The sequence below is a fragment of the Maridesulfovibrio sp. genome (genome assembly GCF_963666665.1).
Classification (GTDB): Bacteria; Desulfobacterota; Desulfovibrionia; order Desulfovibrionales; family Desulfovibrionaceae; genus Maridesulfovibrio.
This window is the reverse complement of sequence record NZ_OY762999.1, coordinates 2552893-3014265: the sequence shown is the minus strand read 5'-3', so window position 1 is coordinate 3014265 and position 461373 is coordinate 2552893. Positions and strand designations below refer to the sequence as shown.

400 protein-coding genes, 2 tRNA genes and 4 pseudogenes (2 of these 406 cut by a window edge) are annotated in these 461373 nt (G+C 49.3%); 170 read left to right on the top strand and 236 right to left on the bottom strand.

What is annotated here, in order from left to right; all coding sequences use genetic code 11:
- Positions 1-1172: the 3' portion of a S16 family serine protease gene (locus ACKU40_RS13815; protein WP_320173379.1), read on the top strand. Its footprint begins 877 nt before the window's first position; 1172 of the gene's 2049 nt are visible here — the last part of the coding sequence; the start codon falls outside the window, past its left edge; the stop codon is at positions 1170-1172.
- Here the strand turns inward: ACKU40_RS13815 and ACKU40_RS13810 are convergent.
- Both ACKU40_RS13810 and ACKU40_RS13805 read right to left on the bottom strand, forming a co-directional pair.
- Positions 1169-2512, bottom strand: a complete 1344-nt coding sequence (locus ACKU40_RS13810) for a sigma-54 dependent transcriptional regulator (protein WP_320173378.1) — start codon at positions 2510-2512, stop codon at positions 1169-1171. The genes ACKU40_RS13815 and ACKU40_RS13810 overlap by 4 nt on opposite strands.
- A complete protein-coding gene (locus ACKU40_RS13805; RefSeq protein WP_320173377.1) occupies positions 2509-4062 on the bottom strand; it encodes a HAMP domain-containing sensor histidine kinase in 1554 nt (517 codons plus the stop codon). The genes ACKU40_RS13810 and ACKU40_RS13805 overlap by 4 nt, the downstream gene beginning before the upstream one ends.
- 57 nt (positions 4063-4119) lie before the next feature.
- On the opposite strand from ACKU40_RS13805, the gene ACKU40_RS13800 reads away from it, so the two are divergent.
- Positions 4120-4509 (top strand): PaaI family thioesterase, encoded by a 390-nt coding sequence (locus ACKU40_RS13800; protein ID WP_320173376.1) that lies wholly within the window; start codon positions 4120-4122, stop codon positions 4507-4509.
- An 82-nt stretch (positions 4510-4591) separates the two neighbouring features.
- Here the strand turns inward: ACKU40_RS13800 and ACKU40_RS13795 are convergent, their stop codons facing one another.
- The 3 genes from ACKU40_RS13795 to ACKU40_RS13785 form a co-directional block, all read right to left on the bottom strand.
- Positions 4592-5638, bottom strand: coding sequence for a tRNA-dihydrouridine synthase family protein (locus ACKU40_RS13795; protein ID WP_320173375.1), 1047 nt, complete (start codon positions 5636-5638; stop codon positions 4592-4594).
- Between the two features lie 204 nt (positions 5639-5842).
- Positions 5843-7204 (bottom strand): hypothetical protein, encoded by a 1362-nt coding sequence (locus tag ACKU40_RS13790; protein ID WP_320173374.1) that lies wholly within the window; start codon positions 7202-7204, stop codon positions 5843-5845.
- A gap of 90 nt (positions 7205-7294) precedes the next feature.
- Positions 7295-9097 (bottom strand): hypothetical protein, encoded by a 1803-nt coding sequence (locus tag ACKU40_RS13785; protein ID WP_320173373.1) that lies wholly within the window; start codon positions 9095-9097, stop codon positions 7295-7297.
- Positions 9098-9461: 364 nt separating this feature from the next.
- Between ACKU40_RS13785 and ACKU40_RS13780 the strand changes: the two genes are divergently transcribed.
- Genes ACKU40_RS13780 through ACKU40_RS13715 form a run of 14 tightly spaced genes read left to right on the top strand, consistent with a single transcriptional unit; the run spans position 9462 to position 22450 of the window.
- Positions 9462-9863 carry a hypothetical protein gene (locus ACKU40_RS13780; protein WP_320173372.1) on the top strand — a complete coding sequence of 134 codons (402 nt, stop codon included), beginning with the start codon at positions 9462-9464 and terminating at the stop codon, positions 9861-9863.
- Between the two features lie 14 nt (positions 9864-9877).
- Positions 9878-10366, top strand: a complete 489-nt coding sequence (locus tag ACKU40_RS13775) for a type II secretion system protein (RefSeq protein WP_320173371.1) — start codon at positions 9878-9880, stop codon at positions 10364-10366.
- Complete coding sequence (locus ACKU40_RS13770; RefSeq protein WP_320173370.1) at positions 10356-10772, top strand: prepilin-type N-terminal cleavage/methylation domain-containing protein; 417 nt, start codon at positions 10356-10358, stop codon at positions 10770-10772. Before ACKU40_RS13775 ends, ACKU40_RS13770 begins: the two co-directional genes overlap by 11 nt.
- The gene (locus ACKU40_RS13765) at positions 10769-11251 is read left to right on the top strand and encodes a PDZ domain-containing protein (protein WP_320173369.1); all 483 of its coding nucleotides are present in this window, start codon (positions 10769-10771) and stop codon (positions 11249-11251) included. Before ACKU40_RS13770 ends, ACKU40_RS13765 begins: the two co-directional genes overlap by 4 nt.
- Positions 11251-11676, top strand: coding sequence for a type II secretion system major pseudopilin GspG (gene gspG / locus ACKU40_RS13760; RefSeq protein WP_320173368.1), 426 nt, complete (start codon positions 11251-11253; stop codon positions 11674-11676). Before ACKU40_RS13765 ends, gspG begins: the two co-directional genes overlap by 1 nt.
- On the top strand, positions 11648-12256 hold the full coding sequence (locus ACKU40_RS13755) for a prepilin-type N-terminal cleavage/methylation domain-containing protein (protein WP_320173367.1): 609 nt from the start codon (positions 11648-11650) through the stop codon (positions 12254-12256). The genes gspG and ACKU40_RS13755 overlap by 29 nt, the downstream gene beginning before the upstream one ends.
- Before the next feature lie 4 nt (positions 12257-12260).
- A complete protein-coding gene (locus ACKU40_RS13750) occupies positions 12261-13280 on the top strand; it encodes a type II secretion system protein GspK (protein ID WP_320173366.1) in 1020 nt (339 codons plus the stop codon).
- 13 nt (positions 13281-13293) lie between these two features.
- The gene (locus tag ACKU40_RS13745) at positions 13294-14640 is read left to right on the top strand and encodes a PilN domain-containing protein (RefSeq protein WP_320173365.1); all 1347 of its coding nucleotides are present in this window, start codon (positions 13294-13296) and stop codon (positions 14638-14640) included.
- Positions 14637-16184, top strand: a complete 1548-nt coding sequence (gspM, locus tag ACKU40_RS13740; protein ID WP_320173364.1) for a type II secretion system protein GspM — start codon at positions 14637-14639, stop codon at positions 16182-16184. Before ACKU40_RS13745 ends, gspM begins: the two co-directional genes overlap by 4 nt.
- A gap of 9 nt (positions 16185-16193) precedes the next feature.
- Positions 16194-17066, top strand: coding sequence for a PDZ domain-containing protein (locus tag ACKU40_RS13735; protein WP_320173363.1), 873 nt, complete (start codon positions 16194-16196; stop codon positions 17064-17066).
- A gap of 54 nt (positions 17067-17120) precedes the next feature.
- Positions 17121-18719, top strand: coding sequence for a secretin N-terminal domain-containing protein (locus ACKU40_RS13730; RefSeq protein WP_320173362.1), 1599 nt, complete (start codon positions 17121-17123; stop codon positions 18717-18719).
- 13 nt (positions 18720-18732) lie between these two features.
- Positions 18733-20325, top strand: a complete 1593-nt coding sequence (locus ACKU40_RS13725) for a GspE/PulE family protein (protein ID WP_320173361.1) — start codon at positions 18733-18735, stop codon at positions 20323-20325.
- Between the two features lie 15 nt (positions 20326-20340).
- Positions 20341-21567, top strand: coding sequence for a type II secretion system F family protein (locus ACKU40_RS13720; protein WP_320173360.1), 1227 nt, complete (start codon positions 20341-20343; stop codon positions 21565-21567).
- Positions 21568-21625: 58 nt separating this feature from the next.
- Positions 21626-22450, top strand: a complete 825-nt coding sequence (locus tag ACKU40_RS13715) for a DsbA family protein (RefSeq protein ID WP_320173359.1) — start codon at positions 21626-21628, stop codon at positions 22448-22450.
- A 40-nt stretch (positions 22451-22490) separates the two neighbouring features.
- On the opposite strand, the pseudogene ACKU40_RS13710 reads toward ACKU40_RS13715, so the two are convergent.
- Both ACKU40_RS13710 and ACKU40_RS13705 read right to left on the bottom strand, forming a co-directional pair.
- Positions 22491-24635: pseudogene (locus tag ACKU40_RS13710) on the bottom strand (EAL domain-containing protein).
- Between the two features lie 270 nt (positions 24636-24905).
- Positions 24906-25712: a protein phosphatase 2C domain-containing protein gene (locus tag ACKU40_RS13705; RefSeq protein ID WP_320173358.1), complete on the bottom strand. Its 807-nt coding sequence runs from the start codon at positions 25710-25712 to the stop codon at positions 24906-24908.
- Between the two features lie 104 nt (positions 25713-25816).
- Here ACKU40_RS13705 and ACKU40_RS13700 point away from each other — a divergent pair, with 104 nt between their 5' ends.
- Positions 25817-27106: a glycosyltransferase gene (locus tag ACKU40_RS13700; RefSeq protein ID WP_320173357.1), complete on the top strand. Its 1290-nt coding sequence runs from the start codon at positions 25817-25819 to the stop codon at positions 27104-27106.
- A 29-nt stretch (positions 27107-27135) separates the two neighbouring features.
- Here the strand turns inward: ACKU40_RS13700 and ACKU40_RS13695 are convergent, their stop codons facing one another.
- Positions 27136-28539, bottom strand: coding sequence for a sigma-54 dependent transcriptional regulator (locus ACKU40_RS13695; protein WP_320173356.1), 1404 nt, complete (start codon positions 28537-28539; stop codon positions 27136-27138).
- Positions 28539-30974, bottom strand: coding sequence for a DUF3365 domain-containing protein (locus tag ACKU40_RS13690; protein ID WP_320173355.1), 2436 nt, complete (start codon positions 30972-30974; stop codon positions 28539-28541). The genes ACKU40_RS13695 and ACKU40_RS13690 overlap by 1 nt, the downstream gene beginning before the upstream one ends.
- Positions 30975-31114: 140 nt before the next feature.
- Between ACKU40_RS13690 and ACKU40_RS13685 the strand changes: the two genes are divergently transcribed.
- On the top strand, positions 31115-31459 hold the full coding sequence (locus ACKU40_RS13685; RefSeq protein WP_320173354.1) for a hypothetical protein: 345 nt from the start codon (positions 31115-31117) through the stop codon (positions 31457-31459).
- A gap of 15 nt (positions 31460-31474) precedes the next feature.
- Here ACKU40_RS13685 and ACKU40_RS13680 read toward each other — a convergent pair whose 3' ends face one another.
- A complete protein-coding gene (locus ACKU40_RS13680) occupies positions 31475-31729 on the bottom strand; it encodes a hypothetical protein (RefSeq protein WP_320173353.1) in 255 nt (84 codons plus the stop codon).
- A gap of 74 nt (positions 31730-31803) precedes the next feature.
- Positions 31804-33555 carry a putative sulfate exporter family transporter gene (locus tag ACKU40_RS13675; RefSeq protein ID WP_320173352.1) on the bottom strand — a complete coding sequence of 584 codons (1752 nt, stop codon included), beginning with the start codon at positions 33553-33555 and terminating at the stop codon, positions 31804-31806.
- Between the two features lie 612 nt (positions 33556-34167).
- On the opposite strand from ACKU40_RS13675, the gene ACKU40_RS13670 reads away from it, so the two are divergent.
- Both ACKU40_RS13670 and ACKU40_RS13665 read left to right on the top strand, forming a co-directional pair.
- Positions 34168-34815, top strand: a complete 648-nt coding sequence (locus ACKU40_RS13670; protein ID WP_320173351.1) for a response regulator transcription factor — start codon at positions 34168-34170, stop codon at positions 34813-34815.
- Positions 34816-35066: 251 nt separating this feature from the next.
- Entirely contained in the window at positions 35067-35534 is a 468-nt protein-coding gene (locus tag ACKU40_RS13665) for a hypothetical protein (RefSeq protein WP_320173350.1), read from the top strand.
- 120 nt (positions 35535-35654) lie between these two features.
- Here the strand turns inward: ACKU40_RS13665 and ACKU40_RS13660 are convergent, their stop codons facing one another.
- Positions 35655-36161: a hypothetical protein gene (locus ACKU40_RS13660; protein ID WP_320173349.1), complete on the bottom strand. Its 507-nt coding sequence runs from the start codon at positions 36159-36161 to the stop codon at positions 35655-35657.
- 408 nt (positions 36162-36569) lie between these two features.
- On the opposite strand from ACKU40_RS13660, the gene ACKU40_RS13655 reads away from it, so the two are divergent.
- From ACKU40_RS13655 to ACKU40_RS13575, 17 genes are all read left to right on the top strand, one after another.
- Complete coding sequence (locus ACKU40_RS13655) at positions 36570-37583, top strand: transporter (protein ID WP_320173348.1); 1014 nt, start codon at positions 36570-36572, stop codon at positions 37581-37583.
- 62 nt (positions 37584-37645) lie between these two features.
- A complete protein-coding gene (locus ACKU40_RS13650; protein WP_320173347.1) occupies positions 37646-37819 on the top strand; it encodes a hypothetical protein in 174 nt (57 codons plus the stop codon).
- Positions 37819-38460, top strand: a complete 642-nt coding sequence (locus ACKU40_RS13645) for a cysteine peptidase family C39 domain-containing protein (RefSeq protein ID WP_320173346.1) — start codon at positions 37819-37821, stop codon at positions 38458-38460. The genes ACKU40_RS13650 and ACKU40_RS13645 overlap by 1 nt, the downstream gene beginning before the upstream one ends.
- A gap of 194 nt (positions 38461-38654) precedes the next feature.
- Positions 38655-40202: a type VI secretion system protein TssA gene (tssA, locus tag ACKU40_RS13640; RefSeq protein WP_320173345.1), complete on the top strand. Its 1548-nt coding sequence runs from the start codon at positions 38655-38657 to the stop codon at positions 40200-40202.
- 45 nt (positions 40203-40247) lie between these two features.
- Positions 40248-40730, top strand: coding sequence for a type VI secretion system contractile sheath small subunit (tssB, locus tag ACKU40_RS13635; RefSeq protein WP_320173344.1), 483 nt, complete (start codon positions 40248-40250; stop codon positions 40728-40730).
- Positions 40731-40742: 12 nt separating this feature from the next.
- On the top strand, positions 40743-42224 hold the full coding sequence (tssC, locus tag ACKU40_RS13630; protein WP_320173343.1) for a type VI secretion system contractile sheath large subunit: 1482 nt from the start codon (positions 40743-40745) through the stop codon (positions 42222-42224).
- Positions 42225-42313: 89 nt separating this feature from the next.
- Positions 42314-42796, top strand: a complete 483-nt coding sequence (locus tag ACKU40_RS13625) for an Hcp family type VI secretion system effector (protein WP_320173342.1) — start codon at positions 42314-42316, stop codon at positions 42794-42796.
- 51 nt (positions 42797-42847) lie between these two features.
- Entirely contained in the window at positions 42848-43267 is a 420-nt protein-coding gene (tssE, locus tag ACKU40_RS13620) for a type VI secretion system baseplate subunit TssE (protein WP_320173341.1), read from the top strand.
- Positions 43268-43380: 113 nt separating this feature from the next.
- Positions 43381-45111: a type VI secretion system baseplate subunit TssF gene (gene tssF, locus ACKU40_RS13615; RefSeq protein ID WP_320173340.1), complete on the top strand. Its 1731-nt coding sequence runs from the start codon at positions 43381-43383 to the stop codon at positions 45109-45111.
- The gene (gene tssG, locus ACKU40_RS13610; RefSeq protein WP_320173339.1) at positions 45075-46115 is read left to right on the top strand and encodes a type VI secretion system baseplate subunit TssG; all 1041 of its coding nucleotides are present in this window, start codon (positions 45075-45077) and stop codon (positions 46113-46115) included. Before tssF ends, tssG begins: the two co-directional genes overlap by 37 nt.
- Positions 46112-48757, top strand: a complete 2646-nt coding sequence (gene tssH / locus ACKU40_RS13605; protein ID WP_320173338.1) for a type VI secretion system ATPase TssH — start codon at positions 46112-46114, stop codon at positions 48755-48757. Before tssG ends, tssH begins: the two co-directional genes overlap by 4 nt.
- Positions 48758-48778: 21 nt before the next feature.
- Entirely contained in the window at positions 48779-51088 is a 2310-nt protein-coding gene (locus ACKU40_RS13600; protein ID WP_320173337.1) for a type VI secretion system tip protein TssI/VgrG, read from the top strand.
- 12 nt (positions 51089-51100) lie between these two features.
- Positions 51101-54934 (top strand): DUF2169 domain-containing protein, encoded by a 3834-nt coding sequence (locus ACKU40_RS13595; protein WP_320173336.1) that lies wholly within the window; start codon positions 51101-51103, stop codon positions 54932-54934.
- Complete coding sequence (locus ACKU40_RS13590) at positions 54931-55995, top strand: pentapeptide repeat-containing protein (RefSeq protein WP_320173335.1); 1065 nt, start codon at positions 54931-54933, stop codon at positions 55993-55995. The genes ACKU40_RS13595 and ACKU40_RS13590 overlap by 4 nt, the downstream gene beginning before the upstream one ends.
- Before the next feature lie 10 nt (positions 55996-56005).
- On the top strand, positions 56006-56629 hold the full coding sequence (locus ACKU40_RS13585) for a DUF3540 domain-containing protein (RefSeq protein ID WP_320173334.1): 624 nt from the start codon (positions 56006-56008) through the stop codon (positions 56627-56629).
- Between the two features lie 62 nt (positions 56630-56691).
- The gene (locus tag ACKU40_RS13580) at positions 56692-57096 is read left to right on the top strand and encodes a DUF4150 domain-containing protein (RefSeq protein ID WP_320173333.1); all 405 of its coding nucleotides are present in this window, start codon (positions 56692-56694) and stop codon (positions 57094-57096) included.
- Between the two features lie 104 nt (positions 57097-57200).
- The gene (locus ACKU40_RS13575) at positions 57201-57974 is read left to right on the top strand and encodes a hypothetical protein (RefSeq protein ID WP_320173332.1); all 774 of its coding nucleotides are present in this window, start codon (positions 57201-57203) and stop codon (positions 57972-57974) included.
- Positions 57975-57977: 3 nt separating this feature from the next.
- Here the strand turns inward: ACKU40_RS13575 and ACKU40_RS13570 are convergent, their stop codons facing one another.
- The gene (locus ACKU40_RS13570; RefSeq protein ID WP_320173331.1) at positions 57978-59432 is read right to left on the bottom strand and encodes a type VI secretion system contractile sheath domain-containing protein; all 1455 of its coding nucleotides are present in this window, start codon (positions 59430-59432) and stop codon (positions 57978-57980) included.
- Between the two features lie 197 nt (positions 59433-59629).
- Between ACKU40_RS13570 and tssJ the strand changes: the two genes are divergently transcribed.
- The 5 genes from tssJ to ACKU40_RS13545 all read left to right on the top strand — a co-directional run bounded on the left by tssJ (position 59630) and on the right by ACKU40_RS13545 (position 66651).
- The gene (gene tssJ, locus ACKU40_RS13565) at positions 59630-60202 is read left to right on the top strand and encodes a type VI secretion system lipoprotein TssJ (RefSeq protein WP_320173330.1); all 573 of its coding nucleotides are present in this window, start codon (positions 59630-59632) and stop codon (positions 60200-60202) included.
- A gap of 3 nt (positions 60203-60205) precedes the next feature.
- A complete protein-coding gene (tssK, locus tag ACKU40_RS13560) occupies positions 60206-61585 on the top strand; it encodes a type VI secretion system baseplate subunit TssK (protein WP_320173329.1) in 1380 nt (459 codons plus the stop codon).
- 68 nt (positions 61586-61653) lie between these two features.
- Entirely contained in the window at positions 61654-62379 is a 726-nt protein-coding gene (locus ACKU40_RS13555) for a DotU family type IV/VI secretion system protein (protein WP_320173328.1), read from the top strand.
- Between the two features lie 26 nt (positions 62380-62405).
- The gene (locus tag ACKU40_RS13550; protein WP_320173327.1) at positions 62406-65906 is read left to right on the top strand and encodes a type VI secretion protein IcmF/TssM N-terminal domain-containing protein; all 3501 of its coding nucleotides are present in this window, start codon (positions 62406-62408) and stop codon (positions 65904-65906) included.
- Between the two features lie 10 nt (positions 65907-65916).
- Entirely contained in the window at positions 65917-66651 is a 735-nt protein-coding gene (locus ACKU40_RS13545) for a hypothetical protein (protein ID WP_320173326.1), read from the top strand.
- A gap of 142 nt (positions 66652-66793) precedes the next feature.
- Here the strand turns inward: ACKU40_RS13545 and ACKU40_RS13540 are convergent, their stop codons facing one another.
- From ACKU40_RS13540 to nifH, 11 genes are all read right to left on the bottom strand, one after another.
- Positions 66794-68065: a radical SAM protein gene (locus tag ACKU40_RS13540; RefSeq protein ID WP_320173325.1), complete on the bottom strand. Its 1272-nt coding sequence runs from the start codon at positions 68063-68065 to the stop codon at positions 66794-66796.
- Positions 68066-68105: 40 nt separating this feature from the next.
- Positions 68106-69464 carry a nitrogenase iron-molybdenum cofactor biosynthesis protein NifN gene (gene nifN / locus ACKU40_RS13535; RefSeq protein ID WP_320173324.1) on the bottom strand — a complete coding sequence of 453 codons (1359 nt, stop codon included), beginning with the start codon at positions 69462-69464 and terminating at the stop codon, positions 68106-68108.
- 2 nt (positions 69465-69466) lie between these two features.
- Positions 69467-70831, bottom strand: coding sequence for a nitrogenase iron-molybdenum cofactor biosynthesis protein NifE (gene nifE, locus ACKU40_RS13530; protein ID WP_320173323.1), 1365 nt, complete (start codon positions 70829-70831; stop codon positions 69467-69469).
- A 14-nt stretch (positions 70832-70845) separates the two neighbouring features.
- Positions 70846-71301: a GNAT family N-acetyltransferase gene (locus ACKU40_RS13525; protein ID WP_320173322.1), complete on the bottom strand. Its 456-nt coding sequence runs from the start codon at positions 71299-71301 to the stop codon at positions 70846-70848.
- Between the two features lie 65 nt (positions 71302-71366).
- Positions 71367-71669 carry a (2Fe-2S) ferredoxin domain-containing protein gene (locus ACKU40_RS13520; protein ID WP_320173321.1) on the bottom strand — a complete coding sequence of 101 codons (303 nt, stop codon included), beginning with the start codon at positions 71667-71669 and terminating at the stop codon, positions 71367-71369.
- A 16-nt stretch (positions 71670-71685) separates the two neighbouring features.
- Positions 71686-72816, bottom strand: a complete 1131-nt coding sequence (locus ACKU40_RS13515) for a NifB/NifX family molybdenum-iron cluster-binding protein (protein ID WP_320173320.1) — start codon at positions 72814-72816, stop codon at positions 71686-71688.
- 81 nt (positions 72817-72897) lie between these two features.
- On the bottom strand, positions 72898-74271 hold the full coding sequence (gene nifK / locus ACKU40_RS13510; protein WP_320173319.1) for a nitrogenase molybdenum-iron protein subunit beta: 1374 nt from the start codon (positions 74269-74271) through the stop codon (positions 72898-72900).
- A 12-nt stretch (positions 74272-74283) separates the two neighbouring features.
- Entirely contained in the window at positions 74284-75918 is a 1635-nt protein-coding gene (gene nifD, locus ACKU40_RS13505) for a nitrogenase molybdenum-iron protein alpha chain (RefSeq protein WP_320173318.1), read from the bottom strand.
- Positions 75919-75939: 21 nt separating this feature from the next.
- A complete protein-coding gene (locus ACKU40_RS13500) occupies positions 75940-76314 on the bottom strand; it encodes a P-II family nitrogen regulator (RefSeq protein WP_320173317.1) in 375 nt (124 codons plus the stop codon).
- 1 nt (position 76315) lies between these two features.
- Complete coding sequence (locus ACKU40_RS13495; RefSeq protein WP_320173316.1) at positions 76316-76663, bottom strand: P-II family nitrogen regulator; 348 nt, start codon at positions 76661-76663, stop codon at positions 76316-76318.
- Between the two features lie 48 nt (positions 76664-76711).
- Positions 76712-77539, bottom strand: coding sequence for a nitrogenase iron protein (gene nifH / locus ACKU40_RS13490; RefSeq protein ID WP_320173315.1), 828 nt, complete (start codon positions 77537-77539; stop codon positions 76712-76714).
- 325 nt (positions 77540-77864) lie between these two features.
- Here nifH and ACKU40_RS13485 point away from each other — a divergent pair, with 325 nt between their 5' ends.
- Together ACKU40_RS13485 and ACKU40_RS13480 are read left to right on the top strand one after the other, a co-directional pair.
- A complete protein-coding gene (locus ACKU40_RS13485) occupies positions 77865-78971 on the top strand; it encodes a pyruvate carboxyltransferase (RefSeq protein ID WP_320173314.1) in 1107 nt (368 codons plus the stop codon).
- Positions 78968-79834 (top strand): hypothetical protein, encoded by an 867-nt coding sequence (locus ACKU40_RS13480; protein ID WP_320173313.1) that lies wholly within the window; start codon positions 78968-78970, stop codon positions 79832-79834. The genes ACKU40_RS13485 and ACKU40_RS13480 overlap by 4 nt, the downstream gene beginning before the upstream one ends.
- 85 nt (positions 79835-79919) lie before the next feature.
- Here ACKU40_RS13480 and ACKU40_RS13475 read toward each other — a convergent pair whose 3' ends face one another.
- From ACKU40_RS13475 to ACKU40_RS13455, 5 genes are read right to left on the bottom strand one after another with little or no spacing between them, the layout of a single operon-like run.
- Positions 79920-80132 carry a hypothetical protein gene (locus ACKU40_RS13475; protein WP_320173312.1) on the bottom strand — a complete coding sequence of 71 codons (213 nt, stop codon included), beginning with the start codon at positions 80130-80132 and terminating at the stop codon, positions 79920-79922.
- Positions 80129-81271 (bottom strand): 4Fe-4S binding protein, encoded by a 1143-nt coding sequence (locus tag ACKU40_RS13470; protein WP_320173311.1) that lies wholly within the window; start codon positions 81269-81271, stop codon positions 80129-80131. Before ACKU40_RS13470 ends, ACKU40_RS13475 begins: the two co-directional genes overlap by 4 nt.
- Entirely contained in the window at positions 81252-81578 is a 327-nt protein-coding gene (locus tag ACKU40_RS13465; protein WP_320173310.1) for a hypothetical protein, read from the bottom strand. Before ACKU40_RS13465 ends, ACKU40_RS13470 begins: the two co-directional genes overlap by 20 nt.
- Positions 81579-81630: 52 nt before the next feature.
- On the bottom strand, positions 81631-83298 hold the full coding sequence (locus ACKU40_RS13460) for a 4Fe-4S dicluster domain-containing protein (protein WP_320173309.1): 1668 nt from the start codon (positions 83296-83298) through the stop codon (positions 81631-81633).
- Between the two features lie 24 nt (positions 83299-83322).
- On the bottom strand, positions 83323-84225 hold the full coding sequence (locus ACKU40_RS13455) for a tetratricopeptide repeat protein (protein ID WP_320173308.1): 903 nt from the start codon (positions 84223-84225) through the stop codon (positions 83323-83325).
- A gap of 192 nt (positions 84226-84417) precedes the next feature.
- Here ACKU40_RS13455 and ACKU40_RS13450 point away from each other — a divergent pair, with 192 nt between their 5' ends.
- Positions 84418-86085, top strand: a complete 1668-nt coding sequence (locus ACKU40_RS13450; protein WP_320173307.1) for a sigma 54-interacting transcriptional regulator — start codon at positions 84418-84420, stop codon at positions 86083-86085.
- Between the two features lie 44 nt (positions 86086-86129).
- Complete coding sequence (locus tag ACKU40_RS13445; RefSeq protein ID WP_320173306.1) at positions 86130-86615, top strand: Fur family transcriptional regulator; 486 nt, start codon at positions 86130-86132, stop codon at positions 86613-86615.
- A gap of 113 nt (positions 86616-86728) precedes the next feature.
- Here the strand turns inward: ACKU40_RS13445 and ACKU40_RS13440 are convergent, their stop codons facing one another.
- From ACKU40_RS13440 to ACKU40_RS13425, 4 genes are all read right to left on the bottom strand, one after another.
- Positions 86729-87343, bottom strand: coding sequence for a CatB-related O-acetyltransferase (locus tag ACKU40_RS13440; RefSeq protein WP_320173305.1), 615 nt, complete (start codon positions 87341-87343; stop codon positions 86729-86731).
- A 328-nt stretch (positions 87344-87671) separates the two neighbouring features.
- On the bottom strand, positions 87672-88523 hold the full coding sequence (locus ACKU40_RS13435) for a MerR family DNA-binding transcriptional regulator (RefSeq protein WP_320173304.1): 852 nt from the start codon (positions 88521-88523) through the stop codon (positions 87672-87674).
- Positions 88524-88666: 143 nt separating this feature from the next.
- Positions 88667-88930: a hypothetical protein gene (locus ACKU40_RS13430; RefSeq protein WP_320173303.1), complete on the bottom strand. Its 264-nt coding sequence runs from the start codon at positions 88928-88930 to the stop codon at positions 88667-88669.
- Entirely contained in the window at positions 88930-90015 is a 1086-nt protein-coding gene (locus ACKU40_RS13425; protein ID WP_320173302.1) for a hypothetical protein, read from the bottom strand. The genes ACKU40_RS13430 and ACKU40_RS13425 overlap by 1 nt, the downstream gene beginning before the upstream one ends.
- A 754-nt stretch (positions 90016-90769) precedes the next feature.
- Between ACKU40_RS13425 and ACKU40_RS13420 the strand changes: the two are divergent.
- From ACKU40_RS13420 to ACKU40_RS13325, 20 genes and pseudogenes are all read left to right on the top strand, one after another.
- Positions 90770-91051: pseudogene (locus ACKU40_RS13420) on the top strand (BMC domain-containing protein); the annotation flags it as partial.
- A 48-nt stretch (positions 91052-91099) separates the two neighbouring features.
- Positions 91100-91384 (top strand): BMC domain-containing protein, encoded by a 285-nt coding sequence (locus tag ACKU40_RS13415; RefSeq protein WP_407944338.1) that lies wholly within the window; start codon positions 91100-91102, stop codon positions 91382-91384.
- A gap of 62 nt (positions 91385-91446) precedes the next feature.
- Entirely contained in the window at positions 91447-92934 is a 1488-nt protein-coding gene (locus tag ACKU40_RS13410; RefSeq protein WP_320173300.1) for an aldehyde dehydrogenase family protein, read from the top strand.
- A gap of 30 nt (positions 92935-92964) precedes the next feature.
- Entirely contained in the window at positions 92965-95511 is a 2547-nt protein-coding gene (gene cutC / locus ACKU40_RS13405; RefSeq protein ID WP_320173299.1) for a choline trimethylamine-lyase, read from the top strand.
- Between the two features lie 67 nt (positions 95512-95578).
- Positions 95579-96508, top strand: coding sequence for a choline TMA-lyase-activating enzyme (gene cutD, locus ACKU40_RS13400; RefSeq protein ID WP_320173298.1), 930 nt, complete (start codon positions 95579-95581; stop codon positions 96506-96508).
- A gap of 30 nt (positions 96509-96538) precedes the next feature.
- Entirely contained in the window at positions 96539-97204 is a 666-nt protein-coding gene (locus ACKU40_RS13395; protein WP_320173297.1) for a BMC domain-containing protein, read from the top strand.
- Positions 97205-97208: 4 nt separating this feature from the next.
- Positions 97209-98654 carry an acetaldehyde dehydrogenase (acetylating) gene (locus tag ACKU40_RS13390; RefSeq protein WP_320173296.1) on the top strand — a complete coding sequence of 482 codons (1446 nt, stop codon included), beginning with the start codon at positions 97209-97211 and terminating at the stop codon, positions 98652-98654.
- A 104-nt stretch (positions 98655-98758) separates the two neighbouring features.
- A complete protein-coding gene (gene eutM / locus ACKU40_RS13385; RefSeq protein ID WP_015850358.1) occupies positions 98759-99043 on the top strand; it encodes an ethanolamine utilization microcompartment protein EutM in 285 nt (94 codons plus the stop codon).
- A 159-nt stretch (positions 99044-99202) separates the two neighbouring features.
- A complete protein-coding gene (locus ACKU40_RS13380; RefSeq protein ID WP_320173295.1) occupies positions 99203-99868 on the top strand; it encodes a phosphate propanoyltransferase in 666 nt (221 codons plus the stop codon).
- A 147-nt stretch (positions 99869-100015) separates the two neighbouring features.
- A complete protein-coding gene (gene eutJ, locus ACKU40_RS13375; RefSeq protein WP_320173294.1) occupies positions 100016-100831 on the top strand; it encodes an ethanolamine utilization protein EutJ in 816 nt (271 codons plus the stop codon).
- Between the two features lie 112 nt (positions 100832-100943).
- The gene (locus ACKU40_RS13370; protein ID WP_320173293.1) at positions 100944-101543 is read left to right on the top strand and encodes a hypothetical protein; all 600 of its coding nucleotides are present in this window, start codon (positions 100944-100946) and stop codon (positions 101541-101543) included.
- Positions 101544-101553: 10 nt separating this feature from the next.
- Positions 101554-101823 carry a EutN/CcmL family microcompartment protein gene (locus ACKU40_RS13365; protein WP_320173292.1) on the top strand — a complete coding sequence of 90 codons (270 nt, stop codon included), beginning with the start codon at positions 101554-101556 and terminating at the stop codon, positions 101821-101823.
- Between the two features lie 5 nt (positions 101824-101828).
- Positions 101829-102377, top strand: a complete 549-nt coding sequence (locus tag ACKU40_RS13360; protein ID WP_320173291.1) for a BMC domain-containing protein — start codon at positions 101829-101831, stop codon at positions 102375-102377.
- 2 nt (positions 102378-102379) lie between these two features.
- Complete coding sequence (locus ACKU40_RS13355) at positions 102380-102724, top strand: hypothetical protein (protein ID WP_320173290.1); 345 nt, start codon at positions 102380-102382, stop codon at positions 102722-102724.
- 28 nt (positions 102725-102752) lie between these two features.
- Positions 102753-103040 (top strand): BMC domain-containing protein, encoded by a 288-nt coding sequence (locus tag ACKU40_RS13350; protein WP_320173289.1) that lies wholly within the window; start codon positions 102753-102755, stop codon positions 103038-103040.
- A 108-nt stretch (positions 103041-103148) separates the two neighbouring features.
- The gene (locus ACKU40_RS13345) at positions 103149-104258 is read left to right on the top strand and encodes a 1-propanol dehydrogenase PduQ (protein WP_320173288.1); all 1110 of its coding nucleotides are present in this window, start codon (positions 103149-103151) and stop codon (positions 104256-104258) included.
- A 78-nt stretch (positions 104259-104336) separates the two neighbouring features.
- Positions 104337-105662: a 4Fe-4S dicluster domain-containing protein gene (locus tag ACKU40_RS13340; RefSeq protein ID WP_320173287.1), complete on the top strand. Its 1326-nt coding sequence runs from the start codon at positions 104337-104339 to the stop codon at positions 105660-105662.
- A 57-nt stretch (positions 105663-105719) separates the two neighbouring features.
- Positions 105720-106271 (top strand): BMC domain-containing protein, encoded by a 552-nt coding sequence (locus ACKU40_RS13335; RefSeq protein ID WP_015850368.1) that lies wholly within the window; start codon positions 105720-105722, stop codon positions 106269-106271.
- Between the two features lie 89 nt (positions 106272-106360).
- Positions 106361-106714, top strand: coding sequence for a BMC domain-containing protein (locus ACKU40_RS13330; protein WP_320173286.1), 354 nt, complete (start codon positions 106361-106363; stop codon positions 106712-106714).
- 114 nt (positions 106715-106828) lie between these two features.
- On the top strand, positions 106829-107257 hold the full coding sequence (locus tag ACKU40_RS13325) for a EutP/PduV family microcompartment system protein (RefSeq protein WP_320173285.1): 429 nt from the start codon (positions 106829-106831) through the stop codon (positions 107255-107257).
- Here ACKU40_RS13325 and larB read toward each other — a convergent pair.
- The 4 genes from larB to ACKU40_RS13305 form a co-directional block, all read right to left on the bottom strand.
- The gene (gene larB, locus ACKU40_RS13320) at positions 107244-107996 is read right to left on the bottom strand and encodes a nickel pincer cofactor biosynthesis protein LarB (RefSeq protein WP_320173284.1); all 753 of its coding nucleotides are present in this window, start codon (positions 107994-107996) and stop codon (positions 107244-107246) included. The genes ACKU40_RS13325 and larB overlap by 14 nt on opposite strands.
- Positions 107997-108088: 92 nt before the next feature.
- Positions 108089-108886, bottom strand: coding sequence for an ATP-dependent sacrificial sulfur transferase LarE (gene larE, locus ACKU40_RS13315; protein WP_320173283.1), 798 nt, complete (start codon positions 108884-108886; stop codon positions 108089-108091).
- A complete protein-coding gene (larC, locus tag ACKU40_RS13310) occupies positions 108886-110109 on the bottom strand; it encodes a nickel pincer cofactor biosynthesis protein LarC (RefSeq protein WP_320173282.1) in 1224 nt (407 codons plus the stop codon). Before larC ends, larE begins: the two co-directional genes overlap by 1 nt.
- Positions 110110-110178: 69 nt before the next feature.
- The gene (locus ACKU40_RS13305) at positions 110179-111378 is read right to left on the bottom strand and encodes an aldo/keto reductase (RefSeq protein ID WP_320173281.1); all 1200 of its coding nucleotides are present in this window, start codon (positions 111376-111378) and stop codon (positions 110179-110181) included.
- Positions 111379-111569: 191 nt separating this feature from the next.
- On the opposite strand from ACKU40_RS13305, the gene ACKU40_RS13300 reads away from it, so the two are divergent.
- Positions 111570-112784 (top strand): patatin-like phospholipase family protein, encoded by a 1215-nt coding sequence (locus tag ACKU40_RS13300; RefSeq protein ID WP_320173280.1) that lies wholly within the window; start codon positions 111570-111572, stop codon positions 112782-112784.
- A 98-nt stretch (positions 112785-112882) separates the two neighbouring features.
- The gene (locus ACKU40_RS13295; protein WP_320173279.1) at positions 112883-113791 is read left to right on the top strand and encodes a hypothetical protein; all 909 of its coding nucleotides are present in this window, start codon (positions 112883-112885) and stop codon (positions 113789-113791) included.
- 97 nt (positions 113792-113888) lie between these two features.
- On the opposite strand, the gene ACKU40_RS13290 is transcribed toward ACKU40_RS13295, so the two are convergent.
- The 4 genes from ACKU40_RS13290 to ACKU40_RS13275 all read right to left on the bottom strand — a co-directional run bounded on the left by ACKU40_RS13290 (position 113889) and on the right by ACKU40_RS13275 (position 116473).
- On the bottom strand, positions 113889-114521 hold the full coding sequence (locus ACKU40_RS13290) for a CatB-related O-acetyltransferase (RefSeq protein WP_407944337.1): 633 nt from the start codon (positions 114519-114521) through the stop codon (positions 113889-113891).
- Positions 114522-114563: 42 nt separating this feature from the next.
- Positions 114564-115277 carry a DUF554 domain-containing protein gene (locus ACKU40_RS13285; protein WP_320173277.1) on the bottom strand — a complete coding sequence of 238 codons (714 nt, stop codon included), beginning with the start codon at positions 115275-115277 and terminating at the stop codon, positions 114564-114566.
- A 92-nt stretch (positions 115278-115369) separates the two neighbouring features.
- Entirely contained in the window at positions 115370-115681 is a 312-nt protein-coding gene (locus ACKU40_RS13280) for a DUF190 domain-containing protein (RefSeq protein ID WP_320173276.1), read from the bottom strand.
- Positions 115682-115774: 93 nt separating this feature from the next.
- Positions 115775-116473, bottom strand: coding sequence for a Crp/Fnr family transcriptional regulator (locus ACKU40_RS13275; RefSeq protein ID WP_320173275.1), 699 nt, complete (start codon positions 116471-116473; stop codon positions 115775-115777).
- A 99-nt stretch (positions 116474-116572) separates the two neighbouring features.
- Between ACKU40_RS13275 and ACKU40_RS13270 the strand changes: the two genes are divergently transcribed.
- The 5 genes from ACKU40_RS13270 (at position 116573) to ACKU40_RS13250 (ending at position 120898) form a co-directional block, all read left to right on the top strand.
- Positions 116573-116716, top strand: a complete 144-nt coding sequence (locus ACKU40_RS13270) for a hypothetical protein (RefSeq protein WP_320173274.1) — start codon at positions 116573-116575, stop codon at positions 116714-116716.
- Positions 116717-116718: 2 nt separating this feature from the next.
- Positions 116719-117381, top strand: coding sequence for an HAD family hydrolase (locus tag ACKU40_RS13265; protein WP_320173273.1), 663 nt, complete (start codon positions 116719-116721; stop codon positions 117379-117381).
- A 160-nt stretch (positions 117382-117541) separates the two neighbouring features.
- A complete protein-coding gene (locus ACKU40_RS13260) occupies positions 117542-118768 on the top strand; it encodes an HDOD domain-containing protein (RefSeq protein ID WP_320173272.1) in 1227 nt (408 codons plus the stop codon).
- Between the two features lies 1 nt (position 118769).
- Positions 118770-120407 carry a GAF domain-containing protein gene (locus ACKU40_RS13255; protein WP_320173271.1) on the top strand — a complete coding sequence of 546 codons (1638 nt, stop codon included), beginning with the start codon at positions 118770-118772 and terminating at the stop codon, positions 120405-120407.
- Between the two features lie 92 nt (positions 120408-120499).
- On the top strand, positions 120500-120898 hold the full coding sequence (locus tag ACKU40_RS13250; protein ID WP_320173270.1) for a response regulator: 399 nt from the start codon (positions 120500-120502) through the stop codon (positions 120896-120898).
- A gap of 74 nt (positions 120899-120972) precedes the next feature.
- Here the strand turns inward: ACKU40_RS13250 and ACKU40_RS13245 are convergent, their stop codons facing one another.
- The 10 genes and pseudogenes from ACKU40_RS13245 to ACKU40_RS13200 all read right to left on the bottom strand — a co-directional run bounded on the left by ACKU40_RS13245 (position 120973) and on the right by ACKU40_RS13200 (position 131538).
- Entirely contained in the window at positions 120973-121644 is a 672-nt protein-coding gene (locus ACKU40_RS13245; protein WP_320173269.1) for a D-lyxose/D-mannose family sugar isomerase, read from the bottom strand.
- A 23-nt stretch (positions 121645-121667) separates the two neighbouring features.
- Entirely contained in the window at positions 121668-122552 is an 885-nt protein-coding gene (locus ACKU40_RS13240; RefSeq protein ID WP_320173268.1) for a carbohydrate kinase, read from the bottom strand.
- A gap of 99 nt (positions 122553-122651) precedes the next feature.
- Positions 122652-123296, bottom strand: a pseudogene (locus ACKU40_RS13235) (carbohydrate ABC transporter permease); the annotation flags it as partial.
- 102 nt (positions 123297-123398) lie between these two features.
- Entirely contained in the window at positions 123399-124517 is a 1119-nt protein-coding gene (locus tag ACKU40_RS13230; protein ID WP_320173266.1) for a sugar ABC transporter permease, read from the bottom strand.
- Between the two features lie 68 nt (positions 124518-124585).
- Positions 124586-125848 carry an extracellular solute-binding protein gene (locus tag ACKU40_RS13225; RefSeq protein WP_320173265.1) on the bottom strand — a complete coding sequence of 421 codons (1263 nt, stop codon included), beginning with the start codon at positions 125846-125848 and terminating at the stop codon, positions 124586-124588.
- Positions 125849-125995: 147 nt separating this feature from the next.
- Positions 125996-127093, bottom strand: coding sequence for a sn-glycerol-3-phosphate ABC transporter ATP-binding protein UgpC (locus ACKU40_RS13220; RefSeq protein ID WP_320173264.1), 1098 nt, complete (start codon positions 127091-127093; stop codon positions 125996-125998).
- Positions 127094-127124: 31 nt separating this feature from the next.
- Positions 127125-128135: an aldose epimerase family protein gene (locus tag ACKU40_RS13215; RefSeq protein ID WP_320173263.1), complete on the bottom strand. Its 1011-nt coding sequence runs from the start codon at positions 128133-128135 to the stop codon at positions 127125-127127.
- Positions 128135-129157, bottom strand: coding sequence for a LacI family DNA-binding transcriptional regulator (locus ACKU40_RS13210; RefSeq protein WP_320173262.1), 1023 nt, complete (start codon positions 129155-129157; stop codon positions 128135-128137). Before ACKU40_RS13210 ends, ACKU40_RS13215 begins: the two co-directional genes overlap by 1 nt.
- A gap of 1 nt (position 129158) precedes the next feature.
- Entirely contained in the window at positions 129159-130487 is a 1329-nt protein-coding gene (locus ACKU40_RS13205; RefSeq protein ID WP_320173261.1) for a galactokinase family protein, read from the bottom strand.
- A 1-nt stretch (position 130488) separates the two neighbouring features.
- A complete protein-coding gene (locus tag ACKU40_RS13200; protein ID WP_320173260.1) occupies positions 130489-131538 on the bottom strand; it encodes a UDP-glucose--hexose-1-phosphate uridylyltransferase in 1050 nt (349 codons plus the stop codon).
- 617 nt (positions 131539-132155) lie between these two features.
- On the opposite strand from ACKU40_RS13200, the pseudogene ACKU40_RS13195 reads away from it, so the two are divergent.
- The 9 genes and pseudogenes from ACKU40_RS13195 to ade form a co-directional block, all read left to right on the top strand.
- Positions 132156-132407: pseudogene (locus ACKU40_RS13195) on the top strand (hypothetical protein); the annotation flags it as partial.
- Between the two features lie 72 nt (positions 132408-132479).
- Positions 132480-132743, top strand: coding sequence for a sigma factor-like helix-turn-helix DNA-binding protein (locus tag ACKU40_RS13190; RefSeq protein WP_320173259.1), 264 nt, complete (start codon positions 132480-132482; stop codon positions 132741-132743).
- Positions 132744-132838: 95 nt separating this feature from the next.
- A complete protein-coding gene (locus ACKU40_RS13185; RefSeq protein WP_320173258.1) occupies positions 132839-133153 on the top strand; it encodes a zf-HC2 domain-containing protein in 315 nt (104 codons plus the stop codon).
- Between the two features lie 193 nt (positions 133154-133346).
- Positions 133347-134009, top strand: coding sequence for a flagellar hook capping FlgD N-terminal domain-containing protein (locus tag ACKU40_RS13180; protein ID WP_320173257.1), 663 nt, complete (start codon positions 133347-133349; stop codon positions 134007-134009).
- 24 nt (positions 134010-134033) lie between these two features.
- The gene (locus ACKU40_RS13175) at positions 134034-135623 is read left to right on the top strand and encodes a flagellar hook-basal body complex protein (protein ID WP_320173256.1); all 1590 of its coding nucleotides are present in this window, start codon (positions 134034-134036) and stop codon (positions 135621-135623) included.
- 221 nt (positions 135624-135844) lie between these two features.
- Positions 135845-137929 carry a flagellar hook-associated protein FlgK gene (gene flgK / locus ACKU40_RS13170; RefSeq protein WP_320173255.1) on the top strand — a complete coding sequence of 695 codons (2085 nt, stop codon included), beginning with the start codon at positions 135845-135847 and terminating at the stop codon, positions 137927-137929.
- Positions 137930-137938: 9 nt separating this feature from the next.
- The gene (gene flgL, locus ACKU40_RS13165) at positions 137939-139429 is read left to right on the top strand and encodes a flagellar hook-associated protein FlgL (RefSeq protein WP_320173254.1); all 1491 of its coding nucleotides are present in this window, start codon (positions 137939-137941) and stop codon (positions 139427-139429) included.
- Positions 139430-139440: 11 nt separating this feature from the next.
- Positions 139441-141177, top strand: a complete 1737-nt coding sequence (gene fliD / locus ACKU40_RS13160) for a flagellar filament capping protein FliD (RefSeq protein WP_320173253.1) — start codon at positions 139441-139443, stop codon at positions 141175-141177.
- Between the two features lie 96 nt (positions 141178-141273).
- Positions 141274-142974, top strand: a complete 1701-nt coding sequence (gene ade / locus ACKU40_RS13155; protein ID WP_320173252.1) for an adenine deaminase — start codon at positions 141274-141276, stop codon at positions 142972-142974.
- Here ade and ACKU40_RS13150 read toward each other — a convergent pair.
- Positions 142971-144914, bottom strand: a complete 1944-nt coding sequence (locus tag ACKU40_RS13150) for an aldehyde ferredoxin oxidoreductase family protein (RefSeq protein ID WP_320173251.1) — start codon at positions 144912-144914, stop codon at positions 142971-142973. The genes ade and ACKU40_RS13150 overlap by 4 nt on opposite strands.
- A gap of 209 nt (positions 144915-145123) precedes the next feature.
- Here ACKU40_RS13150 and nifA point away from each other — a divergent pair, with 209 nt between their 5' ends.
- Positions 145124-146716 (top strand): nif-specific transcriptional activator NifA, encoded by a 1593-nt coding sequence (nifA, locus tag ACKU40_RS13145; protein ID WP_320173250.1) that lies wholly within the window; start codon positions 145124-145126, stop codon positions 146714-146716.
- A 124-nt stretch (positions 146717-146840) separates the two neighbouring features.
- On the opposite strand, the gene ACKU40_RS13140 is transcribed toward nifA, so the two are convergent.
- From ACKU40_RS13140 to ACKU40_RS13020, 25 genes are all read right to left on the bottom strand, one after another.
- The gene (locus ACKU40_RS13140) at positions 146841-147704 is read right to left on the bottom strand and encodes a hypothetical protein (protein ID WP_320173249.1); all 864 of its coding nucleotides are present in this window, start codon (positions 147702-147704) and stop codon (positions 146841-146843) included.
- 102 nt (positions 147705-147806) lie between these two features.
- Positions 147807-148967, bottom strand: coding sequence for an AMP-binding enzyme (locus ACKU40_RS13135; protein WP_320173248.1), 1161 nt, complete (start codon positions 148965-148967; stop codon positions 147807-147809).
- Positions 148968-148969: 2 nt separating this feature from the next.
- On the bottom strand, positions 148970-149854 hold the full coding sequence (locus ACKU40_RS13130; RefSeq protein WP_320173247.1) for a beta-ketoacyl synthase chain length factor: 885 nt from the start codon (positions 149852-149854) through the stop codon (positions 148970-148972).
- Positions 149851-151041 (bottom strand): beta-ketoacyl-[acyl-carrier-protein] synthase family protein, encoded by a 1191-nt coding sequence (locus ACKU40_RS13125; protein ID WP_320173246.1) that lies wholly within the window; start codon positions 151039-151041, stop codon positions 149851-149853. Before ACKU40_RS13125 ends, ACKU40_RS13130 begins: the two co-directional genes overlap by 4 nt.
- A gap of 3 nt (positions 151042-151044) precedes the next feature.
- Positions 151045-151290, bottom strand: a complete 246-nt coding sequence (locus ACKU40_RS13120) for a phosphopantetheine-binding protein (protein ID WP_320173245.1) — start codon at positions 151288-151290, stop codon at positions 151045-151047.
- A 23-nt stretch (positions 151291-151313) separates the two neighbouring features.
- A complete protein-coding gene (locus tag ACKU40_RS13115; RefSeq protein WP_320173244.1) occupies positions 151314-152252 on the bottom strand; it encodes an acyltransferase in 939 nt (312 codons plus the stop codon).
- Positions 152253-152267: 15 nt separating this feature from the next.
- Positions 152268-153422, bottom strand: a complete 1155-nt coding sequence (locus tag ACKU40_RS13110) for a DUF2062 domain-containing protein (RefSeq protein ID WP_320173243.1) — start codon at positions 153420-153422, stop codon at positions 152268-152270.
- Positions 153412-154806: a lipid biosynthesis B12-binding/radical SAM protein gene (locus ACKU40_RS13105; RefSeq protein WP_320173242.1), complete on the bottom strand. Its 1395-nt coding sequence runs from the start codon at positions 154804-154806 to the stop codon at positions 153412-153414. The genes ACKU40_RS13110 and ACKU40_RS13105 overlap by 11 nt, the downstream gene beginning before the upstream one ends.
- Positions 154807-154813: 7 nt before the next feature.
- Entirely contained in the window at positions 154814-155293 is a 480-nt protein-coding gene (locus ACKU40_RS13100) for an acyl-CoA thioesterase (RefSeq protein ID WP_320173241.1), read from the bottom strand.
- Positions 155293-155679 carry a 3-hydroxyacyl-ACP dehydratase gene (locus ACKU40_RS13095; RefSeq protein ID WP_320173240.1) on the bottom strand — a complete coding sequence of 129 codons (387 nt, stop codon included), beginning with the start codon at positions 155677-155679 and terminating at the stop codon, positions 155293-155295. The genes ACKU40_RS13100 and ACKU40_RS13095 overlap by 1 nt, the downstream gene beginning before the upstream one ends.
- Before the next feature lie 5 nt (positions 155680-155684).
- Positions 155685-156206: a hypothetical protein gene (locus tag ACKU40_RS13090; RefSeq protein ID WP_320173239.1), complete on the bottom strand. Its 522-nt coding sequence runs from the start codon at positions 156204-156206 to the stop codon at positions 155685-155687.
- Positions 156199-158589, bottom strand: coding sequence for an MMPL family transporter (locus ACKU40_RS13085; RefSeq protein ID WP_320173238.1), 2391 nt, complete (start codon positions 158587-158589; stop codon positions 156199-156201). Before ACKU40_RS13085 ends, ACKU40_RS13090 begins: the two co-directional genes overlap by 8 nt.
- Before the next feature lie 2 nt (positions 158590-158591).
- Positions 158592-159224: an outer membrane lipoprotein carrier protein LolA gene (locus ACKU40_RS13080; protein WP_320173237.1), complete on the bottom strand. Its 633-nt coding sequence runs from the start codon at positions 159222-159224 to the stop codon at positions 158592-158594.
- Complete coding sequence (locus ACKU40_RS13075; protein WP_320173236.1) at positions 159212-159706, bottom strand: 3-hydroxylacyl-ACP dehydratase; 495 nt, start codon at positions 159704-159706, stop codon at positions 159212-159214. The genes ACKU40_RS13080 and ACKU40_RS13075 overlap by 13 nt, the downstream gene beginning before the upstream one ends.
- A 16-nt stretch (positions 159707-159722) precedes the next feature.
- Complete coding sequence (locus ACKU40_RS13070; RefSeq protein ID WP_320173235.1) at positions 159723-160754, bottom strand: radical SAM/SPASM domain-containing protein; 1032 nt, start codon at positions 160752-160754, stop codon at positions 159723-159725.
- Between the two features lie 16 nt (positions 160755-160770).
- Complete coding sequence (locus ACKU40_RS13065) at positions 160771-161169, bottom strand: hypothetical protein (protein WP_320173234.1); 399 nt, start codon at positions 161167-161169, stop codon at positions 160771-160773.
- Between the two features lie 45 nt (positions 161170-161214).
- Positions 161215-161967 carry a lysophospholipid acyltransferase family protein gene (locus tag ACKU40_RS13060; RefSeq protein WP_320173233.1) on the bottom strand — a complete coding sequence of 251 codons (753 nt, stop codon included), beginning with the start codon at positions 161965-161967 and terminating at the stop codon, positions 161215-161217.
- Positions 161968-162002: 35 nt separating this feature from the next.
- The gene (locus ACKU40_RS13055) at positions 162003-162257 is read right to left on the bottom strand and encodes an acyl carrier protein (RefSeq protein WP_320173232.1); all 255 of its coding nucleotides are present in this window, start codon (positions 162255-162257) and stop codon (positions 162003-162005) included.
- Entirely contained in the window at positions 162257-163483 is a 1227-nt protein-coding gene (locus tag ACKU40_RS13050) for a beta-ketoacyl-[acyl-carrier-protein] synthase family protein (RefSeq protein ID WP_320173231.1), read from the bottom strand. Before ACKU40_RS13050 ends, ACKU40_RS13055 begins: the two co-directional genes overlap by 1 nt.
- Positions 163465-164961 carry an NAD(P)/FAD-dependent oxidoreductase gene (locus ACKU40_RS13045; protein ID WP_320173230.1) on the bottom strand — a complete coding sequence of 499 codons (1497 nt, stop codon included), beginning with the start codon at positions 164959-164961 and terminating at the stop codon, positions 163465-163467. Before ACKU40_RS13045 ends, ACKU40_RS13050 begins: the two co-directional genes overlap by 19 nt.
- Positions 164961-166175, bottom strand: a complete 1215-nt coding sequence (locus ACKU40_RS13040) for a beta-ketoacyl-[acyl-carrier-protein] synthase family protein (RefSeq protein ID WP_320173229.1) — start codon at positions 166173-166175, stop codon at positions 164961-164963. The genes ACKU40_RS13045 and ACKU40_RS13040 overlap by 1 nt, the downstream gene beginning before the upstream one ends.
- Positions 166176-166314: 139 nt before the next feature.
- Positions 166315-167037, bottom strand: a complete 723-nt coding sequence (fabG, locus tag ACKU40_RS13035; RefSeq protein WP_320173228.1) for a 3-oxoacyl-ACP reductase FabG — start codon at positions 167035-167037, stop codon at positions 166315-166317.
- 73 nt (positions 167038-167110) lie between these two features.
- A complete protein-coding gene (locus ACKU40_RS13030) occupies positions 167111-167284 on the bottom strand; it encodes a hypothetical protein (protein WP_320173227.1) in 174 nt (57 codons plus the stop codon).
- 67 nt (positions 167285-167351) lie between these two features.
- On the bottom strand, positions 167352-168839 hold the full coding sequence (locus ACKU40_RS13025) for a diguanylate cyclase (RefSeq protein ID WP_320173226.1): 1488 nt from the start codon (positions 168837-168839) through the stop codon (positions 167352-167354).
- A 45-nt stretch (positions 168840-168884) separates the two neighbouring features.
- The gene (locus ACKU40_RS13020; protein ID WP_320173225.1) at positions 168885-170831 is read right to left on the bottom strand and encodes an ATP-binding protein; all 1947 of its coding nucleotides are present in this window, start codon (positions 170829-170831) and stop codon (positions 168885-168887) included.
- Positions 170832-171048: 217 nt separating this feature from the next.
- On the opposite strand from ACKU40_RS13020, the gene ACKU40_RS13015 reads away from it, so the two are divergent.
- From ACKU40_RS13015 to ACKU40_RS13005, 3 genes are all read left to right on the top strand, one after another.
- Positions 171049-172206, top strand: a complete 1158-nt coding sequence (locus tag ACKU40_RS13015; protein WP_320173224.1) for an efflux RND transporter periplasmic adaptor subunit — start codon at positions 171049-171051, stop codon at positions 172204-172206.
- On the top strand, positions 172206-175445 hold the full coding sequence (locus tag ACKU40_RS13010) for an efflux RND transporter permease subunit (RefSeq protein WP_320173223.1): 3240 nt from the start codon (positions 172206-172208) through the stop codon (positions 175443-175445). The genes ACKU40_RS13015 and ACKU40_RS13010 overlap by 1 nt, the downstream gene beginning before the upstream one ends.
- A gap of 107 nt (positions 175446-175552) precedes the next feature.
- Positions 175553-175915, top strand: coding sequence for a cupin domain-containing protein (locus tag ACKU40_RS13005; RefSeq protein ID WP_320173222.1), 363 nt, complete (start codon positions 175553-175555; stop codon positions 175913-175915).
- A 45-nt stretch (positions 175916-175960) separates the two neighbouring features.
- On the opposite strand, the gene ACKU40_RS13000 is transcribed toward ACKU40_RS13005, so the two are convergent.
- Positions 175961-177361, bottom strand: coding sequence for an ATP-binding protein (locus tag ACKU40_RS13000; RefSeq protein WP_320173221.1), 1401 nt, complete (start codon positions 177359-177361; stop codon positions 175961-175963).
- 155 nt (positions 177362-177516) lie between these two features.
- Entirely contained in the window at positions 177517-178509 is a 993-nt protein-coding gene (locus ACKU40_RS12995; RefSeq protein ID WP_320173220.1) for an aldo/keto reductase, read from the bottom strand.
- Positions 178510-178617: 108 nt separating this feature from the next.
- Between ACKU40_RS12995 and ACKU40_RS12990 the strand changes: the two genes are divergently transcribed.
- On the top strand, positions 178618-179502 hold the full coding sequence (locus ACKU40_RS12990; protein ID WP_320173219.1) for a LysR family transcriptional regulator: 885 nt from the start codon (positions 178618-178620) through the stop codon (positions 179500-179502).
- A 104-nt stretch (positions 179503-179606) separates the two neighbouring features.
- On the top strand, positions 179607-179837 hold the full coding sequence (locus ACKU40_RS12985; protein ID WP_320173218.1) for a hypothetical protein: 231 nt from the start codon (positions 179607-179609) through the stop codon (positions 179835-179837).
- A gap of 46 nt (positions 179838-179883) precedes the next feature.
- Here ACKU40_RS12985 and ACKU40_RS12980 read toward each other — a convergent pair whose 3' ends face one another.
- From ACKU40_RS12980 to ACKU40_RS12915, 14 genes are all read right to left on the bottom strand, one after another.
- Positions 179884-181827, bottom strand: coding sequence for a sugar nucleotide-binding protein (locus tag ACKU40_RS12980; RefSeq protein ID WP_320173217.1), 1944 nt, complete (start codon positions 181825-181827; stop codon positions 179884-179886).
- A gap of 13 nt (positions 181828-181840) precedes the next feature.
- Entirely contained in the window at positions 181841-182908 is a 1068-nt protein-coding gene (locus tag ACKU40_RS12975) for a radical SAM protein (RefSeq protein ID WP_320173216.1), read from the bottom strand.
- Positions 182909-182920: 12 nt separating this feature from the next.
- On the bottom strand, positions 182921-183580 hold the full coding sequence (locus ACKU40_RS12970) for a class I SAM-dependent methyltransferase (protein ID WP_320173215.1): 660 nt from the start codon (positions 183578-183580) through the stop codon (positions 182921-182923).
- Positions 183581-183591: 11 nt separating this feature from the next.
- Positions 183592-184155 (bottom strand): hypothetical protein, encoded by a 564-nt coding sequence (locus ACKU40_RS12965; protein WP_320173214.1) that lies wholly within the window; start codon positions 184153-184155, stop codon positions 183592-183594.
- 50 nt (positions 184156-184205) lie between these two features.
- Positions 184206-184817, bottom strand: coding sequence for a class I SAM-dependent methyltransferase (locus ACKU40_RS12960; protein WP_320173213.1), 612 nt, complete (start codon positions 184815-184817; stop codon positions 184206-184208).
- 95 nt (positions 184818-184912) lie between these two features.
- Complete coding sequence (locus ACKU40_RS12955) at positions 184913-185833, bottom strand: transketolase C-terminal domain-containing protein (RefSeq protein WP_320173212.1); 921 nt, start codon at positions 185831-185833, stop codon at positions 184913-184915.
- A complete protein-coding gene (locus ACKU40_RS12950; protein ID WP_320173211.1) occupies positions 185826-186632 on the bottom strand; it encodes a transketolase in 807 nt (268 codons plus the stop codon). Before ACKU40_RS12950 ends, ACKU40_RS12955 begins: the two co-directional genes overlap by 8 nt.
- A gap of 16 nt (positions 186633-186648) precedes the next feature.
- Complete coding sequence (locus ACKU40_RS12945; protein ID WP_320173210.1) at positions 186649-187680, bottom strand: phosphotransferase; 1032 nt, start codon at positions 187678-187680, stop codon at positions 186649-186651.
- On the bottom strand, positions 187667-188293 hold the full coding sequence (locus ACKU40_RS12940) for a hypothetical protein (protein ID WP_320173209.1): 627 nt from the start codon (positions 188291-188293) through the stop codon (positions 187667-187669). Before ACKU40_RS12940 ends, ACKU40_RS12945 begins: the two co-directional genes overlap by 14 nt.
- A 15-nt stretch (positions 188294-188308) precedes the next feature.
- The gene (locus ACKU40_RS12935) at positions 188309-189379 is read right to left on the bottom strand and encodes a radical SAM protein (protein ID WP_320173208.1); all 1071 of its coding nucleotides are present in this window, start codon (positions 189377-189379) and stop codon (positions 188309-188311) included.
- 8 nt (positions 189380-189387) lie between these two features.
- The gene (locus ACKU40_RS12930) at positions 189388-189954 is read right to left on the bottom strand and encodes an SIS domain-containing protein (RefSeq protein WP_320173207.1); all 567 of its coding nucleotides are present in this window, start codon (positions 189952-189954) and stop codon (positions 189388-189390) included.
- Positions 189955-189970: 16 nt separating this feature from the next.
- The gene (locus tag ACKU40_RS12925) at positions 189971-190921 is read right to left on the bottom strand and encodes a hypothetical protein (protein ID WP_320173206.1); all 951 of its coding nucleotides are present in this window, start codon (positions 190919-190921) and stop codon (positions 189971-189973) included.
- A 1-nt stretch (position 190922) separates the two neighbouring features.
- The gene (locus tag ACKU40_RS12920; protein WP_320173205.1) at positions 190923-192452 is read right to left on the bottom strand and encodes a PfkB family carbohydrate kinase; all 1530 of its coding nucleotides are present in this window, start codon (positions 192450-192452) and stop codon (positions 190923-190925) included.
- Positions 192453-193331, bottom strand: coding sequence for an N-acetylneuraminate synthase family protein (locus tag ACKU40_RS12915; protein ID WP_320173204.1), 879 nt, complete (start codon positions 193329-193331; stop codon positions 192453-192455).
- Between the two features lie 198 nt (positions 193332-193529).
- Here ACKU40_RS12915 and ACKU40_RS12910 point away from each other — a divergent pair, with 198 nt between their 5' ends.
- Positions 193530-194840: a methyltransferase domain-containing protein gene (locus tag ACKU40_RS12910; RefSeq protein ID WP_320173203.1), complete on the top strand. Its 1311-nt coding sequence runs from the start codon at positions 193530-193532 to the stop codon at positions 194838-194840.
- 153 nt (positions 194841-194993) lie between these two features.
- Here the strand turns inward: ACKU40_RS12910 and ACKU40_RS12905 are convergent, their stop codons facing one another.
- The 16 genes from ACKU40_RS12905 to ACKU40_RS12830 all read right to left on the bottom strand — a co-directional run bounded on the left by ACKU40_RS12905 (position 194994) and on the right by ACKU40_RS12830 (position 215505).
- A complete protein-coding gene (locus ACKU40_RS12905) occupies positions 194994-197807 on the bottom strand; it encodes a glycosyltransferase (protein WP_320173202.1) in 2814 nt (937 codons plus the stop codon).
- Between the two features lie 22 nt (positions 197808-197829).
- Positions 197830-200079, bottom strand: a complete 2250-nt coding sequence (locus tag ACKU40_RS12900; protein WP_320173201.1) for a glycosyltransferase — start codon at positions 200077-200079, stop codon at positions 197830-197832.
- A gap of 259 nt (positions 200080-200338) precedes the next feature.
- The gene (wecB, locus tag ACKU40_RS12895) at positions 200339-201424 is read right to left on the bottom strand and encodes a non-hydrolyzing UDP-N-acetylglucosamine 2-epimerase (RefSeq protein ID WP_320173200.1); all 1086 of its coding nucleotides are present in this window, start codon (positions 201422-201424) and stop codon (positions 200339-200341) included.
- A gap of 94 nt (positions 201425-201518) precedes the next feature.
- A complete protein-coding gene (locus tag ACKU40_RS12890; RefSeq protein WP_320173199.1) occupies positions 201519-202535 on the bottom strand; it encodes a sialidase family protein in 1017 nt (338 codons plus the stop codon).
- A 1-nt stretch (position 202536) separates the two neighbouring features.
- Complete coding sequence (locus tag ACKU40_RS12885) at positions 202537-204477, bottom strand: glycoside hydrolase (protein WP_320173198.1); 1941 nt, start codon at positions 204475-204477, stop codon at positions 202537-202539.
- Between the two features lie 5 nt (positions 204478-204482).
- Positions 204483-205712 (bottom strand): ATP-grasp domain-containing protein, encoded by a 1230-nt coding sequence (locus tag ACKU40_RS12880; protein WP_320173197.1) that lies wholly within the window; start codon positions 205710-205712, stop codon positions 204483-204485.
- Between the two features lie 3 nt (positions 205713-205715).
- Positions 205716-206921, bottom strand: a complete 1206-nt coding sequence (locus ACKU40_RS12875) for a methyltransferase domain-containing protein (RefSeq protein WP_320173196.1) — start codon at positions 206919-206921, stop codon at positions 205716-205718.
- A complete protein-coding gene (locus tag ACKU40_RS12870) occupies positions 206921-208465 on the bottom strand; it encodes a TIGR04372 family glycosyltransferase (protein WP_320173195.1) in 1545 nt (514 codons plus the stop codon). The genes ACKU40_RS12875 and ACKU40_RS12870 overlap by 1 nt, the downstream gene beginning before the upstream one ends.
- A gap of 7 nt (positions 208466-208472) precedes the next feature.
- Entirely contained in the window at positions 208473-209402 is a 930-nt protein-coding gene (locus tag ACKU40_RS12865; RefSeq protein WP_320173194.1) for a transketolase family protein, read from the bottom strand.
- Positions 209402-210232, bottom strand: a complete 831-nt coding sequence (locus tag ACKU40_RS12860) for a transketolase (RefSeq protein ID WP_320173193.1) — start codon at positions 210230-210232, stop codon at positions 209402-209404. Before ACKU40_RS12860 ends, ACKU40_RS12865 begins: the two co-directional genes overlap by 1 nt.
- Before the next feature lie 9 nt (positions 210233-210241).
- Entirely contained in the window at positions 210242-210991 is a 750-nt protein-coding gene (locus ACKU40_RS12855; protein WP_320173192.1) for a 3-oxoacyl-ACP reductase family protein, read from the bottom strand.
- Between the two features lie 6 nt (positions 210992-210997).
- On the bottom strand, positions 210998-211912 hold the full coding sequence (locus tag ACKU40_RS12850; RefSeq protein ID WP_320173191.1) for a class I SAM-dependent methyltransferase: 915 nt from the start codon (positions 211910-211912) through the stop codon (positions 210998-211000).
- A gap of 19 nt (positions 211913-211931) precedes the next feature.
- Complete coding sequence (locus tag ACKU40_RS12845) at positions 211932-212933, bottom strand: acylneuraminate cytidylyltransferase (RefSeq protein ID WP_320173190.1); 1002 nt, start codon at positions 212931-212933, stop codon at positions 211932-211934.
- Entirely contained in the window at positions 212923-213609 is a 687-nt protein-coding gene (gene pseF, locus ACKU40_RS12840) for a pseudaminic acid cytidylyltransferase (RefSeq protein WP_320173189.1), read from the bottom strand. Before pseF ends, ACKU40_RS12845 begins: the two co-directional genes overlap by 11 nt.
- Positions 213610-213623: 14 nt before the next feature.
- On the bottom strand, positions 213624-214310 hold the full coding sequence (locus ACKU40_RS12835; protein WP_320173188.1) for a phosphocholine cytidylyltransferase family protein: 687 nt from the start codon (positions 214308-214310) through the stop codon (positions 213624-213626).
- A gap of 19 nt (positions 214311-214329) precedes the next feature.
- The gene (locus ACKU40_RS12830) at positions 214330-215505 is read right to left on the bottom strand and encodes a CDP-glycerol glycerophosphotransferase family protein (RefSeq protein ID WP_320173187.1); all 1176 of its coding nucleotides are present in this window, start codon (positions 215503-215505) and stop codon (positions 214330-214332) included.
- A gap of 267 nt (positions 215506-215772) precedes the next feature.
- Here ACKU40_RS12830 and ACKU40_RS12825 point away from each other — a divergent pair, with 267 nt between their 5' ends.
- Complete coding sequence (locus ACKU40_RS12825) at positions 215773-216201, top strand: PACE efflux transporter (protein WP_320173186.1); 429 nt, start codon at positions 215773-215775, stop codon at positions 216199-216201.
- A 59-nt stretch (positions 216202-216260) separates the two neighbouring features.
- Here ACKU40_RS12825 and ACKU40_RS12820 read toward each other — a convergent pair whose 3' ends face one another.
- Positions 216261-217388 carry a hypothetical protein gene (locus ACKU40_RS12820; protein ID WP_320173185.1) on the bottom strand — a complete coding sequence of 376 codons (1128 nt, stop codon included), beginning with the start codon at positions 217386-217388 and terminating at the stop codon, positions 216261-216263.
- A 155-nt stretch (positions 217389-217543) separates the two neighbouring features.
- Here ACKU40_RS12820 and ACKU40_RS12815 point away from each other — a divergent pair, with 155 nt between their 5' ends.
- Positions 217544-218467: a DMT family transporter gene (locus tag ACKU40_RS12815; RefSeq protein ID WP_320173184.1), complete on the top strand. Its 924-nt coding sequence runs from the start codon at positions 217544-217546 to the stop codon at positions 218465-218467.
- An 813-nt stretch (positions 218468-219280) separates the two neighbouring features.
- On the opposite strand, the gene ychF is transcribed toward ACKU40_RS12815, so the two are convergent.
- Positions 219281-220381 (bottom strand): redox-regulated ATPase YchF, encoded by a 1101-nt coding sequence (gene ychF / locus ACKU40_RS12810; RefSeq protein ID WP_320173183.1) that lies wholly within the window; start codon positions 220379-220381, stop codon positions 219281-219283.
- A gap of 325 nt (positions 220382-220706) precedes the next feature.
- Here ychF and ACKU40_RS12805 point away from each other — a divergent pair, with 325 nt between their 5' ends.
- Positions 220707-222122, top strand: a complete 1416-nt coding sequence (locus tag ACKU40_RS12805) for a mannose-1-phosphate guanylyltransferase/mannose-6-phosphate isomerase (RefSeq protein WP_320173182.1) — start codon at positions 220707-220709, stop codon at positions 222120-222122.
- 18 nt (positions 222123-222140) lie between these two features.
- On the opposite strand, the gene ACKU40_RS12800 is transcribed toward ACKU40_RS12805, so the two are convergent.
- The gene (locus ACKU40_RS12800; protein WP_320173181.1) at positions 222141-225269 is read right to left on the bottom strand and encodes a CHAT domain-containing protein; all 3129 of its coding nucleotides are present in this window, start codon (positions 225267-225269) and stop codon (positions 222141-222143) included.
- Positions 225266-225928, bottom strand: a complete 663-nt coding sequence (locus tag ACKU40_RS12795) for a hypothetical protein (RefSeq protein ID WP_320173180.1) — start codon at positions 225926-225928, stop codon at positions 225266-225268. The genes ACKU40_RS12800 and ACKU40_RS12795 overlap by 4 nt, the downstream gene beginning before the upstream one ends.
- A gap of 165 nt (positions 225929-226093) precedes the next feature.
- Between ACKU40_RS12795 and ACKU40_RS12790 the strand changes: the two genes are divergently transcribed.
- Positions 226094-227275, top strand: a complete 1182-nt coding sequence (locus tag ACKU40_RS12790; RefSeq protein WP_320173179.1) for an NAD(P)/FAD-dependent oxidoreductase — start codon at positions 226094-226096, stop codon at positions 227273-227275.
- Here the strand turns inward: ACKU40_RS12790 and ACKU40_RS12785 are convergent.
- The 8 genes from ACKU40_RS12785 to ACKU40_RS12750 all read right to left on the bottom strand — a co-directional run bounded on the left by ACKU40_RS12785 (position 227272) and on the right by ACKU40_RS12750 (position 234520).
- Positions 227272-227640, bottom strand: a complete 369-nt coding sequence (locus ACKU40_RS12785; RefSeq protein ID WP_320173178.1) for a response regulator — start codon at positions 227638-227640, stop codon at positions 227272-227274. The two genes, ACKU40_RS12790 and ACKU40_RS12785, sit on opposite strands and share 4 nt — an antisense overlap.
- 119 nt (positions 227641-227759) lie before the next feature.
- Entirely contained in the window at positions 227760-228590 is an 831-nt protein-coding gene (locus ACKU40_RS12780; protein WP_320173177.1) for an FAD/NAD(P)-binding protein, read from the bottom strand.
- On the bottom strand, positions 228583-229641 hold the full coding sequence (locus tag ACKU40_RS12775; RefSeq protein WP_320173176.1) for a 4Fe-4S dicluster domain-containing protein: 1059 nt from the start codon (positions 229639-229641) through the stop codon (positions 228583-228585). The genes ACKU40_RS12780 and ACKU40_RS12775 overlap by 8 nt, the downstream gene beginning before the upstream one ends.
- Before the next feature lie 2 nt (positions 229642-229643).
- Positions 229644-230603 (bottom strand): 4Fe-4S dicluster domain-containing protein, encoded by a 960-nt coding sequence (locus ACKU40_RS12770; protein ID WP_320173175.1) that lies wholly within the window; start codon positions 230601-230603, stop codon positions 229644-229646.
- A 30-nt stretch (positions 230604-230633) separates the two neighbouring features.
- Positions 230634-231098, bottom strand: coding sequence for a hydrogenase iron-sulfur subunit (locus ACKU40_RS12765; RefSeq protein ID WP_320173174.1), 465 nt, complete (start codon positions 231096-231098; stop codon positions 230634-230636).
- The gene (locus ACKU40_RS12760; protein ID WP_320173173.1) at positions 231086-233044 is read right to left on the bottom strand and encodes a CoB--CoM heterodisulfide reductase iron-sulfur subunit A family protein; all 1959 of its coding nucleotides are present in this window, start codon (positions 233042-233044) and stop codon (positions 231086-231088) included. Before ACKU40_RS12760 ends, ACKU40_RS12765 begins: the two co-directional genes overlap by 13 nt.
- Positions 233045-233072: 28 nt before the next feature.
- Complete coding sequence (locus tag ACKU40_RS12755) at positions 233073-233963, bottom strand: CoB--CoM heterodisulfide reductase iron-sulfur subunit B family protein (RefSeq protein ID WP_320173172.1); 891 nt, start codon at positions 233961-233963, stop codon at positions 233073-233075.
- Positions 233960-234520 (bottom strand): 4Fe-4S dicluster domain-containing protein, encoded by a 561-nt coding sequence (locus ACKU40_RS12750; protein WP_320173171.1) that lies wholly within the window; start codon positions 234518-234520, stop codon positions 233960-233962. The genes ACKU40_RS12755 and ACKU40_RS12750 overlap by 4 nt, the downstream gene beginning before the upstream one ends.
- A 584-nt stretch (positions 234521-235104) precedes the next feature.
- Here ACKU40_RS12750 and ACKU40_RS12745 point away from each other — a divergent pair.
- Positions 235105-235584: a cytochrome c family protein gene (locus ACKU40_RS12745; protein WP_320173170.1), complete on the top strand. Its 480-nt coding sequence runs from the start codon at positions 235105-235107 to the stop codon at positions 235582-235584.
- A gap of 10 nt (positions 235585-235594) precedes the next feature.
- Positions 235595-237598, top strand: a complete 2004-nt coding sequence (locus ACKU40_RS12740) for a methyl-accepting chemotaxis protein (protein ID WP_320173169.1) — start codon at positions 235595-235597, stop codon at positions 237596-237598.
- A gap of 228 nt (positions 237599-237826) precedes the next feature.
- Here the strand turns inward: ACKU40_RS12740 and ACKU40_RS12735 are convergent, their stop codons facing one another.
- The 3 genes from ACKU40_RS12735 to ACKU40_RS12725 form a co-directional block, all read right to left on the bottom strand.
- Positions 237827-238246, bottom strand: a complete 420-nt coding sequence (locus ACKU40_RS12735) for a hypothetical protein (protein ID WP_320173168.1) — start codon at positions 238244-238246, stop codon at positions 237827-237829.
- A gap of 69 nt (positions 238247-238315) precedes the next feature.
- The gene (locus ACKU40_RS12730) at positions 238316-239386 is read right to left on the bottom strand and encodes an OmpA family protein (RefSeq protein ID WP_320173167.1); all 1071 of its coding nucleotides are present in this window, start codon (positions 239384-239386) and stop codon (positions 238316-238318) included.
- Positions 239387-239500: 114 nt separating this feature from the next.
- Positions 239501-240820 (bottom strand): L-serine ammonia-lyase, iron-sulfur-dependent, subunit alpha, encoded by a 1320-nt coding sequence (locus ACKU40_RS12725; RefSeq protein WP_320173166.1) that lies wholly within the window; start codon positions 240818-240820, stop codon positions 239501-239503.
- Between the two features lie 444 nt (positions 240821-241264).
- Between ACKU40_RS12725 and rfaD the strand changes: the two genes are divergently transcribed.
- The 6 genes from rfaD to ACKU40_RS12695 all read left to right on the top strand — a co-directional run bounded on the left by rfaD (position 241265) and on the right by ACKU40_RS12695 (position 249217).
- Positions 241265-242242 carry an ADP-glyceromanno-heptose 6-epimerase gene (gene rfaD, locus ACKU40_RS12720; RefSeq protein ID WP_320173165.1) on the top strand — a complete coding sequence of 326 codons (978 nt, stop codon included), beginning with the start codon at positions 241265-241267 and terminating at the stop codon, positions 242240-242242.
- Between the two features lie 50 nt (positions 242243-242292).
- A complete protein-coding gene (locus ACKU40_RS12715; RefSeq protein WP_320173164.1) occupies positions 242293-244605 on the top strand; it encodes an LPS assembly protein LptD in 2313 nt (770 codons plus the stop codon).
- A 133-nt stretch (positions 244606-244738) separates the two neighbouring features.
- Positions 244739-246637, top strand: coding sequence for a DNA mismatch repair endonuclease MutL (mutL, locus tag ACKU40_RS12710; RefSeq protein ID WP_320173163.1), 1899 nt, complete (start codon positions 244739-244741; stop codon positions 246635-246637).
- A gap of 29 nt (positions 246638-246666) precedes the next feature.
- On the top strand, positions 246667-247791 hold the full coding sequence (gene alr / locus ACKU40_RS12705) for an alanine racemase (RefSeq protein WP_320173162.1): 1125 nt from the start codon (positions 246667-246669) through the stop codon (positions 247789-247791).
- A 17-nt stretch (positions 247792-247808) separates the two neighbouring features.
- Entirely contained in the window at positions 247809-247997 is a 189-nt protein-coding gene (locus tag ACKU40_RS12700; protein WP_320173161.1) for a hypothetical protein, read from the top strand.
- A 71-nt stretch (positions 247998-248068) separates the two neighbouring features.
- Positions 248069-249217 carry an ABC transporter substrate-binding protein gene (locus ACKU40_RS12695; protein WP_320173160.1) on the top strand — a complete coding sequence of 383 codons (1149 nt, stop codon included), beginning with the start codon at positions 248069-248071 and terminating at the stop codon, positions 249215-249217.
- A gap of 127 nt (positions 249218-249344) precedes the next feature.
- On the opposite strand, the gene ACKU40_RS12690 is transcribed toward ACKU40_RS12695, so the two are convergent.
- From ACKU40_RS12690 to ACKU40_RS12665, 6 genes are all read right to left on the bottom strand, one after another.
- Positions 249345-250613, bottom strand: coding sequence for an iron-sulfur cluster carrier protein MrpORP (locus ACKU40_RS12690; protein ID WP_320173159.1), 1269 nt, complete (start codon positions 250611-250613; stop codon positions 249345-249347).
- 191 nt (positions 250614-250804) lie between these two features.
- A complete protein-coding gene (locus tag ACKU40_RS12685) occupies positions 250805-251164 on the bottom strand; it encodes a NifB/NifX family molybdenum-iron cluster-binding protein (RefSeq protein ID WP_320173158.1) in 360 nt (119 codons plus the stop codon).
- A gap of 1 nt (position 251165) precedes the next feature.
- Positions 251166-251636 carry a NifB/NifX family molybdenum-iron cluster-binding protein gene (locus ACKU40_RS12680; RefSeq protein ID WP_320173157.1) on the bottom strand — a complete coding sequence of 157 codons (471 nt, stop codon included), beginning with the start codon at positions 251634-251636 and terminating at the stop codon, positions 251166-251168.
- Between the two features lie 132 nt (positions 251637-251768).
- Positions 251769-253103, bottom strand: a complete 1335-nt coding sequence (locus ACKU40_RS12675; RefSeq protein ID WP_320173156.1) for a sigma 54-interacting transcriptional regulator — start codon at positions 253101-253103, stop codon at positions 251769-251771.
- A gap of 106 nt (positions 253104-253209) precedes the next feature.
- Positions 253210-253866 (bottom strand): hydrogenase nickel incorporation protein HypB, encoded by a 657-nt coding sequence (hypB, locus tag ACKU40_RS12670; RefSeq protein ID WP_320173155.1) that lies wholly within the window; start codon positions 253864-253866, stop codon positions 253210-253212.
- A 15-nt stretch (positions 253867-253881) separates the two neighbouring features.
- Complete coding sequence (locus ACKU40_RS12665; protein ID WP_320173154.1) at positions 253882-254232, bottom strand: hydrogenase maturation nickel metallochaperone HypA; 351 nt, start codon at positions 254230-254232, stop codon at positions 253882-253884.
- Positions 254233-254589: 357 nt separating this feature from the next.
- Between ACKU40_RS12665 and ACKU40_RS12660 the strand changes: the two genes are divergently transcribed.
- A complete protein-coding gene (locus ACKU40_RS12660) occupies positions 254590-255249 on the top strand; it encodes a CBS domain-containing protein (RefSeq protein ID WP_320173153.1) in 660 nt (219 codons plus the stop codon).
- Between the two features lie 161 nt (positions 255250-255410).
- Complete coding sequence (locus ACKU40_RS12655) at positions 255411-256169, top strand: ABC transporter substrate-binding protein (protein WP_320173152.1); 759 nt, start codon at positions 255411-255413, stop codon at positions 256167-256169.
- A 9-nt stretch (positions 256170-256178) separates the two neighbouring features.
- On the opposite strand, the gene ACKU40_RS12650 is transcribed toward ACKU40_RS12655, so the two are convergent.
- Together ACKU40_RS12650 and ACKU40_RS12645 are read right to left on the bottom strand one after the other, a co-directional pair.
- On the bottom strand, positions 256179-257066 hold the full coding sequence (locus ACKU40_RS12650; protein WP_320173151.1) for a hypothetical protein: 888 nt from the start codon (positions 257064-257066) through the stop codon (positions 256179-256181).
- A gap of 190 nt (positions 257067-257256) precedes the next feature.
- On the bottom strand, positions 257257-257565 hold the full coding sequence (locus ACKU40_RS12645) for an IscA/HesB family protein (protein ID WP_320173150.1): 309 nt from the start codon (positions 257563-257565) through the stop codon (positions 257257-257259).
- 193 nt (positions 257566-257758) lie between these two features.
- Here ACKU40_RS12645 and ACKU40_RS12640 point away from each other — a divergent pair, with 193 nt between their 5' ends.
- Positions 257759-258313 carry a TetR/AcrR family transcriptional regulator gene (locus ACKU40_RS12640; RefSeq protein ID WP_320173149.1) on the top strand — a complete coding sequence of 185 codons (555 nt, stop codon included), beginning with the start codon at positions 257759-257761 and terminating at the stop codon, positions 258311-258313.
- Between the two features lie 134 nt (positions 258314-258447).
- Here the strand turns inward: ACKU40_RS12640 and ACKU40_RS12635 are convergent, their stop codons facing one another.
- The gene (locus tag ACKU40_RS12635) at positions 258448-259824 is read right to left on the bottom strand and encodes a sodium:alanine symporter family protein (RefSeq protein WP_320173148.1); all 1377 of its coding nucleotides are present in this window, start codon (positions 259822-259824) and stop codon (positions 258448-258450) included.
- Between the two features lie 600 nt (positions 259825-260424).
- On the opposite strand from ACKU40_RS12635, the gene ACKU40_RS12630 reads away from it, so the two are divergent.
- The gene (locus ACKU40_RS12630) at positions 260425-261036 is read left to right on the top strand and encodes a tetratricopeptide repeat protein (RefSeq protein WP_320173147.1); all 612 of its coding nucleotides are present in this window, start codon (positions 260425-260427) and stop codon (positions 261034-261036) included.
- A gap of 85 nt (positions 261037-261121) precedes the next feature.
- On the opposite strand, the gene ACKU40_RS12625 is transcribed toward ACKU40_RS12630, so the two are convergent.
- The gene (locus ACKU40_RS12625) at positions 261122-261961 is read right to left on the bottom strand and encodes an arginase family protein (RefSeq protein ID WP_320173146.1); all 840 of its coding nucleotides are present in this window, start codon (positions 261959-261961) and stop codon (positions 261122-261124) included.
- Between the two features lies 1 nt (position 261962).
- Positions 261963-264449: a copper-translocating P-type ATPase gene (locus ACKU40_RS12620; RefSeq protein WP_320173145.1), complete on the bottom strand. Its 2487-nt coding sequence runs from the start codon at positions 264447-264449 to the stop codon at positions 261963-261965.
- A gap of 139 nt (positions 264450-264588) precedes the next feature.
- Here ACKU40_RS12620 and pyrR point away from each other — a divergent pair, with 139 nt between their 5' ends.
- From pyrR to ACKU40_RS12605, 3 genes are read left to right on the top strand one after another with little or no spacing between them, the layout of a single operon-like run.
- Entirely contained in the window at positions 264589-265125 is a 537-nt protein-coding gene (gene pyrR / locus ACKU40_RS12615; RefSeq protein ID WP_320173144.1) for a bifunctional pyr operon transcriptional regulator/uracil phosphoribosyltransferase PyrR, read from the top strand.
- A 53-nt stretch (positions 265126-265178) separates the two neighbouring features.
- Complete coding sequence (gene thrB / locus ACKU40_RS12610; protein WP_320173143.1) at positions 265179-265733, top strand: homoserine kinase; 555 nt, start codon at positions 265179-265181, stop codon at positions 265731-265733.
- The gene (locus ACKU40_RS12605) at positions 265733-266329 is read left to right on the top strand and encodes a hypothetical protein (protein ID WP_320173142.1); all 597 of its coding nucleotides are present in this window, start codon (positions 265733-265735) and stop codon (positions 266327-266329) included. Before thrB ends, ACKU40_RS12605 begins: the two co-directional genes overlap by 1 nt.
- On the opposite strand, the gene ACKU40_RS12600 is transcribed toward ACKU40_RS12605, so the two are convergent.
- Entirely contained in the window at positions 266326-267120 is a 795-nt protein-coding gene (locus ACKU40_RS12600) for a WcbI family polysaccharide biosynthesis putative acetyltransferase (protein WP_320173141.1), read from the bottom strand. The two genes, ACKU40_RS12605 and ACKU40_RS12600, sit on opposite strands and share 4 nt — an antisense overlap.
- Positions 267121-267236: 116 nt before the next feature.
- On the opposite strand from ACKU40_RS12600, the gene cobT reads away from it, so the two are divergent.
- Both cobT and selD read left to right on the top strand, forming a co-directional pair.
- Entirely contained in the window at positions 267237-268316 is a 1080-nt protein-coding gene (cobT, locus tag ACKU40_RS12595; protein ID WP_320173140.1) for a nicotinate-nucleotide--dimethylbenzimidazole phosphoribosyltransferase, read from the top strand.
- A 3-nt stretch (positions 268317-268319) separates the two neighbouring features.
- On the top strand, positions 268320-269360 hold the full coding sequence (selD, locus tag ACKU40_RS12590) for a selenide, water dikinase SelD (protein ID WP_320173139.1): 1041 nt from the start codon (positions 268320-268322) through the stop codon (positions 269358-269360).
- 154 nt (positions 269361-269514) lie between these two features.
- Here the strand turns inward: selD and ACKU40_RS12585 are convergent, their stop codons facing one another.
- From ACKU40_RS12585 to ACKU40_RS12470, 24 genes are all read right to left on the bottom strand, one after another.
- Positions 269515-269736, bottom strand: coding sequence for a hypothetical protein (locus ACKU40_RS12585; RefSeq protein WP_320173138.1), 222 nt, complete (start codon positions 269734-269736; stop codon positions 269515-269517).
- Positions 269737-269919: 183 nt separating this feature from the next.
- Positions 269920-270846, bottom strand: a complete 927-nt coding sequence (hemC, locus tag ACKU40_RS12580; protein WP_320173137.1) for a hydroxymethylbilane synthase — start codon at positions 270844-270846, stop codon at positions 269920-269922.
- Positions 270847-270880: 34 nt separating this feature from the next.
- Positions 270881-271135, bottom strand: a complete 255-nt coding sequence (locus ACKU40_RS12575; RefSeq protein ID WP_320173136.1) for a zinc ribbon domain-containing protein — start codon at positions 271133-271135, stop codon at positions 270881-270883.
- A 133-nt stretch (positions 271136-271268) separates the two neighbouring features.
- Positions 271269-272258 (bottom strand): methyltransferase domain-containing protein, encoded by a 990-nt coding sequence (locus tag ACKU40_RS12570; RefSeq protein ID WP_320173135.1) that lies wholly within the window; start codon positions 272256-272258, stop codon positions 271269-271271.
- Positions 272259-272382: 124 nt separating this feature from the next.
- Entirely contained in the window at positions 272383-274953 is a 2571-nt protein-coding gene (gene lon, locus ACKU40_RS12565) for an endopeptidase La (protein ID WP_320173134.1), read from the bottom strand.
- A 134-nt stretch (positions 274954-275087) separates the two neighbouring features.
- A complete protein-coding gene (locus tag ACKU40_RS12560) occupies positions 275088-275360 on the bottom strand; it encodes an acylphosphatase (RefSeq protein ID WP_320173133.1) in 273 nt (90 codons plus the stop codon).
- Positions 275361-275387: 27 nt separating this feature from the next.
- A complete protein-coding gene (radC, locus tag ACKU40_RS12555; protein WP_320173132.1) occupies positions 275388-276065 on the bottom strand; it encodes a DNA repair protein RadC in 678 nt (225 codons plus the stop codon).
- Between the two features lie 226 nt (positions 276066-276291).
- Entirely contained in the window at positions 276292-277272 is a 981-nt protein-coding gene (holA, locus tag ACKU40_RS12550) for a DNA polymerase III subunit delta (RefSeq protein ID WP_320173131.1), read from the bottom strand.
- Positions 277273-277292: 20 nt separating this feature from the next.
- Entirely contained in the window at positions 277293-277790 is a 498-nt protein-coding gene (gene lptE / locus ACKU40_RS12545; RefSeq protein ID WP_320176385.1) for an LPS assembly lipoprotein LptE, read from the bottom strand.
- Between the two features lie 110 nt (positions 277791-277900).
- On the bottom strand, positions 277901-280396 hold the full coding sequence (leuS, locus tag ACKU40_RS12540) for a leucine--tRNA ligase (protein WP_320173130.1): 2496 nt from the start codon (positions 280394-280396) through the stop codon (positions 277901-277903).
- 250 nt (positions 280397-280646) lie between these two features.
- Entirely contained in the window at positions 280647-281114 is a 468-nt protein-coding gene (gene nusB / locus ACKU40_RS12535) for a transcription antitermination factor NusB (protein WP_320173129.1), read from the bottom strand.
- A 180-nt stretch (positions 281115-281294) separates the two neighbouring features.
- Complete coding sequence (ribE, locus tag ACKU40_RS12530) at positions 281295-281765, bottom strand: 6,7-dimethyl-8-ribityllumazine synthase (protein WP_320173128.1); 471 nt, start codon at positions 281763-281765, stop codon at positions 281295-281297.
- 14 nt (positions 281766-281779) lie between these two features.
- Entirely contained in the window at positions 281780-282997 is a 1218-nt protein-coding gene (locus ACKU40_RS12525) for a bifunctional 3,4-dihydroxy-2-butanone-4-phosphate synthase/GTP cyclohydrolase II (protein WP_320173127.1), read from the bottom strand.
- Between the two features lie 142 nt (positions 282998-283139).
- Positions 283140-283796 carry a riboflavin synthase gene (locus ACKU40_RS12520; protein WP_320173126.1) on the bottom strand — a complete coding sequence of 219 codons (657 nt, stop codon included), beginning with the start codon at positions 283794-283796 and terminating at the stop codon, positions 283140-283142.
- A gap of 3 nt (positions 283797-283799) precedes the next feature.
- A complete protein-coding gene (ribD, locus tag ACKU40_RS12515; protein ID WP_320176384.1) occupies positions 283800-284933 on the bottom strand; it encodes a bifunctional diaminohydroxyphosphoribosylaminopyrimidine deaminase/5-amino-6-(5-phosphoribosylamino)uracil reductase RibD in 1134 nt (377 codons plus the stop codon).
- On the bottom strand, positions 284917-285372 hold the full coding sequence (locus tag ACKU40_RS12510; RefSeq protein ID WP_320173125.1) for a cytidine/deoxycytidylate deaminase family protein: 456 nt from the start codon (positions 285370-285372) through the stop codon (positions 284917-284919). Before ACKU40_RS12510 ends, ribD begins: the two co-directional genes overlap by 17 nt.
- Positions 285373-285589: 217 nt before the next feature.
- A complete protein-coding gene (gene glyA / locus ACKU40_RS12505; RefSeq protein WP_320173124.1) occupies positions 285590-286828 on the bottom strand; it encodes a serine hydroxymethyltransferase in 1239 nt (412 codons plus the stop codon).
- A gap of 67 nt (positions 286829-286895) precedes the next feature.
- Positions 286896-288134, bottom strand: a complete 1239-nt coding sequence (gene fabF, locus ACKU40_RS12500) for a beta-ketoacyl-ACP synthase II (RefSeq protein ID WP_320173123.1) — start codon at positions 288132-288134, stop codon at positions 286896-286898.
- A 120-nt stretch (positions 288135-288254) separates the two neighbouring features.
- Positions 288255-288485: an acyl carrier protein gene (acpP, locus tag ACKU40_RS12495; protein WP_015850544.1), complete on the bottom strand. Its 231-nt coding sequence runs from the start codon at positions 288483-288485 to the stop codon at positions 288255-288257.
- 34 nt (positions 288486-288519) lie between these two features.
- Entirely contained in the window at positions 288520-289263 is a 744-nt protein-coding gene (fabG, locus tag ACKU40_RS12490) for a 3-oxoacyl-[acyl-carrier-protein] reductase (RefSeq protein ID WP_320173122.1), read from the bottom strand.
- 187 nt (positions 289264-289450) lie between these two features.
- Positions 289451-290437, bottom strand: coding sequence for a beta-ketoacyl-ACP synthase III (locus tag ACKU40_RS12485; protein ID WP_320173121.1), 987 nt, complete (start codon positions 290435-290437; stop codon positions 289451-289453).
- Between the two features lie 124 nt (positions 290438-290561).
- Entirely contained in the window at positions 290562-291587 is a 1026-nt protein-coding gene (gene plsX / locus ACKU40_RS12480) for a phosphate acyltransferase PlsX (RefSeq protein ID WP_320173120.1), read from the bottom strand.
- Entirely contained in the window at positions 291580-291759 is a 180-nt protein-coding gene (gene rpmF / locus ACKU40_RS12475) for a 50S ribosomal protein L32 (protein WP_015850548.1), read from the bottom strand. The genes plsX and rpmF overlap by 8 nt, the downstream gene beginning before the upstream one ends.
- A gap of 51 nt (positions 291760-291810) precedes the next feature.
- A complete protein-coding gene (locus ACKU40_RS12470; RefSeq protein WP_320173119.1) occupies positions 291811-292329 on the bottom strand; it encodes a DUF177 domain-containing protein in 519 nt (172 codons plus the stop codon).
- Between the two features lie 182 nt (positions 292330-292511).
- On the opposite strand from ACKU40_RS12470, the gene rpmB reads away from it, so the two are divergent.
- Positions 292512-292724 carry a 50S ribosomal protein L28 gene (gene rpmB, locus ACKU40_RS12465; RefSeq protein ID WP_320173118.1) on the top strand — a complete coding sequence of 71 codons (213 nt, stop codon included), beginning with the start codon at positions 292512-292514 and terminating at the stop codon, positions 292722-292724.
- A 116-nt stretch (positions 292725-292840) separates the two neighbouring features.
- On the opposite strand, the gene ACKU40_RS12460 is transcribed toward rpmB, so the two are convergent.
- The 5 genes from ACKU40_RS12460 to ACKU40_RS12440 all read right to left on the bottom strand — a co-directional run bounded on the left by ACKU40_RS12460 (position 292841) and on the right by ACKU40_RS12440 (position 298686).
- Positions 292841-293308, bottom strand: a complete 468-nt coding sequence (locus ACKU40_RS12460) for a hypothetical protein (RefSeq protein WP_320173117.1) — start codon at positions 293306-293308, stop codon at positions 292841-292843.
- Between the two features lie 7 nt (positions 293309-293315).
- Positions 293316-293678, bottom strand: a complete 363-nt coding sequence (locus tag ACKU40_RS12455) for an STAS/SEC14 domain-containing protein (RefSeq protein ID WP_320173116.1) — start codon at positions 293676-293678, stop codon at positions 293316-293318.
- 120 nt (positions 293679-293798) lie between these two features.
- Positions 293799-295727 carry a TRAP transporter permease gene (locus ACKU40_RS12450; RefSeq protein WP_320173115.1) on the bottom strand — a complete coding sequence of 643 codons (1929 nt, stop codon included), beginning with the start codon at positions 295725-295727 and terminating at the stop codon, positions 293799-293801.
- A gap of 59 nt (positions 295728-295786) precedes the next feature.
- Complete coding sequence (locus ACKU40_RS12445; protein ID WP_320173114.1) at positions 295787-296776, bottom strand: TAXI family TRAP transporter solute-binding subunit; 990 nt, start codon at positions 296774-296776, stop codon at positions 295787-295789.
- A gap of 242 nt (positions 296777-297018) precedes the next feature.
- Positions 297019-298686 carry a gamma-glutamyltransferase family protein gene (locus ACKU40_RS12440; protein WP_320173113.1) on the bottom strand — a complete coding sequence of 556 codons (1668 nt, stop codon included), beginning with the start codon at positions 298684-298686 and terminating at the stop codon, positions 297019-297021.
- A 178-nt stretch (positions 298687-298864) separates the two neighbouring features.
- Here ACKU40_RS12440 and ACKU40_RS12435 point away from each other — a divergent pair, with 178 nt between their 5' ends.
- Positions 298865-299623: a transporter substrate-binding domain-containing protein gene (locus ACKU40_RS12435; RefSeq protein ID WP_320173112.1), complete on the top strand. Its 759-nt coding sequence runs from the start codon at positions 298865-298867 to the stop codon at positions 299621-299623.
- A gap of 85 nt (positions 299624-299708) precedes the next feature.
- Here ACKU40_RS12435 and gltX read toward each other — a convergent pair whose 3' ends face one another.
- The 30 genes from gltX to mraZ all read right to left on the bottom strand — a co-directional run bounded on the left by gltX (position 299709) and on the right by mraZ (position 333329).
- Positions 299709-301103, bottom strand: a complete 1395-nt coding sequence (gltX, locus tag ACKU40_RS12430; protein WP_320173111.1) for a glutamate--tRNA ligase — start codon at positions 301101-301103, stop codon at positions 299709-299711.
- Between the two features lie 119 nt (positions 301104-301222).
- Complete coding sequence (locus ACKU40_RS12425) at positions 301223-301447, bottom strand: NifU family protein (RefSeq protein ID WP_015850557.1); 225 nt, start codon at positions 301445-301447, stop codon at positions 301223-301225.
- Between the two features lie 145 nt (positions 301448-301592).
- On the bottom strand, positions 301593-302648 hold the full coding sequence (locus ACKU40_RS12420; protein ID WP_320173110.1) for an HDOD domain-containing protein: 1056 nt from the start codon (positions 302646-302648) through the stop codon (positions 301593-301595).
- 145 nt (positions 302649-302793) lie between these two features.
- Positions 302794-303648 (bottom strand): glycine betaine ABC transporter substrate-binding protein, encoded by an 855-nt coding sequence (locus ACKU40_RS12415; RefSeq protein WP_320173109.1) that lies wholly within the window; start codon positions 303646-303648, stop codon positions 302794-302796.
- 30 nt (positions 303649-303678) lie between these two features.
- Positions 303679-304515: a proline/glycine betaine ABC transporter permease gene (locus ACKU40_RS12410; protein ID WP_320173108.1), complete on the bottom strand. Its 837-nt coding sequence runs from the start codon at positions 304513-304515 to the stop codon at positions 303679-303681.
- A 1-nt stretch (position 304516) separates the two neighbouring features.
- Positions 304517-305707, bottom strand: coding sequence for a glycine betaine/L-proline ABC transporter ATP-binding protein (locus tag ACKU40_RS12405; protein ID WP_320173107.1), 1191 nt, complete (start codon positions 305705-305707; stop codon positions 304517-304519).
- Between the two features lie 604 nt (positions 305708-306311).
- Complete coding sequence (locus ACKU40_RS12400) at positions 306312-307721, bottom strand: sigma-54 dependent transcriptional regulator (protein WP_320173106.1); 1410 nt, start codon at positions 307719-307721, stop codon at positions 306312-306314.
- Complete coding sequence (locus ACKU40_RS12395) at positions 307721-309454, bottom strand: ATP-binding protein (protein WP_320173105.1); 1734 nt, start codon at positions 309452-309454, stop codon at positions 307721-307723. The genes ACKU40_RS12400 and ACKU40_RS12395 overlap by 1 nt, the downstream gene beginning before the upstream one ends.
- Before the next feature lie 15 nt (positions 309455-309469).
- Positions 309470-310321, bottom strand: coding sequence for a DUF4405 domain-containing protein (locus ACKU40_RS12390; protein WP_320173104.1), 852 nt, complete (start codon positions 310319-310321; stop codon positions 309470-309472).
- A 147-nt stretch (positions 310322-310468) separates the two neighbouring features.
- Positions 310469-310966: a periplasmic heavy metal sensor gene (locus tag ACKU40_RS12385; protein WP_320173103.1), complete on the bottom strand. Its 498-nt coding sequence runs from the start codon at positions 310964-310966 to the stop codon at positions 310469-310471.
- Between the two features lie 333 nt (positions 310967-311299).
- Positions 311300-311776, bottom strand: a complete 477-nt coding sequence (locus ACKU40_RS12380) for a Spy/CpxP family protein refolding chaperone (protein ID WP_320173102.1) — start codon at positions 311774-311776, stop codon at positions 311300-311302.
- 207 nt (positions 311777-311983) lie between these two features.
- Positions 311984-312646, bottom strand: coding sequence for an ABC transporter ATP-binding protein (locus ACKU40_RS12375; protein WP_320173101.1), 663 nt, complete (start codon positions 312644-312646; stop codon positions 311984-311986).
- A gap of 9 nt (positions 312647-312655) precedes the next feature.
- Positions 312656-313816 carry an FtsX-like permease family protein gene (locus ACKU40_RS12370; protein WP_320173100.1) on the bottom strand — a complete coding sequence of 387 codons (1161 nt, stop codon included), beginning with the start codon at positions 313814-313816 and terminating at the stop codon, positions 312656-312658.
- A 9-nt stretch (positions 313817-313825) separates the two neighbouring features.
- Positions 313826-314239: a DUF2318 domain-containing protein gene (locus tag ACKU40_RS12365; RefSeq protein WP_320173099.1), complete on the bottom strand. Its 414-nt coding sequence runs from the start codon at positions 314237-314239 to the stop codon at positions 313826-313828.
- Between the two features lie 151 nt (positions 314240-314390).
- A complete protein-coding gene (locus ACKU40_RS12360) occupies positions 314391-316079 on the bottom strand; it encodes a radical SAM protein (RefSeq protein WP_320173098.1) in 1689 nt (562 codons plus the stop codon).
- Positions 316080-316160: 81 nt separating this feature from the next.
- On the bottom strand, positions 316161-317438 hold the full coding sequence (gene ftsZ, locus ACKU40_RS12355) for a cell division protein FtsZ (protein ID WP_320176383.1): 1278 nt from the start codon (positions 317436-317438) through the stop codon (positions 316161-316163).
- 120 nt (positions 317439-317558) lie between these two features.
- Positions 317559-318788, bottom strand: coding sequence for a cell division protein FtsA (gene ftsA, locus ACKU40_RS12350; RefSeq protein ID WP_320173097.1), 1230 nt, complete (start codon positions 318786-318788; stop codon positions 317559-317561).
- A gap of 54 nt (positions 318789-318842) precedes the next feature.
- Entirely contained in the window at positions 318843-319697 is an 855-nt protein-coding gene (locus ACKU40_RS12345) for an FtsQ-type POTRA domain-containing protein (protein WP_320173096.1), read from the bottom strand.
- Positions 319694-320581, bottom strand: a complete 888-nt coding sequence (gene murB, locus ACKU40_RS12340; RefSeq protein ID WP_320173095.1) for a UDP-N-acetylmuramate dehydrogenase — start codon at positions 320579-320581, stop codon at positions 319694-319696. Before murB ends, ACKU40_RS12345 begins: the two co-directional genes overlap by 4 nt.
- Positions 320582-320594: 13 nt before the next feature.
- Entirely contained in the window at positions 320595-322007 is a 1413-nt protein-coding gene (murC, locus tag ACKU40_RS12335) for a UDP-N-acetylmuramate--L-alanine ligase (protein ID WP_320176382.1), read from the bottom strand.
- Between the two features lie 53 nt (positions 322008-322060).
- Positions 322061-323143, bottom strand: a complete 1083-nt coding sequence (murG, locus tag ACKU40_RS12330; RefSeq protein WP_320173094.1) for an undecaprenyldiphospho-muramoylpentapeptide beta-N-acetylglucosaminyltransferase — start codon at positions 323141-323143, stop codon at positions 322061-322063.
- Entirely contained in the window at positions 323143-324258 is a 1116-nt protein-coding gene (ftsW, locus tag ACKU40_RS12325) for a putative lipid II flippase FtsW (RefSeq protein ID WP_320173093.1), read from the bottom strand. Before ftsW ends, murG begins: the two co-directional genes overlap by 1 nt.
- Positions 324255-325559: a UDP-N-acetylmuramoyl-L-alanine--D-glutamate ligase gene (murD, locus tag ACKU40_RS12320; RefSeq protein ID WP_320173092.1), complete on the bottom strand. Its 1305-nt coding sequence runs from the start codon at positions 325557-325559 to the stop codon at positions 324255-324257. Before murD ends, ftsW begins: the two co-directional genes overlap by 4 nt.
- 8 nt (positions 325560-325567) lie before the next feature.
- Positions 325568-326647 carry a phospho-N-acetylmuramoyl-pentapeptide-transferase gene (mraY, locus tag ACKU40_RS12315; RefSeq protein WP_320173091.1) on the bottom strand — a complete coding sequence of 360 codons (1080 nt, stop codon included), beginning with the start codon at positions 326645-326647 and terminating at the stop codon, positions 325568-325570.
- Complete coding sequence (gene murF / locus ACKU40_RS12310; RefSeq protein ID WP_320173090.1) at positions 326644-328035, bottom strand: UDP-N-acetylmuramoyl-tripeptide--D-alanyl-D-alanine ligase; 1392 nt, start codon at positions 328033-328035, stop codon at positions 326644-326646. Before murF ends, mraY begins: the two co-directional genes overlap by 4 nt.
- Positions 328032-329492 carry a UDP-N-acetylmuramoyl-L-alanyl-D-glutamate--2,6-diaminopimelate ligase gene (locus ACKU40_RS12305; RefSeq protein ID WP_320173089.1) on the bottom strand — a complete coding sequence of 487 codons (1461 nt, stop codon included), beginning with the start codon at positions 329490-329492 and terminating at the stop codon, positions 328032-328034. Before ACKU40_RS12305 ends, murF begins: the two co-directional genes overlap by 4 nt.
- A gap of 15 nt (positions 329493-329507) precedes the next feature.
- On the bottom strand, positions 329508-331454 hold the full coding sequence (locus ACKU40_RS12300) for a penicillin-binding transpeptidase domain-containing protein (RefSeq protein ID WP_320173088.1): 1947 nt from the start codon (positions 331452-331454) through the stop codon (positions 329508-329510).
- A 24-nt stretch (positions 331455-331478) separates the two neighbouring features.
- Positions 331479-331766 (bottom strand): hypothetical protein, encoded by a 288-nt coding sequence (locus tag ACKU40_RS12295; RefSeq protein ID WP_320173087.1) that lies wholly within the window; start codon positions 331764-331766, stop codon positions 331479-331481.
- 5 nt (positions 331767-331771) lie between these two features.
- A complete protein-coding gene (gene rsmH / locus ACKU40_RS12290; protein WP_320173086.1) occupies positions 331772-332746 on the bottom strand; it encodes a 16S rRNA (cytosine(1402)-N(4))-methyltransferase RsmH in 975 nt (324 codons plus the stop codon).
- 133 nt (positions 332747-332879) lie between these two features.
- A complete protein-coding gene (gene mraZ, locus ACKU40_RS12285) occupies positions 332880-333329 on the bottom strand; it encodes a division/cell wall cluster transcriptional repressor MraZ (protein WP_320173085.1) in 450 nt (149 codons plus the stop codon).
- Between the two features lie 434 nt (positions 333330-333763).
- Between mraZ and ACKU40_RS12280 the strand changes: the two genes are divergently transcribed.
- Complete coding sequence (locus tag ACKU40_RS12280; protein ID WP_320173084.1) at positions 333764-334774, top strand: HD domain-containing phosphohydrolase; 1011 nt, start codon at positions 333764-333766, stop codon at positions 334772-334774.
- Positions 334775-334859: 85 nt separating this feature from the next.
- Here ACKU40_RS12280 and ACKU40_RS12275 read toward each other — a convergent pair whose 3' ends face one another.
- From ACKU40_RS12275 to rlmD, 4 genes are all read right to left on the bottom strand, one after another.
- The gene (locus ACKU40_RS12275) at positions 334860-335345 is read right to left on the bottom strand and encodes a CBS domain-containing protein (RefSeq protein ID WP_320173083.1); all 486 of its coding nucleotides are present in this window, start codon (positions 335343-335345) and stop codon (positions 334860-334862) included.
- Positions 335346-335469: 124 nt separating this feature from the next.
- Positions 335470-336714, bottom strand: coding sequence for an HD domain-containing protein (locus ACKU40_RS12270; protein ID WP_320173082.1), 1245 nt, complete (start codon positions 336712-336714; stop codon positions 335470-335472).
- Positions 336715-336770: 56 nt separating this feature from the next.
- Complete coding sequence (locus tag ACKU40_RS12265; RefSeq protein WP_320173081.1) at positions 336771-340691, bottom strand: class I adenylate cyclase; 3921 nt, start codon at positions 340689-340691, stop codon at positions 336771-336773.
- A gap of 17 nt (positions 340692-340708) precedes the next feature.
- On the bottom strand, positions 340709-342106 hold the full coding sequence (gene rlmD / locus ACKU40_RS12260) for a 23S rRNA (uracil(1939)-C(5))-methyltransferase RlmD (RefSeq protein ID WP_320173080.1): 1398 nt from the start codon (positions 342104-342106) through the stop codon (positions 340709-340711).
- Between the two features lie 39 nt (positions 342107-342145).
- Here rlmD and ACKU40_RS12255 point away from each other — a divergent pair, with 39 nt between their 5' ends.
- Complete coding sequence (locus ACKU40_RS12255) at positions 342146-342454, top strand: hypothetical protein (protein WP_320173079.1); 309 nt, start codon at positions 342146-342148, stop codon at positions 342452-342454.
- Between the two features lie 111 nt (positions 342455-342565).
- Positions 342566-343288 (top strand): septal ring lytic transglycosylase RlpA family protein, encoded by a 723-nt coding sequence (locus tag ACKU40_RS12250; RefSeq protein WP_320173078.1) that lies wholly within the window; start codon positions 342566-342568, stop codon positions 343286-343288.
- A gap of 82 nt (positions 343289-343370) precedes the next feature.
- Here the strand turns inward: ACKU40_RS12250 and ACKU40_RS12245 are convergent, their stop codons facing one another.
- From ACKU40_RS12245 to ACKU40_RS12225, 5 genes are all read right to left on the bottom strand, one after another.
- A complete protein-coding gene (locus tag ACKU40_RS12245; protein ID WP_320173077.1) occupies positions 343371-343874 on the bottom strand; it encodes an FxsA family protein in 504 nt (167 codons plus the stop codon).
- Between the two features lie 26 nt (positions 343875-343900).
- Entirely contained in the window at positions 343901-344623 is a 723-nt protein-coding gene (locus ACKU40_RS12240) for a sulfite exporter TauE/SafE family protein (protein ID WP_320173076.1), read from the bottom strand.
- A gap of 111 nt (positions 344624-344734) precedes the next feature.
- A complete protein-coding gene (locus ACKU40_RS12235) occupies positions 344735-346264 on the bottom strand; it encodes a 30S ribosomal protein S1 (protein WP_320173075.1) in 1530 nt (509 codons plus the stop codon).
- Positions 346265-346384: 120 nt separating this feature from the next.
- Positions 346385-347137 carry an acyl-CoA dehydratase activase gene (locus tag ACKU40_RS12230; protein WP_320173074.1) on the bottom strand — a complete coding sequence of 251 codons (753 nt, stop codon included), beginning with the start codon at positions 347135-347137 and terminating at the stop codon, positions 346385-346387.
- 52 nt (positions 347138-347189) lie between these two features.
- On the bottom strand, positions 347190-348467 hold the full coding sequence (locus tag ACKU40_RS12225) for a double-cubane-cluster-containing anaerobic reductase (protein ID WP_320173073.1): 1278 nt from the start codon (positions 348465-348467) through the stop codon (positions 347190-347192).
- A 205-nt stretch (positions 348468-348672) separates the two neighbouring features.
- Between ACKU40_RS12225 and ACKU40_RS12220 the strand changes: the two genes are divergently transcribed.
- Together ACKU40_RS12220 and ACKU40_RS12215 are read left to right on the top strand one after the other, a co-directional pair.
- On the top strand, positions 348673-350247 hold the full coding sequence (locus ACKU40_RS12220) for a SidJ-related pseudokinase (RefSeq protein ID WP_320173072.1): 1575 nt from the start codon (positions 348673-348675) through the stop codon (positions 350245-350247).
- 103 nt (positions 350248-350350) lie between these two features.
- Positions 350351-351283, top strand: coding sequence for an alpha/beta hydrolase (locus tag ACKU40_RS12215; protein ID WP_320173071.1), 933 nt, complete (start codon positions 350351-350353; stop codon positions 351281-351283).
- A gap of 41 nt (positions 351284-351324) precedes the next feature.
- On the opposite strand, the gene pbpC is transcribed toward ACKU40_RS12215, so the two are convergent.
- Both pbpC and ACKU40_RS12205 read right to left on the bottom strand, forming a co-directional pair.
- A complete protein-coding gene (pbpC, locus tag ACKU40_RS12210; protein ID WP_320173070.1) occupies positions 351325-353631 on the bottom strand; it encodes a penicillin-binding protein 1C in 2307 nt (768 codons plus the stop codon).
- A gap of 112 nt (positions 353632-353743) precedes the next feature.
- Positions 353744-359143, bottom strand: coding sequence for an MG2 domain-containing protein (locus ACKU40_RS12205; protein WP_320173069.1), 5400 nt, complete (start codon positions 359141-359143; stop codon positions 353744-353746).
- A 230-nt stretch (positions 359144-359373) separates the two neighbouring features.
- Here ACKU40_RS12205 and ACKU40_RS12200 point away from each other — a divergent pair, with 230 nt between their 5' ends.
- Positions 359374-359781, top strand: coding sequence for a hypothetical protein (locus ACKU40_RS12200; RefSeq protein WP_320173068.1), 408 nt, complete (start codon positions 359374-359376; stop codon positions 359779-359781).
- Positions 359782-359783: 2 nt separating this feature from the next.
- Here ACKU40_RS12200 and ACKU40_RS12195 read toward each other — a convergent pair whose 3' ends face one another.
- The 5 genes from ACKU40_RS12195 to ACKU40_RS12175 form a co-directional block, all read right to left on the bottom strand.
- Positions 359784-362111: a cache domain-containing protein gene (locus ACKU40_RS12195; protein ID WP_320176381.1), complete on the bottom strand. Its 2328-nt coding sequence runs from the start codon at positions 362109-362111 to the stop codon at positions 359784-359786.
- A gap of 289 nt (positions 362112-362400) precedes the next feature.
- Positions 362401-362477, bottom strand: a tRNA-Arg gene (locus tag ACKU40_RS12190).
- A 190-nt stretch (positions 362478-362667) separates the two neighbouring features.
- A tRNA-Arg gene (locus tag ACKU40_RS12185) sits at positions 362668-362744 on the bottom strand.
- 120 nt (positions 362745-362864) lie between these two features.
- A complete protein-coding gene (locus ACKU40_RS12180) occupies positions 362865-365042 on the bottom strand; it encodes an MFS transporter (protein WP_320173067.1) in 2178 nt (725 codons plus the stop codon).
- Positions 365006-365578: a TetR/AcrR family transcriptional regulator gene (locus tag ACKU40_RS12175; protein WP_320173066.1), complete on the bottom strand. Its 573-nt coding sequence runs from the start codon at positions 365576-365578 to the stop codon at positions 365006-365008. Before ACKU40_RS12175 ends, ACKU40_RS12180 begins: the two co-directional genes overlap by 37 nt.
- A gap of 1082 nt (positions 365579-366660) precedes the next feature.
- Here ACKU40_RS12175 and ACKU40_RS12170 point away from each other — a divergent pair.
- The 9 genes from ACKU40_RS12170 to nifJ all read left to right on the top strand — a co-directional run bounded on the left by ACKU40_RS12170 (position 366661) and on the right by nifJ (position 380770).
- Positions 366661-367308, top strand: coding sequence for a succinate dehydrogenase/fumarate reductase cytochrome b subunit (locus ACKU40_RS12170; protein ID WP_320173065.1), 648 nt, complete (start codon positions 366661-366663; stop codon positions 367306-367308).
- Between the two features lie 13 nt (positions 367309-367321).
- Entirely contained in the window at positions 367322-369175 is a 1854-nt protein-coding gene (locus ACKU40_RS12165) for a fumarate reductase flavoprotein subunit (RefSeq protein WP_320173064.1), read from the top strand.
- Between the two features lie 20 nt (positions 369176-369195).
- The gene (locus ACKU40_RS12160; protein WP_320173063.1) at positions 369196-369933 is read left to right on the top strand and encodes a fumarate reductase iron-sulfur subunit; all 738 of its coding nucleotides are present in this window, start codon (positions 369196-369198) and stop codon (positions 369931-369933) included.
- 3 nt (positions 369934-369936) lie between these two features.
- The gene (locus ACKU40_RS12155; protein WP_320173062.1) at positions 369937-370776 is read left to right on the top strand and encodes a fumarate hydratase; all 840 of its coding nucleotides are present in this window, start codon (positions 369937-369939) and stop codon (positions 370774-370776) included.
- Positions 370776-371333, top strand: a complete 558-nt coding sequence (locus tag ACKU40_RS12150) for a Fe-S-containing hydro-lyase (RefSeq protein WP_320173061.1) — start codon at positions 370776-370778, stop codon at positions 371331-371333. The genes ACKU40_RS12155 and ACKU40_RS12150 overlap by 1 nt, the downstream gene beginning before the upstream one ends.
- Before the next feature lie 39 nt (positions 371334-371372).
- The gene (locus ACKU40_RS12145; RefSeq protein WP_320173060.1) at positions 371373-372692 is read left to right on the top strand and encodes a malic enzyme-like NAD(P)-binding protein; all 1320 of its coding nucleotides are present in this window, start codon (positions 371373-371375) and stop codon (positions 372690-372692) included.
- A 217-nt stretch (positions 372693-372909) separates the two neighbouring features.
- Positions 372910-374442 carry a DASS family sodium-coupled anion symporter gene (locus ACKU40_RS12140; protein WP_320173059.1) on the top strand — a complete coding sequence of 511 codons (1533 nt, stop codon included), beginning with the start codon at positions 372910-372912 and terminating at the stop codon, positions 374440-374442.
- 441 nt (positions 374443-374883) lie between these two features.
- Positions 374884-377013 carry a phosphate acetyltransferase gene (pta, locus tag ACKU40_RS12135; RefSeq protein ID WP_320173058.1) on the top strand — a complete coding sequence of 710 codons (2130 nt, stop codon included), beginning with the start codon at positions 374884-374886 and terminating at the stop codon, positions 377011-377013.
- Between the two features lie 232 nt (positions 377014-377245).
- Positions 377246-380770, top strand: coding sequence for a pyruvate:ferredoxin (flavodoxin) oxidoreductase (nifJ, locus tag ACKU40_RS12130; protein ID WP_320173057.1), 3525 nt, complete (start codon positions 377246-377248; stop codon positions 380768-380770).
- Between the two features lie 89 nt (positions 380771-380859).
- On the opposite strand, the gene ACKU40_RS12125 is transcribed toward nifJ, so the two are convergent.
- The 3 genes from ACKU40_RS12125 to ACKU40_RS12115 all read right to left on the bottom strand — a co-directional run bounded on the left by ACKU40_RS12125 (position 380860) and on the right by ACKU40_RS12115 (position 383063).
- Positions 380860-381492, bottom strand: a complete 633-nt coding sequence (locus ACKU40_RS12125) for a hypothetical protein (RefSeq protein ID WP_320173056.1) — start codon at positions 381490-381492, stop codon at positions 380860-380862.
- A gap of 176 nt (positions 381493-381668) precedes the next feature.
- Complete coding sequence (rimK, locus tag ACKU40_RS12120; protein WP_320173055.1) at positions 381669-382574, bottom strand: 30S ribosomal protein S6--L-glutamate ligase; 906 nt, start codon at positions 382572-382574, stop codon at positions 381669-381671.
- Between the two features lie 18 nt (positions 382575-382592).
- Positions 382593-383063, bottom strand: a complete 471-nt coding sequence (locus ACKU40_RS12115) for an ATP-dependent zinc protease (RefSeq protein ID WP_320173054.1) — start codon at positions 383061-383063, stop codon at positions 382593-382595.
- Between the two features lie 258 nt (positions 383064-383321).
- Here ACKU40_RS12115 and ACKU40_RS12110 point away from each other — a divergent pair, with 258 nt between their 5' ends.
- The 9 genes from ACKU40_RS12110 to dxs all read left to right on the top strand — a co-directional run bounded on the left by ACKU40_RS12110 (position 383322) and on the right by dxs (position 393575).
- The gene (locus tag ACKU40_RS12110) at positions 383322-384026 is read left to right on the top strand and encodes a phosphoadenosine phosphosulfate reductase family protein (protein ID WP_320173053.1); all 705 of its coding nucleotides are present in this window, start codon (positions 383322-383324) and stop codon (positions 384024-384026) included.
- 125 nt (positions 384027-384151) lie between these two features.
- Positions 384152-384862 carry a uracil-DNA glycosylase gene (locus tag ACKU40_RS12105; protein WP_320173052.1) on the top strand — a complete coding sequence of 237 codons (711 nt, stop codon included), beginning with the start codon at positions 384152-384154 and terminating at the stop codon, positions 384860-384862.
- A gap of 232 nt (positions 384863-385094) precedes the next feature.
- Positions 385095-386171 (top strand): flavodoxin-dependent (E)-4-hydroxy-3-methylbut-2-enyl-diphosphate synthase, encoded by a 1077-nt coding sequence (gene ispG / locus ACKU40_RS12100; RefSeq protein ID WP_320173051.1) that lies wholly within the window; start codon positions 385095-385097, stop codon positions 386169-386171.
- The gene (locus ACKU40_RS12095) at positions 386172-387917 is read left to right on the top strand and encodes a proline--tRNA ligase (protein WP_320173050.1); all 1746 of its coding nucleotides are present in this window, start codon (positions 386172-386174) and stop codon (positions 387915-387917) included.
- Positions 387918-387965: 48 nt separating this feature from the next.
- Positions 387966-389345, top strand: a complete 1380-nt coding sequence (xseA, locus tag ACKU40_RS12090; RefSeq protein WP_320173049.1) for an exodeoxyribonuclease VII large subunit — start codon at positions 387966-387968, stop codon at positions 389343-389345.
- 19 nt (positions 389346-389364) lie between these two features.
- The gene (locus ACKU40_RS12085) at positions 389365-390264 is read left to right on the top strand and encodes a M23 family metallopeptidase (protein WP_320173048.1); all 900 of its coding nucleotides are present in this window, start codon (positions 389365-389367) and stop codon (positions 390262-390264) included.
- 106 nt (positions 390265-390370) lie between these two features.
- A complete protein-coding gene (locus ACKU40_RS12080) occupies positions 390371-390613 on the top strand; it encodes an exodeoxyribonuclease VII small subunit (RefSeq protein ID WP_320173047.1) in 243 nt (80 codons plus the stop codon).
- Positions 390603-391493, top strand: coding sequence for a farnesyl diphosphate synthase (locus tag ACKU40_RS12075; protein WP_320173046.1), 891 nt, complete (start codon positions 390603-390605; stop codon positions 391491-391493). The genes ACKU40_RS12080 and ACKU40_RS12075 overlap by 11 nt, the downstream gene beginning before the upstream one ends.
- Before the next feature lie 162 nt (positions 391494-391655).
- Positions 391656-393575: a 1-deoxy-D-xylulose-5-phosphate synthase gene (gene dxs, locus ACKU40_RS12070; protein WP_320173045.1), complete on the top strand. Its 1920-nt coding sequence runs from the start codon at positions 391656-391658 to the stop codon at positions 393573-393575.
- Between the two features lie 84 nt (positions 393576-393659).
- On the opposite strand, the gene ACKU40_RS12065 is transcribed toward dxs, so the two are convergent.
- From ACKU40_RS12065 to ACKU40_RS12050, 4 genes are all read right to left on the bottom strand, one after another.
- Positions 393660-394298 carry a hypothetical protein gene (locus ACKU40_RS12065; RefSeq protein WP_320173044.1) on the bottom strand — a complete coding sequence of 213 codons (639 nt, stop codon included), beginning with the start codon at positions 394296-394298 and terminating at the stop codon, positions 393660-393662.
- Positions 394299-394378: 80 nt separating this feature from the next.
- Complete coding sequence (locus ACKU40_RS12060) at positions 394379-394939, bottom strand: hypothetical protein (protein ID WP_320173043.1); 561 nt, start codon at positions 394937-394939, stop codon at positions 394379-394381.
- A gap of 121 nt (positions 394940-395060) precedes the next feature.
- On the bottom strand, positions 395061-396743 hold the full coding sequence (locus tag ACKU40_RS12055; protein WP_320173042.1) for a long-chain fatty acid--CoA ligase: 1683 nt from the start codon (positions 396741-396743) through the stop codon (positions 395061-395063).
- Between the two features lie 188 nt (positions 396744-396931).
- Entirely contained in the window at positions 396932-397570 is a 639-nt protein-coding gene (locus ACKU40_RS12050) for a hypothetical protein (protein WP_320173041.1), read from the bottom strand.
- Between the two features lie 232 nt (positions 397571-397802).
- Here ACKU40_RS12050 and ACKU40_RS12045 point away from each other — a divergent pair, with 232 nt between their 5' ends.
- A complete protein-coding gene (locus ACKU40_RS12045) occupies positions 397803-398762 on the top strand; it encodes a chemotaxis protein (protein WP_320173040.1) in 960 nt (319 codons plus the stop codon).
- On the opposite strand, the gene ACKU40_RS12040 is transcribed toward ACKU40_RS12045, so the two are convergent.
- From ACKU40_RS12040 to ACKU40_RS12030, 3 genes are all read right to left on the bottom strand, one after another.
- Positions 398759-399586 (bottom strand): transporter substrate-binding domain-containing protein, encoded by an 828-nt coding sequence (locus ACKU40_RS12040; protein WP_320173039.1) that lies wholly within the window; start codon positions 399584-399586, stop codon positions 398759-398761. The two genes, ACKU40_RS12045 and ACKU40_RS12040, sit on opposite strands and share 4 nt — an antisense overlap.
- An 82-nt stretch (positions 399587-399668) precedes the next feature.
- On the bottom strand, positions 399669-399947 hold the full coding sequence (locus ACKU40_RS12035; RefSeq protein ID WP_320173038.1) for a hypothetical protein: 279 nt from the start codon (positions 399945-399947) through the stop codon (positions 399669-399671).
- A gap of 15 nt (positions 399948-399962) precedes the next feature.
- Entirely contained in the window at positions 399963-400952 is a 990-nt protein-coding gene (locus tag ACKU40_RS12030; protein ID WP_320173037.1) for an NAD(P)H-dependent glycerol-3-phosphate dehydrogenase, read from the bottom strand.
- Positions 400953-401141: 189 nt separating this feature from the next.
- Between ACKU40_RS12030 and ACKU40_RS12025 the strand changes: the two genes are divergently transcribed.
- Positions 401142-401510, top strand: coding sequence for a hypothetical protein (locus tag ACKU40_RS12025; RefSeq protein ID WP_320173036.1), 369 nt, complete (start codon positions 401142-401144; stop codon positions 401508-401510).
- Between the two features lie 104 nt (positions 401511-401614).
- Here ACKU40_RS12025 and ACKU40_RS12020 read toward each other — a convergent pair whose 3' ends face one another.
- Together ACKU40_RS12020 and ACKU40_RS12015 are read right to left on the bottom strand one after the other, a co-directional pair.
- A complete protein-coding gene (locus tag ACKU40_RS12020; protein WP_320173035.1) occupies positions 401615-402967 on the bottom strand; it encodes a multiheme c-type cytochrome in 1353 nt (450 codons plus the stop codon).
- 18 nt (positions 402968-402985) lie between these two features.
- Positions 402986-403555, bottom strand: coding sequence for a NapC/NirT family cytochrome c (locus ACKU40_RS12015; RefSeq protein WP_320173034.1), 570 nt, complete (start codon positions 403553-403555; stop codon positions 402986-402988).
- Positions 403556-403826: 271 nt separating this feature from the next.
- Here ACKU40_RS12015 and ACKU40_RS12010 point away from each other — a divergent pair, with 271 nt between their 5' ends.
- The 8 genes from ACKU40_RS12010 to ACKU40_RS11975 all read left to right on the top strand — a co-directional run bounded on the left by ACKU40_RS12010 (position 403827) and on the right by ACKU40_RS11975 (position 411448).
- A complete protein-coding gene (locus tag ACKU40_RS12010; RefSeq protein ID WP_320173033.1) occupies positions 403827-404312 on the top strand; it encodes an Lrp/AsnC family transcriptional regulator in 486 nt (161 codons plus the stop codon).
- A gap of 106 nt (positions 404313-404418) precedes the next feature.
- The gene (gene hemL, locus ACKU40_RS12005; protein ID WP_320173032.1) at positions 404419-405687 is read left to right on the top strand and encodes a glutamate-1-semialdehyde 2,1-aminomutase; all 1269 of its coding nucleotides are present in this window, start codon (positions 404419-404421) and stop codon (positions 405685-405687) included.
- Between the two features lie 203 nt (positions 405688-405890).
- A complete protein-coding gene (locus ACKU40_RS12000; RefSeq protein ID WP_320173031.1) occupies positions 405891-406916 on the top strand; it encodes a cobalamin biosynthesis protein in 1026 nt (341 codons plus the stop codon).
- Complete coding sequence (gene cobJ, locus ACKU40_RS11995) at positions 406913-407671, top strand: precorrin-3B C(17)-methyltransferase (protein ID WP_320173030.1); 759 nt, start codon at positions 406913-406915, stop codon at positions 407669-407671. Before ACKU40_RS12000 ends, cobJ begins: the two co-directional genes overlap by 4 nt.
- Before the next feature lie 138 nt (positions 407672-407809).
- On the top strand, positions 407810-408211 hold the full coding sequence (locus ACKU40_RS11990; protein ID WP_320173029.1) for a cytochrome c3 family protein: 402 nt from the start codon (positions 407810-407812) through the stop codon (positions 408209-408211).
- A gap of 69 nt (positions 408212-408280) precedes the next feature.
- Positions 408281-410272 (top strand): hypothetical protein, encoded by a 1992-nt coding sequence (locus ACKU40_RS11985; RefSeq protein ID WP_320173028.1) that lies wholly within the window; start codon positions 408281-408283, stop codon positions 410270-410272.
- 246 nt (positions 410273-410518) lie between these two features.
- Positions 410519-410716, top strand: a complete 198-nt coding sequence (locus ACKU40_RS11980) for a hypothetical protein (protein ID WP_320173027.1) — start codon at positions 410519-410521, stop codon at positions 410714-410716.
- Positions 410717-411448 carry a ubiquinone/menaquinone biosynthesis methyltransferase gene (locus ACKU40_RS11975; protein WP_320173026.1) on the top strand — a complete coding sequence of 244 codons (732 nt, stop codon included), beginning with the start codon at positions 410717-410719 and terminating at the stop codon, positions 411446-411448.
- 2 nt (positions 411449-411450) lie between these two features.
- On the opposite strand, the gene ACKU40_RS11970 is transcribed toward ACKU40_RS11975, so the two are convergent.
- Positions 411451-411660 (bottom strand): DUF2065 domain-containing protein, encoded by a 210-nt coding sequence (locus ACKU40_RS11970; protein ID WP_015850645.1) that lies wholly within the window; start codon positions 411658-411660, stop codon positions 411451-411453.
- 142 nt (positions 411661-411802) lie between these two features.
- On the opposite strand from ACKU40_RS11970, the gene ACKU40_RS11965 reads away from it, so the two are divergent.
- The 7 genes from ACKU40_RS11965 (at position 411803) to ACKU40_RS11935 (ending at position 424310) form a co-directional block, all read left to right on the top strand.
- The gene (locus ACKU40_RS11965; RefSeq protein ID WP_320173025.1) at positions 411803-413113 is read left to right on the top strand and encodes a nucleotide sugar dehydrogenase; all 1311 of its coding nucleotides are present in this window, start codon (positions 411803-411805) and stop codon (positions 413111-413113) included.
- A gap of 14 nt (positions 413114-413127) precedes the next feature.
- A complete protein-coding gene (mqnB, locus tag ACKU40_RS11960) occupies positions 413128-413826 on the top strand; it encodes a futalosine hydrolase (protein WP_320176380.1) in 699 nt (232 codons plus the stop codon).
- Between the two features lie 50 nt (positions 413827-413876).
- Positions 413877-414845 carry a polyprenyl synthetase family protein gene (locus ACKU40_RS11955; protein WP_320173024.1) on the top strand — a complete coding sequence of 323 codons (969 nt, stop codon included), beginning with the start codon at positions 413877-413879 and terminating at the stop codon, positions 414843-414845.
- 28 nt (positions 414846-414873) lie between these two features.
- Complete coding sequence (locus ACKU40_RS11950; RefSeq protein WP_320173023.1) at positions 414874-417360, top strand: HDOD domain-containing protein; 2487 nt, start codon at positions 414874-414876, stop codon at positions 417358-417360.
- A gap of 32 nt (positions 417361-417392) precedes the next feature.
- Entirely contained in the window at positions 417393-420371 is a 2979-nt protein-coding gene (locus tag ACKU40_RS11945; RefSeq protein ID WP_320173022.1) for a phosphoribosylformylglycinamidine synthase subunit PurS, read from the top strand.
- 106 nt (positions 420372-420477) lie between these two features.
- A protein-coding gene (locus ACKU40_RS11940) for an IS3 family transposase (RefSeq protein ID WP_320173021.1) occupies positions 420478-421712 on the top strand; the annotation gives its coding sequence in 2 pieces (ribosomal slippage) (positions 420478-420832 and positions 420832-421712; 1236 coding nt in all).
- A 165-nt stretch (positions 421713-421877) separates the two neighbouring features.
- Positions 421878-424310 carry a glycosyltransferase gene (locus ACKU40_RS11935; RefSeq protein ID WP_320173020.1) on the top strand — a complete coding sequence of 811 codons (2433 nt, stop codon included), beginning with the start codon at positions 421878-421880 and terminating at the stop codon, positions 424308-424310.
- A gap of 54 nt (positions 424311-424364) precedes the next feature.
- Here the strand turns inward: ACKU40_RS11935 and groL are convergent, their stop codons facing one another.
- A complete protein-coding gene (groL, locus tag ACKU40_RS11930; RefSeq protein WP_320173019.1) occupies positions 424365-425951 on the bottom strand; it encodes a chaperonin GroEL in 1587 nt (528 codons plus the stop codon).
- Between the two features lie 47 nt (positions 425952-425998).
- Entirely contained in the window at positions 425999-426271 is a 273-nt protein-coding gene (locus tag ACKU40_RS11925; protein WP_320007531.1) for a co-chaperone GroES, read from the bottom strand.
- A 479-nt stretch (positions 426272-426750) separates the two neighbouring features.
- Here ACKU40_RS11925 and ACKU40_RS11920 point away from each other — a divergent pair, with 479 nt between their 5' ends.
- Both ACKU40_RS11920 and ACKU40_RS11915 read left to right on the top strand, forming a co-directional pair.
- Positions 426751-427023 carry an HU family DNA-binding protein gene (locus ACKU40_RS11920; protein WP_015850656.1) on the top strand — a complete coding sequence of 91 codons (273 nt, stop codon included), beginning with the start codon at positions 426751-426753 and terminating at the stop codon, positions 427021-427023.
- A 190-nt stretch (positions 427024-427213) separates the two neighbouring features.
- Positions 427214-428584, top strand: coding sequence for an MATE family efflux transporter (locus ACKU40_RS11915; RefSeq protein ID WP_320173018.1), 1371 nt, complete (start codon positions 427214-427216; stop codon positions 428582-428584).
- A 58-nt stretch (positions 428585-428642) separates the two neighbouring features.
- On the opposite strand, the gene cbiM is transcribed toward ACKU40_RS11915, so the two are convergent.
- Together cbiM and ACKU40_RS11905 are read right to left on the bottom strand one after the other, a co-directional pair.
- Positions 428643-429251 (bottom strand): cobalt transporter CbiM, encoded by a 609-nt coding sequence (gene cbiM / locus ACKU40_RS11910; protein ID WP_320173017.1) that lies wholly within the window; start codon positions 429249-429251, stop codon positions 428643-428645.
- A 147-nt stretch (positions 429252-429398) separates the two neighbouring features.
- Positions 429399-431027, bottom strand: a complete 1629-nt coding sequence (locus ACKU40_RS11905) for an ATP-binding protein (protein ID WP_320173016.1) — start codon at positions 431025-431027, stop codon at positions 429399-429401.
- A gap of 228 nt (positions 431028-431255) precedes the next feature.
- Between ACKU40_RS11905 and ACKU40_RS11900 the strand changes: the two genes are divergently transcribed.
- The 5 genes from ACKU40_RS11900 (at position 431256) to ACKU40_RS11880 (ending at position 437830) form a co-directional block, all read left to right on the top strand.
- Positions 431256-431429, top strand: coding sequence for a hypothetical protein (locus ACKU40_RS11900; RefSeq protein WP_320173015.1), 174 nt, complete (start codon positions 431256-431258; stop codon positions 431427-431429).
- Between the two features lie 1022 nt (positions 431430-432451).
- Positions 432452-434278 carry a biotin/lipoyl-containing protein gene (locus tag ACKU40_RS11895; protein ID WP_320173014.1) on the top strand — a complete coding sequence of 609 codons (1827 nt, stop codon included), beginning with the start codon at positions 432452-432454 and terminating at the stop codon, positions 434276-434278.
- Positions 434279-434311: 33 nt separating this feature from the next.
- Positions 434312-434590, top strand: coding sequence for an OadG family protein (locus tag ACKU40_RS11890; RefSeq protein ID WP_320173013.1), 279 nt, complete (start codon positions 434312-434314; stop codon positions 434588-434590).
- Positions 434591-434599: 9 nt separating this feature from the next.
- The gene (locus tag ACKU40_RS11885; protein WP_320173012.1) at positions 434600-435727 is read left to right on the top strand and encodes a sodium ion-translocating decarboxylase subunit beta; all 1128 of its coding nucleotides are present in this window, start codon (positions 434600-434602) and stop codon (positions 435725-435727) included.
- Between the two features lie 360 nt (positions 435728-436087).
- Positions 436088-437830 (top strand): phosphoenolpyruvate carboxykinase (ATP), encoded by a 1743-nt coding sequence (locus tag ACKU40_RS11880; protein ID WP_320173011.1) that lies wholly within the window; start codon positions 436088-436090, stop codon positions 437828-437830.
- Positions 437831-437905: 75 nt separating this feature from the next.
- Here the strand turns inward: ACKU40_RS11880 and ACKU40_RS11875 are convergent, their stop codons facing one another.
- On the bottom strand, positions 437906-439255 hold the full coding sequence (locus ACKU40_RS11875; RefSeq protein WP_320173010.1) for an L-serine ammonia-lyase: 1350 nt from the start codon (positions 439253-439255) through the stop codon (positions 437906-437908).
- A 97-nt stretch (positions 439256-439352) separates the two neighbouring features.
- Here ACKU40_RS11875 and ACKU40_RS11870 point away from each other — a divergent pair, with 97 nt between their 5' ends.
- Positions 439353-439757 carry a DUF523 domain-containing protein gene (locus ACKU40_RS11870; protein WP_320173009.1) on the top strand — a complete coding sequence of 135 codons (405 nt, stop codon included), beginning with the start codon at positions 439353-439355 and terminating at the stop codon, positions 439755-439757.
- A gap of 74 nt (positions 439758-439831) precedes the next feature.
- Here the strand turns inward: ACKU40_RS11870 and ACKU40_RS11865 are convergent, their stop codons facing one another.
- Positions 439832-440101 (bottom strand): hypothetical protein, encoded by a 270-nt coding sequence (locus ACKU40_RS11865; RefSeq protein WP_320173008.1) that lies wholly within the window; start codon positions 440099-440101, stop codon positions 439832-439834.
- A gap of 10 nt (positions 440102-440111) precedes the next feature.
- Positions 440112-440768, bottom strand: coding sequence for a YkgJ family cysteine cluster protein (locus ACKU40_RS11860; RefSeq protein WP_320173007.1), 657 nt, complete (start codon positions 440766-440768; stop codon positions 440112-440114).
- Positions 440769-441150: 382 nt separating this feature from the next.
- Between ACKU40_RS11860 and dsrA the strand changes: the two genes are divergently transcribed.
- From dsrA to ACKU40_RS11840, 4 genes are all read left to right on the top strand, one after another.
- Positions 441151-442464, top strand: a complete 1314-nt coding sequence (dsrA, locus tag ACKU40_RS11855) for a dissimilatory-type sulfite reductase subunit alpha (RefSeq protein ID WP_320173006.1) — start codon at positions 441151-441153, stop codon at positions 442462-442464.
- Between the two features lie 15 nt (positions 442465-442479).
- Positions 442480-443625: a dissimilatory-type sulfite reductase subunit beta gene (gene dsrB, locus ACKU40_RS11850; RefSeq protein ID WP_320173005.1), complete on the top strand. Its 1146-nt coding sequence runs from the start codon at positions 442480-442482 to the stop codon at positions 443623-443625.
- A 65-nt stretch (positions 443626-443690) separates the two neighbouring features.
- Positions 443691-443939, top strand: a complete 249-nt coding sequence (locus ACKU40_RS11845) for a dissimilatory sulfite reductase D family protein (protein ID WP_407944288.1) — start codon at positions 443691-443693, stop codon at positions 443937-443939.
- A gap of 181 nt (positions 443940-444120) precedes the next feature.
- The gene (locus ACKU40_RS11840) at positions 444121-445518 is read left to right on the top strand and encodes a cobyrinate a,c-diamide synthase (RefSeq protein ID WP_320173004.1); all 1398 of its coding nucleotides are present in this window, start codon (positions 444121-444123) and stop codon (positions 445516-445518) included.
- Here the strand turns inward: ACKU40_RS11840 and ACKU40_RS11835 are convergent.
- Complete coding sequence (locus ACKU40_RS11835; protein ID WP_320173003.1) at positions 445508-446254, bottom strand: hypothetical protein; 747 nt, start codon at positions 446252-446254, stop codon at positions 445508-445510. The genes ACKU40_RS11840 and ACKU40_RS11835 overlap by 11 nt on opposite strands.
- A gap of 109 nt (positions 446255-446363) precedes the next feature.
- On the opposite strand from ACKU40_RS11835, the gene lgt reads away from it, so the two are divergent.
- The 5 genes from lgt to ACKU40_RS11810 all read left to right on the top strand — a co-directional run bounded on the left by lgt (position 446364) and on the right by ACKU40_RS11810 (position 453970).
- Positions 446364-447176 (top strand): prolipoprotein diacylglyceryl transferase, encoded by an 813-nt coding sequence (gene lgt, locus ACKU40_RS11830; RefSeq protein ID WP_320173002.1) that lies wholly within the window; start codon positions 446364-446366, stop codon positions 447174-447176.
- A gap of 247 nt (positions 447177-447423) precedes the next feature.
- On the top strand, positions 447424-447741 hold the full coding sequence (locus ACKU40_RS11825) for a hypothetical protein (RefSeq protein ID WP_320173001.1): 318 nt from the start codon (positions 447424-447426) through the stop codon (positions 447739-447741).
- A 99-nt stretch (positions 447742-447840) separates the two neighbouring features.
- Positions 447841-450870: a hypothetical protein gene (locus ACKU40_RS11820; RefSeq protein ID WP_320173000.1), complete on the top strand. Its 3030-nt coding sequence runs from the start codon at positions 447841-447843 to the stop codon at positions 450868-450870.
- A 241-nt stretch (positions 450871-451111) separates the two neighbouring features.
- Positions 451112-453211, top strand: a complete 2100-nt coding sequence (locus ACKU40_RS11815) for a FecR domain-containing protein (protein ID WP_320172999.1) — start codon at positions 451112-451114, stop codon at positions 453209-453211.
- Between the two features lie 177 nt (positions 453212-453388).
- A complete protein-coding gene (locus ACKU40_RS11810) occupies positions 453389-453970 on the top strand; it encodes a hypothetical protein (RefSeq protein ID WP_320172998.1) in 582 nt (193 codons plus the stop codon).
- A 41-nt stretch (positions 453971-454011) separates the two neighbouring features.
- Here ACKU40_RS11810 and traT read toward each other — a convergent pair whose 3' ends face one another.
- The 4 genes from traT to ACKU40_RS11790 all read right to left on the bottom strand — a co-directional run.
- Positions 454012-454752: a complement resistance protein TraT gene (traT, locus tag ACKU40_RS11805; RefSeq protein ID WP_320172997.1), complete on the bottom strand. Its 741-nt coding sequence runs from the start codon at positions 454750-454752 to the stop codon at positions 454012-454014.
- 11 nt (positions 454753-454763) lie between these two features.
- Positions 454764-456998 (bottom strand): trypsin-like peptidase domain-containing protein, encoded by a 2235-nt coding sequence (locus tag ACKU40_RS11800; RefSeq protein WP_320172996.1) that lies wholly within the window; start codon positions 456996-456998, stop codon positions 454764-454766.
- Positions 456999-457097: 99 nt separating this feature from the next.
- Positions 457098-461273: an acyl-CoA dehydratase activase gene (locus tag ACKU40_RS11795; RefSeq protein ID WP_320172995.1), complete on the bottom strand. Its 4176-nt coding sequence runs from the start codon at positions 461271-461273 to the stop codon at positions 457098-457100.
- A gap of 49 nt (positions 461274-461322) precedes the next feature.
- Positions 461323-461373: the end of a glutaminyl-peptide cyclotransferase gene (locus ACKU40_RS11790; RefSeq protein WP_320172994.1), read on the bottom strand. It continues 753 nt past the right edge of the window; only the last 51 of its 804 coding nucleotides appear in the window; the start codon falls outside the window, past its right edge; it ends in the stop codon at positions 461323-461325.

Genomic DNA, 461373 nt, shown 5'->3' with positions numbered 1-461373 from the left:
TACGGGATGAATCCGAGTTGCGCGGCCATCGGCGTACTTATGTGGGCGCTATGGCCGGAAGAATATTACAGAATATTCAGAAAGCAGGAGTGCGTAATCCGGTAATCATGCTGGATGAAATGGATAAGATTATTCAGAATTTTCAAGGTGACGCAGCTTCCGTTCTTCTGGAAATCCTTGATCCGCAGCAGAACTCAGCTTTTGTGGATAATTATCTGGGGTTGCCGTTTGATCTTTCCGGGGCGTTGTTTATTGCTACAGCCAATATTGTGGAGCGTATACCGGAACCCTTGCGGGACCGCATGGAGATGATCGAATTTTCAAGTTATACGCCCGGAGAAAAGCTGAAGATTGCGCAGAACTACATGCTGCCTAATCAATTGCTGAAACATGGGTTTTCAGTGAATGAACTGGACATTGATCCTGATGCAGTGAATACAATCATTGCAGACTATACCCGTGAGGCCGGATTGCGCGGTCTTGATAAGCAGATTGCCGCGCTTTGCCGGAAACTGGCCCGGCGTAGGTTGTCAGGGCAGGAAGAAGCTAATCCGATCAAGCTTGTTGCGGCTGATATCTCCGGAATTATGGGGCCGCCACCCCATTTCAGTGCTACAGTAGCCGGAACTTTAAAGACAGGGGTAGCCACCGGGCTGGTCTGGTCGGAAAACGGGGGCGAAATTATTTTTGTCGAGGCGGTCAGGATGCATGGAAATAAAAATCTTCTGTTGACCGGATCGCTTGGAGAGGTGCTCAGGGAATCCGCCCAGACTGCATTGAGTTTTTTACGGGCTAATGCCGGCAGGTTCGGTCTTTCAGAAGATTTCTTCGAGACCTCGGATATTCATATCCATATACCCGCCGGCGCAGTGACCAAGGAAGGCCCCTCTGCCGGAGTTACCATCACGGTGGCCCTGCTTTCGCAATTGACCGGAAGAAAGGTGCGCGAGGATATGGCCTTCAGCGGTGAAATAACATTGCACGGCGACGTGCTCCCGGTGGGCGGGGTGCGTGAAAAGGTCATGGCCGCAGTCAGGGCCGGAATCAGCACCATTGTTCTGCCTGAGATGTGCGCGCAGGCAGTTGGGCAGCTTGAAGATGAAGTCCTGAAGGGAGTGGAAATCAAGTTGGTTTCCCGGCTTGAGGATGCTCTGGAGGTTGCGTTAAACTAATTCTCTTTTTCCAGTCCGAGACGTTTCATCTTGCGCCACAGTGAAACACGGTCAATGCCGAGTATCTTGGCTGCTTGGGTCTTATTCCCGTTGGTTGCCAGCATGACTTTCCCAATGTGGTCGCGTTCTACTTCCTCTAAGGTCCGCAGCGGTTTACTGCGGTCAATATTGCGTATCTCTTCGGGGAGAAGGTCCGGGGAAAAAACAGTACCCCGCGCTAGAGCCAGCGCCCGCTGGGAGATGTTTTCAAGTTCTCGGACATTGCCGGGGAAGGAATAGTTCATCAGGATGTCCAGCGTTTCCTGTGAAATTGTGTCGATGGATTGGGTTTCTGTGCGGTGTTTTTCCAGAAAGTGGCCGATCAGGACCGGAATGTCTTCGCGGTGTTCACGAAGCGGCGGTGCCGAGAGAGTTACCACGTTCAAACGGTAGAAAAGGTCCTGCCTGAAGGTACCTTTTTCGACTTCTTCTTTCAGGTCGCAGTTGGTTGCGGAAACGACCCGGATATCCACCGGAATTTCCTGAGTTCCGCCGACCCTCAGAAAATTTCGCTCCTGCAGCACCCGCAGAAGCTTGACCTGCATGTTCAGGGGCAGTTCGCTCATTTCATCGAAAAATACAGTGCCGCCGGTGGCAACTTCCAAGATCCCTTTTTGTCCGCGCTGTGCTCCGGTGAAGGCTTCTCGCTCGTGCCCGAAAAGTTCCTTGTCCATGAGCTCGGCTGTGAATGTTCCGCAGTTGATAGCCATGAACCGTTCCTGTGAACGAGGACTGAGCATATGAATACCTCGGGCGATGAGTTCCTTACCTGTTCCGGTTTCACCTTGGATAAGGACGTTGCAGTCCATATGCGCTAATTGTTCGATTGTCTTTTTCAGCTTGATGATCTCTTCACTTTGTCCCACTAAAGGAAAGTCCTGCTTGCCTTCCTCCAGCACTTGCCGCAAGCGCAGGACTTCAACTGAGAGGGCCTGCCGTTCAAGGGCATTAAAGACCTGTGCGCGAAGTTCATCCAGATTGAGAGGCTTGGCTATGTAGGAATGCGCGCCTTTCTGCATGGCTATAACAGCTGTATCGACTGTGGCATGTCCGGTGATGACAATTACCTGAGTGGAAGGCTGGATTTCCTTAATGTGTTCCAGTAGTTCGATGCCGTTCATGCCCGGAAGCATCAGGTCGGTCAGTACCAGTTCGAATTCCTGCTTACCGATTTTTTGCAGTGCTTCAGTGCCTGAGCTTACGGCAACGACCATATGTCCTGCCTCAGTCATGACGTGGGTCAGGTTGTCTCGCGCAATGGCTTCGTCTTCAACAATGAGGATATTGGCGTGGCTGATCATATTGTGTGTTCCTTATCGAGCGGCAGGGTGATGTAAAAACTGGTGCCTTCTCCCGGACTGCTTTCCGTCCTGATGCTGCCCTGATGCTTTTCTATGATTCCGTAGACGATGTACAGTCCCAGTCCGGTACCTTGTCCGACTTCCTTGGTGGAAAAGAAGGGATCAAAGATGCGTTCCATAATTTCCGGGGACATGCCTGGTCCGGTGTCATTGACCCTGATGACTGTGTTTTCCTGATCCAGAAAAGCAGTGACCGTTATTGAACCGGGTTTATCTTCGATGGCCTGCACGGCGTTTATGAGCAGGTTGATGAAAGCTTCCTGCAGCTTGCGGCGGTCAGCGTGAACAATGATATGCTTAGGAATTTCCATGGAAAGACTGATGTTTGACGGCACCTGACTGGATACGAGATCCATGGAGGATTTCATGACTCTTCCTAGTTCGATCGGTCCCGGTGAATATTCGCTCTCGCGGGAAAATTCAAGCAATCCTTTAACAATATCCCGTGAGCGCAGGGTTTCCTGCATAATGTTGTGCATCATCCGGTCAGAAAGCTCGTCCTGACCTTTTTGCCGTTCCTCAAGAATCTGGCAGGAGGTGGAAATGTTGTTCAGGGGATTGTTCAGCTGGTGTGCAATTCCTGAAGAGAGCGTGCCGATGGATGACAGTTTCTGGGCCTGCACCAGCTGGCGGCGGCGTTTGACCAGCTGTTCGACCATGGAATTCAAGGCGGCAAATACCTGCTGGATTTCATCATGTGAGTTTTTAATCGGCAGGGGTTTAAATTTACCTTCCGAGATTCGGCGGGTTGCTTCCTGCACTTCGCGGAGCGGTTTGAGGATATTTAAGCTGAAAAAAAGAACAAGGGCCATGATGACCACAGCGATGCCGATCATGGATAGGGCCAGATTGGAGCGCAGTTCTCCATTGATGCTGAGTATATATTTACGTTCGAAATTGGATATTGCTTTGGAGAGTCCCACCATGGCTTGCCCGGTTTCACGGAGATGATTGTTCAGTTCTTTGTTTGCGGTTGATGTTTCTTTCGGGGCGGATTTAAGCTGCAGCAACAACTCCCGGTAGCGGTTCAGGTTTGACTCCAGTTTTTTGCCGGTTTGTTTTTTTTCATTTTTTTTGAATTCATCTACAAGTTCCTGCAGCAGGGTATCGGCACGTTTAAGGTAATCCAGCCCAAGGGTGAACAAGGCCGGGTCATGATAGAGCAGGTAGTTTTTTTCAATACGGCGGACTTCGAGAATAAGATTGCTCAAATCGTCACTGCGTTCAATCAGCAGGACTTCGTCTTCTAGCTGCAGGGTGTTCACGAAGGACAGCAAACCCAGACAGCCGAAGCAGATAGAAAAAATGATGATTCCGATGATGATTTTCTGACGAATATTCAATTTAAGCACAGTCATACCTCTCGTTAAATTCTGCAGAGGCTGTAAACCTACGTTTACTGGACTCAAATGGCAATTGTGAGTTGTGGTTTCATTCTGGACGGAGAGCATAGACTCTCTTGCTTCTATAGTTTCCTGTGATGTAATCATCGAAATCCCCGGTCTTATCATATATAATGTCCGGAAAATGCTTAGATGGAGAAACTTATGGTTATCAATACACATGAGCAGATAGACAGATCCCTGTGCGGCGAACCTGTTTCAGTCTTTGATGGCGGAAGTGAAGTTCGTCTGGAATGTATTGCTAATATGGCTGCCGATGCCAGCGGGCTGGTTCATGGCGGTTTTATTTTCGGCATGGCTGATTATGCGGCAATGCTGACGGTCAATCATCCTAATGTTGTTCTGGCCGGCGCTGAGAGTCGCTTCCTGAAGCCTTCAAAAGTGGGTGATGTCCTTATTGCCAAAGCCAGCGAGCAGGAAAACAATGGACGCAAACATATAGTTAAGGTTGATGTCTCCTGCAACGAAGAAATTGTTTTCAGTGGCGTGTTCACTTGCTTTGTCACTAAGGAACATGTGCTGGCCGGAGCATAGTTTTTTGGGCTCAAGAGAATAAAAACCGCAATGTGTTTACACATTGCGGTTTTTTTATTTCTTTTAACTAAGGATTATTGGCCTAGAGGTTGTATAAATTCATGTTGGGAGTCTGGCTTAACTGCATATCCGGTTTGATGTATTCTTCGGCAAGCAGTCGGACATCATCCATGGTCTTTGCCCGTGAAAAGGTGGCCAGCAGGCTGTGTCCAAAGCGGAAATTGGCTGCAAAATAAGCCATGAGCAGACGGAACCGTTTAATTGCGCGGATAGGATCGAAATCCTGTTCCAAGGCGGTCGCAAGCCGTATGATGTAATCCTTAAAAATATCCTTGTCGGGAGTAAAACCCGTTGTCCATTGGGCAAAGAGCCATGGCTGGGCCATAGCCATACGTCCTATGGACACGCCATCGCATCCTGTTCTTTCCAGCATATCTTGACAGTGCTGAGGGGTTGTCACATTGCCGTTGCCAAAGACTGGAATGGAGACCGCTTCTTTAATGAAACGGATGTGGTCAATGAAAGGAGGTCGGGTGCGTTTGTCCGGTGCAACACGCGGGTGAAAGACGAGACAGTCGGCGCCTGCCGCTTCAAAATTTTTAGCCAGGGCCACAGCCGGTTCAATTTCCTTGGACCAGCCGGTGCGGAATTTGACAAAGACTGGAATGGACACTGCCTTGCGTACTGCTTCCACAATAGCAACGGCCTTTTCGGGCGTCTTGAGCAGGGCGGCACCAGCCTTACGCTTGATCATTCCCCGTGCCGAGCATCCCATGTTGATATCCACACCAAAGAAACCTTCGTGTTCCACGCGTTTTGCTGCAATCACCAGTTCTTCCGGAGTGGCCCCCACCAATTGACAGACAAGGCTGGGAAGTTCCCATTCGTGCCATTTGAAAACCGACGAAACTCTGGGGTTTTCTGTAGGAACAGCCTTGGCGCTGCACATTTCCGTAAAGGCCAAGCCGCAGGAGCCGTAATGGGCCAGAACCTGACGGAAGGCACTATGTGTCAGTCCGGCCATAGGGGCCAGCCACAATCGATTTGGAATGGTTTTTCCGCCGATGATAATGGGGCTGTTCAGTTTAGCTGCCAGTTCTGGGAGATGGTTGGGAGTGGATTCGGTCATGAAATCTGTAAGACAGGTTATAGGTGTCAAAGGATGCAGCCTTCCGTATCCTGTTGTTGCATAACGGGCAAGTCTTGAGAGTGCTAAAAAAGTTTTTTTCGCGTCATTACTGATTCATATTCGCTCTACGCAACTCCGCGTTTCCCTAGACCTTTTCAGGTGGCCCCGGAAAACGCGGATATTTTTCAGCAAATGGTTTTTACGTTAATTCTGTCCGGCCCATACGCATGCGTTTTGTTCTTTGTCCTTGCTCCAAGGATACAGGCATGTTCCTTGATCACCGGGGACGGTAGTTGTATCCGAAAAATCGCAGCTCCAGCTTGAATTCTGACTGCAATACCATTTAACTCCTTGGAAATAGCTACTGACAGGGTTTTTGGGGGTGGTACGTCCCAGCTTACTATTGGCCGGATCGGTGAAAATAGTTGTTCCGTATACATAGGCCGCATTAATATCTTCCGACATCCTGTTATTCATAAGGTAGGATATAGCCACTTCTCCCGTTCTATCCTCGCCTGCACTGCAATGGAAATAGATTACATAAGGAGTTTTATTGTTATTGTTCATGGTTGTACTGATGTAATCAACCAATCCCGGAAGTTTGCTGGCGTTGCCTCCGCCATTGCCCTCAGTAAGCATCTGCCACCAGAGAAATTTTCCGGTGGAATTGGTGCCGGAAAGGGGAACGGTTCCCGTGGCAGGTTGAAAGGAGTCTGGTTTAAGATTTGAAGATGTCCCATTGAAATGTGTATATTCCGCTTTAAGCATGGGGCCTTCCCCAGTGTCGTTAATCAGGCTGATATCAACAAAAATATAAGAGTCGGGCAGAGGCTTGCCCAATTGGGCCATGGATCTTGATTTTAAGGCGGCCAACAAACCCTTTTGGTCAAATACCCATTTGTTATCCTTCATTACTGTAGGGTGAGGTCCTCTGAATAAAAAGTTACCGTTTTTGTAGTCCAAAAGGTATGCATGTCCGTAGCTGGCTATTGCCGGGTTGCCCTCAACACAGCCTGAGTTGATCATTACAAATCCTGAATTATTATCTACTTGTCCCGGAGTGGACATGTGCGCGCACCCGGTGCAATTTTCTGAAGTGGAACTTACAGAACAGTCTTGAGCATAATCCCAGCCATTTTCTCCGCCGACAACTTTAATCATGCACGTATACGGTGATCCGGGAAAAGACTGGTTAAGTGTGTTTACCTTCCAGATTGTCCCATTCAGCATATGAACGAACTTAGGGCCTGTTGTTACAGGATAAGTGGGGCCGAAGCTTCCATCTTCTTTCAACATACTGAACGATGTAGTCATATTGTCGTAAAATGTTTTATTTGCGACCGTTGATACTGTTTTGCAGTTCTGAGCAGGTGAGACAAAGAAGCTTACACAATTTGTTGAATTTCCGACGCATTTTCCTTCAATTAGGCTGGTGGTTTCAAAGGCAGGCGAGATTGCTTCAGCTGCTTGGGAAAGAGATTGGCCTGCTCCCATGAGAATAAGGGCAATCAAAAAACAGATGTTCAGCAATGAAGGTAAAATCCTTTTTGCTTTTCCAGCGTGCATAGAAACTCCTTATCCTTAAAATGGTTACTAAAATAGATGAACGTGGTTGATGAGTCCCTCCAGATGTTCCCATCAATCACGCCGTTTTAGCTATTGAGTTTTGCTTGGTGTTTTTTGTTGCGTATTCGGCGGTGTCTTCCCTGTCTGCTGGCAGTATTGGGAATTGTTCTTCATGCAGACATCATAGGGTACGCCTTGCCCTTTGGGTACCGGCTTGCAGTAGTTAAGCTGGGCAGTGGTGGCTGCTCCTGTCTTGGCATTCAGCTTTTTCACCTCTTCCTTCTGGCAACTGTAATCAAAGTTAGCCTGCATACAGGCGAGCAGGGTAGGGTAGGATCCGGTGTTTGAATCCGGCAGGCATTTATTGTTGGAGAATGCCCACGTTTGATTTCTGTAAGGCTGCTGTTCAGGGGGGCCGGGGCAAAGAGTCACTTTTACAGTCGCTCCTGCCTTTTGGCAGATAGCGGTGGATGCGTCATCGTTGAACTGCCATGCATAGGCATCCGAACCGATTGCCTTCAGGTACTTAACGTAGTTGGTGTAGGGCTTGCCCTTACCCTTCGAGAGGGAAACCATGTCATAAACTCCGGGTGTTCCAAGAGGTCCGACCGCGCATTGCGGGCCGCCGCATCCGGGAGTGAGGCAGGTTTCCGGGTCCTTGTCTGCTCCCTGTGCTTTCATGACGTTACAGGCATACCAGTCTGATATATTGGGCGGGTCTGTGGTTATCCCCGCACTGGCCGCCTGAGTATCAGTATTTTTGTATGGGTCCTGGCCTCCCGGAGGTTCGAGCCATTGTTCCGGAGCCATGCATCCGGCACGTCCTCTGCTTTTATCATTTGATACCACAAGGCTGATTCCAGCGTTGAGTTGTGTGTTGGTGTACAGCGTTGAGTTGGCCGCGATAGTAGTCTGGTCTTCCTTGGGGCAGTCATACAGGTCTGCTACGGCGGACATTTCCGTGAAGTTGCAGTCGTTTCCATTATCGGTGAGTTCCATGGACATAGGTACGTTGAAGCCGGAAACCATGCTCAGGTCAAAGTAGTCTGTTGCGCCCATGCATGTGCCGTCGGAGGGGTTAACTGTACATTTGTTTCTGTCCGCTCCGGTGTATGTGCAACCTGCTGAATATTCGAATACGGTTCCCACGCCGGAGCTAGCCATTCCCGGTATCCCGCCGATAACACAACTTCCGGGCCAGTCTCCTTCGGATGGGGGCTGTTCGCAGCCGAGCAGTACTCCGAAGTTTGCCGAGGCGATTCCGCCGTCAGGCACGGAGATATCCATGCTTTCACCGAAGGTGATTTTTTTACGGAATAACAGGGCTGAAGTCTTGTTTTGGGGGTTGGCATACATCTCATCCATCTGGGCCAGTTCTGCTGTCTTGTTCCAGAGCTTGGCGTTGTAGAAGTGCTGTTTGTCCGCTGCTGTGGGGGGAGTAAGCACGATATATGCGTCATCCATGCAGTTGTTGTAAATGGAGATCCTTTTTTGCCATGTGGTTGTTGCGGTGTTGTCGCCGCATTGTCCGCCCGATGGAGTCGGGTTGGGCGGGGTGTATTTGGTCATCTGGCAGCCGGGACTGAGGTTCGTTCCGGGACTGGGGAAGAGCATGGCCGCCTCGCAGCCGGGATTTAGGGATGTCTTGTTGCATCCATGTGCAAACTCCCAGCCGGAGGGGGTGATTTTGATATATGTACTCAGTTTCTGGTCAAAGTGGTCGTTTTCCACATCCACCTTCCAAAGCAAGTTTTGTTTCATGTATTTTGTGACAGAGCCCGCAGTGGCGTTTTTATTGTCCACAGAAAATACTTCCTGAGTAGAGTTACCGTTTACAACGGAATAGGTGACCGTGCTGATCCAGTTTTGTTTGCCGCATGGACCTATGGCCATGGTAATTCCGGTGCAGCTGCTGTCACCAGAATCTTGGCAGAGATATTGGCTGCTGTCGGCCCAGGATGTGCTGAGAATGCAACAAAGGATAAAAATACAAGTGTTTAAGATTATGTTACTTGTTTTGAACCCACTTTTTTTCATGCTTCCCCCTCATGCGGATAGTGATATGGCTAAAAAAACACAACACTACTATAAAACTATATAGGTTTAATTGTGTCAAGGAGTGGGTGTGCTTTTCAGCATTTCTAATATATGACTTGTTGTGGAGTAGAGGTGTTATTGTGTGAAGTAGTTCATTAATTTTAGATGTCCGTAGACAAAAAATGTTTAATATTTTATTGTTGTATAAGGAGTCTCAAAATTGGAGGTAGCAGTGGGCTGTATTCGTAGATTAAGATCCTACTTTGTTGTGTCGCTTAATAGAATCGGATTCTTTACTGTTCTTTTGGTGTGTTTAGCTGTGGGGCCATGCTTTGCTCAGTCCTCCGAACCCGCTTCCGGCAGTGGTGAGAATGTCAGTGTTCTGCTTGCTCCATTGCAGGCTTTGCATGATGACCTTTCCCGAATAGAGGCCAAGCTTGATGCCTTTGCCAATGCCAAGTGGGAGTACAAAATTCTGGTCCCCAATGTCCTCGAAAAATCAGGATTCGATCCGTACAAGCCCAACCTCGCTCCATTGGGTCAGCAGGGCTGGGAACTTGTTACTTATTCTCCTGATGTCGGATATATCCTGAAACGCAGACTTGCTCCTGATTCCAAATAAACCGGGGAGCTCGTATGGATTTTCAGCCTCGTAAAAATCTGAATCATGCACCTGTCCGAAACGGGTTTACACTGCTGGAGCTAATTGTGGTCATGGTCATCATGTCCATAGTAATGGCTGTTCTTCTGCCGCGCCTAAGTGGTCAGCTTACGGGCAATTCTCTGCGTGCCGCTGTTGCCGATCTCGGGGCTATAGCCACCTCTGCCCGCTTCAGGGCTGCTGATACCGGTAAACAGCATATCTTGGTTATCAATAAAGAAACAAAGAACCTTAAGCTGTTGAGCGCTGACAAGGGTGAGATACTGAGCCTGACCTCACTGCCTGCAAGGGTGGCTGTGAAGGATATGGAACTTCTGGGGAAATCTGTTTCAGGGCATGAAATGCGTATCATTTTTTTTCCACGGGGAACTGCGACGCCGGCCCGTTTCAAGCTGGTTTCCGAGAAGCAGGAAAGCCTGCAATTGATTGTCGCCGGAGCTGATGGGGGCGTGTATGTGCGCTAAATCCTGTAACTCCGGTTTCTCCCTGCTGGAAGTCATGGTTGCCATGGCTATCCTGTCCATCGGGCTGGTTGCAGTGGCCGGAGTTTATTCACAGGCAACCGCTTCCCTGTCGCAGGTGGAAGGGTACGAGCGGGCCGGTCTGGAAGCTGAAATGCGGCTGGCCTCTTTTCTTAATCAGGGAAATATCAAGTCGGGAACAACATCCGGTAAATGCGAAACCCTGCCCCACGGAAGATGGAAGATCGTCAGCAAAAAAGAGGATGGTTATTCCGGTGTGAGCCGGGTTAGGATCACAGTACTTTTCTTCACCGAAGGCAGGGAACATGAATATGTTCTGGAAACTGCACAAGTCGAGCAAACCCTGCCTGCGCAGAGTAAAACCCAGACCAAGGACAAGAAAAAATGAAATCAGCACTACGTTTGCAAATGAATTTTTCCCGAATCCTGCTCTTATTTTTATTGGGCATGTTTCTGGCTGGGTGTCAGCTCAAGGCGGACCCTATCGATATCGGTTACCAGCCCATGCCCCGTCCGTTGATGGGCCTCAAGCTCAAGGTTGTGCAGAAGGAAATGCACGTTGTTGAGGAGGAAGGGAAGGAAGAGACCAGCAAGGATCAGGATCGTGCCCTTCTGGTAATGGATTGCAAACCCGATAGTCCTGCACAAAAGGGTGGTGTCCAGCCCGGAGATATTCTTTTGGAAATAGACGGTGTTCCGGTGCAGGGTATGCGGGATTCAACATTCATCATGCAGCGCAAGCGTCCGGGCGGTAATGTCGCCCTGACCCTGTTCAGAAACGGCAAGATCGTTAAACTTGGAATTCATCTGCCTGTTGACGTCCCGGTCTCCAAGGCGGTCAAAACTACAAGTGGGGGGGCTTCTTGATGCATAAAGGAAGACGCGGTTTCACACTTATTGAAATGCTGGTGGTTATCGTGATTATCGGCGTGCTGGCGGCTATCGTGGCCCCAAGGTTTTTCGGCAAGACCGATGAAGCCAAGGTTGCGGCGGCCAAGGCGCAGATCGAAGATTTTTCAATGGCCCTGCAAAGCTATCAGCTGGATACAGGGAATTTCCCAACGACCCAGCAGGGACTTAATGCCTTGGTGGTAAAACCCACAACTCCGCCAGTCCCTGAGAACTGGCATGGACCGTACATGAGTAAAAATACCATTCCAAAGGACCCGTGGAATAATCCGTATGTGTACACCGCTCCCGGCAAGCACAGCCCGGATTTTGACCTGCTCAGTTACGGCAAGGACGGCAAGCCCGGAGGAACAGGTGATAACGCGGACATCACCAACTACTGAACCAGCTACAGATCAAAGCGGGTTTACCCTTCTTGAACTGTTGGTGGCGATTACTATCGGTTCGGTTGTCTTTACTGCTGTTTATTCGATCTTCGTCACCGCTACGAGGGTGGAAAGGGGCGCTCAGGCCGTACTTTCACCCATGCGTTCAGCCGCTTATGTGTTCAGCATGCTCGGCAGGGATGTCCGCAATCTGGACCCGCTCTGTTCGGCTTCTGATATCAGCTGTCAGGATAGTAAATGCCAGTTCCCTGTTCTGGATGAAAAAGGAAACCGGATTTGGGTCCGTTATGTTCTCAAAGAAAGCACTCTCTGGCGGGAAGAGCGCAAGGATAAGAAGGGCAAGCCGGAGAAAGGAAAGCCGATTTCAAAGATGGAGCTTTGTTCCGGGGTGGTTGAAACCCGATTCAAGCTTACCGCAAGGGGGCATGGCGGAAGTGCCGCAGGAGCGGGGATAACGGCTGTAACCGGACCGGGAATGATCGGAATGGTTTTGGATTTTAAGGAAGGGCCATCACGAAGGAGTGTTTTTCGTTCACAGGTTTTGTTGGAAGTAACACCGCAGCAGAAGGCAGGCTGAAAGAATGCTTAAGAATGTGACCGGACATACGAATGTTTCCGCAGAGCAGGGATTTGCTCTGGTGGTTACGCTGTGGGTCATGGCCATTCTGGGTATTATGGCTGCTTCGTTTTCTTATGAGGCTGTCTGCGAGACAAAAGTGGAAAGCTGGAGCAGTCAGGATCGTAGGGCTTACAATCTGGCGCGCGGCGGTGTTCACAGGGCGGCGGGGATTATCAGGGAACATGCCCGCGATCCCGTGCACAGCATCACGGATAAGTGGTTTTCCGGGGAGACTCTATACAAGGATATCAAGTTCGGGCCGGGATATTATTCCATTATTCGTCCTGAGCCGGGAGCTGCGAAAAAGAAAAAGTCAGGCAAGGATTCCAAGGCCGCTAAGGATGCTGAAGTTTTGAGCTACGGCTTTATTGATGAGGAGTCGCGTCTGAACATCAATGTCGCCACCATGTCACAGTTGCAGGGGTTTCCTAATATTTCCAACGTGCTGGCCTCGAACATTATCCTGTACCGGACCAAGAAACATGGCAAGGATGGCAAAGGTATCCCTCCGTCCGTGGCAATGGCTAAAGGTTTGGTCGACGGGCCGATCCGCAGTCTGGATGAATTGCTGCAGGTAAAGGGAATGACGCGGGATATTTTGTACGGCTCCTCCGGTGCAGAAGGTATTGCCGGCTATCTGACCTGTTTTTCATCGGGTAAGGTGAATATCAACACCGCCGGGAAGGAAGTGCTTCATGCAGTTGGGTTCACCACAGGGCAGGTCCAGAATCTGCTGGCCTACCGCCTTACGGGCTGGAAAGGTTTTGCCTCGGTGGCTGCGGCGCTGAGTACCTTGGCTGCGGCTTCTCAGAGTACTCATATTGAACCGTTTTTGGCTGTGCAGTCCAAGAATTTCAGCATGACCTGTCTGGCCGGATTTGTTCCGGGCAGGCAGGTCGAGCGCATTACGGCCAGAGTCAGTGTGGATAAGGATCAATTACGTTTCACCCGCTGGGAATCCGAATCCCTGCCGCGAATATGAACGGGGTTGTTCTATGAATTTAAAGAAGTTGTGCAAAATGATTCCGCTCCCCTGCCCCTTGGGGAAGAACGCCCGGATAGCCCTGCTGTTTGACGTACAGGGCAGTTGCGCATCTTCGCTTGAATATTCTTCCAAAGATAAGCAGTGGCAACCTCTAGCCCAACCGCCTGAAGCGGATAAGCCCAGCCCATGCGTTATGGTTTTGCCGTTGTCCGTGGCGGCCTTGTGTCGCAATCCTAATCCGGCCAAGGAACAGAAGGATGCGGTGGCAGATCTTGAGTCGGAAGCCGGTCAGCGTTTATTCCGTTCCCTTGAGACCGGAGGACGGGAAATCCGTTGTTACAGCGGCAACAAAGGCTTGAACGCAACTCTCGGCTGGATTTCTAACGAGTATCTGCATGGATGTCTGGATACAGCAAAGGAGATGGGATTTCAGGTTACGTCCATTGTGCTGCCTGAGTTCGACCTGAAGGTTTCCGGTCCGACCCTGCTTATGTCCCGTGAAAACGGGGAAACCCGTCTGTGTTGCATTCATAAGAAAGTCCCCGTGATCTGGGAGGTTGTTCCTGACGTAGGCCCGTCCTTGGAAAGTGCTCTTGGGGTGGTTCTCGCTCAGCTTGAAGCGGAGGAAAAGCCGAAGCCGGAAAGGGTGGTGCTTTGGATTCCTCCCGGCGGATCAGGGGAACCTGACGGTTTTGCAGAGCTGATTGAAAAGGTACTGCCCGGTATCCCGCTGGAACAAGTTCGGTCCTATGAAGACTTTTTGCCATTGCTGCGTATGAACCGCACCAAAAGCTCATTCCATGAAAGTCTTGAAGAGTGGAAGCGCATTCCCCTTACGCCGAAAGATTATGTGCGTTCGGGGCTTGCGATTGCGGGTGCTGTTGCGGGCTGCCTGCTGCTCTTCTTCGCCGTGATTCATATGAATACTCAGGATGCCAAGGTCCTTAAGCAGGAAGCGCATAAGATTTTGTTTTTGGCCAAGCGGACTGATCTGGTGACAATGGAGATTCGGGAATATGTACGCCGTAACAATGATATTTTAAGATATACGGTGAAGAAGCCCTTTGTTTCCCATGTGTTCCGCGATCTGGGTGATTCTGTTCCGGCTCAGGTGAAGCTGGACACCATGCGTCTTGATCAATCCGGCAAGATCACCCTGCAGGGGGAGGCAAAAAGTGAAATCAGCCTCATGGCACTGCTGGAAAATTTGAGCAGTACAGAGATTTTTTCTAATGCGGTGCTCTCTTCCATGAGTAAGCTGGATCAAGGGCAGGGATTCCGTTTTGTGGTGGAACTTGAATTTCCCGCTTGGCAAAATTTTTTCAAGTCCAAGAAGAAGCAGGAGGAAACGCAATGAACATCCTGCTTGCCTTCTGGAACAAACTTGATCCGCGTGACCGCCGTGCTTTGGGCATATGCCTGATTTTTCTGCTTTCCGTAGTGCTTTATATGGGAATTTTGTCTCCGCTAGGCAATATGTATGAAGCCACGGTTCAGGAACAGGTTGAGTTAAAACAGGAAATTCAGCTCAACACTCCCAAAGCCATGGTTCTGCCTGACCGGGAAGCCAAGTTGCGTCAGGTTAAAGATGAATATGAATCCCTTAAACGGCAGTTGGACCTTGTTGACCGCAGGGATTGGAGCTCTTCGGATATTTATAATGAAATCCGGGACTATGCGTCTATCACCGGGGTTGTCATCAAGGAAATGCGTCCGCTTTCGCAAAAGCATAATGCTTTTTTGAGCAGCCAGCCCATGGATGTGACTTTCAGCGGTTCTTTCACAGCCATTGAGAAATTCATTTATTATCTGGAGACCTCTCCGCAGGTCTTTGTTGTTTCGGAAATTTCACTGACCGGTAAGAGCGGTGCCATGCAGGGCGGTCTGGTCGTCAGCAAGTTTTCCATCCCGGCCAAGGCAGATTCCAAGATGCCGGATCATGCGGTCAGTCTCGTGCTCTCCATGCCGCCTTGGATCGGGTATGCTCCTTTTGAAATCGCCCGTCACAACGGATGGCTTCATTCGAACGGTACGCGCGTCGAGTGCTATTTCTCCGAGCATGAAAAAACAAATTTTGAAAAATTATATGCCGGAGAAATCGACGGTACTGCTACCCATGCACTGGAGCTTGTACAACTCCTGACCAGAGGGGTGGACCTGCGCATAGTGGCTCCCTTGGCGCAGTTTAAAACCGGGGATGTCCTTATGGTTGCCGGAAATTCGGCTATCAAAACTGTGCAAGACCTGCGCGGTAAAACCGTTTTTGTTCAAACAGGCGGAACTGCTCATTACTTTCTGTATGAAGTTCTCAAAAAGAACGGCATGTCGCTTTCGGATATTACGGTGAGTGATATGTCCCGTGAAATTGTGGCGCAAAGTTTGAGAGCTGGCCTTATCGAAGCCGGGGTCACCTTTGAACCATTTGTCAGCCGATTACAGAAAATGCGCATTGCCAGACCTGTGGCGGGACCGTCCGAGGTGGATAACTGGAGTCTGCAGTTTCTGGTTCTGCGCGAAGATGCTTTGTCAGGTAACGGTAAGGCGGTTGAAACCCTCATTAACGGTTTTTCCCGTGCAGTGCGCTGGTGGCAGGAAAACCCGGACGAGGCCGTACAGTTCCTGAGCGCCAATAATCCGCAAGGAGTTTCGCAGAATACCATCGATGAAGTTATGAAGAGTGTCCGCTTTCTTACTCCTGAAAAGGCGCGGGCTTATTTCTGTACCGAGCCGGAAGTGGACAACTCCATGGATGAATATTTCAGGAAATATGAGGACTTTTTTAAGCAGGAGCTCGGCTATGAAGTGATCGTTCCCAAGGCAGATGTCCTTGATTGGAGTTATGCCCGCAAGGTGTACAATTGTACTGCGCGTGCAAACGCTACGCACGGGGCAGGGGGCTGATCCATGGGCATGGAAAAATATTTACATAAAGCTGCTGCGGATGTTTTTTTCAGGCTGGCGCTTATTGTCGCATGCCTGACCTTGCTCGGTTCCCTGATTATTCTTTCCCTGCCTGAACCGCAGCCCGGAGCAGTAAATTATGTGGATGCCACACGTGATATTCCGCCTCCTGATCCGCTGACCTATCCCTACTATTCATTTTTTACCACCAAGCGCCGCCATATCTTTCAGTATGGACAGCTTAATCTGGTGCAGCGTTCCTACAAGCGCACGGCCCCTGCCCTGCCACCAGGACCGGATGTCTCCGGCTTGTCACTTATGGCGACTATGCCGGGAGAAAAGAAATCATATGCGATTATCAGCGGTATTAACGGCGGTGCTAGCACTCTGGTTACATTGGGTCAGACTGTCAGGGAGAGCATTCTTGTGGAAATTGCTTCCAACCATGTGACCCTGGCCCGAAATGATCAGAATGTGACCTTGCCTATGAATACCGTCTGGGATGAACAGGCTGAAAGTCTGCTGAGCGAGTCCGGAATTTCGAAAAGATCCGGGGTTTCATATACGCTGGCAGTTCCTGCGGACGTGGAAGGCAAAGACGGCACAGCTAATGTCAAAGGACTGGGAGTGAACCTTGTTCCGCTCACTGAAATGGAGCGCAAGGATATGGGACTTAATTCAGGACGTGGATTGAAAGTGACCCGCGTGTTACGCAAGGATACAGGTTTGCTGCCGGAGGATTTGCTTCTGGCTGTTTCCGGAAGTCCCGTAGGTTCAATTGCGCAGGTCAGTGATAGATTGAAAAGCAAGATTGGCAAGGATGTGTTTCTGACAATTATTCGTAAAGGAAAACCTATGAATGTGAACATCACGCTTCCCTGATTTGCTGGGAAACTTAACTGGTCCGCATTCAAGAAAGATAAGACGAGAGAATTCATGATGAGACTTGCCCGCAAAATAGGATGGTTTGTCGTTCTGGTAATGATTTTTTCCGTTGTTGGGACGGGGGTTGGGGTTGCCCAAGCTGCGCCAAAAGGGGAAAATCTGATTGAGATAAATTTCCGGCAGACGGATATCATGGCTGTGCTGGAATTCTATTCGCATCTCATGGGCAAGACATTTATTCCCAACCCTGAGCTTAAAGGTCCGGTTACGGTTATCTCACCGAAACCCGTGACCAGATTTGAAGCCCTGCGCTTGCTGTATTCCGTGCTGGATATGAAAGGCTATACCTTAGTACAGCAGAGCGGTTATTATAAGATTGTTTCCAAAAGTATGGCTGTGCATGAAGGGCTGAATGTTGATTCCATAACTGTCGGCGGAGACCAGATGGTCACCGAAGTCATCATGCTCAAGTACCTGAAAGCTGCAGACGTAATAGCTGATTTTCGGCAGATTCTGTCACCTGAAGGATCAATTTTTTCAGGTAAATCCAATAATTATATCGTCTTCACAGATACTGCCGCCAATGTGAACAAGATTAAGGAATTGATCAGTCACATTGATATGCCCGGTTCCCTGCCGTTATCAAAGACTTATTCCCTGCAGTATATTGAGGCCAAGACAGTGGCTCCGATGCTGACCAAGCTTTATAGCGAAAAGGTAGGCAAGGTTAACCAGAGTACTGTTCAGATTCTTTCCATGGATGAGACAAATTCCCTCATCGTGCTGGCCCCGGAAAGCGTGCATGACGATATCACTACAATTATATCCAAGCTTGATGTCCGCACCATGCAGGTCTCCATAAAGGCTTACCTTGTTGAGGTTACCTTGACGGATGAAACCAAGCTCGGTTTTGAGTGGATGTTCTCCACCAATGCGGACGGTACCGACCTCAAGGGAGCATTGGATTTCGGGCATATATTCGATCCTACCGGAATAGCCAATACAGCGCAGGAGGCTTTGAAGTTTTCCATCATCAATTCGGATAACTTCAAGATGATGATGAACTTTTTTGCCTCTGACGATAGTGCCCGCGTGGTTTCCGCGCCGCATATAGTGGCTTTGGATAACCAGAAGGCGAGTATTGCCGTGGGTACGGAAATACCTATTCTTAAGCTGACCCAGACTTCGGTGACCTCCCAGCAGAATGTAATCAAGACCTATGATCACCGTAAATTCGGCATGCAGCTTGATATCACGCCCACCATCGCGGAAAACCGGGACGTAACTCTCAAGATAGACCAGACCCTGTCCAGCCTGCTTGCTGACGACACTGATCCTGACAAGTGGCAGTCCACGGACCGTGCGGCTTCCACCACCGTGCTGGTCAAGGATGCCCAGACTCTTGTTATCGGTGGCCTCATGACAGTTAACAGCGCCCTTGACAAGAAAGGGGCGCCTTATCTGCGGAATATGCCCGTGCTTGGTCCTTTGTTCGGTTCTCAGGATGATTCCATGACCAAGTCGGAACTGTTGTTGTTCCTGACTCCATATGTAATTGCCACACCTGATGAGGCTGATGCGATGAGTGGCCTGCGTAAGGCTCAGAGTCCCCTAGCGGTGGACGAATTCGGTTTGATTTTCGACCTTTAGCACCGGAAAGATTATGCAGGAAAATGAAATCAAACTCCTACCGGCAACCTTTTACGACCTTTCCTCTCCCGACAGGGCCAGAGGATGGTGGCAGCGGGTCAGGCAGGCCGGGGAATCAGAACAGGATGCGCTGCGCAGTACTGCGGAGTTGCTTGGTCTGGAGTGGATGGAGCTTGATAAAACCTATCTTGCCGAGCCGGGAGTGGTGCAGCTTGTACCGGAGAATTTTGCAAAGAACCATCTGCTGCTGCCTTTGGCAAAGGAGCAGGACGGAGTGATGAAAGTGGCTGTTGCCACGCCTTTTCTGGGTACTTCAGTTTCTGAAATGGAGCAGGCTCTGGACATGACCGTGCATATGGTTCTGGCTCCGGCGGACAATCTTGTGGATGCTCTGGAACGTGCCTATTCCGGTGAAGGAATGGAGGGTGTTTTTACCAGTCTGGATGAAGACCTTGATTCATTGGATGATGTTGAGGACCTGCGTGATATGGCGCAGGCCGCACCTGTAATCCGGCTGGTTAATAATACTTTTCGTGATGCCATTGCTCAGGGGGCCTCTGATATTCATATCTCGCCCTATGAAGACGGTCTGGAAATCCGTTTCCGGGTGGATGGTATCCTGCATGTGGTTAATACCGTGCCCAGAAAATATCAGGCCGCGATCATTTCCAGAATCAAGATTATGTCCAATCTGGATATTGCCGAGCGCAGGATTCCTCAGGATGGGCGTATCCGCTTGAAGATGGAGCAGTCCGATTATGATATCCGCGTGGCATCCACTCCAACCGTGTTCGGTGAAGGCGTGGTCATGCGTATTCTGGATAAGTCTTCCATCAAGGTCGATATTTCAGACGTAGGTTTTGAGCCGGATATGCTCGAAACATGGAAAGCCCTCGTTCACCGTCCCCATGGAGCGATTTTAGTTACCGGACCGACCGGGTCGGGTAAGACTACCACGCTTTACGCCTCGCTGAATTACATCAAGTCACCGGAACTTAAAATTATTACCACTGAAGATCCGGTTGAATACCAGTTGCGCGGCATAGACCAGATTCAGGTTAATCCCAAGGTCGGGCTGACCTTTGCCGCGGCCCTCAGAAGTATTCTGCGTCAGGACCCTGATGTAATTATGGTCGGGGAAATACGTGATTTCGAGACTGCGGAAATAGCCATTCAGTCTTCCCTTACCGGACACCTTGTTCTTTCGACCCTGCATACCAATGATGCGCCCACAGCTATCACCCGTCTGGTGGAGATGGGGATTGCCCCTTACCTTGCTGCGCCCACCCTTGCCGGGGCAATGGCTCAGCGGCTTTTGCGCAGGCTGTGCAGCAATTGCAAGAAACAGGGGCCGGACGGTAAGTGGCAGGCTGTTGGCTGCGAGGTTTGCGAAGGTTCCGGTTACAAGGGCAGGCTCGGAATATTCGAGCTACTGATTAATACCCCGGCAATCCAGACACTCATCCAGAACGGGGCCAGTGCCGCGGATATCGGAGCGCAGGCACAGAAGGAAGGTATGCGCACTCTGCTTCAGGATGGACTTGTCAAAGCGGCCAAGGGACTGACCACGGAAGCGGAAGTGTATCGAATGGCTCAGGATAACTAGGTAATTGGAGCTCTTATGGTAAAGTTTACGTACACGGCAATCAAAGACGGGCAGCAGCTTACAGGAGATATGGAAGCTGTTGATGCCGCCGCTGTGCAACGTGAACTTTCCGGGCAGGGAGTCAGGGTTCTGCGTGTGGAACGCAAGGACGGCGGGTCAGGGGAAAATCCGAAAGTTAAGGGGAAGAGCCAGTCTCTTTTCGGCAAACGCATCAGCTATAAGCAGATAACATCTTTTACCCGCCAGTTCGCAACCTTGCTGGGCTCAAGTCTTCCTTTGGTACGGGCTCTTTCATTTCTGCGTGACCAGAATGAAGGCACCTTGCTGGGAGAGGTTATCGGGACCATTAATTCACGGGTTCGTGAGGGCATGCCCTTGTCGAGGGCCTTGGCTGAATATCCCAAATATTTTGATATACTGTATGTCTCCTTGGTGGCAGCAGGAGAGACCGGAGGAATGCTTGATCAGGCCATGGACCGGCTGGCTTTCATGCGTGAGGCTCAGGAGGACCTGCGTTCCAAGGTTTCAGGGGCCATGATCTACCCCGCGATTATGTTTATTGCCATGGTCGGGGCGATTATCACCATGATGCTGCTTGTTGTTCCGAGGTTCGCTCAGATGTTCTCAAGCATGGGCCAGAAACTGCCCGTTGCCACCCGTTTGCTCATCGCTATCTCGGATACTCTGCAGCAGACTTGGTGGTTGCTGCCCCTGTTTCTGCTTATCGCTATCCCGACATGGAAGAAGATCGGTTCCACCCCCGGCGGACGCATGCAGATTGATAGTACCAAATTAAAGATTCCGGCTTTGGGGCCTATCGTCATTCAGGTCAGCATGGCTCGCTGGTGCCGTACTCTGGGAACTTTGATAGGTTCGGGGGTTCCGCTTTTGACTGCACTGCAATCCAGCGCCGGAGTTACCGGAAACGTGGCTGTCTCAAAAGTTGTGGAGAAGGCCACTGCCGAGGTTCGTGAGGGCAGCAAGTTGGCGACTCCGCTCAAGGAAAGCGGTATTATCCCGCCATATGTTACTGAAATGATTTCCATGGGTGAAGAGTCCGGTTCTTTGGACTCCATGCTTGGAAAAATAGCTGAACATTATGAACGTGAAGTGGATCAGTTGGTTAAAAATCTCACTTCGCTTCTTGAACCGGTGATGATTCTGGTCATGGGCGCGGTGGTCGGATTTATTGTTATGGCAATCCTGCTGCCGGTTTTCCAGATGCAGCTGATGGCAGGGTAAATATTTTTAGGTAGGTTTTTATATTGTGGGCATTTCTCAAAATGGATGGAGGTATTCCGTGTTGAAGCGAATTCTGTTGATTCTGTCGGTTGCTGTTCTGATTTCCGGTTGCGCTAATAAGCAGATGATTAAGGAGCAGATTGCCGAGGCAATCCGTGAAAACCCTGAGATTGTTCTGGATGCCATGCTTGAAAGAAAAATGGATATGCTGGTGATTCTCGAGCAGGGCATAAGTGAGCGCGAGAAGTTAAAGCGCGAAGCAAGGCTGGAAGCGGAAATACAGAATCCGTTAAATCCTCAAATTCAGGCTGAGAGGATTCTGCTTGGCAATGCTGATTCTCCTGTAACTATCGTTGAATATTCGGATTTTCTTTGCCCTTATTGCAGTAAGGGAGCAAGCGTGGTCAGTAAGCTGGCTCAAGATCAGCCTGAAAAATACAGGGTTGTTTTCAAGCATCTGCCCATGCATTCGAAGTCGCGGGAGCTGGCTCTTTATTTTGAAGCCATAGCCCTCTTTGATAAGGCAAAGGCTTATCAGTTTCATAATCTCGTCTTTGAGCGCCAGAAGGAACTTTATGATGATAATTCCGGTGCTGTGCTGAGCAACATTCTTGGCGAAGTAGGCGTTGATCCTGAACAGATCAGGAAAATTGCCAATTCTGCTCAGGTTCAGGAATATCTGCTGGCTGACGGAAAAGAAGCCGGAGAATTCAAGATAGATGCAACCCCTACATTCCTCATTAATGGTGTTGTTGTACGGGGTTACCTTCCCGTGGATATGTTTGAAAAGAAGGTAAACCTGATTCTTGAAAAATCGAATCAGAATGCAGCAGATGCAACGCAAGAAGGAGACATCTGTGAAGACTGCCTGAACCAGATGTGATTGGTTCAGGGCAGGTCAAAACAGATGAGGCCAGTTGTATTTAAAAGTCTGTTTTTAAGGTGGCTTCTACAAGTGATGCGAACTCTTCTATAGGTACAGGGGGGCTGTAATAGTATCCCTGCATAACCTCGCAGCCGAGCTCTCGCATGTAGTTGTATTGTTCCTGAGTTTCAATCCCTTCGGCAACAGTTGAAAGATCGAAGCTCTTGGCCAGAGACATTATAGCTTTCACCAGTTTCTGGTCTGACTTGTTTTGTGGCAGCCCCGCAACAAAGGACTGATCTATTTTTAAAGTATGCATGGGCATGTTCTTCAGATGCGACAGTGATGAGTAACCTGTTCCGAAGTCATCGATAGATAATGTAATACCAAGTCTGTCCAGCTTCTCAAGTGTCTTCTTGGTTTGTTCAATATCGTCCATGACAGTTGATTCGGTTATTTCCAGTTCAAGGCAACTGGGAGATATTGCCGTCATGGCAATAATATCCATTATGTTTTTCATCAGTTGTTTTTGCTTGAACTGCCGTAAGGATAAATTCACCGAAACCTTTAAATTGGTGCCAAATCTCTGGTTCAGTTCTACCGTATCTAAACAGGCGGCTTCAAGTACCTGCTCGCCTATAGGTACTATCAAGCCGGTTTCTTCAGCCAGCGGAATGAATTCAGCCGGAGAAATAATGGTTCCGTCCGGTTGTATCCATCGAACAAGGGCTTCCATTCCGACAATTGTATTGTCATGCAAATTCACCTTTGGTTGATAGTAGACGGTAAAGCCGTTGCTGCTGGCTGTCTGCCTCAGCTGATTCTCCATGGAAATTCTGCGCAGTGCTGACTTTGTAAGGCCCGGAGTGAAAAGGTGGTATCTGTTTCGGCCCTCTTGTTTGGCTTTATTCATAGCTGTGTCGGCATTTCTTACCAAAGAATAAGGGGTCTCACCGTCATCGGGATATAAGGCAATGCCAATGGAAGGTGTAATGGTGAATTGATGCGAATTAACATTAAAAGATTGTGCAAATAAACTAATTAATTTGTCTGCCATGACTGCTGCACCATGCTTGTCCTGTAGATCCGTGAGCATGATGACAAATTCGTCTCCTCCGATGCGGGAAACGGTATCCTTTTCATTGATAAATTCTCTTATTCTGGTCGCAGCTTGTTGTAAAATAGTGTCTCCGATGACATACCCAAGAGAATCATTAATGTTTTTAAAATTATCTAAGTCTATAAATAGTAATGCTATACAATTATTGGCCTCCTTTGAAGAGGCTATTGCCTTACGTATACGATCTATGAGTAGTGTCCGGTTGGGGAGTCCGGTAAGAGCGTCATGGTATGCCTGATGTTGTATTTTTCTTTGGCTGGCTTTTGCTTCAGATATATCCCTAAATACAGCAATATAATTAACAACTTCACCATTTACGTCAGTGATCGCTTTTATTGAAATCCATTCAGGAAAAACTTCTCCGTTTTTTCTGCGGTTCCAAATTTCACCTTCCCACATCCCCTTTGCTTTAATCTATTTCCATACTCCTTTATAAAAAGAAGGTTTATGCCGGTTCGATTTAAGTATGCTGGGATTCTGCCCTATAGCTTCCTTTTCAGAATATCCTGTGATGTGGGTGAAAGCGTCGTTTATGTATCGAATATTATTGTTACTGTCAGTTATAGTCACTCCCTCTGAGGAATGTTTGAATACTTCTGTCGCGAGGTTGAGTTGTTCTGTCTGCTGGTCGACTGTTTTTTTTAGTTGGTCTTTAGCTTTTCGAAGTTCTTTTTCGTTGTTTTTCTGGGAAGTAATATCTCTTCCAATGCTGTTAAACCATTTAATTTTATTTTCTGAGTCTTTAATGGCAGTTATTGTCCATAATACATAATGAAAATTGCCGTTTTGATGTATCTGTCTATTAATATATGAAAAGCTTGAACTCGAATCTTTCAGCCAATTATTGAAGGCTTGCGCTGTTGCCGCCTTGTCTTCATGGTGCACAAAATCAAATGCAGAAAGCCCAACACATTTCTCAGGGCTAAGCCCGTAATATTTTTGCGCAGAAGGACTAACGTATAAGAAACGACCATTAGTACCCACTTGCGTAAAGAGGTCATCAGTGTGCTCAATGAAGTCTTTAAATGTGAATCCTTCTTCAGAAAAAAGCGGACGGATATTTTTCGAATTATTTGATTTCATGATTAAAAATTACATGTGCTAATGGTGTGTTTTGTCCCGTTTTCTCAACCGAATGAACTAAACATCTTAGAAATTATGTGGTTTGATTCATGCTTGTGTCAAGGGAGGATTGGGAACATCAAGCCAAACGAGCCACATATGCGAAGGATTGAATTATTTTCAGAAAAATGCCGGGCTGAGACAGGAGTTAACGACGAGAATAATATATTGTCTCATTGCAAAAAATATATTTTTGCGGCTTTCAGGAAAGAAAATTTTATTCATAGGTAATCACAGGGTAATGGCGATAGCTGCGATATCATCATGGGTTTTGAAGCGGGGGTAGGTGCAGCATCTGCGATCGGTAGCCTCGATGCTGCGGATATGGTCCCGAAGCCCCTTGAGTCCTGACTGACGGAATAGATAAACCTGTTCGCTGTATGCGCGCTCTTTCCACGGTTTTTCATTGGGTATAAGCAGGCCGTCTGTAAACAGAAGAATGCTGCTTACATTGATCAGCTCATGGTTTCCGGTTTTGAGAAAATTTATTGCTTCAGGTTCGCCATTGAAAACACCGTAATCAAGATTCATGCGGCAGCGGACTTTCGCGATCTGGTCATGCAGGGCCACTCCGATGGGGTCCTCTGTAGACGGGCCTACTTCCTTCCACATGCTCAATGTTTCCATATCCTGATCAGCGCACTGGCAAAGGAATTCAAAATCACCGTTTTCGTAAATGCATACTATCCGGCAATCACCTATCTGAGCCCATTCCAGCATATCACCTTTAACGCGGACAACTGCCGCGCTGGTACTCCAGAGGTTTCTCTTGCTGGATAGATTGACCTCACGCTGAACCATTTCCTGTCTGATTACCCGGTTGGCCCTTTCAGCCAGCTCCTGCATGGTTCCGTGATTCTTGCGGAATTCTTCTCCGGCAAGGTTGGAAGCCAGAAAACCGCCCGTGTGGCCGTTTTCGTATGTTTCGGAACTCAGACTGGTGGCACCGTCGAACACACCGAAAAGATTGTCCTCCATGACGAGGCAATCTTCGTTAATGACTCCGGTGCCGTGCTCTATGAGTGACTCAACCTGCATCTTTGTCCCATAGCAGGAATTTAAAAATCATATCAAATAGCTAAGTTCTATTGCTTGAGCTTGCATCTATCGAAGTGTTCGATATAAATATGGGGTAATCGTCAATGATGAGAAGGGATATTGACCGGATCGTGAAACATGCCTATGCCTTGGATATGAGAATCCTTCATCTTTTAAGCCAGATTCCCGACGCCACAGGCAGCGGCAAATATGTGCAGGAAATGATCCTGCAGAGCCTGAATCGCGGGTATAAACCATTTCTTGTGGCAGGTGTACCCAAGGGGTTCAAACTCGAAGATACGCCGCTTGCCGGAGTAATCGAGCCGGATCATTGCCTGTTTGTGCGTTTTGAAGACCGGGATCTTGATTTTAAGGTGGTCGGTATGAGCGATGTCATGCCTTACCCCAGTACTGTCTGCTCCGAACTGGGAGCGAAGGAAGTCGCTGCATATCAAAAGGAGTTCGGAAAGGTTGTAGCCAAGGCGGTTAAATCATTTTCACCGGACCTGATTCATTCGAATCATTTGTGGATGGCAACAGCTGCAGCCAGACGGGTCGCGCCGGACATTCCTCTGGTCACAACCTGCCACGGCACATGTTTGCGTCAGCATCACTTATGCCCTGAGCTGGGCCGCTCCTTATTGGCTGATCTGGCTGGCATCGACCGAATCATTGCCTTGTTTGAACAGCAGAAACAGGAAATTCTGAAGCTTTTAAACATGCCTGAGGAGCGGGTGGCAACCATCAGCGGCGGATTCAATCAGCAGTGCTTTTATACGTGTTCTGATGAATCTGGTCAGGATACAGTGCAAATTCTTTACGCAGGTAAGCTCAACCGGGCAAAGGGCGTTCCTTGGTTGCTTCGTTGTCTGGCTGACCTCGATGACCTGCTGTTCCATCTGCATCTGGTGGGCGGGGGCAGCGGCCCTGAAAAGCAGCAATGTTTGGACCTTGCCGCTCAACTGGGTGACAGGGTTACAGTGCATGGCGTTCTTTCACATCAGGAGCTTGGAAGCCTGATGCGCTGCGCCCATATTTTTGTCCTGCCCTCATTTTTCGAAGGACTTCCGCTGGTCCTGCTTGAGGCATTAGCCTGCGGCTGTCGTATAGTGACCACGGATTTACCCGGAGTTAAGGAATTGTTCTCCGGGCAATCACGGCAGATGGTCCGTATGGTTAATCTTCCTCCATTACAGACAATTGATTCCCCCCGTCCTGAAGATGAACCCTTGCTGGATAAGTTGCTTCAGGAAGCTCTAGCAGCCAGCATCTGCGAAGTGCAGGAAAACGTAGAACCTGATTTCACCGCAATTACCAAGCTTACAGCCCCTTACACATGGGCTAATATTTTTCAGAGGATTGCGGCAGTTTATGATCAGGCTCTTGCACGATAATTATTCCACAGAATCCGGGGATCTGCTGCTTAATCCCTTTTAAAAAGGGAAGATTTAAGATGGAATCTGGCCATCATCTTCTGCACGGCCACTCGGGACAGATCGGAGTTACGGGCTGCTTCTGAAACATTGCCGCCGGTACGGGATAAAAGATCGCTTATGTAGCTTCTGCTGAAACTGTCCACCAGCTGCTGTTTGGCTTCTTTGTATGGCAGGGAAGACATGGAGTCGCTTCCGGCATCCGCTGACATCTTACCCTCGGCCAAGTCGACAGCCAGCATGGTTATGGATTCCCCGGTGCTGAATACTGCAAGCTTGCGCATGGTGTTTTGCAGCTCGCGGACGTTGCCGTTCCAGCTCTGTGCACTTAGGTGTCCAACAACAGCCGGATCAAGGTTTTTTTCGGGCAGCCCCAGTTCAATGCAGGCTTTTTGCGCAAAATAGCGGGCCAGTAAAGGGATATCTCCAGTTCGCTGTTTCAGAGGCGGCAGGTTCAATGGGAGTACATTCAAGCGATGATAGAGGTCTTCGCGGAAAGTTTTTTCAGCTACGCGCCGGGGTAGGTCCTGATTGGTGGATGCAAGAACCCTTACGTCGATGTTCTTTGAGCAGTCTGAACCGACAGGGCGGATTTCTCCTTCCTGCAATACGCGCAACAACTTGGCTTGGGTTTCCAGCGGGATATCGCCGATTTCATCGAGCAGGATTGTTCCGCCGTCAGCACGCAGGAAAAGTCCTTCGCGGTCATGGTCAGCTCCGCTGAAGGCTCCTTTAACATGACCGAAAAGTTCACTTTCGAGGAGATTTTCGGGGATGGCTGTGCAGTTGACCGTTACATAAGGCTTATCCGCACGGGAACTCAGGTCGCGGACCATTCCGGCTACCAGTTCCTTGCCCGTGCCGGAGTCGCCCATGATCAGGACATTGTAGTCAGTGCGGGCTACAGCTCCGATGGATTGTTTCAACTGCTGCATGAGCGGGCTCTGGCCCAGCAAACGGTCTTTGTGCTGTTCAATCTGCGCTCGCAGCAGTCTGTTTTCCTCAAGTAAACGGCTTCGTTCCAGCCCTTTGCTGATGACCCGGAACAGGTTTTCCTGCTCAATGGGCTTGGTCACGAAATCGTAGGCTCCGGCCTTGAGCGCATCTACTGCCGTCTCCACTGTTCCATGTGCGGTAAGCATAACCGCGGAAAGTATGTCATTTTGCGCAAGTGCGGTTTTTAAAAGTTCAAGACCGCTCATTCCGGGCATTTGCAGGTCGCTGACCATCAGGCTGATCTGCTGTGAATTGAGCACAGCAAGTGCCTGCTCGCCGTTGAAGGCAGCGAGGACTTCATTTTCGGGGAAGGCTACTTCAATCAACCTTTTAATTCCCCGGGCAAAGTCTTCCTGATCGTCAACTATCAGTATCTTCTGTTGGTGTATTTCAACCATTATTCATCCTTAGCAGTGAGGGGGAATTTGAGGGTGAACACGGCGCCGGACAATTCTCCTTTGTCCTCATCACCGTTTTCCACTTCAATGGAACCGCCTATATCGCTCATAAATCCAAATACCACAGCCAGTCCAAGCCCGGAACCTTTGTTTACTTCCTTTGTGGTGTAGAACGGGTCGAAAACATATTGCAAGTCTTCCTGTGCGATTCCGGGGCCGTTGTCCATGATTTTGAATACGACCTGTTCAGGTCCTTCCATAGCTAGGGAGACCTTTAACCTGCCCTCATTTTCCGGCACTGCGTCGAGGCCGTTTAAAAGCAGGTTGGCAACAATATGTTCAAGGGCTTGCGGCTCAACATTGAGCTTAGGAATTGATTCATCAAGGTCAAGCTCTATTCTAGCGCCCTGCTTATCTGCCTGAATGCGGAAAACATCGGCTACTTCACGGATGATCGCGGAAAATTCGGTTCCGGTTGCCGAGGAGACCTTTGGACGGGCGAAGTTTAAGAGGTCTTTCAGTACGGTCTGGGCCTGTCGGGTGTGTTTGAGGATGACTTCAATGTCTTCCGCACTCTGGCCGCTGGCCCCTTTTTTCAAGAGTTCAGCATAGCAGAGAATTACTCCCAACGGATTGTTGATTTCATGGGCCAGCCCTGCGGAAAGTTTACCTACTGTGGCCATTTTCTCCGCCTGAGTCATCTGGGCCAGCATTTTTTTCTGGCTGGTTGTTTCATGGACGTAGACAACCACCCTGCGTTCATGGGGATTTTCCGTATGGTGAATGGGGTAGATATTGATTGCAAAAGAACGGCCTTCAGGAAGTGAAACTTCCCGTGAAAGGGCTTCGTTCATAAGCAATGATTTGGAAATACCGCAATTCGCTGAATCTCCCCAGCCGTGGCAGAGCAGGCTTACAACCCCTCCGTCCGTGATGCAGCCTTCAGACAGTTCTTCCCCAAGCTTGCGTGCGGATTCGTTGGCAACGATGGGAGCTCCGGTTCCGTCTGCAAGCAGAAGCGGATCGCTGATACCCTCGAATATCGATTGCAGGTTGGTATTGTGGCGCACAATGCTGTTCAGGGCGGAAATACTGTCCGCCGCAATCCCGAGCTGGCGGCCGATGGCCCGTAGTACTCCACGGTCTTTTTCACGGAAGGACGAACCTTCCTTGCGGAACAGGCAAAGCAGACCCTCAGCACTACCCGAAGAAGATTCCACGGGAAGATAGGCCCGGTCACCAAGGATGAGCGAAACCGAGTTGGTCAGCAGTTCCACCCAGTTGTTCGGTAGTTCCGGGCGTTCAGTATTTTCCGGTATGGAATAGAAATTCTTGCTGGAGAATGTGCAGACATATGCAGTCCGTTCAAGATTGAATCTCTTGTGGATCAGGGGCAATGCTGCTTTCCATAATTCTCCGCGTGACTGGCTGCTGCTTGATCCGGCCAGAAGCTGCACAAAGAGTTCTACATCTGACTGGCGGGCAGAGGCTTCCTGTTCGAGTTCAACGGTCCGTTCCTCGACCATATGTTCGAGGTTGGAGGCATAGTCCTGAAGTCTCTGGCGGGCATCGAACATGTAATCGCTGAGTTTTTCAATACCTCCGATCATCTCGCCTATTTCATCTTCCTGTTCCACTTCACGGAATAGGGCAACTCCCTTTTCATCGCTGAAATTGCGGCGGAAGTTGGTGGTCAGGATGCGGATGTTATTGGCTACGATGCGCTTGAAAAGCATGTTGGTGGCTCCGAGGTAGAGGAGTACCGCCAGCAGGAAAACTCCAATGTAGCTCATTATGGTCTCTTGGATGTGAGCCACGGATGCACTGACCGGCAGGCCTACGAAATCAATGCCGCCGACACTGTCCTGTGTGTGGTTGAACCCGCGGTTTCCGTAAAGTTCAATCAGCTCCACCGGGGCATCTTCGATTTTACCGTGACAGCGCAGGCAGCTCTTTTTGAAGACAGCCGGGCGGGCCATGACAAAATTCTTTTCGCCTTTGATATTTTTATAGCCTTCCCAGAGTTTTTGCTGCGGGTTCTTGCGGAAATATTCAATCAGTTCCAGCTCGATTCCTTTTGCTTCATAGGCGGGATTGCGGGATTTTTCAGCTACCCGGCGATAGGTGAAGGTTGACGGCTCGTTCTCATCACGGGCCATGATGTTACGGGTTACAAATGAAGAAGACATGGCCTGAATGATGAATTTCTCCTGCAGTTCTTTGTACATCTGCGGACGGAGCACGCCGCGCACGTAATTCTGCACTGAATCCACCTGTCCGAAAACCATACTCGCTTTTTCGCGTACAACGTTTTCGAGTACTTGGCTCATGTGAGTGGAAAAGCCCGCAAAAAGAGCGCCACAGATGACCAGCGAGGTCAGGATGAGGCTCAGCAGAAATTTGCTTTGAATGGAGTATGGTCTGGGAAGTTTCATATTTTGCCGCCTGTTCAGGACAGTACAACCGGGGTATCCGTTGTCAAGTCCGCAATCCTTGACCGTAATCGACTGCGATGGTTATTATCTTATTAAATGGGGTGTTTTTTGGGGCGGACTGATTAAGGGCAGGGGGAGCCATGAACAGTTTAATCCTTTTTTTTACAGCGGTTCTGGCTGGGGTCATCAGTGCGGATATGTTTGTCCGGGGCTGGAACGGATTTCTTGAATGTGCTGCTTCTCTGGTTCTCTTTTTTCAAAGGAAAATTTCTGCAAAGACTTTTCTGGCCCGCTTGGGCGGATCATTACCTGTGACCATTCTTTGTTTTTTACTTCTGATACTTTGTTTTAAAGTCTACTTTTCCATTCTGGGATTAGGATCCGGCGAGCTTGAACAGCTAGGTTATTTTTTCGGAGCTGTTCCCCGTACCGGGTATTACCTGATCAGTGCGGGGAAGATGATCGATACCATGTTCAAACCCTGATCATAGAACCGGATCCTATTCCGGGCCGGGTCCGTGGGGCAGGTATTCCATAGAGCTGCGCGCATTGTGGTCTGCATGCCCAACTATTTCCACGTCGGTGTAGTAGAATTCACCTGTTTCAATATCTGATTCAACAACGAAATCCGCCAATGTGCGGAAGGCCGGGGTTGTGTCTATGAGCATGGGACCTGCCACAAAGACCATGGCCCAGATAACGGAACATGTGGCGAAGAAAGAAATAATTCTGAGGCTGAGAGTTTTATTTTTCATGATAAGTTCCTCGTTTTAGGGGGCGGAGGGAAGCGACTTGCGCCTCCCTCCTTTGGTGGGGAGATTTCAATTGTCTAGATTTTGGAAGTAATGTCCGGGAAGACCACGTAGAACATGAGGTAAGCCATGAGCAGGGTCAGGCACAGGTTGAGGGACTGGCCGCATACGTAAAGGATGAGCGGCTTTCCGCCTTTGAAGTAGTGCTTGAGTTCACGGAAGTTGGTTGCCAGTCCGATTGCTGCAAAGGAGAGGCAGAAGAACCAGCCGCGGAAGATGCGGGAGAAGCCGCGCAGTACACCCTGGTCGATCATGGTGAATCCGGCGTCGGAACCGAGAGAGGTGTAGACGATGGAGAAGATCACGGATGCGGTCAGGAATCCGAGCACGAATTTGGGGAAACGGTGCCAGATTTCCATGGCGTGTACTTTCTGTCCTTCAACAGCTTCAACCTTGGTTGCCCAGTAGATTGCAATACCGAATGCGGTCACACCGATAAGTACGTTCTGGATCATTTTGATGGTCGCTGCCACGTAAAGAGCCTTTTCGGAAAGGAAGGCTCCGGCTGCTGCAACAGCACCGGTGGCGTCGATGGTACCGCCCATCCATGCTCCGCCGAGAATAAAGGGCATTCCGGTACCCTTAATGATGGCGGGCATGACGATCATCATGATGGAAGTAAAGACAAGGGAAAGGCCGATTGCGAGGGTAAGTTCCTCTTTCTTGGCCTTACATGCCGCCGCCGCTGCAATAGCTGCGGAAGTACCGCAAACGGACATGTCAGCGGAGATAACCATATTCAGGGTCTTGGAAGGCATCTTGATAACTTTCTGACCGAAGATGAAGGTAGTGATCAGAACAACAGGGGTTACTACCCATGCTACGAAGATACCGGGAATGCCGATGGCGACGACCTTGTTGAACAGAACTTCCGCACCGAGCAGAACCAGTCCGGTCTTAATGAAAAATTCAACCTGCAAGGCTTTTTTAGCCCAAGTCGGTGTCCCGATGGTGTTGGAGATGACCAGACCGATGGCAATAGCCCATGCAGCGTAACCGATACCGTATTGCTTCATGGTTGCCTGACTGGCCATAAGGTAGGAAGCTATGGCAACAGCGAATACCAGAGCGAAGCCTTTGAGGAAGGGCTTGGCGTCACCGTCGATGAAACGCATACCTATTGCGAAGAACAGTCCGAAACCGACCATGAGTGCCAAGAGAGACGGAATCAGGTTGTAAGGTTTGTTCTTGATTTTCTTTTTGGCGGAACTTTCTTTAGCGCGCAGTTTCAGCCAGGATTCAATGGATGAGGAAGCTGCGGTGTTCAGACTTGCATCCTTAAAACCGGCCTGTTCTGCTTTCAGCTGGGCATCAAGCGCGGCTGTCTTTGCAGCAGCAGCTGCGCCCTTGGCCTTTTCATACTTGGGCATGGCTGCAGCGTTTTTGGCATCAGCCTGTTCCTGAGTCTGGATAAAAGCGTCCAGAGGGTTGGTTGTCCATTTCTGGGGTTTAGCCATGAAGCCATCAATGGCCTTACCTATAGAGGCGTCTTTGGCCTTGATTTTTTCTTTTGCGGTCTGGGCTTCGTACCATGCCACGGTCTTGAAGGGAGCACGGGCGGCTTCCTCGGTCATGATCGCGTTCTGCTTGGCGAACTTTGCTTCCATATCCGCAGGCTTGTTGTTGAAGAAGATTATCGCGCCGACGGTCAGGATCAGGAATCCCAGCCAGATGGCCCAGTAATCTTCTTTTTTCCAGAGGTCTGACCAAGAGCTCGAAGCCTTGTCGACCACCACGTCGCTATTCTGATTAACTGCACTTTCTGCCATTTCTAACGTTCCTCCAAAAGTATTTTGCAAAACAGGCCTAGACCTGCGTGTGTCCGTAGGCATGCTATAGGCAAAAGACGGGCCAGAATTTATGTCTTCTTAAATTACTGAAAATAAACGACTATTGTTTGTGGGGGTGATTACTTGGGCTTGCAGTTGCCCTTCGTGTACTGCAAAGTGACGTTTGCAGTTGAGGATTGCGCGACAGGCAGTGAATAAATATTTGGATAAGGAAAGATCCTCACTATATGGTCAGGCCAGACTTTATTGTTGACATATATGTCTGAGGGAGCGTATTAGCCGGCCTATAAGACGGGGGCTTGTTTTTTGTTGCAGCCGAACGATAGATAATATTGGAAACTTTTTTGTTTTACTCGTCCTCACGGAGATAGGGAAAGACTCTCATTTTATCCTCAATAATTTTAATATTTGATGGTTCTCACAGTAAGTTAAGTCAAGAATCTGGTCCTGGCCGTTAGCAATACTTTATAAATAATACGTGTGAAATTTCTATGGATAGCATCAGTATTTATTGTAGATACTGATGGTAATTCCTTGCGTCTTGTGGACTTAATATAAGCTTAATATATTAAATAAGGGATTTATATAGCTATGGAGAAAGATAGAAGATTTATTGTTGTTGATGACCATCAATTGGTCCGTAGTAGCTTGAAAGCAATAATAGAAAAAGTAGATGGATGGACGGTAATCGCAGAAGCCGAAAATGCTTCGTCTGCTATAAAGCTGTGTCATGAAGTCACTCCCGATGTAATGCTTGTAGACATATATTTACCAGAGCCTGACGGACTGAAAGTTATCGAATGTGTAAAGGGGCTTAATCCTGATATTCGGGTAATGGCGGTCACAGCTCTTGTGGACGATGAAAATGTACTCGCAGCCTTGAAAGCAGGAGCAGACGGATATTTAGATAAAAGCGAGACTCAGGATAATATTGCAAAGGCTATTCTTCGCGTAACTGAAGGTGATCCATATTTCAGTCCTAATGTTTTGCGCATTATGAAGGAAGGTTTTCTGAAAGGAAGACCAAACGAATCTGGAGATCATTTTGCAGAACTCACTAAGAGGGAAAAGGAATTGGTAGGGTGTATTCTTGAAGGGATAGTTAAGGAAAAAGAGCTTGCAGCACATCTATTTATTGAGATCAAAACTGTGCAGAAACATAAAACCAACATTTATCGCAAGCTCGGAATTTCAAGTCTGCATGAACTCTTACAGATAGGCGAGGAGGCAACTTTCTAAGTTGTCGTTAACCCTGCAATTGATATGTGCTATTTAACTATTAAGTTGTGTACGTGTTGCTCTAATATAAAACGGTGGGTGTAACTCTACCTGTTTATAATGAGGGCTCTTATCTTTGCTCTAAAATGGCTTTTGCGTAGTGTTTTCAGGATGATTGTTGGCTTATGTGGGGTGTGAAGCGTTAGCCAAATCGTTTCAATCGGCTTGAGAACTGCTATTGGAAATTATATAAACCTATAAAGGAGATAAAGATGAGAAAAGTATTTATGATAGCGGCACTTTTCAGTCTGCTGCTCATGGCCGGATCCGCTTTTGCTGGGAACGCCATCCTTGATTCTCTGGAAGCACAGGGCGCTCAAACTGTTGCCATGGCTGACCAGGAACTTGATCAGGTTCGTGGTACTGCTGCCATGCCTATGACTTTGAATGGTGTCCGTGAGCACCATGTGACTTACAAGGGCTGGGGAAGCTATGGAGATTACCGCTCCTATAATTATATGGGTTCCAGCTTCACCCCAGGATCAAAGGTATTCAAAGGGAAAAAAGTTGTCGGTGATTATTGGCAGGCAAATGATTCTTGTAGCCCGAATTCATGGCAGTCATATAGGTCTTACACTAAAGAATATCTTTATAGAGTAGTAACTGCTTCTGGTGGTATAACTTCTACTGGCTTTCATTCTAGTAGCTGGAACAGACCTGCCAGTGTTTATATGTGGTAGAGATTTATCCTGTTAGCAGTTCTAAGTAATTTCATTGGCACCCCCGTCCTTTTAGGGCGGGGGATATATTTGTGCGTGTTGACGTAAACATTCATTTGATCATATCAGCATTTTTGTAGATTAGTTCAGTCGATCTACCTTAACATCCAGAATATCCATTAACTCTTGTATGCGTTTACTGTTGGGATCATCAGCGAACATTTGATGAAGATCTCTTTCAAATTTTTCTTGATATTCTTTTGGCATTTTTCCCAACTTTTCCCCGGTAATATCATGTTTCTTTAAACATGCATCATAGATACGAGTGAGTTCTTTATCGTATTCTGGCCAAGCTTGCGTTTGTTCTGCTGTGGCAGTTTGTTTATAGACTGGGCCGTATCTGCCGACTTCTGTGACCAGTATGCGGCAATCAGGGACATACTTGATAACTGAATCTGGAAAATAAACCCCAGCTTCAGGGTCGTAACCTGCATCCTTCTGCGCTTTTCTAGCCTCCTCCGAAATCGTAACGGTATCGCCTTGGGATTTATTCGGAACAGTCTTCTCATTTGCTTGTGTGGAAGAATTATTACGTGTCTTTTGAATTTGATTTGCTTGATATGCACTGGTTGCTGCTGAAATGTTCATACATGTTCTCCTTAAATAAAAATTGAACGCCCCTTATTTTGGGATCATTTCTCTTGTAAGGAAAAAGTTTCCCTGTTCGTTAAATCAAGCAATGCATATGCCAAGGATGTGATTTTTTGACTAACTCGTACGAAAGAGTAGGGGAGGCGCGTGCATGGCTGACCCCTCTTAATCTTTTGAATACTCTTTTTCCCACTTTAATCTGATTATTGACTCTTGTGTATTCATGTCCTTTGCTAAATACGAGTACCTACCAAAATAGAATGCGCCCTACTTTTTGCCTGCGCATGTGTATTTTATGAAAGCCTTGATGTAATCAGTGCATCTGTCCGATCTCAGATAGTGAGTTAATAGTTATAATTATTATTGTAGTCAGAAATTCTAGATTCTTCAATTTGGTGAGTAGGTATGAAAAGAATATTGATCGCTTTTATTTTTGTGTTCTGTTTAGCAGTAGAACCTGTTTTGGCAGATTCTGTAATCATGAAAAACGGAGATAAAATTACAGGTGACTTGATTACGTTTCATGGTGGAATATGTATTTTTAACACTATCTACGGCTCAACAGCTAGGATAGAATCAAAAGACATTGCTGTAGTTACCACCGATAACGAATTTAATATTGAATTTAAAAGTGGTGAAAAGATTATCGGGACACTACAGCATGATGGAGATGGAGGGAATATCGCCCTGACTAAAGGCTTCGGCCACATTCGTCTTCAACCTGATTCCATTGTATCCATGAGCCGCAATTTCCCTAATGCTAAGAATGATAGCGGAGATGATTCAAAAGAGAAAAATGATTCTTTTGGAGAAGAACAGGAGAAAGAACCTCCATTGGATTTTCTGACTGGGACAACAGTATTGTTGCAACCGGGACAAATGGAGCTGGAGACCGGGATAAGCTATAAGTACTCACGAACAAGTTATTCCATGATGCAGGTGGGGTACTTTCAAAGAGCTGCACATACGGCCAGAATGCTTCAGCTGGATGCAACGTTCAGGGTTGGAGTCATGGAGGATATGGAAGCATGGCTGAATGTTCCCTTTACATATACAAGTGTAGATGATGTTTCTACCAATGAATTTACCCGCAGTGACAGCAAGGCAGGGCTGGGAGACATCTCGTTTGGAGGGCAGTATCTGCTTGTTCGTGAATCTGAGAATACCCCTTCAATTGCAGCGACATTAAGTGTCGGTATTCCTACCGGGGAAAAACGGTACTACGAGCCAAGCTCTACATGGAAAGACCCCCTGAACAATAGCAGTGGGCATTGGCGTATTACTCCCGGGGTATCGGTTGTACAGACCTTGGATCCGGCAATTGTTTATGGTGGGGTTAATTTAAATTACGCGCTTCCGGACACCATAGACGGTTATAAATTGAACCCGGTTGGGGGATTTCCAGTTATGCCGGGTTAGGTTTTGCACTTAATGAACAGCTCTCACTGGGATCACGCCTGACCTATTCCTATTACGCACCAATGAAAGCGGATAATGTTGAGATCAAAGGTTCGGAGACTGAGCCGCTTGATCTCTCATTTTCAGCCTCTTACCGTATTGCCAGTAATCTGACTCTGACACCTGAATTGACTTACGGTTTGAATGATGATGCAGGTGCTCCCCTTCTCTCATTGAGAGCTGCATGGAAATTCTAATGAGGTGTTTCTGTATTCTTATTCCACTTCTGATGTTTGTTGCATTTCCTGTTGTTTCGATAGCCGGATCTCCATACATTTCACTGCAGTCAATGAAGAAATTGAGTATGAAAGGCATTGAAAAACAAACACTTGATTATTCCTGCGGTGCTGCTTCTCTGGCTTTGCTGTTACAGAATTATTTCAGTGATGTAATAGATGAGAAAACTATCCTTGCCGATATAACTCATCGCCTTTCTTTGGATGAATTAAAGGTGCGCATTGAGGAAGGGTTTTCAATGCTGGACTTGAAGGAAGCAGCTCAAAGACTGGGATACATGGCAGACGGGGTTATGTTAAAACCTGAGCATGTTAAATTGCTTAAAGGTCCAATCATAATCCTTTTGCACAGGGAAAAGACAAATCATTTTGTTGTTCTTAAGGGCTCGGAGCAAGGGCGGGCTTTCATTGCAGATCCTGTGAGGGGACATGTCAGGGTACCGCTCCGGTCTCTTTGGGCAGAGTGGAAAGGTGAGACCCTTGTCGTAGGTCGAGCTGGATTTGGATTACCAACGAAGCATGGGCTTACTTGTCCCAAAGGAGGCCGTGTGGCACCAGAAATGGAAACAGCTCGGTTTATGCAGTCCTTGCGGGTTTATTGATTCATAATACATAAAGCTTTTCTCTTCTTTATTGCCTCGCAGTATGCAAAATAATGCGGGGCTTTTTTGCGTCCTTCTTTGTTTCCCGAAGCGATCAAGTATGTTACTGTTTATCTGGCCTCTAGTCTGTTTGTGCCTGTTGCAGTCAGGATATCTATCTGATTTTCCAGCACGTATTCGTGAGCGGAGGAAGTATGGAACTACTCGATCTGGGCAGGAAACCTGTAAGTGAAGCAAAACCGGCCGGAGCGGATGCCCGCTACGAACCGGAGTATGACCTTTTGCAGCAGGAAATCGACAAGCTTGCCAGCGCCACAGCCGGAGGTGCGGTGGATTGGAAGCGGGTGGTCAAGCTCGGTTCTGTTATTTTGAGCAGCAAGTCCAAGGACTTGAAAGTAGCCTCATATCTGGGGGTAGGACTTTTGCATCTTAGAGGAGTGGAGGGGCTATCCGCCGGGACTCAACTTCTGCTCGATCTGGTTTCCAACTTCTGGGACACCCTTTACCCGGCCAAGAAACGCATGCGCGGAAGGTTTGGAGCCATCAGCTGGTGGAACGAGAATGCGGAGAAATTTCTGAAGAATTATGATGGAGGCGAGCTGCCTAAAGAAGTTGTCGATCTGCTGGATAAGCGGATTAACGATTTTGATGCAGCCTTGGCGGAAAAATCTGAGGAAGCACCAATTCTTCGTGAGCTCTCCAGCTATGTGCAGCATCTTCCCGTGACTGCGCCTGCTGAACCGGAGCATTCAGCTCCTGCTGCTGGGGGTGAGGCACCTGTCGTTTCCGCATCATCCCCTACGGTCAGTTCGGCTGATCCGGTTGCGGTTAATGTGGGCAATATCAATTCTCCTGAAGAATGCTCTGCCGGACTTAAAAACGGGCTTTCAGCTCTCGTTCCTGTTTCTGAATATTTACTTGCAAATGATCTGGCTGCAGCCGAAGGGTACAGGTTGCGGCGCATGATCGCGTGGACGTCCATTTCCGCTCTTCCTCCGGCGGAAAATGGACGGACCATGATTCCTGCACCGGACGGTCCGGTCAAAGATTCCATAGCCAGCCAGCTTAAGTCAGCTGATTTTGCCGGGGCTTTGCGTGAGGCTGAATCCCGCATCAGTGAATATCTTTTCTGGCTGGACCTTAGCCGTATGTCAGCTGAAGCCCTTAAAGGGCTGGGCGAAAATTACGCTGCAGCGCTGGCGGCCCTTGAACTGGAGACGCAATTTTACGCACAGCGCTTGCCCGCTATGGCTTCTTTGAGTTTTGCCGACGGCACTCCTTTTGCCGATCCCAAGACCCGTTCATGGTTGCAGTCCCTTGGTAAAACAGGGGCTGTCGACTCCGGTGCTGAAAGTGATGAAGTGTCTGAAATAATGGTTAAAGCCAATCATCTTGCTGCGGATAAAAAATTATTCGAGGCAGTTTCCCTTATTTGTGATAGGATCAATACATCTCCCTCCCTGCGCGCGGCTTTCAGGCTGCGTTCCGGATTGACCGGGCTTCTTACTGCAGAAGGACAGGCCGGGGTGGCCCATGCACACGCAGTCCAGTTGCTGGAACAAATTGAAAGTTCCGGACTTGCAGAATGGGAGCCGAAACTGGCTTTAAGCGGATTGCGTGCAGCCTACGAAGCCGTAGTCGCCGAGGGCGGGCCGGAGTCAGCAGCAAAAAGTATTGAGATTCTACAACGGATCAGCAGGCTGAGCCCTGTTGAGGCGTTGAAGATAAACGGAGTTAACTAAACGGTTTGGACTGTTCCCAGAAACTTTTCAGCGGAGGTCTTGAATATGGCTAAAGAAGGTTCCGTAGCTCCAAAAGAGCGGGTCAATATTGTCTACAAGCCTGATACCGGAGACGCCAAGGAAGAGGTCGAGCTTCCTCTCAAATTGCTGGTGGTCGGTGATTTCACCCAGAAAGATGATGACCGCATGGTCGAGGACCGTGATCCGGTAAACATCGACAAGGATAATTTCAACGAAGTGCTCAAGGCGCAGGATCTTGAACTGAACATGGGCGTTGAGGACAAGCTTGGCAGCGATCCCGACGCGCAGATGGCGGTCAAGCTCAAGTTTGAAAGCCTCAAGGATTTCGATCCGGACCGGATCATTAAGCAGGTTCCTGAATTGCAAAAGCTCATGGAACTCCGAGAAGCCCTGAAGGCCCTGAAGAGTCCGCTCTCCAATGTGCCGGAATTCAGGAAGAAGGTGCAGGAACTTGTCAAAGATGACGGTGCACGCGAAAAGCTGCTCAAAGAACTTGGAATCGAGTAAGGGAGATTATCCATGGCAGAAGAAAAACTTGAACAACAGCAGGCTGAGCAGTCAACAGCCGAAGTTTCGCTTCTTGATGACATCGTGGAGGCAACCAAGCTCAAGCCCGAAGACGAAGCTTATTCCGTAACCAAGGCTGGCTTGCAGGCTTTCCTTGAAGAAATGGTCAAACCTGAGCGCGCGGGAGCCAAGGTTTCCGGCAATCTTGTTGACGATATGCTGGCCCATATTGACGAAAAACTATCCGCTCAGATGGACAGCATTATTCACAACAAGGAATTCCAGAAAATGGAATCCTCATGGCGGTCACTCAAGTTTCTGGTGGACCGCACCGATTTTCGGGAAAATGTACGTATCCAGATGATGAACGTCTCCAAAGAAGATTTGCTGGATGATTTTGACGATGCCCCGGAAATCACCAAATCCGGTCTCTATAAACAGGCCTACACCGCAGAATATGGTCAGTTCGGTGGACAGCCCTTTGGAGCCATCGTCGGTAATTACGATTTCGGTCCCGGACCGCAGGATATGAAGCTGTTGCAATACACCGCATCGGTTTCATCCATGGCGCATGCACCATTTATTGCCGCAGCAGGACCGGATTTCTTCGGCATTGAAAAGTGGAGCGAACTGCCTAATCTTAAGGATCTTAAATCCATTTTTGAGATGCCGCAGTATGCTAAGTGGAACTCCTTCCGCGAATCGGACGATGCACGCAATGTTGGGCTGACCCTGCCCAAATTCCTGCTCCGTCTTCCCTATGGTCCGGAAACGCTTCCGGCCAAGAGTTTCAATTATCAAGAATCCGTTACAGACGGTGATGATGATTTCTGCTGGGGCAACACTGCATTCGCATTCGCTTCCAAGCTGACAGATTCGTTTGCCAAGTACCGCTGGTGCGCAAATATCATCGGTCCTCAGGGCGGCGGGGCAGTGGAAGATCTGCCTCTCTACCAGTATGAGGCCATGGGCGCGGTTCAAACCAAGATTCCAACACAGGTGCTCCTCTCGGAGCGCAGGGAATTTGAACTTGCCGAGGAAGGTTTTATCGGCCTGACCATGCGTAAGGGTAGTGATAATGCGGCTTTCTTCTCAGCCAACTCCTGCCAGAAGCCGAAATTCTTCGGTACCAGCAAGGAAGGTAAGGAAGCCGAGCTCAACTACAAGCTCTCCACCCAACTGCCATACATGATGATCATGGACCGTCTGGCTCATTATATCAAAGTTATCCAGCGCGAAAATATCGGCACATGGAAGGAACGTGGCGATCTTGAGCGCGAACTTAATACGTGGATTTCCCAGTATGTCACCGAGATGGACAATCCGGCACCAAGTGTGCGCAGCCGCCGTCCCTTGCGTATGGCCAAGATCGAGGTCAGCGATGTGGAAGGCGATCCCGGCTGGTATCAGGTTTCCCTGAAGGCCCGTCCGCACTTCAAGTACATGGGTGCATCCTTCACCCTTTCATTGGTGGGCAAGCTGGAGAAGGAATAGTTAGTCGAAAGAGTCCGGCAGCTGTTCATTTTTGCATGGCAGCCGCTGCATTGGTCAACCTTTAATCATGTATTTTGAGGAGAAGGGTTATGGCACTTACTTCGTATATGAAAGTAACAGGAAAGACTCAGGGACAGATCAAGGGTGATTGCACCCAGACCGGCGATAAAAAAGATACCATGCTTATCTATGCGTTGGATCACAACGTGGAAATCCCCAAGGATACCCACACCGGACTGCCCACCGGCCAGCGTATCCACAAACCGTTCACTGTGACCAAGCACGTGGACAACGCCTCTCCCAAACTCGCTCAGGCCTGCTGTAAGGGTGAGCAGCTCACCGTTGAAATTGATCATTACCACATCGATCCAACCGGAATTGAAAAGAAATATTACACCATCAAGATGGAAGAGGCGATTATCGTCAACCTGCACAGCTACAAGCCTATGACTTTCCTGCCCGACAATAAGGGTTACCATGACATGGAAGATGTCAGCTTTACCTATTCCAAGATCACTTGGACCTATGCTGACGGCAATATCGAATACACTGACGATTGGAAATCCAGCTAAAACTGATATTCAGGGCAGGGGTTTCCCCTGTCCTGAATAACGGAGACAATCTTGACCACTCAGCGACTTCTTGAACGTATCCGTTTTATGGAAGAGGACCCGGATTGGCGCGATTCTGCCGATCCGAGTCAGGTGGTCAAGTCTGTGCTCGATTATCTGCGCATGATCCTCAATACCCGTCAGGGTAATGCCCAGATCGCGCCGGATTTCGGGGTACCGGACTTTACGTCCATGATCGGGGCCACCGGGCTGGATGCCGTTCGTTCCATTGAGGAATCCATGACCGAGGTCATCCTCAAGTATGAACCCCGGCTGGCAAACGTTCACATAGAATTCGTCCCCATGGAGGATAACCCGCTGGCCCTGCATTTTAAGTTACAAGCTAAACTGGCCTTAGAAGGCCAAGACATGCCCGTAGTGTTCGAGACGGTACTCGATCCGGACGGCCAGATTTCAGTGAAAGATAATTAACGCGTACCTGATCAAACAAAACGGCGAAGCCCTAATAAAAGTTTTTGAAGAGTCCAGAGAAACTTTTTTCAAAAAGTTTCTTTGGCCCTCGGAGAGCCGCCGGAGGCATCTTAATGATCGAAAAGTATTATCAGAGGGAATTGAGTCATTTGCGCGAACTTGCGGTGGAATTCTCCAAGACCCATCCCGCGCTAGCTCCCATGCTGACCGGACCGGGTGCTGATCCTGACGTGGAACGGCTTCTGGAGGGTTCGGCTTTTTTGTCCGGCATGATCAACCAGAAGCTGGACGATGAATTTCCTGAGATAGTGCACGGTCTGGTGCAGCTGATTTTCCCGCATTATTTACGGCCCATCCCTTCGACAACTATTGTTAAATTTACTCCTAAGCCGAGCCTGATGGAAAGCATTCGGGTTCCTGCCGGAGCGCAGATCGGATCAATTCCGGTCAGCGGAATGTCATGTATCTTTTCAACTACTTATGATGTGGACTTGCATCCGCTTTCCATCACTGATGTGGAGCTGGTCAAAAGCGCAGGAACCTCCGGTTCCTTGATCATCAGTTTGGAATTGAACGGTCTTCCGCTGGAAGAGTGGGATAATTCCAGCCTGCACTTCCACCTGACCGGAGACGCGGCCTCAGCCTCAATGCGCTATAAGTATTTGTTTAATTATATCCGTGGTATTCAGGTCAGCGGCGAGGACGGAAGCTTGTGCGTACTTGGGAAGAGCAATTTCAAGGCAGTCGGCTTTGAAGATGACGAAGCTCTGCTGCCTTATCCTTCGCAATCCTTTCCGGGCTACAGGATTCTGCAGGAATATTTCATCCTGCCGGAAAAATTCCTTTTTTTCGAGATAACCGGACTGGAGAACTGGCGTAACCGGGGAAGCAGCGGAAAATTCAAGATAGTTCTGGAGCTGGAAAAGGTTCCGCAGACTTTTGACCGTTTTACTAAAGATGATCTTTGCCTGTTTGCCACCCCGGCAATTAACTTGTTCAAACGTGATGCCGAACCAGTGATTCTGGACCATAAACGCCCGGAATATCAGGTCCGTCCATCAGGTGATTCCGGTGGAGATTATCAGGTCTACTCAGTGGATAACGTGGTCGGGTATATTCAGGGCACTGTAGAGGAAAAGCCGTACAAACCATTCCATATGTTTAACCCGCAGGCCGGGGAAATGCCTGTCTATACGGTGCACCACCGCCGTTCTCCGGTACGGGATAAAACGGATATTTTTGTTTCCGTGGCTTATCCGGCGCAGGGCGAGGAGCCTATGACCGAAACATTATCCATGGCCTTGACCTGCACCAACGGAACTCTGCCAGAAAAGCTGCGTTACGGGGATATCAACAAGCCTACCGGAACTTCGCCGGAGCTGGCTTCATTTGAAAATATCCGCCAGCCCACCTCCCCGGTACAGCCTCCGCTGGGACGGAACCTGCTCTGGCGGCTGCTGTCGCATCTCTATCTCAATTATCTTTCTGTTGCGGATATGGAAAGCCTGCGGGCTATGGTCAAACTTTATATCTTTACTGATACCCGGGATCGCAGTTCAGTAGTGGCCAATACCAAACGTGTTGAAGCTATTTCCGGCATGGAGGTCAGTGAGGGAGACCGTCTGGTGCGCGGACTGGTCATGCGCGGACGGGAGATCAGGATGTCGCTCAGCTGCGACGGATTTGCCAACAGCGGCGATCTCTATCTGTTCAGCTCGGTGATGAACCGCTTTTTTTCCGGCTATGCCTCGGTCAATTGTTTTACCCGGCTGACTGTTGAGGACACCTTAAACAAGGAGATCTACAAGTGGACTGCGATGATCGGAAACCGTCCTCTTCTGTAACCGGAAAACTGTTCAATACACCGACAGGTTATTCTTTTTTTCAGGCCATCCGTCTGCTGCGGCTGCATTCGCACTATTGCACGGGCAAGGACCTTGAAGAATTCTATCGTGATCACCTGCGGGTGCGTCCGCAGCTGTCCCTAGGCTTTCCGGCAACCGATCTGACCGACATTGAGCAGAAAGAGGGTGAAGACGGCGATCTGTATCATCTCGAATCCACTTTTCTGGGACTCTACGGGGCCTCATCACCGCTCCCGGTTTTTTATACAGAGGAATTGCTGGCTGAGGCTTCGGAAGACAAGTCTGTCACCCGCGATTTTCTGAATATTATTAACAACAACGCCTACATACAATTTTTTCGGGCTTGGAGCCGTTCAAGGCTGATGATTAAGGCCGTGGATGAGCAGGATCATTCATGGCTGGAGCGTTTGGACAGCCTGCTCGGGTTCGGTCACTACAAGGCTTTTTCCCATGTCCCTCCCGAGTGTCGTCGTTATCGCCATATCGGACTTTTAACCCAATATCCGCATAGTGCTCTGGGCCTTGAAACCCTGCTCAAGGATTCTTTGCAGCATGCAAAAATCCATATTGAGCAATGCGTGTTGCGCAAGGTGAAAATTCCCGAAGACCAGCGCTTTTGCCTTGGAGAAAGCTCGAACACGCTAGGCGAGCGGTCATGGGTCGGAGAGGAGCTGGAAGACCGCAACAGCAAATTCGCGGTACATTTGCAGGGGCTTGATTCAGCTCGTTTTCACAGGCTGCTGCCCGGTGCCGAGGGCGGGGATAAGTTGGATAATCTGGTGCGCGGTTATCTGGTGGAGCCGTTCAAATATGATCTGGTCCTTGAAATGAAACCCGGGGAAGCCAACACTGCAGTCCTCGGCGGAGATCAGTGGTCAGGTCTGGGATGCGACACATGGATTTTTGCCGGGGAGCATCTGGAACATGCAAAAGCGTCTTTTTCCAATAAAGGCGGACACATTCATGAGAGGTATGAAGCATGATCAATGTAGACATAAGAAATCTTCTTTCAAAGCTGGACACCTTCTGCACCAATGCATTGCACAACGCAGCAGGCTTAAGTGTTTCGCTCAGCAATTATGAAGTTTCAGTGGAGCATTTTTTCATAAAATGTGTTGAGGAAGTGAACAGCGATCTGCCGCTTATTTTTCGTCAATACGGCGTGGAAACCCCGCGTATTACCGCTGCCCTTACGGATGTGCTGCAGGATTTCAAGACCGGAAATTCCGGCAAGCCCGTATTTTCGCCCATGCTGCTGGAGCTTTTTGAAGATGCATGGCTCATATCTTCGGTGGAACTGGGGGAAACCCGCATTCGTTCCGGTGCGGTGCTCTTGGCTTTTCTGGGTAAACCGAATTTTTATGCTTCCGGCAATTACGCTGATCTGTTTTCAGCCATTAACCGAGAGACCCTGCTTAAGGAATTCTGGACGGTAACCAAGGGATCGGTGGAATATAAAATGCCTGCAGCCGCGCCAGGAGGATCATCCGCACCAGCCAAGGGCGAGGGTGGATTCATAGAGCGGTTCTGCATTGATTTCACAGCCAAGGCCCGTGAAGGCGGCATTGATCCGGTTTTCGGGAGGGACCCGGAAATGCGCCAGATGGTGGATATCCTTGCCCGCCGCCGCAAAAATAACCCTATCCTTGTTGGTGAACCGGGGGTGGGCAAGACTGCAGTTATCGAAGGTCTGGCTCTGCGTATCACTGAAGGTGATGTGCCGGAAATTTTAAGCGACGTAACCTTGCTCGGTCTGGACATGGGCCTTCTGGAAGCCGGAGCCGGAATGAAGGGTGAGTTCGAGAACCGTCTCAAGGGCGTAATTGATGAAATCAAATCCAGTGAGACCCCGATCATTCTGTTCATTGATGAAGCGCACACTCTTGTGGGTGCCGGAGGTTCCGCCGGGGGCGCGGACGCCGCCAATCTGCTCAAGCCGGCACTTGCCCGCGGGGAGTTGAAAACCTGCGCCGCCACCACTTGGACTGAGTACAAGAAATATTTTGAAAAGGACCCGGCCCTTGCCCGCCGCTTCCAACTGGTCAAGCTGGGTGAACCGTCAGTTGATACTTCGACCATAATCCTGCGCGGTTTACGCGAAAGTTATGAAAAGGCCCACAACGTGATCATCCGTGATGATGCCAACGTGGCAGCCGCAGTTTATTCGGACCGGTACATTGCCGGACGTTTTCTGCCGGATAAGGCCATTGATCTGCTGGATACAACCTGTGCGCGGGTGAAGGTTAATCTCTCGGCCAAACCCGGAAGGCTGGAGGATTGCCAGCGCGTGGTGCAGGCTCTTGAACGCGAAAAGAAGGCCGTGGATCGGGACCGCAGTAACGCGGTTGAGGTGGACGAAGAGCATTACAAGGAGTTGCTGGCCAAGATTGAAGCAAAGAATGTTGAGGCCGCAGAAATCAGCGAAAAATGGCTCAAGGAAAAGGATGCCGCCCATGCTGTTCTGGATGTGCGGGCGCAGATTCAGGACGCTCGCAGCGCTGATCCTGTAGACGAAGACGCTCTTGCCAAGCTTAAAGAAGATTTGGACAAGGCCGATGCCGCATTAGTTGAACTTCAGGGTGATGATCCCATGGTCCAGATTGAGGTAACCCCCGATCTGGTGGGCCGAGTTGTTTCCGACTGGACCGGAATTCCGGTAGGCAAGATGGCCCGTGACGAAGCCGCGACCGTTGCGGACCTTGATGATAAACTTCAAATTCGCATTAAGGGACAGGATCAGGGGCTTGCCTCCATTGCCGAGGTCATCCGTGCTTCCAAGGCCGGAATCAAGAACCCGGATCAACCCATCGGAGTTTTCCTGCTGGTAGGTCCCTCCGGTGTGGGTAAGACCGAGACCGGACTTTCCTTGGCGGATTTACTTTTCGGCGATGAACGTTCCGTGGTTACCGTTAATATGAGTGAATTTCAGGAGAAGCATACCGTATCAAGGCTGATCGGTTCGCCTCCGGGTTATGTCGGTTATGGTGAAGGCGGCATGCTTACCGAGGCTGTACGCCGTCAGCCATATTCTGTTGTCCTGCTGGATGAGGTGGAAAAGGCCCATCTGGATGTGATGAACACCTTCTATCAGGTTTTTGACAAGGGTGTGCTCACCGATGGCGAAGGGAAGGATATCAATTTCAGGAATACCATCCTTATCCTGACCTCCAACCTCGGCACGGATGTCATTCAGGAAATGACCGCCAGCCTTGATCCGGGGGACGAAATGCCCATGGACGCTGTGCTTTCCGCTGTACGACCTCTCCTTTCCCAGCATTTTAAACCCGCGTTGCTGGCTCGTATGAACGTGGTGCCTTACTTCAGCCTCAACCCTGAAGCCATGAAGATGATCACCAAGCTCAAGCTGGGCAAGCTGGAAAAAATGCTTCTTGCCAACAACAAGATGAAGCTGAGTTATGATGATTCAGTGGTGGATCAGATTGCGGCCCGTTGTACCGAGGTGGAAACCGGAGCGAGGAATATCGAATATATCCTGAACGGCAATGTTCTGCCGAAGATGTCCAAGGAAATTCTGATGCATATGACAGAGGGCGGCATGCCTGCGGCAGTGCATCTGGGCGTGGATGAAGACGGTTCCTTTAACATGGAATTTTCCGCTGAATAATGAGCATGAGAGGGTAGTTTTATGGCAGATTCTTCCAAGCCCAAATTTGTGTTTGAGTCCAAGGGTGCGGATAAGAACACCTTCAGCGTGGTCCGGTTCAAGGGAACAGAAGGCCTATCGACCATTTATCGTTTCAGCATCATGTTGATTTCGGAAAAGAATGATCTCGATATCGGTTCCATTCTCCAGAACCCTGCGGAATTTAACATTAAGCGTGATGACGGAGATATTCCGTTTAAAGGCATGCTCAGTTCCTTTGAACAGCTTCATCAGGCCGGGAAGTACTGCTTTTACCGTGCAGAACTTGTTCCCAAGCTCTGGTGGGCTACCCTGACCCATTGCAATCAGATTTTCCTGAATGAAAATGCTCAGGGATTCTTGGGTGACGTACTCAAGAAGGCCGGACTTAAGGAAGGACTGAACTTTGATTTCAAACTTCAAGGTTCTTATCCCTCATGGGAGTATATCTGCCAGTATGATGAATCCCATTTTAATTTTGTCTCCCGCTGGATGGAACGGGACGGCATGTACTATTACTTTGAGCAGACTGATCAGGGCGAGAAGATGGTCATTACCGATACCCATATCGCCCATTCACCCATGAAGGAAGGCACGAGCCTTACCTATTCTCCGCCCAGCAATCTTGATCACACCCATCGTGATGAGATCGTTAAGAATTTCATGCTCAAACAGCAGCCTTTGCCTAAGAAAGTGCTGCTCAAGGATTACAACTACCGTAAGCCCAGCCTTGAAATGAAGGCTGAGGCCCTCGTCTCCCAGCAGGGGATGGGCGAAATCTACATTTACGGTGAACATTTTAAAACCCCGGGTGAAGGAAATACGCTGGCCCAGATCAGGGCGCAGGAGTTCCTTTGCCGTGAAAAAGTATTCCACGGTGTGTCCACAGTTCCTTATATCCGTACCGGATACATTTTCGAGTTGAAGGATCATTACCGTCAGGATTTCAACCAGCGTTATCTGACTACGGAAGTTGTGCACGAGGGCAGCCAGGAAGCTTATCTTGTTTCCGGTCTGGGGTTGAATCTCGCTGAAGACGCGGATCGTCTTTACTATCGCAATTCATTCACCTGTATACCAGCGAACACACAGTTCCGTGCCGAGCGCAAGGCGGTGAAGCCGAAGTTTGCAGGAACCATCAATGCAAAAGTCGATGCCTCGGGCAGCGGGCAGTATGCCGAGCTGGACGGAGAGGGCCGTTACAAGGTTATCATGCCTTTTGACGAATCCGGGCGCAGCGGCGGCAAGGCCACAACATGGTTGCGTATGGCCCAGCCTTACGGCGGTTCCAACCACGGTATGCATTTCCCGTTGCATAAAGGCACTGAAGTGCTGATCACATGCGTAGAGGGAGATCCGGACCGGCCCATTATTCAGTCTGCGGCTCCCAATCCGGAAAACCCCAGTCTGGTCAAGGATGCCAATCAGACCAAGTGCATTATCGTTACCGGAGGCCAGAACCTGTTCCATATTCAGGATAAGCAGGGCAGTGAGGGTATGCACCTCAAAACTCCTAAAGATAACACTTATGTGCGGCTTGGCTCAGCTGCTGCGGAACCTGCAGGCAGCTCCAGTTCCATGACTGAAGAAAAGGTAAAGCAGATAGCTGACGAAGAGATTGAAGCTAAAAAGAAAGAGGAAAGTCTGGCTCTTTCCACCGAGGGTAATATTAAAATCAACGGTAAGAACATTGCCAGCTATATTCTCGGCAATGAAAGCAAAGTTGTGCTCGGATTTTCGCAGCTTGTAAATATCGGTAACGATACCAAATTCTTCGGTGCTCTTAAGGAAGATATCGTTGTCGGCATGGAGACCGGGATAAAGCTCGCCTTACTCAATGAGATTACTGCAACCAAAAATGGGCTGGTACTTGGTACTGCCCTCAAGGCTGAAACAGAGCGTGAAGAATTAATCGCAGACCATCACCGGATGAACATAGACATGACCAAGCTGAACGCTACTTGTGCTGAAATTAATGGTGATTTGAGCACTATCCGTGAGGCGCATACGAACTTGGCCATGGATTTTGATGACTTGAAAGGAGCAACCGCACAGCTGGCGGGGGAAGCCAGCAAGCTTGCCGGACAGGTTGAAGAGGTTTGGGGCGAGATGGATACCGTTGCCGGTAACCTGACTCATCTCTGCGGAGAAGTAACTGCCTTGGCCGGTGAAGATAATAAAATTGTCGGAGTGATGGCTAAGAGTATCGGTGATTCTACGAAGCTGATCGGGACATCCTCCAATGTAACAGCGGAGACAAGCCAGATTTCAGGCGAGATGAATAATATTGCAGGACTGATCAACAATATCTAGCCCCGGAGCCACATGAAGATCTTTAAGGAAAAACAGCATTCCTTTTTTCCGCGTCCGCTGGGGATCGGCGATAAGTTCTATCTCAGTGTCGGGATCATGGTTTTTTTTGATCTTAATGACCCCGATGGCTTGCTTGATGAACAGGAACTCTGGAAGATCGTGCCGACGCAGCTTGGTCCAAAGCCGCTTATCGATCAGGGTGTGCCAAAACCGCGTGGCGAGTTTCTGGTCAGCGGTTCATGTTTTGCCCCGCGCGGGCAGTCCCGTCCGGCTTCGCAAGTGCAGGTTTGCGTTGCTGAAAAAGAAAAAACGCTGAATATCTTCGGGGACCGTTATTGGAAAAACGGTTTGATCACCGAACCGGAACCGTTCGTGGAAATGCCCGTGGTCTGGGCCAATGCGTTCGGGGGATCGGATTACGCTAAGAATCCTCTTGGTAAGGGCATGGACAGAGTACCCATGCCTGACGGTTTCGATGCAGTGCCTTTGCCTAATGTAGAGTTGCCGCAGCAGCAGATCGGATCCCCGTCTCAGAAGGTAGACCCGGCCGGTTTTGGCCCGCTTGATCTCATGTGGCCGCAACGGGCGCAGAAGAATGGCACTTATGATGAAAAATGGAAGAATGAGCGCTGGCCTTTTTTTCCTGATGACATGAATTACGAGTTTTTTAATACAGCCTGTGAAGATCAATATATGGAAGGCTATTTCAAGGGTGGAGAAACGGTGCAGATTAAAAACATGCATCCTGATTTTCCACTTATTGAAAGTGCATTGCCCAGCTTACGCATGCGTAGCTTTGTAACAATAAACAAGAATTTTAAGCCGCATAAATTTCCGGTGGGTCCACTGCCATCCCACCAGATACAAGCAGATGAGGAGTTCCGCGAGGTATCCTCCCGGCTGGAAACAGTCTGGTTCTTCCCCTCCATTATGCGCGGACTCCTCATCTATCGTGGTACCACTGAGGTAGTAGATGACGAAGGCGCGGATGTGCTGCGGGTTCTGATTCGCCATGAAGCGCAAGACGAGGAACCGAAATCCATCGAGCATTACCGGGATTTGCAAATCAAGTTGCTCAATCGCGGGGTGGACATTGATATGTCCAAGGCTGAAGAAGCCATGCAGAAGGCTAAGAAATCCCTGCTCAAGATCAAGAATATTCCTAAATTCGCGGATGAAATCCGCCAGAAAGCACTCGGCAACCGTCCTTCCATGCCCATGCAGGACCCGGAGGAGGTTGTGGCCGGGGCACAGAAGATGATTGCCGGACATTATAAGACGCTGGACACTTTGGAAGCTATGGCCCGTAAGGCCCATGCTGAGAATGGGCATCTGGTGGAAATAAATCTCGGGGTTTTCGATAAGTTTCGGGATAAATTGGCAGGGCTTGAGAAGAAGTTGACAACGACCGGAGCGAAGTTCTCAGCCACAAAGAAAAAACTTGAAGCATCCCGAAAAGATGCGGTTAAGGATGCTTCGACCAAGCTTAAAGGGATTAAGCCGGAACATCTTGAGAAAAACGGTTTTGATCCTGATGAGCCTATCCCGGAAGATTTTCCTTTCCATAAAAAAGTAAATCCATGGCATGACCGTGGTTTTCCTCTGGTGGCACGCTGGCGCAGGGCATTGGAAAACGACCGCGAGACTATGAAAAAGCTTACCGACCTAGGTCTTGAGCGCAAGACGATCAAGCGCATGTGGCTTGGTGTTAACAGTGAAGTCCTAACTGAATCCCCGGCAGATTGGGGGCTGGACGGCGAAGATGAATTTACGATCCCGGCGGGACTGGTGCTGCCTCGTTTTGACGGTCCGGTGCTTAATCATATCAAAAGCAATCCGGGGAGGTTTGCAGAGGCTGAGGAAGCTTTAGTTCCCGGTTCGAATGAAGAACCGCTATTCCTGCCCAGCTCAACACTTATCGATCTGCCGACTATGCCTGCGGCCGCTGCAGCCCCGGTTGTTTGTGTGGCTGACGAATTGCAGGCCCTGTTTATGGAGCAGGAGGTCGGTGACTTCTGTTCCATCCTGACTCTTGGATCACCCAAGGCGAAACCGGGTAAGGATGCGGCCAAGGAATTGAAAAATGCTCTCGCAGTTTTAATTGTCCGGCCGGAAAAATGGAATGAGGACCGTGAGCTTAGGAATGAATGGAGCGACTGGCAGTCCGCACTTAAAACCGCTCAGCCACTGGAGCTTGAACACGGGAGCACTGTCTTTGAGTCCAGCACAAAGGGCAGCGATATCCGGCAATGGGTGCTGGATCATTTGCCGGAAGAGCACGGTGCAGAGCATTCGATTCCCTTATCCATGCCGGAAAAAGGAAGTCCTCCTGACGAGAATTTTCTGAAAGGTTTCATGCCTCCTTTTCCGGATGTGAAAGGGCTGGCCAAGGGCATCCATGCCGAGGTTCAGAAAAGCATGGAGGCGAAGTTTACACGGGTTAAGGCAGAACAGGAAACCATGCTCGCCAAGATGCGTGAAGCTGCCGTCAAATATTCCAAATACGGGGCTGACCCTTCAAAAGTGGTGCTTGAACCGACAAGACCTAAGTCGACAGCTACGCAAGTAGGCAAGGATGCAGCAGCCAAGGTTAGGGCCAAAGCAGCTGAATTAAAACGGCGTAACTTGCTGACCCCTGAAGATGCTCAGAAAATGGAAACTGAGGCTGCAAGGATGGAAAAGACTGGCGCAAAGCTTGATGCCGAGAATGCAAAGCTGCTCAAGAAATTTGAGGCCAAGAAGATCGAAATGGCTGAGGGTTTGAAAAAACTGAAATCCAAAACCTTACCCGATGATGCGGCCGCAAAGCTTGCCGAGCACGGCTTGAGCGCAGATTCCCTGCGTGCGCTGACTCGCGAGGAAGTCCAGCGTTACCACGCGCAGGGTAAATCCTTGGTAGGCGCAGTGCTTTCCGGGGTGGATCTTTCCGGTCTTGATCTTTCTGGAGCTGACCTGAGTAAATGTCAGCTTAAGGAGACGAACTTTAAGGGCACCATTCTTGATGATGCAAAGTTGTTTCAGGCTTTAGGTGCCAAGGCTGATTTCAGCAAGGCTTCCCTTAAAAGGGCCGACCTCGGACGCGGATTGTTTAATAAAGCTATTTTTAAGGAAAGTGATCTCAGCCAAGCCATTGCCGCGCAATCAATTTTCAAGGGTGCAGATTTTAGCAAAGCAGTGCTTCGCGATGCCAATTTTGACATGGCTATCCTTGAAAAAACAGACTTCAGCGAAGCGGAGTTAAAGGGCGCACGAATCAACATGTGCATGATCAGCGGTAAGGCAGATCAAGCCGATTTCAGCCAGTCGACAATTAAGAAATCAATTTTTAAATCATCGTCACTCAACGGAGCTGATTTCAGCGAAGCCTCGGTTAACGAATCCCTGTTCAACAATGTGGATGCCCACAAGACTGATTTTACTGATGCCAATCTGGATAAACTGCGTACCGGACGTAATTCCAATTTCAAGGATTCGGATTTCCGCAATGCAACCCTGCGTGGTGCTGCCCTGCGTGAATCTGACTTTACCGGATCGGATTTCCGGGGCGCGGATTTTGAAAATGGTCTGATTGATAATTCGCAACTGGTCCGGGCTAACTTGAACGGGATTTCAGCCAAGGGTACGCGTTTCACCAAGAGTAACCTTGAAGCCGCTTCCATGCGTGCTGCAAACGTCCATATGGGGGGCATGCGCAAGGCGCGGCTGGTGGATACCGACCTGCGCGGCTCCAATCTTTTTGCCGTGGATTTCTATAAATCCGTGCTCGGCAATACCCGTTTCGAGGCTGCCAACCTCAAGCGCAGCCAACTGCATGGCAAACTTGAACTGCTGGATGACGACTCATGAGCACACTGAATCGCGAACAGATACTTGCGGCCATTGCCGATAACCAGACCCTGCGGGATGTGGACCTTTCCGGGGCCGATCTTTCCGGTGTCGACCTGACAGGAGGGCGTTTTCATAATGTTAAATTGCACGGGGCTGACCTTTCCGGGGCAAATATCCTCAAGACAGGATTCAAGAATTGTGAATTCAACGAAGCCCGTTTTGATGGAACTGACCTGACCAAGATTAATCTGCAAGGGATGAGTTTTACCGGAGCATCTTTCAAAAATGCTAAAATCCATATGGCGACGCTCCAGAAAACCGATTTCAGCGGGGCTGATCTGACCGGGGCGGAGCTTACATGGTCCATGGCTCAGCATTCGAGTTTCAAGGGTGCGAACATGCGTTCCATGAAGATCGTCAAGACCGTGCTTTCGCATTCAAATCTCGACGGGGCCGACTTTTTCGGGGCCAATTTTGATCGGGTTGTCTGCAACGGTTCTTCATTCAAGGGCACAAAGTTCAAGGGCGGAATATATTTCAAGATGATGATGCGTGAGGCCGACTTGGAGAATCAGGATATTTCCGGTCAGCTATTTTCGCAAGTGTTGCTGGATAGTGCCAATCTGCGGGGGGCGAACCTTTCCGGTGCTGATATGACCATGTCCAATTTCATGGGCGCGGACTTAACCGGAGCAAATCTTTCCGGCGCGGTCCTGCGCAGTTGCATGCTTAGTGGGGCGGTTCTGCGCGAAGCTGATTTCACGCGGGCAGATTTAACAAAAGCTTATCTCGGCGGGGCAGACGCGACCATTGCTGATTTTTCCGGTGCGACCATGGTTCACGCAACTTTTAACAAGGCCATTTGTCAGGCTACCAAATTCGTCGGGGCCAGTTTACAGCATTCTGATTTCTCGCATGCCGACCTGACTCATGCTGATTTCAGCAGGGCCTCCATGTATCGGGCCAAGTTGCATCGTATAATTGAGAAGGACACCCGCTGGGGTGGTGCGTCTTTGATTATGCTGCAAGGTACGGACAAAGATATGGAGGAAGCCGAAAACTGGGTTCATGGTGGATAAAGGAGGATATATGAATAATCTGGCTGAAAAACATGAAGCGGTCACACCCCAGCTTGAGTATGGGCGGGTGATTCTGTCTGATGGCGGTGTTGTGGTTGAGACTTCTCTTGGAGAACTTGAAGCGCAGAAGGCGGTCAGTTGTCTGGTCTGCCCGGAGGCGGGCGACAGTGTGCTTGTGTCTGTAGATACACAGGGCGGGGTTTGGATTCTGTCTGTTTTGAGCAGGGCTGCGGAGACTGCTACTTCATTAGAAGTTGATGGCGATGTTACTTTGCGAAGCAAAAATGGAAGCCTGACCATTGCCGCTGACGATGAATTGAACTGCATCAGTGATAAGGCTGCCTTGCATTCCAATGAAGTTGAAATTTCAGCGGGCAAGGTTTCTCTCACTTCACGTTTGTTCAGCAGTAATGTGGAGCGGGTCAAGAAAGTTGCCGGGGATGTTGATGAGGTCAGCCGGGAATTTACCCGTAGGGTGGTTAACTATTTCCGTTTCACCAAGGAGCATGAAGATTGTCAGGCTGAATCCCGCAGGCAGTTAGTGGATGAAACCCTGACCATACAAAGCAAGAATACCATGATTGTTTCAGAGGAACACGTAAAGATAGACGGTGAATTGATTCATATGGGTTAGTAAAAAAAATGAACTTTAGTTCATTTAAGTTGTAGATGTTAATTCCAACAGAGGAGTTAAATATGTTTGCGCTTACTATGGGAGCGGGGATGGATATGGGGTTCCCGGATGTCTGCCTGACTCCGGTAGGTCCGGTTCCTGTGCCGGTTCCCTATCCGAATATTGCCGAGTCAGCTACGTCGGCTCCGGCAGCATACAATGTGCTTTGCGATTGCATGCCGACACTTAATCAGGTTTCGCTTGGGCTGGTCAGTGAAGGAGATGAGCCCGGTGTTGAAATGGGCGTTGTCTCGCATCTGGAGTCCGGTCAGACGGAGTACATTGTCGGATGCATCACTATTCTGGCCGACGGCATACCCGTACAGCGGCTGACCAGCGTAACAGGCCAGAACTGCCTTGCAGTATTGCCCAATGCACCCGGAATTTGCGCTGTCCCTAGTCAGGTAACGGTTTTGACTCTGGGATAATTCTTATTACGAAGCGGCGAAGCCTTATCAAAAGTTTTTGAAGAGTCCAGAGAAACTTTTTCAAAAAGTTTCTTTGGCCCTCGGAGAGCCGCCGGAGGCAATAAATGTCAAAAAGCATATTCATTTCTATCCTTGAAAAAGACGAGGCGAAGGGTAAGGGTCTTTTCCAGACCGTTACCCGTTACGGCCTTGGCGTGAACGGTCATTTCTGGTCCGACAATCTGGAAAAGATGGAATGGGCCGGACCAATCGGTGAAATGGACAAGCCGGAAGTTGGAGTCTGGCTGATCAAGGGCGGCAAGACCAGCTATGAGAATCCTGACATCCGTTTCGGTCTGGGACTATTAGCAGCGGCAGTGCAGGCTAGGCGTGGTCACGGATTCCCGATCCTGTGCATTTGCGATGATGGCGAGCTTGATCCCGCAACTTTGCCGACCATGCTGCGCGGCGCGGAAGTAGTGGATGAAGGCAAGCTGGGTGCGAAACTGGCAGCCAAGGCCAATATGCCGATCAAGAATGTAGATACGGAATACCGTTTTGATCTTTATCCTTTGCCGAGTCTGGGACTGTGGATCGAAGTCGGTCCGGCTCCGGGACATAAATGGAGCGGGGCTTTGCTCGGTGTAAGCGATGGCGACATAGGTGCACACGGCGTAGGGCCTGCCGGACAATTGCCGGAAAAATGCGTGCTCAATTACCCCATGAAGGGCTTGAAAATGGAAATGGGCGGCAAGGATTTCACTGGCTGGGCCGTGAAAAATGAGCTGGGCGAAGATGAATCATATTTCGTAAAAGTAGCCGGTACACCGGACGCACTCATCTTCGGCGAATTTCCTGACGGCGATGATGCCGAGTTCTATTCACTGCAACTGAAGTGATTTTTACCAATTAAATCCAAAACTAATAGGTGCATTGCCGGGCAGGATCTCCGCGCCCGGAGTAATGGAAATCTCAAGGGGAATTGTCTCACCGGACTGTTCTCCTTTTTTGATGCCCAGATCCTGCGGCTGCTGGTATCCCTGCTGCTGTAGGAACAGAGCAATTGCTTCGGTTAATTGCGGTTCAATGTTGCTGAATTCTTTGCGTTTGATTGTTGATAATAAAATCAGAAAATGAATCAGTCCTGAAAGATAGAAACGCAGATTTGCCGGACCACCGTCTATGGTTGTCGCGCCGAGCAAAAATGCCTGATCTCCGTTAAAGGCGAGAGCGTTTATTCCCGCCTGCCGAAAATCCTTGATCCGTTCTGTTCCTATGGGGGGATTGACTGGTGCAGGCCTTGGTCCTTCTGCAATTGGTAAGCCGTCCAGCCGAGTGCTGGAATGGTCAGCGAAAAGAGTGGCCCTGCCGTGTTCGGAAAGGCTGTGGGTGCAGAGGGCAGCTGCACCCCATATGGAATTTGCCCAGAGCGGTCCCCGTTCGGAAAGGGAGGTCTGTTCAAAACCTGATTCAGGACTGTGCATAGTCCGGCCCATAATGGACCCGGCGCAACCGATTATCCAACCTGCTGCGGGTTGCTGACGCAGGGTTTTCCAGCGTCCGTATTCCGCACCTTCCAGCAGGGTCGGGATGAAAGGCAGTTTGTCTGTCACGGCCCAGTTCTCCAGTTCAAGGAACTTAGGACCGAAAGTCACCATTGCCGGGGCGAGCATTGATTCCGCAAAATCCATGACCCGTTCCAAAAGTTCCATAGAACGGGGTGAATTGTTCAGACTGTGATCGACCAGAATCAGTTCCGGCGGGGAATCAGTTAGTTCTTGCTCCAGTTTATCCATAATTGGAAGCAGGTTGTTTTCGGAAATAGGGACGAGCATGAATTCAACACTGACCTTGCTGCCGGACGGAACCTGTCGGGACAACAATTCCAGACCACGCCATGCGGCTTCCATTTTTCTGAAAAGCGGATCAGCGAAAATTGCCTGCAGGAGTTCGCTTTTGGGGCGTTCGTTCTGGCTGGACGCGGCGGTGGATTGCTCGGTCTGCCCGCTATTGACCATGGAAAAAATTTCATCAAGAACGGCGGAGCTTTTGGGAGTCGGCGTTGTTCGCTTTGGAGAGGGGGAGTCTTCCGCCATTTGACTGATGATATTTTTGAATTCCGGGATGCGGCTGATATTCTTAGGCCTGAAATCCGCCATTCTGCTGATGGAAATATTGATGGATGCAGCGGGGAAATGGTTGCGGTCCAGCGGGATGTCGAGGCCGGGGTTAAGCACAGCCAGAGCTTGATCTATGGAAGAAGGATCAGCATTTATGCGCGGGGGATTGTCAGTTTCCAGTGTCGGGGAAAAGGGGGCCAGCATCAATAATTTGAAAGGCGGGAGCTCGATATGCATGAAGACCTCACTGCGGTTGTATTGCAAACAGGAATCGAAGCCATGTTAACGCAGATTACGCTCCGGGGGCAATAAGGTGTTTTGTATTTATGCTTAAATTGCATCTGTCGTCGACATAAAGTTATTTTCCGTGTAAATTGCTGTTAAGTACTGAATTCTCTTTTGGTGGCTCTAACTATGCAATCGGAGGGCGGATTGTGCGCGGCAGATTATTGATACTCCTGTTACTCCTGCTTGTGGCGGTTTGCGGCTGCGGCGGAAATAAAAAGCCGGTTAACCCCACAACTGTGACCACTCCGGCTTCAAGCCCGGATCAGATGAAGTGGACTTATCAGATCAATGCCATTTCCTTTAAGCTGGGTGTGGATAAGAATCTCAATGCATATGACGATGTTCCGCATACCTTGCTGCTCTGTTTTTATCAGCTTTCAAATCTAAGCAAATTCAATGAATTGGCTGGCACTTCCACCGGTGTGGAAAAGATGCTCAATTGCACCAGCTTTGACCAGAGCGTTACGCAGGTCCAGCGTGAGTTTGTGCAGCCGGGACGCAATTCGACCATCACCATGGACCGCGCCGAGGGCACCAAATTTGTGGGAGTTGTTGCCGGATATTATGATTTACAGGGCAAGGCTTCTCGTACTTGGCAGATTCCCATGGATGTGAGCGAGACGGGCATGCTTTGGTGGGGAGATACTTGGTACGCCCCTGCCAAGCTGGACGCTATGATCATTCTCGGCCCCCATGAAATTCAAAAGGTGGGGGAGTAGGATATGCATGCAGATAAGCCTTTATTCTGGCATCAGGGATTGTTCCTGCAACCCCAGCATTTCCAGCTTTCGGACCTGCATCAGCTGCATCGTTTTCGGGCCATGCGCCAGTACGGACTGCCATATTTCTGGGGTGTATCCGGGTTGAAAGTCCGTGAGGGTGCCCTTGAGCGCAAAAATTTTGAAGTTACTGAAATTGAAGTTTTCTTTGATGACGGTAATCTGGTGACTTTTCCGGGCAACGCCCATATTGAACCCCGTTCCTTTGAGGGGGCATGGGAAGAGGGTGGAAAGCCTTTCACTGTCTATCTGGGGCTGCGCAAGTGGAACCCGGAAGGCGGCAATGTTGCGCAGGTTGAAGATACCGCCGCTTCGGTAAATACCATGTTTGCGGTTTCTCCTGACCCTGTCGAACAGCCGGATCTGCTGGGCAGCGGTCCTGCGGCCCAGATCAAGCCCATGCGATATGTTCTGCGCTTGTTCTGGGAAAATGAACTGGATGACCTGGGGGCCTACAACATTATCCCATTGGCTCGTTTGGAGCGCGATGTTCAGGAAGTATGCCTTGATGAGAGCTTTGTTCCCCCATGCATTACCCTGAGTGCTTCAAGATGGCTGCGGCATGTGTTCAGCGACATCAGTGATCAGGTTGCCTCACGTTGCCGCAGGCTGGAGCAGTATAAGAATCCTGCCGGCCTGGGTTCCGGTGACCTTGATTTTACTTCCACGGTTTTTCTGCTGGTTTTGCGTACTTTGAACCGTTACGCCCCGCAGTTGGATCATTTTGCAGCGGCTCCGCATATCCATCCGTGGCACGCTTATGGTTTGTTACGGCAGATTATCGGGGAACTGTCTTCATTCTCACGGGAGATGTCCGCCCTTGGGGAAGGTCCGGACGGACAGAAGGTTCTGCCCGATTACGATCATGAAAATATTGGTCCCTGCTTTGAAAAAGCCCGCGAGATCATCACGAATATTCTGGACAGCCTGACAGCCGGACCGGAATTCATGAGCCAGTTTGTGTTCAGCGATCCCTACTTTACCGTGGAACTGCCGGAGCGGGCTTTTGCTGCCGGAAATAGTTTCTGGCTGCTGATAAAGACCGAGAATCCGGAACAGGCTTTGCCGGAACTCATGAATATAGCCAAACTTTCTGCAACCCACGGCATGAGCAATTTGCTGGCCCGTGCGGTGCAGGGTATCGGTATTATTCATATGGAAAATCTGCCTCCCGGCCTGCCGAGATCCAAGGATGCCCTGTGTTTCCGCATTGATACCGAATCCCCGCATTGGGATGATGTGGTCCGTTCAGGAAGTCTTTCCCTCTATTGGGACAGCGCACCCAGTGATCTTTCCGTCTACATAGCTGCTATGAGGGGATAGGTAATGAATCTGACTGGTTGTTTTTATTTTAATGTTGAAAATAAAAAATTATTTTGAGGGATTATTTCATGCACCTTTCTGATTGCTTCCTCGAACTCTTCACCTACATCAGGCTTTTGACCGAATCCCCGGAAATGGCCGGGGCCGATTATGAGCAGGTGCGTGAAGATGTGAGGACCCTGATCTCCCGCATGGATGACCGCAGTGACCGGATCGATATTTCTGCAAATTTTTACAATGATGCCCGATTTGCCGTATTTGCCTGGGCTGATGAAGCTGTGCTGGTTTCAAAATGGGCCGGGGTGCGTGATTGGCTTAAACATCCATTGCAGCGTGAGTTCTACGGAACAGCCAATGCGGGCGAGGAATTCTTTGAGCGATTGGATAAGCTTTTCAACCGTAACAACGGTCCGGTGGATCAAAGTCTTTTTGCAGATATGGAAAAGGAAGGTGAACCGGTAAATGACAATGGATTATCCGAAGTTCTGGAAGTTTTAGCCCTCTGCCTTTCACTGGGCTTTACCGGAAAGTATTTCAGTGAATCCGGGGAAGAACGTTTGGAAGAGCTGCGCCGGGAGTGCGTGGCCCGCATACCCGGAAGCGAAAAGGGCAGCGGTCCGGTTTTTCCGCAATCCTACGGAACAGGTGTGGCTGCGCCTCGAAAATGTTGTTACGGACGTATTTTTGATCCGGTTTCCTTAATCTTTTTCATTCTACCGCTTTTTGTGGTCGGCGGAATGTACTTTGCTTACAAGGTTCTGCTTGAGCACAGCCTGAAGCTCTGGTTTGGTTGAAATCAAAGGGGTGAAAAGGCCAAAGCATGAAGAAATTTTTACTCAATCTGCTCAAGATCATATTTATCGTGCTGCTTTTTGTGCTGGCGGCAGTAGCCTCCTATGCCCTTGTTACTTACATGGGCTGGCCGTGGTGGGCCGGGGCATGTCTTTTCGGCGGAGTGATCGGGCTGGTTGCTGCTTTCTTTTTCATCCGTAAATGGATGCTGCGCAGGCGGGAGAAGAAATTCGTTAAGCGCATTGTTGATCAGGATGATTCAGCCATTGCAGCAGCCCCGCTGCATGAGCGTTCCCGTTTGCAGGAACTGCAGACCCGTTGGATCGAGGCTGTTCAATTGCTTCAGAATTCGGAACTGCGCAGGCATGGCAATCCCTTGTACGCCCTGCCTTGGTTTATGGTTTTCGGTGAATCAGATTCCGGCAAGAGCACTGCGGTCGCCAGCAGCAGGCTGACCTCTATTCTTTCAGACGTTGGTCCCACTCCCGGAGTTTCCGCCACCCGCAATTGTGACTGGTGGTTCTTTGAGGAGGCAGTCATCCTAGATACTGCCGGGCGATACGCCATTCCCATTGATGAATCGCGTGATAAGGAAGAATGGGAAAAATTCCTGACCCTGCTGGTCAAATACCGCAAACGTGAACCTCTCAACGGATTGATCATCACCCTGCCTGCCGACCGTCTGCAGTCCGGGGATGAAGACAGCCTGCACGAATACGGACGCAGTTTGCGGCGGCGAATCAATGAACTCATGCGCGTGTTGGGAGTACGTTTTCCGGTCTACGTGCTGCTGACCAAGATGGACCTTGTTTTCGGGCTCAAAGGACTGACTGAGGTTTTACCTGATGAGGCTCGCTCGCAAGCAATGGGCATGGTAAATGAGGCCATGACTTCCGATCCAGAAGACTTTGTGGATACTGCCGTTTCCGGGGTTATCGAGCGTCTTCGTGATTTGCGTATGACCCTGCTGGACCGGGAGAACAGCTTTGATCCCGCTTTCCTGCTTTTTGCCGAGGAACTGGACAGTTTGCGCCCGCGTATCCGGGCTTTTGCGGACGGTGTATTCGAGGATAATCCCTATCAGGAACAACCGTTGTTCCGGGGAATTTATTTTTCCAGCGGCGAGCAGATCGGCGAGCAGAGTTCCGCTTTTCTGGACAGTCTTCCATCTTTGCAGAATGTGGAAACAAAGCTTCCGGGCACCCGTCAGGGTTTGTTCCTGCACGACTTTTTTTCCAAGGTCTTGACCCGTGACCGCAATTTGTTCACCCCCATAATTGAATTCCTCAAATGGAAACTGCTCACTCGCAATATGGGAATGCTGGTCTGGTTGCTTTTGCTGTTTTTTGTCTGCGGTCTGTTCAGTATGTCCTTTTTGGGCAACCGTCGCGCTCTTGATGATCTTTTCACCGCTTTTCCGAAACCACCGGAGTTTTCTGAAAAGATTGATGAATGTGTTGTAGAGATGGAAGGTCTTCGCGAGAAAATAGTGCATTTGCACGATTTGAATTCCAATTGGTGGGTTCCGCGCATGGGGCTTGAAGTCAGCCTTGAGGCGGAGCAGAAGGTCCGGCAGCTTTATGTTGAAAAGTTTGAATCAGCATTGCTGAAACCTGTGGATGCTGAGTTGTCCCGGACAATCGAAAGCTTGCACTCAGGTTCTTCGGAGCAGGAAATCAGTGATTTTGTCAAGCTGCTCGGTTGGCGCATCGACCTGATTGATAACCGGATTGAAGGTGGAAAATCAAAGCCTTTGGCCCCGTATGAACTTCCTTCCGGTCAGGCCATGTCCATGGCTGTTCCGGGTTTCGAGTCGGACCTGATGAAGTACTATGGGCAAACTTACAGCTCTTATCTTGATTGGATTGAGAATGATGAAGGATTGAAAGAACAAAAGCTGCTTTTGCAGGCCCGGCTGGGCAAAGTTTTCAGTCTTAAGGGATCGGATTTTAAATGGTTGGTGGATTGGGTTGATTCCAATCCTGAAGTGCAGCCGGTAACCCTGCGCGATTTTTGGGGCGGGCCGCGTCTGCATTTTGAAAACGAAATTCAGGTTTCCCCTGCTTACACGACCACCGGACATAAGATGCTGACTGATTTCCTTGGGGAATTGCGCAAGGCGATGCCGGATAATACGGATTTCGCACAGCGTGAAAAGGATTTCTGGAGTTGGTATGCAGAGCAATTCTATCGTTCATGGTATTCCTTCTCCGAGCATTTTACCGAAGGTGAACGTCAGTTGCTGACCAAAGATGACTACAGCAGCATGGCCCATACCATGGCTGATCCCGATAACCCTTACTTTATGTTGCTCAGCAGGATGAAGGAAGAGTTTGCAGTGATCAAGGGATTGGGGACTGCTCCGGATTGGATTGCTGATCTTTTTGGTTTCAACATTGTGCTGACCCAATATAAGGCGATTAAGGCCAAGGGAGTGGAGGAATCTTCACAGAAGGCAGAGGATTCCCTGCGCAAGATCATGGCCGATCTGGGTGGCACGATGGCGAAAAATATTGAGGCCCGTATTGAGGGAGCCAAGCAGCTCCAAGAGTACATGCAGGTGTTGCATGATCTGGCCGGGTTTACCACCAGCCAGGAAACGGCTTTCAAGAGTGCTGCTGCCCTTTATCCTGCCACCGGACAAAGCTCTGACAGCGGGGCGGACAGCAAGTCTGCCGGTGCGGTGAAAAAGAATCCTGTAGATGGAGCCACCAGAGCCATGGCTGCTCTGCGTACCCGCATGCGTAGTGGGGGGCAGGGTACCCATATGTTCTGGAATCTTGTGGCCGGACCGCTGGAATTCATGGTTTACGTGATCACCATGGAAGCTTCCTGCGAATTGCAACAGCTTTGGGAAGGCAAGGTACTGGCTGAAACAGCCCATGTTCCTTCGGACAAGTTGCGGACCACCCTGTTCGGCAAGAGCGGAATTGTGGACAAGTTCACTTCCGGGAGTGCTGCGCCTTTCCTGAGCAAGGGTGTCAAGGGCTGGCAGAGTCGACAATGGCTGGGCATTCCTTTTCCGTTCCGCGAAGAATTTTTTGTTTTTCTCAATGACGGAGAGCAGGGAGCACAGGAAATTCAACCTGAATACAAGGTCGGCTTGTCGACCATTCCTACTTCCGTGAATTCCAATGCCACGCAGGAACCGTATGTTACAACTCTTTCTCTTGAGTGCGGCAGCGGCAGACAGGAGTTGGTAAACTACAACTATTCCGAAAAGACGACCTTCACTTGGAAGCCTGACCAGTGCGGAACAACCACCCTGACCATCCGTTTCCCAGGCATTGATCTGGTCAAGACTTATGAGGGCAAGCTTGGCTTTGCTAAGTTCCTGTCCGAGTTCCGCAACGGCGAGGTCAATTTCAGTCCCAAGGACTTTCCGGATCAGGCCAAGGGATTGCAAGGTCTGGGTGTAAGCAGTGTAAAGGTCGGCTACAATTTCAGCGGTGCTGTTCCGGTGATCGAGGTCTTGCAGATCAAGCCCTTGAACCTGCCCAATTTCATAACCGATTGCTGGGAAAATTAAGGAGGCGGATGTGCTGACTGTTTTCTACAGAAGATTTTACATCCTGCTCTTCCTGATCTGGCTGGGAGCTGTATCCGGTTTGTTCGTACTTTCCGTTTGGGGAGATTTTGATACTTTTATTCGTGATTTCAACAAGCCTGCGCAGATGCTTTTCAACGGTACTTCTGCTGTAAACGGTTCAGAGACTTTGATGCAGGTTGCCACGGAAGAAGCAACTTCCGTGCGCAGGGAAGTGGTCCACGAAGTCCGCAAAGTTGAGCGGGATGTGGAGCAGTTTATTGAAGGCAATCAGACCGCAAATCAGGCTGATTCCAATCCGGTTAAACGGGAAATTCAGGAAGATCTTGCTGCTAACCGTACGCAGGGTGTTACTGTTTCCAAGGGAACAGCAGGGCCTGTAGGTATGCTTGATAATCTTGAATTCACCCATACGGAGACTGAGTTTTTGGCTCGTTTGCAGACTTCGCTTGAGGTAGGCAGGGTCACATATTTCTGGCTGGACAAGCCTTCCAAGCTGGTGGTGGACCTGCGTGGCAAGTGGCGCTATTCCGTCCCGCGGGTGACTGATTTCGTTTCCGGCTTTGTGGGGCAGGTGGTGCTGGGCAGGCACCCCGACCGCTTGCGGCTGGTCTTTAATTTCCGCAATCCGGAAGCTGAAAAAGGTCCGTCTCCGCAATTAATCCGAACACCGCAGGGACTCGATATTGTTGTTACCCAAAAGATTCAGCAACAAGCAAAAGAATAAAACAGTGAAGCCCCGGCCAGAGCAACTTGGCAGGGGCTTCGCAGTGTGATTTATAGAAACGGAGCATTCCTATAAAAATCTAATTTTGTCCATAAGCAGCGATCTGCAAGGAGCAAAATTAGCACGGAGCAATGTTTAAATCTTAGCCGCATTTGGTGCCGGTTCCGGTACAACAGGCGTCTGCGATGCTGCCGCGCCGTCCTTTGTGGATATCCATGTTTCCGCCACTGTAGACCGTAGCCAGCGCGTCCTCAATGAACCCGCCGATTACGTACGGTTCTACGCCCTCTTCAGCCAGCATTACCTGCGGGGTTTCACCTATGGCTGCTGCCAGCACAGCGCGGCAGTCGCTGAGAGTTGCTGCAAGGTCTGTCCAGCGCTGGGGGCCGCATCCGGCTTTGGGCGCGGGCCGTTTTTCAACCAGCTTGAAACCGTCACTTCCATCTTCGGCCCAGATATGGAATTCCCGTGCTTCGCCGAGGTGCTGGTTGACCAGCATTCCTTCGCGGGAGGCAACGGCCACGTAGGGGCGTGGACCTTTCATATCAATGGGTTTCAGCTCGGAACATGATTTCAGGGTTCCGCAGAGGGCAACTGATTTATCGTCACCCAAAAGTCCTACAGCATCGGCACGGCAGCGGCGGCAGTGGGTCATCTGTTCTATTACTTTGCCGGCCTCTTTGCGCAGGGGACCGATGGTTTCATGTCCCGGTTCAGTTATGTCCGCAAAAGGTGTATCTGCTGTCGGCTTAAGCGGGATCATGTTCTGGATATCCGCGTCAAGCTCGGCACAGACTTTAGAAACTTCAGTAATATGATGGTCATTAATGCCGGGGATAACGATGGAGTTAATCTTTACGGTAATGCCCCGTTCTTTCAGTCCTTTGATTGCCGCAAGCTGACGATCCAGCAGCTCTTTCGCACCTTTTTCTCCATGATAGACCACTTTGCCGTCCTTGACCCATGAATAAATCTTGGCTCCGATTTTTGGATCAATCGCGCTGATAGTGATGGTTACGTGGGATACGCCCAGCTCTTTCAGGTCATCCAGATACGGCAGGATCCCCATGCCGTTGGAGGACAGACAGAAAATCAGGTGCGGATGTTTTTTATTGAGCAAACGCATGGTTTCCAGAGTCTCTTCCGGGTTGGCAAAAGGGTCGCCCGGTCCGGCAATACCGGCAACGGTGATGCGCGGTTCTTTTTCTAAAACCGCATCCATGTATTCCGCAGCCTGAAAAGGCTTGAGAACACTGCTGGTCACGCCGGGACGCGATTCGTTAACGCAATCATATTTACGGTTGCAGTAGTTGCACTGGATGTTGCACTTGGGGGCTACCGGGAGATGTACACGTCCACAGGAGCCTGCGGTTTCTTTGTTAAAGCACGGGTGTTTAGTTGTATCTTTCTGCATGGTAATTCTCCCAGTATAATATATTTATAGTAATAAATTCTTACATGTAGCCGTAACCAACGGAGCTATCAGCCTGCTTCTTCTCCAGCATGGAGTTGACAATGCGGTCGAAGAGGTGCTGTGTCCCGCGGTAGCCGAGGGTCGGGATGCGCTGTCCGCCGAAGCGGTCATGGACCGGAAAACCGACCCTGATCAGGGGGATGTTCCATGCCTTGGCGTAGCGGTAACCCTTGGAGTGTCCGATAAGCATATCGGGCTTCAGTTCTTCGGCCCTTTCGGAAATATCGTGGAAATCAACGCCTTCGTGGATTTCAGGGATGGTCCTGCCCACGCCTTCAGTTACAGCGGTGACAGCTTCGGCCATGCCTTTTTTCTTGGCGCCGGACCCGGCAAGGATTACGTCCACACCGATTTCAGCCAGAAATGCACACAGCCCGGTTACGAGGTCTTCCTCGCCGTAAACAACGGCACGTTTGCCGAACACGTACTTGTGTCCATCCACGTAGGCATCAATAAGTCTGCCCCGTTCGCGTTCGTAACGGGCGGGCATTTCTTTGCCGGAAACAGCTTCGAGGGTTTCGAAGAAAATATCCGATTCGCGCAGTCCCATGGGCAGACCGATGCGGTGGTTTGCCACTCCGAAACGTTCCGCAAGGCTGGTTCCGCCACTCTTGACGGGTACACAGCGACCGAGTTCGATGGTTGCTGCCGCACCGGACATTTTTTTGATGTCTTCCACCGGAGTCCCGCCAACCGGGATTTTCATGTAATCCTCCAGTGCAGGGCCATCGAGTGTTTCGGAAATGTCAGGCAGAATGGTTGCCTTCAGGCCGAAATCCTCGCAAATATCAAAGAGGTGGCGAATGTCTTCGCAGGAAACCATGTTGGGCAGGATGTTGATGTGTCCGTCGTTTTCTGCCTTCTCGGTGCAGAGCTGTTCGACCATGGAGCGCACTGCGCCGTGCCAGCCGTCCACGTGGGTCCCGTTGTAGCTGGGTGTTGATACCTGTACGATCTCAGGCAGGTTCAAGTCGCCGAATTCCTCAAAAAATTCTTTGAGATACATGGGAACATCATCGCCTATGGTTTCAGTCAGGCAGGTGGTCGCCACGCCGACGATTTTCGGCTCGTATTTTTTCATCACATTGAGGATGCCCTTTTTCAGGTTAGGGCCGCCGCCGTAAATTGCGTGCTTTTCGCCCAGAGCTGAGGATGCGATATCCACGGGCTCACGGAAATGGCTGATGATATAGCGGCGCATGTAGGTCGCGCAGCCCTGTGAACCGTGCAGGAAAGGAATGGAGCCTTCCACTCCTCTGAAAGCGAGTGATGCGCCAAGGGGTGTGCAGAGTTTGCAGGCATTAGTTGTGGATGTGTAGTTTTTACTCTTGGTAGTCATGGCTATTCTCCTGCCTTCTTGGCTCTACGGGGTACAAAGTTCCAGACCGGGCTCATGGCTGATGAATGAATTTCACGGGCGAAGTTGAGCATGCCTTCGAATCCTTCGAGGGCTTCCTTGCGTTCGTGGTTGTGATCGCAAAATCCGACTCCCATCTTGAAGGCGATGGGACGTTCCTTAACTCCGCCTACGAAGATATCGACGTCCTTTTCTTTAATGAATGCGGACAGCTCCAGCGGGTTGGCGTCATCGACAAGGATGGTGCCGGGATCGGATATGCGTTCCAGCTCAGCATAATCTTCCTTGGTTCCGGTCTGGGAACCGACCATAACTACTTTCATGCCCAGATGGCGGAATGCCTTGAGCAGGGAGAAAGCCTTGAAGGAACCGCCCACGTACATGGCGACTTTTTTGCCTTCGAGGTCTTTGCGCATGCGGGCCAGTTCGGGCATGAGCTTTGAAAGTTCATCGCGCACCAGATCTTCCGTGCGTTTGACAATGTCCGGGTCGACATCCTTGAAGAAATCAGCAACCTGATAGAGGGAATCGGCCATGTCTTCGATGCCGAGGTAGGAGACGCGCATAAAGGGCGTGCCGTATTCCTCTTTCATCATTTTTGCCAAATCCAATGTCGCACCCGAACACTGTACAAGGTTAAGGGCCGCACCGTGGCTGCGCCCGATATCCTTCACACGTCCGTCACCGGTGATGTTGGCGACGACCTCCACCCCCATTTTTTTGAAATATTCGCGGATGATCCAGATTTCCCCGGCAAGGTTGAAGTCACCGAGAATGTTCACGGAAAGCGGGGAGATATCCGATGTCTCCTCGGTTCCCACCAGTTTGAACATGGCTTTGCAGGCTGCTAGATAGCCTTCGCGCTTGCTGCCCTTGAAACCTTCCGACTGTACCGGAAGAACAGGGATGCCTTTTTTCTCGCTCATCTTTTTGCAGACCGCTTCAAGGTCATCTCCGATGATGCCCACAATGCAGGTGGAGTATACAAAGGCTGCCTTGGGGCTGTGGCGGTCGATGAGTTCGTCAAGGGCGGCTTCCAATTTTTTTTCGCCGCCGAAGATGACGTCAGTTTCCTGCAGGTCAGTGGAAAAGGAGAGGCGGTGCAGTTCCGGTCCGCTGGAAAGTGCGCCGCGGATGTCCCAGGTATAAACCGCACAGCCGATAGGCCCGTGCACCAGGTGCAGGGCATCGGCTATGGGATAGAGAACGACCCTTGAACCGCAGAAAACACAGGCTCTCTGGCTCACTGCTCCGGCAAGGGATTCCCGGTTGCAGGCCATGTCCAGTGCTCCCTCGCCCGTGCGGTGGATCTGGTATTTACGTTCATCTAATATTGTATATTCATTCATGATGTGCTCCGTTGCTATGCGTTCGTCTTGCGAAGGCAGATCAGGCTTGTGTTGCTCCAGCCTGTTTTTTCGTAAAATTTAAGGGCCGGGGTATTGTCGCAGTCTGCAAGCAATTGCAGTCTTGTTGCTCTGTTTTCTTCTGCGAATTTGAGAATGGCTTCCATGAGCATGGTGCCGATTCCCTCCCCCTGCCGATCGCTGCGGACAACCACGTCTTCAACAAGGATGGACGGGCCGCCTTCAGCGGTAGAGATTACAATCTGACCGGTGCACATGCCGACCACTTCACCTTGTTCTTCTGCAACCAGAATGCGTGCCCGGGGATTGCCTAGCAGAATTTTTAATCCTTTCGTCTGTCTGTTCCCATCCGCTGAAAAGTCCTTCTCGACGGAGAAAAGCGACTTCAGCAGATCGGTCATCGGGACCAGATCAGCGGAGTTGGCGTTGCGGATATGAACTGTGGCCGGCATATGCTCCCTCTATGGTTTTCCAAAATCCAGAAGCGTGAATCTTGAAATGTTAATGCTAAAGTTGATTAATCCAGCAGGTACTCTGCGCAGGGTTCACCGTCTTCAAGGCCATCAAGGATTTCATCGATGGCTTCTTCGGAATCAACGCCCTTGAACCACCAGTTCTCTGGTTGAACCACGAGGATGGGGCCGTTATCGCACTGCTTCAGACAGCTGGTGGCTACCACCAGTGCGTCTATGCCGCGGTCGATGATTTCTTCTTCTATGTATTGCAGGAATCCGTCGGTCTGCTTGTGACAGATGCCTTTGGGTGCGCCCGCAGCGCGGAAACTCTGACAACAGATGATCATTCTTTCAGGGGTAGCCATATTCTTCTCCTTGTGTTTATTTTTTGCATTTGCCTTTTTTGCCGCCGCCATAGAGCACATCCACTGTGCCTTCCACGTTCTCTTCCGAGATAACGGTTCTGATTCCGTTGGCGGCTAGAATTTTTTTCGGGGTTTCCCCTGCTGCGGCGCAAAGCAGCACGAAACAGTCACTCAGGATCTCGGCCAGCTTTTCCCAGCGGGCTTCTCCGCCGCCCGGTTCCGGGGCCTCTCTTGTTTCCAGCAGACAGGCCAAACCGTCTTCGCGCGGACCGTAGATCAGAATTTTATGGGCGTGGCCCAGATGCAGGTCGATATCCATTCCGCTGGAACTTGCCACCGCCACATTGGGGCGGTTCTTGTTCGGTTTAGGCAGGGAACTTGATGTCGGTGTTTCCAGTTCGATGGATGCACCGCATTTGAGCCACGGTTCCATAAGTGTGATGTGTTTTGCAGCCAGTTCCCGGGCAGTCGCAACCGCTTCGTTTCCAACTGCTGAAAATTCGCTTTCCCTTTCAGGAATGAAGAATGGCAGTCCCATGACTTCCACACCCAGTGACTTTACAGCGATAGCTATGTTTTCAATCTGGGAGACATTCTCAGGGTAAATAGTTGTATTGACTTTGACGGTCAGCCCTGCATCTGTGAAAGCTTTGATAGCTGCAGCCTGTTCTTTCATGAGCATTATGCAGGCTTCGGGCAGGGGGATGTTTTTGGTGGACGGGCGAATCCATGCATAGATTTTTTCGGCGGTAGCTGAGTCCGCCGCATCCACCAAAACAGTGATGTGGGAAATATTGAGTTCGGCCAGTCTTTCCGCGTATTTTTCACCGCCGATGCCCAATGTGGTCAGGCAGAGGTGCATGCGCGGGTATTTAGCCCTGACCATTTTCAGGGTTTTGTAGGTGGTTTCAAAATCAGCCAGAGGGTCGCCGGGACCGGTGATGCCTACTACCTTGATCTTTTTGCCGGAGCGAATCTGCTCATCAAGCATGGCAACAGCCTCTTCCGGGAGCATGGCTGCGGGAAGCTTGGCTTCTGTGGAAAATTTAGTGCGGGCAAAAGTCTTAGGAGCAACCGGAAGGTGAATGCGGCCGACTGATGCACGGGCCGAGGGGCCGAAACAAGGATGTGAGGTGGAAGTAGTCATGGGGTGCTCCGTAAGAAAAATATTTAGTCCTGCTTTGCAGGGCCTTCGAAGAGTCTCCGAAGGCCCCGCTTGGCACAGGTGTTAAAGGACAAGTTCAAAGGTTTCTTCGGGGGTATCGCGGTCAATGCGATCCATAAGCAGGCCGAGAATTTTTTCCAGAAGTCTCAGGCCGCCTTTGTAACCCACGGTGGGGAAGTACTGGTGACCCTGACGGTCCGTGATGGGGAATCCCCAGCGCAGGAACGGGATGTCTTCGTCGCGGGCAATGTATTTGCCGTAGGAGTTACCCATGAGCAGATCCACAGGTTCGTTCTTGATCCACTGATGCATGAGGAACATGTCGCCTTTTGCTTTGACCTTGCATTCGTAAGGCATGTCTGCAGTAAGTTCCTTGATCCGCTTTTCGAACTTCTTGCCGGGAGTACCGGTAACTACGTAGACCGGGCACATATCGATGGAGCGGAGGAATTCCACCATGGAAATGAGCTGGTCTGGATCACCGTAGATGGCGACCTTCTTGCCGTAGAGGTACTGGTGCATGTCCGAAATCATGTCCACCAACTGGCCGCGCTCGTAGGAGACGGAGTCGGGGATGGATACCCCGGCCACAGTGCGCAGCACGTCGATGAAGCGGTCTGTGGCTTTCAGGCCGAAGGGCATATCCAGCACGGTACAGGGGACCTTGTGCTTGGAATCCAGCCAGCGGGCTCCTTCTGCGGAACACCACTCGCCGAGTGCGATGGTTCCGGTAGCCTGTCCGGCTTCCTTAAGTTCTTTGATGGTCACGCCGCCGTCGGGGAACATTTTGTATTCGCCGCTAAGGGGACCGTTGAGTACGCCGGAAGTATCCGGGAACATGGTGATGTCTACCCCGATCATGGTGCAGAGACGCTTGATCTCTTCCATGTCGCAGGGTTCCACCCAGCCGGGAATTATGTTGACCTTACCGTTCTTTTTGGAGGTCGGTTCGGCCAGCTGGGCCATGGCTTTGACCATGTTGGAGAAGCCGGTGACATGTGAGCCCACGTAACTGGGGGTCGGTGCACCGAAAACAGTTTTGCCTTCAGGAATTTTGCCTTCTTTGGTGGCCTTGGTGATGATCTGGGTCAGGTCGTCACCAATGGTTTCGGAAAGGCAGGTGGTGTGCACCGCAATTACTTCCGGTTCGTAGACCGTGAAGATGTTATTGATGGCCTGAAGGAGGTTGGCCTGTCCGCCGAAGACTGAAGCACCTTCAGTAAAGGAGCTGGTAGCGGCGGAAACGGGTTCTTTATAGTGTCTGGTCAGCATGGACCTGTGATAGGCGCAGCAGCCCTGCGATCCGTGGGAGTGGGGCAGGCAGCCTTTCACACCCAGTGCGGCGTACATGGCGCCGATGGGCTGACAAGTCTTGGCCGGGTTGATGACCAGTGTCTTGCGATCACTTATTTCTGTGGGGGTGTGTCTGAGTAACATATCTAAATCTCCTTATTCCCACACGAAAGTAGCGGTGAGCTCGGGGTTTTCCTGCCAGGGGGCCTTCATGTAGCTCCAGACCTTGCTGCCTACGAGGCGGTCGATTTCCTTGTAGAAGTTGATGGCACCCTTGAATCCTGCGTAAGGTCCGCCGGAATCGTAGCTATGCAGCTGTTTCAAAGGTATGCCCAGTTTCTGGATGGAGAACTTTTCCTTGATGCCTGCGCAGAAAAGGTCAGGCTTGAGGAGTTCCACCAGCTTTTCAGCTTCGTACTGGTTCAGGTCGTCGATTACGATGGTGCCTTTATCCATGTCCGGGTTGAGGCCTTCGTAATGCTTGAATTCGTATCCTGCGTCCTCAAGGGCTTTGATTTCCGCTTCGGTCTTGCGCGGGCGGTAGAGTTTCGGATCCGCTTCAACTTCGATTTCTTCAATGTTTCTGGAGTCCGCATCAACCTTGATCTCAGGGATGACACTGCGGCCTTCGTAGTCATCGCGGTGACCGAATTCGTAGCCTGCGGAAAGGGTCTTCATGCCCATTTCGTTGAACAGTTCCTGATAGTGGTGTGCACGGGAGCCGCCCACGAAGAGCATGGCTGTCTTGCCTTCAGTGCGCGAACGCACGTCCTTGGCAGTTGCTTCCACTTCGGGCATTTCTTCGGCGATCACGGCTTCGATCTTGTCGATGAGTTTTTTGTCTCCGAAGTATTCACCGATCTTGCGCAGGGACTTTGCGGTTGCTTCCGCACCGATGAAGTTCACCTTGATCCACGGGATGCCGTATTTTGTTTCCAGCATGTCGGCCACGTAATTGATGGAACGGTGGCACATGACACAGCTGAGGTCCGCGTGCTGGGCCGAAGCAAACTGGTCATAGGTTGAGTTGCCGGAGAAGGTCGCAATGTTGGTGATGCCGCATTTCTTGAGGATGCGGTCAATCTCGAAACCGTCACCGCCGATGTTGTATTCGCCAAGCAGGTTGATCTTGTATTCCTCAGTGCGAGGCTCCTTGTTTTCACCTACAAGGTGGGTGAAAACCTGGTTGTTGGCGATATGGTGACCGGCGGACTGGGATACGCCCTTGTAACCTTCACAGGAGAAGCCGAAGACATTGCAGTCGCCGAGCTTGGCTTTCATCTTTTTGGCTACGGCATGAACATCGTCACCGATCAGACCAACCGGACAGGTGGAGAAGATACAGATACCCTTGGGGTGGAAGAGGTCGTAAGCTTCCTGAATGGCTGCTTCGAGTTTCTTTTCACCACCGAAGATGATGTCCTGATCCTGCATGTCCGTGGAAAAGCAGTAGGTCATGTAGTTTTCACCGTCCGGACCGGGAGAGGTCTGGTTACGACGGGTCAGCCATGAATAGAATCCGCAGCCGATGGGGCCGTGGGTGATGTTCACGATGTCGCGGGTCGGGCCCATGATAACGCCCTTGCAGCCTGCGTAGGTGCAGCCGCGCATGGTGATAATACCGGGAATGGTCCTTACGTTGGCGACGATTTCGGGCGGTGCCTCGCTTTCAGTCGCTTCGTTGATCATAATCTGTTTGGCGCGCTTGCGGGCTACCTTGGGCGGATACTTCTTCAGAAGTTCTTCCTTGATGTCCGCCGGGTCCCACTGCACCACTTTGGTCTTACTCATGATTCATATCTCCTTGAGTGGTTAGGCGATGGACTTCGCGCCTGTTTCTCCGGTTCTGACCCTGACTGCGTCGCCTACGGGACAGATGAATATCTTGCCGTCACCGGGTTTTCCGGTTTTGTTCACTTCTATGATGGTTTCAATTATCGATTCCACTGATTCTTCGGGAACAACTGCGGTAAGAACTCGTTTGGGATAAAGTTTGCCTTTTTCTCCGAGAACTGCGGCAGCTTCTTCGTAACCGGATTCAACTCCTTCAAGGACAGCCGGGTTGACGAAGCCTTTGCCGCGTCCCTGGGCCTCGTGGGCGAAGAAGGCGTCCAGGCCTGCTTCGGTGAGGGCTTTTTTAGTGCGGTTCATCATGTCCATCCGCACGACTGCGATGATTTCCTTCATGCTATGCCTCCTCAACGGGAGCCGCTTCGTTTACGCCGGAGCTGATGGTGTAGACATTCTCGACGTCGGTTACAAAGATCTTACCGTCACCGAAAGCGCCTTTTGTTCCTGAGCGGGCCGCATCCATGATGGTGTTGATTACGAAGTCCTTGTCGGCGGCTTTGACTACGCTCATGAGCATGGTCTTGGGGATTTCGTCGTAGGTTACTTCGCCGATCTTGATGCCGCGCTGTTTACCTCGTCCTGCTACGGAATATTTGGTTACAGCGGGGTAGCCGTTGTCCATGAGTGCGGCCAGTACGTCATCCGCTTTTTCCGGTCTTACAATTGCTCTCACCATGATCATCATTAGTTCTCTCCTTGCTCTGCTATTTTTATTTGATGTGCTATGCTGCCACTATGCTTCCATCAGGCCGTAATCGAGGAGCAGCTGTTCCAGTTCTTCGATTTCAAGGGGGGTGGGTATGACGAACATTTCGTTTTTGTCGATTGCTTCGGCGAGACCCATGTAAGCAGAGGCTTGCGGTACGCTGTCGTCCCATTCGATAACGGTTTTACGGTTGATTTCTGCACGCTGTACGTCGTTGTCGCGGGGTACGAAGTAGATCATCTGGGTGCCGAGCTTTTTGGCCAGCTCTTCGATCATTTCTTTTTCGTTATCAACGTTACGGGAGTTGCAGATCAGACCGCCGAGGCGTACACCGCCGGATTCAGCGTATTTCATGATACCCTTGCAGATGTTGTTGGCTGCATACATGGCCATCATTTCACCGGAGCAGACGATGTAGATTTCTTCTGCTTTACCGTCGCGGATAGGCATTGCGAATCCACCGCATACAACGTCACCGAGTACATCGTAGAAGGCGTAATCAAGGCCTTCGGATTCTTCGTATGCACCGAGGTTTTCGAGCATGTTGATGGAAGTGATGATACCGCGTCCTGCACAACCGACACCGGGTTCAGGACCACCAGATTCAACACACCATGATTCACCGAAACCGGGTTTACGGATATCCTCAAGCTCAACGTCTTCACCTTCTTCACGAAGGGTATCGAGTACTGATTTCTGAGCCAGTCCGCCGAGCAGCAGACGGGTGGAGTCCGCTTTGGGGTCACATCCAACAACCATGACCTTGCGGCCCATAGTTGCCAGTCCGGCTACGGTGTTCTGGGTGGTGGTTGATTTTCCGATGCCGCCTTTTCCGTAGATTGCTACTTTTCTCATTTTCTCCTCCATGTGGTTTGGATTGATTTTCGTTGTTGCTGACTCTCGTAAGGCAAGTGGTGTGCCAAAGCTGTTTTGTATCTTTAAGGTGCTGTAATGACGCGGTAAATTTTAAAAAGAAAAGAAAAGTAAAGACATACGAAAAATGTAGATTGCAACGAATAATCTGCACAAAATTGTAGGAAACTACATTTTTGCAGGTTGTATGTAGAGAGTGAAGTGGACGGTGATGTTATATAAATTAAGGTAGATAGGAAGATATAATACTTTGGCATCAATAATGCTTCATGGATTCTGTAAATTTTAATCCAACTGGAGCATTATTATGTTGATCGATACCACCCTGCGTGAAGGCGCACAGTTGTTCGGGGCCTATTTCAATCTTGAAACCCGCAAGCGCATCGCATCTTCCCTCATTTCCATGGGAGTTGATGAGATAGAGCTGGGTTGGGTTGGACAAGATGATCTTGCACTTTTCGCAGAATACGCCCGGACCATAGGAGGGGATACAGCTCTCAGTGTCTGGTCTCCCTGCCGGGAGAAGGATATTGAGGTTGCTGAGAAATTGGGATTAAAGCGCATCAATATTGGAGTTCCGGTTTCGGATCTGCATATTGAAAAACGCTTGGATTCTGATCGTCAGGCTATTCTGCGCAAGCTTGCTGCGGCTATACGGACTGCCAAGGATTGCGGATTTGAATATGTTTCCGTGGGTCTTGAGGATATTTCCCGTGCGGATGGTGATTTTGCCCTTTCAATGGCGCTGCATGCCGAGGTTTGCGGGGCATCAAGGGTTCGTCTGGCGGATTCCCTCGGGCAACTGACCCCTCTTGCCATGGAAAAGCTGGTCAGAGAGTTCAGGGAGAGGCTGCATATTGATATTGCCGTGCATTGCCATGATGACTTCGGCATGGCTACTGCGAACTCATTTACCGCCCTTGAAGCCGGAGCTGATTACGCGGACTGTTCCGTTATAGGTATCGGAGAACGCTCCGGTATCGCAGCAACCGAGGAATTGGTGGCGCGGCTGGCGCTGCGTGAAGGCAATACCCGCTATTCCACCTCGGTGCTCAAAGAAGCCTGCATGATCGTCGGGGCTGCGGCCAAGGTTGCCATTCCGCGTACCAAGGCAGTTGTCGGCACTGATATATTTGCCTGTGAATCCGGCCTGCACACCCACGCACTCAGCAAATCTCAGGAGCTGTTTGAACCGTACGATCCTAAATCTGTAGGAACGGCCCGTAAGTTGGCTGTGGGCGGCAAGAGCGGTCGGGCCGCTGTGCGTAATGCCCTTGATGAATACGGCATTGCTTGCGGAACGGACTCCCTTTCCACCCTCACCGAGGCCGTACGGCAGCTTTCACTGCGGCTTGAAAGGCCTCTGACCCGCAGTGAATTTATCAAGCTCAATGATGAGGAGGTCTACTCATGAACACCCTGAGACGTATCTATTCAACCGAAGCCGGTGAACTGGAGGCTCAGCACTCCACTGATGACCTCCGCCGTAAGAGCTTGCAGCCTATTTTAATGTATTCAAACGGCAATGTTAAATCTCTGCCCTTGGAGGTGCGTACCCCCGTATTTACCCCAGTGGGAATTATTGAAGCGGAGATGGTCACCTTCTACAAGTCCGGAAAGTTGAAGCGGGTTTTTCCGCTCAATGGCAAACTGTCCGGCTATTGGACGCAGGAAGATGAAGGATCGCTTGCCGCCCCTCTGACCATTGATACTCCTGTCGGTCCGCTTTGTGTAAAGGTGATCAGCCTTTGTTTTTATGAGAACGGAACCTTGCGCTCCATAACCTTTTGGCCGGGTGAAGAGCCGACTGTACAAACTCCGGCAGGTCCGATCAGGATCCGTATCGGCATAAGCTTCAGCCCTGAAGGGCGGATCCGTTCCCTTGAACCTGCGGAACCGACCCCGTTGAAAACAAGCGTAGGCATGATTACTGCCTATGATTCTGACGCTGTGGGCATTAACGGCGATTCAAATTCTCTGGTCTTTGATGATCAGGGGCGGATTGCAGCTGCCAGCTCAACGTTAAGTATGCTTACCGCCCATCATTATTCCGGTGCTGAATTTGTTTTTGTGCCTGAACTGCGGGACTCTTTATGTTCGGAAAGCGAACAGGAGATAGTCCCCATGCGGATACTTTTTGATGAGCAGGGAATTGAAATCAGCCTCATGCCGGATTCAGAAACGTCTTACGTGGACTTCTCGGAATATGAAATATCTTCAAAGCCTTTCCTGCCGCAGCTGGACAATCTTTCCAGAGGATTGATCTGTTCGGTTTGATGATGACCTTGCAGGAATGCATTGTTGTTGGATTTTTAAAAAGGGTCCGTAAATGATTGATTTGCGGACCCCTTAGATTGCATTGCTAGCCGTTCAGGTCAGTATCCTGCAATATCTTGTTCAGATTGAAGCTTTGTTTTTTTGTTTCTTCCTTTGTCGGGGTTTCAATGCCGCTGGTGTAACGCACGGAACTTATATCCCGCTTTGCACTGCTTTTGATATTGCTTGCTGTTTCAAAACCGCACAGGCCGACAAAAGCAATGAATATAATTATGGTGAAGACAGTCTTGAATTTCATAAGTGCTGCTCCTTTTTCTTTTTGGGCATAATCCAGTTACGCATGAAAGCGATGTAATCAAAGACCGGACCAGCCGGACAGAGCAGGGTGCACCATGGCCTTTTTACAATCAGTGAAGCTACAACAATCAGTACGAAAAGCGCAAAGACTGCATCGGAGCCGATGAACGAAAAAGCCATGCCGAAAGGGGCATACTGCGCATCGGAAGGGTTGCGGAAATAAAGGGCCGCGCTCAAAGCAACGAGAGCGAAAATGCGCGCAGTCCATTTCATCCATTCTGTTTTCTTGGACGGCGCACATTTGGTTATCCGCCCCAGACCTTCCTGAATCCCGCCGAATGGGCAGACCATGGAGCAATAGAGGTTTTTCCGGGTTGCCAGAAATACCAGCATTGCCAGCCCAAGGCAGATCAGTGCTGTGTATGAAGCCATGCCTTTGGTCCATAATCCGGAAAGAAACAGGGCAATTGATCCAAGGGACGGCTGGGCTCCGTACATAAAACCGAGCAGAACGGTGGAGAGAGCCAGCAGTCCCAGCCGGGCGTAATTCTTATTCCAGCGAAAGAAACGGCTGGCGATGAAGATTGCCATGATGAACAGGGCAACAGTCAGTCCGGCTTTGATCATTTCTTCCGAAGATAGGGACATTGTTGCTTGCACGGTTTCCCTGCCTTGAATTTTGGCAATGGCTTCTTGAACACCCATGATCATGGCTGTGGAAGAAAGGGTTGCCCCGGAAACGGCGTCAATCTCAGGCAGCTGGGTGTCTTCGGCTCCGAGAAATCCGTCCAGAATACCTTCGTTTAAAACCCGGTCGATATAGGTGATGGTGTCCGTGGATTTTACCAGCGCGACCCGCTCGACTGTTTTATCTTTATTGACAACTACCGCCACCTGCAACGGTCCGCCGTAGCTGGGATATTCAGCCAAGGCGATGTAGATCTTTTCCGCAGGATTGCCTTTACGTTGTCCTTCATAAACCGAAGGGCTGATCTGCTTAATCCGTTCAATTTCAGGGGATATATTTTTTATCCGGCTGAGGTTTGCGCCTTCCGAACGCATTCCTCCCGCGAACCATGCTGCAGCAAGGATGCAGAGAGTCGCTACGGCCAGAATTTTTTCAGTTGTTTTCTTGGACACGGTTTTCTCCGGGCTTCCTCATGATGAAGAGTCTGACGGCGATTGCGAGACAAATAACAACGGGTAGGCCGAGAACGCCGATAAAATACCATCCGGCAATGGTTTCATATTCGCCCATGAGGGTGGTTCCGCCCGCTACTACGGAACATAAAGAAGCGAATCCGGCGTAAAACAGCGCTACCTGCCACCAGACCACCTTGCGTCCGTAATGTTTGAGCCATTCCATAAGTCCAAGAACCACGAGTACCTGCAAAGCACCCATGATCATCCAGAAGATATAATCAAGCATAGTAGTTCCGGGAAACATTATACTTCTCCTTTTTTAGCTAATAGGGATTCCAAAGGGCTTAGTCCCTTTTCTACTCCATGCCGTGGTATTCCCAGTCTTTTTCAACATTGAGGAAGTTTTCAGCACGCAGCCACCACGGCGGATTGTGATAGTTTGCTTCCTTCCCGCCATCCCATTCGGAACGGTAATCTTCGGCTTCGTTGAACTTGAAGAAGTTCTTTTGCATGGCCAGCAGTCCGGTGGCGAACAGGCCTGTCGGGTCGCGTGGTTCAATCTCCCGCGAAATAGTGTGAATCCAAGTGTTTTTGCGTGAATAAGGGCAGACACCGATACAAACACGGCAACCAAGACCGTCCTGAGTCGGACCTCCGGCCCATTGCGAGTAACATTTTTCTTCGTCCAGCTTCCAACGTTTGAATCCGCGAACAACTGTCTGCGGGCGGTCATCTTTCGGAATGGCTCCGGACGGGCAGCTGTCGGCGCAGATCTTACACTTCAGGCAGAAGTCGGCCATTTTTACGTCGATGGGCTTGTCGTATTCAAATTCGATATTGGTAATTACCGCAGCCGGCCGGAAGTTGGCGCCCAGTTCAGGAACCATGGTTACTCCTGCCCGGCTGTACTGGCCCAGCCCCGCAAGCTGTACGTAAGGACTCATCATGATTTCATAGTTGTGGCCCGGAAATTGTGCGCGGGCTGGGTAGCCCAGTTCCTTGATGAACTGTTCCATGAGGCTGGCTGCGCAGCGGGAACGGAAATAGGCATCAAAGGAAGTGGAGTAACCGATGGCGGAATAGGTCCCATCCCAGTTCATGGGCACGCCGAAAACGATAATGGATTTCCAGTGTTCGGGAACCCTGTCGCCCCATTTCTGTCCCTTGTCGGGCATGCCGCGCATGACGTTTTTGAACATGAAGCGGGGGTCGAATTTGGCAATACCTACGAGGGACATGCCGAACTGGTGGGCCATACGCTTGATCAGCTTGGATGCATGGGTCGGAGACTTGAATTCCATGGGCTCTTTGCGCCAGATTCCGCGGAAATCCCAGTCTTCGGGTGTTACAGGTTTTTTAGTCCGTTCATATTCATCATGCGGGTCGGCAGGGATACGGTTGGTGTGGTCGGCGTATTCCATACCTCCTTTGCGCAGGGCCATGTTGTATGCTCCGGCGAGGGCGTACTTCTTGTGCTTGCCGTTCTTCCATGCCTCACTGCGTTTGATATTGCGTTGCAGGGAACTGAGCATAATTTCCAACTCGCCGGGACGGGCGCGGTAATGGTCCCCGACAGGTCCGGGCAGCTTGTCCACTCCCATTTCCGGGTTCCATTCGCCGGACTTGATGATTTTAACCAGTGCGGCAAGGCGCAGGAAAAGGTAATCGGTCCAGTCGGGTCGTTCGACTTCCCCGACAGGAGTCATCATGGCCGGAACATCACAGCGGAACGGCTCGCGGTTAAAGAACTGGTCTCCACCCTGATAGGTCTGGCCGTATCCGGTATAAGCATGATCGGATCGGCCGATGGCAAAACCGGCTCCACCTGCTCCGGCAACAGTGGCGGCAGCGGCTGCCACCCCGCCGAACTTCAGGAAATTACGGCGACTGAAACCTTTTTTTGCAGGCTTTTGCTCTTGGGCCATGTTTTCCGGTTCAGGCTGTCCCTCAGCAGCACCGTCCGGGGAAGACATACGGTTCTTGGGATCGTTTATAATATCCAATGCATTCTGTTGTTCAGACATGAAATGGTTCCTCCGGTGATATGTTTACAGCTCTTCTTCGGAGTCTTTGCAGATTCCGTTGAAAGCGGGTTCAAGTTCGGGAATGACATCAATGATTACCGCTGCGTAGCGGGATACATAATGCGGGTACTCCTTGCGGAGTTCTTTAGTCCTCATGATCAGGAAATCTCGGGCATCGAAATCCATATCCGCCAGCTCCAGATGACTGAGGGCTGCGGCTTCGATTTCACCAATTTCAATAAGGGCATCGCCTTTAATCTGCCATGCAAGGTATTCCGCGCCTTGACCGGAAAGAATAAGCGCATCGCACTGCTCGACACATTCTTCGTTCTGTCCTGTTTCAAGCAGGCAGATTGCCACGCCGCGTTGTGATTCGCGGTGGTCTGGGGTTATCTCAGTTGCTCTGCGGAAATAAGGCAGGGCTTCCCTGAAACGCTTTTGAGCCACAAGGGTTTCAGCAGCCCAGAAATTAGGCCCCATGGCCTGTGGCGCGGCTGCTGCACTTGATTCGAAATAGGGCAGGGCCTGATCCGGCTTATCGCTCATGGCAAGGCACAAACCGGCATGAAATCTAGCTCCGAGATGGCTGGGTTCCATTTTAAGAATCTCATGAAACATTTCCCCGGCCTGATCGTATCTCTGGGCATACATGGCAAGGTTGGCCAGATTGAATTTGGGATTGATCGCTTGTGGGTCCCGCTCGATTGCCGATAAAAAAGATTTTTCCGCTTCAAGCGGTTCATCCAGTTGCAGGTGGGCCAGCCCAAGTTCATTGTAGGCCTTGGCCTGCAGCTGCATGGGAACATGCCCGGAGGCAAGTTCCCTGATAAGGTACTCGGTCAGGGAACGGTATTCGCTGTCGTCCTTGAATTGGCAAATGCGTTTCCTGAGTCGTTCTTCATTGATTTGCTGCATTGACATGCTCATGGCTTTACTCCTTGCTGCCCATAAACCAAGAAATGTGCCAATGCTTTAAGTCTATTAAAATCAATGTCTTATCTTTGTGTCGTTCGCTCTAGGGATGCCTCTTGTGTTTAATAAAACGATAGTTATTAAATATGATCACTAGTTGTTATATAAAGTCATATGTGGCAGATTCAAGTTAACAAGGAGTTGAGCATGACGCATTCCAAAGAGAGTAACTTGAAATTTTTAAGCGAAGCCATGGCCCGACTGACTGGAAGTCTGGACATGCAGAAATCGCTTATTGATACCTTTGAATTCCTAGCCGGGAATTTTCCCATTGATGCTATTTCTCTGCACCAGTATGCCCCGGATTTAAAAGCGTTAAAACTTCTGTTTCTGGTGCAGGCCGGGCGGTTTGATTTTGTGGAAATAGTTGCCCCTCTTTCCGAGGAAGAGGCCAATTCTCTTTTTCTGCACAATCAGGGGATCAGCGGAGTCATCAAGGTGCCACGGAATATGGATTCTCCGGTTTCAGCCCTGCATAGCAAAAGTTTGTCCGCGTTGGTCCCGTATAAGGAACGGGCCTATATGATCTGCGTTTTGCGCTCGGAAAAGGAAGTTCTGGGGCATCTTTGCCTTATGGGTACACATCCGGATTGCTTTACTGAAGAGCATGAGCGTAAGTTTGCCCTGTTGGTAACCCCCTTTGCCCTGACCATGTCCAACCTGCTGCAATATCAGCGGACCATGGAGTTTCAGGAGCGGTTGCGCGTCGAGCGTGACGGGCTGGAAAAGGATTTAGAGAATCTTCGTGAGCGGCGGATTATAGGAGAGCAAGGCGGATTGAAATCGACTATGGAAGTGGTTCGCCAGCTTGAAAACAGGGAGGTTCCGGCCCTGATTATGGGGGAGACCGGGGTCGGTAAAGAACTTATCGCCGATGCCATTCAATCTATTTCCCCGCGCAAGAATAAGCCGTTTGTAAAGGTAAACTGCGGGGCCATCCCGGATTCTTTGGTGGACAGTGAGTTGTTCGGCTACGAAAAGGGGGCCTTCACCGGAGCAACTACCTCCCGTCCGGGGCGTTTTGAACAGGCCAACGGCGGGACCCTGTTCCTTGATGAAATCGGTGAACTTCCTTTGCAGGCGCAGGTCCGATTACTGCGTGTTCTGCAGAATAATGTGGTTGAGCGGATCGGCAGTACAAAGTCAATTGAGGTGGATGTGCGGGTTATCGCCGCCACCAACCGTAACCTTGAGCTTATGCTGCAGGAAGGCACCTTTCGTGAGGACCTGTATTACCGCCTTTATGTCTTTCCAATCCATGTTCCGCCATTGCGGGAGCGCACTCAGGATATTCCGGAATTGATCTATTTATTCATGAAGCGCGGCTGTGATGAACTGGGAATAAGCAGTCTTCCGCAACTGCCTGAGCCGACGGTTGACCGCCTGCTGCAATACTCATGGCCCGGTAATGTCCGTGAACTTGAAAACTTGGTCAAGCGCGGCCTGACCCTTTATCCATACGGTCCTTTACTGCTTGATAAACTACTCCCACAGGATGATGGCTGGTACATTTCGCCTGAAGAGAGCCAGAGCTATTTTGAGAAGACCATTGATGAACGGGTTGAGATTCTGCTTGAAAAGCATCTTTCCAAGCTGCATCTCAGCTCCGGAATTATCCAGTCTTCGCAAGCCGGGGAGTATGAGCATGAAATAAAACCCCTCGAAGAGACAATCAAAGAGGCCATTCTTGCAGCCCTTGCAAAGGCGGGAGGAAGAATTAACGGGGCCGGAGGGGCGGCGGAACTGCTTGATCTTAACCCAAACACCCTCAGAAGTAAGATGCGCAAAATGGGATTGAGGGTTTCCGGGAGATAACCAGAAAATGTGTATTCACTTTTTTGAAAGAGCTTGACAATAGTATGAAAATGAATTCCATTTTCGATATGACAAATGAAGCAGCAAAAATATTTGTCGATTACCTTGCGCAAAACGGGTTGAGCATGACTCCCCAGCGTAAAGTGATTGTAGAGACTTTTTTGGAAACCGAAGGCCATTTTTCAGCTGAGGATTTGTTATTCTTAGTGCAAAAAAGGGCTCCCGAGGTAGGACAGGCAACCGTATACAGGGCTCTGAAACTGCTTGTTGATTCCGGGCTTGCTGAAAGTCTTGATTTCGGGTGCGGGGTTGCTCTGTATGAACATTCCTATGGACACGAACATCATGACCACCTTGTCTGCACAAGATGCCAGAAAAAGGTGGAAGTGATTGATAATGGAATTGAGCAAAGGCAGGAGGTCCTTGCCAGAGAGAATGGATATGTTTTGACTCACCACCGCTTGTTTCTTTTCGGGCTCTGCCCGGAATGCCAGAAACGTCGAGATCAGGAGCAGGACTTGGAATCCTGAAATTGGTCTTCAAGGTATTTATTTCACAAGCCGGGTACAAAGTCTGATCCTTCTACCCGATAGCAATTAATCAGAATCCCCCGGAACAGATGATCTGGGGGATTCTCTGTTTTTTATATGTGTTCAGTATATAGTCGGCGTATATCTCCGTCAGTGAGTAGCGTTACATTGCGCTTGATTTTCTCATCAGTCCAATCCCACCAAGCCAGCTTTAAAAGCATCCGTATCTCATCTTCTGAAAAACGTTTGCGCAGAGCTTTCGCGGGGTTTCCTCCCACTATTTCGTATGGATTGACATCCTTCGTTACTACGGCGCGAGCAGCAATAATGGCGCCGTGCCCGATGGATATGCCCGGCATTATCATGGCTTCGTTTCCAATCCAGACGTCGTTGCCGACCTCGGTGTCCCCCTTACGGAGGAACCCATCTTTTGCATGGTTGAATTCGCTCATATAATGGAATGGGTATGTGCTAGCCCAATCATGTCGGTGGCCTTGGTTACCGGCCATTATGAAAGTTGCTCCTGAACCTATGGAACAGAATTTACCGATGATGAGCTTGTCTACATCATTTAGATCCGGATGAAGGTAACGTACGTTCTCCTCAAAGTGGTGTCCGTGATAATATCCGGAATAGTAGCTGTGGCGTCCAGCAATAATGTTTTTGTTAGTCAGGTGTTGTCTGATTTCATATCCCTCAAATGGGGACTCAAAAGGATTTGTATTCATTGAGGCCTCCAAATAATGAACAGTCTGTTATTTGGTTATGTGATGCATTGTCTTAGTTAAAAGGACGCAATACTCTCAGGGAAGCAGCATACAGAAATCGGTCAGACTGCAGTCTTGATACGACGAGGGACAATTATTGCCGCATGTGTCGGGATAATTATACGGTGAGGTCGTAAGAGCATAGTTAATTCTTTTGTTCTGCTGGTCTAAATAAGATAATTTGAAATCTATTGGTTGTTTCTTTGTTTGGCAAGTTTTGCCTGTGCAGCAAAAAAGCCCGCTTCGAGCAGGAAGCGGGCTGAAATTAAAAGCGCGTTGTGTTGCGGGACTAATTATCCTGATCGCCGTGCCGCGAGCATTTGATCAGGACTTCGGTTACGAATTTATTGCTGTTACGGGTGGTCCAGTAGTCGGTTACATACCGTTCAAAGGACTCTTTACCAAGGAGGTAACCGTTGTTGGCTGCCCAACGTTCCATCTTCATGTAAGTCTTGCGGATGTCTTCGTGGGCGCCGATGTGGTAGCAGGAGAGCATCATGTCCCCGCCAAATTCGTAAATGTTCTCTTCGCTGCAAGGAATGACCGTTTTTTGCAGCATCTTAATGTTCTGATCCACTTCTTCAATGCGGTCCTGACGTGACGAGAAGTTGATTATGACCGGACCGGTTATCTCGTTATTCACATCTTCCACATGCTGAGTGAATTCAAGGTTGATAATTGACCATTGCAGGTCGTTTTCAAATTTCTGGTCTTGAAAGAGCAGGGAACTGCTCTCAATATACTTAATGGAAACTTCGTTGATGTTGTTGTCTATAACCATTTCCGCTTCACGGACCAGTTCGTACCAGTCTTTGACTGACACATGCTTGCGGCGGATTTTTTCCTGCTCGTCCTCAAGTTCCCTGATTTTGGTGCGGAACGAATGCTGGATGGATTTAAAAACGTGTTGTGCGCTCCCCTCTATGAATTCTTTCATCTCTTCGAGGGTGAACCCCATCTGTTTGTAATACTTGATAACCGGGACTGATAACAGGGATTCCCGGGTGTAATACCTGTAGTTGTTGTAATCGTGTCGCTGAGAGGGGATAAGGTTGATCTGATCGTAATAACGAAGAGCTTTTTTGGAGATGTTACAGATCTTGCTCATGTCCCCTATGAAATAGCGTTCCTTGTATTTCACTGGTATCTCCTCCAGTTCCTATGGTCCGGTATTTCGAATTTTTTTTCAACCCCTTAACCTTTACGTGCGTAATTGTATGCTCCTCACCATATGAAAGCGGGGAGCGTCTCTTGCGAGACAGCTCCCCTTGCTTCAGTGAGGTATTACTTAATGTATTGATTGATTGTTGCGGCTCCTTCCTCGTGTGCGCGGTAGTAAACGCGCAGCTCCTGATTGGAGTCGAGGTCGAAGCGGGACTCTTCGAGGAGTCCGTTTGCTTCAGCAGTCATCAGGGCGTTGATGATTGCATCTTTTTTGAAGGCTTTGAAGCTGCTGTATTCGCCTGCGAGGGCTTCCATAACGCAGTCTGCGCAAGCTTCTTCAACTTTGGTGAAGTGTTTCAGGATAGCGTAGTTAAGGGGATACATTATGCTTTCTCCTCGTTGCTCTTGAACAGATCCATAGGGTTCATGGAGATAATGAAGATACCGATAACCATGATTACTGCTGCAGCCCAAGCTACAGGAGGCATATCCCAGCCTTCCATGCCCATAGCAACGCCGAGAACGATCCAGCAGCAGAAGGGGCCCCAGAAGGAGAAGGTTCCGTTGCAGGACATACCGAGAGCAGCACCGCACATTGCGTTACCTTTGTACCAGTACATGAAGGTAAGGTATGCGGAGAGACCGGCCAGTACGAACCAGATCATGGCTTCGCTGTCGGTGAAAGACTGTGCAACCATGCCGAATGCATCAACGTGTGCGATGAAGCCGAACAGGGGTACGAGAATGAAGAGGTTGGAGAAACCGGCGGTAACCTGACGGATAGTGATCCCGATTTCGGGGTCGATCATGGAAGTACCGTAACCGCATACACAACCTTCGATACCCCAGCATACAGCAGCGAGGAAGCCGAAGAAGAGGCCGAGCATCATGTTGGGGCCGCCTGCGCCGTCGAGGCTGGTGGAGCCGATCATGAAGCTGGCGCCGAAGCAGATGGCGATACCGAACAGCATACGTGCGTTCAGTTCCTGCTTAAAGAGGAAGCGGCCGAGAATTGCGCCTACTGCGGGGCAGAGAGCTGCAATGGGAACTACGAGAGAACCTGCAAGCTGCAGGCCTACTACGTAAGCGGTACTTGCGAGAGGACCACCGATGATTGCTGCAGCTACCATTACCATGCCGGGTTTGGTTTTGATGCAGCGAACAAAGTCAGCGAAGCGACCGCGGATACCGGCAAAGCTCATAGCCCAGAGAGCACTGCATGTGTCGGTGGTTGCTGCGCCGATTGCGCTTAAAAGATACATTACTGCAAATGCGGACAGGCCGGAATTCTCTCCGTACCAGTCTACCCAGATACCTTTGGACATACCCAGAGTCATGAATGCAGTGTAAAAACCGTACAGCAGTCCGGAAAGAAGGGCGATAACAATGCCTTTTCTTTTAAAGCTGGTAGCCAGCTTGTGCTTTGCAGCGACGGCTGCAGGGTTGATTGCAACAGATGCTTCCCCCATGGTCGTCTCCTTAATCATTAAAAGTTAATCTGAAATTCACACCCTCGATCCCTGCATTTTCGTCACTGGTCTATGAATTCGCTTCCACATAGCAGGGAAAAAACATCCTTCCCCTAACGGGAAGGTCCTAGTTCTTAAATTTATATCCTTTCCCTTAAGGGGAAGGTCAACGAGGTTTTTTTGATTAGCCTTAAAATGAGCCTGATAGTGCAGATAGAGCGATAGGTAAAGCGCAATGAAAACTTATAAATTCAAGTGCTTAGTTGCTTGCAAGAAAAAAATGAAAATAAAATTCCCATATTACCTACTAAGGTAATCAGTTATCGATGGTCTGCAAGTTTTTATTGTTACATTCATGTTACAAATTGTATCTGCCGTTCAATCAAACAATCGATTCTTTTGCTGGGTAAGTAGACACTTTTTGTCCGATTTTTCACATGAGACTGAATATAGGTTCAACCCAATTGTTTTTAGGTGAGAAGCAAAATCAGGCCAGGGTATTGCGAAAATAAAGTCGTTGATTTTCAGAATCATGTAATTTTTGTCGTGACGAAAATGTCACCTCTAAAAATCACATAAAATCAGTCAATTATAAGAAAAGTTGCTAAATTTGTGAAATCTCTGTTGACCTTCCCCCTTAGGTCAGGGGCTAGTCTGTGTGCAGGATGTGGAAAAGGTGGATTCTTAAGATAAGCATCCGTCAAAAGTCATAAGTCATGGTTATGAACTTTAAAACCAGCTCAATGGAGATCACATGAGATACCAAGGCGAAGAGGCCCTCGGCCTTATTGAAACTCTCGGAATGGTTCCGTCCATCGGTGGCGCGGACCAGATGCTCAAAACAGCAGATGTAAAACTCGTTGGTTATGAAAACGTCGGGTCTACCCTTGTAGCCGTAATGGTCAGGGGTGATGTTGCTGCAGTAAAGGCTTCCGTGGAAGCGGGTGCCGCAACTGCTGCGGAAATCGGCAAGCTCACTGCACAGAACGTTATGCCCCGCCCCATTCGCGGTGTCGGCGACATCGTGTCTGTCCATGGTGTGGAGACCACGGACACCGATTACTCCGGCCCCCGTCCGCGGGCAATGGGCCTGATTGAAACATTCGGCATTGTTTACGTCCTTGAAGCGGCAGACGCTATGATGAAAGCAGCAGATGTTGAACTCATCGGTTATGAAAACGTTGCTTCCGGATACATTTCCGTTCTGGTTCAGGGTGATGTCGCAGCATGTCAGGCAGCTGTTGAAGCTGGCGTGAAAGCTGTGGAAAATATGGGAACTGAAGTTTACGCTTCACTTGTTATTCCTACACCCCACCGCGATCTGGAACAGATCACCAAGATCTACGCAATCGACAACCTGCTTTCCTAAGCGAAGCATTGGTTAATGCAGGGAATTAAGAAACGTTTCAGTCACAGGTAAAGGGGTAAGCGATGATTGTTGATAACGATTTGCTCTCCATCCAGCAGGCCAGAATCCTGGCAGAAAATGCCCATGAGGCACAGAAAAAGCTGGCAACCTTTCCGCAGGAAAAGCTTGATGAAATAGTCGAGCATATTGCGGATGCGGTTGAGGAGCATGCCGAAGAGCTGGCGATTATGTCTCACGAAGAGACTGACGGCGGCAAATGGCAGGATAAGCTGGTCAAGAACCGCTTCGTCTGTAATCAGGTCCGTAAGGAATTGCGCGGAATGCGCTGTGTGGGCGTCATCAAAGAGGACTCCCATAAAAAGATTACCGACATCGGCGTTCCCGTCGGCGTTATCGCAGCTCTCTGTCCAGTGACTGGTCCGGTTTCAACCACGGTTTATAATACCCTGATTGCAATCAAATCTGGAAACGGTGTTATTTTTTCCCCCCATCCCGGTGCTGTAAAGAGTATCGGCCGGGTTCTGGATATCATGATCAAGGCCGGAGAATCCTGCGGTCTTCCTGAAGGCTGTATTTCCTATCTGGAGACAGTCACCAAGAGCGGAACCTGTGAACTTATGAATCACAGGAATATCTCGCTGGTTATGGTCACCGGAGTTCCCGGGATGATCCATTATGCCCAGAAAACGGGCAAACCGGTCATTTACGGGGGAACCGGCAACGGTCCGGCATTTATCGAACGTACTGCCGACATTGGGCAGGCTGTTAAAGATATCATTGCCAGCAAGACTTTTGATAACGGGATTGCTCCCTCAGCGGAGCAATCCATCGTTGTCGATTCATGTGTTGCCGGGGATGTTCGCCAGTCCCTTAATTCCTGCGGGGCATACTTCATGTCCGAGAGTGAGGCCGAAGCTCTGGCCGAACTGTTCATCGCGCCCGACGGACAGCGCAGGAAAGGTATGGCCGGACAGTCCGCAAAGGTGCTGGCCCGAAGAGCAGGGTTCAGCATTCCCGAAAATACCACCGTTCTGGTGGCGGAACGTAAATATGTTTCGGACACCGATCCCTACTACAGAGAATTTCTTTCCCCTGTACTGGCTCTCTATGTGGAGGACGATTGGATGCACGCTTGTGAAAAGTGCATCGAGTTGCTGCTCCACGAAAGAAACGCCCACACTCTGGTTATTCACTCCGCAGATGAGGAAGTGATTCTCCAGTTCGCGTTGAAGAAACCCGTTGGCCGACTTCTGGTCAACACTCCGGCAGCTTTCGGCGGTATGGGTGCTACTACCAATCTGTTTCCCTCAATGACTCTGGGCAGTTCTTCTGCCGGATTCGGAATCACTTCCGACAACGTTTCTCCCATGAACCTTATCTACATCAGGAAGGTTGGTTGCGGAGTGAGACGTGCTGAAGAGGTGCTGGGACAGTCCGGTCAGGCAGGCGGTCAATATAAAGTGAAAGATAACGATTCCAATATGGTGCAGGTAATTCAACAGATCCTGCAAAAGGCCATTGAAGCCATAGATGATCCTGCGGGTCGCTAAGAATCAAATCCATTAAACGGAGGAAATACAGTGGATCTTCAAAGTTTTTCCAACAAGCTTGCTGAAGCTACAAAAAACCTTACCGATGCCGAACGGGCCTCGCTGAAGAAAATTTTCGAAGGCGTTTCTGCTGAGGTATTCAAAGAAAAAGCAGAGCAGCCTGCAGCCGCAGTCTCCTGCTATGAGACCAAGGGTATCCCCAATGGTCCTACCGATCGTCACGTTAAACTGAAAGAGAACTTCCTCAAGCAGGTTCCTTCTGTCAGCGTCGAGTCCGCTCGCGTGATGACTGAGATTGCTAAGGCAAACCCCGGTCTTCCTCCGGCAATCCTGCGCGGTAAAAGCTTCCGTGCCAGCTGCGAAACCGCTCCGCTGGTAATTCAGGATCACGAACTCATCGTAGGTAACCCCACCGGTGCACCTCGTCGCGGTTCCTTCTCTCCTGAAATCGCATGGCGCTGGATGAAATCCGAGCTGGAAACCATCGGTTCCCGCCCTCAGGACCCCTTCTACATTTCTGAAGAAGACAAGAAATACATGAAGGAAGAGCTTTTCCCCTTCTGGGCTGACAAGTCTCTCGACGAATACTGCGAAGCTCAGTATCGCGAAGCAGGTCTCTGGGAACTCTCCGGTGAATCCTATGTTTCCGATTGCTCTTACCACGCTGTAAACGGTGGTGGTGACTCCAACCCCGGTTACGATGTCATCCTTATGAAAAAAGGTATGCTCGACATCAAAGCCGAAGCTGAAGCACACCTCGAGCATCTCGATTACGAGAACCCCGAAGACATCGATAAAATTTACTTCTACAAGTCCGTAATCGACACTGCAGAAGGTGTAATGATCTACGCCAAGCGCCTGTCCGAATACGCAGCAGAAAAAGCCGCTCATGAAACTGATCCTAAGCGTAAAGCTGAACTGCTCAAGATTTCTGAAGTTAACGCTCGCGTACCTGCACACAAGCCCGAAACCTTCTGGGAAGCTATTCAGGCAGTATGGACTGTTGAGTCCCTGCTGGTTGTTGAAGAAAACCAGACCGGTATGTCCATCGGCCGTGTTGACCAGTACATGTACCCCTTCTTCAAGGCTGACCTCGAAGCAGGACGCATGACCGAATATGAAGCTTTCGACCTCGCCGGTTGTATGCTCATCAAAATGTCCGAAATGATGTGGATCACCAGTGAAGATGCTTCCAAGTTCTTCGCCGGTTACCAGCCTTTCGTAAACATGTGCGTCGGTGGTGTTACCCGCGAAGGTTACGATGCAACCAACGACCTGACCTACCTGCTCATGGACGCAGTACGTCACGTCCGCATCTACCAGCCTTCTTTGGCTACCCGTGTTCACAACAAGTCTCCCCACGAGTACCTGAAGAAAATCGTTGAAGTTATCCGTTCCGGTATGGGCTTCCCCGCAGTTCACTTTGACGATGCTCATATCAAGATGATGCTCGCTAAAGGCGTATCCATGGAAGATGCCCGCGACTACTGCCTGATGGGTTGTGTTGAACCCCAGAAGGCCGGTCGTCTCTACCAGTGGACTTCTACCGCTTACACCCAGTGGCCTATCTGCATCGAACTGGTTCTGAACCACGGTGTTCCCCTCTGGTACGGCAAGCAGGTCTGCCCGGATATGGGTCCCCTTGAGTCCTACGACACCTACGAGAAATTCGAAGCTGCCGTTAAGGAAATGATCAAGTACATTACCAAATGGACCAGCGTTGCAACCGTTATTTCCCAGCGCGTTCATAGGGATCATGCTCCTAAACCCCTCATGTCCCTTATGTACGAAGGCACCATGGAGTCCGGCAAGGACGTAGCCTCCGGCGGCGCCATGTACAACTTCGGTCCCGGCGTTGTCTGGTCCGGTCTCGCCACTTACGCCGACTCCATGGCCGCCATTAAAAAGCTGGTTTACGACGACAAGAAGTACACCCTCGCTCAGATGAACGAAGCTCTCGTTGCTGAATTCAAGGGTTACGAGCAGATCAAAGCTGACTGCCTTGCCGCTCCTAAATACGGTAACGACGATGACTACGTAGATATGATCTGCGCAGACCTCGTTCACTTCACTGAAACTGAGCACCGCAAGTACAAGACCCTGTACTCCGTACTCAGCCACGGTACCCTGTCCATCTCCAACAACACCCCGTTCGGTCAGCTCCTCGGCGCTTCCGCTAACGGTCGTGACGCATGGATGCCTCTTTCAGACGGTATCAGCCCGACTCAGGGTGCGGACTACAAAGGACCCACTGCGGTTATCAAGTCCGTTTCCAAGATGGCTAACGATCTGATGAACATCGGTATGGTTCACAACTTCAAGATCATGTCCGGACTGCTCGACACCCCCGAAGGTGAAAACTCCATCATTACCCTGCTGCGTACTGCAAGTGCACTGGGTAACGGAGAAATGCAGTTCAACTACCTTGATAACGCAACTCTTCTCGATGCTCAGAAGCACCCCGAGAAGTATCGTGACCTCGTTGTACGCGTAGCAGGTTACTCTGCATTCTTCGTAGAGCTCTGCAAAGACGTACAGGATGAGATCATCAGCCGTACCATGATGAATGAGATCTAAGATCCATTACTGATTGAATTAAAGTCCCTCGGGATTTGAAGTAACAACGCAGCAAGAGAAAAGTACCGTGATTGAAAGAAAAGCACAGATATTCAACGTACAGAAATACAATATGCACGACGGTCCGGGAGTGAGAACTCTCGTATTCTTCCAGGGTTGCCCCCTGCGCTGTGAATGGTGCTCGAATCCCGAGGGACAGTATAAAAAATACCAGGTCCTTTTCAAAAAGGATCAGTGTATAAATTGCGGAGCCTGTGTCTCCGCCTGTCCCGCGGACGTGCACAAGATTGCCGCCGCAGGAAAACATTTCATCAACCGCGATGCCGAGTGTATCGGCTGCCGCAAATGCGAGCACGCCTGTCTGCAAAATGCACTGGCAATCGTCGGCGAAACAAAGACCATCTCCGAACTGCTCGAGATCATCGAAGAAGACCGTCCGTTTTATGAAACTTCCGGCGGCGGCGTCACTCTCGGCGGCGGTGAAGTCCTGTCTCAGCCTGAAGCTGCGGCAAGCCTTCTTCAGGCCTGTAAGCAGCGCGGCATCAACACCGCGATTGAAACCTGCGGTTATGCCCGCCCTGAAGTCATCGAGAAGGTCGCACCTTTCGTGGACCTCTTTCTCTTTGACGTCAAACACATGAATTCCGAACGCCATCGCGAAATCACCGGTGTGCGTAATGAGATGATCCTCCAGAATCTGACCTGGCTTCTTGAGAACAGGTTCAATGTAAAGATCAGGATGCCCATGCTCAAGGGCGTTAATGACGGGGAAGAAGAAATCCTTCAGTTGGTTGAGCTGCTTAAGCCTTATCAGGATTTTAAAAATTTCAAAGGGGTGGACCTGCTTCCCTATCACAAGATGGGTGTGAACAAATACACTCAGCTCGGCTGGGAATACCCGGTGGAAGGTGACCCCAAACTGAGCAATGCCGATCTTGAACGCATTGAGCAGGCTATCAGTAAATACAATTTTCCGGTCTCAGTGGTCAGACACTAGTCCAAATCAATGACAAGGGAGAACAGATTTATGGATGCACTTGGATTCATTGAAACAAAAGGGCTGCTGGCTGCCATCGAAGGTGCTGATGCCATGCTCAAAGCCGCTGCAGTGACCCTGCTGGAAAAGAATATTTCCGGCGGCGGGCTGGTGACCATAAGCGTCACCGGAGAAGTCTCTGCTGTACAGGCTTCTGTTGAAGCAGGCACTGCCGCTATCAGCCGCATCGAAGGAGCGGAGCTGGTATCACATCACGTGATTGCCCGTCCCTATGATGAGATCAGCAAGATTATCGCAACCAGCGCTCCGGTTGCGGCAGCAAAAGAAATTTCACGGGAAGTAGCACAATCTCCCGCTTCCGCGGAAGAGCAGGCCCAGCCTGCTCCAGCGGAAGAAAAAGTCGAAGCAGAGGAAGCTCCGAAAGCAGAGCCTGAGGTTCTGAAAGAGGAAATTGAAGCTCCGGCAGTGCAGGTGTCCGCACCGAAGACTGAGGAAGCTGCTCCGAAAGCCTCCAAGGCACAGGAAGAAGCCCCGCAGTTCAAGCCCGCGGAACTCAGGAAAATGAAAATCAGTAAGGTTCGGCAGATTGCCAGAAGCTTGGAAGGTATTTCCCTGACCAATGAAGAGGTCAAGAAAGCCACCAAGAAAACCCTTATTGACGCGATTATAAATGTTACCAGGCAGATAGAGGAGTAATCCAATGGTAGACAAGGATTTATTGTCCATTCAAGAAGCCCGTTCACTGGTTCGTGCCGCTAAGAAAGCTCAGGCAGAGCTGGCGGAAATGGGTCAGGAAAAGGTTGACGCGATTGTAAAGGCTATTTCCGAAGCAGCTTACGCTCAGGCGGACCCCCTTGCAGCGCTTGCTGTTGAAGAGACCGGTTTCGGTAAGGTTCAAGACAAGAAAACCAAGAACATTCTTGCAAGTAAAAACCTTTTCGAAGCAATCAAGGATATGAAAACTATCGGTGTGCTTTGCGACGACAAGGAAAAGAAGGTTGTCGAGATCGCCGTACCCATGGGTGTTATCGCAGGGATCATCCCCTCCACCAACCCCACGTCTACGACTATCTACAAGTCCATGATCGCCCTGAAGTCCGGGAACGCTATTGTTTTCACCCCGCACCCCAGCGCGAAGAAATGCATCGGTAAAACCGTTGAAATGATCCGTTCCGTACTCCACGACTGCGGCGTATGCGAAGATCTGGTCAGCGTAATGAGCATTCCTACCATTCAGGGTAGCGGCGAGCTCATGAAAGTTGCCGATCTCATTCTCGCAACCGGTGGTCCGGGCATGGTCAAGGCAGCATACAGCTCCGGTACCCCCGCTCTCGGCGTAGGTGCTGGTAACGTACCTTCCTACATTGAAAGAACCGCTGACATCAAAGATGCGGTCACCAAGATTTTTGCAAGTAAGACCTTTGATAACGGTACTGTCTGCGCATCCGAGCAGTCCATCATCACTGAGTCCTGCATTGCTGAGCAGGTTAAAGCTGAAGTTGTCGCTCAGGGCGGTTACTTCCTGTACGGCGAAGACCTGACCAAGGTCAAAGCAGTTATGGAACGCGGCAACGGTTCCATGAACCCCGCAATCGTAGGCCGTGATGCCTGCTATATTGCTAAGCTGGCCGGAATCTCCGTGCCTGCCGGAACCCGTCTGCTCGTTTCTGACGAAAAAGGCGTTGGCGCAAAGTATCCCTTCTCCAAGGAAAAGCTTACCGCGCTGCTCGGTTTCTACGTTGTTGAAGATTGGAAAGGTGCTTGCGAGATGTGTCACGCGCTGCTGGAAAACGGTGGTATCGGTCACTCCCTGTCCATCCACTCCAAGAACGAAGAAGTTATCCGTGAATTCGGTATGAAGAAGCCTGTTTCCAGAATGCTGGTTAACACCCCGTCCACTCACGGTGCTGTAGGCCTCTCTACCTCTCTCTTCCCCTCCTTTACCCTTGGTTGCGGTACTGTAGGCGGAAGCTCCACCTCCGATAACGTAACTCCGCTCAACCTCATGAACGTGAGAAGGCTTGCTTACGATCTCGGTAACACCTGCTGCGAATCCGCTCCTGCTGCTCAGGCTGCCGGTACCGATTCCATTGATGTTCAGGCAATTACTGCCATGATCGTCGAGCAGCTGAAACAGATGGTATAGCCGGAAGTAAAAACTTCCCGCTCTAAATAAAAAGCGATTCCCGCATAAGGGAATAGAGGGTGGCTCCTTAAGGAGCCGATAAATCAATTTAAAGGAGAACAAAAATGTCCTCATTGAACGCACTGGGTATGATTGAAACCAAAGGTCTCGTTGGCGCAGTAGAAGCAGCTGACGCAATGGTAAAAGCAGCAAACGTAACTCTGGTCGGTAAGACTCAGGTTGGCGGCGGTCTCGTAACCGTTATGGTTCGCGGTGATGTTGGTGCTGTTAAAGCAGCAACCGACGCTGGCGCAGCTGCTGCACAGAACGTTGGTGAACTCATCAGCGTACACGTTATCCCCCGCCCCCACGGCGAAGTTGAAATCATCCTTCCTAAAGCTGAAGGTTAATTAAGCTTGAATGCCGCAGATTTATCTGTGGTATCAGGGCCGGGGAGGGAGGTTCTGCCCGCATAGAATCACCTTCCCCGGCCGTAATAAAAAAGGGCCGTACCGCGCTAAGCGCGATACCTGATCAGAACGCTAAATATTTTTCACATAGAAATGAGCATGAACGAACAAGCCATTAATAATATCATGGAAGGGGTCATCAAAGGCGTAATTGAGCAGTTGAAGACCGAAGCTCCGCATGTTTCCGTATCTACCGGAGTATGCGAACCCATTCCCGTAGAACTTTCCGCCCGCCACGTTCACCTCAGCGAGCAGGACGCCCTTGAGCTTTTCGGTAAACCTCTGACTCCGGTTCGTGAACTTTCCCAGCCCGGTCAGTACCTCTGTGAAGAGCGTGTCCGTCTCATCGGTCCCAAAGGTGTCATGGACAACGTTGCTGTTCTCGGACCTGCACGTTCCGCTTCACAGGTAGAAATTTCCAACACCGAAGCACGTACCCTCGGTATCAAAGCTCCGGTTCGCCAGTCCGGTGATGTTTCCGGAACCCCCGGTATCATCCTCGCTTCCCAGACCGGAATCGTCGGTCTCGAAGAAGGTGTTATCGTTGCAGCACGTCATATTCACATGTCTCCCGAAGACGGTGACAAGTTCGGCGTGAAAGACAATGACCGCGTAAGCGTACGTCTTGAAAGTGATCGTCCGGTTATTCTCGAAGACGTGGTTTGTCGCGTTAATCCTTCTTTCAAGCTGGCTATGCACATCGACCCCGATGAAGGCAACAGCGCAGGTTGGAACAAGTCTGTAACCGGTAAGATTGTAAGATAGGGATTCGAGGCGCTTTGCGCTTTGATGAAAAGATTTCGCCTCCGGCGGCTTAAGCCCTTTTTGAAAAAAGGGCTTAAGAATCCCAAAAATTTTTATCAAGGCTTCGCCACTGTTTAGCCGAGAGTGTGCGGGGAGAGAAAGACGAACATGGATTTTTCAGCAATTGACCAGCAGATCAGCGACCTTGAAAGCTGCATTGAGAACACCGTTCCTGTCAGTCCTGACGAAGAACTTCTGGTGGGTGTGGACCTAGGTACTGCGTATATCGTGGTAGTGGTCCTGAACAGCAAGAAGGAACCTGTGGCCTGTGCCATGGAATTCGCCCGGGTCATCAAGGACGGTCTGGTTGTTGATTACATGGGCGCTACCCGTATCACCCGCAAGCTGGTTGGCGAACTTGAAGAAAGATTGGGCCGCAAGCTGGAGCGCGCTGCCATTGCGGTTCCTCCGGGGACCGGCAAAAAGGATTGCTCCACCCATCAGTACGTTGTGGAAGGTGCAGGACTCGAAGTCACTTCCATTCTGGACGAGCCCACCGCAGCCAACGCAGTGCTCGGACTTGAGAATGGCGTCATCGTTGACATCGGCGGCGGTACCACCGGTCTCTCTGTGCTGGAAAATGGTGAAGTGGTTTACGTAGCTGACGAACCTACCGGCGGAACCCACGTGACTCTGGTTCTGTCCGGCAGCTACAAAGTCAGCTTTGAAGAAGCTGAAGACCTGAAAAAGGTCAAGGAACGTCAGGATGAGATCCTGCCTGTCGTTCGTCCGGTAATCCAGAAAATGGGTACCATCGTTAAAGCGCACATTAAGGATCGCGATATTTCAGCCATCTACCTTGTAGGCGGTACTTGCTGCCTCAAGGATATGGAAAAAGTGGTGGAAAAAGAAGTGGGTATCCCGGTCTACAAACCGGCCAACCCGTTTCTCGTAACCCCGCTGGGCATCGCCCTGAATTGTTAAGTTAAGCAGAGCTTCTCTTACGAAGAGGCAAAGCCCTAGTAAAAGTTTTTGGGATTCTTAAACCCTTTTGCAAAATGGTTTAAGCCCTCGGAGAGCCGCCGGAGGCATCGATATGTCAATAGACATCAATGAATTGGTTCAATCCATCGCAGCAGAAGTGCTGAAGCAGCTTAAGCCTGAATCCAATAAGGCATGTGCTCTGGTTCTGGCTGAGCGAGACTGCATTGTGGCTGAGAAAGTACGCAACAGCTTCGGTGATGAATACGAATACTATTTCTTCGGCGAAGAAGCTCCCTGCGCGGAATTCAGCCGTTACATCGTGCCTTCACTCTGCGTTTGCGAAATGTCTGATCTGGCAGTGGGCAAGGCTCACGGCAAGATTATGACTGAAGTGCTTCGCCAGATGCTGCTCGGTCATACCGTGGAAGTTCTTTCCTTCGGTTACGAAGAGTACAGCCAGACCGCTCCCGGTCCTCTGTATGCTCTTTACCAGCAGCATGAGAAGACCCTTCAGGGCTTCGGCATGAAAAGATTTCAACCCAAGGCGCCCGAGTCCCTGAAAGTCAGGGAATCACTGATCACCGAAAAGGTGGTCAGTGGTGCGGCGGCGCAGGGTGCTAAAGAGTTAGTGGTACTGCCCGCGGCAATGGTCACCCCCCTTGCCGAAGAAGCAGCCAAGGAATTGAACATCAACATCAGCAAGACCCTCTAAGGATTGTTTTATGATTATCTGTAAAGTTGTAGGCAATGTTTGGGCCACCCGCAAAAAGGATGAATTGAGCGGAGAGAAGCTGATGGTTGTTCAGCGGCTCGATATCGAGGAAAAGGGCAGTGCAGAAGTTTTCGTCGCAGTTGACTGCGTGGGCGCGGGTATCGGTGAGCAGGTTCTGGTGACTACCGGAAGTTCTGCGCGCATGGCTCTGCGTAACCATGATGCCCCGGTTGATGCATCCATCGTGGCTATCATCGATGAAGTGCAGGCTCAGGTCTAATTATTATGGATACGCTGGGCATAGTTGAATGCTGGAACATCGCATCCGGAGTACGGATTGCGGATGCCATGATGAAAGCCGCGGATGTCGAACTTGTCCGCGCTTCTACTATTTGTTCCGGCAGATACCTGATCTTTGTTACCGGTGAACGTGCTGCAGTGTCGGCCAGTGTTGATGCTGCGAATACTGACGATGGTAAGATCAAGGCCAGCTTTGTTATTTCCAGCCTTTCACCGGAAGTGGCAGCAGTGCTGAAAAGCCCCGTCGCCATTGCACAGGTTCAGTCTATCGGAGTTATCGAATGCCGCAATGTTTCCACTGGCGTGGTGGCAGCGGATGCGGCGGTCAAGCGTTCCGGAGTTGAGCTGGCCCGTTTTGTCGCAGGGCAGGGCATCAACGGTAAATCATATTTCGTTATGAGCGGCGATGTGGCTGCGGTTCAGGAAGCCGCAGATGCTGCATCCGCTGCTTTGGGCAACAATCTTGTTGAGGCGGTCGTCATCCCCGGACCCGACGCCTCGGTCGTAAAGGCCTTAGTAAGGGGAACGAGGTAAAGATGAAAAAGAAACTTATCGAAGCGGGCAATCTTAAGTCATTTATCTGCCCGGACAGTGACACCTTCTACGTAGACAACACCATAATCTTGACTCCCGGTGCTAAAGATGAGCTCCGCAAGAAAAAGATCAAAATTGTCCGTGTGGAAGACGCCGCAGCTGCTGTTGCCGAATCCGGTAACGCCGGATGCGGTAACCCTGACTGCACCAAGGAAGTTTGTAACGGTTGTGAAGAACTGGTTATGGGCATCGCGGTGCTGTTAAAGGAAGAATACGGAATCACCGACCTTGCACAGCTCAAGGAAATGAGCTTCAAGCTTGCTGATGCCGTTAAAGGAAATATTTAAAAGTTTAGTATCTTAGGAGGAGAAAATTATGTCATCTCTCAACGCTCTCGGAATGGTAGAAACCAGAGGTCTCGTTGGTGCTGTTGAAGCAGCCGATGCTATGGTTAAAGCAGCAAATGTAACTCTCGTTGGCCGTGAACAGGTCGGCGGCGGTCTCGTAACCGTATTGGTTCGCGGCGACGTTGGTGCTGTTAAAGCTGCAGTTGATGCTGGTGCAGCAGCTGCTGAACGCGTAGGTGAACTGCGCAGTGTACACGTGATACCCCGTCCTCACAGCGAAGTGGAAGTTATTCTTCCCAAATGCGCTGTAAAGTAAGGACATTAAGGGGCGCAGGCACCCCTCACCCCTCACACCTGCGCCCCTATACAAATTTCAAGCTGAATAGATTTTAACCCTGACATTTTTGATTTATTGGAGAAAAGGGTGACACAGTTCTACGGCAAAACAAAGATCTGCTATGGCGAGGACGCTCTGGACAATCTGGAGACTATCCCGGCAACGCAGGCTTTTATTGTTACCGATTCATTCATGGTAAAGACCGGTTTTGTTGACCGCGTCCGTACCCATCTTGATCGTAAAGGGATTCCCTTCATCATCTTTGATGAGGTTGAACCCGATCCTTCCCTTGAGACAGTTACCAAGGGAGCACAGATTTTCCTTAAAAACCAAGCCGACCTGATCATCGCCCTCGGCGGTGGTTCACCCATTGATGCGGCCAAGGCCATTTCCTTTTTTGCTGGCAAGGCTCTTGAAGGAAAGGTCAAACCGACACTGGTAGCCATTCCCACCACCAGTGGTACCGGGGCTGAAGTTACCAGCTATGCTGTGGTCACCGACAAGGTTAACGAGGTCAAGATTCCTCTTAACGATGAAATGCTTATCCCGGATATGGCTATCCTCGATGCCCGTTTCACCCGCTCCCTGCCGCCGCATGTAACTGCTGCAACAGGTATGGACGTGCTGACCCACGCCATTGAGGCATACACTTCCCGTGAGGCCAACGCTTTTACTTCCATCTACGCAAGATACGCTATCCGTTACGTATTCAAGTATCTCAAGCGGGCCTACATCAACGGTGATGACATGGAAGCACGCGAGCATATGCTGCTCGGTTCCTGCATGGCAGGTATGGCTTTCAACAACAGCGGACTGGGCATTACCCATTCCATCGCTCATTCTCTTGGCGGTATTTTTCATGTGCCGCACGGACTGGCAAACGCAGTAGTCCTGCCCCACGCAATCAAGTTCAACAGTTTTGATGTGGGTATCCGCTACCACGAAATTGCCACCATGCTGAAACTGCCCGCAGAAACCGTTGAAGAGGGTACCAGATCCCTTATCAATGCGGTTATGGAACTTAACGAGTCCATGGGCATTCCCAACAATGTCGGTGCATTGAAGATTGATGAAAGTGTTTTTAAAACCAGCCTGAACACCATTGCCCGCAACGTGCTTGATGATATCTGCACTGCTAGCAACCCCAGAAACCCTTCACGTGACGATGTAAAAGAGCTTTTGCTCAAGGCTTGGTAAGATAGCTATTTTGAACAAATCCGGCAGGTCAGCCTCAATGTGCTGATCTGCCGGAGGTAAATCGGAAGGAATTATCAAATGGCTGTAAATATAGTTGATATTATTCGTGAAACAGGTGTTGTCGGTGCCGGTGGTGCTGGACTCCCTACTCACGTTAAGGCTGAGGCCAAAGTGGATACCGTTCTGGTGAACGGTGCTTCCTGTGAACCGCTGCTCATGAGCGATCCCTACCTCATGGAAGCGGAAGTCGATACCATGATCCGCGGACTTGAAGCGATCATGGATTGTACCGGTGCCAAGAAAGGTATCATCTGTCTCAAGGGTAAACACGCCAAAGCCGTTAAGGCTGTTCAGGAAGCAGTTGCCCGTGACGGTTCCGGTCGCCTTGAATGCTTCGTACTTAAAGATTTCTATCCTGCCGGTGATGAGCAGGTGCTGGTATACGAAGTACTGGGCCGCACTGTTCCTGAACGCGGTATTCCCCTTCAGGTCGGTGCGGTAGTAAGTAACACCGAGTCCCTGTTCAACGTGGCTCTGGCCATGGACGGTAAGCCGGTAACCCACCGCTACCTGACCGTTGCCGGGGAAATCAAGAACCCCATGGTCGTTAAAGTCCCCGTGGGAACTCTTGTTTCCGACGTGCTTGAATTTGCAGGCGGACCGACCATTTCCGACTACAAAGTTGTAGACGGCGGTCCCATGATGGGCCGGGTTCTTCCCGACACCAACCAGCCGGTAACCAAGACCACCAGCGGACTTCTGGTCCTGCCTCCGAACCACAACGTGGTTGCAGGCAAGGTAATGGACCCCGAAAAGATCCGCCGCATCACTAACACTGTATGCTGTCAGTGTTCCCGCTGTACCGACCTTTGCCCGCGTAACCTGCTCGGCCATTCCCTGCATCCTCACAAACTGATGCGTGTAATCGCCAACAACGAGCTGGATACCGAAGGAGCTAAAGAAGCACTGCTTTGCTCCGAATGCGGCATCTGTGAAAAATTTGCCTGCCCCATGATGATTTCTCCTCGTGAGGTGAATGCTCAGATCAAGAAGATCCTGATGAAGGAACGTGTGACCTGGGAATCCAAGGGCAATGAACTGAAAGCCAACCCGTTCCGCGAAAGCAGAGCTGTCCCCACCAAGCGCCTTATTCAGCGTCTGAACCTCACCAAGTACGACGGCCATCCCGAATACGCAGGTGAGTACACTCCCTCCGTGGTCAACATCCGCCTCGGTCAGCACATCGGTGCTCCTGCGCAGTGCGTTGTTTCCGTCGGAGATAAGGTAAGCTGTGGCGACCTGATCGGTGAAATTCCTGAAGGCGCAATGGGTGCAAGGGTTCACGCCAGCATCGACGGAACTGTCGAAAGCGTTGAGAACGGTGTAGTGGTTATTAAGAAATAATTAGCAGGTTATCCTGTTAAAGCGCTTTGCGCATCCCCTTCCAAAAGGAGATATAAAATGGATTTACGTACTATCGGTTGTGTAGAACTGAACAGCGTTGCCCTCGGCATACACACCGCAGATGAAATGCTTAAAGCTGCATCTGTCGAGCTGGTTATGGCCCGCCCCACTTGTCCGGGCAGATATATTGTTGTTATTTGTGGTGACACCGGCGCTGTTAAGAGCTCCGTTGAAGTCGGTTGTGAAATCGGCGGTGACATGATTGTTGACCACTTCACCATCCCCAGCATCCATGCGGATGTTATCCCCGCATTGAGCGGTACTTCCATCGTACCTCGTATCAATGCTTTGGGTGTAATTGAAACCTACACCATCGCATCCTGCATCCTTGCTGCCGATGCCGCAGCAAAGGCTGCTAACGTAAGCCTGATCGAAGTCCGCATGGCCGCGGGTCTCGGTGGTAAAGCCTATGTAACCATGACCGGTGACGTCGGCTCTGTTAAAGCTTCTGTTGAAGCAGGAATCGAAGGCGTCGGCGACGGCGGCCCGGTTCATAGCCACGTAGTAATTCCTTCCCCCAGCGAAGAGATTAAAGCACAGTTGATCTAGTGTTGTATTAACACTGGAACACATGTCATCTTACCGGCACGTGCCTTTCCACTTCAGCACGTGCCGGTTTTTTTAAAAGGAGTTTGATTATGATGGACAATGAAAACAAACAGCGCATTATTCAGGAATACGTTCCCGGTAAGCAGGTTACCCTTGCCCATCTTATTGCCAGCCCGCACCGTGATATTTATCTCAAGCTGGGTTTGGATGATAACTCTGCCGGAGCTATCGGCATCATGACCATCACCCCCAGCGAGGGTGTGATCATCGCATCTGATGTTGCTACCAAGGCTGCTTCCGTTGAGATCGGATTTCTGGATCGTTTCGGCGGTTCTCTGCTGCTTCTGGGAGATGTTGCCAGCGTTGAAGCTTCACTTCGTGCTGTACTCGATTACTTCGAGGGCACCCTGCATTATTCTTCTGTTGAGTTGACTAGATCCTAAAATTAAGAAGAGGCTTTGGATATGAGATGGCAAAGCCTAATAAAACGTTTTGGGATTCTTAAACCCTTTTGGAAAAGGGTTTGAGGCCCCCGGCAGGGTCGCCGAAGGCATTCTATGAAAAAAACCATGTTCGTGGGCGAGACCCGCTCCGGCAAAAGTTCGCTTATCAAAGCCCTTTCAGGTGAATCCTATTCCCCGCGCCGGGCCATGGCCGTTGAACATTTCGGTCCGTTCATCAACACCCCCGGCGAATTCCTCGAAAACAGCTGGTTCTACCACGCTCTGATCACTTCTTCCGCCGACTGCAAAGTCTTGGCAATTATTCAGGACGCCACCCGCCGGACCAGTCTTTTCCCGCCTCTTTTTACTTCCATGTTCAACCGCAAGGTCATCGGCCTTGTGTCCAAAGTCGATGCACCAAATGCTGATCCCGATTTGGCTGAACGCTTCTTGAAGCAGGCCGGAGCAAAGCAAATCATCCGCACCAGTTCTGTGAGTGGTGAGGGGATTGAGCAAATTCTATCTATTATTAGCGATCAATAGCCTTATTAATCTTGCAGGCTGCACAGGCCGCACCGAATCCGTTATCAATGTTAACTACTGTCACTCCGCTGGCGCAGGAAGTGAGCATGCCCAGCAGGGCGGACAGGCCTGAGAAGTTGGCCCCGTAGCCAACTGAGGTTGGTACTGCAATGATAGGCTGTTCGACAAGGCCGCCGATTACGCTGGAAAGAGCTCCTTCCATTCCAGCAATTACTATCAGTACCGAGAATTTGCGGATTTCATCAATGCGGTCAAGCATGCGGTGAATTCCGGCTACCCCGATATCGGAGATTATGGCAGCGCGGCTGCCGAGCATGTCGCAGGTTACCAGTGCCTCTTCAGCTACATCAAGATCGGATGTTCCGGCGGTGATAATGCCGACCGTGCCGCTGTTGTATTCGATTTTCTTGCTCTTGCAGGTCAGGGTGTTGGCTGTTTCATTGTATTCCACATGCGGGAAGCGGGCAGTTACATGTCCGGCAGTTTCTAAAGAAACACGCGTAGCCAACACGTTGTTGCGTCCGCACATATGTTCGAAAATATCGCCGACTTGTTGCGGGGTTTTGCCTGCGCCGTAGATTACTTCCGGGAAGCCGTTGCGTAAGCTGCGGTGATGGTCGATCTTGGTGTGCCCGATGTCCTGATAAGGCAGGTCGCGCAGCTTTTCCATGCCCTGAACAACATCCATGCTGCCGTCTTTTACAGCATTCAATATATTTTTAAGATTATCGTTGGTCATAGTTATGATGCGCTTCGCGCTTTTGTTGAAAGATTTCGCCTCCGGCGGCCAAAGGGAATAATCCCCTTTGGAATCCTTAGTAAGGGCTGATTCTATTTTTTATTAAGGCTGCCCATTTTATAGCCGCCCAGATCGAGCGCTACATGACGATAGCCGAACTCTTTGAGCTTATTGTTGATTCCATGAATTTCATTGGCGTCCATAAAATCCTGTAATCTATCCGCCGGAACTTCAATGCGGGCAACTTCACCGTGATGACGTACCCGCACGGCAGGGAAACCTATTTTTATAAGAAATACTTCGGCCTGTTCCACCTGTTGCAATGCTTGGTCTGTAACTTCCGCATCGACAGGCATACGTGAGAGCAGGCAGGCGAAAGATGGTTTGTCCCATGTAGGCAGGTTGAATCTGCGGGAAAGCTCGCGGATATCCTGCTTGGTCAGATCCGCTTCCACAAAAGGGCTGCGGATTTCAAGTTCACGCAGGGCCTTGATGCCGGGACGGTAGTCGCTGAGATCATCAATATTTGTTCCTTCAAGGATGTGTTTAACTCCATTCTTCTGCGCCACATCCAACAGCTTGCTGAACAGAATCTTTTTGCAGGTGTAGCAGTGCTCCGGAGGATTCATGCGCAGTTCAGCAGGGAAATCCATGTTTACGACAACATGCTTTACACCTATCTGTTTCGCGAATTCCCTTGCCTCACCTTGCTCCCATTGCGGAACGTAGGGAGTGGCGATGGAAGCGGCTATGGCTTTATCTCCGAGGACTTCTTTTGCTGCATGGAGCAGCAAAGTGCTGTCCACACCACCGGAGAAGGCAATTATAGCTCCGCCTGTCTCAGCGAGAATTTCAAGCAGATTCTTATATTTCAAGGCAGGTTCGTCCATCAAATCTCTCTTACTTTGCCAATCTGTAAGTATACCTCACTTAGAGGAATGCCGTGCAGCCTAGCCAAAGCGCGGCAGTCTTCAAGCTCGGGCTTGGAGCGAATTACCTCTCCATCTAAGATGGCATTCTTCATAGTAACTGTTCCGAGCGGGGTTTCTAGCTTGTCGAAGTAAATGTCGAGCACTGTTTTTTCAATGGCAATGCTTTTTATGCCCAGTGTGCTGGTGTGCTTGAAGATAAGGCGTTTGAACTTGTCCTCGTCTTCTGCGGCACAAAGCAGTGAAAGGGTGGTTGCCGGACGGTTCTTTTTCATGACGATGGAGGTGAAATGTACATCCATGGCTCCGTCTTCCATAAGTTGATCAAGCGCTGCACCAAGCATTTCTCCGGTCATGTCGTCAATGTTGCATTGCAGCAGCCGCACCGGAACTGTAGGCATGGTTGCAGCGGGCTCGGTTCTGGCTAGCTGCACGCGGAGCACGTTAGGAATTTCGTTGTCCCGGTGACCGATGCCGTATGCGGTTTTCTGCACGGCCATGCGCGGAGAATCAGAAAAGTTATCTACAAGTTCAGCGAGAATCGCCGCTCCGGTGGGAGTGGTGGTTTCTTGTTGAACCGCACCTTGAGTTGTGGGCGATCCGGCAAGGATTTCAGACGTGGCCGGGGCGGGCACGGGCATCTTGCCGTGTGCGCAGTTGACGAAACCTCCGCCCAGCTCGACGGAAGAACACCAGACTTGGTCGATTTCCAGTTCATGGAAACAGATCGCCGCACCTACAATATCTACGATGGAATCAGTGGCACCCACCTCGTGGAAATGGACTTCGTAGATAGTGCTGCCGTGAATCTTGGCCTCGGCTTCTGCGACCCGTTTGAAAATTGCCAGACTGGTCGCTTTGACCTTGTCGTTGAGGTCGCTGGAATTGATAAGTTCTTCGATGTCTTTCAGGTTTCGGTGTTCGTGGCGATGGTGGTGATCGTGGCCATGATGGTGTCCATGATCATGATGATGTTCATGCTGCTGAACCAGCTCAACATCTACGCGGGTACCGAAAATGCCCTTGCGCGAATCCTGTGAAGTTTTGAGGCTGAATTCATCTTCAAGACCTAGCTTGGCAAGTTCGGTTTTAAGGAAATCAGGAGAAACGCCGAGATCGATCATGGCGGCGAGGTTCATGTCTCCGCTGATGCCTGAAAAACAATCGTAATAGAGTATGTTCATTATTATTCCGGTCCGGCTGGGGCGTTGTATTATGCGGATTCCGGGCACCCGGAATCCGCATAAAAATATTTAGTTTTCCTGCTTGTTTGCAACCATGTCTACTTTGTCCTGCATGTCGTCCTGCTCAAAGTAATCCACGACGCGTTTAAGCTGTTCGGGAATAGCTATATGCTGGGGACAGTGCTCTTCGCATTGTCCGCATTCCACACACTGGGATGCGTAGGCTGATTCACCTGCCATTTCCTTACTGAAGAATACTGCGTACTGGAACTTCAAGTGATCCGCCTTATCTTTGAACATATGGGCACTGTTGAAGAGTTCAAAGCAGCCAGGAATCCTGACTCCGGCTGGACAGGGCATACAGTATGCACAGCCGGTGCAGGGGACCTGCATGAGTTCCTTGTACCTTGCAGCGACCTTGTCCACAATAGCTAGTTCCCCATCGGTCAGGGAATTCGCTCCGGCTTCGGAGGCAATGGCGAGGTTCTGTTTAATATGTTCCTCTTCGTTCATGCCGGAAAGGACCACGGTCACTTCGGGATGGTTCCAGACCCAGCGCAGGGCCCATTCAACCGGGGCTCGTTTGATTTCGGCCTGATCAAAGATATCCTGCACTCCGTCCGGGGGAGTGGGAGCGCTGAGGTTTCCACCGCGCAGGGGTTCCATGATCATAACAGCGATGTCCTTGGATGCTGCGTATTTAAGTCCTGCAGTCCCGGCCTGATTCTCAGTATCCAGAAAGTTGTACTGGATCTGACAGAAGGTCCACGGGTAATCGTCCACAATGCGCTTGAAGTCTTCGGGAACGCCGTGGAAGGAAAAACCTGCATAGCGGATTTTTCCGGATTCAAGAGCCTTGTCCAGAAAGTCTTTTATGCCCAGCTCCACGGAGCGGTCCCATGAATTGCCTTCAACAGCATGAATCAGGTAGTAGTCGATACAGTCAACATCAAGACGCCTCAGCTGCTCATTAAGAATCTCGTCCATATGTTCACGGGATTCAACAATGTATTGGGGCAGCTTATCGGCGATGGCAACTTTTTCGCGATAGCCTTCTTTGAGTGCCTTGCCTACAATACCTTCACTCTGGCCGCCGTGGTAGGGCCATGCGGTATCCACATAGTTAACGCCGTTATCGATGCAATTACGAATCTGTGCGATCGCCCGCTCTTCATCAATGGTCTTGTCATCGATCATGGGCAAGCGCATGGCACCAAAGCCCAAGATTGATAATTCTTCTCCTGTTTTAGGTACCTTACGGTAAAGCATGTGATCTCTCCCTTTATTTGTTTGCAGGTTTTTCAAATCATAATTATGTTCTGTCTGCCGACTGCATGGCTGAACAGAGTAAGTATACACATTTCTTTCGTGTTTTAATCAGACATTTGTCTGAAGATGATGTTGTTCCGTTTAAGCCGTATGTCTGAGTAGTTGAATAAATAAATATGGAATTTTTAAATATGAAGAGTAACTTTTTTTGCAGGCTGGTAGTTCTTTCCCTCTTGTTGGCTTTGCTGGCCGGTTGCGGGTTGAAACGCAATCCAATCCCGGCGGAAATGCAGGCTCAGGCCTGTTTACCCGGTTATGATCAGGTTCGTTTTTTCGGGGATACGACTCCGAAACATATGAATAAGGTCATGGAAAAGTGGGCCGAACTGAGCCGTATGAACAAGCTCCCGGACGAGATCAGTTTTTTGTCACTTTCCGGTGGCGGTGCTGACGGTGCTTTCGGGGCCGGATTTCTTTGCGGTTGGACCGAGCGCGGTGACCGTCCTACTTTCGGGCTGGTCACCGGGGTAAGTACCGGCGCGTTGATAGCTCCATTTGCTTTCATGGGTTCGGACTACGATCCTTTTATTGAGATGTTCTATACCACTTTTGAAACCAGTGATCTTGTGCAGCAACGTTCCTATGTCTCCGCCATTTCCGGTGACTCTGTGTATAGCACTGAGCCTTTGAAGCTGGCTCTTAAGGAATTCGTCAATCATGATTTTATAGCCAAGATTGCAGTGGAACATCGCAAGGGACGCAGGCTCTTGGTCGGTACCACGAACCTTGATGCAATGCGGCCTGTCTATTGGGATATCGGAGCCTTGGCCCAGTACGGAACACCGGAAGCGGATCAGCTTATCCGTGATGTAATCCTTGCTTCGGCATCCGTCCCGGTGGCCTTCCCTCCGGTTTATTTCAAGGTAAAAGCCGGGGATGAAATTTATGATGAAATGCACGTTGATGGCGGAGTCAGTAATCAGGTCTTTTGCTATCCGCCCAGTATTCACCTTGCCGATGAGCTGGAAAAGATCGGCGAGAAAAGGAAAATTACCCTGTACATTATCCGCAATGATGCTTTGATTACCGAAGGAGTACAGGTAGAGCCGTATATAGGCGGCATAGCTGCCCGCTCCCTTGCCGGACTTATCCGCAACCAGGGTATCGGTGACCTTTATCGCATGTATTACACTGCCGAGCGTGACGGAGTGGATTTCAAGCTGACTTTTATTCCCCCTGATTACAATGAGGAATCGGACGAGCTGTTCAGCCCGGTCTATATGAGCAAGCTTTTCATGCTCGGCCACAGCATGGCCAAGGGACCGAACCCGTGGCATACTGCTCCGCCTTCAACAACAGCCCGTACGGGACCGGATGCAGTTCCGGCTGAGGTTATTATTAAATAATGTGGATTAATCGTTAAGATTTAATTATATAAATAAAAATTTGATCGTAAATTTAGGAACAATTCTCGGCTTAATGTCATGTTTGCGGAGTAGGGCCAGTGAGTAAGGTTGATGTAATTATAAGTGTATGCGGCAAGCCTTTGCAGACTTGTCTGGCTCTGCTTTCACTTGAGCGGGCCAGTGGACAGCATATCGATAAGATTTATTTTATTGAGGAAAATACCAAGACCAAGGGTATTGATGCCGGATGCCATCAGTATGTGCTGGATGCACTTTCCCATAAGATTGAATATTACATGCCCAAGTATTGGAACTATTGCTTTCCCATTGAATGGGATCGCATAGATGACGAAGAGTACCGCCTTTCTGTTCGTTACCAGTACGGCTGGGAAAAGAGCGATAAGGATTACGTGCTCATCATTCATAATGATGCCATATTCAGGAAAGATATAATCGGGGCCATGGTTGAAGGTATCGGGGATCATGTTGCTGCCGGACACATCGGGCAGTGCTGGTATTGTCCCGCTGCATTTTCCGGCAAATGTTCACCGGATACCTATATGGATTACCGTCCTGATTTTCGTGAACTGGTCGAACTTTACCGCAGTGCCCAGCCGCCGGAAGGAAAGCAGGTCCGTGCTTATCACCTGCCGCGCATGCATGATATTTTCTTTAGACAGCCTTGGCCGTTGCCGGAATGCCGGGTCAATGAATGGTGCTGCCTCGTAAACATGAAGATCGCCCGCAAGATGACTATGCCTATCGGTAAAGCAACTCCCTTCGGAGCTTTTATCAATGTCGGCAAGCAGATTCTGGATGTGGGTTGCCAGTGGTTTCGGGAAATGCACCTACGCAATGAGACCTGCCTCAACTTCGACATCTATAAGTATATGTACCACGATGTGCCGCCCACAGGGCAGCCGACTCTTATCGACAAGGATAAGTACAAGACCAAGGAAGAAATCGCCCTTGATGTTCTCAGGGCGGAGTTTGATTATCCGGGATAGCCCGGTCTCTGCAAAAAGTTGAATCCCCGCAACGCTCCTGAGCATTGCGGGTATTTTTATGCGTAAGGTGAGTGCAGCTTTAATTTGAATCGGAAAACTAGGTTGCTTTTTGCAATTGTTCCATATCAGAGCCGATAATGGCAGGCAGATTTCGGGTCACCTTTTCAGGTTCCCATTCCCACCATTGTGCATCCAGCAACGCTGCGATTGTCTCTTTATCAAATCTCATCCTAACTACTCTTGCCGGATTTCCGGCAACAATGCTGTATGGAGGGACGTCTTTTGTTACTACGGATTTTGCTCCGATGATGCTGCCGTGTCCGATGGTAACTCCCGGCATGATCGTGGCGTCATATCCGATCCAGACATCACTGCCGATTACAATGTCGCCTTTGTAGGAAGTATGCTCTGCTGGAGGAGTTGCATCCTTCCAGCCAGAACCGAAAATGAAAAACGGGTAGGTGGAAAAGCCTCCCGTGGCATGGTTTGCTCCGTTCATGATGAATGAAACATTTCGGGCAATGGCGCAGTAGCGGCCTATGATCAGCTTATCTCCTATAAAATCGAAATGATATAATATGTTTTTAAAGAAATTTTCCGGTCCCGATGGATCATCATAATATGTGTAGTCACCGATTATTACATTGTTATTTTCATTGAAGTTTTTGATGAAAGTTACTTGCGGAAAACCTGCTACCGGATGTTTGGTATTGGGATCAGGGTATTTCATGTCTGATGACATAAGGTTGCCTCACTGTAGTCGTGGAAATTCTTATCCAAGGTAAGTTGCCCATAAGTATGAAAGGGGCATGACCAGAATAAGTGCCGGAATCATATTCGCTACCGGAAATTGTTTGATTCCGCAGATGCGAAATCCCGTAGCGAGCATGATCAGTCCCCCGCAGGAGGAGAAGTCTGCCAGCATGTCCGGGGTGGTCAGGGGCAGAATCAGGGAAGCTCCCAGAAATAGCAAGCCCTGAACCATAAATTGGGGAAAGACCAGAATGCCCACGGTAAAGCCCATGGTGGAGGCGAAGATGGGAGCAGTGAAAAAATCGAGGATTGATTTAACTATCAGCAGGGTAGCATCTCCGGTCATTCCCTCGGTCATGGAACCGTAAATTCCGGTTCCGCTCATGCAAAAAAGAACCAGCAGAGCCACAAATTTATCCAGAAATTCTTCCTGATTCATATCCCCGCTGGGGCGGGTTAACTTTTCGATTACAACACGGGCTTTTGCTGCGAAGTTCTGGATGATATTTTCCAGACGGATTATTTCACCAAGCAATGATCCAACGACCAAGGCCAGCATAACCGGGGCTAAAAGTTTAACTTTGACTATCATGGCTACGCCGAGGCCCATGGATGCACAGCCGAATACCATGGGCATGCGGGTGCGGATATTGGCGTTCAGTTTCGGGCCGATCATGGCACCGGCTACACTGCCCGCAAGCAGTGCAGCACCGTTAATATATGGTCCTATCATGTGAGAGTCCTTTGTTGATCAGCAAGTCTGCCTTATATGGGGCAGTTTTAGCTGTCGTGGTGTGAATCGTTCGGGGGGGAAGAAATCCGGGTTTAAGAGGTAAATCCGAATTCAACTTTTGATTTGGTGTAGAAGATCCGAAGCTGTTTGGCTTGCAGGCTTGAAAGTAGGGAGTCGCACTCGTCATGAGTCAGGGCCATGGTTACGAGTTGCGGTTTGTCCTCAAAATCAAAATAGTTGCCTGAGTGAAAACGTCCGTCATGGCCGAAGCCCTCTTGTCCGCTGAATAGCGTCGCACCGCGCACTCCGATTTTTCGGGCTTCTTCCACAATCCAGTCTGCCAGAGGCATACCGTCCTGTTCGCGGTTTTTCTGGGTAAAGAAAGTTATTAAATAACCGTGCATTTTGTTTTCCTGTGTTCAAGTTATGTTGTTTGATCAGGAAATATTACGGAAGCTCGGTGCGAACAATGACGCAGGTCACTGAGGGAGGCGTTTTTAAATAATGAAAAAGGGGCTGGAAACTGTTTCGTCCAGTTGTTCTTTGTCCAGAACTGTGATGCTGCCGCGTCCTTTGGAAACAATTCCGTTATCCTGCAGTCTGGATATAACCCGGGCCGCGCTTTCCCGCGAAGTCCCTACCATTCCTGCAAGATCTTCGTTGGTGAGGGGGAGTTCAGATCCTATGCGGGTGGAGAGCATGCTGAGTACATTGAGAATGCGGGTTTCGACGCTTTCGTCGATCAGATCAATGATGCGGGTGTATGCTCCGTCCAGCAGTTCTCCCATGGTACCCAAAATTCCCATGGCTACGGGGGGATTGTTTTCAACCCAATATTTGAATTCGTGGCAGGGTATCGTGATAATTGATGAATCCTCTACAACGCGGGCGCTGAAAATTCTTGGAGCGGGTTTGAAGCAGGTGATCCCGTTCAAGGTCATTCCCCGGGTGGCGACAAGGTAGGTGAAGGATTTACCGGACGGCGATTCTTTGGAAAGGATTACTTTCCCGCTTTCCACCAGACAGAAATTATTTGATTCGTCTCCGGCTTTGAATATGAATTCTCCTTTCTTGAATTTACGCTGGCTGACCTTGCGCGATAATTCTTTTAAAGCAGGCAGTTCCGCTTTGTTAAGGTTGGGGTCAGCCTGCAGGGCATCAATGATTTGCGCTGTGTTGTATTCGGTTGCGGGCATATTCAAGTTAATTAATTTGTCTGGTTGGTTCGGTTTAATTGTTCATAAGCCAACTTCAAACGGGCAGAAACGTCAATCTATTTCGAGCGGATTGCATCCATGGAAAATGTTGACTGTGAGCTTGCAGTGGCGTTAGTCCTTGGCCGTTATGTTTGCTTTGATTATGTGGCATGTTTTTTCATGCTTGAGAGCAATGTTTTGCCGGAAATATGTCGTAAACCTTTAATTATTATTGAGTTGTAAAGATGGAAAGTTCACTTGATTTTTCAGCTGTTATTTTTGATTTGGATGGAACCCTGCTTGATACATTAAGTGATATCGCCGCAGCAGGAAACTCCGCTTTGGAGTCTATGGGGTATCCGACCCATCCGGTAGATGCATATCGCAAGTTTGTTGGTGATGGTGCAAAAAAACTGGCATGGCGGGTGCTGCCTGAAGACAAGCAGAATCAGGAAGATTACGATCAGTTTGTACCGGTTCTGCTCAAGGAATTTGAAGATAAATTGAATACGCAGGTACGTCCTTATGCCGGAATTCCTGAGGTGCTTGCTGATTTTATTGCCGCCGGGAAAACGATCGCTATCCTTTCCAATAAGCCCCATGAGCACGCTGTTGAATCAGCAGCAAAGTTTCTTCCGCAAATAGAATTTTTTGCTGTTTACGGCGGACGCAAGGATGTTCCCCTTAAACCTGAACCTGACGCAGCTCTTGAACTTGCGGAGAAGATGGGTGTTTCACCGCAACAGACCTTGTTCATCGGTGATACAGATGTGGATGTAAAAACCGGAGTGAATGCAGGCATGATCTCTATCGGAGCCGGTTGGGGTTTTCGCGGTGAAAGTGAGCTTGTAAAGGCCGGGGCTAATATTGTGCTGGATACTCCTGCTGACTTAGTGTCCCTGCTTTAAATTTATTAATAAATTATTCTTAAAGAAGGCGCGGCTTATGCTGCGCCTCCTTTTTTGTTTCCATGCAAAGCAAAATTGTATTTTAATTGTCCTCCATCTGTTATTCTTCATTCAAAGCCAGAATGTTTTTCAGGAATTTTGCAATCACGAAGGGTAGGCTATGAAAGTTTTTGTAGGTGACTTGAAAGTAGGAATGCGTCTGCTGGAGGACGTTAAAGGGGCTAATGGCCGTTTTCTGTTGGCGGCTGATACGATACTTGAAGAGCAGCATCTGCGGATTTTCAATATATGGGGTGTTAGCGAAGTAGAGGTCCTTGGCGGAAACAGAGCCGGAGAAGATGATACAGAACCTGATCCCCACCTGCAGGCGCAGGCAGAGGAATATGTGGAGGGAGTTTTCGCATATGCTAATATGTCTGTGGCTCCCATGAAGGTTTTGAAAGAAGCCTGCATTAAGCACTTTGTTGGAGAGTTGGAAAAGGGTAATGCCTTACCTGAAATTTTGATGCCCATAGGCGGTGATCTCGATATACCTGATGCTCCCCTTTTTGAAAGTGCCGGTGTATTTTTAAAGAGCGGTATCCGGTTGGCAGCCTTCCCGGACATTTACTACAAGATTATGGAGACCCTCAACGACCCCGGAGCCGGATCGGAAAATCTTGCGGATATCATTTCCAAGGATTCGGGCTTGAGCGCAAAATTGATCAGTCTGGTCAACAGCCCGTTGTACGGTTTTGATCTTCCGGTTGAATCCTTGAGTAGGGCCGTTTCATTGGTCGGAACAGATGGAGTCTGTCAGCTTGCCTTAAGTGTTTCGGTTATGGAGGCTTTTAAGGGAGAACATAATGTCGGTTTCTCCATGGAAGATTTTTGGAAGCACTCATTAGCTTGCGCTGTGTTTTGCCGCATTTTGGCCCAGCAGGTTCCCGGGATTTCACAGGATAAATGTTTTGTCGTCGGGATGCTCCATGATATCGGGCAGCTGATTATGCTGCAGCAGTATTCGGAAAAGATAGATTTGGCCTTCCAGCTGCGTATGTCCCGCAAGATCAGTTATTGCAAAGCAGAATCCATTGTTTTTGGGTTTGATCATTGTGAGCTGGCCGGAAAACTTTTTGAACTCTGGAATATACCGCCGTCAATTACTGCCGGGGTAGTCGGGCATCACGGGGGCCGATCCGGTAAGCTCTGCATAGAGTCTGCAATATGTTCAGTCGCGGATGCCATGGCTGTCGCAATGCAATACGGAACAGACAGTTTCGGCCTGATAAACACCCCTTACCCCGGATCGTGGGATGCTCTTGGCCTTCCTGACGGCGCTGTTGTAACTACCCTCTCGAAGGCTAGACGGCAGATTGCGGACATTCTTGCCATATTCGGAGGTTAGGGTGGACGAAAAAAAATTGATACGATTTCAACAGCAGCAGATTAAAGCCCTTCAGGACGAGAAAGCTGCAGCTATGGAAGCTTTGGATCTGGCTCGGGAATTGGGGACCATAACATCACTTTCCCCACAGCAGTCCTCGCTGGAAAAATTGCTGCAGGATATCTGTGACCGCGCTCATAGGATGATTCCGTTCCAGTCTTGTGCGGTTTATCTTGTGGATAATGAAACGCAGGATTTTGTGCGGGTCCGGTCATGCCTTGACAGTGCAGCAGCCTTGGAAGGAGAAATAGATTTACTTATTGCGGATCAGTCCTTTGCTTATGCCTTGCAGTCTGATGGACCGGTGTTTTTTCTCGATTCCAGCGGTGACAATCACATCTTGCTTCATGCTCTTCTTACGCCGTTCAGGGTGCGGGGAATGTTTGCAGGGTTAATGCAGCAGAGCAAGGAAGAGATTTTGGATACAACTCTGAAGCTGTTTTCAGTGTTTATGCTTTCCGCGGTAAATGCCCTTGAGAATTACGAAACCCACGAGATTATGCGAAACCATAGTTTGGAACTTAAACGTATGGTTCAGCAGCGTACTCAGGATCTGGTCGATGCTTATGATCGTTTAGATATTACATTGAAGTCCATGCAGGCCGGTGTGATGGTGGTGGAAGCGGAAAATTACAGAATTGTTGATGTAAATCCCAAGGCCCTTGAGATGATGGGCAGGGAGTGGGACGAGGTTGTCGGGGCAGAATGTTTTGATGTGATCTGTACCGCATGCAAAGGGAGTTGTCCTATTGTGGATCGCGGTTTGGAAGAAAGCAATGAAGAGCATACTATCGAACGAAAAGACGGCACACACATTCCGATCCAGAAAACCGTAAGCCGGGTCATGATTGATGGTAAGTTGCATATGGTTGAAAATTTTATTGATATTAGTGAACAGAAAAAACTTGCTGATTTGAAGGAGCATGTTGACCGCATTGTACGCCATGATCTTAAAGTTCCATTGAACGGGATTATCGGACTTCCTGATTTACTATTGAAGGATGATGAAGCTAACCTTACCGAAAGTCAGCGGGAAATATTGGAGTACATACAGATATCCGGCTATAAACTATTAAATATGATCAATCTTTCTCTTGATCTCTACAAGATGGAAACAGGTTCCTATGAATACAGGCCTGCTGTAGCAGACATATATTCGATAGCCCGGTCTGTGGTTAAGGATCTGTTTGAGCTGGTCAGGTATAAGAAGTTGACTATAAGGGAACAGTTCGAAGGTAGGGGCGTTGATGGAGATTTTTCATTTAATATTCGCTGTGATGAATTTCTTACCTATTCGCTTTTGTCCAATATTTTGAAAAATGCCGTGGAAGCTTCTCCGTCAGATGAGGATATCACTTTTGATGTCCGGGTGATTGGCGGAAATGTGGTCATACGGATTCATAATATGGGCGCAGTACCTGAAAGTATTCGGGATACTTTTTTTGATAAATACGTTACCGCCGACAAGTCCGATGGAACAGGGCTGGGCACTTATTCTGCAAAGTTGATCGCTGAAACCATGGGCGGAAGTATTTCCTATGAAAGTTCAACTGAGAAAGGGACCTCAATTATGATCGATTTTCCGGGGATGGATGGTTGATACATATTTATTTTCAGTATTTTGAAAAAGAGATGTTGTTGTGATATTTGTATTAGTGTGTTCCCCTTAATCCAAGTTCGTGAGGTGGTGTGATGAAGTTTTTGGTTGTTGAAGATGACTTTGTTTCAAGGAGTTTTTTACAGCTATTTCTTAATAAGATTGGAGAAGTCGATGTCGCTGTGAACGGGGCCGAGGCCTTGGATGTGTACAAGGCGGCTTTAGAGAAGAATGAACCGTTCCAGTATGTTTTCATGGATATAATGATGCCGGAAAAAAACGGACTGGATGCTGCAAGGGAGATAAGGGAAATAGAACGTGATTTCAAGGTTCTCCCGTCCGAAGAGGCCGTAATAGTAATGGTGACTGCCCTTTCGGACGTCAAAACTGTATTCGAAGCATTCAGCAAGAGTGAGGCTACGGATTATATTGTTAAGCCGCTGACAGCCGAGGTTCTGACAGCTAAGTTGAAAGAATTGGGGATTCTTGATTAATTTTCAAAAGGACATAAAAAATACCGGTTTGGAGTGCTCCAAACCGGTATTTTTTTATATATGGTTTTCAGTTCTTATACATAGTTCGCATAATCGGTAACCAGCAGGTGAATCGGTTCTTCATCCTCATCCACTTTAGGAAAACGGGGCAGAGGCTCGTGGAAGCGGTTGTCGATGTTGTCATCATTAACTGCGCTAACCTCGCCGACCATGACATCTCCGGTTCCTTCCTCGCAGTAAAAGCAATGATACATGCCCGGTTCAAGGCAGATGGATTCACCCGGTTCAAGTACAATCACACCACCCGGTTCAACTGTGCGCACAAAGCCGTCCACGCTCACTTCCAGAGGCTGGTCGGACATGGATTCATCTTCATTGGAGCCGTAGAGCTTGATGACCAGATTGCCGCCTGCACGGTTGATTATGTCTTCCCGTTTGGACCAGTGGAAATGCATGGGACAGAGCTGGCCTTCGCGCAGAATCATGATTTTTTCCGCATAAGGTTTGGGGTCTCCGGTCTGGAGGTTGCCGTTGCGGATGGTGAACAGGATCAGGCCCAGCTTGTCGAATTCGCCTTTGCCGTAATCGGTCAGGTCCCAGCCGAGCATATTGCGTACAACTTCGCTGTCGCCTTTCCCCTTCCAGTCTTCCGGTCCCCAGAATGCCCATTTGGGAAGGTTGAAGTGGTGTCCGGCGTAAAAATCTTTGGCCTTGGTGATCAATGCGTTTATTTCACTTCTTTTCATGAGTTTATCCTGTATTAAGAAATTTATTTTATTAACTTATATTCTGCGGGGATCACAGGCATGGCTCCTTTGCAGGAACAGACATGGGCAGCCAGCCTGTTGGCATGATCACTGATTTCTTTCAGAGAATGCCCCAGCAGCAATCCGAGAGTCACCGCAGCGGTGAATGAATCGCCTGCGCCTATGGTATCTGAAATTTTTGTCAATTCAATGCCGGGATGATCAATTTCACCTTTTTCGCTGATGATCAGACTGCCCTTATTGCCGCGGGTCAGCACCGAGCATTTCAGAGCGAAGTTATCATGCAGTGTTTTGAGCATATCGCGCTCGCTGCCTTCAAGACCGAACATGGGAGCGATGACTTTAATTTCATCATCGTTCAGTTTCAGCACATCGGCCCGTTCAAGTGATTCGGCGATGATTTCCTTGCTGTAAAAATTCTGGCGCAGGTTCATGTCATAGATTTTTAATGCCTGTGGGGCGGCATCCAGAAAAGTCTGAATAGCTTTTCGTGATTCCGCACTGCGCTGGGCAAGGGTGCCGAAGCAGATAGCATCCGCCTGAGCTGCAAAGCCCATGGCGGTGTCATTAAGTTTCAGATGATCCCATGCAATGTCGTCCGGGAAATAGTAGGTTGCAACCCCCTGGTCATCCAGGCGGGCTTCCACGTATCCGGTCTCATGGTCCGGATCAATGCTTACCCCCGAAAGGCAGAGTTCGCGGTTCATGAGTTCATATGTGGCACGCCGTCCTCGATCATCATCTCCGAGAGTGGAGATGGCTGCACCGTCTGCGCCCAGCCGCCCCGCATGGTATGCAAAATTGACCGGAGCTCCGCCGATTTCTTCTGAATCTGCCAGTACGTCAAATAGTATTTCGCCAAGTCCGACGATGAATAGTTGTTTCACTTTTTATTCCTTAACTGATCCGGCAAGTAGTCCGCGGATAAAGTAGCGTCCGAGAAAAATGTAAATCATGAGAACCGGAAATGCTGCCATGATTGACCCGGCCATGGGCAGGTTCCAGCTTACGGCCTGTCCGCCTGCGAGTTGGGCAAGTCCTACTGTTATGGGGTTATCCTCGTGACGGGTGAGACAGATACCCCAGAGGAATTCGTTCCAGATCTGGGTAACCTGCCAGAGGCTGGTAACCACGAAACCGGGGATGGACAGCGGGAAGACTATTTTGGTGTAGATGGAAAAGAATCCGGCTCCGTCCAGTCTTGCCGATTCCACCAGCGCGGTGGGAATCTGGGCGTAGAAGTTACGGAAAATCAGCGAGGTGATCGGCAAACCGTAGACCACGTGGGCGAGGATCAGTCCCGGTAGTCCTCCGTAAAGGTTCATGGCCCGCAGGGTCTGGAAGAGCGGGATCAGGATAACCTGATAGGGGATGAACATACCGAAGAGGAACAGGGTGAAGATCAGCTCGCTGCCTTTGAATTTCCATTTGGAAAAAACATAACCGTTCAGCGAACCGAGCACAGTGGAAAGCGCAGTGGCGCAGACGGTCAGGATCAGGGAGCTTGCAATGTTGGACTTGAGCAGTCCGAAGGCTTCCGGGAAACTTTGCCAATTGAATTTTTCCGGCAGCTCCCATGCGGTTGGCAGGCTGATGTTTGCCGGGTCTTTAAGCGCGGTAACAATTGCCATGTATGCCGGCATAAGGAAAAAAATGGCCAGCACGAAAAGTGAGCCGTAGAGCAGGATGGAGCCGGGGGTGATTCCTGATTTTCGGGTAGTAGTACTCATGGTTTATCCCCTTCTCCTTTGCTTGTACTGGCTGATTACATACGGAACGATGAATGTTCCTGCCACGAGGAAAAGAACGATGGCGATGGCTGCGCCCCGGGCAAAGTCGTTGGCCCTGAAGGTGGTCATGTACATATTCAGGGCCGGGTGTCCGGTCTGGGCATTGTCCGGTCCGGTCATGGCGAAAATGATGTCGAACATCTTCAGCGAGATGTGCGAGAGGATGATTACCGCACTGATGGTGATCGGCTTAAGCATGGGGATGGCAACGTGACGGTAATAGTCGGTGCTGCTGGCTCCATCAAGCATTGCTGCGTCACGCAGGTCCTGTGAAATTCCGTTGAATCCGGCAAGGTATAGGGCCATGGTATAGCCTGCGTACTGCCAGACTGTGGCAATGATGATGCCCAGTGTTGCGAGGTTGAAGCCATGCATTTCTTCCATGAACAGGGCTTGGGGAAACAGGGAACCGCCCAGCCATGCGAAGGCTCCGATTATCACGCTGGGACCGAGCCAGCGTTTGACTGCTTTTTGCGGATTGCCTTTGAGCAGGAACAGCCCGATCAGAATCAGGATGAATGCTGCGACGTAGAGCAGGATTTGAATTATGTTCTGCCAGTTGAATTCAAGAATGGCTTTTGTGGATGAGGTCCACTGGAAATCAAGGGCATCGAACCCAAAATAGGTGGGCAGCACGTTGACCCCGCCCTGCGGTGCCAGAAGCCAGCGCCAGATGGTACCGGATACAATGAAAGAGAGGGACATGGGATAGAGGAAAATTGTTCTCAGGATATCCTCGCCCTTGGGTTTCTGGTCCAGCAGGATAGCGATGAACATTCCAAGGCCGATGGCTCCGGCAAGCAGCATAACAGAGTAGTACACTGCGTTAACAAGGTCCTGCCTGAACCCCCCGGAAAGAAAGCCGTTGAACAGGTCTACGTAGTTATCCAGACCGATGAAATTTTTTTGCGGATCAAGAGCCAGTGCTCCTGTCCCACCCCAGTCGGTCATGGAAATCCAGATGGTGTTGCCGATAAAACCGTATACAAAAACGGCGACAAGGATAATTGATGGCAGAAGGGTTAAAAACGCCTTCAATCTGTCCAGTGATGCTTCCCTCATATGCCGAAACCCCTTTTGGGACCGCGCCGGGAAATCCCGGCGCGGTATTAATTACTTATCCAGATAGACTATTGACCAAGCTTGGCTTTGTCGGCCAGCTGCTGGCAGGCCATGGCGGTTGCCTTGGCATTTTTGGTCTTCAGGAACATTTCCATAACCTGTGCGAAGCTGCCTACGAAGGTTTCGTTTGCTGCTGCGCCGTGGATCAGGGAAGCGGCAACTGCGTCTTTAGCAAAGTCTTTTGCTGCGGACTGCAGGTACACGTTGTACTTGCTCAGGTCGGTGTCGGTGCGGGCGGAGATGGAACCCTTGAGGGGGTTGAAGGTGTCACTGCCTTTCTTGGAACCGAGCAGTTTCAGCCATGCGATTGCGTTGTCACGGTTGGGTGCGCCCTTGGGCAGGCCGAAGGAGTCGGCGAGGAAGATGAATACTCCTTCGGTGTCAGGGGATGCAATCCAGCCGAAGTCTTTACCGGGAACCATTTTTTTGGTGGTGGACATATAACCTGCGGCCCAGTCACCCATGATGTTGAATGCTGCACGGCCATCAATAACCATATCGGTTGCCTGCTGCCAGGAAAGGGATGCAGCGTCTTTGTTGGTGTAGGGCAGGATTTTACCGAAGAGTTCCCAAGCCTTGATCATTTCAGGGCTGTCGAACTTCATCTTACCGGACCATAGGTCATTCCATTTTTCAGCACCGATGGATGCGATAACAACGGATTCCCAGAGGTGGGTTGCGGTCCAGTTCTGGCCCATGGCAAGGGGAACTATACCTTCTTTCTGGAGTTTGGGAGCGATTTTCAGGAAATCATTCCAGTTCTTGGGTACTTCCACACCCCATTTTTTCAGGTTGGCAGGAATGTACCACATCACGTTGGAGCGATGAACGTTCACCGGAACGGACCAGATGCCTTTGTCGGTACCGATCAGCTTGATCAGACCCTTGGGGAATGCATCCATCCAGCCTTCTTCTTTGAACAGGAAGGTCAGGTCTTCCATACGGTCGGATTTAACCCATGTACCGATGAGTTCCTGACCTGCGTGAACCTGAAAGCTGTCCGGCGGCTCACCACCGAGCATACGGGTTTTCAGTACGGCTCTTGCGTTAACACCGGAACCGCCGGTAACAGTAGCGTCGATGACGTTTACATTGGGGTACTGGCCTTTGTAGAGACCGATCAGAGCCTGCAGGGCCGGGCCTTCATCACCTGCCCACCAAGAGAAAATTTCAAGGTCGCCTTTGAGTTCTTTGGCCTGAGAGACCTGCGGAACTGCCAGCAGCACGACCGCTGCGAACACCAAGCAAAGTTTAATCAGGGACTGTTTCATGTTTCCTCCTAAATGTTAAAACAATCTACGTTATCCTTAAGCCTTTATAGTTTGTCGCTTTCGGGGATTCTCTCGGTAAGTATTTCTTACTAAAACTTACTGTTGGCGCTGAATCTCCATTAAAGCGCATTCAACATGGATGAGTCGCTAGTATAACGCCTCTTTGGTTTTCGGGTCAAAAAGGACCATGCGGTCGAATTCAAATCCGATAGGTACAATTTCACCGGGATGGGCAATGACTCTTCCTTCCACCTCGGCTATGAGTTCATTTTCTCCGTCAATGACGATTTCAAGCAATGAATGGGCTCCGAGGATTTCGGAGACAACCACCTCGCCGCTGCACCACCAGTCTTTCTGTAGCCGTTCGATGTTGTCGCCCATTTTGATTGAGTCCGGGCGCAGTCCGGCCAGAACCGGATCACCGTCCTTGAGGTTCGGCCCCTGATGATCCTGCACCGGAAATTTAGTGCTTCCTTTGACCACGTACCTTTTGCCGTCAATGACCTTGATGACCCCTTCAAGGATATTCATGGGCGGGTTGCCGATAAACTGGGCTACAAATACGTTGTTGGGCCTTTCAAAAACTTCCACCGGGGTACCCACCTGTTGGATATAGCCGTCCTTGAGAATGACAATGCGGTCGGCAAGAGTCATGGCCTCAATCTGGTCGTGGGTGACGTAGATGGTGGTTGTCTTGAGCCGCATGTGCATCTTGCGCAGCTCCATGCGCATCTGGGTGCGTAACTGGGCATCAAGGTTGGAGAGCGGTTCGTCAAAGAGAAATACATCGGGGTTGCGGACCATGGCCCGTCCCATGGCAACACGCTGGCGCTGCCCGCCGGAAAGCTCCGATGGCTTGCGGTGCAGATAAGGCTCCAGTTCGAGAATCTTGGCAACGTCATTCACGCGCTGTACAATCTCTTCCTTGGATTTTTTGTGCATCTTCAGCGAAAAACCCATGTTTTCGGCAACGGTCATGTGCGGATACAGGGCGTAGTTTTGGAAAACCATGGCCACGTTGCGGTCCTTGGGGGAAACATTGGTCACCACCCGTTCTCCGATGTGGATGTCTCCGCCGCTGATCTCCTCAAGACCGGCCACCATGCGCAGGAGGGTGGACTTGCCGCATCCCGAAGGGCCGACGAGAACGATGAATTCGTTGTCTTTTACGGAAAGGTCCACACCGTGAATGACCTCGACTGATCCATAACGTTTGATGACGTTTTTAAGCTCTACGTTTGCCATGCTTCATCTCGCCTTGTTCGTTTTAAATTCCTTAGGAAATCCTACGGAACCTGTACTCGGTTGAATGATTATATTTTTCTCCGGGATTCAAAATCACGGAGGGAAATTCAGGTCGATTGACCGCATCGGGGTAGCCCATGGGCTCAATGCAGAATCCTGAGCGCGGACCGTATTGGAAGTCGTTCTTGCCTTTGGTTCCGGGAGGGATGCCGTCTGCTGTGTAAAAGAGAAAGCCGTGTTGATTGCTGAATATTTCCATTTCAATTCCGGATGCACTGCTGCGGACTGTTGCCGCTGAAGATTGGCTGTTGTCCTTAATGAAATATGAATCACACTCAGTTTCAGACAACGGTTTTGAGTTGCTGAAATCAGCAGCTGTGCCGGGAGTTTTGATGATTTTTCCGTCAGGAGTCAGGGATTCATCAAGTGATGCGCATTGCGTGGATGAAAATTTGAATTCGTGATTATTGACCGGTTTACCGTCACCGTTAAGATTGAAGTATGGATGGGCGGTCATGTTCAGCGGTGTGGGGGAGTCGCATTCCGCACGGTGGACGATGGAAAGGGTGGTGCCGCTTAAAGTAAAAGTGGTTTCAATTCGCAGATTACCGGGATATCCGCCCATGCCGTCCTTGCAGTGCAATTCAAGCGTCAGTGAAGAGGACTCCGTTTCATCGTTCTGTTCCAGAACTTTCCAGTTCCGGCGGTTGAAGCCGTATTTGCCGCCGTGAAGGTGGTTGCTGCTCTCGTTGCGGTCCAGCTGGTATTTCTGCCCGTTCAGCTCAAATGAAGCATTTGAAATCCTTCCGGCTACCCGGCCTACAGTTGCACCCATGTAATTCCCGTCGTCCATGTATTCCTGCAAGGAATCAAATCCCAAAACCACATCAATTGCTGTGTTTTTTGTTGGAATTTCCAATCCGACCAGCGTTGCTCCGTAGGTGGAAATATGCGCTTTGCATCCGGCGCTGTTTTCCAGAGTGAAGAGCAGGACATCCTCTCGATATGGAGTTCGGCCCCATGGTTTATAGCTTATGGGCATTAAAGACCTTCCTTGTAGCTTGAGCCGCGAATGAGAAGTTCGGTTTCAAGGGTTATGGTTTCGGGGCGGAAATATTCTTTGTTTTCGATCTGTTTGAGCAGCAGTTTTGCAGCGGTTTTGCCCATTTCAAAAGCGGGCTGGGACACGGAGGTCAGGGCCGGCTCAATGAGCGCAGATTCCGGTGAGCCGGAGAATCCGGCCAAGGCAATGTCTTCGGGAATGCGCCAACCTTCTTCACGGAAACGACAGAATGCACCTATGGCTACCGGATCATTGATGCATAAAATAGCGTCCGGGGGATTCTTCATTTGCAGGTATTCTTTGGCTCCTGCACGTCCGTTGCTTCCCCGGCAGCCCCCGATATTGATGTTCAGTTCAGGGTAAAAGGGAACTCCGTGATTCTTGAGAGCTTGCAGGTAACCGTTGAAGCGCAGCCTGTTCATGGAAATACCCTCACGTCCGGCAAGGAATCCGATGCGCTTGTAACCACGGTCGATGAGATGGGATGTCATTTTGTATGAAGCCCGGAAGTCGTCAATGACTACCTTTCCGGTATCCAGTTCATCCACCACCCGGTCATACTGTACTAAGGGGATTTTCTGGCGCATCAGGGCGCGCATGTGGTCGCAATTGGTGGTTTCAAGGGAAATAGCCATGAGCACTCCGGCCACACGGTTGGCAGCAAGGGCCTTAGTGGTCATGATCTCGCGCTGCAAAGTCTCGTTGGACTGGCAGACCATGATGATATACCCGGCATTGTAGGCTACTTCCTCAATGCCGCTGATAACTGTGGCGAAAAAATTGTGCCTGATTTCGGGGACTATAACCCCGATGACCTTGCTGCTCTGCTTCTTCAAACTCTGGGCGATAGGGTTGGGCTGGTAGCCGTACTTTTCCGCAGCAGCCATGACCACTTCCTTGGTCTTGTCGCTGATGTCTGGGTGGTCGTGCAGGGCGCGGGAAACCGTGGATGCGGAGATGCCGAGCTTGCGGGCGAGGTCTTTGAGGGTCATGTGTCCCATATTATGGTTCTGTCCTGTTTTGGGGAATAGTCAGAAATTCGTGGCCCGGCTGGCGGATGGACAGTTCGATAACTGAATTATCGCCGAAAACCTTTTCCATGGAACGACGGTATTTATTGAAATCAGATTCATGAACATAAACTTGGATGGTTCCTGCAAATCCGCCGCCATGCACCCGTCCAACACCGTGTGAACCGAGAATCTGTTCTGTCAATGTAAGGGCCAGTGGAATGGGTTGTCTTTTGGGGGTAGCAGGACTGTAGCAGTTTTGCAGCAGTTCTCTGGAGGAATGGCCGGACTCGGCAACAAGGCGCAGGAATTCAGCCATGTTCCCCTCATGCAGGGCTTTGGCTTGATTTACGGCCCGTTCGTCTTCGCCGATGAAGTGAAACAGCCGAAGCACGGCACGGTCTCCGGCGTATTCACGGATATGGTCGATATTATCCAGAATTCTGTTCAGGGTCAGTCCTTTGGCCTGCTCCTGTCCGCAACAACTGGCGGCTTCAAACATCTCTGCCGGGATGGCCGCGTAATCCGGTGTCAGGTCGGCGTGACTGCCTCCGGTGTCAATCACACAAAGTCGGTATCCGGTTCCGTAAAATCCATCAGCACAGCTGGCGGTTTTTAATTCCGGTTCCACCCGGGTCACCCCCGGGTTTGCCGGGTCAGTAAAATCAATGGACAGAATTCCTTCATAAGATGATGCCATCTGGTCCATGAAACCGCAGGGTTTGTTGAAATGAATATTCTCGGCTTGCTTGGCGACACTGGCGATTTCCAGTGGTCCGATTTTGCTGTCATTGAAAAGATAGCTGAAAATGCGGCCTATCAGCACTTCAAAGGCAGCTGAGGAACTAAGTCCCGCTCCGGCAGGGATTGTGCTGTGTATGCAGGCATTAAACCCGCCGATATTCAGCCCAAGCTTGCGGAATCCGTCAGCAACGCCACGCACAATGGCGGCACTTGTTTCATATTCATTTTTACGCGGCTTGGTGTCGGAAAGATCAACTTCAATGGGGTTGTATCCCTCGGATAAAATTGTGACCGCATTGTCTTCTGCCTTGGAAAAAGCAGCCAGACAGTCAAGGTTCACGGCTGCTGCCAGCACATGTCCGTGGTTATGGTCGGTGTGGTTACCTCCCATCTCCGTGCGTCCCGGTGAACTGGCAAAGCAGAGTTTACCGGGGGCAAAATTTTCAAGCATGCAGTGTAGAAGATTACGCATGCGCTCCCGCGATTCCTGAACTCCGGCACAGGAATGGATCAGGCTGAACTCTTCGTCAAACCCGCCCTGTTCCAGATGTGCACGGTAAGCCTCAATGGAATGCATGTTAATCCTCCCGGTCCAGATAATGGGTTTCCGGCAGGTCACGCAGACGCTGGGCACTTTGCTCGGCTGTGATGTCCCGTTGGGGCATGCCCAGCATTTCAAAGCCGACCATGAATTTTTTTACTGTGGCTGAGCGCAGCAGTGGAGGGTAGTAGTGGATGTGCCAGTGCCAGTGTTCACCATGTTCATTCAAGGTGGGGCGCTGGTGGATGCCCATGGAATACGGGAAAGATGTTTCGAAAAGATTATCGTAGCGGATGCCCATGCGTACCAGCGCATCTGCAAGGTCATCGCGCTGGGATGGGCTCATTTCAGTAATTGCACCCATATGCGACTTGGGCAGCAGCATGGCTTCAAAGGGCCAGACCGCCCAGAAGGGGACAAGGGCGACAAAGGAATCATTTTCGAAAATGATTCGTTCCTTGTTTTCAAGCTCCCGCTCCGCGTAGCGGCAGAGCAGGCATTGCCCTTTGTCGTCCAAATATTCCTGCTGACGCTTATCTTCGGCTTCAGGGATAACAGGAACGGAGCGGGTGGCCCAGATTTGTCCATGCGGATGCGGGTTGGAGCAACCCATGATGTCGCCACGGTTCTCGAAAATCTGCACATAGCCGATCTCTTCACGTTCCCTCAGTTCTGTGTACTGGTCGCACCAAGCATCGACCACCTTGCGCACATTCTTTGGCTGCATGCGTGAAATAGTCAGGTCATGTCTGGGAGAGAAGCATACTACCCTGCAGATGCCGCTTTCCGGTTCAACCTTAAAAAGATTGTCGTCATCACAAAAAATGTTCACGGACTCGTGAAGCAGGGCTGGGAAGTCGTTATCGAAAATGAAAACATCGTTGTAATCCGGGTTGTTCACGCCTTGATTGCGGGTGTTCCCGGGGCAAAGGTAGCATTTTTCATCGTAGGCAGGCAGAGTGTTGCGGGATGCTTTTTCCTGCTTGCCCTGCCACGGGCGTTTAGTGCGGTGTGGGGAAACAAGCACCCATTCCCCGGTCAGGGGGTTGAATCTTTTATGGGGGTAATCCTGAAAATTTTTACTCATTTTTGTTCTTTGCTCCGGATTCTGCAAACGATTGTGCAAACGTAACCGCAAACGTTTTCGAAAATATTGCCTCATGCAACTTATCTTGTCAATAAGCTGGAACTTAAAAGTCGCTTCCTCGACATATGTGGGTTAAACCTATTTGGGTTATAAGATTTGTACTGAAAGTTAGCTCTGAGGTATTTGAAATCCTAATATGCGGAAAATATTGCCTATTGAGATGATTTCTAAAGTTATATAAAGTTTATTACATAACCCGGCAGGTTTCTTTACTGCCAATTTCTAACATCAGCGTGGACTTATTTAATTTCATACAAGTTCAAATACGTTTTTCGTATTTACGGCATGAGCTTACTTTGAAAAATCAGCCTCGCGCCGGATTTAATTAGTTAGGGAGATGAGTCTTTATCCCTCGGTAAAATGAAAAAAAGTTTTTCTTTTAATGTCTTGGTTTAACAGAGTTAAGTTTAGAAGAACTAATTTTAGTCAAGTTTTTATTAAGAGAGTGGGGATGTTTCGGTTTTTCCCTGCGTATACAGTTGTAAGAGTGCCCATGGAGGCAATCAGCCTGTTATGATGAAGGGAAAATATTAAGAAGCATTAAACAAAGACATCGGGTGATTGTTTTGAGCTTAGAACAAAAGGCAATAGTAAATATTATCAGAAAGTGCACTGAAGGAGATGGTTGTTCCTGGAATGCTTTTGTAGAGAGATATTCCGGGATAATCTATTTCACCATTAATAATACATTAAAAAGTAAGCTTAAGTTTTACTCTCAGCATCACGTTGATGACATTTGCCAGAACGTTTTCCTGCGCCTTGTACAGAATGATAGAAGTCTGTTAAAGCGATATGATCCGCAAAAAGCCAAAATTACAACTTGGTTAATGGTTATTTCCAGAAGTGTTACTATGGATTTTTTGCGCAAGGGAGTGTATTGTTTGGCTCCTTTAGATGATTTCATCAACGATCTTGAAGCTCCTGTAGATCCGGTTCAGGAAGGACTGGATATCCCGGAGCAGCTGCTTTCGCCTCGCCAGAAGCTTATAGTTAAGCTTTATTTTGAGGATGGGCTTGATATTTCAGAAATTTCCGATTTTATCGGAATCAAGGAGCAGTCGGTCAGGAGTGCCAAACATAAGGCTCTGATTAAGCTGCGTTCCTACCACGGAGTCAGTGAGGAATCTTATGCGCTGACCCGTTAGTGTCGGAAATTAAATCTATTTTATGGATTTAACGGACACAGCAACCCTGCCGCTGCATGGATGGACCGGCAGACAAAAAAATCACGAGGTGTTCCATGGACGGAACCGGACGTAAAAGTTGCAGCCGCACGGAGAAGGACCTTCCTTTCGGCCCTACTCCAGCCTGCCCGGAAATCGATGAGATATGCATGTATCTCGACGGTACTGCTACCGATGAACAGGTCAGCAGTCTTGAGGCCCACTTTGCCGAATGCCAGTCTTGTAGAAAGGCTGTCGTAGAGATGAAGCGCAACCTCAACGGAGCGGTCGTCGCCCCTTTTGGCGGACACTGCATTGAAAAAGCCAAGGAGCTTGTTCAAGAAAAAGATTCTGATAACGATAATGACCGGGAGTTCAAGGTCATGGCGTGATAGAAATACCTCCCCGACCCACTTCCTCTCACGTCTGCACAGCTGGAAACAGTTACCCCTTCATCAACTGTTTCTTTCCTGCCTTGATCATGCCGAATCCCGGTTCTTAGGCTGATTGCCTCCTTGAGGCGCATCAACTTGTCCTGCGTATTTCTCGCCGGACCAAAGCTGTTGTGCAGAACAGGAGGAAATCATGATCGACGCTACCACGTATTTAAATAGTGTAAACAAGAACGCCACCCCTAAGACTCCAAGCAAGGATCTTAACAAGGACGCTTTCCTGAAGCTTTTTGTCACCCAGCTCAAGAATCAGGATCCCGTCAACCCCATGGACAACAAGGAACAGCTGGCCCAACTGGCCCAGTTTTCCACCGTTGAAAGACTCACCAATATTTCCAAGGCCATGGAAGGCCTGACTGAAACCGTTAACGCAATGATGGGGCTTAACGCCACCGGCTATATCGGCAAAAGCGTTATGGCCAAAGGTTTTGGTGTGTCCAAAACAGGTTCTGAAATTTCTTCAGTCAATATCTCTTTCCCAGCAGCTTGCAAGTCTGTCTATGTGGACATTTATGACAAAGACGGTGGATTGATCCGTTCTGTCGATTTGGGCGGCATGACTGCCGGGGATGTTGATTTTAAATGGGACGGTAAAGATAAAGACGGCAACGTCGCAGAAGACGGGCAGTACAATATCGCCGTCCGTGCTGAAACTCCCAAAGGCAAGAAAGTTCTCGCAACTACTGAAGTCTCCGGAAAGATCAAGGCCGTGAATATGGCCGGAGGTCAACACGTTCTGGAGCTGGAAGATGGCCGCAAGGTGCTTTTGTCCAACGTGACAAGAGTTGTTGCTTAATTTTTTTACCATAAGGAGATTCTCATGGGCTTAAAAGGATCAATGTACAACGGCATCAGCGGCATCCGTGCTCACAGTCAGGCTATGAGCATTATCGGTAACAACCTTGCCAACGGCAATACCATCGGATTCAAGGGCGCGCGCACTTCATTTGAAGATACATTTTACAGCGCAATCAATACCGGAGGCGGTATCGGACAGGTCGGTCATGGCGTAGGCATAGCTTCTATCTACGGTGACTTCCAGCAGGGCCCTTTTGAGCCTTCATCCGAAGCCACAAACGTAGCTATCGGCGGTAAGGGTTTTTTCTCCGTCCGTCACCCGGACACAGATGGAACATATTATACCCGGGCCGGAAATTTCATTTTCAATAAGCAAGGGGTGCTCACAGATCCTCACGGTTATGTTGTGCAGGGCTGGAAAGTAAATCCCAATTCCGAAAGCGGGAAGCCGGACATAATCGGTACCCCTACAGATATCGTATTGGATAGATTTCAGTCTCCCCCGGTGCGTACTTCTGAAATTGCCATGAACGTCAACCTCAGTTCCAAGGCTGAGGATAAATGTGATGTAACCGGGCAGCCGTTCTTTTCTCTTCACCAGACTTGGGATGGCACCAAAAATCCGCCCATTCCGGCAGACCGCTATGCTTTTCAGAATACTATCAAGACCTTTGATGAAAGCGGCACCTCTCACGACCTGACCATCTATTTTGATCCGGTGAAAAATGATCAGGTTACAACTGATGCTGCCGGTAACAGGGTTTACGAATTTATAGTTACGGTTCCTCCGGGGGAAGACGGCAGGACAATAAACGGAACAAGCATGAAGACTTCTTCCGCTGCCGGGCTGCTTATGACCGGAACTATGACTTTCAATCCCCGCGGTGAAATGATCGGCATGAGTTCTTTTTCTCTTGATGGTTCTGCTACAGGTAGCATGAAAGACCTCAGTAATTGGATCCCTTCTCCTATGGACGATTCCGGCAAGCCTATTTTTACTGCAAACTTTCTTGGGAAAGCCAACGCAAACCTTGCCACTGACCCAGATGCAAACCCTATCACCCTCGATTTTGGTTTGAGCAACGGCAGTAATCCGCCAACATGGACAACACCGGGAACAACTGATGCTTCAGTGGTAGGCTCCAACCTTTCAAGTATTCCCAACTTCACTACTCCCAAGCGTAGTGCCTCTTATTCAACTTCTTATGATACTGGAAACGCCCGTAACTCCCAGTCCCAGAACGGTTACGGAGCAGGGTTCCTGCAGGCTGTGGAGGTCGACCGCGACGGCGTTGTCACAGGTCGTTATTCCAACGGGCAGGTGCTCGATCTCTATGTGCTCACCCTCGCCAACTTCAACAATCAGTACGGTTTGCGCCGGGAAGGAGGAAATCTTTTCTCCAGTACCCGGGATTCCGGTCCGGCCCTGACCGGAAGGGCCGGAACAGGACCGCTTGGTTCTATCGCCTCAAACAAATTGGAGCAGTCCAATGTTGATGTGGGGGATGAGATGGTCAAACTGATCACCACCCAGCGAGGCTTTCAGGCCAACAGTAAAGCCATCACCACAGCTGATCAGCTTTTAGGCGAACTTATCCAGTTGAAGAGATAGTTGAATGCCCCGGAGGCTGGGAAGGGATACTTTTTCCAAAAGTTTCCCTTCGCCAGACCCTATTCCTTTAAAACTTTTTAATAAAACTTCGCCACTTTGTATGGACAACTGTTCGTTAATAAAGACGCGGAGCATAATGAAAGGTTTTGGGATTCTTAAACCCTTTTGCAAAAGGGTTTAAGTCCCCGAAGGGCCGCCGGAGGCACACATGGGAGCACACCATGCTTGGCAATATTTTTTCCATAGGCCGCGGAGCCATGCAGAATGCCCAAATAGGCTTGTCTGTTCACGGCAACAACGTAGCTAATTTGAAGACCCCCGGATACCGTCGCAGGACCGTTGTTCAGGACGAGAGTATGTCGATCAGGGAAGGTCGCTGGTCCTACGGTACCGGGGCTACCGTTGATAGTATCACGCGCAATCTGTCTCAGTTCCTTGAGCGGGGCGTTCTGAGCAAAAGCCCGGAATTTTCTCGTTGGAATGCAGAGGCGGGCAACCTTTCCATGGTTGAGAAATTATTTGTGGAGAGCAAAGACGCAGGAATCGGCAAATCCATGTCCGATATGTGGGCTGCGTGGCTATCCCTTGCTGATGATCCGCAATTGGGAGCTAACAGGGTCTCCCTTGTTGGCGCGGCTCAGAGGTTTTCTGCTCAGCTGAATTCAGTAGTTGGAGACCTGCGCCGTCAGCAGGATTTGATCACTACCCACCTGAAACAGGAAGTGGGCAAGGCCAATGACGCCATCAAGGAACTGGCCGAGCTGAATAAGCAGATCATTGCCAATCCTAACGATAATACCTTGCTGGACCGTCGGGATATTGTACTGCGTGGGTTGTCGTCACTTGTTGATATCAGTGTACAGGAAGAGCCCTCCGGGCAGGTTATAGTTTCACTGGGCGAAGGGCAGAAGCTGGTTGAGGGCGACAAGGCTTTTGAATTGAAATTTGAACAGGGCGGAGTGTGCAATTCATTGGTTCCCGGCTCCCCGTTCAAGGATGAAGTTCATTTCAGCGGTCAGTCCGGTGAAGAACTTACCATTCAGGTGGTCAGTGACGGTAATGCTTCCGGCGCGGCCCCGGCAGCGCAGTTCAAGGTATCGCGTGACGGCGGCAAGACCTGGATCAGCAACCCGGACGGTAGCGAGAAATTGTTCACTGCCGGAGGTCAGAATGATGCTGTAACTGTAGGCGGGGTCAAATTCTGGTTTGGTAAAGAGGGCAGCAGTGCCAGTGCAGCTACCACCCTGCTTAAGGATGGAGACCGTTTTACCCTTACTCCTAAGACAGAAGTCCGCTGGTACAAGAACACTTCCACATCTGAATCCGTCAGTCCGCTTACCGGAAATGATGGTGAACGTCGCTTAACAGGCGGCTCCATTGCCGGACTTCTGCGGGCCAGAGATGAAAAGATCGGTTCTTATATTGATAAGCTGGATGCTTTTGCAAAATCCATTGCTTGGGAAGTGAACCGCGCCCATTCACAGGGTGCCGGACTGGTCAATAATGCCAATACCATCGGGACGTACGAAGTGCGCGACAGTACCGTGCCTCTTGCAAATAGCAATTTGCCATACGCGGATAAGCTTACTGCGGGTAGTTTCAGTATGGCTTTCTATAGTGCCGGTACCGGGGATAAAGTTTCGGTTTCAGCAGTTGATTTCTCTTCCATACCTCCGGGTAAAAAGAATTTCGATCCTTCAGTTCATTCCCTTGAGAACGTGCGTGACGCCATAAATGTCAGTTTTCCCGGAAAGGCGCAGGCCGTGATCACTGACGGCAAACTTTCCATCAAGGGGTTAGGCGATAATCGTTTTCAGTTTTCCAACGATACCAGCGGCGTACTTGCCGGACTGGGTCTTAATACTTTCTTTGAAGGTCATGACGCCGCTTCCATCAAAGTCCATGAATCCATTGAGGCTGACCCTTCAAGAATCGCTGCTGCCCATGTGAATGGAGCTGGGGAAGTCAACAAGGGGGATAACTCCACAGCGCGGGCGGTTGCAGCCCTTGCCGGAAAAAAGAACGTCAACTTCAATTCCGGAGGCACTTCCACCGAGTCCAGTTTTAACGATTACTATTCCTCTCTTGTCGCTACTGTCGGCTCTGATGCGGCTGATGCCAAGGCTAATCTGTCTATCTCCCAGACTGTCCTTAAGGAACTGGTGGATAAGCAGGAATCAGTGGGCGGAGTCAGTATTGATGAAGAGATGGATATTATCGCCAGCTATCAGCGTTCTTATCGTACAGCGGCCCAGTTGATCAAAACTGCCAACGAGATGTTCGATACATTGCTTTCGCTTAAGTAGGGGGCTGAAATGAGAATTTCCACCAATCAGATTTTTAATATGTCGCTTTACAATCTGAACTCATCCATGAGCCGCATGGCTGAGGCCAATATGCGTAACTCTGCGCAGAAGCGGGTGCTGGTTCCTTCTGATGATCCGGCAGCCATGGGCGGGATTATCAATTGCCGTTCCTTCGGTTTGGAGACCGATCAATACATAAAGAATATCAAGACTGCCTCCAGTTGGCTGAGTCTGGCCGACGGCGTACTGCAGCAGACCAGTACTGATATAGGACGCATCAAGGAGTTGGCTGAACAGGCTGCAACCGGAACCCTGACCGCTGAACAGCGTCGTTCCATTGGTCAGAACCTGCGCGGGATTCTGGGCAACCTGCTCAATAAGTCCAATACAGAATTCGGAGGCAAGTCAATTTTCGCCGGACATAAGCTGGATACCAACGCTTATGAGGAGACATTGCATGCAACAACAACCGATCCCAACCTTCCTGCAGATTCTGTTGTAGCAGTGAAGGGGGGCTCGGATAGTTCGGTGGATATCCGTTTCACTTCCGGCGGGACCGTGGGTACCGATACAATCACATATAAATATAGTTCCGATGGCGGCAAGACATGGAAAAACGGAACTTTGAACCCCGGAGACACTGAGCTTGATCTCGGTCCGGCCACTGTGGAGTTGAAGAACGGGACCGCAGTTACAGAACATACGGACGAGGGCGGAACAAGGCTTATCGTTCGCCCGGCCCTTGAGTATAAAGGTGATGATAACGATGACCTCAATGTCGCTACGTATGGAGAAACTCAGGTTAATACCAAGGCTGACGGTAAATTTCATTCAGATGTGCTGGTTCAAATTGATAAGAACGGTGATGTAAACACCCCGCCGATCACCTATTCCTACAGCCTTGATAATGGAGCTACATGGGTTCATTCCAATGTATCCGCTGACACTCGTCTTGAAGTTCCCGGCGGAAGCTTGACCCTGTCTTCCGGTGCTGGCTCGACCTTCAGCAAAGGGGATCAGTTTGTCATCCGTCCAAATACAGCTGACCTTCGCCTCGATATCTCCCAGAGCCGTTCCATTCGGGTCAATAATGTGGGCAAGGAAATCTTCGGCGGAATTTATACCAGACCCGGGGCATCCAACCCGACACCTTCCCCTGACGAGAATAACAGCAACCTCTTTGAAACTCTGGGTAAGCTGATCGGTTACGTGGAGACCAACGACAAAGAAGGCATCGGCGAATGTGTGGCTGGGCTGAAGAAGGTTCATGAGCATGTGGAAATGAAAGCCGCTGAAATCGGGGCGCGCATGAACAGGGCGGCCAGCGCGGAAAAACTGGCCGATATCCGTAAGGATAACAATACGGCCCTGCTGAGTAGGCTGGAGGATGCCGATCTTGGTGAACTGCTTAATGAGTTGAAGCAGAGCGAGCTTATTTATGAAGCTGTGGCCCGCAGTTCGCGGATGATCAATCAAATGTCTATCCTCAATTATATGTAAGGAGAAGAGCCATGGCAGATATAGGAAGAGTAGGAGCACAGGTCTCCTCCGCCGGGAAGACCTCCAGTTACTGGTCCGGTAAGACAAAATTTGAAAAGCTGGGTAATGGTACTGATTTTGGCAAGATTGTTGAGACCTCCATTAAACAGCAAGGTTTTCACCAGCGGAGACTGGAGAAATGGCGAGCCCAGTGGGTAAAGAAGCAGGAAAGTCTTAAAGAGCTAAACTCACAAATGGTTACCTTGAGCACTGCGTTGAAGGAGATGGATTCCATCGGCAAGTTCATGGGCCGGACTACGACTGTTACTGCTCCTGATTATATAAGTGTTACTGCCGACAGTACTGCTCCGGTTTCTCCTTATGCAGTTGAAATTAACCAGTTGGCCTGCAATGATATTTGGACATCCTCAGTTGGATTTCCTTCTGAGAAAACGGTCATTTCTCCTACAGCGAGCAAAGTCAGCATAAGTTGTGGAGGCAAAACCGTAAATATTGATGTTCCGGCGGGAACAACTGTTCGCGGTCTGGTCAGTATGCTTAATGCAACTGAAGAACTTAAGGGCAGGGTGAATGTGGAGGCTGTAAAGACAGGTAATGATTATCGTCTTAAATTCAGCAGCTTAAAAATGGGGGATGCTAATAGAATTACTTTTAACAATAGCACAACCCTTCTACCGCTCCACCCTGTAGGGATGCAGCATCTTCAGCAGGGGCAGAATTCAAAAATTAAAATTGATGGATTTCCGTCAGGAACAGACAAATGGATTGAGCGTGATAGCAATACAATTACTGATGCCGCCCAGGGGTTAACTCTTACTCTCAAAAGTATCACTTCTCCTAAGGTCGTTATTGTCAACGTAAATACTGACACTGAGAAGGTAATCGAGAATATTCGTAATTTTGTGGAACAGGTGAATATAGTCCGTAAAGCTCTGCGCGATATTTCTAAGGTTGATTCCGAGACCAATGAAGCTTCGGTCTTGACTGGTAACTATGGTGTCCAGCTTGCAGCGCAAAGATTTAAGGATCTTACCGCGACTAAGGGGAGTGGATTTAATAATTATGATTCGTCAACGGGGACAGGAGATAAATTCAATACGCTGCGAACTCTTGGAATTGAAACGGAAACAGATCAGGGCTCGCCTGACTTCGGTTTATTGAAAATTGATGAGGAAAAGTTTCAAAAAGCTATGAAAGATGATCCTGAAGGGGTAGCAAAATTATTCTCAGCTGACTATGAAACAGGATCCAGTTCGCCCAATTTTTCGGTAAAATCATTAATTAAAGGGGTGACTAAACCCGGAACACACGAAATTTCTTATACTATTTCAGGTGGTAAGATTACCTCCGCGACGATCAATGGTAAGCCTGCAAGAATATCCGGTTGGGAAATAACGGCTAATGACATGTCCGGTATGGGAATGGCTATTCGGGTGGATAACCAGAACGATGGAACATATACTGGTACTGCTGGAATCAAAACCGGGAAAGTTATTGAGATGGTTGAGACGCTCAAAGATATGACCAACTCTAAGACCGGCATTCTGAATATTATTAATAATAATTATGACGACATTATCAAAAATATCGATAAAAAATTGGATTATGAGAAGAGCCGTCTGGAAAATCTGGAGAAAACCCTGAAGGCAAAATATGCCCGCCTGGATACCGTGCTTGGGCAATACAGCGGTAAAATGCAGATGTTACAAGGGCAGATTGCCAAGCTTGGTAGCGGGAGCGCAAAGTAACATGATTTATACATAGCAAAGCTGTCCTACTCGGCTGAAAGCTGTTAAAATCAATGTGAACGTAATATTCTGATTGATTTTAACACTGGAGGATTTATGCAGCTGTCCCGAATGATTGATTTGGCCCGGGGTTCGGGACGCGTTGATCTGGTTATTCGTAACTGTCGGGTGGTTAATGTGCTCAGCGGGGAAATCCATCAGGCGGATGTCGGCATTGCTGAAGGATTGTTCTTGGGGTTCGGACCTTATGAAGGCAACCGCGAATATGATGCTAAAGGGCGGTTCCTGCTTCCGGGACTGGTGGAAGGCCATATTCACATTGAATCCACTTTGCTGACTCCGCCCGTTTTTGCTCGCGCCGTTGCTGAGCATGGAACAGCTGCTGTTGTTTGCGATCCTCATGAAATAGCTAATGTCTTGGGTCGGACGGGGGTGGAGTATATGCTTAAGACTTCCCGTGACCTGCCGATGTCCATCTTTTTTATGTTTCCATCCTGTGTTCCGGCCACTGCATTGGAGGATTCCGGTGCACGGCTCAATTCTGTTGATGTGGAGCATTTTCTGCGCCTCTATCCGGACAGGATTCTGGGGCTGGCAGAGATGATGAACTTCCCCGGAGTTCTTGCCGGAGATGAAGTTGTTCTTTCCAAGCTGAAAGCTGCCGCGGGCAAGGTTATTGACGGCCATGCTCCGCTTCTTTCTGGCATGGACCTGAACAGCTATGTTCTTGCCGGACCGCGCAGTGATCATGAATGTTCCCATGTTTCTGAAGCACTGGAGAAACTGCGCGCGGGCATGCATTTGATGATGCGTGAAGGCTCGCTTGAACGGAATATGGAAGAGCTGCTGGGCGTGGTTAATGACTTCAATTCGCAGAATATTTCCATAGTTACTGACGATCGCAACGTGCTGGACCTGCGGGAGAACGGGCATCTTGATTATGGCCTGCGTCGGGCTGTCGCTCTGGGAATGGACCCGCTCAGGGCGGTGCAGATGGTCTCCATAAATCCGGCCCGCTATTTCGGTTTGCACGGTTACGGGGCAATCGGACCGGGCTTCAAGGCCAACTGCTTTTTGGTGGATGACCTTAAGGATTTTCCTATTCATGAAGTATTCTTGAACGGATTGCCTCTGGATGAACATGATTTTGAATCCGGTAATGGATTGCCTGTGCGCAGTTCCATGAATGTTGGTGCTGACATTAATGAATTCATGTTTGCACCGGAAGAGGGCAGTGGAAAAATTAGGGTTATCGGAACATCCCACGGTCAGTTGCTGACTGAAAATCTGATTTTGGAACCGCTGCTTGAAGACGGCATACCCATTGCCGATCCCGCACGTGATATCTGCAAGCTTACGGTCATCGAAAGACATCGGGCCACAGGTAATCGCGCTACCGGTTTTGTGCGCGGGTTGGGGCTTGCCGGAGGGGCCATTGCCGGGACAGTGGCCCATGATTCCCATAACCTGATAGTTGCCGGGATGGATGACGCGGACATGGTGCTGGCTGCACAGGAAGTGGTGCGCATGGGCGGCGGTTTTGCTGTTGTCCGTGACGGCAGTATCTTGGCTACCTTGCCCTTACCCATTGCAGGATTGATGAGCGACAAGGGACTTATCGAGGTGGCTGAAGGGGTGCGCGAGCTGAATCGGGCCACACAAAAGCTTGGCTGTTCCTACAATCCTTTTATGCTAATATCCTTTTTGGCCCTCCCGGTAATCCCCAGTCTGAAACTTACCGACCGGGGATTAGTGGATGTGGATGCATTTGATTTCACAGGGTTATGGACAGATTAGCAGCGCTTTCCCCCGCAGGGATAATCGTCCAGCTTCCACATGGGCGGACCATCCCATTCCTTGCGGGCCGGCGTCTCTACCAGACCTTGGGAGACAAATTCCAGTCCCAGTTCCTTAAGCCGTTCCGGAGTGGGACGGCCTTGCTGATCATAACCGCGCAGTTCGTAGTAGCGGCTTAAGTGCTGTTCGTGCCTTAGCAGGTCTTCCTTTCCTTTTTCCGTATCGCGGATTTCCGGTTTCTGGGGCATGCGGTCATCCTTGCGGGTGGTTCCCTGCCGGATGTTGAAGGCATGTTCCAGCGCATAGACCCGGTCTGCCGCCTGCTCCAGCTTTTCGGCAGTATAATCGACTCCGGTTGCTGCACTGAGCAGTTCTGCCAAGCCTTCGAATATGGGCTTTTTCCAGACTAGAGGCATGGCGCTGATCCAATTGTTCACCGCCCCCTTACAACGACCGATGCAGTCAGTCAGGGTGGTCATGCGTTCGCCGACAATTACTGCCGGAGCCGGATCGTCATCCACATTTTCCATCAGCAATCCATGTTCCTTCAAGATTGGAAACATGTCCGGGTCGGGCTGGCTGAAGGCCCATGAACGACCGCGCAGGTGATCGGCTCCACGGGTGGAGGTGGCGTGGGCCAGTGAGAATACGCCGCTGGGATAGGGGCCGCGCGAAAGTCCTTTGACATGGTAGCAATAATCCATAGCCTTGCCGCCAAGCCGTTTTGCAAGGGTGTACATGCCTTCGGCCACAAGGTTGCCCAGACCTTGGCGCATGGCTGTCCGGTGCAGAAGTTCAATCTGGTCGGTGTGGTTTTCCCAGCTCAGGTTAAGTCCGTCGCTCAGTTCCTCACTGATCATTCCCCGGCTATACAGGTCCTTGAGCATAGCCACGGTGTTGCCGAGGGCCAGAACATCCATGCCGTAAGCGTCACAGATATTCTCCATTTCCATGATCGCTACCGGATCGGTGATTCCGCAATTGGTGCCGAGGCAGAAGATGCATTCGTATTCCATGGCCTTACCGGTTTCCCCGGCCCGGGATCCGGATGGGATGCGGTAATAATCCTTGCAACGGACATGGCAGCCGTGACAGCCGTGTCTGCCAATAGAAAATTCTTTCCATGCTTCCGGGCGTAGCTTGTCCGGCACATCTTCGCCCTGCCAGTACTTTTCATAATTGCGAAATCCCGGCTCCCACATCAACATTCCGATGTGCGTCCCGTACTGACCGACAACATCGCGCTGGAAATCTGATTCATTGAAGAATTTGCGGTCTTCGTCTGCAAGTTGTTTAAATTTGTCAGCATTTGCCAGAGAGACCCTCCCGCTGCCTTTGACCACAACGGCCTTGAGCTTTTTGGAGCCGAGCACCGCTCCGGAGCCTCGTGCAGCGGAGGCGTATTTATCCACCATGGTGGTAGCCACCCGGACCAGATTTTCCCCGGCCTGACCTATGCAGGCTACGCTGGCGGATTTGCCGTGCTTTTCCTGAAGCTTATCTGTGGTTTCCCATACCGATAGTCCCCAGAGCTGTTCTGCATCATGCAGTTCCGCCCGACCGTCTTCCACGAGCAGGTAGCAGGGAGTTTCTGCCCGTCCGCTGATGACAATCTGGTCCAATCCGGCCCGCTTCATCGTAAATGCCAGAGAACCACCTGCATTGCCGTCACCGAGTATGCCGGAATACGGGGAAAGTGTGCTGACTTCAACTCTACTGGTCAGTCCCAAGGGTGTCCCGGATAGGGGGCCTGCTCCGAAGCAATATATATTTTCAGGGGAAAGGGGGTCTATATGCGGCCCGATTTCATTAAACAAGGTCAGTGAATTTAATCCTCGGCCGCCGACAAATCTTCGCGCAATGTCAGGGTCAAGGGGGATTCTGTTTATTGTTCCACTATCCAGATCAACCCGTAAAATCCATCCTGCCCAGCCTTGCATAAGCCCTCCTCTTTTACAGGAAATGGTTTCCTATATTGAATATATAACATGGCTGAAGAATGGGTGGCAACTTTTCCATTAATGTTCATTGTCTGATGGTAATTTACATAAATGTAAATAAGTTCAAAAATGTACTTTTCTTAACATACTGAAATATATAAAATTAGTCTTGTGTGCTGTGCTGGCACTTACTTTGCTTAGGTGCAAATATGTATCCTTCACTGCATGGACTGAAGCTTTCCGCGCTGTTGGCCATTTGTCAGGCCATCGAGCAGGCGCTTGATCTGGAGTCCGCCCTTGACGGTGTGCTCAGTATTCTTTCGGAGAACCTGAGCATGAAGCGGGCGACAGTGACCCTCTATGACCCGGAAACCAAGCAGCTTTCAATTAATGCTTCCTACGGTTTATCCATAGAAGAGAAGCAGCGCGGGGTTTACCGTCTTGATGAGGGGGTCACCGGGCGTATTTTCCAGACCGGGCAGCCGTACTATGTGCCGGATATCAGCAAGGAACCTCTTTTTCTTGATAAAACCGGGGCCAGAAAGATTGAAAGGGCCAAAATCGGATTTATCGGGGTGCCGATCATCCTGCACAGCGAACCAATCGGTGTGCTTAATGTGGACCGTATATTCGGCGATCATGTGGCTGCTGAAGAAGACATTGATTTCCTGAAAATTGTGGCAACCCTCATCGGCCAGTTTATCAGTCTCAATGAAAAAATTCTTGAGCGTGAAGCAGCCCTCAAGCGTGAAAACACTTCGCTGAAGTATCAGATTTCAAAAAAGTCCAAAGGGCTTTACATTGTCGGTCAGAGTTCAGCCATGGTTGAGGTCCAGCGGCAGTTGGAAAAAGTGGCCCCGACCAAGGCTACAGTCTTGCTGCTGGGTGAATCAGGTGTGGGTAAAACTCTCATGGCCAAGATTATCCATGAGCTTTCCGACCGTAGCAGCCACCCCTTTATCAAGGTTAACTGCGCTTCAATCCCGGAAAACCTGCTTGAATCCGAGCTGTTCGGTCATGAAAAAGGATCTTTTACCGGAGCGGTCTCCACCCGCCCGGGGCGTTTTGAAGAAGCAGACGGCGGGACAATTTTCCTTGATGAGATTGGGGAATTTCCCATGAGCCTGCAGGCCAAGCTTTTGCGGGTATTGCAGGAAAAAGAGCTGGAGCGGATCGGTTCAAACAAGACCCGTAATATTGATGTGCGAATTCTGGCAGCCACAAACCGTGACCTCGGGGTGCTGGTGGAGCGTAATGAATTCCGTCTTGATCTCTATTACCGTTTGAATATCTTCCCCATCACCGTACCTCCCTTGCGGGATCGCAAAGAGGATATTACCGGCCTGCTTAACTACTTTATCCAGAAAATGGCCGATGATTACGGGCGTAAGATGTTCTTCACTCCTGCGGCCCTTGATTCTCTTATGCTATACGATTGGCCGGGCAATGTGCGTGAGATGCAGAACCTGCTGGAGCGGCTGGTTATCATGTCCGACTCCGAATATATTACCCTTGAATTTTTGAAATCATACCTTGCACCGGGACAGCGCGGGCCATCCAGTAGTTCTGCCGGGGCGAGCGCTCCTGTGCCTAATGATGAATTACCTCATTGTACTTCGCTCAAGGAAGTGGAACGCAATGAAGTTGTCGCTGCCTTGGAGCGTAGCGGTTGGATTCAGTACAAGGCGGCGCAAACATTGGGGCTTTCTGCTCGTCAGATGGGCTACCGGGTCAAACGCTACGGACTTGAGTCCATGATTGCAGAAGGGCGGGCCCGCTTGCGGCGTATGAAAAAGGTTTAAATATTTCCTGACTGGCTAGTGCCTTGGTTACTGGGATCAAGGCCACGCATAAAGGCTTTTCACATAGGGTGAAAAGCCTTTTTTTGCGTCTTGCATTCGGTGCATTCTATGTCGTCTGATACTATTAATGGTGGCAGGCTTTGAATGCCTTACCCTTGTAGCTGTATTCCCATGAATCGCGGATGAGGATCTGTCTGGCTTCAGGGAATTCTTCCTGAATGATTACATCATGGCGTCCTTCGGGATGGGTCCACATGGCGCTTCCGCCTCCCCATTTGCCGGGAATTTCCATGATGATTGTGTCTTCCTCTGCAGTGGGACGCCAGTGTCTTAAGGTTTGGCCGTCAAATATGGCCCGACCGTCCGGGAGGATAACTACTGAAGCGCCTGAAGGTGCTTTCCACAGTCCCCATGCCCAGCAACCTCCGATATTTTTGAAACTGCCGCTGGTTCCGGCATTTTTCGGGGAGTCGTAAGGTGTGTCTTCCTTGGTACTGTCTTCGGAAAAATTCCATGTATTCAAAGAGTGCCTGACAAGCTGTTCGGCTTCGCGGTCCGTATCGGGATAGCGGCCCTGAAAGATGTAATTTACACCGTTATGACGGCTGGCAGCCAGCAGTGATTCATAAGCGGTGTCATCGGCTTTCCCTTCATATTCACGGAAAATGGCCGGTGCGCCGGAGACATGTCCATTCTTGGTTGAAACCAGTCTATCCAGAGGAAAGCCCTGCTGCTTCAAGGCCTTGATCCAATTATCCAGCAGCTTGTCGATGGGGATTTTCCCGCCGGGGGTTACGTAAAGCTCTATGCTGGAATCAAGTGATGGCGAGATGCACTGCTTGACCCGGTTGTCTCCGCGGGCAACCTGATTGTCACTCCAGCCGGGAGGGCAGTTGACGCCTTTGGCTACGTCTTCGGCATGGGCAAAAGATGCAGTGAAGAGAGTAAGCAGGAAAAAAAGAAGTATGGTTTTATTGATCGTATTCATCTTTGCGCTCCAGATTATGTTTGTTAAAAACTTAATCCTTTTTCCAAGAGATTACTAGAAGGAGCAGTGACAAATGTGGGTAATTGCTTAGTTGTGTGTTGATTACCAGTCGCTGAGTTTCCCCATTTCTGAAAGCGGGAGAGTTGGGCCGAAATCGTATTTTCCGGGCTTTTCATGACGGGTGAGTTCGCTTGTCGCAAGTGTCCGTAATTCTTTTTCAAGCGTTGCGTGTTCAATCTCATCTGCGGGGACGATAAAGGCTTTTAATCTTTCCCCTTCTTCCGGTCGCATCAACCTTACTGCGCATTCGCGGACGTGCGGATTGCTCTTGAAAAGAGTTTCCACCCGTGTAGGGTAAACATTGATCCCCCCGACTTGTACGGCTTTGTCGGACCTTTTCAGGGGCTTAAATTTAGTGCCTTGCCATTCAAGATTGTCTTGCAGGGTATGTTGCTGCTTATTTCCGTCAGCCGATGTTCTTTCAATGGTGGAGTTTCCGTTCTGTTTCCAGTGCAACAGCAAAGTGTACATGTCGGCCGGATCGTGTCGGAATCCTACCCCTCCGGTCTCGGATGATCCGTAGACCTCAGTCATGCGGGCCAGTCCTTGTGCTTGCAGGCTGTTTATGGTCTCTGCGGGGCATGGTCCGGTAGAGGTTACCCCGTACACATTTTCGGGGAATCGGCAGTTCAGCTTTTCAAGTTTTTTCCAGAGCAGAGGGAAAGCAATGATCAGGTCGCCGGGGAGCATGGTTTTAATCTGCTCGGCACCGGGCAGCGCGGCCCTGTATTCAAATGGAATATCCAGAGCTTTGGGCAGCAGGATGGAGAAAAGAAATCCGTAAATATGGTGACGGGGAACAAAGCTGACCACCCGTTTGCGGTCTGCAAATATTTCAGCAAGTGAATGAATTTCCTGCTCAAGGTCAGAGAAGCTGGAACTGGCAGGCACAGGGGTTCCGGTGCTCCCGGAGGTGAAAAAGGTCAGTTGTTGCGGTCTGCCGTCAGTCTGTTCGAAGATTGATTCAGCTAGTTGAGCGATGTTTTGTTTTGCCAGCTGTTTTGGATCGACGGTGAATTGGGCTCCGATTCGTTCAAGAATTTTTTCCGGTTCCTGAAGATTCTTTGAATCGGGAATGAAATTCCCGGCAAGGGAGTGTTCCTGACAATGGATCAGTTTCTGGCTGTAATCCATTTCCGCCAGCAGGGTTGAAGAAACTATCTCCCTGATGTCATGAGCAGTAAGCTGCAGCTTGGTAGACATGATCAACCCATCGCTTTTATAGAAATAAGACCGAAATTCTTTCCGGCTTGTTCAATACAGCGGCTGTCACTTGAATGTTTTGCTGCGGCAACAAGAGCCGGCCCGGCAGCACAGACCATGTCTGTTTGCTGCGCGGCAGATGCGGTGATGCCCAGTTCTGTCAGTCTGCTCAGTGAGCGTGCAGCGCAAAAGTTATGTTCGGGCAATTTTGCCTGCTGCAATTCTTGAGCGGACAGGGTTTCAAATTCCAATGCACCGTATTGAGCATTTTCAATTTCGGCAGCTGGACCGAGCAGGAAGAAACAGGCTCCTTCGCCGAGCGGAATCAGATCTCCTGTAACTCCTTTTCTTTCCAGTAAACGGCGGGTGTTGGTTTTCAGCAGGGCTGTTTTTTCATCCACCACACCAAGAAGTATCTTTTTCGCCCTTCCTTCATTCAGCCAGCATCCGGCAGTCTGCAATGCAGCCAGCAATGGGCCGTGTAACTGGCAGATGGTGGTGTAGGGCTTGGGATTGTTCAGGAAAAGAGACATTGTCGCCGCAGGGATATTGTGTACTGAATGGGAGAAAGCCAGCGGTGAAGCACAGCCCGCACCGTGGTCGATGATGGAATCAAGAAATTCAAAAATAGTCTGTGAAGGACCGTATCCGGTGCTGATGACTATCCCCATATCTTCGGGCAGAGGTAGCGGGGTTTTCAGGTCTTCCTGCACTGTTCCGGCTGCATCGTGCAAGGCGCGGCATCCGGCAAGCATTGTCATGCGGGTAAAGTGGTCCACCCTGCGCAAACGGCGCGGTGCAAAATATGAATTGAGATCGGAAGTATCTACTGTGTCAGCACCTTCAGGTAATGCTGTCCCGATTCCATGTAAGGCAAGGCGGATCATGCTGCCCCCTTTTTGAAAACAAGGGCGGAGTTGTTGCCGCCGAAGGCCAGTGAATCACTGAGAGCGTATTCGGCTGTGATTTCCATGCGCTTGGTAACCGGGATTACCTGCGACTGCGCAGCGGCTTCACGGAATCCACTGGTGGGCATAAGCAATCCATTCTGCAGGGACATGACAGACATCACCGCTTCTATGGCTCCTGCTGCACCCAAAGTGTGCCCGGTAAATCCTTTGGTTCCGGTAAATGGGATACCGGGGAAAATTTCTTTGATGACCTGAACTTCAACGCGGTCATTGTTCTCGGTTCCGGTACCGTGCACATTGATGAAGCCTATATCATTGGCAGTTATTCCGCTGCGTTCAAGGGCATCGTTAACAGCCTGTTTCAATCCGGTCCCTTCCGGGTGCGGCGCGGTCAGGTGGTGGGCGTCACAGCAGGTTCCGTAGCCCATTACTTCGGCTATGGAATCGAGGCCCAGCTCTTGTTTTGCCTCTTCGCTTGCAAGAATGAGAACTGCCGCTCCTTCACCGAGGTTCAAGCCCTGTCTGTCCTTGTCAAAAGGACGGCATTTTTCCGTACTGGTGATCATCAGCCGGGAGAATCCGGTATAGGAAATTCCGCTTAGCGCGTCTGCACCCCCGGCAATAACCAGATCACACAATCCCTGTCTGATCCATGATGCAGCAATACCGATGGCATCGGTGCCGGAAGAGCAGGCATTGGTCACTGTTTGGACCGGACCGTTCAAAGCGTAGTTTTCCGCCAGAGCCGCAGCAGGGTTGCAATGGATATAGTTTTTAATGGCTTCAATATCCGGTTCGCCGCCTTCTCGCCATTGCTGGTAGAATGACTTGAAGTTGAGCGAAGCTCCGGTGGATGAACCGATGCATGATCCTACTTTCAGACCGGACAGTTTTTCTTTGTTCAGAGCGGCTTGGTCCAGAGCTTCATCCACAGCAGAGAAGAGCAGGCGCATGGTTTCGGTCAACGCAGGAGTAACGTTTTGTTTTTTCAGCCATTCCTGCGGTACCGCAAACACAGGGGAATGCATGGGCTGGTCATAGGAAAAACCGGGCTCAAAAGTCGGCTGGACATCTCCGTTCAGCATGGTTTCAAAGCATGTACGAGTGTCCTTTCCGGCGGCACAGATGCAGCCGCAGGCACAGATGCTGACGGGACGGTCCATGGACTAAGCCTGTCTTTCCTTGATGAAAGCAACAAGACTGTTCACGGACTGGAAGGCAGTCTTGCCTTCTTCCATGTTCTTGATTTCCACATTGAAATTTTTCTGAACCAGAACCACGATTTCAACAGCGTCCAGTGAATCAAGTCCCAGCCCCTCGCCGAACAGGGGAGCGTCATCTTCAATCTCGTCTACGGTTACGTCGACAAGGTTCAGTTCTTCAATAAGCAGTTCTTTCAGTTTAGTATGCAATTTTGCCTCGTTATCAAGTGTTGTCAGTTCCACAGGTTATAAAAATTGTAGAACTGGTATGGATTTTCCTGACAATATCTTTCCAGTTCAATGGAAAATTGCTGTGCATAGGGAATAAATGCCTCAGCTCCGCGCACCGTCCCTTTGCCTGTTTCAGCGGGTACGTGAATAACTTTTGCTACCCGGAAGATTCCTTCCCCGGCTTTGCTGCGGCTGGAAAAAACTATAGCTATAGGCGTATCCGTTGTCGCTGCAATTTTGAACGGGGTTATCGGCAGTTCAATTTTCCCGCTCAGAAAATCAACCTGTACATTATGTCTGCTTTCGCCCATGGTCCGGTCTCCGTTGATACAGAGTACGGAATTATCACGCAGTGCAGAAAGCATTTCCAGAGTGCCGCCCATAGGGGCAGCCGGGTTGATGACCGTGATTTCTTGGACTTTTTTTTCCATTCCGTGGCCGTTCCCGCCGGAAACCTTCCATTTGAAGGAGTGCTTGTCCACATTCCCATGTTCCATGAGCATGACCACAGCCTTTGGCGCGTCCAGAAAGCCAAGGTATGAAAAGCCCATCTGCCAGCAGCCCACATGCCCGGTGAGCAGGATCAGCCGTTTCTGCTCGGCGTAAAGTTCCTGCAGCTGTTTTTTATCCTTGTCGGAACCGTGGCCTTGAAAATCACCCAGAATGCGCAGCACTGCCCGGTCTACAAGCATTTTTCCGAAATTCCAGTAGAGCAGGTAAGTATGGCGTATTTTGCTCAACCTGTTTTGCGGGTTGAACCTGCGGCGGATATATTCAGCAGGTCTTTTGCGTACTCCGGGCAGCAGGGTGTAAAAACCGACCACGAAAAACAGCAGGCAGTATGCTCCCGGCCTGCCCAGAATCCGGATCAGTCCGTAAAAAATATGATGGAAAAATGCGGGGGCCAGACTTCTGCTGGACCACTTTTTGTCGCGATTCATAAGGACCGCCCCGAACTACTGCGGTTTCATATCTAAAAACCGTTTAATGGTAAACGCCATAATATAGATCGTAATCCCTATAATTGCTGCAAATGACGGCCCTAATACCAGTGAACCCAAGACCCATTCGTAGAAGCGGTCCAGCGCTTCATAGCCCAGTGTCTGCAAGGATATTTCGGTCAGGAACTGGTTGTAGCGCATATAGTGCCCGACCTCGATACACAGAGCCGGGACCAGCGGCGGAATGCAGAGCTGGCTTACAGCAAGCCCGGTGATTTTGCTCAGCCTGAAAAAACCGCAAAGAAGAAGGATGGCAATGGAATGCATGGCTATGAGCGGCAAGGTTCCAAGCAGCATGCCCATGGCCCCGGCAATTGCCAGATTAAGCGGTGTTTCATCCTTGGAGAGCAGGATGCGCAGCGAACGCAGGGGGTGTATAGGTGTTATTTTCCCGTCTACATCCTTGTCGTACTGCCGGTGAGGCACGGGCATAAAGGAACGCATGGTCAGCTTTGTATTCAAAAGTGAAATGCGAACATTATCCTTGATTGCGTCAAAATGCGAAACCCGTTCGTCAGCTGAAGGGTAGTGCACTTCAATGGGCAGATCCTTCAGCTCGTATCCGGCCCATGCGGATTTAACCAGAATCTCCACTTCAAAGGCATAGCGGGGTTCGGACGTTTTTATTACGGAGAAAATTTCCAGCGGGTAGGCTCGGAATCCGCTCTGGACGTCGCTGAGTTTTGTTCCGGTCTGAACCCGTAGCCAGAAATTGGAAAAGCTGCGTCCGAACTTGGAGGCTCCGGGTACGTTTTGACCTTCGAAATTCCTGCTGCCTACGAAAATTGCTTCCGGGCTTTGCGTAATTGCTTCCAGAAAGATCGGGAGATCTTCAGGGAAATGCTGTCCATCGGCATCAATGGTTATGATGTGGGTCTTGCCCATCTCACGTGCCTTATTCGCGGCGGTAAGAATGGCCTGACCTTTGCCGAGGTTTTCATTGTGGCTGATCACGGTAAGGTCAAGGTCTCGGATTTTATCGGAACCGCCATCTGTGCTGCCGTCATCAACAATGAGCACTTCGCCGTAGTTCATGGCTCGTCTGGCCACATCGCGCAAGGTTGCACCGTGGTTGTATACGGGAATAACGATTAGCGGCTTAACCTGCATAAGCGGAATCTGCGGCTGACTTAGTAGATGTTTTATTTCCGGGCTGGTCATCAAATCTTATCAACTGGTCCCAGAGAATCCCCCGGAATCCAAATTTTTTCATAATGTTAATGCGTTGCTGGCCTTCGTCAGGCGGGAATAGTCGATCCCTGCGTTTCTTGAATCCTTCGGTCAGGGCCGCATTCATCTCATCTTTATCGAGCCGGGGGGAGAAGTAATAAAAAGGTTCAAGCAGCGATTGGTTGGGGCGGATTAAACCTTCTTTAACGGCTCTTGTAAAGAGCGGTGTTCCTTCATGCAGCCTTATGCCTGAAAAGGGGAAAACCACGCAGTTACGCAAAGAGTTAAGGTTCTCAATCCCTTCACGAACCGTATCCATGGTTTCGTCTGGTCCGCCGAATATTACAAAATGTGCACATGGAATACGTTGCTGCACACATTTATCATTAAATTCCATGACCTCGTCGAAAGTGAAACTTTTCCGCAACCCTTTAAGGGTTGTGTCGCTGGCAGCATCTGTGCCTACTTCCATGGCTTGCAGGCCGGAACGTTTGAGCAGGGCCAGTTCATCGTGTTCAATGGGACCGGGCTGGAAAAATCCGCACCAGCTGATTTTTATTTTCCGGCGTATAATCTCTTCGGCCACTTGCAGGTAATACCCTCCGCGGTCATTGAGTACGGAGTCAGTGAAGAAAATATTATCCGCACCGCAACTGCAGAGCATTTCAAGCTCGTCTGCAATATCGTTTACCGGACGGACCCGCATTCGATGTCCTTCTAGGTGAGGATAGGTGCAGTAGGCGCAGCAGTGTTCGCAGCCTCGTTTGGTCTGCACATTCATAACTCCGCTTTCCTTGAGGTAATAGCGCAGCAGCTGCGGTTCCCAGCGCGGAACCGGGATTTCGTGGCCGGGAATCCCTTTTTCCTTGCCGTAAATCTGTTTTGTTTCTTTGCCCTGCTCCAGCCGTGCAATCAGTTCGACCATTTTGCGCTCACCCTCGCCGACAACACCGTAGTCCGCTCCTGTGAAATTGAGGATTTCCTCCGGCAGCAGAGAGAATCCTGCGCCTCCGGCAATGACCGGAATTCCGGCCTCTTTCAACACATCCACAATGAGCTTTGCTTTGTGGATGAATTTGTTGGTGTGAGAGGTGAAGGAATCCACGTTATCCACATTGCGGATTGATATCCCGGCGTAATCCGGTCCTGCCTCAGCAAGCGCACCTCGCAGGTGATCAAGGGAGTTGCCCGTCGCAAGCATGTCATATTGAATGACCTTATGTCCGGCAGCATGCAAGGCTCCGGCAATAACCGACATGCCGATAGGATAAATCGGGTACGGCTCTACGTTGGTATTGCTTGAAACGAGAAAAACAATGGACATGGTGCGTCTAGAAATTCCTGTCTATGGGAGTGAGGATTCCGTTCTTCCATTTTTCGCAGAGTTCGGCAAAGAAGTCCGGTTGGAACATCATCAGTTCATTGTCTTGGACGAAGAGCTGGACAGTACAACCGGTAGTGGCTTTCTCCCCTGCAGCATCGCGGATGATGAATTCGTAATTCATGCGTGCAGCTTCGGTCCAATGCAGCAGGGTTTCAATGCTGAATGTTTCCCCGAAACGGAGCGGTTTGATGTAATCCACCTGCATTTTTTTGATCGGCGCGGCCACTTTGTAGCGGTAAAAATCCATATACCCAACACCGTACAAATCACCGAGTGCAGTGCGTCCGTCTTCAAAATAACTGGGGTAGCGCCCGTGCCAGACAATATTCATGGGGTCCACTTCTTCAAAACGGACTTTGCGTTCAACTATATGGCGCAACGGTTCTGGTGCGCCTTCGATTTTCGGAAAATATGATTTGCGACGCATTATATTGCCTCCGGTCCGAATATGAGCTGGTAGGTTGCTGCGGTTTCCCCTTCCACCGTAAGTGAACATATGGCGATATGGTTCAGTCCCTTGGCCTTGAGAGAAAAGTTGAGAATCAGCTTTTCCATTGGTTTGACAGGGCGCAGGAACTTGCAGCGGGTCACCGATTGCAGGGCTAACTTTTCCGCAGGGTATTCAAGTTCAAGGGCTTCCACTGAAGAGTTCTGTCCTAGCAGGGTCTGGATTACTCCGGGCAGGATGGGGTTGCCGGGGAAATGACCATCAAATCCCGGAAATGATTCCTTGAAAATATAAGAACGTTTGTAGCCGGATTCCGTTTTTTCAAGATCGCTGCAGCTGTTTGAAATATGTTCGTTCAGTTCCATGATGTTTAAAAATCCTTTGTCGATCCGGAATTAAGGAAAAGCTCAAGGGTGTATCTGCCCTGCGGATCGTTGAATATGGTATGGGCTGCAAATTCACGTTTGCCGATTATTTTTTTGCCTTTAGTAATGATATTTATCCCTTGGACAGCTGACTGCTCCGGGGCGAGAAACATTTCATAAATGCATTGCATTGATTCATCATAAAAATGCGGAATCATGCGCAGGAAAGGGGAGCTGAAGATTTTCTTTGATTCAAAACCTCCGGCATCGTCAGCTGTGATTTCTGCCACCAGCAGTTTCATGCCCATGTCGTTTAACATGACCACCCGTGCGTTTCGCTGTTCAGGCTTGAGTTGCAGCATGCCGCGCAAGGGCAACCGTTTATCCGCAATGGTAAGCACTCCTGAATGCTGCAGCATATAGGATGGTGAAACTGCGGTTGGCTTAGTAGTAACTGCGCTACGCGAGGAACAGCCGCCTAGCATTATGAAGAGCAGTAAAGGTAGCAGTAATTTGAATTTACGCATGCTTCTCCTCGTTCAGGCGCAACAGTTGCGGAAGTATAAAAATCGCGCAGCAGAGTGCCGCCGTGATCCCGATGGAAACCGTGGCCCCTAATGAATTGAGCGAGGGATGTTTGGCAAACACAAGAACCCCGAAGCCCGCCAAGGTGGTCAGTCCCGAGATTTTTACAGCTTTAATAGTCCACGCTGAGGGTGTTTTAATTTCCTGAAAAACCATGAAGATTCCGTAATCGGCTCCAAGTCCGATGACAAGCGGTAAGGCTACGATGTGGAAAATATTAAGTGGGATCTGCAAAACACCAAGCAGTCCAAAGGTTACAGTTACCCCGAAAATTGCCGGGAAAAGGGCCAGAATCGCCCGGCGGAGATTTCGGAATAATCCGAAAATGAGCAGTGCCACCATAATGCCAGAACAGCTGATGAATTTGATAATGTCCTGCTTCATTTCCTGTTCAAGGTTTGCTTTAAAGCGGGACTGCGAAACAAGGCGTACGCCTAGTTCCTTTTCTTTTTGTGTTGAATAGTATTTATTAACTTGCCCGTTGTCCGGGAGCAGAGTCATGACCAGTTTTTCATGTCCGTCATTGCTTGGGGGGACAAGTAAATCATAGATGAAACTAAGCGGTCCGGTACTGTAAATTTCTGCATCAAGGGCAGGAGCTGGCGCCGTGAGTCGTTCCATTGCCGGGGCAAATGCGCCGGATGCAAATCCCAGTTTCATACTGCTTTCCAAAACGTTTTGTTCTGTATTCTCTTTTCTTCCGTCCCAAAATGAAGTCCAGCGGTTTTCATTTTCGGTAATAGTTTCAGGGGAAGGGAGGGTATCGGCAATGCTGACCGCTTTAATGCTGCCCAGGTTTTTCTTGATGTCGGACCATGCTTTTTCATTTGTCTGCAACGCAGTTTCCATATCTTTTCCTGCGGCAAAAAGCATGGATTGGGCGTGCATCTGGCTCCAATTGTCCTGAAAATGTTTTTCCGTGCGGGAAAGTTCTTTTGGAATATAGCCCAGATTTTTCAGCTCCGTGTCAAAGTTGTTGCTCAATGCACCTGCAATTGAAATCGCAAATATGAGTCCTGTGCTCCAAAGTATGAGTTTTGTCTTTCCTTTAATTTGGAAAAGGGGCTTGTTCTTTCCTGCTTCAGGAAATGAATTGCAGAACCGGGGGACAAAGAGCAGGGCGTAAGCGCAGGCCGCAATTATTCCGGCAACAGAGAATATGGAAAGCTGCTTGATGCCCGGAATACCTGAGATATAAAGGGCAGCAAAGGAAGCGCACGAAGTCGCAGCACCGAAAAGAACCGGCTTGCTGATTTTGCGCATGGCTGCGGTTTTATCATCGGGATGCTCAGCCAAAGAGAAATAGGTGTGGACAGCAAAGTCTATGGAAATCCCCATGAGTACAGCACCGAATCCGATGACTATTGCGGACATATCATTACAGATAAATGCGCAGCAGCCCAGTCCGGCCATGATGGCAACTCCCGGAGCAATGAATACGCTAAGGGCTCCTTTGCTGCGGAATCCGAAGAAAAACAGCAGGATCAACGCGCCAAGGGAGATAATTGAAACAGTCAGGATATCTTTTTTGATGACCGAGGCATTGGCAGTTGTGTAGCAATGTCCGCTCAGCATTTCGATATAAATGTCAGTTTCTTTGAGATTGTTTTCCGCCAATGCTGCTTTTTTAATCTCCTTAAAACGGTCCAACAGCAGGATACCGTTTTTAGAATCAGTCATGGAAACATTGGTTTTCGCAATTAGCAGCAGTGCACTTTCTCCGGCGACAAAATATCTATTTTCGATCCTCTTGGTGCGAGGAAGGTTCTGCATGGATGCAATTTTGGGTAGATAGATGCTGCGTAAATTGAGCGGGTCAGCGGCGATAATACCTCGCATACCGATACCTGCCGGTGACAGAAGCAGTTTTTTTGCGTCGCTTAAGCTCTTGTTTATTGCAGCTTTGTCAGTGAGTTTCTGCAATGTATCCAGATCATTTTGTGTGGTCAGATTTGGTGCTTGCTTGAGCAGGTAGCCCATTATCTGCTGTGGGGTTGTTTCCAGTGAATTGCAATCCTCAAGCAGCGGAGAATTCATTCTGCCTGCCATGCTTTGGGCAACAGCACCGATCTTCTCTTCACTTAAAGATTTGCTGGAGATGGAAATGAGTATTTTTCCGGCTAAGGGAGCTTTTTGAAGCAACGCAAAATCGCGCTTGATATTTCCATTTTCTCCACTTGGGAGCATAGCTGAAATGTCTTCCGAAAAAGAAACCGATAGCAGCGGGATGGCGCAGAACAGGACGAAAAGAATAAGAAATAGTATGCTTTTTATTTGATATCTTCTGTTTTCTGCTGTGGAAGTATTCAACTTGCTGAAGAACATTTTTACTCTTTCAGGAAGATATCCTGATCCAGTTTTTGATTTAATAGCACGTTGCTAAAAATAATCTTTGTGTAATCCCCGCCCGGTTCATGCAGTTCAATGGACTTAAGGTGAGTCTCGTCGGGGGCAAAAAAAATGCGTATCAGATTTAAAAAATGTTTTGTTTTGCTTGATTTCGGGGTCAGTTCCATCACTGCCGGAGAATAATTTGTAACTTTGATGGAATAAAGGGATTGCAGCCACGGAATATCCATGGTTGTCCATGCCAGAATCTGTTCCGAAATGATCGCCATTTCCGGAGATGTCTCGGTATCGAATTGAGATGATTCTTTGCTTGCCCCGTCCCATTTCAATCCTTTTTGTCCCTTGAGCAGGAAGCCGGATACAAATGGTTCTGTGTACTCCCAGCGCAGGTTATCCGGACGGGCAAAACAGAACTTACCCTTGGCTTCCATGACATCTGCGAAAAGCGTGATATAGCTTTGCTGGGTAAAATCGCTGCTAATGGATTTAATGGATTGCGAACGTGCTTGCAGGTCATTTAGAAAATCAGACTGCCTGTCTGCGAAAGCATTGTGCGCTGAAATGATCAGCAGCAGAAAAGCGAGCAGAAGTGCTTTTTTTACAATTGCCATGAGGTCGCACTCGCACCGGATTTTTCCTGAGCAAATAGCTCTGCCATGGCTTCATCCTGCGGCACAAAGAGTTTTATTCTTCCTTCGGCCAAAGTCTTGCCTTCGCGGCTGATCGTCCCTTCTACCACTGCGAAGCCGTCAAAATCACCTACAGTCTGAACGCTGATTAACAGTTCATCACTTGTAAATTTTGCAGTGCCTTGGGGGTTAACCTGAAACTTCTGCACCCCGACAAGATATCCTTCTGGTACTGGATGCCCAAGGGATTTAAACCTGTAACCGCACACAGCGGCATATGTCTGGGCTACCAGTTCTATATAAAACGGTGCCAGCAAATTGCCGTCCTTTCCTTTGGAAATGGACTGTGTGGAAAGGTCGGCCAGTGCGGTTCCAGCTCCTTCTTCGACAGTAAGTACACTGTCCAAGAGCAGCATCTTTCCGCGATGGGGCAGCAGTTTTTCAGCCTGCATGGGAAGATTCATTAAAAAAACTCCGGAATTAATTGCGCCAGCAGAGCGGATCAGATGAGAGATAGTCACCGTTCAGATGATGGGCCATGCCACGGCAGCCGTAACACTCTGCACTTAAATCACATGTCTTGCATGGTCCGGTGATAGTCTGGCGGATATTGCGCAGATTATAGAATACGTCGCTCTGCGAAATGATATTTTCAAGTGAGTCAAACCGCAGGTTGCCTGCGGAAATATCCACACCCGGGCAGGGAATAACTTCCCCGGTGGTGGTAATGGTGCAGGAATAAAAATGCCGTTTGCAGGAAAATGCTGCTACCGGTGGTTTCGGTTCCCATTCTATGCCGAATTCTTCGCGGTCAATGCGTGAAAGTTCATTGAATAATTCACCGATTTGCTCCGGATTCAGAGCCAGTTCTATGTGATCCTTGGCTCTTCCCTGATCGGTAATGGTCTCAAAATAGGGAATGATTTTTTGGGTGCGCAGCCAGCGCCACATTTCCGGTATTTCAGTATAGTTCTGGCGGCAGATGATAGTCTGGGCGCCGATGGGGATATCCCCGTTACTGTATCCGGCTTCAAGGAGGTTGTTGAGTCCTCGGCGGATGGCTTTGTGAGCATCTTTCTTGCCGGCCAGCTGGTCCTGAATTTCCGGATCAAGGCTGTTGAATTTAATTACCGGCTGTACTCCCATGGAGTACAGTTCGGATGCGATTTCAGGGGTTATCCGGGTTCCGTTGCTGAAAAGCTCAATTTCCAGACCGAGTCCGTGGATATACTGGATCACATCCATAATGCGGGGGTAGAGCATGGGCTCTCCCCCGCCAAGGATAATTATCTTGCGCGCGCCGAGGTTCCGGCACTGGTCTACTGCGTCGGTGATCTCTTCGAAGTCCAGCTCATTATTTAGCTTTTCTCCGGAAGAGGCATAACAGTAGATGCAGCGCAGGTCACAGACTCTGCTTAGTTCAAGCTCAGCAGTGAGCAGTTGTTTATTTTGAAGGGTCTGTTCAATTTCAGCCTTGGTAAAAGGGCTGCCCCAGCAACGGTTTGAATTCATGTTTCCGGTATTCCGTTTAGTTCAGGCGACTAAGTTCGAGGTTAATGGAGCTGGCAAGATTTTTAATCCATGCATTGTAATTGCTATGGATCATGTTGCCTTTGTGCTTCAGGTTAGTGCTGTCTTTATAATTAATGCTGTAATTTTCCGGGGTGTAGGTAATGTCCACAATAGCTTGGTGGGAGCGAACATTCAGGGTTCCCACAAGATGTCCGGGAGCCACATCGCTCATCTGCCAGCCACGGTCATACCCACCTCTGATAATGGCATTTTTAACTTCATCCATGGTGTGGTTCTTTTCGCTGGTGTAGGCGATCGGAGCCAATTCAATGTTCTGGATAGGAGCGGTTCTGCAACCGCCGAGAAAAAGTGCGCAGGCAACAAGTACAAAAGCAACAATACGGAGATTTTTCATTTGTAACATCCTCATCTTGAAAGTTAAATTTGAGAAAATCGTTTTTTACGCTTCCTGATTCATTTCCTGAATGCAAGCAACCATAGTTGTTTTGACCGCTCGGCGCAATTCAATATGCGGATTTTGTGTGTTTAGAAAATGCTCCGGATAGATGGGGGAAAGTATTCTGCCACGTACCTTTGAGGGGCGGATTAGCATGTGCCCGCGGGGAAGCATATTATAAGTTCCGGTAATGCACAGGGGGACAATGGGCAGCCCGGTCTGCACTGCAAGGTGAAAGGGTCCGGAATGGAAACGGTTCAGATTGCCGTCCTTGCTGCGGGTTCCTTCCGGGAAAAACATGAGCGAGCTGTTTTGCTCTATAGCTTTTCCCGCCTGTTCAATAATCTCGTCAAGATTATCCGTTTCCACGTTTATGTAGCCGGCAAGTTTCATGTAAAATCCGTAAAATGGTATTTTAAACGGCCAGTTGCGCACAGCCATGCATATGTTGCGTTGTGGCTGGAAGGAAACCAGATAGGGATCAAAGAAAGATTCATGGTTGGCAATGATGATACATGGCTCGGGGAGTTTGTGTTGCTCCGGCCACTGGATATCAACGAACAGGGACATCAGCATTGAGCTGGTCCGCCCGTAGTACCAGATCATTTTGCGCAGGGTTTCCGGTTTTTCCCATTTCAGAATACGGGTAAAGAACAGGTAGCAGAGTGGGGAGATAATGACCCCGGTCAGGGTCCAGAGGATGATGCTCAGGTATATACCGGCGTTAATCCATATAAGTTTGAAAATTTGGGGCATCGGACAGAAAAGGGAATAGGAAAAAGCCGCTTGTATTAAGCGGCTTCGTCTTTTTTGCTCAGGATGAACTTGTGCAGGTCACCGAGAGTACGGATAGCCTTGAAGGCTTCGTCTTTTTTGATCTTGATCCCGAATTCCTGCTCCAGAACGATGACCATATCCACAGCATCAAGGCTGTCGAGGTCAAGGTCATCCTTGAAGACTGCTTCAGGGACCATTTCATCAAGCTCCAGCTCGAATTCTTCAGCAAGTGCGGAGTTGATTCTTTTTACGATTTCTTCATCTGTCATTAAGATCTCCTCAAAACCAGCGATGTATTTATACCGCCAAGGGCGAAATTATTTTTCAGCGCATATGTAATTGGTCTTTCCTGCAAATGCAAGGCGTTGTTTATTGCAGCACATTCCTCAGCAGGAGTCGTGAGATTTGCTGTAGGAATTATTGTGCTTTCCTGCATCATGCGCACTGTTGCGATGGTTTCAATGGCTCCGCTGGCAGCCATGGTATGACCAAGATGTCCTTTTAAACTGCTGACCGGCGGAGTGTTGCCGAACAGTTTCGCCACTGCTTGTGCCTCTGAAGCATCCCCCTGCAAGGTCCCGGTGGCATGGGCGTTCACATAGTCAATTTCAGATTCGGTAATTCCGGCATCTTTCAAAGCTTCTTTCATGCAGAGGTTGATAGCGTCCGCACTGGGGGAAGCCATGTTGCTGCTGTCACAAAGTGATGAAAAACCAGTGATTTCTGCCAGAATCTCAGCCCCGCGTGCTTTGGCATGTTCATAGCTTTCCAGCAGGAGCATTCCCGCTCCTTCGGAACAGACTATGCCGTTGCGGTCGGCGTCAAAGGGACGTGACGCGCTCGCGGGATCGTCTGCACCGGAAGTGGAAGCTGCTTCTATAATATCGAAGGTGCCTACGGTCAGGGGATGCAGTTCATCTGTGCCTCCGCAGAGCATAGCATCCTGCTTGCCGGTGGCAATGGCTTCCGCAGCCAATCCGATGTTCTGGCATCCTGTGGAACAGGCTGCTGAAGCCGCAATAACCCGTCCGCTGATTTCGAGAAACTGGGCAATGTTGGCAGCGGCACTATGGTTCATAATTTTGAAAAATTCAGTACTGCGGATTGCCTCAAGGGAATTTTCCGGCAGATAGAGCTTGAAAAATTGTTCAAGGGCCTGCGAACTCCCTGTGGTGGAGCCTACCGAAAGTCCGGTCCGGCCTCCGGTCAATGTGTCAGTGCCCAGTCCCGCCTGTTCAATGGCTTCAAGTGCAGCCAGCGCGGCGAAAATGGAAAGATTGGACATGGTCCGGCGGGCTTTGCGGGGAATAGCCTTGGTGTCAACTTCCGGGACCCGTCCGGCAATGCGCGGACGCAATCCTTTTACGTGTTCGAGTTCTTCCATATGGCTGATTCCGGAGCGACCTTCCACAAGTCCGTTCCAAAGAGCTTCCACTCCGCTGCCCAGTGGGGAAATTGCGCCCATTCCGGTTATAACTACGCGTTGTATATGCATTTCAGTTCCTCGTGAATCTTTTCGTGTCCATATATGAAACCGCAGGTCAAATAGGCGGAAACCACCGCACCCATGACTCCGGGGGCGATGATGGATTGTCCGGCCAGCAGCAGCCCCTTGATCTTGGTGGCCGGCAGGGGATTGTACTGCGAAACGGTATGAGCTGCACCGTACATGCTTCCGTATGGAGAGTGGCAGTAATCGCGTAAGCTCAGCGGTGTTGCTGCATCAATGAATTCGACCTGTCCGTTTAATTCCGGGCAGCGTGTAAATACCTGCTGCGCAAATTCCGCCATAAGTTCGGCTTTGAAATCAAGGTAGCCCTGCGGTCTGTTGCGTAGACTTGATTTCTGCCATTTGCCGAACTTATCAAAACTGCAGGGCATGATGGCTGTTACACTCTGCTTGCCGTCCCGCCCGAGGGTTTGTCCGGCGGAAAGGAAAATAGCGTTTTCTGACATACCGGTCCTGCCGGAAAGGACTTCGCTGTAATCAGATTCCGGCCACAGGTAGATGTTCCGGCCTTGCAATGCTTCCACCGGAGTTTCGGCTATCCCGAAAAGAATCAGCGCGGACACGGTCTCCAGCAATTCGCTGATCCTGCGTCTGAATACCGGGCGGAATACACCGTCTTCAACGCAGTTTAGCATGGACGCTGGATGAGCGGACCAGATGCAGATTTCGCCACGCAATTCGTTCCCGTCATCCAGCAGCAATCCTGTGAAATTTTTGTCTGCGTCGTGGTTGATGCGTACAGCCTTCTCTCCGCAGAAAATATCTACACCATGCTTTTTGAGTTGTTTCTGGTACGCGTCCACAAGAGCTTTTCCGCCGCCCTCTATGGTGTGTGATGACCGGAAATATGATCCGGCTACAAGGGCATGGGTGGAGAGCATGGCCTGCTCCGGCGGAGTGCCGTATAGCAGGGAGTGGCAGCAGAGCAGGTCCTTGAGATCTTGATTGTCAGTGATGGAATCGAGGTACTCAAGCAAAGATTCTGTTTCGTCATGTGCCAGAGAGTCCAGACTGAAATCCAGATCGAAATTCAGGAAGGCGGATGAGTCGAAAATAGTCCTGATCCGTTCCAGATATGTATCAATGGCAGTTTTTTCAGAAGGGAATGCCTGTTCCAGAGTCCGGCGGACCCGTTCATATCCATAAGGCAGACAGATCTGGGTATTCTTTTTTTCAAAGCGGAAGCAGTCGCAACCTTCTTCATTGAAGGGGATTTTGACCAGCTCATCGTTGATGCCCAGATGTCTGAAATATGTGTCGAGCGGGTCTCCGTCACCCATTCCGCCTATCAGGTGGATACCGGTTTCGAAATGCACGCCCTGCCTGCTGAATCCGCGTACTGTCGGTCCGGGCAGGGGAAAGGATTCCACCAGTGCGACTTTGTATCCCTGTCTAGCCAGCAGGAGGGCCGAAGTCATGCCCGAAATACCTGCCCCGACAACTATGTGGTTGTAAGCAGTCATTAGAATTCAAGCACAAGGCAGGAGTTGGTGCCGCCGAATCCTGCGGAATTAAGCAGGGCTTTTTGCGGGGGACGGTTCTCGGTTTCGGTAAGGATGTTCAGACAGGAAGTCTCGTCGTCGCCTTCGGTGAAATTGATGTTCGGCGCAGTGAATCCGTAGCGGTTCATGAGCGTTGTATAGACTATCTGACTGGCTCCGGACATCCAGAGCTCGTGTCCGGTCATGGATTTGGTTGAGGATATGCGTGGTGAAATATCCCCGAAAAGTGTGCGGATGTTGGCGGCTTCAGCTCCGTCTCCAGCCGGGGTGGCAGTGGCATGGGCGCAGATGTAGTCAATGTCGGCAGGAGTGAGTCCGGCCTGTTTGAGAGCCTTGGCTCCGGCTCTTGCAAGGCCGTTCCTGCCGGGAACTGAGATATGTTCTCCGTCTGATGAAAAACCGTATCCGCTGATTACGCCGAGAATTTCGGCTCCGCGTTTTTTTGCCAGATCGTAGCGTTCAAGCATGATGGCTGCTGCGCCGCCGCTGGGAACTAGGCCGTCCCGGTTTTTATCAAAGGGACGGCTGGCCTGTGCCGGGTTATCAGTGCGATTGGAGAATGCTCCAAGTCCGTCGAAACTGCACATGGACTGCCAGTTCAGTTCCTGTGCCCCTCCGCAGATGATCCGTTCCTGCTGTCCGGTTGCAATGAGGTTTAAGGCCTGACCAACGGCATGCCCGCCGCTGGAACAAGCAGAACTGATAGTCCATGCCGCTCCGCGGGTTTTGAAAAGGGTATTAAGGTTCATGGTCACACAGGAGGTCATGGAACGGAATACCGCGCCGCTTCCGATGAGTGAGGTTTCACCCCGCTCCTTAAGCAGCTCTACCTGATCAAGGGCGGCAATACAGCTGGAGTCACATCCGAAAATGAGTCCGCTTTCATCATTGTGCAGATCCTCTTCTGTGAGGCCGGATAGGGCGAGGGCCTGCTTGGCGGCAGCGTAGGCCTGCACCGCGAAGTCGGGCATGGTTTTGCGCTGTTTGCGGCCCAGCCATGTATTGGGTGTAAAATCTTTGATAACACCTGTCAGCGGGCTTTCAAAGCCGAGCTTGATCCGCTCCTCATCCACCTCAATGCCGGAACGCCCTTTTTTGAGGGCATCGGCGATGGTTTCAAGGTCTACACCCAGAACGGATATGGCTCCTATTCCTGTGATTGCCACTTTGTACAAAAGAAAAGCTCCCGGATACTTGGTCTGGCGTTCTTAAATTAAGTCCATAACGGACAAAGCCATATTTATTTTAAGATAAAAATAAATATATTATTATTTATTCATCTAATCCATATTGATGAATTTGATGATTGTAATACTAGGTATGAATGCCGCCGTTAACCGCAATGGTCTGCCCGGTAATGTAGGAGGCCTTATCCGAACAGAGAAAGGATACAACTCCGGCAACTTCCTGCGGTGTTCCCAGTCTTTTCAGCGGGATCTGTTCTTTAATCTGGTCTACGGGCAGCTCGGCAACCATGTCGGTCTCGATAAATCCGGGAGTAACCGCATTGACCAGAATATTGCGTTTGGCAACTTCTACCGCCAGAGAACGGGTTGCCCCGATGAGCCCGGCCTTGGCTGCGGAGTAGTTGGTCTGTCCGGCAACTCCGGTTTCGCCGGAAGTGGAAGCGATATTGATGATTCGTCCGGTCCGTTTACGCAGCATGCGCGAAACAACCGGCTTGGTTACATTGAAAAATCCGCTCAGGTGTACTTGCAGAACTTTGTTCCAGTCGTCGGAAGACATCATCATCATGATTGAATCGCGCGCGAATCCGGCATTATTGACCACGATGTAAGGAACCTCTTCCTGCAAGAGCGGGGAAAGAGCGCTTTCAACAGCATCTTCATCGGTGACATCAAACTTAAGCATGGTGCATTTCCGGCCGGCCTCGCGGATGGCGCCAGCGGTTTTTTCCGCACCTTCATCATCACTGCGGTAGTTGAGCCAGATATCGTAGCCGTCTTCAGCCAGTTGCAGGGCGATAGCTGCGCCGATGCCTTTGCTGGCACCTGTAATTAAAGCAATTTGCGACATGTTTTGTCCGGGGAAAATTCGTTTAATGCAAAAAGGGGCTCAAGGCCCCTGTCTGCGGAATTGTCGGTTAAAATTAAATTGCGTCTTCTTCAGAAGTTCTGCCATCTTTGTAGCCCTTCTTGAACTCACCGGGCATTTCCTTAACTTCTTTGATGGTTTGACCTGTGGCTTTGCCGATTTTCGCACAGCCAAGGGAAGAAATCATAAGTGCTGCAATGATCAGTGCAGCGGCAATTCTGGTGATCATATCTCCTCCAGCTTTTATTTTTTGTTGTGAATAACTACTCCAGTCTTTTCTAAAAAGTCAATTCCGCTCAACGTATCAGGCAGCCTGTCAGGGTTTCCAGTCTGTTACGTCCCTTTTGTTTGGCTTCATAGAGCGCTGAATCGGCGCATTCGATCAAACGGGTCGGGGTGGTCAGGCGGCCGTCGTTGCTGGCTAGCCCTATACTGATAGTCATACTGTGTTTTTTGCCGTCATATTCAAAGGGCGTGGATTCAACTGCACGTAGGAGTCTATCACCGATTGCGGATGCTGTTTTCTGGTCCGTCCCCGGTAGAAGCAGGGCGAATTCATCTCCTCCCAGACGGGCCAGCAGGTCTTTGCGTCTCAACAGGGATTCGCAGATGTTCGCCAGATGCCGCAGCCCTTGGTCTCCGGCCTGATGTCCGTACTGATCGTTAAGCTCTTTAAAGTGGTCAACATCAAAAAAGAGCACCGAGGAGGTAATACCCTCACTGCTGGAGTGGTCAATAGATTCCTGAAGGCGATGTTCAAATAGACGGCGGTTGGCTACTCCGGTGAGCGGATCAGTAATCGCTTCTTCGCGTAAGCGTTCTTCTTCGCGTTTTCGCTTGCGTATATCGATCAGTATCCCGGCCAGCTGTTCCGGATTGCCGTTTTTGCCGCTACGGATGTTACCTATCAGTTCGACCCAGCGCAGGTCACCGCAATCAGTGAACAGGCGCATATCAAAGCGGAATATCTTTTTGCGGTCTCCTTTGAGATATCTCCTCGCTGCTGAAATAAGCGGGCGGCGGTCGTCCGGATGAATCAAGTGCAGGGCTTTATGCAGTGAAAATCGGATGTTGTCGGTAGGCACAGGGACCGAATGCAGAAGTTCCGGTGAGCACCAGACCTGTCCGGTCTTGAAATCAAATTCCCAGACACTGCTGTCAGTTAATTGCTTGAGAATACTGAATTGCCTGCGCTTGGCGCTGAGGCGGTCACGGAGTACCGCATTTGAAATAAGATATCCGGCGGTCTTGAGCAGGGCGATTTCTACATCCGACCAGTCGTAGTTTCGTTCACAATCGTCAAAGCCTAAAGTGCCCCACCAGCGATCTTCAACCATGACCGGGATGGTCAGCATTGATTTGATCTTCTGGACTTCAAGAGTGTCTTTGAGCCAGCCCGGTTCAAGTTGGTCGACGACCATTTTCTGCCATTCCCCGCGCAATCTGCTCTGGATGGTTTCCCGGTATTCAGGGCGGTTGATCTTGTTGGTGAACATACTGAACATGGGCATGCCCAGTTGTTTGAAGCGGGGGGCGGCAGCCCATTCAAAAGTGTAGTTCTGGGTAATATGAGTGTCGGTGACTTCAATGGTCCGGAAAATCCAGACCCGGCTCACACCTGTTACCCGTCCAAGCGCAGCCAGAAGATCGTTGACTCCCTCCGGCCAGCCTTTACCGGATGTGAGTTCTTCCGCACTCCGGGCAATGGCAGAGAGCACTGCAGCATTGGACCCCTCTTCATAAGAGTTGCCAAGGTTTTTGAAATTCCCCGTAGTTATACCCATAAGATGTCGTATTTCATGTATAAGTTGGGTTCGTCAACCTGTGGATCAGGATGTTTTATTCTGTTGAAGTGCTTTCATGATCACTTCATAGAGCTCTTCTTTGTCCACCGGTTTGGCAATATAGTCGTTCATACCCTGTTTGATGAATTGTTCCCGGTCACCATGCATGGCGTAAGCGGTAATGGCAATAATCGGGATGCGCTTGTTGTGCGCTCCGGCTTCACCTCTTCTGATGGCTTTTGTAGCCTCAATACCGTTCATGACCGGCATTTGCACATCCATAAGGACAAGATTGAAATCTTCATAGAATAATTTGTCCAGTAATTGCTGACCGTCGGTTACCGTGTCTACAGTGAATCCCTGCTGTTCAAGATATTGCTTGGTGTAGAGCCGGTTTATTTTTTCATCTTCAGCTATGAGGATACGGTAGTTGCCGAATGAGGTCGTTGTTTCCGGTTCAGTTTCATAATGTTCGCGATCAAAAGTTTTTCGGTCAGGTATAGTAAACGGAATGGACAGGTAAAATGTGGTTCCTTCGCCGACAGTGCTTTCCACGGCGATAGTGCCGCCCATAAGCTCGGTCAGCCGTTTGCATATGGATAACCCCAGTCCTGCGCCTTGGTATTGGCGCGTATATCCTTCGCTGGCTTGGGTAAAAGATTGAAAAAGCTGGTTCATTTTGTCTTCGGCAATTCCTACCCCGGTGTCTTCAACCGTAAACAGAATCTGACGGTCATCGCGGGTGTTGCGGGGTAAAGGATGTGCTGCGATTGCGACATGGCCTTCATGGGTGAATTTTAAGGCATTGCCGACAATGTTGGTCAGGACCTGTTGTAAACGGGCCGGATCTCCAACGACGTATTCGGGGAGTTCCGCCGGCAGGCTGAGCTCCAGTTTGACACCCGAATGCCGTGATGTGATTTCGAAAAGTTCAAAGACGTGTTTCAATTCATCAGCAGGGTTGAATTCATTATTATGGAGGTCCAGTTTGCCTGCTTCAACCCGGGCCAGATCGAGAATATCCGACAGCACATTGTTCAGCCGTTTGGATGCCTGCATTGCCGCATTGATATATTCTTCCTGCTTGGGCGTCCGGGTCTCCGATTCCATAAGTTGCAGCATGCCCATTATCCCGTTCAGCGGGGTGCGTATTTCATGGCTCATATTGGCCAGAAATTCGGATTTGGTCCTGCTGGCTGCTTCAGCTTTTGCTTTTTCCTGCTCTACCCGTTCAAGGGCATTTTTCAGTTCAGTAACATCGCGGACAATTCCTTCAACCCTTATAGGGTTTCCCTCTTCATCGTAAAAGGGAACATTGCTTTGCTGCAGCCATTTTGTTTTACCGTAACGGTCTATGATCTGGTATTCCACAAGGGGGGCCATTTTTCCATGAGCCATGTCCATCCATTGCTGATGCATGAACTCCTGCCATTCCGGGTGGACCATATCAAAGAAAAACTGTGAGTCGGCGTAAAAAGTACCCGGGGGATATCCGGTGACATCCAGACAGGCCGGGCTGACATATTTGAAAGATTTATCGGGTACTGAAAAATAATAGATGAGATCCTTGGTGTTCTCCGCCATGATTTTAAAGCGGGCTTCAGTTTTAGCCAGTTCTTCTTCAACTCTTTTGCGTTCGGAGATGTCTTCGAGGGTGGCGATAACCTCGGTGGGATTTTTCCCTTTTTCAATCGGGTTGAATACGGCGCGGATATAGGTGGTTTTATTCCCGGTAACGGAGGTATAGAGATCTTCGTATTCAGACGTGTCTCCTTCAACAGCCTGCTTCACAGCGGCACTCATCTTAAGAGTGGTTCTCTCTATCGTGTTGAACCCGATAAGCTTTTCCCTGCTTGATCCCATCAAGTCTATGAATTTTTGATTGCAGTCTATAATGGTTCCGGTTTCATCAAAGCGGATCATTGCCAGCGGAGAAAATTCAAAAATCAACCTGTAGTGATCTATATCCTTTTGTCTTTCCTTGGTTCTCATCTATTCTCCGGAAATATATTATTAAACTTTTCGATATGAAAACTAAGAAACAATACAAGAAAATTAATCTATTGTGAATGAGTTGGGTGTTTTTTATAAAAGCTTACAGGCTCAGGTTTTAAAATTAATGATTGTAATTGAAACAGTTGCTTAAGGGCTGTATAAATCATGTAATAATATCTTTCACATATTCGTTTTAGCCTTTCTGGAGTAATGTATGACAAAAAAATGTATTCTGGTAGCCATGCTCGGTGCTGCGATAATGTTTCTAGTTCTTTGGATGACTGGTTCTTTTGAGTCCGGAATAATTGAACAGGGACGTGTTGTATCTCTCCGCAGGTTAGAAGTTCCGGCCGGTATTGCTGTTGCAGAATTAGCAGATGCTCCTGTCGTGTATGAAGCAGTCGGAACCGTCCGGCCTGAAACTGAAGCTTCCATTGAAGCACAGGTAACCGGCAAAGTGCTTAATGTCATGGTTCGTTCCGGTCAGAAGGTCCGCAAAGGCGATAAGCTCATTGTGATGGATGCCCGCGAGTTCAAGACTCGGCTTGAGAGTGCACAGCAAGGACTTATATCCGCAGAAGCCGCCGAACGTCAGGCCCGCGAAGCCATTAATGCGGCTAAGGCTGAATCAGGCACAGCCACTGCTACATGGAAGCGGATGAAGAAACTTTTTGCGGGTAAGGTTGCAACTCAGGATGAGCTTGACCGCGTGGAAGCAGCTTACCTTAAGGCCAGAGCTGCGCTGGCGCAGGCCGAGGACGGTCTGGACGTTGCCTCTGCAGGAGTGCTGCAGGCCCGTAAGGGAGTTGAAGCAGCCCGTATCAATCTTGATTATACAACTATTACCGCACCTGCAGATGGTGAAGTAGCCAAACGGATGGTTGAACCCGGAGATCTTGCTTTTCCCGGCAAGCCGCTCATGCTGATCCAGACCGGAGGAACATTACGTCTGGAAGCCCTTGTGCGTGAAGGTGTCATCGGACAGGTGCGCATCGGCCAGAAACTGGAAGTGGATATTCAGGCCCTGGGCGAGAAAGGAAAGGCGATAGTTGAGGAAGTTGTACCTTCCGCTGATCCTTTGACCCGTACCTTTTTGGTAAAAGTAGGATTGGAGCCGTTACCCGGACTTTATCCCGGAATGTTCGGACGTTTGCTTATACCTGTAGGGAAAAAACAGACTGTTTTCATCCCGGCAAGAGCAGTGTCCCGTGTAGGGCAGCTTGAGACTGTGCTGGTTAAAATCGGTGAAGCATGGGAGCCGGTCTACGTTCGCAGCGGTGCGAGATACGGAGATAGGCTGGAGATACTTTCGGGTCTGAGCGGTAATGAAACAGTGGGCTTTGAGCTTTCCGCCACCGGAGGGCAGCAATAATGTCTGCTCCATTGAATCCTGAACAGGCTCAAGGGCTGATTGCTTCGGCAGTCCGCTTCTTCCTTCATTCCAAACTGACAGTGGTGCTGGTCATCGGAGCTCTCTTGCTCGGTATTGCTGCTGTTCAGCTTACCCCGCGTGAGGAAGAACCGCAGATAGTGGTGCCCATGGCCGATATCATGGTGCAGGTTCCCGGCGCGGGGGTGGAAGAGGTTGAAAAGCTGATCACCACACCATTGGAACGTATCCTCTGGCAGATTGACGGTGTGGAATATGTTTATTCAGTTTCCCATCGGGATTCGTCCATGGTTACAGTTCGCTTCTACGTGGGCGAGGACCGTGAGGAGTCCTTGATAAAACTTCATAACGCCATTGCCAAGAATGCGGATATGGCTCCGGGAATTGCTGCCGGATGGGTTATCAAGCCTGTTGAAATTGATGACGTTCCCATCGTTGCCCTGACCCTTTATCCGGCTGAGGGCCGCGAAGATATTTCCGATTTTGAATTACGCAGGGTGGCTGAGGAGCTTGCTTCCAGGCTGGCAGAGGTGGAGAACCTTTCCCGCGTTTCCCTTGTTTCCGGGCGTTCCCGTGAGGTGCGGGTGGAATTGCTGCCCGAACGCATGGCCGGATTCAATGTTTCTCCGCTGGAAATAGCCGGAGCACTTCAAGGGGCGGATCAGTCCGCTGTTGCCGGGTCTGTGCTTTCCGGTAACCGCGAGATCGTTGTTTCCGCCAACTCCTTTTTGGAAGACGCTGCTGATGTGCGTAATCTTGTGGTCGGGGTGTTTAACTCCCGCCCGGTATATCTGCGCGATGTGGCAGAGGTCTTTGACGGTCCGCAAGAGGCAGACTCCTATTCGCGGATCGGTTTTTCCCGCATGTATTTGACCCGGACCGGACAGGACCCGGAGCATGGTTCCCGTCCGGCGGTTACCATCGCCTTTTCCAAGAAAAAAGGGACCAACGCGGTCAAGGTTGCCGAGGCTGTGCTGGAACGTATGGAACAGCTTAAGCAAGCCATCCTTCCTGCCGGGATCGAAGTGCAGGTGACCCGCGATTACGGCAAGACTGCCGATGCCAAAGTAGATGAATTACTCGGCTCACTGGGATTTGCGGTGGTTACCGTGGTTATCCTGCTGGCTTTTACCCTTGGCTGGCGCGAGGCTGCGGTTGTGGCCCTTGCTGTACCGATCAGTTTTTCGCTGGCCCTATTTGTCAACTATATGCTCGGTTACACCATCAACCGGGTAACTCTTTTCGCGCTTATTCTTTCCCTTGGGCTGGTGGTGGATGATCCGATCACCAATGTAGATAATATTCAGCGGCATATCCTCATGAAAAAGAAGAAGCCTTCCGAGGCGACTCTTGCTGCTGTCTCTGAGGTTTTGCCGCCGGTGATTATGTCCACGCTGGCGATTATTGTTTCATTTGTTCCGCTTTTTTTCATTACCGGGATGATGGGACCCTATATGGCTCCCATGGCTGCCAATGTCCCACTGACCGTGACTTTTTCCACAGTCTGCGCCCTGACTATTGTGCCTTGGATGGCTTTTCGCCTGCTTAAGGATTTGCAACCAAAGGCTGTTGCAAAATCTTCCGGGCCGGGACGCATCGAGTTTGGGTATACGCGGATAATCACGCCTTTTTTGGAGTCCCGCGTCCGTCGTTGGATGCTGGTGGGGGGTCTCGCAGTCGGTCTGGTCTTTTCCATGGCTTTGGCAGGAATGAGGTTGGTACCGCTTAAGATGTTGCCTTTTGACAACAAGAATGAATTTCAGATTGTTATCGACATGGATGAGGGTACGCCTCTTGAACAGACAGATCGGGTGGTCCGCGAGATGGAGCAGGTTCTTAAATCCGTGCCTGAAGTGACCAATTTCGTGACCTATGCCGGAGAGCCTTCACCTATGGATTTTAACGGTCTGGTCCGTCATTATTATTGGCGCGAGGGCGGACATATGGCTGATATACGGGTTAATCTTGCTGACAAGACTCAGCGAGAAGAGCAAAGCCATGCCATTGTGCTCCGTTTACGCAATGAATTGGAGCAGGTTGCTGCACATAACAATGCCAATATCAAGATTGTGGAATCTCCGCCCGGACCTCCGGTAATCTCCACTATCACTACAGAGGTATATGGGGCCGAGGACCGTCCTTATTCAGCCCTTATCGAAGGTGCACAGCAGATTGCAGATACCATGAAGCAGGAGTCCGGAGTGGTGGACATCGACACTTCCACCGAAGCGGATCAGGGCATGGTTGATTTTGTGCTCGATAAGGAAAAAGCTGCCCTGCATGGCGTTAGCGCCCGTGATGTAGTCAGCACCTTGCAGATGGCCTTGTCCGGCATGGTTCCGGCTAACATTCATGAACAGGGTGAACGAAATCCGCTTCCGGTGCGGCTTATCCTGCCGCTGCTGCGGCGGGCGGATGTTTCTTCCCTTGAACAGCTCAAGGTGCGCACTTTCGACGGTAAGAGTGTGCCGCTGGCAGAGCTTGGAAGGCTGGTAAGAATCAGCCGTGAGCAGCCTGTTTATCATAAGAACCTTAAGCGCGTGGTCTACGTATTTGCGGAAATGGCCGGACGCGCACCGGGGGAAGCCATTCTTGATATGCAGGGCAAGCTTGCCAAAGACCCGCTGCCTCCGTTCATCTGGTCTGATTGGGCCGGAGAGGGAGAGTGGCAGATTACCTTGGATGTTTTCCGCGACCTCGGTCTTGCGTTCGGTGCGGCCCTGCTGGGCATCTACATCCTGCTCATTGTGGAAACCGGGTCATTCGGGATGCCGCTCCTGATTATGTCTGCCATTCCGCTGACTTTGCTGGGTATCATGCCCGGATTCTGGCTGCTTAACCTGATCAGTGCCGGAACCGTTCAAGGATTAGTGGGTGAGGCTTTTGCCGATCCGGTATTCTTCACAGCCACAGGAATGATCGGCATGATCGCGCTGGGCGGAATCGTTATCCGTAATTCTCTGGTGCTTATCGATTTTATCCGCCAGTCCGTTGCGCAGGGTATGGAATTGAAGGAAGCAATCATCAAGTCTGGTTCGGTTCGTCTCAGGCCTATTGCCCTGACTGCGGCTACCACCGCCCTTGGAGCATGGCCCATCACCCTTGACCCGATCTTTTCCGGTCTGGCTTGGGCGTTGATTTTTGGGCTGTTTGCTTCAACCCTGTTTACGCTGTTGGTCATTCCGGTGGGATATTATGTTTTTGAGAAAGAAAATAAGTAAGATTGACTTACATCATATAAATCCTACTTTCTTTGTGTGAAATGTAAGCCGTAGCGGTTGAGAAATTCAACCTGAATCCCAAACCCGACCTTTACATGGAGGTTGATATGGCTGACTTGGAACTCAAGAATCTTAAGGATGTAACCATAAAGAATATTGACCATAACAAGGTGCTGAACCTGACCGATCTGGTTGTTTATCAGGATGGGCAGGTGGTCAGCAGAACCCTTTCACAGGTTAAGCAGATTTCCCTGACTTTGTTTGCTTTTGATGCCGGTGAAGGACTCAGCACTCACAGTGCACCGGGAGATGCCATGGTGCAGATACTGGATGGAGTGGCCCAAGTGACCATCGGCGATGAAGTGTTTAATGTAGCGGCTGGCGAATCTATCATAATGCCTGCAAATGTTCCCCACGGTCTTGAGGCCCGGGAGCGGTTCAAGATGCTGCTGACCTTGATTAAGCAGTAAGATATATGAATGAAGTAGAAAGCCCGGTTTTTCGGGCTTTCTTTTTTATTGTGTTTTACAGCAATCGCAACTGCCTTCCGGCAGGGTGATAATAAATTTTGTCCCTTTGCCTAGGGTGCTTTTTACTTCCATCCGTCCTTTATGCTGCTCTGTGATGATAAAATAAGATATCGATAATCCCAGTCCTGTCCCTTTGCCGACATCTTTGGATGTGTAGAAGGGTTCGAACACTTTTTTCAGTTTGTCTTGCGGAATACCGGGACCGTTGTCTTCCACCTCAATGAAGACCAAATGCTTGCCGTTTTTTACCCGCAGTTGCAGTTGCGGGAAATCCCCTTGCGGGTATTTCTTTTCTGCCATGGCTTCACATGCATTCTTCATCAGATTCATAAGTACCTGCTGTATCTCACTTTGGATGCAGCATATAGATAATGGTTGTTGTGGATAATCCTTGGAGATTTCTATTTGATTGAATTTGGTGTTGCTGCTGAAGCTGAAATCAGATCTGATCAGATCAATGCTTTCATCTATCAATGCCGAGATTTGGCAGGTGTGCATTCTTTTAGAACCACCACGGCTGAAATTAAGCATGCTTGAAACAATTTGAGATGCACGATTCCCGGCATCAGAAATTGAACTAATCATACGCAGGATATCCCTTTTGCGCATGTATTCCCGCATGGAATCCAAGTCCGCATTGCATTCCTTGGCAATATGCAGATTTCGCGGGGTGTCATTGAATATACGGTTGGTGATGTTTTGGCATGCACCAAGTATAGCCGAGAGCGGATTGTTTATTTCGTGGGCAATTCCTGCAGCCATACCTCCAAGTGAACTCATTTTCTCGTTCTGGACCATCAGTTCCAGTGTCTGAATTCTATGGGTAATGTCTCGCGCTACAGCTAAACATAATTTTTTCCCATCCTCCTCAAACATGCAGCCGACCACTTCTACCGGAAAAATAGAGCCGTCTTTGCGTTTGTGTCTGGTTTCCAGTTTCAGATGTTGATCCAGATTAATTTGGATCACCTGTTTTACCCATTGTTTAAGATCGAGATCAGGGTCTATCTGATCAAGGTACATTCCTATTAGTTCTTCGCGGCAGTAGCCAAGAGAGTTCATAGCCTGCTTATTTATATCTATGATCTTACCTTCAGAATTGAGAAGGAAGAATGGGTCGGCAATATTGTCGAGTAGCCTTCTATAGTTCTGTTGGCTCTTCTGCATGGATCGATCATATTTTTCAATCAGAAAATATATTATTGCAGTGCTGATCAGGACATAAAACCAGCCTTTGAAAGTTTGTATCTGGTTAATCAATTCCGTATCTCGCACAAAAAAGGTCAGAAGTTTATCCGAGAATAAAATCCAGAAAAAACCAAATAGGGCATACATAGCAGCGATAAGCAGGGCAATGTGTGGACGTTTAACTCTATATTTACTCATCAGATCCTGTCCGGTATGTTTAAAAATAAGACCAAGCACTAATGTTGCTGGTCTACTATACCATGCCGTGACTGGTGAGTACAGAATTGAACAGGTCTATGACTTCAGACTTTACCCCCCTTCCTGCGATAATCACTGGAAGGGGGATTGTCGATTTATACATTCACTCCTTTCATGCCTTCATCTGTATAGCGGTTTCCTTGGACCTTGCTGGTATTGAGGATTGTTTCAATGGCCGCAAGGTCGTCATTACTCAGGTTAACCTGTGTCGCCCCGATGTTGGAATCAAGGTTTTTAATTTTTGTAGTTCCGGGAATGGGGATGATATTCTCTGCCTGCGCGCAGACCCAGGCCAGTGAGAGCTGGGCCAGTGTGCAGCCTTTTTCTTCTGCAATCAGGGCAAGGGCATCGGCGATGGTTTTGTTGCTGTCATATGCTTCACCTTGAAATCGGGGCAGCATGTTTCTGAAGTCCGTTTTGTCTTCTGAGGGCTTCCAGTTGCTGAGCAGGCCCCGGCAGATGGGGCTGTAGGGAACAAAGCTGATTCCAAGTTCGCGGGTCAGGGCCAGTATTTCAGTTTCCGGGTCGCGGGTAAGCATGGAGTATTCCGATTGCAGGGCCGAAAGCGGGTGGACTGCATGGGCACGGCGCAGGGTTTCTGCTGAAGCTTCAGATATACCGATGGCTTTGATCTTACCTTCTTCCACGAGTCTGGACATTTCTCCGATTGTATCTTCAATGGAAGTTTCCTTGTCCACGCGGTGGATGTAGTAGAGGTCAATATAATCAGTTCCCAGACGGCGCAGGCTTTCGTGACATGATTTACGGATATATTCGGGCTTGCCGCTGATTGTTCTGGCGTATTCGCCGTTCTCACGCACAATACCGAATTTAGTGGCAATCACCGCTTCGTCTCGGCGTCCTTGCAGGGCTTTTGCGAGCAGTTTTTCATTATGTCCTCCGCCATACATGTCTGCGGTATCAAAGAAATTAACTCCCTGATCAAGGGCGTGTTGGATTAATTCGCAGCCCTGTTTTTCAGACGCAGGCTGGCCGTAAAATTCGCTCAGCCCCATGCATCCGAGGCCGATGGGTGAAATTTTGATGTCGCTGTTGCCGAGTGTTTTCATGTTCATTTCTACAGACATAATTATCTCCGGTTATTTGGTGTTGGTGGATGAGTGATAATTATGCCCAGGTAATAAATATGTCGAATATATCTTTTGAGTCAGAGTAATATCTGTTAGATATTACTGATGGAAACACGACAGCTTAAATATTTTCTGGCGGTGGCAGAAGAACTGCATTTCGGGAGGGCTGCCAAGCGGCTGTTTATTTCACAGCCTCCATTGAGTCAGCAGATCAAGAAGTTTGAGGATGAACTCGGGGTCAAACTCTTCCAGCGTAACAAACGTTCAGTTGCTTTAACTGCTGCTGGAGTTTCATTGCTTCGGGATGTCCCCGGAATCTTGCGGGCCATTGATCGGGCTAATGCTAATCTGCTTGATGCCGCAACCGGGCAGGGCGGTCAATTTACTCTGGGGTATATCGGGCCTGCCCTTGAGACTCCTCTGGCTGATATCATTCGTGAATATAAAGGACAGTATCCCGCCGTACGGCTGGATTTGCGGGAGATGTTCACCAACGATCAGCTCAAGGCCGTGCGCAGCGGTGATATTGATGCCGGGATTGTCCGCTTGTTTCGGCATGATGTTTCAGATCTGGATTGCGAGTTGTTTCACCGTGAATCATATGCCTTGGTTGTGCCGGAGGATCATTACCTTGCTGAAAGTGCAGTGGTGGATGTCTCGGAGTTGGCCGGCGAACAGTTCATTTTCTTTCCGCGTGAAAGCCATCCCCGCTTATATGACGAATGGATGAGAGTCTTTTCGGAAGCCGGATTTGTCCCTGATGTAGTTCAAGAGGCAACCCGCAAGAGTGCGACAGTTGCTCTTGTTGCAGCAAATATGGGAATCGGCATTGTGCCGGAAAGTATGGCTCGTATAAAGCCGCAGGGGGTTGTGTTTAAAAGGTTGAGCGGAGATTTTCCGGTAATTGAGATGTACTTGATTCATAGAAGTACAAACGGTTTTCCGGCAGTAGATAATTTTATAGCCGCTGTCCGGCAGAATTTGGCTTAACAAAAGCAGGATAAAAATTGAGAGTGATATTTGCCTTCAGGCTTTGCACTGTAATTATGAGAGGTATAAATTGTACTCTCACAGTGAAAACATAGGAGGTCGTTATGGCTCTTGGAAGAATAGTGATTTTTGCAGCCGGTGCCACTGCCGGAATTTTGGCCGGATATGCTTTAAAGTCTGAAAAAGTCCGTCCGGCGGCAGTCTGTACTGTCAAAGCGGGATTGAAGGCTAAGGATTGGACCGTCAAGCAGTATGAAGGCATCAAGGATGATGTGAAATCGCTGGTTGAACAGGCCCGTGAAAAAGGAAGTGCCGCAAGTAACTTACGGCCTTAGGTACTTATTAATATTAAGACCTGCTTTTTGTTAAAAGCAGGTCTTTTTATTTGTCTGGGAGAACAAAATTAACGTGAAAGTATTTTTTATTGATCCGTTCGGCAATACGTATGCCCAACTCTTTGTTGAATCCCATGATTACAGCCGTTTTTGACGGGATATCTGACGGTCCTATGATGGGTAAGCCCATGTGTGTCTGACTCTGTTTGGATGGGTCTTCATCTACGAAAAAGGCTGCATTTTTAAGCGCCGCTGCCAGCCATGTCCCGGCAATTGCTGTGCCGAAAATTCCCACTTGCTGTTTCGCGCAGGACCGCTTTGCTTTGCTGACCAGTTGCTCCAGCCAGCTTAGTGATTCGGTCATGCTATGTAGGTTTTTCTTAACTTGTGCATGAGTGTGCAGCCGGGGACCTTTGCGGGCGATAATGCCTATTTCTTTTGCCAGCCATGGATCGGTTTGTCCGGTAATTCCCAGTCCTGCCTGTGTTGCCAGAAATTGCAGCGTGTCCGGGGTAAAATGGGAGCAATGATCACAGACCATGAGATCAAAAGGATTGTCCGCAAAAGATGAAGTGTGGATTATGATATGACCACCCTCACGGAGCAATCCGGTAAGTTCTTTGAGCGTGCCCAGCGGATCGGTCAGGTGCTCAATGACGTAGGTCATAGTGATCAGATCAAATTTGCGGTCGATATTTACTAAGGGTCCTGAATAGAATCCCTGAACTCCGGGAATATGAAGTATCTCTTCGCGCTGCGCCGATTGTTCGTGTCCGTACAATTCCCATTCGGGGCGGCGCAGGTGAAATTGCTGCAAGAGACTTCCGTTGCCGCAGCCTACATCCAGCAGAGCTCCTTCTTCAGGGAGAGAAAGAGCGGCAATGATGTGGTTCAGCAGAATTCCGCTGCGTGGGGTCCCTTCGCCTTTTTCATCAAAGATGAGTGGCTCGTTGCCCGCGCTTAAGGGGTACATTTCATACCCGGAATATATTTCACTGATGTCCTTGAACCACTGTGCAGAAAGTTTTTTCTGGGGGTGTCCGCACGTTTTGCAGAGCATGAATTCTCCTGAACGCGGCCAAGGCTTACAGTCAGAGGTTATGCCGGGAAAATTCTTAAATTGATCAAAGTGGTGCAGGTCGCTGCCACCGCAGAGCAGGCAGCGGGGTTGTATCAACTTTTCAATAACCTGCTTTGGAGCGGGAAACTTGAATTTGATCATTTCTTCAGTCGTGTTTGAATCAAGCCCGCAATGTGGCGGGCAGGAGTCAAGGAATCCTTTGCAGTTGGCAGGCCTGATGAGTTCGGAATTGAAGCCTGATTGTTCACAGAGCATTCGTCCGAAGTCAAGATAGCTGATTTCTTGCGGGCCGGAGCAATGAAAAATACCGTTGCCGTCCTTTTTCATGATTTCACAGCAGGCAAAGGCCGCATCTTCAAAAAGTACTGGGGCAATGCTCAGGTCCTTGAATGGAGTGATTTCGTGTCCGTTAGCGAGCTTTTCCAGCCAATCGGAAATGAGCGGTGTATTGTGGTCCAGAAGCTTCGTCAGACGCACTATGGCTGTCCGGGTCGGGTATTGACGTAGGAAGTCTTCAACTTCTTTTTTCTGATGGCCATATTTCGTATTGGGGCAGGTGGGAGTGTCAGGTTTTGGAAATGGTGTCTGCCCGTCAAAGACAGCTGTGCTGGAAGGAAATAGAATTTTAGTTCCGCGATTAAGCAGAAAGCGGCAAAGCTTAATTGTGCGATCCACGTTTACCAAGCGTGATTCTGGATTCTCTGCACATTCTTTGTAACCGGAGATTCCGGCAGCCAGTACCGCCCAATCCGTTTCAGGAAGACTAGTGAACTTTAGTTCATCTTTTAAATCTAACGGAATTAATTGCAGGTCCTTACGCGAGGTTTGCGATACTTCGTGGCCGCATTTTACAAACTGCTTCGTGATTGCATTGCCCAGCGCGCCGTCTCCGATAACCAGAATTTTCATGGACTGTACCCGATTAGACAAAGGGTAGATGATCGGGATTGGCATTCAGGTAATCGTGGATCAACATGTTTTTACCGTTGGAAACGCAGTGGTGGTTGCAATCTTTTGCCGGGTTGATCTTGAAGAACTTATCGCGATTATTGAACCAAAAATATTTAAAGCGCACATCTTTGATAGAACCGAGTGATCCACAATCAAGATTGTAGGCTTTGTCCTGACAGGAATAGACCTGCTGGTCCGCGCCGATTACCGGAAGAACCTGCTGGTATGGGCACCATTGGTAGGATTTATCGAATTTTTCATCCAGCTCATGATAGGCGTCAAAGACCTCGAAACCATCTGTTTGCAGTTCGGCCTTAGCCCGCTGGGTCTGTTCCTTGATCCGTCCGAAAACCGGAGCGTGATAACGGTTGTTCTCGTGCCCGTCATTACTGACAACGCAGCCGGAAAATTTGATGCTGTCTACTCCCGCATCTTTAAGTTTTTGGCCCATTTCAATAACGTGCTCTGCATTGTCGCGGTTAATAACGTAGCTTACACCCAGAAAACATTTTCCGTTCAATTTCTTGAAATTTTCAATGTTGGTCATGATTTTGGAAAATTCATCATTCCCAACCGAACGAAAGCGGGCATAACTGGGACCGTCCCAGCCATCCATGGAAATCCTGATCCATGTGCCCAGGGATGAAAAAACTTCAGCCACTTCACCGTGCAACAGGCTTCCATTGGTCAGGGAGGCTATGCTGACCCCGCCCTCGGCCAGAGAGCGTGCGGTTGTTGCCAGTTGCGGATAGCAGAGCGGTTCACCACCGCCGCTGAAAGTTACAGCCTTAACACCCATTTCAATGCAATCTGCAACAATCTCTTTCATCTTTGTCGCCGGGATGCGGTCAGCAATGGACATGTCCTGCCCCAATTGCAGGGAGGGGTTGCGGTAAGCACAGTAGGAACAGCTATGGTTGCATGCATTGGTTGGCTTGATGCGGATGTGTAGGGGGGCTTCAGTCCGTTTCGATTCCGGGGGTAATGAATCAAGCTTGTGCTGGTAATGGAAAATTTTCAGGTTGGTGTAGAGCTGCATTTTGTGCCTCGTTTATTCAAAGTAGATGAATTCGTAGTCGCCGGTGTAGTTGAATTCTGTGAAGAGCCATTCCCATTCTTCTTTACTGAAAAAAGATTCACAGGTCAGGGCCCAGCATTGGAGGTTAAACAATTCCTGCTCATTGCGGAAGCTTTCCACGCAAAGATATTTATTTCGCCCGACCCGTACCATTTCGCCCAGTGCTTTCTTGAGATTGAAGACGGGCAGGTTGTGCAGGGAATTGATGGAAATGACTAGATCGAATTCGTTATAATCGTATGGGAAAGGTTCTTCGGCTCGTTGTATGAACAGGTTTTTTCTGATTTCTTCTTTTGCGCCTTCGAGACCGTGGCGGGAAATATCAAATCCATGAACTTCCATGCCCAGCCTATGTAGTTCAAAGAGCAGGAAGGCCTTACCGCAGCCCACATCCAGAATACGTGCTCCCTTTTCAAGGCCGTAGGTCTCGATCAGTTTTTCAGCCACCGGGGTCCAGTAGTCTTCCAGATAACGGTATCCGCCATAACCAAAGCGGCGGTCACCGTCCCAGTAATCGAATTCATATTCCTTGGCCTTAAGCATGCAATCTACTTTGTTATCGTTCATGCGCTGCAGGTATTCGCGTTTGGTTGATGTATGCAGCGGTGTAACAAGATTGAGCAGTTTTCCCATGAAATATCCTCTTAACAGGCCAGAATGATGGTCGCGTTTGCCGGTGAGATCAGTGGATGTTGTTGCCCTTTGCCGAAAGTAAAAACGTGGTTGAAATGCTTTTCGGCAACGCTTTTTAGAAAGATGAACTCTTGATCACTTTTGTCTCCGGCTATCAGAACTCCACCGTTCCGGAGCATCTTTACGCTGTCAGCTACAAAAGTTTTCCACTCCATTTCAGACATTTCTCCGTTTGCATCAAAGCGGACTATAACATCGAACTCATCATCAGCAGAGCGCAGAATTTCATCATGCTTTTCAAATATGATTTTCTCATCCGGCCACGCAGCGCGTATCTCATCCAGCGGATCGGAGGAGTCAATTACAGCCACTACCGGACCAGTTTCACAGGCTACGGTCCATCCGCCAAGTCCTTCCAGATGATCATAGACCAGCACTTTTTCTTTTTTGCCGATCATTTTCCCAGCGAACTTGAACCACGAGCATTGCTCCATCAATCCGTAAGGATCATGGGTAAAAGCTTGAGCGAGCTTCGGTGTCAGTGGACCATGATCATCCCCAAATTCATCAATCATATTAGTCCAGCTTGTTTCTGAATTTTCTTTAGAATTTATCATGACTATTTCTAAGTAATTTTATTGCAGCCCACAGCAAAAAGATAATGGGCCATGGGATGATATCCTGTGTGAACCACTTCATCGTTCATGGAAAAAATGAACACGTTCTTAAAGTAGTTTTCCGAAGTTGATTTTAACCGCTTAGCATCGAACATATTAACATGACCGCGCATACTTTCCGGCGATGCATAAGGGGTGCTGGTAATGTTCGGGGTGCCGATAACGCAGACTCCATTTGCAGTAATGTTGTCGTATATTGTTTTGAAAAAAGCATCTTCATCTGCGCCTTTAGAAATATGCTCGACAACATCAAGGCTGACCACTGCTTCAAATTTGCCTTCATCCATATTCAGGAAATTTTCATTTTTAAAGCGTACCGTATCTGTTGCAAAATTGTTCTGGGCCGTTTCAATAGCCGGGGTGTCGAGGTCCATACCGAGATACGGTTTTGTTCCACCGTGCAGCATGGAAGCTCCAATCCCCTCGCTGCAGCCCAGCTCAAGAATGCTTCCGCAGTCGGTGGTCATCTGGGCAGCAAAGGAGTAGCGGGCCAGTACGAATGCCAGTCGCTTAGGGTCCTTTTTAAGGTTGTATGCCATATGCGGTGATAGTCTGATCATTTAATTTTGCCTCCGGCGGCTTAAACCATTTTGTAAAAGGGGTTAAGAATCCCAAAACCTTTTATTATGGCTTCGCCGCTATGTCCGCCTGGTTTCTAAGTTAGCAGTTTGCGAGCTTCGTAAACTATATTCTCGGCAGTCAGCCCGTTGTGCGCGAAGTGTTGAAGTTGTGAGCCGTAGTTTTCGCTGAATGAGTCCGGAAATCCGATCCGTTTCATGCGTAGCGGATTGGGCAGACAGGCTTCCGCGAGGATTTCAGCTATTGCGCTGCCGAGGCCGCCGAGAGTGGTGTTTTCTTCCACTGTGATTACCGCCCGTGTTTCCCGCGCCCGTGAAATGATTGCCTCGCTGTCCAGCGGTTTGATGGTCGGCAGGTGCAGGATTGAGGCTTCGATCCCAGCCTGCTCCAGCAGTTCGCCGGCCTGTTTCATAATGCCCAGCATGACCCCGCAACCGATGAGCAGTACGTCCTTTCCTTCACGGTAGGGATAGGCTTTGCCGATCTTAAATGATTCTTCTTTGGTGACGATGGGATCGTAACCCTTGGCTAAGCGGATAAAGATGGGGCCTTGATGATTCAATGTCTGCGGCATGAGACGGTCCATTTCTTCAGCATCCGCCGGGGAAAGCACTGTCAGGTTGGGCATAACCCGCAGGATGGAAATATCCTCAGTTGCCCAGTGGGTGGGACCGAGCGGGGCATAGACCAGTCCGCCGCCGTTGCCGATGAAGCGCACATTTAAATTGTGCAGGCAGGCATCGAGCAGCAATTGCTCGTAGCAGCGCCGGGTCAGGAAACTCTGGATGGTATTCACGTAGACAACCTTGCCCTCGTGGGCCAGACCGCAAGCCATTCCCACTGCGTGCGCTTCAGCAATACCTTCCATGAAAAACCGTTCCGGCATCTCATTTTGGAAATGGGAAAGAGTACCCGCGCCGAGGTCGGAACCTACGAAAACTATCCGTTCATCTTTTTTGGCCAGTTGGTATACCTGTTCCAGACAAGCTTTACGCATGGTAATCCTCGATGCTTTTGATCATCCGGGCATGGTCTTCGTCGGACATTTTGGTTTTGTGATGCCAGTTGGGATTGCCCTCGGCAAAGGGGATACCCTTGCCTTTGACCGTGTGGCAGATGATGGCCGAAGGTTTGTCTGTGTCAAAGGGCAGGTCCGCGAAAGTCTGTTTCAGTGCTTCCACGTCATGCCCGTCAACTTCGCGCACCGCAAAGCCGAAAGCTTTCCATTTGTCGGCAAAAGGCTCCAGTCCGGAAATATCTTCAGTGGGACCGTAGGATTGCAGCTTGTTGTAATCCACAATGGCGTTAAGGTTGCTGAGCTTCTGGCGGGCCGCGCTCATGGCTGCTTCCCAGACAGACCCTTCACCGCATTCCCCGTCGCCGAGCACTGTGAATACGCGGCTTTTTGATTTGTCGATTTTAAGTGCGGCAGCAACTCCCACTGCAAGTGACAATCCGTGCCCAAGGCTTCCGGTGGCGAATTCAACCCCCGGTGTCTTGGTTGTGGGATGGCCTCCCACCAATCCGTCAAAGGAGCAGAAGCTGAACAGTTCTTCTTCACTGATAAAACCTTTTTCCGCCAGCAGCACATAGAGGGCAAGGCAGCCGTGCCCTTTGCTGAGGATGAAACGGTCCCGCTGCGTTGATTGCGGGTTGGCTGGGTCATATTCTAAAACCGAATCATAAAGCACGCGCAACATTTCCACCAAGGACATGGATGGGCCGATATGACCGCGTCCGGCATGGTGGAGCACATCCACAATTTTTTTTCTGAGCTGTTTAGAACGCTGGTCCAAAATTATCTCCGGTGTATTAATTCCGTAAATTCAGTACGGTTAGTATCTGTCGATTTTTATTAAGGAAATTTTCGGCCTTTTCAAGTTGTTGTGCGCGTAGTGTTTTGTGTTTGCCAACATCACCGCTGGCGAATTCCCGCCGTTCAAGGTGCTGGCTTATGAACTCATTAAGCAGGATCATAGACCACTTCAGGTGAAAGAGGGGTAGGTAGCTTTTGAAGCGCAGAACAAAACTCTCATCGCGTTCAAAAATATTTTTCATGCCCGCAAAGAAAGTTACCATCTGTTGCGCACTTAAATCCATAGCCGGATGAAGCAGGAAATCCGAGGTGGCTTTGACCGGATCATCCCAGCCGAAATATTCAAAATCTACAAAGGCGAGTCCGTTATCAGTCCGCAGCGCATTGTGAAAACCGAAGTCGGACGGGCTGAGACTCCTATTGCTCCGGGGGAGCGGAGCGGTCCATAACTCATCGGGGAAATCTTGTTTTGCATTGCCGATGCATTCTTCAAGTGCTGGCAGGAATTTGTTTTCAAGAAACGAATGCATGCTTTGGTAGACTTCGTCTTCTGCAGGAAGGGCTTGCAATTTTTCAAGCCGAGATTTGATGTTGCCTGCTACTTCTGCAGGTGAAAAACAAGCTTCGGCAGCATTGGGTAAGTCTATCGCTGCAGGAAGTATGGAAATATCTTTGAGTTCGGCGAGAAATGAGAGGACCTCCTCAATGTCTTGAAGCGTCGTCTCTTTGATAGGATTTCCGATGATGAAAGAATAAATTGCCCCTTGGGCGGATTCATCAAATTTCAGCGGACGGGGAATGTTAGTTATTCCTGATCCGGCCATGAATTTCAGGGCGGTCCATTCCTGTTCAAGTCTGCTGCGACCATCTGCCGTATGCTGGAGGTAGAATTTAGCCAGCAGACTCCTGCCGGACTTACAATCAACGCGGAAAACCCGGCTGTTACGTCCGGCGCGGATGTGTTCCGCTTTAAGCGGAGTCTCATCAGTAAGATATTGGACAAGTTTCTTGGGATCAGAATTTTCCATTCTCTAACCCCATGAATACGAAATCGCTGATTTGAGCAAAATCCGGCAGTACGGTCACGCCGGGAATATTGAGTTTTAGTTCTGAAGAGAAAAGTATCTTGGCAGTCTGCTGTGGGAAATCAGGTTCGAGATAAAGTTCCTTGAGATCGTCAATGAAGAGGAAGCATTGTAATTCATGAATGGTCGCGATTTTTTCCGTTCGCGTAGGCAGGAAGAAAACGTCATCCGCAGTCAGCCCTAAACCGGACTCGGAGAAAAAATTATGCTGACTCAGGAATTCCATTGCAGCCGCGCGCAGATCAACTCTGCTTTCTCCGTAATTTGGGTAACGGGTTTTGTGGCTGATAATCTGGAATTTGATCTTGCGTTCCTTTAGTCCTTCCAGAAAATTCCAGACTCCGGGCATCAGCTCCGCCCGAGCCATGTGAGTCCCGTAAATGGCGATCTGTAATTTCTGCCATTCAATATCACCATGTGATGAACGGACTGCATCCCGAATAAGTCTTTTTATTGCGGGAGTATTTGTTGGAATCAAAGCACGTTTCACGGCAATTCCATGCAAGGAATTGTCATAGCAAATAATGGTATTATCAAGGTCGATTCCAACGATCACAGACTTATCCCCTAATTAAATAAAATTAACATGAGCACCGGGATTTTTAAGTTCCCAGAGATAAGCGTTAATCTTGTCCATACGGCAATTAACGCGGCAGGATGACGGATCAAGCTCAGAGTTACACCACTTGAGTGATAGCATGCGTTTTTCTCCGGCCCAAAGCTCTTCGAAATTTTGCTCGGTAAGATTTCCATAATGAAAACGTTCATCGCCGATGTAAATTCCACAGCCCCAGATATTCATATCCACGTCCATGTATGACCAGAAGGGCAGGGCGTGACAACGTTCATATCCACGTTCCTGTTCCTGCAAACGGTCCATGGTTTTTTCACGGAAAATTACATTGAAAGAATCGGTGGAAATCTTGCGTAACTCTCGGCCTAATTCTTTGAACTCCTCGTAGGTGAGGCCGTCAAACTCTTTAGTAATTCCTTGCGGATGCTGGGAATAAGGTTTGACCACCATGTAATCCAGTCTCATTTCACGGCAGCGCAGGGCCAGTTCTTTCATCTCACCCGCATTTTCCGGCAGGAGCAGACTTTGTAATCCGAGGGTACAGTTTGAACCGAACTCTTTGCGCATTGCAACGGCATCTTCCAGATTCTGCATGACCTTTCCAAAATCGCCTTCTGGCCCGCGATGAACAGAGTCGTATGAGCCGGGACTCATTCCATTGCAGCTGACTTTGATCCATGAAATACGGTCCAGCATGGGGTGCAACTTTTCGGGAGTCATGAGTGCGCCGTTGGTTGTGATGCCCACATCAATTCCGGCATCAAGGGTGGCGGTACATATTTCAGTGAAATTGCGATTCATGAACGGTTCGCCCTCGCCGGAAAACATGATGCTTTTGACTCCGGTTGCAGCGATGCCTGGGATGCGTTGGCGGTATATTTCAAGGTCCAGATACTTGGGCACGTAATTCATGAAATCGTATCCGCAAAAGCGGCAGCGGTGGTTACAGGCTCCGCTGGGACTGACCTCCATGAAGATCGGGCCGATGTTCTCGTCTGCCAGCCATTTGGCAACACGGCTTGGGTGCAGGTGTAGCTTATGGGAATCTATGCGTAAATTGTCACTCATGAAAAACCTTACGGGGTGGGAATGGAAACTGAATCCATCCAATAATGGAGAATGCAGGAATGCCCTGTTTCTGCCATGCCGTAGGTGTCGGCAGGCAGCCAAAAATTTATGTCGCCCATGGAGCGCAGACTGTTATTCGCAGACATGGCACTGAGGGTAACTACCGATGCTCCGGTTTCTGCAGCAAAGTTACAGGCATTGAGCACGTTCGGTGAGTTGCCGGAACTGCTGATCGCTACCAGCATATCATCCGGAGTCAGCCTGCGTTTAAGCGGTTCCACAAAGACCTGATCATATGAAATGTCGTTGGCAAGGGCGGTAATAAGTGCCAGATCGGTAAAAACCTGCGTATGCACATGGGCATTTTTTGCAAGGTCTGCGGAAAAATGGCTGGCCATGGATGCGCTGGCCCCGTTGCCGATGAGATATATGATTTTACCCTGCTGGCGCAGTCTTTCGGTCATCTCCCTCCAGACAGAGAAAGCTTCATCGCAACCGTCTTTACAGCAATCGATTCCGCTTACTTCTATGGAGCTCAGACAGTTCTGTAGTTTTTCCGTGTGTTTATTCCACAAAGTTTTGTTCCGGTGCTTAAAGTTTTGTGGCAGCAGTATAAAGCTGGGGGATGGTCTGTTCATGAAATCCCCGGACATAATAACTCTTACCCCCGTCAGCTACAGTACGAACAAGCATGGTTTTCCAAGGTCTGAAATAGTACTGGGCATCGCTTTTTGGAGCTTCGCTGCCAACCTGTTCGGGCAGATCATGCAAATCACATACTAATGTTGTGAAGTTACGGATAGGGCTTGGCGCGGCATTGCGAACCATTGCCAGAGCCTTGAGGTAAATTTCCGGCGCCATGACGGCACTGCCGAAATTCATAACTACACCGTTTTCAAGTTGTTCAAGCTGCGCGGCAAAAATCAGGAAATCGCGGTAGCTGGCCTCTCCGATGGCGGCCCCGTCGCAATTTGGATGCTCGTGGATGATGTCGTAGCCGATTCCGGCATGCACAGTTACAGGGATGCCCAGTTCGTAAGCTTTGGCGAAAAGGCTGATATCTGCGTGAGGGAGTTTGTTTTCACAGATGTATTTACCCACTGCTTCACCGAAGCCAAGTCCCTGCGTATTGCCTTTGGAAATAATTTCGTTGAGTTGTCCGGTCTCCTGCCAGAGGCCGAATTGACCGTTGGAAATATAGGTTGCAACACATTCCGTGGTCTGCCCAAGGAGGGCGAATTCAAAATCGTGGATGGCGCAGGCTCCGTTGACCGCAATGCAGCTGATCAGCCCTTTTTCCATGAGTTCGAAAAGATAACGCTGAACACCGGAGCGGATCACGTGTGCCCCGATCATAAGCACGCGTGTACTGTTTTTATCCCGCGCTATGGTTAACTCTTTGGCTATAGCTTCAAGGGATGGGTGAACTTCGGTGCATGGCTGAGCCGTTTTAATAATCCCTGTATCAATCAGGCTTTTGCGTTCTTCAAGAGGAAGAACAGTCAACCTGCTGCGGTCGAATTGGCGGTATCTGCTACTCATTTTATTTCATTGTTGCGGTTATGTATTTACGCATGGATTGCTTGTCGATGGCCCGGTCATTCCCCATGATCTGTACTGCCAGTGATCCGGCAATATTTCCGAGGAAACCGACCAGTTCTTCATGTAACCCCATACAGGCGGACATGGCTGCAATGGAAAACAAAGCGTCACCGGCTCCGACACGGTCGACAACATTGGACTGGAAGGAGGGGATGCGTACAAATTCACTGGCTGGGTTGTAAAGCGAACAGCCTCTGCTGCCTTGGGTTACCAGACACATTTTGGTCTTTAGGCGGTCTCCGGTTTCAATGAGCAATGGGCGCAGTTCGTTGATCTGGTCGCGAGTCTCTAAGCGCAGTTCATGCTCTGCCAGTGAGAAAAAGTCCATCTGCGAATATTTGCCTATGGTATTGAAGCCACGGTTACCGGCATTGGCCTGCGTATTTACCGCAAGGTAGGGAGATTTTTTTACCAGCATGTCCACCACTGCGGGACTGATCAGGCCGTGCCCGAAGTCCGCAGCCAGTACGAGATCGTATTCGGAAATTATTTTGTCCAGCTCAGAGCAAATTTCCTGTTCCACATGTTCGGGTAACGGGCTGTCGTCCATGACGTATATTTCCATGACTTTGTTCAGGGAATAGCTGTCTATGAACCTGCGCTTGAGGGTGGTTGGACCTTTGAGTCGGGTGAAAAAATTGGTGCTGATTTTGGAGTCCAGCTTTTCGCGGATGAAATTTTCGTAGCGTTCTTTTTCACCGAGCATAGTCAAAAGGGTTACTTCCCCGGCAAAGTTGGCAACATGGTTGGCTACAGCCAGCGCGCCCCCGGCATAGAGTTCATGGGATTGGTATTTCAGGGCAAGGATGGGGTCCTTTGATGATTTACCCAGTGTGGAAGTGATTTGGTATTCATCAAGGATAGTATCACCGATGATGAGTACCTTGAGGTTCTGCATGCGTTCCAGATGGCCCAGCACATCGTCCAGCTCGTAGCGTTTGCGGAACATTTTGAGGTATTCGTCCAGCTCTTCACTGTTGCGGTTAAGGTAGCGGTTGATCAGGTTGGAGGAGCTGTAGACTATATCTGAGGTGAAGACCAATTCTGCGCCGATCTCGCGAACCACATCAGCTTCCTTACCGATTTTGCCCAGCGGATCATTGTCTATGTCTTTGAACTCATCTCCCTTGGCGTAGACGTGCGGGCGGATGGCGCGCAAGGTCTCTTCGGCTGTGGGCCATTCATTTATGGCTACGTAATCGGTCTCTCCAAGTGAGGCCAATGCTTCGGCGCGCAGGATTTCGGTGAAGGCAGGACGGTCCGGGCCTTTGTCTACATAATGATCCGGGGTCAGGGTGACAATTAATACATCCCCGTGTTCTTTGGCCTGATTGAAATAGCGGATGTGTCCGATGTGCAGCAAATCGAAGACTCCGTGGCAGAGCACTATCCGCTTGCCGCTTTCGCGCAGTTCCTTCGCGATTTCTGCAAGTTCTGAAACATTTTTTATTTTACTGTCCGCACTGGCCATTTAATCTGCTTTCCATGTTTTTCTTATTGATTTCAGGGGGCGAAGTCCGTCCACAGGATCGGCGCGCCACTCTCGGTCAGGCAACTCAGCTTCAACTGGTTTCTTAATCCCATCACCGTCAGCAGCAAAGCCTTCTTGAATGCTTCTGATCATTTTTTTCACCTGCTCTGGTAACCAGCAGTGTCCGAATTTGTATTCTTCGCCGGTTTCATCAAGATCAAGATGCAGCTCAATCACCTGTGCGTCATACTTATGGATTGCTCGCTGGATGACGGCTTCGCTCACTGTATGGTCAGACCAGCCGATTTTGCAATTGAATTTATCTTTCATGGTCTGCATGGCCGCAAGATTGGCCTGTTCCACCGGGGCGGGATAGCCGGATACACAGTGCAGCAGGGTCAGGTCAACGCATCCTGCCTCGCGTAAGGTTTGTACAGCTGCCTCGATCTCATTCATCTCAGCCATTCCGGTGGAAAGAACGATCGGTTTGCCGCTGGCCGCACATTTTACAAGCAGGTCGGTCCAGAGCAGTTCGTAAGAAGCTATTTTAAAGAAGTCCACATGCGGCGTCAGAATATCGACAGCATCAAGATAGAATGGAGTGCAGGAAAAGGCTATTTGTTGTTCTTGGCAACGCTTTGCAAGTAATGGGATAAAACGTTCAGGCAATTCCCAGCGAACTCGTTCCCGATGCTTGGCACTCTGGGCAAGAATTTCTGGAGCGAACAGTTCATTGATCTTGAATAATTGGAATTTTACAGCTCCACAGCCGATTCGCGTAGCTGTATCAATGAAATCGTAGCATCGCTTAAGATCGCAGCAGTGGTTGCTGGAGATTTCGGCTATGAAGATGGGATAAGAGTATTTTCTACTTGTCATAGAAAGTAGATAAAAACTTTATGTGAATGTTTCAAGCAAGTTTAATGAGATCGATTATTCTAATAAAGGTAAGTCATGTGTGAAAAGTCTTCATCAATGTGCTTATGTTTGATGTGGTGTTATTGTAAATTGTTTTTATGCGGTCTTATGTTTTTTTGAGGTCTTCCCCTATTCTGTACCGGTCAAATATAGAGAAATTTGGCCAAAAAAACTCCTTACCGCACAATTGTGCCAGAGCGTACCCCCGCTGGAGAGATGATCAAGACGATCACACGATTCGCTCCATCATGGAAAACAAATGCCTGGACTATGCATGAAATGATAACTCGGGAGTCACTTCAGGATGCAATTGCTAACGACCAGAATGTTATCTTCTTTACACACTGGGGCACTAGAGGGAAGGGAGAAGATGTTTCTAAGCCACTTTTAAGGCGTGAAAGTCTTACTGCTTTAGCTTTACTTTCCGAGATGCAGAAAAGTGGTGACGTTGAAGTTGTTTCACTTCTGGATTTGTTAAAAGAAGAAGAAGGTAAGTCCTTAGAGCAAGAAATTAATCGTTGTGGTGAGTATCATACGTACAACACTCATCCTGAATTGGATAATTATTATAAAGTTCATTTTGCGAAAGATAGAGTGGGCTTTTTTTCTGCGATCGTAGATAACTTGGGTTTGAAAGGTGACTTCTTTCTTGATGCAGGTGGAGGGACTGGGAATCTTTGTTTTCCTGCCAGCCAAAAATTCTCAAATGTTGTTTGTATGGATAAAAATCCAGAAGCGTTAAATGCCGCTCTGAGTATTTCAACTTCTTTGCAGCTTAACAACATTCATTTCAAAGTAGGAAATTTGGAGGATAAAAATTTCGGGTCAAACGTGTTTGACGTAATTTGTGCTCGAGGAGTAATCCACCTCGCCGACCATGATAAAGTTCTTTCTCAATTTCATGATGTTGCACGTAAAAATGCTACGGTAATGATCACTGTTAACGGAGATGGGTTTTATCAGCACGCAATTTGTGAGAAAAAAATGAATGTTGAAAAGTATTCTCGTTTACTGTGGAATACATTTCATAGGCGTGTTGGTGGAGATAGTGTGTTAGTTGAGGTGCTTAATAATCAGTCTATTTCAGACTCCATATTGGAGTGTGCTGAGGACTCTATCCTTGATCATGTGATGGATGTGGTGCCTACTCGGATGGAAAAGGTTATCCGTAACTATTGCCCGGAACTAAAGTCTCTTGTTGGCGAATATGCACTTAATTACCTATTCTTTTTAGCAAAGCAAAATGGGATGGAGCTTTCTTCTGCACAAGAAAGCCGTGCTGGAACGGTCATTGTTCCAGAAAAGAATTCTTGGGCATGTCATTACCCTGAGGAGTTTTTGGAGTTAGCTCAACGTGCTGGCTACAGTAATAGTTTTTGGCAGCATCAAAGCTTTTTTTCACCGGATCAAAGTGAAGATGATTATCATCAAGGTCTTTTAAAAATCTGGTTTGCACTGCTAATAAAATAACGATTGTTTTTGAATATCAAGATTGCAGGCTGTTGTCTTTTCCACTGGCTCCTTTCTTTTCGTTTGAATAGAGGGAAGGAGCCTGATGGCTTTTTTCTTAGTAAAAGGCTAATGCTATAGTCTGTACGCAAATTTGTGTTGAGGATGTTTCTATTAGTTTTCTAGTGCTTGTATTTCCCTCAAAACTTCGCGCCATCTTTCAGCATGCCTTTTCCGTGAAAAGTTTTCCCGGTAACGGATTTCGGCTTTTGCAGCCATTTCTTCACGTTCTTTGTTATTTTTACCTAACCGGATTATGTGCTCGGACAAATCCTCTTGTTTGTCCAACGAAAACATCAGCCCGGTTTCTCCGTGAACAATCATTTCAGGTATGCCGTAGACGTCAGAAGCTACGCAGGTTCTGCCTAAGGACATCGCTTCCATGATTGAAAGCGGCAGAGCTTCTTCCCGCGAGGGTAAGACCAGCAGGTCACAGGCATAGATGTAATCAAGGGCGTTTTCTTTGGCCCCTACAAAGTGCACTCGATGTGAATATGGCTGGTTCTTGCTCATCTCCACGATGTCCACTCCTCCGCGGTCAGGCAGTACCGGGCCGACGAAAATTACTCGTGCATTGGGAAGTTCTTCGAGAATCTCATTCATTTGATTTAGGAGAATGTCCTGCCCCTTACGGTGCTGTACGCTGGCAAGGCAGAGAATCAAAAATTCCTGTTCAGGAACGCCAATTTCCCGGCGTACTTCCTGAACAGAACGGGAACGGACTTCGGCAGCCTCATCTTCCCTGATGCAGTTGACGATGCTGAACCATTTTTTATCACGTTGTTCGGGTAAGGCTTTCCATTCATCTGTTACGGTTTTAGACACACTGACATTGTATGTGTATTGCTCCAATGCTTTCAGCATTACCGGCAAGGAACCTTCATCTGTAATCTCGCCGGAGTAGTGGTAGGGAGAGTTGTGGTGCATATATAACCGCGGGCAGTCAACGTTCAGGCCTAATCCGGTCAGGAATTCGTGAGGCTCGGTTCTTACGCCTTCAATGACTATTAAGTCCGGTTTCCCTTCTGGGAGGCGACAGGGAAGCCATTCTCCGTTAAATTCGTCTTGATCGGTTATGCCTAGATGGCTTTGCGGTTCCGTTCTGACCGTTGCAATAAAATCCGGCCATGAAGCATCTTCTCTTTCTCGCGGGATATGATACTGGCGGGAAAACTCTGCAATTCCAGCAGGTAGGGCGATTGTTAGCGGAGTTATCATCGTAACATTGCACAGATCGTCGTTAGCAAGAAGACTGCCCAGTGTCATGAATTTTGCTTGAGAAACCCCGTTAACTCCTCCTCCAATGTAGCCGAAGGCATTTGTTATATACCAGATGTGTTTTACATTACCTGCAGTTTTTGCTGAGTCCGGCAGCTTAACAGAAGGTAGTTTTATACCGAGGTCTGCAGCTTGTTTTCTGGTACGTTCTGCTGTTCGGTAGAGTTTTCCTGCTATTTGGAATTCGAATTTCTTCATCCATGCTAAGTGATAGTCCGGGGCCAGCAGGGTCGCACCTTCAAGAAAGCCGAGAGCTTTTTCTTTGTTTTCCGGAATATCTGCCTGACCGCACAGACTATGAGACATACGCTCTAGAATATGGCGTTCCAGATTCCAGAGTGATAGGTATAGCGATCCAACACTGTAGCAGGTTGAGAAGTCATCGTTTTTGATGAGTGTGTCCATGAAGAGAAGGACCGCATGTTTCTCCAGCGGATAAAGAGATAGTAGGATTGCAGCAACATCGAGAGCTTGCGCTGTTTGTCCTGCGGCATTGAGCTTTGTCGCTCTTGTAGAAATTTGTTTATAGAGTGATGCAAATTTGTCCTGCGTTACGTTTGCTGCATCGGGCTTCAGGAAGTGAGTTTTTTGTCTGGGGTCAATCTGGGCCATCAAGCCCAGAATGTGCTTTTTCAGGTTTTCGAGCTGTTTTTCTATTTCCCGGTCTGCGTTCTGTTCAGCCCTGTTGGGTGTGGATATAGAGAAGTCTGCGCGGACCAGTTGAGGTGGAATCCAGTTGGACCAGTGCATTTCATTTTCAAAATTTTTGAGCCGTGAAGCATCGTAGATATCCGGATGCAGTCGGACAATTTGTTCCTTGATCTCAGCGTCTTTTTGTCTTGAATTAGTGATCATGGAATCCGCCTTGCGGCGGTAGAAAAAAAGCGGTTCATCTATCTGTATACCGATGTGACCGTTTTTAGTGGCTCGAATCCATAATTCCCAATCCTCATATCCACGGGTCATGCTCTCGTCATACCCGCCTAGTTCTTTCCACATGGATTTGCGGAAAAGAGTAGTGCAGGTCTGCTGGTTGGTGGCAAAGAAATTGGCCGGGACAAGATCATTTTTGGGCCAAATTAAATTTGAATGCCCAAAGAAAAGGGCCTTGCTGCTGACGTAATCGAGTTCGGGATGTGATTCGAGCACCTCCACCGTTTTGCTGAGAAAGGTGGGGGCAATGAGGTCGTCCGCATCAATAGGCAGTATATATTTGCCCTTGGCAATAGTGCAGCCTCTGTTTCTTGAACGAACCAGACCTCTGTTTTCCTGATTTATATGCCGGATGCGTTGGGTCGGAAATTCATTTTCAAGCTGGGTGGCTACTTCGTCTGTATTGTCTGTGCTGCCATCGTTGATGATAATAATTTCAAAAGAGTTAAAATCTTGCTTCAGCAGGCTGTGAACGCATTCACGCAGATATTCTGCATGGTTGAAGCAGGGGACAACAAAAGAAACCAAAGGGTTTCCTTGCTCAGGGACCATGATTTCCCCTTCCGCTAGTTGGGACTGCATCACCCACGAGGCCAGTATTTCGGATTCTCCCTCGTTTTTTAGAAAATTGACAACAGCTTTAAAAAGGTTTTTAGGGCGTTTGCCCGTTCCTGCATATTTTGAAACTGCATCTTCGAGAGTCGTCTTGTTTGGCATTGTAAGTACGGGGTTTTAGGGCTTATTGATGGTTTTTGTTGAATATGTCTCGTTCTAATGCCCTACGAGCTACTTCGACAACTGTTTTCATTTTTTTGGTCCAATTCAGTTCTTTCAATGCGTATTCTCTTATATGCAGACGGAGCAGTGGGTTTTTTCTGCATTTCTGAGCAAAATCAAGAAGTGAGATCATGTCTACAGGCGACTCGTCGTGATTAATGATGTGGCAAAATTCCATGCTACGATTAAAATCGACGTCTTCGTCTGCAAACATGATTGGAAGCCCTCGTAATGCATATTCGCGATGCTTAAGAGCTGCTATTTGCTTAAGGTTGTTGCGGAAAAAAGCTAATGAACCCACTGCAAAACAGGATATATCAGCATATGGATCTATTTCTGATTTATTTTTCCTTCCATGGAAGATGAATGTGTCTCCAACATTTAGCTTGGCGACAAGGGTTTTGTATTCATGTAAGGTCGGACCGTCTCCAATGACGTGGAACCGGAATTTTTCCGCAATTTCAGGTGAATTACCACACCCCTTAATGAGTCTGTCCAACCCATGCCAGTGGTTGTAATGGGCAACGCATAGAGCATGTATTTTCCCGGATTTTTCTGGTTGTTTGGACAAAGGAAGATCTTTTTCATCGATCCCATTTCCCATAACTCTATAGCTTTTGGACTTTGAAGCTCTTCTACGTTCGTAGTTAACTATTTCGCTTGTGACGCCAACGCCTCCTAATCCGCGTTGTATACATGTAGAACCGAATGCCAGCTCATTTATAAAAGAGTTGGGGTTTGTCTTAATTAATTCGTCAAGTTCTATTGTTTGGTGCTCAAATAAAATGTTCTTGAAGTTACGGGTTATAAATTCAACTCCGGCATCTGCTGGAGGATAACGCATGTAAATAACGTCAGGCGAGAGACGTTTTAATATCTGTGCGGCAATAACACCTCGTTGAGCATATCCATTCTCGAAATTGCGTAAATCAATGAAGTCAAAATCATAAGCAGATGTGTCTACAGAATCATCGCCAGTACCTAAAACAATGCAATGACTATTGGGATGATTTGCTTTCAGTCCACGTATTTGTCCATCTACTTTTTTGAAGATTTGGGGATATGTGGCATTAACAAAAGCAACAAATATTATTCTGAAATCCTGTATCGGCTGCGGATACAGATCTGCGTTTTGGGATTGAAAGATATGGTAAAGTTTGCGTCCATTGAAATCTGCAATTTCATGATATGAGTCAAGGCAGGAGTGTTTTATTATAAATTCAGCAAATTTTTCCGGGGCATAGTCAACGTATGCATGTTTCATTTGGGGTTCATTCTCAGAATGAGTCAGTAAGAACATCTCTTTCATTTCCAGTGAGCGTAATAAATTTACAAGCTTTGAATGAAGTTCTTCTGTTTTTAAAAAATGGTGAAAAATCGCTAGAGCAAGGACAGTGTCGAATTTTTTTCCTTCTCCGATGTAGTTAAATATGTCATCGGAAACAATTTCAAACTCGGCATCATTTGCTTTTTTTAATTTGTGAAGAAAGAACAGCTGTTCGCCAAGATTTTCGACACCTACGCACTTTTTACCAAGTCTTTCCAGAATAGTAGGAAAATACCCCCAATGTGTTCCGATATCCAATACCGTTTTGCCTGATGGGAGCATATGGTCGATGATGATAGACGAGCGTCCTGTGTGGCGGATTGGCCAGTGAGTGAATTCAGGGTGATCTATTGGAGCATAAATTTTACCACCCCTCCCGGGGACATTGGTGTATCCTTTTACTTGCTCACAAAATTCAACCCATTTTGTATGTCTAACAATAATTTTAATGGGAATTGCTTCAAGCTTTAACAGCTTTGAAAAAGTAAGACGATGTCGTCCATTGCAAAGTAGTAATTGTCCATCCCTGTCTACTGCAACAGATATAAAGTCGTTTATGTCTGTTTGACAAAAACCGAACTCTTTGATGTTGGTGTATATTTTGTCGAGTCCTTTGCACCTGTTTAGAAATTCATCAGCAGTAGAGCATCCCCATCTTATCTCGCCCTGTGATATCAATTTTGCATTGTGTTTATAATATTCAATATTATCCCATTCATCGCCGGCTAAACGGCGTTTAAATGAAGAATAAAACATAGTAGCATCTTCAAACGGGCTTTTTTCTTTATCCCAATCTCCATCGATGATTGAGTTTGTATGCTCGTAAATCTTGAAAACAACATGTGTGCACATTTTGATTTGTTCAGGAGAGACCCAGTAAATCATAAGATATACCCTGTATTGAAGACTAAAAGATTACTTTAAATATATGCTAACAGTTAATGTTTGAGTTTTAAGTTGCTGAATATGCGTACTTAATTTCGAATAAATAATCGTCTGAGACATCATTTCTGTATTTTGAAGCTTTTAATGTATAAAAGAAAATGCCACAAAAAAAAGCATTATGTCAAAGGCTTGCCTTAGGGGAAGACAGCTGCACACACTATGCCAATACCTGATTATGAGGGTGTGAGTCTACTGATGTCTATACAGGAATGCCTTCTTTGACAGCTTTCACAATCTTTTTTGCTGCGTCTCCATTTCCATATAAAGAATTAGGCTTATGGCAGTCTCTAAGAGCCTTTTCTCCATATAATACGATGTCATCGCGGTTAGGGGGAGATAAAAGGTTCCATCCACACTCTATCAACTCACGCCACCCCGTATCGGGCATAATAACGACCGCACGACGGTTCGCATAATATGCCTCTTTTTGCAGGCCTCCGCTGTCAGTTATTACAAATGAAGAAGCGCAAACTAAAGACATTAATTCAACATAACCGAGAGGGGGAAGTATCTTTAAGCCGTCGACCAGATCTGTTAGTCCGAATTCTTGTATTCTCTTTGTGGTCCTTGGATGGATTGGAAATACAATTTCAAGATCAGTCTTGCGTCGAAGTTCATTTAAACCTTCGAGTATCCCTTTTAGATAGGCTGCGTTGTCGGTATTAAAATCACGATGAATAGTTGCAACAATAAATTTTTGAGGTTGTATTCCGTGCTCTGAACATTGTTTTTCCGGAGAGAATTTTGGATACATATGCATAAATAAATCATACATAATGTCGCCTGTGACGCTGGCGTTTGTTTCAATATTTTCTTTTTTCAGGTTGGATAACGATAAGTCTGAACAACAACATAATATTGTGGATAGTTTGTCAGTAAGTACACGATTAATTTCTTCCGGCATAGATTTAGGCTGTTGTCTAATTCCTGCTTCAACATGAATAACAGGTATATCTATCTTAGCGGCAGCAAGAGCTCCTGCGAGAGTTGTATTTGTGTCACCATATACAATTAGTCCCGCAGGATTTTCTTTTATAAGCACCTGTTCTACTCCTGTAAGAGCTGCTGCTGTCATCTCTGCATGTGATCCTGAGCCTACTCCAAGATTGTAAGCCGGATTGGGGATATTTAGTTCATTGAAAAAGATGTCGGACATTTTAAAGTCATAATGCTGCCCGGAATGGATAACAATATGTTCCCATTCGTGATTTTTTGTGACTTCAGCACTTATGAGAGCTTCCTTGATAAACTGTGGTCTTGCACCGACTAAGGAACATATTTTCATGTTGTGTCCTTTCAATGTGGTTGGGTTTATAAAAGAAATTTATTAGCCGCATCTGCAACTATTAATCGAAGGTCAAAGAGGTAGTGTCAAAAGATTATACCCCAAGCACCATCCGTTCCACAACCGGCCCTTCATGCTTGCGTGAAATATAGTAGACGGCAATAACCTGCCCTTTTTCGTTAATGGCCAGATCACCGTAACCGCCGTGAAATCTGCCGCCTTTGTACCATGCGAGGGTCTGGGGATGGCTCCATGTTTCGCCACCGTCTTCGGAGATTGTCAGGGCAACACGGCACTTTTTGTTTTTGCGGATCATGCCCCGGTAGATCGCCAATACCCGTCCGTCCGGCAGAAGCTTGACGGAAGGCGCTTCTCCGTAGATTCCGATAGGCTCTGGAGTGGACCATGTCCTGCCGTCATCATCAGAAGTAGCTTTGAATAACCCTTCCATGCAAGGAGCTTGACGCATGAGGGCCAGTATCCGTCCTGAAGGCAGACGGGTAATAGATGTTTCATTGAGCCTGTATTCCGGAAAATATTCGTAGATGTAAGACTGCTCCGATATTTCCCCTGTCTTGGGATTTAAGCGGAAGGTGCCGCAGCCCGGACCGTTGTAAAATGTTCCGATGAATGTGTTTTCATCATCTAGAGCAGGAATGAAGTGTCCGAAAGAGGCCCACTCCCCGCCGGGAATGTCCAGCGGCTGACGGTCAGGAAATGTCCTGCCGCCGCCCGTGCTCAGGGAAAAATAGTTACGACGCAGTTCTGAGGTATGGGTGCGCGAAATGAGTAGCACATTGTTGTTGCCCAGATGAGTGACCAAGGCGTCATGTTCGTTTGTATGGTTGTCCGCGTGGCTGATTATCTGTTGCGGGCGTTCGAAGGTTTGACCGTCGTCAGTAGAGCGGGTGGTATAGATGTCACCGGCCATACCGTGATCCATTCTCTGGCGCAGGTCTTCGCTGATGTTCACAGCCCTGCGGAAGCCCACCAGCAGCTCTCCGTTAACATCGGTAATGGTCGGGAAGGATTGATAACCGTCCCATTCCTCCGGGGTTATTCGCGTGGTGTCGATAATTGAGACTGAAAGTTTGGGACGTGTTTTTTTCATTCTATTCTCCGGGCCGGGGTTCTATGCTGAATCCGGTGCTGAAATTAAATTTGGGGTCCGGTCCGCATCCCCGCGTACTGGTCTCGTCCATCTCCTGCATGGAGAAGAATATCCGTACAAAAGGCGATGGCGCGGCCTGCCTGCATTTGATCATGCCGATAAAACCATGTTCAGGATATAGGGGGCTGATTTCCAAGGCCCGTTCAGCTCCGCCCAGCACTACTTTTGAATCGGTCATGCCCAGCCCCTGCGAAGCTGATACGGCAAATGAAATATTATCGCTGTGGTCAAAGGTCAGCCCGTTGAGGGAAAAGTGTTCTTCCTGTCCGCCGTTACTGCTGCAATAGAAAAGTCCGGTCGGGTCCATGTCAGCAGTGAGCAGGGTGACATGCCCTATGCGGGCGAATCCAGGAGGTCTGCAAGTCAGCGCAAAGCGGTACAGTATATCTATCTGTTCTTTTTTTTTATGGATGCGGACCGCTTTGTCGAGCATGCCTTGATATAAGTCTATGGAGCATGAAGCGGTGATGAATTCGTCGCTTTCGGAAATAAGCGGCGTAATTCTGGCCAGATCGGTGTCTTTTGGAATTCCCGGACCTTCCATGATGATATGGCCGGAAAAGAAATCCGCGCCAAGATCTATTTCTTCAAAGTAGCCATGTCCGAGTGTTCCGAATGCGGGGATGTTGTCATGGGAGCGGAATGACGCTTCCTGTATAGCCAGACCCTTGGCAGTATTCAGGGTTACATTTGCGCATTCAGATTCCAGTGTAAGCATGCGTCCATGATTGCGGGCCGGAGTTCCGGAGACTTGAAAATACGGTTCGCGGACTGCCGTCTTGGTTGCAAAGGCCAACTGTTCAAGTTTTGTAAGCGAGTCATTATAGCGTTTTCCGGTGATGTGGGTGCGCAGATCGCTGGACCAGCAGAAGCAGAGGTCTCTCCATTTCTCTTCATTATCAGCGCAGAAGGGAAATTCCTGCTCAAGCTTATGACAGACAGCACGGCAAAGGGAATTGAGCTGGAAATCGTCGCGTCCGCTTAGAGCCCAGCGGGTGATGTTGTATTTGCTTTGTTTCTTGACTGGAATAGGCTGACTGGCACAACTCAGCTCAAGCTCATTCCCTCCGTATTTGTGGCCCAATCCCTTAAGCACAGCAGAGGGTAGCTGAAATTCATGACCGCGTTTCAGCAGGATTTTAAATACCTGTTCAATAAGTTTCCATTCGCTTTCCGCTTCCTGCACGGCTTCATTCTTGTAACGGCGGGGGCGGAAATCAAAAATTTCAGCATCATTGCCGTAGATGGGTAACCAGCCTTCTCCGGTTCCCAGCCCCTCTACGTAGTCGAGGTATTCATCCAGTTCCAATTCCCGGTGGGCGAATCTCTGTAATTTCTGGAAGACCATGGAACGGCTCCATATTACCGGAATGGATTCACCGTTGGTTCCCTTGGCCCGCTGAGGGAAATGCTGGATATGCTCATCCCAGTCAGCGTAACGGGCAGGGTTGTCGTAATCCATGAAAACTGCTTTATAGCCTGACTCCAGATAATGTGCAGCCATTCCTGCCGACCACGCCTGTTCATTGATCAGCGCGATCTGGGGGATCGTTGCCAGAATTTTTTCCCCGGTTTGTCTGCCTAAGACGAGGTTGGCCCGGTTTAATGACGGAGGAACAAGGGGGCCGATGATCTGTCCGTAGCCGCTGCCGATGAATTCGGCTTTGCCGGAACGAAGCAGGACTTTGAAATCTTTAATCCATTGTGGATCGAGGTCGCGAATGATCTCGAGAGTGATTCCAGAAGCCTCAATACCCAGCGGATAGCCTTTTTGGACCAGTTTCAAGAGCGGCCAATAGCAGCGTTTGATAACCTCCGGGCGGCTCTCTTCAGGAATGGAAGAGAACATGAGGTTGAGGTGGAATATGGCAAAAAATTTCATATCAATTAAACAGTAAGGATTCTAATGGAAGCAACAGCCGCTTCCACTTGTTTGATGGCTTGTTCACGGGTTTCAGCCCTTGCCATGACAACTCCGGCTCGGGCCGGATGGCTGGTGGCCGGGGAAATGGTTTCGCCGACAGCTGTGCGTATTTCCACCATGCTGATTCCGTCCATGGCCCGCGCTTTATCAACACCCTCTATGGCTGTCACCTTACCCGGTTTGGGGAAAATGTAACGCTGGGCTACGCCTTTTTGGAAGGATGGGGTCATAGCCTCGGGGGCAGGTGTTTCGCCAAGAGCCAGCCTGATGGCAGTACCAGTGAAATCAACTCCGGTATTCCATGGAATTTCATGGGAGCAGAAGTAGCCCCCGGAAAGACGGGCGGCCATTTCAATGACATAGGGCTTCCCGTCATGCACCACCATGTCACCTTTGAACATGGAATTTTCAATGCCGAGGGCCATAGCCGCCTTGCCGGAAAGATCTTTTACCGCTTGTTGCGTATTCTGGTCCAGAAAAGAGGGCAGGTCTCCACCGTTTTCAATTATGTTTGGTGCGAAGCGGTCCAGAAATTCATAGTTGCGGTCCGAGAAGCCGGGGCAGAAAGTCTGTCCGTTGACCACAAATCCCTCGGTGCTGATCTGCGGGCCGTCGAGATGTTTTTCCACCATGACCCGACCTGTCGGGGATTCTTTTTTTGAGCATTCAAATGCCCATGCGGGGTCGGGCATATCTGTTGAACCGTAAACAAGACGAAGCACCCCGCGTGCGCCCCGGCTGTCCACGGGTTTGATGACCAGTGTTTCCCGACGTTCATCAAGAATTCTGGTCAGTTCCCCGGCGCTGAAAATCTCCTGATACCACGGGATGGGGATGCCTTGTTCTTTGAAACGGTCCTTCATGGCTTTTTTGTCAGTTGCCAGACGGGCTGTTTTCGCGTTGACCGCAGTCAGTCCGAAATGATCCGCCACTGCCGCAACGGTTCCCGGTGCATCCACCGCCGCACAGATGACCCCATGCGGTTTGCCGCCTTTTTGGGACCAATTGGTCAGGGCGGCAACCGTTATTTTCGGGGTGTAGACACAACCGATGACTGATTCATGGGCGTGAGCGAATCCGGGAGCCTGCGGGTTGGCGTCTACTGCCACCACATGCAGTCCCATTTCATTTGCCCTTTGCAACACTGGAATGGATTCCAGTCCGGCACCGATCACGAGGAGTGTCTTTTGCATAAATTAAGCCGGTTTACGGCAGACCATAAAGGTGTTCTGGCCTTTGGGATCATCAGGGAAGACAATGCGTCCCTGTTTGATGCCCGTGGTCTGCATGATTTCAAAATGTTCAGAGCAAAGCCCGCTGATTTCCTGCAGGGAAAATTCGTGCAGGTGCTGGGAATTTACCGGGATATGTCCAAGGCTGTTCTGGGGGGTGCTCAGGATAAGTAAGCCTCCCGGTTTGAGAACCCTTTCCATTTCTTTGAAGAAAGGTGCGGGATTGACGTGTTCCACTGTTTCGAAGCTGGTCACCGCGTCAAAAGATCCGTCTTCAAAGCTAAGGGAGGTCACATCTCCGGTTTGGAAGGTGATGTTGTCGAAGTACTTGCCGGATGAGGCTAGACGTACGGTTTCAATGTCGAGGTCGGCGGCAACTACTTTTTCAGCCTTGCCTGCCAGCATCCTTGCCCCGTATCCGGGACCGCAGGCACAATCAAGAACCTGCGCTTCGGGACTGATGTAGTCCAGGGCCAGTTCATAATGGAAGCTGAGTTGGTCTCCGGCACTGATAGATTTGTGTTGTCCGACATTCATGTTTCCGGCAGTATATACCTGTTCTGCGGTTTCACGGCATTTCTTGAGCCATTGCTCGCTCACGGCAGGTCCGGTTACGCGGGCGCATTTGAATTCTTCAGCTTCGTTGAACATGAAGAATTTTGGATGGATACAATACGGTGCACCGTTGGGCCGCTCTTCAAGAATGGAGAGCGCTTTTTTGAGTGCACTCAGCCTGTAGATATCGGAGGTGAGCTGGATGGGGAAATCGTCTTCGGTCTTAACGCAATCCAAACCTTCTTTTTCAGCTTGTGAAAGCATGGTGCGGGCGTGATCGGCCAGCCAGCCGAAGTGCAGTCCATCCACCCGGATGAACAAACTTTGTTCGTCAACATTTTCCAGAGCCGCAATCATGCGTTCCAGAGGACTGTCGTCGTATCCGTAAAAAACAGAAATTTGATGCTCCGGGAACATTGCCGGGATTTCGTCAAGTTTGCCGCCACGGTCAAACTCCGGTGCAATGATTCGAATATCCGCTGCGGGAAATTCTTTGAGTGCGCTTTCAACAGTCAGGGCCACTACCGGGCGTCCGTCTACATCGTTCATGCACCAGTCAGGTGCTCCGCTCCAAGCCCTTGATGCGGCTTGTATCAGAATAATCGGAGTATCCATCAGCTGTCCTTCGAGTTAAAGAGTTCGTCCGCGTGTTTTTTAAGGAAATATGCACTGATCGGAGTTTCAAACCGAGTATTGTAGTTTGAGACTTTCAGGTAAGATCGATAGTCCTGCTGCAACTTTGCCTCAGCAATAGTTGTCTTCCATTCACCGCTTACCCGTAGATGCATTTCCTTAATAGCTTCCAGCAGTTCGTCTTCTGTATTGTCAATAACCGTAAAATCTGAATCTGCAAAGTTTTCAATGGGCCATTTGCTGATTCCGGCGTCGATTGTTTCGGAAATACTCAAAATTCGTCCTGATGATTCTGAACGAATGAGTTTGAACAGGGCAAGGTCTTCAGGGGAGCAGTAATCGATGACTTCCAGACGGGCGACATTGACCTGCAGGCATGGAATTCTGAAGGTGTTGCAAATGTGCATCGGCCCGCTGGGGACTCCCGTAAAAAAAACACATGTGGCAGGTAGATAAACGTCCATGAAATCATTTTGTTTTCCGCTGCATGCGTAATCCGTAAAATTTGGATGATCGATTTCAAGCGGTTCCTGCACAATGGAACCGATTCTGATCACGTTGTAGCCGAGTCGCAGCAGTTCTTCGGCTCCGGCTTTGAAGGTGGAAATATCCATGTTGCGGGGTTCCTGCATGTCCCCGTCACTTCCGGGCATAGTCTGTTGCAGGAAAGCGGAGTCGCGGCCGAGTAAACAGACGTGCGGACGATCAGGATCAAGTCCAAGGGCGGCAATTTCCCGTCGGCCTTGTTCCTGTTCCGCTGAAGTGAAATTTACGTGGGTCTCAGTCTGTTGGATCAGGCATTCGTAATCCCGGCCAAGAGCGATAGTCCGGGTGTTCAGTTTCAGCCCGTGCTTATCCGTGAGGTTGAAGTAATTTACCGCTTCCAGCAGATAACGGTGGTTATTGCTGATATGCATCTTACGGGAGAAAAGCTTCCCCAGTGTCTGGTTAGCAACTTGCCCATCTTTGAAGTAGAAAAGGTCAAGGTAACCGTCATGGCGGCCCAGTTCTTTTTCAGAAAGGTATAGTTCGCAATCAAGGGCCAGATGGCCCAGCCGGGAAGAGTAGATTTCGCTTACCCGCACAGGCTTAAAAATGGAGACAGCTTTAATCAGCAGGGCAAGTGCACCAAGCCCTGCCCATTTTCCGATTTCTTTGATCAGTCCGTTTTTTAGACTTGGATCGGCTGCGGATAGTTCATTTCTGACACAGGTCTGAATGCGTAGATTGTAGAAATTTGCGTAAAACGAAACTGCACGGACCACGTTGTCATGGTCGTAGGTCATACCGCAGACAATGACGGTTTTATGAGGTCTGAAGGTGAGGATTGCTTTCAATAACGGCGGGAGAAGTGGGTGGAATGTTCCGGAGAAAAAAAGGGTCTTTTCGCCGTCAAACGCACCCCGGTCACGCTCGGGAAGTAGCAGCAGCACTTCCGTTCTGTTGAGGTCCACGCTGTTAAGGAAGTTCCTGATGTGGCACAGCTGGGCAGTGCCGATTATGAGCAGACGTTTCCGGTCAGCCATTGTGCTCCTATTTCCGTTTCAGGATCCGGCGTACCGCATTTGCGATATCCTCGGGCATGAGCCCGTATTCACGGGCAAGGTCTTCCGGTTCCCCGGAGCTGCCGAAAACATCATCAATTGCCACCCGTTCCACCGGAACCGGATGGTTTTCACAGACTATTTCCATAACAGCTCCGCCGAGGCCGCCGTATTTGTTGTGATCCTCGCAGGACACAATGGCTCCGGTTTCCTGTGCGGCCTTAATGACCGCTTCTTCGTCCATGGGTTTGAGCCAGCTCATGTTCAGTACGCGACAGAAAATACCTTCTTTTGCCAACTCTTGTGCTGCCTTCACGGCCCGGTGAACCATAACGCCCACAGCCATGATGGTGCAGTCTTCGCCTTCAACAAGAACTTGAGCTTTGCCCGGTTCAAAATCTGTGTTCGCATCAAACACATCGGGCAGGGGGCTGCGTCCGGTGCGCAGGTAGAGCGGACCGTGGGTGTCCAGCAGATAGGGCAGTACAGCTCGAAGTTCAACAGGATCAGCAGGTGAGACCACGGTCATGTTGGGGATGGCCCGGTAGATGGAAATATCTTCAAGTGCCTGATGGGTAGCCCCGTCCGGTCCTACATCAAGGCCGAGATGGCTGGCGGCGATTTTCACGTTGAAATCAGGGTAGGCTATTGAGTTGCGGGCCTGTTCCAGTGCACGCATGGAAGCAAAGACCGCATAGCAGGTCACGATAGGAATGATTCCTGACTCCGCCAGTCCCGCAGCCATGGAAAACATGTTCTGCTCCGCAATACCGCATTGTATGAAACGGTCCGGGTAGGCCTTGCGGAAATGGTAGGTTCCGGTTCCCCCGGCAACGTCGGCATCAAGGACCACGAAATCGTTACGGATGGCGGCAAGCTCCACAAGGGCCTTGCCGAATTCGTCTCGCATATTCTGCATTATTCCAGCTCCTCGCATCCGCATTCGCGCAGGGCACATTTTCTTTCTTCTCCGGTGGGGCAGAGGCTGCCGTGCCATTTGGGAACGTTCTCCATGTATGAAATCCCTTTGCCCTTGACCGTATGGGCGATAATCATGGTCGGTTTGCCCACTGTTGTCCGCGCACGGTAGAAAGCGTTTTCAATTTCGCGGAAATCGTGGCCGTCAACTTCAATTACCTGCCAGCCGAAAGCCTTGAATTTGTCGTTCAGCGGTTCAAGGGCGGTAATGTTTTCGTTAAGGTCATCGCTCTGAAATTTATTGTAGTCCACTACGGCAACGATGTTGTCCAGTTTATGGTGGGCAGCGAACATACAGCCTTCCCAGATCTGGCCTTCGTTCAGTTCCCCGTCTCCGAGCAGTACATAGGTTCGGTTGTCTCTTTTGGCCCGTTTTGCTCCCAGAGCGCAGCCCAGAGCGAAAGAAAACCCCTGTCCCAGAGAACCGGAATTGAATTCCACTCCCGGTGTTTTGATTCGGTCCGGGTGGCCTTGCAGCATGCCGTCGGCGTGACGCAGTTTCTTGAATTCTTCCTTGGAGAAAAAACCCTTTTCTGCCAGTGCTGCGTAGAGGGTAAGGCAGGAATGGCCTTTGGAGAGAATGAAGCGGTCCCGGTAGAGATCAGTCATATTTTCAGGGCTGAAATTCATTTCATTGGCAAAAATCCAGCTGACAACTTCCACGCAGGAAAGCGAACCGCCCGGATGGCCTGATCCGGCATAGCAGTTCATGGTGATTATGGATTTGCGCAGCTCGGCGGCGAAATTTTCTAGTTCCTGATACTGGGACATTTCTTCTCCTTAAAAATAAAGTCCGCCGTTGACGTTGATGGTCTGGGCGGTGATGTAGGAACTTTCATTGGAAGCAAGGTAAGCAACGCTGTCCGCAACTTCTGAGGCTGCAGCAAAACGTTTAAGCAGGACATTCTCTGCGGCTTTCTGTACTGCCGGATTCTGCAGGCCTGCATCAGCCATATCCGAGATCACCAGACCTGCGGCAACGGTATTACAGCGGATATTCCACTGGGCACCAAAGCGAGCGGCTACCTGAGTCATGGAAATAAGTCCGGCCTTGCTTGCTGCGTAATGGGCTGTGCGCGGTCCGCCGTACTGACCGCTGACCGAACCGATGTTGATCACGCTGGATCCTTTGCTTTTCTTGAGCAGGCCAAGGCAGCGCTGGGTGCACAGGAATGGGCCTTTCAAGTTTACTGAAAGGATGCGGTCCCATTCTTCAGGAGTGATCTTGTCGAAATCCTGCGGATCATTGATCCCTGCATTGTTGACCAGAATATCAAGTCTGCCTTCATTGGCGGTGATGTCGGCAACAACGGCGTCTACGGAATCAGCATTGCTGACTTCAAGCTGCATGATGCGCGCGGTTCCGCCTTCTTCGGAAATTTCCGTTGCGGTCTGCTGGGCGCTTTCGCGGTCATTGACCCAAGTCAGGATCACCTGCGCGCCTTCGGCAGCAAGCTTGTGGCTGATGGCCTTGCCTATTCCGCGTCCTCCGCCTGTTACCAGCGCGATTTTATCTTTCAGTCTTTGCATGTATTTTTAATCCTTTTTGCCTGCCATGAGTACCGCGTGGCGACCGAATCCGGCCTCGGCAAAACAGTTATAGAGCTTGTCGAGAACATCGCGGTTGCCGCTACGGGTCAGGTTCAGCTCCAGCTCTTTGCGCATGGCGTGGCATTCGCGGCCCAGTTCCGGCTCGTTCAAATAGTTTTTGCCCATGAGCAGGAACAGCTCCATGGGAAATGAAATTTCGTAGTGCAGCGGTTCAAAGCCGATTCGGCGCACCAATTTCTCAAGAGAACTGCGGTTAAAGAAATTTATATGATGCGGGGGAGCGAGCCACCATGGTTTTTCGTCAAAGTTCTCGCTCATGATCTTTTGCAGTCTGTTGTAATCATTGGGAACGCCGATAACAATCAACCCGCCGGGGTTAAGCACTTCGCGGCAGAGAGAAAGCATACCAATAGGGTCGGGCAGGTGTTCGAGGACTTCCCAGAGGTGCACAACGTCAAACTTTCCGATGGAGTCAGCACACTTTTGATCAAAAACACCGTGTATCACATCAAGTCCGATGGAATTGCAATAATCAACGGCCTTGTCTGATGGTTCTACGCCTTTGACCTGCCAGCCCATATCTACTGCCTGCTTGAGGAAAAAGCCGTTACCGGAACCGATATCCAGAATGGAGCCTTTACGTTTAAGCTGCTTTTCAATCGATTCCAGACGGGCTTTGTTGGTTGCTTCGTGCCAATCAGCATCTTCCAGCTGGTGCTGGAGCATGAGCGGTTTGTCTTTGATGTGGTACTCGTGCTTGTAGATGCGTTCCAACTCTTCTTCATCGGGAATGGGAATGATGTGCTTGAAACCGCAGCTTTCGCAATGAATTACATCGAAACCGTCAACGGAATGCAGCACAATGCCGCTATGGTCGATCCAGCATTTTCGGTCACTCAAAATTGTGCTCCAAGCGTATTTAAATGGCGTTCATAATCCGGGATGCGATATTCACAGCCCCTTGTCCGATCCCTAGTCCGGCAGCTTTTGCAGCCATGGACTCAAGTGAATTCTGATCGGAAATGAAATTTTGCAGTTCAAGTGCCAGTTTCCGGTCAGATATGCGGTCATATTTTCCCAGTGAAACCGCTGCTCCTGAGGCATGCAATGCCGATGCCGAGCGGGCATGGTCTTCGCTCAGGCAGAGTAGCAGCTGCGGGACTCCGCAGGCCGCCAGCTCATAAGCGGTCATGCCGAAAGATGCGATTGCCGCATCGGCCTGCAGCATGGGCAAGGACATGTCCTTTATATCATGCAACAATTTTACTCTCTTTCCGTGCTCTACCGTTATCTGGTCGATTTTGTCCAGATTATTGAACATAGGGCCGATTACAATTTCGGCCCGCCATTCTCCATTCACTGATTTCAGGGCCTGCAATATTTTCAAGGTCAGGGCGTGGGGATCGCTGCCGCCCATGGTTATTAAAATTTTGGGAGAAGAATGAATCGGCTGTGACTTTTCGGGAACCCGGAACTCCTTGCGCAGCGGGATGAATTCCCAGCCGCGATGGATGGTTCCGCAGAATCCGTCCCATCCAAGTTCATTAAATTGGGGAACAGGCGGGTAGAAGGCCAGATCGGTGTGCAAACGGTTGGGAGTTGGATCATCTATGGATACCAGCAATTTTTCGGCTGTCTTTGAGCGCTGGAAGAAAGAATAAGCAAGGGGAATACGCAGGTCGAGGACTACCGCCCCTTCATTGCTGAATTCCCAGAGGTCAAAGTCGCTGACAGGAATGGTTTCGAATCCAGCAGCATTGATCCTGTCTTCCGCTTCGGAAGCACCCCGGAATCCGAAAATAGAATCGCGTCCAAACTTGTCGCGCAGGGCTGAAGCAATTGCCAAACATCGCCCTGCGTGGCCGAATCCGGTTTGCGGTCCGGCTTCACAGAGAAAAAGAATTGGGCCGCTATTTTTCATTATGCATGAAGGCTTGGTAGAGCCGTTCGGCAATGTGCCAGTCTTCTTCGGTGTCGATATCCACCACCATATAACGGGGCAGGAAGTAGGGCATGCTGAGACCTGCTTTACGTTCTGCTGGAAGATCCGTCAGTTCGATCCAGTAAAACTGGGCCGCGTCATGGAAGAAAACAGGCAGATCCTGCGAGCGGCAGGGTGCATATTCGGGAAAGGCGTATTCTACACCTCCCTGATCATTTTTCTTGAAAGAGCGCAGGATGGGATAAGGAAATTCCGAAACTCCGAGTACACAATTGGCCCGGTGTTCGCGCAGCATCTTGTAGCCGCCGCGAATGTTCTTAGCGGTAACAAAAGGATTGGCGAAGAACTGGCAGTAGCGTTGCGGTTCACCCCAGTTCTTTTTGACCCAGTCTACAGCATGATCAATAACCGGTTGGGTGGGTGTGAAATCGTCGGCCAGTTCTGCAGGACGCATGAAGGGTACTTCGGCCCCGTATTCGCGGGCTACTTCAGCGAATTCCTCGCTGTCCGTACTGACTAGAATATGATCAAAGAAGCCGCTCTTGCGGGCGGCTTCAATGGTATAGGCAATAAGTGGTTTTCCCAGAAAAGGGCGGATGGATTTTTTGGGAATGCGTTTGCTTCCGCCTCTGGCCGGGATAATTGCTACCTGCATATGTCTTCCAATTTTTACTGGTCGGCTCTGAGGAAAGTCTTTTCCGCAAACTTCCAGTCTTCCTCAAAGTCCACTTCAACGCATGCGTGATCGGACACATCCACGGGCTTGAGGTTGACTCCGTCCTTGATGATAAATTCCAGACCCTTTTCAAAGTAATCCTGATCCTCACAGCGTCGCAGGGCTTCTTTATAAAGGGCTAGATCCTTTTGCTTAACAATGTTGATACCTACAGCTTCACCTTCTGCATTGACCACCTGCTTGGAGATTTCGGTAATGTATCCCTTGTCGTTGAGTAAATACTTGATTTCTTCTTCGCCGCAGGATTTGCGGTCAACAGCGATGCGGCTTTCATTTTTTGCTTCATCGAGGAATTTTTTCAAGACCGGCTTGTCGAAAACAACGTCGCCGTTGGTCCAGAGGATGTCGTCATCAAGGTTTTCCACAGCCTTGAGCAGGCTTTTGGAGGTGTTGGTGATGTAATAGTCGGGATTATACTTGTAAAAGACTTCCGGAAACTGTTCCATGATCAGGGTCATTTTGAATCCAACAACTACGATAATTTCTTCTACCCCCAGTTCACGCATGAGCCGGATCTGGCGGCCGAGAATTGTCTCCCCGTAAGGAAGCACAGAAAGTGATTTTGGGAAAGGTCTGCTCAGCCTGCTACCGATTCCTGCTGCAAGAATAACTGCTTTCATGATCTGCCCCCTTTGCGGGTTAAAGATAGTTGGCGATTATGTGTTCACCCAGCCTCTGCGCGGCCTTTCCATCGCAGTGGGTAAAGGAAAGTTCTCTCAGTTTTTTTCGCTTTTCTGCATAGTCATCTGTATTATTTATCACGATCTCTTCAAAAGCGGTATAGAGATCATCTTTGTTTTTGACTTTTCTGCCCGGGGTCATCTCGTCATAATCGTAAAGGAGTTCCCGGTTCTTGGTTACATAATCTTCAAAATCGTATGGGTAGAAGATCATGGGGCGGTCCAGAAGCAGGAAGTCGAAATAAATTGAAGAGTAGTCGGTCAGCAGTGCATCACAAAGGGAGAGCAGCGGATAAGCATCGCTCTTGGGATTCATGAGCACAATATTCGGCGGCATCTGAACCTGTCCGATGCTCAGGTACGGATGAAATTTGCAGACAAAAAGGATGTTGTTCTGCTGGCAGAACTGCGAAAGCTTACCGAGGTCGATAGCCCCATCTTCAAACGGCCCGCCGCCGAGATCTCGGAAGGTGGGCATGAAGAAAACCACCTTGCCGCCTTGTTTGCGGAATTTAACCATCTCAGCATATAGATCGCGGTCGGCATTGATCATATCATATTTGCCGGGACGGCGCAGGAGCACATCGTTGCGTGGGTATCCGAATTCCAGAAAATCTCCGGCCTTGAAAGCGCGTCCGAAAGCAGTCTCGGTGAAGTAAGGTGAAGTGGAGAGCACTGCATCGTAGCCGGAATAGGCAAAGGAAAGATGCTCGGCTTTTTCCGGGTTCATGTTCACCGATGAGTGGATCTCCGGGAAGCCGATAGCCTTAAGCGGGATGCCGTGCCAGAGTTGGATGGATGTAGCTTCGCAGAGTATGGCCCAGAGCTGTTCCTGTGTTTTCCAGCTGAAATCGTCACTGACTACCAACGAAGCCTTTGTCATCAGGGCAAGGGTCTCAGTGTCATTTATCCACAACGCAGGCAGCCCCTGCTGTTTCAGCAGGTCCGCTTCTTTTTTATCAAAGGACAGGAAAAAACATTGCAGTTCGGGCCTGTGCTGCACGCAATGGATAAAGAAATATTTGACGTTATCAATGAAGTATCCGCCTGCGCGCCCGAAGAACAGGGCCAGATTTTTCTGTTTGGGGACCGATGCTGATAATTCCCGCAGTTTTTGCAGTTCGTCTTGTTGCATGATTTCGCGCTGTCCGTTTTGATCCGGTTTAAGTTCAAGAGGAAAAAATGTGTGTTTTCTGACACCTGTGAACAGTTTATTCAATTTAGGTGCCAAAAACAATGCAAAGCTTGAACATATCTGGAAATCAGTCTGCACAACACATTACTTTTACTTATGGTTCAGGCAAGTAACTATTGTTATAATTTAGTATCATTCTGAATTTTAAGGTAATGTTTTTAGATAATCCTCTTGAATCAGCTGCAGCTCAGCTGTACCCTCAGCTCCATGAGAACTACTTCTGACAGAATCAGGCACACCCTGTTATTCGAAATTATCGGACTTTGCACCTGTACCCCGTTGGCTTCGTGGATACTTGATAAGGACCTGAGTCGGATCGGTATCATGAGTCTTGCCATTTCCATGACCGCCATGGTTTGTAACTATCTCTATAACCTGATTTTTGACAAAGTGCTGGTGGCCTTGAAACGTCCGGTCAATGTACGCCCCACATGGATGCGTGTATTGCATGCCGTCCTTTTTGAGCTTTCATTGCTGACCATCACCTTGCCTTTTGTTGCATGGTGGCTGGACCTGAGCATCTGGAATGCCCTGATCGCTGATATCGGGTTTGCGCTTTTCTTCCTCGTTTACGCCTTTGTGTATAACTGGGTGTACGATATTGTCTTTCCCATGCCGGTGGCGGATAGCGTGTAATATTTTAATAGCGTTCATAATAGAAAAAGGGTGGACCGAAAATCAGGTCCCCCCTTTTTTTATTTGTTTCGGCGAAACATATTTTTGAATTTTCCAAATTTCTTGCCAGCCTTTTCTTTCACCGTTTCCGGTTCAGGCTCAGGTTCTTTCTGCTTGTTGCTCTTGAATGTAGCAAAGCGGGCCACTTTGCCCACCTGTTGCGCCGAATATTTGGCCGCCTTGCTGGTGGCCTGAAATGCTTTGTCTGTAGAATCCACAACCTTTTTTGCGGCGCTGGCAGCCTTTTCTCCAGCTGCTCCGGTAATGGTTTTAAGATAGGCGGTGGTGATGGTTTTGGTGGAGCCCATGGCGATGGAAAGAAGCATGCCCGCTGCTTCGCGCAGGACGGCTCTGCGGTAGCCCGGAGAATTTTTCTCTGCATGGAAGTTGAAATGACCACGGGTGATGATGCCCACGCGCAGGGCAAGAAAAGCGTTAGTTGAGCCGTCCAGAATAGAGGCGGTGACGATTGAGGTCAGCCCGCTGGCACCGGGAATCATGCCCAGTGCCGAACCTGCCAGTACCGGGGACATGATCGCTTCGATCTGGGCTTGAATATCAAGTTCTTCCACTGCGCTGGCAAAAAATGCCGTGCCCGCAACATTGGCGTAAACCGCAATCATATCCCGCATTGAGGGGCGTTGGTTGTAAATCTTGGATACATCCCAGACCAGCTTGGTCAGAGTGCCGAGTACAATGAGTGAATCGAGCTGACCGTTCTGGGAAATGGCCGTGGAAAGGAAAATCCTTGAGGCCACGGTTTTCATCTTCTGGGTAGATATACGGTCCAGATGCTCAAGGGTAATGTCGAGCTCTTCGGTAGTGGAAAGGGGTAGTGCCGCTTCGCGGATATATTTATTGGACTTTAATCTCTTACGCAGCTTGCGGATGAATTCACGCTGTTCTGATGGAGTAGGATTGTCGGGCATGACCAGCGGTCCGGGGCGGAACATGTAGATGACCAGCGGACTAAGGCAGATGGCTAGAAACAGACCGCTCAATCCGAATAGCACGTAATCACGTGATGCCGGAAAGTAGACTGCGCAGAGTTGGGCCAGCCCCGCAATCTGGTTGAGCATGAACAGGATGAATCCGCCAAGCAGGAAAAGCAGCAGGGCGGTAATGAGTCGCGGCAACACCTTGGGCATATATTTGATCCTCGCTGTATTTGTATTGTTTTCAATAATTGTATCTATCCGCCAGCCATTGATTACGTCAAATTTCTCTTTGCATCTTTTCTATGTTGAAATATTGTGCCTCACCGTATTCCTCGTGGTTATTGTATATATTGAAGGATAGAAAAATGATTAAACTTAAATCATCCACAAGCCTTGGTATCGCTCAGGTTCTTTCCGGGGCGGCGCTTATTTCCCTTGTGGGTATTTTCATAAAGATAATGGTCGTTGATTACGGCCAGCCCATTTTTGTGGTCACTTTCTGGCGTAATCTGTTTGTGTGCTTTATGCTCATGGCCGGGTTGCGTATTTTCAAGCCGCACAAGCTCAAATTCGAGCGCGAAAATCTGGGATTGCTGGCCGTATATGGTGCGGTTTTGACCGGGATGAACGGTATCTGGGGAGGATCGGTATATTTCAATGGAGCCGGAGTCTCTACTGTGCTGGTTTATCTCTCTGTTCCGTTTACCGTGCTGGCGCAATGGGCTTTAGGGGGCGAAAGACCGAACCTGCGTATTTTGCCTTCAATTTTATTCTGCCTGATAGGTTGTGCTCTGGTCTGTGGAATTCATGGAGTGTCCGATTTTTCATTGACTCCCATCGGCATGTTTCTGGGTTTGCTTTCCGCAGTCTTTTTTTCCGCCTATGCGTTGCTGGGTCGGGAATGCACAAAGCGGGGCCTTAGTTCATTCAGCATTATGATGCATGTTTTCGGCATTGCCGCCGTTTATATGCTGATTCTGAATGTCTTCGCTCAAGGATTAATTCCCGGTACTGCCCCGAATCCTGCATCTATCCTAATGCCCGGGGTAGACTGGAAGGGCTGGGCCTGCATCCTGACCTTGGCTATCGGTCCGTCAATGACCGGTTGGACCTTGATCACTGCCAGCCTGAATCATCTTTCGCCGTCAGTGGTTAACATCCTGCTGACCGTAGAACCCATGATGACCGCGCTGGTAGCCATCCCGGTGCTCGGCGAATACATGACGCTGGAGCAATGGGGAGGATGTTTCCTGATTGTGATTGGGGTTATTGTTTTGAAGAAAAGATAATCTGTCCAGCGCAGGTGAAAGGAAAGCTACGTTGCTTTGTTTAGGAGGTAATAGTCAGGTGGAGAGGTCGTTTAGATGGATCATAAATCACAGAATGTTGCTGACTTCATTCTTTTCATCAATATGCCATTTTCTTCTGTATCTGATTAGTCCGTACCCGGGAGATAATCGATTTACGATAATGTTTCCACAGCAAGAAGTCGCGGGAGTCTTTTTCGTCGCAATTATATGTTTTTGGGGGCTGATTTATGATCGATTTAGGAGTCAGGGGAAAGATGATGAAGATTGGTACTGGGGATATAACGAATATATAGTCTTATTGGGCATACATTTATTCTTTCTACTGCCTTTTGTGGGTAGTGTTTATTTAGGTGTTCTGGATGAGCATACCTTATGTCTTATTTTTAAATATTCAGCTGTTGTTGCATTTTTTGTGTTGCCTGTATGTATATATTGTCTCCGTTCTTATCTTTATACTTTTGCACTAAATGTCTTGCCTTTAAAGATTGGTTTTAAATGGGGTATACGAAATTTATCTTTTTCTTTTATTGCTATTCCATGGTTCCCTTTTTGTGTTTATTATACTTTTATAAACAATAAACATGAAGGTAATGAGTCAGTTCATGTAGGAATTATGTTTTTAATTGTTATGACCCATCTCTTTATAGGATACATATCGATATTCTTGTTGCGGTACAGTGCAAGAAATAAACATCAGTGAAGGCGATGACTATGAAATAGAAAGCCGCAATATCTATAAAGATATTGCGGCTTTGATTTTTTTATGTGTGGCTTCGGTTTTCAGGAGGCAAATTAAACATTAAACAGGAAGTGAATAACATCGCCGTCTTTAACGATGTACTCCTTACCTTCTGAGCGGAGCACTCCGGCTGCGCGGCAGGCTGCTTCGGAGCCGTTCTTTACGTAATCATCGTAACCGATAACTTCTGCGCGGATGAAGCCGCGTTCAAAGTCGGTGTGGATGGCTGCGGCTGCGCGGGGGGCCTTGTCGCCGTCATGGATGGTCCATGCGCGAACTTCCTTAACTCCGGCAGTGAAGTAGCTGATCATGCCCAGAGTGTGGAAACCGGTGCGGATGATCTTGGCCAGACCGGACTCGGTTACACCGTAGGATTCGAGGAATTCGTTGTATTCCTCTTCATCGAGACCAACCAGTTCTTCTTCCATCTTGGCGGAAATTTTTACGAATTCAGCGCCGCGCTCTTCAGCAAGAGCTTTGACCTTTTTGACGTAGTCGTTGTCCTCGGTGAGACCTTCTTCGTCAACGTTGGCGCAGTAGATCACGTTTTTGGCGGTGATCAGGCGCAGGTCGCGGAGCATTTCGGTCATGATGTCTGTTTCGAGGTCTCCGTATGTGTTTACGGGGTTGCCTTCGTTGAGATGTTCAAGCAGCTTTTCCGCTTCAGCAATTTTGGGGCCGAGGGTCTTGTCGCCCTTGATCTTTTTTTTCATGCCCTCGATGCGGGTATCCAGAGCCTGCACGTCAGCAAGGATCAGCTCGGTCTCGATGATTTCGATGTCGCGCATGGGATCAACAGAGTTGGCAACATGGATGACGTCGTCGTTGTCAAAGCAGCGTACAACGTGGAGGATCGCCTGAGTTTCGCGGATGTTGCCGAGGAATTTGTTGCCGAGGCCTTCACCCTTGCTTGCGCCTTCAACCAGACCAGCGATGTCGATGAAGTCAACAGTGGACTGCTGTATGCGCTGGGGTTTAACCAGCTCGGCCAGCTTGTCGATGCGTCCGTCCGGGACGGGTACAACAGCCTTGTTGGGTTCGATGGTACAGAAAGCGTAGTTCGCGCTTTCCGCGTTCTGGGCCTTGGTCAGGGCGTTGAAAAGTGTGGATTTACCGACGTTGGGCAGTCCCACGATACCGATACTGAGAGCCATAATAAATTCTCCTAAAAAAATATAAATTCCTCTCCACGCCGCAAACATCCCGTACATGCAACGCTGGTTGCATGAAAAAATTAATTTATCCGGGATATTGTGCCGTGAAAGGTGAAAAATCGTTTTCTTTATCTATAAAGATAATATCACGTGTTGCGGCCCCTCAATACCCGTCTTTGCGGGGATGGGCAAGTGTTGAGTTTGCCTTGTAACTCTGCCCATGATGCCATGCGTTTGCACACTTTTGTTGAAGCGTGTATTTCTATAGTCATTGTGAAAGTAAATATTTTTCTATTCTAGTGTATTAGCGTAAGCAGGATAAAGTATGATTGTACCAGTTATTCTTTCCGGAGGCAGCGGAACCAGACTATGGCCTCTTTCGCGCAGGAACCATCCCAAGCAGTTGCTGAACTTGGTCGGGAAACATTCCCTGCTGCGCAATACTGTTGAACGGGGCTGCAATTTGAATGGAGCGCAGGCTCCGGTAGTTGTCTGCAATGAGAGTTACCGATTTATGGTTGCCGAGGAGTTGCGGACAGTCGGAATTGAGCCGGAAGCTATTTTTCTGGAGCCGCAAGGCCGTAATTCGGCTCCGGCTATTGCTGTTGCGGCTTTTCATATTCGTAATAAATATCCTGATGCCCTCATGCTGGTTATGCCTTCAGATCACGTCATCCGTGATCTTGAAAAATTCAATTCAGCAATTCTTTCAGGCGTAGAGCCTGCCCAATCTGGCGAGATTGTACTTTTCGGTATTGTCCCGGACAGGCCGGAAACAGGCTACGGTTATATCCGCACTGACGGTGAATTTGAAACCATGATTCCGCAAGCGGTGCAGGGCTTTGTTGAAAAACCGGACCTTGAGACAGCGAAATCGTATCTTAACTCCGGTGAATATCTTTGGAATGCCGGGATATTTGTGTTCAGACCTGATGTTTTTCTTGAAAAACTGGAACAGCTTGAGCCTGAAATGTACTCCGCCTGCCAAAATGCCATTGCAAAAGCGCACACTGATCTGGATTTTGTGCGTCTTGATGAGGAAAGCTTTAAGTCCAGCCCTGCCAAATCAATAGATTATGCGGTGATTGAAAAGGTGGATAATCTAAGCGTTGTTCCATTTGACGGCGGCTGGTCCGACATCGGTTCGTGGGATTCCTTAATGAATGAAAGGGAAACCGATTCCGCCGGAAACGTGGTTTCAGGAGATGTGCTGGCGAAGAATGTAGGCAATAGTTTTCTTCATTCGTCCGGCAGACTGCTCGGTGTTGTCGGTGTGGCTGACGTGATTGTTGTCGAAACTGCGGACGCAGTCCTTGTGGCCGGACGGGAACACGGACAGGATGTTTCCGGGCTGGTTGAGGAGCTAAAAAAGCAGGGCCGCACGGAAGCGGAGAATCATTGCAAGGTTTACCGCCCATGGGGATCATACGAAACCGTGGACAGCGGGGACAGGTTTCAGGTCAAAAGAATTGTTGTTAAACCTGGAGGGGTGCTCTCCCTGCAAATGCACCATCACCGCGCCGAGCATTGGGTCGTGGTTAAGGGTACTGCGAAAGTAACAGTCGGTGAGAATGAAATTTTATTACAAGAAGACCAATCCACCTATATCCCACTCGGAACCATGCATCGCTTGGAAAATCCCGGCAAAATTGATCTTGAGCTTATAGAAGTCCAGACCGGTAGTTATCTGGGTGAGGATGATATTCAGAGGTTTGAGGATGTTTATGGGCGGTCTGTGTAGAGGATTTGTTGGTTGAATTCATATGAAAAGTAAATAGGCGAAGAGCTGGTGCTCTTCGCCTGTTTTGATTTGGAATTGGGCAGTATTTGTTGTTTTACCTTTCTTTTTTTGCTCTTTCTTCTTCGCACGCTTTAAGCGTATGTGAATTGTTTTGTCGTGTGAAATTTTAAGAGTGGCATTTTGGGTCTCATATCCTTTGTGAGACACGTTCACGGTATATTTTCCGGTAGGAAGCCGTAGATACGGGGTGTTGCGTTTGGGAGTGCCGTAAATTTTAATTTTTGCATCATGGGGGGTAGTGTTTATTCTAACCCGATACTCAGGATTGATAGCACGTCGGGGAGATCCTATAAGTTTGAATGATGCCCAGTGATAAGGACGTCCATATTCAATGAGTGTGTCAACCTGAGCTTTTTGTAACGCTTGGTCTTTGGGGTATTTTTTCAGATATTTGTAAAACTTTCTCATTTGGTAGCTGGTGGATTTATCATCAACCTTCCAAGATGAAGCCAGCAGGGATTTAGTCCCGGCAAAGAATACTGCTCGTTGTAAACCTATAAGCTCGTCGCCTCGATTGTATTTGCTAATACCTGTTTCACATGCTGAAAGTGTGACTAGAGATGCGTGCCAATCGCATCCGAAGAGTTCAGTAGCCCTAAGTGTGCCGTCGTTTTTTTGGTCAGGACTAAGGTATAACTCGGAATTCATCGGGTCCTTGCCATTGAATGAACCATGAGTTGCAATGTGAATGACATTGTACTCATCAGATTTTTCTTTAATTATGGTTTCTGTCCCGTTGTTGCCAATGCATATTGTTGAATTAGTTAGTATCTTACCGATGCTTAAGGCCTCTTTCTCTGCAAAAGGTAAGTTCTTTGTGGGGTTGCCTATAATAAGTGCCTTTCCGTTATTGTTACCGATTTTGTTTTCGACAATGGACAATACCGTAGTGCTGGGAGAATATGATATTGAGTGCTTGAGGACTAAATAGCCTTGGCGAGATTTAAGTGCGTGGAACGGTAAATAATGCAGGACCTTATGCGGCACAATTATCAATCTTTTACATTTACTTATTTCTCTGCCTATAGGCTCTATCAGTATATTGTATAGGTTCCTAGCGTGTTTATTTCCGTATTGTTTTTTAAGGATGGCAGTTTTGAATTTGGCTATTTCGCGGCATAGTTCCTTGTAATCAATTTCCTTTACTGTACAGGTAAGTCCAGAGTTTTTTATTGTTAAAATAGTTAGTTTGTTGCCATTCAGGTAGTATTCAAGGATAGCTGTCCCCGGTTCAATTAAATCTTTGGCTTGTTCTATATTTATGGAATTTACATTGGACAGAGAGTATATCTCTTTTGCCGTTTCTTTGTTTACATTTGACGATAGTTTTTTGATCCCACGAAAATTAGTTGTAATGAGTTCCAGTTGGTCATTGCTTTGCAACCCAGACTCCAGGATACTATCCAGTGCTAGGTTGTTCTTTGCGTATCCATTGGAGAGAGCATTTTGGGCTCGATCTTTTAACTTGATGTCGTTCCCAGCAATTATATCCAAAAAAGCTCTTGATTTGGAGCGCTCAATATATTCGAAAGCGCGATCAAGTTGTTTCAGCTCTACCAGTACTTGTACTGTTTTGCCGTATAGTCTTTCTTTCAGGCCGAAAAAGTTAACTTTCTCTGTTTCAGACTGAATTGTGATTCTTTGCTTTTCTACAATTTTGATGGCTTCATCGTATTGTCTGTAGGCTTGTTTGTTAAGTCCACTGTGTGCATATGCGTCACCTACGGCCGATAGGTAATTGATCATTTCATATTTGTTTAGAAAACGGTTGAGCTTGAGGGCGTAGGGAGACATCGCCTTCTTGAGCTGTTCAGGGTTATCTTCATCAAGTTTATCGAGAGGGGAAAGTACTTGCGAATTCAAAACCGCATCTCCTGCTCCCCAGTCCAGCTCGTCTCCGGATAGGGAGATATCCAGAGCCGTTTCAGTCAGTGAGGTCGATGTATGCCCCTGTGAGGATATAGCGATATCGCCAGCTGCTCCAGCAATGACAAGTCCTACTTTGGCGATTATTACTCCGGCCTTGGCCAATCCGGACAGGAATGACTTGGTGGTTTGGCGAGTCTTATTGGTTTCCTGTAGTTTGTTGCTATAATAGTCGCGCAAGAGTCTTTCGGCTTCCTTGTAGTCAAACAGTATTTGTTCATCTAATTGGTCGATGAGGGTCATTAACTGTTTATGGTGAATCAGAGCCTGTCGGGGCTTTTGATCTTCAAGAAGGGCTAGAACCAGCCAATAATTCATCTGACAATAGCGTATAAGCTCTTCTTTGCTGGGCTGGCTGTTTGTGCGAAGTGCAGTGCTATTTGTCTGTATAATTGCATTAATTAACAGTTCGTTGTCCTCTTGGGAGGATAGTAGTATTGGTGAAGCGGCTTGAGCTTTTAGGTACTCTCGCTCAAGTATCGAATACTCAGGAGAGAAATCGATCAGATTAACGTAGGATTTGAAAAGGGCAAAATTTAATTTGTTTGAATTTTCATAATGAGGTTTGGCAAGAATAGGCCTGCCCAGTTTCTGCTGGATGAAATCTGTTCGACTTTTTATTCTTTTACCTAATTTATTGAAATCAGTTTCACGGATGGAATTTATAAACTTATCTGGAAAAACGAAATCCATTTTCGATTTGTTCAGGAATGATCCTCCTGGGTAGAAAGTATAGAAAAGAAAACGATAATTATTAAAGTAAGATGAGACAGGGAGTTCCAGTAGTCCTTTGGCTTCAATTTTTTTATATAATTTGTTTGTGAGGCTGTTCAGTTCAGAAGCTTTTGTGAAGTCTACCAGACCATAAGTATATACTTCCGTCAGATCATCCATAATATAGAGCCTAGTTTCTAATTCGGCGTATTCATCTTTACTTTCTTTTGCCCTAGTCTCCATTAGCAACAATTCATGTTCCAGTAGATCCGTCAGGTTGTTATATTTTTTCTTTTTTTTGAAGTAGCTGACAAAGGCATGAAAATCAGCTGGACTGAGTGAAGTTTCTTTTTTCCATGCACATTGATCATTTGCGGCATTGGCTTGAGAGGCGAAAAGGATGATTATGATTGAGAGAATGAGTCGATCAAGTTTGAAAATTTTCATTTTGTTCTGCCTTCTAAAGCTGTTGCGAAAATTTTTTCAGAAAGATGAAGTGCGGTTACGGAGAGTAATGTGCGCTGAATACAGAAATTTTCGTTGTGTTCACCTATGAAGTGAACCGGAGTATGAATCGGGTCAGACTGGCGTTTTGATTCTTCGTGGCTAAGGATGCTACGTCGCAGCAACTTAAAATCATTACCGTCAAGAATGAGGATTTCGACTTTCAGAATAGCAGAGTCGGATACTGAGGCAGTAATAATTCTGCCTAAAATTATTAGGTCAAAGTTGTTCTTCGAAATACCGTGCAAATTTTCAAAAAAGTTCAGGTTTATGTGGTTAACTTCTGCCCAAATTTTTAGGTTGTTGTGGAATATCTCCATATACTCTTCTGGGATGAAGTAGCCATTGTCATAATCTGGTTCATCCTCAGCACAGTAAAACTCTGCAGTCATAACCTTTTTGTTCACTGGCAATTTGAATCGTGAGGAATCCGGCAAAGGTAGGAAGTTTACAATAGCTATTTTTATATCAGGGTATAGCTTTTCATCTGGAATCGTATTTTGGTGAGAGATTCTTAGTGAGTTGAATACGTTTTTTTGACATCCAGTAACGCTAAATAGGAGAGAGAATAAGAGAAGAATCAATAATGGTTTGTTAGTCATGTTTGTTAGTCTAAGTAGTGTAGCTTGTTAGTGTTTTTAATAATATCGTAGAGATTTTAGTTATCATAATTTTGCACGGAATAAAATACTAATTATTTATTAATTCTTATGGACAGAGAATAATTCCCCTTTACCCAACCCCCAAACCAGCCTACAACCTCCCTCATGAGCAATACCTCTTCAAAATATGATGTAATTATCCTCGGCGCGGGCGCGTCCGGGCTTTATTGTGCCATGCATGCTGCTGCGCGCGGACGTAAGGTGCTGGTGCTGGACCATTCCGGTAAGGCGGGGCGTAAGATCCGTGTTGCAGGGGGCGGTAAGTGCAACTTTACCAATATGGATGTTGCGGCTGGTAACTATATTTCCGCGAACCCCCATTTCGTTAAGTCTGCGCTTGCGCGGCACAATCAGTGGGATTTTATCTCCTTTGTTGCCGAGGCCGGTATTGAATACGAGGAGCGCGAAGACGGGCAGCTTTTTACCCTTGAGGGTGCCGGGCTCATTGCCGGACTTCTGGTGTCTAAGTGCCACCGTGCGGGTGTTGAGATTCTTTTGGATCGTCAGATTGAAGAGGTCAGCGGTGAAGGACCGTTCAAGGTGCGTAGCGGTACGCAGGTCTTTGAGGCTGAGTCACTGGTTGTGGCGCTGGGTTCCCCGGCTTGGCCTCAAGTTGGTGCTTCTGCGTTCGGTTACAAGCTTGCCGAACAGTACGGGCTCAAGACGATCCCGGCGCGTCCCTCTTTGGTTCCGTTTACCATCAGCGGACGGGACGGGAAGTTTTGCAAGGAATTGAGCGGCAATGCCTTGCCTGTGGAAATGACCTGCGAGAAACGCACTTTTGCGGGCGATATGCTTTTCACCCACAAGGGGATTTCCGGTCCGGCAGTGCTTCAGATTTCCAACTACTGGCGGCGTGGCTCGGCACTGACCATTAATCTGCTACCTGCTCATAATATTTCAGAAATTCTTGAATCGCATAAGGGCGAGAATATGGCCCTGCGTAATTTTCTGGCCCGCTATTTCACCCGCAAGATGGTCGGTTTGTTGCTGGATGGACAGGACGAGGAGACTCCGGTTAGCCAGTTGACCAAGAAGCGCCAGCTTGCCCTTGCTGAGCGTATTCATTCTTGGCTGGTCAAGCCGCAGGGAACTGAAGGTTTCGCCAAGGCTGAGGTTGCTTCTGGCGGCGTGGATACTGCTGAAATTTCTTCCAAGACTATGGAAAGCAAGAAAGTCCCCGGACTTTATTTTATTGGTGAAGTGCTTGATGTTACCGGTTGGCTGGGCGGTTATAACCTGCAATGGGCATGGTCTTCGGGCTATGCGGCTGGGCAGTTTGTTTAACTCGTAGCTTTCTTGATTACCTCTAGCAGGTTATTGAAATCAAATGGCTTGCAGATGTAATGCTTGATTCCGGCCCGTTTGAATTCTTCATAGGCATCGGAATAACAATGCCCGGTCATGGCTATGATGGGCGTTTTTGACTTTTCACCGAATACAAATTCATCACGGATTCTGTCGATGGCTTCATAGCCGTCCATTTCGGGCATCTGGATGTCCATCAGGATGCAGTCGAAATCAGATTCGTCCAGCCGGTCAAGGGCCTCTTGTCCGTTGGAGGCTACTGTTACCTCGTAGCCATGTTTTTCAAGCAACCGTGAAGCGGAGAGCGCATTTATCTTTTCGTCATCAACAAGCAGTATTTTCATGATTACATATTAATAAGAAAGAACCTTTGCTGTAAAGACAAAGTCAAAATAAAACCCCGTTTTCCACTGGAAAACGGGGTTTCTTTGTAAGCAATTAACAGTCCATGCGGACCGGATAATTACATTTCGTTGGGCAGCTTCTTAAGCTGTTCGTATGTGTAGACGGGACCGTCCTGACATACGTAGCTGGTGCCGATGTTACAACGGCCGCAGATACCAACACCGCATTTCATGCGTTTTTCAAGGGTGGTCACAATCTGATTGTCCTTGAAACCGAGCTTGGCGAGTGCCTGCACGGTGAATTTGATCATGATCGGAGGACCGCAGGTAATAGCTACTGCGTTCTTCGGCTTGGGTGCGATTTCCAGCAGCACGTTGGGGATCAGGCCCACGTTGTGCTCCCAGCCTTCGTATTCCGCATCAATGGTCAGATGGGTGTCGAGGTCGTCGCGTTCCAGCCATTCGGGCAGCTCATACTGGTAAGCCATGTCTACGGGAGTTCTTGCTCCGTAGAGCAGGGTGATCTTGCCGTAGTCCTTGCGGTTATCCAGCATGTAGTAGAGCAGGGTGCGCAGGGGGGCCATACCGATACCGCCACCAACGAAGACGATATCTTTACCTTTCATGTCTTCGTAAGGGAAGTAGTTGCCCAGAGGTGCGCGCACGCCGATCTGGTCGCCTGCGCTCAGGGAGTGCAGCTTATCGGTTACTTCCCCGGTACGCATGACGCTGAACTGCAGGTAGTCCATGCGGGTGGGGGAAGAGTTGATTACGAAAGTGGATTCACCGATACCGAAGGCGGACAGCTGTCCTACCTGACCGGGCTCAAATGTGAATTTTTCTTTGTAGCCGGGATCGTTGAAGGTCACCCGGAAAGTCATGATATTGGGAGTTTCCTGAATGACCTCCTGAATGGTGGCCATCGCAGGAAGATAAGGATTATTAGCCATTTGCTTTCTCCTTTGCTTCGTATGCAATAGCGTTCAGGACGATTTCACGGATGTCCACACCAACGGGGCAGCTCTTGATGCAGCGACCGCAACCGCAGCAGGAGATAACTCCGTCATGCAGGTCAGGGTAGTAGCTGAATTTGTGGCCGACCCTGTTTTTAAGGCGGTGGGCCTTGGTGGGGCGGGGGTTGTGTCCGCTGGCCTCAAGGGTGAACTGGTTGGACATGCAGTTGTCCCAGCTTCTGATGCGCTCACCTTTGACTCCGTCGGATTCGTCGGTGATGTTGAAGCAGTAGCAGGTGGGACAGAGATAGGTGCATGCACCGCAGCTCAGGCACTTGGCGGACTGTGCTTCCCAGAAGTCTATATCGTCGAAAGCTTCGAGAAGCTTCGCGGGAGCTTTGGAAAGGTCCTGTGCTTCGCCCATGGACTGGTCGGCATCTGCGCGGAACTTGTCGGCATCAGCCTGTTTGGAACCGCCGTCTTCCAGCATGGAGCTGGAAAGCAGAGCTTCGCCGCGGTCGCTGACTGCTTCGAGGAAGTAGCCGCCGTCCACGGGAACCATAAGTACGTCGGATCCGGTGGGATCGGACGGGCCGGAACCAACCCAGTGACAGAAACAGGTAGTCTCACCTTTTTCACACGCGAGAGTGATGAAGTAGGTGTTTTCCCTGCGGGCTTTGTAATATACGTCCACGTGCTTGCCGTTCAGGTAAACACGGTCGAACATGGTGAATCCGCGTGCGTCACAGGGACGGCTGCCGAAAACAACCCATGATGAATCAGGAATGGTTTCCTTTACATCAAGGGCCACTTTCTCGGGATTCTCAAGATCTTTGATGTGGCTGAATTTTACAAGGGTTTCACTCTGGGGAAAGCAGGCCTTTTTCGGAGGGGCGGTTGCTTCGCGCTCGATGTTGAAACCTTTCTTGGAGTCGTAGGGCTTGAAGACGATAGCATCACCCTCGTTACGGGGAGCAAGTACTTCGTGCTTCTGGCCCAGTTCTTCCAGCCATGCCGATACCTTGTCGGATTTGATGAATTTTGCCATGGCTACCACTCCTTCTCCTTGATGGTCGGTTCTTCAATTTTGAAGGTCTGCAGCGGCGGAGTTGCCTGAGGATCAAGACCGGCTTCGTAGTTGAAGACTTCCTTGATTTCCTTGTTGAACTTCTTCTTGAAGAGCAGGATGGGAATGTCTACCGGGCAGGCGCGCTGGCACTCACCGCACTCGGTGCAGCGACCGGTAAGGTGGTAAGCGTGGATAACCTGAAACATCCACTTGTCGCGGACGTGGGCTTCCTGGCTCAGCCAGTGCGGATCACGGGACTGCGCTACACAATGGTCGCGGCATACACACATGGGGCATGCGTTACGGCATGCGTAGCAGCGGATGCAGCGGTCCATCTCACCAAGCCAGAATGCGAATTTTTCTTCGGTGGACTTGGCTTCGAATTCTTCGAGATCCTTGTAGCCGTCTTCAAAAGAAGCGGTAGCTTTGATCTCTTCACCGACAAACTGGTCGGAGAGAACTGCGTTAGGGTAGCGGCAGGTCTGGCATTTGTCAGAGAGCATGTCTGCCATGGGCAGCTTGTGCTCTTTACCGTCTACGGTGAGTTTCACTTCAGATTCGCTCACTTCGCAGGCTTCAACCTGTCCTACATCACCGACAGCGCGGCGGATTTTGGTCTGGTCCACAACGCCGGTACAGCCGAAACCGAAGATGGTCACGTCTTCACGCTTGATGAGGTTTTCCTGCAGCAGTTCAACAACGGAACGGCTGTCGCAGCCTTTGACCACGATACCGACCTTTTTACCCTTCAGGGAGGGCAGGTAGGTGGCAAGGTTGTGAACGCTGAGCGCGTCTACTTTCAATTTATCTACATCTGCTTCACTGCGCATGAAGTGCGGAGTGGCATGCAGAGGATCGAAGCTGTCTGTCCACCCGATGACCACATCAAGCTCAGACAGTCCGTCCTTAATTTGCTTTTTAAGATCTTCCAGATTTTTCACTCTGTTTCTCCTTGCGTGGAACAACCCTGATTAGAGGGAAGCTTCCATCAATTTGAGTGTCTCCTCGGCTTCGGGACCCTCGATCTTTTGGGCCGGGCCGAGTTTGTGAATCTGTTCGGTGAATTTGGTCACAACTTCCTGCCAGCGCTGGCCTTCTGATGCGGAAACCCAGGTGTAGTCGAAACGCTCGGGATCGATTCCCAGCATGGGGATGAACCTTTTGAGCATTTCCAGCCTGCGGCGGGCATAGAAGTTACCTTCAGCATAGTGGCAGTCGTTGGGGTGACAACCGGACACGAGCACTCCGTCCGCGCCGGACATGAGTGTCTTCACAATAAACAGAGGATCAATCCTGCCTGAACAGGGAACCTTGATGATTCTCAGGTCAGTCGGCTGGGTGAATCTACCTACACCGGCGGTGTCAGCTCCACCGTAGGAGCACCAGTTGCAGAGAAAACCGACGATTCTGAGTTCTTTACCTTCTAGAACCGGCATACTGCGTTAACCTCCGCAAGAATCTGATTGTCAGTGAAGTGCTGGAGCTGGATTGCACCCTGAGGACAGGTGGATGTGCAGATACCGCAGCCCTGACAAATTGTTTCAATCACCTCAGCTTTGGGCTGTCCGCGGAAGTCTACTTCTTTAATAGCTCCGAAGGGGCAGGTGCTGATGCATTTGCCGCAACCGATGCAGCGTTTGATATCAACTACAGAAACCGCGGGGTCACTTTCCAGCTGGTCCTTGGCGAACATGGCCAGAACTTTTGCCGCTGCCGCACTACCCTGTGCAACAGAGGAAGGAATGTCTTTGGGACCCTGACATGAACCGGCGAGGAAAACACCGGCGGTGTTGGTTTCAACAGGCTTGAGTTTGGGGTGGCCTTCCATGAAGAAACCGTATGCATCGTAGGAGATGCGCAGTTTCTTGGCGAGGTCGGAAGCGCCGTGTGCTGATTCAGCACCGACTGCGAGGACAACGAGGTCCGCGTCAATTTCGACCTGATCGCCCATGAGGGTGTCGGCACCGCGTACAACGAGCTTGTCACCTTTGGGGTAGATCATGGACACGCGGCCGCGGATGTATCTTGCTTCGTATTCTTCCTGTGCCCTGCGGGTGAACTCGTCGAACATCTTACCCGGAGAACGGATGTCCATGTAGAATACGTAGGACTGTGAATCCGGGCAGTGGTCCTTGGTCAGGATAGCCTGCTTTGCGGTGTACATGCAGCAGAAGCCGGAGCAGTAGGGACGCCCGATGGATTTATCACGGGAGCCTACGCACTGGATGAAGACCACGTTTTTGGGTTCCTTGCCATCGGAAGGACGCTTGATGTGTCCCTCGGTGGGGCCGGAAGCGGAGAGCATGCGTTCGTACTGCAGGGAGGTGATTACGTCGGGGTACTGACCTCCGCCGTATTCGCCGTATACAGTCCAGTCTACGAGGTCGAAACCGGTAGCCGCAATAACTGCGCCTACTTCTTCAACTACAAACTCATCGACCTGATCGTAAACGATGGCTTCAGAGGGGCAGACCTTGGCGCAGACGCCGCATTTATCGCGTTTGATTTTGATGCAGAAGTTGGGATCAATAACCGCTTTTTTGGGGATAGCCTGAGGAAAGGGGATGTTGATCGCAGTGGTTTTACCCAGTTCTTCGTCAAAGGGGTTGTCAGCCTTCTTGCTGGGGCATTTTTCCATGCATATACCGCAACCGGTACATTTTTCCCAGTCAACATAGGTGGCTTTTCTTTTTACTTTAACGGAGAAGTTACCCACATAACCGTTTACTTCTTCAATCTCGGAACAAGCGTAGAGGGTAATGTTGGGATGCTGGGCAACGTCAACCATGCGGGGGCCGAGGATACAACTGGAGCAGTCCACTGTGGGGAAAGTCTTATCCAGTTTTGCCATCTTACCGCCGATGGAGGATGTTTTTTCAACAAGGATAACTTCGAGGCCGCCGTCAGCGCAGTCAAGAGCTGCCTGAATACCGGCAACACCGCCGCCCACAATCATAACCTTTTTGTTCATGTCAAAGAACTTGGCATGGAGAGGCTTGTTGTTGAGCAGTTTGGCCGCTGCCATGCGAACAAGGTCGGTTGCCTTGTTGGTGTTGGCTTCGCGGTCACGGCCGATCCAGGAAACGTGTTCCCTGATGTTGGCCATCTCGAAGAGGTAACGGTTAAGGCCGGCTCTTTCGAGGGTTTTGCGGAAGGTGGGCTCGTGCATTCTGGGTGTGCAGGATGCTACAACCACGCCGTCGAGTTTGTGTTCCTTGATTGCTTCTATGATCTCGTCCTGTCCGGGTTCGGAGCAGGCGTACATTGTATCGGTTGCGAAAACAACACCGGGGAATTCCCGTGCGGCTGCAGCAACGGCAGCGGTATCCACGGTACCTTCGATGTTAGTCCCGCAATGGCAGACAAAAACTCCAATTTTCATTTAAGTCTTCTCCTTAGCAGGGTTTCCGCTATTTCTTTTCTTCTTTGCCGATGGCATTGATAGCTTTACGGGGGCTCACGCAGAGCTTGTCCATTCCCAGTTCTTTTTCACTCATGCCGAGGGCGAGGCCCATGAGCTGGGTGTAGTAGAAGATGGGCAGGTTGTGCTTGGCACCTGTTGCAGAGTTGACCTGAGACTGGCGCAGGTCAAGGTTCATCTGGCACAGGGGGCAGGCGGTGACCAGTGCGTCAACACCGAGATCGTCTGCCGCGTCAAGCAGCTTGCCGGACAGGTTCATGACCACATCCTTGCGGGGGATACCGAAGGAAGCTCCGCAGCATTCTACCTTTAAAGGAAAAGGCAGTACGGTGGCGCCCATGGCTTTCATGATGTTGTCCATGGCCATTGGGTGCTCGGGGTCATCGAAGTTCATCACTTCCGGGGGACGGTTCATGATGCAGCCGTAGTAGGCGGCAACTTTGAGTCCCTTGAGCGGTTTGATGGTGCTCTTTTTCAGCGCGTCAAGACCGAGGTCTTCAACGAGAATCTGGAGCACAGATTTGGTGGAGACACCGCCGTTGTAGGGATTGTCCAGCAGTTTGTTGACCTTCTCGCGCATCTCGTCTTTTTTCATACGATGTTCTGCGGTTTTGAGGTTGGTCAGACAACTGGGGCAAGGGGTAATTGCAGTATCCAGATTCATTTTCTCAACCAGCTGTAAGTTGCGGGCGGAGAGTGCGCTGGAAAGTGTGTGGTCCACGGTGTGAGCCGGGGTGGAACCGCAGCAGCTCCAGTCGGGAATGTCGGTGAGCCGGATTCCCAGCTTTTCACAGACAGCCCGGGTGGACATGTCGTATTCCATGGATGTTCCAGCGCCGGAACATCCGGGATAGTAGGCATATGTTAAGGAATCACTCATTTGTGGGACTCCTCTTGGAATCTTTTGAAGATTTTCTTGATTTCATCCTTGCCCTGAATCTCGTGGGGTTTGAAATGCATCTTGCCCTTGGGCAGTACTTTCGGTCCCAGATCAAGGTCAGTCCAGAAACGTCCTGTCTTGGCAACATAAGCTGCAAGCAGGCCTACTTCGAATACTCTTCCGTTGTTTTCAACGGAATCGAGGAAGCTGTCCCAGAATTTCTTGACCGTGGGAACAGGAGCATATCCTTCCCTGCGGGCCATGTGGCGCAGCACATCCATGATGTGAGCCACGTCGATGTTGTTGGGGCACCTTGTGGTGCAGGATTCGCAGGTTGCGCAAAGCCAGAGAGACTTGCACTTGAGCACGGTTTCCTTTTGCCCTGCCTGAACCATACGCATGATTCTGCTTACTGGGATGTCGTACGCGAAAGTGTACGGACATCCGGCGGTACAGTTACCGCACTGGTAGCAAAGGGAGACATTCTGTCCGCTTTCCTTTTCTACCTGTTTAACAAAATCGGCATCGTAAGTCTTAGTAATATTAACTATTCCCATAAATGAGTAGCCGCCTTTCCGCTTAAAAAGTCCGGTGGAGCAGACCTTTAGTTTCCGTAGATTGGCTTAAAGATTATTGACAGAGTATGGATTCTTAAGAGGTGGTATTCTGCCAGAAGAACTATGAATTCTGCAAGCGATAATAACGTGTTTCACGATTGTTTCTTTTGCAGACGGTTATTTGAGGGTGATTGGAAGGTTAATAAATGAACAATATTCACCTGTCCTTAATCAATTGCCTAAAAAGATGATGGATAGACTTCATAGGCAGCACAAACGGCTTGTAGTAAAAAATAGACTAAATAAAGAATTGGGTTCTTGTGCTGAATGTTTTTTTTGATGAAGTGGTTGAATGAGAGTGTTTATAATGTGGATAGTTAGCTAATATATTGTTTCATTTTTACTACAATCAGTGACTTTAATGTTAAATTCTACTTCACTTCCATATAAAAACAAGATAGTTGAATCAGTATACATATATATAGTTGGCCATAATTTTTTTGTAATTAGGTCTCAGTATTTGCGGAAGTGGTGTCTGAGGTTGGGTTTTGAAGTATGCGGACTATCAAGACAACGGGGTTATTATGGTATTAAGAGGTTTTGCCGTAAGGATTGGGGTGATTCTGGCGGTAATTACAGTTTTTAGCTGTTCGCTGGTCGAATATGGGATTACGGATTCAGCGACATATGTGGGGTCTGAGGCATGTGCAGAATGCCATGAGGTGGAGTACAACAACTATAAGAAATTTTCTAAAAAGGCCCACTCCAGTAAAAGCGTGAAGATCATGGCTTCAGATCTTAGTCCTGACGAGCTTAAGGAGTGCTTTGGATGTCATGCTACCGGGTATGGGAAACCCGGCGGATTCGTTTCTTTTGAACAAACTCCCAAGCTTGCAGATGCAGGGTGTGAGGTTTGTCACGGTCCGGGGTCTCTTCATGCTGAAGACGGCGATCCGGAGCTGATCAAGAGAAAGATGGCTATCGAGGAGTGTGAAGTCTGCCATAATGCAGAACGGGTCAACAACTTCAATTACAAGCCGCTGATTTTCGGCGGAGCTCACTAGGGAGGTCTCTATGAACTTTATTAAGACTTCCCTTGGTAACAAGGTCATGGTGCTGACCTCGTTGCTGACTGCTACGGCTTTTATTATTCTGTTTCTTGCAAACTCTTTCTGGCAGCGCACTACCATGATGGAAGAGATTGAAAAGAACGCATACAAAACTGCGGATATGCTGCAACTGGCCATCCGTGAACCCATGGCCAAGGGTGATAACCGGGGTACAACTGAAAAGTTTGCTACGGTTTCCAAAAAATATCCTGATGTGGCCATTTATCTGACCAACTTCAAAGGTAATATCACATATTCTACTAACACCGGTAATATTCGTTCCGATATCAAGAATGTAGTCCGCGATAAGGATATTAACAGCCTTGTCGTGCAAAGTCTTAAGAAAAAACTCAAGAGCGGCCTTCTTTCTGAAATGGGCGGCAAAGAAGTTTTTGTTGAGGTTGAAACCATCGAGAATGAGAAGGCTTGCTATCACTGCCACGGCAGGAAGCAGCCTGTGCTCGGAACATTGGTGATGGTTCAGGATGTGTCACCTCAGTTTGCAACATTCCATGAGTCCCAGTTTAAAGGAGCTGCACTTTCATTCGGAGGCTTTGTCTCCCTGCTGGCAGCCCTTCTGTTCTTCATGCGCAGGTCAATTGTTAAGCGTATCCAGATCATATCCGGTGCTACAAGTGATTTTGCTAAGGGTAACCTTGATGCACAGTTTGCTGTGGACAGCAGTGATGAACTCGGAACTCTCGGAGATCATCTCGGTGAAATGGCCCGTCAGATTAAAGACCAGTTGGTATATAACCGCGGTGTGCTTAACGGTATAACCGTACCCATGATCGTAACTGACGGTGACAGCAAAATTGATTTTGTTAATGGTCCTATGCGCGACATCCTCAATAAGCCTGAAAATGCTCTTTTAGGAAGGGATGTCGGCGATTTTTTCCGGGTAGATGGAAAGTCTCTTACTCAAGAGGCTATCTCTGTCAGTGAGTGTCCTGAAGGATTGCTTAGGTTCAAGCGTGAAGATGGCGTTGAATTTCCGTTACGCTATCAGGTCTGTCCGCTTCTCAATGCTGAGGAAGAGACCGTTGGTGCTATTGCGGTAATGGTCGACCTTACCGAAGAGGAAGCCAGTCGCAAGCATATTGAGCAGCAGCAGGAATCTTTGCTTGAAGTGGCGAATGAGGTTACTGAAGTCTCCAAGGCTTTACTTTCCTACACCACGGAGCTTTCACAGCAGATGAATGAGCTGACTGCTGGTGTTGACACCACAGCCATGCAGACCGGACAGGTTGCAACCGCAATGGAAGAAATGAACGCCACTGTGCTTGAAGTCGCCCAGAATACCGGTGAAACAGCTGAAGCTTCCGACAGGGCCAACTCAGTTGCCCGCGACGGAGGAAAGGTTGTCAGCAACACAGTCTCCGAGGTTCATATTGTGACTGAAACAACGGACAAGCTCTCCGATATGCTCGCCGACCTTTCAGAGCGGGCAATCAACATCGGTGAAGTCATGTCTGTTATTAATGATATTGCCGACCAGACCAACCTGCTGGCCCTGAACGCAGCTATTGAAGCGGCTCGGGCCGGTGAAGCAGGGCGCGGCTTCGCTGTTGTAGCTGACGAAGTTCGTAAGCTCGCAGAGAAGACCATGGGCGCAACCAATGAGGTTGAGAGCGCAATCACACTCATTCAGCAGTCCACAGACAAGGTTGTCTCCGAGATGAGCGGGGTTCGCGGCAGGGTTGAGAATACCGTGCAGATGGCAGAAGGGGCCGGAGACGTACTCAGCCAGATCGTCAACGAAAGTGAAAGCATCGCTGATATGGTACGGGCTATCGCCACCGCAGCTGAGCAACAGACCGCTACCAGCGACGAGATCAACAACAGCGTCACCGAGATTAACAATCTCTCTCTGGCTCTGTCTGATGGTATCCAGAATGCTAACACCAACATTCAGGAAGTAGCTGAAATGGCCCAGAAATTGAGCCATCTGGTGGAAAGATTCAAGTAGTTTGAATAGCTAAAGCAATTCAAAAAGCCCCTCCCGCTGATGCTGGAGGGGCTTTTCTTATGACGGGCTGTACATGAAAAATGAAAACCCCTGAGAGAATAAATCTCAGGGGATATGCTGGACCATTTAAGTCGTAATTCATTGACAGTCTTGTGCTGTACTAAAAAAGAAAAGCATCCGTATCGTTATTATAAGGACTATTTTCTGTGTAAAATTGATGCTTAAAGCTTAACGCCAGCCCTTACCTGCGTTACTGAAAATTTCTGTAATTCTAATGTTTTTCACGGGTTTAAATTTGTTGGCCCGTGCTTCCTGCGGAGTCTTGCCCGTGCTTTCATAGATAGTCTCTATGTACTTAAGCAGGCCGACCATGCCCTTACTTTTTTTACTGGTCTTCTTCACTTTGCAGGTGATGGTGTCGGGAGAAATAGCATGGTATCTTGCGAGGTAGGTTCCGTCTTTTTGGAGTAATATTTCCATGCGGGTGAAGCCTTTGATGTGGCTTTTGTTCAGTTTGACTACCCAGCCGATGGCAAAATTTGTAAATGTATCCAGTTCTTCCTGGGTTCCGGGCTGGGAGGCATATGCTGCAGAGCAAAGCAGCAGGCTTACAATAAGAGATGTTAAAACTTTGCTGGCAAGTCTCATCTGGTACTCCAAAGTGCGAAAAGGGTGGAAAGAAAAATCTTCCCACCCCTTTTAATGCATATGTGGCTTTTAGTCTTCTACGTCGATTTCAACGCGGCGGTTAAGCTTGCGTCCTTCTTTGGTCTTGTTGTCGTACTTGGGATTCATTTCGCCGTATCCCTTGACTTCAAGGCGTTCAGGAGCAATGCCGTTGGCTGCCAGCCAGTCTGCAACAGACTTTGCTCTGCGCTCGGACAGGCCTTGGTTGTATGCTTCGGAGCCTGAGGAGTCAGTGTGGCCGCCGACCATGACTTTGAGATTCGGGAATTCTTCAAGCATGGTTGCTGCTTCAGTCAGAGCCGGAACCATTTCATCTGTGATCTGGTATTTGTCGAAACCGAAGTTGAAGTTACGGAAAACGATTTTTTCCTGAACCGGAACAACCGGAACGATAACTTCTTCAACTACTTCAACGATAAGCTCTTCTTCCTGAGTGTAGAATACATCCTGTGCGAACTTGTCGAGCATTGCTTTGTCTGCGAGATCGGTTACATCAACATAAACGCCGCAAGGAGTAAGGCTTGCGAGACGTTTCAGGTTTGCTTTACCGCGTTCGGTGTCAGCTACGCTGATGATGTGCAGGCAGAAACGGTCGCCGTATTTCTTTGCCATGTCGGAAACGATAACCGCAGGATTGCGTCCTGTGTTGGTCAGACCGTCGGAAACAAAAATTACTGCGAATTTTCCGCCCCAGTTTTTGAGTACACCATCAAGATCGGAAAAACCTGTGCCGATCGGGGTGGACTGGAAGAAAGGCAGCTCGCTGGGAACAGATGCAATTCCTTTAGCCATACCAGATCTTGTGAATATGGATTTGGGGGAATATGTCGCAAAGTCGGGCATTGCGTAAAGAGCGGAGTCGTATCCCAGTTCGGGAACAACGTTGTTGAGTCTCTTAAGGGCGTTAAGACCGGCAATGATTTTAGGATTCCCGGTGGAACCATATGTCTGTGACATGGATGGTGAAGTGTCCACAAAATAAGCGAATGCATCTACTTTGGGTTTAAGAACAATTCTGGACTCAGCAGAGGCCATGGAGCCGAAGGCCAGAAGAGCGGCTAAGGCAACAGTCAGAATTAATGAAACTTTTCTTTTGAACATTATGAAAGTCCTCCGGTATGTTGGTTAACGGGTCTAAATTAGTTTTTTTACTCTACCAAAATTAAGGTATTGGCAGGGCTTAATCAATAGTTTTGTGTTATTTTTATGGTTCTTTTAATTATCCATGCCTGTGAAGTGTTTTTCAAGCATGATTTTCAGAATGGTCCGGTCTGTGTCAATCATGCCCTGTGTGCTCAGAGTCCCGATGTTCTGCATGGTCTGTTCGGGAGAGCTGCCGATGATGCCGTCGCTGGAATGAACATTTACTCCATGGATGGCAAATAGAGCGGCTTGGACTGCTGTTCCGGCTGCGGTGGCCAGTTTTAGTGCACATCCGCATTTGGCACCGTCGCAGATAATACCGGCCAGGTCTTCAGTCAGGTTGGTGATGGCTCCGGCCATTTGGGTCGGAGTCCCGCCCATGAGATAGGTAATCCCGGCAGTTGCCCCGGCGCCTGCGGCCACAGAGCATCCGCAAACGGCTGACAACCTTCCTGTCTGGGCTTTTACGTATGCGGTTACAAGGTGGCTTAGGGCAATGGCTTCAAGCATTGTTTTCTCGGAGCAGTCCACAAACTCACTCACGGCATAGATGGGCAGGATTGCTGTCAGGCCGTGGTTGCCCGAACCTCCTGAGCTCATAGCCGGAAGCTTGATACCGCCCATGCGGGCATCAGATGCGGCTGAAGTTATGGTCCGGGCGGCCAGAATCATATCCCTGTTGAGGATTTTCAGGCGGGCCATTTTTTCAAAAGTAGCCCCGACGCCCAATCCTGAACCGTGTTTGAGTCCGTAATCGGCAAGGCGCATGTTGTATGTGATTCCTTCTTTGAGAAAAGTGAAATCCTGTTCGTCGAGATCATTGATCATATCTACCAGATCATCGAGGGAAAGTGTCTTGATGAAGTCCTCGAGTTTGGAAACATCGGCTTTTTGCGCTTGTTGTGTTTTGACCAGAGTAGAGTCTTTTACCGGCTCTCCGTTAAGGGTCAGAGAAGTGATATTGTCATGTACGCCTTCAATGGTCGTTTCAACATGATCAGGGCCGAAGGTAAGCAGGGCGCGGACATAAATACCGTGTCTGTTTTCTAACAGATTCACTGTTACAGGGTGTTTCTCCTTGTATTTACAGGCTTCTTTTGCGCTCTCTTCGTCAAGGGGCTCAAGAACTTCAAGTCCTAGTGCGGGGTCTCCATAAAGTGCTCCCAAGGCTGCTGCGGTATCAAGTCCGTTCAGTCCTCCTGTGCCGGGGATGATTACAGCCAGTCCGTTTTTATAGATATTCGGGTCAACCCAGACTTCGATTTTGTCCGGCCTTTTATCGGGTATCACGGAAGCTGCAGCGGCGGTGGCAAGTGCAATTGCTACGGGCTCGGTGCAGCCCAGTGCCGGAGAAACTTCAAAGTGCAGAATTTCTTTTACAGAGTATTTCATGGCAATCCCTTGGTTTTTACTGTTGAGGTGTCGGTCTGCTTGGATAATTAAGCTTCATGTGTAAATAAAGTCTAGAGAAAATCATAATTGTTGTTTGTGTTTAAATAAGGATAACATTAAATTACACTTAAGCAAGATTAAAAACAAGAAGTATAAAGTTGAATTGTGATCATGCTGAAGTGGTGAACGTTTAAATTCTATTTAACTTGTTGTTTACAACATAACTTTATTTGTATCTGTGTTGTGTTTTATTGAAAAGCTAAGCTTTTTGTGCATTAGCTGATGTTGAGAGAAAGGTGTTGCGTTTGTTTTTATGCAAATAAGCTCTTTTAACTTAAATGTAGTTGAAAAGTGTCAGAAAAATAAGTAACATCCGGCAACTTGTATTGTGTGATAGTACTAATATATGTTTTTATATGCCTAAATTAGCTGGAGAAATTATATATGTATATTGTTACTGGCGGAGCCGGTTTTATCGGCAGTGCCATGGTCTGGAAATTAAACCAGATGGGAATCGACGATATCCTGATTGTCGATAACCTTGCCAAGACTGATAAATGGAAGAATTTGGTTAACCTCCGTTATGAGGATTACATCCATAGAGATCAGTTTTTCAAGTTCATTCTTGAAGGTGACGATCCCTTTAAAACTGATGCTGTAATCCACATGGGGGCCTGCTCTTCCACCACCGAACAGGATGCGGATTTTCTCATGGAGAACAACTACCGCTACACCCAGATGCTTTGCCGTTTCTGCCTCCAGCATGATGTGCGTTTTATCAATGCTTCCAGTGCTGCCACCTACGGTGACGGACAGTTCGGCTTTGATGACGACCACGAAGGCATTGACCGTCTCAAACCTATGAATATGTATGGTTACTCCAAGCAGCTTTTTGACCTTTGGGCTAAGCGCGGCGGAGTGCTGGATAAGCTGGTCAGCCTTAAATTTTTCAATGTATTCGGACCTAACGAATATCATAAAGATGATATGAAGAGTGTTATCTGCAAGGCTTTTCACCAGATCGGTGAAACCGGAGAGATGAAGCTTTTCAAATCCTACAAGCCGGAATATCCCCATGGCGGCCAGAAACGCGACTTTGTTTATATCAAGGACTGCGTGGACGTTATGTGGTGGTTCCTGCAGAATCCGCAGGCAAACGGTATTTTCAATATCGGAACCGGACAGGCTCGCGAATGGAACGAACTTGCACGTTCTGTTTTCTCCGCGATGGATGTTGAACCGAACATCAGCTACATCGAAATGCCGGAAACTATTCGCGACAAGTACCAGTATTTCACTCAGGCCAATATGAGCAAGCTGGTGGAAGCCGGCTATGATAAGCCGTTCACTTCTCTGGAAGAGGCGGCCAAAGATTATGTGCAGAATTATCTGGCTCAGGAAGATCCTTATCTCAAGAGTTAATTGTTGATCCGGTTAGCCGGGACAGTTTGAATATTAAAGGGCAGGTTGTTTTGAAATCCAGGTTCGTCATCTTTGTAGTTTTACTTCTCCTTTGTCTGCCGTGTGCTTCTTTGGCACAGCAACAGATGACCGTGCCCATGACCGATAGTAATGGCGTGGAGCAGAAGGGTGAGCAGTGGAAGTTTTCCGCAGATAAACTTGTTGTGGAAAGCGACAGCGAATACCTTCAGGCCTACGGGGATGTTACCCTGCGCAGCGGTGATAACTACATCAAGGCCGATTTTGCCCGTTTTTATCAGGCAACCAAATGGATTTATCTGCGCGGTAATGTGAAGGCGCAGATTAAAGGCGACTTTTACGATGCGGCTGAAGCCGAGTTCGACCTGAATAATATGGTCGGCTGGCTTAAAAAGGGCCGCGTTTTTGTTGCCAAGCCCCATGTCTATTTTGAAAGTGAATTTATTGAAAAGCATAACGGAGCCACATACAGTTTCAAGGATGTAAAAGTGACTGCCTGTGAGGGTGAGAATCCCCTCTGGTCCTTTGAATCCGGTGAGGGTGATATAACCATCAACGGCTATGCCCGTCTCTGGCATTCCAAGTTCAAAGTTAAGGGTGTCCCGGTTATGTACACTCCTTACATGGAACTTCCGGTACAGCGTGAGCGCCAGTCCGGTATCCTTGATCCTGAAATCGGCAACTCAAACCGTCTCGGAAACAGGTTCAACCTGCCGTTCTATTGGGCAATCAATGATGAAATGGACATGACTTTCTATCCGGAATACCTGAGCAAACGCGGATTCAGGCCCGGTGTGGAATTCCGTCATTCCGAAGATGTGAACACCAAAGGATCATGGCGTGCTGATTGGTTGTACGACAGTAAAAGCTACAACAACGCCAATGACGCAAGTTATTCCTTCAGCGATAATATGATCAGACCCAACCAGAACCGCTGGTGGATCAGATCTAAATACAACGGATATCTCGGTAACCCTGACTGGCAGACCATCTTTGATATGGACCTTGTATCTGACCAGGATTATCTGCGTGAATTCCGTTCCGGTACCAATGGGTATGACGCCACCCGTGATTCTTTTCTTGACGAATTCGGGCGCGATATAGCCACCGCCGATGCCAACGAAAGGACCAGTACCGCCCTCATAGCCAGAAGCTGGGATAATTACTCTGTTTCGGCCATGGCGCAGTATACGGAAAACCTGCTTTACCGTAATGACAATGCTCCTTCCACTCAGGATCCGACCCTGCAGACAATGCCGCAGCTATCCGCTTACGCATTCAAGAATAATTTCTTCGGGACTCCCATCGAGTGGGAAGGTGAATTTCAGTCCAGCTATTTCTGGCGTGAATACGGCACCACCGGTGGACGTATTGATATCAAGCCTTCATTCAGCATGCCTGTGCGTGCCGGTGGAATCACCTTTATTCCTTATGCCGGAGTAAGGGCTACCAACTATCTGGGCACTTCTTTCCAGAACTCTACTTCTGAAGGCAGTCACGATTCTACTCAGTTCCGTTTTCTGGCTGATGCCGGAATCAGCGCTGCTACTGATTTTTACCGCGTCTTTGAGCTGGAATCAGCTCCTGTGGTTACCAGAGAAAACGTAGGACAGTCCGGTTGGACCAGCATGAAGCATAACGTGATTCCTCGCTTGGAATACTCATGGGTTCAGGATGACTCTGCGTCTCAGACCAAGTTGCCTTACTTTGATTCTCGCGACCGTATTTCCGAGCAGAACGATGTTGTCTTCTCGCTGACCAACGTTTTTGACCGTAACCGCGCAACAGTGGTTATGGATGCTGACGGTAACCCGGTACTGGAAAACGACTACCTTGAATTCCTGCGGGTGCGTCTGGAGCAGGGCTATGACATTGACGAAGAAAACCGTTCCATAGAACTCAGCGAGTATGAACGGCGCCCCTTCTCTGATTTCATGGCCGAATTCATTGTTACTCCCTACAATTTCGTGAACCTCACCTCCAGAACATGGATTTCTCCATATCTGGGTGATGTTACCGAGCATGAAAATATCCTCAAGCTCTTTTACGATGAGTATGCGGAGTTCTCTCTTGGATACGATTACCTGCGCAAGATTGATGAATATAAGCGTCAGCAGGACTCAGACATGCAGATCATCAGCTACGGCATGAAAGCCAAGCTGCCTTGGAATCTGCGGATCGGCGGTAAATTCAGAACCGATCTTAATTCTGACCGTGACCTTGAAAAGACTGCTTCCTTGGGATGGAGTCACCAGTGCTTCTCTTTGGAATTTATTGCCTCAAAGACCACTGTTGATGAACGTTACGGCGTGAACTTCAATCTTATCGATATGAGTGCATTTTAGACTATCTCTTCGACAAAACTTACCGGGCCCCCCGTCTACTGATGTGTAGACGGGGGGCCTTGCTTATTGTAATCTCAGCGCTATAAATTCTGACTTAAATAGATAAATAAAAATACCACATAGATATGTCATTATGAGCACTCCTGAAATTCATGTACTCCCGGCTTCCTTGCGTAACCAGATTGCCGCTGGTGAAGTTGTGGAGCGCCCTTCAAGCGTGGTTAAGGAACTGGTGGAGAACTCCATTGATGCGGGCAGTACACAGGTTGATGTTGCTGTTGAGCGCGGTGGGCAGGGCTTTATCTCCGTGAAAGATAACGGGCGCGGTATCGCAGCTGATGAATTGAAGCTGGCAGTTACCCGTCATGCCACCAGCAAGATTTCAAATGTTGATGATCTAAGCGCAATCACCAGCTTCGGCTTTCGGGGAGAGGCATTGCCGAGTATTGCTTCGGTTTCCCGCTTCAAGATGAGCTCTTGCCGCAAAGGTGCCGATGAAGGGTGGTTTATTCATGTTGAAGGCGGAGATGTGGCTGACGAAGGCCCGGCTGCAATTCCCGGAGGAACTTCGGTTGAAGTTCGTGAGCTGTTTTTTAATGTCCCGGCCCGCTTGAAATTTTTGAAAACCGAAAGTACCGAAGCGCGGCGTTGCAATCAGGTCCTGTTCAAGATTGCCCTTGCAAATGTAGATGCCGGATTCACTTTTACCTCCAATGGTCGGGAGCAGTTTCGCCTTCCGGCCGGGCAGTCCCTGCCGGAGCGTTTGTCCGTGTTCTGGCCGCGAAATATCTGCGAATCCATGCTTGAATTCTCCCATGAAGCCGGGGAAATGAAAGTGCATGGCTGTGCCGGTATTCCCGGACTGGCCCAAGGTCGCGGTGACCGTATTGTGATGTTCGTCAACGGGCGTCCGGTTCAGGATAAGTTGCTGCTCAGTGCCATTCGCGGATCCTACAAAGGGCGTTTGATTTCCCGTGAATATCCGCAAGCTGTTCTTTTTCTGGAATTGCCGCCGGACCTGGTGGACGTGAACGTGCATCCTGCAAAGATGGAAGTCCGTTTTCAGGAAGAGAGTGCGGTATTCAGTATCATTCGTAACGGTATCGGACAGGCTCTTTCCCGCTATGAACTGGGCATTCTGGAAGATGACAGTTCTATGCAAAGTCAGCATGAAATGCCGGTCCGTGCAGCAGTTCGCGAGAAGAGATTATCGGAAAGTGTCTCACTGCCCATTGAGCCTGCGGCTAAATTTTCCAGCTGGAATGAATTTAAGAATACAGATTTCACAGCCTTGGATGATGAACCGGAAGTAGGTTCTGCTTTGCCTGAGACAGATTTCAACTTGCCAACTGTTGCTGAATCCCGTCCCGAACCGGATATGGTTCATGAACAGGCCATGAATTATGTGGCGAAGGAAACTCCGCTTTCTGTGCCCGAACCGCAACAGTATGAATCATGCGCGGCTGGGCCGATTTACGTTCCCGGTTCGCGTATTGAGTATCTGGGGCAGGTTGCGGATACCTATCTGGTTCTGAAACTTCCGAACGGTTCTCTTGGCTTGCTGGATCAGCACGCAGCCCATGAACGGGTGATCTACGAGAATATGAAATCCCTGCGCACACGCGGAGAATCGCGTCCTCTGGCATTGCCCATCGATCTTGTCCTCCATCCCAGCGAAGTTGAGCGGGTGCAGGAAATGTGGGAGGATTTGCAGGCTGCAGGCTTCATGCTGGAGCTTGAATCCGGGCAGACTCTTTCCATGCGCGGTATCCCTCCGGCACTTGAAACCGGGGAAGCAAGGGAGTACTTAAAGGCAGCAGTGGATGGACAGGCCAAGACTTTGGATGACCTCTGGATCATGCTTTCCTGCAAATCAGCTATCAAGGCCAACCTGCCGTTGGCGGCCAATGAGGCCCTTTCTTTACTGGAAGCTTGGGTGAAATGCCCGCAAAGGGAATATTGTCCTCACGGTCGTCCTGTCTTGATCAGTTGGTCCGCGCTGGAAATGGAGAAACTTTTCAAACGCAAATAGCCAGTCTCAATCTCAACCGGAGATCTCCAATGACTATCGGATATAATACACTTGAAGTTGAAGTTGATTTAAACGCAATTCGCCATAATTACCGAAAGCTTAGAGCAAAAGGAAGCAGGGTCTACGGCGTGGTCAAGGCTGATGCCTACGGCCATGGGCTTATTGAAGTTGCCCGTGTCCTTGAAGAAGAAGGAGCGGATACTTTTGCTGTAGGTACGGTGAGCGAAGGCATGCAGTTGCGTAAAAGCGGTTGCAGCAAACGTATCATATCATTGCTCGGACCGCTGAATGAGGAAGATTGTTTCAATGCAGCGCAGAACAAGATAATTCCTTTTGTCGGTGAATTTGAACAGTTGGAAATGCTTTCCGCTGTTGTGTCTGCACAGGGCCGCAAGGTTGAAATCAGTTTGAAATTTGATACTGGAATGTCCCGTCTCGGTTTCAGCGTCAGTGAGCTGGATAAGCTGATTGAGTGGCTGAAAATCAATCCTCAAATCTGCCCGGTGCTGGCTAGTTCGCACCTTGCCACTTCTGACGATCCGGCTTACGAGGGGTATATGTCTGCGCAGGCAGAGACCTTTTCCGGTATTTTGAAGCGTCTTGCTGACGCCGGATATGAGTTGGAAGCATCACTTGCCAACTCTGCAGGAATTCTGGCTCATGATCAGGTTCATTATTCCGCACAGCGCGGGGGAATTGCCCTTTACGGTTCCAACCCCTTGCTCGGAACTGAGTGGAGCGAATCGGGTCGTGACCTGAAGCCTGCAATGCAGGTGCGTACTAAGATTGCGGCCGTGCGGAAACTTCAAAAAGGGCAGGCCATCAGTTACGGCTGCACTTACACAGCAGATCGGGATATGACCGTGGCCATTGTCTGCGCCGGATATGCCGACGGATACAGCCGCGGGCTTTCCAATGCCGGACAGGTCTGTATTCACGGGAAGCGGTCCAAGATTCTGGGCCGGGTCTGCATGCAGCTTTGTATTGTGGACGTCAGCCACATTGAAGACGTCAAATTCGGCGATACTGCCTACCTGCTGGGCGGTGAAGGTGAAGGGCGCATCAGTGCTGAAGATTTAGCCGGATGGTGGCAGACAATTACTTATGAAATTTTTTGTCTTCTGGGGATGAATCCGAGGACATACAAAAAATAAAAAACGGGAGATATAACATGTCTTGGAAAGTAGCAGAAAGTCATCCGCTTAAGGATGTTGATCCGGCAGAACTCAGGAATAAGTGGGTGGACGTAGCCATGGATATGGCTTTGATTCCTGAAAATAACATCCGCGTTTATATCGAAGACGGCATTGTGCGTATCGAGGTAAGCGAAGAACTTTACAACTGCATGGCTGGCATCTAGCCCTGAGGTGAAGGGCGGCCTGCAAAGGCCGCCTTTTGTTTTTTTACTGGAACTGCAAATCGGAGTTTTTCATGAAAACATACAGATTTATTCCGGTCCTTTTCATCTTCGTCCTTGTCTTTTGTCTATGCGCGGGATGTTCTGATAAAAAAACATCCAATGAATTCAAGGTCGGAGTTGTTGCAGTTACCAGCGGTGAGCTGTTCAGGAAAGGAACTTATATAGTTACAGCCGCCCGTTATGCCGCAGACAGGGTTAATAAAGCAGGGGGGCTGGAATTAGCAGGAGAACCGCACACGGTTAAGCTTATCCCTGCTGACAGTAACGGCGATCCTGAGATGGCAGCTAAAGTCACTCTCAGGTTGATTGAAAAGGACAAAGTATCTGCAATTGTTGGAGCAGCAAAGAGTAAGGTTGCTCTGGCTGTTGCAAAAGTTTGCGAGGAACACAAAGTTCCTTTCATCACCCCCGTAGCAGGAACTAACAGGCTTACATCCTTTAAATATTCTTTTCGTGTTTCCTACACAAATACCGTGCAGGGCGAAGCTTTAGCCCGATTTGCCAAAAAAGATCTAGGACATAAGGATGTGGGAGTCCTGTTTGCTTCTTCCAGTCCTTACAGTGCAGAATTAGCCCGCTTCTTTAAAGAAGATTATTTAAAAGGCGGAGGCAGGGTTGTCTCTTTTCAGAGCTATGTTGCAGGAGATCGTGATTTTTCTAAGCAATTACAGAAGATAATTGAATCCGGTGCGCAAATACTTTTCCTTCCTGATAATACCAAGATGGTTCAATTACAGGTCGCGCAGGCCCGTAAGCTGGGCTTCAAAGGGATTCTTATGGGCAGTGATTCATGGGACCCCATTGAACTGCAGCGCAATCCCTTATTCAAAAACAGCTATTACACTGACCACTGGATTCCGAGCCTGCCTATTGAAGGGGTTGCGGAGTTTGAAAAGGATTACAAGAAAGCCAATGGCGTTGAGCCCAGCGAACTTGAGGCCTTGACCTATGATGCTGTTAATTCACTTTTTGATGCCGCAAAAATAGCCGGAACTGATAATCCTGTAGCTATCCATGATGCTCTGGTGGATATGCCTCCCTTTCATGGGGTGACCGGGACTTTTGATTACAACAACAACGGCGACCCGGATAAGGACGTCATCATTTCCACCTTTCGCGACGGTCATATCGCGGTGCAGGATATTATTGACCTGAAATAGTTTTTTCTCTTTAAAGCAAAACAGCCTGCGGGAAATCCCGCAGGCTGTTTCGGTAGAGATATGTACAGGTAGATGTACTTATAGCTTTTATTCTAGACCCGAATCATGCTGATCAGGGTTGATTTCTCTAGTGATCGCAGGTGTTGGACCCGGTCTGGAGGGTTCCTGCAAGGTAGCTGGAAACTACGTTCTCAGGTGCTTCAGCAGGGGAGCCTACAATTACTTTTACGCCGGCATCGGTAAACAGGGACTGTGCTCTGGAACCCATGCCGCCTGCGAGTACCAGCTGTACGCCCTGATCTGCAATCCATTTAGGAAGCACACCAGGCTCGTGGGGCGGGGGAGTTTCCATGTTCGTGGCAACAATTCCCTTGGTTGCAACATCAACATCCATGAGTGCGAACTGTTCACAATGTCCGAAGTGCATGCAGAGCTTGCCTGCTGCAACGGGTACTGCGATTCTGATCATGCCGTTTTTAGCTTGAAGTTCTTCTGGCTTGGGCATCTCGTTGTTTTCCTGCAAAGTCTCAGTGAGATTCAGCATAGGCTTGATGATAGTATTCAAAGCCTTGCCGGTGGGGCTTTCATGGTCAGTGCGTATGATGGGGTAACCTTCATCACCGGAACGGCCCACTTCAGGATCAAGGGGAATGCGTCCGAGGAACTTAACTCCGGTTTCCTTGGCAAGCTCTTCACCGCCGCCGGAATTGAAAATATCATGTACGTTACCGCAGTCGGGGCAGACAAATCCGCTCATGTTTTCGATGATACCGAGAACTGGGTTGCCGACCTGCTTACAGAAGTTTACGGAGCGGCGTACGTCATCAATAGCAACTCCCTGCGGGGTGGTTACGATAACTGCGTGAGCGTCCTGACCGAGGGTCTGCAGTGCGGAAAGGGGTTCGTCACCGGTTCCGGGGGGGCAGTCAACGACGAGGAAGTCGAGGTCATTCCATGCTACATCCTGTACGAACTGCTTGATCAGGCCGATTTTTACCGGGCCGCGCCAGATAACAGGATCATCTTTGCTGGGCAGCATGAAGCCGAGGGACATAACCCAGAGGTTGCTGGACCAGGAGATGGGTTCAATTACTTCATGACCGATGTGCGGCTTTTGATCCTGAAGACTGAGCAGGCGGGGAACACTGGGGCCGTGTACGTCAACGTCAAGCAGGCCGACCTGTTTACCGGCTAGGGAAAGAGCAACTGCAATGTTGGTTGCTACAGTACTTTTACCGACGCCGCCTTTACCGGAAATAACCACGATTTTGTGTTTAATTCTGGAAAGGGCTTTTTGCAGTTTCATATCTTCAGGCTTGCAACCTTCAGAAGAACAACCGGAAGAAGAACATCCGGACCCGGAGGAAGAGCAGCTTCCGCATGCGTGATCGCTCATATATCAATCTCCTGCCCCTCGTAGGAAGAGGGGGTAGTCATTATTAAAAACAGATTGTTCAATCTGTCACAATAGGCGTTAAGAGGTAAACTAAGACGTGAACCTGACTTGTCAATGGTTGAAAAGTTCAGTCATGCCCGCAGAGCAAGGGAGAGGAGAAAAAGGCATGACTGAACGCGATGAAGAAAATTCTACCAGTGGCCGGGTTTGTCTGCATCTGCAGCGGCTTCGAGCTTGCCTTCTTTGAAGGAAGCCAGAGCCTCGGCAACTGTTCCACCACCTACAAGGTAGACCTTGATGGCACCCTTATCGAGCGCGGTGAAAGCCTTGGGTCCAACGTGCCCGGTGATTACCGCAGTTGCGCCTGTGGCGGCTACGTTCTGGGCTGACTGGATTCCAGCGCCCTGAGCGGCATTAAGGTTCTGGGTGTTGTCGATGTATTCCTGAGTGTCGGCATCGGTATCGCAGACCAGAAAGCCTTTTGCGCGACCGAAACGAGGGTCGATATCTCCATTGAGATCGTTGCCCTGACAACTGATGGCGATTTTCATATTACTTACTCCTGTGCACTTGGCTTAGGGTCGGCTCACAAGGGCGTATTGAATCCTGTATACCCTTTCTGGACCTGAAGCCTCTGTTTCCCTGTCCGCACCTGCCTCTGCCTCTGCATCCGGGCATGACATGGTTTTCCAGACAGTCCTGTTGATAGGCTGAGAGAACTTGCTCGATCATTCCCGTGATCCACGGGATAACCGTAACTCCGGCCTGCTCCAGTTCATTCATGGTGCAACCACAGATTGCACCGCATATTAAAAACGTTGCCCCGCAGGCTATTATGGCGGATGTCCTGTCCTTTGGGTCTTTTGAGGGAAGGGATAGGTAGCCTGCGGGACAAATTTTATTGTCTTCCAACCGGAACAATTTCAGGTCCGGGGCATTGTCAAAAACGGAGGCCAGCCTGTCTTCATAACAGGCCAAACAAAGCAGCGTTGAATTGGTATTGCGTCCTTCGTTTCCTCTCATGGGCAACTATAAGGCATAGTTTGTGCCATGGAGATAAAAGACAGTTAAAATAGGTGTTTGATTGGTTTTTGCGGGGAGGAAGTAAGGGGTGTTCAGGCGCAGAATTGGTCGAATAAATGGAATGAGGGCTAATTATGCGCCTATGTCTTCGCAGCGGGATATGGTGCGGCGAAGGGTATCTTTGGAAATACCCAGTTCGCGGCAGGTTGCCATTTTCTTACCGTTGTTACGTTTAAGGGCGCGGCGCACAGCCATGCATTTGATTTCATCCATGGTTAAGGGCATGTCCTCGTGAGGAGCAGCCTCTCTGGATTTAGGCTGTAGGTATTCGGGCAGGTGTTCGACCTGAATAAAGCCCGAAGGGCAGAGGATAAAGGCAAACTCAAGAATGTTTTCCAGTTCCCGCACATTGCCGGGGAAAGGATGGCGCATGAGAATGTGCAGGGTGTCTTCGGAAATACCGTCGATATCTTTGCCTTGCAGGGCATTGAGCCTGTTCACAAAGTGGTTGATCAGGAGCGGAATATCCTCGACCCGCTCTTTGAGCGGCGGAAGGTTGAGGGTGACCACGTTCAAGCGGTAGTAGAGATCCTGCCGGAATAAACCTTGTTCCACCAGTTCTGTCAGATTTTTATTGGTGGCTGCCACAATACGAACATTGGCTTTAACGCTTTGCACTGCGCCTAACGGTTCGAATGTCTTTTCCTGCAACACTCGAAGCAGTTTTACCTGCAGTTTGGCTGGCATATCACCTATTTCATCGAGGAAAATAGTGCCGCCGGCAGCAAGTTCAAATCGTCCGGCCTTGTCTTTACGGGCATCGGTAAAGGCTCCGGCCTTGTAGCCGAAGAGTTCTGATTCCAGCAGATTGTCGGGCAGGGCGCCGCAGTTTACGGCTACAAATGGGCCGTTTTTGCGTTCACTGAGGTTATGGATGGCCCTGGCGAAAAGCTCTTTACCGGTGCCGGATTCCCCAAGCAGGAGTACTGTGGCTTCACTTTTACTTACTTGAGGGAGGATTGAAAAAACTTTTCCAAGCTGTGCGCTTTTCCCAATGATATCTTCAAAGCGCCATGAATCTTCCACCTCACGGCGGATCATCTGAATATCGGTCAAGTCACGGAAACTTTCCACGCCGCCGATGAGTTTTCCGTCGCCGTCAACAAGGGGAGCGGCGCTGATGGAAACCGGAACCTTGCGTCCGTCAGCGTGGATGAAAAATATGGATTTGTTGGAGATGCGGCCGCAATTGCTCATGCATGAACGCAGGGCGCAGTCACCGTCGCAGAGGCTGGAGTGGAATACATCCCAGCATTTGGAGCCTACTGCTTCTTCTGCAGGGACACCGGTGATCCGGCTGGCGGCTTCGTTAAAGAAGGTGATGTTCCAGTCCCGGTCTACCGTAAATACCCCGTCTGCCAGTGAGTCGAGGACTGCCGAACACGGTAGGTTGCTGGGAAATTTCATGAAACATCCATCAACAGGTCGAAGCCTAGTAAAAGGTTATGCAGGGAGAGTTCAGAGTGGGAAAGCTTTTGCAAAAGCTTTCCCACTCTGGCCGCTGTAGGCGAAATTATTTTTTCTCTTCGCGGGCTTTGCGGAGCCATTCGTACCATGCTTCCAGTCCTTCCCGGGTGCGGCAGGAAAGGGGGAAGAGGGCGATGTCTGCGTTCAGCTTGCGTGCATGCTGCTTGGCCTTTTCAAGATCGAAATCCACGTAGGGCAGGAGATCGATTTTGTTAAGGATCATGACAGAAGAAATATGGAACATGAGGGGATACTTTTCAGGTTTGTCGTCGCCCTCAGTTACGGTCAGCAGGGTGATCTTGTGATCCTCACCAACATTGAATTCGGCGGGACATACAAGGTTGCCCACGTTTTCCACGAAAAGAATATCGAGTCCTTCAAGGTCGATCAGGGAAAGGGCTTCCTTTACCTGGCTGGAGTTAAGGTGGCATCCGCCTTCGGTGTTGATCTGAACGGCCTGTGCTCCGGTGGCTGCAACGCGACGGGCGTCGTTGTCAGTCTGGAGGTCGCCTTCGATAACAGCCATTTTGAATTCATCCTTGAGGTCAGCGAGGGTCTTTTCCAACAGGCTGGTTTTACCGGACCCGGGTGAACTCATCAGGTTGAGGCAGAGAATATTTTTTTCTTTGAAAAATTTGTTCAGTTCATCGGCAATTCTGTCATTTGCTTCCAGAATATTGCGTACCACAGGGATTTCACCCATTTCTAACTCCTTAAGTTAATCGTCAATCTCGATGCTTTCGATCTGCAATTCCTTGCCCTGAAGAACTTCATGACCGATTTCCAGACCGCATTCCGGACATCCCATGTAAAGTTTGTCTTCGGGTATAAATTCGTGTTTGCACCCGCCGCAGCGTACTTTGATGGGAATTTCGTTAACTTCGAGAACGGACCCTTCAAGGGCGGTCCCCACGGTAACGGCTTCCCAGCCGAAAGTAAGAGCATCGGAGACTACCCCCGCAAGCGCACCATTACCTACCACAACTTTTTTGAGGCTGGCACCGGGTTGCTTTTCCATTTCCTCTTCAATGATTGCAAGTATACTTTGCGCTATTGACATTTCGTGCATGGAATTTGGACTAACTCAAAAAATTAGCAGGGGCAAGGTGCTTAAGCGTATAAATCTGTAAGGTTTTGCAGAACAATCTAATAATGGTACTGTGACAGGCAAATGATGGAGTGCTTTTTATAACTGTTATGATAGCATAAAAAATGCGTGCTGGAGCGGGCATGTCTTGCAAGTGGATGAAAGCTTGGGTATGGAGTGGGTGTTTTCATCTTGCCGCCATGTCCGGCGGCATTTCACGGGGATATATCAGCGGGGGATTCGGCTGCATGTTTGCAGTCGGATTTTGCGCGTTTGGTCCCTTGAATCATTAAACTTTTTTACGCACCGGACTCTTTCCGGATTTTGGAGGACATGCAGATGTATGTGGGACTGAAAATGCTCAAGGACTTTGTGACCGTTACCCCTGAGACTTTGGTCAAGGAAGCGGACAAAATTCTGGAAGACAATCAGTTGTGGATGCTTCTTGTTAAAGACGGGGAAGACCTCGTAGGTTATGTCACCAAAGAAGATGTCCGTGCTGCCCTTCCTTCTGTAATAAGCTCTCTTGATAAACATGAACTCAGCTACCTGCTGAGTAAGATTACCGTTCGGGAAGTTGTACGTAAGAACATTACCACCATTCCGCCTGAAACCGAGATTGAAGCTGCGGCAGACCTTATGTTTGAAATGAATCTTTCAGGTCTTGCTGTTGTTGACGAAAATAAGAAACTCATCGGTTATATCAACCGCAACAAAATGCTTGAACTGCTGGTTGAAGAGATGGGCCTCAAACAGGGCGGTTCCCGCATTGTGGTGGATGTTGAAGAACGAACCGGTGTTCTTTACGAGGTGGCCGGGATTATTTCCAATATGAAATACAACATCATCAGCACCGGTCTTTTTCACCACAATAACCGCAGGATGGTGGTTATTCGTGTTGACACTGAAGACCCGTCCCCCATTGTTGCAGCACTCCAAGAACGCAAATATCTGGTGGTAGGCCCTGAAGATTTTATGGCTGAATGGTCCATTAAATAAATACATATTTTCCCGGTAAACTGCCGGAGATAATTAAGCCGGAAATAGGGGTGTCCTGTTTCCGGCTTTTTTTTGCGCCCTTATTGTTTTTAAAATGTAATAAGGGTATTAATAGAAGGAGCATTTACATAACTAATAGAGCGATAAGTGAGCAGGGTTGCATGGTATACCGCATAGTTGTTACATTGTTGACTATGATGTCTTTTTTGTCTTTTGCTTCCTCATCGGGGCGGGCAGATGATTGCGGGCTCAGGATAATTACCGAGATCAGTCATCCTTCAACTATTCAGGATAATGGCCGGTTATCCGGATTCGGAGTTGAAGTTGTTGAAGCCTTAAAAAAAGAAATCGGCTGTAATACTGCCATAGAGGTCATGCCTTGGGCTCGTGGTTACAGGCATCTCCTGAATCATCCTGATGTGATGCTGTTTTCCACAGCCAGAACTGAGGAGCGGGAGAATCAATTTCACTGGATCGGCCCTATTGCCTGCTATAAGTGGGTTTTTTACGGTTTGAAAGGTGTCAGGCATAAAGTGAAGACTCTTGAAGATGCAAAGAGTGTTTCCGGTATCGGGGTTTATCGCAATGATGCCCGGGCTCAGTTTTTAAAGAGCAAGGGGTTCACCAATCTTGAGGTTATGGATTCTCAGGAGGTTAATTTTAAGAAGCTTCTTCGCGGTAGGGTTGAGCTGGTGGCAACTTCCAATATCGGTGTGTCGGGATTTCTTAGTAAAGATTTAGAGCTGCGCAAAATGGCAGTTCCGGTTCTTACGTTTCATAATGTAAAGCTTTACCTTGCTATCTCAAAGGCTACTGATCTGGAAAAGGTGCTTCGCTGGCAGAAGGCGTTTAATACCCTGAAGAGTCGGGGTACTATCCGTAAGATTCAGGAAAAATGGATTGAAAAGTGTCCTGAGTAGCAGTTGTGATTATAGAAAATTAAGTTCATCAGTTAAGGAATCTCTTTTTCTGGCCTGTGTACTCGTTGTCTGTATGTCCGGAATTGGATTGCTTTTAAGTAGTGACTCCAAAGCCTTCGTATCATCGGCAGTTTTTTTAATAACCTGATCCAGAGTACATTCTTCAATGAACCCTTTTCCTTTAAGGAAGTTCAGAAAGATGCAGGCCTCTTCAAGGCTTTTGTTTAAGCGTAAAGCATTTCTGAGGTGTTCAAGGCAAGACTTGAGATCTCCCTGTTCAAAGTGAACCCGGGCAATATTCATATGCAGGTTTTCATCTTCTTCGACCAATTTTTCCGCTCTTGAATAGTATTCAAGGGCCTGTTTGAGCATGCCGTTTTTGCGCAAGGATATTCCGAACTCGTTGAACAGGTGTTTATGCTGCGGTTCATAGCAGCTTTCAAGCCCAACCAGTCTTTTGAATATATTGTCTGCCCGTTCGATTTCTCCCCGGTCAAGGTAGGTAAGCCCAAGTCCGAAATTGACGCGTACATTTAATTCATCAAGGCTCATTGCCTTATTGAATTCATACTCGGCACTGTAGTTTTCGCCTTTGTTGCGGTGGCTTTCGCCTAATGCGATGGTTTTTTCCAGCTTATCAATATTCGGGATGACTTTTTGTAGATAGATTTCCGGTTCAGGATGGTAGTCGTTCAAAAACATCTCCATTTCCACTGCCGCCTGAGGCCCGGTGGGAATGTAGTTGGTATTCAGGGCTTGAACTTTCAGTACCCCGTTATCCTGTTCTTCTGCATACCAGTACGTTGTTTGCTCTGTTCTTTTTTTGGTCGTCCCCGTTCCGATTACAGATTTTTTTTTAGCTGAAAAAATGCCTTGAATCTTTTCCCGTTTCCTCACTTCAAACTCCGTTTTTTAGTCAAGAGGCTACTATTTTACACAGGCTTTGCTTGTCTGGAAAGTAAGTATCGTTGTGATTAAGAAATAAAAAAAGGCCGTCTCTAAAGAGACGGCCTTAAGAGCCTGAAAAGGCTGGAACTGTCAGGTTAACGCGTTCAGGGAAAGGGTCTTCCTTCTTCTGTGCTGCGAGCTAACCGCAGGTGCCGGAGCAGGAACCGCATTCACCGCCGCCGAGCTCAAGCTTGGAATCAATTACGAAACCGGTGTAGCTGAGGTCAACACGGAAGGGGCTTCCCTGTTCGTTGAGGTCTTTATCAAGCAGGAAGGTGAAACCTTCCACTTCAAAACTTTCATCGTTATCTTTTGACTCATCCAGAGCCAATGCCAGCCTGGGGCCAGCTCAGCCACCGGTGGCCAGGTAGATGCGGATGGGGGTCCTATCTTTATCTGCAAAATAGTTTTCAAGCTGTTTTTGCGCAGCTTCGGTAATTTCAACCATTGTTTCCTCCTCATAGGATTTATCTATACAAATTAAGTTCTCTATCAGTTTTTGTCAATCTACTCCGGTTGACCTTGACTCTTGCATGGGGTAATTAATACTGTTTAGAAAGAGTGTTAGTAACACGACATAAGTCTAATAAATATTTTTAAACATGATTATGGGCGTTCGGACGCTCAAGGGAGACCGTAGAATGAAAACCAAGGATATCATCCTCGCAACAGCCAAGGAAATGATTTCAGAGGTGGGTTTCCACAAAGCCACTACCGCCAACCTTGCAAAAATGGCCAATATTTCTGAAGGTACCATCTATAGACATTTTGAAAGCAAGGAAGATATCCTGCTTCACATCCTTGATGCTCTTGAAGAGAATTTTTCTTATTACATCGAAGCTATCCGCCAGAAATTAGACCGTGACGAGTGTTCTATTGAAGAGATTATGAACGAATATTTCTCTTTTGTAGAAGATAATGAAATCGACATGAAGATCATGCTCTCAACCTATGGGTTGCTTGATTCTTCCAAACGTCTGATGGCTGTTTTCTTGAAGAACCTTGAACTGATTCTTGAAGATTGCATCAGGCTCGGTATCAAAAAAGGAACTGTCCGTGATGTGGCTGTGGAAGAAAACGCAACTGTGGTTATGACCATTATCTTCGGTCTGACCAGAATGCAGCTTTACTGGCCTGATCGTAGGGATGTCCGCGGTGAGGCAGTTGAATTCTGTCGTCGCAGTATTCTGAATTAGAATTAAGCTGATACGATTTTTTAAGGGCTGTTCTTAGCGGGACAGCCTTTTTATTTGTCCAGTGTAAGTGAATAAAAGAAATCCCTCGTCCGGAAACCGGGCGGGGGATTTTGTGTGCATTTGTCCGTAGCAGACTAGTTGTTTTCAGTCTGTGCGGCTGCTTTTGTGTTCTGCTTGGCGAAGTAGGCCTTGGTTTCAGCTACAACAACCGGGGTTAGCATAATCAGGCCGATAAGGTTGGGGATAGCCATAAGGCCGTTAAAGGTGTCGGAGAGGTTCCATACGAAGCTGAGCTTGGCAATGGCACCAACACCTACGAAGCAGATGAATACGAGACGGAAGGGCAGTACTGCCTTTACACCGAACAGGTATTCCATTGATTTTTCACCGTAGTAGCACCAGCCGAGAATGGTGGAGTAGGCGAAAAGAATCAGGCCGATAGTAACGATGTGTGCACCGCCTGCCATGCCCTGTGAAAAGGCGATGGTAGTCAGTTCGGCACCGGTGGTTCCGTTGGACCATGCGCCGGTGATAATGAGAACCAGCCCGGTCATGGTGCAGACGATGAGAGTATCGATAAAGGTCTGGGTCATGGAGACCAGAGCCTGAGTTACAGGCTCTTTGGTCTGCGCTGCAGCTGCAGCGATAGGAGCACTACCAAGACCGGATTCGTTGGAGAATACACCGCGGGCAACACCCATGCGGATAGCCAGCATTACAGTTGCGCCGGCAAAGCCGCCGACTGCGGAAGTGGGGTTGAAAGCCTGTTCGAAAATAAGGGCAAAAGCCGCTGGTACTTCAGCAATGTTTGCCAGAATGATGTATGATGCGCCGGCCATGTAGAAAACGATCATAACGGGTACGAGCATTCCGGTAACTTTACCGATTTTCTTGATACCGCCGAGGATAACGGCAGCAGTCAGGATCATCAGCAGTCCGCCGGTGATGTAAGGAGAAATACCGTAGGTCGCTTCAACTGCATCAGCAACGGAGTTGGACTGAACCATGTTACCGATACCGAAGGCGGCGATGGATGCGAAAATCGCGAAAAGAGTACCGAGCCAGGGCATGTTGAGGCCCTTGGAAAGATAGTACATGGGGCCACCGCTCATTTCGCCGTTTTCATCAACTTCTCTGTATTTAACAGCAAGAACAGCTTCAGCGTATTTGGTGGCCATGCCTACGAGGCCGGTGATCCACATCCAGAAAAGAGCTCCCGGTCCACCAACTGCAACTGCGGTAGCAACACCTGCAATGTTACCGGTACCTACTGTGGCGGAGAGAGCGGTCATCAGAGCCTGGAAATGGGTGATGTCACCGGGTTCGTCTGTTTCTTCCTTGCGCTTAATGAGTGCAAGGTACAATGCGTACATCAATTTGCTGAACTGAACGCCGCGCAGTGCGAGGGTCAGCCAGAAGCCTGTACCGACCAGGAGAACCAGCATAGGCGGTCCCCATGCAAATGCACCGATCTTACCAACAATAGCGTCCAGTGAAGTCATGAAATCCATAAATAATCCCTTGTTTTTTTTAGCACCAAATTTCCGCGAAATACTAGCACAGGTTCGCAGAATTACCCCTTTGCAAAATAATATTCTGAACTACGTACATAAAACAGAAGAAATGGGCAAGAAATTTATTGTGAATTTTTATTTGGCTCAAAATAATAATAGTTTTTGATGCAAAACGATAAAGTGCTTCTTTTTCTGCTTTGTTGTTTTGTGTGCGTTACATTTAAAAACTACATTTCTGTAGTTAATTGCTCAAATTTTGTATAAGACAAAAAACTTTCTGAATAGATAAAATAAAATACTGCACATTTCGTTTTGCTAAAAATAAGGGTCGATTTTTGAGAAATAGTTAAATTCAAGAAAAGAGATAGTTTTTGGATATCCATTTTTGTCATAAGTATGTGGGCAATCCGTGGGGAGGAAGACTGGTATGGCTATTGCTGATTAATGCAGGAAATAATGAATGGCGGTTGTTTTAAATGTGTTTTGTGTTGAAATGTACGTAATTTTGCACAAAGCGGTAATTTGTTGCACTTTGCTTGTGCGATTTGCATGAACAGAACTTCTGAATTTGAGGCCGGAAGTTACAGGGAGATAGGTTTGGGAAAAAAAGGAAAGGGGAGAAAATCCTCAGCAACGGGAGCACCTTCCTCTGGCGGTAGCAAAAAAAATAGCAATATGATCATTGTGGTGGTCGCAGCATTGGCTGTAGGGCTGTTTTTTGGCGGGGTTTTCATGCCTGCGTTGAAGGATTCATCTACACCGCAAGTGGCAGGTGGAGCTGGAAGTGCCAGCAGTTTCGCCCAGCAGATTGAAGAGACAAAAAAACTTTTGGAATCCCAGCCGGAGTCCGTAAATCTGTGGACGAAACTGGGTAACCTGTACTTTGATACTGACCAGTATGCCAACGCGATTGATGCCTACAGTAAATCACTTGCCATTGAACCTGATAATGCGCATGTGCTTACTGATCTGGGAGTCATGTACCGCCGTAACGGCAACCCGCAAAAGGCGGTCGAAAATTTCGATAAAGCTATTCTTGCTGCGCCGACACATGAAACCGCGCGTTTGAATAAAGGGATAGTTCTTTACTACGACCTTAAAGATAAGGCCGGCGCTATTCAGGCATGGAATGGGTTGGTCCAGATGAATCCCGGTGCACGAACCCCCAACGGGAAGCTGGTAAAGGATATGATCAGGGATTTATCTTGATGATTTGATATAATGCTTCGTGTGTTCAATGTATAAAAGCCGTACTGCATTAATTGTTGCAGTACGGCTTTTGTTTTTTGTGATTTTATTTAGTTATAAATCCCGGAAGTGTTGTCTCAATCAATAAGGCAGCTTTCTTTATACCTCTTGCATTGCCGGGGTGGAATTCTGTTATACCCAGCCCGCATATGTCCAGCCTGCTGCCTACTTCATCGATTATTTTTAAGATGCTGCCGAAATCAAGCCCTGCCGGAGGGGCAGGTTTACCATGTCCAAAACCGATGGGGTCTACTGCATCCACATCAAGATGGATGTATACTTTGCTGAATCCTGCATCCTTGATTTGCTTTGCCAGCCCTGCCGGTTCATGAGCAAGTTCCTCGGGTCCGAAAATAGTTATCTTGTTATTTGCAATAAATTCCATTTCCGGGGGATCAAAAGATCTGGTTCCGGCGAGGAAGACCTGTCTGGAGCTCAGCGGGTTGAACATTGTCGCATTAATTTCCGGTCCTGCGTTGCCGAGAATGGCGGAAAGAGCCATTCCTTGAAAGCGCCCGGACTTGGAAGTTTCCGGGTTGTTCAAGTCTGGGTGGGCGTCAAACCAGATCAGGGCCATTTTGTACCCGTGTCTGCGCGACATCCATGAAACCGGCACAAATTCGGTTCCGCAGTCGCCGCCCAGCAGCAGGACGCGCTCAGCTTCTGCCTGTTCAAGTGTGGAAAGTGCGTTTCTCAACTGCTGTACAATGTCATCCAGACCGGCAATTGAACCGCTGGGTTCGATCTTTTTGAACGTCTCTGTTTTCACTGCAGTTACAGCAGGAAGATTTTCTATTCCTTCGGCCAGCGCGAATGCTCCTTTATATAAGGCTTCGTTGTCGATGGAACCCTGCCATTGCGGGAAAACAAGGGTGATGTCTTTCAAATTAATCTTCCGGTTTAAAAAATTTCAGTCTCAGGGCATTGCTGACTACAGTAACTGAACTTAAGGACATGGCTGCCGCAGCAAACATTGGGGAAAGGGTAGGTCCACCGAATATGTGAAGCAGTCCGGCTGCAACCGGAATCCCCAGTACGTTGAAGGCAAAAGCCCAGAACAGGTTCTGTTTGATATTGCGAACTGTTGCCCTGCTTAGTGAAAGGGCAGTGAGTACTCCGCTCAAATCACCTTTCATAAGTACAACGTCTCCTGATTCGATTGCAACATCAATTCCGGTGCCCATGGCGATGCCAAGATCAGCTGAAGCAAGGGCCGGGGCATCGTTGATTCCGTCCCCGATCATAGCCACTTTGCGGCCAGCCGCTTTTTCCTTGTTGACCACTTCGGCTTTGCGGTCAGGCATGACCTGAGCAATTACCTTGTCGATTCCGGCTTTATCGGCAATGGTGCGGGCCACTTTTTCATTATCCCCGGTGAGCATGACTGTTTGCACCCCAAGTTCATGCAACTTATTTATTGTCTGGGGAGTTTCATCCTTAATGCGGTCGGCAATGGCCAGAATCCCGGCAAGCTTACCGTTCTTGGCAATGTAAAGAGGGCTTTGACCGGAAGCGGCAAAGTGAAGTGCAGCTTCATTTGCAGCAATATTATCCAGATCGCTGACAAAACTTTGTTCAAGGAATTTCCGGTTACCAAGCAGCATGGCATGTCCTGCTGTTTCAGTATTGATCCCCAGTCCGGATACAGCCTGAAAAGCGGTAGTTTCGGGAAGAGGAGAACCGATTTCTTTGGCAGCGCGGACAACTGCCTTTGCCAGCGGGTGTTCGGATTGTTTCTCTGCAGATCCGGCAAGCAGTAGCAGCTCCTGCTGATTTTCGCCGTCCATGCTGAAAGCTTCTGCCACTTCAGGTTTGCCGTAGGTCAGGGTTCCGGTTTTGTCGAAGATCATGGTTTCGATCTTTCCAGCCGTTTCAAGTGCAGCACCGGATTTAACCAGTACACCCAATTGGGCTCCGCGTCCGGTACCGACCATGATGGCGGTCGGGGTTGCCAGTCCCATGGCGCAGGGGCAGGCGATGACCATTACGCTGATAAAGATGCGCAGGGCAAAGGTGAAGGGTTCATCGCTGAAGAAGAACCAGCCCAGAGCTGCGGCAATGCCGATAGCCATGACAGTAGGTACAAAATAAAAGCTGACCGTATCCGCAAGGCTGGAGATGGGAGCCTTGGACCCCTGTGCTTCCTGAACAAGACGGATGATGCGAGCAAGCACGGTGTTTTCGCCGACATTTGTGACCTGCACTTTAAGTGCTCCGCCTCCGGTATTCACCGTTCCTCCTGCTACATCGTCACCTGCGTTTTTGGGTACAGGCATGGATTCTCCGGTGAGCATTGATTCGTCGACATCGGAATGTCCGTCAGCAACCTTGCCATCTGCTGCCACCCGGTCTCCGGGGCGGATGAGGATCAGGTCGCCGGGGCCGATTTCTTCCACCGGAGTGGGGATCTGTTCGCCGTTTTGCAGCAGGATTGCCTGAGCAGGGGTCAGGTCCATTAGTTTTTCAATCGCATCTGAAGTGCGGGAACGGGCGCGTGTTTCCTGAAATTTTCCAAGCAGGATCAAGGCAATAATTGTTGCCGCGGACTCATAATAAAGGTCCATGGCGCGTGCCTGCGCATCAATGCCCAGTGCTATTTCAATTGTGTTCCATAGGGAGTAAATCACTGCCGCTGATGTTCCCACGGCAATCAGGGAATCCATATTGGGGGCGCGGCGTAACAGGTTTGGAAAGCCGTGCTGGTAAAAGTTGCGCCCGAACCAGAGTACCGGAGCGGTCAGAAATAATTGGATCAGGGCGAAGCCCAGTGGAGAACTGTGTGGTTCAATGAAAGAAGGCAAAGGCATCCCGACCATGTGACCCATGGTGATAGTCAAAAGAGGAATAGTGAAGGCGAGGGCTGAAATGAGCCTGTTTTTCATTTCGCCAAGTTTGGCCTCGTTTTCGGCCTTTCTTTTTTCAAAGTTATCTTTGGCGTTATGGGCTGATTGAATCTGACCGGATTCAAATCCTGCATCGGCAATTAGTTGCCTGATCTGGCGTAGTGAAATTTTGGCGGGGTTGAAGTTCAAGGTTGCACTTTCTGATGCAAGGCTGACCTGTGCCTCTATTACGCCATCGTTCGCATTGAGTACCCGCTCCAGCCTTGATGAGCAGGCGGAGCAGGTCATGCCTGAAATCGGCAGGGTCAGTTCGGTTCCTTCGATTTTTTCCGTTGCTTCGAATCCGGCCATTTCTACTGAAGCAATAATATCTGCCGCGGAGATCTGCTCCGGGTCATAATCGGCAGCCAATGATTCCGCTGCCAGATTGATTGTTGCACTATTAACACCGTCCAAATTGCCGATGACTCTTTCCAGCCGTGCAGAACAGGCGGAACAAGTCATACCTTTGATTTCAAATGTGCTGTGCATAGCATATCCTTGTTAGCCGGAAAGCGGGGGATTGCATTGACTGCATACATTACTTATAGCTAGTTCCGGCAGGTTGTTTTAAAAAAGTGATTTGAACAGATTTGATATTAAGAATCAACTTCTTTTAAGATGGGATAACATGAAGGAACAGAAAATTATACTTTCGGAAAAGGACATGGCCCGTACTCTGGATCGTCTTGCTTCAGAGATTACTGAACGGCGCGGAGACAGTGATAATCTCGCCATTATCGGTATTCAACGCCGCGGTGCAGATCTTGCGGAGCGCTTGAAGCTTATTCTCGATGAAAAGCTGGGGCGTAAGATTCCACTCGGTAAGCTGGACATCAACCTTTACCGCGATGACTGGACCAATTTGACCCGTCAGCCGAGTATCAACTGCACTGAGATTCCTTTTAATATTGAATCAGCATCTATCATTCTGGTGGATGACGTGCTTTTTTCCGGAAGAACCGTTCGTGCCGCTCTTGAGGCCGTGCTTGATTTCGGACGCCCGCGCCGGGTGGAACTGCTCGTGCTGGTAGACCGCGGACACCGTGAACTTCCAATCCGGGCTGATTACGTCGGTAAGGAAGTTGTCACTTTTGAAGATCAGCACGTAAACGTTCTGGTCAAGGAACGCGATGACGAAGATAAGGTTGTCATCATTCATTCCTAGTTTTATCTGTCTCAGCACGGAGCGTTTTGCGCCCGGAAGGTTTGATATTTTTTATGCAAGAATGGAGTAATGAATTTTCAGAGGATTGCTCTGTTATCCTGATCGGTATGGCCGGAGCGGGTAAATCAACGCTTTCGCCGCTTCTGGCTAAGAAGCTCGGTTGGGAGCATATGGATACCGACGCTGTCATCGAGAGCTACTATGGCCGTCCGCTGCAGGATATTGTGGATCATCTGGGCGTGCCGGAATTCCGCAAGACCGAAGAATATATAGTTTCCGGTCTCGGGGTGATCCGCACTGTAGTTTCCACCGGGGGGAGTGTTATTTACGGCCCCAAGGCTATGGAAAGGCTGAAAGGTCTCGGTCCGGTTGTTTATCTTCGTATTTCCAGTGAAACATGTCTCCAACGGGTCGGTTGCGGAGAGAATCGCGGGCTGGCCATTGTTCCGGGGCAGACGCTGGAAAGTCTTTATGAGGAAAGGATTCCCCTTTATGAGGAGTATGCTGATTTCGCCGTTGATACGGACCAGTGTTCCCCGGACGAGTGCGTCGAGCAGATCTGTGAGTGGCTCAAGTCTAAAGAAGCAAAAAAAGTTAAGGATATATAATGAAGAAAATGACCAGACAGGCCGTGTTCCGCAAACTGGATGCTCTTTATGAGCGTATGGCCTCTGTGTATGCTGAAACTTCCGCAAAAATCGGTCTTTCCTGCGAAGGGTGCGAAGAAAACTGCTGTACCAGTTATTTCCAGCACCACACCTACGTGGAGTGGACTTATCTTTGGCAGGGACTGAACAAGCTTCCTGAAGCCAAGCGCAATGAATATATCCAACGCTCAGAAGATTACGTGCGTAATGCCAAGGCCATGCTGGAGAGCGGCATGCGTCCCAAGATTATGTGCCCGCTCAATGATGACGGCCTCTGCGGTGTTTACAAGCACAGACTTATGATCTGTCGTATGCACGGTGTAGTGAATACCCTGCGTCAGCCCAATGGACGCCAGCTTTCATTTCCCGGATGTTTCAAGTGTCAGGATCTGACCAAGGATATGGAAAACGTCCCTGTTGTGGATCGTACCCCGCTCTATAAGGAACTCGTGGGACTTGAAATGGGTTTACTCGGCAACAAGATCAGAACCATGCCTAAAGTGGACCTGACTCTCGCTGAAATGATCGTAATGGGACCGCCTAACCTGAATGGTTAATTCTTTTCCATCCTTGCGGCAGTCATGAGGAATCCTATGAAGTCGTCAATGTTGTTTTTGCGGCATTTGATGTAACGCATGGCGTATTCCTCAAAAGTCAGCTCCGCTCCGTAGACATGGTAGTGGTGCTGAGGTCCGCCGAATTCGAGGTTTAAGAATTCTACCACCTGTGGATGAATGGGCTGCTCAAAGTCTGCAAAGGGCGGCGGGAAATTCTGCAAAGCCTGCTCACTCAGCCGACCCATCCCCAACTCTTCCAGAATGGTATTTGCGATCATGCATAACAGTTCTGTCCGTGGATGGTTGATGGTATTGAAAAGGGGCTTGTGCCTGTAATTTTCAAGAATCCAGTCCACATATTTTACCGGGGTCCGGCTTTCCTTGATTCTTTCGGTGCTTATTGATTTATCCATGATTTCTTTTAAATCATAGATGTTGGTCAGCCGGGTTTTCATGAAAAGGTGCAGAATCTGAGATTCACTGAGTTCTTTTTCAAGCAGGGAATCCAAGAAAGTGTCACGGTAATCAAAGCCCGGTGCGCTGGACCACAAGGGCCAGTAGTTCAGGAAAAGCATGCTTGGAAAAGCAATTGATAGGGCTTCTTTCTTGAGTTGGGAGATTATTTTTTCCGAAGCCAGATCCCCCCATGTTGTTCCAAGAAGAGGCTGGTAGAGGAGGAGGTCGCATTCGGCAATGAGTTTCGCTGGTATGGATTCTCGGGTATAGTTGGTAAAGCGGTGGATTTCGTACTCAGTGCTGAATTCTTCATTCAGCAATAGCAGCTCTTCCATTGGTTCGCCTTGGCAATTGGCATGTAAGATACAGATTTTCTTCATTTCGAAAGAACTTTAGCACACCCGTTTATGGTTTCTCAATACGGCAGGGCCGTTAATATGAGGTTAAGGCAGTGAATAAATTTTCCGCAGAAGAATTGCAGCATATCGTTGATAGTGTTCAGCCTGTTGATTTATCTTTGGAAGGACAGGCTCGTGCCCATCTGGATAGGCTGACTAAACCTTTAGGAAGTCTGGGACGGCTCGAAGATCTTGCGGTTAAGATGTTCGTGGCTTCCGGCGGAAAGCCTCCACAGGCAGACCCGGCCCGTATATACACCATTGCCGGAGACCACGGGGTTAATGAAGAGGATGTAAGTTATTTTCCGCAGGAAGTTACCCGCCAGATGGTGGAGAACTTTTTGGCCGGAGGCGCGGGTATAAATGTTTTGGCCCGAACTTCCGGAGTGGAGCTTATAGTTGTTGATGCCGGATGCAAGGGAGGGGCTTTCCCGGAACATCCTGGTCTGATCCAGCGTAAGATCTCCTGCGGTACGAATAATATTTCCAAGGGTCCGGCAATGGATGTGGATTGCTGCCTGCAAGCCATAAGACTTGGTGTTGAGCTTGCCGATGAAGCTCATGCCCAAGGGATTAAAGTTCTTGGTACCGGAGAAATGGGGGTTTCCAACACAACCCCTTCAACGGCCCTTTATTGTGCATATTTTGATCTGGACCCGGCAGATATAACCGGTCCCGGCGGCGGGATTGATGCTGCGGGTGTGATCCGTAAAACCGGAGTTGTCCGCCGTGCTTTGGAAGCAAATGCTGAAGCCGTGCATTCGGCTGATCCTTTTGTTATTCTTGCTGCTCTTGGCGGGTATGAGATTGCGGCACTGGCTGGTCTGATCATTGGTGGAGCCAAGAACAGGCAGATAGTCTGTATTGACGGATTTATTTCCACTGCCGCTTATGCTGCGGCTGCGAATATATGTCCCGCTGTTGGCGGTTATTGCGTACTCAGCCATGCTTCCGCGGAACCGGGCTACGCAAAGGTTATCAAGGCGCTTGGGCGCAGGCCGCTGCTGCATCTGGATATGCGTCTTGGTGAAGGTTCCGGTGCGGCTCTGTCCATGTTCATGCTGCGTGCTGCCGCAAATATTTATAACGAAATGGCAACGTATGACGATGCCGGAGTTCATGCAGGAGGTTAGGTCATGCCAAAAGAATTGGTGAAGACTGTTAAAGCTGCTGGTTGAGCCGCCAAGATTGCTCCGGGGGACCTGGAGCAGGTTTTGTGCGGTTTAGCCGTGGAGGATGAGCGCCTCCTTACCGGACTGGGCGGGAATGAAGATTCCGCCATTGTCTCTTTTCCTGCGGGCAAAGCTCTGGTTCAGACCGTGGATTTTTTTACTCCGGTGGTCAATGATCCATATTGGTTCGGGCAGATTGCCGCTGCGAACTCCCTTTCCGATGTTTATGCCATGGGCGGTGAACCTTGGACCGCCATGAATATCGTCTGCTATCCCATGAAAGAAATGGGTCCTGATATTCTGCGTGAAATTCTCAAGGGCGGCATGGATAAGATTCGTGAATCCGGAGCCGTTCTGGCCGGAGGTCACAGTGTTGAGGACGATGAGATCAAATATGGACTCTCGGTGACCGGAATGGTTGATCCTGACGGTTTTGCTTCCAACAAGGGGCTGCGTGAAGGGGATCAGCTGTTGCTGACCAAGCCTCTCGGTACCGGAGTGCTGGCTACAGCACTCAAGGCAGACTGGGACGGTGCAGAACGGTTCGAAAGGGACGTTTACAAGTGGGCATCCAAGCTGAACAACGCGGGCGGAAAAGTTATCCGTGAGCTGGGCTTGAAAGGTGCTACAGATGTGACCGGATTCGGACTTGGCGGGCACGTGCTGGAAATGGCTGATGCTTCCGGAGTGGCTGTTGAGCTGTGGCTGGATAAAGTGCCGTTCATGGATGATGTTGTCGATCTGGCATCCATGGGTATGATTCCGGCCGGAAGTTTCGCCAATCGCAACTATTGCAGCTCGCAAGTGCAGGCTGCAGCAGATGCTGACAGTATTAAGACTGACCTGATTTTTGATGCCCAGACCTCGGGCGGGTTGGTGTTGGCTGTGCCTGAAGGTAAATTGCAGCAGGCCATGGATATGCTGCTGGAAGCTGGTGATCTTGCCACCCATGTGGGACAGGTTGCGGCCCATGAAGAAGGCGTGGCTAGGCTGCGGATTATATAAATTTAAGCAGCAGAGTTAGGTAAAAGTTACTTTGGTACCGGTAGGGGCGCCGAAGGCATTCTCATTTATATAAAGACAAAAGGCGCAGGTTGTCGCAAACCTGTGCCTTTTATTATTTTAAGGAGGAATTGGCGATTCCCTTATATGAAATTTTTTAAGCAGAACCCCGGCTGCTGGTGACTGCCTGAATCAGTTGTGCATTCGCATTGTAGACAGGTGAAGAAATAATCTTCACCAGCTCGCGGTGCATATCAGGGTCAGCATATGCCTTCCTCTGCAGTCTCTTCTTCTGCAGGTTCTTCATAGAGTTCGCAAGATCTTCGTCCCTTACGGGCGGTACCTGTGAAACCTTGTTGAGTTCGGTTCCGTTTGACATTGTATACCTCCATCCTTGGAAGTTATAAATGATGGTTTTTAAAAGAACATGATTCCTGTTTATATGCCTTATCGGTCAGCAGAATGTTATCTTTAGGGTCTTAATGAAAAAATAATGAATTTATTAAAAAAGCCCGGAGCATGTACCATGCTCCGGGCTTAAATCAGTCAATTTAACTGGTCGCTAGCACTTGTCGTAAACGCGATCGAGAATTTCCTTGGCTCCTGCAGCCAGAACTTCTTCGGCAAGGGCAAGGCCGATGTTCCATGCGTCATCGGCAGGTCCGGTCTTCTCCATGCGGATGGGGCTGGAACCGTCGATATCAGCAACAAATCCGGTCAGCTTGACCTGATCTCCTTCAAGCTGGGACCAAGCTGCGATGGGAACCTGACAGCCACCGTCAAGGCCGGTCAGGAATCCGCGCTCTGCTTTGACCTGACGTGCAGTCATTTCGTCGTGCAGAAATGCAAGAATATCCTGAATCTCGGTGTCCTCAATGCGGTACTCAATGCCCAGCGCACCCTGTGCCACTGCGGGCAGGAAGGTCGGGGGGCCGAGGACTTCACTTTTGGGAGCGGAAAGCTTGAGTCTGTTCAGTCCGGCAGTAGCAACCACGATAGCGTCGAATTCTCCGTTGAGAAGCTTTCCTACACGGGTATCAAGGTTGCCGCGCAGGGATTCGATTTTCAGGTCATCGCGCAGGGCCAGAATTTGAGACTGGCGGCGCAGGCTGCTGGTCCCGACAACCGCTCCGGCGGGCAGGTCCTTGAGGGAATCGTATTTAACGGAAAGCAGGGTGTCGGTTTCTGCTTCACGCGGGGGAATAATGCCCACTTCAAGACCTTCAGGAAGTTCGGTGGGAACATCCTTCATGCTGTGAACAGCGAGGTCGGCACGGCCATCAAGAAGTGCTTCTTCGATTTCCTTTACGAAAAGACCCTTGCCGCCCACTTTTGCCAGCGGAACGTCCAGAATCTTGTCGCCCTTGGTTTTGATCTTGAGCAGCTGAACTTCGATTCCGGGATATTCTTCACGCAGAAGGTCGGAAATATGGTTTGCTTGCCAGAGGGCAAGTTTGCTGCCGCGTGTTGCGATGGTAATTTTTCTCATTATTCCGCCGTATTGTTTGAAATTTTATTTTGATCTAACTGCCACAGGAAGAACAGTCGCCGCCGGAGCACCCGGCACAACCGCTGCTGGAAGATGCTGCCGGTGCGGGAGCAGCACCGAAATCACCCATATCAGGAACTCCACTGCCGGTTTTGAACTTACAGGCGGACATGAGTTTTTCGGTTTTCTCGGATTTACATTCCGGGCAAGGCGGGCACTCATCCCGATTGAAAACCAGTTCCTCGAATTCCTTGCCGCAGTCAGCGCATTTATATTCGAAAATAGGCATTTATTCTTTACTCCGTGCTTTGAGATATCATGTGCGAAAAATTGCATAGCCCAAATTGTCAGGCGGGGCAATGTCTGGCCTACATATAAGTCCGCTTGAGAAGAATGCAAGGCTGCTTCACCAGCTCGGAGAATTATTTACTAAGAATGTTTCTGATGTTTTCCATGATTTCCTTTCGGGCGTGGGAAGCGATAATTATCACATCCGGCTTATCATGAGCACAATTTTGCGGTGCCATAACAGGATATTCGTCCAGTTCTGTCCCCTGCATCTTGGGATTGCTGTCCAGAAAACCGATGAAATTTTTTGGTCTGGTTCGTTGCACCAAGGTTTGATAATGCAGTTCGTATTGCCCCCCCGTGCCCCAGATATAGAATCGATCATCCGGCAGTGCCCAGAGGTAGACCATTTCCATATTTTTCAGCTCATGGAGCGTGCCGCTGCCGTCAATCCTGACCGCAAACATGTCGTAGTAAACCTTATTCTCGTAATTGTCGGGAATGAATCCGCTGCGCATTCTTTCGAAGTCAGGCTTTTCAAAGATATAATCAGCCATATCCGGTAGTTGGTGGTTTTCACTTTTGCGGGCGATTAGAAAACTGTCCCGTGTTTCATACCAGATATCAGGTGCATTTTTCGGGGCTGCGGCAGATGAAGCATGGATCACCTCCAGTCCGGCATAACGGGCCATGGCGATCATGCCGTCGGCAAAGAATCGGTAACAGTCCACCGGGCAGGCATGGTAGGCGACCCCGAATGGTCCGGGAACGACAATTGAAAGCAAGCCGCCGGCTTTGAGTACCCGCGCTATTTCTTTCATTGTTTCCCAGAAAAATTCTATATGTTCAAATACCTGCCCGGAGATAACCACATCAAAAGAATTGTTTTCCAGTTCCCGCCAGCAGTACGGATTATTCACCGCAATATCCACGTTGGGACCTGTTACCATATCCAGTCCGGTGTAGCTGAATTTGTCTTCTGCAAATAAAGGGCGGTAGGTTTGTAACGGATCGTCTTTGTTGACTGCGCAACTGCCGATATCCAGAACGGATAAATTGCGTTCCGGGGAGTGACAGTAGTTTTCAACAAACCACTGCATGCGGGCATAGGAACTTCTGTGCATTATATCTCCAATTCAGGTTGTATCTTGGCGATTATATTGCACTCTCTCGGTGATGTCGATGGCTAAAAAGAAAGGCCCGCAAGCTAGTTGCTTGCGGGCCTTTAATATCTCTTTTGGTGATTGATTACTTGGTCTTGGCAATGGGCCAGACTTCATCAATGCGCTCGATTGGAGTGATCTCGATATTTTTCAACAGTTCTTCGGGAATGTCTTCAAGATCCTTTTGGTTCTGGGCGGGGATGAGTACCCGTTTCATACCCAGAGATACGGCTGCGAGGATTTTTTCTTTGATGCCGCCAACCGGAAGAACTCGTCCGCGCAGGGATATTTCCCCGGTCATGGCCAGTTCCGGGTTGGTTGGGATTCCGGTCAGCGCAGAAACAAGAGCAGTAACTAGAGTTACACCTGCAGACGGTCCGTCCTTGGGGGTGGCTCCATCGGGCACGTGGATGTGCAGGTCCTGCTCTTCGTGGAATTTGGGGCTGATACCGTATTCCTCTGCATGGCGGCGAGCAAAAGATACCGCAGCCTGTGCGGATTCCTTCATTACATCGCCGAGCTGTCCGGTAAGCAGCTGCTTGCCTTTACCGGGCATGGCAGAGACTTCCACATGCAGCACAGAGCCTCCTACGGGGGTCCATGCGAGGCCCAGCGCGACACCTGCGGGAAGTTCGTTTTCCTTCTCATCTTCAAGATGCTTGGGAATTCCAAGATACTTGTGCAGGTTGTCAGCGGTAACTTCGAAAGGTCCTTTCTCGCCTTCGGCTTTCTTGCGGGCCAGCTTACGGCATACGGAACCGACTTCGCGTTCAAGGTTGCGCAGTCCGGCTTCGCGGGTGTATTCCTTGATGATCTTGGCGATGATATTATCTTCCATGATCATTTCATTTTCTTTGAGCCCGTTTTCCTTGCACTGGCGGCCAAGGATGTAACGTTTGGCAATGTTGACCTTGTCATGTTCGGTGTAGCCGGGGATGCGGATAACTTCCATGCGGTCCAGCAGGGGACGGGGAATGGAATCCAGCACGTTGGCGGTGCAGATGAACATGACCTTGGAAAGGTCGAAAGGCACGTTCAGGTAGTGGTCGGTGAAAGTGTTGTTCTGTTCCGGATCCAGTACTTCCAGCAGGGCTGAAGAAGGGTCGCCACGGAAATCAGAGCCGAGCTTGTCAATTTCATCAAGCATGATCACCGGGTTGCGGGTTCCGCACTGCTTAATGCCCTGAATGATGCGTCCGGGCATTGAGCCGATGTAGGTCCGGCGGTGACCGCGGATCTCTGCTTCATCGCGCATACCGCCGAGGGACATGCGGTGGAACTTGCGCTTCAGGCTGCGTGCAATGGAGCGGCCCAGCGAAGTTTTACCGACACCCGGAGGGCCCACAAAGCAGAGGATGGGACCTTTCATGGACGGGTTCAGCTTGCGAACACTCAAGTATTCGAGGATGCGTTCTTTGACCTTTTCAAGATCGTAATGGTCTTCATCGAGAATTTTCTTGGCTTCAATAATATCAAGACGATCGCGGGACTGCTTGTTCCACGGAAGCTCGATCATCCAATCCAGATAGGTGCGGATGACTGTGGCCTCGGATGCTTCGGGGTGCATTGCTTCGAGGCGACGGAGTTGCTTTTCCGCTTCCTTGCGAACTTCCTTGGGCATTTTGGCTCTGACAATGGCTGCACGAATTTCTTCGGCTTCCTCTGCTTCATCGGTGGATTCGCCAAGTTCTTTTTTAATCGCTTTGAGCTGCTCGCGCAGATAGAAATCTTTCTGAGCCTTGTCCATGCCTTCTTTGGCCATGGACTGGATCTTATTCTGCATGGAAGCGACTTCCACTTCCTGAGTGAGCTGGGTGTTGACCAGAGTCAGCCGTTTAACAGGTTCACCGCACTCAAGGATGGACTGGGCAACCTCTACCTTCATACGCAGGTTTGAAGCAATCAGGTCGGCAAGGCGGCCCGGTTCGTTGACACTGTTGAGAACACTCATGATGTCAGCTGAGGATATACCGCGCAGGGTCAGGATTTTCTCACTCTGCTCGCGGGAGGAGCGGACCAGTGCTTCCTGAGTGGCATCCAGTTTTCCGGACTCAGCTTCGGGTATAGACTCTATCTCAGCAATATGAAAAGGTTCAGAACCGATGAATCTCTTGATTCTGGCACGGGAAACACCCTGTACCAGCACCTTCAGGCGACCGTCAGGCATCTTGAGCATGCGCATGATCATGCATACGGTTCCGGTTAAGTAGAGGTCTTCATGTTCGGGATTTTCAACGCTTTCATCCTTCTGGGTGAGGATCATGACATAGCGGTTGCTGGTCATGGCCGCTTCCACAGCATTGACTGACTTCTCACGGCCCACGAATAGCGGAAGGATCATGTAGTTGAAGACAACGATGTCCCGGACAGCCAGAACCGGAAGGGTGGTGGGGATATCCACATGGGCATCATCAGGGATGGAGCCCGCATCTTCCAGTAGATCTGCCGCATCATGCAGGACATTCAGCGGGGAGACCGGAGGCTTGTTGAGACCCTGATCATTGCCGGCGTCAGGAGAAGATACCTTTCGCGCTTTCTTCTGGGCTTCCGCTTTGTCTTTTTTGTTCAGTTTCAGAGGTTTGATGGGTGATTTCTTTTTCTTCAACGCAAAATCCTTTCGTTCAGAAGTGGTTCGTTCGCTATTTAAAAAAAGCATTATATCTCCTGCCCCGTACCGGAAAGGCCGGGGCAGGAGAGCTTTACAGTCTGTTTTATCAGGGCCGGACTGTAGTTCGTCCACGAGCCTGATGTTTTTTACCAAAATAAATAAAGTTTTATTTTGGGCCTTCACTAACGGATTTCAAATCCCTTGTGCTCGGTTTCGTAATCCATCCATTCACACTTCACATCTGCAACCTGTGAAAGAGGAGGACCGACCAGCAGTCTGGTTCTCATCTCAGCGACCTTTGCCTCGTCGCCTTGCAGCAGTACTTCAATCTTTCCGTCATTCAGATTACGTACCCAGCCGTTGAGGTTCAGCGCCGCAGCCTGGTCATTTACCCAGGCCCGGAAGAATACTCCTTGCACCTTGCCGGTAACAACACAATGATAGCTTCTGGTCATAGGCCCCTCCTTTTGAGTTGAGGTGAACTACAAATATCCTGCTTCCTTGAAGCTGTGGAACCTGTCTGCAGTCACGATTACGTGGTCCAGCAGACGTATTTCCATGTCCTGACAGAGGGCGGCTATTTCCATGGTTCTCTCTGTGTCTTCAGGAGATGGAGACGGGTCCCCGCCGGGATGGTTATGGGTCAGAATCACTCCGCTGGCATTATGGCGCAGGGCTAGTGCCACAACTTCCCGCGGATAGACTGCGGTCTTATCCACAGTACCCTCCGATAGCCTTTCCCAGCATATCACTTTGTTGCGGTTATTGACCAGTGCAATCCAGAACTCTTCTTTTGACAAATTTCCTATTCTGGCCATGGCTGCCTTGTAGACTGCATCCGGCGAGGAGATAGCTTCCTTGCCGTTCATGGGTTCCTCGGCAATTCTGGTCCAGAATTCACGCATAAGCGTGAAAAATATTAAAACTCCCGGACCGATCCCCTTGAACTTTTTCAATTGCTCTTCCGGTGCCCTGAAAACCCCGCCCAGACTGCCGAACTCAGCTAGGAGTTCCTTGGCGAGGGGCTTGGTATCCTGCCTGGGCAGAACCTGTCCGAGGATAAGTTCCAGAATTTCATAATCGGCAAGACTTGTCGCGTCTTTGCCCAGTTTTTCTTTCAGTCTCTGGCGGTGACCGTGGTAATGGGGTTTGTCGTTCATAAATAAATAGTAAGTATGCTTTGGCAAGTAGTACTGTTCCGACAGGAGCCTGATTCAGACAAATGGATGAGAAATCGGCGGACGGAATTTCTTCTTTCAGGGATAAACCGGATGCAGGTGCAAAGCAACCTGTTTAACCTATGAAATGGTGTAAAACAGGCTCAAAAACATAAAAACCGTGTAAAAATGATCTTTTTACACGGTTCAAAAACTGTTTTGAATTAAATCAGCGTCTGCTTTGCGGTGGCGCGAATAATGATGTCAGAGAGGCCACCAGCAGTTCAAGGGCCTGTTCCGGCTTGCGTTGGCCTGTCTTGATACCTATTTCAGCTTCCATAACGATATCAAACAGCCTTGCAATGCGGGCCGGGCCCAATCTCTGGGCAAGGGCCTGTTTCTGCTTCTTCACAAAAGGAGGAAGGCGAACTTCCGAATCTTCGCCATGAATCATCATCCACAGGGCCCGTGCTTCACGGGTCAGAGATGCGGTGAGCATGAAGATCATGGAATCTTTTTCGCTGTGGTTGGTCAGCACCCTGCGCCAGATTTCTACCGGGTCTCCGCCTTCGGACATGGACCGCATGAATGCAAAGAAATCCATCTCTTCGGAATGGGCGATCAGTCCCACATGTTCCATGAGAATCTTGCGTTCAGGTCCGGCAGCCAAGTCCAGCTTGTCCAGCTCCAGCCGGGCGGCTCGGGCATCTTTAGGCAGAGCTTGGGCAAGGGCATTCAGAACCGGGCTGTCAACTTGCAGTCCGTTGGCTCTGGCCCATTTTCCCACAAATCCAGAAATGGATTTCTGATCCAGTCCTGCTGATTGCCAGAACCATTTCTGTTTTTCTGCAAATTTCCAGCATTTGCGTTTTTTCAGTACTGCCGGAATTGGCGGTGTCTTGCTTTTCCATTGCCCTTCAAGGCAGATAAAAAGGAAAGATGAACTTGCAAGGGATGCGACCGTCTTATCCAGGTTATCCCAGACCGCAGCCTTTAAATTGTGAGCGCGGCGCAGGATAACAATCTTGCTGGAGCCGAAAAGGGTCTGCAAGGTCAGGTCGTCCCAGAATTGCTGGGGCAGGTCTTCGTCTGCCCAGTATACTTTTTTCTCGTAATCTGTGGCCCCGTGCTTTTCCTGCAGCTCGGCAATGTTGGCGTGCAGCAGCTCTGCATCAGGGCAGATGAGAAACATGTATCCGGGTCTGGACATGGAATTCCTTAATAGAAAAATTAGTAAGCCTGATTCATGCGGTCCACGAGACGGCGGACCATGAGCTTGGTGACCAACTGCTGGGTCGCATCTTCCTGACCGGTGTAGTAAGATTCAGTCACTGTCATGGGACCGGAGTTCCAGATCAGGGCACCGTCAGATGCACTGATGACCTGCATCTGGACCTTGAGGGTCATGTCGTATTTCAGGGTTACGTCCTGATCGCCGAGGATGCGGCTGCCGTCGGAAAGTTCCAGAATCCTGATGTTGATGAGTGCTTCTGCCTTGGACTTATCGGTCCAGACCAACTGGCCGCGGCGGGTGATCTCATCACGGAGCATGGAGCGGATTTTAGGCTCAAGCCAGCGTTCAAGAGTGGGGTTTTCCACTTTTGCGATAGCAACTTCATGGAATTGTTTACTGACCCTGTTCGGCTCAGTAGCAGAGTTATGGTAGCCGCAGGCAGATACAGCAAAAACAACACACAGCAGCAGGACCAGCTTTTTCACAGAATTCATAATAACCACAGCTCTAACTCCTCATGACGCGAAGCCCGTTAAAAAGTTTTGAAGGGAGAGTCCAGAGAGGGAAACTTTTGGAAAAGTTTCCCTCTCTGGTCCCCGAAGGGCTAATTTGCAACAATATTAATCAACTTGCCGGGAACTACGATAACCTTACGGATGGTTTTGTCATCGGTATGCTTGGTCACGTTTTCGTGGGCAAGTGCTGTTTTTTCAATTTCTTCTTTGGAAGCAGCAGCGGGCACGGAGAGTTTTCCGCGCATTTTACCGTTAACCTGAATGATGATCAGGATTTCGTCGGTAACCAGTGCTTCTTCGTCGTGCTCGGGCCATTCTACTTCGGCAATGTAGCCTTCGTAACCCATGGCAGCCCAGAGTTCTTCGCAGATATGCGGAGCAATGGGGGAGAGCACGGTCAGCACGGTGCTGTATGCGGAAGAGAGCGCGAAACGGCCGTCTTCAGTTTCCATGAGCTTGTCTTTGAGAGAGTAAATCTCGTTGACCAGCTCCATGCTTGCAGCAATGACAGTGTTGAACTGGAATTTGTTCTCCATGTCACGGCTGGCGCGCTTTACCGTCTCGTGTTCCTTGAGGCGCAGGGTCTTGGCATCGGAAGAAAGTTCCATGGAAGGTTTGGCACATGCGCCGGTTGCGCTGAGCTTGCCTTCGAATTCTTCTGCCAGTCTCCAGATTCTGTTCAGGAAGCGATGCGCTCCTTCCAGACCCTGATCGGACCATTCGAGGTCTTTTTCAGGCGGGGAGGCAAAGAGGATGAACAGTCTGGTGGCGTCCGCACCGTATTTGTTGATCATGGCGTTGGGGTCAACTACGTTGCCTTTGGATTTGGACATCTTGGCACCGTCTTTGAGGACCATGCCCTGAGTGAGCAGGTTCTTGAACGGTTCGCTAAGCTCGGTGTAACCTTCGTCACGCAGGATCTTGGTGAAGAATCTTGCGTAGAGCAGGTGCAGGATAGCGTGCTCAATACCGCCGATGTACTGGTCTACCGGAGTCCAGTATTCGAGGGACTTGCTGTCAAAGGGAGCGTCAGCCTTGCGGGAATCGGTGTAGCGCATGAAGTACCATGAGGATTCCACGAAGGTATCCATGGTGTCGGTTTCACGCTTTGCAGCCTTGCCGCATTTGGGGCAGGTAACGTTGTGGAAGCTTTCCATATCCGGCAGCGGAGAACGACCGTCCTCGTTCATTACTGCATCTTCGGGCAGTACAACGGGCAGGTCCTGTTCGGGAACGGGCACAATGCCGCATTCGTCGCAGTATATTACCGGAATGGGGGAGCCCCAGAAACGCTGACGGGAAATGTTCCAGTCGCGCAGACGGTAGTTGATGGACTTCTTGCCCTTGCCGGACTTGCCGAGAAATTCGACAATTGCGCCCTTGGCATCTTCGTTGGGCATGCCGTCGAATTCGCCGGAATTAGCCAGTACACCGGGAGCGGAGTATGCTTCTTCCATTTCTTCCAGTTTAAGGGTTTCCCCTTCAGGCTGGATGACTATCTGCATAGGCAGGTCATATTTCTTGGCGAATTCAAAGTCGCGCTGGTCGTGTGCGGGAACAGCCATTACTGCGCCGGTACCGTAACCCATGAGGACGAAGTTTGCCACGTAGATGGGCATCTTCTGACCGTTGAGTGGGTTGATGCAGTATGCTCCGGTGAAAACGCCTTCTTTTTCGAGGTCGTCAGCACCGCGTACAATGCGGTCCATATTGGAGACCTTGTGTACAAATTCGCGGACTTTGTCTGCTTCCGGCTTGCCTTCGATGAGCTTTTCCACCATGGGATGCTCGGCAGCCAGAGACATGAAAGTTGCACCGAAAAGGGTATCAGGACGGGTGGTGAAAACACTGATGGTTTCATCGCAGTTCTCAACTTCGAAGTCGAGCTCCGCACCGATGGATTTACCGATCCAGTTGCGCTGCATGGTGATAACGCGTTCAGGCCAGCCGCCTTCAAGCTCATTCAGGCTTTCAAGCAGTTCTTCAGCGTAATCGGTGATGCGCATGAACCACTGGGAAAGTTCTTTCTGGACAACTTCGGTGTCACAGCGCCAGCAAAGCCCCTCTTCAACCTGTTCGTTAGCCAGAACGGTATGGCAGGTTTCACACCAGTTGACCGGGGACTTTTTGCGGTAAACCAGACCCTTTTCCAGAAATTTGAGGAAAAATTGCTGTTCCCATTTGTAATAGCCGGGGTGGCAGGTAGCCAGTTCGCGGCGCCAGTCGTAGGAGTAGCCCAGACGTTTAAGCTGGGTACGCATGTCATCGATGTTGGCGTAGGTCCACTCGGCAGGGTGGGTGTTGTGTTTGATAGCCGCGTTTTCAGCAGGAAGGCCGAATGCGTCCCAGCCCATGGGGTGGAGCACGTTGAAACCTTTCATGCGTTTGTAACGGGCAACAACATCACCGATGGAGTAGTTGCGCACATGGCCCATGTGGATTTTCCCGGAAGGGTAGGGAAACATTTCCAGTACATAGTACTTGGGGCGGGACTCGTCGGCTTCCACATTGAAAGCACCCTTCTCGGTCCATTCCTTCTGCCACTTGTTTTCAATCAATTCCGGTTCGTATTTCCCAAAACCCATTTGAAAATCCTTTTGATGCGGGATTGCCTCCGGCGGACCTGCCGGGAGCTGGACCAGAGGCGCTATCGCGCTTTTGACGAATTGATTTCGCCTCCGGCGGCCAAAGGAGCTAAGCCCCTTTGGAATCCCTAATTGTTTACAACGATTTATTCATACAAAGCGGCGAAGCCCTGATAAAAGTTTTTGGGATTCTTAAACCCTTTTTACAAAAAGGGTTTAAGGCCTCCCCGGCAGGGGTCGCCGAAGGCAATTAGAAATTTTTCTCAACCTTGAATTTGCCGGTGTCGATGTCACGGGCTACTGCGTCGAGAATACCGTTGATGAAGTTACGGGAGTTGCCGTCGCCGAACTTCTTGGCCAGTTCAATGCCCTCGTTGATACCCACTTTGAGGGGAATATCGGGCTTGTGAACCAGTTCGTATACAGCGAGTCGTAGGATCGCCAGTTCGACTTTTGCGATTCTTTCGATCTTCCAATGTTTGGAGTAGCGACCGATAACTTCGTCAAGTTCTTCCTGCGCATTCCAGATTCCGATCAGTAATTCACGGGCGTAGAGGATCAGGTCTTCTTCGGTTTCCCTGATTACTGCGGGGCTCTGGTTGTAAATACGTTCAGTAGTCCATCCGCCGTGGGGAGGGACAAAACTTAAGCCGTACAATACCTGGAAAGCAAGTACGCGGCCTTTTCTGCGTAAACCTTTAGTCTGGGACATCTGCATCACTATCCTGCGGTTGCGGGTCGTAAGTGGTGTGCAACGCAAGATACAATTAAATTGTTATTTAAACAACACAACAGGCATACGGTCTCCGAACAGCGGGACGGAGACCGTATGCCTTCAAATTATGTTCAGTAATCAAGCCTGTTTCCGTAGAAACAGACCGGAAATTACAAGCTCTAGTTAAATCTGCTGCAGAACGCGAACAGTTTCCAGCATTGCGGAAGCTGCTTCAACGCCCTTGTTGCCTGCTTTGGAGCCGGCACGTTCAACTGCCTGATCAATGGTGTCGCATGTCAGCAGACCGAAACCGATGGGCAGGTCGTTGTCCAAGCTTACCTGAGCAACGCCTTTTGCGCACTCGTTGCAGACATAGTCGAAGTGGGGAGTAGCGCCGCGGATAACAGCACCGAGAACTACGATACCGTCATATTTGCCGGATTCAGCGAGTTTCTTGGTTACCACGGGGATTTCAAATGCACCGGGAACCTTGACCAGAGTCATGTTTTCCTTTTCGCAGCCGTGGCGAGCAAGGTAGTCAACAGCGCCGCCGACCAGTCTGTCAACGATGATGTCGTTGAAACGACCGGCTACGAATGCGATTTTCAGACCTTTGGAGTCAAGCTGACCTTCAACGGTTTTAATATGATACATGGTGCTTCTCCCTTTTATTTTTTATCTTCAAGATGATCCAGCATGTGGCCCATCTTATCTTTCTTGGTTTTCAGGTAGTCAAAGTTCATTTCGCAAGCGTCCATTTCAATGGGAACACGTTCGGTAACTTCGAGACCGTAACCTTCAAGACCGACAATCTTTTTGGGGTTGTTGGTCATGAGTTTCATTTTGGTAATTCCGAGCTGGACCAGAATCTGCGCTCCGGTTCCGTATTCGCGCAAGTCGGGCGCGAAGCCCAGTCTTTCGTTGGCTTCAACAGTGTCGCAGCCGAGATCCTGCAGGTGGTAAGCCTTGATCTTGTTGCCGAGGCCGATACCGCGGCCTTCCTGACGCATGTAAAGCAGTACACCCTTGCCTTCGTTGCGGATCATGCACATGGCTGAAGCAAGCTGGTCGCCGCAGTCGCAACGCTGGGAACCGAAAACATCACCGGTCAGGCATTCGGAATGAACGCGGACCAGAACGGGTTCGCCGGGCTTAACATCACCCATGGTCAGGGCAATGTGGGTGCGGTTGTCTTCGCTGGAATGGAAAGCGGAAGCCTTGAAATCACCCCAACGTGTGGGCAGCTCAGCGTCAGCCTCACGGGTAACGGTGTGGCTGCCGAACTTCATGCGGTATTTGATAAGGGCTTCGGTGGAGCAGATCTTGAGATCGTGCTGCTTTGCGTATTTCTTGAGATCGGGAAGGCGGGCCATTGTGCCGTCATCCTTCATGATTTCGCAGATTACGCCTGCGGGTTTCAGACCGGCAAGGCGGGCGAGGTCAACGCTGCCTTCAGTCTGTCCGGCACGGACCAGAACTCCGCCGTCTTTGGCGCGGAGCGGAAAAATGTGGCCGGGGGTGACGATATCTTCAGCCTGTACGCCGTCTTTAACAGCAGTCAGAATGGTGGTGGCGCGGTCTGCAGCGGAAATACCGGTGGTTACACCTTCACGCGCTTCAATGGAAACAGTGAAGTTGGTACCGAACTGGGAGCCGTTGGACTGGGCCATAAGCGGCAGCTGCAGCTGGTCGATCATTTCGCCGGACATGGCGAGGCAGATAAGCCCTCTGCCGTGAGTAGCCATGAAGTTGATGATTTCAGGAGTCACTTTCTCTGCGGCGCAGACAAGATCACCTTCGTTTTCACGGTCTTCATCATCAACCATGATGACCATTTTACCTTCGCGGAGGTCCTCAATTGCTTCTTCAATAGTGCAGAAAGGCATATTCGTTATCCTCATTCTCCGGCGAGCGGAGTTCATTTAAAAAATCACTGCTTGTTTAAGCAAACAGGTCTGTCTTCATACATCAAAAAACAGAAAGGGTGAAATATGTTTTTTTGTCTAATTATTTCAGCGTCTTGATTGTTTAAAATCCGTTTTCGCGCAGAAAATCCATTGTAAGCTTGCTCTGCGGTTTGTCTTCAGACTTTTTTCCGGTCCATGGAGCAACCATGCGTTCCACGTACTTACCGATAACGTCTGTTTCAATGTTTACCGCATATCCCGGTGTCCAGAGAGAGATGGTGGTCTCTTGCTGAGTTTCGGGAATGATGTTCACTTCAAGATAATCCGGCCCGCAATCGTTGACTGTCAGGCTGATTCCATCAAGGGCGACAGATCCTTTGGGTACTACATATCTACCGTGTTCAATGGGAAATTTGATGCGGTAAATTTTGGATTCACCTTCGGGACGAACTGATTCCACTGAGCCGAGACAATCAACATGCCCTGAAACAATGTGTCCGCCAAGACGATCACCCATGGCCAGTGCGCGTTCATAGTTGACCATGGAACCGCGCTTGAGGTTGCCGAGGTTGGTCACCGACATGGATTCCTTACTGGCATAACAGGTGAACCAGCTGTCGCTGTATGTTTCAACTGTTAGGCAGACTCCGTTGATAGCGATAGATTCGCCTTTTTCGTAATCCTTGATATTCGAAGCACTAACTTTGAATCGGGTTTCGCTACCCCGGTTCTCTGCATTTTCAATGCGTCCTTTTCCCTGAATCAGTCCGGTGAACATCGGCTATTGTCCTTCGGGTTTGAAAACTATTTTTAAATCACGGCCGCTTTGTTCCACGCGGCTGATGCGCAGGTCCATGGCTCCACTGATGAGCTCTCTCTCAGATCCTGCAAAATTAGGCCTGCCATCTACGTTTCCCAGAATTCGCGGTGCCTGATACATAACGAATTCATCAACAAGACCCTGTTCTGCCAGAGAGCAGGCAAGCCTGCCGCCGCCTTCGCAGAGAGTGCGCAAAACATTGTGATTTTCGCGCAACATTGTGAAACCTTTCTCAAGTATAAGACCTTTTTCGTTACTGGGAAGAGGCAAAACCTCAATTCCTTTATTTTTTAGTTCCGAAGCGGTCTTCGTAGCTGCCTGTTCTTCATTGGTCCAGAAAATTGTGTCAGCAGCACGGGTAGTGGTCAGGGTATACTTATCGTGGTTTTGCGGCAGATTATTGGTTACAACCACGGCCTTGGGCTGGCTGAACCCTTCAGGAAGGTGATCGAGCCGGCAATTAAGGCTGGGGTTGTCTTCACGCAGGGTGTTTCCGCCAACGATGACTGCTCCGACCATGGAGCGCAAACGTTGCACATCCTGAAAAGATTCAGGGCAGGAGACTGCTTCCTGCGCTCCCGTGGCTCCGGAAATCTTGCCGTCAATAGTGCAGGCCAGCTTGAGGATTGAGTAAGCCCGGTTCTTAAACTGCCAGCACAGAAAATCTGAAATCAGGTCTTTGCACTGTTCTTCAAGTACCCCCTGATCAACTCGCACGCCCTTGGATTCAAGATATTCGATTCCACCGGCAGCCTTGGGGTTGGGGTCGCGGGTACCGACCACAATGTGCGGGATGGATGCTTCAAGGATACCTTCGGTGCAGGGCGGGGTCTTGCCGTGATGGTTGCAGGGTTCCAAGGTCACGTACATAGTGCACTTGGTCATATCCACACCCTTGGCCCAGGCATCGGCAATACATTCCCGCTCGGCATGCAGTCCGCCGCAGAACTGGTGGTAGCCTTCAGCTACAATTTGACCGTCACGAACCATTACCGCTCCGACTGTGGGGTTCGGTGCAGTGCGGTTACGGCCGCGCATGGCAAGCTCCACTGCGCGGGCCATGAACCTCTCGTCCGGACTAAGATTCGAGTTCAAGAAGAGCAAATTTAACTCCGGCTTCTTTGAGCATCTGTTCGGAAAGTTCGTCCGGGTAGCTTTCGGAATAGTAGATTGCGCTTACTCCAGTGTTGATCAGCATTTTGGTGCAGATCAGGCACGGCTGGGTGGTGCAGTAAATTTCTGCGCCTTTCAGGGATACGCCGTGGGTTGCGCCCTGAATTATGACGTTTTGTTCGGCGTGCAGGCCTCGGCACAGTTCATGGCGTTCGCCAGAGGGAACACCCAGCTTGGCACGGATGCAGCCGACATCGGCGCAGTGTGCAGTCCCGGAGGGCGGTCCGTTGTAGCCGCTGGCAAGGATGCGTTTATCGAGCACAGCTACAGCGCCGACCTTGCGGCGGGTGCAGGTGGAACGTTCTGCAACAAGGTGCGCGATGCGCATGAAATAGTCCGGCCAAGGCATTCTGTTGTCCATTTTATGCTCCTTCTTTGAAGCTGAGAAAACGGACCCGAATATTCGGGCCCGTTTTTATTGGTATTATGTTGCGCTTCGCGCTTTTAGTGATCGCATTTTGCCTCCGGCGGCTTAAACCCTTTTTGGAAAAAGGGTTTAAGAATCCCAAAAACTTTTAATTGGGCTTCGCCACTGGGCTGACAAGATTTACGGGAGAGGTCTGCTTCCCGTAATAATCCTAGTATGCGAAGAGCGGGTATTCTTTTGCGAACTCAGCAACTTCTTTGCTGATCTGATTCAGCTTGGTGTCGTTGCCGATGGAGTCGATGGCAGCGGTGATCCAGCCTGCTACTTTTACCATTTCTTCTTCTTTCATTCCGCGGGTGGTCAGTGCCGGGGTACCGATACGTACGCCGGAGGTAACGAACGGGGAACGGGTTTCGAAGGGGATAGTGTTCTTGTTGACGGTGATACCTGCTTCATCAAGGGCGTGTTCGGCGTCTTTACCGGTAATGTCCTTGTTGGTCAGGTCCAGCATCATCAGGTGGTTGTCAGTACCGCCGGATACGAGGTCGAAACCTGCGTCCATGAGGTTCTTGGCCAGAGCCTGTGCGTTTGCAACAACCTGTTTCTGGTATTCAATATAGGAAGGCTTGAGTGCTTCACCGAAAGCAACCGCTTTAGCAGCGATAACGTGCATGAGCGGGCCGCCCTGAATACCGGGGAAAATGTTGGAGTTCAGTGCTTTCCCGTTTTCCTCGGAGGAGAGAATCATGCCACCGCGGGGACCGCGCAGGGTCTTGTGGGTGGTGGTAGTGGTGTAGTGAGCGTGTTCAATGCAGGAGGGGTGTACACCTGCTGCAATGAGACCGGCGATGTGAGCCATGTCTACCATGAGAACTGCGCCTACTTCGTCAGCAATCTGGCGGAAACGGGCGAAGTCGATGATACGGGGGTATGCGGAAGCACCGGCAATGATCATCTTGGGTTTGCACTCTTTGGCAATCTCAAGGACATTGTCGTAGTTGATGGTCTTGGTTTCGGGATCAACACCATAGAACTTGATGTCGAAGAGCTTGCCGGAAAAGTTGACCGGGGAGCCGTGGGTCAGGTGACCACCATGGGAAAGGTCCATGCCGAGTACGGTGTCGCCGGGCTTGAGGGCTGCGAAGTATACAGCCATGTTTGCCTGAGAACCGGAGTGGGGCTGTACGTTTACGTATTCACAGCCGAAAATTTCTTTTGCACGGTCACGGGCGAGGTCTTCTGCGAGGTCAACAAACTCACAACCGCCGTAGTAACGTTTTCCGGGGTAACCTTCTGCGTACTTGTGAGTCATCACACTGCCCATGGCCTGACGGACCGCTGTGGAGGTAAAGTTCTCCGAAGCGATGAGTTCAAGCTTGGTCATCTGGCGGGTTACTTCCTGTCCAATGGCAGCCGCTACTGCCGGGTCTTTCATCATCAGTTCTTCCATGACAAGCTCCTTTTATTAATATGTGTTGCGGGACAGCAAGCTACCCCGCAACACAAAGAATTGGTTCTTATTCTTCAAACTTCTTAAACAGCATGCAGCCGTTGGTTCCGCCGAAGCCGAACGAGTTGCTCAGTGCATAGTTGACCTGCTGTTCACGTTTACCGTCTTTAACGTAATCGAGATCGCAGTCAGGGTCAGCTTCAATCTGGTTTGCAGTGCCGGGAATGATTCCAGTTGCGATGGTCTTAACAGCAAAAGCTGCCTCAACACCGCCTGCACCACCGAGAAGGTGGCCGATCTGGGATTTGTTTGCGCTGATAGCAATATTTTTTGCGTGGTCACCGAAGACTTTGTGAATAGCCTTGGTTTCGCAGAAGTCGTTAAGCTTGGTGGAAGTTCCGTGTGCGTTGATGTGATCAATCTCGGAAGGATCAATTTTAGCTTCACGGATAGCTGCGTTCATGGCCCGGGCCATGCCTGCGCCGTCTTCCGGCGGTGCGGTCATGTGGTAGGCATCGGAAGAAGCACCGAAGCCCACAACTTCAGCAAGAATCTCGGCACCGCGTTTCTGTGCGTGCTCAAGGGATTCCAGCAGAAGCAGACCTGCGCCTTCACCCATAACAAAACCGTCACGTCCCGCATCAAAGGGACGGGAAGCTCTTTCGGGATCATCGTTGCGGGTGGAGAGAGCCTTCATGGCGGTGAATCCGGCAAAACCCAGAGGGGTGATGGTGGACTCCGCACCACCGCAGATCATTACATCGGCACGACCGAGCATGATGTCGGTATACGCTGCTCCGATGGCGTGGGTTCCGGATGCACATGCAGTACACATGCAAAGGTTGGGACCCTGCGCTTCGGCAAAGATGGAAACCTGTCCGGCTGCCATGTTGCCGATGATGATCGGGATGAAGAAGGGGGTGATTTTCTTGGGACCGGATTTAGTCAGCTTTTCGTGCTGTTTTTCAATGGTGTCGAGACCACCGAGACCAACACCGATGACAACACCGGCACGTTCGCGATCTTCCCCTTCAAGCTTGAGTCCGGTGGACTCCATGAGCATCTGGTTGGCAGCAACAGCGAACTGTGTGAACCTTTCCATACGCTTGGCCTGTTTGACGGGGATGAAATCTTTAGCGTCAAAGCCTTTGACTTCACCTGCGATGCGGGCGGAAAATTCGCTTGCATCAAAGGCGGTAATTTCAGCAATACCGGACTTGCCTGCGAGCAGGTTTTCCCAGCTGGTATCGATGTTATTACCAATAGGGGTGATGGCGGAAACGCCTGTTACTACTACCCTGTTCATATATTTAAACCTGTAAAATATGTTGGGGTTAATTTTTTTGGAGGGTAATACAAAAGGAGCGCCTTACGCCCGTGAGGAGCAATAAGGCGCTCTTTTCAAAAACCCTTGTAAGCAATCAGTCTACTGCTTGCTTTCGACGAATGCGATAGCATCCTTGACTTTGAGGATCTTCTGAGCTTCTTCGTCTTCGATCTCAACGTCGAACTCTTCTTCCATAGCCATGATGAGTTCGGTCAGGTCGAGAGAGTCAGCACCGAGGTCTTCAACAAAAGAAGCTTCGGGTTTAATTTCGTCTTCGGATACGCCAAGCTGGTCTACGATAATTGCTTTTACTTTTTCAGCTGCGGACATAGTCCCCTCCAAATCATTATTTAGTGTTTCTTGATTACATGTACATCCCGCCGTTAACAGCGAGAGTCTGGCCTGTGATATAACCGGATTCGTCCTTGGCAAGGAAAGAAACCGCGTTTGCTATATCATCGGATGTGCCGAGTTTTTTCAGCGGTATGTTATCCATCATCTGCGCCATGACTTTTTCAGGCAGTTCTGCGGTCATGTCGGTCTGAATGAATCCCGGTGTAACGGCATTCACAGTGACACCGCGCGGAGCAAGTTCAATGGCGCTGGCCTTGGTCAGCCCGATGAGGCCGGCTTTGGCCGATACGTAGTTGGCCTGTCCGGCATTACCGGCCTGTCCAACTACAGAGGAAATGTTGATGATCCTTCCGTAACGCTGCTTCATCATGATCTTTGCGGATTCGCGCAGGCAGGTGAAGGCTCCGGTCAGGTTGATGTCCAGAACTTTGTCCCAGTCTTCATCCTTCATACGGACCAGAAGGCCGTCACGGGTGATTCCGGCGTTGTTTACCAGAACATCCAGCTTTACCTTGCCCTTGATCTCTTCCTTGAAAAAGGTAGTTACAGCTTCACGGTCAGAAGAATCAAGCTTGAATGAGCGGGCCTTGCCGCCTGCAGCTTCAATTTCAGCGCAGACTTTTTCGGCTCCTTCGGGGCGGCTTACGTAGGTGATAATCACTTCAAAGCCGTCTTTGGCGAGCCTCTTGGCGCAGGCTTCTCCGATTCCTCTGGAACCACCCGTTACAAGGGCGGTGCTTGGCAGTTCACTCATTTACTTCCCTCTATGTTGAATTAATCTAGTCCTGCGTCTCATAGCCTAAAGCGGCTTTGACTGCAAATTTAATCTAAATTAATTTGTTTAAACATACATGTGCGTTTGCACAATGTTGTTTTTCCCTTTTATACAGAGGTGTTGTTAAAATTCAGTGCAAAACAGCAGAATTTTAGAAAACACCGCATTAGAATCGGACCAAAGAAGATCCCCAGGTCAGGCCGCCGCCAAAGGTGGCCAGAAGGACCAGATCCCCATCCTTGATAAAGCCGGATTCCTTTGCGTCGGCAAGTGCGATGGGGATTGATGCGGCAGAGGTGTTGCCGAATTTATCCACATTTGCAAAAACCTTTTCGCGTTCAATACCCAGCTTCTTGCCCACGGCCTCAATGATGCGCATGTTGGCCTGATGGGGGAGCAGTACGTCAACATCCTTAATGGTCAATCCCTGTCTCTCAAGTATTTCATTGGAGATGGAGGTCATGGAGCGGACCGCGTGTTTGTAAATTTCACGTCCCTGCATTTCTACGAAGTGTTCAACACCTACCGTATCCCCTTTTTTGTAGGGGTAGGCGGAGCCTGCACCTTTAATGGTCAGGTTCATGCCAGGACCGCCATCGGCGCGGATTAATGTGTCGATTACTCTTCCGGGTTCTCCGTCAGTGCCGGCAGTCATTATCACCGCGCCTGCTCCGTCTCCGAAGAGAACGCAGGTGGAACGGTCTTCCCAGTTGACCCGGCTGGTGAGAACTTCAGAACCGCAAACCAGAATTTTTGAAGAGGGATCGAGATTGATGAGTGCCCGGGCCACCTCAACAGCGTATACAAAGCCGGAGCAGGCCGCAGAAAGGTCCATGGCTGCCCTGTTTTTGATACCCAGCCGCTCCATGAGCAGGCAGGATGTGGTGGGAACAGGCATATCGCCGGTGAAGGTGGCGATGATTATGTGGGTGAGTTCTTCCGCTTCCATGCCTGCGGCTTTGAGGGCTTTTACAGATGCCTCATAAGCCAGATCCAGACATGTTTCGTCTTCAACAACATGGCGCTGTTTGATTCCGGTGCGGGTGGTTATCCATTCATCGTTGGTATCAACGAATTTCTCAAGATCACTGTTAGTGTATAGCCGCTCAGGGACATGGAAACCAAGGCCCCTGATATGTGAGAAAGTACTCATTACGCCATTCCTGTTTTAGGATGGAAAGGGATCGATTTTCCGGGTGATGCGCCTACTGTCCGAAACAGGACCGCAGGAAGTCCGCTCTGGTGTTGCGCCCGTCAAATTGATTGAGGGCGTTACACTAGAATTCAGGTGCGGTGATTTCCTTATGCGCGGCCAACCCTTCTTTCAGGTGGGCGACAGCATCGTTTTTGACAAAGGTAGCAGCCATTTCAATGGCTTTTTCCACTGCCCGGGAATCGGCTTTACCATGGCAGACAAGGACAATTCCTTTCAGTCCGAGGACCGGAGCTCCGCCGTACTCAGACTTGTCTAACAGTCTACTGAATCTTTTAAAAGCTTTCATTGCGAGCATTGCTCCCAGCTTGGAAACGATGTCGCGCTTGAGTTCGCCTTTCAGCAGGCTGCCGAAACTGTGGGCCAGCCCTTCAGCCAGCTTGAGTGCCACGTTGCCCACGAAACCGTCACAAACGGCAATATCTACATCGCCGGTAAAGATATCACGTCCTTCAATATTACCCATGAAATTCAAGGATGAATTCTTGAGCATATCGTAGGTGGTCTTTACCAGTGTGTTGCCTTTGCCTTCCTCTTCACCGATGGTCAAAAGACCGATGCGCGGGTTTTCGTAACCCAGCACGTCACGGGCCAGAACATCGGCCATGAGGCCGAACTGGAAAAGGTGTTCCGGTTTGGAATCCACATTGGCTCCTACATCAAGCAGGACCATGGGTTTCTTTTCAGTGGGCAGAATTCCGGCCATACCCGGACGCAGGACTCCCTTGATCCGGCCGATAGTGAACATGCCGCAGGCGACTGTAGCTCCGGAGTTACCGGCACTGACGACACCGTCGGCCTTGCCCTCCTTGACCAGTCTGCAAGCGACCTGAATTGACGAGTCCTTCTTCTTGCGCATTGCGTCGGCAGGTTTGTCTTCCATTGTGACAACCTGAGAAGCGTGGACAATATCAATAACACATGATCCGGTATCAAGCTTTTCAAGCTCGGACCGGATCATGTGCTCATCACCTACCAGCGTAATCGGAAGTCCCGTTTTAGCGGCATTTACCGCGGCGGGAACTATAACCGAAAGACCGTAGTCGCCACCCATGGCGTCTACGGCAATGCGGGGTATTATGCTAGGCATCTTCGGAATTGATTACCTGACGACCTTTGTAGGAACCGCAAGAAGAGCAAGCTCTGTGAGGGATGATGGGTTCACCGCACTCGCAGTATACTACGTTGGGGGTTGCTACGTGGTCGTGGGAACGACGCATGTTTCTGCGGGATTTGGAAGTTTTCTTTTTCGGCTGTGCCATGACTAAGTCTCCTAAAGAGTTTTTTTTAAACCGATCCGTGCGGACCGGAATTTAGTTCTTTATCTTAAGATTGCGGAAAACCGCAAGCCTTGGATCGCCCTCTTCCCGTTCGCATTCGCAGCCGCCCATATTAAGGTCGGCTCCGCACTTGGCGCAAAGTCCCTTGCATTCTTCTTTGCAAAGGGGCTTAATCGGAAGTGCAATTACAAAATGCTCCCAGAGGAGGGCACCGATATCGATTTTGAGTCCTTCTTTGGTCTTTACGACGGGTGATTCTTCATCATCCCCATCTTCAGCGACCTGCTCATATTCCTCGAATTCGGTAGAAATATTGTGCTTGTAGTCTGCCGTGCATCTGTCGCATGCTATTGTCACGGAACCTTTGGTTCCACCTCTGACAAGGCATCCTTTATCCTGAGGAAGGACATAGACCTCAGACACCAGCGCATCGCCGGGTTTGACGTCTACTTTGTACTGTTTCCAAGCTGCAGACCAGAAATTCTGGTCCTCGAAAACAAAATTTTGTCCCTCTTCGGGGATGTCGTTTAATGTAATCCAGAGTTCAGACATATTTTTCCTCGCGGAAGGGTTTCCTATATGAGTTTTTTTTCTTCTGTCAAGGAAAAAGAGCTTGCATTTTCCAGAGCGAGCGTTTAAATGATACCTCTTTTGTTCGGGAAGAGCAATTTCCCTTGCGGGAATCTGTGCTTTCCGGCAAGTTAAAAAAGTGACTACCATCAAGGAGGTTCAACATGTCCCAGGTATGCGATATATGCGGTAAAGGTCCTCAGACTGGCAACAATGTTTCTCATGCTCACAACAAGACTAAGAGACGTTTCATGCCTAACCTGCAGAAAGTCCGCACTCAGCTTCCCAGCGGTGAAGTAAAAAGCATTAAAGCTTGTACCCGCTGCATCCGCTCCGGCGCTGTTGTTAAGCCCGTAGCTAAGAAAACAGTAAGCTAAGCTTCTGTTTCATTTTTCGCACGATTCGTCGTGTAAAAAGCCCCGGTCATATTTATTTATGGCTGGGGCTTTTTTTTGGGTCATTTTTTTTACTGCCAAGTTACCTTTGAATTTTCTTAAACAGTCCGGCTGTGAAATTCCTGTTTGGTTACCGGACCCCAATACGGATCGTCTTCTTTTACTTCACTATATTGTCCGCCGGTGTATTCGTTTATGATCATCCTCCAGAAAACCTTTGCTCTATCAGCTCCTTCTATCTGGCGGACTTGCCATGGTCCCGGGCAGAGGTTAAAGAGCTCAAAGGCGAATTTTTTCCCGAATTCCCGCCTGCGGAAACTGGGCACAATGTAAAATTCAGCAACATCGTTTATTTCAGAGTGTTTTCCCAATACGGCAAAACCAATCGGATTATCTCCTTCGTACAATAAATACCCCGGATGTTCTTCCGAGATAGTTACATCCAGTTCGTACAGTCCCTGTCGATCCGGGTGTTTTCCGGTAATAGCTGAGAATTCAGCTTCGTAATTCTGCATCAGGTTGTTGAATATTCCGATGTTGCTGTCGTTAACTTCTTTTTTGTGCATAGTGTTTTTATTCAGCCATCCATTTTAATGCTGCTTCCAGTTCTCCTGCTGGATAGGTTTTCACTTCTCCGCTAACCATTGCCCCGGCAACTTTGGTACCCCATTCAACCCACGCGGGACCGCCTACAACAGCCAGCCTTTCAAAGTCATTGCGGTGGGCAAAACCGAATTTGGTGTCTTCCCACATGGCCTTCAAGTCCCAGCCCTTGAAATTTTCATCCATATAAAGCAGGGCCCTGCATTTGCCGTGCTCCATAATTGTTTTTTGCAGGGCGGGAATCCAGACTTCAGTATAATCATTGCCTGTAACTTTGCCTGTGGCCGTTACCGCCAGCATGGGGCCGCTGCTTTCTTTCATGATGGTGATCATAGTTCAGCTCCTTGAAAAAAATTAGGTGGAAAAGATTATATTCTATTTAACATGTCTGTTAAAAAAAGGGAAAGTTTCTGACTTGAAACTTTCCCATAAGGTTGTTGTTTTGCGCTTGGATCAAGCGGTTTCAAAAGCCTGCTTTCTGAAGACTGACCGCTCACGCAGTATCATCACAGCCAATAAGACCGCGCCTGCAGCATGCAGCCGCATGTCAGGCCAGAGCAGCAGCGTTGCGGCTCCCATATATAAGGCCCGCTGGATGATATTGAGTGCATAGGTGCAAAATCCTTCAAAGAATACCGCAAAGCAGAATAGGCCTGCAGTGGCGGTAATGACGGTCTCGGCAACCTGCCAGAGCGGTCCCTCGAAAAGGATCGGGGTGTAACAGAACAGCAGGGGGATTATATACAGTCCCTTGGCGATTTTCCATGATTCAAATCCCGTTTCCAGCGGCTTGGAGCCGGAGATGCCTGAGGCGCTGTAAGCCGCAAGGCAGACCGGCGGGGTCACGTTGGCATCCTGAGAGTACCAGAAGATAAGCATATGGGCTGCTATAAGGCTTGTGCCGAGCATTTGCATGGCCGGGGCAGCAAGGACAGCCAGGACGATATAGGAGGCGGTTACGGGCAGCCCCATACCTAATACGAGGGATGCAGCCGCAACCATGATGATTGTTAGGAGCAGGCTGTTGCCGGCGATCATGGTGATGAGCATGGAGAATTTAATGCCCATGCCGACCATGAGCACCACGCCGACCACAATACCGGAGCAGAGCAGGATAACACCTGTAGTGACCATGTTCTGTCCGCCGGAAGCAAGTGCATCCATGATGTCTCGAACGGACATGCGGGTCTTGGGGTTAAGCCAGCTGGAAACAACAATGGCAGCAATACCGCCGCAGGCAGCAAAGGTCGGGGTGAATCCGTACATGAGCAGAACCATGAGCGCGCCGATAGGTATGAAGAAGTTCCAGCCTTCTTTCATAACATCGCCGATACGCGGGATGTCTTCTTCAGGAATAGGTTTGATGCCCAGCTTTTTGGCCCGTAGATGGACAAAGAAAGCCACACTGATAAAATACATGATCGCCGGAATGAAGGCCACGCCGACAATAGTCAGGTATGGAATCTGAGTCCACTGGCTCATGATAAACGCGCCCGCACCCATGATGGGAGGCATGAGCTGTCCGCCTGTGGAGGCGGCGGCTTCAACTCCTCCGGCAAACACGCTGGGGAATCCGGTTTTTTTCATCATGGGGATGGTGATGGAACCAGTGCCAACGGTATTTGCAACAGCGCTGCCGGAAACAGAGCCCATGAAGCCGGAAGCGAAAACAGCCATTTTTGCAGGGCCGCCGATTGTGCGTCCCATGGTGGCCATTGCCAGCTTGATGATGAATTCTCCTGCTCCGGATTTGATCAGGAACGAGGCAAAAAGCACGAACAGAAATACAAAGGTACTGGATATGGTGGCGATGGTTCCGAATATTCCGTCCGGCGCAAAGTACATGCGGTACAGCATGCGCTGGATGGTTACGCCCGGAAAATGCCATAGCCCGTCCAGATACTGTCCGCCGCCAAGTCCGTAGGCCAGAAATACTACCGCCAGACATGGAATGAGCAACCCTGTGGTCCTGCGGGTTATTTCCATCAAAAGAACAATCGCCAGACCTGCGGCAATGAGGTCGGCCATTATCGGCACTTCATTGCGCATGTGCAGGGCGTCTTCAAAAAAAACAAGATAAAGGCCTGTTGCAAAGGACAGGATTGCCAGAAAATAATCAATTGGCAGGGTTTCACGGGCGTGTTTTTTTAGCATCGGATACTGCAGGAACCCGATGAAGAGCATGAAAGAGTAATGAACAGCGTTGCGCTGAATTTCCGGCATGATGCCGATGGTGTTTACCCAGAGATGAAACAGGGAACATATGATGCCCGTGGCATAAAGCAATTTGGCAGTTTTGCCCTCTATCACACGTTTGATAGCAATGGTTTCACCGCCAGAATCTTTCTTAACTGCCGGCTTTGGGGGATTGGTGTCGGCCATAAGATATCCTTGGAAAGAGAGTATGGGGCGGTGGGTTTATCCACCGCCCTTAATCGTAATTACTTAATCACACCGACTTCGCGGTAGAATTTTTCAGCACCGGGATGCAGGGGGGCAGGCAGGCCTGCGGTGGCGCGTTCGAGAGACATGGCTTTGGTTGCCTTGTGGATGTTGTTCAGGAAAGGCAGGTTCTCATAGATGGTCTTGGTGATCTTGTAGACCACGTCGTCAGGAAGATCGGCGCGGCAGGCCAGAAAGTTGGGCTGGGCGATGGTTTTGATGTCTTCCTTCTGGGAAGGGTAAGTCCCTGCGGGAATTACATAGCGGTTCCAGATGGGGTAGGCTTTCTGGATTTCGGCCAGTTGCTCGTCAGTAAATCCGAGTACGGTTACATCGTCAGAGCTGAGCTGGGCGTAAAGCTGGGTAATTGCTGCTGCGGGAGGTCCTGCGGGGATGTTGGCACCGGCAATGCGACCGTCCATCATGGCCTGTGCGGAGGGAGTATAACCGAGGAACTCAAGAACGAGGTCTTTATTTACATCCACACCCATGAGTTTGAGCAGGGTGCGGCCGGAACCTTCGGTGCCACTGCCGCGTTTGCCGATGGAAAATTTTTTGTCCAGACCTTTGAGGTCGGAAATGTCGCCTTTTTTAACGTATTTATTGAGCAGGGGGAAATGTTCAACGTTTTCCCAGAGCATGGTGATGGAACGGAAATCCTTGAATGCTTTGCCTTTGTAAGGGCCTTCGCCTTTGTAAGCATTAAGGCCGAAAAGAGCCTGCAGGATGGCTAGATCAGCTTCCTTGTTCTTGAGCATCTGTATGTTCTCACCGGAACCTGCGGAGTTGATTGCTGTGGCCGTAATCTTGTCATCTTTTGCAAGCTTGATACTGACCAGTGTCCCAATGGCAACACCGACAGGATAGTATGTTCCGCCTGTGGTGGCAGTCGCAATGATCAGGTTATTGTCGCTTGCCTGTGAAGGTGTGGTCGTAAAGGTCATACAGAGCATACACGTTAAAACGAGGCACGAGAATTTCTTGAACATTCTTCCTCCGATGTTGGATGTTAAGCTAGCGGATGTGAAAAGTGTAGATCAATGGATTATGAAAGGGGTATAGTATAGAATTAATAAAAAATCCAGAATGTATAATTTTTACGTTTTACAACGGTTTAGTGCTTTTGATTTTTGAAACAATATTATTGTGCTCGTTGAGTAATGTATTGGGTAAATTGATTATATGATCAAATGTAGAGTGGCATAGTATGCTTTGCGTATGTTGTGGGCTGTTAACACAGTCCGCAGGCGAGTCCGTCCGATCGGGGGTCACATCCTCCGCAAAGTGTGCCTTTGTCCGGATCACGCACAATTATCTGTCCTCGCCCAAAAAGAGTCCGTTTATATCCGCCGCGTATTTCAAGTTCATGACCCATGGCGGATAGTTTTTCTATTGTCTCGGCGGGCAAACCTTCTTCCATACAGACTTTACCTCCGGCTTCTCCCGGTTCAATGCAGAAACGCAGCCTGTTCAAGGCTTCCTGCGGATTCGCATCGTCATCAAGCATGGCAGAGATTACCTGCATATGGCCTTGCGGCTGCATGAATCCGCCCATGACACCGAAGGTTGAGTGCAGGGATTTATCTTCGCGCAGGCATATGCCGGGAATGATAGTGTGGTAACTGCGTTTGCCTCCGGCGAGCACGTTGGGATGGTCTGAATCGAGAGAGAAGTTGTGTCCCCTGTTTTGCAGGGAGAATCCGAGTCCTTGGGGAACGATTCCGGTTCCGAATCCAAGGTAGTTGGAGTTAACCATAGAGCAGCCGTTACCATCCTTATCCACTACGCAGAAATAGACAGTGTCAGATGAATTGACCGGGACTCCGCTGGTGTTGTCCAGCTTAGCGCGGCCCGGGAATATTTGAGCTGCCCGTTTTGCGCCGTAAGAGGGGGAGAGCAGTTCTTCTAGAGGTGTTGAATAGTGATGGGGATCGGCAACGTGCAGACGTGCATCTGCAAAGGCCAGCCGCATAGCCTCAATGAGATGGTGCAAGCGTTCCGGAGAGTCTGGTGCACCCAGCCCGGCGACATCAATGTCTGCAAGTGTGTTTAAGGCCAGCAGGGCTGCTAATCCCTGACCGTTGGGCGGACATTCGTGGATTTCATATCCCCGGTAATTTACGCTGATGGATTCTTGAAACAGGCTGGAGTGCGAAGCCATATCTCCTTCAGAAAGGAAACCTCCGTTGTCGCGGACAATTTTGACTATTTTTTCCGCAATATCACCCGTGTAGAAAAGTTGTTTTGCTCCGGACGGCGAATGATCCGCCAGACGGGCAAGGAGCATTCCCAGATTGCGGTTAAGCATGATTTCACCGCAGCGTGGAGCTTTGCCTTTTAATAGCAATTGGTCGCCGCCGGGAGTGCTCTGCAGGATTTCAGCACCTTCGCTCCAAAGTTGGGCCGTTACCGGGCTGACTGGGAAGCCTTGCATGGCATAACGAATTGCCGGGGCGAGGATCTCGGAAAGTTCCAGAGTTCCGTGCTGTTCCACCAGATCAGCCCAGAGTCCCAGCGCGCCGGGAACATTAACAGTCATGGCGTGGAGCATAGGCAATTCATCGGAAATACCCATGGCGGTTACTTTTTCAAGGGAAATATCTTGTGCAGATTTACCGGATCCGTTCAAGGCGAACACATTTTTTGCTGCAGCAGAATAGAAGAGGGCAAACGCATCACCTCCTAAACCGGTGCTGCACGGCTCAGCAACAGCAAGGGCGGCAGCGACTGCAATTGCAGCATCGGCAGCGTTGCCGCCTTTACGAAGTATTTCCAGCCCGGCTTCAGTGGCAAGTGGCTGGCTGGAAGCAACCATTCCTTTGGTGGCATATACCGGAGAGCGACGGGAGTTGAAGGTGAATGCCGGGAGATGATGGGAGGGAATTTCAAAGGCGGACATATGTGAACTCCGGTTATGGTGTAATAATTGTCTGTAATGGTAGAAGCAATCGTAGGGAAATAGCAATAGTTTCCATTTAAGTGTGTGTTTACTCACGAACTGCAGCTATGAATAATTGTATTGCTCCTGTCCTCTGCTTCTGATTGCTTTTGTTTTGTGTTTGTGGCTAGGTAGCAAGATGATTACTGCTTTTCGAATAATCGCTTTGGCTTTCATCTTGTCTCTTGTTTCTGTCAAAGCCGATGCTTCTAAATTGAAGTTGATGGCCGAGGAGTATCCTCCATACAGTTACAGGCAGGAAGGCAAGCCACAAGGACTCTTTATCGATCTGGTCCAAAAGATTCAGGAGAAGCTGGATGGTGAATCCAGTGACGTTACTTTTTATCCGTGGGCTCGTGGATATAAGATGTTGCAGGTTGGGGATGGGGATGCCCTGTTTCCCATGTGCATGACTGCTGAGCGTTCGGGAATGTTTAAATTTGTGGGCCCCATTTTTTGGGATGATGTATATTTTTATACGACTAAAAAAAGTGGAATTGACCTAAAAGAGCTTGGGGATGCTAAAAAAGTCGGCAATATAGCAGTAACAAGAGATGATGTTTTTCATCATAATCTAGTCAGTATGGGGTACACAAACCTTGATGTGAGTGCATCCCAGAAGTGCGATTTCCTGAAGTTGCTTAGAGGAAGGGCTGATCTGGTTCCCATGGGCCGCAAGGCTATTTCTTATTTTTTTGAACGTAATCCTGAGTTGGATTTAAGTCTGCTGAAACGGGTCGGGCCGCCAATCTTTTTTACTTCAAGTTATATAGCCTTTGCACATGATACTTCAGACGAGGTGGTCAGGAAGTGGCAGGCTGCTTTTGATGAGTTGAAAATGGAAGGAGAGTGGTTGAAACTCCTCGATAAGTATTTCCCTCCGGATCATGTGAATTGAATTTCTCCAAGTAACAAAAAAAACTCCGTACATCGCAAGATGTTCGGAGTTTTTTTTGTTACTTGGGGCGACAGCTAAAGCTGTTTTAAACCAAAGAGACAGCGCGTTTCATGCGGGCGATGGTTTCATCTTTGCCGAGCACAAGCATGAGCTCGTAAAGGCCGCCGGGGGACTGGGTACGGCCGCAGAGAGCGAGACGTACTGGCTGTCCGATAGCCTTGAATTTGAGTTCTTTCTCTTCAAGGAAGCCTTTGCAGACAGCTTCGAGAGAATCGTGGCTGAATTCTGCGTCAGCTTCAATGCGTGCGGTAAGTTCCTTGAGAATTTCCAACGCTTCGGCATTGAATACCTTTTCTACAGCTGCTTCATCATATTCCAGTGCTGCACTGTCCACGAGGAAGAAGTCGCACATGTCGGCCATTTCCTTGTAGTTGGTGGAGCGGGGCTGGAGCAGGGGGATGATCTTTTCAAGGTATGCATCTTCAGCTTCCACGCCTTCGGGCAGGAAGGTGCGCATGCTGGGGATGAGATCAGCCGGAGCCTTGGTTTTGATGTATTCGCTGTTGACCCAATCCAATTTCTTGGTGTCGAAAACGGAGGGGGAATTACCGAGGTTGTCGGTGTTGAAAAGCTCTATCAGTTCTTCACGGGAGAAGATTTCCTGATCGCCGTGGGACCAGCCGAGGCGTACAAGGTAGTTAACTACTGCTTCGGGCAGGTAGCCCATTTTTTCGTATTCCATTACGGAAAGTGCGCCGTGACGTTTGGAAAGTTTTTTCTTGTCCGGACCAAGGATCATGGGTACGTGGCCGAACTTGGGAATATCCCAGCCCAGAGCTTGGTAAAGCAGGATCTGGCGCGGAGTGTTGTTTACGTGGTCATCACCGCGCAGGACGCTGGTAACGCCCATGGTGTGGTCATCCACTACAACAGCGAGGTTGTAGGTGGGGGAACCGTCACTGCGGCGCAGGATCATGTCGTCCATTTCAGCATTTTCAACGCTGATGGGGCCTTTGATCATGTCAGTGAAATTTGTGCGGCCTTCAAGAGGAGCCTTGAAACGTACAACCCTGTTTTCGCCGGGGCCGAGATTTTTTTCACGGCAGGAACCGTCGTATTTGGGTTTACGTTTTTCCTTCATGGCTTTTTCACGCATGGCGTCAACCTGTTCGGGAGTACACTCACACCAGTAGGCTTTGCCTTCTTCAAGCAGCTGGTCGATGTAGCCGTTGTAGAGATCGAAGCGGTCGCTCTGGTATACGGGCTCGCCGTTCCAGTCCATGCCCAGCCATTTCATGGAATCAAGAATGGCATCGGTGTATTCCTGTTTGGAGCGTTCGCGGTCAGTGTCTTCAATGCGCAGCACAAAGTCTCCGCCGTCGTGTTTGGCAAGAAGCCATGCAAAAAGTGCGGTGCGTGCGCCGCCGATGTGCAGGTGTCCGGTAGGACTTGGTGCAAATCTGGTTACGGTCTTAGCCATGGTGGTTGTCTCCTGAAAACTAAAAAATCCGCCATCAGGGGCGGTATCTTGATTGAACTTGTGTTGTTCAAAAATGAGATTTGCCAACCGGCCGGAGCATGCCCCGGCCGGAAAAAATTTTATTCGGCAGGCTCGACGCCTTTGAGTTCGGGAATTTCCTTGAGCAGGGTACGCTCGATGGCGTTTCTCAAGGTGATCTGAGACATGGGACATCCCTTACAGGCACCCTGTAAGCGAACTTTGGCGATGCCTTTATCTGTTACCTCTACGAGTTCTACGTTACCGCCGTCAGCCTGAAGAAGGGGTCTGACCTTGTCAAGAGCGGCTTCGACTTTATCGTGCATGGTAAATCCTCCATTTGATATGCCCGCTCAAGTACTTTCTTTAAACGGCCTTGTCAAACCCGTGAGCACTTGTTTTTCTTGTCTTGCTATGATCCATACACTGGTGTTTGTATGACTAAGTGCCTTTTATTACATATTAATCAGGTTATGCAGCCATATTTTTAAGAATGGAAAAAGCATCATCAAGAATCGGTCCCAGTTCCGCGTCAAGTCGACGCAGTTTTTCGGGAGTAAGTCCGTGTTTTTCCCATCTTTCGTTATTTACATTGCGGATAAAGAAATCGCCGCTACCTCCTATGCCCATGGTTTTGGCAATGATGTTTGCGAAGTAAACGTATAGAGCTTCCGGTGATTTGGATGCCTTGGCAGGGTTGTGATGATTGAGCACAGCATTGACCAGTGAGAATGGCAGGTTCCACTTGCGCAGCAGCATACCGCCGAGTTCTGCGTGGTCAAATCCGGTTACAACCTGTTCTGCCTTGAACATTAGAGCCTTTTTGTTGCGGGAGATCGCTGTGGCAGCAATGGCCCGGTCCGGCAGGGCCATCATCAACACGGGACGTCCTATGTCATGCAGCAGCCCGGCTACAAAGCATTTCTCCGGGGTTCCTTGCTTGAAAGTCTTGGAAAGCTGGCTGGCGATGATTCCGCATGCAAAGCTGTGACGCCAGAAAAGACCCAGATCAATGATGTCTGCAGGCAGTCCCTTGAACATGTCCATGACCGATGTCCCCAGTGCGAGGGTTGAAAGCTGCTGGGTACCGATAACTGCTACAGCCCGTGATATGGTGTCGATCTGGGCAGGGAAGCTGTAAAATGCGCTGTTTACCATGCGCAGGAGGAAAGCTGAAAGAGCCGTATCCCGTGAGATAACTCTGGCAAGATCGGAAGCGGAACTTGAAGGGTCATTGATTACCTGACGCATTTCAATGAAAACCTGCGGCAGGGACGGCAGTTTAATCTCGCTGCGAAGGAGTGAGAGCGGGTCTGCCGTAGCGAACTTTTCTTTGGGCATAGGCAGAGCTGCCTGCTCCTTGTACAGCTCAGGATGTTCCAGAAGATCCTGAGCAACGTGGGCGACCCCCAGTTCGAAAAGGGTTGCAAGTACCGGTTGTTCGCGGTCTGTGTTGGTAAAGCGGTATTCCATCAATGCAGTTGCTTTATGCATGATCTCTTCAGGAATGGGAGTATGTTCAGTCATGGTCAACCGCCTTGTATTTCTTTAAATTTCTTAATTTAATAATATATTAAAAGAGGCTTGAGGGAAAGCTTTCTGCAAAAAAAATAATAAGCCCCGGCAGATATGAGTCTGTCGGGGCTTAAATGGATGTGTTCAGTTCTGTTGTTTATTTCAGCCAGGAATCAACCTGTGCCTTGTTTTCCTTGATGAAACGCTTGGCGTTTTCGTAAGGATCTGCACCCTTTTCCTGATTCCAGGCCATTACCATCTGGAGCTGGTTAGCGTCTTTCCATGCAAATTTGTCAAGGAAAGCGTAAACTTCAGGCATGTCTTTATCTAGGCCTTTGCGGACGATGGTGTTGATGGTTTCGGATTCGCCGAGAACTTTTTTGGGATCTTCGAGATATTTGAGGTCCCAGCGGCCGAACATCCAATGCGGTGACCATGCGGTGACAACAATCCATTCTTTGTTTTTGATGGCATCGCTCAAAGCAGCAGTCATGGTTGCTCCGGAACCTTCCATGAGTTCAAATTTGTCGAGGCCGTATTTCTCAACAGCTTCTTCGGAAAGACGCATCAGTCCTGCACCGGGGTCTATGCCGATGATTTTGTCGTCAAATTTATCTGCATACTTGTTGAGATTGGCAATGGACTCCACTGTTACGTATGAAGGAACAGCCCAGCCCAGCTTGGCGCCGGAAACAATAGGTCCGAGGTCGACGACCTTATCCTTAACTCGTTTCAGGTAGTCGGCGTGGGTAATGGGAAGCCATGCAGTGGCCAGTCCGTCCACATCGCCGGTTCCGACTGCCTGCCACATGGCTGCAGCAGCAACAGGGATGATCTCGCATTCATAACCCATACGTTCTTCAATAACGGCTTTAAGCACGTTGGTGGTTGCTGTTGCGCAATCCCACTCCACATAAGCCAGTTTAACTTTCTTTTTGTCACCTGCAAAAGAGGGTACGGCAAAAGCCGCAACAAGCAGGGTCGCAATAATTAAAGTTAGAACCTTTTTCATTGTAGTCTCCCGATTCTGTTTCGGCTCCGGCTATTTCTTTTTGCCGGACCCAATGTTTTGAAGTACGCGGTCCATAATCATGGCCACGATAACAATCCCTATTCCTGCCTCGAATCCTTTGCCCATCTGCAGTCTCTGAATTGCTTTCCAGACTTCTCCGCCAAGCCCCTTGGCTCCGATCATGGCTGCGATAACAACCATGGAGAGAGCCAGCATGACGGTCTGGTTGACTCCGGCCATAATGGTCGGAGTGGCAATGGGAAGTTCGAGTTTAAAAAGTCTCTGCCAGCGGTTGGAGCCGAAAGCCTCGGCACACTCCACCAGTTCTTCCGGAACCTGCTTGATACCGAGGCAGGTCAGCCTGATGGACGGCGGCATGGCAAAGATGATTGTTGAAAATATTGCCGCAACCTTGCCCAGCCCGAAAAAAGGGATGGCCGGGATCAGGTATACAAAAGCGGGCATGGTCTGCATGACATCCAGCACAGGCATGACAATTTTATTCACATGCTTGTTCATGGCTGCCAGAATGCCGATGGGGATGCCGAACATCAGTGCCAGCAGGGTTGAAACAATGACCAGTGCGATGGTGCTGACTGTGGCTTTCCATAAGCCGATATTCCAAATCAGCAGCAGGCCGGCGATGGAAAATAATGTGGTTCTTTTGCTTTTGGTCAGCCGTAGGGTGATGACTGCCACAATGAAAATGAACAGCCATGGCGGGCAGGCTTTCATGGCCCCTTCGACCACATCCAGTCCGGCTTCAAGTACTGCGGAAAAAGCTTTGGTGGCGAATGAAAAATGTTCCACCAGAAAATCAATTGATGATTCGATTACTTCCCCTATGGGAATGCGTGGGACATTCATTCTAATTGCCTCCTCTTTCAGCAAGAGCGCCGATGAGTGTGCCGCGGACAATGACACCTTTCAGCTTGTTTTCTGAACTGATGACCGGCAGGGGAAGCGTCCTGTCCTGCATGATGTTGAATAACTCCTGAGCCGGGCAGTCCAGATCCACTGCCTGCAGGTCGTTGTGCATGATCGCCCTGATATCCTTGCCTCCTTCTTCCACAAGCTTGGCGCAGTCAGAAGCATTCAGCATGCCGATCAACCTGTGTTTTTCATCGAGGACAAAGAGGTTGGAGATATTGTTTTTGCGCATTTTACGCAGTGAGGCTCGGGGACCGTCGGTTTTAAGGTAGGCCACGGCATCAATCTTTTTCATGACAGACTCGGCGGTAAGGACTTTTGTTATGTCAACGTCCTCCACAAAGCGGCGTACGTATTCCGTTGCCGGTTCAGTGAGGATTTCCTCGGGGGTGCCGACCTGTACTATTTCACCGTCTTTCATGAGCACAATCCGGTCGCCGAGTTTGAGGGCTTCATCAAGGTCATGGCTGATGAAGACAATTGTCTTGTGCATGCTCTCCTGCAGATTGATCAGTTCATCCTGCATGTCGCGGCGGATGAGCGGGTCAAGGGCACTGAAAGCCTCATCCATGAGCAGGATGTCCGGATCGAGGGCCAGTGCGCGGGCCAGTCCAACTCTCTGGCGCATGCCGCCGGAAAGCTGGTCGGGATAAGAGTCTTCCCAACCGCCTAGTCCCACCAGTTCAAGAGCCTCCATGGCCTTCTGCTTGCGGGTTTCGGGGTCGGTATGGGCTATTTCCAGTCCGTATTCAGTGTTTTTCAGGACAGTGCGGTGCGGGAAAAGGGCGAAGTTCTGGAAAACCATCCCAAGTTTTTCCAAGCGCACTTTGCGTAGTTTGTTCTTGTTCAGGGTGGTGATGTCTTCCCCGTCGATGAATATCTTTCCGCCTGTGGGGTCAATTAGTCTGTTGATGCAGCGGACAAGGGTGGACTTTCCGCTGCCGGAAAGGCCCATGACCACAACAATTTCACCTTCTTCAACACTGAATGAGGCGTTGTTTACGCCTACACCGTGTTTTGTTTTTTCCATAATTTCATCTTTGGTGGCACCCAGCTCAAGCATAGGGATAATTTTTTTCGGGGTATTGCCAAAGATTTTATAGAGGTTTTCGACTCTGATTTTTTCCATGTCTTCTCCGTTAAGTAAAACTAAACACTGCTCTCCAGTCCAATGGAAGCAGTAAAAATTAATTGGAAGTTGTGTCGGTCAGAGAAGAGGAGCGGAGGGGAATTTTTTCCGGTGCGGAATTGGGATTGATTTCCTGAACGGGCGTGCCGGTCGGTTTGATGTAGTAATCTTGTTTAGAATGCATTTTTCTATGCAGTGTGCGTATGTTGTAGTTGTGTTTAATGTTGTTTTTGAAAAGTATTGTTTTTACTATGCCAAAGTGCATTTTGTACAATCTGAATTTAGGCGAAGTAAAAGCTCACATTTGCCGAATGTCACAGCTTGGTTAAAATAGATCAAGGCGTGTTTGTTTCAAGTTCAAAAATTATGAAGCTCGAATTTTAAGGTTAGATAAAATATGAGCCTATGTCAAATAAGATTGAATTTTGTGTGTAAGTCATGGTTATTTGATCTATTTAGCAATGAGGAGGAGTTGTGCAGAGCTAAGAATGTATTGTCGGGGCAAAAGGCATGAGAGCGGGGATAATCATGGCTAATTGCCATAATTAAAAAAAGCCCGGAAATATAAATTTCCGGGCTTAAAGAATGTGTAATAATTATTCTGTTACCTGCGGGTCAAACCGTATTTTTTCAGTTTGTACTGCAGTGTCCTGCGGCTGATTCCAAGGGCATCAGCGGTTCTTTCGCGGTGGTGCTGGTTGGCTTCAAGAGCAGCTATCAGGGCTTGGCGTTCCGCATCATCAAGGGTGGGAGTGCCGGTAGCCGGAGCCGGGGCAGTTTGCTGCGGTTGCTGAGCCGGTTGTGCGTGGGGAGCAGGTTCCGGTGACGGCTGCTTCGGGGCGGGGTTAATAACCTGCGGAGGAAGTAGCTCCGGCCCCAGTACTTCACTGCGGCTTAAGATAATGGCCCGTTCCAGCACGTTTTCCAGTTCACGGACGTTTCCGGGCCAGTCGTAACGACCGAGCGCATCCAGAAAGGAAGGGCTGACTGAACGTACTTTTTTATTATTCTTACGGCCCAGCTTCTCCAGCAGATAAGCTACCAGTGAAGGCAGGTCTCCAACACGTTCTCTAAGCGGTGGAATGCGAATTTCAAGGACGCTTAGACGGTAGTATAGGTCTTCGCGGAAATTGCCTTTTCCCACTTCCTGTTTCAGGTCGCGGTTGGTAGCTGCAATAATACGTACATCGGTCTCCACCGGGGAAACACTGCCCAGCGGTTCAACTACCTTTTCCTGCAAAGCCCGCAAAATTTTAGCCTGCAGTACAGGGTCCATTTCCCCGATTTCATCAAGGAACAGGGTTCCGCCGGAAGCTAGCTGAAAACGTCCTGGTTTATTGGCATTGGCTCCGGTGAAGGCTCCTTTCATATAACCGAAAAGTTCACTCTCCAGCAGGTCTGCAGGCAGGGCTGCACAGTTGACCTTGATCAGCGGCTTGTCTGCGCGCTGGCTGGCCCGGTGCAATCCTTCGGCAACCAGTTCCTTACCTGTGCCGGATTCTCCCAGTACTAGGATGGTTGCTTCTGAAGGTCCGGCCTGTTCGATGAGATCTTTTACGTGAAGCATGCCCTGTGAGCTGCCGATCATTTGTTCGGTGGCCCCGGCAGCGGATTTGAGCTTTTCGTTCTCATCCACCAGTCTGGAGTAATCAAGTGCTTTGGCCAGAACTGCCTTGAGCTCTTCGTTATCTGCTGGCTTGGTCAGGTAGTCGAAGGCGCCGTGTTTCATGGCAACAACTGCCGAGTTCACGTTGCCGTAGGCGGTGAGCATGATAACCGGCAGGCCGGGCATGATGGTGTTCAGTTCCTTGAGCAGGGCCATACCGTCCATGCCTTCCATGCGCATGTCGATCAGGGCTGCATTTAAGGTCAGGCCGGGAAGTATTTCAAGGGCCTGTTCACCGGATTGGGCTTCATGCACATTCCAGCCGTCACTTTCCAGTACTGCCCGGATGAGCAGCCGCAGTGACGGCTCATCGTCAACTATGAGTACATTTTTTCCTGTGGCATTCATTATTCTGATCCTTCATCACGCGGTGCCGGGAAGAACAGCATTACGCAAGTCCCGTCCAGAGGACCGGGCATATTCGGTGCTGAAATGGTTACCCGGCCGTTATGGCCGCGCATGATTGTGTTGACTATAGCAAGCCCTAAACCGGTTCCTTTGGGCTTGTCGGTGAAAAACGGTTCAAGGGCGTGTTTACGGATATCTTCGGGCATACCCGGTCCGTTGTCGCAGACACTTAGCCAAACTCCGTGTTCGGTTCCTTCGGCAATTATGGATATTGTGCCTTCTGCATTCGGAACAGCGTCGAGGCTGTTGACCAGCAGGTTGAGCAGAACCTGTTTGATTCCGTCCGGGTCGGCATAAACCTGTTCAACGTTAAGTTCGGTTTGCAGCCGGGTGCCCTTGTGTTCAAGATCAAAGCCCATGAGCGTCTGCATGGAATCGCATATTTCGCGCAGGTCCATAATTTCCGGATTAAGTTCATGGGGTTTGGACAGGTAGAGCAGGTCGGTTACAACCCTGTTCAAACGGTCTGCTTCGGTGAGCATGGTGGTCGCATATGTACCGTAGGGCTGCTCTTCCTTGAATTTATCTGCAAAGAGCTGGGCGAATCCACGCAGGGAACTCAAGGGATTTCGTATTTCATGGGCTACACCAGCAGCAAGTGAGCCTATGGAAGCAAGTCTGCGTGCTTCGTAAAGGTCCTCTTCCAGTCCTGCAATATCAGTACGGTCCCGGATGATGATCATCGTCCGTTGATCTATCCGGCTTTCAAAATAGGGAAAGAAAATAAGCTCAAGGTTTTTACCGCCCAGCCGCACATGTTCCCAGACCACGTTGTCGCGTCTGAAATCCTGCAGGGATTCGTAATTGAAATCATTCCAGTTCTTGCTTACCAGAACTTCATCAGGATGGCATTGCAGCAGTTTGTGAGCGGAACCGTTAGCTGAGAGAATGGATCCCTGCGGGGAAATGGTCAGCAAACCGTCCGGCATATTGTCCAGCAGGTTGGCCTGAAACCGCTCCATGCGAGTCAGCTTTTTGCCTTGTTCCCTGCGTTGAAAATAGGCCACGGCCAGCAGCCAGAGGACCAGTCCTGCAAGAAATATATATCCGGTTTGCAGCAGTGCAGCCCTACGGTACTGGTTGAACTGGCGCAGGTGTTTTTCCGCACTCAATCCCAGCAGCAGAAAGGTCTCTTTATCCTGCGGAGGCATGAAACCGCGTCTTTTATGACCATAGATGCGTTGCAGAATTGGCTGCCCCATAGTGCCGTATAGCAGCGCTGCTTTTCCTTCAATCATCACCGGAGTGCTGGATTCACGCATCTGGGTGATCATATCAAAAATACCTGCCGGCGGTGTGTAGACGGTAGAATCGTCATCAGCCTGTTCCACCACCAGTATCGGCTTGCGGTCCGGCCCGTAGAGCGCAATGTAGAGCAGATCGCCCTCGGCAACCATCTCCTTGAATAACTCTCGCGCATCCGGGATCAATTGCTGGGGCAAGCGTCGATTATGCATGCCCGGAGGCCGCATACGGCGTGCCCCTTCCACCAGCTGGATATCAAGACCGCGGGCAATGGAGCGCGCGGAAAGCAGCATGTGTTCAAATACGGTCTGATGCATCTGGCGCAAGTTGTGCCAAGTAAGGTACAAACTTCCGGCCCCGAGCAGAATCAGGGCCAGAAGAGCCAGTGCAAGAGGCAGTTTCTGTGATTTCTGTGAGCTTAATTCCATTGAATCCGTTTATGTTTAAGGATTGAGCAGTTCACCTATGGCTCGCGGAGAGTCGAGTCCAAGAGCGCCTGCAATTTCCTTTATGGTGGTGTCTTTGTCAACAACCACGCCTTTTTCGCGTAAAATGCCCAGAGCTGTATTCAGGTCAAGATTGAACTTTGCGCAATAATTTTCAAGACTCATTCGTCCGATTCCGGCTCCCGGAGAGTGGGATTGATCCTGTTTATTAGGAGCAGCAGTAGTTATTGTTTTTACAGAGCTATCTTTACCGGGTTGATCCTTGAGGATGATTTCATGCAGTGCCTTAGGAGTAAGTCCCGCTTTATCGGCAATGGATTTGATGCTTTCTTTCGCGGACTCAAGCTCTATGCCGGAATTTTTGATGGAGGCAACGGCTTTATCAAGATCAAGCCCCATGCGTTTGCAGAAAACCTGAAGCGGACTGAGCTCCGCATGACCATATGGAGGTATGCCGTATTTGGCTTCACCCATGGCTTTAAAATCCTGACTGAGCTCAAGTACCTGCTTCATGGGCGGCAGTCCGGCCAGAGTGCCGAAGGCCACAAAAAGGGTAATAATGAGGCTGATAAAAAAAGCAGGAGAGGTGAAATTTGCTTCACCGGCTTTCTTTTTGAGGTAAGCGAGGATTGGCTTCCAGTTCAGCCAGATGTGCAGGATGGATACAGCAAGGAAAAGAACTCCGGTGCAGATGTGTATATCGCCCCATTGCTCTTTACTCAGGCCGAGCAGACTCCAATCCGCCCAGTACGCCACACGTCCCTGAGGAACAATATACAGGATGACGCTGGTAACGATCAGGACAATAAAGGAAAAAAAACTGGTCAGGGAAGTAATTTTTCTAAACATGGGATTCTCCTTCTATTTGTACTGATATTACTAACTTAAATAGTCCTGAATATGGAAGTTAATTTAATAAAAAAAGGAGGACCTTATAGCCCTCCTTTTTACCCGTTTTCCTGTAATTAAGTGTAGATGAACGTTATTTAAAGGATTTTAGTAGCAATTGCCGCCGGGACAATTCATCTGCCTGAAGTTTCCGCAGTTACCGCTACCGCCGGGACATCCCTGCTGATAATTACCGCAGCCTCTGCCGCCTTTACCGTATCCTTGTCCCATGGGGGAAAATGACAGACCGGTTTCTTTTTCTATTTCAGCGGCCATCTTGTTGTGCTCGGTGTAAAGCTTGTCACGTACATCGGAAAGTTCTTTTACCAGAGCATGAATGGTCTCTTTATCGGCTTTGCCGGAATCCACCAGAGCTGTAAGTTCAGTGTGTTTTGCCCACTGTTCGCTTTTCAGGGTTTGAAATGTGGATTCGTATTTTTTGATGATGTCCTGAACCTGCTGTTGCTTTTCAGGTGTCAGCTGCTCATATGCAGCCCAGTTACCGTTGTGGTAACCAGCGTTCCGGTAACCGTTTCGTGCCATGGCGACAGAAGCTACTGCCAGAACCATCACAACGATCAGCGGAATCAGAGTTTTTCTCTTCATATGATCTCCTGATGCGGTTAAAAGTTGTTGCCCTCTCAATTTAACATAAAGCATGTGCTGTGCCAAAGTTAAAAGTTCTTTTAAATCATAGGTTTGTTTTCTTTGTGCAAGGTCGGATCGGTGTTTAAGTGCAAAGGTGATGTGCATTATATTGCACAAAGGTGCATGGTTCTCTGCAAAATTGCATGAGGAAGATTCAGAATGTGAATTGTGAGAGGATGACGGTATATAGATATAAAAAAAGAGGCCCGGGGAGGGGGCCTCTTTTCGTCAAAGGGGATGGATGGAGTGTTCTGTATATGTGCAGGATCTTGTTGGGGTTATTTATCTAGCTTATGAGTTCCAACACCCTCTGTTATCATTCTTAGGTCTACGTCCGTTGCGGGGACCGTCGTCATCGAAGCAGCGACCGCCGCCAAGTCCGCGCACGGGCATTTCAATTCCGGTGGCTGTTTCAATTTCACTATTAACCTGTTTGCGGAGGTTGTAAGCCTTGGTTCTCAAGTCGACCATTTCCTTCACCAGTTTGCTGATTGTTTTTTGATCGGCTTTACCGGAATCTACCAGTGCATTCAGTTCAGTGCGCTTTGCCCACATCTGACTTTTAATGCTCTGGAATTCGTCCTGATGTTTTTGAAAGATGGTTTTAACTTCCTGCTGCTTTTCCGGGGTAAGCTGCTCAAAGATCTGTCGGGGGCCGTTATTGTATCCGTTCTGTTCGCCTCCGTGGTAGCCGCCACGGGCCATTGCTGTTCCGGCCATGGTCATAACCATAATTGCAACTACGGGAATCACGATCTTCTTTTTCATAGTTATCTCCTTGCTTGGATGAATTATTATTGTCTCGTAATTCTCCTAAAGCATGGCTCGTGCCAAAGTCTATAACCTCTTAAGTTGTTTGAATTAAGGCTTTATTTCCTTCCTGAACAGTCTGAAAACACTGATGCAATGTTTTGCGCATAGGTGCACAAGTTGTGCAGATATAATGTTAAATTGCACTTAGAAAACTTAATGTTTCTAAATAGTTTTGCCGTCTTCCAGTGCGATTGTGTCTTTGGCCATGCTGGCGTGAACACGGTCATGCGTAACCATGGCTATGGTCAGTCCTTCCTGATTGAGGTTCTGGAGGATTTCTATGATTTCATTGCCGGTTGATTTGTCCAGACTTCCGCAAGGTTCGTCAGCGAAGAGTATGGACGGTGACTTTACCAGAGCCCTTGCAATGGCGACCCTTTGTTGTTCTCCGCCTGAGAGCTGTCCGGGAAGACGATCTTCCTTTCCTGCAAGTCCCACCCGTTCAAGGCAATCCCGTCCGTGTTCCAGTAGTTCTTTCTTGGCCGGTGCCAGTCTGTCCAGAAAGGGCAGGAGTACATTTTCATGGGCAGTGAGATACGGCAGAAGGTGGTGGGATTGGAAGATAATGGAGAATTCTTCTTTTCTGAGCCGGTCAATCTCAGATCCGGGCAGGTTAGTTATTTCGCTGTCCTTGAAATAAACCTGCCCCTGATTGGGTTTGAGCAGGCTTGATATGACGCTTAGCAAAGTTGATTTGCCTGAACCGGAACGGCCGACAATTGAGGTGAATCCACCTTCGGGAATATTGATTGATACGTTGTCCAGAACTGTTACAGCTGCGGACCCTTCGCCATAGCTATGGCTGATTGATTCTGTTCTAAGCATGTTAAATCCTTACAGTGAAACAAGTGTTCTAGATGGATCAACGCGTGTGGCTCGCAGTGAGGGGATAGTTGCGGCAAGCACTGCCAACCCGGCCACAGCCAGAAATGTGATTCCGAAAGCCAGCGGATCAAAGGTAATTTCAGCTTCACCCATGTTCAGGTTCTTGATGATTTCTCCACTGGCAAGGAAACCGCCCAGATAACCGAGAATTCCAGAAATGCAGCCCATGAGCAGGGCCTCAAGACAGAAGATGGAAAATACAGATCCTGTTGAAAATCCCAGTGAGCGCATAAGTCCGATTTCTGTTTTGCGTTCATTAACTGCCGAGAAGATTGACAGTCCGATCATAAAGCAGGCGGTAAGCAGGATAACTCCGCTCACGGTCCAAGCCATCTGATTTACAAAGCTGATGGCAGACATGCGCTGCTTTACAACATGCTGAAGTGCTTTGACTTCTGCCCCCGGGACTGCCTTGACGATTTGCTGTACGATCTCATCAATGGGACACCCGGAGCAAAGTGCGGCAACTTCAATGAAATGAACAGCTCCAGGACGGCCTACACTGTTGCGCAGCAGGTCAATATCCATAAAGATCACATTGTCGTCTTCAGTTCCGGTAGGGTCGAGAATGCCTGTTGTAAGAAGTTTGTTGCCTTCTATCTCAAGCGTGTCTCCTGGGTTAATACCCAGCTTGCCGGCGGCATTGACGCCGATAACAATTTCATTTTGCTTTTCAGGGAAACGTCCACGCGGATACCAATGGGTCTTGATATTCAATTCATCAGCCATGCTGACCCCGACAACCGCAACCTGCTGCCCTTTAATTATCGAAATGGCAGCGAATTTGGGAGCTACGGCGCTAAGCCGCTCTTTTAGATCAATATTGCGAACGGCTTTAAGTACCGGAGTCCCCTGCAATTCGTGGGATCCATAGGCAACATTACCGAGGTCGAGTCCTCCATAACTTACGGACAGGGATTCAGTTTTCGGGGTAATCAGGATGTTAGCCCCGAATTTATTCATTTTTTCTTCAAGGCTGTTGCCCACAACCGTGGAAAGCAGCTGGATGGAAACCACTGACATGACTCCCACTGTGAACACCGCGCAGAGAAGAATGGTGCGCAAAGGGCGGCGGCCGAGGTTACGCAGGGGAATAGTGAAAAGATTCATGCGCACTCCTTAAAAGTACATGGCCCCGGACCTGACCGCATCCAGAGATATTACCAGTTTATCACCTTTGATTTCTCTTTCCAGCGGAGAAGGATTGCAGCCGCCATTGACCACATTGATACGTGTGGAATGGAAACGCATTCCGCAATTGTTGCAGATCATGAAGTCTCCTTTCTGTGAGTAGCCCTTTTTTGAATGGTAGCAGACATCACATGCATCAAAGGCTGCACGGATAATTCCATCCTTGCTGCGGACTACAAAGAAACGGATTTCTTTTCCATTTATATCGATTGAATAGTAGTGGGCCTGCCCGTCGTTTACTTCACTAATCGGGATGTTCAGTTCCTGATCTCCGATCTTCATTCCTGTGAATCCGTTCACGGGCAGCAGCAGAAAAGCCAAAAGCAAAAACATTTTTTTCATGAAAAATTCTCCTGTAAAAATCTATACCAAGGTGGTATGCAATTGCCGTACAAGAAAAATTATTTCAGCAGGTAACGATTTTGAAAGGTGATGAATATAGGGAAGGTAGCGTGTTTTGTGCAACCTGATTGCACAAAAGTGCAATCAGGGATTAAATTTCTTCAAGCCATTGGTGCATGCCGCAGCTTTTGCATTCGGCGCATCCGTCAGGCGGGCAGACCGGTGTTTTTTCGGCTTTTTGGAACCGTTGCCATTCACGCCACAGGTAGGACTTTTTTACTCCGGTATTGATGAAGTCCCATGGCAGGGGAGAGTCTTTATCAAGCTCTTGATCAATAAAGCGATTGATATCGCCTTCGAAAAATTTGGATGCCTTCTTCCAGCCGCCGTTTTCTGCAGCGTAGCTGATGAATTCAGCAAGAGATTCGTCGCCACGGGAAAGTATGCCTTGCAGTCTGGCCTGAAAAGGATTGTCGCCTGAAAAGGCAATTCCTTTATATTTTTTGGTCAGCCCTTTGACCTTGGAAAGAACGTCCTTGAGTTCTTTTTCCGAAGGCATTGCAGCCCACTGCAACGGAGTCCATGGTTTAGGCACAAGGCAACTGGCACCGAAGGTTATGCGCATGAACTGCTTTTTCTTTTTACCCTGACCGCGCTTGCGGGCTTCATCCATCTTGTCAAGCATGAGAGCCAGTTCGTCGTAGTCTTCAGCTGTTTCACCTGGCCAGCCCACAATGACGTAAACCCGTAAATGGTTGACTCCTTTGGCGGCGCAGAGTTCCACAGCGCGCAGGAAATCCTCTTCCTCAAGGTTCTTGCTGGCCGCATCGCGTAAACGCCTGCTGGCTCCTTCAAGAGCTAGGGTTACGGTGCGCACTCCGGATGCGCGCAGGATATCCAGCAATTCCTCGGTAAGTCCGTCAGCGCGAACGGATGAGAGAGAAAATTTGGTCTTACGTTTCTTGAGCCACTCAATGTAAGGGAGCAGGTCGGGCCAGTCTGTGAGGGCTGTGCCTACCAGACCTACCTTGGGCGGATCGGCAAGCTCCACGATCTTCTTGAGCTGGTCAATGGAAGCGTGACGCGGCGGACGGTAGATGTATCCGGCGGCACAGAATCTACAGCCATACGGACAGCCCCGGTTGACCTCCACAAGGAACATGTCCTTGAAGACCGCTTCCGGGCTGATAAAACAGGAATATGCGGGATCGCTCAGGAGGGGCACTCCGTGACCCTCTGAAACCGGTCCCGGAGGCAGCACTGCCCTGCGGACCTGACCTTTGGTCATGCCCGGAACGTAGACGCCGTCCCGGTCTTTGATCAGATCCAGAAATTCATTTTTGCTTCCCCCGTTGTAGATATGCTGCTTCAGTTCGAGGCACAGATCCTTCAATCCCGCTTCAGCTTCTCCTACCCAGAAGAAGTCGAAGAAGGGCGCGATGGGTGCGGGATTGAGGAAGGCCACCGGACCTCCGCCCATAACCAGCGGGAAGTCCGGGCGTTCCGCCGCCAGTGGCGGAACGCCCGAATCTTTCAGCATCCTGACCAGATGGAGGTACTCCTCCTCAAAGTTGATGCTGAAGCCGATCAGGGGAAACTCGGACAGTTCTTTATCACTGTCCATGGAAACAGACGGTTTTCCCGGTTCGCCAAGGAAGAATCGCTCTACCGCAAGCTCCGCGTCCGGAGCCAGCAGACGATAGACAGCCTGCCAACCTAAGGTTGAGAGTGCAGACCCCTTTCGTCCGGGAAAGACAAGAGCCGTGGGCAGACGGCCTCCTGTTTCCTCGGGCGAGGGTTCTTCCTTTCCGTAATAGAAGAATTCCTCATTTACGGACATGGGTTATCCCCGGTGCGGACCGTTTGGTCCGTACTGTTTCCGGTTTATATTCATCACAAGTATATCAGGCGTAATTATTTATTAATCAGCCTGCTTGCGAATGAAGGTCGGAACTTCGAAGTCATCGTCATCATGGAAGATGAATTCTTCTCCACCGGAGTTGGCAGCCTGTTTGGGCTTGAGCTGTACAGGCTCACGGTTTACGGCCGCTTCAGTAGGCTTGCTTGCAGTGTGGCGCAGGTAAGCGGGAATGGAGCGGTCTTCTTCAGCGTGGGCGCTGCCCATCTGATGAACGTTGGTAGTTTCTTTATGTTTTGGTGCCATACCTCTGGGAGTGAGGTTGGGGCGCTGGGGCTGTCCGAAAGACTGCTGCTCAACGGGCGGGGTAGTGGCCTGCTCTGCAGCGCTGTCGATTCCGGTAGCAATAACGGTGATGCGCATTTCATCGCCAACTTCCGGGTCGAATACAGTACCGAAGAAGATCTGTGCTTCTTCGTGTGCTTCTTCGTAGATGATGTTGGCTGCTTCGCTGACTTCATCAATGGTCATGTCAGGGGAGCAGGTGATGTTGATGAGTACGCCTTTTGCGCCTTCGATTGAAACATCTTCGAGCAGCGGGCTGGTGATAGCTTTCATTGCTGCTTCACGTGCCCTGTTTTCTCCGCGAGCGATACCGGTACCCATGAGGGCGAGACCGGAGCTGGACATAACAGCCTGTACGTCGGCAAAGTCAAGGTTGATCAGACCGTGAACAGTGATCAGGTCTGCAATACCCTTGACGCCGTAGTAGAGGACTTCGTCAGCTTTTTTCAGCATTTCGGAGAAAGCTGCTTTTTTGGCGGCAAGCTGGAGCAGACGGTCGTTGGGAATGGTGATGATGGAGTCAACCACCTTCTTGAGTTCCTCAATACCTTTTTCTGCCTGCAGCAGTCTGCGCTTGCCTTCGAAATAGAAAGGTTTGGTTACAACGGCAACGGTCAGTGCACCGGCTTCTTTTGCAACTTCAGCGATAACAGGAGCAGCACCGGTACCGGTTCCGCCGCCCATACCTGCGGTTACGAAAACCATGTCGCAGTCGCTTACGAGTTCACGAATCTGTTCAATGGATTCGAGAGCTGCATTTTTACCCACATCGGGGTTAGCGCCTGCACCGAGGCCTTTGGTCAGTTTGTCGCCGAGCTGAATTTTGTATTCAGCCAGAGATTTGTTGATGTCCTGTGCATCGGTGTTAGCTACGATGAAGCGCACACCGGAGAGTGCGGACTGAATCATGTTGTTGATAGCGTTACCGCCACCACCACCACAACCGATAACCTTGATTCTGGCCTGACCGTCGTTTTCAATTTCCATGTAATCCATCATCATTTTTGATTTCCCCTGTTAAACTTTTGCTGCTTGCTTTTCCGTGATCGGGGTCGGAAAAGAACTCCATGCCTTAGTCCACTGATTAACGCCAACCTTCAATGGCGAAACATCTTTTTATGCGATGTCAGTGAACCATTTGCGCATCCTGCCCAGAATGCGGTTGAAAACATTTTCGTCACGGATTCTGAAGACTTGCTCAGTGCTACCTTCTTTTTCCGCGCCGTACATGAGCAGCCCTACTGCAGTGGCGTATTTGGGACTGCTGACAACATCCTTAAGGCCTCCCATGCCTGCGGGATAGCCAATGCGGACCGGCAGATCAAAAATCTGCTCCGCCAGTTCCTGCATTCCGTCCACGAGAGATGTGCCGCCGGTGAGAACTACCCCGGCTGCAATCATATTTTTGTACCCGCTGCGGACCAGCTCCTGATCAACCAGTGACAGGATTTCCTCACAACGAGGTTCGCAGATCTCAGCCAGTACTCTCTTGGACATTTTGCGGTGATCACGGCCACCTACGGAAGGCACGTCAATGGTCTCGTCAGTAGTGACAAGATCGGTAAGTGCTGTCCCGTATTTGACTTTGATCTGTTCCGCAGACCCCATGGGCGTTCTCAGCCCGAATGCAATGTCGTTAGTCAGGTTGTTACCGCCGAGGGCAATAACAGAAGTATGTTTGATTGAATCATTGGCGAAAATTGCCAGATCAGTGGTACCACCCCCGATATCCACTATGGCAACGCCGATTTCCCTTTCTTCTTCGGAAAGAACGGCCTTGCTGGAAGCCAGTGATTCAAGAACTATGTCGGAAACGTCCAGCCCTGAACGGTGGCAGGAACGGATGATGTTCTGTGCGGAGGTTACCGCGCCGGTGACGATGTGGACCTTTACTTCAAGGCGCACACCGGCCATGCCCAGCGGATCGGCAATGCCGCGCTGATCGTCAACAATGTATTCCTGCGGCAGGGTGTGAATCACTTCCCTGTCCAGAGGAATGGCAACAGCTTTAGCTGCGTCGATAACCCGGTCGACATCCTTCTGGGTTACTTCGCCGCCTTTAACTGCGATAACGCCGTGGCTGTTGAAACCTTTGATGTGGCTGCCTGCGATTCCCGCGTATACGGAGCGGATTTCGCAGCCGGCCATGAGTTCAGCCTCTTCAAGAGCCTTCTTGATGGACTGCACTGTCTGCTCAATGTTTACCACCACGCCTTTGCGCAGTCCGGTGGACGGGGCTGTGCCGATGCCGACAATGTCGACTCCGTCCGCGGTGGGTTCTCCCACAACTGCGCAGATCTTTGTGGTGCCGACATCGAGGCCGACGATCAGATCAGACTTGGACATAATTTTTTTCTCCTCATCATCCTTGTAAATTCGGGGTATTGCCGATTGCGGCAATCATTTCCCGGAGCTGCGTTTTTCAACCCAGACCCTGTTTTTCCCGGTTGAAATGACTGCCACGTCCCTGAACTCACCCCTATTCTTGAGGTCTTTCCAAACTGTGTTCAGGTGTGAAAGCTGTTCTTGCCAGTTGTCGAGGCCCAGCAGCACCGTAAGGCCGAGCCTGTCCATAAAAATTTCCATACGGTTGCCGCCTTTGATGTCAATCCAGGCAATCTGGCCCGGATCAAAGGGCAGCTCCCTTTTGCTGAGCATGTTCATGAATTCCGGCAGGATCCCTGCCTTGTCCATGGCTTCAGATTCAATATTCAGGAACGGCAGGGAGCTGAACTTGCCCGGAGCTACCGGAGCAATAAGTTCACCGTTGCTGTCGCAGTAATAAAGAGCATCATTGTTGCGGACCATGAAGCGGGGCTTTTTCTCGCGTACATGAATCTGCATCTTAGCTGGCAGTTGCCTTCTTACCGCAGCCGATTCAATCCAGAGGTTGTCACTGAGCCTGTTTTCCACTTCGCTGATGTTTACCGCAAGGCTGTTCTTGTTCAGGTTCACATCTGCGATGTTCAGGATTTCACCGTAACTCAAACGATGATTCCCGCTGACCTTGATGTCCTGCAACGCAAAGTAGGGCAGGGCGGTAACCCAGCGGTATCCTGCAAGGCAGCCGATACCGACCATAGCCAGTACCAGCAGGCAGGCCCCGGAAATGCAAAGCTTACGCACCAGGGCAGCGAAAATACCACCGATAGGCTGCGAGGGATTCTTGCGCTTCTTGGTCTTGTTGCGGCTGGTCCTGCTTTTTCCTGATTTGCTCAGGTTCAACCTGCTTTTGTTCAGTCCTGCTACGCTCATGACAGTATTATGACCTCCGGCTTTAAAGTGACGCCGAACTTATCAGCCACGACTTCGGTTGCCTGCGACATGAGTTCCAGTGCCTGAGCTGCGGTGCCGCCTCCCTTGTTTTCAAGGAAGTTTGCGTGCATTTCGGAAAAGCCCATACCGCCGAGGTTTCTGCCTCTGAATCCGGCATCGTCGAGCAGCTTGCCCGCACTGTGTCCTTCCGGATTCTTGAAAACGCACCCGGCTGTCTTGGCTGTGACAGGCTGGGTAGCTTTTTTCTTTTCAAAAGTTTCTTTAATCCGTGCCCGGACATTTTCTTCTGTGGACTGCGAAAGTTCGAATTCAACTTCCCAGACCAGAAAGAATTCGTCTTCGTTCTGGTTCTTAGTATCAATGGAAAAGTGGCGGTAGCCCCATTTCAGTTCTGGTGCTTCCTTCCAGAAAAGTCCCTTGGAAGGAGTCCAGATTCGAACCCGTTTAACGGAAGCCTGCATGTCAGTCCCGTATGATCCGGCATTCATGGCAATGGAACCGCCCACGGAACCGGGGATTCCTGCCAGTCCTTCCATGCCGGAAAGACTGTTTTTAATGAGCACTGAAAGCAGCCCCGGCAAACGCATGTCTGCAGGAACCAGCACGCTGGTACCGGAAATCTGCGCTTCGGCTTTGCGTTCACAGGCCACCTGTACAAGTGCGAGGTTAAGTTCCCCGTCCCCGGCGAGCATGTTGCTTCCTTCACCGATGGCAAGCAGGCCGGAACCTTCGCGCTCAACAAAGCGGGAGAGTTCGTCCAGACCGGCTTCATCGCGCACCTTTGCCAGAACACGGGCGTTTCCGCCAATGCCAAGGGAGGTGAGCTTAGCCATGCTCGGTTTATGAAGCAATTCCAGTGTCATATATATGTTTCCGCTATAAAGCTGTTATTTCTTCCGGCTTGAGAACTTTTTCGCCGTCCTCTTCCAGATATTTCAAAAACTTTTCGCCCACGGTGTAAATCGATCCTGCACCCTGAGTGATGAAAAGGTCGCCGGGCTTGAGGATATTGGGCAGTTCGTTCTGCATCATTTCAAAGTCCGGGTAAAAGCGGACCTTGGTGTCGCTGACCTGTCTGATTCCCTGCGCAAGAGACATCCCGTTTACGCCCGGAATGGGTGATTCGGAAGCAGGGTAAATCTCAGTCAGCAACAGTTCATCGGCTTTTTCAAAGGTCTTGCAGAATTCGCCGAACAGGGCCTGTGTGCGGGTGAACCTGTGCGGCTGGAAAGCAACTACCAGCCTGCGATGAGGAAAGCACGATTTGGCGGTTTCAATGGTGGCCATAATTTCAGCGGGGTGATGACCGTAATCGTCTACCACGAGGATACCTTTGGATTCACCTTTCTTTTCAAACCTGCGGCCGACACCCATGAAGTTGGAGAGGCCGGAAAGGATCACTTTCGGGTCAAGTCCTGCTTCGAGGGAAACTCCGATGGCTCCCAGAGCGTTAAGCACATTGTGCTTGCCCGGCTGGGCCAGAGAAACTTCACCGATAAGTTCTTCATCAAGGTAGACTTTGAACAGGGAGCGAACTTCGCAGGACAGGATTTCGCCGCGCAGTCTGTTGCCCTTGTTCAAGCCGTAGGTCATACAGGGCCGCTTGATGGAGGGCAGCAGTCTTTGCACGCCCGGATCATCGCCGCAGACCACGTTCATTCCGTAGAAAGGAATGGAGTTCATGAATTTGCGGAATGATTCATCAATTGCATCCTGACCGCCGTAGAAATCAAGGTGGTCCTTATCCACGTTGGTAACCACAGTGATGATCGGCGCGAGGCAGAGGAATGATCCGTCGGATTCATCCGCTTCGGCGATGAGGAACTGTCCGTCGCCAAGGCGGGCGTTACTGCCGAAGGTATTCAGCCTGCCGCCGATGATGACTGTGGGGTCCAGTTCGGCTTCAGTGAAAATAGTTGCCAGCAGAGAGGTGGTAGTGGTCTTGCCGTGGGTTCCCGCAACTGCGATACCTGTGCGAAGGCGCATAAGTTCGGCCAGCATCTCCGCTCTGGGAATGATGGGGATGCCCAGTTCGCGTGCTTTGACCAATTCAGGGTTGTCATCAGAAATTGCTGTGGACTTAACCACTACGTCGGCGTCATTAACATTGTCCGCGCCATGTCCGATGAAGACCTGTGCTCCCATTTTGAGTAGGCGTTTCACAGGCGCACCGGCTGCCAGATCGGAACCGGTCACGGTGAAGCCCATATTGATCAATACCTCGGCAATGCCGCTCATGCCCGAGCCGCCGATACCGATCATGTGGATGTTGCCAACTCTGCTGCGCATGATGGGACATGCGGTGTCCGTTACTAAGGGTACACTCGGTCCTTCTGCTGCGATCATGCTGCACCTCTCACTGTTTTCATTCTAATAATATCTCCAACGCCTTCCGCGATAGCGGAGGCCGCATCAGTCCTGGCAAATGAAAGGGCCTTGCTTCCCATACCTTTCAGCCTGTCCTGATCCGCAATCAGTTTAATAATTTCATCGGCCAGCCTAGTTCCGCTCAGTTCAGCCTGCGGAATGAGTTCTGCCGCTCCCAGATCAGCCAGAGAACGGGCGTTGCCGGTCTGGTGGTCGTGGGTGGCATGCGGAAACGGGATAAATATGGCTGGCTTGCCCGCTGCCGCTACTTCGAAAACAGTGGATGCTCCGGCTCTGCATACAACGAGTGAAGCTTCGGCATATGCTTCGCCCATGTTGTGTATGAACGGGGAGACCTTTTCGGTATCCATGCCGTTCTGCTCGTAACCCTTTCGGACTTTTTCAAAATCAGCTTTTCCGGTCTGGTGGCGCAGGCTGATTCCCGCTTCCTTGAGCTTGGCAAGTCCGTCGATGATGGCATCGTTGATGGCTGCCGCGCCCTGACTTCCACCGAAGACCAGAACTGTATTTCTGTCCGCACAGTTGCCGGAGTCGATTATCTCTTTACGGACCGGATTACCAACCACAACGGTCTTGGCTGCGGGGAATGATCCGTTCCTGTCCTCAAAGGAGGCAAAAATTCTTTTTACAACCTTGCCCAGAATGCGGTTGGTCACTCCGGGGACGCTGTTCTGCTCGTGGATCGCTGTGGGTATTCCAAGCAGCCATGCTGCCAGTACCGGACAGAATCCGGCGTATCCGCCGAATCCGATTACTGCTTCAGGCTTAAAGGAAGCAATTTCCTTAAATGACATGGTCATTGCCGATACAATCCAGAACAAACTGAAAACTTTTTTAATGCCGCCGCCCAGAACACCTTTTGCGGGGAGTCCCTTGAAGGGGATACCAGCCCGTTCAACCATTTCCCGTTCCGGTCCCTTGCCGCCGAGAAAGAGAATCTCGCACTGCGGGAAACGGGTTTTGATCTCATGGGCAACGGCCAGTGCGGGGAAAACATGTCCCCCGGTGCCGCCGGTGGTCAGGACTATACGCTTCATCAGACTTTCCCCCTGGAAAGATTCAGGAGGATGCCTATGCAGATGCATGAGATCATCAGGCTTGATCCGCCGTAGCTGACGAAAGGCATGGGAACGCCTTTGGGCGGTACGGTTCCCATTACCACTGCGAGGTTGAGGCAGAAGCCCAGAGCCAGCATGATGGTAAGTCCGTAGGCGGTAAAGCGGTCCTGCAGATCTTCCTGTGCCAGCGCGATTTTGAATCCACGCCAGACAAGGAAAGCGATTACGGAAAAAACGGCCAGTACACCGAGAAAGCCAAGTTCCTCACCCACAACAGCCATGATGAAGTCGTTGTGCGCTTCGGGGAGGAAGAAAAGTTTCTGCTTACCCGCACCCAGTCCCTGACCGAAGATATTTCCCGAACCGAAAGCATACAGGGACTGCACCAACTGGTAGCCTTCCTCGTGTGCGGACTTGAAGGGGTCAATGAACGCGGTCATGCGTTTAAGCCTGTACGGGGAGCTGGTAATAAGCATATATCCGGCTCCACCTGCGAAAATCAGCGAAGTCAGCAGATAGCTGATTCTGGTTCCGCCCACGAGGCTCATAAAAAATAAGATCATGCACAAAAAGACCGATCCGCCGAAGTCCGGCTGCATCATAAGCAGCAGGCAGAGTGCGCCGGTAATGGCGAAAGGCGGTAAAAAGCCTACGCTGAAAGTCTTAATCAATTCCTGCTTGCGTGAGAAAAAGTAAGCCAGATAAAGAACCAGCGCCGGTTTGCAGAATTCAAGCGGCTGAATTCGCATGGGGCCTAAGGCGATCCAGCGTTTAGCGCCACCAGCCGCTACCGATAGAGGTGAGAAATCGCAAAGCAGCAGGAGCACGAAAGCTGCCATGAGCCAGACATAGACCATGTTGTAGAAAAAGCCTTTGGGTAAACGGGAGCAGATGTACATCAGGCATGTTCCTACCACGAGAAATACCGCCTGCTTCTTGAAGAAGAGGTATTTGTCGTCAAAGAAACGCTCGGCCATGATTCCACTGGCGGAAAGGACCATCATCAGTCCGAAGCAGGCCAGCAGCAGTGCCGCGGCCAGCAGCCAGTAATCTAAGCGTTCTGGTTTACCGGAGAGGTTCTTTTTCTTATTCAAGACAGTTCCTCCATGATCCTTTTAAAATCATCTCCTCTGGCAGGGTACCCGGTGTAAGCGTCAAAGCTTGCAGTTGCCGGGGAAAGCAGGATTGTGTCGCCTGCTTTGGAATTTGCAAAAAGGGCACGCACAGCCTTTTCAAGGTTCTCGTGCCAAGAAATTTTAAATTCATCCTTAAGTGCAGGTTCGAAGTGCTCGCGTCCTGCTCCGAAAAGTCCGACTTCTACAACCTTGTCGCGCATGGCAGGAATGATTTTCCTGACGTCGCCACCCTTGAACACACCGCCCAGCAGCAAACGGACCGGCCCGTCAAAGCTGTTCAGAGCTGCACGGACCGCATCAAGGTTGGTGCCTTTGGAGTCGTTGATGAAACGGACACCATCCACCGCTCCGATATCTTGAATACGGTGCGGTTTTCCGACAAAAGTTTTAAGTCCTGCATCAAATTCTTCACGGGTCAGTCCCATTTTTTCCAGTGCCAGCCATGCTGCTTCAATGTTCAGGCAGTTGTGCTTGCCGGGAAGATTGGGCTGTTCTTCAAAAGTCGAACCGTCAAACCATCTGACCTCGGCCTTGGTAAAGCTTGCCGGATCAAGTTCGTCTTTCATGTCTGCAGGCAGGATAGCCAGTTCGTCTTCGCTCTGGCGCTCGAAAATTTTCAGCTTGGCCTGCAGGTACTCGTCCATGTCCTCATGGTAGTTGAGATGGTTGGGCGAGATGTTGAGCAGGATTGCTGCCTGCGGCCTGAACAATCGGCAGTTCTGGAGCTGGAAGCTGGACACTTCGAGAACCAGTATGTCGGCTTTTCCGTCTTCGTAAATGAATTCGGAAAGGGGAGTGCCGTAGTTGGCTCCGGCGAATGCCGTTCTGCCGGACTCTTCCAGAATGTGCGTAATGAGCGCGGTGGTGGTTGTCTTGCCGTTGGTTCCGGTGATGGCGATCTTGGGCTCATTGGCAAACCATGAGGCTAATTCCAGTTCGGAAATGATGGCCCGTTCCGGAAGGTTACCGATAAACGGAGCGATATTGCGAGCCGGAATACCGGGGCTGGCAACTATCACGTCCGCTCCCGCGAATTGCGCTTCGCAGAAAGGCCCGGTCATGAGCTGGGCGTCCGGGCCGAGACCTTCAAGGATGTCTTCGGTCAGGTCTTCATTGCTGTCCACAATGCGCACGGTGGCCTTGAGCTTGTGCAGCAGTTTTGCTGCGGCAAGACCTGATCTTCCGGCTCCGGCTACAACTGCCAGCCTTCCGGTGAACATGCGGGTCGAGGTGACCTGTTCTACAAATGCGCTGTCCATAACATCCTTTACCTGATCTTCAGGGTACTTAAGGCCATAAGAGCCATTAAAATGGAGATGATCCAGAATCGGATTACGATCTTTGATTCCGGTACTCCCTTGTGTTCAAAATGATGGTGCAACGGTGCCATGCGGAAAATTCGCTTGCCGCCGCTGACCTTGAAATAACTGACCTGCATGATCACCGAGATGGTCTCGAATACGAAGACTCCGCCGACGATGATCAGCAGTAATTCCTGCTTGCAGAGTACGGCGATGAAACCGAGCACGCCGCCGATACTTAAGGAACCTACATCGCCCATGAAAATCTGGGCCGGATAGGCGTTGTACCAGAGGAATCCAAGCCCTGCGCCGACCAGTGCTCCGCAGAAGACTGTTACCTCACCAACGCCCGGAACATGCGGAACGTTGAGGTAGTTTGCCATGCCGATATGCCCGGCAATGTAGATAAAAAATGCATAACAGGTGGCACTTGTGATGGAAGGTCCGATAGCCAGTCCGTCCAGTCCGTCTGTTAAGTTAACCCCGTTGGATGCTCCGATCATGACCAGCAGGGCGAAAGGCAGGTACATCCAGCCGAGGTTCGGGGTAAAATTCTTGAAGAACGGCACTGCCAGTTCAGTTGAATAAGCAGGCTGCATGATCAGCAGTCCGACAGCTATTCCGGCTACCAGCAACTGCCCCAAAAGCTTGGCCTTGGGGGATATCCCCTTGTTCTGCTTGCCACGGATCTTGGTGTAGTCATCCACAAAGCCGACCAGACCGAATCCGGCAAAGACCAGCATGGTCAGCCAGACGTAGATGTTGGTCAGGTCTGCCCAGAGCATGGTGGAAACAAGTACTCCGAATCCGAGCAGCAGGCCGCCCATGGTCGGGGTTCCGGCCTTACATTTGTGCAGTTCACCGACCTCGTCCTGGATATACTGACCGCATTTGATCTTCTGCAGCCAGCGCATCATCATGGGACCGAGCACAATGGTGATAACCAGTGCGGTCAGCAGGGCGTAGATGGAGCGGAAAGTGATATAACGGAATACATTCAGTGCTCCGATTTGCGCGCTCAGGGGAACTAGAAAATGATAGATCATGCTTTGTCTCCTTCGTTCTCCCCGTTAATGTCGTTGTTCAGTGCGTAGAAGTAATCTTCCATGTGGCAGGACCTCGACCCTTTAAAGAGGACCACCGCATCACTGAGACCAAGTTCATGTATTCCATTCAAAAATTCGATAGGCTGTTTTACCGGAACCAGGGTGGAGCCGTTTGTCTGGGAGGCTACCTCTGAGTAGTGCTTCCCGTGATAAAAAGTTGCTTCCGGTCTGGTTTCGGCAATCTTGCTGCCGAGGTCGCAATGAGCACATCCGGCTTCTTCGCCAAGTTCAAGCATGTCTCCGAGTACCAAAACCAGTGGTCTGTCATCGGCAATGCGTTTGGCAGTCTCGATGGCCCGGCTCATGGACAGCGGGTTGGCATTGTATGAATCATCGATAAGTGTCCATTTACCGTGGGTGTGGCAGTGGAAGCGCTGCTTGGGCAGCTCTACGGTTGCCAGTCTTTCCGCAATCTCGGTCAATTCTATGCCCAGCTGATGTGCGGCGCAGGTTACTGCTGCTGCGTTTTCCGCAAAATGGGAACCGCAGGTGGGCAGAATAACTTCAGCTGTTTCATCTCCGGCCTTGATCAGAAACCTTCCGGAACCGTCAGGCAGGGTGTGCAGCAGGGTGCTGTAGTATTCTGCGTTCTCATCCTGTGAGGAAAAAGGAACAGGCTTGGATATTTTATTCGCTGCATTCCAGAGCAGTTCGTGATCCTTGCAGCACAGTGCTACGCCTTCGGGACGGATGTATTTAAAAAGTGAGGATTTCTGATCAGCCACGTTTTCCAGCGATCCGAGACCTTCAAGGTGTGCGGGCCCGATGTTGTGAACAATTGCCATGTCGGGCTGGGCAATAGGGCCAAGCTCGCTCATATCATGGGGCAGACTGATGCCCAGTTCCATGACCCAGTATGTCTCTTCGCCTGTTGCTTCGAGCATGGACAGGGGCAATCCGAGCTGGTTGTTCAGATTCATGAAATTTTTATGTACGGAGCCGGAACCTGAAAGCACATGGGCAAGCATTTCCTTGACCGTGGTCTTTCCGGCTGAACCGGTAACGGCAATCATGCGGGCATTGGATTTCATACGCCAGTATGCGGCAACACGGCCAAGAGCCTGTACGGTGTCTTTGACCATGATAGTCGGTTTGCCCTCAAATTCAGGCATGAACTGGGAAACCACAACCGCAACTGCCCCGGCATCAAAAGCCTGCTGGACAAAGTTGTGGCCGTCGAAATTTTCCCCTTCAATGCAGAAGAAGACATCACCTTTTTTCACAAGCCTGCTGTCAATGCGCACGGCTGCGATTTGGATGTCTGCCGCAGAGGGTAGATCGCTGCTCCCCATGAGCTGTTCTTCGAGTTCACATAAGGTCAGCTTCAACCGTATATCTCCTTAATTGCCTTTAGGACTTCTTCGCTGTCGCTGAAGTCCCGCTTTTCCGTACCGATAATCTGGTAAGTTTCGTGTCCTTTGCCTGCGATGAGCAGCACGTCATCCTTGGTCATTTCCGCAACCGCCTTGCGAATAGCTTCGGCACGGTCAACTTCTTCGATAACGTGGTCACAGCCTTTGAGTCCGGGCCGTGCATCTTCGATGATCTTCATGGGATCTTCGGTGCGCGGGTTGTCCGAGGTCAGCACAGCCACATCGGAATAGCGGCAGGCTGCTTCAGCCATCAGCGGACGTTTGGAACGGTCGCGGTCTCCGCCGCAGCCGAACACAGTTATAACCTTTTTGAAATCAAGGTCTTTCAGAGAACGCAGGACGTTGTCCAGCGCATCCGGGGTGTGGGCGTAGTCCACGAAAATATTGAGTCCCTGATCATTGCGGACCCGTTCGAGCCTGCCGGGAACACCGTCAAAATCCTTGAAAACATCCATCTGCGCGGGAGTAAGTCCCATGTGCAGACCGATGGCCTGAGCTGCGAGAAGGTTGGAACCGTTGAACTTACCGATAAGGTCTGTTTCGATTTCCCACTGTTCGCCGTCGCAGGTCATTTTGAGGCGCATGCCGTCTCCGGTGCAGGAAACCATCTCACCACACAGGGATTTGCAGCCCGTGGCGCAGGAAGCGTTCATGCCGTAACCGATGGCCGGGGAGTAGCATTCCAGCAGACGTCTGCCGAAGGGATCATCAAAGTTGATGATCCCTCGTTTAAGTGCGCTGGGGTAATGCTGGAAGAGCATGCATTTGGCCTTGAAGTATTCTTCCATGTCTCCGTGGTAATCGAGGTGGTCCTGAGTGACGTTGGTGATTACAGCAGCGTCAAATTTAAGGCCGCAAACACGGTTCTGGTGCAGGGCATGGGAGGATACTTCCATAACTGCTACATCAACATTTGCAGCAGCCATTTTGGCGAGCATTTCGTGCAGCTGCCAGCACCCGGGTGTGGTCAACGGTGCTTCCTGTTCATAGCCGGGCCAGCGGTAGCTGACTGTACCGAGCACGCCCACCTTCATTCCGGCGGAAGAAAGCAGTTGTTCGATCAGGTAAGTGGTGGTGGTTTTACCGTTTGTTCCGGTTATGCCCACCAGCTTGATCTTGCTGTCTGCGGTCTTGAAATAGGTCATAGCCAGTTCGCCCAGAGCTTCACGGGGGGATGGGTGGGGGATCAGCTCAGCAGAACCGGTTTCAATCTCTTTTTCGCAAACGATGTAAGCGGCACCTTTCTCAAGTGCCTGAGGCACGAAATCAGCACCGTCACTAAGAGGACCGGAAATGGCGACAAATACATCACCTTCGCGGACTTCCCGTGAATCTGTCTGGACCATCAACCCATCGCTGACCTTGGCGAGAAGTGCGTCCCATTTTGCTTTATTCAGTACTGTTTTCGACATAAAAATTTCCTTTAACTAAGAAACCCAGAGCACCATTTCAGCTTTCTCATCCTCTGGCCATTTGGCACCAGCGGCGGGCAGCTGTTTGGTTACTGTCATCCCCTGTCCTTTCAGTGTGGGGACAAATCCTTTCTGGACCAATATTTCAATTGCCCTGCGAATGGGCATTCCCTTCAAATCAGGTACATTCTCCCCGGAAGCGGTTATTTTTGCCGGGGTGGCACGCAACGCCTTTTTAGGCATTGCAGTAAATGTCTGTCCGGCGGCCATTACAGGAGTGGGCTTCCGGTGCTCAGGCAGCTTGCCGTAATAGGCAAGTGTTTGAGTCATAATCTCTTTTACTGCCGGGGCAGCAACGGTGCTGCCGTAGTGGTTCGGTTTCGGATCGTCGACCATCATGTAGACGATGTAATCGGGGTTGTACCCCGGCACCAGTGCCACAAAGGAGGCTATGTATTCTGTTCCGTAGCCGCCTTTCCTGTGAGCTTTCTGCGCAGTTCCTGTTTTTCCCGCAACGGTGGTTCCGCTGATTCTGGCCTTACGTCCGGTTCCGTCGTCCTGTACTACTTCGCGCATCATTGCGAGCACTTTTTCAGCCACTTCCGCACTGAATATGCGTTTGGGCTGATCATCCTGATCGGAGCGGGGGTATTGCACCAATCGGAGCGGTTTTTCAATACCTTTGTTGGCAATGGTCAGATAAGCTTTTGCCATCTGCACGGTGGTAACACCGACACCCTGCCCGAATGAACCGGCAGCCAAGTCTATTTCATTCCATTTAGCGGCCGGGCGGATCAGCCCCATGCGGTCACCGGGAATCGGCAGGCCTGTTTTCTGACCGAATCCGAGGTCGGTAATGAACTTATGGTAGTTCTGTACTCCCAGTTCCAGTCCGATCTTGGCGCAGCCGATATTGCTGGAGTATCTCAGGATTTTGTGCACCGGGAGCCACCCTTCTTTATGGGTGTCCTTGATGTACTTACCGTTGATTTTCCAGCGGCCGTTCTCACAGTCAAAGAGCTTTTCCGGAGTTACAACCTTGTGCTCAAGTGCCGCAGCCATAAGGAAGGGCTTGAAGGTTGAACCTGGTTCATGAACGTCAAGCGCCGCACGGTTCCTCCAGATATTGGGGGAACTGGTGCGGAAAATATTGGGGTTGAAGAGCGGGAAGTTGGCGATAGACAGAATATCACCGGATGCTACTTCAACAACTATGGCTGACCCCCACTTGCCGTTGTATTTCTTTACTGCTTCAGCCAGAGCATTTTCAGTGACTGACTGCAGGTGGGAATCAATGGTCAAGTGGATATCTTTGCCGCGCACATCCATTTCACGGCCCATGGCATCAAGGTAGAGCCTGCGGCCGGATGCATCGCGCTGCACAACAAATTGCGCCTTGCGTCCTGCAAGGCGGTCATTAAATTCCTTTTCAAGTCCTTCAAGCCCGTTGCCGTCAATCCCGGAAAAACCCAGCAGTTGCCCTGCAAGGTAGTTGTTGGGATACAGCCTGATGTATTCTGTGGTCAGGTATACACCGGGGAGTTTGGCCTGTTCGATCTTCTGGGCAATGCGGTCATTGATCTGCCGCTTGATCCAGATGAAGTTCGACTTACGGGACAGTTTTTTCCTCAGCTTCGCCTGTGAGATGCCGAGGATTTTTGAAAGCTTGTAGGCCGTGCCGTCCACATCGGTAACTTTTACCGGGCGGATATATACGGATGAAGCTTCAACGCTGGTTGCCAGCAGGTTGCCGTTGCGGTCAAAAATTGAACCGCGTTCTCCGCGTTCAAGTTCCGCAGCAAGATGCTGGCGGGAGACCATGCGTGACAGATCAGCCCCCTTGAACAGCTGCAGCCATGCCGCCCTGCCCAAGAGACCTGTCCAGACAAGGGCGAAAAGGACCATGACGAAGAGCAGCTTGGTTCTGCTCGACTTCAGGCTTTCTTTTTTCCTTTTAGCCATTGCTTAGGGCTCCCTGTTTTTTATCTATGGTTTTGCCTTGTTCGCGGGTCTTCTTATCTGCCCTTGCGAGGCCGGTCCGAAACCGTATTCTTTTGCCAGCTCCCTCAATCTTATTGGAGAGAGCAGATTGTTTTTTTCTACTTCCAGCTTTGCCGCCAGAGCTTCCTGTTCATCGAGCCGTTTTTCCATTCGCCTAAGGTCGTAAGCCCTGTCGACTCGCTCGATGTTCAGCCAGACCGAAACCAGCCCCAGTATAAGAGCCGATCCCATGGTCAGGGCCAGGGCCATGGCTATTCCCTTGGAATCACTCATGGCTGCTACCCGTCTTCTCCGGTCCTTTCGGCTACACGGAGTTTTGCGCTGCGGCTGCGTGTATTGACTTTCATTTCTTCCTCGGTGGGAAGAACCGGTTTTTTGGTCATCACGTTCATCAGCTTAACCTTCCCGCAGGTGCAGATTGGCTGCATGGGCGGGCAGTCACAGCTTTGAGACTGGGCTTTGAAGGTCTTTTTCACGATACGGTCTTCCAATGAATGGAATGATATGATCGCGACCCTTGCGCCGGGACTGAGCCTTTCCGGAATCCGGTCCAGAAAAGTCTGCAACTCTTCCAGTTCGGAGTTCACGGCGATGCGCAAGCCCTGAAAAGTTTTTGTCGCCGGATGGGTCCGGGACAATGCCCTGCGTTTGGCCGGGTATGCTTTTTCCACAATGGAGGCCAGCTGCAGGGTGGTGGTAATTTTTTCTTCTTCCCGGGCCGCAATGATCGCCTTAGTGATCTTGGAGGCCAGAGGTTCTTCGCCGTACAGTTTCAAAATCCTGTTCAGGTCGGAGTATGAACCTTTGTTGACAATGGAAGAAGCCGGGGGCATTCCGCCTGCCGGGTCCATGCGCATATCCAGCGGTCCGTCCTTGATGAAGCTGAACCCGCGCTCGGCGTGGTCCAGATGCAGGGAGGATACACCGAGATCAAGGACAACCCCGTCAACAGTGTCCCAGCCCAGTTCATCGAGGGCTGCTTCAAACTTACTGAAAGCAAGATGGAATCTGTGGGCACGGTCGCCGAAGGTAGCTAAACGTTCGCCAGCCAGTTCAAGGGCCTGCTCGTCGCGGTCCAATCCGGCCAGTTCTGCACCTTCGCCAGCGACTTTTAAAATTGCGCTGGAATGCCCGGCCATGCCGAGGGTACCGTCAAGGTAGCGGCCTCCGGGTTTGGGAGCCAGCCATTCAATGACCTCATTCAGCAGGACGGAAGTGTGAACCTCTTCAGGTATTAATTTCTTGCTTTCCATAATTTCCTGATCCAAAAACGTTTCACGGTTCAGGCCTTGACTCTGGGGGGAGCGGGGCAAACCAATGGCGGTTTTGAAAATCAAGTTTTAAAAATCAGTGACTGTGTCAGTGGGACGGAACAGCGAAAACAGGCTAGAACGGGAGTTCAACTCCGCATTCAGCCAATTCATCGGATACGTCATCAAAATCCTGTTCAAGCAGGGCTTCGTATTCCCGCTTATCCCAGATTTCAAATCTGTCGCCGACTCCGGCAAGGACCACGTCCTTGTCGAGTTTACCGCTTTTCCGCAAATAGGAAGGGATGGTGATTCGGCCTTGTTTATCAAGGCTTACTTCTTCGGAACCTGATATGATTATTCGGATGAAATTTCTGAGCTTCCGGCTGGGGCTCTTGATACTTGTGAGTTTCTCTTCGAGTACCGCCCAGTCCGGTGGTGTGAAGCCGACTATGTTTCCTTCGAAAATAGTCAAGGTCACGCAGCCTTCCGGGGAATCAGCATATACCTGATCCCGGTACTCCGGCGTAAGCATCAGTCTGCCTTTGGCATCCATGCTTCTATGTGCATGACCTCTGAACTTCATTTTTCTACCACTCAATCACACAGATTTACCACCAATTCCCCCCGTCTCACCACCTGTGTGTGAAAATGAGGAAAAAGTCAAGACCCCCTTCTGAAATAAAAGGGTTGAAAACAGGCTGTTTTCAATGCTTAAAGGGGATTTCCCTACTTCTAAAAGCTTATATATACGGACCTTAGAAAGAATTAATAAATGGAGAAAAAAAGTTTACATTTTTTTTAAAAATAATAGATAAAAATCGGAACATGTCGGACACAGACTTCACGAACAAGGATATGAGTGCTATAGGGCAGTTGAAAACGAAGATTTAAACCATTTTTTATAGCTTGGATCCGGTTGGCTTAACCTGAAGTGGTAACCCTGGGATTTGTTCTGGCCGCAAGATGTCAAGTGTAATTGTTTCAGCTGGTTATAAGGGATGAGGGTAAGGTTCAAATATGAGTGCAAGTAAAATGGATGTCCCCGAGGGTTTGAACGAGGAATATTACCAGATCAGTTCCGATATTCTTCAGAGCTTCAATAAATTCAGACCTCCTTTGGATATCTTTATGTTCATGGAGGATGTCGGCCGTATCGCGTCTTACTATAAAGTTGGCGGACGGTTGAGCAAAGAACAGATTGAGCAGCTGGCCGGATTGGTAAAAGACGGTTTTATCTTTGTTTCCCGTAAAGACCATCCTGTTTATGTAAAGCACATTGCCTACCAGCTGGATCTTGTGCTCATCGACCGTAATCTTAAGGAAAGCGAGATTGCGGATATTTTCATCGAAGCGCTGACCATGCGTATGAATGAGTTTCTGGACCAGCCTGTAGCGGCTGTCACCGATAAGCTCTGGGCCGACCTGATGGTCCTCACCGAATATCTTTGGAATGATCCCTATAGAATCAAGGCACTTGCCAAAAGGCTGCACAAAGAACACACCCTTGCCCAGCATAGCGTAAACTGTGGTGTACTCGCTCTTGCAATATTTATCCGTATGAAGGGTAAGAATTTTTCCAGTGGGGATATCAGCCGAAACCATTTTGACAGGCTCACTGCCGGTTTTTTTCTGCACGATATGGGTATGAGCAAGATTCCCCTGTTCATTAGGGAAAAGCCAAAACCGTTGACCACAGATGAACGACAGAAAGTGGATAAGCACCCCATGCTCGGTTATGAAATGCTTACCAAGCTCGATCTCAAGTACAAGGAAATTGAAGCTTGCGTCATTGAGCATCACGAAAGACTGAACGGTAAAGGGTACCCTCAGAAGAAGTCCGGGCGTGATATCAGTCAGTTGGGCCGTATTATCGCCGCGATTGATTCTTATTGCGCCATGATTACCAAGCGTCCCTTTGCTGAAGCAATTGACCCGCAGAAGGCTGCGGCGCTGATTTCACAGGACAAGGCTTACGATCCGGAAGTGACCAAGAATATTCAAGCCTGGGCCATGACTTTGAAGAAGTAAACTAGGCTCCTAGAAGATATAACGGCCCTGTTTTCATGACGAAAACAGGGCCGTTTTGTTTTTCAATAAATTAAAACTAAATCATTTAAAACTGCTGGACCAGATCGCGCGTGACTTCGCGATAGACATCGCTCAAGAGCACCACGCCGATAATGTTGCCGCCTTCCTGCACCAGTGCCCATGATCTTTTCTTTTTACGAAAGATTTCAAGTACAACCAGCATGGGGTCGGTGGGCTTAAGGATTACCACGTCTTCTTCAATATGCTCATCTAGGGATGCGGAGCAGCAGGCTGTTCCGGCACGTTTGAATGCCCGGTCCCAATCCGCTTCTTCGGTCAGAGTCAGGTCTTCATCTTTAAGCACCATGTCTTCCACTGCCTTGAGCAGGGTCCAGATGGAAACGACACCGCGCAGGGAACCGTTTTTCTTTTTTACCACCACAATATGATTGTCCGGTGCTTCTTTCATACTGTCCCGGAGTGCGCGTACTGCCTCGGCAAGGCTTGCAGAGTCTTCAATAGTGGAAAATTCTTCATTCATTATGTCCCAAGCTCTTTTTCTCAGCAGCATTTATTTCTCCTTTTTGATCAGTCCTGTGGTTAGCGGTCAGACAGCTGATTATTTTGACTTTGTCAGCAAACTATAATTCTTCACCGTAGTTAAATCATATTTCGCACATTCATGCAAAACCGTATTACTCAAAGTCAGCCAGCAGCGGCCCCACGTGAATTCCGGCAACTACCGGATCTTCCATATAACTCTGGCTGATGCGCCAGTATGCCTGATGCAGGTGCGGGGAAGTTATTCCGTTCTGCAGGGCGTTGTATGCTTCCATGAAGGCGGCCAGATGGTCGCAGAGCTTGAGCAGTTCACCGTCCTTTGGATCGTAGGAATCGTCATTGTAGCGGGCATCCAGTTCTTCAGTACTGATTTTTTTGGCCACTCCGCCAACTAGAGCTGCAGCATCGAACTCAGAACCGGTTTCCACTCCGAGGAAATAGCCCAGCCGGTCAGCAATCTGGTCGTAGCCGTTTTCTTTCAGCGGAGCCATAATCCTTCTTTCCATCTCCTGTTCTTCATATTCTCTGATCAGCTCGCCGATGGTGGGATCTGATTGTTTAACCGGAGATATAATGTCCCGGGTCAGCAGTTCAGGCATGTCATGGAAAAGTCCGGTGAAGAAATTGTTTTGTCGTCTGGAGGGGCAGGCTCCTTTTTCAAGACTGAAAAACCATGCAAAGGTGGCGACAATGAAGACGTGTCCGAGAACTGATGTTTCCGGGATACGCGGTGTCTGGGACCAGCGGGTCTGGAAGCGCAACCTTCCGCAGATGTCCGCGAACCTTCCCAGCGGGGTTGTTTCCGAATGGAGAAGTTCATTTACTCCGTCGAGGCCGGAATATGCTTTCAAGCGGTCAATGAAACTTTGTTCGATTCCAACCAGTTCATCATCCATCTGGTTGAGGTGCTTGAGCAGCTTGAATTCTGAATAGCTGGCGTACATGTGCGAGGCATCGAGAATCTGGCGTGAAAGGGCATTGTCATCGGGATTGAGGTGGTAATCGGTGAGCCTTTCCCAGAATTCCTTGCCCAAGGGCATGAGCCGCGGTCTGAGCTGTTTGAGAACCCATTTGGAAAGCTTGCGGTAGTGTTCGGGGTTCTCTTTAATACGGTAAAAGACCGGGGGCTTGATGTCTGTAATGACCATGCGGAAGAGGTATTCAAAGATGCCACCCTCGACAATTTCATTACCAAGCCTGATCTTTTCCCTTGTTTCAAGTTTCTCTCCGTTAAGAACAAAGAGAATCCATGCGGCGATCATCTTGTGGGCCTGTTTGTCCACCTCCACCATTTCCATGGGGCGGAGTTTGTCATTCCATCTTTTCATGAAGGAACCGGAAAAAATAAGTTGGAGCAGGCTTTTTCGAATTATTGGCATTGGAGCTTTCCTTTTATCTGTAATTTATCCGTCATGAAGGCTGTCGATCTATGGCCCTAATTTACCGGAATTTTTAGGTACGGACATTCTGCATTCTGCGGAACAAACTGGTTCATTTGAATTTCTCCATTGCAAAGAGCCCCCAATTCTTCCTTGAGGTATTGCTCCGGGGTTTCAATCAGTTTCATATTAACTTTGAGCGGCCTGCAGAAGACCTCACCCCAATTGGTGCTGTAGACCAAATGTACTTCCTGCACTTTTTTACTTTCAGGAGGAACGCACAGGTTCACGATAAAGAAACCTTTTATAAGGCGTTCAGGATTGAGGGTCTCCTCAATTAGCACGTTGAAAGTTTTCTTGGGCGGGAAGAACTGCATCATGTCGCTGAATAGTTTTTTTATTTCACGTTCCCGCAGAGGTCCGGAACTGATATCTGTTTTGACCTGCATGTTTTGGTCATACAAGCCGTTCAGGGCCAGCCAGACCAGCATGTAGTTGAGGTCCGGTCCTGACTCAATTCGGGTCAGGATGTTTCTTGCTCCGGATTCGTCAGGATATTCCCCGTAAATATTCCAGATATTACTCTTTTCAGTGCGGGATATATTGATGGAGTTGAAAAAGTGTGTTCTGGGCCCGGGCAAGGATAGGCGCAGGATTTTGTTGGTGCGCTTGGCAAAGGCAGAAAAAATTACTCTGCCCAAGCGGGTAAGATCTTCCGGGGTGATGGATACTCCGGGGAACTTGTCCTGCTCGCCACGGACCTTCATGTAGGTATTGACCATAAACTGGTTGACCCGCCTGCCCAGTTCAGCCACGGAACCGAAATCAGAAAGATCCTTGAAGTCCTCAAAAGCTCCGGTTTCTTCTCCGGAGAGGTTCATGGTGAATTCTATCAATTCAATTTCTTCGGCTCTGCTTGGGGTGGACTGGATCTCTCTTTCATTGACCAGACCGCATTTCAGGCGCAGGGCCATGGCTGTCAGCCAGATGTATTCATCATTACCTTGCGTGCGGTAAAAGTCTGCAAGCTCCTGATATAGCCGCATGTATGGATCAACCCGTTTTATCCTGCGCTTTCCACTGAGGATGTTCTTTTTCAGTTTCTCGCAAAGCAGGGAATATTTACTGTCCGAGGTGTAAAGCTCGAGTAAACCGAATTTCATTATTGATTTAAAAGGACTTTTGATCCCTTTTACAATCTGCCAGAGTGAGGCCCCGAAGAACTCCTCGACCGGAATGTTAGGGATATTGCCGAGGTCCACACAAAAATCTTTGCCTTTGAGTAAAGCTACTTTCTTCTTACTGTCAGCGTATGCTTTGTCACTGGCTTCGGGCGGGGTGAACCACCACAGGGGAGGCTTGCCCGCCAGCAGCAGTGCTGTGCGGTAGAATTCTTCTTTTAATATGGCGCTTTGCGCTGAACCGGAACTCTCTTCATCACTTAATCCAAAAATATTATCGCGGATTTCACGGGTATCCATGATGAAAAAATGAATTTCAAGACCGAATTCGTTCAGGGCCCATTTTTCAATGGCTTGTAATTTGACGCCTAACCTTTCCCTGTTTTCGGGGGACTTCCCTGCAAAATTACAGCATACCCAGCAATCAAGGTCGGAGTCCGGGGTCTGGGCTATGGTTCCGGTACTGCCGATGGACATGAAAGCTTCTATGGGAGTGGCTGATTCCGTGCTGATTTCATATTTTGTCTCCGGAAAAAATTCATCCAGCAGGCTGATTACCTGCGGAGTAAGTTCATAGCTGCAAATCCTTGAACTCATGTTCAGAGGATCCATTCCCGATTTGATTTCAAACACATTTGTATGCAGCAGAGCGGGAATAATTTTCAGGAGTTTTTTGCTCTTGCTGTCCAGCTTGGATTCAGCCCAGTCCAGTCTTCTGCTGTTATTTTCTGCAAAGCAGGCATGGCAGTGTTCGATATCCTTTAGCGCGTACCAGCGTTTTATGGCTTTGTGCAGAACCCCTCGTCCATATTCATTGATCTCTCCGAATCCGGCAGATCTTTTTTTATGCCTTTCCCTGTTGCTGAGCTTTGATGCAAATGTCCGTTGCATTGCTTTGAGCATAACAGGTGATTCTGATTTTACATTGCTTACCCTGCAATGTCCGGTATTACACTGCGTAAAGGATGAATAATAGACGTTTGAATCTTTGAAGAGAGTGGTTTCGAAGTTTGAGAAAGTGAAGTCGCAGCCTTTGACATCAGCTTTATAAAAGAAAGCCTCGCGCAGGTCGCAGATTTGAAACATCACTCCGTTGAAACGTGTCCGGCAGAAATAAGCTCCGGGAGCAGCAATTGCATTGAACTTGCAATTCTTGAAATTGCTAAGGAAAGTCACTGCGGAGTCTAAGTGTGAGGTGTTAAAAGTACAGTTTTCAAACTCACAATCATAAAAAGTTGCTTCATCAAGGGAAGAGCTGTTGAAGTTGCAATCCTTGAATTCTGATTCCAGAAAAATTGTATTGCTGAAAGTGCAGCCTTCAAAAGTGCAGTTTCTGAAGATGCATTCTTCCATGAATGATTCTTTGAATTCGCAGGCGGAAAAAGTTGAATTTTGAATGGTCAGACCTCGGGAGAGGCTTTTCCATTTGTTGAGCTTGTGCAGTCTTTGGTTGGTTATCTGCCCGTCGGTGTGTATGTCGGGCATGCCGTCTGATTGAACAATATTTTTGCCGAAAATGCGTTTAAATCCGGTCTGTTCCTGCTCTTTGTTTTCAATGTTCAGTACAATAGGACCGCCCTGTTTGATGAAATCGACCCCGGGGACTCTTTTGCCCTCCGGCATTTCAGGGCGAACCGGTTCGCTAAGACTGTCGATGTCCATGACGCCGGCCAGAATCGGTTTGAGGCTGTTTTTCTTATTGCTGCGCGAGATTTTCAGGACATTGTTTAATAGTTGTCCGAAGCACTGCGGGTCTTCTTCACTGATTGTTGAAAAAAGGACAGCCAGGACCGGAGTATGGTAGCCTACGGAAATCTCCTTCATGAAGCGGGTGAAGTTTTCACTGTTGAGCAGAGGAACTCTGTTGATCAATTCTGCACGGAGTTTTGGGGCTTCATTGAAAATCTGAGCGAAAATCCGTCCCCTGCGGCTGCCTCCGAATTTTGTGATGATATCCATGGCTGCCTTGGCCAGAGGCAGGGAAGGGGATTGCGCCAGAGGTAAAACTTCTTTTAACAGCTCGTCGTCAATCTCATCGGCCAATCTTTCCACCGCGCGGAGCACCTTTTCCATGATGATGGGGTCCATGGTTTTCAGATGGAATGAAATATCCGCAACCATTTCCCCGTCAGGGTAGGGGGGCATGCTATCAGCGCAGAGGGTTATTTCTTCTAGGCTTTCCGGTTCATGCAGTTGCCTGCGGCATTCTTTGCCATAGTTTCCGGAAATGAATTTAGACAATGACTTGAAGGTCAGTTGCCCTTTGCGGGTCCCGTTTTTATTGAAGAATTCGATGCTGTCGAGCAGTGCTATCCCCTTAGCCTGTTCAATGACTGATTCAGCAAATTTAATTCTTTCCGGAACTTCATCGTTATGGGCAACCAGCATGCGGTCTGCCACAGCAATGGCAGTGTCTTTGGGCTGTCTGGAAAACCAGCTTTTAAGACGGGAAAATGGAAGCATACGGTTGCAGAGCAGAGAAGCAGCCAGATTTCTTCCGCACGGCCCCATCTGCGAAAGATAGTCGAGACACAGGTCTTCGGTAGTATCTTCAGGGACCGGAGCATAAGAAATCTTGCCGCTTTGTTCTGCTTCCAGTTCAATGGCTTTCAGGCATAGACCATAGAACAACATGGCGTATTTTGCAGACTCTATTGCGTCCGGAGGAGTCTGTTCCCTGCTGAATTTGCCGTCTATTTTATAGCGCAAATCCGCAAGTTGACGCTCTTCCGGGGGATAGAGATTCAGCCTGCGTAGTTCTCCAAGCAGGGTGTCATGTGTTTCTGTCTCAGCCATAAAATATCCTGACCTGTTTACCCGGTTTTCGTCAACAGCGCGATGGATTCAACATGGGCCGTATGCGGAAACATATCCACTGCAGCAAAGCGTTCCAGCTTATATTTGCCTTCCATTTTAGCAGCATCGCGGGCCAAGGTGGAAGGGTTGCAGGAAATGTATAAAATTTTCTCTGGTTCGAGTTCTATCAGTTTCTGCAAAGATGGATCGGGAACGCCGGAACGTGGAGGGTCCACAATTACCATATCAGGGTGTGGCAGATCTTCAGGCAGTCCTTTTTCGGATGCGAGGTTACCCACAATGTATTGCGTATTCTCCAGTCCGTTAAGCATTGCGTTGTCTTTTGCTGATTGAACCGATTCCTCGGAAACTTCAATTCCGATCATCCTGCCTACATCCTTGGCCATGAACATGCCTATGCCCCCGGAGCCGCAGAAAAGGTCCCATACAACGTCATCAGCTTTCGGTGCAGCCAGCTCTGCACTTTTTCGGTAAAGAACTTCCGCTCCTTTAGAGTTCGTCTGGAAAAAGGCATTGGGCGTGATACGGTAGCTGACTTCTCCGCCGTCTGCGCGGGGCAGGGTTTCGATGATATGTTCCTGTCCGGTTACAGATATAAGCCTTTCGCCGGTGGCGAGATCGGCACGTCCTTTGCGGGTGGAGTGCACGAAGCTTTTTAGCTGCGGGACGTTGTCAAAAAGGAGTTTGCCCAATCCCTTGATGGTGTGGTGGGATTTGGCCGGTCCGGTCAGCAGGTGAATCATCATCTCCCCGCTGTGGTGGGAAAAGCGGACAACCAGCTTACGCCAGTACCCGCCGCGATTGTGGCGGTAGGCACCGACATTCGTGCTCGCACAATAGTCACGGACCAGTGCCGGAATGTCGGCACATTGTTCGGGGAGCAGCGGGCAGCTGGAAATATTCAGAACGTCTATTTCCGATCCACGCCGTTTGAAGCCCAGTTTCAGGGAATCGCCGATGCCGTGGAAGGAAAACTCCATTTTGTTGCGGTAGCCGTATTCCAACGGCGAAGGCAGGGCTTCTTTACCCATGCCCGGAGTCTCCGGCCCGATCTTGCCGATGCGTTCCAGAGTTTCGCATACCTGCCGTCCTTTCCAGAAGGTCTGGGCGGGATATTTAATATCCTGATGCAGGCAGCCTCCGCAGGACCCAAAATATTTACATGCCGGTGTCTGCTCATCTTCCACATGGTCGATGATTTCAGTGCGGCGTGCTTCTGCGAATCTTTTTTTAAGTTTGGTGATCTCGCAGCGAACTGTCTGTCCCGGCACAACTCCTTCAACAAACAGGGTCAGCCCTTCATAGCGGCCGATGCCTTTGCCTCCGAAGGCCAGTGATTCGATTTTTGTTTCAATTATATCGCCCTTACAGATGGGCTTGTTATCATTACTCATGTTTGACAGTTCTCCTTTGACCGCTGTACGCTTCGGTCCATGATTGATAAAGCAACAGCACTTGAATCGGTTTTGCGGAAGCTTAAAAAACTTCCCGTGGGGCATTGCATAGACCTGCGCACCTATAAACGCAACCGTTCCCTTTTAATTTTACATGTACGGGAGCAGCAGTATATTATTTACGAAGACGGTTATGAAACAATCGCGCATCAATCCGCATTAAAGGATATGAAAAAGTTATTGAAAACTTTGTTTAAAAGAGAGTTCCCGCGAAGCAACAAAATCCGCATGTATGAACTTGGTGAATATGACGAGGAAAAGCACCGCCGCGAAATGAAGAAGTTGTAGGTGTCTCGCATTTGGCACTTTCTTCGTCGTTTGTATGCGCTGACGCTTGCCACCGACTCGAAATCTGCATAAAGGTAACATGCATTGTACTAAATTCGGCAGGAGAGATAAATGATCAGATGTTTTTTCTTGGTGCAGCTTTTGCTGCTGATGGTTGCGGTTCCTTCTTTTGCACAGGATAAAGCTCAAAACGGTACGGAAGACGTTTCCGTGTCCGAAACAATTGTAATTCCTGCTGACTATAAAGAGGAAGGCATGGCTTCATGGTATGGCGAGAAGTTTCAGGGAAAGCTTACTGCCAGCGGTGAACCTTATGACATGAAGAGAATGACCGCCGCCCATAATTATCTGCCATTGGGCGTGAAGGTGAATGTAACCAACCTCAGCAACCAAAAGAAAGTCGCAGTAATTATCAATGACCGCGGCCCATTTGTTCCTGATCGAATTATCGACCTTTCCCGCGCCGCAGCTCAGCAGCTTGGATTTATTGATGCAGGTAAAGCCAAGGTTCTCATTGAGCCCTACCGACCGGAACCTGAGCCCAAGCCTGCTGACGCAACTACTTCTGCTGTGGTGTACAAGAAGCTTTACGGCGCATTTTACATTCAGGCCGGAGCCTACAAGGTTAAAGCTAACGCCGACCGTCTTATCGAAAGACTTAATAAAGCCGGATTCCACAATACCCGCACCGTCCGTGTTGTTACCGACAGTGCTCAGATTTTCAAAGTCCAGCTGGGCATGTACAAGACTTTAGCTAATGCCCGTAAAGCGCACCTCTCTTTAGGTAAGGGCTTTCCCGGTACGTTTATTCTGGCGGATGTGATTCAGGATTAATTTTTTTAAAGCGTAAAAGCAAAAAGCCCGCAACACGAACTGTGTTGCGGGCTTTTTTTATAGAATTTTGCGGATGCAGTTTTTACTGCAGCGGCTTATCGTCTTTTTTATCTTCAACTTCAACATCAATGACATCGTGGTCATCAATGCGTCTTCTGGGTTGTTCTTGATTGGTCCAGGCGGTGAATTCGGAATTATGATGCACCACGTGGATGTTGGGGTTGTTCTTCATGTTTTCAAACTGGGCTCTGAGCATCCGTTTAAAATATCCGCGGGTCAGCGGGAAGAGGATGAGTAAACCGAATATGTCAGTCATGAAACCCGGGGTCAGCAGGACCAGACCGGCCAGAAAGATCAATACTGCATCGAGGATGTCCTCGGCGGGCATGATTCCCCGATTGAGGTTTTCCTGAACCTTTTGCATGGTGGCCACGCCTTGTGATTTGGCAAGAGCAGCACCCACAAAGGCGGTCAGCAGACAAAGGGCAATAGCATTGAGGGTCCCGATTTTTGAGCCGATCTGAACCAGAATGTAGAGATCGATCAAGGGAATGAGGACAAAACCCAGAAAAATCTTAGCGAACATTTAGTCTCCCGTGCTTAATTTCCTAGTTAGACGTTCTGGAATATAAGCATCAATCCCATGATGACAAGAAGTGTCATGACGATTCTGCTGTAGAATTCGTCAGAAAGACGGTTGGAGAGCTTGTTACCGAGGTATGTCCCGGCGAAAATGGGTAGGACTGAGGCCAGCACCAGCTTGAAAGCTAATAATGTTGTAAGTCCGCTGAGGAGATGTCCTGCTGCGGCCAGTATGCCGGAAAACAGGAACAGGCTGACCAGAGTTGCTTTTACCGTATCTTTTTTCCAACCCTGAATTGAAGCGTAGATAATACTTGGCGGTCCTCCTGCGCTTACAGCCGCAGCTATTGATCCGGTAAGGAAGCCCGCAAAGTATCCCCATTTATTGCTGATGTTGAATTTAGGCGTCCTCGCCAGCAGGGAATACGCTGCAAATCCGGCAATCAGGAAGCCGAGGAATAACCTGATGTAATCCCCGTTGATTTCTTTCAGCATCATAGTCCCTAAGATTGATCCGGGAATACTGCCTATAATAAGGGGAAGGATTTTGGAGCGGTCAAGACTTTTGCGCAGCCTGTTGGTCATATACATATTAATGACCAAGCCGCAGAGAGTACAGACCGGTACTGCTAATTTAATGTCGACAATAATTGCAAGAAGGGGCATGGCAAGCAGAGCCTGACCGAAACCGGTTAAACCCTGAACCATTCCTGCTGTAAAAAAAATAGCTGGTACAAGCAGAAAAGGAGACATCCGGGAATCCTTTATAAAATTGGGCTGCTCTAGGCAGATTGAGTGGTGGAAATATTTGCGGGAAAATAAAAAAGGCCGGACTTGTTTCAAGAAGCCCGGCCTTAGGAATGACTATTTTTTGTTTTTCATGGCTTCTTGAAGCTTGTCACCAAGCAGGCCGCCGAAACCGCCGGAACCACTGGAAGTACCTGCGGCACTTGAAGAGGAAGAGTTTTTGGGAGCGGATTTGCGGGGTGCAGACTTCTTGGGAGCGGACTTGGTGTATTCTTTCCAGTCGCTGTCTCCGTCAGCTTTCTGTGCTTCACCTGCGGTGAGGGTTACCTTGCGGTCTGTGGTGTTGATCTCTTCGATGGAGATTTTAACCTTGTCACCGGGCTTAAGGGCTTCAAGTTCAGCCTGTTTGCCGGAACGGGTGATGCGGGACATGGGCAGCAGGCCGGTGATACCGGGAGCGAGGTTGATGAAGATACCGAATTCAGCACGGTTTTCCACGGTTCCTTCTACTTCCTGACCAATCTTGAAAGTGTCTTCCATGTCCATCCAGGGATCGCCTGCAGCTTCTTTAATGGAAAGGCCGATGCGGCGTTTGACCGGATCGATCTCTTTGATCATGACAGCAACTTCCTGACCGGGGGAGACTTCTTCTTCAGGTTTGTGAACGCGCTTGGTGTAGCTCATTTCAGAAACATGAACGAGTCCTTCGATGCCGGGAGCGATTTCAACGAATGCACCGAAGTCGGCACAACGGACAACAGTACCGGTGGTCTTGTCTCCGGCCTTGAATTTATCGCCGATTTCATCCCAGGGATCAGCCTGCAGCTGTTTGAGGGAAAGACTTATTTTGAGGCCTTTACCGTCTTTGCGTGATTCAATGGACAGGATGCGAACGGATACTTCATCGCCGGGCTGGACAATGTCCTCAGGCTTGGCGGAGCGGGACCAGCTCAGTTCGGAAATGTGAACCATGCCTTCTACGCCGGGAGTAAGTTCAACAAATGCGCCGAAAGGCATCAGTTTGGTGACCTTACCTTCCATTACTGCATCTGGCTGAACTTCCTGCATGAAGCTTTCACGTGCTTTTTCCTGTTCCTGTTCGAGAAGAACCCTTCTGGAAACAACAATGTTGCGACCGTTTTCTTCGAACTTGATGACCTGAAAATTGTGGGTGCTGCCAACGAAAGCTTCAGCATCTTCGACAAAAGAAGTGTCGATCTGGCTTACGGGGCAGAATACTTTGCGGTGCATCATTTTAACTCTGAAGCCGCCTTTGCAGGTTTCTGCAACCTTGCCTTCAACGGGGACTTTGTTCTCGTATGCTTCACGCAGCATATTGAGTCCGCCCGCGCCGGACATGGCTTTGGAAAGGACGATTTCATTGTTGTTCATGGAAATAACGTAGAGTTCCACGGTATCTCCGTCCTTAACGGTCAGCTCGCCTTCTTCATCGGTCAGTTCATCACGGTCGACAATTCCATCCACTTTGGATCCGGTGTCAACGAACACGGAATCTTTGGTGATGGAAATGACGGTTCCTTTGATTTGGTCTCCGACCTGAAGATTGTCGTTGGATTCAGACTGGAAGGCTTCAAACAGTTCGGCAAAGTTCTCTTCGCCATTTGTTTCCAAGTTTTTCTCGGACATGCTCTTGTTTCTCCTGAAAGGGCAAATTGGTCCCGGCAAGGTAGGATATTTATAGCGCCGCGGACAAGGGGAACCTAACGGGAAAAGGCGCAATTTTCAAACGATTTATTCATATAATTTTTATTGCACCTTTCCGTACAGGGCTGCACCAAGTGCTCCTGCAAAATCAGGCTCTTCTGGAATGAGCGGGTCAATGTTCAAAGAGTCTTTCAACATGCTGACAACACAAGGATTATTGGCAACTCCGCCGGCGAAGACCAGCGGTCCTTTCAATCCGACTCGACCCAGCATGTTTGTGGTGCGGCGGACAATGGAACCATGCAGTCCCAGTGCAATATCGCGCGGATTTTTTCCTTGTGCCATGAGCGAGGTGGCTTCGGTCTCTGCAAAGACAGTACACATGCTGTTAATCATGAGCGGCTCTGTCCCTTCCAGAGCATAGCTTCCGAAATCCTCAATGGGTATTTGAAATACTGTCGCCAGATGCTCCAGAAATTTACCGGTTCCGGCGGCGCAGCGGTCATTCATTTCGAACTTCGCCACTTTGCCTTTGCCGAGCAATGAGATAGCTTTGGTGTCCTGTCCGCCTATATCCAGAATAGTCCGCGCTTCAGGGTAAAGATGAGAGACTCCCAGTGCATAAGCCTTAATTTCTGTCAGCGAGAAGCACTCACAACCGGTCAGTTCCTCTGTGACCAACTTACGTCCGTACCCGGTGGCTGCAATGCGATCCAGTTTGACGTCTTCAAGTATTGTTCTGATCTGCGCTGAGGGATCAAAAGTGGTAGGAAGCTTGCGTTTGAAAGCTATTTCATCACCCTCCAGAACAACCAGTTCCATGGAACGTGAGCCGATATCAATGCCAGCAATCATGAATACTCCAATTGTAAGGGGTGAATGTAGAACATCCACCCCTTTATAGAATCTAAGAGATAATTTCTACAAATGCTTCAACGCGAGTTTTTAATTGCTCGACATCTTCCATGCTGTAGTCGGTTTCAATTGCCAGCATGGGGACTTCGGCTTCAGCCAGAGCCTTTTCAACCTTGAAAGTTTCGTGAGTGTAAGGCTGGCAGAACATGAGCGAGTAGTGGATCACACCGTCAACGTTGGTTTCTTCGGCAAGCTTTTTGATGTTTTCAAGACGCTCATTGTTGGGAGTGAAGCAGGCACAGTCGATTTTCATGTAACGCTCGCAAATTGCGTCGATCATGTCTTCTACTGTTTCTGCAGATTCATCAACCAGATCACGTGTGTTGCGGGTACCGATGCAGGATTCCTCGGAAACAACTACTGCGCCGGAACTTTCAACAATGTAGGGCAGCTTCCAGTTGGGTACAGCCATGGGACATCCGGCGAGCATGAGTCGGGGAGTCTTTTCAGGAACGATACCTTTATTTTTAGCGATGCGTTCTTCAATCTGGTCGCAGAGAGTATTAATAGAATTGGTGAAGCGGATCGGATCATCGTAAAAGCTGACCTGATTGATGAGCAGTACATCACGTCCGGAAATGGGGGTGGGTACAGCAGCACGCAGGGTGTTCAAACGTTGCAGGGCGCGACGTTTGTCGTTGACGGTTTTGATGGATTTCTTGAGTGCTTCGGCAGTAATGGTCTTTCCGGTCAGCTTTTCAAGCTCTTCCTTGAAGCGCAGAACTTCGGCCTTCCAGAGGGCGCGGTCGGAAGCTTCTTTGCGCTGAGGGATTTCCATGACGTACATGGAGGCCATTTCGCCGAATGCTTCGTAGGCTTTCTTTTTACCGTCACAGGTTGTTTCACCGATGATCAGGTCGCAGGATTCGGTGTAAGGACAGATCTTAGCCATTTTAAAGCCGATGAAAGATTTGATCAGAGCACAGGTGTTGCGGGGAACAACTGTCTCTGCTGCTTCGGTTCCGGCCTCAGCTCCGGCACAAAGGCCGACCTGGATTGCATCCACAGCAAGGGTAAGTTCTTCAGGAACGAATACGCAGAAGGTCCCAATGACTTTGCGACCCTGTTCCTTGGCTTCAACCAGTTCCTGAATGCGCATTCCGTGTACTTCGGAAAGAACGAAATCAAGGTATTCCATACCCTGCAAGCGTCCCTGCTGGCTCATGTAGATGTCGCCGTAAAATTTTCCCAGAACTTCCAGCAGGCCTTCATGGGCCTCAATGTCGAGGTTCAGGTTTTCCCACATATCTGTGTACGAAGCTTTTTCCATGGTCAAATCTCCCAAATTAATTGTTGAAGAACATTGAGGCTAAATTTCTTTTGAATAAATGAGTTATGGGCTTGCTACAAATAGATTTAAACTATCTGTTTGATATTGAAGGATTTGTTTGCTCGATAGGAGGAGCGTGGCTGTGCTGGCTTTAATGCGGGCTTTCGTATAACTCCTTTCTGCACAAAATTTGTGAGGGGATAAATTGAGAAAAAACGAAGCGATTGCTTATGCGCGGGGATTAACTCCGGAACGAGAGTTCAGCGCTGCCTATATGGATGTACGTAACCTGCGTTCATTGATCCAGAAAGATCCTGAGTGTGCGGATAATGAGATTGTCCACGCGGTCTGGGATATGCTTATTGAACAGCGTTACAGCTCTCAGCGTATGTCTCAGCTCCTCTATCGGGAATGCGCCAAGACTCTTGCCGCTATCGGTCACGGCTGCCCGGACTCGGTCGTCTCGCATTCCGCCTTGCAATTACAAATTCAGGCTGCTTCCAGTTGCAAAAAATACGCTGCAGTTGAAGCCTCTGCAGGGCTGGGCGTTTTGCCTTTTGATATTTCCTTGCCAGACTCCCCGGAACAGTTTTCAGGTTTTGCGCCCAGTGTTAAATGGGGCACCCTGCTCACAAATGCCGAGGTTGTGGGGGAACCTGTCTTTTCAGGGCGTAGTGCGGTTATGGCGGCGAATGGCGAGAACCGTATCTTTGCCATTAAAATTTTACGCAAGGGCGAGAATCCCGAAGGGTTGCACCTTGAAGGGCGCTGGATGGAACGGCTGTGCAATGAAGGTGCTACGGCCGGTGTCCGTTTTGATTGTCCTCAGCCTTACACGATTGGCGGACACGTGGTTTTCAAGCTGGAAGGGCTGCCCTCAAGAGCTCCAGAAAATCTGCATGAAGAGCTTTATGCCATGGCCTATCATGCCCATAGCGATTATTTTATTTACCCCAATGATGACCGGGAAGATAAGCGCAGTTCAGCAGAAGAAATGTTGGAAATAATGGGCCGCAATTCTTTCCTGCTCGGGCAATTGGCCGGGCGGGGCATAGTGCATGATGCGCCCATCCCTCTTTTCCATAACCGTGTGCAGGCCACCAGACGTACTGATGAAGGCGTTTATGAATGGCGCAGGTTCGGACGTTTGGATCGCTGGCTGGATTCCTGCCGCTACCCTAACTTCGGGCGTTCAGGATTGCGGGACTTTGAGCATTTGCAGGTGATGAAGCCGGGGCGCGATTCCTTCTACTGGGTCATTGGTTCACATTTTATGTCCATCCTGCTGGTTCTGGGCAGCTGGTTTCGGGCGCAGGAGCCTGAACTTTGCGGTCTTGATGCCAATGGTGAGCCAATTGATGCCCGCCATTTATTCGATGCTGATTTCTTTGAACAGGCTGTTAAGCATTGTTTTGACCAATATTACCACGGGTTCACCGGAAAAGAATTTCATAATGAAATAAACCTGCACATCCCGGAACTGGTGCAGGATATGATCAATGAAATGGGTGTTGATCGCCATATGTTCGAATTCATGCGCGTAGTGGATCAGGAACTTCTGGAAGAAAAAGAGTTCCGCAAATATCTTATTAAATGCGGCATGGAACCGGATAAGGCATATTCCATCGAAAAGAATAAGGCAGACATTCCCCTGACCACCGGACCGCATCTCGGAGACTTCAACAGCACCATTTCATTGCCGGAAATTATAGAATGGTCGGCCATGGCTGCGGGGTGCTGCATTGCTTCGCGGGCTTTGGGTGATAGGTGGGATGCATAAAATAGATTTATACTGATCTTCAGTTCGACTTTATTCCCGTTCATACTTAGTGTAACAATGAGTAGACTGCTTTGTTAACATTTCCCCTGAAAAGGAGACGGGTATGAACCCTTATCGTCCAGCTAAGGCTGAAGATTATAAAGAATGTCTGGGGCATCCTTCACAGGTAGTAGATACTTCCGTAGGCCCTGTTGAATACGCTGATATGGGCGAAGGCTCTGTGCTCTTGAGCGTGCACGGAGGGCCGGGAGGATATGATCAGGGATTGGCAATCAGTGAGTGTTTTCGGCTTAATGGTTTCAGGGTTATCGCACCATCACGTCCGGGATATTTAGGTACTCCTTTGTCCAGTGGGCAATCTTTGGAAAGTCAGGCAGACGCTTTGGCGGCTATGCTTGATACTTTAGGTTTAGACAAAGTTGCTGTTCTGGGCGCGTCAGCAGGGGGACCGTCGACCTATCTGTTGGCGCAAAATCATCCGGATCGTGTGTCAGCTCTTATTGAAATCGATTCTGTTTGTATGCGTTATACAAAGGCTGATGAGATTTCCAAGGCTGAGGAACTACTATTTTTGAGTAAGGCCGGTATGTGGTTGATGGATTTTTTGATGAGCCATTTCCCGGCGGCAATGGTCAAAAGTTTCCTGCAAACTGAAAGTACTCTGGACAAGCACGAGATTCGCGAGCGGGTTAAACATGTTCTTAAGGACCCGGCAAAGATCGCCATGGTTGAGGTGCTGTCAAACACTATGACTACCAATTACGAGTTGCGTAAATCCGGTGTTGCCAACGATCTTGATACTATGCGCCCTCTTGATAGACTTCCTCTGGATAAGGTTTCATGTCCGGCTTTGATCATACATGGCGATGCAGATAATGACGTACCTCCGGCTCAAGCCGAATACGCTGCTCACTCAATTTCCGATGCAGAACTTTACTGGATCGAGAAAGGCTCGCATATGGGATTCTGGCTGGCTGACGGCGCTGAATCTGTCCAGCAGTACGCAGTAACATGGTTGCAGGATAAATTCCGTTAGCTGACTGTTAATCGAACTTTTTCAAATATTCTGTGTCGGGGCTAGCGCACCTCAAATTCAACTGCATCCACACGCCCGATCTCATCGCTAACTGAAATCCTGTGTTCCCCGACACTAACTTCCGTGAACAGCTTTTCATCAAATTTACCCTGACTGACCAAGCGTCCGTCGAGGAACCAGTATAAGGTCCCGCTATCCGGTCCGGCTTCGGCTTTGAGGGCGATCTGCTGGAATTTCAACGGGGTGTCCTTGCGCAGCAGGTAGGGTGTGTTTGCTGCCGGAGAGATTATCTTCGGGGCGATGCCGGAAGGAATCAGCCCGCAATCGTGTGCCAGCGGTGGCAGGTGCGGTACTTCGAGATTGTTTTCCGCCCGCCAACTGGTAAGTTTGGCTGGGATAGTACGGATGATTTTTGTCTTGATACCCTTGCGTCCGAGGCATTCACCGGAAATTCGGTAACCGCTTTTGGAATCCACAAAAATCTGGCGGCATTCTTCGCATGGATGCAGGCGTGTTTTTCCGGCAAGGGTGCGGATGGTTGCACGCTTGGTACAGAATGGTCCGGGAAGCTGACGGCTGTGTGCGCAGACCTCCACTTCGCTGAGACCTGAACCTTCCGGCGGCGGGGGGAGTTTGCCGCCCGGAGCAGCCACACGAAGCAGATCAAAAAGTAACGGTCCGCCATGCACAGCCCCGGATATTCCCTTGCGAGGCCTGCCGTCCGGGTTTCCAACCCATACGCCGATGGCGTAATCACCGGAAAGTCCCACAGCCCACGCGTCACGGTGTCCGAAAGACGTTCCTGTCTTCCAAGCTGCCTCTGGCATGTCGCGGGTCAGCATCCATGTGTCATTCATTTCCGGTCTGGTTACCGAGGAAAGCATTTCAAGGACAAGCCATGCTGCCTGCGGAGAAAGAATCTGTGTTTCTACCGTATTCTCATTGCTAGAAACGGTGAAAGATTTCAATTTTCCACCATCAGCTAATGAAGCATAAAGGTTGGTCAGTTCGGTCAGCTTGATTTCACAGCCACCTAAGGCAAGGGGCAGACCGTATTCCATGGGCGATTTATCAAGTGTGCTGATCCCGCCCTTTTTGAGCAGCTCGATAAATTCCGCTACCCCGGTGGCGGCGAGAGTGTTTACTGCCGGGATATTGAGGGATTTTGCAAGAGCCTCCCTTACCGTGACCTGTCCATGGTAGATGCGGTCGTAGTTCTGCGGGGAATATCCGGCATAATCCACGGGAATGTCGTAGACAAAAGAATCCGGGACCAGCTTGCCCTGATCGAAGGCCAGCCCGTAGATAAAAGGCTTGAGAGTAGAACCGGGAGAGCGTTTCTTGTCAGCCAGATTGATGGCTCCGCCGTACCCTTTTTCAAAAAAATCCGCCGAACCGACCAGAGCACGTATCTCGCGGCTGGGGATATGAATGATCACGCAGGCAGCGTTGTCGATGTCATCACCGCGCAGCCGGGCTACGTGGGTTTTGAGCATTTCCTGTGCGGCCTGCTGCAAAGTTGAATCAAGAGTCGTGGTTACTTCAGTTGCTTGCCCATTTCGCTCCAAGACCATGCGCGAAAAGTGAGGTGCTGCAAGTGGAACCGGTTTTATGGAATCCGGCAATGGCAGTTTCATGTTGCGTGCAATTTCATCTGCCGGGAAAACTCCTTTTGCCGACAGCTGATGCATGACACGGTTGCGCCCTTCGCGTGCCTGCTGCGTATTGCGCAGGGGATCATAATAGACAGGACCACGGGGAATTGTGGTCAGCAGAGCTGCTTCACCCAGCGAAAGTGTGTCCGGTTCATGTCCGAAATAGAAATGTGAAGCCGCGCCGACACCAACGATGTTTCCGCCGTAAGGCAGCATGTTCAGGTAGATTTCCAGCAATTCATCATTTGAATGATGCAGCTTGAGCTGTAAGGCTCGAAAAGCCTCAATGCTTTTAGCCCAGAGCGTTCTTTTCTTCGGCTCAGCCATACGCGCAATCTGCATTGGAATGGTCGAGGCCCCTGATACAACTCGTCCTGCAGCCATATTCATGAAGGCCGCACGGACAATGGAGATGGGGTTAATTCCCGGATGAAATTCAAACCACTGATCTTCCGAAGCAAGCAAGGTTTTTTTCAAGACCGGAGAAATCTTATCAAAATCCGCATGCATGCGTCGCGCCCCGTCCGTAGGCAGGAAAATACGCAACACTTTGCCATCACGGTCTTTTACAACCGAGGCAACTGGTTGATGCAGCTTGTGTTCAGGGAAAGGAAAAATCAGATCGAGCGCAAAAAAACATATGATGAGAAAAAGGATTGACCCACCAAGTATTAGAAGATTTCTGTTTCTCATCACGAAATAAACTTTACTGACAGTACAACTAAAAGTTTCTGAAGGGGATGGGGTCTGGGGAAGGGGAAACTCTTGCAAGAGTTTCCCCTTCCCCAGCCGCCGGAGGCATTCTTTATTTAATTATCATCTTACCTAATGCGGTAGCTGCTGCCTTTTCAGGATCATACATACCTTCCACCTGCACCGGGGGCACTTTGAATTCTCCACGGGTAACGGCGCGGAGCAGGGTCACGTTTTCGACCTTGCCTTTGGCGGGTATGTCAGAGAAAACCAGCACCCGGTCATCGCGGATATCCACATGATCAGGCTGCACATTTCCCTTGGCGATCCACGGCAGATCCTCGCGGGTGGCAAGTTTGGTGTTCTCCGGTTCAAGGCCGGAGGGCAGCAGGCAGCTTATGACTGCATTGGAGACGGGCTTGTCTGTGGAAGTTACCACCGTGCGCATGGCAACAAGCTGTCCTTGCTTGATGTCACCCAAGTCGAGCGGTTCACCATCACGGGTCAGGAATTCTCGTTTTATATCCAGACCGTTGGAATATGGCTTCCAGCTTTCGATGCTCGGAACAGCGCGGCTGCTGATGGCCCAGACAAATGTGCCTTCTGCGGGGGCTGCATCAAGTTTAATGGAAAGCTGTTCATCGCCTTTGACTGTGACCTGTGCGGTTCCGTTGGTTTCAAAAGCAGCGAGTTCCTTGTCGCCACTCATGATTTTACCTGCAGGATGCGGCACGACCTTGGTCTGACCGTAGAAAGTGCCTAAAGCGAGGAATCCGAGGCTGTTGTCCTGAGTCACGTTGCGACCGTTGTCAGCCATGAGATTGTAGAGCTTGTTGGCAAGCTGCGGGATTGCATCATCCTTGCGGTCTGCTTCCATACGTACCAAAAGTTCAAGGGCGAGGTCGCGGACTTCGGAACTGAAGAGCTGGTCCTTGTCCTTGCCTTTTGCCGGAGCAGGCTTGGCGGAGATGAGTTCCCGGTAGGCAGCCATGTCGCCGGAAGCGGCAAAAGCTCCAGCCAGCAGGGTCAGGGACAGCTTATCCATGTCTGCCGTCTTGTTCTCACGCAGATAATTCATGGGACCATGCATAATCTTGCCGGAACGGGCCAGCACATATTGTGCGTAGCAGGGCAGACGGTATGAATAGCCGTCACGAATGGTGTCGGCATAGTTGTTGGCAACAAAACGCTTGGCCCTGTTGAGGAGCATGCTGTCTACCTGATAACCGGAAATGGCGGCCTGTTGCAGGAAGTGCAGTACGTAGACTGAGACCCAAGGCTCAGAACGGTGCGCTCCGGGCCACATTGCAAAGCCGCCGTCGGAAGTCTGCATCATGGACAGCCTGCTCAAGGCGGACTGAACCATGTATTGCGGAGATTCCTTCTCAAAGGACTGCGGCGAAAGCTCGCGGGCAAGTTCCGGGAACTTCAGCAGCGGAAAAGCCTGTGACACTGTCTGCTCTGCACATCCGTAGGGATAATGGAGCAGGTAGTCGAGCTTTCCGGCAAGGCGCAGCATGGGCTGGTTGCCGATTATGAGTGTGCGTTCGGCAGTACCGACACGCATGCCTTCAAGCTTTGCCGGAAGGTCGGTGGATTTATCTTTTATGAAACCGGATTCGGATGAACGCTGCACAGGCAGGGCCGCGCGTATGTTCAGATCGATGGAAGCTCCGGCTTTTTCATTGTTGCCCTCAGCGGAGAACTTGAAGTTTGCAGGACCGAGGTCTGCTTCGGTCTGGGTTTTGAAGAAAGCGGTCTTCTGCCTGCCTTGCGGCACGGTGAAACCTTCCAGTCCCATTTCATTCTTCATGGCACCGCTGGTTTTGATAGCAATATTGAAAGTGCCGTCTTCCGGGGTGTCATTGCGGACACTGACCGGGATATCGAATATTTCATCCGGTGCCAGAAAGCGGGGCAGGGTCGGGGTGACCATAAGCGGTGAACGCACGGTCATGATTTTAGAGGTGGAACCGAATTTTCTGCCGTCACTGACTACAGCCATAACGCGCAGGGCTCCGCTGAACTCTGGAATCTTGGCATTGAAAATGGCTTTACCGTCTTTATCCGCAGTGATGATGCCGGACCAGAAGGTCACCGGCTTGACTCTGCGGATGGCGGAACTGCCTGCGAATTGCTTCATCATAGCCAGCTCCATGCCGCCGCCTGCAAGCGCCTTATTAATGGGGCCTGCATCAGGCATGAGCAGTCCGAAAGTATCGGACCAGCGCACACCGAGAGCACGTTTGGCGTAGAAGTAGTCAAAGGGACTTGGAGTCTTCTGCCCTGAAAGGCGCAGTATGCCTTCATCTACTGCTGCAATGGTCAGTTTTGCGCCGGGTTTGGTCTGAACCTGCAAGGCCACAGTCCGTTCGGGACGGGTGGTCTTGGGGCAGGTAATATCAATGCCGAGCCTGTTGCTTTCGCGGTCCACAAACAAGGGAACCGCGCCTACTGCCCGCGCGCTGGAACCGGCTTCAAGCTTGTTCACTGAGCGGATCAGGGTTGCGGTTACATATGCATTGGTGCTGATACCTTTTTGGACCGGAACCTTGATGCTGGCTGTGTTGCCTTTCACTTCAAGTTCTTTGGTCCAGCGGATGGAATTGTCTTCGATGGCAACCATCATACGCCCAGCAAAGGGAGTGCGGATCTGGTATTCAGCCATTTCTCCGGGTTTGTAATCACCTTTGCGGGTGGGGATGATTTCAAGGCGGGCCGGGTTTTCCAAGGCCCAAGGGGAATAGCCCCAGCCGCCGCAGAAGAAATCAGCCTGTGCTGAAACCCCTGATTCGGGATCGCTGAGAATTATCCGGTAGCTGCCGAATTCCGGCGGGCTGACCTTGAATGAACCTTGCGCATCATTTGCGGAAATTTCGCGGGTTTCCAGCAACTGCGGATCGCGCTCGGTAACGTACTTATATGAACCGGACGGAGTGGCGCGGACAATGGTCTGCCAGCGGTCGCGGTAGAGCTTCATAAGCAGTTTTCCGGCTACGGTCTTTTCTCCGTTCGGGGTCAGGGTTACGTAATCAAGTTTTACGGATTCACCCTGTTCATAGCCCTGTTTGTCCATTATTTTCAGACCGGGATAGAACTTGGAGATAAGCACCGGATTGATCTTTGAAGCTGTGACTCCGCGTCCTCCGGTTTCGCTTACCCGTGCGGTCATTCTGGCCTGAATGGCGGAGTCTGACTTGATGCTTGCCGGGATGTCCGTGCTGAATGAGAATTTACCTGATTCATCAAGCTTTGCGTCAGTTTTTAGAATTTCACGGGGCTTGAAAGAACTTTTATCGGTGTTGAAGCGGTAGTTCTCATACCCTTCTGGAGTGAACTCAGCAGGTTCAAGCATTACCCTTGCAGATACCGGAAGGTCTTCTGCCGGGGGACCGAATAAGTATCGTCCTTCCACTTCAAAATTAAGCTTCTGACCAACCGAAGCGGGCTTGGAGGTAAGGATTTCCGCGCTGATGCGGTCCGGCATGAAATCTTCCACAGAATAGCGGAAATCGCCGATACGTTCCTTACCGGCAAGCAGTTTGATGTTGAACTGTCCGGTGGGAGAGTAGGCCGGGATGGCCCGTTTGAATTCAACCATGCCTTGGTTATCGGTATGGACGGTGCGGCGGAAAAGTTCACGTCCGCGCTGGTCGGAATATACTAACACCACTGGCATTTTCTTGGGCGGCTTAAGGTTGCGGTCGCGGACTACGGCCACACCTTTGACGGTTTCGCTGGGACGGTAGAGATTACGTTCACCGTAGGTATAGGCGGTCAGTCCTTTGGGAGATAGCCGCTGTCCGGCAATATCAAGACCGGAGCGGTCGGTGGCGAAACGGTCCATGAGCATGAAGGTCATGTCGTTCTTACGGGTGACCACAGCCATGTATGCACGGCCGAGGTCCTTACGCATGTCTTTGTTCTTAAGCACCAGTATTCCCCGGGAATTGGTGGTCCCGGAACCCATGATCTGATTGCGGTTGCTGATCAGCTGAACTTTAGCGTCAACAACGGGTTTGAGGTCTGAAAGTGAAGAAATCCAGAACAGAGTTTCTTCATCTCCTTGCTTTGCAACTATACCGAGATCGGTGATCATGACCCAGCGCTGAACGCCCATTCCCTTGCCGGGAACCATTGCTCCGATGCGGTAAAGCCCTTTGCCTCCCTCGGCAATGAAGCTTTTCACAGACAGGGGAGTGGTTGTCTTCGAGTTCTTTTTGCCGGAAGTTTTGATTTTTCCAGAAAAAATGCGATTGCCCAATGCTGCGGAGATTCCGCCGCCATAAGTGTTGGGATCAAAGGCCATGTAGCCGTAATGGGTGAAAAGTGAAAACAGGTTGTTGGGGAATACCCGGTCAACAGTGACGTCTACATCGCGGGTGTTGACGGTCTCAATGCCGAGGGTTTTGTACCCTGATTCAGAAAGGAACATCCCAGCGGAGGAAAAGTCGGCAGTCGGTTCAATGTCCGGGATGATGATGTTTTCAGTAATGGTTTCTTCAAGTAAGGCACCGTCAGCTGCGGTCAGTCCTTTTTTGAGGGTGACGGAGTATTTCTTACCCGGCTTGAACGGGCCGGAAAGAATCAGCTTTTTTCCGGATGCGGCAGCTGAAAGATTGATAGCGGGCTTGATGCTCAGCATTTCAAGTCCCTGTGCAGGAATGACCGGACTGGAAAAGCCGAGTTCTACCCGTCCACCGGCAAGGGAACTGGCCGCATTGTACCCGGAATAGCCGAGCACAGGATCGAAGACCACTTCTATTTTCTTCTCATAGTCTTTGCCCAGAACCATGGCTCCACGCCCGTCGGGCAGGTCTTTGCTGATTTTCAATACGTATGTCTTGGGTGCGACCTCTTTTTCAACCGGTGCACTCACAAAATGTTGATAGTAATCATCGTAATTGGTGGTGATGCTTAAGGGGATTTCCTTGCCGTCAGGTCCGGTCAGGGAAATGTTTTTGAGTGTGTTCTCGGGAGTTACATAGTTGCTGAAATTGATATTTCCTTCGATGCGAACCTTGCGCCCTTGGCCTGCGACAGGCTCGTTGCGCAGTTCGATCTCTTTCACTCCGAAACTGCCGGTCTGCACGGTGAATGTTTTTTCTCCGGTAAGAACCTGACCTTTCAATAGAAAATTTTCCGGCTTAAGTTCAATGGTAAAGCGGGTGTCGCCTTTAAATGCAGGATCGGCGGTAAAGCGCAGGGCATAGGGGTTGATCCAGCGCCATTCACCTTTAACTTCCGGGCTGATGACGGCCGGGATTTTTTTCAGGGCATAGGAGGGGGCTTCCGGTCCTATGGGCATGTCAAAAGCCAGCAGTAATTGTGAATATCCCTGACTGTCGAGGCTGACGTCAGTTACTTTAACTCCTTCGCCGGAGATCATCCTTGCGGAGACGGAGTCGTGTTTGGTTTTAAGCAGTCCTGCCGCTTGAATGGCGCATATCATGAGCAGCAGGGCGATGATGATATTTTTTTTGTCTTTGAACGGGGTCGGTCCTCTGTCCATGGTGAAATCCTCGTTTATATAAAATTTATGAAATAGCGTTTGATAACCGGGCAGATGATGCCATTTTTTTTATTCGCAGTCATCGTAGGAAAACTGGCGTACTTAATATTAATAACATGTTTTTTATGGATTTGCCTCTTTAGTCTTAGGTGTTTGCAAGATGTTGGCAACTATGTATAGTTATATGAAAAATTAAATATAAACCTTAGGTCTAGTAATTGGAGTCAGTTTTGGAAAATCATAATATTGCGATTATCGGTCTGGGGAGAATTGGCGCTGCCTTTTTGAAGAAAGCTTTGTCCAGCGACTGCGAAATGACAGTTAAGGCTGTCTGTGAAATGTGTGATACTCCGGGCCGAAAAATGGCTGAAGAGGATAATGTCCCGGTAATGGAGTTGAACGACATCGTTAATTTAGGCGTAGGCATCGATATCATATTCGACCTTACCGGAGATCAGAATGTTTCCCGTGTTTTACGGGAGAAACTCCTTCAGGGTGGTAATACCTATACGGATGTAGCTCCTGCAAGAGTGACCAGGTTGGTCTGGACATTGATTGCAGGTGATGAATATCTCCCGGATCTGGGTAAAAGCAAGAGCCAGATTTATGCCGATATACTGCTTGAAGGAGCGAAGTAGATTTAAGTCAATATGGGCAAGGAAATAGTGAATCTGGTCCCTTCGCCGGGGTTGGAGTCAGCTGTGATCGTTCCCCCATGATTATGGGTTATGATGTAGTAGGATACTGACAATCCCAGTCCGGTTCCGATTCCCGGTCCTTTCGTGGAATAGAAAGGCTCAAAAATCTTTTTAAGATCTTCGTGTGGAATTCCGGGGCCGTTATCCTCTATTTCCACCCGTACAAATTTTTCATCTGAAGATGTTCGGATGGTTATGGTCGGTATCTTGTTGGTGTTTTTTTCTTCCACAAGAGCCTGAGCCGCATTTTTTATCAGGTTGAGGATTACCTGACTGATTTCCATCTCCGTGAAATTAAACATTGGTGATGAATTAAAATCGCGGATGATTTTAATCGTTTTAAAGTCATATTTTTTCTTGAAATCATAATCGTTTGCCGCCAGCGATAGAGCTGTTTCTATCACAGGCTCAATCCTACCGGAAGATTTTGAAGAATTACTTTTGCGGCTGAACTCCAGCATGGATTTTACTATGGCAGCCGCACGGGTACCTGCTTCCTGAATACTGCGGAGGTATTCGTTGATTCCTCTTTTGTCCATGTAGTTTCGCAGGTTATCCAGATCTATGTTGCATTTTTCCGCAACCGGAAGATTGCTCTTCAACGTCGGGGAAGTGCGGCGAATGATATTCTGGGTGACCTGCATGATGATCCCCAGTGGGTTGTTGATTTCATGGGCCATTCCTGCAGCCAGACCGCCGATGGACATCATCTTTTCATTCTGGACCATAATTTTCTGCATTTTCCTGCGTTCGGTGATGTCACGCATTACGATAAGCAGTCTTTTCTGGCCACCAATTGTTGCCACCCGTGCAAGGTTGTCGGTCCAGAACGGTTCTCCTGTTTTTTTCTTAACCATCCATTCAAAGTGAACAGATTCTCCGGAGAGAGCCTTGTTGAAAAGTTCAGCCGCATATTTATTGTCATAGGGAGGGCTGTTAAAACTGATTAATTCAGGACTCATACCAATAGACTCGGTTCTTTCCATGCCGAAGAAGTCCAGAAATGTCTGATTGACGTCGGTGAAGACCCTCTTTTGAATGTCCATAACGGCAATGGCGTCTTTAGTAGCATTGAATATTTCACGGTATGTTATTTCCGATTTGAGCAGCTCACTCTTGGCCGATTCTCTGCTGTCGATCATGTTATTGGCCAGTGCAGCCATATTGTCGAATTCAGTGAAATCGATTTTTGTCCGGTCAATTTTAACGGTCGAATTTGTCCCTTTGCGAAAGAAGTTTTCAAATGAATTGAAGTTTTCAGTTAAGACCCTTTTGAATTGTCCTGCAAAGAACAGGGTTATCAATGAAAAAAGAACAATGAGGCTTATTACTGCAGCAATGTGCAGTAAAAGACTATCCCAGAGTTGTGCTTTTCTTTGCTGAAGCTTTCCTTCCAATCTCTCAATATTTACATTCGCTCCGATAACCCAATCCCAGCCCGGAACAGCTGCGCAATAGCTCATTTTTTTGTATGTCTTGAAGCCTGACGATATTGAGGGGCTTTTGTAGGTAATAAATCCCCCGCCCAGTTTTGCTTTCTTGATAAATTCCTGAACGATGAAAATGCCGTCGGAGCTCTTTAGCTCCATAATATTTCGACCTTTGTTTTCTCCAAGCAGAGAGGTCCCTTTCAGGGAACCTGCGAAATACTCATTACCGTTAGCATTCAATTTATTCAGTCGTCTCAGGACAAGGTCTTGGGTATGCTTTGTTATTGTGTCCTGATAACTTCCGGTTCCAAGCACCCACTGATACGGTTTAAAGAGCTTTATGTATGATGTCTTTTCATATGATAAGTCGGAGCGCCCGGGTTTGGGCCACAGGTAATCAATATAGCCTTCCCCGCGTTTAGCAGCGAGGCTGATCATTTCCTTAAGGATATACCTGCTGTCGGAAGTCTTGGAGTTCAGTACATTTTGACCTGTAGTATCCGGTGCGTCGGTATGCAGCTCCAAGACTCCGTCCATACTGATGATGAATAGGTAAGAATCGTCATAGTCGTAAATCATGGCCGCCAGAGTTGTTTTAATTAGTTGTTTAAGCTCTTTCTCGGCCATGGAATTTTTGTATGTTCCGTAGAGTTTCATTGCCAGGCTGTGTGCTTCCAATATGGAATTCTTGACACTGGTAAGGCTTGTACTTCTGGCCGTATTTCGGCTGAATTTGATATAGTCCTGAATTCTGAAAACGTCTTTTTTCAGTGATTCCTGAATACTGCCCATTATTTCAGCCTCGGCTTCCTGCAATTCCTCTTGGTAGCTGGAGACCATGTAATACACGGTGAGACCTCCAAAAATGAGGATCGACGAGAAGCACAGAGTCAATATGGATCGTGAGAGTATGGTGACTATACTTTTCATTGCAATATCGTTTTTTATTGGGTTCAGGTTCAAATTTTTTATGCAGTACAGAAGTGGAGCCTTCATTTTAAAACGATATCATTGCTCAAGGAGCGGGACAAGGGAGTATTGTAATTCAGTATATAAAAAATATATTTTATTGGGCGGGAAAGAAAAAAGGGTTACGATCATTTGATCGTAACCCTTTGAATTCTTTAAGTGGCGCGCCTGAGAGGATTCGAACCTCTGACCTACGGATTCGTAGTCCGGCACTCTATCCAGCTGAGCTACAGGCGCGCGTCGAGAAGAAGTGTTTATGTGTATTCCTTAGAATCGTCAAGCAAAAAAATTAAAAAATTAAAAAAAGTTTTTGCTGCTCACGTTGAAAACGGAACTCAATTCGTATGAGGAAAATAAACGACTTTTCAAAGAACTTTAAATCAAAAAATGGCCACGATTTTGATCGTAACCATTTGATTTTTCTAAGTGGCGCGCCTGAGAGGATTCGAACCTCTGACCTACGGATTCGTAGTCCGGCACTCTATCCAGCTGAGCTACAGGCGCGCGTTGAAGAGGGTTCTATGGAGAAACCATCTTAAGGTCAAGGGTTATTTTAAATAAAATTCTATTTTTTGTGAATAATTAATTGGATAAGTCTGCTTTGGTTTGTTTAATTATTTAATATTATTGACGTTTGTTTAAAACAATAGAAGGGAAGTTTTTTGTGGTCACGATGCTCATGTCAGGCAGAATCCACATAGCCGAGCAGTCTGGGAAGTGTTTTTTAATAAATTCAGTCCCTTTTTTTGGCCCCATGATGAATACGGTTGTTGCCAAGGCATCGGCTGTTTCAGCATCAGGGGCCACGGTAGTCGTGGCGATACTTTCAGCGGATGATTGCAGCAGTGCCGGGTCGAAAATGTGATGTTTACGGGCTTTGTCATCCTTGGATACCGGGGTGATGAATTGATAATAATCACCGGATCCGCAGACAGCACTGTTTTTTACCTTGATGTGTCCGATGATTCCTTCTCCGCGTGGATTGCGGATGCCGATGGTCCATTCCCGTTCACCGAAGACCATGAAATCTCCTCCGGCTTCGACCATGGCGGTCTTGATACCGGAAGATTTCAGGTGATTCGCGGCAGCATCAATGATAGTCCCCTTGGCAAGGCCGCCCAGATCGAGGGCCATGCCTTTTTTGGGCAGGTAGATCCTGTTTTCAGAGGGATCAATTTCCAGCAGCCTGTAATTAATCAGGTCTTTATGTCCGGCAAAGCGGCTTTTATCCAAGGCGTAGTAAAACGGGGTGGTGGTAATGGCACCGATCGTTATGTCGAAACTTCCGCCGGATTTTTCACTGATTTCAAGGCCGCGTTTGATGGTTGCAAACGCCTTGTCCGATACCCGCACGGATTTTCTGCCGGATTCATGGTTGATCCTGCCTACGGAACCTCTTTTGTTGCGGTGGTCGAGGTCCTTTTGCAGGTGGTGCATTATGGCAACGGTTTCTTTGGCGGTTTTTCGAGTAGCTGAATTGTCTCCGCCGGGGATGGTCAAGTTGACAACGGTTCCCATGGCGACGTCACTGTAGCGGTAGATTTGCGGGAGGTGGTTTTGTTTTAGGCTATACGGAACAAGAGTGAGTAGGCTCAATGCGCTGATTATGATGACGGCAAGGCCGGATTTCTTGAATCCTTTCCGGTTCAGACCTTCATATAATATGAAGAGGGAGCTTACGGCTCCGATTATGGACGTTAGTCTGAAGGGAGTGCTTATTTGACCGCTGGCACTTACCATCATCCCGCAGAAAAGAGGTCCGGCCATAAATCCGATATTTGCTGCCATGTTGGCTAAGCCTAAAGCCCTGCCTTTTGCACAGCCTAGTTCCGAGCATATAGCCATTGATGCAGGCATTGAGATGGCAGCACCTATGCCGGAGAGGATTCCGGTAAACATAAAGCCGGGAATCGTAGAGCAACCTCCGAGAATATAGAGGGCCAACGCACTTATGAGCATGCCGGCAGAGGTTGTCAGTCTGCGTTCAAATCCGGCCAGCAGCTTTCCAAGAATGGGCAGCAGCAAAACTGTAGTCAGGCTTGGAATGGAAAAGAGTAATGCCGTACTGCCGGGGCTTAGCTGCAGGGCAGACTTAAGCAGCACCGGATAAAAGGCGATCATGCTGCCTATACCCATTCCCCGTCCGAAAAGGGCAGTCATGATGCTCAGGAACCGGCGTGGGGTTATGTCCCCAGCTGAATCCTGTTCTACCGTATGGGTGGGGAAGTGCTTGGTGCATAGTGAGAAAATTATGAAGGCAAGTCCCATGAAGGCGGACATGGCTCCCAGTACAGGCAGGTAATCCTTATCTATATATAATAGGCCTCCCAGCAATGGGCCGAGCAGGAAGGAAGAGTTCATCACTGCCGAAAGTATTGCAAAACGGGAGGAAAGCTTGTCTCCGCCCAAGGAGGCACCGATGGCGGCCATGCTTACCGTACGCACTGTTCCGGCGCAGATTCCGAGGATGAATTGGATCGCGTAAAGTGTTTCGATGGCCGGGTGGAGAAGATAAAGCAATGGAAGCAGGAAGGCCAATCCGCAGGAGATAAGCAATGGTTTGGAACTGCCGTGTGTATCGGCGTAATTTCCGGAAAGGGGAGCAATTAACAGTTTCGCAAGAAAATACCCCGCAAAACCGCTGCCCAGCCACATGCCTCCCGCTTTTTCGTCGAGATTCATCAGGGGCAGGGTGAAAGTGAAAACTCCGGTCCCCATGGAAGCGGCAAAGACCGCCCCCATCAACAGGGGAATATTGAACCGGATCAGGTTTTGGCTAAGCTTCGAATTATGAATTTGCATGCTTCTTTGAAAAGATTGTCGATCTGGAAAGGGGTCAGAAATTCGGTACGTACTGCACCGACTATGTTTCCGTATACCAGATATGATGTATGTGGCAGCGGCACTTCCATGATGGAGCCGTCTTCAATTCCCTGACTGATGTATTCTTCAATGCGATCTATCAGTTGCTTGAACTTGTCTGCAATGTGGGTGCGGTCAAGGTGCGGATACTCATCGCTGAAAGGAGAGCTGCGCAGTAGGGTCGGAAAGGTTGTCCTGTTGGCTATGGTGAAATCAAAATATGCTTGAACGAATATTCCTAATGATTCAAGGCCGTTTTTTCCTTCTTTTGCTTTGTCAGTGAGTATTCTCAGCATCTGGTCGATTAATTCTCGTCCTGACTCGAGAAAGAGATTATCTTTGTTGCCGTAGTAGTGAGACACAAGTCCGGAAGCCACTCCAGCATGGTCGGCAACCATTTTCAGTGTGGTTGCAGTGTAGCCGTGTTCACCGAATTGCTCTTGTGCGGCTAGCAGGATTCTTTCTTTTTTGCTCATAAGGGCGGCTCCGTTATTAGTCTGTCGCGGGTACGGATTGTCAGCAAGAAAACCGTATCTACAGGCGGTTATGAGAATGTGTCCATAGGACCGTTTCAAGCGGTAAAAAGGACCGCTATTGAAGCCAGATTCTGACTTTCATATTTTTCATTAGTACTCAATAGAAAAATTAACAAGGTTGAATATTGTTAGCTTTATTACTTTTAAAAATATTTTTATGGCTGTTTTGACGGATTTTAAGTTAGAAGAGGAAATGTTAGTTTTGGTCTTTGTTAAAATACTTGTGTATTAATGAGGTGTTAGGTGGGTGTTATTTTTTTAAGTCTGGTGCCACTTGTGGGTTAGTGCAAAATTTCACTAACTTGTCAATAAATTTTTCGAAATTGATTGACCAGCCAATTAAGTGGTGTTAGAAAGATTACAACCAAATGGTGAAACAGTCCATACAGAGTGAAGTAGCCGTATATTTGACAATGTGATTTACAGGTTTTGTGATCTGGTTGATTTTAAATCTCTCCGAAGATGTGTTGGTGCTCATGTCTGCACTTCTCGTTCTTCGGGTGCCGGGGGATGTATGCCAGTGTTCAGTCAAAACATATCTGCAAAGGGTGGGGTGGGACCTGTTCTTGCAGATTCAGGAAAGGTTTGTCTCCAGAGCCGTTCACGGTTTTTGAGCCAGTCCTTTTTGCTGTTGTTACATTGCCTCTCTTTCTTTCATTCCTTTAAATCTTCTGCCGATCAAGTCCCCGCCTGCTCCGGGACAACTCAATGTTCGGCTTCCATAATTCCTTTCTCTGCACACAGCTATACAAACAGCCCGTTTTCGCTTGCGGAAACGGTTAATTCAGCTTGCTCATTGCACAGGTTCCTTTATCCATTTTCGAAAATATTCCCTATTAAGGGGATTATGCCTTTTAAGCCGGGTATTTAGTCCGGCGGCCGGACATGAGTCCGGATGGTTTTCTGGGAAGTGGAGTTGCCGGTTTGCGATCGGTAACGGGTCAGTACCACAGTACTCATGCTGATGAGGTCATGTTGGTAATCCATTAATGCGGGAGAAATTCCGTCAAAGGAGGATGATTATGGCTGTAAATGTAGGTATGCACGTGGCGCGTCCAGGGAAAAGGGATGCGGTCCTCGACTGGCTGCAAATGCTTACTGGTGCCGGACTTGTGGCTTTTATGTGGTGTCACATGATTCTGGTTTCCTCAGTAGTCATTTCGCCCAAGATTATGAACGCCATTGCGTATTTTTTTGAAGCAACATACATGGCGCAGGTCGGCGGCCCTTTGATTTTCTTAACTTTTTTGCTACATTTCGCTCTGGCGGCGAGAAAGATACCTTTCCGTACGGAAGGGCAGGCAACCATATTGCAGCATGCACAGATGCTGAAGCATCGTGACACCTGGCTTTGGGTTGTGCAGGCCGTGACCGCAATGGTCATCCTCGTAATGGGTGCCATTCACATGTGGGTTGTGCTCAATGATCTTCCCATTACTGCCGCGAAGTCGGCGGCCCGTGTAGCTGAAGGCGGATGGATGCTCTTCTATCTGGTTCTTCTGCCCTGCGTTGAGCTTCATGTCAGCGTCGGTTTCTACCGCATCGGTGTTAAATGGGGATTTATCAGGACTGAGAACCGGAAGCAGGCCAAGAAGCTTGAATCCATTCTCTTTGCGACCTTTATGGTTATCGGCATCATCACCCTGATCAGGTTCATCACTTTAAGTTAAACGGGGTTCTTAAATGCAAACATATTACTCTGATCTCCTTGTTATCGGCGCCGGATTGGCGGGCGAGCGCGTGGCTGTGGAGGCGGCCCAGGAAGGTTTTGATGTAATCTGTCTCTCAATTGTCCCGGCACGCCGGTCTCATTCATCGGCAGCACAGGGCGGCATGCAGGCCGCTCTGGGTAACTGTGCCAAGGGCGAGGGAGACAACGTAGACGTCCACTTCGGCGACACTGTTCGCGGTTCCGACTGGGGCTGTGACCAGGAAGTGGCCCGTCTTTTCGCAGACGCAGCTCCCATTGAGATGCGCAGACTTGCACACTGGGGTGTGCCCTGGAACCGAGTTGTTCCCGGTAAATCCTTCTATTTCAAAGGTGGCGAGAAATTTGAAAAAGAAGAGAAAGAAGAAAAGCGCGGCCTGATTACGGCCCGTTCCTTCGGCGGTACCGCTAAATGGCGTACCTGCTACACTTCCGACGGAACAGGACATGCGGTTATGTGTACTATGGATAACCGCTGTGCCGAACTCGGGATTAATGTTTTTGACCGCAAGGAAGCTATCTCCCTCATCCATGACGGCGATAAATGTACCGGTGCGGTTGTCCGTTGTCTGAGAACTGGCGAGCTGGAAGTGTACCTTTCCAAGGCAACTTCCATCTGCACAGGCGGTTTCGGACGTATCTATAAAGCAACTACCAACGCAGTAATCTGTGATGGCGGCGGGCACATTATTGCCCACGATACCGGTGTAGTACCTATAGGTAACCCGGAAGCCATTCAGTTCCACCCCACCGGAATCGTGCCTACCGATATTCTGGTAACAGAAGGTTGTCGCGGTGACGGCGGAACGCTCCTCGACGTCAACGAAGAAAGGTTCATGAACATTTATGAACCGGAAAAGGCCGAGCTGGCTTCCCGTGACGTTGTTTCCCGCTGGATGACTCACCATATGCGTCAGGGCAAGGGTGTTAAATCCGCTTACGGTGAACACCTCTGGCTGGATATCCGCCATCTCGGAGACAAACATATCTCCACTAAACTGCGTGAAGTAGATGAAATCTGCCATCACTTCCTTAACGTTGACCCCCGCAAACAGCTCATCCCGGTCCGTCCGACTCAGCACTACACCATGGCTGGCGTGCGTACCAATAAAGATGGCGCGGTTTACGGCCTCAAGGGTCTGTTCTCTGCCGGTGAAGCTGCATGCTGGGATATGCACGGCTTTAACCGTCTCGGCGGTAACTCACTCGCTGAAACCGTTGTTGCAGGTGGTATCATCGGTTCCAAAATCGTTGAATTCCTCAAGGGCTACGAGACCGATTTCAAAACTTCCCTGGTTGCTGAAGCTGTTCGCAAGCAGCAGGATCGTATTGAGAAGCTGCGCAGCGGTGCCAACGGTAAGGAAAATGTCTACAGGGTTCGCGAAGAAATGCAGGATGCTCTCATGGAAGGCTGTTTTGTATTCAGAAACGATGCCGGACTCAAAAAATGTATTGATACTCTGCAGGGTACTCTTGAAAAGGCCCGTAAGGTCGGTCTGGTTTCCAACGGTCTTGGTGCAAACCATGAATTGGCTGCGGCCCTTAAGATCGAAGGTCAGGTCAAACTGGGCTTGTGTATTGCCAAGGCTGCTCTTGAACGTACTGAAAGCCGTGGTTCCCATAACCGCGAGGACTACACCGCTCGTGATGACAAGAATTGGCTGAATCGTACTCTGGCTTACTGGCGTGAAGGCGCTGATATGCCTGAACTGCAGTACGAAGACGCTACTCCCTGTTACGAGATTCCTCCGGGAGACCGTGGTTACGGCGGCGGGTCCATCATCGAAGCCGACAAGGCCGAGATTGAAGCCAAGATGATCAAGAAATAACCCCTGATAAGGATATTAAAATGAGCAGACAACTCGAATTTGATATATTCCGCTATAATCCTCAGGATAAGGGGTCGGTTCCGCACATGCAGACCTATGTGCTGGATGAAACCGAGAACATGACCCTGTTTATCGCGCTGAACCGTCTGCGCGAGGAGCAGGACCCCGGCCTGATTTTTGACTTCTGCTGTCGTGCGGGCATCTGCGGTGCCTGTGCCATGGTGGTCAACGGCAAACCCCGTCTGGCATGCCAGACCAAAACTGTTGACCTGCCTGAACGCATTACCTTGCTGCCCCTGCCCGTATATAAGCTGATCGGTGACCTTTCAGTTGATACCGGTATCTGGTTCAGGGAAATGTACCAGACCACAGAATCATGGATTCATACCAACAAAACCTTTGATCCCAATGCCCTTGAAGAGCGTATGGAAAACGAGGTTGCCGAGCAGATTTACGAACTGGAGCGCTGCATTGAATGTGGTTGCTGTGTTGCCGCTTGCGGTACCGCCCGCCTTCGTGACGACTTCCTCGGTGCTGCATCCTTGAACCGCGTGGCCCGTTTCGTAGTCGATCCTCGCGATCAGCGTACCGACCGCGATTACTTTGAGATTATCGGTAATGATGAAGGTATCTTCGGCTGCATGGGCTTGCTCGGCTGCGAAGATGTCTGTCCCAAGAATCTTCCGCTGCAGAACCAGCTCGGTTTCCTGCGCCGCAAGATGGGTATCACCGCAATCAAGGAAATATTCAGGAAGTAAGCTATGCGTACCATTAAAGCTGAACAGGTTATCGATGCCGTGGCGAAAATGTGCGTAAGCGCGAACCGCTACCTGCCTGAAGACGTGAAAAAGCGTTTCAATGAATGCGCTGCAGCCGAGGATTCCCCGGCTGCCAAGGAAGTATTCAGGCAGATCAAAGAAAACTGGGAACTGGCTGCAGAATCAGGACTTCCTCTCTGTCAGGATACCGGATTGGCTGTCTTTATCGTTGAAATGGGTGAAGATGTTCGTGTAGAAGGTATGAACATCCGTGACGCCATCAACGAAGGTACCCGTAAAGGTTACGAGGAAGGATTCCTGCGCAAGTCTGCCTGTGATCCCCTAACACGTGCTAATACCAAGGACAACACCCCGGCCATTATCCATTTTGATATTGTCCCCGGTGACAAGATCAAAATTACTTTCATGGCCAAGGGCGGCGGTTCCGAGAACATGAGCCGGGTGACCATGCTTGCACCTGCTCAGGGCTGGGAAGGCATCAAAAAGTTCGTCATCGAGCGTGTTGCCGAAGCCGGACCCAACCCCTGTCCCCCGACCATGGTCGGTATCGGCGTGGGTGGAACCTTTGAATATTCGGCACTGCTGGCTAAGAAATCTCTGATGCGTAAAGTGGGCGAGCCCCATCCCGATCCTGAGATTGCCAAGCTGGAAGCCGAGCTTATGGAAGAGATCAACAAACTCGGTATCGGTCCCATGGGACTGGGCGGCAAGACCACCGTCTTTGACGTGAAGATCGAAATGCGTCCCTGCCACATTGCGTCTCTGCCGCTGGCGGTGAACATCCAGTGCCATTCTTCAAGGCACGAGGAGGTGGAACTCTAATGGCTGAATACAAACTCACCACCCCGCTTACTGATGAAGATATGGTTCAGCTCAAGGCCGGAGATGTGGTCAAACTGACCGGAACTATCTATACCGCCCGCGATGCTGCACACAAAAGGCTTTGCGACCTGCTTGATAAAGGAGAGGAACTTCCGTTCGATTTGAAAGGTTCGGTCGTTTACTACGTCGGTCCCAGTCCGGCCCCTCCGGGCAGGCCTATCGGGTCCGCAGGTCCGACCACAAGTTACCGCATGGATACTTACGCACCCCGGCTGCACAGCCTCGGCCAGAAAGCCAGCATCGGCAAGGGCAAGCGTAATGATTCCGTCAAGCAGGCCTTAAAGGATTACAAAGCCGTTTATTTCGGAGCTACCGGAGGTGCTGGTGCTCTGCTTTCCATGTGCATCAAGGAAGCGAAAGTGATCGCATTTGATGAACTGGGTCCCGAAGCCATCCGTGAATTGACCGTCGAGGATTTTCCCCTGCTGGTCATCAATGATACTCACGGTGGTGAATTGTATGCCGTCCCCGATCGTAAGGCGGCCGGTCTCGAGTAAACGTCGGAATTTGCAACCGACTAATTAAGGAGAATACTTATGGCTCTTTTCACTAAACAGGAAGCTCTCGATTATCATTCCAAAGGTAGAAGAGGTAAAGTGGAAGTCGTTCCCGTAAAACCTTGCAATACCCAGAAAGACCTTTCCATGGCTTACAGCCCCGGTGTTGCCGAAGCCTGCAAGGAAATTGCTGAAGATAAAGAAAAATCCTATCTCTATACCGGTCGTGGAAACCTTGTTGCGGTTGTTTCCAACGGTACTGCCGTTCTCGGTCTCGGTAATATCGGTCCCGAAGCCGGTAAACCGGTTATGGAAGGTAAGGGCGTTCTCTTCAAGGTTTTCGCAGACGTCGACGTTTACGATATCAACCTCAACGTTACTGATCCCGATGAGCTTTGCAACATCGTAAAAGCCCTCGAACCTACCTTCGGCGGTATCAACCTCGAAGACATCAAGGCTCCTGAATGCTTCTACATTGAAGAAAAGCTTAAAAAAGAAATGAATATTCCGGTTTTCCACGATGACCAGCACGGTACCGCGATTATTTCCGGTGCAGGACTGATCAACGCTGCTGAAATCACAGGGAAGAAAATCGAAGATATGCGCCTGGTTGTTTCCGGCGCAGGTGCTGCGGCTGTGGCCTGCACCAACTTTTACATGTCTCTGGGTATCAAACGTGAAAACGTTGCCATGTTTGACTCCCGCGGCCACATTAACAAGAGCCGTGAAGGACTCAATGAGCAGAAGCTGCAGTTTGCAACTGACAAGGAATACAAAGACCTTGCAGACGCAATGAAGGGTGCTGACCTCTTCCTCGGCCTTTCCGTAAAGGGAATGGTTACCAAGGACATGGTTAAATCCATGGCTGACTCACCGATCATTTTCGCCTGTGCGAACCCTGATCCCGAAATCTCCTATACCGATGCCAAGGAAGCACGTCCTGACGCAATCATGGGTACCGGACGTTCCGACTTCCCCAACCAGGTTAACAACGTTCTCGGTTTTCCCTTCATCTTCCGCGGTGCACTTGATGTAAACGCCAGTGCTATCAATGAAGAAATGAAGATTGCTGCAGCAACTGCTCTTGCTGCTCTGGCAAAAGAACCGGCTCCGGATTACGTCTGCGAAGCTTATGGTGTGGATAAGCTTGAGTTCGGCATTGATTACATCATTCCCAAACCGCTCGACCTGCGTCTGATCGAATGGGAATCTGCTGCTGTTGCACAGGCTGCAATGGACACCGGTGTAGCCCGCAAGAAGATCGATATCGAAGAATACAAGAAAGAACTGCGCGAACGTCTGGCTGCTTCCAGAAAACGCGTCGGAGAGTTTCTCGAGACCTATGATTTAGATCTCTAGTTCTGCTTGAATAATTTGTAAGAACAACCCCTCCCGGTCTTTCGGGACCGGGAGGGTACAAATGGTGATGAGGTCCTGTATGTAAAGTATCGGCAGTCCTTGCGGATCAGGCAGGTGTTTTCCGAAGCGCTGACAACCCGTTTTTGATGTGCCTATCATTTTCGGGGCAGAGGGGAACATTTTTCCGTGGGGAGGCCACAAGCTCAAGTGAGGGACTATGAGCGATAAACAAGACAGTGGTAACGGACGTAAAATCGGTTTTTTCTTAGGCCCGATTGTTTTTCTGATCATGCTTTTCATGCCCGTTCCTTCGGGGATGGAACCAGCAGCGTGGAAAGTTGCGGCAGTAACGGCCCTGATGGCTATCTGGTGGATTACCGAAGCCATTCCTATTCCGGCAACATCATTAATTCCTATTGCCTTATTTCCGCTGCTGGGTGTTGTTAAATCCGCAGCGGCTTGTGCTCCTTATGCTAACCATCTTATTTACCTGTTTATGGGTGGCTTCTTTCTGGCTGTAACCATGGAAAGATGGAATCTACACAGGCGCATAGCACTGCATACCATTAAAGCCGTGGGAACCAGCCCCGGACGCATGATCCTCGGATTCATGATCGCCACCGGTTTCCTTTCCATGTGGGTTTCCAACACCGCGACAACCATGATGATGGTTCCCATCGGTCTTGCTGTTATCCAGCAGGCTACCGGTTTTGATTCCAAAGATCTTAAAGCCTGCGCCAATGCAGGTCCTGAATCCAACTTCGGCAAATGTCTCATGCTCGGTATCGCCTATGCTGCTTCCATGGGTGGTGTCGGTACCATCATCGGTACTCCTCCGAATACCGTAATGGTCGGTATGGTGGACAAAATGTATGGTGTTCATATCGGTTTCGGCCAGTGGATGCTTTACGGTGTACCTCTTGCCGCAATCATGATCGGTGTTTCATGGTGGCTGTTGACCAAGGTTCTTTTCCCTTCCAAAGGATTGGAACTTGCCGGCGGTGAAGCCATCATTAATAAAGAAATCGAAGCCCTTGGCCCCATGTCCAAGGAAGAGAAGTATATCGTTATTGTCGGTTGTTTCGTTGCAGCATTCTGGTTGTCCCGGGGATTCATGAAACCTCTGGTGAAGGATTTCTGGCCTAACTTCGGTTATGTGCACGATGCTACCATCGGTATTCTTGGTTCATTGATTCTGTTTGCTATTCCTACCAATTTTAAGAAAGGAGAGTTCCTGCTTGATTGGAAAACCGCAGTTAAAATTCCTTGGGACGTAATTCTGCTCTTTGGTGGTGGTCTGGCAATTGCCAACGGATTCTCAAAGACCGGTCTGGCAAGCTTTATTGCATCAAGGTTGACCTTGCTCGACGGCATGACCCTCCTGATGTTTGTTGCCATAGTAGTTCTGATAACCATTTTCTTAACTGAAATCACATCCAATACTGCCACCGCGACCTTGCTCGTACCTATTATGGGTAGTGCGGCAATCGCCATGGGCGTGCATCCTTTTGCCACCATCGTTGGTGCCTGTGTTGCCGCTTCCTTTGCATTCATGCTTCCGGTTGCGACTCCGCCCAACGCTGTTGTTTTCGGTTCCGGCTGTGTGAGCATCAAACAGATGGCTTCGGCTGGATTCTGGCTCAACATGATCGGTGCAGTCCTGATTACCCTCTCGGTGGTCTACCTGCTTCCGGTTCTTTGGGGCGTCAATTTAAGTGTCCTCCCAGACTGGGCTGTTATGCCTAAGTAACACCCCCTACGTTTCCGGGCGGCCAGTTCCGCCCGGAAAATGATTTTTCACGGTATTTAAAATATTTCTTTGAAATTTCTCTGCAGCCGTATGGTTGTGGATTCCATATCTGCGTCCGAAATTCGGACCGGGAGACACCGGATGTCCCGCAAGCATCCTCCGGCAGGGTCACGACCTGTTTGCCTTTTTAGCGCTACAAAGGGTTGCAGCTTATATTCAAGGCAGCACGGCGGACCTCATCAGCACCTCTTGTGGCCGCTGCCGGGTGTCTCCGAACCAGATGTTTCATAAAGCACCATCTGCTTTGTCTTGCTCTTTACATCCAGCACTTTCTTAAACGTCTGGCAGACGACGCTTTTTCCGTTACCTCATAGACGTGATTAAAAATAAAAGATTTGGTATTAGTAAATTCCCACGCAGTAACTGAATTCAGGAGAAAGAATGTCTAAGAGCTTATACATTGCGGCAACAGAGGCCCGGAGCGGAAAATCAGCAATTGTTCTCGGGGTTATGCAACTGCTGTTGACCCATCTGCGCAAGGTTGCGATTTTCAGGCCCATCATTCACGACAACTTCCGTGAACGTGACCACGATATTGATCTTATTCTGCGTCATTTTAAACTGCCGCAGGAATATAAAACTACCTATGCATATACCCAGAGTGAGGCTACCCGCCTGCTCAATGACGGCAAGCATTCCTTGCTGATGGAAAACATTCTTGACCGGTTCAAGGCGCTGGAAGCAAATTACGATTTCGTGCTCTGCGAGGGAACTGACTACCTCGGCGGCGAGGCGGCAGTTGAATTTGAGATAAACCTCGATGTTGCCAGTAATCTAGGTTGTCCTGTTCTGGCTGTGCTCAATGCCATGGACAGTTATGAAGATGAAATCTGCGATCTTGCCAACCGGACCGTGGCAATGTTTGAGGAAAAAGGGCTGGATGTCATCTCTGTCATGGTGAACAGGGCTGCAAGGGAATTTTCTCCTGATCTCGGAGAACGGTTGAGGCGCTGTCTCAAGAGCGAGAGTCATCCATTGGTCTACGTTCTGCCCGATGATAAAAGGCTGGGTAATCCGACCATGTCTGACGTTGTTAAGTGGCTGGATTGCCGGGTGCTTTACGGCCGAGAGCGTCTTGATACGCCCATCGACAACTATGTAGTCGCGGCCATGCAGATTGAGAATTTTCTTAAATATGTCAAAGACGGCAGTCTGATTATTACTCCCGGAGACCGGTCGGACATCATTCTTGCCAGTTTGTCTTCGCGTCTTTCTGATGCTTACCCCAATGTTTCCGGAATCCTGCTGACCGGCGGAATCAAACCGGCCATGACCGTCCATCATTTAATAGAAGGGTGGAAGGGTGTTCCTCTGCCTATTCTGGTTGCTCCGGGCCATACTCATAAAACCGCCCAGATCCTGCGAGGCCTGCACGGTAAAATCGATCCAGAAAATCAGGTTAAGGTGCTCTCGGCCATGGGACTTTTCGAAACTTGTGTGGATTCGCATGAGTTGCAGCAAAAACTTGTATCCAGCCGTTCCACAAAGATCACACCATATATGTTTGAGCACACCCTGCTGCATAAGGCGCGTGAGAACAAGCAGCGCATAGTTCTTCCTGAAGGCAAGGAGGAACGTATCCTGCGGGCTGCGGATATTCTGCGTCGCAGGGATGTTGTGAAACTCACCCTGCTCGGAAACGAGGATGAGATCAGGAAGACTGCCTCGGATATCGGAATCAGCCTGAACGGTATTGAAATTGTTGATCCGGTAAAGTCAGAGCATTTTGAGCTTTTTGTTGATGAGTATTACGAGTTGCGCAAGCATAAGTGCATTGTAAAGGATGATGCCCGTGACCGCATGAGCGATCCCACTTATTTCGGGACCATGATGGTGTATACGGGAGTGGCTGACGGAATGGTTTCCGGTTCAATCACCACTACAGCACAGACCATCCGCCCGGCTTTTGAGTTTATTAAGACCAAACCCGGTTTTTCCATTGTCTCCAGTGTGTTTCTCATGTGTCAGAATGATAGGGTCATGGTTTACGGTGACTGCGCAGTGAACCCGAATCCCAATGCGCAGGAACTTGCTGAAATTGCCGTCAGTTCCGCCCACACAGCGAAGATTTTCGGCATCGAACCAAAAGTTGCCATGCTTTCTTATTCTACCGGGGAGTCCGGCAAGGGGCGTTCTGTGGATAAGGTAAAAGAGGCTACTGAACTGGTACGTAAAATAGCACCTGAAATTGCGGTGGAAGGCCCGTTGCAGTTTGATGCTGCCGTGGACCCGGATGTTGCTTCCGAGCTCATGCCGGATAGTGAAGTTGCCGGGCAGGCCACTGTTTTGATTTTTCCAGATTTAAATACCGGGAACAATACCTACAAGGCCGTGCAGCGGTCGCAGCCGGAATCTGTTGCCATCGGCCCGGTTTTGCAAGGCTTGAAAAAACCGGTCAACGACCTGAGCCGCGGATGCACAGTGCGTGATGTTGTCAACACTGTGGCGATCACCGCTATTCAGGCTATTGCAGAGAAAGATCGGCAGGAAAATCAAGCCGGGAGGGAGTAATCTTTTAAAATATTTTTTGTGTGATTGAATGCACTTCCAAAGGGGGGATCTGGTCTCAAGGCCGGATATGAACCTTGGAAGTGCCGGTGTTTCAGGCATTTTGAACGGCTGACCAACTTTTTTGCATTTATCAGCCCGGAAGCAGTGAAATACGGGTAGGCAACGCGTATAGTCATGTGCTACACTTTTCGACGCACGCCTTCCCAACCATAAAGACACGGAGAATAATGTAATGGCAAAAAAAATGAAAACCATGGATGGTAACCAAGCCGCTTCCTACGTAGCCTACGCTATGTGTGAAACAGCAGCCATCTATCCTATTACCCCGTCATCCCCCATGGCCGAACTGGCTGACGAGTGGGCTGTTCAGGGTCTGAAGAATATTTTCGATACCACCATGGAAGTCCGCGAGTTGCAGTCCGAAGCAGGTGCTGCCGGTGCTCTGCACGGTGCGCTGGCTGCAGGTAACCTTTCCTGTACCTTCACTGCATCTCAGGGTCTGCTGCTGATGATCCCCAACATGTACAAGATTGCGGGTGAACTTCTTCCCACTGTTTTCCATGTATCCGCACGCGCAGTTGCAGGACAGGCCCTGTCCATCTTCGGCGACCATCAGGACGTAATGGCCTGTCGTCAGACCGGATTTGCAATGCTTGCTTCCAACTCTGTTCAGGAAGCTCTCGACCTCGCGCTGGTTTCCCACCTCGCTACCGTTGAATCCAGCATTCCTTTTGTTCACTTTTTCGACGGTTTCAGAACTTCCCACGAAGTTCAGAAGATCGAACTGATCGATTACGAAGATATGGCTGCAGCCCTTAACTGGGATAAAGTCCGTGACTTCCGCGACCGCGCTCTGAACCCTGAGCATCCGCATACCCGCGGTACCGCCCAGAACCCTGATATTTACTTCCAGGCCACTGAAGCAATCAACCCCTACCGTGATGCTGTTCCCGGTTATGTTGAAGACGCAATGGCTAAGGTTAAGGAAATCACCGGTCGTGAATACAAACTTTTCGACTATGTCGGTCATCCTGAAGCGGAAGACATCATTGTTGCCATGGGTTCCGGCTGCGAAGCCATTGAGGAAACCATTGAGCATCTCGTTGCTGAAGGTCAGAAAGTCGGTCTGGTAAAAGTCCGCCTGTACCGTCCTTTCTCCATCGAACATCTTGGTCGCGCTATCCCCGCAACCTGCCAGCAGATCACTGTTCTGGACCGCACCAAAGAAGGCGGCGCCATCGGTGATCCCCTGTACCTCGATGTCTGCACCGCGCTTAAGGAAATGAACATCGACCTGCCTGTTTATGCCGGACGTTACGGCCTCGGTTCCAAGGAATTCACTCCTTCCATGATCAAGGCTGTCTACGACAACATGAAGTCTCTGGCTCCCAGACATCACTTCACCATCGGTATCAACGACGATGTTACCCGCCTTTCCCTTGAAATCGGCGAAAATCTCGATACCACTCCTGAAGGCACTGTTCAGTGCAAGTTCTGGGGTCTCGGTTCTGACGGTACTGTCGGCGCAAACAAACAGGCCATTAAAATCATCGGTGATAAAACCGATATGTACGCACAGGGTTACTTTGCCTATGACTCCAAAAAGTCCGGCGGTATCACCGTATCCCACCTGCGTTTCGGTAAGAGCCCCATCAAGTCCACTTACCTTGTTGAAATCTCCGATTTCATCGCCTGTCATAACCCCAGCTATGTAAAGCTTTACGATCTGCTGGACGGTATTCGTGAAGGCGGTACCTTCCTGCTGAACACCAGCATGGGCCTTGAAGAACTGGAATCTGAGCTGCCCGCAAAACTGCGCCGCAAGATTGCTCAGAACAATCTCAAGTTCTACGTAATCGACGGTGTTAAGATTGCCGGTGAAGTAGGACTCGGCGGACGTATCAACATGGTTATGCAGACCGCTTTCTTCAAACTGGCAAACGTTATTCCTTTTGAAGATGCAGTCAAATACCTGAAAGAATCCATTCAGACAGCTTACGGCAAGAAGGGCGAGAAGATCGTCAACATGAACAACGCTGCCGTTGATCAGGCCGAAGCAAATCTGATTGAAATCAAATATCCCGAAAGCTGGGCTACCGCAGAAGATGAAGAAGCAGTCGAATCCTTCGAACCTGAATTCATCACTGACGTAGTCAAGCCCATTCTCGCCCAGAAAGGTGACGATCTCCCGGTCAGCGCTTTCTCTCCTGACGGACGTTTCCCCATGGGTACTTCCCGTTTTGAAAAGCGCGGTGTTGCAATCATGGTTCCCGAGTGGATCATTGACAACTGCATCCAGTGTAACCAGTGCTCCTTTGTCTGCCCGCACAGCGCCCTGCGCCCTGTTCTCGTAGATGAAGAAGAAATGAAGATTGCACCTGAGAGCTTTGAAACCATGGAAGCCAAGGGCAAAGGCATGGAAGGCCTCAAGTATCGCATGCAGGTCAATACCCTTGACTGTCAGGGTTGCGGTAACTGCGCAGATATCTGCCCCGCCAAGGAAAAAGCTCTGGTTATGAAGCCTCTGGCTACCCAGACCGAAAAAGAAGTTCCCAACTACGACTTCTCCGAAATCGTATCCTTCAAGGATCGCATCCTGCCCCGCACCAGCGTTAAGGGCAGCCAGTTCCAGCAGTCTCTGATGGAATTCTCCGGTGCATGTGCCGGTTGCGGTGAAACTCCTTACGTCAAGGTTCTCACCCAGCTCTTCGGTGAGCGCATGATCATTGCCAACGCTACCGGTTGTTCCTCCATCTGGGGCGCTTCCGCACCTTCCACTCCTTACTGCGAGAACATTGAAGGTCACGGTCCTGCTTGGGGTAACTCCCTGTTCGAAGATGCTGCTGAATACGGCTTCGGTATGGAAATGGCCATTTCTAACCGCCGTAACCGTCTGAAAATGCAGATGGAACAGGCTCTTGATCTGGACATTACTGATGAACTGAAAGCAGCTCTTAGAGGCTGGATCGAAAACAAGGATGACGCTGCCAAGTCCCTCGAATACGGTGACCAGCTGCGTGAACTCCTTGCTGTAGAAGCTGACAACTATGACCTGCTGCTCGAAATCGAAGAGCAGGAAGACATATTCACCAAGAAGTCCGTATGGTGCTTCGGTGGTGACGGATGGGCATACGACATCGGTTTCGGCGGTCTTGACCACGTTCTCGCTTCCGGCAAGGACATCAACATCCTCGTTATGGATACCGAAGTATACTCCAACACCGGTGGTCAGGCATCCAAGGCAACTCCGCTCGGTTCCGTTGCCAAGTTCGCCGCTGGCGGTAAGCATACTTCCAAGAAAGACCTCGGCCGCATGATGATGAGCTACGGCTACGTTTATGTTGCTTCCGTCTCCATGGGCGCTAACAAGAATCAGGTAATGAAGGCTTTCCTCGAAGCAGAAGCATACCCCGGACCTTCCCTGATCATTGCTTACGCTCCCTGCATCAACCAGGGTATCCGCAAGGGTATGGGTAAAACCCAGCTCGAAGGTCAGCTCGCAGTTGAGTCCGGCTACTGGCCGCTTTACCGCTTCGACCCCCGCCGCGAAGAAAACGGCGAGAACCCGCTGGTTGTTGAGTACAAAGAACCTGACGGAACTCTGCAGGAATTCCTTTCCGGCGAAAACCGTTACGCAATGCTCGAGCGCATGATGCCCGAAGCATCCAAGACCATGCGTGCCGGTATCGAAAAGGATTGCCTGAAGAGATACAAAATGCTCAAGCAGCTTTCTGAGCTTGATTATTCCCACGAGTAACCAAGTTGCTGTAAAAGCCTTAGTATAAATCAAGGCCCCCGTATCCGATGGATGCGGGGGCCTTTTCGTCTTCAAGTGGGGAGTTAAAGCTATGCGCTTTGGCTTTCCAGCAAGGCAAGTTCGGCTTGAAGTGCAGCAAGTTCCACTTCCTTTGTCTTCAGTTCTTTTGCGGCTTTTTCATCGTTGTCAGCTTGTGAGCGAAGATGCTGGATTTCGGATTCAAGTTTTTCGATCTCGTCTTCCTTATCTTCTACATCACTGCTCTCACTTGAGGAGGAAGCTGCTGAGCCTTCGGCGGCTCCAGCTTGCTTTCCTGCCCCTGCCCCTGCCATGGCACTGGCTTGCTGGTTTTCTTCACCGCCGCCCATTCCTCCACCGGGGGCACCTCCTTCTCCATCCGGAGGCATTCCTCCGGGAGGCATGCCACTGGGCCGCCCTCCTGGGCGGGGCATATTTTCCGGGTCTATACCGTTTTCCTCGGCAAAACTTTCCATGGTATCTTTCAAGTCTTCGCGTTGTTCCTTAGTAAGGTCTCCGGGGTTCTGGGCACCGTATTCTTCCATTTTTGATTTGAACAACTCCATGGCTTCAGCTGAAATTTTGACGGTATCACCGTCTTTTAGACGTTCATCTATGGTTTTTCGCTGTTCGTCTTGTTCGTTCTGGTTCAATTTGAACACACCTGTTGAAGCTGAGCTGCCTAGTGAATCAATTGTGACCATAAAAACACTCCTTTTGTTTAAAAGATTTAAGGTTGCCTTAAGCAAAGCAATGTTTCGGCCAGTATTTATTAAGAGCAAATAAAGAATTATTAAGAAATATGCATGATTCGAAATGCGCAAAAAAGCCCCCGTATCCGATGGATTCGGGGGCCTTTCAAATTTATAGAAGAGGTTTGCTAGCCTTTACCTTTGGTCTTGGTTTTTCCGGGCTGCGCATTTTTTTCGATGTAGTCGATAAGCTTACCGGCAACATCGATTCCTGTTGTGTTTTCAATACCTTCAAGTCCGGGGGAGGAGTTTACTTCCATGACTACCGGACCGTGGTTTGAACGCAGGATATCAACCCCGCAGAAACCCAGCCCCATGATCTTGGCACTGCGAACTGCGGTGGAGCGCTCTTCAGGTGTGATTCTTACCTGACTGGCAGATCCGCCCTGATGAAGGTTGGAACGGAAATCTCCTTCGCGGCCCTGTCTTTTCATGGAAGCGATAACCTTGCCTCCGACTACAAGGCAGCGGATGTCCGAACCGGATGCTTCAGATATAAATTCCTGTACAAGTATGTTCGCTTCAAGGCCTTTGAAGGCCTCAATGATACTGGCTGCGGTGTTTCTGGTTTCCGCAAGCACAACTCCCTTGCCCTGTGTTCCTTCCAGCAGTTTGATAACCAGCGGGGCGCCGCCCACAATATCAATCAGGTCTTCAGTATACTGAGTTGAGTGGGCAAAGGCTGTCACGGGAAGTCCGATACCTTTACGGGCCAGCAGCTGCAGGCTGCGAAGCTTGTCTCTGGAGCGGGTGATGGCTACGGATTCATTGACGCAGTAAACACCCATCATTTCAAATTGGCGTACTACCGCACAACCGTAAAAAGTGATGGATGCGCCGATACGCGGGATGATAGCATCAAATCCCTCAAGTTTTTCCCCTTTGTAAAGGATACTGGGGTTGTGAGAAGTGATGTTCATGTAGCAGCGCAGGGGGTTGATGACCCGCACTTCATGTCCACGTGCCTTACAGGCTTCCACAAGTGAATTAGTAGAGTATAGTTCCCGTTTGCGGGAAAGGATGCCGATTTTCATTCGTGCCTCCCGAAATTTTTATTTGTAAAATTCAGCAGCGTGCTTTCTGCCCAGCAGATATGATGCGTCAGGATCGACAAGAAGTCGGTCTTCCATTGCTGTTCTGCCCAAAAGCATCCGAAATTTCATGGAATCTCGATTCGTAAGTGTCAGTTCAATGTTCCAGCTCATATCACCCATAACGAGCTGTGAAACGATTACTGGGCGCTCTTCACTTACGCCCCCGGAGTTGGTGACTGTACGGAAGTCAATAACCGGGGCCTCACAAAAAATTTCAATGTCGGTACGCTTCTGAATCGGATGGATACCAAATCTGATCCATTTATTTCCGTCACGTTCAAAAAAGTCCTGCTGAAAAGAATGAAGGCAGGAAGTCTTCGCCCCGGTATCAGTTTTAAATTTGATAGCCGGAATATTCAATTGCGGGAAAGCTCCCCATTCCCTCCAGCCGATGACCGTTTTCCCCTGTATGTTTTCAGGACAGTACATAAGCTGCTCCTTGATTATGAATTATGTAGAAAAATGAAGCATGGCGCAGAATAATCAAGATGAATTGAGTATATCAGCTCTCTGGGCAAGAGTGTGCTTCTATTTATGGCGAGGTAGGGCATATAGCTGTCAGCTGTGAAATGCAAGTAAAAAACGCAAGCTTTACAATTTATGGCATTTGAACTCACAATCAGGCCCGGCTTGCAAAAAGCCGCATTTCAGGCAACAAGGGAACCACTTTTGTTAAGGAGTCTTATTTTGACTGGAATAAATGCAACCTCACCGCTTGATGAGAAAGTTGCTCACAGTGCCGGCTTGATGTCCGGTATGCTGGAAATGTATCCTCCGGAACGGATTGCCGTGGCTTGGACCGGGGGCAAGGATTCCACTGTGGTGCTGGCCCTTTGGCGAGAGGTTCTTAAGAATAAAGGAAAGGAAGCTTCTCTGGTACTGGTTCCTCAGGCTTTGTCCATTGATACCGGGATAAAGTTTTCAGAAGTGATGGCTTTCCGGGATCGCATTGCTTTGCAATGGGGCGTGGATGTTAAAATCATCAGGCCTGAAGTGGACCTCTCCAGCTATCCCGTTGCAGAAAATCCGGTGAAGTGCTGCGCTGATCTGAAGATTAAGCCTTTGCAAAAGGCCATAGATGAATTTGAAATTGACCTGCTTATCACCGGAATTCGTCGCGACGAGCATCCCAGCAGGGCTGGGCGAAGATATATGGAAGTGCGTGATGATCCTGACCACACTCTGCTCAATCCGATACTCGAATGGACAGAGATGGATATCTGGTCTTTTATTACCATGCATCAGATTCCGCACTGTGAACTATATGGTCAAGGCTACCGTTCACTCGGCTGTCAGCCTTGCACTGCAAAAGGCGGAATGACTGAACGCGAAGGGCGCAGTGCAGAAAAAGAGCGCAATCTGGAACAGCTTACTTCCATGGGATATTTTTAAAGAACAGTTATGATGCGCTTCGCGCTTTTGATATTTGATTTCGCCTCCGGCGGCCAAAGGAGCTCAGCCCCTTTGGAATCCCTAGTAGGGGCTTGGGGTTTTAAAAGTTAAAGAGAGATAGATTTATGAGAGTTAATTTTTGTTTGTCCAGTTATGATGTTCATGAATCCTGGCGTGGATTTTTTACCCTTCCGCAGATGATGGAACTTGATAAAATCAGTTCTTCCATTGGTAAGGATTTTACACCCAATGCTGATAAAGTTCTGCGTTTCTGTGAGACCGATCTTTCTAATATGAAGGTAGTTATTCTTGGACAGGACCCTTACCCCCAGATGGGTGTTGCAACAGGCAGGGCCTTTGAGGTTGGTGATATCAAGACTTGGGGTGAGCTGAAGCGCAATGCTTCATTGGTCAATATCCTCAAGCTCTTGCATAAGAACTTTCTTCAGGCTGATGATGTTGAAGGTATCGCTAATATCAGGAAAGATATTGAATCCGGTACGTTTCCGGTACTGCCTCCGAAAAAGCTTTTCAGCCACCTTGAAGAAGAGGGTGTGCTTTTCATGAACACCGCTTTGACCTGCCAGCTTGAGAATCCCGGCAGCCATACTGATATCTGGAGCTATTTCTCCTCTGCACTTCTGCAGTATATCCAGCAGAAAAATGCATCAGCAAAATGGCTCCTCTGGGGCAAGGATGCACAGGATATTGCGGCCTTCGTACCAGAATCCCAAAAATTGACCAGCTATCATCCGCGTTTGTTCAATAAAACACCCGGCTCCTTCCTCGGTGAAAACCATTTCGCCCATTGTCCCGAAATTAATTGGGTAAAATAAGATTTAACCAATCTAATTTATTCGTTGGCACAATTTTGCTATCCCCGGACGCGAAGCCTGATAAAAGGTTTTGAAAAGGGGAGTCCAGAGGGGAAAAACTTTTGCAAAAGTTTTTCCCCTCTGGCCGCCGGAGGCTCGAAAAAGCGAGCCTTGGCTCTTATAACAATATGTATTATGCTACCGCGCACGTTATTTTTATATTAGCTGCCAAACTGAATAAATCAGGTGAAAAATGATCAATAGAAAAAAGACCCGTGAGCTGTTCATCGGGAACGTTGGTATTGGTGGAGACAACCCGATCAGGGTCCAGTCCATGTGCAACACCGACACCCGTGATGCCCTTTCCACTCGGGCGCAGATTGACGCACTGGCTGAAGCCGGATGCGAAATAGTGCGTGTTGCCGTGCCGGACGAAGAAGCTGCCAAGGCCCTGCCGCAGATCCGCAAGGGTTCTCCGGTTCCGCTGGTGGCGGACATCCATTTCGATTACCGTCTGGCGCTTGCCGCTATTGATGCCGGAATCGATGCCCTGCGCATTAACCCCGGTAACATCGGAGGCGAGGATAAGGTTGATTCCGTGGTCGCTGCTGCCAAGGAACGCAACGTCCCCATCCGTATCGGCGTTAACGGCGGTTCGCTGGACAAAGCACTGCTTGCCAAGTATGGCGGTCCGACTCCTCAGGCAATGGTCGAAAGTGCGCTGGAGCACGTGGCTCTGCTGGAAAAGAGAAATTTCTACAATACCAAGATTTCCCTGAAATCTTCATCAGTGCTGAACACTATCGCCGCTTACAAGCTGCTGGCTGAAAAGGTGGATTACCCGCAACACGTGGGTATTACCGAGGCCGGAACTCTGGTGCGCGGTGCAGTCAAATCTTCCGTAGGGCTGGGTATCCTGTTCTGGGAAGGCCTTGGCGATACTATGCGCGTTTCACTGACCCATGATCCGGTAGCGGAAGTTGGCGTTGCGTGGGAAATCCTGCGTTCGCTGGGATTGCGTGAACGCGGGCCTGAGATTGTTTCCTGCCCCACCTGCGGGCGTACCGAGATTGATCTTATCGGTCTGGCCCAGAAGGTGGAAGACAACCTGCGCGGTGTTGAGGATGTTTTCACCGTGGCGGTCATGGGTTGCGTGGTCAACGGTCCCGGTGAGGCCCGTGAGGCCGACCTCGGTATTGCCGGGGGCCGCGGACTGGGGATTATCTTCCGCAAGGGTGAGGTCGTCCGCAAGGTCAAGGGCGATGAGAACCTGCTGCCTGAATTTATGAAAGAAATAGAATTATTCCTGAAAGAAAAGAGAGGACAATAAATGCGTTTAAGCCGTTACTATATTCCTACATTGAAAGAAGACCCTTCCGAAGCGGAAGTGGTTTCCCATAAACTGCTCATGCGTGCGGGTATGATCCGCAAGCTGACCAGCGGTATTTACAACTACCTGCCGCTGGGACTTAAGTCCGTGAACAAGGTTGCCGCCATCGTGCGTGAGGAAATGAACCGTGCGGGCGCACTGGAAGTGCTTATGCCCATGGTCCAGCCCGGTGACCTCTGGCAGGAAACCGGACGCTGGGATTACTACGGCAAGGAACTGCTGCGCGTGAAAGACCGTCACGGCCGTGATTACTGCCTCGGACCCACCCACGAAGAAGTAATTACCGACCTTGTGCGTGGCGAAGTAAAATCCTACAAGCAGCTTCCTCTCAATCTGTATCAGATTCAGACCAAATTCCGTGATGAAATCCGTCCCCGTTTCGGCCTGATGCGCGGGCGTGAATTCATCATGAAAGATGCATACTCCTTTGATAAGGATGAAGCCGGTGCAGAAGAATCCTATCGCGGAATGTTCGAGGCTTACAAGAAAGCTTTCTCCCGCATCGGGCTGAACTTCCGTCCCGTTCAGGCGGATTCCGGCGCTATCGGCGGTGACTTTTCTCACGAATTCCACGTGCTGGCCGATACCGGGGAAGATACCATCGCAGTCTGCAAGGACGAGAAATGCGGCTACGCTGCAAACCTTGAAAAAGCAAAGGTTGCGGCTCCTGCTGGCGAAAGCATGCTTAATACTGAATGCCCCGCAATCGAAGAAGTCGCCACTCCCGGCAAACACACCGTGGAAGAAGTTTGCGAATTCCTCGGCGTAGAGCAGGATAAGCTGGTTAAGACCCTGCTTTTCACTGTTGACGGTGAGCCTGTTGCTGCTCTTGTACGCGGTGACCGTGAACTCAATGACGTTAAGCTGCGCAACCTTGTTGGCGGTAACGAAATTGAAATGGCAAGCGAGGAACAGGTCAAGGAATGGACCGGAGCACCTGTCGGTTTTGCCGGTCCCGTTGGTCTTAAAATCGAGCGTATTTTCGCTGACCATGAATTGCTGGCCGCCACCGACTGGATTGCCGGTGCTAACAAGGGTGATACCCATATCAAACATCTTTCCCTTGGCCGTGACTGCAAGATTGAGCAGTTCGCTGACCTGCGCGTGATCACCGAAGCTGATTGCTGCCCTGAGTGCGGCGCGGCTATCGAGTTCACCAAGGGTATTGAAGTCGGTCATGTTTTCAAACTCGGTTCCAAGTACTCCAAGTCCATGGAAGCTACTTTCCTTGATGAAAACGGCAAGACCCAGCCTATGGTCATGGGTTGTTACGGTATCGGCGTTTCCCGTATTGTTGCTTCCGCTATTGAGCAGAACAATGATGAAAACGGTGCCATCTTCCCTCCGACCATCGCGCCTTTCGAACTCTGCGTGATCTCACTCGGAGGTAAGGATGAAGCTGTGAACGAGAAAGCTGAAGAGCTTTATAATGAACTCATGCAAATGGGTATCGACGCAGCTTACGATGACCGCAGTGAGCGTCCGGGTGTAAAATTTGCTGACGCTGACCTGATCGGTTATCCCATGCAGCTGGTTATCGGCGGTAAGGGTCTCAAGAACGGTATTGTTGAAGCCAAGAACCGTAAGACCGGTGAAAAGATTGAACTGCCCCTTGAAGGTTTTACTGAAGCTTTCAAAGCATGGCGCGCCGAAATCTGGCAGTCATGGGGACTTGAAGCTAAATAATTCAATGAGGTTGGTGCTGTTTAGGCAGTACCAACCTTATATTTAAATATGAAGATATTTTCTGTAACTGACATAACCCGCGCCGTTAAGGATGTTCTGGAAACAGAATTTCCGTTTATCTGGGTGCGGGGACAGGTTACGAACTTGGCCCGGCCTGCGTCCGGGCATATTTATTTTACGCTCACTGACGGTGATGCGGGCTTATCTGTGGTCTGGTTCAAAGGAAATCAGCGTGCGGGTGGAACAGATGGTGAAGAGTCCATCAATCCGCTGACCGGGGAAATTGAATCCGGTGGCCCGTTGGAACTTGAGGACGGCATGGAAATACTCTGTGCCGGACACATGAATGTCTATCCCCCGCGTGGAGTATATCAGCTTGTAGCTGAATTGGTGCAGGAGCAGGGCGTCGGTGATCTGAAGCTTGCCTTCGAAGCCATGAAACGCAAGCTGGCTGAAAAAGGATATTTTGACGAAGACCGCAAGATGGAAATCCCCCGCTCAGCTAAACGGGTGGCAGTGGTCACTGCTCCCACGGGTGCAGCTGTCCGGGATTTTCTGAAGATTGCCGAAACTCGCGGCACCGGAGCGGAGATCAGGATTTATCCCACACTGGTGCAGGGTGACCTCGCGCCGGGACAAATTGCTCAGGCCCTTGATGCTGTTTATGATGACGGCTGGGCCGAAGTCGTGGTGCTCATCCGCGGCGGCGGTTCGCTGGAAGATCTTTGGGCCTTTAATACCGAGCAGGTTGCGGACGCTCTTTTTCGGGCCACTGTTCCGGTGGTCTGTGGAGTAGGGCATGAAGTGGATGTTTCCATTGCCGACTACGTTGCAGATAAGCGAGTGGCGACTCCCACCCATGCGGCGCAGGAGCTTTGGCTCCGTCGGGAGACCTTGATGCAGACAGTGGACGAATTGGACAGTTCGCTTGTCCGTAGTTTTGATAATTTTCTGAATGTGCGTGAATCAGGACTTGAAACCCTGCAAAAAGGACTGAGCTGGTTATCTCCAGCGCAACGCATTGAACGGTTGCTGACCTCCTTTGCTGAGGAAGCGGAACGGTTGGACCGTGCTTCCGTGAAATTTGTGAACGCAAAATCTGACGCGGTCGCAGCTTTGGCTCACCGTTTGGCTTTTGTCTTTGGTGAAGAGCGGGTTGAACGCATGGAGTATGATTTATCAGCTTTGCAAAGCAGATTTTCCCGCGCCGCAGATATATTTCTGAAAGATAAGCTGGCTGAATATGAAAATGCAGCCACCTCATTGCGGATGCTGGACCCGGAAAGTCCGCTGGAACGGGGTTATTCCCTAGTGACAGTGGAAAAGAGCGGAACATTTTTGCGCAGCCCGGATGAGGTTGCAGACGGCGACGCTATCCGGGTACGGGTAAAATCAGGTGAAGTCAGGGCAAGGGTTACATCTGAATAATTTGTGGAGATTATTTAAAATGAATGGATACAAACAATTTCGTGTTGCTCTTCTGACCCTGATTCTGCTTCTGCTCTGTGCCTCCACCGCGTTGGCATCGGTGTTTCTGGCTTACCCTCAAAAGGTCGGCCTTGGTGAGCCGTTTCTGGTCCGGGTAACTTCTGATAAACCGCTGGAGTCTGTTTCCATCAAATGGAAAGGCAAAAGCGTGAAGCCTGAAATCCGTAACTGGAAAGGGCGTTCCGTCGCGCTGGCAATGTTCGGCACTGATGTTCTTTCTGATAAAACCGGTCGGGACAAGCTGGTAATTACAACCGTATCGGAAGGCAGGGAGCGTACTTTCGGGCGCACCGTTAAGGTTAATAAGAAAAAGTATCGCATCCAGCGGCTGACTCTGCCCGAAAAAATGGTCACTCCGCCTAAGGAAGTCTTCGACAAGATCGCACAGGACCGTAAGGAAGTTGCCGCAGCCAAGGCATCAATGAGCCCTGAGCGTAAATGGTATGTTCCTTTTACCCGCCCGACCAAAGGTTCTCAGTCCAGCCCCTATGGCGCCCAGCGTATTTTGAACGGGAAGCCTAAGAATCCGCATCGAGGACTTGATTTCCGCGGAGCCAAAGGGAATGCTATTAAAGCTATGGCTGACGGCAGGGTTGTGCTGGTTGGCGACCATTACTACGCTGGAAATTCAGTCTATATTGATCACGGCAGCGGAGTGGTCACTATGTATTTCCATCTTTCACGGATAGATGTTAAGGAAGGCGAATTAGTGGAGCGCGGTCAGCTTATCGGCGGTATCGGTTCCACAGGAAGGGTTACCGGACCGCACCTGCATATGAGTGTATCTGTGCAAGGAAAACTGGTTGATCCGGCCTATGTCCTCTATAAAACAACCGACCAATTGCTCGGAATAAAATAAGATTCTTAGAACTCGAAGCGGCTAAGCCTAATAAAAGGTTTTGAAGAGTCCAGAGAAACTTTTGCAAAAGTTTCTTTGGCCCTCGGAGAGCCGCCGGAGGCATCTTTTGACAAAAGACAATAAAACATTTGAAGACCGTCTTGACCGCTTGAAGGCGATAGTGTCAGCCCTTGAAAAGGGAGACTTACCCCTTGAGGAAGGAGTGGCCCTGTTTAAGGAAGGCCAGACTATTTCCAAGGAATGCGCCGCACAGCTGGAAAAGGCCCGTAACGAAGTAAAAATAGTCACTGGCGGCGAAGTTGAAGACTTTGACGTTGATACAGAAGAGGATACAGCGGATGACAGTTAAAGAAAAACTCGCAGTGCATGCTGCGGATGTTGAAAAATATCTTGGTGAATGTCTTAAGGGTATGGAGATTCCTGAAAATCTTCTCGAATCCATGGAATACAGCCTGCTGGCCGGAGGCAAGCGGTTGCGCCCGGTGCTCGTTCTGGTCTGGGCTCAAATGCTCGGTGCCAAGAAAGAGGCGGTCATGCCTTTTGCCGCCAGCCTTGAGATGATTCATACCTATTCGCTTATCCATGATGACCTTCCGGCAATGGATGACGATGATCTGCGTCGCGGCAAGCCTTCAAACCACAAGAAGTTTGACGAAGCCACAGCGATTCTCGCCGGTGACGGCCTGCTTACCGAAGCTTTCGGTTTTATGGCTAAAGCTGATGCTCCTGCTGAATATGTTGTCGAAGCCATTTCATTGATGGCGAAATCAGCAGGCAGCCCGGGCATGGTCGGCGGTCAGGTTGTGGACATGAGCTACACCGGTCGCGAAGGCGTGACCCTTGATGAACTCAAAGTCATGCATTCCATGAAAACCGGTGCTCTTATTCTTTCTGCTTGTAAATCAGGCGCAATTCTGGCTAAAGGAGCAGGAGCGTCTGAAGATGATGTCAGACGAGCAGAAGAATACGGAAGGCTTATCGGTGTTGCATTCCAGATCGTGGATGATGTTCTGGATGTTGTCGGCGATGAAGCTACCCTCGGCAAGCCTGTGGGCAGCGACATCGAGCAGGGTAAGTCCACTTACCCCAGCCTGATCGGTCTTGATGAAAGTAAGGAACTGGCCCGCAAGTATGTTGATGAGGCTGTTGAGTTGCTTTCACCGTATTCGGGTGAAGAAGCCGAGTTTCTCGCAGAACTGGCCCGCTATATAGTGGATCGGGTTTACTAGAAGAAAATCAAGCTCGGTCAGTAAAAGATTTTTTATACATTGCGAAGTTAACAGTGTTAAGTAGTGTGCGCCAAGCAGTGGATTCCAGAGGGAGTTGGGGAGTTTGCTGTTACGCTGCTTAAATTTAGAGATATTGAAACCAGTGGTGAGGTTCATTGGAATATGAGTAAAAATGATTCTTCCTGCGGATGCGGCAAATATGAGCTTCTGCAGAAAATAAATAATCCTGCGCAGGTTCAGGAGCTAAGCGATGAGCAATTGACTCAGCTGGCAGAAGAACTGCGTCAGTGTATCATAAATACCGTTTCCGTGGGCGGTGGGCACCTTGCTCCTTCTCTCGGGGTAATTGAATTGACTTTGGCGTTGTTCAAGTGTTTCGACCTTGATCGGGACCGTCTGGTATGGGATGTTGGTCATCAGGCTTATGCCCATAAAATTTTGACCGGGCGTTACAACAATTTCCATACATTGCGCCAGAAAGACGGTATCAGCGGATTTCCGCGTATGGCGGAAAACCCCTATGATCATTTCGGCGTAGGGCATTCCAGTACCTCCATTTCCGCAGCGCTCGGTATGGCTGTTGCCAGTGACCTTGAAGGGGAAAACCGTAACTGTGTGGCAGTTATCGGTGACGGATCCATGACCGCAGGACAGGCTTTTGAAGGGCTTAACCAGGCCGGGGGTATGAAGCGTAAGATGGTGGTTATTCTCAATGATAACGAGATGTCCATATCCACCAACGTGGGAGCTCTTTCCGCGTTCCTTAGCCGCAAGCTTTCCCATCCGGTGATGAACCGTTTCAAGAAGGATTTTGAGTCCATTCTGAAGCAGATTCCCAAGATCGGTGATGATCTGGCCATGTATGCCAAGCGCGGTGAGGATTCTTTTAAGAGTTTCTTCACTCCCGGTATGCTTTTCGAGTCTCTTGATTTCACCTATCTTGGACCCATCGACGGTCATAACCTGAATGATCTGGTCGATGTTTTGGAACAGGTCAAGCAGATGGATGGTCCGGTGCTGGTTCATGTCCTGACAAAGAAAGGCAAGGGGTATACCCCGGCTGAAGACAATCCTACCTATTTTCACGGTGTGGGCAGCTTTGAGCCGGAGACAGGCCGTGCCAAGAAGTTCAAGGGCGGACTGCCTTCCTATACCGACGTTTTCGGTAATACTCTCTGTAAGCTGGCGGAAAAGGATGACAAGATTGTTGCCATTACTGCCGCCATGCCCGAAGGTACCGGAACCGATAAATTCCGCGAGCAGTTTCCTGACCGTTTCGTTGATGTGGGTATCTGTGAGCAGCATGCAGTGACCTTTGCCGCAGGACTTGCGACTCAGGGATTTAAGCCTGCGGTAGCTATCTATTCGACTTTCCTGCAGCGATCCTATGATCAGGTGGTGCATGATGTCTGTCTGCAGAACCTGAATGTGAATTTCTTCCTCGACCGTGGCGGACTGGTCGGAGCCGATGGTGCAACCCATCACGGTGTATTCGACATGTCCTACATGCGCCATATTCCGAATTTGGTCTTTATGGCTCCCAAGGACGAGGCCGAGCTTTCCCGTATGGTAAGAACTGCCATTGATTTTGATGGACCTGCTGCGGTGCGTTATCCGCGCGGTGTCGGTATCGGGGCGATTCTTGAAGAGACCCCCAGCACCCTTGAAATCGGTGAAGGTGAACTGCTGCGCGACGGTTTTGACGGGGTGGTAATCACTGTCGGTTCAAGGGTCTGGCCTGCCGTTGAAGCTGTGGAACAGATTGATGAAGAATACGGCAAGGCTGTAGCGGTCTTTAATGCCCGTTTTATCAAGCCGCTGCCTGAAAAACAGATTCTGGAACTGGCTTCCCGCTTCAAGAAAATTCTTATTGTGGAAGAGAATGCCAAGGCTGGCGGATTCAGCTCCGCAGTAGTTGAATTGCTGGTGGACAACAATGCCATTGACGGACACGAGATCAAGCGTCTCGGTATCCCCGATGAGTTCATTGAGCACGGAACCCAGCTTGAGCTTCGCAATGAGCTTGGCATTGATACCGCTGGTATGAAGAAGGCCATGGTCGAGATGCTTGGACTGGATTAATTCTTCAGTCCTTATTTAGATATAAAAAGTAAAGGGTTAGCCTCAGATGAGGCTAACCCTTTTTTTGTTGGTTTGCGTGAATAATTAATTTTTGGTCAAGGCATCCGAAATTGCGGGAGAATTAACTATCCGGCCAAGCTGTTCTTCCAAAGCTTCTGGGACTACTTTCATAGCGTGTTTAGGGGGATTCATAAAATTGCCTCCCAAGTTATCTGAGCCATGCAGGGCGGTCTCGGCTATACGCATGCCTGATTCATTGTAGACTGTAGCTTTAATGTCGTAATGCATATCTACATTGGTCATTGTGTCAGATTTCCAATTGAGGATAGATACGAGCATGGAACGGCTCTTTTTCTCAGCTGATAACTTTGAGACAGCTGTTTCAGTCTTTGTCAGGGGAGAGATGGTAACTTTACTGATTTTATAACCCTGTTTTTCCATCCCGGCAGCAAGGGCATTTAAAATGTCTTCTGCAAGAGGTTTGCCGCTTTGGGTTGTGACATCAAAGGGGTTTCCGAATCCACCGCGCTGGAGCCCAATGAAATTTTCAGTTTTATCGCCATTTGTCACATATTCACGCTGATCCTGCACACCTAAAGCGACTTCTTTATTTGAGGAGTGCGAAACTTCAGGAACTGCATTAGCCAGATCGTATTTGTTGCCTACAGCGCAGCCTGTCAGAGTTAATAAGGATAAAATACAAATTAAAAATAGTTTTTTCATGGTGATATTCCGATAGCAGGTTAGAAGTTTTTACGATTTTGGCTGCTTGTATATTATCGGAATAATAAAATCTACTTTTTTTAAATTTTCAGCAGGACCAGCCCGCCTTCAGGAGGAAGGCCATTTGGCGCATTCTCTTTCAGGTATTTCTGTACTTGGGATGCTTCAACCACAACGCCTTTTTTCAGCAGGGTAGGACCGGCTTCCTGCGCAATGAGGTTGAATAGCTTGAGATGAATTTTAGCCTCTCCTGAATTCACCACTCCTGAAGCCTTGGCACTGATATCGGAACGGAATGCACCTATGGGGGTGTCCCTGCACATGGCAATGCCGCTGATTCCCGGAAGGGCGCCGGAAAGGGATATTTCGTCACCGTCTTTGATTTTAACTCCGTCAATATCGTCGACAGGTGAACCGTTCACGAAAATTGCCCGTACCCTTGTTTCGGCATATTCCGGACTGAGTCCGATTTCATCGACCATGAATTCACGTACACTCAGGCCGGAAGTCGTATGGATAAAAACTCCCTTTTGCAGCAGGGTGATTGTTCCGGGAATTCCTTTTTGCATAGTTACGGTCTTGAGATTGTCCGGCACGGCGGTCCTCGTATAATGAATGTTGAATTGTGTTTTTTTAGACATATTCAGCTGTAATTATTAGTAAATATGCGCTGGAATTAATGGGCTGTCAAACGGCTGAATAAAAAAGCCTGCCTGTAATGATTACAGGCAGGCTTTAGTTGCTGATATATTTTGAAATAAATTATTTATTCTTTTTTTTCTGAGCTTCCTCTTCTCGAAGGGCTCGACGCAGGACTTTACCGACCATGGTTTTGGGCAGTTCGCTGCGGAATTCCACCTGTCTGGGCACTTTGTATCCTGCCAGTTTGTCCCGGCAATAGGAAATGATCTCGGCGCGGTCCATGCTTTGGCCTTCTTTAAGTACAATATAGACCTTGATGATCTCACCGCGTGTTTTGTGGGGTAGGCCTACAGTCACAGCTTCCTGAATCTTGGGATGTTTGTAGAGTACCTCATCCACTTCGCGGGGGTAGATGTTGTAACCGCTGGAGATGATCATATCTTTTTTGCGGTCCACAATGTAGAAGTAACCTTCCTCATCCATATAGGCGATATCTCCGGTGTAGAGCCAGCCGTTGCGCAGGGTTCCCGCGGTTTCATCCGGCTTATTGTAGTAGCCTTTCATTACCTGCGGTCCGCGGATAACAAGCTCACCCATTTTCCCCGGAGGAAGCTGAACGCTGCCCACTTCCATATCTACAATTGCAGCATCAGTGGAAGGCAAAGGCATGCCGATGGAACCGGGCTTTTTCTTTCCTCTCAGCGGGTTGAGGTGAGTTACCGGAGAGGCCTCGGTCAGCCCGAATCCCTCAACAATGGTTGCTCCGAAAACTTCTTTGAATTGTTTGATTCCTTCTACCGGCATGGGAGAGGAACCGGACAGACAGTATTTAACTGACTTTACATCATATTTTTCCACTTCTTTCTGCTGGAGCAGGGAAATATAAAGTGCCGGGGCTCCCGGGAAAAGTGTCGGCTTCAGCTTGTGCATGGTCTTGAGTACGTCCAGAGGTACGTAGCGCGGGAAGGGAACCATGGTTGCACCGAGCAGAGTCGGGAAGTTCAAGCAGACAGTCAGGCCGTAAATATGGAAATAGGGCAGGATACCCATTACAATTTCCTTATCGCCTCCAAGGCTGTTGAGCATGGCGTGGCACTGCTGAACGTTTGCACCGAGGTTTGCGTGGGTCAGGTTGCAACCTTTGGAAAGGCCGGTGGTCCCGCCTGTATATTGCAGCAGGGCGGTGTCTTCCGGCCTGATGTTCGAAGCGCTGTAGCGTTCTTTACCTTTACGAAGGATATCCCATTTGAGAATTGAGGAGTCGTTATAGGGAACTTTAGGGGAGTTTTTCTCCCGCATGCATTTCAATTTATAGAGACTGTTCAGTGGGAATTTGAGTGTGTCGGAAATTCTGGTGACCAGATATTTACGGACCGAGAGTTTGTCGCGCAGTTTTTCGATCTTGGACCAGAGCAGATCAATGGTGATCAGCATTTTGGCCCCGGAATCACTAAGCTGGTGGACGATCTCGGTTTCCATGTACAGCGGATTGGTCAGAGTAACGACGGCTCCGGCTTTGAGAATTGCAAAGTAGGTCATGATCATCTGCGGGGTATTGGGCAGCATGATAGCGATCCGGTCTCCCGGTTCAATGCCCAGCTTGCGCAGGTTGGCAGCCATCACTTCAACTTCGCGTTGAAGCTTGCCATAGCTAATTGACCAGTTCTGGAATTCAATGGCCTTGCGTTTGGGCCATTTTTCGGCTGTGAGGTCCAGATATTCAAACAACGGACGATATACAAAATTTACGGTTTGAGGCACATCTGAATCATAGTGATCCAGCCACGGGCGATTAATCTCCACTCCTTACCTTCCCTTATCCCTTAATCCAAAAGCTTGAATTTTAATTCTTTTTTTTCGAGATTTCGGCTGCTTTCCGCAAAGTAAAATTGCAGCACAAAATCATCATCCCCCCGCACAGGGGATTCCGCTTCACTTTGAGAGGGGCGAGTATATTGATCTGTTTAAATTCTTGCAAGTTTGTATATTTTTCAATTACGGGCTGACTTTGAAAAAACTTCCAGCAAGTATGCAGTGAGTGCCTGATTGGTTCCCTGGCCGCACTTTGAAAAGGGGCAGCCCAGTTCATAGGGGACCTCCATGGGACGCGGGGTACCATGGTAGACTACGGAGTCTCGTCCGGCCTTTGATTCCTTGACCAGAACCTGCATGGTAATGAAGCAGGAGTTGGGACCGCTGCGGATACGCTGTATCTCCGGGGTCCATTCATTAATCAGCACCGGGTAGTCTGCGAAAAAGGGATCACCGTAGAAGCCGTCGTATGCAAATCCGACCCGCTCTGATTCTCCGGCGGCGGCAAGTTTCGGGGAGATTGAACCTATGCGTGCTTCGATCATATAATTGGCATTGCCGTCAGGATCGTAGCTGTAGCCTATTCCCTCAAGGGCTTGAATCAGGTTCTGCTCAATCGGAACCACACCGGCCTCAACTTTTTGAGGAAGTCCGTTTCCCTTGAGATCGAAAAGCACAACCTGAACATTAAATGATCCGGGGGTAGGGTTGAACACTGTTATGGGGACAGTCGGTTTGGTTTCATGGGCGGCGCAACCGTATAAAAAAATGAACAGACAAAGACAAAAGAGTTTTACAAGGCCGGATTTTTTTAACATAAATACCCCTTAAGTTGTATTCCCGATATTTTGCATCAGTTGTATATCAATACGTATATCCTAGCAATAACAAGGCGTGCTTATTGACTTGGCGTTTTTGGGAGAACAAGAATAGGTGTATTTATTCTTAAAAAAAAGGTAATACCTTGAAATAGTACGTGTTGGGATTTACAATATAAGTCTATGCGGAAATCTGGCAGAATTCGGGATTGATTTTTGAGGGAGTCACCATATGCGGGATAATGAAATATTACTGGATACCGGGACTAACGAGTTCGAGATTATTGAGTTTTTTATAGATGAGGTCGACGGTGGTGCTGATGATCGTGACTATTTCGGTATAAACGTGGCAAAAGTGCTTGAAGTTGTCGAGGCTCCGGACGGCCTCGAGGCAGCTGAAGGCGCGCCTCATCCCAGCTATCTCGGGACAATGTCCCTGCGTGATATCATTCTTCCGGTTATCGATCTGGCGGTCTGGCTCGGTATTGAGCGCAAGGAGTCCGAGTACGAGCTTATCGTTGTTACCGAGATAAACAATGTAATCACAGGCTTTCTGGTTACCGGGGTGACTCAGATTCATCGTATCGGCTGGGGAGATTTGAAGACACCAAACAAGTATATAGCTGATCTTGATACCAACTGCATTACCGGTACAGTGCATCTTGATGAGCGTTTTGTGCTCATGATCGACCTTGAGCGCATTCTGGGTGAACTTGATCCTGAAATGGCTGAACGGAGCGACGGTAAGGTTTATACGGCCCCGGAAAAGATGACTGCTGTTCTGGTGGACGATTCTGTCTCAGTGCGTGCCCTGCTTAATAAAAATTTTGAATCCGCCAATTTTGAGGTCAAGCTCTACACCAACGGTCAGGAAGCTTTGGATGCGCTTAAAGAAATTAATACTGAAGCCAAACAGGACGGCGGTTCAATTAAAAACGTAATTGATATTGTCGTTTCAGATATTGAGATGCCCCAGATGGACGGCTATACCTTGACTAGAAATATCAAGGAACATGCAGACCTTTCCTGCCTGCCCGTAATTCTTTTTTCTTCTTTGATAACCAAGGGACTTTACCATAAGGGTGAGGCGGTCAAAGCGGACGACCAGATCACCAAACCCGAATTTAACGAACTTACCGGCCGTGCCATCAGTCTGATTGAAAAGTACAGGGCTAAGCGACAGCAGATTTAGGGGGCACGCAGTTCTTCCGGTGTAAAAAGCACTCTTCGCGGATTAATTTCCGTTCCATTGAAGTATTGCTGGATTAGCCCGGATATTTCTCCGCTGTGCTGCATTTGTTCAAGGGTCTGGTTGATCTGTTCATATAAATGAAACTTTTTGCCCTTATTCGGATAGGCAAAATATACATTTACTGTGTCTACAACATAGGGCAGGGCTATTATGGACTGCTCCAGACCGCGTTTTGAAAGTTTGATCTTGGTATCGATATAGGTGCCGATGAAAAAATCCGAGTATCCTCTAACGAGTCTGTTTATGGCTGTGTTGTCGTCAGTAACTTCTACGAAACGGGCCTCGCCTGACTCTATGAAATTGTCAAAAATATCCCCGTAACTGCCACCTCTTATGTGGTCTCCAGTTTTACCTTGCAGGTCGATCAGTTTTTCCAGTTTAAATGGTTTGTTGGTGAAGATGTGCAGTTCATTCCGCAAAATTGGCGGAGAAAACAGGAACTTTTGTGCTCTGCTTTCGTTCCAGAATATGCCGCAAATGATGTCCAGTTTTCCTTTTTCCAATGAAATGACTGCCCGTTTCCACGGCAAGTCGCGGTATTCCAGTGTATATCCGTTTTTATGGACTGCTTTTTCTAATATCTCATACATCAGTCCGTATACTTTCCCAGCCTCATCTTTCATCAGAAAAGGAAGCCAGTCCATTTGTCCGGAAACAAGCAAAGAAGAATCATCTGCTTTTGTCGCTGGAGATATAAAGAGAAATACGATAGTCAGTGAGATTACAGCTTGCTTGAAAAGTCGTAGTTTGATTTTGCTGGGCATATTCGATATTTAACATAGCAAACTGCTGTGCGGAAGCAAAAATCCCCTCCGCAGTACTGCGAAGGGGATTTTTCATTAATTACTATTTTTTGATCCAGCCGCGCTTTTGCATGCATTCTTCAAATGTCGTTTCATAAGCGTAGTTTTCCGAAAACTCGGCTTCGTAAGTGGTCGGTTCCGGTGGTGCGTCATCAGTCTGTGCTCCAACAGGAACATTCTGCTGGTTCTGGTTTTCGCAGAATTCCCGATCGATCTTAAAAATTTCCTTTTCTTTGGCCGGGTCGGCAATATTCGGGTTATGCCATGATCCGCATCCTCCGAGCATCAACAAGGCCGCGGTCAGTAAAAGAGTTTTTTTCATTAAACACTCCTTAAGTTATTCCGCCTTGAGGTCACGGTTCATCAGGTCGCAAACAGCGGTGGCGGGATCTTTGTCTTCGTATAGGATTTTGTAGACCTGTTCGGTTATCGGAAGCTCCACTCCCAATTTCTTTGCCAGAAAATAAACCGACTCAGTTGTTTTTACACCTTCAGCCACCATACGCATTTTCAGAATTTCGCTCAGTTTCATTCCCTGACCGAGCTTTAATCCTACCTGCCTGTTCCGGGAGAGGTCGCCGGTGCAGGTTAGCACAAGGTCTCCCATGCCGGAAAGTCCCATGAATGTGGAAGCCTGTGCGCCCATGGCTTCACCCAGTCTGCTCATTTCAGCAATTCCGCGGGTGATCAGGGCTGCACGTGTGTTATGCCCGAATTTTAATCCGTCGGCCATACCTGCGGCAATAGCCATGATGTTTTTAATGGCACCGCCAAGTTCCACTCCCCGGTAATCGGGGTTGGTGTAGATTCGTAAATACGAGGTAGAGAAAATATCCTGTACTTCAGCGGCAAGTTTTTCATCTTCGCAGCCGAGCACGATGGAGGTCGGAAGTTCAGCACTTAGCTCATAAGCAAAGGTGGGGCCTGAGAGATGAGCAAATCTTGGGTTCAACCCTTCCAATGATTCATAGACCACCTGTGACATTGGTGCTCCGGTATTCAGTTCAATACCTTTGCTGGCGCAGATAACAGCTGGATTTTGCGGAAAGTACTGCTTCATGTCAGCGAGGGCACTGCGCAGGAATTGGCTGGGCACTACGAGAAGGAAGTAGTCCGCATCCTGCATAACCTGCTGCGGATCGCTGCTGCATTTCAGGTCCGGGGAAAGTTTGAAATCAGGAAGAAAGACCGAGTTGTATCCGGTATTGGTTATCTCGTCGCAAAGTTCTTGTTCGCGGACCCAGAGGTGGGTGTCATGTCCTTTTTTGGCCAGAGTATTTGCAAGGGTGGTTCCCCATGCCCCGGCTCCGATTACTGCTATTTTCATTTATTATCTCCTTGGCAGTTACAATCAGCGTGAATTCGAAATCAAATATAAGTTACCTCTCCCATGAAAATTTGGCAACCTGTTCAAAAATGAAAGGGGTTTATCGATAATGAAAAAGAAAAATTGCGTGGATAGGGACAGACGTATATCCTTATGTTGTTTCAGGAATTTCTAGAAAAGGACAATATTATGCTCCGTATTGAAAAAACAACTTCTCGTTTTACCTTGATCATGACCATCGAGCGCATGGGCAAAGATCTCAACGTGAGCCTTTACGGCGGGGATGAACCGCATATCGGTGCCGTTGCCTTGGCAGTTCCGCATGCCGGATTGCGTGATCGGGAAAAGGTCGACAGCTCTGTTTCCCTGCTGACCGTTTGCGGACATAAAGAAGATGAGTTAGCTCGAAAAATTTCACATGCGCTGGCAACTGCATGTAATTGCACTGTCGCAGTGGCTTGCGGAATCCATATCGATAATGCAACTCCTCAGGAGATCAAAGACGTGCTTGCAGCAGCGGATGAGATGCTGGAGAAAGTGGTGGGTGAATTGTCCTGATTGGTTTCGATTTTTAGCATCTTGAGGTTTTTCAACGTTTCTAAAAAAAGCCCCCGGACTTTCATCCGGGGGCAGCGTGCATTCTTAATTACAATCAAAGCGGCCTAGAGGGGACCGGTACTCATTACATGAGACAGTTCCTCAATTTTACCGTTTTTAATGCGGTATTCATAGAGTTTTTCCATGTCCTTATAGATCTGGAAGACCTGGAAGAAACCGTGCCAGTGTGAATAGTCAGGACCATTCATTGCGGTACCGTGACGTGCTCGACGACCTGCATGGTGCCAGAGATAGTATTCCAGTTCCTGGAATCCATCGTTCCAAGGATCATCCTTGATCAGGAGGTTCTTGTCAGCAAGTTCCTTCTTCATCTTCACAGCGCCGTCCCAATATGCATTGTAGAGCTCTACAGCGCCGTCAAGGACTTTGCGCTGAGCGTCGGTGTGGGTCTTGCCATGGCAGTTTGCGCAGACTTTACGCATGAGCTTGTCGCCCTTTTCGCCATCGCCGCGTTCGCCGCTGCGGATCACGCTCTTCTTATGCATGAGATCCCACTTCAGACGTTCGTTGACGTTGTGGGTGGTGTTGAGTTCGCCGATACCGGACATGTGGCAGACAGCACAGGTCGGTGCTTCATAGTCGCCGGGCTGCCAAGTGTCGGGAGCACTGTCCCATTTCCATTCTTCGCCATGAGCTTCAAAGAACTGGCCATGTTTGGATTCTTCGTAGATTTCTTTCTGCGGATGGTCAGGGCCGAGGTGACAGGCGCCACAAGCTGCGGGCTTGCGTGCTTCTACAATGGAGAATTGGTGTCTGGTGTGGCAGACGGTACAGGTTCCGATAGAACCATCGGGATAGCGGGTACCAACGCCGCCGGGCCAGGTAAGGTTGGTAGGCTTGTTGTCCGGGCCGAGTTCAACCTGAGTTCCGTGGCAAACCTGACAGCCTGATGCGCGGGAAGAAATACTCGGCAATGAGCCTTCCTTAACACCCATGAAGACGCCGCCTTCATAGTAGTACATCAGTTTCTGGAAGTTCTTGTTGTCTATGACCGGTGCGCCTGCCAGCTTTGCATGACCGCTCTTAAGGAACTGGTCAACTTCCTGCGGGTGGCAGCGGGAACATGTTTTGGATGACACCATAGGTGAAATGTAAATGTTTGTTCCCTTAATACCTTCACACTGGCTCGCCATGGGTGAGCTTTTCTCAACAACATGGCAGTCGTAACAGGAAACGGTGGCGTGAGCCATTTTACCCATTTTCCAGTTTTCGACGATTCCGGGTGTCTTTTTGGCGTGACACTCAATACAGTTTGTAGCTTCTTTGGAAAATCCCCTTTTCACAACCAGTTCTTTCGGTGCAAGGTTGGGGAAAGGTGCGTCTGCGGCAAAACATACTGCTGCAGACATCACGATTGCCATTGCAATCGTCATAACTTTAACCATCTGTTTCAACATGATTACCCCCAGTTGGAATCATAAGTCCTTGTTAAAGAACTTGTTAGCCATTTCAATCATGTCTTTATGACCGACATGCGGGTGACAACTTGCGCATTTCTTATCGGTCTGTCCGTAGAGATAAGCCCGGTGGGCGAGAAGAGCACCCGGTTTAACACCGACTGGCTCAAGCTTTATATGGCAGTGCCTGCAGGCATTGTCATAGGTGAATTTGAGCCGGTTCTTCTCTGCATTGGCGGCCCAGTCGTACTCGGCTGGGTCGATGTAGAGATTCATGATTATGTCGCGGGTTCCGGTGTAGGCTTTCGTGGTCATATATTCCACGAAGTTTCCGTGCGGCAGATGGCAGTCAACGCATTGTGCTGCGAAGCCCTGCGGGTTCTGCCCCCCATGCACGGATGTTTGCCATGAGGCCCGGAATGGTTTCATGGCATGGCAGGTCTGGCAGAATACGTCCGTGTTTGTGACGTTAACCATGTAACCTGACGTGAGAACCATAACCACTGCAATCAAGAATCCCGATACAACTCCCCAACGCCATCTGCGACTGAATCCGCCTTCCCCTTTCTTTTTAGGGTTTACCGGCATTGTTCAGTCACCTCCATGCTGTTAGGAGTTATCTCTAAGATACTAATTCCATAGAATAAATCAGAACCACCAAACCTCCTTGATTGAAAATAAAAAGATTGCACTACTGCCAATATCTCATGGTTGTGATTTTTAATCTATGACTTAAGTCAAAAAATGAAGTGTCTTCTTCGGGCGGGCCGGACAAAAGAAATATTTCTGTCTCAGCACTTGAGGATCAAACAATATACGGGTATCAAGGGCTGACCAAAGAAAAGACCAAGGATGGGATATGGCAAAAAAATTTACTGAACTTGAGCATAATATTCTGGCGCTGGCGGGAACCAACCTTTCCTGGAGTGCAACTCCTTATGCAGACATTGCCGAGCAGGTAGGCTGTTCCGAGCAGGAAGTGCTGGACCTTTTAAGTCGTCTTAAGGATGACAAGATCATCCGTCGTTTCGGAGCAACTCTCCGTCACCAGAAGGCCGGATATGGCGCAAATGCCATGGTTGCGTGGCGGGTTACTGAAGATCAGGATCCGGAAAAGGTCGGCGAATTCATGGCCGCACGTCCGGAAATCAGCCATTGTTACCTGCGACTCACTTACGAAGATTGGCCGTACAACCTCTACACAATGATCCACGGCAAAGCCGCGGATGATTGTAAAAATGTAGTAGCCGAACTCATGGAGCAGACCGGGATTACCGATCACTGCATCCTGCGCAGTCTCAAAGAGTTGAAAAAGACCTCAATGGTCTATTTTGAAGAAAAATAAATTTAATACGGGGCTCAAAAACTCAACTTACCCGTAGAGTATACCGCCCTCCAGTGGCGAAATTTATCAATTAAAAAGCGCGTAGCGCATCAAAAGGAATTTCGAAATGGCTTCATCATCTGAACTTTTTAATAAGGCACAGGAACTGCTGCCCGGCGGTGTAAACAGCCCTGTCCGCGCCTGCAAATCTGTTGGTTGCGATCCTCTTTTCATCGAAAAGGCTGAAGGCAGCCGCATGTGGTCCGTGGATGGTCAGGAACTTATCGACTATGTCATGAGCTGGGGCCCGATGATGCTCGGTCACGGCTATGAAGCGATCAAAGAAGCTGCTCATAAGGCTGTAGACATGGGTGCAAGCTACGGCGCTCCCTGCCCCGGTGAAATCGAGCTGGCAGAAGAGATCATTAAAATGGTTCCTTCCATCGAGATGGTACGCATGGTTAACTCCGGTACCGAAGCAACCATGTCCGCACTGCGTCTCGCCCGCGGCGTTACCGGCCGTGAGAAAGTTCTCAAGTTCGAAGGCTGCTACCATGGTCACAGTGACTGCTTTCTCGCAAGTGCAGGTTCCGGCGTGGCAACTTTTTCCATTCCCGGCACCCCCGGTGTCCCCGAAGGAACTGTAAAAGATACCCTGCTTGCTCCATACAACGACCTCGATGCAGTTAAAGCCGTCTTTGAAAAAGAAGGTCAGAACATCGCTGCAATCATCGTTGAGCCTGTGGCAGGTAACATGGGTCTCGTTCTGCCCAAGGAAGGATTCCTTGAAGGTCTGCGCGCACTCTGCGACGAGCACGGCGCACTGCTTATTTTCGATGAAGTTATCACCGGATTCCGGGTGACTTCCGGCGGAGTAGGACCCCGTTTTAAAGTTACCCCCGACCTGACCACTCTCGGTAAGATTATCGGCGGCGGTTTCCCTGTAGGCTGCTACGGCGGTAAAAAAGAATACATGAGCCGCATTGCACCTTGCGGTGATGTTTATCAGGCTGGCACACTTTCCGGTAACCCCGTTGCCATGGCAGCAGGTGTTGCTACCCTGCGTTCTTTGCAGCAGCAGGACTATGATGCTCTTGAAGCGCGTACCCTCAAGCTTGCGCAGGATATGAAAGCAGCTTTGGAAGCCAACGGTTTCAAAGTCAGCCTGAATCATATTGCATCCATATTTACCCTGTTCTTCACTGATCAGGAAGTAACTGATTTCGAGTCCGCCAAGACCGGTGATGCTGAGCTTTATTCCAAGTTCTATCGTCACATGCGTGAGCATGGCGTGAACCTCGCACCTTCCAGCTTCGAGTGTACTTTCACTTCCTTCGCCCACAGCGAAGCAGATTACGAAGCAACTCTGGAAGCTGTGAAAAGCTTTAAAGGCTAAGAAGCCTCCGGCGGCTGGGGAAGGGAAACTTTTGGGAAAAGTTTCTCTTCCCCAGACCCCATCCCTTCAAAACTTTTTATTATGCTTCGCAGTTTCAAATTAAATTTGTCTGCCAACAAAGTCCGCAATAGTGATTGAAACATTGCGGATTTCTTTTTTTCTGAGTTTTGCGTAATTGAATGGTGTATCCCAGGAGGAAAAACATGTCTGCGAAAACAGCAATATATGCCTTAACTGCCAAGGGAGCGGTTAAAGCCCACGAGCTTGCAGCTTCGTTGAGGGCCGACAGCTATGTTCTGGAGCGTTATGCCGCAGACACAGACATCCTTTTTACTTCCCTCAAAGATACAGTTGCCGATAAGTTCTCTGAGTATGAAGCCCATGTTTTCGTAGCTGCATCGGGAATTGTGGTACGCATGATAGCTCCTTACTTGAAAAGTAAGGATGTGGACCCGGCCGTGGTTGTTGTGGATCAGGAGGGGGAGTTTGCAATCAGTCTGGTTTCCGGTCATTTGGGCGGGGCCAATGAGCTTGCGCGACTGATCGGTGATAAAATCGGAGCTACCCCGGTGATTACTACAGCTACAGATTGTGCAGGAGTGCCGTCCGTGGACTTGATTGCCCGTGATCAGAATTTGGTCATTGGTGATATCAGTTTAATTAAGCATATTAATGCAGCTTTTCTGGATGGTGAAAAGGTCCCGGTCTATGATCCTGACGGGGTTTTGGAGATCTCCGCTTTTAAAGATTATTTTTATGCGGTGGACGATTTTGCGGTATTGTCCGAGTCTCGTTGCGGTGTTGTTGTGGACTGGCGACGTCACGAATTACCGGAGCGGGTGCTGGCCCTTTACCCGCAATGCCTGACCCTTGGTGTAGGTTGCAGGCGCGGGGTGCCTGCGGATGAAATCCTAGAGTTGATTCGCAGTGTTGTTGGGGATAATGGCATTGCTCTTGATTCTATATGCAGTATGGGCTCAATAGATGCTAAGAATGATGAAGCAGGGATGATTGAAGCTGCACATATTTTAGGGCTGGATTTGATATTTTTCAGTGCGGCTGAGCTTGATGAAATTGAGGTAGCCAATCCTTCGGGTATGGTGATGAAACATATGGGAGTTAACGGTGTCTGCGAAGCAGCGGCAATGAAGCTGGCAAACGCTAAGCTGATTCTGGTTCCCAAGACCAAAAGCGCGCGGGTGACCGCAGCGATAGCGAAGAAAATATGAGTAAAGGTTGTATTAAAGTGATCGGGCTTGGTCCCGGAGATGAATGTTTGCTGGCTCCGCAGGCAAGGCAGGCTATTGAGGAAGCGGATGCTGTTGTCGGTTATACCGGATACGTGAAACTGGTCCCGCCGGCGTTGCTCGAAGGCCGGGAAGTCCTTTCCACAGGCATGATGGCCGAGGTGGAACGCTGCCGCAAGGCTGTGGAAGCTGCAGTTGCCGGACGTAATGTGGTCATGGTTTGCAGCGGTGATCCGGGTATTTATGCCATGGCCGGGCTGGTTATGGAGTTGCTTGAGGCAGGGGAGCTGTTTGATAAGGTTAATTTTGAAGTAGTACCGGGAATACCTGCTTTCACTGCTGCTGCTGCCTTGCTCGGCGCTCCGTTGATGCACGATTTTGCATCCATCAGCCTCAGTGACCTGCTTACCCCGTGGGAAAAGATCGAAAAGAGGCTTGAAGCGGCAGCTTTGGCTGATTTTGTGATAGCAATTTATAATCCTCGTTCGAAAAAGCGTTCTGGTCACCTTGGTGAAGCTGTTGAAATTTTAAAAAAATATCGTAAAGGGACAACTCCGCTAGGCATCGTGAACCGGGCTTACCGTGAAGATCAAAAGGTGCGGGTGGTAACGCTGGATACCCTTGATGTGAATGATGTTGATATGCAAACTGTTCTGATTATTGGCAATTCTTCCACTCGTGAGGTGGCGGGGAAAATGCTCACTCCCCGTGGTTATGCCAACAAGTATGACATCTGATTAAGTGCTGGATAACTATTTGATACCGCTAATTTTAATCAGTAGATTTTTTTAGCATGCTTGACATGGTTTTTTATCTAAATTAAATCCACAAGAAGACTGTAATTAGGTTAACGTTATTCTAAGGAGGAACTGAGGATGAAAAAGACCCTGCTTATCAGCATGGTAACAGCTGCTCTGGTTTGCGCATTTGCTCTTCCCAGCCTGTATGCTGTTGATGCACCCGGCGACATGGTTCTGAAAGCTCCTGCTGGCGCTAAAATGACCAAGGGCCCGGTTGCTTTTTCTCACAAGGGACACGCAGCACTCGACTGTGCAAAGTGTCACCACAAGTGGGACGGTAAGGCTGAGATTAAAAACTGTTCCGTTGAAGGTTGTCACGTAGACACCAGCAAAGAAGGTAAAAAGAAGCCCACTTCTTTTTACTCCGCTTTCCACTCTAAGTCTGACACTAGCTGCGTAGGCTGTCATAAGGCTATGAAGAAAGCTAAAAAGGCAACTGGCCCCACCAAGTGCGGCGACTGCCACCCCAAGAAATAAGTTTTCTTGATGTGTAATGAAAGGGGGCTGCCCGCCCCCTTTTTTAAATTTTTTTTAAGAGGGTAGTCTATGACCCCGGATTCACCGGATAAAAAAGGCGCGGAAGAGGTTCTCGACCTTAATGATGTCGCTGAAAAGGTTGATGCCAGCTTTGAGCAGGAACTCGAAGACCTTTTTTCTGAAGACCTTGAAATTGAAGAGCCTGAATTGACCATGGATGATTCAGACGATCTTCTTGTGCTGGATGATGTTGTCGATGAAGGTTCTGACGACGATCTTCTCGTGCTTGATGACGTTGTGGAAGAGGCTTCCGGTGATGATTTGATTGAGCTTGATGATGTTGTCGAGGATGACGATGATGCTCTCGTTCTGGATGACTTTGTGGAAGCTGAGGATGATACCCTCTTGCTTGACGATATTGATGAAGACGGGGACGAACTCCTTGAGCTTGATGATATTGTCGAAGAAGTCGATGATGTGATTGATCTCGGCGAGGTTGCTGAGGAAGCAACAGAAATTTCCGAATCTCCGGTTGATGCTGATGCCGGTGATGATCTTGATTTTGATCTCGGTGAGGCGGAACTCCTTGCTGCCGACGGTGTTGAAGACGGGGAGCTTGATGCTGACGGTCTGGATGGCCTTATCGACGACCTTGGCGGTGACGCTACAGTCGCTGAAGATGATGCTGAAGACATAGACTCTTTGTTTGACGAAGATATCGAGGTGGAGAATCTTGATTCTCTGCTGGAAGAAGCCGGTGCAGACGATGATGAGCTTGATGGGCTGCTCGGTGAAGTAGAGGACAAGGTTGATCTGGGTGACCTTGGCGAAGATGTTCTTGCGGATGAAGACATTGAAGGCTTGCTGTCCGATGATCATGAGGAAGTGGTTGAGCTTCAGGAAGAAGGTCTTGATCTGTTAGAAGATGCTGCTGAGGAAGAAGATTCTGATGTAGAACTCGCGGAAGTATTAGAGCCTGAAGTTGAAGATTTTGCCGTCGAGGAAAGCGAAGCAGTAGAGCCTGAGATTGTCTCCGGTGATATTGATATTGATGCTGATCTTGAAATGGTTGCCGGAGAAGATCTTGATGCAGATGACGAAGATCTCGATCTCGGCGAATTGCTTGAAGATACAGAAATTGATTTTTCTGACTTAGATGCGGAACTGGCAGCTGACGAGGTTGAGGCCTCCGCTGATTTCGGTGAACAGGCCGCTATTATCGAAGAGCTTGAGCAAAAGGCCGCTTCTGCTGCCAAGCGTGCTGAAGCCCTTGAAATTTCGCTTAATGATGCAACTGAACGTATTGCAGTTTTGGAAGAGGCTCTTGAATCCGCAACCGAACGCATGTCTCAAGTTGATACTCTTGAGTCAAATCTGAGTGCTTTTGCTGAGAATATGCGTTTGATCGAGGAAAAAGTAATGCAGGGGTGCGGTGTTGAGTCTGTTGTAAGCCAGCAGCTCAGCGAAGCCCTCCGCCCCGATTCTGTTGCTGTTGTCTCCATTGCCGCTGCCGCTGCTGAAGAGTTGGGTGATAAGGTCAACGATCAGGTTCAACTTGGACTGCGAGAAGTTCGCGCAGATGCTGAGGAGCGCATTGCGGCTATCGAGAGTAAGCTTGATGAAGTACGGGAATTTGAGCCGCGCTTAGCAGCCCTTGAGTCTCGCCTTGATGAAACTCCAGATTATGAACCGCGTGTAGCAGCCCTTGAATCCCGTCTCGATGAATCACCTGACCTCGAACCGCGTCTGGCCGGAATCGAAGAAAAGATTGAAGCTCTGCCTGATGTGGAAGAGGTTGTCAGCAAGTCTCTTGAAAAAGAACTTGATCCAGATTCTCCGGCTTTCTATCGCATCAAGAGTCGCTTGACTGAAGATATCGAAGATTATCTCGCTCCGCGTCTGGTAGAGAAAATTGATGAAATGAGGGGTGAGCTTGAAGAATCTTTCAAGGAATCCGTTGAAGAGTTGCTTGCCGATAAACTTGAGCGGGCAGTGCCTGCCGAAGCCGCACGGATTATCCGTGAAGAGATTGCGGCCTTAGCCCGTGAACTCGAAGGCTAGTTTTTTTAAATGATGCTTTTAAATCGGTCCGGTGGACGTATGTCTGCCGGACCGATTTAATTTAGATACTAAAAAAATCAGCCGTCAAGCGGGTCGACTATTTGGAGGTCTCATGCTAAAGAGCCTCACAAAAGAAGGGTGCTTAACAGGTTTTCTTCTTTTTACCCGCCCGGCGCCCTACCTGTGGAGGTCGTGGCCATTTCCCACCGGGCGGGGTTTTTTCAAGCCTAATTAAGGATATACACCATGGATAAGATTCAGAAGCAGGCTTTGCAGGTCGCCAAGGAAATCGTAGTTAAATTTATCGAGGTAGGAAGAGTTTCCCCCTCAAATTTTTCTGAGCATTTTAAAGCTATCCACGCTGATGTTGTGGCTTCCATTGTGGAGCAGGAAAACAAGCTTGCCGAAGACGTTGCAGTAGACGGCAAGGGAGATGCTCGCTAGATGGCGCAGGTATCCCATCAGGAACACGGCAAGAAAGTCCGGGATATGTTCGGCAGGATTGCCGGGTGGTATGATTTCCTGAACCATTTTTTGAGTGCCGGTCAGGATATTTACTGGCGTTATCGTCAGGTTAAACTGGTCCGTCCCGGCAAAAAAGGTCTGGTGCTTGATCTGGCAGCCGGAACACTTGATGTATCAGTGGAACTTTTGCGTCAATATCCGGACGTGAAAGTTCTGGCCATGGATTTTACCCATCAGATGCTTGCTTGCGGTAAGGTAAAAAAGCTCGAAGGCAAGCATGTCGTACGCAGCGAGAGCATTGCTGCTGTTCAGGCGGATGGAAGGGTGCTCCCTTTGCCTGACAATTGCCTTGATGGGGCTACAATATCTTTTGGCATCAGAAATATCCTTCCTCGCGAAGATTGCTACAAGGAAGTTTTGCGTACCCTCAAGCCCGGTGCACGGTTCTGTATTTTGGAATTCGGTTCCGGGAGCAAGAAAATCTGGAAGGGTGTTTATAATTTTTACCTCAACAAGGTGCTGCCCCTGCTGGGTAAGGTTGTTTCCGGTGATTCCGGGGCCTATTCATATCTGGCGGATACTATCCGGGCTTTCCCGGATGAACGTGCTCTTGCTGAGGAATTGCGCGAAGCAGGTTTTGGACGTGTGATGTTTATCCCCTTGCTTTCGGGGATTGTTTACATACACGTAGCGGAAAAAACTGAAGAGTAGCGTTATAAGTCGGTCAGTGATTGACCGAAAGATATGAGCAGCAAACCGAATATCATGGCAATGAGCCCGAGAATGCGTAGTTGCCGCGGTCCTCGCTCAATAATTGAAATAAGAATTCTGGGCATGCGCTCAGAAAAAACAAAATAGGGAATCCCTTCAATAATGAAGGCCAGACCAAGGGCGGACAGAAGAAAGGACCAATCGATATGCATAATGGTAGTTATGTATATGCGCCGGTTGATTCTGTCTACCCTTACCGAGACAAAGTTTGTTTATTAAATTTTCAGGCCGAAATTATTATGTAAGTGTTTTAAGGGCTTATTTTGTTATCTAAGCAATAAAGGACAATAAGTTATGATTAAATTCTCAGACATTGAAGAAAAGAAAACTACTATCGGAGTGGTCGGTCTCGGATACGTGGGCCTGCCTCTCGCAGTTGCCCTTGGTCGCCAATTTAAGGTTCTTGGCCTTGATATCTCCGAACAGCGCGTTAAGGAACTCAGTGAAGGGTTCGACCGTACCAATGAAGTACTGGAAAATGATTTCCATAACTATGTTGAATTCAGCACCGATGCTTCGCGTCTTAAAGATTGCGGCGTAATTATTGTTGCCGTGCCTACCCCTATCGACGAAGCCCGCAATCCTGACCTGAGACCTGTCGTAGGTGCTTCCACCATGGTCGGCGAAAATATGTCTGCCGGCTCAATTGTTGTTTATGAGTCCACTGTTTACCCCGGACTGACTGAAGATATTTGCGTACCCATCCTCGAAGGAAAATCCGGCCTCAAGTATGGTCAGGATTTCGGCGTGGGTTACTCTCCCGAGCGCATCAACCCTGGTGACCGTGAACACACCCTGCAGACCATCGTCAAGGTTGTTGCCGGTAACGACACTGAGGTGGCTGATCTGCTGGATAAACTCTATTCTTCCATCATCACCGCCGGAACCCACCGTGCATCATGCATCAAGGTTGCCGAGGCCGCCAAGGTTATTGAAAATACTCAGCGTGACTTGAACATTGCGTTGATGAACGAACTTTCCATGATTTTCGATAAAATGGGCATCGATACCCTTGATGTTCTCGAAGCAGCAGGAACCAAGTGGAATTTCCTTCCTTTCCGTCCCGGTCTGGTTGGCGGGCACTGCATCGGTGTCGATCCTTATTACCTGACCACCAAGGCTGAAGAAATCGGCCATCACCCGCAGGTTATCCTTGCAGGACGCAAGATTAACGACTCCGTGGGTAAATTTATCGCCGACACTACCATCAAGCAGATGATCAACGGCGACAGCAAGGTAAAGGGAGCCAAAGTAGGCGTCCTCGGCCTGACCTTTAAGGAAAATGTTCCCGACCTGCGTAACACCAAGGTTGTTGACGTAGTTGACGAGCTTAGATCTTTCGGCGTGGATGTGCTTATTCACGATGCCTATGCTGATCCTGAAGAAGCTGTGGAAGAGTACAATATCACCACTTCTTCTTTTGATGAATTCAAAGATCTTGAGGCTGTTATTCTGGCTGTTTCCCATGATAAGTATCGTGATCTTGATCTTGATACCATTAAGGGTTGGTTCAGAAATCCTGAAAACGCTCTCATTATCGATGTTAAGTGCTTTTTTGACCGTGAGGTTCTTGAAGAAGCCGGCATCAGGCACTGGAGACTTTAGCCTCCTTGAAGTCGATGAAACCGATTCTTTTTGTAACGGCAACGGCCAAGGAGATGAAGGCCGCACTGGGTGGAGTCTGCAAGCTGCCTCGCTTGGAGCAGGGCAAGCCTGTGGAGTTCATGTTCGGTACTCGTCCCGGGCTGTTGCTGGTTACCGGAATCGGAGTAATAAATATATCTTTCGCCCTCGGGCGGGCTTTGGCGGGAAACGATGTGGGTATCGTTGTGCTGGCTGGAATTGCCGGGACATTCAATCCTGACCGCTTCCCTCTTTGTTCCGCCTGTGTGGTAAGTAAAGAAGTCTGGCCCGAGTACGGGTTGAAAACTGGTGAGCATGTAGACCCTAAAGGCCTGGGATTCAGCCTTGCGGAGATTGACGGACAGCCGGTCTGGAACGAAGTAGAGCTATGTTCCGGAAAAAGTCTTTTTGAATCAGGACTTGACCGATTTGAAAAACTGCCCGAAGCTGTGTCTTTGACCGTGAGCGGGGTGACCGCCACGGCTGAGGGAGCCGCTGCATATGTAAAGAGATATGGAGCGGATTTAGAAAATATGGAAGGTTTTGCGGCTGCGTATGTGTGCGCCCTTGTCGGGGTGGGGCTATGTCAGGTGCGGACTGTTTCGAACCTTGTAGGATCAAGAGATAGTAATGATTGGGATTTGCGTGGAGCCCTTGCCGAGTTGGGGCGGGTCTGCTCAGCTCTGGTCAGGTGATTTCCCAAAACTGTTCTTGTTCTTTCGCAACCGGGATAATTCATACGCGGATGATTGAGTTATTAGCCTATTTTAAAAAGGAACTGCCTCTTATCAACGGTTTCCTCGATGAGGAAATTTCTAAGCTTGAGGGGCTGGTGAAGGATGTAGCCAGACACGTGCTGCTTGCGCCGGGAAAGAGGATTCGCCCGGTGTTGACAATTCTTTCCGCCCGGGGATTGGGCTACGGGAAAGATGATATCTATCCTCTGGCCGGTTCTTTGGAAATCCTCCATGCCGCGACCCTTCTTCATGACGATATTTTAGATGATGCCGACTTGCGCCGTGGCGTAGAGGCTTCGCATCTGGTTTACGGTACCACCGAAACTATACTTGCCGGAGATGTCTTGCTGGCTCTGGCCAACAAGATCGGTGCTGATTACGGTAAGTCCCGGATCAGTTCCGTACTCGCTTCCGGGATCATGGCGACTGTTGAGGGTGAGATTCTTGAAATAGCCCACATTTCAGAACCGCTGATGAATCGTGATACCTATATGGATATCATTATCGGTAAGACTGCCCGTCTGATTGAAACCTCTTGCCGTCTTGGAGCTATTCTTGCTTCCGATGATCGCGCGATGGAAGATGCCGTCGGTAACTTCGGTTTGAATATGGGGATAGCTTTCCAGCTTGTTGACGATGCTCTTGATTATGAATCCCCTTCTGATGATACCGGCAAGCCTGAAGGCGGAGATATTAAAGAAGGTAAGATTACTTTACCTTTGATTCTTTATCTTGAAATGCTACAAGACAATGAAGCAGAGTTGTTGCTTGCTGAAATTAAAAGCCATACCATTTCGGATGAGAAACGTGATCATGTGCTTGCTGAAATCAGAAAGCACGGGTTGGGAGCCAGAACCAGAACCTATGCAGCTGAATATGTTGAAAAAGCCAAATCGTGTCTGGACCCGCTTCCTGAAGGTGAAGAAAAGCAGGTGCTTAAGCAGGCAGCTGATTTTGTGCTGACCCGGAAAAAATAGGTGAGACTAATGGAGAGGAGCTGTAGCTATGAGTCTGGATGATATTCTTGAATCACCACGATTGATGATGAAACTCAGCTTTCCTCCGGTCATGCTTCAGTTGATGCAGGAGGCCTGCAAGCCTGAGCCTGATTTTGCCGTGCTGGGTAAAATTATCAGTATGGACCCGGCTCTTTCAACAACCATTCTTAACCTCGTCAATTCCCCATTTTACGGTCTTTCTCAGGAAATTTCAGATTTCAAAAGAGCTGCTGTTGTGCTTGGCACCCGTGAACTGCTTAATCTGGCAGTCACGGTGACTTATCAAAAGCATATCTGTAAGCACATGGAACTGGATGACTACAAAATATATAATGACTGGATGCTTACCGTCTGGGGGGCTATTTCTGCTCAGCTTATTGCCTCTCGAATCTGTCCTGAGCAAGCGGATAAAGTTTACCTTTGCTGCTTACTGAAGGATATCTCCCTGTTTTTCCTGCGTTGTGCCGCTCCGGGAGAGTTGCCGGATGAAATTTCGAAAGATTCGGTTACCAGATCAGGTCCCGGTCAGTCCGATATCGAGACTGAAATATGGGGTATGAATCATGGTGCTCTCAGCCAACTCCTTTTAACCCGTTGGAAGATGGACACCCTCAATTGTCCTTCATTGCAGCATCATCACGCCATTGATGAGATAGATACTTTTGATATCCCTACTCAGGCAGTTATTCTCGCTACGAGATGGGCTGAACTAGAGTTAGGCAGTAATTCCGCTCCCTTTAATGTTCTGCAATTTGAAGTTCAGTTACAGCGTTCCCTTGATATGGATGAGGAAGCCATTGAGGGGTTCAGGGAGGTCTGTCGTACAAAATTTCAATCCATGCTCAAGATTCTCGGCATTTCTGAGGATGGCGGGGATGCCAACTTTTACAATCATTCCATAAAAAGTCTGCAATCCAGTTATTTTCTGAGTTTGGAACTTCTCACTGCTGAAGGCGGGATAGATTCCATTGCCCGGATAATAGGCCGACATCTCAAGTTGAGCTGGGATATTATCAATTGGGAGCTGGCTCTCAAGTCTCCACATACGGATAAATTTAAATTTTACCGTGTTGCTGAAGATAGCGGTCTTGAGTTGGCGGCAACAAATTGCGCTGCCGATGAAATACCGTGGCAGAAGCGCGGGGATGGGGAAGATATTGTCAGCCGGAAGATTTTGTTCGGCAGGTTTAGATTCAATTCCAAGAATATTAAGTCTGAAGATAGAAAGAACCTTAAACTTTATTTTCGGTTCATCGGTCAGGCTTATGAGCATTACTGCGCCAAGCAGCATTTGATTGAAGATCGTGCCGAGACTCTGGACACCTTGCCTTTGGGTGTTGCCAGCCTGGATTCTCAGGGCGATTTAATCGATATGAATGAGGCAATGATCCGCTTGCTTGGCGGGGCTTCTATCTCAGGTACTAAAAATTTCAATGATCTTTTCAAACTCGGTCTCGGTGCAGGGCTTGGTGTAAGTTGGAAGTTTTTTATCGATGACGAGGCTAAAAAATCTTTCAGCAAGATCATCTGTGTAAGCCTCAGGACCGGGGGAATGCCTCGTGATGCTTGTCTTTATGTCTCGGCTTACAAGCAGACCCGTGGTGGAGAGCCTCTGATTTCAGTGGTCATGGAAGACATCAGGGAAATGTCCGAGAGTCAGATTCAGGCTCTTAAGCAGCGAGATTTTCTTGAAGGGCTTGTTGATTCCATGCGCGATGTAGTGCTTACCGTGGATAGACGCGGAAACATTACTTATGCATCTTCACGTTTTTCAAAGATATTTTTGGGTCGTAATATTTTTGATATTGCTTCTCCCAGCGAAACATTTACCGGTCGCTGGGGGCCTGATATTTTTGAGCGGGATAAAACTGTGGTTGAAGTCCTTTTGAAAAGGACCGATACAGCCGGAAGACCTTTTGAGTTTGTTGTCAGCAAACTTGCCGGATCAGGGGAGAAGAGTCTTATTGTTGCCCGTGATCTGACTGCTATCCGCAGATTGGAAGACAAGCTCAAACGGCAGGCTATATTTGATGGTCTGACCGATCTATTCAACCATACCCAGTTCAACACCCTGATGGCCCGCGAAATTAATCGCAGCAGGCGGACCGGACGTCCGGTAGGTTTGCTTTTCTTTGATCTGGATGGTTTTAAGGCTGTTAATGACAATGAAGGGCATCAGGTCGGAGATGAGGTTCTTAAGGGCGTGGGAGATATCCTGCGCAATGAACTTCGCTCAGGTATGGATTTTCCCTGTCGCTACGGAGGGGATGAGTTCGGGGTGATTGTCACCGAAGTCCGGGCTGAGGCTCTTGAAAAAATAGGCAACAGAATCAGGCTCCGGGTGGAGAAGAAATTTTCTGGTAAGGTCACAATCAGCGGGGGGCTTACCGTGCTCAAGGAAGGGGATACTTCCGTCAGCATGTTGAACCGCGTTGACAAAGCTACATATGAAGCCAAGGATTTGGGCGGAAATGTACTGGTCTGGGCCAAATAGGTCCAGACTTTAATCATTAAGAGGAGATAGCCATGCTCTGGCGTGTCGAGGTCGCACTTAAAGACCATGTCCGTGATGTCCACGGTCATAAAGTTTCCAATAAGATCAAAGAAGAACTCGGTATTGATGCCGGTGAAGTCCGGACCATCAAGGTATATACTGTAGAAGGTCTTGAAAAAGACGAAATCGAAAAGGTTCTGGAGCTGGGCGTTTTGCACGACCCGGTCCTGCATACTCCTTCGCTGGAGCCGCTGGCCAAGGATTTCGCTTGGAACCTTGAAGTGGGCTTCCGTCCCGGCGTTACTGACAACGAAGGTCGTACTGCCAAGGAATCCGTTATTCTGGTTACCGATTCTGCTGATGTTGAGGCGGTAAAAGTATACACCTCCACTCAGTACCTTTTTGCCGAAGACCTCGGTCTTGAGCAGGTCAGCCATATAGCCAAAGACCTGCTGGCTAACGAACTCATCCAGCGTTACGAAATCCGTTCCGCAGATGAGTGGGTCAAGTCTCCGGGATTCGAAGCCAAGGCTGCACGGGTTACCGGTAAGGCCAGTGACGAGGTAGCGGTTATTGATCTCGCTGCCATGTCCGATGACGAAATGATGGCCTTCAGCCGTGAGAATACCCTTGCCCTCAGTCTTGAGGAATTCCACTGCATCCGTAATTACTATGCTGATCCTGAAGTGGTTAAGCAGCGTGAGGAAATGGGACTTACCGCCCAGCCTACCGATGCTGAGCTTGAAGCTCTGGCCCAGACTTGGTCCGAGCACTGCAAGCATAAGATTTTCAGCTCAAAGATTGAGTACGAAAACAAGGAAACCGGGGTTTCCTCCACTGTGGACAGTCTTTACAAAACCTGCATCATGAACACCACCAAGGAAATCCGCGCTGAAAAGGGCGAAGATGATTTCTGTCTGTCCGTGTTCAAGGATAACGCAGGTGTTATCAAATTTAACGACAAGCTCAATGTCTGCGTTAAAATGGAGACTCACAACAGTCCTTCCGCTCTGGACCCCTACGGCGGAGCGCTGACCGGGATTGTCGGTGTTAACCGTGACCCCATGGGTACCGGACTGGGTGCAAACCTTCTCTGCAACACTGATGTTTTCTGCTTTGCTTCTCCCTTCCATGAAGGAGAACTGCCTCCTCGTCTGCTGCATCCCCGCCGCGTATTTGAAGGCGTGCGTGAAGGTGTTGAGCACGGTGGTAACAAATCCGGTGTTCCCACTGTAAACGGCTCCATTGTTTTCGATGAACGCTATCTCGGTAAGCCGCTGGTTTACTGCGGAACTGTCGGCACCATGCCTGTTGAATCCGCAGGTCGCCTCAGTCACGAGAAGAAAGCCATGCCCGGTGACATCATCGTTATGACCGGTGGTCGTATCGGTAAGGACGGTATTCACGGTGCAACCTTTTCCTCTGAGGAACTGCATGAAGGTTCCCCGGCAACAGCGGTCCAGATCGGTGACCCCATCACCCAGCGTAAGATGTACGACTGCCTGATGCGCGCCCGTGATATGGGCCTGTACAACGCCATAACCGATAACGGTGCAGGCGGCTTGTCTTCATCTGTCGGTGAAATGGCCGAGGACAGCGGCGGTTGTGATCTCGACCTCGCCAAGGCTCCGCTCAAGTATGACGGCCTCAAGCCTTGGGAAATCCTTGTTTCCGAAGCTCAGGAGCGCATGACTCTCGCTGTTCCGCCGGAAAAGCTGAACGAGTTCATGGCCCTTGCCGATGAAATGGATGTGGAAGCTACTGCCCTCGGTACTTACACCGACAGCGGCCTCTACAACATTCGTTACGGCGAGAAGCCTGTTGCCTGCCTGCGTATGGAGTTTCTGCATGACGGCGTGCCCCAGATGCAGCTTAAAGCTGTCTGGGAACGTCCTGAAATTGAATTTACCGGTGAGCCGGAAGTTGCTGACCATACCGGGCTGCTTAAAGATATGCTCGGACGTCTGAATATCTGCAGCAAGGAATATGTTATCCGTCAGTATGACCATGAAGTGCAGGGCCGCAGTGTGGTCAAGCCTCTGGTTGGTGAAGAGGAAGACGGTCCCGCTGATGCAGGTGTGCTTCGTCCTGACTTTGATGATGATAAAGGTCTGGTCGTATCACACGGTATCTGCCCTAAATTCTCCGATCTCGATACCTACTGGATGATGGCCAACGCAGTTGACGAAGCTATCCGTAACGCAGTTGCTGTCGGTGGCGACATCACCCACATGGCCGGTATCGATAACTTCTGCTGGTGTGATCCGGTTCAGTCCGAATCCACTCCTGACGGCCACTACAAGCTGGCACAGCTTGTCCGTGCAAACCAGGCTCTGTCACACTTCTGCCGTGCTTTCGGAGTGCCCTGCATTTCCGGTAAGGACTCCATGAAGAACGACTACAAGGGCGGTGGCGTGAAAATTTCCATCCCGCCGACCGTACTCTTCTCCACTGTTGGTATTGTCCCGGACATCAATATGTGCGTGACTTCCGACTTTAAGAAGCCCGGTGAGTTCATTTATGTGCTCGGCCTGACCCGTGACGAAATGGGCGGTTCTGAGATTGCTTCCCAGCTTAACTTTGTCCATGACAAAGTTCCTCATGTTGAAGCTCTCACCGCTAAGGCCCGCTACATGACCCTTAACCAGGCCATGCGCCAGCGTTTGGTAAGCTCCTGCCACGACCTTTCCGACGGTGGTCTGGGTGTTGCCCTTGCCGAGATGTCACTTGGCGGACGTATCGGTTGTGAAGTTGACCTTCGCTCCGTACCCACCGAATACGGCATGTCCACCTTGTCCGTGCTCTACAGTGAGTCCGCATCACGTTTTGCAGTGACCGTGGCTCCTGAGAATGCCGGCAAGTTCGAGGAACTCTTCGCAGGTCAGATCTGCAAGCGCATCGGTATGACCGTGGGCGGCAACTCATTCGGCCTCATGGAAGGTTCTACCGGTATTATTCGTTGTAAGACCGAAGAACTTGCTACCGCTTTCAAGGAAACCTTGAACTGGTAGCCGGATAGTTAAATAAGAATTGAAGGCCGCGTTTCCATGGGGAACGCGGCCTTTTTGTTTTCTCTGTCCCGTCCTGAAATAGGTTTACACCCAAAGGACCTATTTTATGAAAAAGGAAGAAACTCAAAGAGTAAAGCGTACTCAGCGGGACTACACAATGGGCTTTAAATTGTCCGTTGTGGCATTAGTTGAAAAGGGTGAAATGACCTACAAGCAGGCCCAAAGGGCCTATGGAATCCAAGGTCGCAGCACTGTTTTAAAGTGGCTTCGTAAACATGGCAGCCTTGACTGGAGCAAGCCAATGGTACATCAGAAAAGAATGCCAAAATCCAAAGAGACTCCAGCACAAAAGATTAAGCGTCTTGAAAAAGAGCTTCAGGAAGAGAAGATCAAAACTATGCTTCTCAACGAAATGATTGATATTTCTGACAGAGAACTGGGTACTTCCATAAGAAAAAAACTTACCCCCGAGCTGCACGAGGTCTTCAGGAAACAAAGCAAATAAGTTTATCTGCTTGCTGTAGACAGCTCGGGGTGAGTCGGCAATCGATATATCAGGCTGAAAAACGCCATAAGGTACGGGAAAAACAGTTCCAAGAAGTAAAGAAACTTGTTTTGAGTCTGCGGGCCAGAATGCCTCGGCTGGGAACGCGTAAGCTTTATTTTTTATTGCGTGAGAAATTTGTAGCTCGTGGAATCAAGCTTGGGCGGGATGCTTTTTTCGCATTATTGCGCAGAGAGCATTTACTGATAAAAACAAGAAAAAATTACACAAAAACTACAAATTCAAAGCATTGGCTCAAAAAACATCCTAATTTATTGAAGGAGTTTAAGCCTCAGTATTCAGAAGAAGTCTTTGTTAGTGATATAACTTACGTAAAAACGTTAAATAAAACATACTATCTATCACTAATCACAGACTCTTTTAGCAGAAAAATTGTAGGTCACAATTTGAGTTCTGATCTTAGTGCCGAAGGGACCACTAAAGCTTTAGATATGGCTATCAAAAACCGAAAAACGCGAAACAAAACAATCCACCATTCAGATCGTGGATTGCAGTACGCATCGTCCATTTATCAAAACAAACTCAAGAAAGCCGAAATGGTCCCATCTATGACAGATGGGTATGATTGTTACCAAAATGCGTTAGCTGAACGTATAAATGGAATTTTAAAACAAGAATTTTTGGTGGTTAAATGCACTAGCTTTGATGAGTTAAATTCACTCGTAAAAGAGTCTATTGAAATATATAATTCTGAACGTCCTCATCTTAGTTTGAAAATGAAAACACCGAACCAAATACATAAACAGGGCTGTGGGGGTACCCCCACAGCCCTGTAGTAAACCAATTAACCGTCAATCTATTTTAGGACGGCTCACTCTGAAAATACTCTGAACCGTAACCCAACCGTGGGACTGTTACAGCCTTCACTCCTTATTAACATAGGCAAAAATAAGCAGTTAGTTTCTTCGCGCCAATGCGGAAATTATCAGGAGGATTTTGCCATGAAAGGTTCTAATGTGAGGGTGGACCTGCATGTACACTCAAAATATTCAACCCGTCCATCCCAGTGGATTCTGCAGAAGCTGGGTTGCCCGGAAAGTTTTACCGAACCGTTGAAGATCTATGAGAGAGCTCTTGCCCGGTCCATGAACATGGTCACTATTACGGATCACAACACCATTAACGGCAGTCTGGAAATCGCCCACCTCGATAATGCATTCATCAGCGAAGAGATAACCACATATTTTCCGGAAGACGGCTGTAAATTGCACGTTCTGGCTTATGACATCACTGAGGAACACCATCGTGAGTTTCAAAAGCTGCGTGAGAATGTATTCGATCTGGTTCCATATCTTCGCGAACAGGGAATTGTTCACGTGCTGGCCCATCCTCTTTTTGCGGTAAATGAAAGGCTTACCCCCGATCATTTCGAACAGGCCTTGCTCATGTTCAATCTCCTTGAGCTGAACGGCACCCGTGATGAAATGCAGAATTCAGCCCTGCGTACCATCGTAGACAACTTGACACCTGAAAAGATCGACCAACTCGCCGACAAACACGGCTTAGAGCCATATGGTAAGACTCCGTGGGTGAAGGGGCTTACCGGAGGTTCGGACGACCATTCCGGTATCAACATCGCTCGGGTTTATACCGAGATCGTTGATGTTGATACACCGCAGGAAATGCTCAAGGCAGTCAGTGAAGGGCGGGGTATGGTTCAGGGCAAGGCGGCTACTCCTCATACAATGGCGCACAATCTTTACGGTATTGCTTACCAGTTTTACAAAAGTCATTTTGATTGTACCAAGCTCAAACGTTCTGTTGAATGCTTCCGATACATAGATAACGTGCTTGATCCCGGCGATAAGGAGAATCCTTCTATCCTCGATAAGCTTCAGAACTTTCTTTACCGTCAGCGTTCGAAAAAATATTTCAAGACTTCCGACTCAGTGCAGGCCGCTTTATTGCGCGAAGCCAACCGGATCGTTGAAAGTGATGAACGCGCCCGCAATATCAGCTGCGGTTTCAGGTACAGCCCTGAAGAGTTGGAAGACGAGTGGTTCCGTTTTGTGGGAAATGCCACTGACAAGGTACTTTCAGGGCTGGGTGACAAGATAATCAATAGTGCCTTGGGTGCTAACCTGTTTGATGTTTTCCATACAATAGGCGCGGCTGGTTCCCTGTATACCCTGCTGGCTCCGTATTTTGTGTCCTACGGACTTTTTGCCAGTGAACGTGAGTTTGCCCGCGACTGTCTCTCCGTTTTCGGTCATAACGACCCGTTGGAGGGAGAAACCAAGATCGCCCATTTTACCGATACCTTCAGTGATGTGAACGGCGTGGCTTTGACTTTGCAGCATCAGCTGGATGTGGCCCGCAAACATGACAAGAAGCTGACCGTAATCACTTGCGGCTCCGACGGTTCCAGTGATCAGGTCGTAAACTTCACCCCGGCAGGGGAATTTGATCTTCCAGAATACCCGGAACTTTCATTCAAATACCCTCCGTTCCTGCGTGTGCTGGCTCACTGCCTTGAAACAAATTACACCCTGCTTCACCTAGCTACTCCCGGCCCTGTCGGGCTGGCCGGACTGGCTGTTGCCAAGCTGCTCAAGCTTCCGGTTCACGGAACTTATCATACTGCCTTCCCGCAGTACGTACGGGCTTTCACCGATGACACAGGTCTTGAAGACATCGCGTGGAAATTTATGATCTGGTTCTACAATCAGATGGATACGGTTTTTGTCCCCTCAGAGGCTACCGGGGATGAACTTGCAGAGAAGGGAGTCAAAGCACATAAGATCAAGGTTTATCCTCGTGGGGTAGATATCAATCGCTTTACACCGGAAAAACGCAACGGTTTCTATAATGGACGTTTCAAGGTAAAGGAAGCGGTTAAGCTACTTTATGTGGGACGTGTTTCGCGGGAAAAGAATCTTGATGTTCTGACCGAAGCTTTTAAGACGGTCTCAACGATCAGGCCGGAATTGCATCTTGTTGTAGTCGGTGACGGTCCATACCTTGAGGAAATGAAGAAAAGGCTGGAAGGGTGTCCGGTTACCTTTACCGGTTATCTTGGGGGTGACGAACTTTCCGCATGCTATGCCAGTTCTGATGTATTTGTCTTCCCTTCGTCAACCGATACGTTCGGCAACGTGGTCCTAGAAGCACAGGCTTCCGGGCTTCCGGTAATCGTTACTGACTCCGGAGGGCCTTGCGAGAACCTTATTGAAGACACCACCGGATTAATTGTCGAAGCAGGAAATGCTGATGCTCTAGCCAGAGCCATTGTCCGCCTTGCTGATCATCCCGAACTTCTCCAGTACATGAAAAAGAGTGCACGGACATATACAGAGAAGCGCTCCTTTGATGCTGAGTTTTTGAAGACTTGGACTATGTATGAGGATTTGTCTAAACGTTCGGCAGTGCAATAAAAAAGGCCCGGCAACTAACGTTGCCGGGCCTTTCAACTAATCTATATATCAGAACTATTCTTCGTCTTCGACTGCGTCAGCGATAGCGCATTCGGTGGTCAGCAGGAGGCTGGACACGGAAGCTGCGTTCTGGAGAGCGATACGGGTAACCTTTTTGGGGTCGATAACACCGGCCTTAATGAGGTCTTCGTATACACCGGTACCGGCGTTGAAACCGAAACCGTCTTTGCCTGCGGCAACTTTTTCAACAACAACGGAACCTTCGAAACCGGCGTTGGCAGCGATCATGCGCAGGGGCTGCTGAGCAGCACGACGGATGATGTTGATACCTGCCAGTTCGTCGTCGTTGCCTGCTTTGAGGTCGTCGAGAGCTTTGGCGCAACGTACGAGGGCGGTACCGCCACCAGCTACGATGCCTTCTTCAACAGCTGCGCGGGTTGCGTTCAGAGCATCTTCAACGCGAGCTTTCTTTTCTTTCATTTCAACTTCAGTAGCAGCACCAACTTTGATTACTGCAACACCGCCAACGAGCTTGGCGAGGCGTTCCTGAAGTTTTTCACGGTCGTAGTCAGAAGAAGAATCATTGATCTGAGCTTCGATCTGTTTAACGCGGGCTTTGATTTCTTCAACGTTGCCTGCGCCGTCTACGATAACGGTGTTTTCTTTGTCTACGCGTACACGCTTGGCGGTACCCAGACCTTCAACGGTCATAGCGTCGAGGGAAAGGCCGATGTCTTCGGAAACAACGGTAGCACCGGTGAGGGTTGCGAGGTCTTTGAGCATTTCCTTGCGGCGGTCACCGAAGCCGGGAGCCTTGATAGCGCAAACATTGAGGTTGGCGCGCAGTCTGTTAACTACGAGAGTAGCCAGAGCTTCGCCGTCCACGTCTTCAGCTACGATGAGCAGGGGACGGGACATTTTGAGAACCTGCTCGAGGATGGGGAGCAGATCTTTCATGTTGGAAACTTTTTTCTCAACAAGAAGAATCATGGGATCTTCGAATTCGCAAACCATTTTGTCGGTGTCGGTTGCGAAGTAGGGAGAGAGGTATCCGCGGTCGAACTGCATGCCTTCAACAACGTCCAGTTCGGTTTTCATGGATTTGGCTTCCTCAACGGTGATAACGCCTTCCTTGCCTACTTTGTCCATGGCTTCAGCGAGGATTTCACCGATGGTGGAGTCGCTGTTAGCGGAGATGGTGCCGACCTGAGCGATTTCAGCTTTGTCGCGGGTGGGCTTGGCCAGTTTGCCGAGCTCTTCAACGATAGCTTCAACAGCGGAGTCGATACCGCGTTTGATGGACATGGGGTTACGGCCTGCAGCAACAAGCTTTACACCTTCTGCGAAGATGGACTGGGCCAGAACGGTAGCAGTTGTGGTACCGTCACCTGCGATGTCGTTGGTTTTGGAAGCAACTTCCTTAACCATCTGCGCGCCCATGTTTTCGAACTTGTCTTCAAGGTCGATTTCCTTGGCAACAGTCACACCGTCTTTGGTGATGGTGGGAGCGCCCCAGGATTTTTCGATAACAACGTTACGGCCTTTGGGTCCGAGGGTAACCTTTACTGCTTCTGCGAGGGTGTCCACACCTTTTTTAAGGTGTTCACGTGCAGTTACGTCAAATTCAATTGCTTTTGCCATGTCTTATATTCTCCTGATCTGGAAAAAATTAATTTATTAAGGGGATATTACTCGACGATCGCGAGGATTTCGTCTTCGCGCATGATGATGAATTCGTCTGCGTCGATTTTCAGTTCGTTACCAGCATATTTGGCGAAGAGAACTACGTCGCCTGCTTTAACGGTCATGGGGTTGTTGTCTTTACCGGGACCTGCAGCAACAACTTCACCTTTCATGGGCTTTTCTTTTGCGGAATCGGGGATGATGATGCCGCTGGCGGTCTTCTGCTCGGTTTCTACACGCTTGATGAGTACACGATCCTGTAAAGGCTTGAGATTCATGGTTCCTCCAAAATAAATAGACTTTTTTAGATAAGATAAGTAATCCGCGAGTTTATGGCGGATCATACTTTTAAATTTCAAAGCCTGCGTCTCTCAGCAGGCCGGATGCTTCCGCAGAAGCTGACATAAATTAAGACAGTCTGCAGATATGTCAACACCGTGAGTCGAAAAAAAATACTGCTTTTTTTAAACAGTTTTGATTGTGAGATTTGATCCAAATTTGAGACCGTCCAGCTCTTTTAACGCAATCTGCTTGACATTCCTTTGTAAATGCTTGTAATCCCCCATTCCGCCCTGATTTTAGGGGCCCGCTGCACCGGCGAAAAGTTACTTTTTTGTGCTTTCTAAATATAATATCCTCTCAGGCTAAGATTTGCTTTTCGCTATGGCTTTTTCTAAATTTCTGGTGTAGTGGGCTTTAAGGGGTACGGATATCCGCCGCCTGAGCGCGGGAAAAAATACTTTTGAAGGAGTTAACTATGAGTAAAACTGTTCTTGTTAAGAAAATCCGGGAAAAACTGGAGCTGAGTGCAAAAGACGCATCTGCCGCACTGGACGGCGTTCTCAGCGCAATCGAAGATGGCCTCAAAGAAGAAGGCAATGTTACCCTTACAGGTTTCGGTACATTTAAGACTGTAGAGCGTTCCGCTCGCACCGGACGCAATCCCCAGACCGGCGAAGCAATCCAGATTCCCGCTTCCCGTGGCGTTAAATTCACTCCCGGAAAATTCCTCAAGGACGCAGTTAAATAATTCTGGTTCTGACGAAGTTTTAAAGCCGTTTCCGGGTAACTCCGGAAACGGCTTTTTTTATGTGTACAATGTATAAGAATACTCATAGCCTTCCTCTCGCTCCACTGCGCTTCCCGTTGAAGATGATAAAAAATGTCATGCGCGAATTAATTATAATATCTAGCTGAGTTTCAAGCTATCGGAGTTGAAAATGATTTCTTTATGGAACAAGCCGTTTGGATATAAGCATGTGCTTAATATAAGCATGCCCCTTGCGGTGAGTATGGCTTCCACCACCATAATGCAGGTAACAGACCGCATCTTTCTTGGGCGTTATTCCATGGAGGCCATTGCCGCCGCTTTGCCTGCAGGAATTATGTCCTTTCTGTTCATTTCTTTTTTTATGGGGGTGGCCAGTTATATTAATGTATTTATTGCTCAGTATACCGGAGCTGCAAGGCCGGAACGAGTCGCATCAAGCCTTTGGCAGGGGATATATTTCGCTCTTGGAGCGTGGGTGCTCCTGGGTGTTATGGGATTCTGGCTGACTCCGCTTCTGGAACGGGGCGGGCATCCCCCGGAAGTACTGGAGCTTGAGATTCAATATTTCCGTATACTCATGCTCGGAGCCGGACTTCCTGTGCTTGATACCGCTCTTTCAGGGTTCTTTGCCGGACGCGGGCTGACCCGGACGGTCATGGTGGTCAATATGATCGGTGCGGCAGTTAATATTCCCTTGGATTATGCTCTGATCAACGGATTCTGGTTCTTTCCCGAGATGGGTATCCGCGGGGCAGCCATCGCAACTATTACTGCCGGGGCGGTAATTGTAGGTATCTATATTCCGCTTATTTTCAGTAAAGCCAATGAAAAATCTTTCAGGACACGCAGCAATTTCCGTTTTGACCCGAAACTCTTCAAGAGGTTTATCTCATTCGGACTTTCTAATGGTGTGCAGTTTTTTCTCGACATCTTCGCCGTCACTTTCTTTGTGTATATGGTCGGGAGATTGGGAACCGTAATCCTCGCTGCCAGCAATATTGTCCTTTCCATTGATGGAGTGTCGTTTTTCCCGGCTTACGGGATTGCTGTAGGGGTCAGCACTCTTGTGGGACAGGCCATCGGACAGGGCAGGCCGGATTATGCGAGGCGGGCCACCAAATGCGCTTTTCATATTACTACCGTCTGGATGCTTTTCATGGGATTGATTTATCTCGTTTTCCCGGAATTGCTCCTGTCATTGTTCCGTCCTGAGAACATCTCTGATGCAGTCTTTGCTGATGTCTTGGATTACGGAACACATTTTCTGCTTTTTACTGCAGCATATATTCTTTTTGACGGAATGGCGCTGGTCTATTCCGGTGCCCTGAAAGGTGCCGGTGATGTTGTTTTTGTCATGAAGAGTGTTGGATTGTGCTGTGTCGCGGTGATGGTAATTCCCTGCTACATGGGAGTAGAGGTGTATCCTTCCGGTCCATATTTTCTGTGGGCCATATTTACCCTGTATGTAATTATTCTGTCAGCAGCGTTCTATCGGCGGTTTAAGGGTGGTAAATGGGAGAGTATGCGAGTTATTGAGTAATTAAAAGGCCGGGTTGATTTAAATCAACCCGGCCTTTATTTGTTCGTATAAGTCGAAGTTATGTTTCCTGAGTGGCAAGCAGCATTTCCGGTCTGACCTTTTGCAGGAAGCCGTATGCTGAGGCGCAGATAAAGCCTTCGATGATCATGATGGGAATGTGTCCGTAAACAATCATCTGTGCTGCTGAGACAAAGCTTTCATCGGTAAAGGAAAGAGCCAGAGAGGTCAGGAGAGCGGAAAGAGCGATTGAGACTGCACCGCAAAGGAATGCTCCGAGGCTCATGCTGAAAAAGTTTTTTTTGAGCAGCGGGCGAAACATATAATGGCAGGCCACTGCGGGTAGGGCCATGGTTGCTGTGTTTACTCCGATTACAGTCAGTCCGCCGTATTGGAAGAGGACTGCCTGCAGCAGGAGACCGGTAAAGATGGCCGGAAAAGCAGCCCAGCCGAGAAGAAGGCCCATGAGACCGCTAAGGATCAGGTGTGCACTGGAAGGTCCTATCGGAATATGAATCAGTGAGGCAATAAAAAAGACCGAAGAGAGCAGTGCTACGGAAACAAGTTTTTCCGAATCAAGCTTTCTCAGGCCGATTATGGTTCCTGTTGCTGCTACAACCGCACCGCTGGCAAGTACCGGCAGTGAAAGGACTCCTTCTGATATGTGCATACTCGTATTCCTTATTAGTAATGAGTAGGACAGCCCTAGATCTTATTTCAGATTTGTGAGGCAGATGCTGCATACTTTTTTCGAAAGTATAGCACTGCGTGGAGCGTGTCAAGAAGGGTTATGGATTCTTGATCATATCTAACGTCATCAGCGGTACTTATCGAGCATTTTCAGCAGGTTCTTGTTCTCAATCGGCTTGGCAAGATAATCGTTCATGCCGGAATCAAGGAATTTTTCCCGATCCCCTTTCATGGCGTAGGCCGTCATGGCGATGATGGGAATGTCTTTGTTTTCTCGGCCAGCCTCACCCTTTCGGATGGCCTGAGTCGCTGAGATCCCATCCATGATTGGCATCTGGATGTCCATCATTATTAAATGGAAATTTTTTTGGGCTGCGGCTTCTAAAGCAAGCTGCCCATTCTCGACGGCAGTTACTTCGCATCCGGCCAATTCCATTTGCCGCTTAGCAGCCAGTCTGTTTATGGCTTCGTCTTCTACTAAAAGTACTTTAAGGCTAGTTTTAGGTGGCTTGATCGTTTCAGCTAATACCGGTGCTGCTTTGTCTGATGAAGGAAGGCCAAAGGGAATACATAAATATACCGTAGTACCTATGCTCAGCTCGCTTTCGATTGAAATATTACCGCCCATAAGTTTCACAAGCTGTTTACATATTGATAAACCCAGTCCCGCGCCTTGATGGGTGCGGCGATAGCCTTCGCTGAGCTGTATGAAAGGCGAGAATAATTCCTCCATCTTGCTGTCCGGTATACCCGGGCCTGTATCGCTGACGCTGAAGAGAATTTTAGTCGTACCGGCAGTTGTATGGGGCAGGGGGTAGGTTTCAACCTTGATGATTCCATTTTTCGTAAATTTAATCGCATTGCTAATTATGTTGGTTAATACCTGCTGCAGTCGTGATGAATCTCCGGTAATCTTTGTTATGGTCGCCGGGTGAAGGGTTAGATTCAGCTTGAGACCTTTTTGCTGGGCTGAAGGCCGGTATAAATCTGTCAGGTTTTGCAGGAGTTCCGGCAGATCAAAGGGGGTCGGATCGACTGCAAGCTTGCCCGCTTCGACCCGGGAAAGATCAAGAATGTCCGACAGCAGAGTGGTAAGCCTTTTTACTCCCACAACTGCGAGTTCAATGTATTCGAGTTGCTTGTCTCTTTGCTGGGTCGATTTTAGTAATTGCAGCATGCCCAGCACTCCATTTAAAGGGGTTCGTATTTCGTGGCTCATGTTCGCAAGGAATTCGCTTTTAGCCCTGCTTGCTGATTCAGCCTGCTCCTTGGCTTTAATGAGTTGTCGGTGCGTTTTTTTTATTTCAGTAAGATCAACATCTATACAATACATGTATTTTGAGCCGTCTGGGTTTTTCTGCATGACGTGAGCTGAGTACACAGGTACGGTGCTGCCGTCTTTGTGGATCAGATCCAATTCTCCGGCAGGGATGCTGATTCCTTTGTCATGCCAGTCCCGGATATTGCTGATCACTGCTTCTCTCATGTACTCCGGGATAATCAGCTCTTCCAGTTTTTTTCCCAAAGCTTCTTCCTGTGAATATCCATAGAGCTTTTCACTGGCTTTATTCCAGAAAACGACTTCCCTATTATTGTTATATCCTTGAACAGAAACCATCTCTACATGGTCAATTAGCTTCCTGAATCTTTCTTCAAGGTAATCGTCAGTGCCGTAGAGCTGGGCTTCTAGTTGAGCTATGTGCTCGTTTTTTTGCTCCAGCTCTTTAAGTAATTGTTCTTTGCTTATATCAATCATGTGCGTTCCATTGGTTTCAAGAAGGTTCCTATAAATATGCCATATTGCCCGGCACATGCACAGGGGAGATTCGATAATAGGGGAATATAATTCCTGCCAATTTTATGACTGTGGGTAGGGGATGCTCTTTTTTGTGATTTAAGAAAGTATTACAGTTGTTTATGCGGTTTATAATTCTTTAGGTTCGTTGGTATGCATGTTGCTCTCTCAGGGGTAGGAGGTAAAAAAATGCGAAAAAAAAGAATATCTGAGAAAACAATCCCTCTTCTGTTCGACTTTGTAGTATGGGGAGGATTTGCTGCCTTTTTGTTTGCGACTTATATCGCCTGCCAGACTCTTTTGGAGCGGTTTCCAGGCCCGGTTAATAAAATTATGAGTATGTTTCAGAATTTTGTCGCATAATTTTCCGAATCGTGAGGGTGGACTTAGCGGCAGGCACTGATTCAGGAGGGGATTTTCCGCGAAAGGTTGACTTCATTCAAATAGGGGCTACATTAATTGTGAAAATGAAATCCCCTATCAACGGAGCCTTTGATGGAAAATTTAATAGTTTTCGGTGTAATTGGAATAGCTGTAATCTATCTGGCCCGAAAGTGGTTTGGTCAAGGAGGGGGCGGTTGCGGCTGTGGTTGTGATTGCTCAGCTTCGAAAGATAGAGAAAGTTGTTGCGGTGAAGGTAATAACTGCGTCGATGATCTTCGACAAAAGTAGTAATAATTTATAAAAGTTCATATTTTCAGCTTTTTACCGACTTCTATTTGCTAAAGTCTACGCTGATTGATACCATTGGTTTATTAGGCCGCCCGCTATCTGCGGGCGGCTTTTTTTTGTTTTTGCGGGCATACACGTATAAATGAATGCTGTTTTCATAATTAGCTACATAGTCAGTAGGTTTTTCCGGTGTTAGAAGTATTTTTGCTCGATAAAAACAAAAATGTAAATCGGATTGTGAAAAAATGTTCAAATATGTTGTTTTTCGGCTAAAAAAGGGTTCGATAGTGAACTTTTACACCGTTAATAATATGGGAGAACGAAAATGAGACTGCAGAATTGCTAAAGGGTACCGTCAGGGGGAAGGAAATAGTTTATAATAAAAAATACAATTAAATTAGTATTTTATTAGTTGGTTTTAATCCTGTTCGTTTTTGCAGAATGGCGAAAAAGAGTCTCATTGAGAGTCAATTTTTTAATGTACTTACTAAAATTTTTTTTAGCCACTCTTTTTTGCTGAAATTGTCAGAGGATTGTGTTAAGTACATGTTACTTTCAGCTCGTCTCATTGCCGCGCTTTATTTCAGGCTAGACGAATTCGTTCTCGTAAATTACTGGTTTCCTTTAAAAAATTTGGGTTTAACAAGAATGTGTATCCGCATGCTCCCCCGCTTGCGGCGATGTGTTCCATTCTCAAACCATAGGGAGGGGAAGTGGCCAAGAAGAAGATTAGGTTCATGTGTACAGCCTTTCGTGACGGTTTTCAGTCCGTTTACGGGGCCAGAGTTAAGACCGATGATTTCCTGCCGGCCGTAGAAGCGGCAAAGGAAGCAGGTATTAATTGGTTTGAAGCTGGCGGAGGCGCACGGTTCCAGGCCCTCTACTTTTATTCCAATGAATGTGCTTTTGATATGATGGACAGGTTCAGGGAGACCGCAGGTCCCGACGCCGACCTCCAGACACTCGCTCGTGGTGTCAACGTTGTCGGACTTGAATCCCAGCCCAGTGACGTCATCAAAGCTCATGCTGATCTTTTTGCCAAACATGGCATTACCACCATTCGTAACTTTGACGCTCTTAACGACGTCAATAACCTGATCTACAGCGGTCAGTGTATTGCTGATGCCGGACTTAAACATCAGGTTGTAGTTTCCATGATGGAACTCCCTCCGGGATGTATCGGCGCACACGATGCAGCATTTTACGAGAAGACTCTGCGTCAGATTCTTGATGCGGATATTCCTTTTGATTCCGTATGTTTTAAAGATGCTTCCGGCACATCCACCCCGGCCAAGGTTTATGAGACCATCAAAGCCGCCAAGAAGATGCTGCCCGAAGATGTAATGCTTCACTTCCATACTCATGAAACAGCAGGGATCGGCGGGCTTTGCTACCATTCTGCTATCGAAGCAGGTGCCGATGCTGTTGACCTGTCCATGGCTCCCGCTTCCGGCGGAACATGCCAGACTGACATCATTACCATGTGGCATATCCTGCGCGGTACTGATTATACTATTGACGTCGATATCGATAAAATTATCAAGGCTGAGGATGTTTTCCGCGACTGCATGAAGGACTACTTCCTGCCGCCTGAAGCGACTCAGGTCGATCCCATGATCCCCTTCAGCCCCATGCCCGGTGGCGCATTGACTGCGAACACCCAGATGCTCAGGGACAACGGTCTCATGGATAAATATCCCGAAATCATCCGTGCAATGAGTGAAGTTGTACGCAAGGGTGGGTTCGGTACTTCCGTTACCCCGGTTTCCCAGTTCTACTTTCAGCAGGCTTTCAACAACGTAATGTTCGGACCTTGGAAGAAGTTTGCTGACGGTTACGGCAAGATGGTTCTGGGTTATTTTGGTAAGACTCCTGTCGAGCCTGATCCGGAAATCGTCAAGCTTGCATCCGAGCAGATGGAACTTGAACCGACCAAGAAAACTCCGCTTGAAATCAACGATGCAGATCCTACTAAAGGTCTCGCACCAGCACGTGAAATCTGTGAAAAAGAAGGTTTCGAGCTTACCGATGAAAATATCTTCATCGTTGCTACCTGTAAAGATAAGGGTGTCAGCTACCTTAAAGGTGAAGCCCGTATCGGTGTCCGCTACAAGAAGGATGTTGAAGCCGAGCAGCTTAAGAAATTGGGCGCAACTGTCGGCGGCGGTTCCGGTTCCGGAACAGTCAATGTTACTGTGAACGGACAGTCCTACACAGTTAATGTGGACGGTTCCACCGCTACTCTTAACGGCAAGTCCTTTAATATCGGTGCCGGTGATGCTTCCGCTTCCGGCGGCGCAGCTCCTGCAGCACCCGCAGGTGCAACCGAACCTATTGCTGCTCCCATGCCCGGCCTGATCATCAGATTGGCTGTCGAGCCCGGAACACAGGTTCAGGAAGGGCAGACCATCGTTGTCATGGAAGCCATGAAGATGGAAATGGAAGTTAAGGCGCATAAGGCCGGAACTGTGAACTCCTTCTCCGTTACTTCGGGTGATCAGGTGCAGCAGGGACAGCCGTTGGCCCAGATGACCGTTTAATCTCCTGACCACTAATTTATAAGGAGATCATAAATGCAACAGATGGTGTTCAGTTGGGACAACGTAGTCGCGGGCAACGGCGTATCACTTTCAGTAACAGGCATGAGCATCGTGTTCCTGGCCTTGGTTTTTGTAAGTCTTTATATTGCGCTGCTTCCCAAGATAACTGCGGTCTTCAATAAAATCATTCCGCCCTCAGCCCATCACAGCGGGCCGGTGGCCAGTGCTCCTGCTCCTCAGGTCAAAACCGGACCTTCGGAAGCAGAAGTTGTGGCTGCTGCTGTGGCGTATCTGCATAAAAACAAGGGCTAGACGGACGTTATGGATATACTTCTGCACTTCTTAAGCACTACGGGCTTTGCAGAGATGACTCCCGGCAACTTCATTATGATTGTCATCGGAGCCATATTCATTGCCCTTGCTATTATTAAGGACTACGAGCCGCTGCTGCTCCTGCCCATCGGGTTTGGTGCTATCGTCGGTAACATCCCGTCTATTGCCGGGATGCCGCTGAGCGTTTATGATGAAGGCAGTGTGCTTTACTATATCTACTTCGGGGTCAGTAAAGGGATCTTCCCTCCGCTGATCTTCCTAGGCATCGGAGCCATGACCGACTTTTCGTGCATGCTCTCAAACCCGAAATTGATACTGCTCGGCGCAGCAGCCCAGATGGGTATTTTTGCAACCCTAATCGGCGCCCTCTATATGGGTTTTACTCCCAGTGAGGCCGCAGCCATCGGTATTATCGGCGGGGCGGACGGTCCTACGGCCATTTTCCTTTCCTCAAAGTTGGCGCCGCATCTTCTAGGGGCAATCGCCATTGCTGCATATTCGTACATGGCACTGGTCCCGGTTATCCAGCCTCCCATTATGAAGCTGATGACATCCAAGAAAGAGCGCCTTATTCGTATGACTGCACCGCGTGAAGTTTCTACCCGTGAAAAAATCCTTTTCCCGGTGGGTGGCTTCATCATCACTGCACTTATCGCTCCGGGCTCTTTGGCTCTGGTAGGTATGCTCTTCTTTGGTAACCTGCTTAAAGAATCCGGTGTTACCGAGCGTCTGGCCGAGACTGCGCGTACCGCGCTTATCGACTCAGTCACTATTCTGCTCGGTTTCTCCGTGGGCGCATCCACTCAGGCTCAGACTTTTCTGACTCCTGACAGTATGCTTATTTTCGGTCTTGGTGCTGCTTCATTCTGTGTCGCTACTGCCAGTGGTTTGGCTTTTGCAAAGTTCATGAACTTGTTCCTCAAGGACAAGATCAACCCGCTGGTTGGTGCCGCTGGTGTATCAGCTGTTCCTGACTCGGCACGAGTCGTTCAGATGGTCGCTCGTGATGAAGATCCCCATAACTTCCTGCTCATGCACGCCATGGCTCCCAACGTAGCCGGTGTACTCGGTTCCGCCGTTGCAGCAGGTGTTCTCTGGTCCGTACTGGCACTCTAGGAGAAATCAGTATGAATACGCTTTCCAAACAGACCGTGATGACCAAACGCAAGCGTAAGCCTGCGGTGGCGGCTAACGGAAAACCGGAAAGCAAGCTGGAGACAGCAGGTCGAAACTGATCTAGCATAAGGCGCATTCCCTACAGGGAATGCGCCTTTTCATTTATGATACCCCGGCAGGGGGAAGTGTGAACATTATTGGTCTAATTGTGTAAAAATTTGCGAAGCCGAACAGGGAAGCTGTTCATTAGGGAAAACTTATTAATTTTAAGTAAATGAACAGTGGCATTTTATCGCAAATGGCGTTAATGGCGACTTCCAGAAGTCGTGACGACTTACATTTTCTTTGGAGGAAAAAACAGTGGCTAGTCAGTCAACCTATGAGTTTTACAAAGATGACCTTTCCAAGATTCCGCCTCTCCGGGCGATTGCGGAAACTCTGCTTGCAGATAAACGGGTAAGAAGAGTTAATGCGGCAGAAGCCTATGAACTTGCCCGTAAGCAATGGGATGTTATGGAAACAGATCATCCTATTTATCCCGAAGCAGCAAAAAGACTCGGTCTGCCCGAGGGAGCAAAACTGCTTAACCATTGCCACGGAAAGATTGTAGGCCGTACTGCCTTGGCCCGCCGTTTTTACAATCGCCTGAACGGTCCAGACCAGCGCAAGGTTCTCGGAGATTTAAGGGAAGCGATCTCTGATATGCAGGAGCGTCCGCTAATCAAGGCTGAGGCCATTGTAGGTCTGGATCAGGACCTGATGATCAAAGCTACTATTCTCGGCGGCGAAGATGATGCTGCCAATATTTTTAACTGGCTGGTCAATTTCACCCCCTTTGATGAACTTGCAGAAGAGTACGTAAAGAGCGCGAAACTGCCCATTCAGGATATCATTATTATCGGTGATAATCTCTGGCGTAACGATGATCCTTTCTACCACAATCAGGGTAACCCTCAGTTGGCTCTTGTGGATGAAGAGTGCAACGTTATCTACAATTTCGGTATGCGCTATTTTGGTGAACGTAAGAAGGGAACTCTTACTCTCGCTTGGACATCCGGTATCCGCGTAGGCATGGCCGCCTGTCATGGTGGGATCAAGGAAATTGATTTCGACAACTGCCCTGACGCCGAAATCAAAAAGCTGGGCAAAAAGTCCATCGCTTTCTTCGGTCTGTCCGGTACAGGGAAATCCTCCCACACCAACTCCCACGACAATGGCGGAACTCTTCCTGAAGGATTTGCCAAAAGAGTACTGCACGATGACGCTTTCCAGATCGACATTGAAAACCGTGTCTGCCGTGCTTGGGAACCGACTCTTTTTGATAAGACTGATTCCCGTCCACTGGGTAACCCGGACTGGAAATACATGATTTCCGTAATGAACCATGCCATGTTGGAAATCGACGGCAAGGTCATGCCTCTCGGGCAGGACATCCGTAACCCCAACGGACGTGCACTTATCGACCGTGATGTAATCGGTGAGCACGTCAACCGTTGCACATTTCCGGATTCCCTGTGCTGGCTCATGAAAGATACCTGTTTGCCTCCGATCATCCGCTTCACCGACACCTATCTTGCCGTTGCAATGGGTGCCGCGCTGATGACCAAGCGTAACCTTGCTGAAAACGTTTCTGAGGAAGAACTCAAGAAACTGGTTTTCATCCCTTATGCAAACCCCTTCCGTGTTTACGAACTCTGGAAGGATGTTGAAGCATTCGCCCACGTCTTTGATAGCGGAGCACACGGTTACAGCTTTAACTCCGTCGGTTTCTGGCGGTCATCCGATGCAGACCTTAATCCCATCCCACTGCAGACTTCTTTGACCCTGCAGACTATGATTCTGACTGACAAGCTGGAATGGGAAGACTGGGAATTGCTGCCCGGAGCACAGATTCCCAAGCGTAACTGCATGGAAAGAATCCTGCCCGGCTTCTACGATACCTACAATCCTGCAAACGTAGAAAATCGCGCCGAGTACTTCCAGACCCTCAAGGACCGTTTTGCACAGCGCAGGCATTTTCTTGAGCAGACTGACGACCTCAACTGCAAGCCTGACCTGCTTGCCAAGCTCACTAAAGCCTTGCACATTAAAGGCTGGTTTTAGTCTTAAAAGCTGAAGATAATCAAAACGCCCCGCAAACTTATGTCTGCGGGGCGTTTTCGGTTAATGGGCGTAAAATTAACAGTTGGGTACGGATACAGCCAGTCCGCCAAGGGAAGTTTCTTTATATTTTGAATTCATATCTTTGCCTGTCTCAGCCATGGCCTTTACAACTTCGTCAAAACTGACTTTGTGGAACTCTTCCTTTTCCACCGAGGCAATTAGGTACGCGTTGTATGCCCGGACAACTCCCATGGCATTGCGTTCAATGCACGGTATCTGCACATATCCTCCCACGGGATCACAGGTGAGTCCAAGGTGGTGTTCCAGAGCTGATTCAGCTGCATTCTCAGTGCGCCAGAAACGGTGTCCTTTAGCGTATGCAATTAAACCGGCAGCCATCGCAGATGCGACTCCGACTTCTCCCTGACAGCCAACTTCCGCTCCGGCGATACTTGCATTGTGCTTGGCAATAAAACCAAGGGCAGCGGCAACAAGCATTCCCTCTCGTACTTTGTCACGGCTTATGCCGAGATCCTCTTCAAGGGCATAGACTGCAGCAGGAATGACCCCTGCGGACCCGGAGGTCGGAGCTGTAACCACTATATGTCCGGCAGCATTCTCTTCGGAAGCGGCAAAACCGTATGCATTGAGACGGAGTAGAAAGCTGTCGGTGCTGTTAGGCTGATTGCTGTTCTCAAGAAGGCGTTTGGCCTTGCGGTGCAAGCCTATCGGTCCAGGCAGTAATCCTTCTGCAGCAAGCCCGTTGCGTACTGCCTGCTTCATGGCATCCAGAATAGCATCCAGTTTTTCGTGTATCTCTTCTTCGGAAATCCCACTGATAGCAGTTTCATTAGCAAGGATTGCCTGATGCATACGCAACCCTTCTTCTGTGAGAATGGCTTTAAGATCATCCATGTTTGAATATTGATGAGGCGGGATACGTTGTATTTCAGCTTGCTGGCCTTTCCATTTAATGAAACCGCCGCCGATGGAGTAATATTCCTGTTCAAATAGAATTTCATCACTTTTGCTAAGTCGCAGGAGCAGGGTGTTTGCGTAGGGGAAATCATTTTCAACTTCTGCAAAGACAACGTCTTTAATGCTCAATCCTAAAGATACCTGACCGCTTTTAAATTGGCGGGCAGTTCCGTCGGCCAAGGAATCAAGAAAATCACATTCTACATTATCCGGCTTGAAACCCAGCAGACCTGCAACAACGGCTCGGTCTGTGCCGTGTCCTTCACCGGTGGCACTGAGGCTGCCATAGAGCCTTATTTCAATGTTGTCTGGCTGGACGTCAAAGGAAAGGTCTGCCACGGCTTGATGAAAAATATATCCGGCTTTCATGGGGCCGATGGTATGGGAGCTGGAAGGACCGGGGCCGATTTTGAAAAGTTCGAAAACAGATGTGGTAATGGCGGTCATAACTCCTCCTTGACCGTGGTAATTGTTTATGAAAATTATCAGTAGCACATTGCGTGGAACCTAACAATGAAGATCCGTTTTTCGGAGGTTAAAAGATATGTATATCGTAAGCGGTTGTCTGGCAGGACTTTGCTGCCGTTATGACGGTAAGGACAATGCTGATGAAAGGGTTATGAAGCTGGTGTCTGAAGGCAAGGCCATCCCGGTGTGCCCGGAACAATTGGGGGGACTGACAACTCCCCGTCCTCCATGTGAGATAGTGGAAGGACAAGTGCTCAGTGATAAGGGTGATGATGTTACGGAAAATTTCAGGCGCGGAGCAGATGAGGCTCTCAAGCTGGCAAAGCTTGCGGGCAGCAAAAAAGCCATTCTCAAAGCACGCTCCCCATCCTGCGGCATAGGAAGGATTTATGACGGAACCTTCAAGGGAAATCTGATTGATGGCGACGGATTATTTGCCGCCATGCTTAGAAAAGAAGGCTTTGAGCTGGAAACAGAATAAAAAACATCCCGGGAATCCAAAAAAGATTCCCGGGATATTTTTTTGCTAAAGCAAGATTTGGATTACTTGTCAGCTTAATGAGTAATCCTATCTTCTTTAATAAGTTGCTGGGCTACGTTGAGGTCGTAAAGTGCCAGCGGGTTACGGTCTGAACCGCGCTTTTTGTATTCTTCAGCTGCTTCCATGATTACGTCATAGGGCAACCATTCGTGCTGGTCCCAGATGGTGGGATTGTCATTGGACCAGAGTCTGAACTCGATTGATCCTTCATTTTCGCGCACGTACATTTTGGTGTCACGGGTCTGCAGGGACGGGTAGTAATAAAGTCCGCGTTGATCTTTCATTGTATGATCCTTAGAGTTTGCGCAGTGAAAAAGATTTTCCGTTGGGTGTAGCTATGATACCGTACCCTTTAATGAGAACAGTTATGGGTCTTCCGAAGAAGAAATCCATAGATTCTTTGGGAAGTCCTGCTTTTTCCATAACAAGCTCACGCACAGAACTGTCGAAAATCAGCATTTCGCGCAGGTCTGCCTGAATATTTGCGCTCTCATCCCAGTTTTCAACAGCCGCCGCAGCGAGCTCTGACATCTTTATGGGGTCGCATTTCCTGTCATGCTCTTCAATGAGTTCAAGAACAGGATGTCCTGCAGGAAGAACGTCCTTTCTGGAAACACGGTCTTTGTTGTATATTTCGGTCAGAGGGTCCGGGTCTCCGCAAAAAAGAGTCTGGCATTCAAGAGGGCGGTTCTTATAAATTCGACAGACATTTGATGACTGGGCAAGAAATTTACAGATCCATTCGCCGCCGGATCCTTTAATCTTGAGAATTTCTTCATCCAAAGGAATTACTGCTCCAACGGGCTGGTCATAAGCAAGTTCTCCCTTGCGAAGGGTAACAATATCAGTAAGATCGATGCCGTCTACTTCTCTGAGCAGGGGCAGGTCCTGAGTGTGTAGTGCCGGGCCGCCTTTGCGGCAGCAGGTACCGCATTGTTTGCATTCATTCATATTTTAAGAATCACTTTTTCAAGTTTATGTTGCTGGTTATCAAAATTTTTTGTAGGAAATATTGCTACTGACGCACCATGTGTTCGGGATGAGTAAATACGCTGAATCCGGCTTGCTTGGCAAGTCCGAGTTTCTCAATTGTGATAATTTGAATCATGTATTGACAACGTGCGTGTTCGGCGTGTTAGTGAATTATTCAGCACTATAGGTTGTGTTTTTTTTCACTTAAGGGTATCTTTCCCTCCCCTTACATCGTTACGATGAGGGGTCTCACTAAGAGAGGAAAGCAACCGGGCAAAAGCCGGTTTATCCGGCTGACGTACCGGATGCCTAATTTGTATTGGTAGGTATATCTTATTAAACTTTATGGAGGTTTAAGGGAATGGCGAAACACAAAACTCCCTTGTTGGACGAGCTTGAAAGCGGGCCATGGCCTAGCTTCGTGTCCGACGTTAAACAAGAAGCCGAAGTTAGAGCAAAAAACGAGAAGGGCGTGGAATATCAGATTCCCGTCGAAGTTTGTGATGACCTTCTCGGTATTCTCGAGCTGTCTTACAACGATGGTGAAACTCACTGGAAACACGGCGGTATCGTTGGCGTTTTCGGTTACGGCGGCGGCGTTATCGGTCGTTACTGTGACCAGCCCGAAATGTTCCCCGGCGTAGCACACTTTCATACCGTTCGTGTTGCTCAGCCCACCGCTAAATACTACACCACCGAATTCCTGAACAAGATCGTCGACATTTGGGATATGCGTGGTTCCGGTCTGACCAACATGCACGGTTCTACCGGTGACATCGTTTTCCTTGGTACCACCACTCCTCAGCTCGAAGAAATTTTCTACGAACTGACTCATGATGTAAACGTTGACCTCGGTGGCTCCGGTTCCAACCTGCGTACCCCCGCAGCTTGTCTCGGTATGTCCCGTTGTGAGTACGCTTGTTACGACGCACAGGCTCTCTGCTACGACATGACCATGGAATTCCAGGACGAACTTCACCGTCCCGCTTTCCCTTACAAGTTCAAATTCAAATTTGATGCTTGCCCCAACAGCTGCGTATGTGCTCTCGCACGTTCCGACTTCTCTGTTGTAGGTATCTGGAAAGACGAAATCCGCATCGACCAGGAAGCTGTTGCAGCTTACGTTGGTGGTGAGTTCAAGCCTAACGCTGGCGCTCACTCCGGCCGTGACTGGGGTGCTTTCGACATTCAGAAAGAAGTTGTTGATCTCTGCCCCGGCAAGTGCATCAAGTACGCTGACGGCAAACTCGAAATCAACGATAAAGAATGTATGCACTGCATGCACTGCATCAACACCATGCCTCGCGCACTGATGATCGGTAACGATCGCGGCGCATCCATCCTCTGTGGTGCTAAGGCTCCGATCCTCGACGGTCCTCAGCTCAGCTCCCTCCTCGTACCTTTCATCAAGGTTGAAGAGCCTTTCGACGAAGTTAAGGAAGTAGTTGAAAACATTTGGGACTGGTGGATGGAAGAAGGTAAAAACCGTGAGCGTCTCGGTGAGACCATGCGTCGCATGGGCTTCCAGAAGCTTCTCGAAGTTACCGGAATCAAGGCTGATCCCAGACACGTTCAGGAACCGAGACATAACCCCTACATCTTCTGGAAAGCTGAAGATGTTGATGGTCCTTGGGAACGTGACGTTAACGAATACAGAAAAAGACACCAGAGATAATACGGGAGGACAGACATGGCGTTCGTTTCTTCTGGCTACAATCCAGACAAACCGATGGAAAACCGGATCTCGGACATTGGACCTCGTGACTTCAGAGAGTTCCTGCCCCCGGTTATCAAGAACAACTACGGCAAGTGGCTTTACCACGAAATCATTGAACCCGGCGTACTGGTACACGTTGCCGAATCCGGCGATGAAGTATACACCGTACGTTGCGGTACTGCTCGCCTCATGAGTATTACCCTGATTCGTGAAATGTGCGAAGTTGCTGACAAGCACTGCGACGGTTACCTCCGTTTCACCACCCGTAACAACGTTGAGTTCATGACCGACTCCAAGGACAAGATGATTGCCCTGAAAGAAGATCTGCTCAGCCGTAAGTTCGAAGGTGGTTCCTACAAGTTCCCCGTAGGTGGTACCGGTGCTGGTATCTCCAACATCGTTCACACTCAGGGTTGGGTTCACTGCCACACCCCCGCTACCGATGCTTCCGGTACTGTTAAAGTCATCATGGATGACCTCTTTGATGAGTTCACCGGCCACAACATGCCCGCACCCGTGCGTATCGCTGTTGCTTGCTGTCTGAACATGTGTGGTGCTTGCCACTGCTCCGACATCGCTGTTGTCGGTGTTCACCGTAAGCCCCCCATCATTGACCACGAATACCTCGACAACCTCTGCGAAATTCCTCTGGCAGTAGCTGCTTGTCCTACCGGTGCTGTTCGTCCTTCCAAGGCCGAAATCGACGGTAAACAGTACAAGACTGTTGCTATTAAGGAAGAGCGCTGCATGTACTGCGGTAACTGCTACACCATGTGCCCCTCCCTGCCCCTCTCCGATAAGGAAGGTGACGGTATCGCACTGATGGTTGGTGGTAAGGTTTCTAACCGTATCTCCATGCCTAAGTTCTCCAAAGTTGTTGTTGCATTTATTCCTAACGAACCTCCCCGTTGGCCCACTCTTACCAAGACTATCCGCACAATCGTGGAAGTCTACAAAGCTGAAGCCAACAAGTACGAACGTCTGGGTGACTGGGCAGAGCGTATTGGCTGGGAACGTTTCTTCGAAAAGACTGGTATCGAGTTTACTCCCCACCTTATCGATGACTTCCGTGACCCCGCTTACTACACCTGGCGTCAGTCCACTCAGTTCAAGTTCTAATTAGAATTGAGAAATATGGGGTGCGGCATTTTGTCGCACCCCTTTAAAAAAGAAAGGGGCTTATTATGCCGATCGATATGGATTCCGCAAAAGCTGAAATCCTGAAGTTTCTCGAAGAGAAAACAGGTGCAAAAAGCAAATTTTACTTCAATGACTTCACCAAACTTTTCCCAGATGAAAAAGGCCGTGAAGTTAAGAAAGTTCTGACCGCTCTTGTTAAAGAAGAGAAGGTTGAATACTGGTCCTCCGGTTCTACCACCATGTACGGTCTGACCGGCGCTGGTAAGCAGAGTGGTGCTGAACACGAAGATTAATTTTTCGTTCAGTTTGACTCTTAAATGCCTTGTCCTTCGGGATGAGGCATTTTTTTATGCTTCACCCCTTGTTTGCGTTGGAAGGAAGGGTAATTTCCCTTGTCTTTTTTACGCTGAAACACTACTGAATCCATTGTGCAGACGAGCATTATTTAGAATTTTTAAAGGCGTGAGCAGCGAAATGAATTTTCCACGTATTGTTTTGGCCGGACTCAGCGGCGGCACAGGTAAAACCATTGTTACTTTGGGGTTGTGTCGTGCCTTTCGCAATCAAGGTCGCGTGGTTAAGCCATTTAAAAAAGGACCCGATTATATTGACGCTCGCTGGCTGGGACTTGCTTCCGGTCAATATGCCACCAATCTTGATCCTTTTCTCATGTCCAACGATAAGCTCATTTCCCTTTTTCTGGAAAAAGGGCAGGAGGCTGATATTTCTATTGTGGAAGGAAATCGTGGCCTTTTTGACGGCAAAGATGTGGACGGCTCCTGCTCCACAGCCGAGCTGGCAAGGATTATCAAGGCGCCGGTTATTCTGACCATTGACTGCACTAAAATGACTCGAACTGTGGCGGCTATAGTAGCCGGATGCAAGGCTTTTGAAGACGGATTCAATTTAGCTGGCGTCATTCTTAATCGCACAGCAGGTGAACGCCACCGCAATATTCTTAAAAGTTCAATTGAAGCTTATACAGATATTCCGGTACTGGGCATGCTACCCAAGTTGAAGGAAAATCCCATTCCGGAACGGCACATGGGGCTTGTCTCCAATACCGAATACGATGCTGTCGATAAAGCTCTCGACACGCTCGGACAGATGGCAGAGGACTGCCTTGACCTTGATGCAATATGCAAAATCGCTGAAAATACCCCTGCAGAACTCAATTCAGAAGATTCTGCATGGTCCGGAATAGAGCTTTCCAGCGAGTCTAAGCCCGTGATCGGTGTTGTTCGTGATGAAGCCCTCTGGTTTTACTATGAAGAAAACCTTGAAGCATTGCGCCGGGCCGGAGCCGAGGTAAAAGAAGTTTCGATTTTCTCGCCTGAACCTTGGCCTGAAATCCACGGCCTGTACTTGGGCGGAGGTTTCCCGGAGACCCTTGCCTCAGAAATTTCCCAGAACATAGCCATACGTGAACATGTTAGAAGCCTGGCGGAATCGGGCCTGCCCATTTTTGCCGAGTGCGGCGGGTTCATGTATCTGGGCCGAGATGTTGAGTATGAAGGTCACAAATATGCCATGTCCGGTGTGCTTGACCTTTCCACCCGCCTTTGTCCCCGTCCGCAGGGCTTGGGTTATACTTCCGGTAAAATTGTCCACGACAATCCTTTCTTTCCTGTTGGAACCGAAGTTATCGGCCATGAGTTCCACTATTCCCTCTGCGTGGATAATAACGAAACCGCACCAAAGTACGCTCTTGATCTGTCTCGCGGTAAAGGTATGGCCGACGGTCATGATGGACTCATCCGCGAAAATATATATGCTGGATACAACCACATCCACGCTTTAAGTATGCCATACTGGGCCAATAATTTCGTAAAAGCTGCTGATAGATTCAGGAACAAGAACCTTACGGCATAAAAGCTCTGGCTATGCGGAAGATATCGTCGTAGCTGAGTTTAGCACGGATGCCGAGGCACATTTCTGAAGCCATTTCCATTTTGGTTTTGGAGTAGGCTAAAATCTGTTCAGATTGAACCTTGAGATTGGATTTGAGTATTCTGTGGTCAAAACCATCGATAACCTGAGTTATGCCGTTGGCGTAGAAAGGTGTTTTGATGTGCGGCACAAGCTGTTCAAGTTGCTGCTTCCCTTCTTTGCGGCTGAGTATAATGTGAAAAAGCATTTTGACCAATAAACGGTCAGGCTGTAGCTTGTGGTCAAACTCCAGAAGCAGGGTGGGATCTGATTGTTTATCCTGCAAACCGTCCACCAGCCCGTGGGCAAGGGTGAAAGCCTTTTTCTCGGCAATTACGGATACAGGATACTGCGAAGCCATACGCACGAAGCTGATGCGTGGATTTTCTTGAGAAGACATAGCCAACAGTGCTATTTGCATGGCATCCAGCTTGCGTGAGTATTCTCCCGCAAGTGTGGCTCTTTTGGCTTCAGCAAGGCGGCGCACTGTTGTCTCGTCGAGTTCAGAAAATGCAGTTTCCAACAAAAATTTGATGTAAGGCTCGCGGGTATAGCGTATCTCTTCCTCAAGTACTTTTCTGCTGCGTTTAACATCAATAAGTTTCTTGATGGAGAGCCAGTATGCGGCAAGGCCTTCTGCGGGCATTTCCAGAATATCAAAATCTTTTTGTTCTTCCATGGGATTTCCTTGTATTTCCTGTGCACAGATTGTAACTGAATTTGTTCGGGAAACATAGTCCGCCCGGGACAGTTTTTTGTTTAAGGATTTTTATAAGTAGGTAAAGAATATGATTGTATTGCCGGAATTTGATACCGTTGCTTTTAGAATAGGACCTCTCAAGGCCAATTGGTATGGCCTGATGTATATGATCGGTTTTGCCATAGCGTGGACTCTGGGACGTTACAGGGCCTCCAAAAAGACCAATAATTGGACAGCACAGCAGGTAGATGACCTGATTACATGGCTGGTGGTCGGTCTGGTAATAGGCGCGCGGCTGGGATACTGCCTGATTTACGAACCTGAATATTTTATGGCCCACCCCATGGATATTCTGGCGGTCTGGAAGGGCGGGATGTCTTTCCACGGCGGTGCTGCCGGTGTGGCCATTGTTGCATGGAGATTTGCAAAATCCACTAACAGGACAACTCTTGACGTGGGTGATTTCCTTGTACCGCTGGCTCCGCTGGGGCTGCTCTGCGGCCGTATGGGTAACTTCATAAACGGTGAACTCTGGGGCAGGGCTACTGATATGCCATGGGGAATGGTTTTTCCCAGTCAGCGTGCCGGAGATTTGCCAAGACATCCTTCGCAGCTTTATGAAGGAGCTCTTGAGGGTTTGCTTCTTTTCTTGATTCTCTGGATATGGTCTGCAAAACCCCGGGAAAGGGGAACGACCACAGGAATATTCTTAATGGGCTACGGATTTTTCAGAGCATTTGTGGAATTATTCCGCCAGCCTGATCCTCAGCTTGGCTTTATCGCCTTTGGCTGGCTGACCATGGGCCAATTGCTTTGTGTTCCCATGATTCTGGCCGGACTGGCTTTGTTTATCTGGGGGCTTAAGAAGGGGCCGATCCCTCCCGCTGCCGATCCCGTTTAGTTTAGCGTTATAGATCGTAATGACCAATATGCCTCCTGCTTGAATAGTGGGGGGCATTTTTTTAAAAAAAAGTTTGATGATATAAAATAATCGATTGTTTTTCGTTGCAGGGATTTGGGTTGATAATAGTAAATTTTATCATAATTACCTGCGTTTAAATCGATTCAGAAGTGTGTACCTACCTTGCAAAAGCAAAATTAAGACTTATCCTACCATTAGGGTCTAAATTTTACCTGCGGGGTGAGTCATGTCACCTGAAACGGTCACTCAAAATGCTATCGGCGTTATCCTCACTGCAAGCGGTGAGGTGTCGCTCAGGTCTTCTGAAGGCTTGAGATTGGCTGAGTCCGGCTCGTCGGTATTTAGAGGCGATGAGCTGATTACCGGAGCAGACGGGCAGGTTGAAGTCCGTTTTGCTGACGATACCCTCCTTTCACAGGGCGCACAGTCCTCCATATCCCTTGATGATTATGTCTACGATGAGGTGGACGAATCTTCTTCGGACCTCTTTTTTAAGATGGGTACCGGGACTTTTCGTATGGTTACCGGAAAAATTGCCGAATAGAATCCTGAGCGGTTCAAGATCGGTTCTCCTCTTGCCACCATAGGTATACGCGGAACCGTAACCGTTCACGAGATCGGTCCTGACGGTGAAAAGCACGGTGTGGAAGAAATTCATAGTGGCAGGGCTTTATTGGTCCAGAGTATTGATGGTTCCATCCGTCAAATTGCGTCTCCTCGTGCTTTGGTTGATATCGCAAGTTCTGGGTTGATGAGCAGTGTTCGTGTTATGACTGTGGCTGAATTCAACCAGTTTCAGTCCATTGCCCCCGCTGCAATCCAAGAAGAGCAGATAATTGAAGAACAGCGAGAGGAAGAACAGCAGGATCAGCAGGATCAGCAGGGAGGAGAAGAACAGAACGAAGAAGAAGGTGAATCATCCGAAGAGCAGGGAGATGCTGGCGAAGAGCAGGGCGAACAGCAGGTAGAAGGCGAACTCCCGGGTGAGGTTGCAGGCGAGATTGGAGAAGAAATGCCTGCCGCCGCAGAAATTGGTCCTGAACTTGGTGGCGAAGTTCTGGGCGGCGAAACAATGGTTCTTGGCGGAGAAGGTGTCTTGTCTGGTGGAGAAGGTGTGTTCGGCGGGCTGGAGCTTGTGGATGCTGCCATGCTGGCTGCTGCTGAAGAAATATTTGAAGCACTGGCTGAAGACGATCTTGATACTGCTGCGGAATTGATTGAAGAATTTGCCGTTGATACCACCGGGGATTCAACTGAAGAAATTCCCGCTGATACTGATGATGAAATAATTGATGAACTGGTTGCAGATGCTGATCCTACTACGGAACCTACGACCGATGAAACAACCGATGAAATTTCTGATGAACCGTCTGAAGAATTACCCAATGACACTCCCGAAGACAATATTGATTGGGGTGATGCCACTGAAAATGCTGATGTTTGGGTTGGAACAGAGAACACTGATTACTACGATGGTCTTGGCGGTGACGATACCATAGACGGAAAGGAAGGTAACGATACTCTTAAGGGCGGTGATGGCAATGATACTATTTATGGCTGTCTTGGTGATGACAGTATTGATGGCGGTTTCGGTAACGACCTGATTTACGGTGATGCTGGGCGTGATGTTATCGATGGTGGTGCTGATAATGATTACATACTTGCCCTTCAGGATGGTGATACCATCATAGGTTCAACAGGAATAGATACTGTTTCTTATCTGTACGTAAGTGGCCGCGGTGTTAACGCAAATCTGGCAACCGGAGTTGTTTCAGGCGGTACTTATGATGACACATTGAGTGGAATAGAAAATCTTGTCGGGTCTGGCTATGATGATGTCATCGTTGGTGATAGCGAAGCCAACACCCTCAGCGGTTTGTCCGGCAATGATTCCATTTCCGGCGGTTCCGGCGATGACCTGATCGTAGGTGGAGCAGGTGCTGATACTCTTGATGGCGGATCCGGACAGGATACCTTTCGTTTTACCGAGGCAGAAGGTCAGGCTGGCGAACAGCTGCAAAACTTCTCAAGTGCTGATGATACTATCGATTTCAGTTCTGAAATGTTTAGCCGGACTTCAGACTTTGTTATGATTAGCGGCCCTTACAGCGGAACTGATAATGCTATGGGCAGCGGTCCTGCCTTTGTTTACGATTCTGATGGCAAGCTTTGGTATGACTCCAACGGCGTGGCTTCCGGCGGGCATACGTTGATTACCACTGTGATTGATGCCCAGCTCAATGCATCGGATATTACTGTGGACGGCGAAGCCATAGACGGATCTGGGATGACTGTAACCGGAACCAGCGGCAGCGATACTCTGGTCGGTCTCGGCGGTAACGACTATCTGGACGGTGCAGCCGGTGCTGACTTTATCAGTGGCGGGCTTGGTGATGACACCCTGCTGGGTGGTGCTGACAATGATTCCATTACCGGTGGGAGCGGTAATGACTTGATCGAAGGTGGCGCAGGGGCAGATACCCTCGATGGCGGAGCCGGACAGGATATCTTCCGATATGTCGAAGCTGAAGGTCTGTCAGGCGAAGAATTGCAGAATTTTTCAAGTGCAGATGACACCCTTGACTTCAGCGGTGAGAACTTCAGCGAAACTGCTGTATTCGCGAATGTTGTGGCGAACGACTATACGGGTACTGATGCGACTATGGGCAACACTCCTGTATTTGTTTTCGATGCAGGCGGTAAGCTCTGGTATGATTCCAATGGAGTGGATGCAGGCGGACATACTTTGATTACGAAGGTCAGCGGTGATGCTGTTGTTGTCTCTGATCTTACTGTGGATGGAGCAGCTATTGAAGAAGCTATTCAGTGGGAAACTGGTTCACTGTCTGGCGATACTTGGGTCGGAACTTCCAAGACTGACTATTATAATGGTGTAGAAGGGGATGATTCCATCAGCGGTAAGCAGGGTGTTGATACTTTGTTCGGTGGGCTCGGTAACGATGTGATCGATGGTGGCAACGGCGCTGACAGTATTGACGGCGGCGGTGGTAACGATACCATTTACGGTGGTCAGAACGCAGACGTCATTAGTGGCGGTGCCGACGATGACCTGATTTATGGCGGTCAGAACGGTGATACCATGGATGGCGGCGACGGTAATGATACTGTGTCCTATGAAGGCGGCTCGGCTGTAGAGGTGGACCTTGCGGCAGGAACTGTGTCCGGAGGCTCCAATACTGATATCCTGATCAGCATTGAAAATATCATAGGTACTGATAACAACGATGTTCTGAACGGATGTGCCGCTTCCAACTCGCTGACCGGCGGTGACGGGGACGATACCATATACGGCTCAGGTGGTGCTGACTATCTTACCGGTGGAGCCGGAAATGATATGTTTGTTTACACAAGCACATCCGAAGGCGGAGATACTCTTTCTGATTTTGTCAGTGCAGATGATGGTTTCCACTTCTCATCAGAATTTAATTCAGACTTCACTTTCATCAACGTTACTCCCGGAGTAGGTGTTTCTTACGATGGTCAGACCGGTCCGGCAGACGGTTCCGCTTACTTTGTTTTTGATTCAGATAACGGTCAGCTTTGGTATGATCCTGATGGAAGTACTGCCAGCTCCGATCACGCACTTATCGCTACTGTTTTCGGTGATTCTGTAGTGGAAAGTGATATCTCCGTGGATAGTGGGATGCCTTGATTGCATTCGCGTCTGTAATTTAAGAATGTTGAGTTGTTTTGTTGGTTTTGATGAGGTTTGCTGTGTGGTTAAATTAATGTAATTGCAGCTGCTTGGTTTGTTATTATCTGTATTGTGTCGAGTGTGAGTGTTGCTGTTAATCTTCTAATTGCTGTGTTGATATGTGGTTTGTTGACTTGAAGGCTTAAAATAGATTATTATTTGTTAATGGTGGAGTACTCGTAAAAAGTAGAGGGAATTTATGCCTCCTGAAGCAAATCAAAATTCAATCGGTGTCGTTCTCGCAGCAAACGGCGATGTTTTCTTGCGTTCTGAAACCGGAATCCGTCAGGTTGAGGCTGGTGCCGAAGTTTTTCGGGGAGAAGAACTGGTAACCGGGTCGGGTAGCACAGCGGAAATTCGTTTTGTGGACGATACCCTGCTTTCTCAGGGTGCTGATTCGGCAATATCCCTTGATGATTATGTTTTTGATGATTCCGCATCTGAAGCTGAACTACTTTTCAAAATGAGTCAGGGAACCTTCCGTTTGGTGACAGGTAAGATTGCCGAGCAGAATCCTGACCGCTTCCAAGTCGGTACTCCTCTTGCGACCATTGGTATCCGCGGTACCACCATTGTCAGTGAAATCAGTCCCGGCGGCGGGCAGAAGATCGGTGTTGAAGAAATTCATGCCGGTAAGGCTCTGCTAGTCCAATCTATAAGCGGCGAAATAAGAATGATTGCCAACCCCCGCGAGCTGGTTGATATCGCCATGTCCGGACAACTTAGTTCTGTGCGTCCCATGACTGCCCGGGAGTTTGATTCATTCCGTGATATAGCGCCCTCGGCTATCCGGCAGGAGCAGGAAATCCAGCAGCAGCGTCAGGAAGAAGAGCAGCAGGATGACCAGCAGGACGATCCACAGGATCAGGGACAGGATGAACAGGGTCAGGATGCTCAGGGTGAAGGAGATCAGCAAGGCGAAGCTGAAGGCGGCGAAACCGGAGGTCCGGCAATTCCCGGTCAGGGTGTGCTTGATCCGGGTATCGGTGTTATTGATCCTGCTGGGGGGCTTGCAGCTACGCAAACAAATCTTCAACAGGCAATTGAGATTGGAGCCATTGTTGGTTCAGATGTTCCTATTGCTGTGATTGAAGGTGAAATTCAACAGATTACTGGACAGATTTTCGGTGCTTTAGGCGGTGGTGATGTTGCAACCGCACAGCAACTATTACAAAATCTGCAAACAGTGACTGATGATCTTATTGATGAATTGATAGAGAACCTCCCTGAAGGAGAAGAAGGTCAAACAGTAACCACTGGTGATGGTACCAATTTTATTTATGGTACAAGCGGTGATGATACATGGGAAGGAACCAGCGGGGTTGATTATTACAATGGTCTCGGTGGTAACGATATTATCAGTGGTATGGAAGGTAATGATGTTCTCTACGGCGATACCGGTAATGATACAATCTATGGTAACTGTGATAATGACATGATTTATGGTGGTGCCGGAGATGATACTATTTCCGGTGGTGCCGGCTCAGATACCATCGCAGGCGGTGACGGAATCGACATACTTTCATTTGAGGATAGTCTTGTCGGAGTCGATGCATATATCAGCGGTGGAACAGCAATTAGTGACGGTGAAGTGGATTATTTCACAGGTATTGAAGCTCTGAAAGGATCCAGCTATGACGATATCCTTTCTGGTAGCATGACAGCTCCTACTACTTTTTACGGCAGCAGTGGTAGTGATGAAATGAGTGGATTTTCCGGTCAGGAAAACTGGGTCTCTTACTTTGAAGCCAGTAATAGCGTTAATATTAACCTTGCTTCGGGTAGTGTAACCAAAATTGGGACATCTGATACTGATACACTCCATGAGATTAGTCATGCAATAGGATCGTCCAACAACGATACCATTACCGGATGTACGGGTAGCAATACTCTGATGGGAGGACAAGGCGATGACACCCTGACAGGTGGATTCGGTTCAGACCACTTGTATGGCGGTGCCGGTAATGATGTTTTTAACTATACGACTGCTGTTTCCGGTGAAGGTGGAGATACTGTTTACGGTTTTGAAAGCGGTGTCGATAAGTTCTATTTTTCCGGTAATGGAGGATTTAACTCAACTTGGACTTTTGCCTCTGTTAGCAGTTATAATGGTTCAATAGGAACTGGGGCCGGAGCACAGTTTATTTATGACACCACAGACCATAAATTATATTACGATGCCGATGGAAGTGGATCCTCAAGCTCCGGTGTGCTGATCGCAACTCTTGATGCAGACAGCGACGCAATCTCTGCCGTTGATAGCTCTACTCCTGGTGGTGATATCGCTGTTTACGTTTAAATTAGTTATTAGGAAGCCGTCTGAAACAGTAAGTTTCAGGCGGCTTTTCTTTTGTCTTCAATCCAAATTTCCTTGCCAATCTTACTTTTTTTTTATCAACTATAATGAATGACACCTGAAACCGGGGCTTGCCCCGGATACTGTATCTGAACCTGTGACTGAAAAGGAAGGTGCCGCATGAGCAGAATTGATGAAATTCTTGGTAGAATGGATGTCTTGGAAAAGGAACTGCGCGTTGAATTAAGTGATAAAAAAAACGAGTTCCTCTACACCATACAGAAAAAGAAAGTCCGCTTCAGCGCGGAGGTGCGTGTGGCACACCGCGAGCTGGCTGCTAAGTGGAGTGACTATGTTTATGATTCCGGCGTCTGGGTTATGCTCACGCTGCCCTTTATATTTATGCCGCTTATTCCTGCGCTGATGATTGATGTGGCTGTTTGGCTCTATCAGCTCATGTGCTTCCCGGTCTATGGTATTCCCCGGGTAAAGAGGCGTGATTATGTGGTCATAGACCGCCATAGCCTGAAATACCTGAACCTGATTGAAAAGGTAAACTGCTACTATTGCGGTTACTTTAACGGCTTGATCGGGTTTGTGCGTGAGGTGGCTGCCCGTACAGAGCAGTACTGGTGCCCGATTCGGCATGCCCGTCCGGTTAAGTCTGTGCACAGCCGTTACCGCCATTTCTTCCCCTACGGCGATGCAAAAGGGTATCGCGAAGGGTTGAACGACGTACGCACCCGTTTTGATGATGTGTAAAAAAAAAGCCCGGACAATCATTTGTCCGGGCTTGATTTCTTTTAAATAATATCCTGCAGAATTCTTTGGAATCTTAGCGTAACCCCGCGTACGATTTTACTTTGCGGGGTATTGTCACCGCCAGCGTAAACCGCGGCTTGGATGCGTTCGCGGGAACGATATGAGATGAATCCGTCGTCCTCGTCTTCCCATTTGATCTGGGTATCATCGAACTGGATAACCGCTTTACGCTTCTTAGCGTATTTGTCCACGACTCCGAGTATCACATCCGCAACCATGAGGTAGGTGTCCTGCGTGGTGTATTGCCCGATAATGGCTCCTATAGCCGCACCGGAAGCGGAACCGAGTATCATGGAATCGAGGTTACGGCCCAAAGTGGCTCCCATGTAGGCACCGCCTGTTCCGCCCCAAAGGCTGATTTCATCAACCATATTTTTCGAAATCTGACCTGAATAGCGCAGGTTGATGTCCAGATGTGCGGAATATTTACCTGTGGCTACTACTTTGTAGCCCTTATCTAGATATGATTTTTCAATGCTTTTGCGCAGGGCCTTGAGGTTCACTGCCGGATCACCGGAGGTGTTGCGGATGGTCAGCTTTAATACCGGAGTATCGAACTGGGAGGGATCAACCATAAAGTTTCCGCTGGTCATGGAGCCGTAGAGCAGGCCGGTACTCTGGTCGCGGACCATGCCCATACGCTGCTTGCTGCGGCATCCGCTCATGAGTACCAGTGCTGCGAGCATTGCCACTGCCATTAGGATGAAAACGCGTTTTTTCAATTCAAGGCTCCTTATCTGTGGTATTTGATGCCGTATTGTTCAAGAAATTTGATTACTTCAGCGTAGTGGACTGCGAAGGCAAGGTTGTCTATGTCCTCTCCGATCTTTTTCCATGTGTTAACACCTACAACCTTATCTTTGTAAAACAGCGGTCCTCCTGAATTGCCGGAGTTAATGGCCGCGTCTGTCTGGATATAACGAACCATACGGCGTGAGTGTAGAAATTTGCTCGGCCTTTTTCTGTATGCGCTGAAAACACCTCTGGTTATGGTGAAAGGAAATCCTTTGGGGTGTCCGATTGCCTCAAGAGTTACACCTGCGGGAAGCATATTTTGAGTGTAGAATCTAACAGGCTTGCCGTGGGCATTTATCTTTACCAGAGCGAGGTCTCGGTAAAGGTCATAGGCCATTACCTTGCCGAAGGCTTCCACGTTTTTGTGCAATTTAATTTCCACAAATTCGTTGTCTTCGACAACATGGTAGTTTGTAAGGATAATATTGTCGGTGACAAAAAAACCGCTGCCAGTCCCTCTGCGGTCCGGACTCTGGACCATGACAGTAGAATCATAGCGTGGATCATTTCCAGTGTCGGAGCCGTATTCATTGCTGAAAAATTCAGCCAGTGCCTTGTTGCGGTTGTTTATGATTATGTTCTGTATCCGGGCCATGCTCCTATACTTTTTGTCCTTTTCTTTGTGATCCAGATAATAGTTGAGCATGTCGGATAGGCGCACGGCAACCGGTTGTCTTTCCCATCCCCGTAGCTGTTTTTCCGTGTTGAAGTTTATTTCATGTTTGTCACGGTCTGGGTCTGTTATGTTTATGCCATAAGCTATCTTGAAATTTTTCTCCTGAACAATATCAAAGAAATCAGTGAAGTATGTGTGAGACTTGCGATCTATGATTACATATTGCACCGAGGCAACTTTAGTTGTGCGTAGCGGCACAACGCTGAAGCTGTAGTTTTCATAAATCGGCTTGTCGATCATTCGCGGAATGCTTGTGGCATTAGCTACAGCCTCGTTGTATTTTTCTTCTTCCTGAGCCGCCATATGAGCAGCGGAGGTGATGTCATTAGCACCGAACCAGCCCAAAATATGTGAGTTGTTGCGCTCGTTCAGCTCCTGCCGCTTCAGTTTTAATTGTTCAAGGCGCAGCTGGGCCTGATCATATGCGTGGTTGTATCCCTCTGTGTATCCGACAATATTCTTGCTGCTGTATGCCTTGGGGCGGAATGTCTTGCGGTCGATTCTGGATACAACTTCGTTGATCAGGATAACAACGTCCGCATCTTTGGCGGTCTTTGAATTGAACATGGATGTTTTGGCCAGTGTCTCGGTTTGCATGGGCAGATCCACATCAAAACCCAGCCCGAATTCGATGCCATGTTCTTGCATTAAAGTTTTACTGGTAACACGTACAAAGGCGATCTTGCAGTCTGGAACTTCGGTTACAGGGAAGCCTGACCTCTTGGCTTCATTCATGGCCTTGATAACCGCGCGGAAAGAAGGTTTCTTACCTTTAGCTTCTTTTTTGAGCAGGTCCCGGAAATATTGTCCTTCCAAGTTGCGCATGGTCTCGGCAGGGATGATGTTACCGTATTCCTTAATCATATGCGGCACACCTTTTCCGTTGGCTGATGCTACGGACTGCTCCAACAGGGCGGCTTGTGACTTGAGGAATTTTTCTTCATCCAGCTTTACGGGGTAGAGGGAAAAAAAGTTCGGTCCGGTCTGCAGTGGATATTGCTTGAACTGGGCCTGTGCATCGTCCCTGATTTTTGATTCTTTTTCGTGGAAGTTCTTTTTCAGCTTATCAAGGCCGGGAGGAATTTGGCCCAGATCGTTTAGTATGCTGCTGGATTCGATTTCGTCGATCAAATCACGGGCATTGTCCAGCTTAAGGCGGATTAAAGTCCATTTTGAGGATTTTTCGGGCCAGTGGATGGAAAGAAGGTTGGTGGTGGCAGCGGAAATTTTTGGACGGTAACGTTTTTTTAAATCCGAGGCAGCTTTGGTTATCTCGTCCATGGCCTTCGGTTTTTCAAGAAAGTAATCCTGATTATCCAGCCATATTTGTTCAGCCTCTGAAAATTTGTTCCGGTCCAGTGCCTGCGAAAACTTATCCTCCGGTTGGGAGGAGATTACAGTTTCTTTGATATTGGTTCTTATTGACCTGACTGTCCTGCACCCGCAGATTGCAATGAGCAATATCAACAGCCCCATACCGACAATTCTTCTATGCAAAGTTTTCCTCCCCAGACAAGCGTTTCCGCTTAAATTTACCCTGAGAGGTGGTACCATGATAGCTTGTGCTATATCAAGAAGAACTGATCCGGTATTATTTTAAGATTTTCCAGTCGGAGACATGCGTTTATGCAACCGTTTGGCCTGTAAACAGAATGCTTCCAGCCGTGCTTCGATGAGTTGCGGGAATGGATTTCCGTCAGTTTCAATGGCCAGGAAGGGCAGTCGCGAGTCTTCTCCAAGTATGGAGGTCGCTTTTTTACCCGCTGACCCGGCCCGGAATTTTTCGCTGAGTACAGCTTCAGCAACCCGCGAGGGCATGCATCCGAATGGTCCTATGGAGATGACTCCGCAGGATGGAGACATGATTTCATGTAGGGATGCCCCCACAGTCAGAATTGCCTCTCCGGTCAACTGTTCGGAAATGTGCGGCTTGCCGTGGCTGACCACTTGGCGCACATTCGGTCCGGGGTAGAAGAGCAGTCCGCTGTCTGCAAGGATATGGCGGATGCGACTTTCAAAATAAGATTTCACGCCTTGGGTGATCAGGGTCTTGACCCCGGCCTTTCCTTCGATGCTGTTGCGGTTCAGCCAGTCCGTGTATTTCATCCATTCCAGCACCGGAGCTACGCGGACAATAAAACCCTGCTCAGTAAGGCTTTCCGGCAGGTTGCGCCTAGCCAAAGGATCATGGCGGACGTATATTTCACCCAACAGCGATATAACCGGATACTCATACACCGGTTTAGCCAGTTTGATAGTGGAAAGATCGATAGCTGCTTTGCGCAGGGTTTTGGAAAATTGCTTCCAGTTGACCATGCCGTCCAGTAATTCCTGACGTACCTGCCAGAAAAGTTTCAGGGCCGAGTCTTTGTCCTTTGCTGCCGTGCAAATGGTGGCGTGGATATCCTCAAGAATAGAACCGGTGACAATACCCTGCCACATGCCGAGGGTGACACCAGTGCTTAGTCCGCCGTACCCGTCAGTGGAGCTGGGCGCGAAAATGGCTAGATTCTGGATTTCCAAGCGCTCGATGAGATCGTTCATGAACACGGAATACTGCCCGAAACGGCATGGCCCCTTGGCCTTGGGCATCAGGAAGAGGGCGATTTCATTTTCGTCACGGTTTTCGAGGTGTGCCAGCAGGGCTCCGGCGGTAAGCTGCAAGGGCAGGCATTCTTTGCAGGATGAATTGTTACGGCCCATTTTCAGGGCGGCTTCACTGGCATGGGAGAGTACCTTGTAGCGGATGTTATCGCGCTGCATGGATGCTGCCAGAAAATCGGTGCTGATTTCGCCAAGGCTGGGAATGATTAGGGTTACAGCCGGATCGTTCACCGCATACCATTTGCCTCTGGAGTCAGTGATTCCGGTAATTCCGTTACGCACTTCGCAACGCGCGGCACGGAAAGGACGGACTGTGGAATCCTGCGGCTCTTCCAGACGGCTGAAACCATCTACAATATCGAGAAAGGCTTCAATGCGGGTTTCGATTCCTGCATCAGCGGTATGGCTGTCCAATTCAAGGGTCAGCGATGGCTTGCGGCCCATGATCGTACGGAAATGACCGAGCAGGAATGAATCAGGGCCGCAGGAGAAATTGGTGATGTATGTGCCGAAAAGTCTGGGGTGCTCCGCCACCAGCTTGGCTGCATCCATGATCAGTTCCCCGGTGGCCCAGTACATGTTCAGCTCGTTGCCGCATTTTTCGCTGCGGGGGAGCATGTCGCAGGGAATTATTTCAACTCCACGGGTGGCAAATTTGGCAGGAATTGATTTGTTGGCCCATGAACTGAAGGCATTGTATGGTCTGCCGAAAAGAACCATGGCTTGTAGGCTGCTATCATCCAGTGCGGCCATAAATTCTTCTCCCTTAACGCGCAGGTCGGTGAAGAATTGTTCTTGCTCGGCAATTGCCGCCTCAAGAGCATCCAAGGCTTGCTGAACACCTACTTTCAGCTTGGCGGCGGTCCGGAGCAGGGCTTTGCGCAATTGTTCTTCCCCGTCCTGCATATGGATGACCGGGGTGAGCAGAGAACGCTTTTCCAACTCAGGGAAGGCTGATTTCAAATAATATGGCTCACCCTGAACCAGTACGCAGGTACAGGAACGGTCTCCGCTTTTAAGCGGCATGGAGCGCAGGTGGGGCAGGAAAATATGATCAGTCTCAAGTTTCAGCAATTCGCCAAGGCCGCCGTGGGCCAGTTCCACCGGATGGCAGAAGGGGGCGCCTTTTTGTTCAATGGCATCGGGATCGAAATTCTCAGGCAGGCGAACCCCGAAGCCCATCTCTTTGAAAAATGTGTTGAAGAGCGGGAACCACGTGTTCATGAGCAGTGAGCGGTTCATGCCGATGACCGTTTGACCCTCTTCGGGTTCGCTCAAATCACGGAAAACCCGTTTCTCACGCCAGAGGACAAGGTCCTCTCCGGGCTTGGTGTCTTTGGCTACCTTTGAATTATCAAAGCGGTTGCAGATACCGCCAAAGGGGAAGGTCTTCCCCTCAACTTCAATGCGGGCAATGGTACAGCCGAGATCGCAATCCCGCCCGGCCCCGTTGCAGGTGAAGGGGGATTTGTAGCTTACTTCGCGCTCGGCCAGCTCAGAAGGATCGAATGTCCCTGTGCTAATAGAGCCCAGTTCGACCCGCTTGGCGGCTTCAAGAGCAACCCCGAATGCGCCGGTCAATCCCGGATGAGGCGGGACGATGATTTCCTGCCCGGTCAGTGCGGCCATGGCCGTTGGTACGGCTTTGTTGTAGCAGACCCCTCCCTGCATGAAAATCTTCTGCCCCACGGTGCGGTTGCCTTTAACGCGGTTGGAGTAGTTGATGCAGATGGAGTAGACCAGTCCGGCAACCATATCTTCCAGCGGGACTCCTTCCTGCGCCGCAAGTTTCAGGTCCGAGCCGATAAAGGCAGCGCACTGGTCGTTGAAGTTGGGCGGATTTGTCCCCTTGAATGCGATTTCGGCAATGTCGGTTACAGCAATGCCAAGCGTTTCCTTGGCACTTTCTTCAAGGAATGATCCTGTTCCGGCGCTGCATGCTTCGTTCATGGCATAGTCACAAGGGACCGAGTTCTTCAGCCATGTGTATTTCGCGTCCTGTCCGCCTATTTCGAAAATTGTATCAACATCAGGGTCGTAGTGAACGGCGGAAGTGGCGTGGGCGGTAATTTCATTGATGATTCCGTCCGTACCCGCATGCAGTCCGGCTATGTTGCGGCCCGATCCGGTTACACCCATAACTTCGGCGGTGGTTCCGGCGGGAGCCTGGCTTGCCAGTTCTGCGTACACCCTCCGCGATGCTCCAATGGGGTCGCCGTCTGTACGTAAATAGCAGGAAGCAACAATCTCGGTTCGCTCCAGATCAAGAAGCACGCCTTTGGTTGTGGTTGAACCTACATCAAGTCCTAGGGCCAGTCTGTTACCGGAGATGAATTCCGCCTTTGAGCTTTCATGGAATTTGACGGAATCTGTATAGTCTTTAAGCGGCGGCAGAAAAGTGAATGCTGTGTCACCTTTGCGAATAATTGTGCGGCAGTCTTCGGGAAGGACTGTGCCGTTTTCAGCTGCCCAGATTGCTGCGCCGAGAGCTTCGAAACAATGTCCGTTCGCGGGCAGAAGCAATTCCGGAATTTCGCGGCGCAGTTCATTGACCATGAATTTGTTTTGGGAGCAATTACCGATCAAGACTACTTTTTCAGCTGGCAGCTTGCGCAGCAGTTCTATGCATTTCCCGGCCATCATGCGGGCCAGTCCGGCGACCACCGCTTCTTTTTCAACTCCCTTGTTCAGGGCGTGGGTGCAGTCGCTTTTGCAGAAGACGGAACAACGACCGGAGACTTTGTGCGGTTCGCTCATTTCCATGTCTGACATATCATTGAGGTTCAGACCCATGCGGCCCAGCTGCTGGACCAGAAACTCTCCGGTACCGGAGGCGCACTTGTTTCCGGTGTGTACTGTTTCGACCTTGCCGGCATTATCGAGCAGGTAGGCCATGAAGGTTTCCCCTCCGGCGCTGAGGATCGTGCGGTAGCCGTCTTTAACGAAATTTTGATGTGCAAGGGCTGTCTCAAGGGCCTGCGGTTCGGAAATGGTCGGCAGGTTCAGCAGATGGCGGAATTTGCGTCCGGTTACTGCCGCCGGAATATTTTCGGGAATGTCCAGTTCCTGTAAAGCCTTAATGACTGTTTGGGCTGGATTTCCTTCGTGGTTCAGTGAAATTGATTTTAGAATTTCAATCCTGCCGTTATCGTTTCCGGTCAGAATCATGCTGACGGAGGAGGCTCCGGCGCAAATGCCCAGTGAAATTATCATGTTATCAGTTTGACGCGGGCTGATTTTCAAGTGCGGGTAGTTCAATTTCAAAAAC

Coding starts and splice junctions, on each gene's coding strand:
- ACKU40_RS13810 (WP_320173378.1), bottom strand. CDS start 2,512: ATGATCAGCCACGCCAATATCCTCATTGTTGAAGACGAAGCCATTGCG.
- ACKU40_RS13805 (WP_320173377.1), bottom strand. CDS start 4,062: ATGATTACATCACAGGAAACTATAGAAGCAAGAGAGTCTATGCTCTCC.
- ACKU40_RS13800 (WP_320173376.1), top strand. CDS start 4,120: ATGGTTATCAATACACATGAGCAGATAGACAGATCCCTGTGCGGCGAA.
- ACKU40_RS13795 (WP_320173375.1), bottom strand. CDS start 5,638: ATGACCGAATCCACTCCCAACCATCTCCCAGAACTGGCAGCTAAACTG.
- ACKU40_RS13790 (WP_320173374.1), bottom strand. CDS start 7,204: ATGCACGCTGGAAAAGCAAAAAGGATTTTACCTTCATTGCTGAACATC.
- ACKU40_RS13785 (WP_320173373.1), bottom strand. CDS start 9,097: ATGGCCATAGGTCCATGCGGCAAACAAAACTGGATCAGCACGGTCACC.
- ACKU40_RS13775 (WP_320173371.1), top strand. CDS start 9,878: ATGGATTTTCAGCCTCGTAAAAATCTGAATCATGCACCTGTCCGAAAC.
- ACKU40_RS13770 (WP_320173370.1), top strand. CDS start 10,356: ATGTGCGCTAAATCCTGTAACTCCGGTTTCTCCCTGCTGGAAGTCATG.
- ACKU40_RS13765 (WP_320173369.1), top strand. CDS start 10,769: ATGAAATCAGCACTACGTTTGCAAATGAATTTTTCCCGAATCCTGCTC.
- gspG (WP_320173368.1), top strand. CDS start 11,251: ATGCATAAAGGAAGACGCGGTTTCACACTTATTGAAATGCTGGTGGTT.
- ACKU40_RS13750 (WP_320173366.1), top strand. CDS start 12,261: ATGCTTAAGAATGTGACCGGACATACGAATGTTTCCGCAGAGCAGGGA.
- ACKU40_RS13745 (WP_320173365.1), top strand. CDS start 13,294: ATGAATTTAAAGAAGTTGTGCAAAATGATTCCGCTCCCCTGCCCCTTG.
- gspM (WP_320173364.1), top strand. CDS start 14,637: ATGAACATCCTGCTTGCCTTCTGGAACAAACTTGATCCGCGTGACCGC.
- ACKU40_RS13735 (WP_320173363.1), top strand. CDS start 16,194: ATGGAAAAATATTTACATAAAGCTGCTGCGGATGTTTTTTTCAGGCTG.
- ACKU40_RS13730 (WP_320173362.1), top strand. CDS start 17,121: ATGATGAGACTTGCCCGCAAAATAGGATGGTTTGTCGTTCTGGTAATG.
- ACKU40_RS13725 (WP_320173361.1), top strand. CDS start 18,733: ATGCAGGAAAATGAAATCAAACTCCTACCGGCAACCTTTTACGACCTT.
- ACKU40_RS13720 (WP_320173360.1), top strand. CDS start 20,341: ATGGTAAAGTTTACGTACACGGCAATCAAAGACGGGCAGCAGCTTACA.
- ACKU40_RS13705 (WP_320173358.1), bottom strand. CDS start 25,712: ATGCAGGTTGAGTCACTCATAGAGCACGGCACCGGAGTCATTAACGAA.
- ACKU40_RS13700 (WP_320173357.1), top strand. CDS start 25,817: ATGATGAGAAGGGATATTGACCGGATCGTGAAACATGCCTATGCCTTG.
- ACKU40_RS13695 (WP_320173356.1), bottom strand. CDS start 28,539: ATGGTTGAAATACACCAACAGAAGATACTGATAGTTGACGATCAGGAA.
- ACKU40_RS13690 (WP_320173355.1), bottom strand. CDS start 30,974: ATGAAACTTCCCAGACCATACTCCATTCAAAGCAAATTTCTGCTGAGC.
- ACKU40_RS13685 (WP_320173354.1), top strand. CDS start 31,115: ATGAACAGTTTAATCCTTTTTTTTACAGCGGTTCTGGCTGGGGTCATC.
- ACKU40_RS13680 (WP_320173353.1), bottom strand. CDS start 31,729: ATGAAAAATAAAACTCTCAGCCTCAGAATTATTTCTTTCTTCGCCACA.
- ACKU40_RS13675 (WP_320173352.1), bottom strand. CDS start 33,555: ATGGCAGAAAGTGCAGTTAATCAGAATAGCGACGTGGTGGTCGACAAG.
- ACKU40_RS13670 (WP_320173351.1), top strand. CDS start 34,168: ATGGAGAAAGATAGAAGATTTATTGTTGTTGATGACCATCAATTGGTC.
- ACKU40_RS13665 (WP_320173350.1), top strand. CDS start 35,067: ATGAGAAAAGTATTTATGATAGCGGCACTTTTCAGTCTGCTGCTCATG.
- ACKU40_RS13660 (WP_320173349.1), bottom strand. CDS start 36,161: ATGAACATTTCAGCAGCAACCAGTGCATATCAAGCAAATCAAATTCAA.
- ACKU40_RS13655 (WP_320173348.1), top strand. CDS start 36,570: ATGAAAAGAATATTGATCGCTTTTATTTTTGTGTTCTGTTTAGCAGTA.
- ACKU40_RS13650 (WP_320173347.1), top strand. CDS start 37,646: ATGAAAGCGGATAATGTTGAGATCAAAGGTTCGGAGACTGAGCCGCTT.
- ACKU40_RS13645 (WP_320173346.1), top strand. CDS start 37,819: ATGAGGTGTTTCTGTATTCTTATTCCACTTCTGATGTTTGTTGCATTT.
- tssA (WP_320173345.1), top strand. CDS start 38,655: ATGGAACTACTCGATCTGGGCAGGAAACCTGTAAGTGAAGCAAAACCG.
- tssB (WP_320173344.1), top strand. CDS start 40,248: ATGGCTAAAGAAGGTTCCGTAGCTCCAAAAGAGCGGGTCAATATTGTC.
- tssC (WP_320173343.1), top strand. CDS start 40,743: ATGGCAGAAGAAAAACTTGAACAACAGCAGGCTGAGCAGTCAACAGCC.
- ACKU40_RS13625 (WP_320173342.1), top strand. CDS start 42,314: ATGGCACTTACTTCGTATATGAAAGTAACAGGAAAGACTCAGGGACAG.
- tssF (WP_320173340.1), top strand. CDS start 43,381: ATGATCGAAAAGTATTATCAGAGGGAATTGAGTCATTTGCGCGAACTT.
- tssH (WP_320173338.1), top strand. CDS start 46,112: ATGATCAATGTAGACATAAGAAATCTTCTTTCAAAGCTGGACACCTTC.
- ACKU40_RS13600 (WP_320173337.1), top strand. CDS start 48,779: ATGGCAGATTCTTCCAAGCCCAAATTTGTGTTTGAGTCCAAGGGTGCG.
- ACKU40_RS13595 (WP_320173336.1), top strand. CDS start 51,101: ATGAAGATCTTTAAGGAAAAACAGCATTCCTTTTTTCCGCGTCCGCTG.
- ACKU40_RS13590 (WP_320173335.1), top strand. CDS start 54,931: ATGAGCACACTGAATCGCGAACAGATACTTGCGGCCATTGCCGATAAC.
- ACKU40_RS13585 (WP_320173334.1), top strand. CDS start 56,006: ATGAATAATCTGGCTGAAAAACATGAAGCGGTCACACCCCAGCTTGAG.
- ACKU40_RS13580 (WP_320173333.1), top strand. CDS start 56,692: ATGTTTGCGCTTACTATGGGAGCGGGGATGGATATGGGGTTCCCGGAT.
- ACKU40_RS13575 (WP_320173332.1), top strand. CDS start 57,201: ATGTCAAAAAGCATATTCATTTCTATCCTTGAAAAAGACGAGGCGAAG.
- ACKU40_RS13570 (WP_320173331.1), bottom strand. CDS start 59,432: ATGCATATCGAGCTCCCGCCTTTCAAATTATTGATGCTGGCCCCCTTT.
- tssK (WP_320173329.1), top strand. CDS start 60,206: ATGCATGCAGATAAGCCTTTATTCTGGCATCAGGGATTGTTCCTGCAA.
- ACKU40_RS13555 (WP_320173328.1), top strand. CDS start 61,654: ATGCACCTTTCTGATTGCTTCCTCGAACTCTTCACCTACATCAGGCTT.
- ACKU40_RS13550 (WP_320173327.1), top strand. CDS start 62,406: ATGAAGAAATTTTTACTCAATCTGCTCAAGATCATATTTATCGTGCTG.
- ACKU40_RS13540 (WP_320173325.1), bottom strand. CDS start 68,065: ATGCAGAAAGATACAACTAAACACCCGTGCTTTAACAAAGAAACCGCA.
- nifN (WP_320173324.1), bottom strand. CDS start 69,464: ATGACTACCAAGAGTAAAAACTACACATCCACAACTAATGCCTGCAAA.
- nifE (WP_320173323.1), bottom strand. CDS start 70,831: ATGAATGAATATACAATATTAGATGAACGTAAATACCAGATCCACCGC.
- ACKU40_RS13525 (WP_320173322.1), bottom strand. CDS start 71,301: ATGCCGGCCACAGTTCATATCCGCAACGCCAACTCCGCTGATCTGGTC.
- ACKU40_RS13520 (WP_320173321.1), bottom strand. CDS start 71,669: ATGGCTACCCCTGAAAGAATGATCATCTGTTGTCAGAGTTTCCGCGCT.
- ACKU40_RS13515 (WP_320173320.1), bottom strand. CDS start 72,816: ATGACTACTTCCACCTCACATCCTTGTTTCGGCCCCTCGGCCCGTGCA.
- nifK (WP_320173319.1), bottom strand. CDS start 74,271: ATGTTACTCAGACACACCCCCACAGAAATAAGTGATCGCAAGACACTG.
- nifD (WP_320173318.1), bottom strand. CDS start 75,918: ATGAGTAAGACCAAAGTGGTGCAGTGGGACCCGGCGGACATCAAGGAA.
- ACKU40_RS13500 (WP_320173317.1), bottom strand. CDS start 76,314: ATGAAGGAAATCATCGCAGTCGTGCGGATGGACATGATGAACCGCACT.
- ACKU40_RS13495 (WP_320173316.1), bottom strand. CDS start 76,663: ATGATGATCATGGTGAGAGCAATTGTAAGACCGGAAAAAGCGGATGAC.
- nifH (WP_320173315.1), bottom strand. CDS start 77,539: ATGAGAAAAGTAGCAATCTACGGAAAAGGCGGCATCGGAAAATCAACC.
- ACKU40_RS13485 (WP_320173314.1), top strand. CDS start 77,865: ATGTTGATCGATACCACCCTGCGTGAAGGCGCACAGTTGTTCGGGGCC.
- ACKU40_RS13480 (WP_320173313.1), top strand. CDS start 78,968: ATGAACACCCTGAGACGTATCTATTCAACCGAAGCCGGTGAACTGGAG.
- ACKU40_RS13475 (WP_320173312.1), bottom strand. CDS start 80,132: ATGAAATTCAAGACTGTCTTCACCATAATTATATTCATTGCTTTTGTC.
- ACKU40_RS13465 (WP_320173310.1), bottom strand. CDS start 81,578: ATGTTTCCCGGAACTACTATGCTTGATTATATCTTCTGGATGATCATG.
- ACKU40_RS13460 (WP_320173309.1), bottom strand. CDS start 83,298: ATGTCTGAACAACAGAATGCATTGGATATTATAAACGATCCCAAGAAC.
- ACKU40_RS13455 (WP_320173308.1), bottom strand. CDS start 84,225: ATGAGCATGTCAATGCAGCAAATCAATGAAGAACGACTCAGGAAACGC.
- ACKU40_RS13450 (WP_320173307.1), top strand. CDS start 84,418: ATGACGCATTCCAAAGAGAGTAACTTGAAATTTTTAAGCGAAGCCATG.
- ACKU40_RS13445 (WP_320173306.1), top strand. CDS start 86,130: ATGAAAATGAATTCCATTTTCGATATGACAAATGAAGCAGCAAAAATA.
- ACKU40_RS13440 (WP_320173305.1), bottom strand. CDS start 87,343: ATGAATACAAATCCTTTTGAGTCCCCATTTGAGGGATATGAAATCAGA.
- ACKU40_RS13430 (WP_320173303.1), bottom strand. CDS start 88,930: ATGTATCCCCTTAACTACGCTATCCTGAAACACTTCACCAAAGTTGAA.
- ACKU40_RS13425 (WP_320173302.1), bottom strand. CDS start 90,015: ATGGGGGAAGCATCTGTTGCAATCAACCCTGCAGCCGTCGCTGCAAAG.
- ACKU40_RS13415 (WP_407944338.1), top strand. CDS start 91,100: ATGGGCCTGATTGAAACATTCGGCATTGTTTACGTCCTTGAAGCGGCA.
- ACKU40_RS13410 (WP_320173300.1), top strand. CDS start 91,447: ATGATTGTTGATAACGATTTGCTCTCCATCCAGCAGGCCAGAATCCTG.
- ACKU40_RS13395 (WP_320173297.1), top strand. CDS start 96,539: ATGGATGCACTTGGATTCATTGAAACAAAAGGGCTGCTGGCTGCCATC.
- ACKU40_RS13390 (WP_320173296.1), top strand. CDS start 97,209: ATGGTAGACAAGGATTTATTGTCCATTCAAGAAGCCCGTTCACTGGTT.
- eutM (WP_015850358.1), top strand. CDS start 98,759: ATGTCCTCATTGAACGCACTGGGTATGATTGAAACCAAAGGTCTCGTT.
- ACKU40_RS13380 (WP_320173295.1), top strand. CDS start 99,203: ATGAACGAACAAGCCATTAATAATATCATGGAAGGGGTCATCAAAGGC.
- eutJ (WP_320173294.1), top strand. CDS start 100,016: ATGGATTTTTCAGCAATTGACCAGCAGATCAGCGACCTTGAAAGCTGC.
- ACKU40_RS13370 (WP_320173293.1), top strand. CDS start 100,944: ATGTCAATAGACATCAATGAATTGGTTCAATCCATCGCAGCAGAAGTG.
- ACKU40_RS13365 (WP_320173292.1), top strand. CDS start 101,554: ATGATTATCTGTAAAGTTGTAGGCAATGTTTGGGCCACCCGCAAAAAG.
- ACKU40_RS13360 (WP_320173291.1), top strand. CDS start 101,829: ATGGATACGCTGGGCATAGTTGAATGCTGGAACATCGCATCCGGAGTA.
- ACKU40_RS13355 (WP_320173290.1), top strand. CDS start 102,380: ATGAAAAAGAAACTTATCGAAGCGGGCAATCTTAAGTCATTTATCTGC.
- ACKU40_RS13350 (WP_320173289.1), top strand. CDS start 102,753: ATGTCATCTCTCAACGCTCTCGGAATGGTAGAAACCAGAGGTCTCGTT.
- ACKU40_RS13340 (WP_320173287.1), top strand. CDS start 104,337: ATGGCTGTAAATATAGTTGATATTATTCGTGAAACAGGTGTTGTCGGT.
- ACKU40_RS13335 (WP_015850368.1), top strand. CDS start 105,720: ATGGATTTACGTACTATCGGTTGTGTAGAACTGAACAGCGTTGCCCTC.
- ACKU40_RS13330 (WP_320173286.1), top strand. CDS start 106,361: ATGATGGACAATGAAAACAAACAGCGCATTATTCAGGAATACGTTCCC.
- ACKU40_RS13325 (WP_320173285.1), top strand. CDS start 106,829: ATGAAAAAAACCATGTTCGTGGGCGAGACCCGCTCCGGCAAAAGTTCG.
- larB (WP_320173284.1), bottom strand. CDS start 107,996: ATGACCAACGATAATCTTAAAAATATATTGAATGCTGTAAAAGACGGC.
- larE (WP_320173283.1), bottom strand. CDS start 108,886: ATGGACGAACCTGCCTTGAAATATAAGAATCTGCTTGAAATTCTCGCT.
- larC (WP_320173282.1), bottom strand. CDS start 110,109: ATGAACATACTCTATTACGATTGTTTTTCAGGCATCAGCGGAGACATG.
- ACKU40_RS13305 (WP_320173281.1), bottom strand. CDS start 111,378: ATGCTTTACCGTAAGGTACCTAAAACAGGAGAAGAATTATCAATCTTG.
- ACKU40_RS13300 (WP_320173280.1), top strand. CDS start 111,570: ATGAAGAGTAACTTTTTTTGCAGGCTGGTAGTTCTTTCCCTCTTGTTG.
- ACKU40_RS13290 (WP_407944337.1), bottom strand. CDS start 114,521: ATGAAATACCCTGATCCCAATACCAAACATCCGGTAGCAGGTTTTCCG.
- ACKU40_RS13285 (WP_320173277.1), bottom strand. CDS start 115,277: ATGATAGGACCATATATTAACGGTGCTGCACTGCTTGCGGGCAGTGTA.
- ACKU40_RS13280 (WP_320173276.1), bottom strand. CDS start 115,681: ATGCACGGTTATTTAATAACTTTCTTTACCCAGAAAAACCGCGAACAG.
- ACKU40_RS13275 (WP_320173275.1), bottom strand. CDS start 116,473: ATGCCCGCAACCGAATACAACACAGCGCAAATCATTGATGCCCTGCAG.
- ACKU40_RS13270 (WP_320173274.1), top strand. CDS start 116,573: ATGGAAAATGTTGACTGTGAGCTTGCAGTGGCGTTAGTCCTTGGCCGT.
- ACKU40_RS13265 (WP_320173273.1), top strand. CDS start 116,719: ATGGAAAGTTCACTTGATTTTTCAGCTGTTATTTTTGATTTGGATGGA.
- ACKU40_RS13260 (WP_320173272.1), top strand. CDS start 117,542: ATGAAAGTTTTTGTAGGTGACTTGAAAGTAGGAATGCGTCTGCTGGAG.
- ACKU40_RS13250 (WP_320173270.1), top strand. CDS start 120,500: ATGAAGTTTTTGGTTGTTGAAGATGACTTTGTTTCAAGGAGTTTTTTA.
- ACKU40_RS13245 (WP_320173269.1), bottom strand. CDS start 121,644: ATGAAAAGAAGTGAAATAAACGCATTGATCACCAAGGCCAAAGATTTT.
- ACKU40_RS13230 (WP_320173266.1), bottom strand. CDS start 124,517: ATGAGGGAAGCATCACTGGACAGATTGAAGGCGTTTTTAACCCTTCTG.
- ACKU40_RS13225 (WP_320173265.1), bottom strand. CDS start 125,848: ATGAAACAGTCCCTGATTAAACTTTGCTTGGTGTTCGCAGCGGTCGTG.
- ACKU40_RS13220 (WP_320173264.1), bottom strand. CDS start 127,093: ATGGCAAACGTAGAGCTTAAAAACGTCATCAAACGTTATGGATCAGTC.
- ACKU40_RS13215 (WP_320173263.1), bottom strand. CDS start 128,135: ATGCCCATAAGCTATAAACCATGGGGCCGAACTCCATATCGAGAGGAT.
- ACKU40_RS13210 (WP_320173262.1), bottom strand. CDS start 129,157: ATGGGACACATGACCCTCAAAGACCTCGCCCGCAAGCTCGGCATCTCC.
- ACKU40_RS13205 (WP_320173261.1), bottom strand. CDS start 130,487: ATGCATTCCATTGAGGCTTACCGTGCACATCTGGAACAGGGCGGGTTT.
- ACKU40_RS13200 (WP_320173260.1), bottom strand. CDS start 131,538: ATGAGTAAAAATTTTCAGGATTACCCCCATAAAAGATTCAACCCCCTG.
- ACKU40_RS13185 (WP_320173258.1), top strand. CDS start 132,839: ATGGACGGAACCGGACGTAAAAGTTGCAGCCGCACGGAGAAGGACCTT.
- ACKU40_RS13180 (WP_320173257.1), top strand. CDS start 133,347: ATGATCGACGCTACCACGTATTTAAATAGTGTAAACAAGAACGCCACC.
- ACKU40_RS13175 (WP_320173256.1), top strand. CDS start 134,034: ATGGGCTTAAAAGGATCAATGTACAACGGCATCAGCGGCATCCGTGCT.
- flgK (WP_320173255.1), top strand. CDS start 135,845: ATGCTTGGCAATATTTTTTCCATAGGCCGCGGAGCCATGCAGAATGCC.
- flgL (WP_320173254.1), top strand. CDS start 137,939: ATGAGAATTTCCACCAATCAGATTTTTAATATGTCGCTTTACAATCTG.
- fliD (WP_320173253.1), top strand. CDS start 139,441: ATGGCAGATATAGGAAGAGTAGGAGCACAGGTCTCCTCCGCCGGGAAG.
- ade (WP_320173252.1), top strand. CDS start 141,274: ATGCAGCTGTCCCGAATGATTGATTTGGCCCGGGGTTCGGGACGCGTT.
- ACKU40_RS13150 (WP_320173251.1), bottom strand. CDS start 144,914: ATGCAAGGCTGGGCAGGATGGATTTTACGGGTTGATCTGGATAGTGGA.
- nifA (WP_320173250.1), top strand. CDS start 145,124: ATGTATCCTTCACTGCATGGACTGAAGCTTTCCGCGCTGTTGGCCATT.
- ACKU40_RS13140 (WP_320173249.1), bottom strand. CDS start 147,704: ATGAATACGATCAATAAAACCATACTTCTTTTTTTCCTGCTTACTCTC.
- ACKU40_RS13135 (WP_320173248.1), bottom strand. CDS start 148,967: ATGTCTACCAAGCTGCAGCTTACTGCTCATGACATCAGGGAGATAGTT.
- ACKU40_RS13130 (WP_320173247.1), bottom strand. CDS start 149,854: ATGATCCGCCTTGCCTTACATGGAATCGGGACAGCATTACCTGAAGGT.
- ACKU40_RS13125 (WP_320173246.1), bottom strand. CDS start 151,041: ATGGACCGTCCCGTCAGCATCTGTGCCTGCGGCTGCATCTGTGCCGCC.
- ACKU40_RS13115 (WP_320173244.1), bottom strand. CDS start 152,252: ATGAATCGCGACAAAAAGTGGTCCAGCAGAAGTCTGGCCCCCGCATTT.
- ACKU40_RS13110 (WP_320173243.1), bottom strand. CDS start 153,422: ATGCAGGTTAAGCCGCTAATCGTTATTCCCGTATACAACCACGGTGCA.
- ACKU40_RS13105 (WP_320173242.1), bottom strand. CDS start 154,806: ATGTCCATTGTTTTTCTCGTTTCAAGCAATACCAACGTAGAGCCGTAC.
- ACKU40_RS13100 (WP_320173241.1), bottom strand. CDS start 155,293: ATGCGTCGCAAATCATATTTTCCGAAAATCGAAGGCGCACCAGAACCG.
- ACKU40_RS13095 (WP_320173240.1), bottom strand. CDS start 155,679: ATGGAACTGAACGAACATATTTCAAACAGCTGCAGCGATCTTGAAAAA.
- ACKU40_RS13090 (WP_320173239.1), bottom strand. CDS start 156,206: ATGCGTAAATTCAAATTACTGCTACCTTTACTGCTCTTCATAATGCTA.
- ACKU40_RS13085 (WP_320173238.1), bottom strand. CDS start 158,589: ATGTTCTTCAGCAAGTTGAATACTTCCACAGCAGAAAACAGAAGATAT.
- ACKU40_RS13080 (WP_320173237.1), bottom strand. CDS start 159,224: ATGGCAATTGTAAAAAAAGCACTTCTGCTCGCTTTTCTGCTGCTGATC.
- ACKU40_RS13075 (WP_320173236.1), bottom strand. CDS start 159,706: ATGAATCTTCCCATGCAGGCTGAAAAACTGCTGCCCCATCGCGGAAAG.
- ACKU40_RS13070 (WP_320173235.1), bottom strand. CDS start 160,754: ATGAATTCAAACCGTTGCTGGGGCAGCCCTTTTACCAAGGCTGAAATT.
- ACKU40_RS13065 (WP_320173234.1), bottom strand. CDS start 161,169: ATGAAAAATCTCCGTATTGTTGCTTTTGTACTTGTTGCCTGCGCACTT.
- ACKU40_RS13060 (WP_320173233.1), bottom strand. CDS start 161,967: ATGCCCCAAATTTTCAAACTTATATGGATTAACGCCGGTATATACCTG.
- ACKU40_RS13055 (WP_320173232.1), bottom strand. CDS start 162,257: ATGACAGATGAAGAAATCGTAAAAAGAATCAACTCCGCACTTGCTGAA.
- ACKU40_RS13050 (WP_320173231.1), bottom strand. CDS start 163,483: ATGCATATACAACGCGTAGTTATAACCGGAATGGGCGCAATTTCCCCA.
- ACKU40_RS13045 (WP_320173230.1), bottom strand. CDS start 164,961: ATGACTGCTTACAACCACATAGTTGTCGGGGCAGGTATTTCGGGCATG.
- fabG (WP_320173228.1), bottom strand. CDS start 167,037: ATGTCGCAAATTGCTTTAATTACAGGTGCCAGCAAAGGCATCGGCGCA.
- ACKU40_RS13030 (WP_320173227.1), bottom strand. CDS start 167,284: ATGATCACCAGAATTGCCGCTGCACTGATCATTGCAGCACTTATGATT.
- ACKU40_RS13025 (WP_320173226.1), bottom strand. CDS start 168,839: ATGGGTATAACTACGGGGAATTTCAAAAACCTTGGCAACTCTTATGAA.
- ACKU40_RS13020 (WP_320173225.1), bottom strand. CDS start 170,831: ATGAGAACCAAGGAAAGACAAAAGGATATAGATCACTACAGGTTGATT.
- ACKU40_RS13015 (WP_320173224.1), top strand. CDS start 171,049: ATGACAAAAAAATGTATTCTGGTAGCCATGCTCGGTGCTGCGATAATG.
- ACKU40_RS13010 (WP_320173223.1), top strand. CDS start 172,206: ATGTCTGCTCCATTGAATCCTGAACAGGCTCAAGGGCTGATTGCTTCG.
- ACKU40_RS13005 (WP_320173222.1), top strand. CDS start 175,553: ATGGCTGACTTGGAACTCAAGAATCTTAAGGATGTAACCATAAAGAAT.
- ACKU40_RS13000 (WP_320173221.1), bottom strand. CDS start 177,361: ATGAGTAAATATAGAGTTAAACGTCCACACATTGCCCTGCTTATCGCT.
- ACKU40_RS12995 (WP_320173220.1), bottom strand. CDS start 178,509: ATGTCTGTAGAAATGAACATGAAAACACTCGGCAACAGCGACATCAAA.
- ACKU40_RS12990 (WP_320173219.1), top strand. CDS start 178,618: ATGGAAACACGACAGCTTAAATATTTTCTGGCGGTGGCAGAAGAACTG.
- ACKU40_RS12985 (WP_320173218.1), top strand. CDS start 179,607: ATGGCTCTTGGAAGAATAGTGATTTTTGCAGCCGGTGCCACTGCCGGA.
- ACKU40_RS12980 (WP_320173217.1), bottom strand. CDS start 181,827: ATGAAAATTCTGGTTATCGGAGACGGCGCGCTGGGCAATGCAATCACG.
- ACKU40_RS12975 (WP_320173216.1), bottom strand. CDS start 182,908: ATGCAGCTCTACACCAACCTGAAAATTTTCCATTACCAGCACAAGCTT.
- ACKU40_RS12970 (WP_320173215.1), bottom strand. CDS start 183,580: ATGGGAAAACTGCTCAATCTTGTTACACCGCTGCATACATCAACCAAA.
- ACKU40_RS12965 (WP_320173214.1), bottom strand. CDS start 184,155: ATGATTGATGAATTTGGGGATGATCATGGTCCACTGACACCGAAGCTC.
- ACKU40_RS12960 (WP_320173213.1), bottom strand. CDS start 184,817: ATGATCAGACTATCACCGCATATGGCATACAACCTTAAAAAGGACCCT.
- ACKU40_RS12955 (WP_320173212.1), bottom strand. CDS start 185,833: ATGCGTAAAGCTTGTCTGGAACAGGTATACCAACTGGCCAAAAAAGAT.
- ACKU40_RS12945 (WP_320173210.1), bottom strand. CDS start 187,680: ATGGAAAATTCTGATCCCAAGAAACTTGTCCAATATCTTACTGATGAG.
- ACKU40_RS12935 (WP_320173208.1), bottom strand. CDS start 189,379: ATGAGTGACAATTTACGCATAGATTCCCATAAGCTACACCTGCACCCA.
- ACKU40_RS12925 (WP_320173206.1), bottom strand. CDS start 190,921: ATGAGTAGCAGATACCGCCAATTCGACCGCAGCAGGTTGACTGTTCTT.
- ACKU40_RS12920 (WP_320173205.1), bottom strand. CDS start 192,452: ATGGCCAGTGCGGACAGTAAAATAAAAAATGTTTCAGAACTTGCAGAA.
- ACKU40_RS12915 (WP_320173204.1), bottom strand. CDS start 193,331: ATGACAAGTAGAAAATACTCTTATCCCATCTTCATAGCCGAAATCTCC.
- ACKU40_RS12905 (WP_320173202.1), bottom strand. CDS start 197,807: ATGCCAAACAAGACGACTCTCGAAGATGCAGTTTCAAAATATGCAGGA.
- ACKU40_RS12900 (WP_320173201.1), bottom strand. CDS start 200,079: ATGATTTACTGGGTCTCTCCTGAACAAATCAAAATGTGCACACATGTT.
- wecB (WP_320173200.1), bottom strand. CDS start 201,424: ATGAAAATATGTTCCTTAGTCGGTGCAAGACCACAGTTTATCAAGGAA.
- ACKU40_RS12890 (WP_320173199.1), bottom strand. CDS start 202,535: ATGAAAAAAACACGTCCCAAACTTTCAGTCTCAATTATCGACACCACG.
- ACKU40_RS12885 (WP_320173198.1), bottom strand. CDS start 204,477: ATGAAATTTTTTGCCATATTCCACCTCAACCTCATGTTCTCTTCCATT.
- ACKU40_RS12880 (WP_320173197.1), bottom strand. CDS start 205,712: ATGCAAAAGACACTCCTCGTGATCGGTGCCGGACTGGAATCCATTCCA.
- ACKU40_RS12875 (WP_320173196.1), bottom strand. CDS start 206,921: ATGGATACTCCGATTATTCTGATACAAGCCGCATCAAGGGCTTGGAGC.
- ACKU40_RS12870 (WP_320173195.1), bottom strand. CDS start 208,465: ATGGCTGACCGGAAACGTCTGCTCATAATCGGCACTGCCCAGCTGTGC.
- ACKU40_RS12865 (WP_320173194.1), bottom strand. CDS start 209,402: ATGCAGAATATGCGAGACGAATTCGGCAAGGCCCTTGTGGAGCTTGCC.
- ACKU40_RS12860 (WP_320173193.1), bottom strand. CDS start 210,232: ATGTCCCAGTATCAGGAACTAGAAAATTTCGCCGCCGAGCTGCGCAAA.
- ACKU40_RS12855 (WP_320173192.1), bottom strand. CDS start 210,991: ATGCAAAGACTGAAAGATAAAATCGCGCTGGTAACAGGCGGAGGACGC.
- ACKU40_RS12845 (WP_320173190.1), bottom strand. CDS start 212,933: ATGAAAAATAGCGGCCCAATTCTTTTTCTCTGTGAAGCCGGACCGCAA.
- pseF (WP_320173189.1), bottom strand. CDS start 213,609: ATGCAGGTAGCAATTATCCCGGCCAGAGGCGGAAGCAAACGCATTCCC.
- ACKU40_RS12835 (WP_320173188.1), bottom strand. CDS start 214,310: ATGAAAGCAGTTATTCTTGCAGCAGGAATCGGTAGCAGGCTGAGCAGA.
- ACKU40_RS12830 (WP_320173187.1), bottom strand. CDS start 215,505: ATGCAACAAGACGAACTGCAAAAACTGCGGGAATTATCAGCATCGGTC.
- ACKU40_RS12825 (WP_320173186.1), top strand. CDS start 215,773: ATGAGAACTACTTCTGACAGAATCAGGCACACCCTGTTATTCGAAATT.
- ACKU40_RS12820 (WP_320173185.1), bottom strand. CDS start 217,388: ATGCCCAAGGTGTTGCCGCGACTCATTACCGCCCTGCTGCTTTTCCTG.
- ACKU40_RS12815 (WP_320173184.1), top strand. CDS start 217,544: ATGATTAAACTTAAATCATCCACAAGCCTTGGTATCGCTCAGGTTCTT.
- ychF (WP_320173183.1), bottom strand. CDS start 220,381: ATGGCTCTCAGTATCGGTATCGTGGGACTGCCCAACGTCGGTAAATCC.
- ACKU40_RS12805 (WP_320173182.1), top strand. CDS start 220,707: ATGATTGTACCAGTTATTCTTTCCGGAGGCAGCGGAACCAGACTATGG.
- ACKU40_RS12800 (WP_320173181.1), bottom strand. CDS start 225,269: ATGAAAATTTTCAAACTTGATCGACTCATTCTCTCAATCATAATCATC.
- ACKU40_RS12795 (WP_320173180.1), bottom strand. CDS start 225,928: ATGACTAACAAACCATTATTGATTCTTCTCTTATTCTCTCTCCTATTT.
- ACKU40_RS12790 (WP_320173179.1), top strand. CDS start 226,094: ATGAGCAATACCTCTTCAAAATATGATGTAATTATCCTCGGCGCGGGC.
- ACKU40_RS12785 (WP_320173178.1), bottom strand. CDS start 227,640: ATGAAAATACTGCTTGTTGATGACGAAAAGATAAATGCGCTCTCCGCT.
- ACKU40_RS12780 (WP_320173177.1), bottom strand. CDS start 228,590: ATGGCTAATAATCCTTATCTTCCTGCGATGGCCACCATTCAGGAGGTC.
- ACKU40_RS12775 (WP_320173176.1), bottom strand. CDS start 229,641: ATGGCAAAATTCATCAAATCCGACAAGGTATCGGCATGGCTGGAAGAA.
- ACKU40_RS12765 (WP_320173174.1), bottom strand. CDS start 231,098: ATGCCGGTTCTAGAAGGTAAAGAACTCAGAATCGTCGGTTTTCTCTGC.
- ACKU40_RS12760 (WP_320173173.1), bottom strand. CDS start 233,044: ATGAAAATTGGAGTTTTTGTCTGCCATTGCGGGACTAACATCGAAGGT.
- ACKU40_RS12755 (WP_320173172.1), bottom strand. CDS start 233,963: ATGAGTGATTCCTTAACATATGCCTACTATCCCGGATGTTCCGGCGCT.
- ACKU40_RS12750 (WP_320173171.1), bottom strand. CDS start 234,520: ATGGGAATAGTTAATATTACTAAGACTTACGATGCCGATTTTGTTAAA.
- ACKU40_RS12745 (WP_320173170.1), top strand. CDS start 235,105: ATGGTATTAAGAGGTTTTGCCGTAAGGATTGGGGTGATTCTGGCGGTA.
- ACKU40_RS12740 (WP_320173169.1), top strand. CDS start 235,595: ATGAACTTTATTAAGACTTCCCTTGGTAACAAGGTCATGGTGCTGACC.
- ACKU40_RS12735 (WP_320173168.1), bottom strand. CDS start 238,246: ATGAGACTTGCCAGCAAAGTTTTAACATCTCTTATTGTAAGCCTGCTG.
- ACKU40_RS12730 (WP_320173167.1), bottom strand. CDS start 239,386: ATGTTCAAAAGAAAAGTTTCATTAATTCTGACTGTTGCCTTAGCCGCT.
- ACKU40_RS12725 (WP_320173166.1), bottom strand. CDS start 240,820: ATGAAATACTCTGTAAAAGAAATTCTGCACTTTGAAGTTTCTCCGGCA.
- rfaD (WP_320173165.1), top strand. CDS start 241,265: ATGTATATTGTTACTGGCGGAGCCGGTTTTATCGGCAGTGCCATGGTC.
- mutL (WP_320173163.1), top strand. CDS start 244,739: ATGAGCACTCCTGAAATTCATGTACTCCCGGCTTCCTTGCGTAACCAG.
- alr (WP_320173162.1), top strand. CDS start 246,667: ATGACTATCGGATATAATACACTTGAAGTTGAAGTTGATTTAAACGCA.
- ACKU40_RS12700 (WP_320173161.1), top strand. CDS start 247,809: ATGTCTTGGAAAGTAGCAGAAAGTCATCCGCTTAAGGATGTTGATCCG.
- ACKU40_RS12695 (WP_320173160.1), top strand. CDS start 248,069: ATGAAAACATACAGATTTATTCCGGTCCTTTTCATCTTCGTCCTTGTC.
- ACKU40_RS12690 (WP_320173159.1), bottom strand. CDS start 250,613: ATGAGCGATCACGCATGCGGAAGCTGCTCTTCCTCCGGGTCCGGATGT.
- ACKU40_RS12685 (WP_320173158.1), bottom strand. CDS start 251,164: ATGAAAATCGCCATCAGTTGTCAGGGCAACGATCTCAATGGAGATATC.
- ACKU40_RS12680 (WP_320173157.1), bottom strand. CDS start 251,636: ATGAGAGGAAACGAAGGACGCAATACCAATTCAACGCTGCTTTGTTTG.
- ACKU40_RS12675 (WP_320173156.1), bottom strand. CDS start 253,103: ATGAAATTTCCCAGCAACCTACCGTGTTCGGCAGTCCTCGACTCACTG.
- hypB (WP_320173155.1), bottom strand. CDS start 253,866: ATGGGTGAAATCCCTGTGGTACGCAATATTCTGGAAGCAAATGACAGA.
- ACKU40_RS12665 (WP_320173154.1), bottom strand. CDS start 254,232: ATGCACGAAATGTCAATAGCGCAAAGTATACTTGCAATCATTGAAGAG.
- ACKU40_RS12660 (WP_320173153.1), top strand. CDS start 254,590: ATGTATGTGGGACTGAAAATGCTCAAGGACTTTGTGACCGTTACCCCT.
- ACKU40_RS12655 (WP_320173152.1), top strand. CDS start 255,411: ATGGTATACCGCATAGTTGTTACATTGTTGACTATGATGTCTTTTTTG.
- ACKU40_RS12640 (WP_320173149.1), top strand. CDS start 257,759: ATGAAAACCAAGGATATCATCCTCGCAACAGCCAAGGAAATGATTTCA.
- ACKU40_RS12635 (WP_320173148.1), bottom strand. CDS start 259,824: ATGGATTTCATGACTTCACTGGACGCTATTGTTGGTAAGATCGGTGCA.
- ACKU40_RS12620 (WP_320173145.1), bottom strand. CDS start 264,449: ATGCACAGCACATTTGAAATCAAAGGTATGACTTGTTCCGCCTGTTCT.
- pyrR (WP_320173144.1), top strand. CDS start 264,589: ATGAAGGAACAGAAAATTATACTTTCGGAAAAGGACATGGCCCGTACT.
- thrB (WP_320173143.1), top strand. CDS start 265,179: ATGCAAGAATGGAGTAATGAATTTTCAGAGGATTGCTCTGTTATCCTG.
- ACKU40_RS12605 (WP_320173142.1), top strand. CDS start 265,733: ATGAAGAAAATGACCAGACAGGCCGTGTTCCGCAAACTGGATGCTCTT.
- ACKU40_RS12600 (WP_320173141.1), bottom strand. CDS start 267,120: ATGGAAGAGCTGCTATTGCTGAATGAAGAATTCAGCACTGAGTACGAA.
- ACKU40_RS12585 (WP_320173138.1), bottom strand. CDS start 269,736: ATGTCAAACGGAACCGAACTCAACAAGGTTTCACAGGTACCGCCCGTA.
- hemC (WP_320173137.1), bottom strand. CDS start 270,846: ATGAGAAAAATTACCATCGCAACACGCGGCAGCAAACTTGCCCTCTGG.
- ACKU40_RS12575 (WP_320173136.1), bottom strand. CDS start 271,135: ATGCCTATTTTCGAATATAAATGCGCTGACTGCGGCAAGGAATTCGAG.
- ACKU40_RS12570 (WP_320173135.1), bottom strand. CDS start 272,258: ATGCACAGAAGTTCCTATGCCCGCATGCAGTGGTTTGTTGAAAACTAC.
- lon (WP_320173134.1), bottom strand. CDS start 274,953: ATGCTTTTTTTAAATAGCGAACGAACCACTTCTGAACGAAAGGATTTT.
- ACKU40_RS12560 (WP_320173133.1), bottom strand. CDS start 275,360: ATGACCAGAAGCTATCATTGTGTTGTTACCGGCAAGGTGCAAGGAGTA.
- radC (WP_320173132.1), bottom strand. CDS start 276,065: ATGAACGACAAACCCCATTACCACGGTCACCGCCAGAGACTGAAAGAA.
- holA (WP_320173131.1), bottom strand. CDS start 277,272: ATGTCCAGACCCGGATACATGTTTCTCATCTGCCCTGATGCAGAGCTG.
- lptE (WP_320176385.1), bottom strand. CDS start 277,790: ATGAATTCTGTGAAAAAGCTGGTCCTGCTGCTGTGTGTTGTTTTTGCT.
- leuS (WP_320173130.1), bottom strand. CDS start 280,396: ATGGGTTTTGGGAAATACGAACCGGAATTGATTGAAAACAAGTGGCAG.
- nusB (WP_320173129.1), bottom strand. CDS start 281,114: ATGCAGATGTCCCAGACTAAAGGTTTACGCAGAAAAGGCCGCGTACTT.
- ribE (WP_320173128.1), bottom strand. CDS start 281,765: ATGTATCATATTAAAACCGTTGAAGGTCAGCTTGACTCCAAAGGTCTG.
- ACKU40_RS12525 (WP_320173127.1), bottom strand. CDS start 282,997: ATGCCTTTCTGCACTATTGAAGAAGCAATTGAGGACCTCCGCGAAGGT.
- ACKU40_RS12520 (WP_320173126.1), bottom strand. CDS start 283,796: ATGTTCACCGGACTGATTCAGGGAAAAGGACGCATTGAAAATGCAGAG.
- ACKU40_RS12510 (WP_320173125.1), bottom strand. CDS start 285,372: ATGGACAACAGAATGCCTTGGCCGGACTATTTCATGCGCATCGCGCAC.
- glyA (WP_320173124.1), bottom strand. CDS start 286,828: ATGGAAGAACTGATGATGAAAGACCCGGCAGTAGCGGCTGCCATTGGA.
- fabF (WP_320173123.1), bottom strand. CDS start 288,134: ATGAACAGGGTAGTAGTAACAGGCGTTTCCGCCATCACCCCTATTGGT.
- acpP (WP_015850544.1), bottom strand. CDS start 288,485: ATGTCCGCAGCTGAAAAAGTAAAAGCAATTATCGTAGACCAGCTTGGC.
- fabG (WP_320173122.1), bottom strand. CDS start 289,263: ATGAGTGAACTGCCAAGCACCGCCCTTGTAACGGGTGGTTCCAGAGGA.
- ACKU40_RS12485 (WP_320173121.1), bottom strand. CDS start 290,437: ATGAGTACTTTCTCACATATCAGGGGCCTTGGTTTCCATGTCCCTGAG.
- plsX (WP_320173120.1), bottom strand. CDS start 291,587: ATGCCTAGCATAATACCCCGCATTGCCGTAGACGCCATGGGTGGCGAC.
- rpmF (WP_015850548.1), bottom strand. CDS start 291,759: ATGGCACAGCCGAAAAAGAAAACTTCCAAATCCCGCAGAAACATGCGT.
- ACKU40_RS12470 (WP_320173119.1), bottom strand. CDS start 292,329: ATGTCTGAACTCTGGATTACATTAAACGACATCCCCGAAGAGGGACAA.
- rpmB (WP_320173118.1), top strand. CDS start 292,512: ATGTCCCAGGTATGCGATATATGCGGTAAAGGTCCTCAGACTGGCAAC.
- ACKU40_RS12460 (WP_320173117.1), bottom strand. CDS start 293,308: ATGCACAAAAAAGAAGTTAACGACAGCAACATCGGAATATTCAACAAC.
- ACKU40_RS12455 (WP_320173116.1), bottom strand. CDS start 293,678: ATGATCACCATCATGAAAGAAAGCAGCGGCCCCATGCTGGCGGTAACG.
- ACKU40_RS12450 (WP_320173115.1), bottom strand. CDS start 295,727: ATGGCCGACACCAATCCCCCAAAGCCGGCAGTTAAGAAAGATTCTGGC.
- ACKU40_RS12445 (WP_320173114.1), bottom strand. CDS start 296,776: ATGTTCAAGAAATTCTCGTGCCTCGTTTTAACGTGTATGCTCTGTATG.
- ACKU40_RS12440 (WP_320173113.1), bottom strand. CDS start 298,686: ATGTCCGCCTTTGAAATTCCCTCCCATCATCTCCCGGCATTCACCTTC.
- ACKU40_RS12435 (WP_320173112.1), top strand. CDS start 298,865: ATGATTACTGCTTTTCGAATAATCGCTTTGGCTTTCATCTTGTCTCTT.
- gltX (WP_320173111.1), bottom strand. CDS start 301,103: ATGGCTAAGACCGTAACCAGATTTGCACCAAGTCCTACCGGACACCTG.
- ACKU40_RS12425 (WP_015850557.1), bottom strand. CDS start 301,447: ATGCACGATAAAGTCGAAGCCGCTCTTGACAAGGTCAGACCCCTTCTT.
- ACKU40_RS12420 (WP_320173110.1), bottom strand. CDS start 302,648: ATGACTGAACATACTCCCATTCCTGAAGAGATCATGCATAAAGCAACT.
- ACKU40_RS12415 (WP_320173109.1), bottom strand. CDS start 303,648: ATGAAAAAGGTTCTAACTTTAATTATTGCGACCCTGCTTGTTGCGGCT.
- ACKU40_RS12410 (WP_320173108.1), bottom strand. CDS start 304,515: ATGAATGTCCCACGCATTCCCATAGGGGAAGTAATCGAATCATCAATT.
- ACKU40_RS12405 (WP_320173107.1), bottom strand. CDS start 305,707: ATGGAAAAAATCAGAGTCGAAAACCTCTATAAAATCTTTGGCAATACC.
- ACKU40_RS12400 (WP_320173106.1), bottom strand. CDS start 307,721: ATGAATGCCACAGGAAAAAATGTACTCATAGTTGACGATGAGCCGTCA.
- ACKU40_RS12395 (WP_320173105.1), bottom strand. CDS start 309,454: ATGGAATTAAGCTCACAGAAATCACAGAAACTGCCTCTTGCACTGGCT.
- ACKU40_RS12390 (WP_320173104.1), bottom strand. CDS start 310,321: ATGTTTAGAAAAATTACTTCCCTGACCAGTTTTTTTTCCTTTATTGTC.
- ACKU40_RS12385 (WP_320173103.1), bottom strand. CDS start 310,966: ATGAAGAGAAAAACTCTGATTCCGCTGATCGTTGTGATGGTTCTGGCA.
- ACKU40_RS12380 (WP_320173102.1), bottom strand. CDS start 311,776: ATGAAAAAGAAGATCGTGATTCCCGTAGTTGCAATTATGGTTATGACC.
- ACKU40_RS12375 (WP_320173101.1), bottom strand. CDS start 312,646: ATGCTTAGAACAGAATCAATCAGCCATAGCTATGGCGAAGGGTCCGCA.
- ACKU40_RS12370 (WP_320173100.1), bottom strand. CDS start 313,816: ATGAATCTTTTCACTATTCCCCTGCGTAACCTCGGCCGCCGCCCTTTG.
- ACKU40_RS12365 (WP_320173099.1), bottom strand. CDS start 314,239: ATGAAAAAAATGTTTTTGCTTTTGGCTTTTCTGCTGCTGCCCGTGAAC.
- ACKU40_RS12360 (WP_320173098.1), bottom strand. CDS start 316,079: ATGTCCGTAAATGAGGAATTCTTCTATTACGGAAAGGAAGAACCCTCG.
- ftsZ (WP_320176383.1), bottom strand. CDS start 317,438: ATGGATTACATGGAAATTGAAAACGACGGTCAGGCCAGAATCAAGGTT.
- ftsA (WP_320173097.1), bottom strand. CDS start 318,788: ATGTCCAAGTCTGATCTGATCGTCGGCCTCGATGTCGGCACCACAAAG.
- ACKU40_RS12345 (WP_320173096.1), bottom strand. CDS start 319,697: ATGAGCGTAGCAGGACTGAACAAAAGCAGGTTGAACCTGAGCAAATCA.
- murB (WP_320173095.1), bottom strand. CDS start 320,581: ATGACACTGGAATTGCTTCATAAACCGAGCATGGCTAAGCTCACCTCC.
- murC (WP_320176382.1), bottom strand. CDS start 322,007: ATGCGCAGCAGAGTTGGCAACATCCACATGATCGGTATCGGCGGCTCG.
- murG (WP_320173094.1), bottom strand. CDS start 323,143: ATGAAGCGTATAGTCCTGACCACCGGCGGCACCGGGGGACATGTTTTC.
- murD (WP_320173092.1), bottom strand. CDS start 325,559: ATGGACAGCGCATTTGTAGAACAGGTCACCTCGACCCGCATGTTCACC.
- mraY (WP_320173091.1), bottom strand. CDS start 326,647: ATGATCTATCATTTTCTAGTTCCCCTGAGCGCGCAAATCGGAGCACTG.
- ACKU40_RS12305 (WP_320173089.1), bottom strand. CDS start 329,492: ATGTCGAAAACAGTACTGAATAAAGCAAAATGGGACGCACTTCTCGCC.
- ACKU40_RS12300 (WP_320173088.1), bottom strand. CDS start 331,454: ATGGCTAAAAGGAAAAAAGAAAGCCTGAAGTCGAGCAGAACCAAGCTG.
- ACKU40_RS12295 (WP_320173087.1), bottom strand. CDS start 331,766: ATGAGTGATTCCAAGGGAATAGCCATGGCCCTGGCCCTGACCATGGGA.
- rsmH (WP_320173086.1), bottom strand. CDS start 332,746: ATGGAAAGCAAGAAATTAATACCTGAAGAGGTTCACACTTCCGTCCTG.
- mraZ (WP_320173085.1), bottom strand. CDS start 333,329: ATGAAGTTCAGAGGTCATGCACATAGAAGCATGGATGCCAAAGGCAGA.
- ACKU40_RS12280 (WP_320173084.1), top strand. CDS start 333,764: ATGAGTGCAAGTAAAATGGATGTCCCCGAGGGTTTGAACGAGGAATAT.
- ACKU40_RS12275 (WP_320173083.1), bottom strand. CDS start 335,345: ATGCTGCTGAGAAAAAGAGCTTGGGACATAATGAATGAAGAATTTTCC.
- ACKU40_RS12270 (WP_320173082.1), bottom strand. CDS start 336,714: ATGCCAATAATTCGAAAAAGCCTGCTCCAACTTATTTTTTCCGGTTCC.
- ACKU40_RS12265 (WP_320173081.1), bottom strand. CDS start 340,691: ATGGCTGAGACAGAAACACATGACACCCTGCTTGGAGAACTACGCAGG.
- rlmD (WP_320173080.1), bottom strand. CDS start 342,106: ATGAGTAATGATAACAAGCCCATCTGTAAGGGCGATATAATTGAAACA.
- ACKU40_RS12255 (WP_320173079.1), top strand. CDS start 342,146: ATGATTGATAAAGCAACAGCACTTGAATCGGTTTTGCGGAAGCTTAAA.
- ACKU40_RS12250 (WP_320173078.1), top strand. CDS start 342,566: ATGATCAGATGTTTTTTCTTGGTGCAGCTTTTGCTGCTGATGGTTGCG.
- ACKU40_RS12245 (WP_320173077.1), bottom strand. CDS start 343,874: ATGTTCGCTAAGATTTTTCTGGGTTTTGTCCTCATTCCCTTGATCGAT.
- ACKU40_RS12240 (WP_320173076.1), bottom strand. CDS start 344,623: ATGTCTCCTTTTCTGCTTGTACCAGCTATTTTTTTTACAGCAGGAATG.
- ACKU40_RS12235 (WP_320173075.1), bottom strand. CDS start 346,264: ATGTCCGAGAAAAACTTGGAAACAAATGGCGAAGAGAACTTTGCCGAA.
- ACKU40_RS12230 (WP_320173074.1), bottom strand. CDS start 347,137: ATGATTGCTGGCATTGATATCGGCTCACGTTCCATGGAACTGGTTGTT.
- ACKU40_RS12225 (WP_320173073.1), bottom strand. CDS start 348,467: ATGGAAAAAGCTTCGTACACAGATATGTGGGAAAACCTGAACCTCGAC.
- ACKU40_RS12215 (WP_320173071.1), top strand. CDS start 350,351: ATGAACCCTTATCGTCCAGCTAAGGCTGAAGATTATAAAGAATGTCTG.
- pbpC (WP_320173070.1), bottom strand. CDS start 353,631: ATGAGAAACAGAAATCTTCTAATACTTGGTGGGTCAATCCTTTTTCTC.
- ACKU40_RS12205 (WP_320173069.1), bottom strand. CDS start 359,143: ATGGACAGAGGACCGACCCCGTTCAAAGACAAAAAAAATATCATCATC.
- ACKU40_RS12195 (WP_320176381.1), bottom strand. CDS start 362,111: ATGGTCTCCAGCTACCAAGAGGAATTGCAGGAAGCCGAGGCTGAAATA.
- ACKU40_RS12180 (WP_320173067.1), bottom strand. CDS start 365,042: ATGCAAATTCATAATTCGAAGCTTAGCCAAAACCTGATCCGGTTCAAT.
- ACKU40_RS12175 (WP_320173066.1), bottom strand. CDS start 365,578: ATGAGCAAAAAAGAAAGAATCCTGCTAGCCGCACAAGAGCAATTCGGT.
- ACKU40_RS12170 (WP_320173065.1), top strand. CDS start 366,661: ATGGCTGTAAATGTAGGTATGCACGTGGCGCGTCCAGGGAAAAGGGAT.
- ACKU40_RS12165 (WP_320173064.1), top strand. CDS start 367,322: ATGCAAACATATTACTCTGATCTCCTTGTTATCGGCGCCGGATTGGCG.
- ACKU40_RS12160 (WP_320173063.1), top strand. CDS start 369,196: ATGAGCAGACAACTCGAATTTGATATATTCCGCTATAATCCTCAGGAT.
- ACKU40_RS12155 (WP_320173062.1), top strand. CDS start 369,937: ATGCGTACCATTAAAGCTGAACAGGTTATCGATGCCGTGGCGAAAATG.
- ACKU40_RS12150 (WP_320173061.1), top strand. CDS start 370,776: ATGGCTGAATACAAACTCACCACCCCGCTTACTGATGAAGATATGGTT.
- ACKU40_RS12145 (WP_320173060.1), top strand. CDS start 371,373: ATGGCTCTTTTCACTAAACAGGAAGCTCTCGATTATCATTCCAAAGGT.
- ACKU40_RS12140 (WP_320173059.1), top strand. CDS start 372,910: ATGAGCGATAAACAAGACAGTGGTAACGGACGTAAAATCGGTTTTTTC.
- pta (WP_320173058.1), top strand. CDS start 374,884: ATGTCTAAGAGCTTATACATTGCGGCAACAGAGGCCCGGAGCGGAAAA.
- nifJ (WP_320173057.1), top strand. CDS start 377,246: ATGGCAAAAAAAATGAAAACCATGGATGGTAACCAAGCCGCTTCCTAC.
- ACKU40_RS12125 (WP_320173056.1), bottom strand. CDS start 381,492: ATGGTCACAATTGATTCACTAGGCAGCTCAGCTTCAACAGGTGTGTTC.
- rimK (WP_320173055.1), bottom strand. CDS start 382,574: ATGAAAATCGGCATCCTTTCCCGCAAACGGGAACTATACTCTACTAAT.
- ACKU40_RS12115 (WP_320173054.1), bottom strand. CDS start 383,063: ATGTACTGTCCTGAAAACATACAGGGGAAAACGGTCATCGGCTGGAGG.
- ACKU40_RS12105 (WP_320173052.1), top strand. CDS start 384,152: ATGAGAGTTAATTTTTGTTTGTCCAGTTATGATGTTCATGAATCCTGG.
- ispG (WP_320173051.1), top strand. CDS start 385,095: ATGATCAATAGAAAAAAGACCCGTGAGCTGTTCATCGGGAACGTTGGT.
- ACKU40_RS12095 (WP_320173050.1), top strand. CDS start 386,172: ATGCGTTTAAGCCGTTACTATATTCCTACATTGAAAGAAGACCCTTCC.
- xseA (WP_320173049.1), top strand. CDS start 387,966: ATGAAGATATTTTCTGTAACTGACATAACCCGCGCCGTTAAGGATGTT.
- ACKU40_RS12085 (WP_320173048.1), top strand. CDS start 389,365: ATGAATGGATACAAACAATTTCGTGTTGCTCTTCTGACCCTGATTCTG.
- ACKU40_RS12075 (WP_320173046.1), top strand. CDS start 390,603: ATGACAGTTAAAGAAAAACTCGCAGTGCATGCTGCGGATGTTGAAAAA.
- dxs (WP_320173045.1), top strand. CDS start 391,656: ATGAGTAAAAATGATTCTTCCTGCGGATGCGGCAAATATGAGCTTCTG.
- ACKU40_RS12065 (WP_320173044.1), bottom strand. CDS start 394,298: ATGAAAAAACTATTTTTAATTTGTATTTTATCCTTATTAACTCTGACA.
- ACKU40_RS12060 (WP_320173043.1), bottom strand. CDS start 394,939: ATGTCTAAAAAAACACAATTCAACATTCATTATACGAGGACCGCCGTG.
- ACKU40_RS12050 (WP_320173041.1), bottom strand. CDS start 397,570: ATGTTAAAAAAATCCGGCCTTGTAAAACTCTTTTGTCTTTGTCTGTTC.
- ACKU40_RS12045 (WP_320173040.1), top strand. CDS start 397,803: ATGCGGGATAATGAAATATTACTGGATACCGGGACTAACGAGTTCGAG.
- ACKU40_RS12040 (WP_320173039.1), bottom strand. CDS start 399,586: ATGCCCAGCAAAATCAAACTACGACTTTTCAAGCAAGCTGTAATCTCA.
- ACKU40_RS12035 (WP_320173038.1), bottom strand. CDS start 399,947: ATGAAAAAAACTCTTTTACTGACCGCGGCCTTGTTGATGCTCGGAGGA.
- ACKU40_RS12030 (WP_320173037.1), bottom strand. CDS start 400,952: ATGAAAATAGCAGTAATCGGAGCCGGGGCATGGGGAACCACCCTTGCA.
- ACKU40_RS12025 (WP_320173036.1), top strand. CDS start 401,142: ATGCTCCGTATTGAAAAAACAACTTCTCGTTTTACCTTGATCATGACC.
- ACKU40_RS12020 (WP_320173035.1), bottom strand. CDS start 402,967: ATGTTGAAACAGATGGTTAAAGTTATGACGATTGCAATGGCAATCGTG.
- ACKU40_RS12015 (WP_320173034.1), bottom strand. CDS start 403,555: ATGCCGGTAAACCCTAAAAAGAAAGGGGAAGGCGGATTCAGTCGCAGA.
- ACKU40_RS12010 (WP_320173033.1), top strand. CDS start 403,827: ATGGCAAAAAAATTTACTGAACTTGAGCATAATATTCTGGCGCTGGCG.
- hemL (WP_320173032.1), top strand. CDS start 404,419: ATGGCTTCATCATCTGAACTTTTTAATAAGGCACAGGAACTGCTGCCC.
- ACKU40_RS12000 (WP_320173031.1), top strand. CDS start 405,891: ATGTCTGCGAAAACAGCAATATATGCCTTAACTGCCAAGGGAGCGGTT.
- cobJ (WP_320173030.1), top strand. CDS start 406,913: ATGAGTAAAGGTTGTATTAAAGTGATCGGGCTTGGTCCCGGAGATGAA.
- ACKU40_RS11990 (WP_320173029.1), top strand. CDS start 407,810: ATGAAAAAGACCCTGCTTATCAGCATGGTAACAGCTGCTCTGGTTTGC.
- ACKU40_RS11985 (WP_320173028.1), top strand. CDS start 408,281: ATGACCCCGGATTCACCGGATAAAAAAGGCGCGGAAGAGGTTCTCGAC.
- ACKU40_RS11980 (WP_320173027.1), top strand. CDS start 410,519: ATGGATAAGATTCAGAAGCAGGCTTTGCAGGTCGCCAAGGAAATCGTA.
- ACKU40_RS11975 (WP_320173026.1), top strand. CDS start 410,717: ATGGCGCAGGTATCCCATCAGGAACACGGCAAGAAAGTCCGGGATATG.
- ACKU40_RS11970 (WP_015850645.1), bottom strand. CDS start 411,660: ATGCATATCGATTGGTCCTTTCTTCTGTCCGCCCTTGGTCTGGCCTTC.
- ACKU40_RS11965 (WP_320173025.1), top strand. CDS start 411,803: ATGATTAAATTCTCAGACATTGAAGAAAAGAAAACTACTATCGGAGTG.
- mqnB (WP_320176380.1), top strand. CDS start 413,128: ATGAAACCGATTCTTTTTGTAACGGCAACGGCCAAGGAGATGAAGGCC.
- ACKU40_RS11955 (WP_320173024.1), top strand. CDS start 413,877: ATGATTGAGTTATTAGCCTATTTTAAAAAGGAACTGCCTCTTATCAAC.
- ACKU40_RS11950 (WP_320173023.1), top strand. CDS start 414,874: ATGAGTCTGGATGATATTCTTGAATCACCACGATTGATGATGAAACTC.
- ACKU40_RS11945 (WP_320173022.1), top strand. CDS start 417,393: ATGCTCTGGCGTGTCGAGGTCGCACTTAAAGACCATGTCCGTGATGTC.
- ACKU40_RS11935 (WP_320173020.1), top strand. CDS start 421,878: ATGAAAGGTTCTAATGTGAGGGTGGACCTGCATGTACACTCAAAATAT.
- groL (WP_320173019.1), bottom strand. CDS start 425,951: ATGGCAAAAGCAATTGAATTTGACGTAACTGCACGTGAACACCTTAAA.
- ACKU40_RS11925 (WP_320007531.1), bottom strand. CDS start 426,271: ATGAATCTCAAGCCTTTACAGGATCGTGTACTCATCAAGCGTGTAGAA.
- ACKU40_RS11920 (WP_015850656.1), top strand. CDS start 426,751: ATGAGTAAAACTGTTCTTGTTAAGAAAATCCGGGAAAAACTGGAGCTG.
- ACKU40_RS11915 (WP_320173018.1), top strand. CDS start 427,214: ATGATTTCTTTATGGAACAAGCCGTTTGGATATAAGCATGTGCTTAAT.
- cbiM (WP_320173017.1), bottom strand. CDS start 429,251: ATGCACATATCAGAAGGAGTCCTTTCACTGCCGGTACTTGCCAGCGGT.
- ACKU40_RS11905 (WP_320173016.1), bottom strand. CDS start 431,027: ATGATTGATATAAGCAAAGAACAATTACTTAAAGAGCTGGAGCAAAAA.
- ACKU40_RS11900 (WP_320173015.1), top strand. CDS start 431,256: ATGCGAAAAAAAAGAATATCTGAGAAAACAATCCCTCTTCTGTTCGAC.
- ACKU40_RS11890 (WP_320173013.1), top strand. CDS start 434,312: ATGCAACAGATGGTGTTCAGTTGGGACAACGTAGTCGCGGGCAACGGC.
- ACKU40_RS11885 (WP_320173012.1), top strand. CDS start 434,600: ATGGATATACTTCTGCACTTCTTAAGCACTACGGGCTTTGCAGAGATG.
- ACKU40_RS11875 (WP_320173010.1), bottom strand. CDS start 439,255: ATGACCGCCATTACCACATCTGTTTTCGAACTTTTCAAAATCGGCCCC.
- ACKU40_RS11870 (WP_320173009.1), top strand. CDS start 439,353: ATGTATATCGTAAGCGGTTGTCTGGCAGGACTTTGCTGCCGTTATGAC.
- ACKU40_RS11865 (WP_320173008.1), bottom strand. CDS start 440,101: ATGAAAGATCAACGCGGACTTTATTACTACCCGTCCCTGCAGACCCGT.
- ACKU40_RS11860 (WP_320173007.1), bottom strand. CDS start 440,768: ATGAATGAATGCAAACAATGCGGTACCTGCTGCCGCAAAGGCGGCCCG.
- dsrA (WP_320173006.1), top strand. CDS start 441,151: ATGGCGAAACACAAAACTCCCTTGTTGGACGAGCTTGAAAGCGGGCCA.
- dsrB (WP_320173005.1), top strand. CDS start 442,480: ATGGCGTTCGTTTCTTCTGGCTACAATCCAGACAAACCGATGGAAAAC.
- ACKU40_RS11845 (WP_407944288.1), top strand. CDS start 443,691: ATGCCGATCGATATGGATTCCGCAAAAGCTGAAATCCTGAAGTTTCTC.
- ACKU40_RS11840 (WP_320173004.1), top strand. CDS start 444,121: ATGAATTTTCCACGTATTGTTTTGGCCGGACTCAGCGGCGGCACAGGT.
- ACKU40_RS11835 (WP_320173003.1), bottom strand. CDS start 446,254: ATGGAAGAACAAAAAGATTTTGATATTCTGGAAATGCCCGCAGAAGGC.
- lgt (WP_320173002.1), top strand. CDS start 446,364: ATGATTGTATTGCCGGAATTTGATACCGTTGCTTTTAGAATAGGACCT.
- ACKU40_RS11825 (WP_320173001.1), top strand. CDS start 447,424: ATGTCACCTGAAACGGTCACTCAAAATGCTATCGGCGTTATCCTCACT.
- ACKU40_RS11815 (WP_320172999.1), top strand. CDS start 451,112: ATGCCTCCTGAAGCAAATCAAAATTCAATCGGTGTCGTTCTCGCAGCA.
- ACKU40_RS11810 (WP_320172998.1), top strand. CDS start 453,389: ATGAGCAGAATTGATGAAATTCTTGGTAGAATGGATGTCTTGGAAAAG.
- ACKU40_RS11795 (WP_320172995.1), bottom strand. CDS start 461,273: ATGATTCTGACCGGAAACGATAACGGCAGGATTGAAATTCTAAAATCA.